A 453,440-nucleotide genomic window follows, 5' to 3' on the forward strand; every position below is an offset into this window, starting at 1 on the left:
GTAAGCCTCCGGAGCATACCTGCTCGGCTGTGCCGGGACTTGTCCGAACGTTCGGCAAGCACGGCCCGCAGGCGCGGAGCAACCATAACGACCGCATTCGATGAACGATTTCTGGGAACACTGTTCCGCACTGCTCGCGCGCGAACTCACGCCGCAGCAGTACGTCACGTGGATCAAACCGCTGACCCCGGTCGACTTCGATGCCGACGCGAACACCCTGCGCATCGCAGCTCCCAACCGCTTCAAGCTCGACTGGGTGAAAAGCCAGTTCTCGGGCCGCATCGCCGATGTCGCGCGCGAATTTTTCAGCGCGCCCATCGACGTGCAATTCGTCCTCGATCCGAAAGCGACCGCGCGCAATGCGATCGGCGGCGGCCTGAATGCCGCGCCCCGTCCGACCGCGAGCGCCCCCGCCGCGCCGCGCGCGCCGGCGCCCTCGGCGGCAGCGCCGCAGGCGCCCACGGTGGTCGCGCACGCGAACGCCACGGCGCACATCAACGCGCTTGCAGCCGAAGCGGCGCAACAGGCACAAGCCACGCAGGAAGATCAGGCCGATCTCGATCTCCCGAGCCTCGACGCCAACGAAGCCGCTGCTGGCCGGCGCACGTGGCGCCCGGGTGGCGCTCCGTCGGCGGGCGGTGAAACCGATTCCGCCTACGAGCGCTCGAAGCTCAATCCGGTGCTGACGTTCGACAATTTCGTCACGGGTAAAGCGAACCAGCTTGCTCGCGCGGCCGCCATTCAGGTCGCGGACAATCCCGGCATCTCCTACAACCCGCTCTTCCTGTATGGCGGCGTGGGCCTCGGCAAGACGCACCTGATTCACGCGATCGGCAATCAGTTGCTGATGGACAAGGCCGGTGCGCGCATCCGCTACATTCACGCGGAACAGTACGTGTCGGACGTGGTGAAGGCATACCAGCGCAAGGCGTTCGACGACTTCAAGCGCTACTACCATTCGCTCGATCTGCTGCTCATCGACGATATTCAGTTCTTCTCCGGCAAATCGCGCACGCAGGAAGAGTTCTTCTACGCGTTCGAGGCGCTCGTCGCGAACAAGGCGCAGGTCATCATCACGAGCGATACGTATCCGAAGGAAATCTCCGGTATCGACGATCGCCTGATCTCGCGATTCGACTCCGGTCTGACGGTCGCGATCGAGCCGCCCGAGCTGGAAATGCGCGTCGCGATTCTCATGCGCAAGGCGCAGTCCGAAGGCGTGAGCCTCTCGGAAGACGTAGCGTTCTTCGTCGCGAAGCATCTGCGTTCCAACGTGCGCGAGCTCGAAGGCGCGCTGCGCAAGATCCTCGCGTATTCGAAGTTCCATGGCCGCGACATCACGATCGAGCTGACCAAGGAAGCGCTCAAGGACCTGTTGACGGTGCAGAACCGCCAGATCTCGGTGGAGAACATCCAGAAGACGGTCGCCGATTTCTACAACATCAAGGTCGCCGACATGTACTCGAAAAAGCGGCCGGCCAACATTGCGCGCCCGCGCCAGATCGCGATGTATCTGGCGAAGGAGCTGACGCAGAAGAGCCTGCCCGAGATCGGCGAACTGTTCGGCGGACGCGATCACACGACCGTGCTGCACGCGGTGCGCAAGATCGCGGCGGAGCGCGGCACCGACGCGCAACTGAACCACGAACTGCACGTGCTCGAGCAGACGCTGAAGGGCTAAGGGGTCGACGGACGCGGCGTGAAGAACGCACGCGTCATTAATTGCGTTCGAAAGCCTGTTTTTTGACGAAAACGCCCCCAATTTCAGGGAGCGGTTCCGTTTTGAGGCACAATATAGGTTTAGCCGTCCGTGGCCTGGGCGGCTTTCGAGCGCAGTTTTCGCGAGTGACCGGCGGGGGGCCGGCAACGCGTGTTACGAGGTTGTCCGCTGGGCAAATCTGGTGGCGAAACCGGCGGACAGGCCGTCACATCAACGAAGGAACTCTATGCAACTGGTCAAGACCGAACGAGATAATCTTCTAAGGCCGCTGCAAACCGTGAGCGGTATCGTAGAACGCCGCCATACGTTGCCGATCCTCGCCAATTTGCTCATTACCAAGAACGGCGCGGATGTGTCGTTCCTCTCGACCGACCTCGAACTTCAGATCACGACCCGCGCCGACTTCGGCGTCGGCAGCGACCAGGTCGCCACCACGGTCGCCGCGCGCAAGCTGCTCGACATTCTGCGCGCGATGCCCTCGGGCGAAGTCGTGCTCGACCTCTCCGACAAGCGCCTGACCGTGCGTTCCGGCAAAAGCCGTTTCGCGCTGCAGACGCTCGCCGCCGACGAATTTCCCACCGTCAACCAGGCTACTGACTTCGGCGCGAGCCTTTCGGTTCCGCAGAAGACGTTCCGCCAGTTGCTCGGCATGGTCTATTTCGCGATGGCCCAGCAGGACATCCGCTACTACCTGAATGGCATGCTGCTCGTGGTGGACGGCGACCAGCTGATGGCGGTCGCGACCGACGGCCACCGTCTCGCGTTCTCGTCGATGAAGATCGAGGGCTCGTTCGCGCGCCAGGAAGTCATCATCCCGCGCAAGACGATTCTTGAACTCCAGCGTTTGCTCGAAGACATCGACGACACTTTGAAGATCGACATCGCCGCGACGCAGGTGAAGTTCAGCTTCGGCCAGGTCGAACTCGTGTCGAAGCTCGTCGAGGGCAAGTTCCCCGACTTCCAGCGCGTGATTCCGAAGTCGCACAAGAACACGTTCGAAATCGGCCGTGAAGAGTTGCAGCGTTCGTTGCAGCGCGCGGCCATTCTGACCTCCGACAAATTCAAGGGCGTGCGTTGCCTCGTCGAGCCGGGCCAGCTCAAGATCATGTCGACCAACGCCGACCAGGAAGAGGCGCAGGAAGAGCTGGAGATCGCCTATCAGGGCGATTCCGTCGATATCGGATTCAACGTCACCTATCTGCTCGACGTGCTGGCGAATCTGAAGGTCGACACGCTCAAGGTAAGCCTCGGCGATGCCAATTCCAGCGCGCTCATCACGATTCCCGAGAACGAGGAATTCAAGTACGTGGTGATGCCGATGCGTATCTGACGCGCGCAATACCGAAAACACTCCAAGGGGCGGCGCGCCCCTTTGGTGTTTTTAAGGTGTTTTGAAAAGTTCGAGCAGTAACCCAGGCAGTGACGCAGAACCGGAAAATTTCCATGACTGAAAACACAAATTCGCAGCCCGACAACAAGCCTGACAACAGCTATGGCGCATCGTCCATCCAGATCCTCGAAGGTCTGGAGGCTGTGCGCAAGCGGCCGGGCATGTATATCGGCGATACGTCGGATGGCACCGGTTTGCATCACCTCGTTTTCGAAGTGCTGGATAACTCCATCGACGAAGCGCTCGCAGGCTATTGCGACGACATTCACGTCACCATTCACGCGGACAACTCGATTTCCGTCACGGATAACGGCCGCGGCGTGCCGACTGGCCTCAAGCGCGACGACAAGCACGATCCAAAGCGCAGCGCCGCCGAAATCGTCATGACCGAGCTGCACGCGGGCGGCAAGTTCGACCAGAACAGCTACAAGGTGTCGGGCGGCCTGCACGGCGTGGGCGTGTCGTGCGTGAACGCGCTGTCCGCATGGCTGCGCCTCACGGTGCGCCGCGACGGCAAGAAGCACTTCATGGAGTTTGCGCGCGGCGTCGTGCAGAACCGCGAGATCGTCGAAGAGAACGGCATCCAGTATTCGCCGATGCCCGTCGTCGGCGATACGGAAAATCGCGGCACCGAAGTGCACTTTCTCGCCGATGTCTCGATCTTCGGCAATGTCGAATTTCACTACGACATTCTCGCGAAGCGCATGCGCGAGCTTTCGTTCCTGAACAACGGCGTGCGTATCCGTTTGACGGATCAGCGCACCGGCAAGGAAGACGATTTCGCGTTTGCGGGCGGCGTGAAGGGCTTTGTCGAGTACATCAACAAGGCCAAGCAGGTGCTGCATCCGAACGTGTTCCACGCGGTCGGCGAGCGCGAGAACGTGACTGTCGAAGTGGCGATGCAGTGGAACGACAGCTTCAACGAAAGCGTGCTGTGCTTCACGAACAACATTCCGCAGCGCGACGGCGGCACCCATCTGACCGGCCTGCGCGCCGCGATGACGCGCGTGATGAACAAGTACATCATCGACAACGAGATCGCGAAGAAGGCGAAGGTCGAGACGACCGGCGACGACATGCGCGAGGGTCTGTCGTGCGTGCTGTCGGTGAAGGTGCCGGAGCCGAAGTTCAGCTCGCAGACGAAGGACAAGCTGGTGTCGTCGGAAGTGCGCGCGCCGGTCGAGGAAATCGTCGCGAAGGCGCTCGAAGATTATCTGCAGGAGACGCCGAACGACGCGAAGATCATCACGGGCAAGATCGTCGATGCGGCGCGTGCTCGCGATGCCGCGCGCAAGGCGCGCGAGATGACGCGTCGCAAGGGCGTGCTCGATGGCGTCGGTCTGCCGGGCAAGCTTGCGGATTGCCAGGAGAAGGACCCGGCGAAGTCGGAGATTTATATCGTCGAGGGTGACTCGGCGGGCGGATCGGCCAAGCAGGGACGCGATCGCAAGTTCCAGGCAATTTTGCCGTTGCGCGGCAAGGTGCTGAACGTGGAGAAGGCGCGCTTCGACAAGCTGATTTCGTCGGAGCAGATCGTGACGCTGGTGACGGCGCTCGGCTGCGGCATCGGCAAGGACGATTACAACCTCGACAAGCTGCGCTATCACCGCATCATCATCATGACCGATGCGGACGTCGACGGCGCGCACATCCGCACGCTGTTGCTGACGTTCTTCTACCGGCAGATGCCGGAGATTGTCGAGCGCGGGTATATCTATATCGCGCAGCCGCCGCTCTACAAGATCAAGGCGGGCAAGGACGAGCGGTACATGAAGGACGCGCACGAGCTCAATCAGCATATGTTGAAGCTGGCGTTGCAGGGTTCCGAACTGATGCCGAGCGAAGGCGCGGATCCGATTTCCGGCGATGCGCTGGGTGAACTCGCGCGTGCGTACTTGCTTGCGCAGGCGGTCGTCGATCGTCTCAGCCGGATTTATGACGCGGCCGCGCTCGAATCGGTAATGGACGGCGTGATCATCGATTTGTCGTCGCAGGAAGCGGCGGAAGCGTCGGCGAAGCGTCTTGAAGAGCGCTTGCGTGCCGATCCTTTGAAGCCCGAAGTGAGCGTCGAACCTGCTTACGATCAGGTGCGCGAGCTGCGGTCGCTGCATATCAAGCGGCGTCATCATGGCAATGTGAAGGTCACGGTGTTCGACGAAGACCTTCAGTTGACTGCGGACTACAAGCAGCTCGTATCGACGGCGGATACGTTCAAGGGCTTGATCGGCGATGGCGCGTTGATCAAGCGCGGCGAACGGTCGATGGCCGTGACCGACTTCAAGAGCGCGATGAAGTGGTTGATCGCGGACGCGGAGCGTAACGTTTCGAAGCAGCGCTACAAGGGGCTTGGCGAGATGAACCCCGAGCAGCTCTGGGAAACGACGATGGATCCGGCCGTGCGGCGGTTGCTGCGTGTGCAGATCGAGGACGCGATTGCCGCCGATGGCATCTTCACGACGCTCATGGGCGATGATGTGGAACCGCGGCGGGCGTTTATCGAGAGCAATGCGTTGAGGGCTGGGAATATCGACGTCTAAGGAGACTTGCGCAACGCCAGGCTCCTCGAAGCCCGCGAAATTCGGTGCAGCACGCGCCGGTTGTCGCGGGCTTTTTTCGGCCTAGGCAACCGCCTTCAACGCCATCCAAATCTCCGTCACCAGATCCGCCGGCGCCGTCTCCCTCGGATCGTTCACATAAACCTCGAACACGGGCGCGTCGCCGGTTTCCCGTCCCGACTGCGGCAACCATTCCCCATACAGCCACTGATACGCGAAGCAAAGCTGCGCATACGGGCCGACATGCGTGAGCACCGCAAACTCCCCGCCCGCCACCTCCACGCGCGACACCGGCGCTTCGAACTTCACCGCATCCGGCTCGAACAGCTCGCAACATGCCATCGAGCGAAGTTCATCTTCGGCGACGGCTGCAGGATCGTCGAAATAAATGCCCAGAGAGCGCGCCCGAGGATCGACCAATCCCCGCACCGCGAGCCAGTGAAACAGCATCTCGAATGCCCGCCCGATGTTCATATACGACCCGCGATGCTCCATCGCGGCCACGGTTAAACCACGCTGAGTACGAATATCGACTTGATGCATCGCCGTGTCTCCTGATCGAACTTCATCCAAAGGAACAAACATCGAAGCGCCGCCGTCAGTTCGAAACTGCCCCGGCGCCATCCGGTAACTCGCCTGAAACGCCCGCGAAAACGCCTGCACGCTGCCATATCCGGCGCGCTCGGCGATCGAGTCCATCGGCACCGCGCCATGCACGAGCTCATTCGCCGCGCGATGCAAACGCAAGCGCCGCACGGTCGCCGCCGCGGTTTCCCCATAGAACGCGTGGTAAATCCGATGCCAGTGATACGGCGACAAACACGCCACCTCGGCGAGCCGGTTGAGGTCCAGTTCGTCATCGAGGTGATCGTGGATGTACGCGACCACGCGCGCGAGTCGCGCCTCATAGACCCTGCCGTTCATCGTGCGCTCCACAAAGAAAACTCGATGAAAGAAAAGTAGCACGAGCCGCTTTAGCATTTCTTGCGGACTTGCGCGGACCGCGTCGGCGCCAGACACGCGTACACTTTCGCCTTTGAGCGCACGAGCGCGCCACGAAACCAGAGAAATACGAATATGTTCACCTGTCGAAACCAGTCCTGCGGCGCGGAGTGGGCGCTGTCCGACGTCGTCATCAAGAACGAGGGCCAGGGCCTTCTGTTCCGCTGCCCGATGTGCGGCGCGCGCAACTACGTCGCACGCCACGATGCCGACGATGGCACCACCACGTACGAGCAGCTCACCGACATCCCACCGCACGGGACACGCTGAAACCATGACCACCGACACTTCCTTCAACAGCCTGCCGCTCTCGCCTGCGATGCAGGCGAACCTGCAGCAGCTCGGCTATCTGTCGATGACGCCGATCCAGGCCGCGAGCCTGCCGCCGGCGCTCGCGGGCCACGATCTCATCGCGCAGGCGAAAACGGGCAGCGGCAAGACCGCGGCCTTCGCGCTGCCGCTGCTTTCCCGCCTCGACGCGAGCCAGTTCGACGTGCAGGCGCTCATCCTCTGCCCGACGCGCGAACTCGCCGATCAGGTCACGCAGGAAGTCCGCCGCCTCGCGCGCGCGGAAGAGAACGTGAAAGTGCTGACGCTGTGCGGCGGCACGCCGATGCGTCCGCAGGTCGCGAGTCTCGAACACGGCGCGCATATCGTCGTGGGAACGCCGGGCCGCATCATGGATCATCTGGAGCGCGGCACGCTGACGCTCGGTGCAGTGCGTACCCTGGTGCTCGACGAAGCGGACCGCATGCTCGACATGGGCTTCTTCGACGACATCGCGTCGGTGGCGCGCCAGTGCCCGAAGGATCGCCAGACCTTGCTGTTCTCGGCGACGTATCCGGAAGGCATCGTGAAGCTGAGCCAGCAGTTCCTGCGCAATCCGCGCGAGATCAAGCTCACCGAACGGCACAGCAACGCGAAGATCAAGCAGATTTTCTATCAAGTGGAGGACCACGAGCGTCTGCACGCGGTCGGCCTGTTGCTCGACCACTATCGCCCGGTGAGCACGATCGCGTTCTGCAATACGAAGCAGCAGTGCCGCGACCTGCTCGACGTGCTGCGCGCGCAAGGTTTCGAAGCGCTCACGCTGCACGGCGAACTGGAACAGCGCGAACGCGATCAGGTGCTCGTGCAGTTCGCGAACCGCAGTTGCTCGGTGCTCGTCGCGACCGACGTCGCCGCGCGCGGTCTCGACATCGCGCAACTGGAGGCGGTGATCAACGTCGACGTGACGCCCGATCCGGAAGTGCATGTGCATCGCATCGGCCGTACCGGGCGTGGCGATGAGGAAGGCTGGGCGCTGTCGCTCGCGAGCATGGACGAGATGGGGCGCGTCGGCTCGATCGAACAGGCACAGCGCGCGGAAGTGCAATGGCATCCGCTGACCGAATTGACGTCAGCGGAACCGGGTCATCTGAAGCCGCCGATGGCGACGCTGCAGATCCTCGGCGGCCGCAAGGACAAGATCCGTCCCGGCGACGTGCTCGGGGCGCTCACCGGCGAAGCGGGCTTCGACGGCAAGCAGATCGGCAAGATCAACGTGATGGACATGGTCACGTACGTGGCCGTCGAACGGAGTATCGCCGATGACGCCGAGCGCAAGCTCGGCGTGGGCAAGCTCAAGGGCCGCAAGGTGAAGGTGCGGCGCATGTGAGCGCGCTCAGGCCTTGCGCGACGGCTCTCCGACGATTCGTTCAGACGACGGATTGCGCGTCACGAGCCGCAAACCGCTCGCGATACTGCCCACGCCCGCGAACGCCGCGCCGAGCGAGAGCGCGAGTGCCGGGCCATGCTTTCCGGCGATGCTGAAGCACAGTGCGACGAGCGCCGCGCCCGTCGCCTGCCCGATCAGGCGCGACGTCGCGATCGTGCCGCTCGCGCCGCCGCTGCGTTCGCGCGGCGCGCTCGACATGAACGCCTTCAGATTCGGCGACTGAAAAAAGCCGAAGCCCGCGCCGCAGATCGCCATGCGGATGCAGATTTCCAGCGCATGCGGTTGCGCAGGCAGCATCGCGAGCGACACCATCCCGACGCATAGAATCGCCAGCCCGACGCCGCCCAGCAAGCCGGGTGAATGGCGATCGGACAGGCGTCCCGCGATCGGCGCCATCAACGCGACGAGCGCTGACCACGGCGTCATCAGAAATCCAGTCTCGACCTGGCTGCGGCCCAGCACGCTCTCGAAGAAGAACGGCAGCGACACGAACGCCAGTCCTTGCGCGGCGAACGAACAGATGGCGGTCATCGTCGAGAGCGCGAACATGGGGCGGCGAAAGAGATCGACGGGCAGCATCGGCGCGGGATGGCCGCGTTCACGTCGCAGCAGCAGGACGCCCGCAACCAGCGCGACGCCGAAGGCCGCGAGCACGGTTTGCGCGGGCGCGCGCTGAGCCGCTTCGCCGAGCGCGAAAATCAGCGCGGCGAAGGTGACGACGTTCAGCAATGCCGCGATGCGATCGAAGCCGTGTTCGGCGCGCTTCGTTTGCGGCAGCGACGGCCACGCAATCATCAACGCGAACACGCCGACCGGCAAATTGACCGCGAAGAGCCACGGCCACGTGCCGAGCGAAAGGACGATCGATGCGACCGTCGGCCCGATCGCGAACGCGATGCCGACGACGAGCGCGTTCAACCCGACGCCGCGCCCGAGCCTATGCGGCGGAAAGATCGCGCTGATGAGCGCCGCGTTGACGCTCATGATCGCGCTGGCGCCGAGGCCCTGCAGCAGACGTGCGGCGACGAGCGTCGGCAAGGACCACGAGAACGCGCACACGGCGGAGGCGATGAGAAACACGACGAGCCCACCGAGATACACGCGCCGATGGCCGAGGATGCCGCCGAGCGCGGCGAGCGGCAGGAGGGTTGCGACCATCGCGAGCTGATACGCGTTGATGATCCAGACCGACGCGGCGGGCGTCGTATGCAGATCGGCGGCAATGGCGGGCAGCGCCGTGTTGGCGATGGCGGTATCGAGCGTCGCGAGCGCGACCGAGAGCAGGATCGCGGCCATGCCTCGACGCTCGAGCGGGGTCATCGGGGCGTCGGGGTCGTGCGGCAGGGTTTGGGCGCGTTCTTCGGTGGGCACGGCGGTAATTCCGGATGTAAGCGGACGGAGAATCCGAAACGATACGGGAAGATTCGGGGTTTCGCTGAGTGGGGGCGCGGGAGCTTTCAAAGCGATGTCAGCGATTATGCTGTGCGGACAACGACGGAGATGATGATGGCGATTCGCATCGTGAGACTGGGGACGCCGCGCGCGGCGGATGAGGGGTTGCGTATCGGCACGGTGCGACGGCCGCCACGCGGGGTGCCGAAGGTCGAGTTCGCGAAGCGTGATTTTTATGACGTGTGGTATCCGGGCTTTCGCCGTCGCAGGAATTGGTGACGGCGGCGCTTCACGCGGAGGATGACAAGGAATGGCGCGCGTTCGTGAAGAAGTTCAAGGCGGAAATGGCCGAGTCGGATGCGAGCAGGACGCTTGATCTGCTCGCGGCGTTATCGCACCAGACGAATATGTCGGTCGGGTGTTACTGCGAGGATGAGGCGCGGTGTCATCGATCCGTACTGCGGGAGTTGCTGAACGCGCGTGGGGCGGATGTGATTTGAGGCGGAAATGAAAAAGGGCTGCGCATTGCGCAGCCCTTCGAATCTGATGGTGGGGCGTGAGTGACTCGAACACTCGACCTACGGATTAAGAGTCCGCTGCTCTACCAACTGAGCTAACGCCCCAACAGAAACGAGATTATAGCGGGACCTTTTCCGGAAGCGCAAGCCCCTGCGCGAGAATTTTCTTAAATTTTTGACGAAGCCGTCCGACACGCGAACCAGCGTGCCCCTTTCAGCCCGGTATCATGACGCATCTTCCCACGCGACGATCCCCCGTAATGGACGAAACCGCCATCCGCGCCCTGCTCGACAGCATCCTCGCCCCGTGGGTCAAGGAACTGCATCTTGCGCCCGAATCCATCGATGAAAATGCCGTCACGCTGCGCCTGCCGTATTCGGACCACCTGCGCCACGCCGGCGGCGTCATCTGCGGACAAGTCTTCATGGCCGCCGCCGACACCGCGATGGTCGTCGCCATCTCGCACGTCATGGGCGGTTTCTCGCCGATGACCACCGTCTCCCTGAACACGACGTTCATGCGGCCGGTCAAATCCGGCGACGTACTCGTGACAGCGCAGGTCAAACGCCGCGGCCGCAACCTCGTCTTCGGCGAAATCGACCTGCACGACGAACAGGGCGAACTCGCCGCCCACGCCACCACCACCTACGCGCTCATCAACAAGTAAATGTTCGACCAGGTCGTATTCGCCGGCGGCGGCAACCGCTGCTGGTGGCAAGCCGGTTTCTGGGACATCGTCCGGCCGGAACTGAACCTCAAGCCGCGCATCATCGCGGGCATATCGGCGGGCGCGGCAACTGCCTGCATGCTCTACACGAACGAGTCGCGCTGGGTGATGGACTACTACGCGCACGCGCTGCGCGACAACACCCGCAACGCCTATTGGGGCAACCTGCTGCGCGGACAATCGGTATTTCCGCATTACCGCATCTATCGACAGGCGCTGCTCGACATCTTCGCGGATCGCTTCCGTGACCTCTCGAGCGCGCCCGAGATCCGCATTGGCGTGTCGCATCTGCCGCGCTGGCTCGGCGCGCGCAGCGCCGTCGCGGCGGGTCTCATCGCGTACAACATCGAGAAGTACGTGCGCAAGACGCTGCATCCGACGCTCGGGCAAGCGCTCGGCTTTCATCCGGAGTTCGTGAAAGCCCAGGAATGCGCGACGATCGACGATCTCGCGGATCTGATCCTGCAATCGTCGAGCACGCCGCCGTTCACGCCGATCTTGCGACGCAACGGCCGCCCGGTTCTCGATGGCGGCATGGTCGACAACGTGCCCGTCGCCGCGCTGGATGCGTCGCCGGGTCTCGTCCTCGTGATGGTCACGCGGCTTTATCCGCGCGAGCGCATGTTCATCGTGCCGCACGGCGAGCAAAAGCGTCTCTACATCCAGCCATCGCGCAAGGTGCCGATTTCGAGCTGGGACTATACGAGCCCGTCGCAGATGCAACATGCTTATGACCTGGGCCGCGCGGACGGCGAGGATTTTCTGGAACGTCTTCCGCGTGTGATGGAAACCGCTTCGCATCTCGCTTGAGGAGCAGACCGTGGCGAAGAAGCACACGTATGAACTGACCGTCGACTGGACGGGCAATCTCGGTTCCGGCACATCGGCCTATGACGCGTATTCGCGCGATCATCTGGTTCGCGTCGGCAACAAGACGGCGATCGAGGCATCGAGCGATCCGGCGTTTCGCGGCGACCCCGCGCGTCACAATCCGGAAGAGTTGTTCGTGGCGTCGCTGTCGTCGTGCCACATGCTCTGGTATCTGCACCTGTGCGCGACGAACGGGATCGTCGTGACGGGTTATGTCGATGAAGCCGTCGGCACGATGCAGGAAGAGGCGAAGGGCGACGGGCGCTTCGTCGATGTGCTGTTGCGCCCGCGCGTGACGATCGGCGCCGGCGGCGATGCCGATCTCGCGGCGCGCCTGCACGAAAAGGCGCACCGCTTCTGCTTCATCGCGAACTCGGTGAACTTTCCGGTGCGCTGCGAACCGTCGATCGATATCTCGACGGTCTGAATCGAACGCTCAGCGGCGGCGCGCGTGCTGGAGCGCTTCCTTGTTGAAGACGCTGGACGTGTCGCCGCCATTGAATGCGAGGATGTTCCGGAACGCCGCGCCGAAGTACAACTCGTAACTCTCGCGCTCCACATAGCCGATGTGCGGCGTGCAGATCACATTCTCCAGCCGCAGCAGGCCGTAGCCCTGCAGGATCGGCTCGCTCTCGAAGACATCGACCGCGACCATGCCCGGGCGATTGTGATGCAGCGAATTGAGCAGCGCGTTTTCCTCGAGCAGTTCGGCGCGGCTCGTGTTGACGAAGAGCGCGGTCGGCTTCATCCGCATCAGATCGTCCTGTTTGACGATACCCACGGTCTCGTCGGTCATGCGCAGATGCAGCGTGAGCACGTCGCTCTGTTCGAACAGCGCCTCGCGGCTCTCGGTGACCGCGAAGCCATCCTCGCGCGCCGCGCCTTGCGAATGCTCGCGCCCGTAGACCAGCACGTTCATGCCGAACGCCTTGCCGTAACCGGCCACCAGCTTGCCGATCTTGCCGTATCCCCAGATGCCGAGCGTCTGCCCGCGCAGCACCTGACCGAGACCGAAGTTCGGCGGCAGCGCCGATGTCTTCAGCCCCGATTGCTGCCACGCGCCTTGCTTCAGATTTGCGACGTACTGCGGAATGCGCCGCTGCGCCGCCATGATGAGCGCCCACGTCAGCTCCGCCGGCGCGACCGGCGAGCCCGTGCCCTCCAGCACCGCGATGCCGCGTTCCGTGCACGCATCGACATCGATATGTCCGCCGCCCGCGCGTCCCGTCTGGCTGATCATGCGCAGCTTCGGACATTTGTCGAGCAATTGCGAACTGATGCGGGTGCGCTCGCGAATCAGCACGAGCGCGTCGACTTCCGAAAGTCTGCTGGCCAACTGTCCGAGACCACGCACCGTGTTATTGAAGACCTTTACCTCATGGTCATCGAGCAAATGGAAGCAGTCGAGCTTCCGGACGGCGTCCTGGTAGTCGTCGAGAATGGCGATTTTCATGGGCATTGGTTGGCTTTTGTTAGGCATCAAACGTGCTGCTTTATAGGCGAGGGCGAGAATAGAACGCTTAAATTCGGGTAACTACCGATAAATTGCGCTCTATTGCAGGTTATTGCGCTGCATCACATGGTTCCCGCGATGCGGTGTTATGCTTGACTCCCCAATTTTTCGGGAGCCTCGCAGGTCCGCGCCAAAAAAAGAATTTCAGCGCAACTGGCGGAAAACACAGTGATCGGCGAGGAGGCAGGCCACTTAGTATCTCTTTTTAACAGTTTGTTCCTTTGCGACGCAAGCCGCGAGCAGGTACGGTTTGCAGTCGAAGGATTCATGCCCGTGACGCCGCATTGGCTCGCGAACCGCATTTCGTGCAACGGACGCGCGTATCGGACGTGCACGAAAGCGCCCGGCGGTTCGAGTCGCAAACGCCTCTCGCATGCAGCGTCAGTCGGGCGATTGGTTTTCATTGCAGAAGAACGGAGACAGTTCGATGAACCAGCCCGCAGTAGTCGAAGATCACAATAAAAATGCCGTCGACATCAAAGCGCCGGCCTATGTCCGGCACCGAAGACTCATCGAATGGGTGCAGCGCGTCGCGGCCCTGACCAAGCCGGATCGTATCGAATGGTGTGATGGTTCGCAGGAAGAATACGACCGGCTCTGCCAGCAGATGGTCGCCGCCGGCACGATGAAGAAGCTCAACCCCGAGAAGCGCCCGAATTCCTTCCTCGCGTGCTCGGATCCCTCGGATGTGGCGCGCGTCGAAGATCGCACGTTCATCTGCTCCGAACACCGCGAAGACGCCGGCCCGACCAACAACTGGATCGATCCGCAGGAAATGCGCGTGACGCTCGACGGTCTGTTCGACGGCGCGATGCGCGGCCGCACGATGTACGTCGTGCCGTTCTCGATGGGCCCGCTCGGCTCGCCGATCGCGCATATCGGCGTCGAGTTGTCCGACAGCCCGTACGTCGTGACGAACATGCGCATCATGACGCGCATGGGCCGCGCGGTTTACGACGTGCTGGGCGCCGACGGCGAGTTCGTGCCGTGCGTGCATTCGGTCGGCGCGCCGCTGGCCGATGGCCGCAAGGACGTGGCCTGGCCGTGCAACGACACGAAGTACATCGTTCACTTCCCCGAATCGCGCGAGATCTGGAGCTTCGGCTCGGGCTACGGCGGCAATGCGCTGCTCGGCAAGAAATGCTTCGCGCTGCGCATCGCATCGACGATGGGCCGCGACGAAGGCTGGCTCGCCGAGCACATGCTGATTCTCGGCGTCACGTCGCCGCAGGGACGCAAGTATCACGTCGCGGCGGCGTTCCCGTCCGCGTGCGGCAAGACCAACTTCGCGATGCTGATTCCGCCGAGCGATCTCGACGGCTGGAAGGTCACGACGATCGGCGACGACATCGCCTGGATCAAGCCGGGCCGCGACGGCCGCCTGTACGCGATCAACCCGGAAGCGGGCTACTTCGGCGTGGCCCCGGGCACGAGCGAAAAGACCAACTTCAACGCGATGGCCACGTTGAAGGAAAACGTGATTTTCACCAACGTCGCGCTCACCGACGACGGCGATGTCTGGTGGGAAGGCATGACCGACGCGCCGCCCGCGCATCTGATCGACTGGCAAGGCCGCGACTGGACGCCGGACATCGCGAAGGAAACGGGCGCGAAGGCCGCGCATCCGAACGCGCGCTTCACGGCGCCGGCGTCGCAATGTCCGTCGATCGACGCGGATTGGGAGAATCCGGCCGGCGTACCGATCGATGCGTTCATCTTCGGCGGACGCCGCTCCAACACGGTGCCGCTCGTGACCGAAGCGCGCGACTGGAAGGAAGGCGTCTACATGGCCGCCACGATGGGCTCCGAAACCACTGCCGCCGCCGCGGGGCAGCAGGGCGTCGTGCGCCGCGATCCGTTCGCGATGCTGCCGTTCTGCGGCTACAACATGGCCGACTACTTCGGTCACTGGCTGAAGATGGGCGAGCGTCTCGAAGCGCTGAACGCGAAAGCGCCGAAGTTCTTCTGCGTCAACTGGTTCCGCAAGGGCGACGACGGAAAGTTCGTGTGGCCGGGCTTCGGCGAAAACATGCGCGTGCTGAACTGGATGATCGGCCGCATCGAAGGCACGGCGAAGGGCGAGGAGCACGCGTTCGGTATTTCGCCGCGCTATGAGGACATCGACTGGGGCGCCCTCGGTTTCACGCGCGAGCAGTTCGAACAGGTCATCTCGGTCAACGACGCGGCCTGGCGCGACGAACTGGCGCTGCACGACGAATTGTTCACGAAGTTGCAGCACGGTTTGCCTGAGGCCTTGCCCGAAGCGAAGGCCGGCATGGAAAAGCGTCTCGCCGCCTGAACGAGTCGTCCGGCGTGATGCTGCGCCGGATTTGTCTCGAAAACTGAATCAATCCCCATATATCGGGCCCGTTTCGACGGGCCCGTTTTTCATCGCCTACACCGTCAAAATTGACGCGGCCAGTACTTCCAAAATTTCGTCTATCAGAACTTACCCAGCCGTGTGTTGTGTGAACCGCAACAATCGGTGATCTTTCATCGCAGTAAGACGCCTAACATTCAGATTTTTTTCGACTTTTTCACGCTTCCCGGCAACTTCTGCACAAAAGTGCCGGTCCTAGGATAATCCTGAATTGCTTTGCAGCAGAATTCAAGCCGTCTAGCGGCAGGAGTGTCTTATGGATCATTTGCAGTCGATGAGAGTGTTCATCCGTGTCGCGGACCTCGGCAGTTTCGCCCGGGCCGCGAGCGCGATGGACATCTCCAATGCGGTGGCTACGCGCCACGTCGCGGACCTGGAAGGCCGCCTCGGCACGCGCCTGCTCAACCGCACGACGCGCAGCCTCTCGCTCACCGAGTCCGGTCAGGTGTATCTGGAGCGGGCGCGGCAAATTCTCGACGAGCTGGAAGACGTCGAACAGATGGTGGTGGCGCGCAATCACGAACCGCTCGGTTCGTTGAGGATCGTCGCGCCTGTGGTGTTTGGCCTGCACAATCTCGCGCCCGTATTGCAGACGTACGCGCAGCGCTATCCGAAGGTCGTGCCGGACGTGACGCTGGTTGACCGTCAGGTCGATCTGGTCGAGGAAGGTTTCGATGTCGGCATCGTCATCGCGCGGCAGGTAAAGAGCGCGAGCATCGTCACGCGGCGACTGACGACCGGTTGCATGACCGTCTGCGCGACGCCCGCTTACCTGGAAACCCACGGCACGCCGACGCGCCCGGAGCATCTGCTCGAACACCCGTGCCTGAGTCTGCCGTCGGAATATTGGGGCGACGAGCGCGTGTTCACCGGTCCGGAAGGCGAAGTGCGCGTGCGGCCGCAGAACGTCATCATCGCGAACAATACGGAGATGCTTCGGCAATTCGCGTTGCTCGGCATGGGCATCGCGATTCTGCCGAGCTATCTGATCGGCAACGATACGACGCGCGGCCAGCTCGTGCGCCTGCTCGGCGACTATCAGTTGCCGCAGGTCGAGATCAACGTCGCGTATCCGAGCCGCCGTCACTTGCCGGCGAAGGTCCGCACGTTCATCGATCATCTCGTCGAGTATTTCAGCCAGACGCCGAATCATCAGGTGGGCGAGCAGTGGATTCGCGATGGCCGCGGCAGGCCGGGCGCATCTGCGCACTACGAGCATGCCGATCAAACCGCGACGCCCGTGCCGCCCGCGCCACGTCCGCGTCCGATCGACGGCGAAATGGCGCCCAAACTCGCGAAGCCTTCACGCACGCGCGGACGCTTGCCGGCGGCATCGCCTTTTTGAAAGGCTCGCGTGCGAACAAAGCGCAAATAAAAAAACACCCGCGAATCGCTTCGCGGGTGTTTTTCTTTGTAGCCTGCAAAAAGACGCTTAGCTCGTCTTCTTCGCCGCGGTCTTCCTGGCCGCTGCCTTTTTCGCGGGCGCCTTCTTCGCCGCGATCTTCGCGGACGTCGTCTTGGCGGCGACGGCGACATCGCTGTCGCCGCTTTCATCGCCGCTGTCCGCCTGTGCTTCCGCCGACGCGCCGCGCTTGGCCGCCGTCTTCGCCGCCGGCTTGCCTTCCTTCTTCTCGAACTCGAAGCCGATCTTGCCGTCAGGCTGCTTCACGAGAAACGCCTTGAAGTTGCGCCCGGTGCGCGACGACTTGAAGTTCGTCAGCAAGTCCGTGCGGCCTTCGGTCAGGAGCTTGTGCATCTGCTCCCGCGCGATTTCCTGCTGGAGAATCACCTTGCCCGAACGGAAATCGCAGGTCTTGGGATTCGAGACCGAGTTCTCGCACACGTAGCTCATGCCGTGCTCGTACACGCGCGATTGGCACTTCGGACACGCGCCGACCGGCGTCTGTTCGGAGAAATCAGGCGGTTCGCCATCTTCGCCGCCATTGTCCTGGCCGAAATCGAATTCGAGCTTGTAGTTCTTGATCTCGTCGTCGAGCGAGAGTTTGAGAATCGCCGAGAACGGACGGCCCATCTTGCTGCGGAAGCCCGACAGCGGCCCGATGGTTTTCTCGCGCAGCAATTCCTCGACTTCCGGAATTTCGAACTGTCGTCCGCCCGGAATCTTCGAAATCGAGAACTCGCACTTCGTGCACGCGAACCGGCGATAGTTTTCCTTCACCTGCGCGCCGCAGTTCGGGCACGGCGTTTCGAGTGTCGCGTAATCGCCGGGAATTGTGTCGGAGTCGTATTCCTTCGCGCGCTTGACGATGGTCTGCGTCATCCGCGCGATTTCCTGCATGAAGGTATCGCGATGCAGGCTGCCGCGCTCCATCTGCGAAAGCTTGTGCTCCCACTGGCCGGTCAGTTCGGGCGCGGTGAGTTCTTCGACGCCGAGGCCGCGCAGCAAGGTCATCAACTGGAACGCCTTCGCCGTCGGGATCAGTTCCCGGCCTTCGCGCACCATGTACTTCTCGCCGAGCAGACCTTCGATGATCGCCGCACGCGTCGCCGGCGTGCCGAGGCCTTTTGCGGCCATCGCGTCGCGCAGCTCTTCGTCTTCGACGAGCTTGCCCGCGCCTTCCATCGCCGAAAGCAGCGATGCTTCGTTGTAGCGTGCAGGCGGTTTGGTCACGAGACCGTGGGCCTCGACCTTTTCGACATCGACCTTCTCGTCCTTCTGCACCGGCACGAGATTGCCTTCCTCGCCCGCAGCCTCGCGACCGTAGATCTGCAGCCAGCCCGGCTCGACGAGCACCTTGCCTTCCGTCTTGAAGTGATGCCCCGAGACTTCGGTGATGCGCGTCGTCACGAGATATTCCGCCGCCGGGAAGAACACCGACAGGAAGCGCTTCACGACCAGGTCATACAGCTTCTGCTCGGGCTCGGACAGCGACTTCGGCGCCTGCAGCGTCGGGATGATGGCGAAGTGATCGCTGATCTTCGAGTTATCGAAGATGCGCTTGTTGGGCTTCACCCAGCCCTTGTCGAGCACCTGCTTCGCGAACGGCAGATAGTTGTTGCTCTCCTTGAGCATGGTCATGGTGTCCTTGACCGTGTTCAGGTAGTCCTCGGGCAGCGCGCGCGCATCGGTACGCGGATAGGTCAGGACCTTGTGCTTTTCATACAGCGCCTGGGCGAGGCCGAGCGTGTTCTTCGCGGAGAAGCCGAAGCGGCCGTTGGCTTCGCGCTGCAGGCTCGTCAGATCGAAGAGCAGCGGCGACATTTGCGTCGACGGCTTCGATTCTTCCGTTACCGTGCCGGTTTTGCCACGGCAGGCCGCCACGACGGTTTCGGCCGCCGCGAGACTCCACAGGCGCGAATCGCGCTGTTCGGGATCGTTTTCGACGCGCTTGAACTTCGGATCGAACCAGCGGCCTTCGTACAGGCCCTTCGCGGCGATGAACTCGGCGCGCACTTCCCAATAGTCGCGCGGCACGAAACGGCGGATTTTCTCCTCACGTTCGACGACGATCGACAACGTTGGCGTCTGAACGCGACCGACCGTGGTCAGGAAGAAGCCGCCGCCCTTGCTGTTGAACGCGGTCATCGCGCGCGTGCCATTGATGCCGACGAGCCAGTCCGCTTCGGAGCGGCAGCGGGCGGCGTCGGCGAGCGGCTGCATATCGGCGTCGCTGCGCAGGTTCGCGAAGCCGTCGCGGATCGCGGCGGGCGTCATCGATTGCAGCCACAGACGCTGTACCGGCTGTTTCGCCTTCGCGTGTTGTGCGATCAGGCGGAAAATCAGTTCACCCTCGCGCCCCGCGTCGCATGCGTTGATGAGGCGCTCGATATCCTTGCGCTTCATCAGCTTGGTCAGCACCTTCAGGCGCGACTCGCTTTTCGCGATCGGATTCAGGTCGAAATGCGGCGGAATGACGGGCAGATTGGCGAAGCTCCATTTGCCGCGCTTGACGTCGTACTCTTCCGGCGCAGCGATCTCGAGCAGGTGGCCGACCGCGGACGAGAGCACGTAATCGTCGCTCTCGTAGTACTCGTCATGCTTGGTGAAGCCGCCCAGCGCACGCGCGATGTCGTTCGCGACGGAGGGCTTCTCGGCGATGATCAGGGCTTTGGACATGACTCAAAAGGTTGGTAACTGGCAGCGGCCCGGTTTGGACTGCTTTAACGACCGCTTTATAGCACACGCTTTGCGCGGCGGGCGTCGAAGCTCGCATCGGGGCGTTTCAATTTCCGGCTCGCGAAGCGCATGGCGAGAAGCGCAAAAGGCGCGTTTCGCGTGCGTCGCGATCAGGCCGTGGCAAGCGCCGGGCGCAGTTTCGGCGCGCCGACCATGCCCGGCAGCGCGGTGAGATCGGTCAGCATTCGACCGACGATAGACGCCTGCGGCAGCACTGTGCCGAAAAATCGCGTCGTGACGGCATCCTCGATCAGGATGGTAGGAAAATTTTCCACGTCGAGGTCGTCGAAACGGTCGGCGTGATTCTCGATATCGATCCACGCGAAGCAGATCTCCGGATGCGCGTCCGCCAGCCTGTCGAAGCCTTCGCGATATTCGCGGCAGGTGCCGCACCATTCGGCGCACAGACAGGCGACGAACAGCGTGCCGGGCACGGCGATGCGCTCCGCGATGCGATCGGCATCGGTATCGAGATTCAGCGCGGACATGGCGGGTGCGAAATCCTTTATTGGTATCGACTGCGGGGACGGCTCATTTTTCCGCGAATGTAGCACGACGCGGCATCACGAGCGCTCCACCGCCGCATAGCGGCCGCCCGCAAGCGCGGCCACCTGCCCCGACAATTCGAGCTGCAGCAGCGCGCCTTGCAGCGCCGCGCCGTCCAGATCGGTGCGTGTCGCGAGGATTTCAAGCGTCGCGGGCGCGTGGCCGAGAGCATCGAGAACGCGGTCGGCCTCGGCGCTCATGACAGATTCAGCCGCGCGCGCCGATGCCCACGACGCGCTGACCGGGCGCAGCTTCGCGCGTTTCGCCGCAGCCGCCGCGGCGTTCGCGGGCGTGAAACCGAACTCTTCGAGCACATCGTCAGGCGTTTCGACCAGCTTCGCGCCCTGTTTGATCAACCGATGACAGCCCTGCGAAAGCGGCGCGTGAACGGAACCGGGCATCGCGAAAACATCGCGCCCCATTTCGTTGGCGAGACGCGCGGTGATGAGCGAGCCGGATCGCATCGCGGCCTCGACGATCAGCACGCCACCCGACAGGCCCGCGATCAGCCGGTTGCGCTGCGGAAAATTCGCCGAGCGCGCCGGCGTGCCGAGCGGCCATTCGGAGAGGATCGCGCCGTCGCGGGCGATTTCATGCGCGAGCGTGTGATGCGCCGCCGGGTACACGAGGTCGGCGCCGGTCCCGATCACCGAAATCGTGCCCGTTGCGCCCTCCAGCGCGCCGCGATGCGCCGAAGCGTCGATCCCGAGCGCGAGACCGGACACCACCGCGAGCCCCGCATCCGATAGTGCGCGGGCGAAGCGCCGCGCATCCTCGAGACCTTGCGGCGTCGCGTGCCGGCTGCCCACGATGGCGACCGCGCGCGCCTGAAGCAGTTCGAGCCGGCCTTTCGCGTAGAGCAGCGGCGGCGGGTCCGGCATGGTGAGAAGCGCCTGCGGATAGCCGGCGTCCGCAAGCGTCAACAAGTGATTGCCGGGCGCGGAAGCCCATGCCAAAACCTCTTCAATATAGTGCTCGAATGCAACGCCTTCGATCTCGGACGGCGGCGCGAGGACAGCCTCGGCGGCGCTCGCATCGGCGGTTTTGGCGAGCGACGCGAAACTCTCCGACAACACTTCGCGCGGTCCGCCGAAAGCGCCGAGCAGCGTGCGCAGCGCGAGCGGCCGCAGCCCCTTCGCGTGCGCGAGCCGCAGCCACGCGCGCAGTTCTTCGGCATCGAGTGTGGAGGCGGCTTCCTCGGTCGGCAGGGCGGCGGTCGTCATGTTAAGATTTTTGATCCGGAACAGATTAAGAATCGTCGCTCAGGCTTGGGTCTCAGGCCCGAAGCGACGCCATTGGCCGCTTGCCGGCGGCGTTGAATCCACTGGATTCGCCCGCATATCTTCGGCATGCCGGCACTCACCCGCAACCTGGCCGAATGGCCGATTTACACGCGTCGCGGCGCGCGTAGACAATCCGAATCATGGCTCTGCTCAAGATACTCAACTACCCGGACAAGCGGCTGAACAAGGTGGCGAAGCCCGTCGCCGTGGTCGATGACCGCATCCGCAAGCTCGTCGCCGACATGGCCGAGACGATGTACGCCGCGCCCGGCGTCGGCCTCGCGGCGACGCAGGTGGACGTGCACGAGCGCGTGATCGTGATCGACGTCTCGGACGCGCACGACGAACTGATGGTCTTCATCAACCCGGAACTCGTCTGGACGAGCGACCAGAAGAAGGAATGGGAAGAGGGCTGCCTGTCGGTGCCGGGCATTTACGATTTCGTCGAGCGCCCGGACAAGGTGCGTGTGAAGGCGCTGAATCAGAAGGGCGAGACCTTCGAGCTCGACTGCGACGGCCTGCTCGCGGTGTGTATCCAGCACGAGATGGATCATCTCGCTGGTCATGTGTTCGTCGAATATCTGTCGTCGCTCAAGCAGACGCGCATTCGCGGCAAGATGAAGAAGCTGGAAAAGGCGCTGTAACCGATGACTAAACCGTTGCGCGTGGTTTTCGCCGGGACGCCGGAATTCGCTGCCGCCGCGCTCGCGGCCATCGATGCAGCCGGATTTTCGGTGCCGCTCGTGCTGACGCAGCCCGATCGTCCCGCCGGGCGCGGCATGAAACTGACGGCGAGTCCGGTCAAGCGCTTCGCGGTCCAAAAGGGGCTCAAGGTCGCGCAGCCCACTTCGCTGCGGCGCGCGGGCAAGTATCCGCAGGAAGCGGCCGAAGCCATCGACCTGTTGCGCGCCACGCCTCACGACGTGATGGTCGTCGCGGCCTACGGGCTGATTCTGCCGCAGGAAGTGCTCGATATCCCGCCGCGCGGCGCGATCAACATCCACGCGTCGTTGTTGCCGCGCTGGCGTGGCGCCGCGCCGATCCATCGCGCGATCGAAGCGGGCGACGCAGAAACCGGCATTACGCTGATGCAGATGGACGCCGGTCTCGACACCGGCGCGATGATCCGCGAAGCGCGCACGCCGATTCTCCCTGACGACACCACCGCCACGCTGCATGACCGCCTCGCGCAAATGGGCGCCGAGTTGCTCGTCGCGGGTTTGCGCGATCTCGAGCGCGACGGCTCGCTGCCGTCCACGCCGCAGCCGGAAGACGGCACGACCTACGCCGAAAAAATCGCTAAAAACGAGGCCGCGCTCGACTGGCGGCGTCCCGCTGAAGAACTCGCGCGCCAGATTCGCGCGTTCGATCCGTTTCCCGGCGCGTCCGGCACGCTGGACAACGCCGCGATCAAGATCTGGTCCGCGCAGCCAGTCGATGCTTCGTCGAGCGCGGAACCCGGGACGATCACCGAAGTTTCGTCGGACGGTATCGTCGTGGCCTGTGGCGGCGGCGCGCTGAAACTCACGCAACTGCAAAAGCCCGGCGGCAAGCGTCTGCCCGTGCGCGAATTTCTCGCGGGTGCGCCGCTCGCGAAGGGCCAGCGATTCGCGCTTCAGTAAAGGACGGCGGAACAGGCGCGGCGCTAGAATAAATAGTTGTCAACACGCGCTCGTCAGTCTGGAGTTTCCGATGCTCGGCATTACCGGTTTCACCTTCTTCCTCATCGCCGTCTTCCTGCTCAACGTCACGCCCGGCCCCGACACTGCGTACATCGTCGGGCGCAGTGTCGCGCAGGGGCGCGGCGCGGGGATCGTGTCGGCGCTCGGCATTTCCGCGGGCTGCATCGTTCATACGCTCGCGTGCGCGTTCGGTCTGACGGCGATTCTCGCGGCATCGGCGACGGCGTTCACCGTCGTGAAGATCGCCGGCGCGATTTATCTTATTTATCTCGGCGTGCGCCTCATTTTCGCGAAACACGATGATGTCGAAGCCGCGCATCCGGCACAGGCGAACGACAAATCCGCGCCCAAATCGCTGCGCCAGCTTTTCGCGCAAGGCTTCGTCACGAACGTGCTGAATCCGAAAGTCGTGCTGTTCTTCGTGTCGTTCTTCCCGCAGTTCGTCGCCGCCGACAGCCAGCACAAGACGCTCGCGTTCCTAACGCTCGGCATCGTTTTCATCGCGATGAGCACGGTCTGGAACAGTTTCGTCGCGTGGATCGCGGGGAGCGTCACCGAGCGCTTCGCGGGCAGATCGGGCGTGAAGAAATGGCTGGATCGCGGCGTCGGCGGCGCGTTCGTGGGCCTTGGCATCAAGCTCGCGACGTCCCATCGATAAATCGCGCAACCGCGGATTGAATTATTGCCGGGTGCCCCTATCTAACATTTTGCTTACAATTGTCGTCCCGGTCATGTCGGCCGGGGCAACCGCGCACTTCGCGCAGCGTATCTAGGGAGAGGAGCTCCGGACATGTTCAACTGGGTCAAAACCGCGATGCTGATGGCTGCGATCACGGCCCTCTTTGTCGTGATCGGCGGAATGATCGGCGGGTCGAAGGGCATGATGCTCGCGCTGATCGTCGCGCTCGGCATGAATTTCTTTTCGTACTGGTTCTCGGACAAGCTGGTCCTGCGCATGTACAACGCGCAGGAAGTCGACGAAACCACCGCGCCGCAGTTCTATCGCATGGTGCGCGAGCTTGCCACGCGCGCTCAGCTGCCGATGCCGCGCGTCTATCTGATCAACGAAGACGCGCCGAACGCGTTCGCCACGGGCCGCAATCCGGAGCACGCGGCGGTCGCGGCGACCACGGGCATTCTGCGCGTGCTGTCCGAGCGCGAAATGCGCGGCGTGATGGCGCACGAGCTGGCGCACGTGAAGCATCGCGACATCCTGATCTCGACGATCTCCGCGACGATGGCCGGCGCGATCTCCGCGCTCGCGAACTTCGCGATGTTCTTCGGCGGGCGCGATGACGAAGGCCGTCCGTCGAATCCGATCGCGAGCATTCTGGTGGCGATTCTCGCGCCGATCGCGGGCGCGTTGATCCAGATGGCGATTTCCCGCGCGCGCGAATTCGAAGCCGACCGTGGCGGCGCGGAGATTTCGGGCGATCCGCAAGCGCTCGCGATCGCGCTCGAGAAGATCCACGCCTACGCCACCGGCGTGCCGTTCCCGACGGCGGAAGCGCACCCGGCCACCGCGCAGATGATGATCATGAATCCGCTCTCGGGCGGCGGCATCGCGAATCTGTTCTCGACGCACCCGGCGACGGAAGAACGCGTCGCGCGTCTGATGGAGATGGCGCGCACGGGCCGCTTCTGACGCTTCGGATGTCATGACGAAGGCCGTTCCGGTTGCGCCGGAACGGCCTTTTTCGCGTGCGGCGGCCGCCCGCCCGGGCCCGCGATCCCCTCAAGTTACAATCCCCGTTCACGCAAGCCGCGCGCTTGGCCGTCTCACCGTTTCCGTTTCTTCATGACCGACAAGCCTTCCCGCCGGCACACCGCCGCCCATTCCCGCCTGAGCGCGCTGAAACTCGCGCCCGACTCGCTCGCGTTCGCGCTCGATTGCGCGGCGCAAGCCGTGGGTGCCGTGCGCGCGGGTTCGGCGCTGCCGGCCGCGCTGCAGACGGTCAGCGCGTCGGCAAAACACGCGGTGGCGCGCGGCGCGGTGCAGGACATCGCGTATCGCGCGATGCGCCGCCTCGCGCTCGCCGATGCGCTGCTGCACAAGCTCGTGAAGAAAGCGCCGCCGCCGCATGTGGCGAACGTGCTCGTCTGCGCGTTCACGCTGTTGACGGACGACGAAGCGCACGCGGCCTACGCGCCCTTCACCGTGGTCGATCAGGCCGTGGGCGCGATCGCCGCGCGACGCGAGGTCTCGTTCGCGAAGGGCCTGGTGAACGCCGCGCTGCGCAACTTCCTGCGCGAACGCGACGCGCTCATCGACGAAGCGCGCACGAATCCCGTCGCGCGCTGGAATTATCCGCAATGGTGGATCGACGCGGTGAAGCGCGGCCAGCCCGATGCGTGGGAGCGCATCCTCGAAGCGGGCAACGCGCAGGGGCCGCTCACGCTGCGCGTGAATGCGCGGCACGCCAGCGTCGACGAATATCTCGCGCGCCTCGCGGACGCGCATATCGATGCCGAAGCTGTGGGCCTGCACGCCGTGCGTCTGAAAACGCCGATGTCCGTCGATCGCATTCCGGGCTTCGACGAAGGCGTCGTGTCGGTGCAGGACGCGGGCGCGCAATGCGCGGCGCAACTGCTCGACCTGAAGGACGGCATGCGCGTGCTCGACGCGTGCGCCGCGCCGGGCGGCAAGACGGGACATATTCTCGAACTCGCGAACGTCGAGCTGATCGCGCTCGAAAGCGATGCCGAGCGCGCGGGCCGCATCGAACAGAATCTGAAACGCCTGAAACTCGACGCGCAGATCACGGTGGGCGACGCGGGCGATCCCGCGCAATGGTCCGACGGCGCGCCGTTCGATCGCATTCTCGCCGACGTGCCGTGCTCGGCGTCGGGCATCGTGCGGCGGCATCCGGATATTCGCTGGTTGCGCCGCGCGTCGGACATCGAAGCGCTGGTCGCGGAGCAGCGGCGCATCGTGAGCGCGTTGTGGCCGCTCGTCGCGAAGGGCGGCGAACTGCTTTACGTGACGTGTTCCATCTTTCCCGAGGAGGGCGAAGAACAGGCTCGCTGGTTTGGAGCCGCGCATGAAGATGCGGTACGATTGGACGCGCCGGGGCAATTGTTACCGACAGCGGCGCGCGCGAGCGCGGGCGCGGTGCAAGGCTCACCGGCCGGTACAAATATCGCGGACCACGACGGATTCTTCTACGCGCGCTTTCAGAAACGGTGACGATCAAACGCTTTTTCCCGCTTCGGCTCGCGGCTGTCATCTGGACTGCGCTGGCGCTCTGGCTGACGTTCGCCGTGGCCGATCCCGCGTTTGCCGAGACGATCGCCGTGCAGCGTGCGTCGCTGCAGGCGGACAATGCCGGCTGGAGCCTCGACGCGCACTTCGACTTCGACCTCAACAACAGCCTCGAAGAAGCCGTGAACCGCAGCGTGCCGCTCTATTTCACGATCGACTTCGCGCTGTCGCGGCCACGCTGGTACTGGTTCGATGAAGAACCGGTCAATGTGTCGCAGAGCATCCGCCTTTCCTATCAGCCGCTCACGAACGAATATCGCGTATCGACGGGCGGCTTGCAGTTGCGTTTCGCGTCGCTGAATGAAGCGCTCGCGGTCATCAAGCATGTGACCTCGTGGCATGTCATCGATCGAAACCAGGTGCATGGCGGCGAAACCTATACCGCATCGGTGCGTATGCAACTCGACATCGCACTGATGCCCAAGCCGTTCCAGATCGACGCGGTGAACAATCGCGACTGGAACCTGTCCTCGGACTGGAAGCGTTTTACTTTTACGGCGGCAGAACGTGCGAAATAGATTTCGACGCGGCCGCACGGACATGAAGAGTTTCGTCGTCCGGCTGCTGGTCTCCACGGTTGCGCTCACGGCGGTGCTGCTGCTCGTGATGCTCGCGCTCGCGAGCGCGAACACTGAATTTTTCGACCGCTACTACGGCTGGCTGTATGCGGCGAACGTCGCGGTGGCGATCGTCTTCATGCTGATCGTTGTCAGCCTGTTCATCATCATCGTGTCGCGGGTGAGGCAAGGGCGCTTCGGCACGCGATTGCTGGCGAAGCTCGCGTTCATCTTCGCGCTCGTCGGCGTGGTGCCGGGCGCGATCATCTATGTGGTTTCGTATCAGTTCGTGTCGCGCAGTATCGAGTCATGGTTCGACGTGAACGTCGAGACCGCGCTCACGTCGGGGCTGACGCTCGGGCGCGGCATGCTCGAAAACTCGCTCGCCGATTTCAAGAACCGCGGCCGGCAGATGAGCGATCAGCTCGCCAGCGCGGATCCGTCGAGCCTGACGCTTTCGCTGCTGCGCCTGCGTGATCAATACGGCGTGCAGGACGCGGTCGTGTTCGAGCGGCCGCGCGATCAGTACAACCGCGAGGATCTGACGTCGAGCAACGGCTCGCTGCGGGTGTCGGGCCTGCGCACGGTCGCGCAGGCGTCGGGCAACTACTACGCGCTCCTGCCGGCCAACGAGCCGACCGGCACGATGCTGAAGGCGGCGCAGGATCATCCATACGGCGCGATCGAAGGCGAGATCGACGGCGATCCGAAATCGAACGGGCCGAAGGGCGCGTTGCGGCTGCGCGTGATCACCAAGATTCCCGACCCGACCACCACGACAGAATTCCAGCACGTCGATCGCTTCCTGCAGATCGAGCAGCCCGTGAGTCAGGAACTCGCGCGCAATGCCGACGCCGTGCAGCGCGCCTACCGCGAGTATCAGGAGAAGCGGCTCGGGCGCACGGGCTTGCGCAAGATGTATATCGGCACGCTGACGCTCGCGCTGTTCCTCGCGACCTTCATCGCGATGATGCTCGCGCTCGCGCTGGGCAACCAGCTTGCGCGGCCCTTGTTCCTGCTCGCGCAGGGCACCAAGGAGGTGGCCGAAGGCGACTACACGCCCAAACGCGAGATCAATTCGCGCGACGAGCTGGGTTTTCTCACGCAGTCCTTCAACGCGATGACGCGACAGCTTTCCGAGGCGCGCGCGGCGGTCGAGAACAACCGTATCGCGCTGGAGCATTCGAAGGCGTATCTGGAAAGCATTCTTGCGAATCTGACGGCGGGCGTGTTCGTGTTCGACCGGCAGTTCCGCCTCACTACAGCGAATCGCGGCGCGGACCGCATCTTCCGCCAGCCGTTCGGCACGCAGCTCAATCAGCCGCTCGACCATATCGATGTTCTCGCCGAGTTCGGCGCGATGGTGAAAAAAGCGTTCGCGGAACGTGATGCGGCGGCGGTCGGCAGTGGTCATCCGATCGGCGATCGCGGTCACTGGCAGCAGCAGGTCGCGGTGACGGTGCCCGGCGAGAACGATCCGCTGACGCTGCTCGTGCGCGGCACGCAGTTGCTGAGCGTGACCGAAAGCGATTCCGAGGACGCCGAAACGACCGGCTATGTCGTCGTGTTCGACGACATCTCCGATGTCATTTCCGCGCAGCGTTCGGTCGCGTGGGGCGAGGTCGCGCGGCGTCTCGCGCACGAGATCAAGAACCCGCTCACGCCCATTCAGCTTTCGGCGGAGCGCCTGCAGATGAAGCTCGCGGACAAGCTCGCGCCGACGGATGCGGACGTCCTCAAGCGCGCATCGACGACCATCGTGAATCAGGTGCAGGCGATGAAGCAGATGGTCGACGATTTCCGCGAATACGCGCGCACGCCGCCCGCGGTGCTCGGCAATCTGCAACTGAACGAGCTCGTCGCCGAAGTGCTGACGTTGTACGGCATCGAGGACGGCAAGACGCCGATCAAGATCGACCTCGCGAAGCTGCCCGTGATCCGCGGCGACGCGACTCAGATCCGTCAGGTGATCCATAACCTGCTGCAGAACGCGCAGGACGCGGTGGCGGACGTCGCGGAGCCGCGCGTGCTGCTCGAAACGAGAACAGTAGAATATGGCGAGCCCGATGCAACGGGTCATGCGCGTGTCGCGGTTCGCCTGACGGTCTCGGACAACGGCTCGGGTTTTCCGGCGCGTATCCTTTCGCGTGCTTTCGAGCCTTACGTGACGACGAAAGCGAAGGGTACGGGTCTGGGACTTGCAACCGTGAAGAAGATCGTCGACGAGCACGGCGCGCGCATCGACATACGCAACCGCTCGAAGTCGGCGGATGTGATCGAGGGCGCGCAGATATCGATTCTGTTTCTCCAACTCGCGGACGATACCGCGGCGCCCGGCGCGACGCCGGGTACCGGTGCGGCCGCGAATCAGGGAACGACAAAAGCAACAGTGCAGACAAGGGCAGCGTAAATGGCAACCATCCTGGTGGTAGACGATGAAATGGGGATCCGGGAACTGCTCTCCGAGATCCTGAGCGACGAAGGCCATGTCGTGGAAGTGGCGGAAAACGCGCAGCACGCGCGGGACTACCGTCTGGAGCAGACACCTGACCTCGTCCTGCTCGACATCTGGATGCCCGACACCGACGGTGTGACCCTGCTCAAGGAGTGGGCCGCGCAGGGCAAGCTCACGATGCCGGTGATCATGATGTCGGGCCACGCGACCATCGACACGGCTGTCGAAGCGACGAAGATCGGCGCGCTCAACTTCCTCGAAAAGCCGATCGCGCTGCAGAAGCTGCTGAAGGCCGTCGAACAGGGGCTGGCGCACGGCACGGCGGCGGCGCCCGTCACGATGATGGCGAAGCCGCCGGCGAGCGTGAGCGCGTCGGGCGTGCCGGTGGCGGCCGCGTTGCCGACTGCCTCGGCGCTCAATGCATCGAACGATGCGGCGGCGAGCGGCGTCCCGCAGAATCAGGCAGGAACGACGGCGTCCATCTCGTTCGATATCCCGTTGCGCGATGCGCGCGATGCGTTCGAGCGCGCGTACTTCGAGTATCACCTCGCGCGCGAGAACGGCAGCATGACGCGCGTCGCGGAAAAGACCGGGCTGGAGCGCACGCACTTGTATCGGAAGCTTAAGCAGCTTGGCGTCGATCTCGGAAAGAACAAGAACGAGGTGTGAACGCGTCCGTCTGAGGATTTGCAGAAAAATGCGCAGAGGGGCTTGAGGGCCGCAATTGTCTCTGATATAGTCTCACTTCTTCGTTGGCCCGGTAGCTCAGTTGGTAGAGCAGCGGATTGAAAATCCGCGTGTCGGTGGTTCGATTCCGCCCCAGGCCACCATAGTTTCAGGCAAAAAGCCCAGTCGAATGACTGGGCTTTTTGTTTTGTGGCGTGCGTATGCTTCGGAGCTTGCCGCTGGCAACCGCGTGGCGTCCCGAGCTCGGCGAACAACCTTGCTCCGTGATAAAATCCGCGTCGAATTAAGGACTTGCCTCGTCCTCGGACCCGCAAGTCCTTTTCTTTTCGACGCTCCGAATCGCTCGAGCGATGCACCGGAACATGCATCCGGCGTTCGCTCATCCGTCTCGTGTTCCGCTATCGGCGGCATAAAAGGCGTGCGCGTCCGGGCGAGGGTCGCCGGCCTATACTGGACTCGCATACGTCGCGCCCGCAACGCGCATGGCAAAGTCCGGTCACTCCGACTTCCCGTGCGGCGTGCGACGCCTTCTCATTCACGGAGTACGGAGTTTTCACGGTGACTCGGATAGACGCTAAAGACAGCGCGCTCGTGCTGTTCTCCGGCGGCCAGGACTCGGCCACGTGCCTCGCCTGGGCGCTCGAACGCTACAAGACGGTCGAGACCCTCGGCTTCGATTACGGACAGCGGCATCGCGTGGAACTCGAATGCCGCGACGGCTTTCGCGCCGCGGTCGTGCGCGAGTTTCCGCAGTGGGCCGAGCGTCTGGGCGAAGATCACATGATCGATCTGTCCGTGCTCGGCGCAATCAGCGACACGGCGATGACCCGCGAGATCGAGATCCAGGCGACCGCGAGCGGCTTACCCAACACGTTCGTGCCAGGGCGCAACCTGCTGTTCGTGACGATTGCGGCGGCAGTGGCGTATCGGCGCGGGTTGAAAGTGCTGGTCGGCGGCATGTGCGAGACCGATTTCTCAGGCTATCCGGATTGCCGCGACGACACGATGAAAGCGCTGCAAGTCGCGCTGAATCTGGGCATGGAGACGCGTTACGCGGTCGAAACGCCGCTGATGTGGCTCGACAAGGCCGACACCTGGCGGCTCGCGGAAACGCTCGGCGGCGAAGCGCTCGTCGAGTTGATCCGCATCGAAACGCATACGTGCTATGTCGGCGAGCGCGCCGAGTTGCACGACTGGGGCTTCGGCTGCGGCCAATGTCCGGCCTGCAAACTGCGCAAGCGCGGTTATGAGGCGTATCGCGCGGGCGAGCAGGTCACCACCGCGCCGGTTTGATTTTCACGACGGGTTTTACGAGGCATACAGAGCAGTCATGACGTACGCGGTAAAGGAAATCTTCTACACGTTGCAGGGCGAAGGCGCCAATGCCGGGCGCCCGGCCGTGTTTTGCCGCTTCGCGGGCTGCAATCTGTGGTCGGGGCGCGAGGAAGATCGCGCGGACGCGGTCTGCCAGTTCTGCGACACGGATTTCGTCGGCACGGATGGCGAGAACGGCGGCAAGTACAGAACGCCGGCGGAACTCGTCGCGAAGATCGCATCGCTGTGGCCGGAAGGCGCGGCGCACCGGTTCGTCGTCTGTACGGGCGGCGAGCCGATGCTGCAGATCGACCAGCCGTTCGTCGATGCGCTGCACGACGCGGGCTTCGAAATGGCGATCGAGACCAACGGCTCGCTGCCGGTGCTCGAGAGCATCGACTGGATTTGCGTGAGCCCGAAGGCCGACGCGCCGCTCGTCGTGACGAAGGGCAATGAACTGAAGGTCGTGGTGCCGCAGGACAACCAGCGTCTCGCGGAATACGAGAAACTCGATTTCGAGTACTTTCTCGTGCAGCCGATGGACGGCCCGTCGCGCGACATCAACACGAAGCTGGCGATCGACTGGTGCAAGCGCCATCCGAAGTGGCGCCTGTCGATGCAGACGCACAAATACCTGAACATTCCCTGAATATAAGACGGTCAGCCGACGTGCAGACGATTACCCGAAAACTCGAATTCGATGCGGGCCACCGCATCCCCGATCACCGCAGCCAGTGCCGCAATTTGCATGGCCATCGCTACGTGCTCGAAATCACGCTGCAAGGCGACCTCGTCGACGTGGAAGGCGCGCCCGACCGCGGCATGGTGATGGACTTCGCCGACGTGAAAGCGCTCGCCATGGAGCATCTCGTCAACAAGTGGGACCACGCGTTCATCGTCTATGAAGGCGATGTCAAAGTGCGCGAATTCCTCCAGACGCTGTCGGATCACAAGACCGTCGTGCTGGATCGCATTCCGACCGTGGAGAACCTCGCGGCCGTCGCGTTCAACATTCTCGCGAACGTCTACGACGCGCACTACGGCGTCAATCTCAAGCTCAAACGCGTGCGTTTGTACGAAACGCCGAACTGCTGGGCCGACGTCGAGCGCAGCTGAGGCACGCCCGGCGCGTGCGCTTCTGGCACGGTATGATCGTCCGATGAGTCGCCCGCCACCGAGGCGACGAGACACGGAGCGCGCATGCCGTCACTTCTTCCGTCGTTGTTCCTGCCGCGACCGCGTGCGGTCATCCTTCGACCCAACGAAGGGACCGCGCGATGAGCACATTCACCAATCCCCTCAAGCAGCGCCTCTCCGAAACGGGCACCCTGTTCGGCCTGTGGCTGTCGCTCGGCAGCGCCGATGCCGCCGAAGCGCTCGCCCACGCGGGCTTCGACTGGCTGTGCATCGACATGGAGCACTCGCCGAACGATAGCGCCGATGTCGTCGCGCAGTTGCGCGCGATCGCGGCCGCGCATCTGCCGAGCGAGCCGATCGTGCGCGTGCCGGCCAACGAAGGCTGGCTCGTGAAGCGCGCACTCGATGCCGGCGCGCGCACGCTGATGTTCCCGAACGTGCAGTCGGCGGAAGAGGCGGCACGCATCGTCCGGCTCACGCAGTATCCGACCACGGCGGCGCTGGATGGCTTGCGCGGCGTCGCCGGCGCGGTGCGCGCGGCGGCATACGGTATGCGTCGCGACTACATGGCGGGCGCGAATGCGCAGATCGCGACGATCGTGCAGATCGAATCGGTGGCGGCGCTCGAAGCCGTCGACGAAATCGCCGCGACGCCGGGCATCGACTGCCTGTTCATCGGCCCAGCGGATCTCGCGGCGAGCCTTGGTCATCTCGGCGACGGCAAGCATCCCGACGTGCAGGCGGCGATCACGAAAATCGTCGATGCGGCGAATCGCGCGGGCATCGCGAGCGGCATCTTCGCGCTCGATGCCGCGAGCGCGCGGCAGTACGCGCAGGCGGGCATCAAGCTCGTCGCGATCGGCGCGGATGTGATGTGGCTCTTGAAGGCGACGCGTCAGGCGTTGCAGGAGGCGAGATCATGAAAACCGCGATAGCGTCGGTCGTCGCAGCGGTGAGTCTGTCGATAACGGCGGGCGCGGCCCACGCCGACAACGCGCCCAAGCCGACCGATATCGCGACGCAGAATGCCGTCGCCGACTACAACGCGGGCAATCTCGTCGCGGCGCGTTCGGAGTTTCGCCGGGCGGCGCAGCGCGGCAGCCGGCTCGCCGAATTCAACTACGCGATGATGCTGCTCAATGGCGAAGGCGGCGCGGCGGACGTGCCGGAAGGCAAGAAGTGGCTGCGCCGCGCCGCCGACGCCAACATGACGCACGCGCAATACGTGTACGGCAAGATGTACGACGACGGCCAGTTCGTCGAGAAAGATCCGGCGGAGGCGCATCGCTGGTTCCTGCGCGCGGCGAACCAGGGTCACGTGCAGGCCGAACTGGCGCTCGCGAACCAGTTTCTCGACGGACGCGGCACCGCGCGCGACAACGTGCAGGCGTTCGCCTGGTACAAGAAGGCGGCGGAAGGCGGCGACATGACCGCGCAATACGTCGCGGGTTCGTTTTACGAGCGCGGCGGCGATGGCGTCGAGCGCAATCTGAATGTGGCGCGCGCGTATTACGCGGCGGCGGCCGCGCAGGGCGATCCGGCGGCCAAGCTCAAATATCTGCAACTGAGCGCCGAACTCGAGCAGCAAAAGCCGCAGTGAAGCGCGCCGGCAAACAAAAAAGCCGCGGACGAATCCACGGCTTTTGGCTTTGACGCAAGCGACCATCGCTAACTCTGCATCAACCTCTTTTGCCGCGCGACGCTCATGATCAGCCCGGCCGCGACGCCGAGCGTCGTCAGCGCGGTGCCGCCGTAGCTCATGAACGGCAGCGGCACGCCGACCACGGGCAGAATCCCGCTCACCATGCCGATGTTGACGAACGCGTAAGTAAAGAACGCGAGCGTGAGCGATCCGGCCAGTAATCGCCCGAAGAAGGTCGCGCCGTTCGCCGCGATATACAGCCCGCGCGCAATCAGCGCCATGTAGAGGAAAAGCAGCACGAGTCCGCCCGCGAGACCGAACTCCTCGGCATAGACGGCGAAGATGAAGTCGGTGTGCTTTTCGGGGATGAATTCGAGGTGCGCCTGCGTGCCCTTCAGCCAGCCTTTGCCGAGCGTGCCGCCGGAGCCGATCGCGATCACCGCCTGAATCGTGTGGAAGCCTTTGCCGAGCGGATCGGAAGTCGGGTCGAGCAGCGTGCAGATGCGGTGCTTCTGGTAGTCATGCATCATCGGCCAGACGACATCCGGCTGACAGATCCTGTCCTGGAATACCGCGATACTCGCCACCGCGATGACCGCCGCCACGAGCACCGGCAGGATCAGCCTGAAACTCAATCCGGCGAAATAAATGACGAACATGCCCGCCGCGAACACGAGCACCGCGGTGCCCAGGTCAGGCTGCTTCGCGATCAAGCCCACCGGCAGCAGCAGAATCAGAAAGCCGACGATGTAATCCCACCAGCGGATATTGCTTTCGCGCTTCTGGTAGTACCACGCGAGCATCAGCGGCATCGCGATCTTCATGATTTCCGACGGCTGGATCACCACGCCGACGTTGAGCCAGCGTTTCGCGCCCTTGCGGGTCAGCCCGAACGCAGCGACGGCGATCAATAACGCGACGCCGACCGTATAGAGCGGCACCGCGAAGCGCATCAGCATTTGCGGCGGGATGTTGGCGAGCACCCACATCAGGCCGAAGGTCAGCATGATGTTGCGAAGCTGGTCCTCGACGCGCCCGGGCATGTCGAGACTCGCGCTGTACAGCGTCACGATGCCGACGCACAGCAGCAGGAACACGATGAGCGCGAGCGGTTTGTCGAAGCCCGCGAACATGCGCTTGGCGCGGTCGAGCAGTTCGCGCTTGTCGAATTGCATGTGCAGTTGCATGGCGGTTTTCCTTTACTCGTCGATGCCGCCGGACGGCGCGAGAACGCGCACGCCGTCGTTTTCGTTGCCGCGCACCATGGTGGGCGTCGGCTCGGCGGGGCGCTTTTTCGGCGCGGGCGTGCGGCCCGGCGTCGACGCGGGAAGCGCGGCGGCGGGCGGCGTGGACGCGGCGCGCGGCGTCGAGGCTTTCGGGGCGGAAGCCGCAAGCGGTGGCGCGGTAACGGCCTTCGCGACATTCGGATTCGACGCCGCCTGCGGCGAAAACGCCGGCGACGAATTCGCGACCGACGCGGGCAACGCGACGGCTGCGGGCGATTGCGTGCCGCCGATCATCGGCAGGCCGGTATCTTCCGTGGCCGATGCCGCCGCGGCAACCGCGGCAGCTTGCGCGCCCGGCTTCATGCGGTCGATCAGATAGTAGTCGAGCACCTTGCGCGCGATCGGCCCGGCGGACTCCGCGCCCCAGCCGCCGTTTTCGACGATCAACGCGAGCGCGATCTTCGGCTGCTCGGCAGGCGCGAACGCGATGAACAGCGCGTGATCGCGCAGATGTTCGGCGAGCGCGTGTCCCTTGTAGTTCGCGCCCTGCAACGAATAGACCTGCGCCGTGCCGGTCTTGCCCGCCGCCAGATACGGCGCGCCCGCAAACACCTTCGCCGCCGTACCGTTGGTGACGACGCCTTCCATCGCGCGCTTGATGAAATCCACGTCCTTCTGCTGCACGGGGATCTTGTCGCTCGGATCGCGCACGACGGCGCGCGTCGCCTTCGAGATCGGATTTTCGATATCGCGCACGAGGTGCGGCTTCATCACGACGCCATTGTTCGCGAGCGTCGCGGTGGCGTGCGCGAGCTGCAAGATCGTGAACGAGTTATAGCCCTGACCGATGCCGAGACTGATCGTTTCGCCTTCGTACCAGCGCTGCTGCTCGGGCTTGCGGTACGCCTTGCGCTTCCATTCGGTCGACGGGAGAATGCCGCGCGCCTCGCCTGCGATATCGATGCCGGTGATCTGGCCGAAGCCCCACGGCTTCATGAAGCCGGCCATCGCGTTGACGCCGAGATCGCGCGCGAGCATGTAGAAGTACGTGTCGTTCGACACGACGATCGCGCGGTTCATGTCGACCCAGCCCTGGCCCGAGCGCACGTCGTTGCGGAACGTGTGGCCGCCGAACGTGAAGTAGCCCGGATCCTGAAAGCCCCAGCCCGGCGTGCGCTTGTGCAGTGTCAGCGCCGCGAGCGCCATGAACGGCTTGTACGTCGAGCCCGGCGGATACGTGCCGTGCAGCGGACGATTCAGGAGCGGGTGATCCGGCGAATTGTTGAGCGCGTCCCAGGTTTGCTGATCGATGCCGTCGACGAACGAATTCGGGTCGAAGCTCGGCGCGGAGACGAACGCGAGCACGTCGCCGGTGGAAGGCTCGATCGCGACGAGCGCGCCGCGCTTGCCCGCGAACGCCTGCTCCGCGACCTGCTGCAAGCCGATATCCAGCGACAACTGAAGATTGTTGCCCGGCGTCGCCTGCGTGCGCGACATCGTCCGCACCGGACGGCCGCCCGCCGTGACTTCGACTTCCTCGAAACCGGTCAGACCGTGCAACTCGGTCTCGTAGCTCTGCTCGACACCGATCTTGCCGACGTAGTCCGTGCCCTTGTAGTTATTGGCGTCGAGGCGCGGATCGTAGTGATCCGAGCTTTCGTCATTGGCGTCGCTCGCGTCGTCGATGCGCTCCTGATCGCGCTGCGAAATCCGCCCGATGTAGCCGATCACATGCGCCGCGGTCGTGCCGAGCGGATACTGGCGGAACAGGCGCGCCCGCACTTCGACGCCCGGAAAGCGAAAGCGCTGCGCCGTGAACTTCGCCACTTCCTCATCGGTGAGCCGCGTGCGGATCGGCAGGCTTTCGAAATTCTTCGAATCTTCGAGCAGCTTCTTGAAACGCCGGCGGTCACGCGCGTCGATAGGAATGACCTGCGAGAGTTCGTCGATGGTTTCGTCGAGCGTGCCGTTGATCTTCGAACGCGTGATTTCGAGCGTATAGGCGGAGTAGTTCTTCGCCAGCACGACGCCGTTGCGGTCGGTGATGATGCCGCGATTCGGCACGATCGGCGCAACGGAAATGCGGTTTTCGTTCGCCTGCAGCGAGTATTTGCTGAAGTGCCAGACCTGCAGATACAGAAAGCGCAAGCCGATCAGCCCGAAGCAGACGAACACGAACAGTCCCGCCGCCGCGACGCGCAGGCGGAACTTCGACAACTGTTGCTCGGTGTTCTTTATTTCGGTCATGCAGCTTTCGCGGTTTGCTCGCGATTCAAGTGTAGTTCGCGCGCGGCGGTTTATTCGGTGACCCGGCGCCGCGCGGTCGCGCTCAGATCGGGCGCGTGTCGTCCGGATCGGCGGCGCGGCGTTGCGGCATCAGCAAGAGGAAGCTTGCGATCGGCCAGAGCAGTGCTTCGACGAATCCGTTGACCAGATAGCTCCAGCCGGGAAACGCGGCGCCCGTCATCAGGCGGATGATGAACGGCACTAGATGCGCGCCCACCAGCAGCGGCGCGACGACGAACATCTGCACCGGCAGCGAGATCCACAGCACGCGGCGGTGGATGGTGATCGCGCCGTACGAAAGAAGCGTGTAAGCCAGCGCGTGCTCGCCGAGCAGATTCGCGTTATGGACGTCCATCAGAATGCCGAGCATGAACGCGATGCCCATGCCGACTTTGCGCGGTTGATGCACGTTCCAGAACAGCAGCACGAGCGCGACGAAATCCGGCACGCCGATGAGCCGTCCCCACGGCATCAGGTTCAGCAGAAACGCGGCGGCGAGACTGAACGTGATGAAGTACGGATTGACCGGCTGCAGGATGTATTGCGGACGGTTCATCGCGCGGCTCCCGAGGATGCGGGCTTAGGCGCATTCGCCTTCTTCGGCGGCTTTGCCGCCGCGCTCGATGCCGCCTTGGGTGCGGCTGCCTTCGCCGGCGCCTCGGCGGGCTTCGCCGCCGGTGCGGCCGTAGCCGGTGCGGACGCCGCCGCAGCCGCCGCAGCCGCCGATGCGCCGCTCGCGCCGGCGGCTACCGCCGCCTTGGGCGCGGTCTTCTTCTTGCCCTTGTTTTCCTTCGCTTCCTTGGCGGCCGCGGCCGCTTCGACTTCGATCGGATTGGGCGGCACGTTCAGGTTGTAGTGCAGCACGAGCAGCTGGCGCGCGCCACGCACCGCCGCGATCGGCACGCAGACGACGCGCGCGAACGCGGTGTCCGCCTGCTTGTCGACGCGCAGCACCTTCGCCACCGGCAATCCCGGCGGATAGATGCCGTCGAGGCCGCTCGTCACGAGTTCGTCGCCGGCTTGCACGTCGGCGCTGATCGGCACGAAGCGAAGGTCGAGCGTGTCGCCCTTCGGCGTGCCGTAGATCACGCTGCGCAAGCCGGTGCGCGCGATCTGCACGGGCACGGCCTGATCCTTGTCGGTGAGCAGCGTGACTTCCGATTGCAACGGAAACACGCGCGTCACCTGACCGATCACCCCATCTTCGGTAACGACCGGCGCGCCGTCCTGGATGTTTTGCTGCGAACCCTTGCCGATCACGACTTTCTGCGTGAACGGATCGCGCGTGTCGTATTGAATTTCGGCGGGCGTCTCTTCGGTGCTCGCACGCGATTGCAGATTGAGCAGCGCGCGCAGGTGTGCATTCTCGATGGCGAGCTGCGCCGCATCGCCTGCCTTCACGGAAAGCTCCAGGTTTTTGTCGGCGAGCTTCGCGTTTTCGCTGCGCAGCGTCGCGCTGGTCACGGCGAGATCCGCCGCGCCCATGAAGATGTCGCGCGGCACGAGCGCCGCGCGCTGCAACGGATAAAGCCCCGCGCCGAGCATGCCGCGAACGATTTCCAGCGTGTTGAAACGGGCGTCCGAGATCAGCAACGCGATGGCGAGCACCACGAAGAAAATCAGACGCGCGAGCGCGGAAGGGCCTTGCTTGAAAAGTGGCGGCGGACTGTATTCCATGGTCGGCGCCGAGGGCGTGAACGGATGGATCGATGCTGCAGGTTATCTCGCCGGCGGCGAGACCTGCCCTACGCTGTTCCGACAACGGCCCGGACAGAAGCCGGGCCGTGCGCGCGTCGCGTTACGCGGGTGCTTTGGCTGTCGCGTCGAAGACCATCACGCCCGGAGAAACAGGAGCGAAAGCCTTCAGCCGGGAAATCACTCGTACGAGAAGATGCTGCCGAGCTTGTCCATGCGCTCGAGCGCCATGCCAGAGCCGCGCACCACGCAGGTCAGCGGATCTTCGGCGACGAGCACCGGCAGGCCGGTTTCTTCCGCGAGCAGGCGGTCGAGGTCGCGCAGCAGCGCGCCGCCGCCCGTCAGCATCATGCCGCGCTCGGCGATGTCCGCGCCGAGTTCCGGCGGCGTCTGTTCCAGCGCGATCTTCACCGACGACACGATCTGGTTCAGCGGGTCCGTCAGCGCTTCGAGGATTTCATTGCTCGAAATAGTGAAGCTGCGCGGAATGCCTTCGGACAGATTGCGGCCCTTGACTTCCATTTCCTTCACTTCGGAGCCGGGGAAGGCCGAACCGATTTCCTTCTTGATGGCTTCGGCGGTCTGTTCGCCGATCAGCATGCCGTAGTTGCGGCGGATGTAGTTGACGATGGCCTCGTCGAACTTGTCGCCGCCGACGCGCACCGAGCCCTTGTACACGATGCCGCCCAGCGAGATGACGCCGACTTCCGTCGTGCCGCCGCCGATGTCGACGACCATCGAGCCCGTTGCTTCCGACACCGGCAGGCCCGCGCCGATCGCGGCGGCCATCGGCTCTTCGATCAGATAGACCTGCGACGCGCCCGCGCCGTGCGCCGCTTCCTTGATGGCGCGGCGCTCGACCTGCGTGGAACCGCACGGCACGCAGATGATGATGCGCGGCGACGGCGAGAACATGCGGGATTCGTGAGCGGTCTTGATGAACTGCTTGATCATCTGCTCGGTGACGGTGAAGTCGGCGATCACGCCGTCCTTCATCGGGCGGATCGCCTCGATGTTGCCCGGCACTTTACCGAGCATCTGCTTGGCTTCCTTGCCGACCGCCTGAATGGTCTTCTTGCCGTTGGGGCCGCCTTCCTGGCGAATGGAAACGACCGAAGGCTCGTCGAGGACGATGCCCTTGCCGCGCATGTAGATCAGCGTGTTGGCGGTACCGAGGTCAATAGCCAGGTCGTTGGAAAAATAGCTGCGCAAAAAACCGAACATTCAAAAATCCTGTCTCGCTGGGTGGCCGTTCGTCGCGAGGAGCGCCGGGGACGGCAGCGGAAAAAATAACGGATTGCCGGGGCGGCGAACGCTCGCCGTGAAGTGCAATTCCGGGAAGAAATCTACCGCAGAATGGAACGCCGAACGCAAACGTTTCTCGTAATTCACTGATTCAGGGAGAAAGCCGCTGACAAGCCGTTCCAGAGGTGAGTCGAACGTGTAATGATACCTTATAATTTGGGGGTATCTATAGGAAAAGGATGGCACTTTTGACCATCGCCAGACCTGCTTCCGTAAGCTCCTTTCGAGATCGTAACTTGCTGTCACAGCGAAGGTTTTCGAGATTGGGGCCGTCCACGCTTTCTCCGGTGATTCCATGTCTTTGACCCTGACCGACGTAAAACGCATCGCGCATCTGGCGCGGCTCGAATTGCCCGACCACGAAGCCGAACCCACGCTTGCGCGCCTCAACGACTTCTTCGGTCTCGTCGAGCAGATGCAGGCCGTCGACACGACCGGCATCGAACCGCTCGCACACCCGATCGAACAGATCGAGGAAGTCGCGCTTCGTCTGCGTGACGACGCTGTCTCAGAGCGCGTCGAGCGCGAAGAGTTCCAGCGATCCGCGCCTGCCGTGCAGGACGGGCTCTACCTCGTGCCGAAGGTGATCGAATAACGGTCGACTATCCAGCGACACCGCGCGCGGAAATGAAGACCGCGCTCATCAGGGAACTGCAATGCATCAAAAAAGCTTGACCGAACTGCGCGCCGCGCTCGACTCGAAGGAGATCTCCGCGGTCGAACTGGCGCAGTCGTATCTGCAACGCATCGAGGCCGCGAAGGCGCTGAATGCGTTCATCGGCATCGATCGCGAACTCACGCTCGAACAGGCGAAGGCCGCCGATGCCCTCATCGCGCAGGGCAACGCCGGCGCGCTCACCGGTCTGCCGGTCGCGCACAAGGACGTGTTCGTCACGCGCGGCTGGGCGTCCACAGCCGGTTCGCACATGCTCGAAAACTACGCGAGCCCGTTCGATGCGACCGTGGTCGACCGTCTGAAGCAAGCTGGCATGGTGTGCCTCGGCAAGACCAACATGGACGAGTTCGCGATGGGCTCGTCCAACGAGAATTCGTACTTCGGCGCGGTGAAGAATCCGTGGGACCTGAAGGCCGTGCCGGGTGGTTCGTCGGGCGGTTCGGCCGCCGCCGTGGCCGCGCGCCTCGCGCCCGCCGCGACCGGCACCGACACCGGCGGCTCGATCCGCCAGCCCGCGTCGTTCACCGGCATCACGGGCATCAAGCCGACTTACGGCCGCGTGTCGCGCTACGGGATGATCGCGTTCGCGTCGTCGCTGGACCAGGGCGGCCCGATGGCGCAAACCGCCGCCGACTGCGCGCTGCTGCTCAACGCGATGTCCGGCTTCGACGAGCGCGACTCGACCAGCCTGCAACGCGAGAACGAAGACTACACGCGCCATATCGGCAAAACGTGGAACGGCTCCGATGATGCAAGCCAGCCGTTGAAAGGTCTGCGTATCGGCATGCCGAAGGAGTACTTCGGCGCCGGTCTCGCGGACGACGTGCGCGCGTCCATCGACGCGGCATTGAAGCAATACGAAGCGCTCGGCGCGACGCTCGTCGAGGTGACGCTGCCGCAGACCGAGCTGTCGATTCCCGTGTACTACGTCATCGCGCCGGCGGAGGCTTCGTCGAATCTGTCGCGCTTCGATGGCGTGCGCTACGGGCATCGCGCGGCCGAGTACCGCGATCTGCTCGACATGTACAAGAAGTCGCGCGCGGAAGGCTTCGGGCCGGAAGTGAAGCGGCGGATTCTGGTTGGCACGTATGTGCTGTCGCACGGCTACTACGACGCGTACTACCTGCAGGCGCAGAAGATTCGCCGCATCATCGCGCGCGACTTTCAGGAAGCGTTCAAGCAGTGCGACGTCATCATGGGGCCGGTCGCGCCGACCGTCGCATGGAACCTCGGCGAGAAAGCCGACGATCCCGTGCAGATGTATCTCGCCGATATCTACACGCTGTCCGTGAGCCTCGCCGGTCTGCCCGGCATGAGCGTGCCGTGCGGCTTCGGCGCGGGCGCGAACGCGGATCGCCCGGTCGGACTGCAGATCGTCGGAAACTATTTCAACGAAGCCCGGATGCTCCAGGTCGCCGACGCGTTCCAGCGCGCGACCGACTGGCACCGCAAGGCACCATCGGCATCGGGAGTGTGAACATGCAGTGGGAAGTCGTCATCGGTCTGGAAACGCACGCGCAGCTTTCCACCGTCTCAAAGATCTTCTCGGGCGCGCCCACTCAGTTCGGCGCGAGCCCGAACTCGCAGGCGAGTCCCGTCGATCTCGCGCTGCCCGGCGTGCTGCCGGTGATGAACCGTGGCGCCGTCGAGCGCGCGATTCGCTTCGGCCTGTCGATCGGCGCGCATATCGCGCCGCGCAGCATCTTCGCGCGCAAGAACTACTTCTATCCGGATCTCCCGAAGGGCTATCAGATCAGCCAGTACGAGATTCCGGTCGTGCAGGGCGGTCAGATCACGATCCAGGTTCCGGCCAATGAAAAGGCGGGCAAGGAAGCGTATTCGAAGACCGTCAATCTGACGCGCGCGCATCTTGAAGAAGACGCGGGCAAGTCGCTGCACGAAGACTTCGCGGGCATGACGGGCATCGACCTGAATCGCGCGGGCACGCCGCTGCTCGAGATCGTCACGGAGCCGGAAATGCGCAGCGCGGCGGAAGCGGTCGCGTATGCGAAGGCCTTGCACGGGCTCGTCGTGTGGCTCGGCATCTGCGACGGCAACATGCAGGAAGGCTCGTTCCGTTGTGACGCGAACGTGTCGGTGCGGCCGGTCGGCCAGAAGGAATTCGGCACGCGCGCGGAAATCAAGAACCTGAACTCGTTCCGCTTTCTCGAAGAAGCGATTCAATACGAAGTGCGCCGTCAGATCGAGCTGATCGAGGACGGCGGCACCGTGGTTCAGGAAACGCGTCTCTACGATCCGGACAAGCGCGAAACGCGCTCGATGCGCAGCAAGGAAGACGCGCACGATTACCGCTATTTCCCGGACCCGGATTTGATGCCGCTCGTGATCGATGAAAGCTGGATCGCGCGCGTGAAGGGCGACCTGCCCGAATTGCCGGCGGACATGCAGAAGCGCTTTGTCGACACGTACGGTTTGACGGCGTATGACGCGGGCGTGCTGACGTCGTCGAAGGCGATGGCGTCGTACTTCGAAGCGCTCGTGCAGAAAGCGGGTGCGGCACAGGCGAAGACCGCCGCAAACTGGATCATGGGCGACGTCTCCGCGCAACTGAACCGCGAATCGCTCGATATCAGCGAATCGCCGGTGTCTGCCGCGCAACTCGCGCTGATCGTTCAGCGCATCGCCGACGGCACCATCTCCAACAAGATCGCGAAGGACATCTTCCAGACGATCTGGGAAGAAAAAGCGACGGACGAAGGCGCGGCGGATCGCATCATCGATGCGAAGGGCCTGAAGCAGATTTCCGACACCGGCGCGCTCGAAGCGATCATCGACGAAGTGCTCGCAGCGAATCAGAAATCAGTCGAAGAATTCCGCGCGGGCAAGGAGAAGGCGTTCAATGCGCTGATCGGCCAGGCGATGAAGGCGACCAAGGGCAAGGCGAATCCGCAGCAAGTGAACGAATTGTTGAAGAAAAAGTTATCCTGACAGCTTGTCCCCAACGGGATGAACGGGCTGCTGCCGGTTAAGCCTGGCAGCGGCCCGTTTTCATTGGACGACGGTAAAAAAATGGCAAAGAAACCCGAACTCGACGACTTTCGCGTGCCGTACTTCGACGCCGGCAAGAAGCTGAAGCCGTTCGACCTGAGCGCGATCGACCCGTCCGCGAAGCCGTTTTCCAGCGGCGCAAAGGAAGAGGACCGCGAGCGCCTCACGGCGATCGGCGTGCAGCTCGACGACCTGCAGGAGAAGCTCCACGCGCAGCGTCGCCAACGCGTGCTGCTGGTGCTGCAAGGCATGGACACGAGCGGCAAGGACGGCACCGTGCGCGCGGTTTTTCACGATGTCGACCCGCTCGGTCTGCGCATCGTGCCGTTTCGCGCGCCGTCGGAGCGCGAAGCCGCGCACGACTTTCTATGGCGCGTGCACGCGCAGGCGCCGCAGGCCGGTGAATTCGCGATCTTCAATCGCAGCCACTACGAAGACGTGCTCGTGCCGCGCGTGCTGAAGCAGATCGATGCCGATCAATGCGAGCGTCGCTATCGCCACATTCGCGAGTTCGAGTCGCTGCTTGCGGACAGTGGCACGACCATCGTCAAATGCTTTCTGCATATTTCGAAGGACGAGCAGCGCGAGCGGTTGCAGGCGCGTATCGACGATCCGACCAAGCACTGGAAGTTCGACGTTTCCGATCTCGAAGCGCGCAAGCAGTGGGACGACTATCAGGCTGCCTACGCGGACGCGCTCGGCACGACGTCGACGGAATACGCGCCGTGGTACATCATTCCGGGCAATTCGAAGACGCATCGCAACGTGATGGTCGCGGAACTGCTGTTGCGCACGATGCAGGACATGAAGCTCGAATTCCCGCCGGCCAAGGAATCGCTCAAGGGCGTGAAGGTCGACTAAACGAAATCGATAAAAAAGGAAGCAAGCGTATGTTTCGCGTGATTACCGCCAATCTCAACGGCATCCGTTCGGCCGCCAAGAAAGGTTTCTTCGACTGGTTCGGCGAGCAGAAATCCGACGTCGTCTGCGTGCAGGAGATCAAGTGCTCGCAAGATGACCTGACGCCGGAATTCCTCGCGCCGCACGGCTTTCAGGGCTATTTCCAGCACGCGGTGAAGAAGGGCTACAGCGGCGCGGGCCTCTACACGCGTCATGAGCCGGATGACGTGATCATCGGCTTCGGTTCGGAAGAGTTCGATCCGGAAGGGCGCTACGTGGAAGCGCGCTTCGGGAAACTTTCCGTGGTGTCGGTGTATGTGCCGTCGGGGTCGAGCGGCGACGAGCGTCAGCAGGCCAAGTACCGCTTCATGGACGAGTTCATGCCGCATCTCCACACGCTTTCGAAAGAGCGCGAGGTGATCCTGTGTGGCGACGTGAACATCGTGCACAAGGAAATCGACATCAAGAACTGGAAGAGCAACCAGAAGAACTCCGGCTGCCTGCCCGAGGAGCGCGAGTGGCTCACGAAGCTCTTCGACGACGTCGGCTATGTCGATGTGTTCCGCACGCTGGATCAACGTCCCGAGCAGTACACGTGGTGGAGCAATCGCGGTCAGGCGTATGCGAAGAACGTCGGGTGGCGGATCGATTATCAGATCGCGACGAAGGAAGTCGCGGCGACCGCGAAGAAGACGTCGATTTTCAGGGATATCAAGTTCAGCGACCACGCGCCGCTGACTATCGATTACGACTGGAAGATCGGCAAGAAGTAAGTGACTTATGAGGCGTGTCTCTGGGGCACGCCCGTCGCCGTGCAAAACACATCAATCGTGAAAATTCGATGCGTGTGGCGACTTTCTGTGTTTCCCGAGTACGAAAACCCCGAAGGTGCATATTCTTGAGCGGTCACGCTTGATGTGATCTGCGCTCGGAACGACTGCGTCTGCCATTGCTTCAAAACGAAGCAACGGCGTCAGTTGAATAGTACGAAGGGGGAAAATAAGTGCGAAAGGCCGCTGTACGAGACGGAGATTCGACAACCACTGGAGGACGCGTGTTCGCGTCTGGATCCCGAATCAACGACAAGGGAAAGAGAGTTGCGCTCGACGGCAACGACGCAACGTGCGGAAATTGCGAAGGCGTTTTCAAGATCCTCGGCACGGGACGAAACGTTTCCAATGCCGGCCGAAACGTCGTCCTGGACGGCGACGAGATCTTGTGTCCTTGCGGGAAGAATCGAGCGATCGTCGGAAGCAATCCGGGCGTCTGGCTGAAACGTGCAGGACCGCAGATTCCCGAGACGCTCGCCGAGAGCGGCATGTCTGATGGCAAGAAACATGGAAGCTGGGTTCGCGTACGAGATAGCGAAACTGGTGAACCGCTTTCGGGCCGCCCTTTCATTGCGCGGGTGGCAGGCATTGAGCAGTTCGGCACGACGGACGCCCTGGGCTACGCGAGAATCGAAACGGACGATGAACAGGCCGTGCAGATTCACGTCGTGTTCTCCTCTCCTCGACGCGCCTTGAATCCGACGAGAGGAGATTGACGTTGGCTGCTGACTACAACATTGAGCATTGGACATCGACGCGCACGAACGCGGGGAGCATGCGCGAAGACGCCATTGTTATCTCGGTCAATAACCGCGCTGCGACACGTCAAGCGATCATCAATCGCGTTCGTGGCAGTGGTATGAATTTTGTGGAGCGCTCGGATTGGGCTGCGCATAAGAATCGCCCGGAACGAATGCGCGATGACTGGAACTATACGAAGATCGCCATTCATCACGCCGGACGTAGCTTTGCTTGTGGCCCTGCTGCGCTCCAATTGCAGGACATTCAGGATCTGCAAATGAATCGGTCGAAGGCCTCAAGCGACGACATTGGCTATCACTACGCTTTGGATTGCGTCGGCAACGTCTTCGAAGGGAGAGACATCCGGTTCAAAGGCGAGCATTTGCACAACTTCAACACGGGCGTGATCGGCATTGTCTTACTAAAAGATCTAACCGATGCCGGCGAAGGCAACGATCATGTTGCGCAGGTCAGACAACTCTTCGCCAAGCTTGGTTTCAGCAAACGTCCGAAGGTGCCGGATGCACAAGTGCGGTCTGTCCAGACGTTTAGCGCCATTCTGAGAGACTTCTTTCACATCGATACGCTCGGAGGTCATCGCGAGTTTCCGGGGCAACTCAATGAAGGGAAAATCTGCCCGGGAAACGTCGGTCTGGAACTCGTGAAGAAATTGCGGAGATCGACCGGAATGAGCGCGCCATGAATACCAGACAGAAATTGCGATTGCTTTTCTCCGCAACTTGCGCTCTCACTGTGACGGCTCTATATACGGGCTTTGTGAGGTCGTATCTGGATCACGAAGTACAGACGACTTTCTTCATCAAGCGCTATCCGACGCTTCAAATGGAGTTTTACGATCCCTTTGCGAATGAGGGCGACGATGTGCCAGTTGAACAGATGTCTTCGTCCGAACGTGCCCGCTTTGGCGACTATTGCAAATATCGCTTTGGAATTGTCTCGGATAGCACTCGATCGCTTCAGGACTGCAAGTCGAAGATTCCGCCCTATCTGTAGTTTGCAACCGAATGACTCGAAGAGGCGACGCACAACTCGCAATGGGCACGAGCGAGCTCACCGCCCGGACTTCTTGAACCGCCCCATCCCCGCATAGTTGGGCAACTGATCGATAGTCTTGCCGACCGCCTTCGCATAAAGCGGCATCATGTCCGACATGCGCTTGAGCAGATCCTGCCTGCGGTCCGGCCCATACGGATGCAGCCACACGAAGCCGTCGTCCGCGCGCCGCGTTCCCGAATCGATCTTGTTCCACAACGTGACGGCCGCGCGCGGATCGTAGCCCGCGCGCGAGGCGATCTCGCTGCCGATTACATCGGCTTCGGTTTCGTCGGCGGGGGAATAGCGCATCGACAGCAATTGATCGCCGATATCCGGCTGTTGCGACGCATAGTTCGAGAAACCGAAAAGCTGCGGCATCGTGCCCGCGCTCAACTGCGCCGCCTGCTGTCTGCCGAGCCGCTCGCGCGCATGCTCGCGCAACGCATGCGCAATGTCATGGCCGATCATCATACCGATCTCGTTGTCGTTAAGACGCAGCTTGTCGATGAGCCCGCTATACACGACGATCTTCCCGCCCGGCAGGCACACCATGCGCTCCTCGGGCGACTTGATGACGTTGATTTCCCACTTCCAGTTCTTCGCGCGATCGTTCCACTTGAGCGCGAACGGAATCTCGTGATTCGCAATTTCGCGCACGCGCTTCACGAGCGGGTTGTTATCGGGCAGCAGCGTCTTGTTGCGCTCGGCATCGTGGATGACCTGCCTGTATTCGTCGGCGGACTGCGCTTCGAGCGTCGCGGGCGGAATCAGATTGCGAAACAGCGCCGTGTTGCCGAAGCGGATCTGGTTGTTCGGCGCGGAGTAGGGCGGCGGCGTCTTCTGCTCGTCCTGGGCATGCGCGAACAAAGGCGCGAGCGACGCCAGTGCCATTGCGCAAACCGAGGCGCGAAGCTTGCACGAAACCGTCATCGTTGAGTTCTCCAGGGCGCGATTTTCGGCAACAGTAACATGCCCGGAATGGACAGCGCGACGCAGATCAGGAAGTACGAAAACCATCCCGTTTCATTCACGATATAGCCGCTGCCCGCCGCGGCGAACGTGCGCGGCACCGCCGCGAGGCTCGTGAAGAGCGCGAATTGCGTCGCGGTGTAGCGCGGGTCCGTCGTGCTCGCGATATACGCGGTGAAGGTGGCGAGCGTGAGGCCCGTCGCGAAGGTTTCGAAGCCGTACAGCACGCCGAGCGCCAACGGCGACGGCCCGATCTTCGCCAGCCACGCAAAGCCCACCGTCGCGACGATCTGCAGAATGCCGAAGATCCACAGTCCGCGCGCGATGCCGATCTTCACCAGCGCGATGCCGCCGAGCAAACCGCCCGCGATGCTCGCCCAGAACGCGACCGCCTTCGCGATCACGCCGATCTGTGCAAGCGAGAAGCCAACGTCGATGAAGAACTTCGTCGCGAGCGCGGTCGCCATCGTGTCGCCGAGCTTGTACAGGAAGATGAAACTGAGCACGAGCAGCGCCGCGCGCCAGCCATCGCGCGTGATGAATTCATGAAACGGCTCGACGATCGCCTCGCGCAGACTTTTCGGCGGCGCGCCGTGAATCGCCGGCTCCTTGACGACGAGCGTCATGATGAGACCCGGCAGCATGAATGCGGCGGTAATCAGAAATACGGTCTTCCACGGCAGGAAGGTCGCGAGAATCAGCGACAGCGAACCGGGCACGAGACCCGCGACCTTGTACGCATTGACGTGCACCGCGTTGCCGAGCCCCTGTTCGGTATCGGCGAGCAGTTCGCGGCGATAGGCATCGATGACGATATCCTGACTCGCGCTGAAGAACGCGACGAGCGCGGCCACCGCCGCGACGGCCCACAGATTCCGCTCCGGCGAGAAGAACCCGAACGAGCCGATCGCCACCATCACGAGCACTTGCGTGAGGAACATCCAGCCGCGCCGTCGGCCGGGAGTCCAGCCCGGAAAGCGCGGAATGTAACGGTCCATCAGCGGCGACCAGACGAACTTCCACGTATAGGGAAGTCCGATCAGCGCGAACAGGCCGATCTCCTTCACGTTGATGTGCGCGGTCGTGAGCCACGCCTGCAACAGGCTGTACAGCGTGAAGAGCGGCAATCCGGACGTGAAGCCGAGAAAGACGCAAATGAGGATGCGCTTGTTGAGAAACGCGCGCCATCCGGGATGATTTTCGTGAGCAGTTAAAGCGGGCGCCTCGTGTGGCGTATCAGGCATGTCGTATAGCGGGCAGTTGTCGATGCGCGAGCGCGCCGGTCATCGTTACCGGCGCTTCACGCGATAGACCGCAAGACTACCACGCCAGTTCGCGCCCCAACGGACCGTCTGCCCGTCGTGCAGCGCGACGCGGTCCAGAATCTCGATGCCGACTTCCGGCGCGAGCGCCTCGAAATCCTTGATCGTGAGCACACGCACGTTCGGCGTGTTGTGCCACTGATACGGCAGCGACTTCGACACCGGCATGCGCCCCTGAATCACCGAAAGCCGATGCTGCCAGTAGCCGAAATTCGGAAACGACACGATGCATTGACGCCCGACGCGCACCGTCTCGCGCAGGATCGCGGCGGTTTGATGAATCGTCTGCAGCGTCTGCGAGAGGATCGCGAAATCGAAACTGTCGTCTTCGAAGAGACGCAAACCGTCTTCGAGATTCTGCTGGATCACGTTCACGCCTTTTTGCGCGCACGCGAGCACGCCGGCATCGTTGATCTCGATGCCGTAGCCCTTCACTTCGAGCTCTTCCCCGAGCAGCGACAGCAGCGAGCCGTCGCCGCAGCCGAGATCGAGCACGGTCGAGCGCGGTTCGACCCAGCGGGCGATCGCGCGAAAGTCCGAGCGCAGCGCGAGCGAATCGAGTGTGTGCTGGTTCATGCGCCGATCTCCGTGGCAATGCGTTCGTAATAGGCGCGCATGAGATTGTGATAGCGCGCGTCGTCGAGCAGGAAGGCGTCGTGGCCGTGCGGCGCGTCGATTTCCGCGTAGCTCACCGTGCGTTTGTTGTCGAGCAGCGCCTTGACGATTTCGCGCGAACGCGCGGGCGCGAAACGCCAGTCCGTCGCGAAGCTCGTGATGAGATATTTCGCCTGCGTGTTGGCGAGCGCTTTCGTGAGATCGCCGTCGAAGGCTTTCGCGGGATCGAAATAATCGAGCGCGCGCGTGATGAGCAGGTAGGTGTTCGCATCGAAGTATTCGGCAAACTTGTCGGCCTGGTAGCGCAGATACGACTCCACTTCAAATTCGACATCGAAGTTGAAGTTGTACGCGTCGAGCGCGCCTTCGGCACGGCGCAGCGCGCGGCCGAATTTCACGGCCATGTCGTCATCCGACAGATACGTGATATGGCCGATCATGCGCGCGACCCGCAAGCCGCGGCGCGGCTTCACGCCGTGCGCGTAGTAGTCGCCGCCGTGAAAATCGGGATCGGAGAGGATCGCCGAGCGCGCCGTTTCGTTGAACGCGATGTTCTGCGCGGAGAGCTTCGGCGTCGATGCCACCACGATGCAATGCGCGAGCCGCTCCGGATACATCATGCTCCACGCGAGCGCCTGCATGCCGCCGAGACTGCCGCCCATCACGGCCGCGAAGCGCTCGATGCCGAAGCGGTCCGCAAGACGCGCCTGCGCGTTCACCCAGTCCTCGACCGTGACGACCGGAAAGCTCGCGCCGTACGGCTTGCCCGTGGCGCCGTCGATGCTCATCGGCCCGGTCGAGCCGAAGCACGAGCCGAGATTGTTCACGCCGATCACGAAGAAGCGGTTGGTGTCGAGCGGCTTGCCCGGCCCGACCATGTTGTCCCACCAGCCGACGTCCTTCGGGTTATCAGCATGAACACCCGCGACGTGATGTGACGCGTTCAGCGCGTGACACACGAGAACGGCGTTCGAGCGCGCGGCGTTGAGCTCGCCATAGGTTTCGACGACGAGTTCGTAGTCGCCGAGCATCGAGCCGTTCTGCATGGCGAGCGGCTCGGTGAAGCGCAGTGTTTGGGGAGTGACGATGCCGATCGATTCCATTCATTCCGCCTTTGACCAAGCGGCTAAACGGTGTCGGCGATGCGCGTGAATACAGCGATGGCGCGGCTGACGACCTCTTTAGCCGCATTTATAGTGAACCTCGGCAATGCAGCCCTGAGGTTCGCGCGCCCGCAATCGAGTCAGCAAATCGGCGCGTCTGTGATGTTCGAGAATATCTCGTTAGCGGTGAAGTATAGCGGAAATCGTCATAACGCCGCCATGTCGGCCATCTTGGATATGGCCCGCTTTTGCGTCTATATTGTCTAATCGTCTCGTCTTGCCAAGAAACGGAAATGAAACCGAGCCGGGTCAGACCGCTGAGTCACCTGAAGAGCCGCGCGGCCGAGATGATCCGCAACGTGGTCGAAAGCCGCGAGCCGATGCTCATCACGCAGAACGGCGAAGGCAGGGTGGTCGTGCAGGACGTGCAGTCGTATGAGGACGTGCATCAGACCCTCGCGTTGCTGAAGATTCTGGCGATGGGACAGAAGACCATCGAAGCCGGTCAGTGCACGAGCGCAGCCGATGTATTCGCCGAGATCGAGCGCATGGACCGCGCGGAAGGCATCAAGTGAAGACCGTCTTTCTCGATCCGGTGCGCGAGGATTTGCAGGATTTCCGGCGCTACGTCATCAACAAGTTCGGCGGCACCGCTTGGGCCGCGACGCGCAACCGGATTGCGGACACCATCGCCGAAATAGAAGCCGCGCCGCGCAACGGCGTGACGCCGCCCGAACTCGTCGACTTCCGCATGTCGGGCTATTACGAAGTCCCGAGCGGCACGATCCGCATCATCTACAAGATCGAGGGCGACACGATCTACGTGCATCTGGTCGTCGATGCGCGCTCGGACCTCGAAGACATCCTCGCGCGTCGCTTATTCCGAATGTAGGCGCCGCCCATGCGATGACGTCAGCGCGCGCAGCGAGCGCACGGTGCGATCGACGTAATGCGGCCTGCCCACGCCCGGCAGACGCACCGACAACCCGCCGCCCGACGTTTTCGCGACCGGCAGATGCCCGACGATCCACACCGTGCGAATCCCCAGCCGCCGATAGCTCTTCAGATGCCCGCGCGTGTCCTCGACGAGAATCGCGTCCTCGAGACGCACATGCGCGCGGCGCATCGTACGGCGCAGCATCGGCGCATCGGGCTTGGCGCGCCAGTGGCTGCCCTCGCGCATGTCCTCGATGGCGATCACGCGCTCGAACAGCTTCGCGATGCCGAGTTCCGCGAGCACGGTGCGCGCGTAGAGCGTCGGCGCATTGGTGAGCACGATCTTGCGGCCGGGCAGCGCGCGCAGGATCCGCGTGAGGCCGCGCTCGGCGCGCAGCATCGACGGCAGATCGGGGAAGGTGTGAACCTCGCGCAGGAAGTCCGCCGGATCGATGCCGTGATGCCTGACGAGTCCGAGCAGCGTCGCGCCGTAGCGCACCGTATAGCCGACGCGCAGCCGGTTCGCCTCGTCGACATCGACATTCAGGCGATCCATGATGTATTGCGTCATCCCGCGATTGATCGCCGGAAAAATCGCGTGTGACGCGTGATGCAGCGTGTTGTCGAGATCGAAGAGCCAGACGGGGCCGCGCGCCTTGACGCGGCGGCGGCGGGACGGGCGATGCGCGGTCATATATGAAAACGCCCGCGCATTGGCGGGCGTCGAAGGATCGGGAGAAAGCTCAATGCGAGCGGATCATCGTGCCGAACGGCTGCTCGGTCAGAATTTCGAGCAGCACCGAATGTTCGATGCGGCCATCGATGATGTGCACCGAGCGCACGCCGCTCTTTGCGGCATCGAGCGCGGAGGAGATCTTCGGCAACATGCCGCCGGAAATGGTGCCATCGGCGAAGAGGGCGTCGATCTCGCGTGCGGAAAGGTCGGTCAGCAGATTGCCTTCCTTGTCCATCACGCCGGGGATGTTCGTCATCATGACGAGCTTTTCGGCGTTCAGCACGACGGCGAGCTTGCCCGCGACGAGGTCAGCGTTGATGTTGTACGAAAGGCCGTCTTCACCGAAGCCGATCGGCGAAATGACCGGAATGAACGCGTCGTCCTGCAGCGCCTTCACCACCGCCGGGTTGATCGCATCGACTTCGCCAACCTGGCCGATGTCGATGAACTGGCCCGGATTATCGCGATCCGGCATCAGCAGCTTGCGCGCGTGGATGAGGCCGCCGTCCTTGCCCGTCAGACCGACCGCCTGACCGCCGAAATGATTGATCAGCGTGACGATGTCCTGCTGCACCTCGCCGCCGAGCACCCATTCGACGACTTCCATGGTTTCTTCGTCGGTGACGCGCATGCCCTGAATGAAGGTGCCCTGCTTGCCGATCTTCTTGAGCGCCTGGTCGATCTGCGGGCCGCCGCCGTGCACGATCACCGGATTGATGCCGACGAGCTTCAGCAAAATGACGTCGCGCGCGAAGCCTTGCTTCAGGCGCTCTTCGGTCATGGCGTTGCCGCCGTATTTGATCACGACCGTCTTGCCGTGATACTGACGGATATAGGGCAGCGCCTCGGCCAGGATTTCAGCCTTCAGGGTCGGCGCGATTTGCGTGAGGTCGGGTAGCTCGGACATGGCGGCAAATGAGGCGAGGAGCGTTTAAACACGCCGAATTGTACAGGACTGACGCATTGCAGCAGGACGAATTGCCGCGCCGGCGCCAACGTTTTCCGGCAGGTGCGCCGGCATGCGATCATCGTTCAGGCAGATCGATGACAGGATGATGAACGACTTCCCCGAAACGAACGAGCGTGAAGCGCCGGGCTCGCTGATCTGCGCGCGCTGCGGCACGCCGTTTCGCTGCGGCGCGCGAGCGGGCGATCCCGCCTGCTGGTGCGCGACGCTGCCCGCACTGCCGGCCGAGCACTTGCGGCCCGGCGTGAGTTGTCTGTGCCCGGCGTGTCTCGCGGCCGAAATCGAACGCGCCGAGCGCGCGAAATAGCGCGCGCCAAGGTGCGACAAATCGCGCCAGATGCCGCAGCTAGCCTGATGCAAGCGGGATAATGTCGCATGAAGCGTGATAACGCAGTCAGGCACTCAACCAGATGCATCGCATAACCAATACCGGACGGGTCAATCTCGGTCATCTCTTCTGGCTTCGCTCGCTTGCGATCATCGGCCAGCTGACGACCATCGCTGTCGTGCAGATCTTCTTCGGCGCGAAGCTTCCGCTGCCCGCGATGCTGCTCGTCATCGCGCTGGAGATGATCTTCAACGGCCTCACGTGGCTGCGCGTCGCGCGGGCGCGGCCGGAGACCAATCTCGAACTGTTCGGCCAGATGTGGGTCGACCTCGGCGCGCTCTCGGCGCTGCTGTTCCTCTCCGGCGGCGCGACCAATCCGTTCGTCACGCTCTATCTGCCGTCGCTCGCGATCGCCGCCGCCGTGCTGCCGTGGACGATGATGACCTGCCTCGCGCTCTTCGCCGTCGCCTGTTACGCGCTGCTCAGCTACAACTACGTGCCGCTCAATATCGAGAATCCGGCCAATCTCTTCGATTATTTCCGCACCGGCCTGTGGGTCAACTTCATGGTGAGCGTCGGGCTGATCGGCTGGTTCGTCGCGCGCATGTCGCGGGCGCTGCGGGTGCGCGACGCCGCGCTCGCCGATGCCCAGCAACGCCATCTGCGCGATGAGCGCGCCGTCGCGCTCGGCGTGCAGGCAGCGACCGTCGCGCACGAAATGGGCACGCCGCTTTCGACCATCGCGATGCTGTCCGAGGAATTGCGCGACTCCGCCGCTCACGACAAAAACCTCGCGCCCTACGCGGCCGATTTCGAATTGCTCGAACAGCAGATGGCGCTCTGCACCTCCGCGCTCGCGCGTCTGCGCAGCCGCGCGACGGGACCGTCGAGCCGTCAGGCGCTCGACGAATGGCTGCCGAGTTTCATCGAGCAATGGCGTCTGCGGCATCCGCAGGTGAAATTCGCGCAGATCGACCGGACGCCCGCGAACGCGTCGATCGACGATGCGGTGGCCGTCGGCCAGATCCTGACCATCTTGCTCGACAACGCCGCGCGCGCGAGCAGCGAATCGGTGACGCTGCAGGCGTCGGCCGAAACCATCGATCAACTGGATTACGTGCGCTTCGACGTGTGTGATCGCGGCCCGGGCATTCCGCCCGCGCTGCGCGCCACGCTCGGCGCGGGGCCGGTCGACAGCACGCAGGGCGGCCACGGCGTCGGGCTTTACCTGGCGTTCGCGGCGGCGGCGCGGCTCGCAGGCTCGATCGAACTGATCGACGGCAAGCCGCGCGGCACCTGCGCGGTGTTGCGCCTGCCGAATCGCGGTGCGGTCGCGGCGCCGGCGCAGGCGGCAAGAACTGAACGAAGCGGCGCGGCCTGAACTCGAACACAGGCTCGCCCGAGCGGCATTACGGAGAAAAACCATGAGCGATACCAACTTTCTGATCATCGACGACGACGAAGTGTTCGCCGGCATTCTTGCTCGCGGCCTGACGCGGCGCGGCTTCACCCCGCATCAGGCGCACGACGCCGACGAAGCGCTGAAGCTCGCGAACCAGCACAAGTTCGGCCAGATCACAGTCGATCTTCACCTGGGCAACGATTCCGGCCTGCGGCTCGTCGCACCGCTGCGCGATCTTCAGCCCGATGCGCGCATTCTCGTTCTGACCGGCTACGCGAGCATCGCGACAGCGGTGCAAGCGGTGAAGGACGGCGCGGACAACTATCTGGCGAAGCCGGCGAACGTCGAGACGATTCTCTCCGCGCTGCACGAGCAGGCGAGCGAGCAGACCGCCGAGGAAGCGATCGAGAACCCGACGCTGCTCTCGGTTGCGCGGCTCGAATGGGAGCATATCCAGCGCGCGCTCGCCGAGAACAACGGCAATATTTCGGCGACTGCGCGCGCGCTCAACATGCATCGGCGCACGCTGCAGCGCAAGCTGGCGAAGAAGCCGGTTCGGCAGTAAGACGGGAAGCTGGCGGAGAGGGGCGGCGCGGCCTGGAACAGGCGGAAGCTCAAAAAGCGGCGCCCCAAAAAAAGAACCGCCCAAGCCGGGTGCCAAGGGCGGTAATCGGAGAGTTTCAACGACTACATGCGCGAACATGGAACACGCACATGGAAAGCATACGTTCCAGCGTTGCCTGTCCAAATAAGAAAACTCCCAATTAAGAATTCACCTAGTTTTTCTGCTTTCTAGCAGCGATCTGCCGATTTCTTTCGGCTGCTCTTCATGGACCTTTCGCCGATATTCCGGCGTCCATTCTCAAGTCGTTATCCCGCTCATACGCGCTCAAGAAAATCGAGCCGAGCGCCGTAATGCCACTCTGTGCGCGAACCGCGGTTTGCGCTGCGCCGGCCGCGGACGTCGTCTGCGGGGCGCGACAGAGGAGACATCGATGAAATGGTTTGACCGCCTGTCCGTGCTCAGCAAGCTGTTGCTGTCTTTCGCGGTCGTGATTCTGTTCACCGCGTGCGTGGGCGTCACCGGCGTGGTATCGCTCGCGAAAATGAACGGACTGATCGAGGAAATCGGCGATCGTCACATGGACGGCCTGTACTGGGTCGAGGAAGCCAACAAGCACAAGCTCAACACGGATCTCGCCGCCGCCAACCTGACTTTCGCCGACGATTCCGGCAAGGACAAGCTGAAGGAAGGCATGTCGGCTTCGCTCGACAGCATGCACCGCGCGTTCGAGCATTTGCGCCCGACGATGCGCTCCGCCGAGAGCATCGCGCTCTACGACACGGCGAGCAAGTCCGTCGCCGCATGGGAAGACATTGTGCTGATGCAGATGGGCAAAAAGCCGATGCCGATCGACGTCGACCAGATGGGACTCATCGCGCGCGCGATCGCCGCGAGCGAGAAGGCGCGCGATTCGCTCGAGCGTCTCGCCGACTTCAAGAGGAAACGCGCGACCGACGCGCGCCACGACGCGGCATCGGAATATGAAACGATGCGCGTCGTCATGCTCGCGCTCGTGTTCGGCGCGATGGTCGCGGGCGCGCTGCTCGCGGCGCTGATCGGACGGCGTCTTTCCGCGCAACTGGGCGGCGAGCCGGCTTATGCCGCCGATATCGCCGACCGCATCGCGCGCGGCGACCTGACGACGCGCGTCGCCACGCGCCCCGGCGACGACACCAGCATGCTCGCGAGCCTCGGCAACATGAGCACGAAGCTGGCGGATATCGTCGGCGGGATTCGCCACTCTAGCGAATCGATTCTGTTCGCGTCGCGGGAAATCGCGCAGGGCAACACCGATCTGTCCCAGCGCACCGAAGAGCAGGCTGCGTCGCTGGAGGAAACCGCGTCGAGCATGGAGCAGCTCACGCAGACCGTGCGCCAGAACGCGAGCAACGCGGACGAAGCGAGCGGCCTCGCGCGCGGCGCGTCGGACGTGTCGGCGCGTGGCAGCGAGCTCGTCGGCGAGGTGGTCGAGAACATGCGCGAACTGGCGTCGGGCTCCAAGCGCATGACGGACATCATCGCCGTGATCGAGGGCATCGCGTTCCAGACCAATATCCTCGCGCTGAACGCCGCCGTGGAAGCGGCGCGCGCGGGCGAGGAAGGCCGCGGCTTCGCGGTGGTCGCGGGCGAAGTGCGCTCGCTCGCGCAGCGCAGCGCGATGTCGGCGAAGGAGATCAAGGAGCTGATCGAGGCATCGACGGCGCGCGTCGACAGCGGCGCGGCGCTCGCGGAACGCGCCGGCGCGACGATGGCGGAAGTCACGCAGGCCGTGCAGCGCGTGACGGACATCATGGCGCAGATCTCGTCGGCGTCGCACGAGCAGAGCACGGGCATCGAGCAGGTGAATCGCGCCGTCGCGCAGATGGATCAGGTCACGCAGCAGAACGCGGCGCTGGTCGAACAGGCGGCGGCCGCGGCGGGCGCGATGGCCGATCAGGCCGAGCAGTTGAAGGGCGCCGTTGCGGTCTTCGAACTGGATCGTGGCGCCTGAAAAGCGCGCACGTTTCGGGCGGCGGTTGGCGAAACGGTCGTAATATCGGCTCGCTTGCCACTCGAGGGTCCGCTCCGTACACTCGCGCCTGTTTTTCCAACAAGCGCGCCGCACGGACGGCGCCTCACCGCCGAGAAGGAGCCCCGCAGATGTCCGATTCCTATTTCCCGCGCTGGCCGGTCCAGGCGGATGCCGAAGCGGGGCGCGTCGTCGCCCCCGACGAGCGTCTGCCCTGGCCGCAGATGATCGCGATGGGCATTCAGCACGTCGTCGCGATGTTCGGCTCGACCGTGCTCGCCCCGCTCCTGATGGGCTTCGATCCCAATCTGTGCATTTTCATGTCGGGCATCGGCACGCTGCTGTTCTTCGTGCTGGTCGGCGGGCGCGTGCCGAGCTATCTCGGTTCGAGCTTTGCGTTCATCGGTCTCGTGATCGCGGTGACGGGCTACGGCGGACACGGTCCGAACCTGAACATCGGGGTCGCGCTCGGCGGGATCATCGCGTGCGGCGTGGCTTACGCGATCATCGGCGTGATCGTCGCGGCGGTCGGCACGAAGTGGATCGAAACGCTGATGCCGCCGGTCGTGACGGGCGCGATCGTCTGCGTGATCGGGCTGAATCTCGCGCCGATCGCCGTGAAGGGCGTGATGGGCAGCAGCTTCGAATCGTGGATGGCGCTCGTCACCGTGCTGTGCGTGGGCGGCGTCGCGGTGTTCGCGCGCGGCATGGCGCAGCGGCTGCTGATTCTGATCGGCCTCGCGATCGCGTACCTCATCTACGCCGTGCTGACCAACGGCATGGGCATGGGCAAGCCGGTGGACTTTGCGATCGTCGCGAACGCCGCGTGGTTCGGCATGCCGCATTTCACCGCGCCCGTGTTCCAGGCGCAGGCGATGACGCTGATCGCGCCGGTCGCGATCATTCTCGTCGCGGAGAATCTCGGGCACATCAAGGCCGTCGGCGCGATGACGGGCAGGAGTCTCGACAAGTACATCGGCCGCGCGTTCATCGGCGACGGGCTGGCGACGATCGCGTCGGGCTTCGCGGGCGGCACGGGCGTGACGACGTATGCCGAGAACATCGGCGTGATGGCCGTCACCAAGATCTATTCGACGCTCGTGTTCGTGGTCGCGGCGCTGTTCGCGATCGTGCTCGGGTTCTCGCCGAAGTTCGGCGCGCTGATCCAGACCATTCCTGGGCCGGTGCTGGGCGGCGTGTCGATCGTCGTGTTCGGCCTGATCGCGGTGACGGGCGCGCGGATCTGGGTCGTCAACAAGGTGGATTTTTCGGACAACCGCAATCTGATTGTCGCGGCGGTGACGCTCGTGCTCGGTACCGGGGATTTCACGCTGAAGCTCGGCGGCTTCGCGCTCGGCGGCATCGGGACGGCGACCTTCGGCGCGATCATTTTTTATGCGTTGCTGCGGCGGCGTGGGTCGGACGTGGTCTGATGCCTGACATCACGCGCGCCTGATGGCGCGCGTGCATTACCCGCCCGTCCCCCGCTTCCGGTTCACGATCGCCGTCTCCGACAGATCGATCTCCCGCATCAGCTTGTTCAACGTCTCGTCGTTTATGTGCTGCAGCGTGCGCAGTCTCAGCAACTCCGCGCGTTCGGCCCTGAGCGCCGCCATCTTCAGCCGCGTCTCCACCATCTCGCTCTTCTTTGCCGCCACGCGCGGTGCTTCTTCGTCGCCGAGCGATTCCAGACGGCGCCGGTACATGCCCATCACGCGCGCGGTCGAATCGGCGCAGCGCGCGGAGCCGGCTTCGTCCATCTGCTCGATCAGCACGTCGTGCGTTTCGTCGATCGCGCGAATCGCCGCCTGCGCCGCGCGGCGGCGCGCCATGCGTTCTTCCGTCGCGTGCGGATTGCGCTCGCGTTCGATGCCGCGCAGCATCAGCGGCAAGCCGACGACCGCGATCAGCAGCGACACCAGAATCACCGCCGACGCGATGAAAATCGCCAGATCGCGCCCCGGGAGCATCACGGGCAATGACAGCACGCCCGCGAGCGTCACGGCGCCGCGCACGCCGCCGATCGTCGTCAGCGCGAGCGTGCGAACGCCGGGCGCGGCGCTGTCGAGGCCCTGTTTCGCGGTCTTGCGCGCCGCGACCCAGCGCAGCGAATACACCCAGACGAAACGCAGCGAATAGAGCGCGACCAGCGTCGCGAGCACATAGCCGATCAACAGGCCGACTTGCTCGTTGCCGTCGTGATGCGCCTCGATCAGCGCCTGCCCGATGATGTGCGGAAACTGCAGCCCGAGCAGGATGAACACCATGCCGTTGAAGACGAATTCGATCATCGTCCAGGTGCTCGTCATGCGTACGCGCACCGCGCTCGGAATGCCTTCGCGCAGGCTTTGAATGTTCATCATCATGCCCGCCGACACAGCCGCCAGAATGCCTGAGCAGCCCACATGCTCGGCCATCACGTAGGCCGCGAACGGAATCAGGATCGTGAGGATCACGCCGGCGGCGGGGTCGTCGTCCTCGGAGAATCGCAGGAGACGCGACGGGATCTCGGTGACGGCCCAACTGATCGCCGCGCCGATCACGATCCCGCCTGCCGCGATGATGAAAAAGCTGATCGTCGCGTCGCGCAGCGAGAACACGCCCGTCAGCGCGGCGGCGATCGCGAACTTCAGCGCGACGAGGCCCGACGCGTCGTTCATGAGCGCCTCGCCTTCGAGAATGTGCATCAGGCCCGCCGGAATGCGGTTGCGCCCGGCGATGCCCGTCAGCGCGACGGCGTCGGTCGGCGAGAGCACGGCGGCGAGCGCAAACGCGACGGGCAGCGGCATCGTCGGGATCATCGCGTGCAGGAAATAGCCGAGCACGCCGACGGTGATGAACACGAGCCCGAGCGCGAGCATCAGGATCGCGCGGCGCTGCATGTAGAGCTCGCGCTTCGGAATGCGCCAGCCGTCCGCGAACAGCAGTGGCGGAATGAACAGGAGCATGAAGAGTTCGGGATCGAAGGTGACGTGCAGTGCGAAGCCTGGCCAGGCGAGGCACGCGCCGAGCGCGATCTGGATGAGCGGCAGCGGCAGTTTGATCGGCAGGAGGCTCAGGCCGAATCCTGAGAGCGCCACGGCCAGTAGCAGAATGAGGACGGTAAAGACGATTTCCATGGGTGAGCGCGCTGTGACGAGCCGAAAGTTTAGCCCTTGCGTGGGATGCGGGCAGCGGCCGCGTTAGCTGGGGTGTTATGGGATCCGGCGAAAACAAACGCACCGCGAAGGTGCATATTGCACAGACGATCGCCTGCCCACGGTGCACGCCACGGGCAAACCATCGACGAATCGCGCCACGCCGTGCGCATGGAGCTTGCTTTAGCGAAAGCTACGGGACATCCAGAGTCCCGGCGAGATCATCGAGGGCTGTTATGAAAATGGTATGGGACCGATTCGGCGCGGGTCCGCAGGGCAAGGGGAAAGTTCAGACGGGGGCATCGTCATGGTGATCGCGAATCCCGAGAAAGCGACGATTTCCGCACGCAGCTTCGAGCTCGGCGTGACGTCGGGGTTCGACCGCTATTCGGTCGAGCACGGCGACTTGACGCTGTCGAGCGTCTTTCAGCCGGTGTTCAGCCTGTCGCACATGCGCGCGGTCGGCTACGAGGGTTTGCTGCGCGCGCACGACGCGCTCGATCGCCCGGTGTCGCCGCTCGATGTGTTCGGGCAGGCATCGCGCGTCGGCGAAGCGTTGCAGATCGACCGCCTCGCGCAGGCGCTGCATCTCGAGAACTTCAAGATGCTCGGCGCGCAGACCGAATGGCTCTTTCTCAACGTGCATCCCGGCGCGCTGACCGAGCCGTATCACGCGGCCGCGCTGCTCGCGAATCTCAAGCGTCTCAACATCGAGCCGCGCCGCGTCGTGCTCGAAGTGCTCGAGCAAAGCGCGGAAGATATCGAGCGGCTCGCGCTCGCGGTGCAGCAGTTCCGCGATCACGGCTTTTTCATCGCGCTCGACGATTTCGGCGCGGGGCACACGAACATCGAACGGATCTGGCAGCTCGATCCGGATATCGTCAAGCTCGATCGCGTGATGCTCTCGCACGCCGGCCACAACGTGCACGCGCCGCTGTCGGCACGCTCGCTCAAGCAGCGGCAGAACATGGAGGCAGTGCTGTCGGGCATCGTGTCGCTGCTGCACGAAGCGGGCAAGCTCGTGCTGATCGAAGGCGTCGAGACCGAGCACGAAGCGCAACTCGCGCTCGCGAGCGGCGCGGATTTCGTACAGGGCTTTTTCTTCGCGCGGCCGCATCCGGGGCTGGCGGACGGCGCGCACGCGCAGACGGTCATCGGTGAGCTGACCGAGCGTTACCGCCTGCAGACCGAAGCGCGCGAGCGGCGCGTCGCGACGCGGCTGCAGCCGTATATCCGCGCGTTCGAGCGCGCGGCCGAGCGGCTCGCGGCGGGCGAGCCGCTCGAAGAAGTGTGCTGGAATTTCCTCGCGCTCGATAACGCCGCGCGCTGTTTCCTGCTCGATCAGAACGGCAGGCAGGCGGGCCGCAACGTCGTGCTGCGCGCCGACCGCGCCGCGCACGAGGCGCGCTTTCTGCCGCTCATGGATGCGCAGGGCGCGAACTGGCTGCGCCGCCCGTACTTCCGTGCGGCGCTGGGCGACCCCGAGCGCGTGCATGTGACGAAGCCGTATCTGTCGATCAACGAAGCGATGCCATGCGTCACGCTCTCCGTGGAGACGCGCGCGCAAGGCAAGCGCTGCGTGCTGTGCGGCGACATCGACTGGTTGCCCGACGACGACATCGAATAACTATTTCGCCACGACGACTGGTATCCCCTTGAGCGACGAAGCACCCTTCATCGTGTCGATGGCGGCGCGTACCGCATCGCCCGTCGCCGCTTCGATGCCGATGCGCGCGGCGATGTCGCGTTCGCTGCGCTTGACCATCGCGACGTTCGCGAGCTTCACGTGACCGTAGCCGCGCACCTTCTCGAACAGCGCGGCGAGCGCTTGCGTGTCCTTTGCGTTGTCGGCACTCACGCGAGACAAAGCGCGCGTCATCGTGATTTCGAAGTCGTCGGCGAGTTGGCGCTCCATGCGTCGTTCGAGCGTCCGGCCGAAGACATCGAGCGCGGTGCCGCGCAGCGCGCGCATTCTCGCGAGGCCACCGAACACCGGCCACATCCACTGGCCGAATACCTTCTTCTTCAGCGCGCCGCCGTTGGTCGAATGGGATAAGGCCGGCGGCGCGAGGTTGAACTTCACCTTATAGCTTTCACCCGCCGTGCCTTCGAATTGCGCGCCGAGCGCGGCGCGGAACGCCGGGTCCGCGTGCAGGCGCGCGACTTCGTATTCGTCCTTCACCGCGAGCAGCTTGTAGAACGAAACCGCGATGGCCCGCGCGATGGCTTCGTTGCCAGCCGCCGCGTTCACCAGCTTGCGATAGCGCGCGACATACTTCGACCCGCCGTAAGCAAGCAGACGTTCCTCGCGATCGCGGATCAGCTCGGGCAACGACATCCGGTCCATCACGACCCGTTTCGCCAGCACTTGCGCCGTCAGCGCTTCGAGCGCGGCCATGTCCGACGCCGCGAGACGGCCGATCGAAAACGCCAGCTTGTTCGCCGCGATCGCGACATTGTTCAGCTCGATCGCGCGCATCAACGCCGCGAGCGACAGCGGCACGAGCCCAAGCTGCCACGCGAAGCCGAGCATCAGGATGTTCGCGCCGATGGTGTCGCCGAGAAAGCGCTGCGCGAGCGCTTGCGCGTCGCAACTGCGCATGGCATCGCGCGCGTCGGGGCCGGCGGCGTGACGCATCTTGTCGAGCAGCGCATCCGCGTGAAGATTCGCTTCGGGGTTCTGCACGAAGCTCGCGTTCGGAATCGCGTGCGTATTCACGACGATCTTCGTGCGATCGTGCCGCACCGTCTGCAACGCCTCCGGACTCGCGCCGACGACCATGTCGCACGCGAGCAGCAGATCGGCTTGCTGCGTGTCGATGCGCACCTGATTCAACAGCGCGTCGGTCGCGGCGAAGCGCACGAACGACAGCACCGAGCCGCCTTTCTGCGCGAAGCCCATGAAATCGAGCACCGACGCGCTCTTGCCTTCCAGATGCGCCGCCATGCTGATGAGCGCGCCGACCGTCACGACGCCCGTGCCGCCGACGCCCGTCACGAGAATGTCGTACGGCGCCTGGTCGAGATGACCTTGCGGGAGCGCGAGCGCATCGACGCGGCGCGCGAGCTCGGCCGGATCGAACGCGTGGCCTTCGGCCTTCTTCAGCTTCGCGCCTTCGACCGTGACGAAGCTCGGGCAGAAGCCGTTCACGCACGAATAGTCCTTGTTGCACGAAGACTGATCGATGCGGCGTTTGCGGCCCAGCTCCGTTTCGACCGGCTCGACGGAAAGGCAGTTCGACTGCACGCCGCAATCGCCGCAGCCTTCGCAGACAGCTTCGTTGATGAAGAGACGCTTGTCCGGATCGGGAAACTCGCCTTTCTTGCGGCGGCGGCGCTTTTCGGCGGCGCAGGTCTGATCGTAGATCAGCACGGTGACGCCCGGCGTGTCGCGCAGACGGCGCTGCACGTCGTCCAGTTCGCCGCGATGATGGAACGTCGTGCCGCGCGGAAACTGGTCTTCGTGACCTTGATACTTCTCGGGTTCGTCGCTGACGACGACGAGCAGCGCGATGCCTTCCGCTTCGACCTGCCGCGCGATCTGCGGCACCGAAATGCTGCCGTCGACGGGCTGGCCGCCCGTCATCGCGACGGCGTCGTTATAGAGAATCTTGTACGTGATGTTCGTTTTCGCGGCCACGGCCTGACGAATCGCGAGAATGCCCGAATGGAAGTACGTGCCGTCGCCGAGATTCTGGAAGACGTGCGGCGTTTTCGTGAACATCGAATGCGACGCCCAGTCGACACCTTCGCCGCCCATCTGGATCAGACCGGTCGTGTCGCGCTCCATCCACGACGCCATGAAGTGACAGCCGATGCCCGCCTGCGCAACCGATCCTTCCGGCACCTTCGTCGACGTGTTGTGCGGGCAGCCCGAGCAGAAGTAGGGCGTGCGCTTCACCGCATCGGCGACATTCGAGAGGATTTGCGGCGCGACCAGATCGACGACCTTGTCGCGGCGATCCAGCGCGGGCTTGTGACGCGCGAGCCATTGCGCGAACACCGGCAGCACGCGCGACGGACGCAGTTCGCCGAGCGCGCTCAGAAGCTGCGCGCCGTCGCGCGCGTTCTTGCCGATCACGACCGGCCGCGCACCATCCTGGCGGTTGTACAGGTGATCCTTGATCTGCTGCTCGATGACCGGTCCTTTCTCCTCGATCACGAGCACTTCGCTCAAACCTTCGACGAACGTTTCCAGCCGCGTCGTTTCGAGCGGATACGACAGCCCGACCTTGTAGATACGCACGCCGGCGGCGTCGAGATCGTCGACGGTGAGTTCGAGGCGGCGCAGCGCTTCCATCAGATCGAGGTGCGCCTTGCCGCACGTCACGATGCCCACATTCGCGCGCGCGCTCGGCGCGATCCACTTGTCGATGCTGTTCGCGCGCGCGAAGTGACGGACGGCGTCGATCTTCGCGGCAAGGCGCGCTTCGATCGTCAGGCTCGGCAGATCGGGCCAGCGGTTGTGGAGGCCGCCCGGCGGCGGCGTGAAATCGGCGGGCGCCTGCCAGTCGGTGCGGATCGCGTCGAGATCGACGGTCGAGCCGGATTCGACCGTCTCCGAAATTGCCTTGAAGCCGATCCACGCGCCCGAGAAACGCGACAGCGCCCAGCCGTAGAGGCCGAACTCCAGCATGTCCGCGACGTTCGACGGATTCACCACCGGCATGTGCCACGAGATCATCGTCTGGTCGCTCTGATGCGGCATCGACGAGGACACGCAGCCATGGTCATCGCCTGCCACGACGAGCACGCCGCCATGCGGCGACGAGCCGTACGCGTTGCCGTGTTTGAGCGCGTCGCCCGCGCGATCGACGCCCGGGCCTTTGCCGTACCACATCGCGAACACGCCATCGACGGTGCGTTCTTCATCCGACTCCACGCGCTGCGTGCCGAGCACGGCGGTGCCGCCGAGTTCCTCGTTGATCGCGGGCAGAAAGCGCACGTCGTGCGACGCGAGCAGTTTCTTCGCTTTCCACAATTGCTGATCGACCATGCCGAGCGGCGAGCCGCGATAGCCGCTGACGAAACCGGCGGTGTTCAGGTTCGCGGCGCGGTCGCGTTCGCGCTGCATCAAAACGAGGCGCACGAGCGCCTGCGTGCCGGTGAGAAAAATGCGGCCCTTGGTGGCGCTCAGGTTGTCGCTGAGCTGGTAATCCGACAGCGCGGGAGGAAAAAATGCATCGGCGGGGACGCGCGCGTTCATGAAATCTCCAGAGTCTTTTTTGATATGCGGGGCAATGCGACATTCTTTGCCGACAAATGCGGAAAGTTTTTGCGCACTCGCTTCGATTCCGCTCGCATCGGAAAGCAAAGCCCTGATTTTCGGGATCGACGAGAGGAATTTTTCTCGGACAGGCGTGCCTACGCGTAAACCCGACGCCATCCGCCACGCGTTTCGTGGGGATTTGGGGCTACCCTGAACGCATCGAAAGACAACGAAAACGACGCCGATGAAGCTCTTCTACTGGCCGAAGACGCGCGCCTTCCGCGCGCTGTGGATGCTCGAGGAAATGCGCGTGCCGTATCAGCTCGAATTCGTGAACATTCGCGCGGGCGCGCAGAACGATCCGAACTTTTGCCGCGTCAATCCGATGTCGAAGCTGCCCGCGCTCGAAGACGGCAGCGTGCGCGTGGCGGAATCGGGCGCGGTGCTGCTCTATCTCGCGGACCGCTATCCGGAAACCGCGCTCGGCGTGCCGCTCTCCGATCCGTCGCGCGGCCGCTTTCTGCAATGGATGTTTTTCACCGGTTCATGTCTCGAACCCGCGATGGCCGAACGCATGACCGGCGCGCAGGGCAACACCGTGAGTTTCGGATGGGGCGATTTGATGCGCGTCGAGCACGCGATCGAAAACGCGCTGGAAGAAGGTCCGTGGCTGCTCGGCGAGCAGTTCACCGCCGCCGATATTCTCGCGGCCAGCACGCTGCAGATCGCGTTCAAGGCGAAGCTGATCGAGCCGCAGGGCGTGCTGTTCGATTACGTCGAGCGCTCGCTCGCGCGTGAAGGCTACGAGCGTGCGTCAGCGATCGATCGTCGCGAGGCCGAGCGGCTCGCGCTCGGTGTCCACGCGGGCATCGCGCGTTCGTCGGACGAAGTTTAGGGAAACGCGCGCGGCTTCGGAATGCCCGCACCGGCTTCGATATCCGACACCGCGCGCTGATGCGCGAGTTCGACGGCTTCGGCCTTGTCGGCGAGACCGTCATCGCCGCCGACGGTCGTCCACGGCTGCACGGCCTTGTCGTGATGACGGATTTCGTACTCCGCGTCCCAGCGCGAGCCCTGTAGCTCGACGGGCCTCACGTGGATGGCGTAGACGCCGTAAAGGAAGATCTGCTCCGGCATGATGTCCTCCGGCTAAAGTTCGATTTCTCCGAGGATGCGGTGCGCGAGCGCGCGCGCTTCGTTCAGCGCTTCTTCTTCGTTGCTTGAGGCGGCTTCCACTTCGTAGAGCGTCGAGTCGGCGTCTTCGCCGTCGTCGCGCGCGAGCGAGACAAGACCCTGAAACTGACCGCCGTCGATGGCGCGTACGCCGATCGTCGCGGTATAGATGCCTTTCGTGTAGGTGGTGTCTTCCATGATGGATTCGCCTCCAGGCAAGGACGAACCCATGCTAGCACGCGGATATGTAACGCGTACGACGCTTATGCGAGCAACGCCTGCACCTCGTCCAGCGAAGGCGAATGCGCGCCTGAGTGTCGGCACGCCGCCGCGCCCGCCGCGAGCGCGAACTTCAGATGATCGGGCCACTCGCCGTGACGCGCCATCAGGCTGTAGAGCAATCCGCCGATGGACGCATCGCCTGCGCCGACCGTATCCGCCACTTCGACGCTCGGCGGCCGCGCGCTGTATTGCTGGTCGCCGGCGTAGAGCGTCGCCTGGCCCGAGCCGCGCGTGACGAGCACGGTGGCTTGTGGATTGATCGAGCGGATTTTCGCGAGCGCGTCCGCCTCGGGCATGCCCTTGAAGAGCATGTGCAGATCTTCATCCGACACCTTGATGAGATCGGCGAGGCTCGCCATGTTGCGCAGGATCGGCTCGTAGCCGTGCTCCATCAGATTGCGATAGTTCGGATCGAAGCTGATCTTCACGCCGTGATCGCGCAATTGCCGGGCGAGCGCGGCAAGTGTCGCGCCGAGCGGCTGACGCACGAGGCTGATGCAGCCGAAATGCGCCCACTTCACGCGCTCCATCCAGCCTTGCGGCAGCCGCGACGGATCGAACGCCAGATCCGCGCCGTTTTCGCCCATGAAGTAGTAGGTCGGCGGCTGCGTCTTGTGGACGATGGCCAGCAGCGGCGGGCGCTCGACGCGCTGCATGAAGCGCATGTCGAGCCTCGATGCGACGCTCGCGTCCCACAGATCGTCGGAGAAATTGTCGGTGCCGAGCGAGCCGGCGCAGGCCGTCGGCAGGCCGAGCCGCGCCACCGCGCGCGCGACGTTCCAGCCCGCGCCGCCCGGACGCGAAAGCCAGCTCGACACGTCCGTGCGGATCATGTCGGTGAGAATGTCGCCGGCGGAGACGAATTGCGGGAAGGTGGTTTGCTCGCTTGCCATACTTGTCACCGTTGAGTCGAGGTCGGGCCGAGCGCGTTCAGCACTTCGTAGCACGCGCCCATGGTGTGATAGTCGGTCTTGCCGGCGGGACTTTTCTCGTCGCCGTACTTGCGGTTGTCGCACGTGAGAATGCGATACCACGCGCCGTATTCGTGATCGACGAAGTGCGCCCAGCTATAGCGCCAGAGTTCGTCGTAGCAATCCCAGAAGCGCTCGCGACCGGTGCGCGCCCCGAGCAGCGCCGCCGCCGCGAAACTTTCCGCCTGCACCCAGAAGTATTTGTCGTGGTCGCAGATGGTGTCGTCCGGGCCGAAACCGTAATAAAGGCCGCCGTGCCGGCTGTCCCACGCGCGGTTGAAACCCGCGTCGAAGAGTTCGGCCGCGCGCGGCGCGAGCCACGGCAGCGCGCGATGCCGCTCCAGGATCAGCAGCAGCTTCGCCCATTCGGTCTGGTGCCCCGGCTGAAAACCCCACGGGCGAAAGATGTTCGAGCTGTCCGATTCGTTGTAATGCCAGTCCACCGACCAGTCGCGATGAAAATGCTCCCACACGAGCCCGTTCGACAGCTTCGCCTGACGCAGCGTAATGTTGCCCGCGATGATCGACGCGCGATCCAGATAAATGACGTGGCCCGTCGCCTCATACGCGGCGAGCAGCGCCTCGGTCGCGTGCATGTTCGCGTTCTGTCCGCGATAGTCCGAAAGCTGCCAGTCGGCCGTGGCTTCGTCGGCGTAAAGGCCGGCGTCGGCGTCCCAGAAGCGCTTGTCCATCAGCGCGAAGGTTTCGTCGATCATCGGTCTGGCTTCGTCGATGCCCGCCATCGCCGCGTGCGCGCATGCGAGCAGCACGAAGGCCATGCCGTAGCAGTGGCGCGTGCCGTCGAGCGTGCGTTTCTGGCCGTCGCACCACTCGATTTCCCAGTCGTAGCCTTCGTTGGCGGCGTCCCAGTGCGCGTCGCGCAGAAATTCGAACGCGTGGCGCGCGTCGTCCTGATAGCGCGCGTCGCCGAAATGGCGATACGCCATCGCGTAGTTGAAGACGAAGCGCGTGCTGCTGACGAGATGGCGCGTCGTGCGGTCGTAGACGCTGCCGTCGTCCTTGAAGAAATGGAAGAAGCCGCCGGACGGATCGCGCGCATTGGGCGCGTAGAAGGCGAGCGTGTCGCGCACGTGCGAGAGCAGGAAGTCGCGGCTGCGGAAATCGATCGCGCGTTCCACTGACACTTCTTCCGCGAGGGCAGGTGAGGCGGTCATGTTCATGGCGTGCTGATGTCCTGTTTCGTGCCCGAGCTCGCGCGAGGAACGAAATTGACGGCGACGAGCGTGTCGGCCTGGCTCGGCGGGCTCGATTGATCTTCCAGCAACAACTCGACGCCGCGGCGTCCGAGCGCTTCCTTGTCGACGGTTACGGTCGACAGCGGCGGCGTGCTCTGCGCGGCGGCCGGAATGTCGTCGAAACCGACGAACGCGACATCGTCCGGCACGCGCAGCCCGTGCGCGAGACAGACGCGCATCGCGGCGAGGGCCGCTGCATCGTTATAGGCGAAAACTGCGTCGGGCAGCGGACTGGATTGCGCGCGGGCGTCGGCGATCAGCCGTTCCATCGCGTCGGCGGCGGCGAGATCGGCGGGCAGGCCCGGCTGTGTCATGATTTCGAGCGTCGGATCGAAGAGCAGGCCCGCGTCGAAATACGCCTTGCGATAGCCGAGCGCGCGCTGCGCGATGCTGTAATGCGCGAGCGACCCGCCGATGAACGCGATGCGCCGCCGCCCTTGTGCGAACAGATGCTGCATCGCGAGCGAGGCGCCTTTCATGTTGTCGATGTTGACGGAGCGAAAGCCCGGCGCGCGCAGGTCGATCAGCACGGTCGGGCGCGCGAGCGAATGCAGATGCGCGAGCAGTTCCGGCTCGACGAAGCCCGCCACCGCGATGGCGTCGGGCGCGTGCAGACGCATCTGCTGCGCGAGGTCCTGGGTCGGGCCGGCGCTGAGCACCGACGGCACGAGCCGCCGCTCGCGGCACGCCTCTTCGAAGCCATTCAGCACATGCGAAAAAAACGGGCTGAGGGCGAAGTTGTTGTGCTGCCGATGCAGCAGAAAGGTCACGCGGCGAATGCGCGTGCGCAATTGCGCCGGGTCGTAACCGAGCTGCTGCGCCACTTCGACGACGCGCACGCGCGTCGCTTCGGACAAGCCGGGTTGATTCTTGAGCGCGCGCGACACCGTCCCTATCGAGACGCTTGCCGCCCGCGCGACATCGCGAATGGTGGTGGCCATCGTGGTGTTCTCTGTCTCCGCCTGGTTCCGGCTATTTTTCGGGCGTACGCGCTGTTTATCGCGCTGACCCGATTCGCTTGTTCAGAGCGATTGTATAGTAAAACATCTCGAAAACAGTCCCGGCGGAGATTGGAGAAAACCAGTAGAGCCTTGTTGTATATGAGATTCCTTGCGATTTGTTTGTTTAGTAAATAACGCAAAACATCAGACTGAGCTTTCGCGGTCGTGGATCGAGCGCTTGTCGGGCGTCCAGACGTCGAGGACGAGATCGTCGTCCCAGTAGTGGCCGAGCACCGGCATGCCCATCCGGCCGCGCAGCCTGGCGTGCACTTCGTCGCCGGTCTGACTCCAGCCTTCGATCGGTCTGCGCCAATGACACGCGACGACCGCGCCGCCGCGCGACAAAGTCTGATGTATGTGCTCGACGATATGCCATAGCTGCGGCTCGTCAAGGTAATAGCCGATCTCGCTGATCAAGACGAGATCGAGCTTGCCGCTTGGCCAGACATCGGGCAGCAGCATCTGCTCGACTTTCACATTCGCGCACTGCGCGACGCGCTGCCGCGTGAGCGCTACAGCTTCCGCGGCGATGTCTGTCGCGATCAGTTCGTCGCAGCGCGACGCCAGCAGCGCGGTCAGCTCGCCGTTGCCGCAGCCGGGCTCGAAGGCGCGCGCGTAGCGCTCGTGCGGAAGCGCGGCGAGCATGAGCGCGCGCTTGCGCCGCTCATACCAGCGGTTTCGGATTTTCCAGGGATCTTCGTTTTCTCGATACAGATCATCGAAGTACTGCTTAGTATCGTTATTGATGTTGTTGTTCATATGAGTACGACTTCGAAAGGCCGAGTCAGCCGGGCCAGCACATGCTCGGGCAGCACTGGCGCCTGACCGGTTGCGGTGTCGGGTTCGAGCTGGCTTCGAAACGCCTGCACGGCCCGAAGCTTCCGGGCATGCGTGGCGCCGTCTAGAACGATGCGTCGGGCACGGCTCCATGGCACGCGCGTGTCGTCGGGAGACGCCCAATGCCAGGTCCAGAGCGGCACTTCGACGCAAGGCAGATCGAGCGCCTGTGCCGCGGAGTGAACAGCGCGCCCGGCGGCCTCATGGTCGGGGTGCCCATCATAGCGCCAAGTCGTGAAAACGATATCGCCCGGTTGGAGATAAGCCGATAGCAATCCTGACAAACTTGCCTCGATGTGGCCCGGGTCGCCATCCTGAAGACCGAGCCTGACCACCTGTACCTGACGCAAATGCAGCCTTTGCAGTGCCGCCCGCGTTTCCTGCGGACGCACGCGTGCAAGGCGTTCCGGCGGCCATTCGGTCGAATTCGGATGGCTCGCGGTGCCGTCCGTGACCGCGATGACGAGCAGATTTCGGCTTATTTCCGAGAGAAGCGCGAGCAGTCCTCCGGTGCCGAGCACTTCGTCGTCGGGGTGTGGCGCAACTACGACAGCCCGCCCGCCGAGCGGCACGAGTTCGGACGGCGCGACTTCGGGCAGCGCATTGAGACGCGCCCATCCCTGCCATTCCGACTCGGGCGTGCCTTCGCCGAAAATGGCGCGGTCCACGGCCGTTTCATCAGGCGGCCCACGCGTGATCAGATTTGCCATGAAGTCCCTTCCTCCTCTATGACGCGCTCGGCGAGCGAACTTTCGTCCCGCTCGGCGTGGCTTTGTCGAATGAATACCGGCAGATCTGCCATGAGTTGCGCGAAATGCGCGTCGCGGCACAGCGGTCCCGCGCCCAGCGCACGGCCAGCGCGCTCGACGACGAGCGCCGCCGCCTGTTCCGCGGCGAGGCGGGCGCGCATCGTGGCCACCATGGCATCGGCGCGCGGCTCGCGGTCGATGAACGCCGCCGTCTCGCGCAACAGCGCGGCCGTGGCGGACAGTGTCGTGTCGATGGCGCCGAGATGCGCGAGCTTATGCGGTCCTGCCCGATGCCTCGCGTCGCGCGCGACGAATGCCGCGACGCCCGCCGCCGCGCCGAACCAGCACGCGGCGATGCCCGCGCCGCCCTGCCAGAATCCGGGCCGTTCGAGATACGCGCGCGGTGCGCCGATCCGGCGCGCGGGTACGCGCTCGAAATGCACGTCGACGCTTGCGCTCGCCTTCATGCCGACGGCCTGCCAGCCGGCGTCCGTGATCCGCACGCCGTCCTGATTCAGGTCGATTGCGGCGAGCACCGGCTCATCGCGGTCGTTCCAGGCGGTCACGAGCGCATGCGTGACCGACGCCGCGCCGGAACACCACGCCTTGGTGCCCTGAAGCAGCAGAGTCTGCGATTCGGGATCGCCCAGCGCTGTCAGCCGCGCGCTGGGCGGCTCGGCCGCCCACACCGCCCACGCACTGCCTTCGTCCGCGTGCGCCGCGTCGAGTTCGGCAAGGATCGCGAGCGCGTCCGTGTGACCTTCATAGAGCTTGACCAGCGAAAGATCGAATGCGGCTACCGTTCCGAGCGCACGCCAGCGCTCAGGCGTGTTGCCGTGGCCGGGCAAGGGCAGGCGGTCGAGACCGGCGTCGATCAGCGCACGCAGCGCGCGTCCGGCGTCCTCCGCGCTGCCGCGTTGAAACGGCATTTCGCTGAGAAAGGCGCGCAACGCTGATGATGTAGCGTGATGGTCGACTCGGTTCATCGTTGTCGCCTCGATAGTGTCCGCATGCTCGTCGTGAGTCCGTTTCTGGCCGCTGTCGGACAAGAGTGTGGCAAGGGACATGCCCGGACGTCACTTGGCGCAACGGCTTAGTCCAAAGCGTCGGACGCGCGGCAGTTCACGTCCGTCGATCGATGCGAAATGTCAGGTGTTACGGCCTATGCCGTTCGGCCGAATCGACGCCTGCGCGCGGCCCGGTTCAAATGACACAAAGGCCGCGCGAGGCGGCCTTTGCTGGAACACAACGGAGAACGATGCTGAAGCAGCAGACGCCGCCAGTCAGCGACGCGCGGGCGCGCCGACGCTCTTGCCCTCGCGCGCAGGTTCGGGCGCGGTCTTGCGCGCGCCCCAGCGCTGCGCGAGCACGGCGCACACCATGAGCTGGATCTGATGGAACAGCATGAGCGGCAGCACCACTGCGCCGACCGCGTGCGACGCGAAGATCACCTTCGCCATCGGAATGCCGGAGGCAAGGCTTTTCTTGGAGCCGCAGAAGATGATCGTGATCTGATCCGCGCGGGAAAAGCCGAGACGTTTGGCCGTGAACGCGGTGATGAAGAGCGCCGCCGCCAGCAGCAGGATGTTGACGGCGAGCAGCCCCGCGAGCGTCGACAGCGAGATGGAGTGCCAGATGCCTTCGTTCACCGCCTCGCTGAACGCCACATAGACGACGAGCAGGATCGAGCCCTGATCGACGAATTTGAGCATCGCGCGATGCTTGTCGATCCACTTGCCGATGGCCGGCCGGAGCAGTTGCCCGGCGATGAACGGCACGAGCAGTTGCAGGGTGATATTGCCGACGGTGTGCCACGGCGAGCCGGTCGTCGCGCCATGGTTGCTCACGACGATCCCGACCAGCGCCGGCGTGATGAAGATGCCGAGCAGGCTCGACGCGGACGCGCTGCACACGGCCGCCGGCACGTTGCCCTTGGCCATCGACGTGAACGCAATCGACGACTGCACCGTGGACGGCAGCGTGCAGAGGAACAGAATGCCGGTGTAGAGCGCGGGCGTGACGAGCGGCGTGAGTACCGGCTTGAGTGCAAGCCCCAGCAACGGAAAGAGGGCGAACGTGCTGAGCAGCACGACGAGGTGAAGCCGCCAGTGCGTCGCGCCCGCGACGATCGCCTCGCGGGAAAGCTTTGCGCCGTGCAGGAAGAACAGCAGCCCGATGGCGAAATTGGTGATCCAGTTGAACGCTACCGCCGCGCTGCCGCGGCACGGCAGGAAGCTCGCGATGATGACCGTGCCGACGAGCGCCAGCGTGAAATTGTCGGGAAGAAGTTTGGGCCGTGCCATCAAAGGATCTCGTACCTGGACATGCCGGGAAGTGTGCCCGGCCTTTTCAGCGTCAAGTCAGGAAAAACCATGATTTTCCCCTGTACCCGATTAAATCGTCAAATTCATTTGCCGGATCGATTGATTCGCAACGCGCATGAAATGGTCCCAGACAGAAGGGACAGAGCAGCAACTTCCGGGCCGCGTAGACGTCGATTTGACGGCGCCGATAATTGTCTGGCCAGCACGATTTTCGTCACATGATTGGTCATCCGAAACGGTTGGCCGAAGGGAAAAAACTCTGACGTAACACGGTGTTACAACCATCGAGCAGGCCTAACACTTTTTGGCTCGACTGCCGCCGCAAGCCCCAATAAATTGTTGGATACACCGGTCGGCGGGTTTTCGCATCACATCGATGCCCTTGCCCGAATGCTCCGACTTTCGGCCGGTCGTCCGCCTGAATCGTCAGCCCCTCGCTTTCGATGTCACGGACGCGGATATCGGTCGGACGCAGGCAGTTTGGACATGGCGCTCATTGGCTTTCGCAAGACTACCCGGCTTTTCGTAACCGCAGCGCTCGGCGCGTTGACGGTGGCGGGTTCGCTCGCGCTTGCGGGGCCGCGTGTCGAGTGGCTGTCGCCGTCGGCGGTGTTCAGCGACTCGGCAGACAGCAGGCAATCCCTGCACTACACGCCGGTCGCCGCAAAAGACGGCCTCACGCCCGTGAGCGCCGAAGTGCGTCCCGGCACGCGCGCAGAACAGGCCACGCCCATGCGCGGTTCCGGTTCCATCCGTGCCGACATCACGCGCTACAACGAAGAACGCAGCCTGCCGCGCCAGCCCGGGCGTCCGGCGGACGATGGCCGCACACCCGCCACCGCGAGTTACCGCAACTGAATCGCCGCCCTGGCGACTCCCGCCGCTTCGCGTCGCTATTGCGCACGAATCAAAAAAATATCGGCGCGTCTAGTTTCGCTTTCCCGATGACGTAATCACGCCACAGTCACACACCGAATTTCTTCAAGACATTCCGATCTTTTTTCCGCGCAAGGACAATGCGCCCTGCGCGGATAAATGTCGTTTTCACAATGTTTCGAATGGCTTTCGACGCTCGAAGAAGCGCGTCGGTACTCGCTGTGCGTCGCGCCGGTCATCGAGCTGAATCTCATGAGCGCGTGGCGACACGCGCTTTTCCTTATGCTCGATCTGCCTGAAGTATCCGAACCGCTATACCCGTAATAACCAAAAACATTTTTGACCGGAAAAATGGTCCGTAAAGATGGTGCCGCTCCACACGTGTTGCCACTCTCGCCCACAAAACCGTTATGCCGGTCAGACGAGGCGAGTGCCACGCCCCTCGCCCGCCAAGCTTTCAATTTTCGACAAAAGACAGGAGAGTTCATGAAGTCAACCGTCAACCGTGCGCCGAAGACTACGGTGAAAGCAACGGTCAAGGCCACCGCGGTCGCCGCAGCGATGCTCGGCCTCTTCAGCGCGGGCGCGGCACACGCGCAATCGAGCGTTTCGCTGTACGGGCAGGTCGACGAATGGGTCGGCGCCACCAAATTCCCGGGCAGCGATCGCGCGTGGAACGTGAGCGGCGGCGGCATGTCGACGTCTTACTGGGGCTTGAAGGGCGCCGAGGATCTCGGCGGCGGCTACAAGGCCATCTTCACGTTGGAAAGCTTCTTCCGCGCGCAGAACGGCCAGTACGGGCGCTTCCAGGGCGACACCTTCTTTGCGCGCAACTCGTACGTCGGCATTCAAGGTCCGATCGGCACGTTCACGACGGGCCGCCTGACGACGCAACTCTTCGTCTCGACGATTCTCTTCAACCCGTTCGTCGATTCGTACGTCTTCTCGCCGATGGTCTATCACGTGTTCCTCGGCGCGGGCACGTTCCCGACGTACCGGACGGATCAGGGCGTGATCGGCGATTCGGGCTGGAACAACTCCGTGCAGTACACGTCGCCTGACTTCAACGGTCTGTCGGGCAGCGTCATGTACAGCTTCGGCAACAACGCGGGCGATGGGCGCTCGAAGAAGTACAGCGCGCAGTTCCTGTACTTCCACGGCCCGTTCGCGGCGACTGGCGTCTATCAGTACGTGAACTTCAACAACACGCCGGGCGACCTGACCTCGGTGGATGGTTTCGCCACACCCGGCTACAAGAGCCAGAGCGTCGGGCAACTGGGCGCGTCGTACGATCTGAAGTACGTCAAGTTCTTCGCGCAGTACATGTATACGAAGAACGACTACGAAGGTCCCGGCACCTTCCACGTCAATACCGGTCAAGGCGGCGTGACGGTGCCGCTCGGCCCGGGCACGGTGATGGCGTCGTACGCGTACTCGCGCAGCAACGGCGGCCTCGACCAGACGCACAAGAGCTGGGCGCTCGGCTACGACTATCCGCTGTCCAAGCGCACGGACGTCTACGCGGCGTACCTCAACGACAAGTACACGAACCTGTCGTCGGGCGATACCTTCGGCGTCGGCATCCGCGCGAAGTTCTAAGAAACGCGTTCGCCCAAACAAGAACACCGCGCTTCGTGCGCGGTGTTTTTTTGCGGGCGTCGAAAATAATCAGCCGATCGCGAGGCGCGCCTTCGCGTCGTCGTACTCGCGCTTCAGACGCTCAACCAGCTCCGCGACGCTCGGCGCGTCCTGCATAAGCCCGACGCCTTGCCCCGCGCCCCAGATGTCCTTCCACGCCTTCGCCTTGCTTTCGGCGAAGTTCATCGCGGTTTTGTCGGACTCGGGCAACGCGTCCGGATCGAGTCCCGCGTTGACGATGCTCTCGCGGATGTAATTGCCATGCACGCCGGTGAAGAGGTTCGTGTAGACGATATCGGCGGCCGTGGCATCGACGATCGCGCGCTTGTAGTTCTCCGGCGCGTGCGCTTCTTTCGTCGCGATGAAGCGCGTGCCCATGTAGGCGAGGTCCGCGCCCATCGCCTGCGCGGCGAGAATCGAGCCGCCGTTGGCGATCGCGCCCGACAGCACGATCGGACCGTCGAACATGCGCCGCACTTCGCCGACGAGCGCGAACGGCGAGGTCGTGCCCGCGTGTCCGCCCGCGCCCGCCGCGACGAGAATCAGACCGTCCACGCCCGCTTCGAGCGCCTTCTGCGCGTGCCGCAGATTGATGACGTCGTGCAGCACGATGCCGCCGTACGAATGCACCGCGTCGATCATCTCCCTGACCGGCGCGCGCAGGCTCGTGATGAAGATCGGCACCTTGTGCTCGACGCACACGCGCACGTCCTCTTCGAGCCGCGCATTCGACTGATGAACGATCTGATTGACCGCGATCGGTCCGATGACCGCATCGGGATTCGCCGCCTTGTGTTCGGCAAGCTCGCTTTGTATCTGGGTGAGCCATTCGTCTAGCATCCCGGCGGGGCGCGCGTTGAGCGCCGGAAACGAGCCGACGATGCCCGCCTTGCATTGCGCAAGCACGAGCTCCGGATAACTGACGATGAACATCGGCGAGCCGACGACGGGCAACGTGAGGTGCTGCAGGATGGCGGGCAGGGCCATGGCACGAATCTCCTGAGTGTGTCCGGGCAGCATTGAAAGCATTCTACGAACTGCCGACAGCGAACGATCGTTCGATTATAAGCAGCCCGTTGTTTTTGAGATATCCGCCATTTCCCGAGGGATTCTTCGGTTTTCGCGTTTGCAGGCGAGCGATCGCGCCCCCGCGCCTACAATGATCCGCAACGCCACGAACAAGAAAACACCATGTCCTTCGGAGACTACGAGCCGTTTCGCGTCGATGCGGGGGGCGTCGAGATCGTCGGGATGAAAGGCGGTGACGGGCCGCCGCTGCTCCTCATGCACGGTCATCCTCAAACGCACGAGATCTGGCACAAGTGCGCCGGCGATCTCGCGAAACACTTCACCGTCATTGCGACGGATCTGCGCGGCTACGGCGCATCGGCCAAGCCGAAGAGCGACGCGCGTCACACGCCGTATTCGAAGCGCGCGATGGCCGCCGATCAGGTCGCGGTGATGCGCCACTTCGGCTTCGAGCGCTTTCTCGTCTGCGCGCACGATCGCGGCGCGCGCGTCGCGCATCGCATGGCGATGGATTTTCCCGACGCCGTCGATCGCCTGATGCTGCTCGATATCGCGCCGACGCTCGCGATGTACGAAGCGACCGACCGCGCATTCGCGACCGCGTACTTCCACTGGTTCTTGCTGATTCAGCCGTCGCCGCTGCCGGAAATGCTGATCAGCGGCAATCCGAACGCCTATATCGACCGCGTGATGGGCAATCGGCACGCGGGTCTCGCGCCGTTCGCGCCGCACGCGTTGCAGGCGTACCGCGACGCGCTCGCGTCGCCCGGCGCGATCTTCGCGATGTGCGAGGACTATCGCGCGTCGGCGAGCATCGATCTGGAGCACGATCGCGCCGATCTCGAACGCGGTCTGAAGGTCGCATGTCCGCTGCGCGTGCTGTGGGGACAAGAAGGCGTGATCGAACGATGCTTCGATGCGCTCGACGAATGGCGGCGCGTCGCACGCGACGTGAGCGGCCGCGCGCTGCCGTGCGGACACTACATTCCCGAGGAACAGCCCGACCTGCTGCTTGCGGAAATGCTCGCCTTCTTCGAGGCCGATGCGCCCTGAAACCCGCGCCGGCATTGGGTCTTACGCGGGTTCAGGTGATCGTTAAAATTTTGTAGGGAAAGCACCGATGCACGTGAAATGGTGTCGCGTTACGATACGTTGGACGTTGATCACGTCCAATTGATTCTGCCGCTTGCCGTAGCTGACAAGCGGCTTTCTTTTTGTGCGCCCGGTTTGCTTCAGGCAGCCGACACGGTTTCGCCGCTCACCCTCACCGAGCCGCCGCGCGCCAGTTCCCCGACGATCTTTTCGATGAGCCTCCGAAGCTCGCCCGATGGCGCGAGCGCGTCGGCGGCGGCGCGCATCGCGCGGGCTTGCGCGGTCATCGTGACGAGCGCGTCGAGCGTCATCGCGCGGACTTCCATCAGCTTGAAGACGATCAGCACCTTGAGTGCGTTCTTCGCGTTGCGCGCGGGATCGGCCTGCAGGTAATCGAGCCGCGATGAAGCGACGTCGAGCGCGCGCCCGACGTCCGTGAATGGCGCGCCGTGGCCAGGAATCACGATATCGACATCGAGATGCGCGATCAGTTCGAGCACCGCGCGCTCTTCCGCGAAACCGCTTTCGCCTTCCAGTTCGGGAAAGATCACGCCGAAGCCGTTTTCCCACAGCGCGTCGGCGCTGATCAGCACGCGCATCTCCGGGCAATGCAGCATCAGCGAATGCGGATCGTGGCCGGGCGCGCCGAGCACGTTCCAGCGAAGACCGCCGAGCGCGAGCGTCGCGCCGTGTTCGATCGTGCCCGTGAAGGCGAAGCGGTCGCAGCGCTGGCCCGTTGCGCGGAACGTGAGCGCTTCTTCGTCCCAGTCGCGCACCGCGTGCGCTTCGCTCGCGGGAATCAGCGTGTCGCACTGATAGGCTTGCTGAAGCAGCGCGTTGCCGCCGCAATGATCCGAATGCAGATGCGTGTTGACGATCAGATCGAGCTTGCGCGCGCCCAGCGTCCGCTGCACGAGCGCGAGCGTCTGCGGCGCGTGCGACGCGTAGCCCGTATCGATGATCGCGGTGCCTTCAGCGCTTGCGAACAGCACGTTGTTCGACGAGAGCCAGCCGCGCTCCAACACCGTCATGGATTCCGGAAGCGCCTTCACGCGCGCGGCTCCTTTGGCATCACGACGATGGTCGCCGTCGCCTTCATCACTGTTTCGCCGAGCTGGTTGCGCGCGCCGCCTTCGAGCTTCACGAGATCGCCGTTCAGACTCGCTTTCCACTTCGCTTCGGTTACGCGCCAGAACATCGTGAGCACGTCGTGCGCCTTCACCGCGCGCGTCAGCCGGATGCCGAATTCGAGGCCGAGCGGCTGCGCGTCGCGCGAGAAGTGCGCGGCGAGCATCGCCATCAGGTGCGCGGTCGGCTGCGTGCCCGACGCGATCAGCGACCCGAAGCGGCTCGCGCGCGCGTAGGCGTCGTCGTGATGCAAGGGGTTGAGATCGTTGACGAGCGTCGCGAAGTGCTTGATCGATTCGGGCGGCAGCGCGAGCACCGCTTCGAACGATTCGCCGATGGTCACCACGCGCGCGCCCTGGCGACGGCTCTCGACGCGCGCGAGCACCGCGCGCTTTTCGTCAGCGTCGCAGGCAGCCCACGCGGCGATTTCGTCGATGGTGCGAAAGCAGCCGTCGCAGAAGCCCGTTTCCGGATTCATGCGGCAGACGTCCACGCACGGCGACGCCACGTCTGTCATGACTCGGCCGTTTCGCGCAGCGCGACATCGACGACCGGCGCGCCGGTCAACTCGATCAGCTCTTGCGGCGACAGATTGAACACCGCGTGCGGATGCCCGGCCGCGGCCCACAGACTTTCGAGCGCGAGCAGGTCTGCGTCGATCAGCGTGACGGGTTCGACCGCATGGCCGATCGGGCACACGCCGCCGATCGCGTAGCCGGTCTTCTCACGCACGAACTTCGCATCGGCGCGCGCCAGTGCGCCGACGCGCGCCGCGACCTTCGCTTCATCGACGCGATTCGCGCCGCTCGCGATCACGAGCACGGGCGTGTCGTCTTCCTTGCGGCGAAAGAGGATCGACTTGGCGATCTGTGCGACCGCGCAGCCGAGACCGGCTGCGGCCTCCGCCGAGGTCTTGCCGGTTTCGGGCAGCATCACGACGTCGTGCGGATGGCCGCGTTCCTTCAACAGAAGGGCGACGCGGCGCGCGGAATCGGGTAAGTGGTCGGTCATCGTGTTCCCTTTTTATGCACAGGCGGCCGCGCCGTCGCGCTTTTTCGTGAAGATTGCACGGCCCGCGCGCGACGAACTCGGCTTGCTGATCGCACGCGAAATGAAATCGCCGATATCGACGAGCTGATCCAGATCGATGCCCGTCTCGATGCCGAGCCCGTTCATCAGATAGACCACGTCTTCGGTCGCGACATTGCCCGTCGCGCCTTTCGCATACGGACAGCCGCCGAGCCCCGCCACCGATGCATGGAAGATCTCGATGCCTTCGAGCAGCGCCGCATAGATATTGCCGATGGCCTGTCCGTACGTATCGTGGAAGTGCCCGGAGAGCCGCTCGCGCGGAAACACCTTTTGCGCCGCTGCGAGCACTTCGCGCGTGCGTTTGGGCGTGCCGACGCCGATCGTATCGGCGATGTCGATCTCATCGCAGCCGAGCGCCTTCATGCGCTCGACCACATCCACCACCGATTCGATGCTCACTTCGCCCTGATACGGGCAGCCGAGCGCACAGGAGATGCTGCCGCGCAGCCGCATGCCCGCATCTTTCGCGGCCTTCGCGACCGGCTCGAAGCGCGCGATGCTCTCCGCGATGCTGCAGTTGATGTTCTTCTGCGAGAACGCCTCGCTGGCCGCGCCGAAGATCACGATTTCATCGGCCTTCGCTTCGAGCGCGCCTTCGAAACCGCGCAGGTTCGGCGTCAGCACCGAGTAGATCGTGCCCGGACGGCGCTCGATGCCGGCCATCACGGCGGCGGCGTCGGACATCTGCGGCACCCATTTGGGCGACACGAACGACGTCGATTCCACGTTGACGATGCCCGCGCGCGCAAGCCGGTTCACCAGCTCGATCTTGGTTTCGGTGGGCACGAACTCCTTCTCGTTCTGCAGGCCGTCGCGCGGCCCGACTTCGACGATTTTCACTTTTGCCGGAATCATGGCTGTCTCCCTTTATATGCGATGCGATTCGATGCGTTCAGTATCCGCGCCTGAAATCGACGATGCCGCTGATCGGCTCGCCGCGCGCGAGCGCTTTGATCTTGCCGGCGATCTGCACGATGCTTTCCTCGCGCAGCGTTTCCGCCGAAATATGCGGCGTCACCGATACGCGCGGATGCGTCCAGAACGGATGATCCTGCGGCAGCGGTTCCGTGTGAAAGACGTCGAGTGTCGCGGCGGCGATCTGGCCGCTGTCGAGCGCGGCGATCAGATCCGTATCGACGAGATGCGGACCGCGCGCCACGTTCACCAGATACGCGCCGCGCGCGAGCTTCGCGAACGTGCGCGCGTTCAGAATGCCTTCGGTGTCGGGCGTGTGCGGCAACAGATTGATGAGCACCTTCACGCCGTCGAGAAATGAATCGAGCCGTTCCGGGCCCGCATGAACCTGCACGCCTTCGATCGTCTTCGGCGAGCGGCTGTAGCCACGCACGGGCACGCCGAGTTTCAGCAAGCCCTTTGCGACTTCGCCGCCCAGCACCCCGAGCCCGAGCACGCCGACGGTGAACGATTCACGCGCGTGCTGCGGCAGTTTTTCCCAGCGGCCTTCGCGTTGCAGCGCGTCGTATTCGTCGAAACGGCGCAGGTAGCGCAGCACGCAGTACGTCGCGTATTCGACCATCTGTTGCGCCATGCCGGTATCTTCCAGACGCACGAGCTTCGCGTTCGGCGGCAGCGTGCCGGGCTCCTTGCGCTCGACATCGAGGATCGCATCGACGCCCGCGCCGAGGTTGAACACCGCCTGCAAGTCCGGACGATTCGCGAACAGTTCGTGCGGCGCGCGCCAGACGATCGCGTAATCGGCGGGCGCGGTGTCGCCCGGCTCCCACACGCGCAGATCCGCGTCCGGCAGCTCGCGCCGCAGGCCGCCGAGCCACGCGTCGAGATCGGCGCCTTTTTCGTAGAAGATGATTTTCATGCGTGGCCGTGCCCGCACGAGCGCTCAGTGCTTTCGACGCCGGCATTCTGGGCCGACTCCGCGCGCATGCCCAGACGCTCGATCAGCTTGCGGTCGGCTTCGGCCTGCGGGTTGCTCGTCGTCAAAAGCTGGTCGCCGTAGAAGATCGAGTTCGCGCCGGCGGCGAAGCACAGCGCCTGCAAGGCTTCGTCCATCTGCTCGCGGCCGGCCGAGAGACGCACCATCGCCTTGGGCATCGTGATGCGCGCGACCGCGATCGTGCGTACGAACTCGAACGGATCGAGCGCCTCGACGCCGGTGAGCGGCGTGCCCGCGACCTGCACGAGATTGTTGATCGGCACCGATTCCGGATACGGCTCCATGTTCGCGAGTTGCGAGATCAGGCCCGCGCGCTCGCGCCGCGATTCGCCCATGCCGACGATCCCGCCGCAGCACACGTTGATGCCCGCATCGCGCACGTGTTCGAGCGTGTCGAGGCGATCCTGATACGTGCGCGTCGAGATGATCTGGCCGTAGAACTCCGGCGAGGTATCGAGGTTGTGGTTGTAGTAATCGAGGCCCGCATCGCGCAGTCCTTGCGCCTGATGCGCCTCCAGCATGCCGAGCGTCACGCAGGTTTCGAGGCCCATCGCCTTGACGCCGCGGATCATGTCCTTGATCGGCTCCAGATGGCGATCCTTCGGATTGCGCCACGCCGCGCCCATGCAGAAGCGCGTCGCGCCATTGCTCTTCGCGACCTCGGCAGCTTTCAGCACTTCGTCGACTTCCATCAGCTTTTCGGCCTTCAGGCCCGTGTCGTGATGCACCGACTGCGGACAGTACGCGCAGTCTTCCTCGCAGCCGCCGGTCTTGATCGACAGCAACGTGGAAAGCTGCACCGCGTTCGGATCGAAATGCTCGCGATGCACGGTCTGCGCGCGATACAGCAGATCGTTGAACGGCAAGTCGTACAGCGCGACGACATCGGCGACGCGCCAGCGCTGCATCGGTTGCGACGTGGTGTGAGCGGTCGGCTCAGCGGTGATTTGCTGTGTCATGAGGTCAATCCTTTTGATGAAGCGAGTCTGTCAGAACGTCGATGTCGAGCGAATCGGCGGCGCGCGACGCATCGGGCGAAGGGAGATGCGGAATCACGCCGATGAGCGGCGCCTTGATGTGTTGTTTGAGCGTTGCGATATTTTCGTCGGGATACAGCATAGCCGGATCGACTCGATTGGCGACCCAGCCCGCGAGCTTCAGTCCACGCGCCTCGATGGCCTCCACGGTCAAAAGCGCGTGGCTGATGCAACCGAGCCGCATGCCGACCACCAGCACCACCGGCAGATTCAGCGCGAGCGCGAGATCGGCGGTGTCGTGCGCGTCGTCGAGCGGCACGCGAAAGCCGCCGACGCCTTCCACCACGACGATATCCGCCTGCGTCACGGCGAAGCGATGCGCCTCGACGATGCGCGCGATATCCAGCGCGATGCCCTCGCGCGCAGCGGCGATATGCGGCGCGATCGGCTCGCGCATCATGAACGGCGTGCGGATTTCATTCGGCAGCGCGACGTTCGCGGCGGCGTCGAGCTGATCGGCGTCTTCGTTGTGCAGCACGCCGTCGCGCTCGATGGCGCCCGAGGCGATCGGCTTCATCGCGGCGGCGCGCAGGCCTGCGCGCGCGAAGCCATGCAGCAGCGCGGCGGAGACGAGCGTCTTGCCGATCTCCGTATCGGTGCCGGCGACGAATAGCGATAAAGCGTTCATAAAGTCTTCAGTGCGTTATCGAGGCGCGCGAGATCGTCCTCGCTGTGCGCGGCGGAAAGCGAAATGCGCAGGCGCGAGGTGCCGGCGGGCACGGTCGGCGGACGGATCGCGGGCACCCAGAGGCCGTGCTTGTCGAGCGCGGCGGCGATTTCCAGCGTTTCATCGTTGCCGCCGATCACGAGCGGCTGCACGGCCGTATGCGAATCGACGGGCATCCAGCGCGTGCGCTTGAGCATCGCGCGCGTGGTTTCGATCAGCGACGCGAGATGCGCGCGCCGTCGATCGCCTTCGTCGCTCGCGATGACTTCGATGCTTTTCGACACGGCATGCGCTACCGCCGGCGGCGACGCCGTCGTGAAGATATACGGACGCGCGCGCTGCACCAGCCATTCGACCACGGTTTCATGCGCCGCGACGAACGCGCCCGCGACACCCGCCGCCTTGCCGAGCGTGCCGACATAGACGAGATGCGGCGAGCGCAGCGCGTAATGCGCCAACGCGCCGCGTCCTTGCGGGCCGAGCACGCCGAAGCCATGCGCGTCGTCGACGATGAGCCACGCGCCGTACTTCTCCGCGAGTTCGACGAGACGCGCGAGCGGCGCGATATCGCCGTCCATGCTGAACACGGTGTCGGTGACGATGAGTTTCGTCGCGGCTTCGTCCCGCGAGGCGTCGAGCATTGCGTCGAGCGCTTCCATATCGGCGTGCGGATAAATCTGCGTTTCCGCACGCGAAAGACGCACGCCGTCGATCAGCGACGCATGGTTCAGCGCATCGGAGAACACGAGCGTGCCGCGTCCGGCGAGCGCGGTCATGATCGCGAGGTTCGCCATGTAGCCGGTGCTGAAGTAGAGCGCGCGCGGGTTGTCGACGAAACCGCCCGAGAACGCGGCGAGATCGTCTTCGAGTTGCGCGTGCGCGTGCGAATGGCCGCCGAGCAGATGCGAGCCGCCGCTGCCCGCGCCATACCGCGATGCGCCTTCCGCCAGCGCCGCGCGGATGCCTTCGTGCGCGGCGAGGCCGAGATAATCGTTGCTCGCGAAGCCGATGATCTCGCGGCCATCGACCGTCATGTGCGCCGAGCACGCGCTGTCGATGGTCTTGCGGCGGCGTCGCAGGCCGCGCGCGTCGATATCGGCGAGGCCTTGCTTCAGCGTTGCGTAGAGCGCTTGCGAAGTGTGCGTCATGCGGCGCCTCCGGCAAGCGTGACGTCGAGCGTCTCGCGCGTGCGTTGCGCGAGGAGCAGGAGTTCGTCGTCGGAAAGGATGTACGGCGGCATCATGTAGACCGTCGTGCCGATCGGGCGCATCAGCAGTTCGCGCTTCAGTGCGTTGGCGAAGAAGCGGCGCGAGAACGTCTTGTCGTCGATATCGACATCGAACGCGAAGATCGTGCCGCGTTCGCGAAGGTTCTTCACGCGCTCGTGCTTGCCGAAGTGCGCGTGCAACGCCTCGCGCAGCAACGCGGACTTGCGTCGATTCTCCGCCAGCACGTTCGCGCTTTCGAACAGATCGAGCGTCGCCAGCGCGGCGCGGCACGCGAGCGGATTGCCCGTGTACGAATGCGAGTGCAGGAAGCCGCGCGTGACGTCGTCGTCGTAGAACGCGGCGTAGATGGCGTTGCGGGTCAGGACGATCGACAGCGGCAGATAACCGCCGCTGATGCCCTTCGACAGGCAGATGAAATCCGGCCAGATGCCGGCCTGCTCGCACGCGAAAAACGTACCGGTGCGCCCGCAGCCGACCGCGATTTCATCGGCGATCAGATGCACGCCGAATTCGTCGCACAACGCGCGCAATTGCGTGAGATACGACGCGTCGTACATCGCCATGCCGGCCGCGCACTGCACGAGCGGCTCGACGATGACGGCCGCGAGGCTCGACGCGCGTTGCTCGAACAGCGCGCGCATCGCGGCGATGGCCGCATCGACGCCCGCCACGGCCGGCGACGCGACCACGTGCGCGTGGCGGATCAGCGGGTCGTAGGCGTCCTTGAAGAGGGCGACATCGGTCACGCCGAGCGCGCCGATCGTTTCGCCGTGGTAGCTGTTCGCGAGGCAGGCGAATTCGCGTTTCTCGTCCTGTCCGCGATTGCGCCAGAAGTGAAAGCTCATCTTCAGCGCGATTTCTACCGCCGACGCGCCATCCGACGCGAAAAATGCATGGCCGAGCGTGCGCTGCGTAAGCGCCGAAAGACGCTCGGCCAGTTCGACGGCTGGGGCGTGCGTGCAGCCCGCGAGCATCGCGTGTTCGAGCGTGTCGAGCTGATCCTTCAGCGCGCGGTTGATGTCGTCGTTCGCGTGGCCGAAGAGATTGACCCACCACGAGCTGATCGCATCGAGATAGCGGTTGCCCTGCGGATCGTAGAGCCACGCGCCCTTGCCGCGCGCGATCGGCACGAGCGGCACGCGCTCGTGATGTTTCATCTGGGTGCACGGATGCCACACGGCCGCGAGCGAGCGGGCAACCCAGTCCTGATTGGCTTCTGTGTTCAAAAACGGCTCCCAAGCGCCTGGACGCTTGCGTTGCTGGGGAAAACTGCGCGAGTCAATTATCCCTAAAAGAGGCGCAAGCTTCCGTATTCGGAAGGTTTTTTGGCCATGCGTGCGCGCGCAATGGAAATGCGAAAACGCGCTATCGCACGTAACTTCGCGCATTTCGAAGCGTTGTCGTCGGATTGGCGCGGAAGATGCGGGCTCGGCAAAAGCGAACGCCGGCGCATGGCCGGCGTCTGAAGAAAGCAGGAAAAGCGGGAAAGGGCGCCGTTCAGCGCGACGCCGTCTGCGTCTCGGCAGCCTGATCGTTCCAGACGATGCGGTTGTTCACCGCGTAGAGTCGGCACGGATCCGCGCTTTGCTTCTGGCAACTCGCGACCGCGACGGCCATCGGATCGTCGCCGCCTTCGGCCCAGGACCACGCGCCCGAATCCGACACCGCGAACGCACGGCTCGAATACTGCGAGAGGAAGTTGCGATATCCGGCGCGGCCGTTTTCATCGACGTAGGGGACGGCCTGAACCGAATCGAGATCCGCGAAGTTGGTCGCCTTCGGCATGCGCGGCTCGCTGACCTGATACTGCACGGACGTGGGCATGCCGATCTGCGCGAGGAAGGCTTTCACGCGCGGCCACCAGACCTGCACGCCGTCGCGATCGCCGACGAGACGATGCGCGTCGTTCTTGTAGGTGCCGAAATCGACCATGTTCGCGCGCGCACCGTGCGACGTGTACGCGGTGAACATCTGAGCGGACAGATCGCCTTGCCAGACCGAATCGTTGTCGCCGTAGAGCCACAGCGAGGGCAGGCGCACGTGTTCGCCGTAGGAGCCGAACGCGTTGACGAGATTCTTTTGCCAGCCCGCGCATTCGTCCTGACGCAGGCCGCCGGAGAAATTGATGAGGCCGCGCACGCCGGGCGCCGCGACGACATCGCGCGCGCCGTAGGCGATGGTCGTCAGGCCGCCATGCGACGTGCCCGCCACGACTATATGCGTCTTGTCCACATACGACTGCTCGCTCATGTACGCGACGGTCGCGGCGACGTCCTGCGCCTGCGCGAAGCCATTCGCTTCGACGTTGCAGCCGTGGCCGGTGTAATCGCCGCCCGAGCCCGCGAAGCCGCGGCGATTCGGCACGACGACCACATAACCGTGACGCACGAATTCACGCGCGAGCGCGACCGGACGATTGCGCTGTTGCGCGTGCGAGTCGCCGGGGAGCTTGCCGTGATTGAAGACGATCATCGGGAACGGGCCGGCGCCGTCCGGCTTGAACACCGTGGTTTCGAGCGAGATGTCGGCTTCGGGAATCTGGATGACGGCTTCGTTCAGACCATTCGCGACGGCGGGCAGGCCGGCGTCGAGCGAATCGGGAATCTGGGAAAGCGTCTGACCGAATGCGGGTGCCTGGAGACCTTCGGACTGACGCACGCCGCCGATCGGCTCGGCGCGCACGGCGGACGTGACGAGCGACGTCGCGAGCGCGCACACCATGCTGCATCCGACCAACCAGGTTCTGATCGCCATCCGTGAACTCCGACTGCGCATCCAATAGGGCGTTGAAACGGCGTGGCCCCTTTTTTGAAGTCACAAGCCTAACGCGCTGCTCGTGAAGAGCAGTATCGGCTGCGGGTTCCGGGAGTCATGCCCTGAAAAGGCATGACAATTGGCTTCAAAACGGGGCTTCGCTGCGAATGTCCGGGCACGGGAATGACTGCGCCCTGACGTGAACAGAGATTACCCGTTCAAAATTGCACTGCACAATAAGTGGTACCCCGTAACTGTTTAATCTGAAAGGAAATTCTTAGGAAATTAATACCGCGTGTAATCGCATATTTTTTAAAGACATATTTACTTTTCTTTAATGTCGCCGTTGACGTAGATCCAGTTTCCGGCGGCATTGCGCGTGAAACGGCTGGCTTCATGCAGCCGATACGCCCGCCCACCGGCCTTGTAGCGCGCGACGAACTCGACCTCCTCGTGATCGTCGTCGATGCACGTGTGGCGTTTGATCTGCAGGCCGAGCCAGCGCGTGTTCGCGTCGGAGGCGTCGAGATCGGGCGGACAAGTCGATTCGGCCCACGTCGCGCGCAGGTACGCCGTGTCGCCGAGCACGTAGGCGGTGTAGCGCGAACGCATCAGTTGCATCGCATTGGCGGGCTTTTCGCCGCCTTCGATGAAACGGCCGCAGCAGGCGTCGTAGCGCGGCGCGCGCGCATTCGGGCGCTGCTCGGGCGCGGCGCCGCCGCAGGGACAGTCCACCGGCTTCATTGATCGACGCCCGGCATCTCGACGTGGCGCGGCTGGCTGCGCACGCGTTCGAGCCACGCGCGGATCGCCGGATAGCGTGCCAGATCGACGTTCGCTTCATCCGCGACGTGCGTGTACGCGTAGAGCGCGATATCGGCGACGGTGTAGCGCTCGCCGACGAAATACGCGCGAGTCGAGAGATGCTGCTCCATCACGTCGAGCGCGCGATACGAACCGGCGATCCTGTCGGGCAGACGCGCGTCGTCGGGTCGCTTCTGGAATTGCAGGATGAAGCGCGCGACCGCGACGAACGGTTCGTGGCTGTACTGCTCGAAGAACATCCATTGCAGCACTTGCGCGCGTTCGAGCCGGTCGGTGGGCATGAGCGGCGAACCGTCGGCGAGATAGCAGAGGATCGCGTCGGATTCGGAGAGCGTGGTCTGGTCGTCGATCACGAGCACCGGAACCTTGCCGTTCGGATTGAGCCGCTTGAAGTCGTCGGTGCGGGTCGCGCCGTTCATCATGTCGACTTCATGCCACGCGTAAGGCAGGCCGAGTTGTTCGAGGACGAGGCGAACCTTGTAGCAGTTGCCCGATGCGGAAACGCCGTGTACCTGATAAGTCACATTCACTCCAGTTTCACCATTCGAGCTTCGTGCCGTCGTACTGGACGAAGCTGCCGTTGAATTCGTCGCGCATCGCGCCCGCTTCCGCGATCACCGCGCGCATGCCCGAGACGCTGTGCGCGGCATCGATCGCCGCCGATGGCCCGCCCATTTCCGTACGCACCCAGCCCGGATGCAGTGCGACGCAGGCCGTATGCCGCGATTCCAGCGATGCCACCTTCAGCGCCGAATTGAGCGCCGCCTTGCTCGCGCGATACAGCCAGCCGGTCGTGCCGCTCGCCCCGCCGATGCTGCCCATCTTGCTCGACACCACCGCGAGCACGCCCTTGGCGGCATCGGTGAGCGGCAGAAGCACGGGAATCAGTTGCATCGGGCCGCGCACGTTGGTGTGCATGACCTGATCGAAGTCGTCGGCGCCGATCGTTTCGACGCCTTCGGTGCGCGGGCCGTACACGCCCGAAACGACGATCGCCACGTCCAGCCGCTCTTCGTCGAGCTGCCAGGCGAGTGCGCCGATCTGCTCGGGCTGCGTGACGTCGAGCGGGAAGGTTTGCGCGCCCATCGCGTCGAGCGCGGAGAGCGAGGCCTTGTCGCGCGCGGTGGCGAGCACGCGCCAGCCGTCGCGGCAATATTCGCGCGCGAACTCGTGGCCGAGGCCGCGCGACGCGCCGACGATCAATACGGTTTTCATGAGCGACCTGTTCCTTGTAGGGGCGATTTTGCGACTATAGCGCGCGACCCGCGGTCGCGCGTGGTGCGCTTTCGATTACGTAAGACCAGAACGTGGGCATGTTTATCCGCTGGTGCCGGTATCACGCGCGCCGTGGCGATGTCGTTGGCGAGGCAGTGACGGGAGTGGCTGTCGAAAATTCCTATATCGTTCGGATGACTACGGATGCTTGATAAACCGGAGTAAAGTCACGCTGCTCGCAACTTTCAGGAGGAGCAGACCATGTTCAAGATTATTCAGGGAACGTTACCGTCGAATATCGACCCCGATGAACTTCGGGAACTTCAGAAGGAGGCCGCACAACGCTGGGAGATCGAAAAGGAGGTGCGAAGGAGGATGGGCATACTGGGCGATGAGGATAACGCGGGCTTCATCAGGGCGCTTATGAGTTTTCCGAAGATCGACTGTGACGACTCCATATTCGATCGTCACGCTAACTTCGGAGAGTCGGATGTTTCTGGCTGATACCAACGTCATCAGCGAGACCAGAAGGGAAGAGCGCGCGAACGAAGGTGTTCGCGCGTTTTTCGACGGTGCTCAGCAACGGCGCGAAGTGGTATTTCTGTCGGTCGTTACCGTAGGTGAGTTGCGACGTGGTGTCGAGTCCCTTCGTAACAAGGGTGACGCCCGGCAGGCGGCGATCGTGGAGGCGTGGCTGAAACGTGTTCTGCGCAGCTATGATGGGAGGATCGTGCCGGTAGACAGGGCGATCGGAGAGTTGTGGGGCAGTCTTCGAGCGCGGCACCCGGAGCCTGCCGTAGACAGGCTTATCGCGGCGACCGCGCTGATTCACGACCTGACGGTCGTCACGCGCAACGTCAGAGACTTCGAGAGGGTAGGCGTCAAAATGCTGAACCCCTTCGAGTAGCGTTGCGGCTGCGGAGGATAACTTTAGAGAATTCCTAAACACGAGAATGATTAGGTTTCCTGTATTAAACAGAAATAAGGTCAGGCCACTCAAACCTTTCAGCCAAGGAGGACCATATGTTCAAAGTCGTTCAGCCCTGGAACCATGACGAAACAGAACTTCAGGAAATTCAGCAACGCGCCGCCATCGAGCGAAAGATCGAACGCGAGGTTCGGCGGCAGATGGGACAAACCGTCGATCCGGACCCGGTAAAGTTCATCGAGGCTCTCCTGAACTTTCCTAAATCCGATATCGACGATTCGATCTCCGAGCGTCACGAAACTACAGAAGAACCGGATACATCTCGATGACGCGAATGTGAGCCGGCCCGGCGCGCCCCCGGCCCGGCCCACGACGCTCAAACCAGCTCGACCCCCATCGCAGTCGCTTCCCCACCGCCGATACACAGGCTCGCCACCCCGCGCTTCAACCCGCGCGCCTTCAACGCCCCCAGCAACGTGACGAGAATCCGCGCGCCCGAAGCACCGATGGGATGACCGAGCGCACACGCGCCGCCGTTCACATTGACCTTGTCATGCGGCAGATCATGCTCGCGCATCGCGGCCATCGTCACGACGGCGAACGCTTCGTTGATCTCAAAGAGATCGACATCGCCCGCGCGCCAGCCGTTCTTCTCGAAGAGCTTGCTGATCGCGCCGACGGGCGCCGTCGTGAACAGCGCCGGCTGCTGCGCGAACGTGCTGTGCCCGACCACACGCGCAATCGGCGTGACGCCGAGCCGCGATGCCGTCGATTCGCGCATCATCACGAGCGCCGCAGCGCCATCCGAGATCGACGACGAATTCGCCGCCGTCACCGTGCCGTCCTTGGCGAACGCAGGCTTGAGCGACGGAATCTTCTCGACGTTGGCCTTGAACGGCTGCTCGTCGCGCGCGACGACAGTATCGCCCTTCTTGCCCTGCACCGTCACCGGCGCGATCTCCCACTCGAACGAACCATCCTCGTTCGCCCGTTTCGCGCGTCGAAGCGATTCGACCGCGAACGCGTCCTGTGACTCGCGCGAAAACGCATACGACGAAGCGCATTGTTCCGCGAACGTGCCCATCAGACGGCCCTTTTCATAGGCGTCTTCGAGGCCGTCGAGGAACATGTGATCCAGCACCTGCGCGTGACCCATGCGCAGGCCGCCGCGCGCTTTCGGCAGCAGGTACGGCGCGTTCGTCATGCTCTCCATGCCGCCCGCGACGATCACGTCGACCGAGCCCGCGAGCAGCATGTCGTGCGCGAACATCGCGGCGCGCATGCCGGAGCCGCACATCTTGTTGATCGTCGTGCAGCCGATGGAAAGCGGCAGCCCCGCGCCGAGCGCGGCCTGACGCGCGGGCGCCTGACCTTGTCCGGCGGGCAGCACGCAGCCCATGATCGCCTCGTCGATCAGTTCGGGCGCGAGGCCCGCGCGTTCACGCGCCGCGGCGATCGCCGCCGCGCCGAGTTGCGCCGCGGTCAGCGACGCGAAATCGCCCTGGAACGCGGCCATCGGCGTGCGCGCCGCCGAGACGATGACGATGGGATCGGTTTTTGTCTCACTCATGTTTCAGCTCCTTGATGACGCCCTGAATGACGGCGGGAACGTCGCCCAGACGCGCCGCATCGGACGCGAGGACATCGTTCTCCGCGGAATGCGCGCCGCTGCGACTCATTGCGGCGATGCACGACTGATACACCGGGTCGATCTCTTCCGACGCGCCGATCATCATGCCCATGTTGCGCAAGCGGCCATCGTGCACGCCGTAGGTCCAGCCGTGCACGGTGAGTTCCTGACCGCGCGCCCATGCATCGTTGACGATGGTCGTGCGGCATACGTTGATGGTCTGCTCGATCGTGTTCAGCTCGACGAGCCGACGATGCCGCGCGTCGCCCATCGGCCATGTGTCGAGCAGCGCGCCGTGCTTTTCGCGCACGTCCTCGACATGGCGCAGCCAGTTGTCCGCAAGACCGACGCGCCGCCCGACGAGTGCCGCGCCCACGCCCGAGCAGCCGTAATGGCCGACGACCATGATGTGCTTCACCTTCAGCAGATCGACGGCGAACTGGATCACCGACAGACAGTTGAGGTCCGAGTGCACGACGACGTTCGCGATGTTTCTGTGCACGAACACTTCGCCCGGCGGCAGACCGATGATCTCGTTGGCGGGCACGCGCGAATCCGCGCAACCGATCCACAGATATTCCGGCGTTTGCTGATGCGCGAGACGCTGGAAGAACTCGCCGTCCTCGGCGAGCTTGCGCTGAACCCATTCCTGATTGTTCGCGAACAGGTGGGCAAGCGGAGTCTTGTCGTCAATGTGGTTCATGTTCGAAAGTCAAAGCGGGACGGCATGCGTCAGGCGGCACGCGCGTCCGGTCGGCCGGACTCGCCGAAACGCTCCGGATAACGGATGCAGAATCGGACGTCCCGGTCATAGGGAAAGAAATCGGCGAGTTCGCCGCGCAGCAGTTGTTCCTTGTGTTGCTGCCACAGCGCGGGATCGAAGAAATCCGCGTGATGGCGCATGAACGCTTCGCGCACGCGCGGATCGCCGAGCAGAAATGTGCCGTACGTTTCGGGAAAGATATCGTGCGGACCGACGGTATACCACGGTTCGCCCGACAGTTCGTCTTCCTCGTTGCGCGGCGGCGGCACGCGGCGCACGTTGCAATCGGTCAGATACTCGATTTCATCGTAGTCGTAGAACACCACGCGACCATGCCGCGTCACGCCGAAGTTCTTGTACAGCATGTCGCCGGGAAAGATGTTGGCCTGAATCAACTGCTTGATCGCGTCGCCGTATTCCTTGATGCCGTGCTCGATGTCGTCAGTGCTTCCATTCTGCAGGAACAGATTGAGCGGCACCATGCGGCGCTCGATATACACATGCCTGATGACGAGCCGGTCGCCTTCGTACTCGATCATCGAAGGCGCTTCCTTTTCGAGTTCGCGGATGAGCGCATCGTCGAGGCGCGCGACCGGCAGCGCGACGCTCGAATACTCGAGCGTATCGGCCATGCGGCCCAGGCGATCGTGGCGCTTCACGAGCTGGTACTTGTCCTGGATCTTCTGCCGCGTGGTTTCCTTCGGCGGCGGAAACGCGTCCTTGATGAGCTTGAACACGTACGGAAACGAAGGCAGCGTGAAGACGATCATCACGAGCCCCTTGATGCCGGGCGCGACGATGAACTTGTCGCTCGAATGCGACAGATGGTGCAGCAGATCACGGTAGAACAGATTCTTGCCCTGCTTCTGCAGGCCGACCGACGTGTAGATTTCCGCCTTCGGCTTGCGCGTCATGATGGTGCGCAGGAACTGCACGTACGCGGACGGCACTTCCATGTCGACGAGGAAATACGAGTGCGCGAAGCTGAAGATGATGAGCACCTGCTCACGCGACAGCAGCACGGTATCGAGCGCGAGCAGGCGCGGCGCCGTGTGCCGGATCGCGATGGCGAAGGGCAGCAGCGCATCGCCGTTGATGATGCGCCCGACGATATACGCCGCCTTGTTGCGGAAGAACAGCGACGAAAGCACGTGAATCTGAAAATTCGGCGCGGGCGTGAGATCGCCGAAGGTATCGCGCATCGCCTGCATCACGCATTGCACGTCGCGCTCCAAATCCTCGAACGGCGTCTCCAGCTGAAAATTCGTGACGATGCGTTCGAGCGTGGCGGCGAGGCCGTCTTTTTCCGGGTAATACGCGCGATAGGTCGGCTTTGCGGCGGGCTCGTCGTTTTCGATGTATTCGGTCGAAATGGCCGGCCGCACGAAGATGAAATCGTTGTTGAAGTACGAGCGATGCAAAATCTTGCAGCACACCGAGTTGAAGAACGTCTCGGCGCATTCCGGCTGCCGATGCGTCGTCAGCAAGCCGATGTAATGCAGCTTGATCTGCTGCCAGATATCGTCGTCGATATTTTCGGCGTCGTATTCGTCCTCCAGCAGCGTGACGCATTCCTCGACGCGATCGTCATACGACGTGATGCGGTCGCGCGCGAGTTGCTGCAGCGCGAGCCATTCGCTGTGCTCGAACAGCGCCTTCGCCTCGATCGCGGCTTCGCGGAACACGCGGTAATGATGCTCGAAGCCTTCGAGTATCGTCTTGGCGACGTCGAAGCCGATTTGCGACGAGAGCAGCTTGGGAAAGTGATTCATGTCGACCCTGCGCTTCGTGTGGGGAAGTCACGTCATGCCGCTTTGGGTTTGCGGACGCGCTTGTCCGTGCCCGCGGCGATCAGCGCGCGGCCCTGTTCCTCATACGCGGCGAGTTCGGCGAGCGTGGTGTTCAGGTCTTCCAGCTGACGTTCGAGCACTTCGCGATGCGCGGCGATCGTATCGACGAAAGCCTGCAGTTGCGTGGCCGAGCCGGTCGGCGAATCATAGAGATCGAGCAGCGTGCGGATTTCCGACAGCGTGAAGCCGAGCCGCTTGCCGCGCAGCGTGAGCTTCAGCCGCGTGCGGTCGCGCGGCGAATACACGCGCCGCAGACCGTTCGCGCCCGCGCGTTTCGGCGCGAGCAGACCCTGATCTTCATAGAAGCGAATCGCGCGCGGCGTGATGTCGAACTCGCGCGCCAGTTCGGTAATCGTGTAATGCGTCGGTTGAGTCATTGCCGGCCGGCAGCGCAAATGCGCGCGCAACGTTAGAATGGACGTTTACGTTATCGTCAACTTCGCCAAATTGCAACGCGGCGCAAACCCGGAGACAGGCACCGAATGAACGCACTCGAACACCAGCTCGATTATGTTTTCGCGGACGCGTTGCCCGAACCGGGCGGCGTCAGGGAAGTGGCGCCGGGCGTGTTCTGGCTGCGCATGCCGCTGCCGTTCGCGCTCGATCACATCAACCTCTGGCTGCTTGCCGACGAGATCGACGGCGTGAAGGGCTGGACCGTCGTCGATTGCGGCATTTCGAGCGACACGATCCGCGCCAACTGGGAGCGCGTGTTCGACAGCGTGCTCGACGGCCTGCCGGTGCTGCGCGTAATCGTCACGCATTGCCATCCGGACCATCTGGGCCTGGCCGACTGGATCTGCAAGGGCGGCGACCAGGCGCGCTGGAACGTGCGCCTGTGGATTTCACTCGGCGAATACGCGATGGGCCGCGTGATGGCCGCGGGCGACGGCTCGAACGCGGGCGGCGAGCGCGCGGCGGCGCATTTCGCGTCGCACGGCCTGACCGACGAAGCGTCGCTCGATGCATTGCGCAAGCGCGACAGCTATTACCCGACGCTCGTGCCGTCGATGCCCGCCGAATACCGGCGCATCCGCGATGGCGATGTGATCCGCATCGGCGCGCGGGATTGGGAAGTGGTGTCGGGTTACGGCCACTCGCCGGAACACAGCGCGCTTTTCTGCGCCGCCGACAAACTGCTCATCTCCGGCGACATGGTGTTGCCGCGCATCTCGACGAACGTCTCGGTGTTCGCTGTCGAGCCGGAAGGCAATCCGCTCGCGCTCTATCTCGAATCGCTCGGCCGCTACGAATCGATGCCTGCCGATACGCTCGCGCTGCCTTCGCACGGCAAGCCGTTTCGCGGCGTGCAGACGCGCATCGGGCAATTGCGCGAGCATCATCGCGCGCGGCTGGCGGAAGTGCGCGAGGCGTGCGCGCAGAAGCCCTGCAGCGCCGCCGATATCGTGCCGATCATGTTCAAACGCAAACTCGACATTCATCAGATGACATTCGCGCTCGGCGAAGCGCTCGCGCATCTGAATCTGCTTTGGCTCGATGGCACGTTCAAGCGTCAGGCCGGCGACGATGGCGTGATGCGCTTTGCGCCGGCCTGACTTCGTTCACTGCACCGATGCGCCGCCGAAGTTCACGCGCCCGAACGGACTCACGCTGTAACCGCTGACGTTCGCGCGCGTGAGCGCCGCCGCCGTCGGATAGACGAGCGGAATCCACAGCGCCTGATCGTGGATGATCTTCTGCGCGTCGACATACGACTTCGTGCGTTTCGCGACATCGGCCGTCGACTTGCCATCGGCGATGAGCTTGTCGAGTTGCGGGTCGCAATAGCGCGCGAAGTTGATGCCCGACTTCACCGCGTTGCAACTGAAAAGCGGCGACATGTAGTTGTCCGGGTCGCCGTTATCGCCCGCCCAGCCCATGAACAGCATGTCGTGTTGACCCTGCTTCGCCTGCTTGATCAGCTCGCCCCATTCGATCACCTTCACCTGCGCCTTCACGCCGATCTTCGCGAGATCGGCCTGCAGCAACTCGGCGCCCGCTTTCGGATTCGGATTCAGCACGCTGCCGTTCGGACGCACCCAGATCGTCGTTTCGAAGCCGTCGGGAAAGCCTGCGTCGGCGAGCAGCTTCTTCGCGTCGGCCGATGAATACCTGTACGCCGCGACGTTCTTGTCATAGCTCCATGTATTCGGCGGATACGGATTCACGGCGGCCGTCGCGGTGTTCTCGAACACGGTCTTCATATAGGTCGTGCGATCGAACGCCATGTTGATCGCCTGACGCACCTTCGGATTGTCGAGTGGCTTTTTCTGCGTGTTGAGCGCGACGAACGCCGTCATGAACGCGGGCGCCTCGCTGACCTTGAGCGACTTGTCCTTCTTCGCATCGAGCACGTCCTGCGGCTTCGGCGACAGCGCGATCTGGCATTCGCCCGCCTTGATCTTCTGCGCGCGCACGGACGCATCGGGCGTGATCGCGTAGATCAGGCGGTCGACCTTCGGTTTCGGGCCCCAGTAGGACGGATTGACGTCGTAGCGGATCACCGAGTCCTTCGTGTAGCTCTTCAGCACGAACGGACCGGTGCCGATCGGCTTGCTGTTCAGATCGACCTGCTGATTCGCCTTGAGCAGCTTGTCCGCATACTCCGACGAATAGATCGATGCGAAACCCATCGTGAGGATCGGCACGAAGGTCGCGTTCGGCTCGTTGAGTTCGAACTTCACGGTCTGGTCATCGACTTTCGTGACGGCTTTGATGAGCTTCACGAGGCCCATCGACTGGGCGTGCGGAAAGCCGCTTGCGCCGGCGATCTTGTGCCACGGATTGCTGTCGGACAGCATGCGCTCGAACGTGAACACGACGTCGTCAGCGTTGAGCGCGTGTGTCGGCTTGAAGTAATCGGTCGTCTGGAACTGGACGTTCGGGCGCAGATGGAAGGTGTAGCTCAGCCCGTCGCTGCTCACGTCCCACTTTTCCGCGAGCGAGGGCACGACTTTTTTGGCGGCTTCGTCGTAGGAGACGAGCGTGTTGAAGATGACGTCCGCCGACGCGTTGGTCGTCACGAGCGAATTGAACTGCACGACGTCGAAGCCGTCCGGGCTCGATTCGGTGCAGACGGTGAGCGGCTTGGACATCGCGAGCATCGGCGCGGCGAGCATGGCGGCTGCGGCGAAGAGTTTCAGGCGCATGAGATCTCCCGTGACCTCGTGGTCACACTGCGTTTCATTGTTGTTTGCGAATCGCTGGGGCGCGGAGCAAGCGGCGCGCCCGGCGCGGCTAGATTAGCGAATGCCCGCGCCGCCGACAACGATTCGATCGGCATACGCTTATTCATGACACTTTGCCTCGCGTGCGCGCGGCTTGCCGAAACCGGCCGCATCAGGCTAAACTTGCGCCGTCTTTGGGGAGTAGCCTTCCTTCGCGTGCGAAGGAGAACGCGTCAACATCCTCGGCCCTGCTGCCGTGGCGCGTTCGACCGGAACGGTTTGGCGAGACCATCGATGCGCTATGTCGTTCTTGGTCGGACGGCGCGTGGCGCATCGTGGTTCGCTTGACGTCCGGCCGTGGAATCATCGTGTCCCCACAACTAAAACATCCTCCCCGTCTTTCGCGCACGCTTGCGCGCCCGTCGCATTCATCGATGCGAGGTGCCGCATGACGATGCTCTTTGTCGAACTCGCGCTGATGCTCGTGATCATTCTGATCGCGTCGGAGCTATTCACGAATGCGCTGGAACATCTCGGCGAGCGGCTCGGCATTTCCGAAGGCGTGACCGGGTCACTGTTCGCGGCGGTCGGCACGGCTTTGCCGGAAACGACGGTGCCGATCATCGCGCTGCTTGGCGGCACGCCGAGCCGTGCGGTCAACGAGGAAATCGGCGTTGGGGCGATTCTCGGCGCGCCGCTGATGCTCGCGACGCTTTCCACTTGCCTGATGACGGTCGCGATTCTCAAGTCGCGTGGTTTGAACGGCAGGATCATGCCGGAGCGTAGCGGATTCGTGCGCGATCTCAACTTCTTCCTGTTCGCGTTCCTGATTGCCTGTGCGGCGATGTTCGTGCCGCATCATGCGTGGCAGGTGCGCGCGTTGTTCGCGGCGGGGCTCGTCGCGCTTTATGTCGTGTATGTGATTTCGACGTTCAAGGCTTCGGCGAAGCTCGTCGAGGGCGGGCACGGGACGGAGGCGCCCGAGGCGTTGTTCGCGTCGCGCCTCGGTTTGAAGACCACGTTCGGCACGATCATGCTGCAGTTTCTCGTCGGCATCGTGTTGCTGGTCGGCGGCGCGAAGGGGTTCATTCACGGCGTCGAGGGCGTGTCGCATGCGCTCGGAATTTCGGCGCTGTTGCTGTCGCTCATCATCATTCCGATTGCCACCGAACTGCCCGAGAAGGTGAACAGCATTCTGTGGGCGCGCAGAGGGAAGGACACGCTGGCGTTCGGGAATATCACCGGGGCGATGGTGTTTCAGGGCACGCTGCTGCCGGGGATCGGCATCATGTTGACGCCCTGGGAGCCGCGGGTCGAAGTGCTGACGGGCGTGTTGATCACGCTAGCGGCGGCGGCGTGGCTCAGATTCAATGCGAAGCCGAATGGCGTCGTGCTCTGGGCGTTGCTCGGGAATGGCGTGTTGTATGCGGCTTATCTCGTGTTGACGCTTGGGCGGTGAAACCGCTCCAGCCGTCCCCGCAAAACAAAATGCCCGCCAAGGCGGGCATCGAAGAGCGAAGCAGCGCGCCGCGAAAACCGGCGCGTTGTTCTTGTTGTTCTTATAAAGGTTATCGGCGCGAAATGAGGAAACTTTAGAACCGCGCCGCCTGCTGATACCGGCTCGCAGCTTTCGCCCCATCCATCGAGCGCCGATACGTCGTCGAAAGCGCCACCTGCGCCGTCCCAGCACGCGCGGCGACCGCATCGATGCTTGCCTGAATCTTGCGGATGACCGCAAGCGCGTCCGCCGGCTGCTCGGCCTCGAGCGCCATCACCAGCGGCGCGCGCGCCTGCGTGAGATCAGCCGCCCGCGCCCAGTCTTCCTTGCCGACCGCTTCTTCGATAGCTTCGGTCAACGCCCAGGCGTTCTGAATCAATTCATTCTGGTTCATGGTGGGTTCCAATGCCTGCGCGTTACTTGGCGTTCGTGGCCAGCGCACCCGCGCTGTTGGTGCCGCCGAACAGCGCCGTCAGGTAGCTGCCCTGAGTCGCCATCGACGACATGAGCGTATTCAGCGCCGTGAACTGCTGGTTATACGACGTCGTCAGTTGCTGCGTATAACTGGTGAGTTGCGTCTGCTGATCCGCGATGCTCTTCAGATCGGCATTGAGCGCGGTCGTGCGCGTGTCGATGATGCCGCCCGTCGCGAGAAACGACGTCAGGCTGTTGTTGAGTTGCGCGGCCACGCCGTCGGTCGAATTGAACAGCGACGCGACCTTGTTCGAACCGTTCGTGAGCGCATCGGTGAGCGCGGTTTCGTCGGTCTTGAGCGAGCCGTCGGGTTGCAGCGCGATGCCGATCGACGCGAGGTTGACCTTGCCCGTGCCCGATCCGATCGCCTTGCTGATCGTGCTCGCGATCGTGTTCTTGATCGTGTTCATCATCGAGTCGCCGAGCAGCACGCCGCCCTGCGAGCCTGCCGCCTGCGTGGAATCGAACGAGGTCAGCGACGAGGCCGTGCTGATGAAGTTGTTATACGCGGTGACGAACGCGTCGATGGTCGTCTTCTGGCCGTCGATGTCCTGACCGATCGTAAGCGTCTGCGTGGTGCCGACGGAATCCGCCGTGAGCGTCATGGAGACGCCCGTGACGGCTTCCTTGACGGTGTTGCTGGCGCTCGTGACCGGCGTCCCCGCGATGGTCAGATGCGAGTCCACGCCCGCGCTCGACTGGGTCCAGCCATTCGTGGCGTCGATCGTCGTGTGCTCGGGAACGGTGATGGTCTTGGTCGAATCGCTCGGATCGGGATCGGTCGTCGTGGTCGACGACGTCACCGCGAGCTTGTTGATCGCCGAGCTGCTGTCATCCGCGTTGACGGATATGTTGATTGCATTGGAAAGTCCCGTCGACGAGGAGCGCAGCACGAGGTGCGCGCCATCCGTGCCGTTGACGATGGTCGCCGTGACGCCGGGGTTGTCGGACGCCGAATTGATGGCGGACACGATGCCCGGCAGTGTGTTGTTGCTGCTGTCGAGCTTGATCGTGCTCGCTTTGCCGCCGACCGTCAGCGTGATCGAACCGGTGCCGAGATTGTCGGTCTTCGAAAACACGCCGGACGTGAGCGATTGAGCCGACGCGATATTGGTCACCTTCACCGCGTAGCTGCCCGCGACCGCGGTGGTGTCGGCGCTGCCAGTAAGGCCCTTGCCGTCGGCGGTGGCGGTGAACGAACCCAGCATCTTGCCGTTGGCGAGGTTCGCGATCGAACTCTGCAGCAGCGAAAGCACGGACTTCAGCGTGCCGATCGCGGTGAGCTGGGTGTTGTCAGCGGTTTTCTTGCTGTTGAGCGCGTCGGTCTGGCCTGCGACCTTCGCGTTGACGATCGCGCTGACGAGCGAATTCACGTCCATCGTCGAATTCGTGGATCCGCTGATGATCGACTGTGCGGCCTGCTGTACGGCGCTCGTCGGATCGACAGTGGAACCCGTTGTCGTTGCTACGGTGGTCATGTGTACTCCGGTCGTTGCGTGTTCGCGATCGTTCGAATGGGGCGGGAGTCGTCATCTCCCGGAAACGCGCACAGGGAGACGAGCTCCCCGGGCGCTGACTGCGATGTTTCTGTTGCGACTACTGTTACATCCGGCGCGCATCGTACTGAGAACGCGCGCCGCTTGCTGCGCTGCCGGCGATGCTTAGCCGAGGAGCTTCAGAACCTGCTGGGGCATCGAGTTCGCTTGAGCCAGCACCGAGATACCAGCTTGTTGCAGCACTTGAGCCTTCGACAGATTCGCGGTTTCCTGTGCGAAGTTCGCGTCGGTGACCTGCGATTGCGCCGAGGACAGGTTCGTCGCCTGTTGCGTCTGCGTTGCTGCAATCGACGTGAAGCGATTTTGCGCGGCGCCCAGGTTAGCCTGGATGCTGTTCACCGAGTTCAGTGCGTTGTCGATTGCTTCGATCGCGCCGTTCGCGCCATCGGTCGTGCTGATGTCGATTGCCGAAACGAGCGGCGGCTTGTTGTTCGAGTTGAGCGACGCGAGCTGCGTGGTTTGCGCGGCCGTTGCTGCCGTCGGCGTCTTGAACGCGATCGAACCAGCGGTCGTGCCCGAAGCAGCCGTCACGGAAAGTTCCGAGGCGGTTGCCACGCCGGACGAGATCGCCTGGTTGTTCTGGTCCGTGTACGTGAAGCCGCCCTTGCCGTCGGCAAGCACGTTGATCGTCGTGATCGCTGCCGTGCCGGTCGTTGCCGCACCCGTTGCGTCGAGGCTCAGGCCCGTGATCGAACCGATAGCCGTGCCCGATTGAGCGAAACCGCCGCCGATCTTGGCCGACGACACGTTCTGGCTCAAATCGACCGAGATGGTCTGGCCGACGTTCGCGCCGACCTGGAAGTTCACCACGCCTGCCGAACCGTCCAGCACGTTCGTGCCGTTGTAGGTCGTTTGCGATGCAATGCGGTTCACTTCAGCGATACGCTGTGCAACTTCCTTTTGCAGCGCGGTCTGGTCGCTCGGCGACAGCGAGCCGGTAGCCGATTGAACGGCCAGCTGGCGGATACGCTGGAGGTTGTCGGTGATCTGGCTCAGACCGCTCGATGCCGTTTGCGTCATCGACACGCCGTCGTTTGCATTCGACACGCCCTGGTTCAGGCCGTTGATCTGCGAGGTCATGCGCGAAGCGATTGCCTGGCCGGCTGCGTCGTCTGCTGCGCTGTTGATGCGCTTGCCCGACGAAAGGCGCGTAATGGCCGACGACAGTGCGCTTTGCGTGCCGTTCAGGTTTTGCTGGGCGACCAGCGAGTTGATATTGCTATTGATACCGATCATTTTCTTTCTCCAAGGGCCTGGCGCTTGTATCTGAAACAACGCCGATTCTGGTCGAGGCGGCTAGTTGTTTGGCCGCTTGTTTAGGTTTTCGGCGGCGGTCGGACAAAACTTTAGGCGCGATTTCGGGCAATCCGGAAATTTTTCAGACAAATGTTCCGCACGGCCTCCGGAGCGGCCTGCCGGACGCGTAAGAAACGCCCGGACGGCCGGCCGCGCGGGACGGCTTACACGAGATCGAATTCCCCAAGCATGGCTTTCACTTCGTCGGCCGGATTGAACATCAGCAGGTCGAGAATCGAAAGCCAGGGGACGAACGGGGCGTCGAACTGGCGGTATTCGAGCGGGCGGGGTTTCAAAAAGCGCAAATCGATTCCGCGTTCGGCAAAATCCGGCGCCGAATAAAGTGCGGTTCCGCCGATCGCGTTGATATACGTCGTCGCGCCGAGTGCGCCACAGATCGCCAGCACCTTGTCCTGCGCGCGAAGCGAATGGTCTATCGGCAACGTCGATGAAACGACGATCCGCGTGTCGAGCGACAGCCGGCTGGCCGTCGCGCGAATCGAGTGATGCAGGAAATGAAAGAGATTGCGCTCTTCATGCTCGACGCATTCGCGCAGCAATTCGAAGCCCTGCGTGAAATGCGGCGCGCGCCGATATGCGCCCTGCATCTGATTGAGCAGTTTGAGCCGGTCGAACGAAGGCGCGATGGCGCGCTCGACGACATCGAGCGAATCGGAATCGTTGACGAGCGGAATGCTGAAATACGCGTCGCCGCCGTTTTGCAGAAAGCGATTGCGATTGAACCAGCCTTTCTTCGTGTACTTGATGTTGTCATAAACGACGAACACGTCCACTGCCCCGATCAGCTGAAAGTAGCCGATATAGGGCAGAAAGTAAGGCTGCATGATCGCGACTTTCATTTGCCGCAGATAAGGTAAATGCTCGCGCACATCTGCGGATAGATCATGCCGAGGCTGTAAATGCCGTCGAGATATTTTTCGTCGATGATGCCCGCTTCGAGCGCGCGATCGAACTGGAAGTTGGCGAGCGCCTTGAACATCAGGCCGCCGCGCTGTTCGACCTTGAAGCCCGCGGCGCGCACATCGGCTTCGAGCGTATCGAACGAATACGTCCGGCGATGCCCGTGCGCCCATTCGCCCGGCGTCACCGCGTTGTTCGACGCGATCAGCCCCATCTGCACGGCGATCTGCCGTGAAGGCGCGTCGGCGTTCGGCACGAGCACGTAGAAGTGTCCGCCGGGAGCGAGCCAGTCGTGGATATTGCGCAGCACCGGACCGGTTTCTTCCAGATGCTCCAGCGTGTTGATCAGAAAGATCGATTGATACTTGCGGTCCAGATTCGCTTCTTCGAACGTCGCATTGATGAAGCGCACGCGGTCCGGCGAATTGCGCTGCGCGATGGCGATGGCATCGGACGACGCTTCGATCACCGTGAGATCGTCGAAGTGTTGCGCGATCAGCGTCGTCGAGCGGCCCTCGTGGCAGCCGAGTTCGAGTGCTGCGCCCGGCGCGAAATGCGGCGCGAAGCGCTTCATCATGTAGTCGCGCACGATCTCGTCGAAGTTGTAGTCGTATCGCTTGTCGGGCCGGGACTGGGCCTCGGCATTGTAGTCACGCATCGCTTGCCTTCTGTGTCTGGTCGGGTCTTGCCCGGTTAAGTTAGCCTTGATCGGGCAGATAGAGTCTTTCAGTGCGCGGCCGATACCATTCCGACAGGCTCACCGGCACGCGCGAATTGAAGCCGAGCACCTGGCGCGTCAGCGGCGCGAGTTGCGCACCGCGCTCCTCGCCGATGAGCCGCGCGTAGTCCATCTGCGGCTTCACGAACGCGGGCCCGTAACTGAGTGTCAGTGCGACGCGGTTGCGCGCCGTCGTATTGAGCGTGCCGCGATGCCACAAGTACGAATTGAAGAGCACGACTGAGCCGGCGCGGCCCGTCAGATATTCGGCGCCCGCGGCGAAGGTCGCGTCGTCGGGCTGTTCGTTCTGAACGTGCGAGCCGCTCAGCACTTGCGTCGCGCCGTTTTCGATCGTGAAGTCGTCGAGCATCACGAGCATGTTCATGCGCAGATTGAAGTTCGGAATGAACGTCGCGACATCGCGATGCACGCGATGCACATAGTTCTGCGCGCGCGGAACGCCGCCCACGGGATTGCACGCGTGCAGGATGTACGGCTTGCCCGCGAAGAAATGTTCGAGCCACGGATGAAACAGATGCATGCCGACATACTCGTCGATGCTGTCGTTCGCGCCGATGCTGTGATGCGCGGTGCCGTCCCCATTCGCGTTGATGCCGCTCGCGACCTGGTAGCCCGTGCAGATATCGACCCATTTCAGGCAATCGCGACGCAGACGGTCGACGAGACCGGCGTCGAGCGCATCGGGGAAAACGATCCAGCCTTGCTTCGCGAGACCGTGATCGAACGTGGTCATGTCCATGGCTTAGTCCTTCGTGCTGGCGAGCGTCGCCATCATCAGCAGATCGACGTAGCGTCCGCATTTGAAAATCGCTTCGCGCTGCACGCCTTCGTGCCGGAAGCCGATGCGCTCGTAAAGACGGATGGCGCGCGCGTTGTCCGCCAGCACCGTCAGCTGGACGCGGCGCAAGTTGAGATCCGCGAACGCGTGTTGCAGCATGAGTCGCGTCGCCGCTTCGCCGATACCGCGGCCGCGCGCCGCCGCATCGCCGATCTGGATGCCGAACTCGCCTGAACGGTTCACCCAGTGGATATTCAGCAGATAGACGACGCCGACGCATTGACCGGTTTCGCGCAGACAGATCGCGAGGCGCACGTTGTTCGCGCGGCTCGCGAGATACGCGTCGTACCAGCGCCGGTCGATGTCGCCGTTCACGTGCCGGAAGTTGCCGACGAGCGCGTCGACCACTTCGCGATCCGCGCGCCATGCGGTGATCGCGTGCAGATCGGCGGCTTCGATCTCGCGCAGGAAAATATCCATCTTCATGTTCAGGATTGCGGCTGCGCGATCAGGCCGACGATGCGTTCCATGTCGTGATCTTCGAGCGCGGGATAAATCGGCAGGCACAGCACGCGGCGCGCGGCATCGGCGGCAACCGGCAGGTTCGCAGCGTGCGCCGACGGCAGGCCGCGATACATCGGAAACTCGGAAATCAGCGGATAGAAATAGCGGCGCGCGTAGATGTTGTGATCGCGCAGATGCTGGAACAGCGCATCGCGCCCGACGGGATACTCGTCGGTGACGAGAATCGGAAAGTACGAGTGATTTGCGATGTATTCGTCCGCGCTCCCGGGTTGCGCAAGACAGCGCACGCCCTTCACGCCGGCGAGCATCGCGCGGTATTTCGCGTCGATCTGCCGGCGGCGTTCGAGCGCTTCATCGATATGCTTCAGCTGCAGCAAGCCGAACGCTGCGTTGATCTCGCTCATCTTGCCGTTGATGCCGGGCGCGACGACCGTCGTTTCATCGACGAAGCCGAAGTTCTTCAGATGATCGATGCGCTGCTTCGTCTTCGCGTCCGGGCAGACGATCGCGCCGCCTTCAAACGTGTTGAACACCTTGGTCGCGTGAAAGCTCAGCACGGAAAGATCGCCGTGACTGAGCACGCTGGCGCCGCGCGTCTTCACGCCGAACGCATGCGCCGCGTCGTAAATAACCTTCAGGTTGTAGTTGTCGGCGATTTTCTGGATCGCCTCGACATCGCACGGACGGCCGTAGCAGTGCACCGGCATGATCGCCGTGGTTTGCGGCGTGATGGCCGCTTCGATCTTCGCGGGATCGAGATTGAGCGTGTCCGGATCGACATCGACGAACACCGGCTTGATGCCGTTCCACAACAGCGAATGCGCCGTCGCAACGAACGAATACGGCGTCGTGATGACTTCGCCCGTCACGCGATGCGCCTGCAACGCGGTCACGAGCGCCAGCGTGCCGTTGGCGAACAGCGCGAGATGCTCGACGCCGAGATAGTCGCACAACGCCTTTTCGAGTTGCTGATGGAACGGGCCGCCGTTGGTCAGCACCTTGCTGTTCCAGATTTTTTCCAGATAGGGCAGGAATTCCGCGAGCGGCGCGAGATGCGGCTGCGTGACGAAAATGCGTTCGTCGACGACCGGCTCGATGAGGCGAACGGGAAGGCTGCTCATGATTTTTCCTGGTTGTTGCGTGCGGTTGCGACGGGCATTTGCACGTCCAGTGCGGTGGGCGCGACGCCCGCGCACCAGCGGCGCCACATTTCACGCAAGGAAGCGGAGAGGCCTGCCGCGATCACGGCCGGCTGGAACATCGGCGATTCGGCGCAGCGGCTGCGCATGCTCGCGCGCAGTTCGGCGAGCCCCGTGAGATCGTTCGCCCACGCCACGCCCTTCGCGACGAAGTCGGCACTGTCTTTCGCGACGAAGTCGCTCAAGCCGGCAAAGGACAGTGCGGCGGTACTGCCACGGCTTGCCATCAGGCGGCCGGCCAGTGTGATCGTCGGGACGCCCATCCACATGGCGTGAACTGTGGTCGTGCCGCCCGAATACGGGAAGGTGTCGAGGCAGATATCGACGTGATGGTGCTGCTGCAAGTACACGGGCATGCCCGAGCGCGTACGGAAATCGAGGCGTTCACGCGCAATGCCTTCCTTGCCGAACCATTCGATGAGCGTCTCGCAACCCGCATCCGGCGGCATCGCGCCGAGCAGCATGCGCGAGTCGGGCAGTGCGCGAAGCAGTTCGGACCACAGCGCGATCGCGCGCGGCTGCAGTTTGTTGATGCGGTTGAAACTGCCGAACGTGAGATAGCCGTTATGCAGCGCGGGCAATCCGTTGACGGGCGGTGCGAGCCGTGCCGGCTGAAAGGGCGCATTGGCCGGCAGGTGCGCGATCTTCTCGACGAACTGTCCTTGCGCGTGATGCGCGGGAACGTGGAAGCGATCGGCGAAGTAGTAGTCCATCGCCGTCAGACCCGTCGTGCCGGGGTATCCCATCCAGCTCGCCTGAATCGGCGCGGGTTTGCGCGCGAACATGAGCAGCCGGTTGCGTGACGTGTGCCCCGAAAGATCGATCAGCACGTCGATGCCATCGGCGCGAATCCTGTCGGCCAGTTGCGCGTCGTTCAGTCCGTTGACCGCATTCCAGCGCGCCGCGCTCTGACGCAGACGGGCAGTGACGTCGTCGTTGATCGAGTGGTTGTAGTAGACGTGAATCTCGATGCCGGTGTCGCGCATGAGATGCTCGAAGATCGGCTCGATGAACGTGGAAATCGCGTGATGAAACAGATCGCCGGACACGAAGCCGACTTTCAGTTGCCGCTGCGGATTGCGCGGGTTGCCATGCGGCTTCCACTGCGCGCGCAACGGTTGCTCGCATTGCTCGCCGAATGAGACGTGTTGCGCGAAGAGCGCGTCGGCATCGACGTTCTCGTCGTGACTCATGCAAAAGAGCAGGTTTTCGTGCGCGATGCCGTAGCCCGGCTCGATCTCGAGCGAGCGGCGCAGTTCGATCTGCGCTTCCCCGAGGCGGCCCTGGTCGAGCAGCATCACACCGAGCGTGCTGTACGCCACCGCCGAGCCGGTGAGCTCCACGGTCTTGCGCAAGCACGTTTCGGCTTCCTGGTGGCGGCCCATCGACTGCAACGTCATGCCCAGAATGCGAAACGCTTCGGCGTGCTCGGGCGCCTGCGCGATGACTTCGCGGCACGCGGCTTCGGCCTCGGCGAAGCGATTGTGCAGGCGCAGGCAGTCGGCGAGCACCTTGCGCGATTCCGTATCCGTCGGTTCAAGCTCCACGGTGCGCGAGAACGGTTCGATCGCCTCGAAGGTGCGTCCGAGGCAATGCAGCGAACTGCCCAGCGCCCGCCATCCGAACGCGAACTTCGGAAAGCGCTCGGTCATCGGACGCGCGATTTCGAGGGCTTCGGCGGCGCGTCCCTGGTGATAGAGCGTCGTCACGCGATTGACCTGCTGTTGCGGCGGTGCCGCCATCCGCATGACCGGCGCGTCGTTTTTGCCGGGCGCACCGGCGGTCTTCGAGGCTGGCTCGGACACAGGCGCCGGCGCAGGCGCGGCGAGCGGAACGGGCGCCTTCTCTGCCAGTACGAGTTGCTGGATAAGCAGATCGACCGTCGGTCCTTTCATCCCGCGCTGTTGTGCCATTTCGAGCACGACCCACGCCGCCGATACCTGGCCGCTCACCGTCAGCGCATTGATATAGCTGGCCCAAAAGTGGCCCTGATCCGGATTCGCGCCGACAGCCGCTTCGAAATGCGTGATCGCACGCTCGAAATCACGCTGTTGCAACGCGAGCGCGCCGAGATTGTGGTTGGCATCGGGATGAGCGGGGTTGGCATCGAGCACGATGCGATAGAGCGCCTGCGCCTCGTCCAGTTCGTTTTTCTGGTGGTGCTCGATTGCCGCGCCGAGCACTTGCGCCAGCGCCTGCTCGAATTCTGGGTCGATGGTGGAAGCGGGTGCGTCGCGAAGCTCGGTCGAAACGGTCATGATGTGCGGATTACGCCTGATGATTGTTCGAGAGGAATTATCAGGCGGGGCCTCGCGATCGAAATCGAGGAACTACGCGGGAAAACCGGCTCTGTTCGGATGATCCGCCGGGACGCCGCCGGCGACCGCCGCCATTCCCGCGTATCCTTTTTGGTTCGTTCTTTTCATGCATCCGGAGCACACATGCAGACACGCAGCATCGGCACCTCGGAACTGAAAGTCGCGCCGCTCGTCTTCGGCGGCAACGTGTTCGGCTGGACCGCCGACGAGCGCACGTCGTTCTCGATCCTCGACGCGTTCGTCGATCACGGCCTGAATTTCATTGATACCGCGGACGTCTATTCCGCCTGGGTCGACGGGCATCAGGGCGGTGAATCGGAGACGATCATCGGCAAGTGGATCAAGGAAAGCGGCAAGCGCCATCGGGTCGTGCTCGCGACCAAAGTGGGCAAGCTGAGCGCGCGCGCGGGATTGAGCGCGGCGAACATCGCGGCCGCCGTCGACGATTCGCTGCGACGCCTGAAGACTGATTTCATCGATGTCTACTTTTCCCATTACGACGACGAGAACACGCCGCTCGACGAAACGCTCGACGCGTATCAGAAGCTGATCAAGGCAGGGAAGGTGAGGGTGATCGGCGCGTCGAACTACACGGGCGAACGGCTCGGCGCTGCGCTTCAGATCGCCAGGGATTCGGGCTTGCCGGCGTATCAGATCCTTCAGCCGGAATACAACCTTTACGACCGCGAAGGCTACGAGACGGATCTGGAACCGGTGGCCGAGCAGCACAAGGTCGCGGTCGTGCCGTACTACGCGCTGGCGAGCGGCTTTCTGTCCGGCAAATACCGCTCGAAGGAAGACACGCGGCACAAGGCGCGCGGCTCGCGCGTCGAAAAGTATCTGGACCCGCGCGGCCTGAAGATTCTCGACGCGCTCGACGAAGTCGCGAAACGCAACGACACGACGCCCGCGACCGTCGCCCTCGCGTGGATGATCGCGCGCCCGAGCGTGACCGCGCCGATCGCGAGCGCCACCTCCGTCGCGCAACTCGAAAGCCTCGCCGCCGCGACGCGTCTCACGCTTGCCGCCGAAGATATCCAGCTTCTCGACGAAGCCAGCGCGTGGCAGAAATAAATCTGTTGCATCAATGAGTTGGACGGCGCGCGGGAGTTGGCAGTGGCGCGGTGTTCTGGTAACATCGCGCCCGAATCGAGAAATGTGCCCGATTTCCTGCCTTCGCTGCTGAGAATGACAACGTCAACAAGCAGCGGCGAACGGCTCTGAAATGCGCCTTCGTGTGGTTCTTTCGAAAGCGCACGCCGCTTTTCGCGGCTGAATCTCAACGCTCTCTTTTCCGGCCTCCGTGGCCGCTTTGCTCGTGTCCGCCGCGCCATCCGGCATTCGGCGGACGATCGGAGTGCCGGGGCGCGGCAGTTCATATCGTCGCGCGCTTTAAAATACGTTTAGCAAACCAGGATTTACATGACCACTATCGTCCTCAAAGAAAACGAGCCGTTCGATGTCGCGATTCGGCGTTTCCGCCGCACCATCGAGCGCAATGGCCTGATCGCCGAACTGCGCGAGCGCCAGTCGTACGAAAAGCCGACCACCGAACGCAAGCGCAAGAAGGCAGCCGCCGTCGCGCGTCTGCGCAAGCGCCTGCGCAGCCAGATGCTGCCGAAGAAGATGCACTAAGCGTCTTTTTCCTGCATGGCAGAACGGCGGTGCGACCCATCAGGGCGCACCGCCGTTTTGTTTGTGCTGCGAGTTATTTGGTCTCGTGAATCACACGAACGCGTGACGCTTGCCGAGCGCCGCGAGCAGCTCGGGCCACTCGTCGATATCGGCGTAATCGTGAATCTCTTCCAGTTCGATCAGCAGATCGATGATGTTCGGATCGTACGCATTCACGTTCGATGCAAAGAGCGCCCGCAACAGCTTGCCGTCCTGCGCATGCCGATAGTAGGAAATCCCGACGCCTTCGAGTTCCGGCTCGTACAGATCGTCGTTCACGAGCGAACCGATCGCGCACTTGCGGCCTTCCGGGCTGCGCAGCCGGCATGAACCGTTATCGTCTTCCGACACCGCGCGCTGCGTCAGCAGGTGCTCGCTGACGCGCTCGTAGATCTTCTTGGGGCTCAACATCGTAATAGGGCTTAACATCGCAGCACCCGCGCGCTCAGGCAGCCGTTTTCAGAAGCTCGGCGGACAGCCCGAACTGACGCGCGATCGAGGCGAGGCGCTCGCGCCATTCCCATTTGCCGAAGACGTCGTGCACGTTCTGCAGGCAAGAAAGCAATTCGACGGTATTGGGATCGAACACGTTGATGCGCGAGCGCAGCAGCGCGCGCCGCAGCGCCGTGACGCCGACATCCATGTATGCCGGGATCTGCTCGGGCGCCCTGAGAATGTAGCGGATGGGCACGCCTTCCATCGCGCTCATGTAGTCGCGCGGCTTGATGAAGCTGCCGACAGGACAGCCGCCGCAGTAGCCGCGGTAGGCGCCGCCGCCGTGCGGAAGCAAGGCCGCTTGCCCTTGCACGAAAAGATGCTGTACCGCGCTGTTGAAAATCTCCTGATGGGTCAGGAAGTTCAAGTTTTTCATGATCCTCTCCCCTGCGCCCCTGCGCAGCGGCCCTGCGTTTGAGTTTTCGAGAACCTGCGCCTTGCCTCACCGGAGCGGCGGCGTCGTTGCGAATGTGCCGCAACCTGAAGCAACGCTTCGCCGCCCGGACACTGCTTCGAGCATGGTGGGTCTTCCCGGCCTGGGCGTAAGGTCTCACAGCGCCCGATGTGCTCGCGTCGGATTTCTACACTCAGTGAACGATCCGTACACCGCCAGTTATAACGGTTCGGTCCGGTAAAAAGGTGCGCTAGCGCACGCGAGGACGCCATTTTTACACGGACCGCACGTTCGTGCAGTGCGGAAAAGAAGCCCGGAATCCTTGCTGATCGGGGAATTGCGCGTGCTTCACTGCAAAAAAATCGGCTTCTATCGGGATATACCCTAGGGTGTACGATTTACCCTCACAAACGTTGTCAAAAAGCAAAAATGTTCCGCATACGAATCGCTTTAGTGTGAGGATTTCGCTGCGGATCGACGTTTTGTTTTGCTTCTTGCGCGTGAGAGACAATCGGCCGCGTGATCGTTGACCATGCCCGTGGCCTGCATGAAGGCGTAGCAAATCGTCGTGCCGACAAACTTGCAGCCGTACTTCTTGAGCGCCTTGCTGAGCGCATCCGATTCCGGCGTGGACGCAGGCGTGGGATTTTCCGCATCGCGCGGCGTGTCGATGGTCTTGCCGTCGACGAAGGACCAGACGAACGCCGCGAACGACCCATGTTCCTGCTGGATCTGCTGCACGGCGCGCGCATTCAGCACGGCCGACGCGATCTTCGCCCGGTTGCGCACGATGCGCGCGTCCAGCACGATCCGCTCGATGTCCTTGTCGGTGAAGCGCGCCACCTTGTCGATATCGAAGCCCGCGAAGAGCGCGCGATAGCCCTCGCGCTTGTTGAGGATCGTCGACCAGGAAAGACCGGCCTGCGCGCCTTCCAGCACCAGCATCTCGAACAGATGACGGTCGTCGCGCGACGGCACGCCCCATTCGTGGTCGTGGTACTCGATCATTGCGTCGGTCGTGGCCCAGGCGCAGCGGGTTTGATCGGTGTCTGCCATTGCGGGTCCTCATCATTCTGAATCGCGTCAGCATAGCGGAACGCCCGCGCCGCGCCATCTATGCCGTTCGGCCAATTGGCGCGCGCCAGCGCCGACGGTAAGCTTGCGCCCATGAATACCTCCACGAATTTGGCATCCCAGGGCTTTCTCGTCGGTATCGACGGCGGCGGAAGCGGCACGCGCGTGATCCTCGCCGACGCGCAAGGCGTCGAACTCGCGCGCGCGAGCGGCGGACCCTCCGGCCTCGGGCTCGGCGTCGAGCGCGCGTGGCAGTCGATCGGCGACGCATGCCGCCGCGCGTTCGACGCCGCCGCGCTGCCCTTCGACTGGCGCAACTGCGCGCTCGGCTGCGGGCTCGCGGGCGTGAACAACGCGGAATGGCTCGCGGCCTTTCTCGCTGCGGCGCCTGACTTGCGCGCGCTGAGCGTCGAAAGCGACGCCTACACGACCGTGCTCGGCGCGCACGGCGGCGAGGCCGGCGTGATCGTCGCGCTCGGCACGGGCAGCATCGCGGCGTCGCTCGATCAGGCCGGCGTGTGCCGCATCGCGGGCGGCTACGGTTTCCCGAGCGGCGACGAAGCCAGCGGCGCGTGGCTCGGTTTGCGCGCGGTGGTTCATCTCCAGCGCGTGCTCGATGGCCGCGCGCCGGAAGACGGCTGGTCGCGCGCGCTGCTCGCGTTGACGGGCGCGACGGATCGCGACAGTCTCGTCGTCTGGCTCTGCAACGCGAATCAGACCGCTTACGCGACGCTCGCGCCCTCGGTGTTCGAATTCCGCGATCATCCGGTCGCGGCGCGGCTGCTCAAGCGCGCGGCCTTCGAGATAGAACGGCTGGTCGCGGCGCTCGACCCGCCAAGCGTGCTGCCCGTCGCGCTGTGCGGCGGGCTCGCCGCGCCTTGTGAGCCGTTCGTGCCGGCCGGGTTGCGCGAGCGATTGCGGGCGCCTCGCGCCGATTCGGCGGCGGGCGCACTCGCACTGGCGCGGCGCGCTGCGGCCGGATGGCCGGGTGCCGGCGGCGCGACGCGATAAAATAGCGTTCTCCGCAGCACCACAAAGGCAGTCATGTACTCGGTCATCGCTACTGATCTCGACGGTACGCTTCTGAACAGCGACCACCAGCTCGATCCCTTCACCGCAGAAACCGTGCGCACGCTGGCGGCGCGCGGCCTGCCCATCATCATTGCGACGGGGCGGCATTATCGCGATGTCGCCGGCATCCGCGATCTGCTCGGCGTCGACGCGTATCTGATCACGTCCAACGGCGCGCGCGTGCACGCGCCCGGCGACGAACGCATCTATTCGCGCGACCTCGATCCCGCCGCAGTGCGCCGTCTGGTGCAGCCGGATCTCACGGGCGACCACGGCCGCGTCATCGTCAATCTTTTTGCCGACGACGCCTGGCTCATCGACCGCCACGCGCCCGAACTGCTGGTCTTCCACCAGGATTCGGGCTTCAAGTACGAAGTGATGGATCTGCGCGAGCATGATGGCGAGAACATCGCGAAAGTGCTGTATATCGGCGAACCGGAGGATCTCGCGGAAACCGCCGCGAATCTCGAGCGCGAGTTCGGCGATTCGCTGTACGTCACGTATTCGCTGCCCGACTGTCTGGAAGTCATGACGTCGGACGTATCGAAGGGGCGGGCGCTGCGCTTCGTGCTGGAGCGGCTGGATGTCGATACCGCGCAGTGCGTCGCGTTCGGCGACAACATGAACGATATCGACCTGCTCGAAACCGCCGGGCATCCGTTCATGATGAACAACGCCAACCCCGATCTCATCAAGCGCCTGCCGAACGTGCCGCGCGTCGGGAACAACTTCGAAGCGGGCGTCGCGCATCATCTGCGCAAGCTGTTCGGCATTCGCGACGAACTGGCGTCGCCGGGACAGACGCCCGACTGAGCATCCGTCACGACGGGCCGCCGGCATGCACATGCGGCCCGTATCGCTTATCCGCGATGCGCCCAGTTGTTGCCGTAGCCGCCGTGGTTGTAATAGCCCGCGCGGTTCCAGCGGCCGTTGTCGTGGCCGTAGCCGCCGTGCCAGCGCGGTTCTTCATGGCGATAGTACGGCGCGCGATACACCGGGGCAGGACGCACATAGACCGGAGCCGGGGCCACATAAGCCGGCGCGCCGAGCGAGACGCCGATGTGCAGATCGCTGTGGGCCTGTGCCGCTCCGACCGCACCGATCACGAGGCCGGTTGCGACAAGCATTTGGGTGACGATGCGCTTCATTGTGTTTCTCCTTTGTGGCGACGTGTGTCGCATGAGTCCAATGTAAGCGCCCGCTGTCTTACACGCGTCGACGACTTGTTACCGTGTGCAAGGACGTCGTAAGGGATCGAGACAGCCGAATCCGCTTGGCGAAATCGTCGAAAGCCTTATTCCACAGGGCTCGCACCCACCAATGAGAATTCGTTAAAATCAGTGTCGCGGCAATTCATAAGCATGCTGCGTAATTCGGCATTACATCTGTCGCGGCTGTTTAATTTTTCAAGCGCGCTTTCGAATGCGCTGCGTGGCGAAAAAACAAAAACGGGCGCAGTTCGCGCCCGTTTGCGTACCGCCGAATTTCAACCGCCGACGCTTATTTCTGACGCGTCAGAGCCGGATAAAGCACGCCCGCCAGAATCGCACCGACGATCGGCGCAATCCAGAACAGCCAGAGCTGATCGAGCGCCCAGCCGCCGACGAAGAACGCCTGGCTCGACGAGCGCGCCGGATTCACCGACGTATTCGTGACCGGAATCGAGATCAGATGGATCAGCGTCAGGCACAGGCCGATGGCGAGCGGCGCGAAGCCCTTCGGCGCGCGGTCGTCGGTGGCGCCGAGGATCACGAACAGGAAGAAGAACGTCATCGCGATTTCGCAAACCAGTGCCGCCGTCATCGAAAAATGGCCGGGCGAGTGCTCGCCGAAGCCGTTCGCGGCAAACGCGCTCGAAGCGAAGTCGAAGCTCGGGTTGCCCGTCGCGATGAGATAGATGACCCACGCGCCGAGCGTCGCGCCGATCACTTGCGCGGCGATGTACGGCACGAGATCGCGCACCGGGAAGCGGCCAGCGGTCGCAAGACCGATGCTCACGGCCGGGTTCAGGTGGCAGCCGGACACGTGACCGATGGCGTAGGCCATCGTCAGCACGGTAAGGCCGAACGCCAGCGAAACGCCAGCGAAGCCGATGCCGAGTTGAGGAAAGGCCGCCGCCAGCACGGCGCTTCCGCAGCCGCCCAGCACGAGCCAGAAAGTACCGAAAATTTCCGCGCCGAGACGCTTCGACAAATGCATGATTCTGCCTACGTGAAAAGAATGAAAAGCCGTTGATTTAAAACAAGAACGCGTGATGCGCTTGCGCAGCGGAGTTTAAGCGCGGTGTCTTTTGCGAACTGTCAAAAATGGTCGATCGGCTCTCAATTCACGGGCATTGCATCGAAACTTCGGATTGTTCCGTATTCGGATGAATACGCGCTTCAATCTTCAGCGCGCAAAAAAAAGCCGCCCGATAAACGGGCGGCATTCGATCTAGCGTGAATCAGGCGTTCGCGCTGGCTATCAGCCTACCGCGACCTGACGCAACACCGGGCGCTTCGCGGCCTGAAGCATCGCCGTGTAGCTTTCGACGTAGTTCTGCGCCATCGTCTGCGCGCTGAAACGGCGCTCGAACTGGGCGCGGATTTCCGTGCGCGACAGCTCGTCGAGTCGTTGCAACGCGCCCACGGCGCCTTGCACGTCCTCGCAGATGAAGCCCGTCACGCCGTGGTCGATCACTTCCGGCACCGAGCCGCGATTGAACGCGATCACCGGCGTGCCGCAGGCCATTGCCTCGATCATCACCAGACCGAACGGCTCGTTCCAGTCGATCGGGAAGAGCAGTGCCTTGGCACCCGACAGAAACTCCGGCTTCTGCGCCTCGGTGATTTCGCCGATGAATTCCACGTGCGCCTGCGACAGCAGCGGCTCGATAGTCGACTTGAAGTATTCCTGGTCGGCCTTGTCCACCTTGGCGGCGATCTTCAGCGGCAGACCGCTCTGCGCCGCGATCTTGATGGCGAGATCGGCGCGCTTTTCCGGGCAGATACGGCCTAGGAACGCCAGATATTCCGGCTTCTTGTGCGGTTGCGGCGTCAGCAGTTCATGCGGCAGACCGTGATAAACCGTGTTGAGCCAGTTTGCCTGCGGCAGCGGCCCGCGCTGGTTGTCCGAGATCGAAACGACGTTCGCCTTCGTGAAGGTGTCGAAGATCGGCTGTAGCTCGGGCAGATCGAGACGGCCGTGCAGCGTCGTCACGAACGGCGTGTCCATCTGCGTGAACAGCGGAAACGGCATGTAGTCGAGGTGAAAGTGCAGCACGTCGAATTCATGCGCGCGGCGGCGGACGTTTTCGAGCAGCAGCATGTGCGGCGCGAGCGCATCGCGAATGGTCGGATCGAGGCGCAGCGCGCGCGGCCAGGCCGGTTCCAGCGTCGCCTTGGTTTGCGAATCGCCGCTTGCGAACAAGGTTACATCGTGGCCGAGGTCGACGAGCGCATCGGTCAGGTATGACACGACGCGCTCAGTGCCGCCGTAAAACTTCGGAGGTACTGCTTCGTGCAACGGTGCAATTTGTGCGATTCGCATAACGTGACTCTCCATGTAGGTGAGGCATTGCAGTCACGCTCCGGTCGAGCGCTCAACATGCCATTCGGGCGGGCCGCGTGTCGATGTGACGCCGCCCGAGATCGGCCCGGAGATGAGAAAACATCGCGACCGGGTTATCCCTTACTGCCCATTATCGGTATCGAGAGCGGCATTTCACGTCATTTTTCAATCGCTTATCGTTGTTACAGCGCGAAACATGTGCTGTTACGAAGTCAGAAATTGCATCGAAGCGGACGATGGGGACGAATTTGAAGCGTTGAATAGCCGCGGATGAGTCTTAAGCAATTCCCGGTCCCGCACTGCGCTGCAGCATGTGCGGACGGCGCGCGGGCCGCCCAGCATCGAGTGTTGTCATTAAGCCATTAAGTCAGACGAATGTTTGCCGATAACTTATCTGCTGTTCACAAGGTAAGAACGACGTCTTGTAAGAATTTTTCCTACACGAATCTTCGCGAAACTCCGTCGTTCTGTCGGAAGGTTTGTCCGACAGGCGCGCGCGCGGGCATCGGCGACAATCGAATCGACACCAGACAACACGCGCGGGGCCGGATTCGATGTCCTTTGCGAATCCGAGCAAACGTTCCCGCCGGGCCTTGACCAGCCACGTATCGATTCGGGGAACAGATGACGACCAGAACTACGAGTACGCTCGCGGAAATCCGCGAGGTGAATCTGTCGTACTTGCTCCTCGCGCAGCGGCTTCTTCAGGAAGACCGCGTTTCGGCGATGTACCGCCTCGGGCTGTCCGATCAGGTCGCGCAGGTGCTGACCTCGCTCACGCTCGCGCAAGCGGTGAAAGTGGCGTCGTCGAGCCATCTGCTGTGCCGCTTCCGTTTCGACGACCACACCATCCTCTCCTCGCTCGCCGACAAGGACCGAAGCGCGGCGCTTGCCCACGCACACGCGGCGATTCTGCTCGCGGACGCGTCCGTCGAGCAGATCGGCTAGCGCACCTGATACGCCGATGGCGACGAAAAGCGTGGTCGCGGAAGTCCGCGAAATCACTCTGGCGATCGAGCTGATCGAGCTCGGCGCGCGCCTGCAGTTGCTCGAAGCGGAAACGAGCCTGTCGCGCGACCGTCTCATCAAGCTCTATAAGGAGCTGAAGGGCGCGTCGCCGCCAAAAGGCATGCTGCCGTTCTCGACCGACTGGTTCATGACCTGGCAGCCGAACATCCATTCGTCGCTGTTTCACGCGATTTTTCGTTTCGTCGATACGCACGGCGGCGTGAACTCGATGATTCAGAAGATCGTCAAAAGCTACCGTCTTTACCTCGAACATCTCGAGATGCACGGCGACGAACCCGTGCTCTCGCTCACGCGCGCCTGGACACTCGTGCGCTACTTCGATTCCGGCATGCTGCAAACCAACGCCTGCACGCGCTGCGGCGGGCGCTTCGTCGCGCACGCGTACGAGCTGCGCGCGGGCTACGTCTGCGGCCTGTGCCAGCCGCCGTCGCGCGCGGGCAAGACCCGCAAGGCGTCGATGCCGCCGGGCGTCACGGCGCACGCGCCGCGCATCGCGGCCTGATGCCGCAGCCCTTGCTGCGGCGCGGGGTTTAGCGTTTGCCGCGCCTCTGGATTTGCCCCAAAGTTTTTCAGTCGAGTGCCGTAAACCACTTAACGGCGGTCTAACCGCACCCACAAGTGAGGACTCGACTGTGCTGATTTTCGTAGGATCGCTCGTGACATTGCTGTCCGTGTTCGGCGGTTACGCGCTCGAAGGCGGCCACCTTGGCGCGCTCATGCAACCTGTCGAAATCTTGATGATCGCGGGCGCGGGCGTCGGCGCGTTCATCCTCGGCAACAACGTCAAGACCATCAAGGCGACCATCCAGGTGCTTCCGACGCTCTTCAAGGGCGCGAAGTACGACAAGAGCATGTACATGGAGCTGATGGGCCTGCTCTACGTGCTGCTCGCGAAGGCGCGCAAGGAAGGCACGCTTGCGCTCGAAGCGGATATTGAAGACCCGTCGAAGAGCCCGGTTTTCAGCCAGTACCCCAAGATTCTCGCGGATCACCACATCGTCGAATTCCTGACGGATTATCTGCGCCTCATGGTCAGCGGCAACATGAACGCGTTCGAGATCGAAAGCCTCATGGACGAGGAGATCGAGACGCATCACGTCGAAGGCGAAGCGCCCGCGCACGCGCTCACCAAGGTCGGCGACGCGATGCCCGCGTTCGGTATCGTCGCGGCGGTGATGGGCGTCGTCCACACGATGGCCTCCGCCGATCAGCCGCCCGCGATTCTCGGCGAGATGATCGCGCAGGCGCTCGTCGGCACTTTCCTCGGCATTCTGCTTTCCTACGGCTTCATCGGCCCGCTCGCGAACGTCGCGGAACAGCGCGTCGCGGAGCAGACCAAGATGTTCCAGTGCATCAAGGTGACGATCCTCGCGAGCCTGAACGGCTACGCGCCCGCGATCGCGGTGGAGTTCGGCCGCAAGGTGCTGTTCTCGACGGAGCGCCCGTCGTTCTCCGAACTGGAAGAACACGTGCGCCGGGTCAAGTCGAAGTGACTTCCTCATCATTCGAGACACAGCGATGAGCACCGAACGCGAACGTCCGATCTTCATCAAGCGCATCGTCGCCGGCAAGAAGGGCCATCACGGCGGCGCGTGGAAGCTCGCCTATGCGGACTTCATGACCGCGATGATGGCGTTCTTCCTGCTGATGTGGCTGCTTTCGTCGACCTCGCCGGTGCAGCGGCGCGGCATCGCCGAGTACTTCAACATGCCGCTCAAGGCGGCGATGGTCGGCGGCAAGACCGTCGGCATGGACAACAGCATTCTCACCGGCGGCGGACGCGACATCTCCAGCAGCGAAGCGGGCGCGGCGCGCAAGACCAATGGCAGCACGCAGCTCGCGCAACGCGCCTCGTCCGACGCCGACGAAGAATTGCTCAAGGCCGCGCAAGGCGAGCTGGAACGGCGCGAACAGGTGCGCCTGCACGATCTTCAGGTGAAGCTCATGGCCGCGATCGAGGCCAATCCCACGTTGCGCCAGTTCAGGCAGCAGATCCGCATCGAATCGACGCAGCAGGGCTTGCGCATCGAGATCGTCGATACCCAGAAGCGCCCGATGTTCGCGCTCTCCAGCGACGCCGTGCAGCCCTACATGCGCGACATCCTGCGCGAGATCGGCAGGACGTTGAACGACGTGCCGAACCGCATCGTCGTGCAGGGACACACCGACGCCGTGAAGTACGCCGGCGGCGACAAGGGCTACAGCAACTGGGAGCTGTCGGCGGACCGCGCCAACGCGTCGCGGCGCGAACTGGTCGCGGGCGGCATGGACGAAGCCAAAGTGCTGCGCGTGCTCGGCCTTTCATCGACGCAGAACCTGAACAAAAAGGACCCGCTCGATCCGGAGAACCGGCGCATCAGCGTCATCGTGCTCAACCGGCGGGCGGAAATGTCGATGTTGCGCGACGACGGCTCGCCCGGCGCGACGCTCGACAACGGCACGGACGAGCAAGGCGCGCCCACGACTGCGCTCGGCCAGCTTATTCCCGGTGTCGCGGCTCGGCCTGCGGCGCATTGAGCAGATTGCTCGAAAAAGACGCTCAAGACTCGACACGTTTTGACCGTCATCCCGGCAAGAGACAAACATGATCAAACACATTCTGGCAATCGACGATTCCGCCGCGATGCGGCAAATCCTCTCGGCGACGCTGTCGACGGCGGGTTACGAAGTGACCGTCGCGTCGGACGGCGACGAAGGCCTGGAGTGGGCGCTCGCGGAGCGCTTCGATCTCGTTCTGACCGACCAGCACATGCCGGGCAGAAGCGGGCTCGATCTGATCGTGGCGCTGCGCGGCAACCCCGCTTACAAGGCGACGCCGATTCTCGTGCTGACGACCGAAGGCGGCGAGCCGTTCAAGGACGCGGCGCGTTCGGCGGGCGCGACGGGCTGGATCGAGAAGCCGCTCGATCCGGACCTGCTGACCGAACTCGTCGCCGCGCTCTCGGAAGACACGCAGCACTGAAGCCGAAGCCCAAGACAACCCGCGCAAGCACGCGCCGATGGTGACTCAAGCATGACACTCGACATTACCCAGTTCTACCAGACCTTCTTCGACGAAGCGGACGAACTGCTCGCGCAGATGGAGCAGCTGCTGCTCGTTCTGGATATCGCGAATCCGGACCCGGAAGACCTCGCGGCGATCTTTCGCGCGGCGCACTCGATCAAGGGCGGCGCGGCGACCTTCGGCTTCACCGCGCTCACCGAAACCACGCACATCCTCGAATCGCTGCTGGACCGCGCACGCAACAACGAGCTGGTCCTGCGCCGCGACATGATCGACACCTTCCTCGCGACCAAGGACGTGCTCTCGGACCAGCTCGCCGCCTATCGCGCGAGCGCCGAGCCGGATGCGGCCGCGGCCGCCGCGATCTGCGCGAAGCTGGAACGCCTGAAGAACGAGACCGCCGAAGCCGGCGATGCGCCGGCGAAGATCGAGCCGCCCGCGCTGCCGGGCACGCAGCAAGTCGCGTCGAACACGAACCTCGCGCCCGCCTACGAAGGACCGAACGCCGCGCCCGCGCACGTGGTCGCGCAGGCGATGGACGCGATCGAGGACGACGGCAACTGGGACGGCGCGTTCGAGCTCACCGATGGAATCACGCATGCAGGAACCGCTGCCGATGCAACGCCGGGACACACCGGCGCACCGGTGGCGGAAGTTGGACCCCACCTGAAAATTACGCTACGGGGGGTGGGCGAGAAGGACCTGGCAACGCTGATCGGCGAGCTGGGGAATCTGGGAAGCATCGTCGGAGAAAAGAAAACGGACGCCGAGTACGTGGTATGGCTCGACTCGGACGTCCCGGCCGACGATATCGTCGCTGTGTGCTGCTTCGTGATCGATGAAGCGCAGATCACGATCGGCCGTGGCGACGCGGCGGCGCAAGCCGCCGAAGCAACGCCGGCAGTGGAAGAAGCACGACCCACGCTACGGGAAGAGCCGAAGCAATCGCAGGCGCAGGCAGCGCCCGCATCCGCGGCCAGCAAGGAAGCAGCAAAAGAAGAAGCGGCGGCGGCGGGTGCACAACACCCGTCCGCCCAGCCGTCCAGAACCGCCGCGAGCGATGCCGACAAGAAGGCGCGCCCGCAGGCTGCCGCATCGGCGGAAGGCAGCTCGATTCGCGTCGGCGTGGAGAAGGTCGATCAGCTCATCAATCTGGTGGGCGAACTCGTCATCACGCAGGCGATGCTCGCGGAAACCACGAGCACGTTCGATCCCGCCCTGCACGACCGTCTCTTCAACGGCATGGCGCAGCTCGAGCGCAACGCGCGCGATCTGCAAGAGGCCGTCATGTCCATCCGCATGATGCCGATGGACTACGTATTCAGCCGCTTCCCGCGCCTCGTGCGCGATATCGCCGGCAAGCTCGGCAAGGAAGTGGAACTCGTCACGTTTGGTCAGGCGACCGAGCTCGACAAGAGCCTGATCGAGCGCATCATCGATCCGCTCACGCACCTCGTGCGCAACTCGCTCGATCACGGCATCGAGACCGTGGAAGCGCGCCGCGCCGCGGGCAAGTCGACCACCGGCCAGCTCGTGCTGTCGGCGGCGCATCACGGCGGCAACATCGTCATCGAAGTAAGCGACGACGGCGCCGGCCTGCGCCGCGACAAGATTCTCGCGAAGGCGCAGAAGCAGGGCATGCAGGTGTCCGATTCGATGAGCGATGAAGAAGTCTGGCAACTCATCTTCATGCCGGGCTTCTCGACCGCCGAACAGGTGACCGATATCTCCGGCCGCGGTGTGGGCATGGACGTGGTGAAGCGCAACATCCAGTCGATGGGCGGCCACGTCGAAATCATGTCGCGCCAGGGCGCGGGCACGACGACGAAGATCGTGCTGCCGCTCACGCTCGCGATTCTCGACGGCATGTCGGTGAAGGTCGGCAACGAGATCTTCATCTTGCCGCTGAACTTCGTGATGGAGTCGCTGCAGCCGGTCGCCGAGGACATCTATACGGTCGCGAACGGCGAGCGCGTGGTGCGCGTGCGCGGTGAATATCTGCCGCTCGTCGCGTTGCATCGCGTGTTCGATGTCGAAGGCGCGCGCACCGAGCCGACGCAAGGCATCGTCACGATCATGCAGACCGAGGGACGGCGCTTCGCCATGCTGATCGACGAACTCGTCGGCCAGCAGCAGGTCGTCGTGAAGAACCTCGAAACCAATTACCGCAAGGTGCACGGCATCTCCGCCGCGACCATCCTGGGCGATGGCAGCGTCGCGCTGATCGTCGACGTGGCCGCGCTCAACCGCGAATCGCGCGCACAGCACGGCGCGCACTCTCATTGATACCGAAGGAGCCTCTCATGGCAGACGTTCAAACGATTCATACCGCTGCGCCTTCGCGACGTGATGCGGGTCACGCCGAAGCGGCCGGACAGGAATTTCTGGTGTTCACGCTCGGTGCCGAGGAATACGGCATCGACATTCTGAAGGTGCAGGAAATTCGCGGCTACGACAACGTTACGCGCATCGCGAATGCGCCCGCGTTCATCAAGGGCGTGATCAATCTGCGCGGCATCATCGTGCCGATCGTCGATATGCGCATCAAATTCAATCTGGGCCGCGTCGAGTACGACAACCAGACTGTCGTGATCATCCTGAACGTCGCGCATCGCGTGGTCGGCATGGTGGTCGATGGCGTGTCGGACGTGCTCACGCTCACGCAGGAGCAAGTGATGCCCGCGCCCGAATTCGGCGGCACGCTCGCAACGGAATATCTGACGGGCCTCGGCACGGTCGATGGCCGCATGCTGATCCTGATGGACATCGAAAAGCTCATGACGAGCCGCGAGATGGAGTTGATCGACTCCGTCGCCGCATAACGAGCGAAGCGAGAAATAAGCCATGTTGAAGAAGTTGTCGATCCGCACGACGCTCACGCTCGTCGGCCTGCTGTTCACCGGATGCGCGGCGCTGATCGGCGCGCTCGCGCTCGTCGGCCTCAATTCCGCCGGCGCATCGCTTGCGTCGCTCGCGCAGGAAGACATGGTCGCGATGCGCGCGCTGGCCGAAACATCGTCGTATCTGCTGCGTTCGCGCATCACGCTCGACCGCGTGCGCTCGCTCGCTGAAGCGGGCAGCACGGAAGAAGCGAAGAAGGCGATCGATCGCGGCCAGTATCTGCTCGACAAGAGCAACGAAAACTGGAAGCTCTATCTTGATACGCCGAAGCCGATGCTGCCGAAAGAGACGCTCGATGCGCTCGTCGCGCAACGCGACGCGCTCGTGAAAACCGGCGTTGAGCCGGAGTTCACCGCGATCCGCGCGAACGACATGGCCGCGTATCACGCGATCGCCGACACGAAGATCAGCCCGATGTTCGTCGCGTTCGATCAGGCCGTGACGGCCGCTGTCGCATCGCATCAGGAACACGCGGAGCAATCGCGCGCCGGCACGGCATCGCACATCGCGGCGCTCAACCTGACGATCGGCGCGGTGCTCGTGCTCGCGGTGCTGATGCTCATCGGCACGCGCATGGCGCTCTCCAGCCTCATCGTGAAGCCGATCAACGACGCCGTCGATCACTTCGACCGCATCTCGCGCGGCGATCTCACGCAGTCCGCGCACACCGACAGGACCAACGAAATCGGGCGGCTCTTCGCGGGTATCGAGCGCATGCGCGGCAATCTGACCACGATGGTCGGTTCGGTGCGTCACGGCGCGGAATCGATCGATGTCGGCGCGCATGAAATCGCGAGCGGCAACACGGATCTGTCGCAGCGCACGGAAGAGCAGGCGGCGTCGCTGCAGGAAACGGCATCGAGCATGGAAGAGCTGACGAGCACGGTGAAGCAGAACGCCGACAACGCGCGCCAGGCGAGCCAGCTTGCGGTGAATGCGTCGGATATCGCGTCGCGCGGCGGCGTGGTCGTCGAGCAGGTCGTCGAGACGATGCATGCGATCGCGTCGAGTTCGAACAAGGTCGTCGACATCATCGGCGTGATCGAAGGCATTGCGTTCCAGACCAACATTCTCGCGTTGAACGCGGCCGTCGAAGCGGCGCGCGCAGGCGAGGAAGGCCGCGGCTTCGCGGTGGTCGCGGGCGAAGTGCGCTCGCTCGCGCAACGCAGCGCGGCGGCGGCGAAGGAAATCAAGACCCTGATCGGCGATTCGGCCGCGAAGGTCGACAGCGGCACGGAACTCGTCGCACGCGCCGGCCAGACGATGGGCGAGATCGTGCAGGCAGTGCGCCGCGTGACCGACATCATGGGCGAGATCAGCGCGGCGTCGGAGGAGCAGTCCGACGGCATCGAGCAGGTCAATCGCGCCGTCACGCAGATGGACAGCGTGACGCAACAGAACGCCGCGCTCGTCGAGCAGGCGGCGGCGGCTGCGGCGTCGCTCGAAGAGCAGACGCGTCAACTGAAGGATGTGGTCGCGCAATGGCGTCTGGAGAGCGGGGCGCCGGTGCGCGCGAGCGCATCGACGGCGGCCGCGCGCATCAAGGCGTCGGCGCCGGCTGCGCGTGTCGAGCCTTCATCGAAGAGCGTCGTCAAGCACGCGAAGTCTGTCGAGAACGCAAAAGTTGCGCCGGAAGCAGCCGTTATCAAGGAAACAGGCAAGGAAGCGGGCAAGGAAGTGACCAAGGCGGCGATCAAGCCGGCCAGCGTCGCGAAACCCGCACCGCGCGCCAAGGCAACCACCGCCGACGACGGCGACTGGGAAACCTTCTAAACGAAACCGAAACGACAACGACCATGCTGGCCTCGCGCGACACGACTGATTACCGGCGTTTCATCGAAACGCACGGACGACGCGAGTCCGCATGGTCACGCGCGACGAACACGCCACATCGGGCGCGGCTGAGCGCGCCAAGGAAGCACGAGACATCATGATGGCAACGCGCAACCCGCGCGTCGACCTGGCCCCGAGTGTACGTGGCCCGGACGTCGAGCGCGATTTCGAATTCACGGTGGCGGATTTCGCCCGCATTCGCGAGCTGATTCATCGCCGCGCGGGCATCTCGCTGTCCGACCATAAACGCGACATGGCGTACAGCCGCCTCGCGCGCCGTCTGCGCGCATGCGGCATCGATACGTTCAAGCAGTATCTCGATCGCCTCGAAACGAACGAGGACAACGCCGAGTGGGAAGCGTTCGTCAACGCGCTGACCACCAACCTGACGGCGTTCTTCCGCGAGTCGCATCACTTTCCGATTCTCGCGGAGTTCGTGAAGCGCCGGCAGCAGCCGTTCTCGGTGTGGTGCTCGGCGGCGTCGACGGGCGAGGAGCCGTATTCCATCGCGATGACGCTCGTCGAAGCGCTCGGCGAGCACGCCGCGCGCCAGTGCACGGTATTCGCGAGCGACATCGACAGTCAGGTGCTCGCCAAGGCCGAAGCGGGCGTGTATTCGCTCGATCAGGTGAAGGCATTGTCCGTCGAGCGTCTCAAGCGCTTCTTCCTGAAGGGCACCGGTTCGCACTCGGGTCTCGTGAAAGTGCGCCCCGAATTGCGCGCGATGGTGAACTTCGGCCGCGTGAATCTGACCGACGCGCGCTACGACCTGAAAGGCCCGTTCGACGCGATCTTCTGCCGCAACGTGATGATCTACTTCGACAAGCCGACGCAAGGCCAGGTGCTCTCGCGCTTCGAGCCGCTGATGAAGCCGGGCGGCCTGTTGTTCGCGGGACATTCGGAGAATTTCACGTACGTGTCGCAGGCGTTCAGGTTGCGCGGCCAGACCGTGTATGAGCTGTCGCGCGACCTCAAGCCGGCGGCGAAGCCGCAGCGCGCGCTCGCGGGAGAGACGGCATGAGCGGGCTGCCCATCGCGTCGAATCTTTACTTCGACAATCATTTCAAGAAGCCGGGCGTGAAGCTCCTGCCGAACGAGTTCTACATGACGAGCGAAGACATGGTGCTCGTCACCGTGCTCGGCTCGTGCGTGGCGGCGTGCATCAACGATCGCACGGCGGGCATCGGCGGAATGAATCATTTCATGCTGCCCGACGACGGCTCCGACGCATCGCACGCATCGTCCGATTCGATGCGCTACGGCGCGTACGCGATGGAAGTGCTCATCAACGAGCTCATCAAGCGCGGCGGGCGGCGCGAACGCTTCGAAGCGAAAGTATTCGGCGGCGGCGCGGTGCTCGCGGGCATGACGACCATCAACATCGGCGATCGCAATTCGGAATTCGTGCGGCGCTATCTCGCGCTGGAGAAGATCCGCATCGTCGCCGAGGACTTGCAGGGCATGCATCCGCGCAAGGTCGCGTTCATGCCGCGCTCGGGCCAGGTGATGGTGAAGAAACTGAAGACCGCGCATGACCCGGTCGTGGTCGAACGCGAGCAGGCGCTCGTGCAGCGCACGCCGGAAGAGCGCGCCGAACGGCTCGCGAAGGCGCGTGCGCGTGTCGAGCTGTTCCAGTCGAACACGGCGAGCACGAAACCGCGCGTGGAATTGTTCACGACGAATGCGTCGGGCGTGAAGCGCCCGCGCGCGGAACTGTTCTCGTCGCGTATGAAGATCGTGGAGGAAGCATGACACTCAGCCACGCGCCGAAAATCAAGGTGCTGTGCGTCGACGACTCGGCGCTCGTGCGCAGCCTGATGACCGAAATCATCAACTCGCAGCCCGACATGCACGTCTGCGCGACCGCGCCCGATCCGCTCGTCGCGCGCGAGTTGATCAAGCTGCACAACCCGGACGTGCTGACGCTCGACGTCGAAATGCCGCGCATGGACGGCCTCGACTTTCTCGAAAAGCTGATGCGCCTGCGGCCGATGCCGGTCGTGATGGTGTCGTCGCTGACCGAGCGCGGCAACGAAATCACGCTGCGCGCCCTGGAACTCGGCGCGGTCGATTTCGTCACGAAGCCGAAAGTCGGCATCCGCGACGGCATGCTCGATTACGCCGAAAAGCTCGCCGACAAGATTCGCGCCGCGTCGCGCGCGCGCGTCAAGCAGGCGGCGCACGCGTCGAGCGTCCCCGCGAACGCGAACGCGGCTGCGCACAAGCCCGCGCCGCATTTCAACAACCCGCTCGTGTCGACGGAAAAGCTGGTGATCGTCGGCGCATCGACGGGCGGTACGGAAGCGATCCGCGAAGTGCTCGTGCCGCTGCCGCCCGATGCGCCCGCAGTGCTCATCGCGCAGCACATGCCGCCGGGCTTCACGAAGTCGTTCGCGCAGCGTCTGAACGGGCTGTGCCGCATCACCGTGAAGGAAGCGGAGCACGGCGAGCGCGTGCTGCCGGGCCACGCGTATATCGCGCCGGGCCACGCGCATCTGTTGCTCGCGAGAAGCGGCGCGAACTATGTCGCGCATCTGTCGGATGCGGCGCCGGTGAACCGGCATCGGCCTTCGGTCGACGTGCTGTTCCGCTCGGCGGCGCAGCACGCGGGCAAGAACGCGATCGGCGTGATCCTGACCGGCATGGGCCGCGACGGCGCCGCCGGTCTTCTGGAGATGCAGCAGGCGGGCGCATACACGCTCGCGCAGGACGAAGCGAGTTGCGTGGTGTTCGGCATGCCGCGCGAAGCGATTGCAATGGGCGGCGCAAGCGAGATCGCGCCGCTCTCTGAAATGAGCCGGCGCGTGATGGCGCGGCTTGCCTCGATGGGCGAACGCGTGCAGCGCGTCTGAACTTTGGAATTGAGCGGCGCCGCCGCATTGAGAACTCAAGGGAGTAAAGATGGACAAGAACATGAAGATCCTCGTCGTCGACGATTTTCCGACGATGCGCCGTATCGTGCGCAACCTGCTCAAGGAACTGGGCTACGGCAACGTCGACGAAGCCGAAGACGGCGCGGCGGGCCTCGCGCGTCTGCGTGGCGGCGGCTTCGACTTCGTGATCACCGACTGGAACATGCCGAACCTCGACGGCCTCTCGATGCTGCAGCAGATCCGCGCGGACGCGGCGCTCGCGCATCTGCCGGTGCTGATGGTGACGGCGGAATCGAAGAAGGAAAACATCATCGCGGCGGCGCAGGCGGGCGCGAACGGTTACGTGGTGAAGCCCTTCACGGCCGCCACGCTCGACGAGAAGCTCACCAAGATTCTCGAGAAGATGGCCAAAGCCGGGAGCTGATCGTGAACGATCTGACCACTGAACTGGCAGCCGCGGTTGCCGAAGCTGAAGCCGATCCGTCGAGCGACCGCATCCTCGCGCGCATCGGACAGCTCACGCGCACGCTGCGCGACTCGATGCGCGAGCTGGGCCTCGACAAGCAGGTCGAAGCCGCCGCGCAGGCCGTGCCCGACGCGCGCGACCGGTTGAAATATGTCGCGACGATGACCGAGCAGGCCGCCGAACGCGCGCTCAACGCGATCGAGCTCGCCAAGCCGATGCAGGAAGCGATGCAGACCGAAGCGCAGGCGCTCGACGCGCGCTGGGCCAAATGGTACGACGCGCCGCTCGCGCAGGGCGAGGCGGGCGAATTGCTCGCGCAAACCCGCACGTTCCTGCAAAGCGTGCCGCAACGCACCCAGGCGACCAACGCGCAACTGCTGGAAATCATGCTCGCGCAGGACTTCCAGGATCTGACCGGCCAGGTGATCAAGAAGATTACGGACGTCGTGTATCTGATCGAACAGCAATTGCTGGGCGTGCTGCTCGAGAACATCGCGCCCGAGCGGCGCGAGCAGTTCGCGGCATCGGCGGCGGCGCTGATGTCGTCGGTGGCGAGCGGCAGTCCGGAAAGCCTGCTCAACGGGCCGCAGATCAATCCCGAAGGCCGCAGCGACGTCGTGCAGGATCAGTCGCAAGTTGACGATCTGCTCGCCAGTCTGGGCTTCTGACGCGCGTTAAAAGAAAGACTCATTTCGACGTACTCAACGTTGCACGACGACGCGGAGCGCATACCATTGCGCTTCGCGTTTTTTCTTATGTGCGCTTGCGAACGTTAGGACTATTCGCTGTGGCTGGCATACTAGACGCTATTCACGCCGCACGAAGCGGCGTAAGAAATGAGTGACGCATCGGTCATTCAATCGTCAGGAGCCGGCCGGGAGCGAGAGCGCGTGGGCGGCCGACAACCGATAGGAGGCCCAGTGAAGGCACCGAAGCAACCCCGTCATGGGCATCTGGTAAGCGCGCTGGCGTTCGTGGCCGGCGCGTTGAGCGTGTGCGCCGCGGCGCCCGCCTACGCCGTGCTCGGCGGCGATCCGATGAGCGCGCCGCAGGGCGCCACATCCGCCAACGCCGTCGCGCGTGCGGCGGTCGCGAGCGGTGTGTCGAACGCATCGTCGACATCGGCGTCGAACTACACGGTTCGCTCGACGACGCTCGCGAGCGGCACCGTCATCAACGAATATCTGTCCTCGGAAGGCGTCGTGTTCGGGATCGCGTGGCACGGGCCGCGCGTGCCGGACCTCGCAAGCCTGCTCGGCAGCTACTTCCCGCAATATCAGCAGGGCCTGAAGGCGCAGCGCGCCGCGCGCGGCGGGCGCGGGCCCGTGAGCGTGCAGGATTCGGGGCTCGTCGTGGAGTCGAGCGGCCATATGGGCGCGTTCGCGGGCAGCGCGTATCTGCCGCAATCGTTGCCGGCCGGCGTGTCCGCCAGCGATATCCAGTAAGCGACGGGAGACTTTAGTATGCATCGAACGACACTCGGCCTTCCCGCCTCCTCCACCCGACGCGGCGGCTTCGCCCGCTGGCTCGGCGTGCTTTGTCTTTCCGTCATGCTCGCGGCCTGCGGCGGCGGCGACGACAGCTCCAGTTCCAGCAGCGGCGGCGGTTCGTCGGGCGGCGGCTCAGGCGGCGGTTCGGGCGGCGGCAGCTCGGGCACCAGCACGGCCAATGCGCAGCCGATCGCGGCCAACGGCACGAACGCGGTACCGATCAACGTCAACGCCGGCGTCGCGAACTTCGTCAACATTCCGAACGTGTCGGTGACGGTGTGCGCGCCGGGCTCGTCGGTGTGTCAGACCATCGACAACGTCCAGGTCGACACGGCGTCCTTCGGCCTGCGCATTCTCGGCTCGGCCGCGCAGTCCGTGCTCGGCAGCCTGCCGGTCACGCGCGCATCCACCGGTGGCCAGCTTGCCGAATGCGCGGGCTTCGCCGACGGCTACACGTGGGGCACGGTGCGTACGGCCGACGTGAAGATGGGCACGGAAGTGGCGTCGGGCGTGCCGATCCAGATCATCGGCGATCTGGACGCATCGGCGGCGCCGACCGGCACCAACGGCTGCCCGTCCGGCAACGACGAAAACACCGTCGGGGATATCGGCGCGAACGGCATTCTCGGCATCGGCCCGCAGACCTACGATTGCGGCTCGGGCTGCGTGAGCACGTCGCTCAACGCGATGTACTTCTCGTGCACGAATGGCGCGAATTGCACGGGCGTCGCGGTGCCGCTCGCGCAGCAGGTCGCCAATCCGGTCGCGAAGTTCGCGGTCGACAACAACGGCGTGATCGTGCAGTTGCCGCCGGTTCCCGATAACGGCGCGGCGACCGCGACCGGCGTGCTGATATTCGGTATCGGCACACAGAGCAACAATGCGATCAGCGGCGTGACGAAGTACGGCACCGACCCCTACGGCGATCTGACCGGCACGTACAAGGGGCAGACGTACAAGACGTTCTTCGATTCCGGATCGAACGGCAACTTCTTCCAGGACAGCTTCCCGCTGTGCTCGAGTTCGAGCGCGTTCTATTGCCCGAGCTCGGAGCAGTCGCTTTCGACGACGATCCGCGGCACCGAAGGCAACAGCGCGACCGTGCCGTTCCAGCTCGTCAGCGCGCGCACGCTGACGCAGGGCGGCAGCAAGTTCGCGTTCAACAGTCTCGGCGGCCAGCTCGGCATGTCCAACTTCTTCGACTTCGGCCTGCCGTTCTTCTTCGGACGACACGTCTACGTTGGATTCGAGTTGCCGAATAGCCCGGCGTATGTGGCGTTCTGACGCACTGCTCTGACCGGAGACGTTTTCCGGTCGGGTGGTCCGCAAAGCAAAACCGGCTGCGTTTTTGGCGCAGCCGGTTTTTTTGTCACTCGCCCGCGCGTGGTTTGCGCGGCGCGCGCTCGGCGAGCGCGTCGTAGAGCCAGCGGGGCAGCGCGTGCATCAGCATGCCCGCGACGCGCATCTGCCACGGAAACGTCGCGTAGCGGACCTTGCGCGCGATGGCGTCGGCGGCTTTCGTGGCGAAGCGGTCGGCGTCCATCAGAAAGGGCATCCGATACGGATTGTGCGCCGTCATCTCCGAGCGCACGTAGCCCGGCGCGATCGTGACGACGGCGACGCCGAGCGGCCGCATCTCGACGCGCAACGCTTCCAGATACTTCGCCACCGCCGCTTTCGACGCGCTGTATGCGCCGCCACCCGGCAACCCGCGCACGCCCGCGACGCTCGCGATGCCGACGAGCGTGCCGCGCCGCGCCGCCGTCATCGACGCGACGAAGGGCTCGAACGTCGCGGCCATGCCGAAGTAGTTCACGTCCATGACGGTGCGGAAGGTGTCGAGATCGCCGTGGCCCGTCAGCGCGCCTCGGCTCATGCCCGCGTTCGCGACGACGATATCCGCCGGGCCATGCTCCGCGATGAAACGGCGCGCGGCATCGGCCAGCGCGTCGGCGTCGCGCACGTCGGCGGGATAGATCGAAATGACGCTTCGAGGATGGCGGGCCGCGAAGGCCTCAAGAGAATCGGCGCGGCGGGCGACGAGGCCGAGCACGGCCCCGCGCTTCACATATTCCTCGGCCAGTGCGAGGCCGATGCCGCTCGATGCGCCGGTGATGAAGACCTTCAGTCGAACTGCTGTCATGCCGGCGCGGGAGGGTTTACAGCTTCTTGTCGCGGACTTGCTGGACGAGGAAGTCCATCACCTGCGTGGTGCCCGGCAGGCTGTTGGTCATCGCCGGGCCGGTTTCGTACTTGCCCTGCACGACGATCGTCGGCACGCCGTCGATCTTGTAGTCCTGCAGGAGCTTGGCGTCGCGCTGCACGGCGCTCTGCGTCGAGAACGAGTTATAGGCGTCCATGTACTTCTTCGGATCGACGCCCTGCGTCTTGAGGAAATCCGCTTGCGCCTGCGGCGTCAGCAGATAGTTCTTCTTCACGTGGATCTCGTTGAATACTGCGGGCGTGACCTTGTCGGCGACACCGAGCGCGTCGAGCGCGTGATACATCTTCGAATGGGGAATGAAGTCGTCGCGGAACGCCACCGGCACGCGCTTGAACACGACGTCAGGCCCTTGCTTCTTCGCCCATGCCTCGAGGTACGGCTCGAACTCGTTGCAGTGCGGGCAGCCATACCAGAAGAACTCGATGACCTCGACCTTGCCCGCGGGCGCGGCGATCGGCTGAGCCGCCTGCAGCACCGTGTAGTCCTTGCCGGCGGCGGGCGCGGCCATCGCCGAACTCGCGACGCTCATCGAAGCGGCTGCGACGCCAAGGGAAAGAGCCAACGCGCTAAACAGTTTTTTCATGATTGGAAAGAGAAGCAATGGATACGCGACGGAACAAAAGCAGGTCCATAAGTGGGACACACGACGCTTAAGCCACGCTTAAACGTCGCGTGCATGTGGACTTCGTTGCTGCGTTATTGCTTGGAGAAACGGATCACGGCCGTATCGACACCCGCATCGGACAGACGCTGGCGCGCCGTGTTCATGTCCTCGAACTTCGCGAACGGCCCGATGCGAACACGATAGTACGTCACGCCGCCCGCATCGCGCTGCGTGACCTTCGATTCGAAGCCTTGGAAGCCAAGACGCGCGCGCTGCTGTTCGGCATCCGCTTGCGTCTTGTACGCGCCCACTTGCAGGAAGTAGCCGGTATTGGGCTCGCCGGGCGCGGGCGGCGTGGTCTTCGCCGTCGTGGGCGCCGAGCCGCCCTTCGGCGGCGTGGCGTTGGCGTTGCTGGTGGCGTTCGGCGCGGCCTCGGGCTTCTTGGCGGGCGTCGTGCTCGCCGTCTTCGGCGCGGACGCAGTCCCGCCCGACGGCGGCACTTCGACGATCTGCGGCTCGTCGAGCACGCCCGACGACTGCGTCTGATTGTTGGTCTGACCCGGCGCGGTGTTCGGCGGCGTGGGCTGCGCGGCTTGTGGCACGGCCTGACCCGGCGTCTTGCCTTGCAGCGGACGGTTCGGATCGTACGGCTGCGCGGCGGCGGGCGCGGAGTTGGCTTCCGACGGCGGCGGCGCGACCTTCGCCACGAACGGCGTGGGTGCGCGTGTGATGTACAGCGCGACGATCACGGCAATCGCGAGGCCGACGATCAGGCCCAGCACGATGCCGATAAACGTTCCCCCGGTTTGCTTCGACTGCTTCGATGTGCGGCGTGGTTTTGCCATCGTATGAATCACCTGCGAGAAAGTCTTCTGGTTGGGCGACGATTATAGCCGTGGGGCAAGGCACACCCGCGCCATGCTCCCGTCCGCACACGCCGGAATAATCCGATTTGCGCGCGCGTCCGGCGAGAGGCAACGGGCGATTACATCTTTTGAGGAGCGGAGACGCCGATGGTCGCGAGACCGTTTTCGAGAACCTGGCGCGTCGCCGCAAGCAGCGCGATGCGGGCCGTGCGCTCTTTCTCATCGTCCACGAGCACGCGCTCCGCATTGTAGAACGAGTGAAATTCGCCAGCGAGATCGCGCAGATAGAACGCGACCGCGTGCGGCGCGAGTTCGTGGGCGGCGTGCGAGAGCATCTCGGGGAACTCGGCGAGCTTGTTGAGTAATGCCATCGCGCGGTCGCTCGACAACGGCGAGAGATCGGCCTGCGCTGTCTTCGACAGATCGCCGCCGTAGCGTTCCTTCCAGTCGTTGAGAATCGTGCAGATGCGCGCGTGCGCGTATTGCACGTAGTAGACCGGATTCTCGTCGTTCTGCTTGAGCGCGAGGTCGATGTCGAATACGAATTCGGTATCCGCCTTGCGCGAGATGAGGAAGAAGCGCACGGCGTCGCGGCCGCGGCGGATGGTGTCTTCGTCGATCTGATCGGGTGCGGTTTCGTGACCCGGCGCGAGGCCGCCCGACCATTCGATCAGGTCGCGCACGGTGACGTAACTGCCCGCGCGCTTCGAGATCTTCACTTCCTGACCGTCGCGCATGACGGTGACCATCTTGTGCAGCACGTAGTCGGGATAGCCTTTCGGAATGCCGACGCCGAGACCTTGCAGGCCGGCGCGCACGCGCGCGATCGTGCCGTGATGGTCCGAGCCCTGGATATTGATGACCTTCGTGTAGCCGCGCTCCCACTTGGTTACGTGATACGCGACGTCCGGCACGAAGTACGTGTACGTGCCGTCGGACTTCTTCATGACGCGGTCCTTGTCGTCGCCGTCGTCGGTGGTGCGCAGCCACAGCGCGCCGTCCTGCTCGTAGGTCTTGCCGGCATCGACGAGCGACGCGACCGTCTTCTCGACGCGGCCTTCCTTGTACAGCGCAGACTCCAGATAGAACTGGTCGAACTTCACGCCGAACGCGGTCAGATCCATGTCCTGTTCGTGGCGCAGATACGCGACCGCGAAATGGCGGATGGCTTCGAGATCCTCGACGTCGCCCGTGCCCTTGACCGGCTCGCCGTCCTTTGCCGCGACGGTTTCGCCCGCCATGTAATCGCGCGCGATATCCGCGATGTACTCGCCGTTGTAGGCGGCGTCCGGCCAGCCGGCGTCGCCCGGCTTGAGGCCGCGCGCGCGCAACTGGGTCGAGGCGGCGAGGTTGGCGATCTGCACGCCGGCGTCGTTGTAGTAGAACTCGCGGTGCACGTCGTAGCCCTGCGTTTCGAGCAGGTTCGAGAGCGCATCGCCGAGCGCGGCCTGACGGCCGTGGCCGACGTGCAGCGGACCGGTCGGATTCGCCGACACGAACTCGACCAGCACGTGCCTGCCCGCTTCACGCGTCGAGCGGCCGAAGGCGGCGCCTTCGCTCAGCACGGCCGGGATCGCTGCTTGCTTGGCGGTGGCGGCAAGACGCAGATTGATGAAGCCGGGACCCGCCACTTCGGCGCCCTCGACGAGACCCTGCGCCGCCGGAAGGCCGAGCAACGCATCGACGATCTGCTGCGCGAGCTGGCGCGGATTCGCGCGCAGCGGCTTGGCGAGCTGCATCGCGACATTCGATGCGACATCGCCGTGCGCCGCGACTTTCGGCCGTTCGAGGACGATCGTGGGCGCGACGAAAGCGGCTTCGCCTGCCGCCAGAGTGCCTTGCGCGACCTGCTGGACCGCGTCGGTAAGGAGCGTTTCGAGAGTGTGTTTGTGTGCGGGCAGCATGCTGAATGTGATCCAGTGGAGCAAGGGCTGACGGGGCGCTGATCGGCGTCTGCCCCGACTCGGACGGCGGCTTCGCGACGCGTCGGCCCCGGTATGCGGTGTTGGCAGCCGAACAGAATCGACTACCACATGAAGTGGGGATTTTAGCAGGTGCTAATATGTCGAATCAGGGTGTCGTCATGTTGTCAGGGAGACCGGCTCGTCTGCGTGTTTCGTTAGCAAACCGCCTATGACCCAATTCAAACAAAAGGACCATGCCATGCTCATCACATTCAAAAGCCCGGCCTCACCGGACGTCATCATGCTGGAAAACCTCGCGGAATACTTGCTCGGCATCATCGGCAAGCAATTGACCGCACGGGGCGTCATCACGCACGAAGATATTCCGGCGGCCATCCAGAAACTCGAAGCGGCCGTTGCCACCGACAAGAAAGAGCGCGCGGAGCACGAGGGCCATTTTCACGAAGGTGAAGAAGGTCATGTGCCGCACGAGCATCCGGTCGGACTCGCGCAGCGCGCGTTTCCGTTCATCGACATGCTGCGGCTCGCCCAGAAGGACAACAAGGATATTCTCTGGGGCGTCTGAGCGTCGCGTGCCTGAGGCGCTGCCACGAATGAAAAAACCCGCACCGGCGACGATGCGGGTTTTTTTCTTCCGATGAAACCGTCTTACTGCGATTGACCGCCCATCGAAGATTTCGGCGCGGGCGCCTTCTTGGGCTTCTTGGGCTTCTTCTTGTGCTCGGTCTGCGGCGGCGAGTACGACGACGCAGTGGTGCTGCTGGCCGGCTGCGCGATCGCTGCCGAGCTTGCGGCGAGAACGGCGGCTGCGATCGCAACGCTTACGGCGGACGTCAGCTTCTTCATGCGACTTATCTCCGTGACGAAAAATGCGTGTCCGTCGTCGTGACGGCGCATCGCAGGAGCAAGTCTACGAAAACTAAAAAATTCCCGCCGATTACGCGGCGCTTTTTTTCGCCATCACACGCCGCGTATGTTTTTTTCCAACGCTCTCGCGAAAGCCCTACTACCGCCGCATTTTTTTAGCGCTGCGGCGCGAGCGCGCGTTCGGCATCCTTGACGGACATTTCCATGCGTTGCGCGTAGCTCGCGAGCTGATCGTCGCCGATCTTGCCGACCGAGAAGTACGTGCTGTCCGGATGCGCGAGATAGAAGCCCGAAACGCTCGCGGCCGGCAGCATCGCGAGGGATTCGGTGACGCTCATGCCGACCTCGTCTGCCTGAAGCACTTCGAACATATCGCGCTTCACGAGGTGATCCGGGCATGCCGGATAGCCGGGCGCGGGACGAATGCCGGCGTACTTTTCCGCGATCAGCGCATCGTTGTCGAGCGTTTCGTTCTGCGCATAACCCCACAGTTCGCGGCGCACGCGCGCGTGCAGCGCTTCGGCGAAGGCTTCCGCGAAACGGTCGGCAAGCGCCTTGAGCATGATCGCGCTGTAGTCGTCGTGATCGGCCTCGAACTGTCGTTCCTTTTTGTCGACGCCGAGGCCCGCCGTCACCGCGAAGATGCCGATGTAGTCCTTCACGCCCGAATCCTTCGGCGCGATGAAATCGGCGAGCGAGCGGTTCGGACGCATCACGCCATCGACCACCGGACGCACGCTCTGCTGACGCAGATTGCGCCACGTCATCGCGACCTGCGAGCGCGATTCATCCGTGTAGATCTCGATGTCGTCGTCGTTCACGGTGTTCGCGGGCAGCAGCATGACGACGCCATTGGCCGTCAGCCAGCGGCCCTGAATCAGGCGCGCGAGCATCGACTTGCCGTCCGAGAACACGCGCCGCGCCGATTCGCCGACGATCTCGTCATTGAGAATCGCGGGATAGGGGCCCGCGAGATCCCAGGTCTGGAAGAACGGAGCCCAGTCGATGTAGTTCGCCAGATCGGCGAGGTCATAGTTCTTGAACACGCGCCGCCCGATGAAGGTCGGCTTCTTCGGCGTGTACGCGCTCCAGTCGATCTTCGTCTTGTTGGCGCGCGCTTCGTCGTAGGTGACCATCGGCTGCGCCTTGCGGTTCGCGTGCTGCGTGCGGATGCGGTCGTAGTCGCTTTTGAGTTCGTCGAGATACTTCGCCGCGCCTTCGTCCGACAGGAGGCTCGAAGCCACCGACACCGACCGCGACGCATCCGGCACGTAGACCACCGGCCCTTCATAGTGCGGCGCGATCTTGACGGCCGTATGCACGCGCGATGTCGTCGCGCCGCCGATGAGCAGAGGCGTCTGCTTGCCGCGGAAGTATTCGTCGCGCTGCATTTCGGAGGCGACGTAAGCCATTTCCTCGAGACTCGGCGTGATGAGTCCCGACAGCCCGATGATGTCCGCGCCTTCTTCCTTCGCCTTCTGCAGGATGGTCGCGCAGGGCACCATCACGCCCATGTTGACCACTTCGAAGTTGTTGCACTGAAGCACGACCGACACGATGTTCTTGCCGATGTCGTGCACATCGCCCTTCACGGTCGCGATGACGATCTTGCCTTTCGGACGCACGTCCGCGCCGGCATCGGCGAGACGCTTCTTCTCTTCTTCGATGAACGGAATCAGATGCGCGACCGCCTGCTTCATCACGCGCGCCGACTTCACCACTTGCGGCAGGAACATCTTGCCCGCGCCGAACAGGTCGCCGACGATGTTCATGCCGTCCATCAGCGGCCCTTCGATGACGTTGATCGGACGGCCGCCGGCCTTCTCGATCTTCGCGCGCACTTCCTCGGTATCTTCGACGATGAAGTTCGTGATGCCGTGCACGAGCGCGTGCGACAGACGCGCCTCGACCGGCTGATTGCGCCATTCGAGGTTCTCTTCCTTTTTCGCCGCGCCGGTCTTGAACTTGTCGGCGACTTCCAGCAGGCGGTCCGTGCCGTCGTCGCGGCGGTTGAGCACGACGTCTTCCACGCGCTCGCGCAACTCGGCGTCGAGATCGGCGTACACGCCGAGCATGCCCGCGTTGACGATGCCCATGTCCATGCCGGCCTGAATCGCGTGATACAGGAACACGGTATGGATGGCCTCGCGCACGGGATCATTGCCGCGAAACGAGAACGACACGTTCGACACGCCGCCGCTTACCTTCGCGTGGGGCAGGTTCTGCTTGATCCAGCGCGTGGCGTTGATGAAATCGACCGCGTAGTTGTTGTGTTCCTCGATGCCCGTCGCGATCGCGAAGATGTTCGGGTCGAAGATGATGTCTTCCGGCTCGAAGCCGACTTCGTTCACGAGGATGTCGTAGGAGCGCTTGCAGATTTCGGTCTTGCGCTGGAACGTGTCTGCCTGACCCTTTTCGTCGAACGCCATCACGACCGATGCCGCGCCGTATCGGCGGATCAGCTTCGCGTGATGTTTGAACGCGTCTTCGCCTTCCTTTAGAGAGATGGAGTTGACGATCGCCTTGCCTTGCACGCACTTCAGGCCCGCTTCGATCACGTCCCACTTCGACGAGTCGATCATGATCGGCACGCGCGCGATATCCGGTTCCGATGCGATCAGATTCAGAAAGCGCACCATCGCGGCTTTCGAATCAAGCATGGCTTCGTCCATATTGATATCGATGACCTGCGCGCCGTTTTCGACCTGCTGCCGCGCGACCGCGAGCGCTTCGTCGAACTGGCCGTTCAGGATCATGCGCGCGAACGCTTTCGAGCCGGTCACGTTGGTGCGCTCGCCGACGTTGATGAAAAGCGAGCCGTCGGTGACGTTGAACGGCTCGAGGCCGGAGAGGCGCATGGTGTGATCGGTCATGTCTGGTATCTCTTGTTCGATGTCAGGCGCGCTTTTACGCAACCTCGCGATATTGCGACGGAAAAACGCGCGGCTTCACTTCCGCGAGCGCCTTCGCGATCTCGGCGATATGCTCCGGCGTCGTGCCGCAGCAGCCGCCCGCGATGTTCACGAGGCCCGCCGTCGCGAATTCCTTCAGCAATCCCGAAGTTACGTCGGGCGTTTCGTCGAAGCCGGTGTCGCTCATCGGATTCGGCAGGCCGGCGTTCGGATAGCAGGACACGTAGGTGTCGCACAGCTTCGACAGCTCGGCGATATACGGCCGCATCAGCGCAGCGCCCAGCGCGCAGTTCAGGCCGAAGGTCAGCGGCTTCGCGTGACGCAGCGAGTTCCAGAACGCTTCCACGGTCTGACCGGAGAGAATGCGGCCCGAGGCGTCGGTGACCGTGCCCGAGATCATGATCGGCACGAGTTCGCCGGTGTCGTCGAACAGTTGGTCGAGCGCGAACAGCGCCGCTTTCGCGTTCAGCGTGTCGAAGATCGTCTCGACGAGAAACAGATCGCAGCCCGCGTCGAGCAGCGCCTTCGCCTGTTCGTAGTACGTGTCGCGCAGTTCGTCGAAGGACACGTTGCGTGCGCCCGGATCGTTGACGTCGGGCGAGATGCTCGCGGTCTTCGGCGTCGGTCCGATCGCGCCCGCGACGAAACGCGGTTTGTCCGGCGTCGAATACTTTTCGCAGGCTTCGCGCGCGACCTTCACGGACTCGATGTTCATCTCGGCGGCGAGGTCTTCCATGCCGTAATCGGCCTGAGCCACGCGCGTCGCGCCGAATGTGTTCGTCTCGATGATGTCCGCGCCCGCCGCGAGGTATTGCTCGTGAATCTCGCGGATGATCTGCGGCTGCGTGATCGAGAGCAACTCGTTGTTGCCCTTGATGTCGCGGCCATAGTCCTTGAAGCGCGCGCCGCGATACGCGGCTTCGTCGAGCTTGTAGCGCTGGATCATCGTGCCCATCGCGCCGTCGAGAATCAAAATGCGCTTTTGCAGCAGCGCGGGCAGCGCGGCGCCGCGCGTGTAGGCCCGCGCGGGGGCTTTCGGAAGGGCGTTCTGGGTCATGACGGACGAGGCCTGCACCAAATGTGAAATAGCCTGACATTGTAGCCGCAGCGCGGAGCCGTCGCTCTCAGGACGGGCCTCGCGGACAGGATCCTGTCGTGCAAAAAAGAACCCCGCCAGTTGCGGGGCGGGGTCTTTGGGAAATGGCGAGTGTCGCCTTCAGCCGCGAGTCCGGGCGGCGGCGGGCGCGAACGGCGGCGAGCCGCCCGCGCGCGTGCATGCATCAGTGGAGCACGACGGGTTGGGTCATCAGAATATCGAACTGACCGAGGAATTCATCGACATCTTCGAGCGACGGCTCTTCAGCGATCAACTGCTGCACGTGCTCGCGAAACTTCGCGGCGAGCGCGCCGTCGATGAAAATTTCCCGTTGCGTGTTCTTGTCGACGATCTCGTAGCCGCCCGCCTTCATGGCGAGATGGTTGTCCTGCGGCGGAAATTCGACGACGCAATAGTTGGGGCTGTTGTAGATCATTTGCATGGCGACACTCCTTATTCCTTGTTTGCTCCGTGGCAATCCTGACGCTTAGTTGGAGCGATTGGGTTGGAATTCAAGGGGTGGCCTCGACGTGATGCCAGTGGTATCGAGGCTTTCTCTGCAACAAAAACAGGAAAAATCAGGTGGAACCGCGTAAGAAATCTCCCAAAAGCGCGGAAAAGCGCTGCGATTCCTCCACCGGTGACAAGTGAGCCGCATTGAGAAGTTCGAATCGCGCGCCCGGCACTACGTCTGCAACAACCTTTGAGGCAGCATGCGGCGTGCCAACATCGTGCTGACCCGCGACGACGAGTGTGTGCTTCGTCACAGTTGGCAGTTTGTCGCGCGCATCGAAACGGCTGACGGCTTCGGCGGCACGTGCAAAGCCCTCTGCGGGCGTGTTTGAGATGGTATCGGCGATCTGCTCGACCACTTCGGGATGCGCCTTGCGGAAGTCAGGCGTGAGCCAGCGCTCGAGCGTTGTGTCCACGATACTCGCAGTCCCGTTTTCGCGCACGGAAGCTGCCCGTTGCGAAAAGGTCGGGCGCGCGTCCTCCGGAATGAAGGCCGGCGCGCCGACGACTGTCAGAGTCTCCACTTTGTCCGCATGGTTGATCGCGAGCTTCTGCGCGACCATGCCGCCGATCGACAGCCCGACCACATGCGCCGACGGCGCGCCGAGCTTGTCGAGCAGCGTCGCGAGATCGTCGGCGAGATCGTCGATCGTGAAGGCGTCGGGCGAGACGGCCGTTTCGCCGTGGCCGCGCAGGTCGTAGCGCAGCACGGTGAAGCCGTGGCGGAAGTAGCCGGCCATCTGGTCCCACACCGAGAGATCGCCGGCAAGTTGATGGATGAAGACGAGCCAGGGACCGCCGCCTTCGTTGTCGAGAACATAGCGTGTATCGATGCGATTGATCGTCAACTGCATGTCGGCTCCGTAAAGAATGCGGTTTGCGATGCTGTTTCCGATTGACTGCACGCGATGCCGCGTTTCGCTGTCCCGGGTGTCACGGAGTGTGACGGCGGCGTTACGGTTTGTCCGCCTGGGGCGTTGCGGGTGCGGCTGGCGCGGATTCCTCAGACGCAGCTTGCGTGCCCGGTGTGACATCTTGTGTCGCCGACGGCGGCGGCGCGGTGGTGAGCTTGCCGGCCCAGAGCAGTTCGACCTGCATGCCGTTCGGCTCGGTTTGCAGAATCCGCACGGGCAGCCAGCCGATGGACGGCGCGAGCCAGATGTCGAGCCTGCGGCGGTCGCCTTCCTTGCGCGGCAGGCGCGTGAAATGGCGCGCCGTCGTGAAGCCGCCGCGCGCCTGCACGGTTTCGTCGCCGACGGTTTCGATCGGCCAGACTTCGTTGCTGTCGTTGTCCGCGACGCTGAACTGACGCGTCACGCCCGGCTTGTACTTGTCCGGCGCGCCGCGCACGAGGCTCGCGAGCTGCATGACGACGCTGAAGCGGTCCTGCGCGCCGTCGGCGAGCGGCTGGCTTTGCGGCGTCTTCGTGTAGACGATCTGCTTCGTGTCGCGGTTGAAGATGGCGACATCGGCGGCGCGGCGGCCGCGCTGCTCGGAATACTGCTCCGGCGCGATGCCGAATCCGTCGATATGGCCCTTGCTCGAATACACGAACGGACCGACGAAAGGGATGGGAATCGAGACGACCATCTCGTAGCGCTGGCCGTCGTTGATCCAGTGGATCGTGCCGGTCTGATTCATCATGCCGTTGACGAGCGTGTCGTAACGCAACTCGCCCGTAGGCGGAACACTGAACCTGTCACCCGATGCGGCGGCAGCGCTTTGCGAGGCGCGCGCTGGTGCAGCGGCAGGAGCCGACGCGGGCGCTGCCGCCGGCGCGGAGGCCGCGACGCCGGACGCAGCGGCGGGCGCATCCGGCTGGGGCGTCGCCGCGCCCAGCACCGGCGCGGGAGTGGGCGCGGCGGGCTTCGATGGCGCGTGTGCTGGCACGGGCGTCGGTGCGGCCGGTTTCGGCGGCGTGGGCGCGGGCGGCTGCGGCGCGGGCGGGGCGATCGGCTTCGGCGTCAGCAGTTCCACCTGCACGGGCGGCGTCTCCGGCGGCGCGTTGGTCGGCTGGCGATTGTGTTCGATCCACCGCATCGCGCTCAAGTGCAGGCCCGCGACGATCAATACGGCCAGCGCCCAGCGCCCCCAACGGCGCGGCGTGGCGGATTCGGTGGCGGCGTCGGGCGGCTCGCCCGACGCGGAGCGAGGACGGCGGAATTGAAACAGTGACATCGTGCCGGGAAGAAAGAAGCGCGTGGCGGGGAGGCGAAACGCGTAAGACACGCGCGATGGAAACGATGTTCCTCGCCCACGTCGACGAACGCGCTCAGCGCTCGCCCGCTTTATACCCCAATTCGTAAGACAGCTCGCGCGCGCACTCGCGCAACGCGGAATCGATTTCACCGCCCCAGCGCGTATCGAACGTGCCTTCGTGCCCGAGCGCGATGAGGCCGAGCGCGAGCTCACCGGTCGAATCGAACACCGGCGTGCAGAACGCGTGAATTGTCGGCAGCAGCATGCCTTCGACGCGCGCCGCGCCGTGCTCGCGCACTTCGGCAAAGAGCGGCTCGACATCGGCCATGGTTCGCTTCATCGCGATGAGTTCGCGCTCCAGCATCGGCTGCGTCTTGCTGCGCGGCAGATACGCGGCGAAGAGCAGACCGGTGGCCGACGTGAGCAGCGGCATCACGTCGCCCAGCTTGAGCGATGCCTTCGCCGGATGGCTCGATTCCATCCAGTGCACGACGGTCGGCCCCTGATTGCCCCATACCGCGATGCCGACCGTCTGATCCAGCCGGTCGCGCATCTGCGCGAGCGCGATGCGCGCGAGCCTCACGCCATCGACGCGCGCAAGCCGCGCGAGACCCATCTGCAACGCGAAGCCGCCGAGTTCATAGCGCCCGGAAACCGGGTCCTGCGATGCAACCCCGAGCCGCAGGAAACTCACCAGATAGCGATGCGCCTTCGCCGGACTCATGCCCGCGCGCTGTGCGAGGTCGCGCAGCATCATCGCGCGCGGCTCATTGGTGAGCACGTCGAGCAGCCGGAAGCCGACTTCGATCGATTGAATGCCGGAGCGGGTTTTTTCCTCGGCGGCGTCGTTGGCGTCGAGGTTGTCTTCGTCGTCGGAAGCAGCGGATGGGATCGATTGCATGAAGCGCGAAAGCACGGCAAGGGGATTCACCATCGTAAAATAGATTTCCCTTAACGTCATCCCAGGTCACCGACCCCGCGCCATGAAACTCGCAACATTGAAGGACGGCACACGCGACGGCCAGCTCGTCGTCGTATCGCGCGATCTGCGCACGGCGGCCATTGCCGATGGAATCGTCTCGACGCTGCAACGCGCGCTCGATGACTGGACCTTCTACGCGCCGCAACTCATGGACCTCTACGAGGCGCTGAACACCGGCCACGCGCGCAATACTTTCCCGTTCGATCCGAAAGCCTGTATGGCGCCGCTGCCGCGCGCGTTTCAGTGGGCGGACGGCTCGTCGTATGTGAATCACGTCGAATTGGTGCGAAAGGCGCGCAAAGCGGACATGCCGCCCGAATTCTGGACCGATCCGCTGATGTATCAGGGCGGCAGCGACGACTTCATCGGCCCGACGGACGACATCGTGTGCGCGACGGAATCGTATGGCATCGACTTCGAAGCGGAAGTCGCGGTGATCACGTCCGATGTCCACATGGCCGCGATGCCCGACGAAGCGCTGCGCAGCGTGCGTCTGCTGATGCTCGTGAACGACGTGTCGCTGCGCAATCTCATTCCCGCCGAGCTCGCGAAGGGTTTCGGCTTCTTCCAGAGCAAGCCCGCGACGGCGTTTTCGCCGGTAGCCGTCACGCCCGACGAACTCGGCGACGCGTGGCGCGAAGGCCGCGTGCATCGCCCGATGATCGTGCACTGGAACGGCAAGAAGGTCGGCCAGCCGGATTGCGGCACGGACATGGTGTTCCACTTCGGGCAACTGATCGCGCACGCGGCGAAGACGCGCAACCTGCGCGCGGGCTCGATCGTCGGTTCGGGCACGATCTCCAATAAGGACGCGAAGCGCGGCTACTGCTGCATCGCCGAGAAGCGCTGTCTGGAAACCATCGAGCACGGTGCGCCGCAGACGGAATTCATGAAGTTCGGCGACGGCGTGAAGATCGAGATGTTCGACGAAGACGGCAAGTCGATCTTCGGCGCGATCGATCAGGCGGTCGTGCAGCCGGAGCATTGAACGGGTTTAGCCCGATGCGGCGTGCGCAAGCCTCGCCTTACACTTTGCCGGGCTGCGTTCGCGCAGCAATAAAACGATCAAAAAAAGGAGACTTCGATGGCGGCAGGCAAGTGGACATTCCTGGCGAGCGCGGCATTCGCGCTCGCCGCGACGACGGCGGCATTCGCGCAGACGCCGCAGCACGTGAAGATCGGCCTCGTGCTCTCGCTCACGGGACCGGCCGCGTCGCTCGGCATTCCCGCGCGCGACACCGTCGCGCTCCTGCCAAAGGAAATGGGCGGCAAGCCAGTCGATTACATCGTGCTCGACGATGCATCCGACACCACGCAGGCCGTGCAGACCACGAAGAAGCTCATCAGCGAAGATCAGGTCGATGCGATCATCGGGTCGTCGATCACGCCGAACTCGCTCGCGATGATCGATGTGGTCGCGCAAGGACAAACGCCGATGATCTCGCTCGCGTCGTCGTCGAAGATCATCGAGCCGGTCGACGACAAGCGCCGCTGGGTCTTCAAGACGCCACAAACCGACGCGATGATGGCCTCCGCCATCGCCGAACATGCGAGCAACCATGGCGTGAAGACGCTCGCGTATATCGGTCAGGCGGACGCGCTCGGCGAGACCTTCTATGCCGAAGTCGCGAAATTCGCGCAGTTGCACAAGATCGAAGTGGTCGCGAACGAGCGCTTCAATCGCACCGATCCGAGTGTGACCGGGCAGATTCTCAAGATTCTCGCGGCGAAGCCGGATGCGGTCGTCGTCGGCGCGGCCGGCACGCCCGCGGCGTTGCCGCCGAAGACGCTCGCGCAGCGCGGCTTCAAGGGCAAGGTGTATCACAATCACGGTGTAGGCAACCGCGACTTCCTGCGCGTTTGCGGCGCGGATTGCAACGGCACCTTCCTGCCCGCGAGCCCGGTGCTCGTCGCCGCGCAGTTGCCCGACGATCATCCGGCCAAACGTCTAGCGCTCGAATACATCAAACTGTATGAGGCGAAGCAGGGGGCGGGCACCGTCTCGGCGTTCGGTTCGTACGCGTGGGACGCGGGCATGCTGCTCAATCGCGCGGTGCCCATCGCGATGAAAGCGGGCGCGCCCGGCACGCCGGCATTTCGCAGCGCGCTGCGCGATGCGCTCGAAGGCACGAAGAATTTTTCCGACACCAACGGGCAGGTCAACATGACGCCCAACGATCACATCGGCCTCGACCAGCGCGCGCGCGTGATGGTCGAGATCCGCGACGGCAAGTGGATATACCAGCCGCGCTAACCCTTCAGTGAACAGAACCATGAGCGATCTCTCTCTTTACGCGAGCTACAAATCGCTGGAGTTGCGCCGCCATCCGCACGGCGTGCTCGAAGTGGTGATGCCCGGCGCGGGCGCGAACAAGAGCGGCCTGTCCACCGCCGACGCCAACATGCATCGCGAGCTCGCGGACATCTGGCGCGACATCGATCGCGATCCCGATACGCGCGTCGCGCTGATCCGCGGCGAAGGCAAGGGTTTTTCGGCGGGCGGCGATCTCGGCCTCGTCGAGGAGATGGCGAACGACTTCGACGTGCGCGCGCGTGTGTGGCGCGAGGCACGCGATCTCGTCTATAACGTGATCAACTGCGGCAAGCCGATCGTCTCCGCGATGCACGGTCCGGCAGTCGGGGCGGGGCTGGTCGCGGGCCTGCTCGCCGATATCTCGATCGCATCGAAGTCGGCGCGCATCATCGACGGGCACACGCGGCTCGGCGTCGCGGCGGGCGATCACGCGGCAATCGTATGGCCGCTGCTGTGCGGCATGGCGAAGGCCAAGTACTATCTGCTGCTGTGCGAGCCGGTGAGCGGCGAGGAGGCGGAGCGCATCGGACTGGTGTCGCTCGCCGTCGAAGAGAACGAACTGATGCCGAAGGCGATCGAAGTGGCGAACCGTCTTGCACAAGGCTCGCAGACTGCGATCCGCTGGACCAAGTACGCGCTCAACAACTGGCTGCGCTCGGCGGGGCCGACCTTCGATACGTCGCTCGCGCTGGAATTCATGGGCTTCGCGGGCCCGGACGTGCACGAAGGCATGCGCTCGTTGCGCGAGCGGCGCGCGCCGGATTTTCCGGGCGGCGCGCCGTTCTGAGCGGCGCGAATCTCACACGCAAGAAAACAAGGAGAGTCGAATGACCGACAACACTGGCGGTACGCCGCCCTACACGATTCCCGGTTTTCCCGGATTCGGCCAGGCCGACATGATGGGCAAGATGTGGGAACTGATGCGTCTGAATCCGTTCGCCGCCGCGATGCCGGGTGGCGGGCAGGGCATGGGTCCCTCACTCTCGATGATGTCGGACATGCTCGCTCCGCTCACCAACATCGAAGAACTCGACAAGCGCGTGACGGACATGCGCGCCGTCGAGCACTGGCTGAAGCTCAATCTCAACATGCTGCAATCGGCGATCCAGGCGCTCGAAGTGCAGCGCGCGACGCTCGCGACGTTGCGCGCGTTCGGCGCGTTTGCGCAGACATCGGTTGAAAGCGCGCACAACGCCGCGACGGAGAACGCGAAAGCGGCGAGCGCGGGCTGGCCGATGAGCGGTGCGGCGAAGCCGGAAGCGCCGAAGCAGGCGGCGGCAAGCGTTGCGCCCGCGAGCGAGACATCGGCTGAAGGCGAGGATGCCGGCGAGACGGCGTCCGCGCCGCCGCCCGGTTTCGATCCGACCGGCTGGTGGAACGTGCTGCAATCGCAGTTCAATCAGCTTGCGCATCTCGCGATGCTTCAGCCCGGCATGACCGGCCCGCTCGACCCGACGGGCGCTGGCCAGCCTGCCGCCGCTGCCGGCGAGAACAGCGCCGGGCAGCCGGCGGACGGCGCCGAGGATAAAACCGACGCCGCCTCCGCGGCTGCGAAGAAAGCGGCAGCACGCAAGGCCGCGCCGCGCAAGAAACCGGTCTGATTCCCGTTCTTCAGGGATTCCCTCCCTGAAACTACGCTCGGCGGCGCGCCACGTTCCGCCGAGCCTGCCGATTCCCTTCGATGCGCGAAGCGTCATCGAACCGCATCATTGGTGTCCGTTTGTCTCGACGAAACGCATCTCAGCACCGACGACCGTTGCAATTTTGTCTATGATGAAACATCGACGATGCTCGAATTTGTCCACCTTCGGCGTCGGGCATGCAATCTGCATCGTACATGGTGTCTATGATTCCAATCGATCTGTCCATGACAAACTCATCAGAACAAGACTTCGATTCCGAACCGTTCTCGGCTGACGCGGAAACGCCGGAGCCCGCGCCACGGGCTGCCGCGGCATCGGGCACGACGGGAATCGGAATTGGTGCGATCGCTCAGGAAATTGGTCTGACGAAGGACACATTGCGCGTCTGGGAACGCCGCTACGGTTTTCCGCAGCCGATGCGAACGGCGGGCGGCGAGCGGCTGTATCCGCAGGAACAGGTGACGAAGCTGCGGCTGGTCAAGCGCCTGCTCGATGCGGGACATCGTCCGAGCAAGGTGCTCGGGCAACCGATCGACCTGCTGCAGCAACTGGCCGAAAGCTCCGGCGTCGGACAGGATGCGCCGGACGTCGAGCTCGATCACCTGATTTCGCTGTTGCGCAAGAGCGCGTATGAAGAATTTCGCTTCGGCCTGCTGAAGCGCGCCACGCGCGACGGGCTCGAACGCTTCGTGCTCGATGTCGCGGCGCCGCTTTCGGCGCGCGTCGGCAATGCATGGGCTGCGGGCACTTTGCAGGTCTATCACGAGCATTTATTCAGCGAAGCGATCCAGGCGTCGATGCGTACGCTCATGCGGCCACTCTCCGATGCCGTGCGTGGACGCGGCAGCCGGCCGCGCGTTCTGCTCACGACGCTTTCGGGCGAAGGCCACGGCCTCGGCATCCTGATGGCCGAAGCGATGTTCACGCTCTCCGAATGCGAGTGCGTCCAGCTCGGCTTGCAGACGCCGCTGCACGATATCGTCGATGCCGTGGCGGCGCATAACGTCGATATCGTCGCGCTTTCCTTCACGGCGGTGCTGCCCGCGCAGGCCATCGCGAACGGGCTGACCGATCTGCGCAATCTGTTGCCACCGCACGTGCGGATCTGGGCGGGCGGCAGCAGTCCGGCGCTGCGCCGCAAGTTCAGCGACGGCATACAACACGTCGGCGGCTTGACGCCGATCGACGAAACTGTCGCGGATTGGCGTCAATCGGCCATGTTATGATCGATTGCGCTCGCTGCGGCGAGCATTGGCGCGCAAGTTCGCGGCGCATGCATATCGCATTGCTGTCACGCGAGCAGGGCATACTGCGCGGCCGGCGCCGTATCGGCGGCGGTCAAGGCGCCACTTGAACATACCTCAGGCACAGGTTTCGCTCCTCACCCACGGTAGAACAAGACGCACAACACGCAACATTTGCACGGGGAGTGCAGTGTTTCAGCGGGACGCGAGGCCATGCCGCCGCGCCCTATTTGCGCGCTCGTTGTCGTTTTTCGTCTTTGGCCGACCGAATCCCGCGTAAAATTGAAAGCTTGGCTGCTTGCATGCAAGCACTTACGCACGCGCCGGCCGAAAGTCAACACAGATATAACGTCGCATAAGTGGCATCAAAGGTGGACTATGAACACCATGCTTTATCCGGAACTTTATAAATCGCTGGAATCCGTCCGCTGGGATATGGAGAAGGATATCCCGTGGGACAAATTCGATGTTTCCCTGCTCACCGACGAGCAGGCCAAGACCATCAAGATGAACGCGATCACCGAATGGTCCGCTCTTCCCGCAACCGAGATGTTCCTGCGTGACAACCACCATGACAGCGATTTCTCCGCTTTCATGAGCGTGTGGTTTTTCGAGGAGCAGAAGCATTCGCTCGTGCTGATGGAGTATCTGCGGCGCTTCAAGCCCGACATGGTGCCGTCGGAAGAGGAATTGCACGCGGTGCGCTTCGAATTCGATCCCGCGCCGCCGCTGGAAACACTGATGCTGCACTTCTGCGGCGAGATCCGTCTGAACCACTGGTATCGCCGCGCGGCCGAGTGGCACACCGAACCGGTGATCAAGCACATCTACGAAACCATTTCGCGCGACGAAGCCCGCCACGGCGGCGCGTATCTGCGCTACATGAAGAAGGCGCTCACGAATGCAGGCGACACCGCGCGCGCGGCGTTCGCGAAGATCGGCGTGCTGATGGCGTCCGCGCGCCGCACGGAAAAACCGCTGCATCCGACCAACCTGCACGTGAATCAGGCGCTGTTTCCGCGCGACACCGTGCAGTCGCGCCTGCCCGATCCGGAATGGCTCGAACGCTGGCTGGACGACCAGATCCGCTTCGACGACAGTTGGGAAAAGAAGGTCGTCGAGCGCATTCTGCACAACCTGTCGATTCTGTTCGAGCGTTCGTTCGCGACCGCGCAGGAATTGAACCGCTATCGCAAGGAAGTGACGCAACGTCTGCAAGCGGCGCCGGGCGGAACGGCCGAGCAGCCGGCCTGAGGTTTCAGGCCGCAGGTACTGACGATCGAACGGCCCCCCGGGTAAAACCGGCGGGCCGTTTGCATTTCATCGCTACCGATTCGCTTGCAGGGTGTCGTGGCACAATGCGCGCTTTCAGCACATCGCAACGAGCGCCGTCATGCCCGCTATTTTCGAACGCAAGATCATCACGCGCGAAGCGCTTGCCGCGCGCCGCTCCACGCTCGCCGGTCCGGTCGTATTCACGAACGGCGTCTTCGACATTCTTCATCGTGGCCACGTGAGCTATCTCGCGGATGCGAAAGCGCTTGGCGCCACGCTCATCGTCGGCGTGAACAGCGATGCGTCCGTGCGTACGCTCGGCAAGGGCGACGACCGGCCGATCAATCGAGAGGACGATCGCATGGCGCTGCTCGCGGCGCTGGAAAGCGTCGACTGGGTCGTGAAGTTCGAGGAATCGACACCGCTGCAACTGATCGACGCCGTGCATCCCGATGTGCTCGTGAAGGGCGGCGACTACGACATGGACAAGCTCGCCGAATCGGCGCTCGTGCGCAGTTGGGGCGGCAAGGCGCTTGCCATCGCGTTCGAGCACGACCGGTCGACGACCGCGCTGCTCAGAAAGGTTCGCGCGCAGTCCTGACTGATCTGCGCCGGCTCACTGCCCGAGCGGCGCAGTTTGCACGTTGGCGGCCGGCGCCGGTCCGCCGACGCGCGGCTGATCGAACGATTCCTCCGGCCGGAGCGGACGCGTTGCAAGCGCTTCGGGATGCACTTGCTGCAAGAGATGGTACGGCTCGCGTGCGCCCGCCGCGGGCAGCGGACCGAACATGCCGCGCATGACCGCGAACATCAGCAAGTTGGCGAGAATCAGGAGGGCGATCAGCCAGCGCAGCATTCCTGGGCTCCGTCAATCAGATAAGGGAATCAGGATGAATGGCGCGCTGTCGCGTCGCGCGCGATGAGCGCGAGGCCGGACAGCACGAGGGAATCGTGCCGAGTATGCGGCACGTCGAGCGCGCCCGCGATTTCATTCGCGGCGCCGCCGCCGAGCACGAGCCGGACGTCGGCATGCAAGTCCGCTTTCAGATCGTGCCAAGCGCGCTCGATCAGACTCGCCTGTGCGAGCAGGCATCCGGACGACAGCGCGGCGGCCGTGTCGGTGGCGAAGAGGCTGCGCGTCTGACTCAGCGCTTCGCGTGCGGATGCGGCGTCGAGCGTCGGCAGTTGCGCGGTGTGGCTGCCGAGCGATTCCATCATCAGCGACCAGCCCGGCGCGATCAAACCGCCGATGAAGACGCCGTCGGCGCGCAGCGCTTCGAGCGTCGTCGCGGTGCCGAAGGTCGCGACGAGCAGATGCTCGCCCGGATAGGCAGCGCGCGCCGCGATCATGCCGGCCCAGCGATCGCTGCCGAGGCGCGTCGGATCGGCGTAGGTGTTGACCACGCCGCACTGTTCGGCGCGCGCGCGCACGACGTTACGCGGCAACGATGGCCAGCGCGCGTCGATCAGTCGCTGGATGCGGTTCTGCACCGGCATGCCCGCGACGTTCGAAATCCACGCGCTCGCCGGCACGGGCAAAGCGGACCAGTCGCCGAGCGCGGCGTCGTCGGCGGCGGTCGAGTGATGCGCGTGCTCGAATGCGCCGTTCGTCAGCGACTCGCCGTGGGCATCGACGAGCGACCACTTGATGCGGCTGTTGCCCGCGTCGATGAGCAGATACGGCGCTTCATCGCCGGACGTTTTCACGGGCGTTCCCTTGCGAGGCGCAGCGTTAGTTCGCCGGTCGCGACGGCGCGCGGGCCTTCGGGTGCGTCGATCAGCAACTGGCCGCTGTCATCGACGCCCGCTGCGATGCCGCGCGTCACTTCCATGCCTTGATCGATCAACGCGACTTCGCGTCCTGCCCAGGCGTGCGCGTCGAGCCAGCGCTGGCGAAACGGCTTGAAGCCCTCGGCTTCGAAACGCGGCAGCGCGGCGTCGAGCGCGTTGAGGAGCGCGGCGAGAGCCTCGGTGAGATTGGCGTCGGGCCAGGCGCGTGCGAGCGCGGCCGGCGCGGCGCCGGGCGCGGATGACGCGGCGAGCCGATTCGCGTCGTCGACCTGCGCGGCGAGTTGCTCAGCACCGTGCAGGTTCAGGCCGATGCCGATCACGACCGCCGTCGCGTCCGGCGTGTTCCACGCGGTTTCGATGAGAATGCCGGCGAGCTTGCCGTCGTCGAGCAGGACGTCGTTCGGCCATTTCAACGCAGGTCGCGCCGATGGCGCGAGCGGCAGACGCGCGAGCGCATCGAGCACGGCGGTGCCGATGGCGAGACTCAGGCCCGACAATCCTTCGATCGGCCTCTTCAGCACGCAGCCAACCGACATCAGCAGCGCATTGCCCGGTTCGGCGAGCCACGCGCGGCCACGGCGTCCGCGTCCTGCTGTTTGCGAGTACGCGATACGAGCGACGGGCGCGGGTGTACCATCGCGCCGCGACGTGCGCAGATGTGCCATCAGGTCGGCGTTCGTGGAACCCGTTTCATCGACGATGTCGATGATCCAGTCGCGAACGGGCCGCTCGGCGAGTGCCGCGAGCCGGGTGCGATCGACGCGCCAGGGCGCGTCGGGGGCGAAGGGAGAGGAGGTCATGGCGGGTATTGTAGCCGTGGGTTCGGCGAGCTACACCTGCCGGCGAGTCACACGAATGAGATCCGCAGTGTCTTGCCGCAGGCTGCTGCGTATTTGTGGAGCGTATCGAGCGAAGGTGAATGCTTTCCGCTGATCAGCGAGCCTTCGAGTCGCGCCACGGCCGACGCGGTCGTCTTCATGTGCTTGGCCACTTGCGCTTGCGTCAGACCTGCTTCCTTGCGCGCGCGAAGCAGCGCATCGAGCGCTTCGTACTTGGGACCCAGAGCGTCATATGCCGCCTTGAATTCCGGGTCGGCGAGCATGCGACGGGTGTCTTCGTCGGTGTGAGCGACCGGTTCATATCGCCGTTCCAGTTCGCGTTGCAGTCGGGTTTTAGCCATTTCTTTTCACCTCCTTCATTCGCTCTCGCGCAATTCGCAGTTCATCGTCGGGCGTTCGCCTGGTCTTCTTGACGAAGGCATGCAGCATGACGATCCGTCTGCCAATGGTCATGCAATAAAAGACGCGGCCCACGCCTTCCTTACCGTGTGGCCGGAGTTCGAACAGTCCTTCCCCCATCGATTTTGAATGGGGCATTCGCAAATTCGCACCGTGGATTTTCATGAGATCCACCAGCCGCCAGTAGTCCGAGCGAATTCCGGCCGGCAGGTCGTAAATTTCATCGCGAAGTTGTTCGTCGAAGTACGTTATGGTCCAACCGTGGTCATAAGATGTTAGCATATTTGCTATGTTGCTCAAGGATGCGATGCACCTCAGTCTTCTCGATCCTGTGACTCTGCGGAATCCAGCCATTGGATATAAGCCGATATCCAGATGCAGCACGCACCACCATCCCCGCGCCCCCGCTACACACTTCGCTACAATGTCCTCTCCCCATTAACCGCGTCTCATCGCGCCATCGATCCTTGGACTTCGACACGCCGCCGCGCCTACGGGTGGAAGCTGGTCAGCAGGGCAAGGTGGTCCGGCTCTCGGGCCAGTGGACCGCGCTCGCGCTCGCCCGCGACCGCGCGAAAAGCGGCGTCACGCGGCGGCTGCGCGCCATCGGGCGCGAAGCGATCAGCCAGTGGGATCTGTTGTCCGTCGAGCGCCTCGATCACGTCGGCGGACAGGCGCTCTGGCGCGTCTGGGGCCGCAAGATGCCCGCGACCATCGCGCTGTCCGACACCCAACGGGAAATCTTCGAGCGCGTCGCGCTGCTCGATGCCGAGCGCGAGGAACCCGAGCCCGTCGATCGCGTCGATCCGGTCACGCGCCTCGGTCAGCTGATCTTCACGTTCTTCGATCACCTCTACGGCGGCCTCGCACTGTTCGGCGGCTTCATGCTCGATCTCTTCGGGCTCGTTCGGCGTCCGCAGCGAATCCCGTGGACGGAAATCTCCGCGAACATCTATAGCGCCGGCGCGCAGGCGCTCGCGATCACCGCGCTCGTCGCGTTCCTGATCGGCATCGTGCTGAGCTATCTGTCCGCGCAACAGTTGCAGGCGTTCGGCGCGAACCAGTACATCGTGAACATTCTCGGGCTGTCCGTGATCCGCGAACTCGGGCCGGTGCTCTCCGCGATTCTCGTCGCCGGGCGCTCCGGCTCCGCGATCACCGCGCAGATCGGCGTGATGCGCGTCACCGAGGAACTCGACGCGATGCAGGTCATGGGCATTCCGCACGGCCTGCGGCTCGTGCTGCCGCGCGTGATCGCGCTCGGCATCGCGATGCCGCTGCTCGTCATGTGGACCAACATCGTCGCGTTGACGGGCGGCGCGCTCGCGGCGAAGCTCGTGCTGTCCATCGACATGAACTTCTTCATTCGCTCGCTGCCGTCGGTCGTGCCGATCGCGAATCTGTGGATCGGGCTCGGCAAGGGCGTCGTGTTCGGTATGCTGATCGCGCTCGCCGCGTGTCATTTCGGCTTTCGCATCAAGGCGAATTCGCAGAGTCTCGGCGAAGGCACGACGACCTCCGTCGTCACGTCGATCACCATCGTCATTCTCGCGGACGCCGTGTTCGCGATCCTGTTCCAGAACGTCGGGCTCTGACCACCATGTCGACCACGCTCGCCACCGCCGTGCGCCACCAGCCGCCGCCCGTCATCGCGGAACCGGTGATCGAAGTGCGCGATCTCACCAAGCGCTACGGACGCACGGTGATCCACGAGCATCTGAATCTGGACGTCCGGCGCGGCGAGATCGTCGCGCTCCTGGGCGGTTCCGGCTCGGGCAAGACCACGCTCGTGCGGCAGATGCTCGGGCTGGAATCGCCGAGCTCGGGCACCATCCGCGTGCTCGGCGAGGAATGGGCGAACATGGACGAAGAAACCGCGAAGATGCTGCGCACGCGCTCCGGCATGATGTTCCAGCAGGGCGCGCTGTTCTCGTCGCTGACCGTATATGACAACATCGCGCAGCCGTTTCGCGAACTCGGCAAGATTCCCGAGGATCTGATCCGCGAGTTCGTGATGCTGAAGCTCGAAATGGTCGGGCTGTCGTGCAAGCACGCGAGCAAGATGCCGTCCGCGCTGTCGGGCGGGATGGTCAAGCGCGTGGGCATCGCGCGGGCGATCGCGCTCGAACCGGAACTGCTGTTTCTCGACGAACCCACCGCCGGTCTCGATCCCAAGGCGTCGGACGAATTCGTCGATCTGATCGCGACACTGCATCGCGCGCTCGGGCTGACCGTTGTGCTGGTCACGCACGATCTCGATACGATGGTCGCGCTTTCTACGCGCGTCGCCGTGCTGGCGGAGCGGCGCGTGCTGGTCGCCGCGCCCGTGGAGGAAGCGTGCGCGGTGGACCATCCGTTCATCCGCGAGTATTTTCTCGGACGGCGCGGGCGGCGCGCGTTGCAGGCCCTGCCGCCCGAGCGTCGCGCGAAGCTGCCGCCGGCCGCGCTCGAGGACGCGCCGATCACCGTCAACAAATAGCCGCACGACGCGCCGCCGACGCCGCCAGGAAGTCAAAGGAACCCGCCGATGGAAAACAAATCACATGCGTTCTGGACTGGGCTTTTCACGATCGCCCTCGTGCTGGCCATCGCGTTCGCCGTGTTCTTCTTCAACGTGGATCGCACCGTGCGCGTGCCGTACGATCTGATCGCCCGCACCAATGTCACCGGGCTGTTCACGGACGCGGCCGTGCGCTATCGCGGCCTGGGCGTCGGCAAGGTGCAGTCGATCAGTTTCGACAAGTCGCATCCGGGGCAGATCCGCATCCGCATTCTGGTCGATAAAAACGCGCCCATGACGCACTCCACCTATGCGACGCTCGGCTTTCAGGGCGTGACGGGCATCGCGTTCGTGCAGCTCGACGACACGGGCAAGGACACGGAAGCGCTGGCGTCGTCGCCGCAGCACATCGCCGAAGTGCCGATGCGCCCGGGCCTGTTCGAGCAGTTGCAGCAGCGCGGCGACGTGATCCTGCGCAAGTTCGAGCGCCTCGCGGACGACGCCGACAAGTTCCTCTCCGACGACGTGCGCGATCAGCTCCTGGCGACCACGAAGAGCCTGCAGGGCGCGGCAGACGGCATCGCGACGCTCGCGAGCCAGGTCCAGCCCGCCACGGCGCAGTTGCCGCAGACGCTCAAGCAGATCAACACCACGCTCGCTTCCACCAATCAACTCGTGCAGAACCTGAATCGTCCGGACGGCCCGTTGTTCACCAATCTGAACAAGGCGGGCAAGGCCGCGGAAGACGCGGGCGCGGCGCTCGCCGACATGAACGAGTCGCTGCGCTTCGTGACCGCGCGTGTCGGCTTCGAGGCGCTGCCGCGCTTCTACTCGTTCAGCGACGACGTGAGCGCGGCTGCCCGCTCGGTCGATCGCGCCGCCGACACCTTCAGCACCAATCCGCGCAGCGTGCTCTTCGGCGCGCCGCAGAAGGAGCCGGGGCCGGGCGAGCCGGGCTTCACGTGGCCCGCGAAAGCCGCGCATTGATCGAATCGAGAGAACGACATGGCAAAGATCGACATGAAAGGAGCGGCCGCGGCGTTGGCACTCGCCTGCGTCACGATGCTCGCGGGCTGCGGGTCGACCTCGACCGCGATGCCGGACGCGCATTACGACCTCGGCGCGACGCCTGTGACCAGCGCTGCCAACGGGTTGCCGACGCCGCCGGTGAAGGTGCTCGCGGTGGGCGCGCCGCGCAATCTCGAAACCGATGCGTTCGTGTACCGGCTGAGCTATGTCGATGCGCAGCGCACCGGCAGCTATTCGAACAGCCACTGGACGATGCCGCCCGCGCAACTCCTGACGCAGCGTCTGCGCGAAGCGCTCGCGGCGCGCGGCCCGATTCTCTCGGGCGCCGATCCGGTGCGCGCCGTGCCGCTGCTCGAAGTCGAGCTGACGGGTTTCGAACAGGTCTTCGACGCGCCCGAGCAAAGCCACGGCCTCGTATCCGTGCGCGCGACGCTCACGCAGCAGGGCCGCGTGGTCGGCCAGCGCAGCTTCACCGCGAGCGCGCCTGCGGCGAGCGCCGACGCGTCCGGCGGCGCGCGGGCGCTCGCTGCCGCATCGGACGATGTGATCGGGCAACTTTCCGCGTGGCTCGCCGCACAACCGCTGACCGCATCGCGATGACCTTCGGCAGTTTCATCAATCGCCCAGCAAGGAGGCGCCCGGGCGGCTCATGACGATCAAGCAATGGCAGCGCCGCCCGTCGGCGTTTTCCCGGCAGGCGCTCGCCGCGTACGCGGCGCTCGTCGTGTATGGCTCGCTCTATCCGTTCTTCGGCTGGCGTTCGCTGGGTCTGAGCCCGTTCGCGTACCTCCTCGATCCGCTGCCGCAATACCTGACAGCGTTCGATGTCGTCACCAACGTGCTCGGCTATATGCCGCTCGGCGTGCTGATCGTGCTCGCGCTGTATCCGCGCTTTCGCGGCACGCTCGCCGTGTGCGCGGCGCTCTTCGGGGGCGCGTTGCTCTCCGGCACGATGGAGGCGATCCAGACGTATCTGCCGACGCGCGTCGCCTCCAATCTCGATCTCGCCGCCAATGCGTTCGGCGCGCTCTTGGGCGGCGTGCTGATTGCGCCCGCGACGAGCGCGCTGCTCGACCGGGGCGTGCTGCGGCGCATCCGCTTCACGTGGTTCGAGCGCGATGCGGCGTACGTCATCGGACTGTCGGCGCTGTGGCCGTTCGCGGCGATGTTCCCCGCGCCCTATCTGTTCGGCGGCGGCGATCTGCCGCGCGTGCTGTGGGACGAGCTCGACCCGTCGATGCAGGACGCGATTCTCGCGTGGACGCCCGCGCCATGGGACGTCGAAAGCTGGCCGGACCGGCTCGGCGCCCTCTTGCCCGACGACGCGTGGGAAGCGCTCATCACCTCGACGGCGCTTTTCGCGGCGCTCGTGCTCGCGACGCTGCTCACGCGCAAGCGCGCGCCGCGCATGCGGCTGATGCTCGGTCTCATCGCGATCACACTCTTCGCGAAAGCGGGCGCGACCTTTCTGCAATCGCGCGCGGGCCTGACCTTCGACTGGGCGACCGACGGCGCGCTCGAAGGCATCGCGCTCGCGACGATGGCGGGCGTGCTGTCGGTGTCGCTGCCGCGCGGCTTGCGGGCGGCGCTCGCGGGCGCGGCGCTCGTCGTCTCGCTCGCGCTCGTCAATCTGCTGCCGGTGAATCCGTATTTCGACATCGTGCTCGCCGACTGGCGGCAAGGGCGCTATCTGCATTTCAACGGGCTTGCGCACTGGCTCGCGTGGGTGTGGCCGTACGCGGCGCTCGGCTGGCTCGCATCGGCGGCGGAGCGCGCGTGGCTCGCGCGGCGGCGCGCGAGGCGGGCCAGCGGCGCGGGGTGAGGGCGGGCACGAACATCGCTCGCTATAATCGACCGACACTTCTCATCGCACCCGCTCATGGATTCCTTCTACAAGTACCACGTGTTTTTCTGCCTGAATCAGCGCGACGCCGACGCGCCGCGCCCGAGCTGCGCGAACTGCAACGCGCAGGCCATGCAGGAGCACGCGAAGAAGCGCGTGAAGCAACTGGGCCTCGCGGGCGACGGCAAGGTGCGCATCAACAAGGCCGGTTGTCTCGACCGCTGCGAGCTCGGGCCGGTGGTCGTCGTGTATCCGGAAGGCACCTGGTACACGTATATCGATGAAACCGACATCGACGAAATCGTCGATTCGCATCTGGCCAACGGCAAAATCGTCGAACGTCTTCTGATCGATCAACCGGCATGAACGCGCAAACCGAAAAATTCCTGATCGACGGGCCGGTCGGCAAGATCGAATGCGCGCTCGACCGTCCTGAAGCAACGCCGCGCGGCATCGCGCTCGTTGCGCATCCGCATCCGCTCTTCGGCGGCACGATGGACAACAAGGTCGCGCAGACGCTCGCGCGCACCATGGTCCAGCTGGGCTACGTGACGTACCGCTCGAATTTTCGCGGCGTTGGCGAGACGGGCGGCGAGCATGACAACGGCATCGGCGAACAGGACGACCTGCTCGCGCTGATCGACCACATGCGCGCGCAACCCGGCCAGGCCGACGTGCCGATCGTGCTCGCGGGCTTTTCGTTTGGCACCTTCGTGCTGTCGCACGTCGCGAAGCGCATGCTTGATGCGGGCAAGGACATCGAGCGCATCGTGTTCGTCGGCACGGCGGCGAGCCGCTGGGAAGTCGCGCCCGTGCCCGACACCACGCTCGTGATCCACGGCGAAGTGGACGAGACCGTGCCGATTCAATCCGTGTACGACTGGGCGCGGCCGCAGGAATTGCCTGTGGTCGTGATTCCGGGCGGCGAGCACTTCTTCCATCGCAAGCTGCATATTCTCAAGCGCGTGATCGTCGACGCGTGGCGCTGAGCCGCTTCTCGAATCGATCGGTAAAACCGGCTAAGCGTCGCCTGAAAAACGTTAAAACGGGCGTGAACCACGCAGATACAAAGGAAATCGGACGCGGCCCACGCGTATAATGGCGCAGAATTTTTTTGCTGCTTCAGACCGCGCGAAGCTGTAGTCGAGCATCTCGCGGTCATCGAAACCCGGCTTCCGAGAACCGTTTTCGCGTCCGTCTGTCGAACGAGCGCTTTTTGCCGCGGCGCCGCGCGCGCCGCTGTCATGGCGAAAAGCCCGACCAGCAGCGACGGTCTGCCCGTTCAACCCGTGCTCCGCCGATCTGCCGATCCCTGATCGCCGTCGTCGCAGCCTGCTTTTTCCGCCGATCGATCCTATGCGCTTTGTCCCTTCCGGCCTGTCTCTTCCTTCTGTTTCCGTTTCCGCCAAAGCCGCTTTCGTTCTGCCCGCCGTGCTGGCGGCAGCAAGCGCTTTCGCTCAGGTTCCGCCGCCCGACGTGACCGCGCGTTCGTGGGTGCTCGTCGACGCCACCAGCAATCAGGTGCTCGCGTCCGGCAATCCCGATGAGCGCGTAGAACCGGCGTCGCTCACCAAGCTGATGACCGCGTATCTCGTCTTCGACGCGCTGAAGTCGAAGAAGATCAACATGGATCAGACCGTCATGCCGAGCGAGGCCGTGCGCCGCGTACGCACCGACGAGTCGCGCATGTTCATCGAGGCGAACAAGCCGGTGACCGTCCACGATCTCGTGTACGGCATGATCGTGCAGTCGGGCAACGACGCGGCCATCGCGCTCGCGGAGCTCGTCGGCGGCAGCGAGGGCAACTTCGTGACGCTGATGAACGCGGCGGCGAAGCGTATCGGCATGAAGCACACGAATTTCGCCGATGTGAACGGCATGCCCGATCCGCAGCATTACACGACCGCCGGCGATCTCGCCGTGCTGTCCACGCGGCTGATCCGCGACTTCCCCGAGTACTACAGCATCTTCTCGGTGAAGGATTTCACGTACAACAAGATCAAGCAGCCGAACCGCAACCGCCTGCTGTGGCTCGATCCGACCGTCGATGGTCTCAAGACCGGCCACACCAAGGCCGCGGGCTACTGCCTGATCGCCACCGCGCAGCGTCCGCTCGCCGGCATGCCGGACGCGAAACGCCGTCTCGTTGCCGTGATGATGGGCGAGCCGAAAGAGCACAATCGCGTGCAGGACAGCCTGAAGATGCTGAACTACGGCTACACCGCGTACGACGCGCTGCGCCTGTACAAGGCGGATCAGGTGGTCGATTCGCCGCGCGTGTACAAGGGCACGGCCGACAGCGTGCAGGCGGGCGTCACGACCGACCAGTACATCACCGTGCCGAAGGGCCTGGGCGAGAAGGTCAAGCCGACCGTCACGCACAGCGACCTGCTCGTCGCGCCGATCAAGAAGGGCCAGCAGATCGGCACCGTCAAGATGATGGCGGACGGCAAGGAAGTCGCGCAGTTCCCGCTCGTCGCGCTGCAGGACGTGCCGGAAGCCGGTATCTTCGGCCGCCTGTGGGATTCGGCCCTGTTGTGGTGGCAAAAGCGCAAGTAATTCGAGTGTCTGAAAAGGAGCGGTTGCGATGAGTCAAGCCGAAGTTTTCGATCCGACGGTCTACCTGAACGGCGAGTGGGGACCGCTTTCCGAAGCGCGCATTCCCGTGCTCGACCGCGGGTTTATCTTCGGCGACGGCGTGTATGAAGTCGTGCCGCTCTACGCGCAAGCCGATGGCGCGCGCCTGCCGTTTCGCCTGCAGCAGCATCTCGCGCGGCTCAATCGCAGTCTCGGCAAGATCCGCATCGACAATCCGTTCGACGAAGCCGGCTGGCGCGCGCTGATCGACCGCGTGATTCAGGAAAACGCCGGCAACGGCGACGCGCTCGTCTACATTCAGGTGACGCGCGGCGTCGCGAAGCGGCGCGGGCATGCGTTTCCGGCGGGCATCACGCCGACCGTGTTCCTCATGCTCGGCCAGCTCGTGTTTCCGAGCGTGGCGGATCGCGCGCGCGGCGCGGTGGCCGTGACCGCCGAAGACAAGCGCTGGCTGCATTGCGACATCAAATCGGTGTCGCTGCTCGGCAACGTGCTGATGGCGCAGCACGCCGCCGAAAACGACGCGCTCGAAACCATCCAGTTGCGCGACGGCTTGCTGACCGAAGGTTCGTCCTCGAACGTGTGGGTTGTGAAGGGCGGCACGCTGCTGGGCGCGCCGCGCGGACCGCGCATTCTGGAAGGCATCCGCTACGGGCTCATCGAGGAACTGGCTCGCGAAGCGGGCATTGCGTTCGAGGAACGCGACATCACCGAAGCCGAATTGCGTTCGGCCGACGAAATCATGATCAGCTCCGCGACCAAGGAAGTCATGCCGATCACGACGCTCGACGGAAAAAGCGTCGGCGACGGCGCCCCCGGTCCGGTCTATGCTGCACTGTACGAAGCCTACCAGCGGGCCAAGGCGCGTGAATTCGCGCAACAGGCCGCGCGCGCCCGATGACGCGCGAAGTGAAGGAGAAAGCCATGTCCGACAAGCCGCAACCCACCGATCCGACCGATTCCGCCGCTCACAGCGCCGACGAACTGTTCGACTTTCCCTGTGATTTCCCGATCAAGGTGATGGGCAAGTCGCATCCGGAATTTCACGACACGATCGTCGACGTGCTCAAGGCCTTCGACAAGGATTTCGACGCATCGCGCGTCGAAACCCGGCCGTCGTCCGGCGGCAACTACACGGGCCTCACGTGTACCGTGCGCGCGCAGAATCGCGCGCATCTCGACGATATCTATCGCGCGCTCACCGGCCATCCGATGGTCAAGGTAGTGCTCTGAGCTTGCCCGCGGGCGCATCGCACACCGCCGGCGTGCGCTCGTAGAGCAACCTGAACTGCTCGGCTTCCTCGAAGACCCATTCCCTGAAAGCCTGCACGCGCTTGGTCTGAAGCAGCGCTGTGGGGCACACGAAGTAGTACTTCCACGGACTCGGGCCGTCGATATTGAACAGCCGCACGAGCCGTCCCGCACCGATTTCCTGCATCGAGAGCGAGCGGCGCACGAGCGCGATGCCCTGACCATCGATGGCCGCCTGCAGCAGATTCGACGAATCCTCATACAGAACGCCGCGCCTGGGTTCCTCGATGTCGGTGAGTCCGGCCGCGTCGAACCACGGGCGCCAACGTTCATCTTCCGAGCGCAAGAGCGGCAGATTCGCCAGATCGCGCGGTGTCCGTGGCAACTCGCCGCCGCGAAAATTCGGCGCGCACGCGGGGAAGAACACCTCGTCGAGCAATTCCTCCGAGTGCAGGCCCGCGTACTTGCCAAAACCGAAGCGGATCGCGACATCCACGTCGTCGCGGTTGAAGTCGGTGAGCGCGTTCGTCGACAGCAATTCGAGATCGATTTCCGGATGCTTTTCGATAAACCTGCCGACGCGCGTCGTCAGCCAGCGCGCCGAAAACGACGACAGCATCGACACGATCAGCCGCCGGTCGCGGTCGCCGGAACGGATGCGGCGCGTCGATTCCGCCAGCGCGACGAGCGCCGCGCGCACTTCCGCCGCGTACTGCCTGCCGCGATCGGTGAGGCGCACGCGTTTGCCGTCGCGCGCGAACAGCGACACGCCGAGCTCGGCCTCCAGCGCGCGAATCTGATGACTGACCGCGCCGTGCGTGACGAAAAGTTCGTCGGCGGCGCGGGAAAAGCTCTCGTGACGGGCGGCGGCCTCGAAGGCGCGCAACGCATTCAGGGCGGGAAGTTGTCGGAGGTCCATGTGGATTGTCGGCGTTGTCGTTGTCAATACAGCTCACATAGCGATGAAAATTGATCGTTTTGCCAGATGCCTTGCCACGCCTAGGATTGTAGTCATCGAAACGTTCCTTTGGCGGAGTGGATCATGCGAGAAATATCAACAAGCGTCACGTTCGAAATCAAGCCCGGCGAAACCGTGCCGATGCGAATCGCGCGCGGCACGCGCCTGATGGTTCACGGCAACCCGGTCTGGGCGACGCGCAGCAACGACATCGAGGATTACTGGCTCGTTCCCGGCGACAAGCTCAAGCTGCGCGAGCGTGAGCGGCTCTGGCTGTCCGTCGAGGGCGACCGGCCGGCCTATGTCGTCTTCACGATCCTGCCGCGCTGCGACGAACGCGCGATGCACTGGCTTTCGACGGGCATCGAGCGCCTTGCTCAGCGTTTTCGCTCCGGATGGCGCGTGGTCTGACTTCAACTATTCGAATTTGCCATCGAAGGCATGCAAATTCACCATCGGCGGGCATGGGTCGATTTCGGTAAACTACCGGCACCATGTCCGCCACACCGCTCGCCGTCCCACAGGCAATCCACGACGCATCCGACACCGTGCTCAGTTCCGGTGAGTTTCCGGTCGCGTTGCGCTGGCGCGGCCGCGAGCCGTACGGCCAGAGCTTCGACGCGATGCGCGCCTTCACCGACGCCCGCACGCCCGAGACGCAGGACGAAATCTGGCTCGTCGAGCATCCGCCCGTCTTCACGCTGGGCCTCGCGGGCGATCCCGCCCATTTGCTGCTCGCCGGGAGCGGCATTCCGCTCGTCAAGGTAGATCGAGGCGGGCAGATCACGTATCACGGGCCGGGGCAGATCGTCGCTTATCTTCTGATCGATTTGCGTAGGCGCAAGCTGATGGTGCGCGAGCTGGTGCGCCGCATCGAAGAGGCCGTGATCGAAACCCTTGCGACGTATAATCTCGCGACCGACCGCAAGCCTGGCGCGCCCGGCATCTATGTCGCCGGACCGTCCGCGCGGCAGGCGGATCGCGGCGCGAACGTTCGTTTGCACGAATTGCATCAGGGCGCGAAGATCGCCGCGCTCGGACTCAAGATTCGCAACGGCTGCAGCTATCACGGCGTGAGCCTGAATGTGAACATGGACCTGCAGCCGTTCCTCGCCATCAACCCGTGCGGCTACGCGGGGCTCGAAACAGTCGACATGGCGACGCTCGGCGTCGCAGCCGACTGGCGCGACGTAGCTCTCGTGCTGGCCGAACGGCTGGCACTTCAAATCGGCGGCCTCCCCGCAATTGCCGCTGCAACAACCGGATCGACCGAATGACTGACGCAACCGCAAACCTGGCTGGCGAACCCGCCGCTTCTGCTTCGTCGCCCACCGCTTACGACGCCACTGCCAAGCAGAAGGCACAAGCGAAGACGTCGCGCATTCCGATCAAGGTCATCCCGATCGAGAAGCTGAAGAAGCCGGAATGGATCCGCGTACGCACGGCGACGGGCAACTCGCGCTTCAACGAGATCAAGCAGATCCTGCGCGAGCACAATCTGCATACGGTCTGCGAGGAAGCGAGCTGTCCGAACATCGGCGAATGTTTCGGCAAGGGCACCGCGACGTTCATGATCATGGGCGACAAGTGCACGCGCCGCTGCCCGTTCTGCGACGTCGGCCACGGCCGCCCCGATCCGCTCGATACGGAAGAGCCGCTGAATCTCGCGCGCACGATCGGCGCGCTGAAGCTGAAGTATGTGGTGATCACGTCGGTGGACCGCGACGATCTGCGCGATGGCGGCGCGGCGCACTTCGTCGAGTGCATCCGTCACGTTCGCGAGCATTCGCCGGAAACGCGCATCGAGATCCTGACGCCGGACTTCCGCGGCCGGCTGGATCGCGCGATCGGCATCCTGACCGCCGCTCCGCCCGATGTGATGAACCACAATCTGGAAACGGTGCCGCGTCTCTACAAGGAAGCGCGTCCGGGTTCGGATTACCACCATTCACTGAAGTTGCTGAAGGACTTCAAGGCACTGCATCCGGAAGTCGCGACGAAATCGGGCCTGATGGTCGGTCTCGGCGAAACGGAAGAGGAAATCCTGCAGGTGATGCGCGATCTGCGCGCGCACGACGTGGACATGCTGACGATCGGTCAGTATCTGCAGCCGTCGGAGCACCATCTGCCGGTGCGCGCTTATGTGCATCCGGATACGTTCAAGATGTACGAGGAAGAGGCGTACAAGATGGGCTTCACGCATGCGGCGGTCGGCGCGATGGTGCGGTCGAGCTATCACGCGGATCTGCAGGCGCATGGGGCGGGCGTGGTTTGAGCGGTTTTGCGCTGGCTCTGCTTCTCGGAAAAACCCACGGGCGACCGTGGGTTTTTTGTTGGGCTTTCGATTTTGACGGATGGCTATCTCGTCCAATTCGTGTTGATTTCAACGTGGTCTTGCAGAGATGATGAGATGCTGTTTTTCATAGGGCCATACGATGAGCGCGCAAGAAATGCACTCTGAACTCGTGCTGTACGCAACCGAGGACGGAAGCGCGAAATTTTCCTTGAGAGCGAAGGATGGAAGTGTCTGGCTGACGCAAGGCGAGTTGGCAGAACTATTCCAGACCACCAAGCAAAACATAAGCTTGCATGTTCGCAATGTGCTGGAGGAAGCCGAGCTTCGTGCTGATTCAGTTGTCAAGAAAGACTTGACAACTGCCACCGATGGCAAAAGCTACCGTACGTTGCTGTACAGCCTCGAAATGATTCTGGCGGTCGGTTACCGAGTGAAATCTCCCCGCGGCACCCAGTTTCGTCAGTGGGCGACGACGAACCTGCGCGAATACCTCGTAAAAGGCTTCGTAATCGACGACGAGCGCCTGAAAGGTTCCGGTCAATGGGACTACTTTGACGAACTGCTTGAGCGTATTCGCGACATTCGGTCGTCGGAGAAGCGGTTCTATCAGAAGGTGCGCGACCTGTTCGCGCTGTCCATCGACTACAGTGACGATGCCCAAGCTACCAGCCTTTTCTTCGCCGAAGTCCAGAACAAGATGTTCTTCGCGGTCACCGGTCATACGGCAGCCGAGTTGATCGTAGAGCGTGCCGACCTCGCTCAACCAAACATGGGGCTGACTTCATGGAATGGGGGGCGAGTACGAAAGGGCGATGTGACGGTTGCAAAAAACTACTTGAAGGGCGACGAGTTGCGCGACCTTAATCGCATTGTCACTCTGTTTCTCGACTTCGCTGATCTTCGCGCGCAGCAGCGACAGAATCTCCGCATGCACGATTGGCGAGCCTATGTGGATAGCTTCATGACGTTCAATGAGCAGCCACTTCTTCGCGACAACGGCCGGATGAGTCAGGCCTCGATGAGCACCATCATCGCGGAATTGTATGAGAAATTCGACGCGTCCCGCCGCACGGCGGAAGCGAAAGACGCAGACGAAGCGGATCTGCGCGAGATTGAAGATGTCGAGAGACAACTGGGCAATCGCGCCAAGACCGCACGTTGATCTGTTTGCGAGTTCAGGTTTCCGTCCAGAACACCAGACACCCCCATTCCAGATTTCCGGAAACTCAGATTCCGCCTACCCGCGCATCAAAAAATACCTCGCCAAATCAGAGACTTAAAAAGATCTCAAGCTGGCATCACCCTTGCACTATAAACGGCACGGCCCGCGAGCCGCCCATAATATTCAAGGAGACAAACCGATGACCCCTCTCGCATCCAAACGTCCCTGAATCCGTCGACGAAGCGGCTAACGCTTTCGCGGCGCGATTCGGCGTGCGCGTCCCACAGACTCACCGTGCACGGCAGAAACGCTCCCGCGCGCCAAGGCTCGCCGCTGGCTGACCTTCCGCCAACCGCTTGTTACTGTCTGGAACCATCGTGAAAAAACCTCTTTATAAAGTCCTGTACGTGCAGGTGATCGTGGCCATCATCATCGGCATCGCGCTCGGGCACTTCTATCCGGCTCTCGCCGCGGACATGAAGCCGCTCGGCGACGGGTTCATCAAGCTCATCAAGATGGTGATCGGGCCAATCATCTTCTGTACCGTCGTGACCGGCATCGCCGGGATGGAGGACATGAAGAAGGTCGGACGCGTCGGCGGCAAGGCGCTGCTTTACTTCGAAGTCGTATCGACGTTCGCGCTGATCCTCGGCCTCGCCGCGACGCACATCCTGCGGCCCGGCGTCGGCTTCAACGTCGATCCGGCCACGCTCGACCACAAGGCCGTCGACTCGTTCGCGACCAAGGCGCACGGCCAGAGCACGGTCGACTTCTTCCTGCACCTGATCCCGGACACGCTGGTTTCGGCGTTCGCGCAAGGTGAAATCCTGCAGATCCTGCTGATCGCGCTGCTGTTCGGCTCGGTGCTCGCGCATATCGGCGAGCGCGGCAAGGTCGTGACGACGTTCATCGAAGGTCTGTCGAGCATCCTGTTCGGCATGGTCGGCATCATCACCAAGCTCGCCCCGATCGGCGCGTTCGGCGCGATGGCGTTCACCATCGGCAAGTACGGCATCGGCTCGCTGCTGCCGATGCTCAAGCTCATCGGCACGTTCTATCTGACCTCGATCATCTTCGTCGTCTTCGTGCTCGGCGCGATCGCGCGCATGGTCGGCTTCTCGATCCTGAAATTCGTCGCGTACATCAAGGAAGAGATGCTGATCGTGCTCGGCACGAGCTCGTCGGAAGCCGCGCTGCCGCAACTGATGCTCAAGCTCGAAAAGCTCGGCTGCTCGCGCTCGGTCGTGGGTCTCGTCGTGCCGACCGGCTACTCGTTCAATCTCGACGGCACCAACATCTACATGACGATGGCCGTGCTCTTCATCGCGCAGGCGACCAACACCGATCTCACGTGGGGCCAGCAGCTGACGCTGCTCGCGGTGACCATGCTCACGTCGAAGGGCGCGAGCGGGGTGACGGGCGCGGGCTTCATCACGCTGGCGGCGACGCTGGCCGTCGTGCCGACGATTCCGCTCGCGGGCATGGTGCTGATTCTCGGCATCGACCGCTTCATGTCGGAATGCCGCGCGCTGACGAACATCGTCGGCAACGGCGTGGCGACGGTCGTCGTGTCGGCGTGGGAGAAGGAGCTGGATCGCAGCAAGCTGAAAGCGGCGTTGTCGCGCGATGTCGACGTGACCGATACCGAAGAAGCGAAGTCGGTCTAAACGCGTTCGGCATCCGGACACGCGATCATGCAAGCGGCGAAGCCTCAGTCTGCGAGTGCTTCGCCGCAGTCGTCGGTGGTGTCCGTGGCGTCCGGCGGGCCGTATCCCGAAGGCGCGTATGCCACAATGACAGATCCTCAACCGCGGGAATCTGCTCACGTGACGCGCCGTATCCTCGTGTTCTTCGCGCTGTTCGCCGCGCTCGTGGCGTGCTGCGCGCTCACGTGGCATGTCGCGTGGCAAAGCGGCATCGACGAACTCCGGCTCAACGCCGCCGCGCGCGTCGATCGCACGACCAACACGCTCAAGAGCACGCTCGACCGCTACGAATATCTGCCGTATCTGCTGTCGCGGCATCCTGTCGTGCAGAACGCGCTCGATCATCCCGACCCGTCCAACGTCGAACGCGCGAATCGCTATCTCGAAGATCTCAACGCGCGCGCCCACGCGACCGTCACGTACCTGATCCGCGCGAACGGAATCAGCGTCGCCGCGAGCAACTGGAACGCCACGGACAGCTTCGTCGGCGTGGACTATAACTTCCGGCCGTATTTCATCGACGCGATGAAAGGCGGCGTCGGCCGGTTCTTCGGCATCGGCACGATCTCGACGGAACCGGGCTATTACATCTCGCAGCCTGTCTTTCGCGAAGGAACGCGCGAGATCATCGGCGTGGCGGTGGTGAAGCTCAATCTCGAATGGCTGCAAGGCGCCGATGCGTCCGAGCCGCTCATCGTCACCGACGACCACGGCGTGATCTTTCTCTCGTCGCTGCCGGCGTGGAAATATCACACGGTGCGGCCGCTGCCGCAGAACATCGAGGCGTCCGTCTACGCGACACGCCAGTACGCGCAGCAAGCGATCACGCCGCTGCCGATGACCATCGTGAAGGCGCTCGAAGGCGGCGCGCAGATCGTGCGCGTCGGCGGCGGCGGCAACGGACGTCATGCGCCGGCGTATCTCGCGACATACCGTTCGATCGGCGAGCCCGACTGGCAACTGATTACCATGGCGGCGCTCGATCCCGTCGAGAGCGCCGCGCAGAATGCGGTCATCGTCACGGCGCTCGTGTTCGTGTCGCTGTGTCTGCTCGCGTTCTACTGGCGCATGCGCCGCGCGCGCGTGCGCGAGATGATTCGCAGCCGTGAGTTGTTGCAGACGGCGTATGCCGAACTGAATCAGCGGGTCGCGGAGCGCACGGCGGATCTGTCGGAAGCGAACGCGCAGCTCACGAAGGAAGTGAACGAGCGCACGCGCGCGGAGCAGGATTTGCGCGCCGCGCACGACGAACTCATCCAGGCGAGCAAACTCGCCGCGCTCGGCCAAATGGCGGCGGGCATCACACACGAACTGAATCAGCCGCTGGCCGCGCTGCGCAGCTTTTCCGACAACACGCGTGTGCTGATCGACCGCGGCGATCAGGCGGCGGCGCGCGAGAATCTCGAAGCGATCGCGTCGCTGACCGAGCGCATGGGCAACATCACGAACCAGTTGAAGCTGTTCGTCACGAAAGCGCGGCCGAAGAACGCGCGCGCGGACGTCGCGCGGGCGCTGCGCCAGGTGTTCTCGATGCTGCGTCCGCGCATGAAGAACGTCGCGATCGGGGTCGCGCCCGAACTCGCGGAGGGCAGCGCGCCCGTGTTCGTGCGCTGCGAGGATCTGCGGCTCGAACAGGTGTTCATCAACCTGATCGGCAATGCGCTCGATGCGGTCGCCTCCTGCGACAGGCCGCGCATTGTCGTTGAACTGGAAGCGCGCGAGAACGCGATCGAGATCATCGTGCGCGACAACGGCCCCGGCATTCCCGCCGACGCGCTGCCGCGTCTGTTCGAACCGTTCTTCACGACGAAGGAAATGGGGCAGGGCTTAGGGCTAGGGCTCGCGATTTCATCGGCGATAGCGCGTGATTACGGCGGCGCGCTCAGCGCGCGCAATCGCGTCGCGCCGATCGTCGCGGACGGCCCCGAAGGCGGCACGCAAGCCGACGCGGACGGCTCGTACGGCGCAGAATTCGTATTGACGCTGCGCCGTGCGTAACACTTTGCAGAGGCAAGACATGACCACCGGTTTGCAGGTGATCTTTATCGAAGACGACGAACTCGTGCGCCGGGCGAGCGTGCAGAGCCTGCAGCTCGCGGGTTTCGACGTGACCGGCCACGGCAGCGTCGAATCGGCCGCGCGCGCGATCGACGCGAGTTTTCCCGGCGTGATCGTGAGCGATATCCGCCTGCCCGGCGCGAGCGGTCTCGATCTGCTCGCGCAATGCCGCGAGCGCGCGCCGGAAGTGCCGGTGATTCTCGTCACCGGCCACGGCGACATCTCCATGGCCGTGCAGGCGATGCGCGATGGCGCGTATGACTTCATCGAGAAGCCGTTCGCGTCCGAGCGGCTGATCGAAGCGGTGCGTCGCGCGCTGGAGCGCAGATCGCTGGTGCTCGAAAATCAGGCGCTGCGGCGCGAACTGGCGGGACAAAGCCGCATCATCGGGCGCAGTCCGGCGATCGAACAGGTGCGCCGGCTGATCGCGAACATCGCGCCGACGGATGCCTCCGTGCTCATCAACGGTGATACCGGCGCGGGCAAGGAGCTGATCGCGCGTAGCCTGCATGAAATGTCGCCGCGTCGCGACAAGCCGTTCATCGCGGTGAATTGCGGCGCGCTGCCGGAGCAGATGTTCGAATCGGAGATGTTCGGCTACGAGGCCGGCGCGTTCACCGGCGCGCAGAAACGGCGCGTCGGCAAGCTGGAGCACGCGTCGGGCGGCACGCTCTTTCTCGATGAAATCGAAAGCATGCCGCTCTCGCTTCAGGTGAAACTGCTGCGCGTGCTTCAGGACGGCGTGCTGGAGCGGCTCGGCTCGAATCAGCCGGTGCGCGCGAATCTGCGCGTCGTCGCGGCCGCCAAGGGCGACATGAACGAGCACGTCGCCGATGGCACGTTCCGTCGCGATTTGTTGTACCGGCTGAACGTGGTGACGATCACGCTGCCGCCGCTCAACGAGCGTCGCGAAGACGTCGTGCCGCTCTTCGAGCACTTTCTGCTCGATGCCGCCGTGCGCTACGAGCGGCCCGCGCCGCTCATCACGGATCGACAGCGCGCCGAACTGATGCAGCGCGACTGGCCCGGCAATGTGCGCGAACTGCGCAACGCGGCGGACCGCATGGTGCTCGGCATCGTCGATGACGGCGGCGCCGCGTCGCTCGATACCTCGACGCAATCGCTCAAGGAGCGCACCGAGCTATTCGAGCGCGCGGTGATTTCAGAAGCGCTGGAGCAGTGCGGCGGCGCGGTCGCGGTGGCGGCGGATCGGCTGCAACTCGGCAAGGCGACGCTGTACGAGAAGATCAAGCGCTATGGAATCGTCGTGAAGGGCGATTCGTCCGAGCGATAAAAAAGCCCGCTGGTTGTCGCCAGCGGGCTTCGTGTCGGTGTCGAAAGCGCTCAGGCCGAACCGAGCGCCTTGTCGAGCAGTTGGTCCAGTTCCGCGAACGTCGGCTCGCCGACATAGCGCTTCAAAATCTTCCCGTTCTTGTCGATGACGAAGGTCGTCGGCGTCAGTTGCACGTTGCCGAACTGCTTCGCCGCGCTGCCGTCGTCCATCGCGACCTTGAAGGGCAGGTTGCGCGTCTGCGCGTAATTGCTGACGTACATCGGCGCGTCGTAGTTCATCGCGACCGCGACGAATTCCAGGCCGCGGCCCTTGAACTTGTTGTACGTGTCGATCATCTGCGGCATTTCCTTCATGCAGGTCTCGCAGCTCGTCGCCCAGAAGTTGACGAGATAGACCTTGCCTTTCAGATCGCCGGACGTGGAAATCTTCTGTCCCGACAGCAGCGTGAAGGTCGCGTCCGGCACTTTCTGCTGGCCGCCGAAGGCGAAATACCCGGTACAGGCGATCACGCCCGCGACGAGCGCCATCACGATATAGCGCAGCGGGCTCTTGGCGCGCGTGGATGTGTCTTGCGTGGCTTGGGACATGTGAAACCTCGGATTGCTCTCCCGCAAACGGCGGAGACTGCTGCGTATTCTAGCGCCAATTTCGGGATGAGTTCGTGACGCGCCGATAGGTCCGGCATTGCAGCGCGATAATGATGGTTTTCACGCTGCGATTCGTCATGAAGCGAGTTTTATCTGTGGTTCCTGTCTGCTTTGGGCGCGCAGTCGCGCGCTTTCTTCCGATGATTGCTTCGCCCGCGCGACTGCTGTGCGGATCTGTCGCATGCGCCGCGTTGCTCGCGTGCACGCCGTCGTATGACTGGCGCACGGTGATGAACAACGACGACGGCTACGAGGTGACGTTGCCTGCGAAGCCGCGCGCGAACGAACGGAAAATCGAAATCGCCGGTCAGCCGATGACCATGCGTATGCAGACCGCCGAAGCCGGCGATGCGGTGTTCGCCGTCGGCGCCGTGGTACTGCCGAGCGCCGATCCGGCATTGCAGCGCGCGACGCTCGACTTTCTTCAGCAAGGCCTCGCGCGCAACGTGAACGCGACGCCATCCGCGCGCGCGACGCAAATCGAACTGGCGGCGGGCGGTCGCGTGCTCGGCAGCGAGATCGAAGTGAAGGGAGAAAGCGGAGAGAAGCGCGAAGCGCGAACGATCCATGCGCGGTTCGTCGCGCGCGGCGCGCATGTTTATCAGCTTGTGATCGTGTCTGACAAGCCGCCGCCCCGGGAGCAGGCCGACCAGTTCTTTACGTCCTTCAAACTGTTTTAGAGGAAGCCTTCGAATTCTGCGAGCACTGACTTAACAAGGCCCTTAGGCTGTGTAAGAAAAGCAAAGTTCCTTCGTAAGTTTACGCGCTAATCCACGGATTCATATGGACTTTTTCCGCTATCCACAATGTCTGTGGATAACTGTGTGGAAAAGAGTGTGCGCTAGCGCCCAAAAGCCCAATTGATGCGGTTTACGTTACTTTGCCTGCGTTCGCGGCAAGTTAAATAATTCAATAAAATCAATGGTCTGCGAAATGAGCGCGAATCAGGGGTTTGATCGGAGGAAAATGCGGCCCGGATCGCTTCAGTGTGCATAAGTCAAGTCTTGACAAGCAGTTTTCCACTAGCAGGGCTCGGGCCAGTTTCGCCGGATCGCCTTCAGGCGGCCGCCAGCACGCGCCGATACTGCACCGCCTCGGCGACGTGGGCGGCCTCGGGCATCTCGGCGCCGGCGAGATCCGCGATCGTCCGCACGACTTTCAGCACGCGGTAGTACGCGCGCGCCGACCAGCCGAAGCGTTCGCCCGACGTGCGCAACAATGCTTCGCCTGCGGCATCGGGACGGCAGACCTGATCGGCTTCGCGGCCATCCAGCTCGCGATTGGTCTTGCCCTGACGCCGCGTCTGAACGTCCCGCGCCGCCGCGACGCGCGCCGCGACCACGGCGCTCGACTCGCCGCGCCGCGCGTCTCGCGCCGACAGTTCCGCAGGCGAGAGCGCCGGCAACTCGATCTGAATGTCGATGCGATCCATCAACGGCCCGGACAACTTGCGCAGATAGCGCGCGGCGACGTCGGGCGAGCAGCGGCAGCGTCCGCTCGGATCGCCACGCCAGCCGCACGGACACGGGTTCATCGCCGCGACGAGCTGGCACGCGGCCGGAAAGTCGGCTTGCTGCGCGGCGCGCGAGATGGTGATCTGCCCGACTTCGAGCGGCTCGCGCAGGGTTTCGAGCACTTTGCGGTCGAATTCGGGAAGTTCATCGAGAAACAGCACGCCGAGATGCGCGAGCGTGATTTCTCCGGGCTGCGGCGGATTCCGCCCGCCGACGAGCGCCGCCGCGCTCGACGAGTGATGCGGCGCGCGAAACGGCCTGCGCCGCCATTGCTCGGGCGTGAAGCCGATGGAACTTGCCGAGAGGATCGCGGCGGACGTGAGGGCTTCGTCGTCGTTCATCGGCGGAAGCAGGCCCGGCAGGCGCGCGGCGAGCATGGACTTGCCCGCGCCGGGCGGACCGACCATCAGCAGATGATGACCGCCCGCCGCGGCGACTTCCAGCGCGCGCCGCGCGGCGGGATGGCCGATGACATCGGCGAGATCGGCGAACGGCGCGGCGGCTGCGGGAAGCGGCACGGCCTGCACCGGCCGGAGCCGCGCGTCGGGCACGCCGTTCAGATGCGCGCAGAGCGTCGGCAGGTCCGCCGCGCCGAACACGTCGATGCCCGGCACCAGCGCGGCCTCCAGCGCGCTCGCGAGCGGCACGTAGATTTCCGGGATGCGCGTGTCTGCATCGCGCATCGATGCGTAATGACGAGCCGCGCCGCAGACCATCGCGAAGGCGCCGCGCATCGGGCGCAGCGCGCCGGTCAGCGAAAGCTCCCCCGCGAACTCGCGATGCTCCAGCGATTCGGCCGGAATCTGCCCGCTCGCGGCGAGTATGCCGAGCGCGATCGGCAGATCGAAGCGCCCGGATTCCTTCGGCAGATCGGCGGGCGCGAGATTGACGGTGATTCTGCGGACGGGAAAGTCGAAGCCGCAGTTCTGCAGCGCGGCGCGCACGCGCTCACGGCTTTCGCGGACTTCAAGATCGGGCAGGCCGACGATCGAGAACGACGGCAACCCGTTGGCGAGATGAACTTCGACGACGACTTCGGGCGCGCGCCCAGGAGCGGGCGCGCGGCTGCGTACCACGGCAAGCGACATGATTTCACCTGAAACGGCGCAATGACCGCGCCGGCAATGGAACTAGAAACTCACGGCTCGCTAGCCGAGGTATGCAGTAGGGCGGTTCTGGCGCGTCAGTCCTGGGCGGAGGAGGCGCCCGCGCCATTCGCGAGACGCTGCTCCAGTTGCGCGACACGCTTTTCGAGTTCTTCCAGACGGGCGCGCGTTCGCACGAGCACTTGCGTCTGCGTGTCGAATTCCTCGCGCGTCACGAGATCCAGCTTCGAGAAGCCCTGCGAAAGCATCGCCTTCATGTTTTTTTCGACGTCTTTCGCAGGCGAGTTCTTGAAGAGATCGCTCATCTTCTGCTGCAGATCGTTGAAAACGTCGTTGGGCTGCTTCATCGTTTCTCCCTTCTTGCACTAAAAAAGTGCATTCATTGTTAGGTCAGTGCCCCGAATTATCGAATGTTCGAAATTGGTGCGCGCCGCCGACCACGCCAGCGCGCCTCGGAGCACCTTCGAGGCGCCGCGATTTTAGCGCTGCCGCGCCCTCGCGTTGTCCGCCCATGCCCCTTTTTGCGGGACCTTGCGACCACTCTAGCAACGAACACACCCCGGCGCCAGCACGTGCGGCGCACGTTGGCCGTTCGGCCTACCCCTTCGACGGAAGGTTTCCGTAAACCGCCCAATCCCGCATGAACACTCGCATGGCATACGAGTTGCATAAGTGGCGCGGACCTTTTCTGCACGCTTCTCTGAGCGGCCCAGCAAGGGCGGACGTGGCGGTTAAACCCAGCGCACCCGCTTTAGAACGCAACGAAGGATCAGCACACCACAGCGAGGCATACATGAAGCTCATTACCGCAATCATCAAGCCGTTCAAGCTGGACGAAGCGCGCGAAGCGCTGTCGGCCATCGGCGTCTCGGGCATCACCGTGACCGAGGTGAAAGGCTTCGGCCGACAGAAAGGGCATACCGAGCTTTATCGGGGCGCGGAGTACGTCGTCGACTTCCTGCCGAAAGTGAAGATCGAAGCGGCCGTTTCCGACGACATCGTCGATCAGGCGATCGAAGCCGTGGAACGCGCAGCGCGCACGGGGAAGATCGGCGACGGAAAGATTTTCGTCACCGCAATCGAACAGGTCATTCGCATCCGCACCGGCGAGACCGGCGCCGACGCGCTCTAACAAGAAATTGGCGATAAGAGGAACCAGAAGAATGCGTAACTTTTTGATGTCACTGTTGGTGGCGGGCGCGCTGATCGGCGCGAATGTCGGCACCGCTCTCGCCCAGGATGCGTCCGCTCCGGCCGCTGCCTCGGCACCCGCGTCGTCCGAGACCGCCGCAAGTGCACCGGCTTCCGCCAACACGGCGTCGGCTTCGTCTGCCGATGCCGCATCGGCGGCAGCGGCAGCGTCGGGCGCGTCGGATGCAGCGCCGGCCGCGCCGACCGAGCCCGTCATGATCGATTCGTCCAAGATCAGCTCGGGCGACACCGCCTGGATGCTGACCTCGGTCGCCCTCGTGCTCTTCATGACGATCCCGGGTCTCGCGCTCTTCTACGCCGGCATGGTGCGCAAGAAGAACGTGCTCGCCACGGTGATGCAGAGCTTCGCGATCTGCTGTCTCGTGACGATTCTCTGGACCGTCGTGGGCTACAGCATCGCGTTCACGCCGGGTGGCTCGTTCATTGGCGGCTTCTCGCGCGTGTTCCTGCACGGCATGGCCTACATCAAGGGCGACAAGGCGACCACGCTCACCGTGAGCCACCTCGCCACGACCATTCCCGAGTCGGTCTACTTCGCGTTCCAGCTGACCTTCGCGATCATCACGCCCGCGCTCATCACCGGCGCATTCGCCGACCGCATGAAGTTCTCGGCGATGCTCGTGTTCATGACGCTGTGGTCGCTGCTGGTCTACTCGCCGGTCGCGCACATGGTCTGGGAACCGACCGGCTGGCTCGCATCGGCTGGCGTGCTCGACTTCGCGGGCGGCACGGTGGTTCACATCAACGCCGGTATCGCGGGCCTGATGTGCTGTCTGGTGCTCGGCAAGCGCGTCGGCTACGGCCGCGAAGTGATGGCGCCGCACAACCTCGTGCTCTCGCTGATCGGCGCATCGATGCTGTGGGTGGGCTGGTTCGGCTTCAACGCGGGTTCGGCAGTCGCGGCTGACGGCCGCGCCGGCTTCGCGATGCTCACGACGCAGATCGCCACCGCCTTCGCCGCATTCGGCTGGATGTTCGCGGAGTGGATCACGAAGGGCAAGCCGTCGGTGCTCGGCATCATCTCGGGCGCGGTCGCGGGTCTGGTGGCGGTGACGCCGGCTTCGGGCTTCGTCGGCGTGACGGGCGCGATCGTGATCGGCATCGTCGCGGGCGTGGTCTGCTTCTGGTCGGCAACCTGGCTCAAGCACAAGTTCAACTACGACGACTCGCTCGATGCGTTCGGCGTGCACGGCGTGGGCGGGATCATCGGCGCGCTGCTGACGGGCGTGTTCGCGGTGAAGGATATCGGCGGTTTCGACGGCAGCGTGCTGGTGCAGGCGAAGGGCGTGCTCGTCACGCTGGTCTACAGCGGCGTCGTCAGCTTCGTGTTGCTGAAGATCATCGACATGACCATGGGCCTGCGCGTCACGGAAGAACAGGAACGCGAAGGTCTCGACGTCACGCTGCACGGCGAGCACGTCGAATGAGCATTGCGCCGCAGCCGGTCGCCGCGAGGCGCACCGGTCCGGCGCGACAGAACGAGCGCAGCGACTTGGCCCGCCTTCACGGCGGGCCTTTTTTTGGCGGTGGCGTTTTCTGCGTTTTTCGTCGGGTTTTCGTCGAACGCAGCGCGCGGCCAAGGCCGGGAAACCTTGTCAATTGGCGGTTCATACCCAATTAGGCAAAGCAATTGCTCTACAATCTTTCCCTCCCCTGTGTCGACCAGGACTGGCGCTCGCGCTTGCACTGGTCCCATGCAAAGCTCGCGAGTAATCAATGGTTCCCCACCTGGTAACGGCGTTGAATGGCCCGCTGCTCGATCTCGAGCGGAAGATCCTCGAGGCCATGCCTTCCATCGAGCGGTGGTTCCGGCTCGAATGGCAAGAGCACACGCCGCCGTTTTACTGTTCCGTCGATCTGCGCAACGCGGGGTTCAAGCTCGCGCCGGTCGACACCAATCTCTTTCCCGGCGGCTTCAACAATCTGCCGCAGGAAGTGCTGCCGCTCGCGGTGCAGGCAGCGATGGCGTCGATCGAGAAAATCTGCCCCGACGCGAAGAATCTGCTCGTCATTCCGGAGCGCCACACGCGCAACGCGTTCTATCTCGAGAACGTCGCGCGGCTCGCGCTGATCATGCGTCAGGCCGGACTCAATATCCGCTTCGGCACGCTCGACGAGAACATCCACGGCCCCGTGACCATCGCGCTCGCAGATGGCCAGAAGATCGTGCTGGAACCGCTCGAACGCACGCCGCGGCGACTCGGCCTGAAGAATTTCGATCCCTGCTCGATTCTGCTCAACAACGATCTTTCGGCCGGCATTCCGCCCGTGCTGGAAAATCTGCACGAACAGTATCTGCTGCCGCCGCTGCACGCGGGCTGGGCGGTGCGCCGCAAGTCGACGCATTTCTCCTGCTATGACGACGTCGCGAAGAAGTTCTCGAAGCTGGTCGAGATCGATCCGTGGATGGTGAATCCGTACTTCGCGCACGTCGAAGGCGTGGATTACGAGGCGCGCACCGGCGAGGAAGCACTCACCGAGGCCATCGACGGCGTGCTGAAGAAGATCGCGAAGAAGTATCGCGAGTACGGCATCAGCGAGCGTCCGTATGTCGTCATCAAGGCCGACGCCGGCACTTACGGCAAGGGCGTGATGACGGTGCACGACGCGAGCGAAGTCGCGGCGCTGACCAAGCGCGAACGCACGAAGATGAACGACGCGAAGGAAGGGCTGCAAGTCCACGACGTGATCGTTCAGGAAGGCGTGCATACCTTCGAGCGCGTGGAGAACGCGGTCGCGGAGCCGGTGGTGTATATGATCGACCGGTATGTGGTCGGCGGTTTTTATCGCGTGCACGAGTCGCGCGAGCGCGATCAGAACCTCAACGCGCCGGGCATGCATTTCGTGCCGCTCGGCTTCGAGCACACCGCGCTGCCCGATACCCACGCGAAACCCGGCGCGGCGCCGCCGAACCGCTTCTACATGTATGGCGTGGTGGCGCGGCTCGGGCTGCTGGCGGCATCGGTTGAACTCGAAAAGACCGATCCGGAAGCCATTCAGGTGTGATCAAGTGCGAAATGGCGGCTTGCGGTAAGCTCGCAGGCCGCGCACCGAACTAGCGAATTCCCATGAACATCCTCTTTATCGCCGACCCGCTCGATCGCTTCAAGATCTACAAGGACACGACCTACGCGATGATGGCCGAAGCCGCGCGGCGCGGCCACGTGCTCTACGCGTGCGAGCCGCAGCATCTCGCGTGGACGGGCGCGAGCGTCGAGGCGGGTGTGCGGCGCATCGCGATCGTCGGCGACGAGGCGAACAGCGACCGCTGGCCGTGGTACGCGGCCGAGCAGGCCGAGCATCTGCCGCTCACGCATTTCGACGCCGTGCTGATGCGCAAGGACCCGCCGTTCGACCTCGAATACGTGAATTCGACCTGGCTGCTGGAAATCGCCGAGCGCAACGGCGCGCGCGTCTTCAACAAGCCGCAGGCGATCCGCGATCACTCCGAGAAGCTGGCCATCGCGGAATGGCCGCAGTTCGTCACGCCGACGCTCGTCACGCGTGACGCCGCGCGCCTGCGCGCATTCCACGCAGAACATGGCGACGTCATTCTCAAGCCGCTCGACGGCATGGGCGGCATGGGCGTGTTCCGCGTGAAGGCGGACGGCATGAATCTCGGCTCGATCGTCGAGATGTTGTCAGAAGACGGCGCACGCACGGTGATGGCGCAGAAGTTCATCCCCGAGATCACGGACGGCGACAAGCGCATTCTCGTGATCGGCGGACAGCCCGTGCCGTACTCGCTCGCGCGCATTCCGCAGGGCAGCGAAGTGCGCGGCAATCTCGCGGCGGGCGGGCTTGGCCGCGCGCAGCCGCTGTCGGCGCGCGATCGCGAAATCGCCGAGACGCTTGGGCCGGTGCTTCAGGCGCGCGGCCTGTTGCTGGCCGGGCTGGATGCGATCGGCGACTATCTGACCGAAGTCAATGTCACGAGCCCGACGTGCTTCCGCGAAATCATGGATCAGACTGGCTTCGACGTCGCGGGCATGTTCATCGACGCGCTCGAACGCGCGGCGCACTGAGTCTGCCGGCGCACGGAACGGGCGCGGACAGCGCTTCAAACTCACCTCGACGGGACTGTTACAATTGATTTTCCGTCGCCTGTCGTTTTGGGGTGCGATCGCGTCTTAAAGCGCGTTTAAGCATCGAGGCGCAGGCTGGGAGTCATGGAAGCGGAAGGCGGTTGATATCCGCCCGAACCGCATCCACTTTAGCGTTGTGTTCCGCGCCGCTCGCGCGCATTCGAGCGAACAGACGTTATCGTCTGACTTTTGTCGCTAAAATTGTGCTGGGGCAATACCTGACATGGCTGGCATCCTGATCATCGCGCACGCACCTTTCGCCACCGCGCTACGCGAGTGCGTGGCTCATATCTACGGCGGTCTTCCGGCGCGCATCGGCGTCATCGATGTGTCGCCCGACTGCGATCCCGTCGAAGTCCGCGCGTTCGCGCGCTCGGAAATCGATCGTCTGAAGGAAGACAACGGCGCAATCGTGCTGACCGACGTGTTCGGTGCGACGCCCGCGAATATCGCGGCGAGCCTGCACGACACCGACGTGCGCGTGCTCGCCGGCTGCAATCTGCCGATGCTGGTGCGCGCCGTCTGCTATCGCGCGACGCCGCTCGACACGCTCACCGAAAAGATTCTGCAGGGCGGCTCGAAGGGCATCCAGGAACTGGATTCGTCCACGCCGCTCAATCCCTGCGCCCTCGCGACGAAGGCGGCCGGCTCGCCGGACCCGGCATGCTCGGCGAGCGCCGATCTCGTCAGCGCCAAGGCCGCCAGCCACTGACGCCGCTCAATTCATCCATCTAGCGTTCCGGAGCATCATGCTGCAACAAGAAACAACAATCGTGAACAAGCTGGGGCTCCACGCACGCGCATCCGCGAAGCTCACGCAACTGGCGGGCAACTTTCAATGCGAGATCTGGATGAGCCGCAACGGTCGCCGGATCAACGCGAAAAGCATCATGGGCGTGATGATGCTGGCGGCGGGCATCGGCAGCACGGTGACGATCGAAACCGAAGGCGCCGACGAAACCGAAGCGATGCAGGCGATCCTCGCATTGATCGCCGACAAGTTCGGAGAAGGGCAGTAAGCGCTTCGTCGTATCGAGCACATGAAGAGCCGCGCATCGACGCGGCTTTTTTGCGTCCGCGCCGCGCATTTCTCAGATTGCGCGCAACTGTCTTGTCCCTCACGCAACAATGTGTGGGGGGACTTGCCACGACATTCGAATTTATAATGGACGCGCGGTTTGCGCCCGCCGAGGGGGCTTGAGCGGCCGCGGACAATCAAAACTAGAGGAGGTGCGCGTGTCCTTCACGCTGCATGGAATTCCCGTCTCACGCGGCATCGCCATCGGGCGCGCGTATCTGATCGCGCCGGCAGCGCTCGACGTAGACCATTACCTGATCGAACCGGATCAGATCGACGCGGAAATCGCCCGGTTTCACGCGGCGCAGGCGGGCGTGCTCGCCGAGCTCGAAGCGCTGCGCGAAGACCTGTCCGCCGACGCGCCCAGCGAAATGAGCGCGTTCATCAACGTCCATACGATGATCCTGAACGACGCCATGCTCGTGCAGGAGGTCATCGATCTCATCCGCACGCGCCGTTACAACGTCGAGTGGGCGCTTACCGAACAACTGGAAATCCTCGGCGGCTATTTCGACGAGATCGAAGACGAATACCTGCGCGAACGCAAGGCCGACGTCGAGCAGGTCGTCGAGCGTCTTCTGAAAGCGCTCGCGGGCGCGCCGACGGCCGCATCGCTCGTCGTTCACACGGCCGAGAGCAACGGCCACAACGAGATGATCGTCGTCGCGCACGACATCGCGCCGGCGGACATGCTCCAGTTCAAGACGCAGGCGTTCAAGGGTTTCGTCACCGATCTGGGCGGGCGCACCTCGCATACCGCGATCGTCGCGCGCAGTCTCGGCATTCCGGCGTCGGTGGGCGTGCAGCAGGCGAGCGCGCTGATTCGCCAGAACGATCTCATCATCGTCGACGGGGATCATGGCATCGTGATCGTCGATCCGGCGCCGATCGTCCTCGAAGAGTATTCGTATCGGCAAAGCGAGAAGGTGCTCGAACAGCGCAAGCTGCAGCGCCTGAAGTTCTCGCCGACGCAGACGCTTTGCGGCACGAAGATCGAGCTGTGCGCGAACATCGAGTTGCCGGACGACGCGCAGGCCGCCGTCGAAGCGGGCGCGATGGGCGTCGGTCTGTTTCGTACCGAATTCCTCTTCATGAACCACAAGGATCAGTTGCCGGAGGAAGAGGAGCAATTCGAGGCGTACAAGCGCGCGGTCGAACTGATGAACGGCAAGCCGGTGACGATCCGCACGATCGACGTCGGCGCCGACAAGCCGCTCGATTCGATGAGCGGCGGCGATGGCTACGAGACCGCGCCCAACCCGGCGCTGGGCCTGCGCGCGATCCGCTGGAGCCTGTCGGAGCCGCAGATGTTCATCACGCAACTGCGCGCGATCCTGCGCGCGTCGGCGTTTGGCCCGACCAAGATCCTGATTCCGATGCTCGCGCACGCGCAGGAGATCGACCAGACGCTCGATCTGATCCGCGAGGCGAAGCGTCAGCTTGACGAAGAGGGCGTCGCGTATGACCGGCAGGTTCAGGTCGGCGCGATGATCGAGATTCCCGCGGCGGCCATCGCGGTGCGGCTGTTTCTGAGCCGGCTCGATTTTCTGTCGATCGGTACGAACGATCTGATCCAGTACACGCTCGCGATCGATCGCGCGGACAACTCGGTCGCGCATCTCTACGATCCGCTTCATCCGGCGGTGCTGAATCTGATCGCCTTCACGCTGCGCGAGGCGAAGCGCGCGGGTGTGCCGGTGTCGGTGTGTGGGGAAATGGCGGGTGATCCTGCGGTCACGCGTCTGTTGCTCGGGCTTGGGCTGACTGAATTCTCGATGCATCCGAGTCAGTTGCTTGTCGTTAAGCAGGAGATTTTGCGTTCCAATCTGAAGGCTTTCGAAAAGCCGGTCGCGGACGTGCTTGCGGCTTATGAGCCTGCGGAGTTGCAGGCGGCGTTGGCTGCGTTGCAGAAGATTTAGACCGGCCCACGCGAGCCAGGACAATCCGCTGCTCGCTCTCACGAAAAGATCCGCGTGACGGAGCAAGTTCACCCGCTCTTCGGTTCAGGACCTGACGTAATTAACGCGCCGCTTCCTGCAACTTCGCGTTTCCACAGACCGGGCAATCCTTCTGCCGCGCGATCTTCATCGTGTTCCACTCCATGCGCAGCGAGTCGAGCATCATCAGCCGGCCAGCGAGCGTTTCGCCGAAGCCGCCGATCACGCGCAGTGCCTCGGCCGCCTGCATCGCGCCGATGATGCCGACGGTCGGCGCGAACACGCCCATCGTCGAGCACGCGACTTCCTCGAACGACTGATCTGGCGGAAACACGCACGCATAGCAAGGCGAATCCGCCGAGCGGAAATCGAAGGTGCTGATCTGTCCATCGAAGCGCAAGGCCGCGCCCGACACGAGCGGCACGCCGTGCGCGACGCAGGTCGCGTTGATCGCATGGCGCGTCGCGAAGTTGTCGCTGCAATCGAGCACGACGGATGCGCCCGGCACGTTGGCGTCGAGCCATGCCGCGTCGGCGCGGGCGTTCACCGCGATGACGTCGACACCGGGATTCAGCGCGTTCAAGGTCTCACGCGCCGATTCCACCTTGAGCGTGCCGACCGCTCGCGTCATATGCACGATCTGCCGCTGCAGATTCGTGAGATCGACGGTATCGGCGTCCACCAGCGTGATCCTGCCGACGCCCGCCGCCGCGAGATACATCGCCGCGGGTGCGCCAAGGCCGCCCGCGCCGATGATGATCGCGTGCGCGTCGAGAAAGCGCTGCTGCGCCTCGATGCCGATTTCATCGACGAGGATATGGCGGGAATAGCGAAGGAGTTGATCGTCGTTCATCGCGGAAAGAATCGGCTTGCTCGAACGAAGCATTCTAAGCGCGCAAAAGAGAAAAGGCTTCGCAACGTCACGTTGCGAAGCCTTTTGCAGGACTACAGGTCGATTACTTCGACTGCTGCTGCGCGGTCGGCGACGAAGCCGGCTGCGCGCCCGACGCCGGCGCGGAACCCGGCGTGGCCGGCAACGCCGGAGGCGCCACGACCGGTGCCGACGCCGAACGCGGCGGCTTGTTCTGCGCAAGCTTGCGTTCGCTGTACGACTTCGATTCGACGACCTGCTTGCCTTCGAGCTTGTTCAAACCCTGCTGGAGCATGAAGTCGTCCGCGCTGCCGAACTCGACCGGCTTGCGCTCGCGATCCTTGCGGCGCTGCTCGGGCGTCTTCTTGTCGTTCTGCTCTTCGAGAATGCGCAGTTGCTCCAGGCGATCCGCCTCGCGCGCCTCCTGCTCCTTCTTCTCGTTCGGGTCCTGCGTGTTGGCGAGGTGGTTCGAGTAGTCCACTTCGCGCGTGACGAGCGCGTCGTCCGGATCGCCGTCCGCGTATTGATCGACCGGAACGTCAGGACGCACGCCCTGGTTCTGGATCGACTTGCCGCTCGGCGTGTAGTAATAAGCCGTCGTCAGGCGCAGCGCGGAGTCGGCGGTCATCGGGCGCACGGTCTGCACCGAGCCCTTGCCGAACGTCGTCTTGCCGACGATCAGCGCGCGATGATGATCCTGCAGCGCGCCCGCGACGATTTCCGAGGCAGACGCCGAGTACGCGTTGGTCAGTACGACCATCGGCACCTTCTTGAAGATTTCCGGCACGCTCTTCAGCGGATCGGAATCGAAGGACGGCAGACGGTAGTTGTCGTAGGTGTCGCGGAAAGTCTGCTTTGCATCCGCGATCTGTCCATTGGTCGACACGACCACCGAGTTATCCGGCAGGAACGCGCCCGCGACGCCGACCGCGCTTTGCAGCAGCCCGCCGCCGTTGTTGCGCAGATCGAGCACGAGACCCTTCAGGTTCGGTTGCTGGCGCGCGAGATCCTGCAGCTTCGCGGCGAGATCAGGCACCGTGCGCTCCTGGAAGCTCGTGATACGGATATAGCCGTAGCCCGGCTCCGGCACCTTCATCTTCACCGACTGCACGCGGATCACGGCGCGCGTGACGGTGAGCGGGAAGGTGCGGTCGTCGCTCTTGCGGAAGATCGTGAGCGTGACCTTGGTGCCCGGTTCGCCGCGCATCTGCTTGACCGCCTTGTCCAGCGTCATGCCGCGCACCGGCTTGTCGTTGATGCGCGTGATGAGGTCGCCCGGACGGATGCCGGCGCGGAACGCCGGCGTGTCTTCGATCGGCGAAATCACCTTGATGAGCCCGTCTTCCGACGAGATTTCGATGCCGAGACCCGCGAAGCGGCCCTTGGTCTGCTCCTGCAGCTCTTCGTAATCGGTCTTGTCGAGATACGACGAGTGCGGGTCGAGGCTCGACACCATGCCCTTGATGGCGGCGGTGAGGAGCTTTTTATCGTCGACCGGTTCGACGTATTCGTGCTTGATTTGCCCGAAAACCTCGGCGAAAAGCCGCAATTGTTCGAGCGGCAACGGCGTGGTGGTGGATTGCTGTGCGGATGCGGAAATCTGCAGAGTTGCGAGTACGCCGGCAGCAACGCCTGCGGCGACCAGGCCGAAATTTTTCAGGTTCTTTCGCATAGAGAGTGCGGTCGGAAGCGTATGGGCTGCATCGTAGGTGACGGGCCAGTATACCTGCTCGTCTTGATTGACGACTTAAACGCAACTTAAATGCCTGAGGCGTTGATGCCTCGCAGCGTAGGGTTGCGCACGTTTCAACGAGAATCTGTCGATGCCGCCGGCCAGCCGTCAGCCGCGCGTCATATGCGTCCAGCGCACTTTGATGCCGTGCTCTGGACACACGAATCGGATCGCGGACCGGACCTCGCCCGGCCCGCGACGGGGCATCAGCCCGCCTTGCCCTGCTTGGCGACAGCGGCCTGCGCCGCCGCGATGGCTTCAGGATCGCCCAGGTAGTAATGCTTGATGGGCTTCAGGTTTTCGTCGAGTTCATACACGAGCGGCACGCCGTTCGGGATGTTCAAGCCGACGATGTCCTGGTCGGAAATATTGTCCAGATACTTCACGAGCGCGCGGATCGAGTTGCCGTGCGCCGAAATCACGACCTGCTTGCCCGACTTGATGGCCGGTGCGATCGATTCGTTCCAGACCGGCAGCACGCGCGCGACGGTGTCCTTCAGGCATTCGGTCAGCGGCAACTGCTCGCGCGGCACCTTCGCGTAGCGCGGATCGTTGAAGGACGCGCGTTCGTCGCCCGGTTCGAGCGCGGGCGGCGGCGTGTCGTAGCTGCGGCGCCAGACGAGCACCTGATCGTCGCCGTACTTCTTCGCCGTTTCGGCCTTGTTGAGACCCGCAAGCGCGCCGTAGTGGCGCTCGTTCAGGCGCCACGAATGCACGACCGGGATGTACATCTGGTCCATCTCGTCCTGCACGTGCCACAGCGTGCGGATCGCGCGCTTGAGCACCGACGTGTAGGCGATGTCGAATTTATAGCCGGCTTCCTTCAGGAGCACGCCGGCCTGACGCGCCTCGCGGTTGCCCTGCTCGGTCAGGTCGACGTCGACCCAGCCGGTGAAGCGATTTTCCTTGTTCCACGTCGATTCGCCGTGGCGGATGAGCACTAGCTTGTACATGATGTCGGTCGGTCAGTTGGAAAAGCGGGTGTGCCGATCGCACCCTGTCATCCTGCGCGTGCTGGCGGGGTGCCGCCATCGGCCGGACGGCAGAGGCCATCGCGGGAAACGGTTATTTTATAATGCCGCGATTGCCCTCATTTCCCTTTCTTCCTTTCCTACTAAATTTCGGCGGCCCTCGACGTGAAGTTTTTCACTGATTACACGAATATCGCACTTATCGTCATCGCGCTCGTTTCCGGCGCACTGCTCCTGTGGCCCGCCATCACGCGGCGCGGGCGCGGCGGCATTTCCGCCGCCGAAGCCACCACGCTCATCAACCGGCGCAACGCCGTGGTCGTCGATCTACGGCCGGCGGCGGAATTCGCTAAGGGCCATCTGCCGTCGGCACGGAACATCGAACTGACGGAGCTTCCTGCAAAAATCGGCCAGATCGCGAAGAATAAGAGCAATCCGGTCGTGCTTGTATGCCAAACCGGTCAGGAATCGCAGCGCGCGAGCCGCACCGTGGCCGAGGCGGGTTACGCCGAGGTCCACGTTTTGCAAGGCGGAGTAGACGCCTGGCAAAAGGCAGGCATGCCGGTGGTGAAACAAGGAGCAGTCAAGTGAAGAAAGTCGTGATGTACAGCACGGTCGTGTGCCCGTATTGCCAGATGGCCGAACGTCTTTTAAAGTCCCGCGGGGTCGACGCGATCGAGAAGATCCTGATCGACCGTGAACCGGGCCGGCGCGAGGAAATGATGACGCGCACCGGACGGCGCACCGTGCCGCAGGTCTACATCGGCGAAACCCATGTCGGCGGCTACGACGATCTGTCGGCGCTCGACCGCAAAGGCGGTCTCGTGCCGCTGCTCGAATCCGTATGAAGATACACTTGCGGCGCGCGCCACAACGTGAACTACGCGCGCCGCACCTCGATTCACCTAGGAAATCACTATGTCCGACGATAACAACCAGCCGTTTTTCAACATCCAGCGCATTTACCTGAAGGACATGTCGCTCGAGCAGCCGAACTCGCCCGCGATCTTCCTCGAACAGGAAATGCCGTCGGTCGAAGTGGAAGTCGACGTGAAGGCCGACCGCCTCGCCGAAAGCGTCTTTGAAGTGCTGGTTACGGGCACCGTCACGGCGAAGGTCGCGGGCAAGGTCGCGTTCCTGATCGAAGCGAAGCAGGCGGGCATCTTCGATATCCGCAATATCCCGGCTGAACAAATCGATCCGCTCGTCGGCATCGCGTGCCCGACCATTCTGTTCCCGTACCTGCGCTCGAATATCGCGGACGCGATCACGCGCGCCGGTTTTCCGCCGATCCACCTCGCGGAAATCAACTTCCAGGCGCTGTACGAGCAGCGCATCGCCCAGCTCGCAGGCGCCCAGGAAGGCGCGGCGAACGGCGCGACGCACTAACGTTCTGACTCTGCCGGACCGGAGCCGAGCATGAAAGTAGCCGTTCTCGGCGCCGGCGCGTGGGGCACCGCACTTGCGGGCCACCTCGCGACCCGGCACGATACGAAGCTCTGGGCGCGCGACGACGCGCTCATCGAATCCCTTTCCCGCACGCACGAAAACACGCGCTATCTCGCAGGCGTGGCGTTGCCGCATGCGCTCGAGTACGAGGCGGATTTCGCCGCCGCGCTGCAGCACGCATCGGCGGACGACGCATTATGTGTCGTCGCGACACCCGTTGCCGGTTTGCGCGCGCTGTGCGGTGCGATGCGGCAGGCCGGCGTCGTGCCGGCGCATATCGTCTGGCTGTGCAAAGGCTTCGAGGCGGATACGCAGTGTCTGCCCAATGAAGTCGTCGCGGCCGAATTGCCCGGGCATCGCAGCAACGGCACGCTGTCGGGCCCGAGCTTCGCGCGCGAAGTGGGGCGCGGCCTGCCGGTCGCGCTGACGGTCGCGAGCGCATCGGCGGAACTGGGGGCGCGCACCGTGGCGGCGTTTCATCACGGCGCGATGCGAATCTATACCGGCGACGACGTGATCGGCGTCGAAGTGGGCGGCGCGGTGAAGAACGTGCTCGCCATCGCGACGGGCATTTCCGATGGCCTCGGCCTCGGACTGAACGCGCGCGCGGCGCTGATCACGCGCGGGCTCGCGGAGATGTCGCGGCTGGGCGTCGCGCTCGGCGGCCGCGCCGAGACGTTCACCGGGCTGACCGGGCTGGGCGATCTCATTCTCACCGCAACGGGCGATCTGTCGCGCAACCGCACCGTCGGCATGCAGCTCGCGAGTGGACGCACGCTCGACGAGATTCTCGCGGCGCTCGGCCATGTCGCGGAAGGCGTGCGTTGTGCGCGTGCCGTGCTCGGCATCGCGCAGGCACGTGGCATCGAAGTGCCGATCACGCAGGCGGTGTGCCGCGTGCTGTTCGAAAATGTGACGCCGCGCGATGCGGTTCAGGCGTTGCTCAGCCGGGACGCGAAGGCCGAGTAAGCGCGTCGTCGAATCGGAGGTGGGCGATGGTTCAGCTGGAAGCGCAAATCGTCGATATCACCACGCTCGAAGTCGATGCCATCGTCAATGCGGCGAACCAGTCGCTGCTCGGCGGCGGCGGGGTCGACGGCGCGATTCATCGCAAGGCGGGCAAAGGCCTGCTGCGCGAATGCGAGACGCTCGGCGGCTGCGAAACCGGCGACGCGAAGATCACCGGCGGACACGATCTGCCCGCGAAACACGTGATCCACGCGGTCGGTCCGCGCTGGAGCGGCGGCGGCAGAAACGAGCCGGAACTGCTCGCGCGTTGCTATCGGCGCTCGCTCGAACTCGCTCAGGAAGCCGGCTGCGTATCGATCGCGTTTCCCGCCATCAGTTGCGGCATCTATCACTTTCCGCCCGGGCAAGCCGTGAAGATCGCGGTGCGCACGGTCATCGAAACCCTGCCTTCGACGCCCGTCGTGCAGCGTGTCGTCTTCGCATGCTTCCAGGACGAGATGCTCGCGCTCTATCGAGCCGAGCTCGATGCTCAGGCGCCGCCTTCGAAACCCGCCTGACGCCACGCTTCGAACGTCACGATTGCCACCGTATTAGAGAGATTCAGGCTGCGATTGCCGGGACGCATCGGCAGGCGCACGCGCTGTGCGGTCGGGAAATGGTCCAGCAACTCGGACGCAAGCCCGCGCGTCTCCGCGCCGAACACGAACCAGTCGCCGGGCTGGAACGCGTGATCGAAGAACGGCGTCGAGCCGCGCGTAGTGAATGCGAACATGCGCGCGGCATCCGGCGCTTCCTTCGCGATGAAGGCATCCCAGTTCGCATGCACGTTCATTTCGGCGTACTCGTGATAGTCGAGGCCGGCGCGGCGCAGCTTCGCGTCGTCGAGGGGGAAGCCGAGCGGCTCGATCAGATGCAGCCGCGCGCCCGTGTTCGCGCACAGGCGGATCACGTTGCCGGTGTTGGGCGGAATTTCTGGTTCGACGAGTACGACGTTGAACATGGATTGCTTGAAAAGTAGGTTGATCAGTCTTTCGGCGTACGCAGCGCCACGAAATTCGTGACGCGCCGCGCGCCGGACAGCTTGAGAGTTCGCGCGAGGGCGTCGAGCGTCGCGCCGGAGGTCATCACATCGTCGACGACGCCGACATGTTTGCCGCGCATGTCGCCCGAGATGGCGAACGCGCTCGCGACATTGCGGCGGCGCGTTTCCTGATCGAGCCGCGATTGCGCCGACGTATGCCGCACGCGCGTAACGATCGATGCATCGCCGCGCACGCCCATCCTGCGCGCAAGCGGGCGCGCGATGGCCCACGCCTGGTTGTAGCCGCGCGCGATGAGCCGCGCACGCGAAAGCGGCACCGGCACGATCACGTCCGGCACGGGCAGATCGCTGTTCTCGAACGCCGCATGCAAATGCCGCGCGAATGTCTCGCCCGCGGCCAGTCGCGCGCGGAATTTCAATCCGACCGCAAGTGTATCGAGCGGCGCGCGATAGTCGGCGAGCGCGAGGGTATCGTTGAACGCGGGCGGCGACTCAAGACATGCGGCGCAATGCACGCGCAAATCTTCGCGCTCGCGTCTCATGAGCGATGCCACCAAAGGCAGCGCGCAAGTCGCGCAGCGCAAGCGCGGCTCGTTCCAGTACTGCGCGTCGCAGGCGTCGCACAATAGTTCTTGCGACAAATTGCCGCATAACGCGCACTGGCCCGGCAGCGCATGACCGGCCAGCCGTTTCAGTGCCGACGCGATTCTGCGAGCGCGCACTGCCACGGGCGTTCGGAATGGAAGACAAAAGCGATGGGCGTTCATGACGGCGAGATCGGAAAAATGGCCGCTCGAAGCGCTAAACACGCGCATTCGTTGCGCCTCAGCGCGCGTTTATGCCTCGTATCAGCACTTCGCATGGGTTGTTTTCGAGACGACCGAGTATACTTCGCACTCTCCGCGAAAAGATCGACATGTCCCCGACACCCCCTAAAACTAGCCGTCCGGCCTATGATCCGCGCCACTTGCGCGAGATCTTCGACGGTCGCGCCGCCAGCTTCGACGAGGTCGCGTTCCTGCCGCGCGAAATCGCGCAGCGCATGCGCGAGCGGCTCGAATACATCAAGGTTGCGCCGATGCGCGTCCTCGATGCGGCGTGCGGCGTCGGTGCGGACCTGAGCGGTCTGCGGGAACGCTTTGCAGAGGCGTCGGTGACCGGTGTCGATATTTCGTCCGCGATGCTCGCGCGCGCCCGCGCCGCCGAAGCCGCGGACGCCGACAACAGCGCGGGCTGGCGCCGTTTTCTCCCTTCGACGCTCGCTAAGGCGTTCGGCGCGCGTGGCCCGCAACTCGCGCAGGCGGATTTTGCCGCGCTGCCGTTCGCTGCGGGCGCGTTCGAATTGTTGTGGTCGAATCTCGCGTTGCACTGGCATTCGCGTCCCGACCTCGTTTTCCCTGAGTGGCAGCGCGTGCTGAAGGTGAACGGTTTGCTGATGTTCAGCACCTTCGGCCCCGATACCTTGCGCGAGCTCAGGGCCGCGTACCGCGAAGCCGAGCGCACGCTCGGACTCATGCCCGAACCGCACGCGATCGACTTCGTCGATATGCACGATCTCGGCGACATGCTCGTGGAAAGCGGCTTCGAAATTCCGGTGATGGATCAGGAAGTCCTGACCATCACATACAAGTCTCCCGAGACGCTGTTCGCCGACGTGACGCGCTGGGGCGCGTATCCGTTCGAGCGCGCGTTCGAGGCGGGCCGAGCGGACGCGAAAGCCTTACGCGGCGCGGTGCACGGCGCACTGGAAGCGCTGCGCCGCGACGACGGCACGATCCCGCTGACTTTCGAAGTGATCTACGGCCACGCATGGAAGGCGGTGCCGCGCATGACAGCCGAAGGACACGGCATCGTGCGTCTGGAAGACATCGGACGGGGCTCGAAACCGAAACGGTGAATCGGTAAAGAGGGCGGATGTTATGTCTGAAATTTGCGTGGAAAAAGCGCGCAAAAAGGTGCGTCAAAAAGGCGCAGAAGCTTGTGGCGCTTGGCTTTGCGAGGTTACGACCCTTGCTTGTGGATGCCTCTCAAGACGCCTATAATGCGTCAGTTTGTCGCCCGGGCAGACACAAATTTGGGCGAAATCCGAGCAAAAGTATGTGAATGCGTGCGGATCGATGGAGGCAGCGATGCAAGCCAGCCAGACCCTGACGGATTCCGAGCCGGTCATCAAGGACTGGCTGATGAAGCGAAACTGCTCGGTATCGCCGCGGCAGTTCGTGGGTTTCTATCTGTCGCTTGCGTTGATTTCGCTGGCAATCGCAACGTCGCTGTTCCTGAACGGCGCCTGGCTGGTGCTGCCGTTCACCGGAGTCGAGTTGGCGGTCGTGGGTGTCGCGTTCGTGGTTTACGCGCGCCATGCCGTCGACTACGAGCGAATCCGGCTGTATCAAAACCGGTTGTTGATCGAACAGATGAACGCCGAAGTGCTGACGCAGTTCGAGTTCAACCCGCGCTGGGTGCGGGTCGAAGCGGGCGCGACGCCGAGAGAGCCGCTCACGATCGTATCGCGCGGTCAATCGGTGAAAATCGGACAACACCTTGCACAGCATCGTCGCAAACAATTTGCTGCCGAGTTACAGGCGTCGCTGCGACGCCTCTGAGAGGAGCCGGCAGGCGCGAGATGCCACGGGGGTCGAGGGTTTGAATGGAAAATTTGGGTAAGGATGCTATGAAAACAATCAAGCGAGCCCTCTCGGGCGTGCTGGCGGCAGGCGCACTGCTCACCGCCGGCGCTGCCCTGGCGGTCGAAAACAGTCCAGGCGGTCCCGCTGTCAACGAGATCAACTTCCAGCCGCCCGTGACGAAGATCGCCGAGGAGCTCTACGGCCTCCATATCTTCATGCTCATCATCTGTACCGTCATCTTCATTGGCGTGTTCGGGGTGATGTTCTATTCGATGTTCATGCATCGCAAGTCGAAAGGCTTCAAGCCGGCCAACTTCCACGAAAGCACCACCGTTGAAATCATCTGGACGATCGCGCCGTTCGTTATCGTCATTCTGATGGCGCTGCCGGCGACCAAGGCCGTCGTCGCGATGAAGGACACCTCCAACGCCGATCTCACCGTCAAGGTCACCGGCTATCAGTGGAAGTGGGGCTACGACTACGTGAAGGGGCCGGGCGAGGGCATCAACTTCCTCTCCACGCTCTCCACGCCGCGCAGCGAAGTGAACGGCCAGAAGCCGATCTCGACGCTGTATCTGCAGGAAGTCGACAACCCGCTCGTCGTGCCGGTCGACAAGAAGATCCGCGTGATCACCACGGCCAATGACGTCGTGCACTCGTGGTACGTCCCGGCGTTCGGCGTGAAGCAGGATGCGATTCCGGGCTTCGTGCGCGACACCTGGTTCAAGGCCGAGAAGGTGGGCACGTACCGCGGCTTCTGTACGGAACTGTGCGGCAAGGAGCACGCGTACATGCCGGTGGTCGTCGAAGTGGTGTCGGCTGACGACTATGCGAAGTGGGTCGACGCGCAAAAGAAGAAGATGGCCGCAGGCACCGACGATCCTCTCAAGACCTACACGAAGGATGAACTGATGGCGCGCGGCCAGCAGGTCTATACGTCGAACTGCGCGGTCTGCCACCAGCCGACCGGCAAGGGCGCGGGCCAGTTCCCGGCGCTCGACGGCTCGAAGATCGCGCAGGGCTCGATCGCCGACCATCTGAATATCGTGCTGCACGGCAAGGCCGCGATGCCGCCGTGGCAAGGCGTGCTGAACGACGTCGAGATTGCATCGGTCGTCACGTTCGAGCGTAATAGCTGGAGCAATCACACGGGCGATCTGCTGCAACCGAAGCAGGTGATCGACGCCAAGGCGGGCAAGATGCCCGAGGGCGGCGGCACTGCGGCGGCGGCACCGGCTCCCGCGGCGGCGAGCGCAGCGCCCGCGGCAGCCGAGGCGAGCGCGCCGGCTGCTGCGTCCGGCGCCGATGCAGGCAGCGCGGCGCAAGCCGCCGGCCTGCCCGCCAGCATCTATTTCGAGACGGGCAAGGACACGCTGCCCGCCGACGCGAAAAGCGCGGTGGAAGCCGCCGCTGCCTATGCCAAGGCGCATCCGGACGCGAAACTCTCTCTGTCCGGCTTCACGGATGCGACCGGCGGCGCCGACCTGAACGCCGAACTCGCCAAGAAGCGCGCGCAAGCGGTCCGCGACGCGCTGAAGGCAGCGGGTGTGCCGGAAGAGCGCATTGTGTTGAAGAAACCGGAAACCATCACGGGCGGCGCTGACAAGAAGGAAGCCCGTCGCGTCGAAATCAGTCCGGCTGCTTGACGTGCCGAGCGTGCGTCTTCCTTCGCCGCGAGGCAACGGAAGACCACGCGTCATTGCCAAGTGCCCCGAGTATTCGCTTTAGGAGATGATTGTCATGTCTAGCATCGGACACGATGTAGGCGCAGGTCACGACCACGCGCATGACCACGCGCACGAGACGCCGCATGGCTGGCGCCGGTGGCTCTTCGCCACCAACCACAAGGACATCGGTACGCTGTACCTTCTGTTCTCCTTCATCATGTTCCTCTCCGGAGGCGTGATGGCGCTCGGCATCCGTGCCGAGCTGTTCGAGCCGGGCCTGCAGATCATGCGCCCCGAGTTCTTCAATCAGCTGACCACCATGCACGGCCTCATCATGGTGTTCGGCGCGATCATGCCGGCGTTCGTCGGTTTCGCGAACTGGATGGTGCCGCTGCAGATCGGCGCATCGGACATGGCGTTCGCGCGGATGAACAACTTCAGCTTCTGGCTGCTGCCGGCCGCTGCCGTCCTGCTCGTCGGCTCGTTCTTCGCGCCGGGCGGCGCCACCGCCGCGGGCTGGACGCTCTACGCGCCGCTCTCCACGCAGATGGGCCCGGGCATGGACTTCGCGATTTTCGCGGTCCACATCATGGGTGCGTCGTCGATCATGGGCGGCATCAACATCGTCGTGACGATTCTGAACATGCGCGCGCCGGGCATGACGCTCATGAAGATGCCGATGTTCGCGTGGACGTGGCTCATCACCGCGTACCTGCTGATCGCCGTGATGCCGGTTCTGGCGGGCGCGATCACGATGGTGCTGTTCGACCGTCACTTCGGCACGTCGTTCTTCAACGCGGCGGGCGGCGGCGATCCGGTGATGTACCAGCACATCTTCTGGTTCTTCGGTCACCCCGAGGTGTACATCATGATCTTGCCGGCGTTCGGGATCGTGTCGCAGGTGATTCCGGCGTTCTCGCGCAAGCCGCTGTTCGGCTATAGCTCGATGGTGTACGCAACCGCATCGATCGCGATTCTCTCGTTCATGGTGTGGGCGCACCACATGTTCGCGACCGGCATGCCGGTGACGGGCCAGTTGTTCTTCATGTACGCGACCATGCTGATCGCGGTCCCGACGGGCGTGAAGGTGTTCAACTGGGTGGCGACGATGTGGCGCGGCGCGCTCTCCTTCGAAACTCCGATGCTCTTCGCGATCGGCTTCCTGTTCGTGTTCACGATGGGCGGCTTCACGGGCCTGATCCTCTCGATGGCGCCGCTCGACATCCAGATGCACGGCACCTATTACGTGGTGGCGCACTTCCACTACGTGCTGGTGGCAGGATCGCTCTTCGCGCTGTTCTCGGGCTGGTACTACTGGGCGCCGAAGTGGACCGGCTGGATGTACAACGAAATGCGCGGGAAGATTCACTTCTGGGCGTCGATGATCTTCTTCAACATCACGTTCTTCCCGATGCACTTCCTGGGTCTCGCGGGCATGCCGCGCCGCTATGCGGACTACCCGGCGCAGTTCACCGATTTCAACCAGGTCGCGACCATCGGCGCATTTGGCTTCGGCCTCGCGCAGGTCTACTTCCTGTTCGCGGTCGCGCTGCCGGCGTATCGCGGCGGCGGCGAACTCGAAAAGGCGTCCGACAAGCCGTGGGATGGCGCGGAAGGTCTCGAATGGACCGTGCCGAGCCCGGCGCCGTTCCATACGTTCGAGCATCCGCCGACGGTTGAATAAGCAGTTTGTCCGGTTCGCGGGGCTTCCCCATGGATGTCCCGCGAACGAAAAAGTCAGGAAAGCATGGCCCCGAATCCACAAAAAAGACGCACGCCCGAGGAAATCCGCGCGGGCAACAAGCGGCTCGGTTTGATCATGATGTTGATTGCCGCCGTCTTCTTTCTGGGTATCGTCGTCAGGCAATACCTGTTGTCGCGAGGGTAGGAAAGCAACGTGTCCACTCAGCAGGAAAATTCGCACGTCGACCGGTCGTTCAACCGGTCGATGCTGATCAAGCTCTTCGTCGTGGCCGCGCTGATGTTCGGCTTCGGCTTCGCGCTCGTGCCGATGTACAAGGCGATCTGCGAGATCACCGGCATCAACAATCTCGTGCAGCGCGATGTCGGCGCGCGCGAGGCGAAGAACACGCAAGTCGACATGAGCCGCACGATCTCGATCGAATTCGACGCGAACGCGCGCGGCCCGTTGCAGTTCAAGCCGGAGCAGCACAGTCTCGACCTGCACCCCGGTGAAGTCATGACGGTGATGTACGAGGTGACCAACCAGCAGAATCGCACGGTGAACGCGCAGGCGATCCCGAGCTACGCGCCGAAGCAGGCCACCGAGTATTTCCGGAAGATCGAATGCTTCTGTTTCACGCAGCAGACGCTGGCGCCGAACGAAACCAGGCGCATGCCGGTGGTGTTCGTCGTCGATCCGAAGCTGCCGAAGGATGTGAAGACGATCACGCTGTCCTACACCTTCTTCGAGCTGAACGCGCCGAAGTCGGTGGCGAAGGGTTCGTGACGGCCATGGGCGGGGACACGCCGAACAAGAGCGGCTTTCTCAGGCTCGTGAAGGCGGTTTTCTGGTCGTTTTTCGGCGTGCGCCGCCGCGCGGACCTCGAAAGCGATGCGGCGCAGTTGAACCCGTTGCATCTGATCGCGGCGGGCGTCATCGGCGCGGTGCTGTTCATCGTCGTGTTGCTGCTGATCGTGCGCGCGGTAGTGGGATAGACGGAAAACGCCGGGCGTGTCGTGGGTCGGACGCGCGGCGCCAAAAGAAAATTCAAGCAACTGGATCGAAGTGGAGAATCAACAATGAGCGGTCAAAACGAGAGCCCGTACTATTTCGTGCCGCATCCGTCGCGGCATCCGGTGATGGCTGCCACCGGCCTGCTGGTCATGCTGGCGTCGCTGGCATCGTGGATCAACGGCCATACCTTCGGGCCGGTCGGCACGTTCATCGGTCTGCTGTTCGTGTTGTTCGTGCTGTGGCACTGGTTCGGCGACGCGATCTCCGAATCCGAAGGCGGCATGTACGGCAAGCGTGTCGACGTGTCGTACCGCTGGAGCATGAGCTGGTTCATCTTCTCCGAAGTGATGTTCTTCGCGGCGTTCTTCGGCGCGCTCTTCTATGCGCGCGCCATCGCGATGCATGAACTCGGCAGCCTCGATTACAAGCTGATCTGGCCGGACTTCGCCGCCGTGTGGCCGAACAACGGTCCCGCCGCGCTCGTGCCGCATTTCCGCGCGATGGTGCCGTGGCCCCTGCCGACCATCAATACCGCGCTGCTGCTGTCCTCCGGCGCGACGCTGACGGTGGCGCACCACGCGCTGCGCGAAGATCATCGCAGGAAGGCGATCATCTGGCTGGGCGCTACCGTGCTGCTCGGCATTATCTTTCTGTTCTGCCAGGGCTACGAGTATTTCCACGCGTACAACGAACTGAACCTGACGCTGTCGTCCGGCGTGTATGGCTCGACGTTCTTCCTGCTGACCGGTTTCCACGGTTTCCACGTGTTCCTGGGCGGCACGATGCTGGCCGTGGTGATGTTTCGCCTGATCCGCGGGCACTTCACGGCGGATCACCACTTCGCCTTCGAGGGCGCGGCCTGGTACTGGCACTTCGTCGACGTCGTGTGGCTGGGTCTGTACGTCGTCGTCTACTGGCTGTAAGCGGACTATCGAAGCGGGCGGCCGCGATGCGCCGTCCGCGATGCAAGAGCGGCGGCGACGCCGGTCCGAGAGCAAAGAAGCAGTGATAAACACGCCGCCCTCGATGTCTCAAGGGGCGGCGTGTTCGTTTCAGGGACGTCGAGCAGCGTGCCGTGGCGCGACAATTCGTCTCGTAGGGAAGAACCCGCGCGGCGGGTTATCGTCCGAGCGGAATGCCCGTCGATTGAATCCAGCCCATCCAGTGCGCGAACAGGATGAAGAGGAAGAGGGAAATGGACAGCCCGACGCGCGCGGCGAGCGACCACACCATCCGCTTCGTCCTGCCCCGGTCGGTCATCATGAAGTAGAGCGCCGAGCCCAGGCTGCCGATGATAAGGATGAATGCGATAGCAACGATGATGTGCATGAAACCAGCCAGCGTGTTTGCTCAGGAACCACAGTGAGCAAGTTTGATTTGAACTATCTCATTATCTCACTCGATGGATCGCGCCGTGCAGCGCCGAATCGCATGCCGACAGTAAGGGTCGCGGCATGAAGATTCGTTTCTGGCCCGCGCTCGTCATCCTGATCGTCGTCGCCGTGACCGTGCGTCTCGGATTCTGGCAGCGCGATCGCGCGCATCAGAAGGAAGCGCTCAACGCGCAGATCGTCGCGTTCGAGAATGCGCCCGCGCGGGAAATCGGCGTGGAGCCGCTGCCGCTCAAGTCGATCGAATTTCATCGCGTGGCGGCGCGCGGCGAGTTCATACCGGAGCGGGTCGTGTATCTGGACAATCGTCCGTATAACGACCAGCCAGGCTTTTATGTCGTGATGCCGCTTAAACTCGAGGGCGGCGGCTACGTGCTCGTGAATCGCGGATGGCTGCCGCGCAACATGGCGGACCGCACGGGCATCGAGCCGTATGAGACGCCAAAAGGCGTCGTCGAGGTGAAAGGGATCGCGCGGGCGAACGCGTCGCAGGCGTTCGAACTGGGCAGCGGCGGATCGGCGGCGCACAAGGAGATCCGGCAGAACCTGGACGTGAGGTCGTACTCCGCCGAAACCGGGCTCGCGTTTCAGCCGTTCGTGATTCAGCAGACGAACGACACCGGCGACAAGCTCGTGCGCGACTGGCCCGCGCCGACGCTCGGCGTCGATCGCAATTACGGCTACATGTTCCAGTGGTGGGGCATGGCGGCCGCGGCCATCGCGTTCGGCCTGTATGCCGCGCGCCGCGCCGCGAAGAAGGGCGAAGATCGCGAAGATCGCGACGACGAAGCCGAACACCACGCCTGATACACCGACGCGCGCACGCCGCGCGCGATCGAACAGAACCGGGACACGTTTTTACCGATGCAATCACAACGCTCCACCGCCGCCGACAAGACTGGCACGCGGCAACGAACCGCCTCGAAAGGCTCCTGGATCAGCGGACGCTGGATGCTGCTGCTGCTCGCGCTCGTCTGCGCTGCGCCGGTGATCGCGTCGTACCTGATGTACTACGTCTTCAAGCCGGCGGGCGGCACGTCGAGCTACGGCGCGCTGATCGACCCGCAACGTCCGATTCCCGCGCAACTCGCCGTCACCGACGAGAAAGGGCAGAGCCTGCCGCTCAAGTCGCTCGAAGGCAAGTGGCTGATGGTCATCGTCAACGGCAGCGATTGCGACGAACAATGCGCGACGCGCCTCTACTTCATGCGCCAGGTGCGCGCGCTGCAGTCGGGCGAGCGCGAGCGCGTGGTGAACGTCTGGCTGCGCACCGATGACAAGCCGGTCGCCGACGTCATCAAGACCGCGTATCCGCAACCCGACACCCGCATGCTCGTCGCCGACGAGAAGGCGATCGCCGCGTGGCTGCCCGTCGACGACGGCACGAAGCTCACGGATCACATCTTTCTCGTCGATCCGAACGGCAATCTGATGATGCGTTTCCCGAAGAATCCCGATCCGAAGAAGATCAACGCGGATGTGGCGAAGCTTCTGAAGTGGTCGCGCATTGGCTGAAGGCAGGGTAGAAACACATGTTCTTATTGCAACTCGGTCTGATCGGCATCTGCATCGCGCTGCTTCCGATGTCGTATGTCTGGGTCAAAGCCGATGACGACAAGTTCAGGAAACTCGTCTGGCTGACGACTTTCCTGACGCTCGATCTCATCATGTTCGGCGGCTTCACGCGCCTGACCGATTCCGGCCTCGGCTGCCCGGACTGGCCGGGGTGTTACGGCACGTCGTCGCCGTTCATCGCGCATGCGCAGATCACGGCCGCCTATCAGGCGATGCCCACCGGCCCCGTCAGCCTGATGAAGGCGTGGATCGAGATGCTGCACCGCTATTTCGCGATGGCGATCGGCGTGTTGATCATCGCGCAGGTGATCATCGCGTGGACCGCGCGTGTGAAGAAGCGTCCGCTGCATGTGTCGCCGTGGTGGCCGACCGGCATTCTGCTGCTCATCCTGCTGCAAGGCGCGTTCGGCGCGTGGACCGTCACGCTGAAACTGCAACCTGTGATCGTCACCACGCACCTGCTGCTCGGGCTCGCGCTGCTCGGCGTGCTCGGCTGGCTCGCCGCGCGCATGACGCCGATTCCGTCGCTCGACTCCGCGGCCGCGCGCTGGATGCCCGCCGCGATGTTCGGCTTGCTGCTGCTCGTCGTGCAGATCGCGCTCGGCGGCTGGGTCAGCACGAATTACGCAGTGCTCGCGTGCACGGACTTTCCGCTGTGCAACGGCCAATGGGTTCCGCCGATGAACTTCGAACACGGCTTCCACCTGTGGCGCGCGCTCGGCATGACCGGCGACGGCGATGTGATCTCGCAGGACGCGCTCGTCGCGATCCACTGGACGCATCGAACGTTCGCGGTCGCAGTCGTCCTGTATCTGCTCTGGCTCGCCTCGCGGCTGCGACGATTCGAATCGCTGCGAAAACCCGCAAACGGGGTATTGTTGATGATCGTGGTCCAGTTCCTGACGGGCATGTCCAACATCGTGCTGCAATGGCCACTGCCGGTCGCGGTGGCGCACAACGGCGGGGCCGCGATCCTGTTGCTGTTACTCGTTATGCTAAACTTTCGAATCTCTTCCAGCCGTCCCGGCCGCGCCGCCATTCCCGCGCGCGACGTCGTTTCAGCGTGACTCCACATCATGGATAGCACGACACTACATTCCCCACTTGGCAGCCGCGTCTCGCAATACATTGCGCTGACCAAGCCGCGCGTCACGCAGCTCGCCGTGTTCTGCGCCGTCATCGGCATGTTCCTGTCCACGCCCGGCATGGTGCCGTGGGACAAACTGATCGGCGGCGTTGTCGGCATCTGGCTGCTGGCCGGCGCCGCATTTGCGATCAATTGTCTCGTCGAGCAGAAAGTCGATGCGAAGATGCGCCGCACCGCGTGGCGCCCGTCCGCGCGCGGGCAGATCACGCCGGTGCAAATCCTGACGTTCTCGGCGGTGCTCGGCGGCATCGGCATGTGGACGCTCTACACGTTCACCAATCCGCTCACGATGTGGCTGACCATCGCCACGTTCGTCGGTTATGCGGTCATCTATACGCTGCTGCTCAAGCCTTATACGCCGCAGAACATCGTGATCGGCGGCGCATCGGGCGCGATGCCGCCTGCGCTCGGCTGGGCCGCCGTGACCGGCACCGTGCCCGGCGACGCGTGGATTCTCGTGCTGATCATCTTCGTGTGGACGCCGCCGCATTTCTGGGCGCTCGCGCTGTATCGCCGCAAGGACTACGAAAACGCCGGCCTGCCGATGCTGCCGATCACGCATGGCGAGAAGTACACGTTGCTCAACATCTTCCTCTACACCCTCGTGCTGTTCGCGGTCACGCTGATGCCCTATATCTCCGGCATGAGCGGCGTGGTGTATCTGGCGAGCGCGATTGCGCTCGGCGCGGGTTTCATCGGCTACGCGTGGAAGATGTATCGCGATTACTCCGATGCGCTCGCGCGCAGGACCTTCCGCTATTCGATCGTGTATCTCTCGCTGCTGTTCGGCGCGCTGCTCGTCGATCATTACGTACGCACGGTGATCGGCGCATGATGGTCCTGATTCGTCGTTTCTTCGCGCTGCTTATGTTCGCGGCGCTGCTCTCCGCGTGCGAGAAGGCGCCCGATTTCAAGAATCTCGACATCACCGGCAACAAGCAGTTCGGCAGCGATTTCTCCTTGCCCGATACGCACGGCAAGACACGCACGCTCGCTGATTTCAAGGGCAAGGCCGTCGTGTTGTTCTTCGGCTATACGCATTGCCCGGATGTCTGCCCGACGACGCTCGCCGAGCTCTCGCAAGCCATGCAGCAACTCGGCGACAAGTCGAAGGACGTGCAGGTGCTGATGGTCACCGTCGATCCGGCGCGCGATACGCCCGATCTGCTCGGCCAGTATGTGGCGGCGTTCAACTCGTCGTATATCGGTTTGCGGCCGGCAAGCGATGCGCAACTCGCGCAACTCGCCAAGGAGTTTCGCGTGTACTACGCGAAGTCGCAGGGCAAGACGCCCGACGATTACACGATGGATCACACTGCCGCGAGCTACGTGTTCGACAAAGACGGCAAACTGCGTCTCTTTGCCCGCGACGGGCAGGGCGTCGAGCCGTGGGTTCACGACCTGAAGCTGTTGATCGACTGATTGCGAAAGTGGCCCATGCGGGCCACTTTTCTTTTCAGGCGGCCGAACACGCCGCAGGTGATATCCACATGAGGATTCGGTATTTCAACTCGCACCAAAGCTGTGCGAATATCCGGCACCCGGTCGACTCGCTAGCCGGGCGCGAATCACGCAATCCCAGCACCAACGCATCATCGAAACAGGAACACCATGCAGCGCAGAAATTTGCTCAAAGCCGTTAACGCCGCCGTGGCATCCGCCGCGCTTTTCACGAGCCTCGCCGCTCACGCCGATGACAAAGTGATCAAGGTCGGCACCATCAGCGGCCCCGACGCGCAGATCTGGCAAGTCGTGCAGAAGGTCGCGAAGCGCGAAGGCCTCAACGTGAAAGTGATCGAATTCAACGACTACGTCCAGCCGAACGCGGCGCTCGACGCCGGCGATCTCGACGCGAACAGCTTTCAGCATCAGCCGTATCTCGATAGCCAGGTCAAGCAGCGCGGCTACAAGATCGTGAACGCCGGTCTCACGTATATCTCGCCGCTCGGCGTCTATTCGAAGAAGCTGAAGTCGCTGAAGGATCTGCAGCAAGGCGCGAAGGTCGCGGTGCCGAACGATCCGTCGAACGAGAATCGCGCGCTTCTGCTGCTGCAATCGCAAGGCGTGATCAAGCTGAAGGCGGGCGCCGGCACGAACGGCAGCAACGCGACGGCGCTCGACGTGGCCGAGAATCCGAAGAAGATCAAGCTCGTCGAACTCGATGCCGCGCAATTGCCGCGCACGCTCGCCGATGTCGATGCTGCCGCGATCAACACGAACTTCGCGCTGGCGGCTGGTCTGCAGCCGACGAAGGACGCGATCGCGCTCGAAGACGTGCATAGCCCGTACGCGAACCTGATCGCGGTGCGCGCGAAGGACAAGGGTCAGCCGTGGGTGAAGAAGCTGGTCGCCGCCTATCAGTCGGACGACGTGCGCCAGTTCCTCAAGAGCGAGTTCAAGGGCTCGGTCGTGCCTTCGTTCTGAGAGCGACTGCTTCGAGCTTCAATGACGGCGTCCCGCGGGACGCCGTTTTTTTCGGCGCGGCTCAGTCGGCGAAAATCTGCTGTAGTTCCCTTTGCCATACGATACCCGAAGTTCCTTCCTGCACCGGTGTGAAACCGGTTCGCATGAACAGCGCGCAGAGATCTTCCTGCGGTTCGTCCAGCCGGCAGATCACCTGCTCGTAGCGCGCACCGTGGGCGAAGTTCGTGCATGCCGCGACGAGTTGTTCGCCCAGCCCGCGCCGGCGAGCGCCCGGCTCGACGAACAGCAGTTCGATGCGCGCCTGAGTTTCGGATTCCGCAGCAAGTATCGCCGCACCGACACGCGTGGCATTGCCGTGCTCCGCCACCCAGCAGGCGATGCGCGGGGTATTCGACTGCATATCCGCAAGAAAGCGCGACACCTTCCTTGCCGCGTATGCCTCGCTGAAAAGCTTCGGTTTGTCGCCGGAATACAGGTGCACGTGACGCTCGATCATCCAGCCGAAGTCGCCGCCGCGCGGCACGCGCAGCCTCGTCTCGCCTTCGCAATAGGATGACGAGAGCAAGCGTTCGACGTCCGCCATGGCCATGCATAGATGATCGATCTCGGCAGAGGTCAGCCGTTTGAGCAGCGTAGCGGTCTCGGCCGAAACGTGGAGGTCGAGCGCGTCGACCTGCGCTTTCGCCTCGGGCGTGATCCGGAGCAGGTGCGCGCGGCCGTCCGACTCGTTCTTTCGTCGCACCACGAGGCCGAGCTTCTGGAAGTTGTTGATCAACCGGCTCAGATAACCCGTGTCCAACCCCAGGTTGCGCGACAAGTCCGCAGCGGTGGTGGCGCGCCCCTGCGCCAGTTCATGCAGAATCCGCACTTCGGTCAATGAAAAGCTGCTTTTATGCAGCCGCTCGTGAAGGGCACCGGTATGGCGCGCATAGAAACGGTTGAAGCGGCGCACCGCTTCGACGGCCCGGCTCGGATCAGGACAACCCATCGCTTAAGTCTCTCTCAGTTTTGTTGAAATTGATTGTGAATCCGAATTAATGAAGCCATTGTGCCAAAGAAGCACGACCGTGCGAATACGAAAATGCCCGAAAAGTGGGTAAAAAGGCAAGTAAGTAGCCAGTTCGTCAACTGGGCTGTCATGCGGGTAAGTCCCGATAGCGGAAATGTTCTGTTTAACTCTGCTAAACATCTTGTAACTATTTGATTTAAATAGAATTTTGACGTTTGACCTAAGGGTGCGCGTTAGCGTTGACTGGTATTATGTTGGTTATATAATGGGCTCCACTTCAGCAAGCGAGACCGTCCAATGGAGCATGGCTGGCAGGATCTGACGCCTGACGCGCGTAGCGATACGCCGCTTTATCTCCAGTTGGCGTCGCGTCTTGCCACCGCAATCCATGCCGGCACCTGGACAGCCGGCGAGGCGCTGCCCTCGGAGCGCACGCTGTCGGAACGTGTGGGTGTGTCGCGTATCACGGCGAGAAAGGCGATCGCGCTGCTCGTCGAGCAAGGCTTGATCCGGCGCGTGCGCGGCGCGGGCAGTTTCATCACGCCGCGCGTCGAAGATCCGCTGTCCCGGCTCACCGGTTTCACCAGGAAGATGGAACAGCGCGGCTTCAGGCCCGATTCGATCTGGCTCGATCGCGGACTACGAGCAGCGAATCGCGATGAATCGGTGCGTCTGGGCTTGTTGCCGGGCGCGGCCGTTGCGAGCCTGCGACGGCTGCGGCGCGCGGACGGCATCGTGATGGCGGTCGAGCAATCGACCCTGCCGGTGGCCGTCGTGCCGGACCCGCTTGCGATCGGCGCTTCGCTGTATCGGTATCTGGAGGAGCGTGGGTCGTCCGTGGTGCGCGCGCTGCAACATTTCCGCGCGGTCAACGCGGGCGCGGAAGTCGCGCGGCTGATGGGCGTGGCGCCGCGCGCAGCGCTGCTCGTGATCACGCGGATCGGCTATTGCGCGGATCAGCGCGCGATCGAATTGACGGACACCTACTGCCGCGACGACTACTACGACTTCGTCGCGGAACTGCATCGATAAGCGTCGGCACAGACGCGCGGCACCCGAGACGCATCAAAAGAGCAATCAAGAGAACGAGAGGACCCAAGGAAGCCGTTCGCTTATTTCGCGACGAAAGCCTGCTCGCAGCACGGCGCGGACGGCACTGAACCTCATCCATGCATCGCGTACTTCCAGAGAAACTCATGCTGAAAGGAAACATACTCACGACCGACGGCTGGATCCACGGCTCGGTCCGCTTCGAGAACGGCCGCGTGACGGCGCTCGAAGGCCATATCGCCGATCCGCTCGCCAACGACGCGCCGTACATCCTGCCGGGCTTCATCGACCTGCACGTGCACGGCGGCGGCGGGCGCGACATCATGGAAGGCGGCGATGCGGCGGACACCGTGGCGCGCCAGCACGCGCAGCACGGCACCACGAGCCTGCTCGCCACCACCATGACCGCGCCGCGCGATGAACTCATGGAAGTCGTCGCGGGCCTGGGCGAACAGGCGAAACACCGTGCCGCCGGCGGCGCGCGCATGCTGGGCGTGCATCTGGAAGGCCCGTACATCAATCCGGGCAAGCTCGGTGCTCAGCCCGACGCGGCCGCCGTCGCGGTGCGCGACGAAGTGCTGAAATACCTCGAACTCGCGCCGATCCGCGTCGTCACTATCGCGCCGGAAATCTCCGGCCATCTCGACATCATTTCCGAACTGGCCGCGCGCGGCGTGCGCGTGCAGCTCGGCCATTCGCTCGGCACCTACGACGACGCCGTCAACGCGCTCAAGCATGGCGCGCGCGGTTTCACGCATCTGTTCAACGCGATGTCGCCGCTGCATCACCGCGACCCCGGCATGGTTGGCGCGGCGCTCGCGCATGCGGAATACGCCGAACTCATTCCCGATCTGCTGCACGTGCATCCGGGCGCCATTCGCGCCGCGATGCGCGCGATCCCGCGTCTCTATGTCGTGACCGACAGCACGTCGGCGGCCGGCATGCCCGACGGCGAATATCGCCTGGGCAGCCAGCATGTCACCAAATGCATGGGCGGCGTGCGTCTCGCGGACGGCACGCTCGCCGGCAGCACCCTGACGATGGATCAGGCGCTGCGCAATCTCGTGTCGCTGGGCATTCCGCTCGCGGACGTCTCGAATCGCCTGTCGCGTTTCCCCGCCGACTATCTCGGACTCGAAGACCGCGGCCGCATCGCGCGCGGCGCATGGGCCGATCTCGTCGTGCTCGACCGGGAACACGCGCTGACCGCCACGTATGTCGAAGGAGAATCAATTGTCGAATATGCTTAATGAAGCGCTGGAGTCCGCCGACGTCGTCGCGGCCCAGCTCGCCGATACCTCGTCTATCGAAGCGCTCGCGGTCAAGCTCGCCGAGCAGCCGCGCCATGTCGCGCTGACGGTCGCGCGCGGCAGCTCGGACCACGCCGCCAGTTATTTCGCGAGCCTCGCGATGAGCCGCATCGGCATTCCGGTTGCATCGCTGCCGATGTCGGTTGCCACGCTCCAGCAGGCGCCGTTGCGTGTCTCCGGACAACTCGCCGTCGCGTTCTCGCAATCGGGCAAGAGCCCCGATCTCGTCGGCACGATGCAGGCGCTGCGCGACGCGGGCGCGTTCACCGTCGCGGCCGTCAACGTCACCGGTTCGCCGCTCGAAAGCGCGTGCGAATACTTTCTGCCGCTGCTCGCGGGTCCCGAACTGTCGGTGGCCGCGACCAAGAGCTATATCGCGATGCTGTCGCTGTCGGCGATCGTGATCGCGCACGTTCAGCGCGACGTCGAATTGCTCAACGCGCTCAAGTCGCTGCCGGACGGCTTGCGCGCCGCAGGCAAGCTCGACTGGACGCGCGCCGTGAACGAGCTGAAGGACGTCGATCGCATGATCGTGATCGGCCGTGGCCTCGGCCTCGCCATCGCGCAGGAAGCCGCGCTCAAGCTGAAGGAAACCTCGGGCATCCAGGCCGAAGCGTTCTCCAGCGCGGAAGTGCGTCACGGACCGATGGAAATCATCGACAAGGACTATCCGCTGCTCGTGTTCGCGCCGCGCGGGCCGGAGCAGGCGGGGCTGATCCAGCTTGCCGCCGACATGCGCGCTCGTGGCGCGCGCGTGCTGCTCGCCGCGCCGGCCGACGTCGCGCAAGCGGAGTTGCCGCTCGTCGCCACCGATCATCCTGCGCTCGATCCGATCGCTGCAATTCTTTCCTTCTACGTGATGGCCGCGGGTCTGGCCGCAGCGCGCGGGCGCAATCCCGACGCGCCGCGCCACCTGAACAAGGTCACCGAAACCCATTGAGTGAGCTAGCCGATGCGCCGTGCCGAGGAGTCACTGTTGAACCATTCCATCGATAACCCGAACGATGTCGTGCTGCTTGCGCCGTTCACCGGTCCCGTCGTGCCGCTCGCCGACGTGCCGGACCCCGTGTTCGCCGAAGGCATGTTCGGCGACGGCATCGGCATCGATCCCCTCGATAACGTGCTCGTCTCGCCCTGCGACGGCACGATCACGCATCTCGCCCGCACGCATCACGCGGTGACGCTGCGCACGAAGGAGGGTGCGGAGATCCTCGTGCATATCGGCATCGACACGGTCGGGCTGGGCGGCAAGGGTTTCACGCCGATAGTCGAGCAGGGCGCGACGGTGCGCGCCGGTCAGGCGCTCATCGAGTTCGATGCGGACTTCGTCGCGCAACACGCGCCGAGCCTCGTCTCGGTGATCGCGGTCGCGAACGGCGATGCCTTCGATGTCGTCGATCGCGCCGGGCGCGGCGTGCTGAACGCGGGCGCGTGCTTGCTGGTGTTGCGCGCGAAGCACGGCGAGAAGGCGGAAACCGCGCGCTCCGGCGCGCTCGTCACGGAAGAAGCGCGCCGCAGCGTGACACTGGCGCATGCGGGCGGTCTGCATGCCCGTCCGGCGGCGCGGGCGCGCGAGGCCGCGCGTGGTTTCGACGCCAAGGTCGAAGTGCGCTACGAAGGCAAGAAGGCGCCGGTGGAAAGCGTGGTCGGCCTGCTCGGGCTCGGTGCGGGCGAGGGCTCGACCATCGAACTGGTTGGTATCGGTGCTCAGGCGCAACAGGCGGTCGAAGCCGTCGCCGCCGAATTGCTGCGCGCGGCGCTGGGCGAAGTCGAAGAGACGCCCGCGCGCGCCAAGTCGCCCGCGCCGGTCGCGAAGGCAGCCGCTGCCGGCGAGCCGCTGCCGCCGAATACGCTGGCTGGCGTGTGCGCGGCGCCGGGCATCGCGGTCGGCAAGCTGGTGCGCTGGGACGATCAGGACATCGTGCCGCCGGAACAGGCGAGCGGCCAGTCGGCGGCGGAAAGCCGTGCGCTCGACAAGGCCATCGCTCAAGTCGATGCCGATCTCGACGAGACCGTGCGAACCGCGTCGCAGCGTGGCGCGGTCGGCGAAGCGGGCATTTTCGCGGTGCATCGCGTGCTGCTCGAGGACCCGACGCTCGTCGACGCCGCGCGCGACCTGATCAGCCTCGGCAAGAGCGCGGGCTTCGCGTGGCGCGAGGCGATCCGCGCGCAGATCGCGCTGCTGTCGAACGTGCAGGACGAGCTGCTCGCCGAACGCGCCGCCGATCTGCGCGATATCGAAAAGCGCGTGTTGCGCGCGCTCGGTCTCACGAACACGGCGGCAGTCGAGCTGCCGGCGGAAACCGTGCTCGCGGCCACCGAGTTCACGCCGTCCGACCTGTCGTCGCTCGACCGCACGCGCGTCACCGCGCTCGTGATGGCGCGCGGCGGCGCGACTTCGCACGCGGCGATCATCGCGCGGCAGATCGGCATTCCGGCGCTCGTCGCCATCGGCGATGCGCTGCACGCGATTCCCGAAGGCACGCAAGTGGTCGTGGACGCATCGGCGGGCCGCATCGAACATGCGCCGACGCAACTCGACGTCGAACGCGCGCGCGCCGAACGCGAGCGTCTCGCGAACGTGCGTGAGGCGAATCGCAAGATGTCGCAGGAAGCGTCATCCACGAAGGACGGCCGCCATATCGAAGTGGCCGCGAACATCGCCACGCTCGACGATGCCAGGGCCGCCGTCGAAAACGGCGCGGACGCGGTCGGCCTGCTGCGCACCGAACTTCTGTTCATCCATCGCCAGTCGGCGCCGACGGTCGCGGAGCACGCGCAAAGCTATCAGGGCATCGTCGATGCACTGCAAGGCCGTACCGCGATCATCCGCACGCTCGATGTCGGCGCGGACAAGGAAGTCGATTATCTGACCCTTCCGCCCGAGGAAAACCCGGCGCTCGGCCTGCGCGGCATCCGTCTCGCGCAAGTGCGCCCCGATCTGCTCGACGATCAGTTGCGCGGCCTGCTTGCCGTGAAGCCGCTGGGCGCGGTACGCATCCTTCTGCCGATGGTGACGGACGCCGGCGAACTGCAGCGCCTGCGCGCGCGTATCGACGAACTGGCGCGCGAAGCGGGCCGCACGGAGCCGATCGAAGTGGGCGTGATGATCGAAGTGCCGTCGGCGGCGCTGCTCGCCGACCAACTCGCGAAATACGCGGATTTCCTCTCGATCGGCACCAACGACCTCACGCAGTACACGCTCGCGATGGACCGCTGCCAGCCCGATCTCGCCGCGCAGTCCGACGGCCTGCATCCCGCCGTGCTGCGCCTCATCAAGGTGGCCGTGCAGGGCGCGGAAAAGCACGGCAAGTGGGTCGGCGTGTGCGGCGCGCTCGGCGGCGATCCGGTCGCGGCTCCGTTGCTCGTCGGCCTCGGCGTGACCGAACTGTCGGTCGATCCGGGCACGGTGCCCGGCATCAAGGCGCGCGTGCGCAATCTCGATTACCAACTGTGCCGTCAGCGCGCCGAGGACTGCCTCGCGCTCGAATCGGCACAGGCAGTAAGAGCGGCAAGCCGCGAAATCTGGCCGCAGGACTGATCGTCCGTCCTTCTGACAGCTTCGCGGAGCCTTTTTCGCAATCCCCGCAGCAGTAACGACAAGACTTATATTTTTGGAGAACCCGATGGACGCCAACCCGTTTGCAAAGATGCAGCGACTAGGCCGCGCGCTGATGCTGCCGATCGCCGTACTTCCGGTGGCCGGCCTGCTTCTGCGTCTCGGCCAGCCTGATGTCTTCAACATCAAGATGATCGCCGACGCCGGCGATGCGATCTTCACCAACCTTCCGCTTTTGTTCGCCATCGGCGTGGCGGTGGGCTTCGCGAAGGACAACAACGGCACGGCGGGTCTCGCCGGCGCGATCGGCTATCTGATCGAAGTGGCGGTGATGAAGGACATCAACGACAAGCTCAACATGGGCGTGCTGTCGGGGATCATCGCCGGGGTGATTGCGGGCTACATGTACAACCGCTTCAAGGACATCAAGCTGCCCGAATATCTGGCGTTCTTCGGCGGCAAGCGCTTCGTGCCGATCATTACGGGCGTCACGTGTCTGATACTCGGCATCGTGCTCGGCTACATATGGCAGCCGGTGCAGGCGGCCATCGACACGGCGGGCAACTGGCTGACGACGGCCGGCGCGCTCGGCACGTTCGTGTTCGGCGTGCTGAACCGCATCCTGCTCGTGACGGGTCTGCATCACATCATCAACTCGCTCGCATGGTTCGTGTTCGGCTCGTTCACGCCTCCGGGCGGCGGCGCGGTGGTGCACGGCGACCTGCATCGCTTCTTCGCGGGCGATCCGACCGCGGGCGGCTTCATGACCGGCTTCTTCCCGATCATGATGTTCGGTCTTCCGGCCGCGTGTCTCGCGATGTTCCATGAGGCACCGAAGGAGCGCCGCGCGATCGTCGGCGGCCTGCTGTTCTCGATGGCGCTGACCGCGTTCCTCACGGGCGTGACCGAACCGATCGAATACAGCTTCATGTTCCTCGCGCCGGTGCTCTACGCGATTCACGCCGTGCTGACGGGTCTGTCGCTCGCGATCTGTTCGGCGCTCGGCGTCCATCTCGGCTTCACGTTCTCGGCGGGCGCGATCGACTATGTGCTGAACTACGGCCTGTCGCAGCGCGGCTGGATGGCGATTCCGATCGGCATCGTCTATTTCGTCATTTACTACGGCCTGTTCCGCTTCTTCATCCGCAAGTTCAACATGGCGACGCCGGGCCGCGAGCCGGCCACGACCGATGCAGAAACCGATGTCGCAACCACGGTCGATGGCGGTCTGATTCCGCCGGTTCCGGGCGCTGCGGCTGTGTCGAACACGCGTGCGGCGAAGTACATCGCGGCGCTCGGCGGCGCGTTTAACCTGACGCTCGTCGATGCCTGCACGACGCGTCTGCGTCTGTCGGTGGTGGATTCGGAGAAAGTGTCGGAGCCGCAGTTGAAGGGCATCGGCGCGCGCGGCGTGCTCAAGCGCGGCGCGACCAACGTGCAGGTGATCATCGGACCGGAAGCCGACCTGATCGCCGATGAAATCCGCACCGAGCTGGAACATTCGTCGACGCGTGGCGCGACGCCGGCATCGTCGACGCCGGCACAACCGGTGGCAGCGGCTGTGAGCGCCGACCAGACGCCCGGCCCGCTCGATCCGGACCCGTTCCGCTGGCTCGCCGTGTTCGGCGGCGCGACCAACATCGCTTCGATCGACGCGGTTGCGCAGACGCGCCTGCGCGTGGTCGTGCGCGATCCGTCGTCGGTGGATCGTCAACGTCTGTCGTCGCTGGATGTTGCGTGGGTGTCGGCCGATACGTTCCACATCGTCGTGGGCGCGGCGGCGCAGCGTTATGCGACGCAATTGTCCACGCGTCTGTCGGGCAACGGCGGCGGCACCGCGCCGATGCCGGCGTGATGCGGTAGTCGATGGTTGAAAGCAAACGGCACCTTCGGGTGCCGTTTGCTTTTCAGGTCAAGGTCAAAAGAAAAAGCCCGCCGTCTCGTCGACGGCGGGCTTCGCAACTTCTGCTACGGCACAGTCAGGTATTACGCGTAGTCGTGCAGCGCGGAGCGCATTTTCTTCATCGCGCTCGCTTCGATCTGGCGGATGCGTTCCGCCGACACGCCGAACTCGTCGGCCAGTTCATGCAGCGTCTTGCCGCCCGAGCCATCGTCCTGCACGTCGAGCCAGCGCGCCTTGATGATGCGGCGGCTGCGCTCATCGAGCGATTCCAGCGCGTCGGCGAGTCCGTCGCTTTGCAGCTTGTCGAACTGGCGCGCGGCGATGACGTTCGTCGGCTCGTTGTGCGAGTCTGCAAGATAGGCGATCGGCGCGAATGCTTCCTCGCCGTCGTCGATCTGGCCTTCGAGCGCGATATCACCGCCCGACAGGCGCGTTTCCATCTCCGCGACTTCCTCGCGCTTCACGTTCAGCTCGCTCGCGAGACCTTCGATCTCGTCCGGCGTGAACGCCGAATGGCTCGTCTTGTGGCTGCGCAGGTTGAAGAACAGCTTGCGCTGCGCCTTGGTTGTGGCGACCTTCACCATGCGCCAGTTGCGCAGGATGTACTCGTGGATCTCGGCCTTGATCCAGTGCATCGCGTACGAAACCAGGCGTACGTTTTGCTCGGGGTCGAAGCGCTTCACGGCCTTCATCAGACCGATGTTGCCTTCCTGGATCAGGTCTGCGTGCGGCAGGCCGTAGCCAAGGTAGTTGCGGGCGATCGACACTACGAGGCGCAAGTGCGAAAGCACGAGCTGGCGCGCGGCGTTCAGGTTGCCCTGCTCGCGGAATTCGGTGGCGTACTGACGTTCCTCTGCTTGCGAAAGCATCGGAATGCGGTTCACTGCTTGTATATAGGAATCGATGTTGCCGATCTGGCCGGTCAGCATCGACGACTGTGCGTACGTCAGCGCGCCTGCCGAAGATGCCTTGGCAGGTGCCGAGCTCAGAACATTCGGAAGGGTCATCGCATTGGTCACGCTCATTAGCTCCTTATCAACAATTCACTCGCCGCTTAACGGCGGCAAGTCAGACACGATATTAGCACTCCGGTTTAGCGAGTGCTAAGTGTTAGAGGGCAGGAGAATGTGTGAGTTCCCACAAAAGCTATCGAATTTGCGAGGTCAATAGGACAGATTGTTGAGACAAAAGCGGAATATTATACCGACCAGCCGTTCGCTTTCGAATCGATTACCGCTTTTGTGCATTGCGGCGAAAGAAAATTCAACAGAATGGAGCGCGTCGTTACGCTTTCTGCACATCTTGAAAAACGTCTCTAGAATTCGCCAGACAACGCTGTTAATGAAACACGCCCGTCATCCGAGGAAAATGGGGTGCTCATGCATAAAAACAAGAGTTCGTGGATTTTCCGTTCGGCAGTCTGCGCCGCGTTCGGCCTCGCGTCGGCAGCGGCGCACGCGGACAGGTTCGGCGTTCAGGTCGCTGGCGGCGTCGCCAACCATGACATCAAGAAACTCGATCTCGGCGTCGCCTGGGACCCGGGCCTCACCTGGTGGGAGATCGGCGGATTCCATTTCACGCTCATCGGCGAAGGGCACGTATCCTACTGGCATACGACCGAGGACAACGCCGTCCACCCGAGCATCTGGGAAGTCGGCCTTACGCCGGTCGTGCGCTTCGTGAAGAGTTCGGGCTACTTCCGGCCGTTCATCGAGGCGGGCGTCGGCGTGCGGCTGCTTTCGCACGCGCGCATCACGCAGGATTTCACCGTGTCGACGGCCTTCCAGTTCGCCGACATGGTCGGCGTCGGCATGATCTTCGGCGAAAAACAGAGCTATCAGGCGGGCTTCCGATTCCAGCATCTGTCGAACGCAGGTATCAAAGACCCGAATCCTGGTATAAATTTCAGCCAGCTATATCTGCAATACAACTTTTGACGGGGCGCCGGCGTATCGGTTCCTCGACACAAGGGGAATGGACAGATGCCGGCAAAAACCATTGAGGCCATCCGCGGCCTCGAGCGTGACCGTTTTCGTGCGATGGTCGAGAGCGACGGCCCCGCGCTGGATGCGCTGCTGGCTGAAAACGTCAGCTACGTCCATACGAACGGCAAGCGGGAGACGAAGCGCCAGTTCATCGACGCCATTACCGCAGGCCGCCGCCGCTATCGTCAGATCGAGATTCAGTCGCAGGATGTGCTGCCCGCGGGGCGCGATACGTGTCTCGTGTCCGGGCGCGCGCTGATCGAGATGGAATCGAAGAACGGCGCGCTGCTTTTTCCGATCGCCTATACCGCCGTGCACGTCCAGACCGAAGGGCAGTGGCAGCTGCTTGCGCTGCAGGCGACGCGCGTCGCGCTGGAATAGCGCCGCGCGCGCCGCCTTGCGCTGAGGCTTACGCCGCCTCCATCGCCTCGTCCTGCCGATCCTCCTGCACGACGCGCTTCGAACGGTTCACCGCGCTCACGACCGCATCGGCGACCGCGAGCGCCGGATTGGCATGCACCGCGACGCCGAAGCGCGTCTGGCCGTCGCCGACGCGGCAGCCGACGAACGCGGCCGTGTCGCCGCTCGCCGTGACGGCGGTTTCAAACCAGTTCACGCTCGCGTCCACGCCGAGTGCTGCCGCGACCGTCTGCGCCCAGACATCGCCGCTCGGCGCGCTTGCCGCCGGCGCGATCACGACGCGCTTTCCGAACACCGACAGGGTCGAAGCGTCGATACGCGATACCGGTCCGCCCGCGTCGAAATACTCGCGTTTGAAGAGTTCGCAGATCGCTTCGCCGCTGATTTCCGCGCCGGAAGTGTCCGTGACGGTCTGAACGGCGTGGCTGAATTCGATCTGCACGCGGCGCGGCGGCGTGAAGCCGAGTCCGCGCTCGAGCAGATAAGTGGAGCCGCCCTTGCCGGACTGGCTGTTCACGCGGATCACGGCATCGTAGCTGCGGCCGAGATCGGCCGGATCGATCGGCAGATACGGCACTTCCCACACCGTGCCCGGCACGCGCTGCGCGAAGCCTTTGCGGATCGCGTCCTGATGCGAACCCGAAAACGCGGTGAAGACGAGATCGCCGGCGTACGGATGGCGCGGATGCACCGGAATCTGATTGCAGCGCTCGACGACGCGGCGCACGGCGTCGATGTCAGAGAAATCAAGCTCCGGATCGATGCCTTGCGTATACAGGTTCATCGCGAGCGTGACGAGATCGACGTTGCCGGTGCGCTCGCCGTTGCCAAACAGACACCCTTCGATGCGGTCCGCGCCCGCGAGCAGCGCCATTTCCGCCGCGGCGACCGCCGTGCCGCGATCGTTATGCGGATGCACCGACAGCACGATGCTGTCGCGATAACCCATGTTGCGGTCCATCCACTCGATCTGGTCGGCGAAGACGTTCGGCATCGCGGCTTCGACGGTCGCGGGCAGATTCACGATCATCTTGTGATCGGGCGTCGGACGCCAGGTTTGCGCGACCGCATCGCACACTTCGCGCGCGAACGAAAGCTCGGTCATGCTGAAGGTTTCGGGCGAGTACTGATAGATCCAGTGCGTGTCCGGCCGCGCTGCCGCGCATTCCTTGATGAGGCGCGTGCCTTCGACCGCAAGCGCCTTCACTTCGTCCTTCGACTGGTTGAACACGATCTTGCGGAACGACGGCGCGATCGCGTTATAGAGGTGCACGATCACCTTGCTCGCGCCCGCGACCGCTTCGAAGGTGCGCTCGATCAGTTCGCGGCGCGACTGCACGAGCACTTCGATAGTCACGTCGTCCGGGATGCGCTTTTCGTCGATCAGTTTGCGCACGAAATCGAAATCGGTCTGCGATGCCGACGGGAACCCCACCTCGATTTCCTTGAACCCGATCTTCACCAGCATCTCGAAGAATTCGAGCTTCGCAGCGATGCTCATCGGCTCGATGAGCGACTGGTTGCCGTCGCGCAGATCGGTGCTCATCCAGATGGGCGCTTTCTCGATCGTGCGGTTCGGCCAGCGGCGGCCATTCAGACGGACTTGCGGAAACGGGCGGTATTTCTCGGCGGGGTTCGGCATCATGATCGTCGATCTCTCTTCGGACGGTTTGCGTAGCGCCTGCGAGAGAGGCCGTGTCCGGCGGCTGGCCGGGCGTGACGGAATGCACGTAAGACGAAGCGGCGCGCGCGATCACACGAATCACCAGCGATGGTGACGCCTGTGACCAACGTGAACGTGCGCGAAGCAGCGTGCATTTGACCCTCGCGTTTCCGTATCGCGGGATGCGCGAACGAAAAGCTGACGACTACAAGTGGTAAGAAACGGAACTACTGGGACTTCTGGCAGGACCACGCGCCTTGCGACGCGCGGCGCTACGTCTGGCGACTTACGCTAGACGTAGCGATAGGGGCCGCGCTAGGCGGCCCGAAATAATTCGGAGGGAGGAAGGCTGGGTGAAGCTCATGCGTTCGACTTTAAACCACCGTTGAATACCGTGTCAAATGGGGTTTGCCGAGTTTGTCTGATCAGGGACCGGTTTGCGCGCCACCCGGGCGATCACCTCAACCTGGCGCGCGACCGCGGGCGGCACCGGCACGTCGCCTCGCAACACGCATTCGATCCAGCGCGCAGTGGTCGCCGCGTCGAGCGTTTCGGGCAGATCGACTTGCGGCGCGTGCGGCTGCGAGTGCTCCGGCGCGATCAGCGTCTCGACGTGGCCGTCGTGGAACCAGTCGACCTGCACCTGGCGGCGCGTGTCGGCGACGGCCTCGCCTTCCGTGCCGCGCGCGAGCAGCGCGCCGCCCGCTGCGGCGTCCGGATGCTCCGTGAACAATCCCGTGAGGCTCTCGCGATATTCCGGATGCGTGTAGTTGACGAGCCGCAGGCCCGGTTCCGCGAACGGCTGAAGGATTTTCACCAGCGTGTGCGTCGAATTGCGCACGCCCATGCGACGCCTGAGCGCGAGCAGCCGCGCGAGCTTCGGCGCGAGCACGGTGGTCGGCGCGAAGGCGAGGCGGCGCGAGGCGAGACTATCCTCGATTTCATCGTGCGAAGCCGCGTGCGCGATACCCAGTTCCGCGAAAATCTCGGCGCTCGTGACGCGGCCCGGATCGTCGATGACGCCATGCACCAGCACCGGCACGCCCTCGCGCGCGAGCAGATGCGATAGCAGCGGCACGAGGTTGGGCGTCTTGCGCGCGCCGTTGTAGCTCGGAATCGACACCGGCCGGGCGTGTTCGCGCCCGTCCTGAACATGCAGCGGTTCGAACGAGCGATGCGCGGCGGACAGCATCGCGGCGAGTTCCGCAGCGGTTTCGCCCTTCACGCGGTAGGCGAGCAGCACCGCGCCGAGTTCGAGTTCGGGGACGCGGTCCTCGAGCATCGCTTCGTAGAGTGCGTAGGTGTCGTCGTGCGAAAGTGCGCGCGCGCCGTTCGGCCCGCGGCCGATTTCCTTGATGTAGCGTGCGCAGGCGAAAGGTAGGGAAGCGGAGTCGGTCATGGAGAGAGGCGCGGATCGGGCGCTCATTTTCATCATCCGAGCGATGCCGCCGCGCTTTTTAAGGTGCAGGAAGCTTATTGAGTACCGCATTTGACGGGCGCTGGCAAGGTACGCCAGCCGAACGTTTCGCGCGCACGGCGCCCGATGCTTGCTGAAAACGAAGCGTCGCCCGTTCCGTCGAAGGCTTGCCGAAAGCTCGCAGAGCCGCGCCCGCCAAGCCTCACGGGCATCGCCACGAGGTTCGCGCGCACGTTAAACTCCCTTTTCGCATTGCCCATGAATCTGCAAATCAAACAGCAACAGGAGAGCGGGATGACCTACGTGTTTCCTCCGGCGCCGGCAGCAGCGGTGCCCGTCGATGGTTCGAACGAGCAGTTTCCAGTACGGCGCATCTACTGCGTCGGCCGCAACTACGAAGCCCACGCGCGCGAAATGGGCCACGATCCGGACCGCGAGCCGCCGTTCTTCTTCAGCAAGCCCGCCGATGCCGTGCTGTACGTCGCGCCTGGCGCCACGGGCGAATTCCCGTATCCGTCGCAGACGAAGAACCTGCACTTCGAGATGGAGCTGGTTGCCGCGATCGGCAAGCAAGGCAAGGACATCTCCACCGACAAAGCGCTCGACTACGTCTACGGCTACGCGCTCGGCCTCGACATGACGCGCCGCGACCTGCAAGCCGAAGCGAAGAAGCTCGGCCGTCCGTGGGACACCGCGAAAGGCTTCGACCGTTCCGCGCCCATCGGCCCGATCCATCCCGTTTCGAAGGTCGGGCATCTGGAAAAGAGCGCGATCTGGCTGACCGTCAACGGCGAGCAAAAGCAGCGCTCGGACATCTCGCAACTGATCTGGTCGGTGGGCGAGACGGTCGCGTATCTGTCGACGCTCTTCGAGCTGTTTCCCGGCGATCTCATCTTCACGGGCACGCCGGAAGGCGTCGGCGCCGTCGTGAAGGGCGATCTGCTCAAGGGCGGCGTCGATGGCATCGGCGAATTCTCCGTGCGCGTCGTCTGAGCGCATGAACATGAAGCTCTATAGCTATTTCCGCAGCTCGGCCGCGTATCGCGTGCGAATCGCGCTGAATCTGAAGAGCCTCGACTACGAGTACGAGGCGGTGCATCTGCTGCGCGACGGCGGCCAGCAACTGAAGCCCGAGTACCGCGCGGTGAATCCCGACGGCATCGTGCCCGCACTGATCGACGACGGCGACGTGCTCACGCAGTCGCTCGCGATCATCGAGTATCTGGAGGAGACGCATCCCGAGCCGCCGCTTTTGCCGAAGCGCCCGTCCGATCGCGCGTTCGTGCGCTCGGTCGCGATGCAGGTCGCGTGCGAAATCCATCCGCTCGACAATCTGCGCGTGCTCAAGTACCTGAAGCATCAGGTCAAGGTGCCGGATGAAGCCAAGGACGCGTGGTATCGGCATTGGGTCGAAACCGGCTTTGCGTCGCTCGAAAAGCGCCTCGCCGCCGATCCGCGCGTCGGCGCGCTGACCTTCGGCGATACGCCGACCGTCGCCGATCTGTGCATCGTGCCGCAGGTGTTCAACGCGCGGCGCTTCGGCATCGACGTGAGCCCCTATCCGACGCTCGCGCGTATCGCGGATCACGCCTGCACGATCGACGCGTTCGCGCGGGCCGCTCCGGCGCAACAGCCGGACGCCGAATGACGGTAGCGGTTTCTGCCGGAGCACTGTCGAGTTATCTGTCGGGTGCGGGCTTGGGCGCGAGCCTGATTGTCGCGATCGGCGCGCAGAACGCGTTCGTGTTGCGGCAGGGGTTGAAGCGCCGGCACGTGGGCGTGGTCGTGTCGATTTGCGCGCTCATCGACGTGCTGTTGATCGCGCTGGGCGTCGCCGGAATGGGCGCGCTCATCGCGCGTGCGCCCGTTCTGCTCGACGTGATTCGCTGGGCCGGCGCGATCTTCGTGTTTCTGTACGGATTGCGCGCGTTTCTCGCGGCATGGCGCGGGCCGGGGCATCTGAACGCGTCGGACGGCGAATCGCAGACGGCGATCGGCGCGGCGTCCACCGTGCTCGCGTTGTCGCTGCTCAATCCGCACGTCTATCTCGATACCGTGGTGCTGCTCGGGGGCATCGGCGCGCAACGCGGCTGGCCGGCCAACGCGTGGTTCGCGGCGGGCGCGATGTGCGCGTCGGTCGTCTGGTTCACCACGCTCGGCTACGGCGCGCGCCTTCTGGAACCGTGGTTCGAGAAGGACGTGTCGTGGCGCGTGCTCGATGTGATCGTCGGCTGCGTGATGTGGTGGATCGCGGCGTCCCTGATATTCGCGCGATGAAAAAAGGGCGTCCACGCGGACGCCCTTTTCAGGTTCAGCCGAGCAGCGCGTCGGCGAATTCTTCGGCGCTGAACGGTTGCAGATCCTCGACCTTCTCGCCCACGCCGATGAAATACACCGGCACCGGCCGCTGTCGCGCGATCGCGGCGAGAATGCCGCCTTTCGCGGTGCCGTCGAGTTTCGTGACGACGAGACCGGTCAGGCCCAGCGCATCGTCGAACGCCTTGACCTGCGCGAGCGCGTTCTGACCCGTGTTGGCGTCGATCACGAGCAGCACTTCGTGCGGCGCGTCGGGCATCGCCTTCGCGATCACGCGGCGCACCTTGCGCAGCTCTTCCATCAGATGCAATTGCGTCGGCAGACGGCCGGCGGTGTCGGCCATCATCACGTCGATCTTGCGCGCGCGCGCCGCGCCGACCGCGTCGTAAATCACGGCGGCGGCATCGCCGCTTTCCTGCGCGATCACGGTCACGTTGTTGCGCTCGCCCCAGACGGTGAGCTGTTCGCGCGCGGCGGCGCGGAAGGTGTCGCCGGCGGCGAGCAGCACCGACTGATCGAAGCGCTGCAGATGCTTCGCCAGCTTGCCGATGCTGGTCGTCTTGCCGACGCCGTTCACGCCCGCGATCATCATCACGAGCGGTTGCGCGCGGCCGAGCATCAGTGATTTTTCGAGCGGACGCAGCAGGTCGACGAGTAATTCGCGCAGCGCGGCCTTCACCTGCGATGCATCGGTCAGACGCTCCGAGCGCACTTTTTCGCGCAGCGATTCGAGCAGGAATTCGGTGGCATCGACGCCGGCGTCGGACATCAGCAGCGCGGTTTCGAGCTCTTCGTACAGGTCTTCATCGATCTTCGCGCTGACGAAAATGCCGGTCAGGTTGGAACTCGTCTTCGACAGACCGTGACGCAGGCGCGAGAGCCACGACTTCTTCGCGACCGCATCAAGCGTGGGCGGCGGCACGATTTCTTCGCTCGCCTGATCCGTTTCCGGACCGCGCGCCCATTGCGACTGCGTGCGGCCTTGCCAGTATTCCTTCGAATCCCCGGCCGGAAGCTGGACGGGCGCAGCCGGAGCGGGCGCGACAGGCGCAACGGGTTCCGCAGGCGCCGGTTCCGTCGGCTGAATATCCTCCGGCAGCGCTTCTTCCAGTGGGGCTTCAGCGCTGAGCGCCTGCCGTTCCAGCTCGGCGTCCGAGATGTCGTCGTCCCCGTCCGCCTCGACGATGTCTTCCTGAGGCGTGTCGAGCGGCGCGTCAGCCGGCTTTTTGAATTTCTTGAAGAAGCTGAACATGGATGAGTGGCGATGATGCGCGCGTGATCGGTGGCCTCGTGCGCGCTTTGAAGTCGCTTTGCGCGAGGCCGGCGCGAAGAGATAGAAGACGCATATTTTATCAGGCGCCGCCGCGCCCGCCCGTGCGGCACCCGGCACGGCGCGCGCGTGTGGTAACGTTGGCTTTCATTGCCCGTGCCGGCCTGTCGTCAAGCAAAAATACGTCCGGCGCGCTCGACTCCAGCCATCCTCTTATGCCTCGCTCGACCGCTACCCGTTCCGTCCTGCCCAGCCACACGCCCTTGCGCGGCGGCAAACCGCACACGATCCGCATCATCGGCGGAGACTGGAAGCGCACGCCGCTGCCCGTGCTCGATCTCGACGGCCTCAGGCCCACGCCGGATCGCGTGCGCGAAACGCTCTTCAACTGGCTCGGCCAGGATCTCTCCGGACAGCGTTGCCTCGACATGTTCGCGGGCAGCGGTGCGCTCGGTTTCGAGGCGGCGTCGCGCGGTGCGGCGCGCGTGCTGATGGTCGAGCGCAGCGCGAAGGCCGCCGCGCAGATCAGGGCGAATCAGACGAAGCTCGGCGCGCGCAACATCGAAATCGCGGAAGCGGATGCGCTGCGGCTCGCCGCCAGCCTCGCGCCCGGCTCGTTCGACGTGATCTTTCTGGACCCGCCGTTCGGCGATCAGGCGTTGCTCTTGCGCGCGCTCGCGCTGGCGGCGCCGCTCGTCGCGCCAGATGGCGCGATTTACGTCGAATGCGGCGATCCGCTGGACTTGGCGGGTATCGACGCGCTCGCGGGCTGGAGCGTCGTGCGCGATGGCAAGGCGGGTGCCGTTCGCTATCATTTGCTGCGCCGCGAAAATGAGGAATAATGCGCGTTCCCCAATTTGGGACAGCCAGTCTTGATGGGAATGAGGCAGAGTGGGGCGTCGCAGCCACGCGACCCAATGTAAATAGAAGAGGAGAAAGCTCATGGTTGTCGCCGTGTATCCGGGTACGTTCGACCCGCTCACTCGTGGGCATGAAGACATTGTCCGGCGCGCATCGAGCATTTTCGATCAGCTCGTCGTGGGCGTCGCGGACAGCCGCGCGAAGAAGCCGTTTTTCTCGCTGCAGGAGCGGCTGGATATTGCGCACGACGTGCTCGGGCATTATCCGAACGTGCAGGTGAGCAGTTTCACCGGGCTACTAAAAGACTTCGTGCGCAAGAACAACGCGCGCGTGATCGTGCGCGGATTGCGTGCCGTGTCCGATTTCGAGTATGAGTTTCAGATGGCGGGGATGAACCGCTACCTGTTGCCCGACGTCGAGACGATGTTCATGACGCCGTCCGACCAGTATCAGTTCATCTCGGGCACGATCGTGCGCGAGATCGCGCAGCTCGGCGGCGACGTGAGCAAGTTCGTGTTCCCGTCGGTGGAAAAGCGGCTGATCGACAAAGTCGGTAATCTGTCGCAGATGGATCCTGCGGCGCCGTAAAGCGCCCGACCCGCGCGTCATCGAGAATGGCGCGCGGGCGTCATGCCGGTCCAGATACCGGCGCAAGAGAGTGAAGCATGTCTTTGATCATTACCGACGAGTGCATCAACTGCGACGTTTGCGAGCCCGAGTGCCCGAACGACGCCATTTCGATGGGTCCCGACATCTACGTGATCGACCCGAACAAATGCACGGAATGCGTCGGCCATTTCGACGAGCCGCAGTGCCAGCAAGTGTGTCCGGTCGAGTGCATTCCGCGCGATCCGGCGCACGTCGAAACGCCCGAGCAGTTGATGGCCAAATACCACGCGCTGATGGCTGCGAAGGGCAATTCCTAAGCGACGATTTCCGTCAGCGCGGCGACGAGCGCATCGCATTCCGCGGGCGTGCCGATCGAAATGCGCAGATGCTGATCGATGCGCGGCAGCCTGAAGTGGCGCACAAAGATCTCTTTCGCCTTGAGCGCGGCGGCGATTGTGGCGGCATCGTGCGCGGGATGCTTCGCGAACACGAAGTTCGCCGCGGACGGCACGACATCGAAACCGAGCGTCTGTAGCTGCGACGTCAACCGCTCACGGCTCGCGACGACCTTCCCGCAGCTTTCCTCGAACCACGCCCGATCTTCGTATGACGCGAGCGCCGCGGCTTGCGCGAGGCGATCCAGCGGATACGAGTTGAAGCTGTCCTTCACGCGCGTGAGCGCTTCGATCAGCGCTGCATCGCCGAATGCGAAGCCGACGCGCATACCCGCGAGCGAACGCGCTTTCGACGTCGTCTGCACGACCAGCAGGTTCGGATAACGATCGATCAGATTCACGGCCGATTCCGCGCCGAAATCCACATACGCTTCATCGACGATCACCGGCGCGTCCGGGTTCGCCTTCAGCAGCACTTCGATTTCCGCAAGCGGCAGGGCGCGGCCCGTCGGCGCGTTCGGGTTCGGCAGCAGCACGCCGCCGGACGGCGCGCGGTAATCGTCGACATCGATGGCGAAATCCGCGTTCAACGGCACGGTCTCGTATTCGACGCCGTAAAGCTGCGCATAGACCGGATAGAAGCTGTAGGTGATGTCGGGAAAGCGGATCGGCCGGTCGTGCTTGAGCAGCGCCTGGAACGCGTGCGCGAGCACTTCATCGGAACCGTTGCCCGCGAAGACTTGCTCGATGCGCAGCCCGTGATGCTTCGCGACCGCTTCGCGCAAGGCCCGCCCGGTCGGATCGGGATACTTTCGCAACGACGCGCCGTCGCCGCCGAGTTCATGACGAATCGCCTCGACCACGCGCGGCGACGGCGGATACGGATTCTCGTTGGTGTTGAGCTTGACGGGATGCGCCAGCGCGGGTTGCTCGCCCGGCACATACGGCGTCAGACGATGGACGATATCGCTCCAGAAACGGCTCACAGTGGGCTCCAGATCAGGAATTACGGTGCAGGTTCATCATCGCACGCTCGGTTTCGCCGGCGACGACGAAAGGCATCACGGCGAGCGCGCGCTCGATCGACTGATCGATCACGTCCTGTTCCTCGCGGCGCGGCGGCTTGAGCACGAAGTTCGCGACATCGGGTTTCGCGCCTGCGCGCGCGCCTTCTGGAATCAGATCGCGCGGATGCCCGATGCCGATGCGCAAGCGCCAGTATTGCTGCGACGACAGATGCGCGGAAATATCCTTGAGGCCGTTATGTCCGCCGCTGCCGCCGCCGAGCTTCATCTTGACGGTGCCGGGCGGCAGGTCGAGTTCGTCGTGCGCGACGAGAATCTCGTCGGGCAGGATCTTGAAGAACTGCGCGAGCGCGACCACCGATTGACCCGAACGGTTCATGAAGGTCTGCGGTTCGAGCAGATGGATCTCGTGGCCGTGCAGGCGTCCCTTGCCGTAGAAACCGTGGAAGCGGCGTTCTTCGCGCAGCGTCGCGCCGGCGTCGCGCGCGAACTGGTCGACGAACCAGAAGCCCGCGTTATGCCGTGTCGCGGTGTATTCGGCGCCCGGATTGCCCAGGCCGACGATCAGCTTGATCATGTCGAATCGTGTAGAGCGAAAAAAAACCCGCCGGGGCTTGCGCGCCGGCGGGTCACGTCGACCGTTCTTGCGAACGGATCGAGAGGATAGCGGTGTTCCGCGTGCTTACTCGGCTGCCGGCTTTTCGCCTTCAGCTTCGCCAGCCCCTTCCGACACGACAGCAGCCGGAACCGTAGCCGAAGCCACGACCGGGTTTTCTGCCTCGACGGACACCGTCAGGCTCACGCCCTTCGGCAGCGGGATGTCCTTAGCGTGCATCGTCTGGCCGGCTTCGATCTTCGCCAGATCGATTTCCAGGAACTCAGGCAGGTCTGCCGGCAGGCATTCCACTTCCAGTTCCGTCACGACGTGCGAGATCACCGCGCCCGCCAGCTTCACGGCCGGGTTGGTTTCCTGGTTCATGAAGTGCAGCGGCACCTTGGTGTGCAGCTTCTTCTTCGCGTCGACGCGCTGGAAGTCCACGTGCAGCACGAGCTGCTTGAACGGATGGTATTGCACGTCGCGCAGCAGAACCTGTTGCGACTTGCCGGCCAGTTCCAGATCGAGGATCGACGAGTGGAAAACTTCTTTCTTCAGGGCGTGCCACAGGGCGTTGTGGTCCAGTTCGACCAGTTGAACGTCCGTTTCACCACCGTACACGATACCCGGGGTCTTACCCGAGTTGCGCAGGCGGCGGCTCGCACCCGTACCTTGCTTGCTACGCTCGAAAGCGACGACTTTCATATCTGACTCCTATATCTGCCCGCGACCAGGCAGGGAAACCGGGATCATCGAAAATATGTGATCCCACAACAAGCGACGCGAACCTTCGTACGTTCGCATCGATCATGCAAAAAGACGCGAAGCGTGTGCTTCGCGTCTTTTCGCCAATTCTGTTTAACCTTCGGCGAACAGCGACATCACCGAGTCGCCGCGCCGGATTCGGGAGAACGTCTCCGCGAGCAGACCCGCGCTCGACAGCAGACGGATCTTCGAGCATGCGAGCGATTCGGCCGACAGCGGAATCGTGTCCGTGACGACGAGCTCGTCCAACTGCGACGCCGCGATGCGCTCTCCCGCGCCACCCGAGAGCACCGGGTGCGTCGCATACGCGAAGACCTGCTTCGCGCCGCGGTCCTTCAGCACTTGCGCGGCTTTGCACAGCGTGCCGGCGGTATCGACCATGTCGTCCATGATCACGCAGGTGCGTCCTTCCACTTCACCGATGATGTTCATCACCTCGGCGACATTCGCCTTCGGACGGCGCTTGTCGATGATCGCGAGGTCGGTGTTCAACTGCTTGGCGAGCGCACGCGCGCGCACCACGCCGCCGACGTCCGGCGACACGACCAGCAGATGGTCATGGTTCTGCTTGCGCAGATCGCCGAGCAGAACGGGGGTGGCGTAGATGTTGTCGACGGGGATGTCGAAGAAGCCTTGAATCTGGTCGGCGTGCAGGTCCATGGTGATCACGCGATCGACGCCGGCAATTTCCAGCATGTTCGCGACGACCTTCGCCGAGATGGCCACTCGCGCGGAACGCGGACGGCGGTCCTGGCGTGCATAGCCGAAGTAGGGGATGGCTGCGGTGATCCGGCCTGCGGATGCGCGCTTGAGCGCATCGACCATGATCATCAGTTCCATCAGATTGTCGTTCGTCGGAGCGCAGGTGGACTGCAGAACGAATACGTCTTTACCCCGAACGTTTTCCTGAATCTCGACCATGATCTCGCCGTCTGAGAAGCGGCTGACCATTGCTTTGCCGAGAGGAATTCCAAGGATTTTGACGACTTCCTGTGCAAGCGCGGGATTTGCGTTGCCAGTAAAAACCATCAGGCCGTCACTGCTCATCGTGCACCTGTCTGCGGCTGGAGGCGAGAGGAAAAACGCGAGAAAAGGAATGGCAGGGGAGGAAGGACTCGAACCCTCGCATGCCGGAATCAAAATCCGGTGCCTTGACCAACTTGGCGACTCCCCTACACAACTCTGAGTCTCGCCGGGAAGTGTAGGACATACCCGACGAAACAAAACCTATGACGCGAAAGCGAAGAGAGGATGAGAATCCAGACTTGCCGTCACTACGCTTTTCCAGCTTGCCGGCAGTTTGGCTTGCGCCATTTCTGCTTCGGCTCGGCTGGCGAAAGCGGCGAACACGCTTGCTCCAGATCCGGTCATTCGCGCCGGTGCGAGATTGACAAACCACTCGAGCACCTGTGCAACTTCCGCGTACTTTTCTGCAACTACAGCCTGCATGTCATTTCGACCGAAGCTGTCCGGCCAGTTAGTGTCTGACCTTTGCGCTGCAAGAAAGTCCATCATTTTGGCGACTTTCGTATCCCTTGTCAAGGCTTTTTCCGAAAAAATCGCCGCGGTCGGAACGTGAACATTAGGTGTGACGACCAGGAAGAAGCGCTTTGGCAGATCGACTGCCTGGAGCGCCTCACCTACACCCTCTGCGAACGCATTTTGCCCGAAGACAAAAAACGGCACGTCCGCGCCGAGTTGCAGGCCGAGATTCTGCAGAATCTCACGCGAAAGATCAACACCCCATAGACGATTTAACGCCAAAAGTGTTGTCGCCGCGTCAGAACTGCCTCCGCCGAGGCCCGCGCCCATCGGCAGACGCTTGTCGATCTCGATTTCCACGCCGAACGACGTGCCCGTGTGCTGCCGAAGCAGGCGCGCCGCGCGCACGATGAGATCGTCGGCTTCGGGCACGCCCGGCACGTCCGTCTTGCGCGTGACGATGCCGTCGTCGCGGCGCGTGAAGTGCAGCCGGTCGCCCCAGTCGAGCAACTGGAAGACGGTCTGCAGCGAGTGATACCCATCCGGGCGGCGGCCCGTGATGTGCAGGAAAAGGTTCAGCTTCGCGGGCGCGAGGCAGTCACGGAGCGAATCGGTCGATGAGAACATGCGTGATGCAACTGCAAGGTTATTGATCGAGCACCAGCTTGATGTCGAGCGGCGGTTCGTTGCGCATCAGATTCACGCGCTTCACCCCGGTCGCGGGCGCGTCGGCGTAGGCGAGGTAATCGATCGTCCATCCGTCCTGCTTGATTTCCTTCGGGCGGCCATTGTTCGATTCGGGATCGAGCGTCGTCTGCGCGCGAGAACTGGGCGCGGCCGACGGCTGCAGCCAATAGCGCAGGCCTTCGACGGGCAGCGCGAAGCCGAGCGTGTTCTGCATCAGCAGGGAGACGTTGTCGGCGCTCACTGGCTGGCGGTTGGGAAGTTCGAGCGTGGCAAGCGACGGCGACGACGTGACGATCGCCATCGTCTGGCCGAGCGGATTGCGCAGTTGCAGCGTGACGGTGTCGCCTGTCTCCTGCCACTCGAAGTTGCCGTACGCGTTGCGCTGCACGCCGTTCTGGTCGTTGTACTGCACGGCGAAGCGTCCGTGATACGCGCGGCTCGTCTGCGTCGCGAGCGAAGTGGTTGCGTTCGTTGTAGTGGGGACGCGCGGCTGCACCGCGCAACCCGACATCACCAGCGCGGCGGCGGCCGCGACGCCGAGCGCGCCGCGTCGAAGCGCTGCGCCGGCAAAGAATTCGAATGCCATCAAAGATCGTTTACCTGGAGTCGTTTTAGCGTTTTGACGAGCGTGTCGTTGTCCGGTTCGAGCTTTTGCGCCTGCCGCCACGTGTCGCGCGCCTGATCCTGCTGACCGGACTTCCACTGCACCTCGCCCAGATGCGCGCCTATTTCGGCATTCGGCTGAAGGTTGTATGCGTTCTTGAGAATCTTCTCCGCTTCGGCCGAATTGCCCTGACGGAAACGCGCCCAGCCGAGGCTGTCCATGATGAACGCGTCGTTGGGCGCGAGCGAAACCGCTTTTTCGATCAGCTTCACCGCTTCGTCGAGCCGCTGGTTGCGGTCGACGAGCGAGTAGCCGAGCGCGTTGTACGCCTGCGGGTTGTTCGGCTGCGTGCGCATCAGCGTGCGCAATTGCGCTTCCATCACGTCGTAATGACCGTTCTTTTCGGCGGCCATCGCGTAGTCGTAGATGAGATCGGGATCGTCGGGGAACGCGGCGACCGCTTTCGCGAGATTCGCTTCCGCTTCCTTGTAGCGATGCGCCTCGAACAGAATTGCGGAGTCGGTGCGCGCGAGCAGCGCGAGATCGCGCGGATCGGAACTTTGCAGGCCGCCGAGCAGCGCACGTGCGTCGTCCACCTTGCCCTGCTTCGCGAGCAGTTGCGCGCGCGTGATCTGCGCGGGCAGATACTGCTGGCTCGTGCGCGGAATCTTGTCGAGCCACTGGCTCGCGGCAGCCTCGTTCTTCTGCTCCAGCGCCAGTTGCGCGAGATAGATGTACGCCTGGCCCGGGTCCGCGCCCGGCGTGCTTTCCGCCGTCTTCGCGTAGAGATTCAGAAAATCCTGCGCCTTGTCGAACTGTTTCTTCTGAATGTTGATGAGCGCGAGCGCCATCAACGGTGTCAGGTCTTTCGGGTCGTTCTTGCGCATGATCTCGAACTGCTTCTGCGCGTCGTCGAGCCTGTCGGACGACAGATACAACTGCGCAAGCGCGAGCCGTGCATCATGCGATTTCGGATTCTTGTCGAGATACTTCTCGAACGAAGCGATGCCTTCCTTGCGCTCCTCCGGGCCCATGCGCGCGAGCGTGAGCGCGGCGGGCAGATAATCCGGCTTGAGTTGCAGCGCTTTTTCGAGCGATGCCTTCGCGCCCGGCTGATCGTCTGCGATCAATTGCTGGCGCGCGAGCGCGAGCTGCACTTCGGGCCGGTCCTGATCGTTTTTCGTCAGATCCTTGAGCACGTTCAGCCCGCCGACGCGATTCGGTCCGCGCGCGAGCAGCGACTGCAAGGAAAGAATGGCCTCGCCGCGCTGTTCGGGCGACACCTTCGCGAGTTCGCGCTCGAGCGTGGGCTTCGCGTCGTCAGGCTTTCCGCTGACGATCAACAGCGATGCGCTCAATTGCGCCGCGCGCTCCGAATGCGGGGCGAACTGCTGCCAGAGCTGCGCCGACGTAAGTGCATCGTTAGGGCTTTGCGCCGCGATCGCGATTTCGGTCGCACGCTGCGCGAAACGCGGATCGTGCGTGTCGCGGGCGAGCGAAAGATAGGTCTGGTAAGCGGGAGCAGGCTGGCCGCGTTGCAGCGCGACTTCGGCCGCCAGCACCTGGAACACGATCTGACTGGACATCGCCACGTTCGGCAAGTCCTGCGATTCAGCACCGCTCACCGGTGCGGTCAGCAGATCGGCCGCGCTTTGCGCATCGGACTGATCGTCTTCGCTTGGAACGGGCGACGCGTTCGGCGCCTGCGCGTGTGCGGGCGCAAATGCGAGCGCGGCCATCGCGAGCGCGACGGCGCCGGCGATTCGCGACATGGGCACGGCGAACGAATGCGCCAGGCCGGCGTGACGCTTCGCAAACAGCTTCATGACGAACGAGTTCATGGAAATCCAGACGATGTTTCGGTCGATTGTAACGCGGTCGCTAAAATACCGGCACAACCGTCCCAGCAAGTCTCTCTCCAGAAAAATGCCCGAATTGCCGGAAGTCGAAGTAACCCGCCGGGGAATCGAACCCTATGTCGCCGGACGGCGTGTCGAGCACGTCGATGTACGCACGCCGGCGCTGCGCTGGCCGATCCCGCCGCATCTTCCGAAGACGCTCGATCATCTGAAGATCGAGCGGGTCGAGCGGCGCGGCAAGTATCTGCTGTTCGAGACGGTGGAAGGGTGGCTGATCGTCCATCTCGGCATGACGGGCACATTGCGCGTGCTGCGTCACGTGCCGAAGCCGCCCGAGGCGGCGAAACACGATCATGTCGATATCGTGTTCGACGACTTCATCCTGCGCTTTCGCGATCCGCGCCGCTTCGGTGCGATCCTCTGGCATCCGCGCGCGGACGGCGACGTGCTCGATCATCCGCTGCTCGCGAGTCTGGGCGTCGAGCCGTTCTCGCCGGAGTTTTCCGGCACGCTGCTGTTTCGCGAGACGCGCGGGCGCAAGGTGTCGGTGAAGCAGGCGCTGCTGGCGGGCGATATCGTCGTGGGCGTGGGGAACATCTACGCATCGGAGAGCCTCTTTCGCGCGGGCATCCGGCCGACGACCGCGGCCGGTCGCATCTCGCTCGTGCGCTACGATCTGCTCGCGGATGCGGTGCGCGTGACACTCGCCGCCGCCATCGACAAGGGCGGCAGCACGCTGCGCGATTTCGTCGGCAGCAATGGCGAGTCGGGCTACTTCCAGCTCGACTATTTCGTCTATGATCGCGCGGGCCTGCCGTGCCACGTGTGCGGCACCGCGATCAGACAAATCGTCCAGGGACAGCGCTCCACGTACTTTTGCCCGCGCTGCCAACGCTAATTTCCGATGCTCGCTCTCACCGATTTTTCGTCGCGCCTCATCGCGTGGCAACGCATTCACGGCCGGCACGACCTGCCGTGGCAGAACACGCGCGACGCGTACCGCATCTGGCTGTCGGAGATCATGCTGCAGCAGACGCAGGTCAAGACCGTCCTTCCGTACTACGCGCGATTCCTCGAACGCTTTCCGACAGTGACCATGCTCGCCGATGCGCCCATCGACGACGTCATGGCGCTCTGGGCCGGGCTCGGCTACTACTCGCGCGCGCGCAATCTGCATCGCTGCGCGCAGGTGGTCGCGCACGAACATGGCGGCGCGTTTCCGCAGACGGTCGATGCGCTCGCGATGCTGCCTGGCATCGGACGCTCGACGGCGGCGGCGATCGCATCGTTTGCGTTCGGCGCGCGCGCGACGATCCTCGACGGCAACGTGAAACGCGTGCTCGCGCGCGTGTTCGGCATCGAGGGATTTCCGGGCGAGAAGCGCGTCGAGAACGCGATGTGGGCGCTCGCGGAATCGCTCTTGCCGGACGCCGCGAACAAGGACGAAGTGACCGCGTACACGCAGGGCCTGATGGATCTCGGCGCGACGCTCTGCGTGCGCGGCAAGCCGGATTGCGCGCGCTGTCCGTTCGCATCGGATTGCGTGGCGAAGGTGGAAGGACGACAGCGAGAGTTGCCTGCCGCGCGCCCAAAGAAAGCCGTGCCGACGCGCAAGACGTGGATGCTGATCCTGAAGGACGGCGATTCGATCCTGCTGCAGAAGCGGCCATCGATCGGCATCTGGGGCGGACTCTGGAGCCTGCCCGAAGCGGCGGACGAGGCCGCGCTGACGGAGGTCGCGCACAATCTCGGCGCGAGCCGTCACCCGCTTCAGCGTCTCGCGCCCTTGTCGCACGCGTTCACGCACTTCAAGCTGGATATCGAGCCGCGGCTCGGCGAAGCGCGCGAAACGCCGCGCGAGTTGATGGACACGGAAACGGTCTGGGCGCCGCTCGCGCGGATCGATTCATACGGCGTGCCCGCACCGGTGCGCAAACTGCTCGACGCGCTGTCCGGCTCGTTGATCTAAAGCAACTGATGGTGCTGCATGTAGTGATGCACCACGTCGATGCGCGCGCCGGCGTCCATCAATTCCATGAGTTTCTGGCGGGCGCGCATCGGGATCGGCAGGATTTCTGCGAGGCGATTGGATACCCAGGTGGGATCGTCGTATAGAAACGGTTCGACGAACGGAAGGTTCTGCGGCTCGCGCTCCTTGATCGTGTCGACGATACGCTCCAGCACTTCCGCGCACGCGCCGAATTTCGCGAGCGTTTCGGCGCCCTGCAGCGGTTCGTCATCGCCCAGCAGCTGGGCTGTGCCGACTAGCAGGTTGCTCGGCTCCACGCGATGGTCCGTCAGCCTGAAGCGCGCGGTGCCGCGCGCCTGAACGAGCAGCAGGCCGAAAGTATCGACATCGCATTCCGAAATCTCGGCGAGGCAGCCGATGCTTTCCGGCACCGACGGATCGCCCGGTGACGCGACCTCGTGCCCGCTCTTCAGCAAACACACGCCGAAGGGCGTTTTCTCGCGCAGACACTCGCGCGCCATATCCAGATAGCGCGCCTCGAAAATCTTGAGCGGCAGCAAGCCGCCGGGAAACAGCACGGTGTGAAGCGGAAACAGCGGCAAGTCAGCCAGAACGGGATTCGAAGACATCGCGCCCCTCCAGGGTGGACCGCCAGCGTGGCGATCGGGTTCGCGTGTGAGGCGCGCTGTCACCCAGCCGGGATGGGCGCGTCACGATGCCGCACGATCACGTTTGCCGTCTCGCAAAAGCGCGCGGCGAGCGCCTCCGCGATGAACACCGAACGATGCTGGCCGCCCGTGCAGCCGATCGCAACGGTGAGATAGCTGCGGTTGTCGTCGCGAAAGCGCGGCAGCCATTTGCCGACGAACGCGCCGATATCGTCGATCATCTCGCCGACCAGCGGCTGCGCGGTGAGGAAATCGATGATCGGCTGGTCGAGGCCCGTGAACGGGCGCAGCTCGCGGTCGTAGTAGGGGTTCGGCAGCGTGCGCACGTCGAACACGAGATCGGCGTCGAGCGGCACGCCGCGCTTGAAACCGAACGACTCGAACATCAGCGTGAGATCGGCGGCTTCGGTTTCGACGAAGCGCTTGACCCATGCCCGCAGCACGTTCGCGCGCAGGTTGCTCGTGTCGATCTGATGGCCGTACTCGGCGAGACCCGCGACCAGTTCACGCTCACGCTCGATCGCTTCGGCGAGCGAGTTCAGCACGCCGACATCGGCTTCGCGCATCGGCGGGCCGGACAGCGGATGCCGCCGGCGCGTCTCGGAGAAGCGTTGAATCAGCGATTGCGTGCTCGCGTTGAGAAACAGCACGCGCAGGTCGTAATCGCTCGATAGCTGACGGATGATGGCCGGTACTTCATCGAGCGAGAGGCTCGAGCGCGCGTCGATCGCGACGGCGAGGCGCGTCTGGCCTTCCTTCGCGAGATAGGCGGCGAGTTCGGGCAGAAAACGCGGCGGCAGGTTGTCGACGCAGTAGTAACCGCCGTCTTCCAGGGCGTTCAGCGCGACGGACTTGCCGGAACCGGAGATGCCGGTGATCAGGATGATACGCATGGGTCTCGAGGGATTCGCTTTCTCTTAGCTTAGCACCTGCGCCCGATTCGATCCGGCACGCGCGACGCGGTGCATCGCGCGATCAGATCAGTTTGCCGGGAAACTGGCTGTCGGGGTCCTGCATCGCAAGGCGCTGACGATCCATGAAATCGCGCAGGGTGTCGATGCCGCGCAGCTGCAGAATCGTGTTGCGCACGGCGGCCTCGACCAGCACGGCGAGGTTGCGGCCGGCCGCCACCTGAATCGTCACCTTGCTGATGGGCAGGCCGAGCACGTCGACAGTCTGGCTTTCCAGCGGCAGGCGCTGGAATTCGCCGTCCGGACGGCGCACGAGTTGCACGATCAGCTTGAGCTTCATCTTCCGGCGCACGGCGGTTTCACCGAAGATCGTCTTGATGTCGAGTAGCCCTAGGCCGCGCACTTCGAGCAGATTCTGCAGGAGCGGCGGGCAGCGGCCTTCCACGAAGTCGGGGCCGAGGCGCACGAAATCGACGGCGTCATCGGCCACGAGGCCATGTCCGCGGCTGATGAGTTCGAGCCCGAGTTCGCTTTTGCCGAGACCGGAATCGCCGGTGAGCAGCACGCCCATGCCGAGAATGTCGATGAACACGCCGTGCAGCGTCGCGCGCGGCGCGAGGATGCGCGACATGTACGCGCGCAGGCTGTCGATCACCGCCGCCGCCGACATGCGCGTGGTGAAAAGCGGCGTCGACGAGCGCGTGCAGCGCAGGACGAGTTCCGGCGGCGCGCCGACTTCGCCCGCGACCACGAGAAACGGCGGCTCGAGCGCGATCAGTTCGGCCATGTGGCGCGAGCGGTCTTCGTCGGACTGGCGCTGGTAGTAGTTGATCTCGGCGTCGCCGAGAACCTGGATACGGTTCGGGTGAATCAGGTTCAAGTGGCCGACGAGGTCCGCGCTCGATGTCGCGTTGGCGACCGTCTCACTCGAGAATCCGCGTTCCCAGCCCTCGTGCCCGGTGAGCCAGCTGAGCTTCAGAGTGGCGGCGTTGTCGTCGAAAATGCTTTGGGCGTTGATGCTGGACGTATCCATGAGGCCGGAACTCCGTTGGAAGCCGGGAGCAGCCTTCGCGGAACGACGAAGCGGGTCGCTTCGATACGCCGCATGGCGCTGCGTTTGACCGATTGTGCCCTAGAAGCTTCGCGTAAGCGAGGCGCCCCGTGGCGCGAGAGCGGCGTGGGGCGGGCTACAGACGCGATTCGCTATGCTCGCGTACTTGTCACGGTTGCCATTGCGTGAGCACTTGATAAAGCGCGTCACGATTTTCTTCCTTGTGCAGACGCTCGCGCGCGTCGCTGTCGGAGAGCAGTTGCGCGATCTCCGAGAGAATTTCCAGATGCTGTTGCGTCGCCTGCTCGGGCACGAGCAGGAAGATCAGCAGCGAGACCGGCTGGCCGTCGGGCGATTCGAACGCGACCGGTTCGGCGAGGCGCACGAAGGCGGCGAGCGGTTGCTTCAGCCCCTTGATGCGGCCGTGCGGAATCGCGACGCCTTCGCCGAGGCCAGTCGAGCCGAGGCGCTCACGAGCGAAGAGATTGTCGGTGACGATGCTGCGGGCGATGCCGTTCTGGTTCTCGAAGATCAGGCCCGCTTGCTCGAATACACGCTTCTTGCTGGTAACGGACAGTCCGAGAACGACGTTCTCGATGGGAAGAAATTTGGCTAAACGATTCATGTTGGCAGGCTGATGCGTGGCCTGATAGCTCCTCATCGTGGCCGCTGTCTGAAAGCGCTCACGGCGATGGTGAAACCAAAAGTGCGCTGGCGGCGTTCCCAAGCAGCGTTCCCGACGGCGATCCAAAAAAATTACCGGACCATTATAGAACAGGGCAGAGCCCTATGGTGCGCCGCGCCATTGCACCGATCTGCAATCCAATTTGCAGGACAAAGCCCTGAAAATCAATGGCTTGTGCCTCCTTACGGCGAAAATCCAACAAAAAAGCCGCCAGTCGGGGCGGCTTCGGTTCGATGCGAGCGCGAGTTCGATCGGTTTCGGATATTTGAGCATTTCCTCGAATCGTGCCCGCCGGCCTGTGGCGGCGGGCTTCGCGATCATCCGGCGATCGGGCGGCGCGCTCGCGCGCAGTGCATATTCACTGCGACGGCGCTTCCACTTCCTGCGGTTCGCCGCGATACTTCACCGACTCGTGGGCATGACCCTGGATCTTGCCCTTGTGCTTGATGACCTGCCGGTCGAGCTTGTCGACCATCAGGTCGATCGCCGCGTACATATCAGCGTCACAACTCTCGATAAAAATGTCCTTACCCTTTAGGTGCAGGTTGATTTCTGCCTTCTGCCTCTTTTCCTTTTCCCTATGATTGTCGACCGAGAGGACAACGTTGCCGTCGATCACTTGATCGAAATGACGGAGCACCCTGTCCAGTTTCGTGATCACGTACTCGCGCAACGCAGGCGTCAATTCGAGGTGGTGTCCACTGATCTTCAGATTCATAGTTGCTCTCCAAGCTAATGGCCGTGAGGTCACGTCGGCTCGTCCGATACCGGTCGGCTGAGCATTCCGTCAGCGCGTCATCCCGGCGCGACTGAAAAACGGGATGCATCGGCCGGCACGTCCGCGCTCTCGCGATGCGGCCGGGAAACGCCCATCGCAACACGCGATGGACTACAGAGACGGGTCATAGAGACTTGCGCAGATTCACTGCCGGGATCTTGAGGGCTTCGCGGTACTTGGCGACGGTGCGCCGCGCGACCACGAATCCTTGTTCCGCCAGCAGTTCGGCGATGCGGCTGTCTGAAAGAGGAGTTTTGGGGTCTTCCGCTCCTATCAGTTGCTTGATGAGGGCCCGGATCGCCGTGGACGATGCCGCGCCTCCCGTGTCGGTCGAAACGTGCGATCCAAAGAAGTACTTAAATTCAAGCGTCCCGAATGGGGTGAGCATGTACTTCCCTGTCGTCACACGAGAAACCGTCGATTCGTGTAATCCCAGCGTATCAGCAATCTCCCGCAAAACCAAGGGCCGCATGGCGATTTCACCATGTGCAAAGAAGTTCTTTTGACGCTCCACAATGGCCTGCGCGACACGCAGGATCGTCTCGAACCGCTGCTGAATGTTCTTGATGAGCCAGCGCGCTTCCTGAAGCTGCTGACGCAGTGAACCGCTGCCAGGGTCTCCACGATTGTTGCGCAGGATATTCGCGTACAGATGGTTGATCCGCAGCTTCGGCACGATCTCCGGATTCAGCTCCGCCGTCCAGCCGCTCGCGCTCTTGCGCACGAGAATGTCCGGCACCACGTAGTCCGCTTCGCTCTTGCCGTACGCGGCGCCCGGAAACGGCTCCAGCGACTTGATCAGAACATGCGCGTCGCGCAGGGCGTCGTCGCCGGCCTTCAGTTGTTTGCGCAGCCGCGTGAAGTCACGCGCGGCGAGCAGTTCCAGATGGTTCGTGACGATCTCGAGCGCGAGCGTGCGCGTGGCCGAGCCGTCGAGCCGAAGCAACTGCAGCTTCAGACATTCCGATGCCGAGCGCCCGCCCACACCGGGCGGATCGAAACTTTGCAGCAACGCAAGCGCTGCGCTGAGTTCGTCGAGATCGACTTCGAGTTCCTCGGGCAGATCCATCTGAACCTCATCGAGCGATGAAGTCAGATAACCGTCTTCGTCTAGCGATTCGATCAGAAACGTGACGAGCGCGCGATCGCGCTGATTCGCCGCGGTCATGCGCAACTGCGCCGTCAGATGGTCGCGCAGCGTCGTGGTCGATTCGTGGATTTGCAGCGGCGGGAGATCGTCGTCGTCGGAGGCGTTGTTCGAGCGGCCGTAGTCTTCGAGATTCCATGAACTCGAATCCTGGCCGCTGTCCGAACCCATGCCGTTGTATTCGTCGACGCCCTGTGGTTCGCTGCTTTCCGAACGTTCGGAACTGGACGTGCTCGACGACGAGCCATTGCTCATCATCGACTCGGACGGCGCGTTCTGCGTCGCCGGCGATGCGATCAGCGATCCGTCCGCGGCAACGCGCAGCGGACTCGCGATCCAGTCGTCCTCGTTCTCGAGCAGCGGATTCTGGGCGATGGCCATCGCGACTTCCTGCTGCAGTTCGAGCGTCGACAACTGCAGCAGCCGGATCGACTGCTGAAGTTGCGGGGTCAGCGCAAGATGCTGCGAGAGGCGGAGTTGGAGGCTGGCTTTCATGGCAAAGTTTTATTCATTGTAGAGAGTTTGCCACGCGCGCGAAACCTCGCGGCGATTCCAAAAAAGCGCGTGCCGCCCGGGAAGGGCGGCACGTAAGATTTGCTGCTTCGGCTTGATGCGGCGCACTAATTCCGCGTGTCATCCGGCCGCACTCACATGCGGAAATGTTCGCCGAGATAGACGCGGCGCACGCTTTCGTTCTCGATGATCTCGCTCGGCGCGCCCGCCGCGAGCACGGAGCCGTCGCTGATGATGTACGCGTGATCGCAGATGCCGAGCGTTTCGCGTACGTTGTGGTCGGTGATCAGCACGCCGATGTTGCGCTGCTTCAGAAACTTCACGATCTTCTGGATTTCCAGCACCGCGATCGGGTCGACGCCCGCGAACGGTTCGTCGAGCAGAATGAAGCTCGGGTTGGTCGCGAGCGCGCGCGCGATCTCGACACGACGGCGCTCGCCGCCCGACAGCGACAACGCCGGGTTCTCGCGCAAGTGCGCAATCTGCAGTTCGTCGAGCAAGGCTTCCGCGCGCTTGGTTATGGCGTCTTTGGACAGGCGCTTGCCGGATTCATCCGTTTGCAGTTCCAGCACCGCGCGGATGTTCTGCTCGACGGTGAGCTTGCGAAACACCGAGGCTTCCTGCGGCAGATACGACAGGCCGAGATGCGCGCGCTGATGGATGGGCAGGAGGCTGATCGAATTGCCGTCGAGGTCGATCTCGCCGGCGTCGAGCGGCACGAGGCCGACGATCATATAGAACGACGTGGTCTTGCCCGCGCCGTTCGGGCCGAGCAGGCCGACCACCTCGCCGCTCTTCACATCGAGCGAGACGTCCTTTACCACGGTGCGCGACCCGTAACGCTTCTTCAGATTGCGGACGACGAGCGAACTCGACTCGCCTTCCGGCTTGCGGTGGGGCATGGCGGGCGCATTCACTGCTGCGGGTTTCCTTGAATGGTGTTCGACGGAGCAAGCGTGGCAGGCGACCCGTTCAGCGGCGCGGCGCCGCCCGAGCGCGGCGCGAGCATCGCGCGCACCCGGCCGCTCGGATTGCCGGGACTAGCCTGGTCCTTGCCGGCGGTTGCCGTATAGAAGTCCTTCTGGCCGTCGTACGTGATCACGCTGCCGTGCACTTCGTCCTGCACTTTCGTCAGGCCCTGCAGGCGGCGCACGACGGCGCGCGTCGTGAGCTTGGTGAAGTCGTTCTTGCCGTCGTAGTCGATGCGCACCGCGTTGCCGTCGATGTACTCGTCCAGGCCGTCACGCTTCTGGCGGAAATACGAGAGGTTATTGCCCGTCGACGTGCCGGTCGCGTACTGATAGCCCTGCGGATCCTGCGTGACTTCCACGCGATCCGCCTTGATGACGATCGTGCCCTTGGTCGCGACCACGTGGCCGGTGAAGACGTTCTTCTGGCCGAGATCGTCGTAGGACATGTTGTCCGCTTCGATGTTGAGCGGTTTGTCGCGGTCTGCCTTCTCGGCGTGCGCCGGCAGCGCGGCCAGCGCGAGCCCGACAGTCAGGGCGGCAGCGAGCCCGGCCCGCACGGCGTGCGTGGCGCGGCGCGCGAGCGTTGCGCGCGCATGGCCGCCATCGGGACGAGGGAACCTTTCGTTCATGCAGTCACAATTCGGATGGGAGTGCCGGGGTTATTTCGACGAGCCGCCGTTGATATCCGTGGCGGCGATCGCACCGCGCACGTTACCGAATAGCTTCATTACCCGGGTCACGTTGTTGTAGTTCATGCCATCGGCCGTCATCACGGACGGGCCGCGCTGAAGTCTAACCGGTTTTTCCGTTTCGATGACATCGTCGTTCACCAGCACGCGAAAATGCTGGGAATCAGCCTGCATCTGCGGATCTCCGTAGCCGGCCGCGCGCAGGATGCGGGCGTCGTCGTAGAGATCGACGATCGAGACGTCGCCATTGACCGTGCCGCGCAGGGCCGTCGCCGTGACGGTGGGCTTCTGCGGCTGGAACATTCGCATCGCGGGCAGCGTCAGGTCGCTGATTTCGTCGTCTTCGTAATGCACCATCGACTTCGCCGTCAGACGATATTGCGTCGTGCCGGTGGCGTCGAGTTCGGACACGGAAAAGTTGTTGGCGAAATAGTCGGGCGTGTGGCGCTTTTCCGGCGGCGGCGCCTGGCCGGCCGAAGGCAACGACGCCTGCAACAGCCAATAAGTGCCGCCGGCGAGCGCCGCCACGGCGACGAGCGGCAAAAGGGACGCGAGCTTTCCGGGACGCTGCATGGGCTCAGCCTCCGAGCGCCGCCGCGAGCAGCGCGTCATAACGATGCTGCGCGCGCAGGATCGCATCGCAGACTTCGCGCACCGCGCCGTGTCCGCCGCGCGCTTCCGCGACCCAATGCACGCGCTGGATCACTTCGGGATGCGCGTTCGCGGGCGCGGCCGCGAAGCCGCAACGGCGCATCACCGCGAGGTCGGGCCAGTCGTCGCCCATATAACCGCATTCGTCGGCCGCGATGCCGGTCGCGTCGAGCAGCTCGGCGAGCGCGACGGTTTTATCCGCGACGCCCTGATAGAGATGCGTGATGCCGAGTTCGCGCGCGCGCGCCGCGACGATGCCGGATTGCCGTCCCGTGATGATTGCCGTCTGCACGCCGACCGACTGCAGCATTTTCACGCCGTGGCCGTCGAGCGAATTGAACGATTTCATCGTGTCGCCGTCGGCGCTGAAGTAGAGGCTGCCGTCGGTGAAAACGCCGTCGACGTCGAACACCATCAGCTTGAGCCGGCTCGCGCGTTCGGCAGCGGTGGGAGGCTTCTGCGCCATCAGATTACCTTCTTGGAGAAGAGGTCGTGCATGTTCAGTGCGCCGATCAGCGTCGCATCGGTGTCCACGACCAGCATCTGATTGATGCGATAGCGCTCCATCAGTTCCACGGCTTCGACCGCGAGATGGTCCGGCGCGATCGTGCGCGGATTACGGCTCATGACGTCGGCGATCTTCAGCGCGCGGAAATCGCCGTCGCGCTGAAGGATGCGGCGCAGATCGCCGTCGGTGAAAATGCCGTGCACGTGACGATTTTCGTCGATGACGGCGGTCATGCCCATGCGCTTGTCGGTGATCTGGAAGAGCGCGTCCGAAACGGTCGCGTCGAGCAGGACGACCGGCACTTCGTCGCCCACGCGCATCACGTCGCGCACGTAGGTGAGCAGGCGCCGGCCGAGCGCGCCGCCCGGGTGGGAGCGCGCGAAATCGTCGGGACCGAAGCCGCGCGCGTCGAGCACGGCGACGGCGAGCGCATCGCCGAGCGCCATCGCGGCGGTCGTGCTGGCCGTGGGCGCGAGATTCATCGGGCACGCTTCCTTGTCGACGCGCGCGTTCAGATGCATGTCCGCCAATTGCGCGAGACTGGATTCGGGACGGCCGGTGATTGCGATCAACTTCGCCCCGAGCCGCTTGATGAGCGGCAGAATGGCGACAAGCTCTTCGGTTTCGCCCGAGTTCGACAGCGCGATGAAGATATCGTCGGCGGTGACCATGCCGAGGTCGCCGTGGCTCGCTTCGGCCGGATGCACGAAGAACGCGGGCGTGCCGGTACTGGCCAGTGTCGCGGCCAACTTGCGCGCCACATGGCCCGACTTGCCGATGCCCGAAACGACCACGCGGCCGCGACAGCCGAGCAGCGTTTCGACCGCGTTCGTGAAGTTTTCGTCGAGAAGTTCGGAAAGCCCGCGAACCGCGTCGGCTTCGATCTGGATTACGTTGCGAGCCAGCGCCAGTGCCCGGTCGCCATTGATTTTCGCTATCATGCGCGGAGTATAGCAAAGGCGATTCCGGGCTGCCCCTCAGGCAGCCCGGCACGCCGCCGCCTATCCGCCCCCCGCGGGCCCCGGCGTCAGGGGCTTTTTCAAGATTCCGGAGCGCGTCAGCAAAGCGCTTCGGCTCGCCGCCGAACGAGGACGCTAGACGGATGACATCTCCGCTCGAAATGACGCTGTTGCTGCTGCTCTGCTCCGTGGCAGGCGTCGTCGTATTCCGCTATTTCAATCTGCCGCCGATGCTCGGCTATCTGGCGGTCGGCATCATCGTGGGGCCGCACGCAGCGGGTATCGCGCCGGATACGGACCGCGCGCAGCATCTCGCCGAATTCGGCGTGGTTTTCCTGATGTTTTCCATCGGGCTGGAGTTCTCGCTGTCGAAGTTGCGCTCGATGCGGCGCATCGTGTTTGGACTCGGCGCGAGCCAGGTCGCGGCGACCATCGCCCTCGCGCTCCTGTTCGGCTGGATCGCGCACTTCTGGATCAACATGACATGGCAGGCGAGCTTCGCGCTCGGCGGCGCGATGTCGATGTCGTCGACGGCCATCGTCAGCAAGCTGCTCGCGGAACGGCTCGAACTCGAAGCGGAGCACGGCCGCAACATCTTCGGCGTGCTGTTGTTTCAGGATCTGGCGGTCGTGCCGCTGCTCATCATCATCGCGGCCTTCGGCAACGGCAATTCGTCGCAGCTCGCGATGTGGCTCGGCATCGCCGCGGTGAAGATCGTCGTCGCGCTGACGGTGCTGCTGTTCGTCGGCCAGAAGTTCATGACGCGCTGGTTTGATATCGTCGCGCGGCGGCGCTCGCAAGAGCTGTTCATGCTGAACCTGCTGCTCGTGACGCTGGGCGCGGCGTTCATCACCGACAAGTTCGGCCTGTCGCTCGCGCTCGGCGCGTTCATCGCGGGCATGCTGATCGCGGAGACGCCGTACCGGCATCAGGTGGAAGAGGACATCAAGCCGTTTCGCGACGTGCTGCTCGGTCTCTTCTTCGTGACGACCGGCATGCTGCTCAATCCGCGCGTGATCTGGGAGCATCCGTTGCTGGTGCTCGGCTTCTTCGTCTTGCCGATTCTGCTCAAGGCCGTGATGATCACCGGTCTCGCGCGCGTGTTCGGCGCATCGCCGGGCGTCGCGATGCGAACGGGCCTCGGGCTCGCGCAGGCGGGCGAGTTCGGCTTCGTGCTGCTGAACCTGATTCTGGATTCGCATCTCGTCGACCCGATCATCCTGCAGGCGATTCTTTCCGCGATGCTCCTTTCGATGCTCGCCGCGCCGTTCATCATCCAGAACGCGGACCGCATCGTGCTGCGGTTGTCGTCGACGGAATGGATGCTGCAATCCTTGCAGATGACGAAGATCGCGACGCAGAGCCTGAAGCAGAGCGGCCACGTGATCATCTGCGGCTACGGCCGCGCGGGGCAGAATCTCGCGCGCATGCTGGAGCAGGAAGGCATTTCCTACGTCGCGCTGGATCTGGACCCGGACCGCGTCGCGGCGGCGGCGGCGGCCGGCGAGTCGGTCGTGTTCGGCGATGCCGGGCGGCGTGAGTCGCTGCTCGCGGCGGGCCTGCATCGCGCGGCGACGATCGCGATCACCTACGCGAACACACCTTCCGCGATGCGCGTGCTGCACAACATCCACGAGCTCGCGCCGACCTTGCCCGTGATCGTGCGTACGGTCGACGACGCCGATCTCGAAAAGCTCACCGCCGCGGGCGCGACGGAAGTGATTCCGGAGATCGTCGAAGGGAGTCTGATGCTCGCGTCGCACACGCTCGTGCTGATGGGCGTGCCGATGCGCCGCGTGGTGCGGCGTGTCGAGGAAATGCGCGATGCGCGCTACAGCCTCCTGCGCGGCTATTTCCGCGGCGCCGACGACGATGACGACGACGATGGCCACGAGCAGGTCCGGCTACAATCCGTACCCATCGACGCAAATTCCGAAGCCGTCGGGCATTCGCTCGACGATCTCGGTCTCGTCGGCGAGGGTGTCGAGGTGACCGCGATCCGGCGCCACGGCATCCGGGGCGTCGAACCCGACCCCGACACCAAGCTGCGCGCGAACGATATCGTCGTGCTGCGCGGCCTGCCCGAAGTGCTGGCGCTTGCCGAAGAACGGCTCTCGCGCAATCGCCGGGCGGCTTAGTCTCTCTCTTTTGTCACCAAGGCGAACGCGCGGCCTCACGGCGCGGACTCCGGAGAAGTCATGTCCCTTACCCCTTCGAACGCCCAGCTCGACGCCGCGCGTTTCATCAAGGAACGCGTGCGTACCGTCGACGACTGGCCGCAGCCCGGCGTGCAGTTTCGCGACATCACGCCCGTCCTGCAGGATCGCCGCGCGCTGCGCACGCTGATCGACCTGTTCGTGCAGCGCTACATCGACGAGAACGTCAATGTGATCGCCGGCATGGACGCGCGCGGTTTTATCATCGGACCGATACTCGCGTACGAGCTGAGCCTTGGTTTCGTGCCGATCCGCAAGAAGGGCAAGCTGCCCTACAGGACGCTCTCACAGTCGTACGACCTGGAATACGGCAGCGCGACCGTCGAGATTCACGAGGATGCGTGCAAGCCGGGCGATCGCGTGGTGATCGTCGACGATCTGGTCGCGACCGGCGGCACCATGATGGCGGGCAAGATTCTGCTAGAACGGCTCGGCGCGAATGTGGTGGAAGCGGCGGCAATCATCGATTTGCCGGATCTCGGCGGCTCGAAGCTGCTGCGCGAAAACGGCGTGCCGCTCTATACCGTGTGCGAATTCGGCGGACATTGAGATGCCCAACTTCCTGCTCTTTCTGGCGGCTTCTGTCGCGATTACCGTCGCGCCCGGTCCGGACAATCTTCAGGTGCTGGCGCGCGGCATTTCGCAAGGGCGTCTCGCGGGCGTCGTCGCCGCGCTCGGCTTCGCTTTCGGCGTGATCTTCCATACGACGCTCGCGGCGCTCGGCATCGCGGCGCTGCTGCGTTCGTCGCCCATGGCGTTTCAGGCGGTGAAGCTCGCGGGCGCGGCGTATCTGGTGTGGATCGGCATCAAGGCGCTGCGCAGTCATGGTCTCGCGACTGCGCACGAGCGTCCGAGCCAGCCGCTTTCGACGGTGTTCCGTCAGAGCGTGATCGGCAACATGCTGAATCCGAAAGTCACGCTGTTCTTCATCGTGTTCCTGCCGCAGTTCGTCGATCCGCACGGCGCGCAAGGCGTGATGCTGCAGATGTTCGAACTGGGCGGCGTGTTCATGTTGCAGACGGTCGTCGTGTTTTCGCTGTTCGGCCTCGGCGCGGGGATGATCGGCGCGTGGCTGAAGCGCCGTCCGCGCCTGGGCGTGTGGCTCGACCGGCTCGCGGGCGTGACGTTCATCGCGCTGGGTATTCGCGTCGCGTTGCGCGACTGAGGGTTTGCGCATGACTTTGCCCGCCATCCTCGCCGCGCGCCGTTTCGACGCTACCGCACACGCGCCGTTTTTCATCGGCGCTGAACGCGTCGGCTGGATTCGCCATACGGATGTCGACGCGCTGCGCCGCTGGCCGGACGTGTTCGACATCGACGCGGCATCGGTTCGCCTGCATGCATCGCTCGCCGATGTGAATACGCGCAGCGCCGCGCTCGGCGCGGTCATCGGCGCGCTTTACGCCGAAGGAAAAATACTGGGCTGGCGCGACGAAACCTACGCGATCCGCAACGACTTCGACGCGCCGCCGCTCGCGTTCATCGAGCGTGCGGCATCGCGCTTCTTCGGCACGATGACCTACGCGGTGCATCTGAACGGCATCGTAAAATATCGGGATAAGGCGCCGCAGTTGTGGATCGCGCGCCGCAGCGACACCAAGGCGACCGATCCCGGCATGCTCGACAACATCGTGGCGGGCGGTATCGGCTGGGGCTTCGAGCTGATGCCCACGCTCGTGAAGGAATGCTGGGAAGAGGCGGGCATGCGCGCGGAACTCGCGCAAACCGCCGCGCGCGGCCGCACCTTCCATGTGCTGCAGTCCTTGCCCGAGGGCACGCAGGCCGAGCAGATCTTCGTCTACGACGTCTGTCTGCCGCCCGATTTCGCGCCGCGCAATCAGGATGGCGAAGTCGGCGAGCATCGTCTCGCGCGCATCGAAGATGTCGCGCGTTGGATCGAAGAAGGCGCGCTCACGGTCGACGCCAGTCTCGCGACGCTCGACTGCATGCTGCGCCACCAGTGGATCGACGAAGACGCGTGCGAAGGCATCGCCGCGCTGCTCGATCCGCCGCCGCTCTGAACATCAAGAATCAAACGAACGAGGAAAGGTCATGTCGACCGAACATAGTTTCTATCTGAAGTTGTCGTGCCCGGATCGTCCGGGGATCGTGCATGCCGTGTCCGGCTTCCTGTTCAACCTCGGCGCCAATATCCTCGACTCGGCGCAGTTCGGCGACAGCCGCACCGGCGAGTTCTTCATGCGCGTGCATTTTCAGGAAGTCGGCGGCGATCCCGGCCTCGAAGCGCTGCGCAAGTCCTTCACCGATCTCGCCGATGAATTCGGCATGCGCTGGGAGTTGCATGATGCGTCGGTGAAGCCGCGCGTCGTCATCATGGTGTCGAAGATCGGTCATTGCCTGAACGATCTGCTGTTTCGTTATCGCACCGGCCAGTTGCAGATCGAGATTCCGGCGATCATCTCGAATCACAAGGATTTCTATCAGCTCGCCGCGAGCTACGATATCCCGTTCCATCATCTGCCGCTCCTGAAGTCGACGCCCGAAGCGAAGGCCGCGCAGGAAGCGCGCGTGCTGGAAATCGTCGATCAGCACGATACCGATCTCGTCGTGCTCGCGCGCTACATGCAGATCCTCTCGGCGAACATGTGCGAGCAGCTCGCGGGCCGCGCGATCAATATCCATCATTCGTTCCTGCCGAGCTTCAAGGGCGCGAAGCCGTACTATCAGGCGTTCGATCGCGGCGTGAAGCTGATCGGCGCGACCGCGCACTACGTGACCTCCGATCTCGACGAAGGCCCGATCATCGAGCAGGAAGTGGAGCGCGTCGACCACAATATGACGCCGGATCAGCTGACGGCGATCGGCCGCGATGTCGAATGCGTGACGCTCGCGCGCGCGGTGAAATGGCACGCGGAGCATCGCATTCTGCTGAACGGACACAAGACTGTCGTGTTCCGTTAAAGGTGCTTCAGACGCGAAAACGCCCGCAAGATGCTTGCGGGCGTTTTCATTTGCGGACGACGTTTCAGACGAGCCGCAGATAAATCAGCTCGCGCTTGATATATCCGTAGAAAATCGGCGCGGCGATTACGCCTGGAATGCCGAACGCCGCTTCCATCGCGAGCATTGCGAGAAGCAGTTCCCACGCGCGCGCCTCGATCTGCCCGCCGATGATGCGCGCGTTCAGGAAATATTCGAGCTTGTGGATCAGGATGAGGAACGCGAGCGACGCGACCGCGGTGCCGAACGACACCGACAGCGAAATCCCGACGATGATCGTGTTCGAAATCAGATTGCCGACCACCGGCAACAGCCCGACGATGAACGTGATCAGCACCAGCGTCTTCGAAAGCGGCAGCCGCTCGTGAAAGAGCGGCAGCGCGACGAGCAGATACAGCGCGGTGAAGACGGCGTTGATCGCCGAAATCTTGATCTGCGCGAACACGATGCGGCGGAAGGCGTCGGCGAAGCGCGACACGCGCGCGACGAGCGCCGTGGACAGCGGCAGCCGATGATGCATCGCGCGCGGCGCGCTGACCGCGATGATCGCGCCGACGATCATGCCGATCACGATATGCCCGAAGCCGCGCGCCATTTCCTTGCCGCCTTGCTGCAGCATTTCGGCGTGCTTGTGCATCAGTTCGGTGGCTTTGTCCTTCATCTGCACGGTGTCCACGGGCAGATAATTCGCGATCCAGTCCGGCACACTGAGGCGCGCGCTGGACGTGATGCTCATCAGCTGATCGAGCAGTTTTTGCAGGCTGGGGAAATCGCGCTCGAAATGTTCGATGGTGGCGATCGTCGCGCCGGTCAATCCGCCGACGATGATCGCGGAGATCAGCCCGACCGCGATGAGCCGCGCGCCCTTGCTCACGACGTGACGCTCGATCACGGGCGCCATCATGTGCGTGAGCTGAAACACCAGCATGCCGGCGAGCATGCCGCCGAGCAGTTGCAGCCTGAGCGTGAGGTACAGCGCCAGGAGCGCGAGGATATAGCTGCCGATTTCCACCGCCGACAGCTTCGGCAAGCTCATGTCGCTCGTCAGCCTGACGTGGCGCGTCGGCAGGTCCCGTACCCGTGCCTCCTCGTTGGCCGCTTCGTTGCGCTTCGCCATGACTGCGTTCCTTTCCCCTGCTGCGTACGACGGTTATTCGTGCCGCGGCGCGCGCGGCGCATCCCCACGGTCTGGCGCGGCGCCCCTGCGCCGGCGCTCAGGCCGCTGATTTGGCTCGTTGCAACAAGGGTGCCAGATATCTGCCGGTAAAACTCGCTTTCGATTTCGCGACCTGTTCCGGCGTCCCCTGCGCGATGATCTGCCCGCCACCCGCGCCGCCTTCCGGACCGAGATCGATCACCCAGTCGGCGGTTTTGATTACGTCGAGATTATGCTCGATGATGACGACCGTGTTGCCCTGATCTCGCAGCCGATGGATCACTTCGAGCAAAAGCGCGATGTCGTGGAAGTGCAGACCGGTCGTCGGTTCATCGAGTATGTACAGCGTCCGACCGGTATCGCGCTTGCTCAGTTCCAGCGAAAGCTTGACGCGCTGGGCCTCGCCGCCCGACAGCGTGGTCGCGGACTGGCCGAGCCGGATATAGCCGAGACCGACGTCGAGCAGCGTTTTCAGCTTGCGCGCGACCACCGGCACCACCTTGAAGAACTCGTGCGCGGACTCGACCGTCAGGTCCAGCACCTCGCTGATGTTTTTGCCCTTGTACTGGATTTCCAGCGTTTCGCGGTTGTAGCGCTTGCCGTGGCACACGTCGCAGGGCACGTAGACATCGGGCAGAAAGTGCATTTCCACCTTCAGCACGCCGTCGCCCTGGCACGCCTCGCAGCGTCCGCCCTTGACGTTGAACGAGAAGCGGCCGGGGTCGTAGCCGCGCTCCTTCGCCGCCGGCACGCCCGCGAAAAGCTCGCGGATCGGCGTGAAAAGGCCGGTGTAGGTTGCCGGATTCGAGCGCGGCGTGCGGCCGATCGGAGATTGATCGACGGCGATCACCTTGTCGAAGTGCTCAAGACCTTCGATCGACTCGTACGGCGCCGGCTCCGTCGAGGAGCCGTACAGGTGCTGCGCGACCGCGTGCTGAAGGGTGTCGTTGATAAGTGTGGACTTGCCCGAGCCGGACACGCCCGTCACGCAGGTCAAAAGTCCGACAGGCAGATCCAGCGTCACGCGCTTCAGATTGTTGCCGTGCGCCTCGGCGATGCGCAGCATGCGCTCGTCCGGCGCGGTGCGCTCGGCGGGGTAGCCGATCGTGCGCTTGCCGGACAGATACTGGCCGGTGATCGAATTGGCGTCTTTCTGCACCTGAACCGGCGTGCCCTGGGCGACGATCACGCCGCCGTGCACGCCCGCGCCCGGCCCCATGTCGACGACATAATCGGCCATGCGGATCATGTCCTCGTCATGTTCGACGACGATCACCGAATTGCCGATATCGCGCAGATGCTTGAGCGTATTGATGAGCCGGTCGTTGTCGCGCTGATGCAGGCCGATGGACGGCTCGTCGAGCACGTACATCACGCCGGTGAGCCCGGAGCCGATCTGCGATGCCAGCCGGATGCGCTGCGCCTCGCCGCCGGACAGCGTTTCGGCGCTGCGTTCCAGCGACAGATAATCCAGCCCGACGTTGTTCAGGAACGAGAGCCGCGCGACGATTTCCTTGACCACCTTGTCGGCGATTTCGCCCTTCGCGCCTTCGAGCCGAAGCGTCTGGAAGTAGCCGAGCGCGTCGCGCAGCGGCCAGCCGCTGATTTCGTAGATGCCGCGCGCCTGCTCGTCCGCGCCGACTTTCACGAAACGCGCCTCGCGCCGCAGACGCGTGCCTTCGCACGCCGGGCACGGCTGATTGTTCTGGTATTTCGCGAGTTCCTCGCGCACGGCGGCCGAATCCGTCTCGCGGTAGCGCCGCTCGAGATTCGGGATGATCCCTTCGAACGCATGCTCACGCACCGACGCGCGTCCGCGCTCGTTGATGTACGAAAACGGAATCGCCTGCTTGCCGGACCCGTACAGAAGGATCTTGCGCACTTTTTCGGGCAGATCCTCGAACGGCGCGTCGATCTCGTATTCGTAGAATGCCGCGAGGCTCTGCAGCATCTGGAAATAGAACTGATTGCGCCGGTCCCAGCCTTTCACCGCGCCTGCCGCCAGCGACAGCGACGGGTGCGCGACCACGCGCTTCGGATCGAAGAAGGTGATCTGGCCGAGCCCGTCGCACTCGGGGCACGCGCCCATCGGATTGTTGAACGAGAAGAGGCGCGGTTCCAGTTCCGGCAGCGAGTACGAGCAGATCGGGCACGCGAACTTCGAGCTGAAGAGCTTTTCCTTTTCGGTGTCCATTTCGAGCGCGATCGCGCGGCCGTCGGCGAGACGCAGCGCCGTTTCGAACGATTCCGCGAGACGCTGCTTCATGTCGGGCCGCACTTTCAGGCGGTCGATCACGACATCGATCGTGTGCTTGTCGTTCTTTTTGAGCTTGGGCAGCGAATCGACTTCGTAGATTTTCGCGACGCCCTCGTTCGCCGTGCCGCCGCCCGAGCGGATGCGAAAACGGATGAAACCCTGCGCCTGCATTTCCTCGAACAATTCGACGTGCTCGCCCTTGCGATCCGCGACGACGGGCGCGAGGATCATCAGCTTGGTTTCCTCGGGCAGCGCGAGCGCGGCATCGACCATCTGCGAGACGCTTTGCGCCTCCAGCGGAATCAGATGATCCGGGCAATACGGCGTGCCGACGCGCGCGTACAGGAGACGCAGATAGTCGTGGATTTCGGTGACGGTGCCGACGGTCGATCGCGGATTGTGCGAAGTCGCTTTCTGCTCGATGGAAATGGCAGGCGACAGACCTTCGATCAGATCGACGTCCGGCTTTTCCATCAGCTGCAAGAATTGCCGCGCGTACGCCGAAAGACTTTCGACGTAACGGCGTTGACCTTCCGCGTACAGCGTATCAAATGCGAGCGACGACTTGCCCGACCCGGACAGCCCCGTGATCACAATCAGCTTGTGGCGCGGCAAGTCGAGATTGACGTTCTTCAGATTGTGGGTGCGAGCCCCACGAATGCGAATTTCTTCCACGAGTGTGTTCCGGGGTTCTCTCTGGTGTTTTCAGCGGCGCTTTCATCCGCCCCGGCGGGCCATGTTGCCTGTGCCGGGCGGAAAGAGAGGGGGCCAAACCTGCTACTATAACGACTTTTAAAGGGCGCAGCGCCCGAGCCCGAAGGGCCGGATGCGCGGCGATCGGCCGGCGCGGGGGCTTGCTGGCGAGGCACGCGGCGGGCCCAGGCCGTGTGGCCCATATAGTGCCGTTTCGAGCAAGAACAAGGCGACCGCGCCTGGCTGCGCCGCAGGCCAGGCCAGACGCGACTCTCATCCAATTCCCGTTTCTGATGTCCAATCCGTCTGCCACGTCCACACGTCTGAGCGCGCCGGAACTGCGCGCGACCGTGTCGCTCGCCGCGATCTTCGCCCTGCGCATGCTCGGGCTCTTCATGATCATGCCGGTGTTTTCCATCTACGCGAAAACCATCCCCGGCGGAGACAACGTGCTGCTCGTCGGCATCGCGCTCGGCGCGTACGGCGTTACGCAATCGATGCTCTATATCTTCTACGGCTGGGTGTCCGACAAGTTCGGACGCAAGCCGGTCATCGCGTTCGGTCTGCTGGTGTTCGCGCTCGGCAGTTTCGTCGCGGCTGTCGGGCACTCGATGACGTGGATCATCGCGGGGCGCGTGATTCAGGGCATGGGCGCGGTGTCGTCGGCGGTGATCGCGTTCATCGCGGACCTGACGCACGAGGAAAACCGCACCAAGGCGATGGCAATGGTTGGCGGCAGCATCGGCGTGTCGTTCGCGGTGGCGATTGTCGGCGCGCCGATCGTGTTCCATTGGGTCGGCATGAGCGGGCTTTTCACGGTGATCGGCGTGCTGTCGATTCTTGCCGTCGGCGTGGTCTTCTGGGTCGTGCCCGATCCGCCGGCGCATCCCGTTCACGTCAAGGCGCCTTTCGCCGAAGTGCTGCACAACGTCGAATTGCTGCGTCTGAACTTCGGCGTGCTCGTGCTGCACGCCACGCAGACCGCGCTGTTTCTCGTCGTGCCGCGCATTCTCGAGGAAGGCGGCCTGCCGGTCGCGTCGCACTGGAAGATTTACCTGCCCGTGATGGCGCTCGCGTTCGTCATGATGGTGCCGGCCATCATCGCCGCCGAGAAACGTGGAAAAATGAAGAGCGTCATGCTGAGTGCGATCGGGCTTATCCTGATCGGCCAGTTGTTATTGGGCGCCGCTCCTCATACGCTGTGGTCAGTGGCCGCCATTCTGTTCGTGTACTTTCTCGGCTTCAACGTGCTGGAGGCGTCGCAGCCTTCGCTGGTGTCGAAACTCGCGCCGGGCACGAGAAAGGGCGCGGCAGCGGGCGTGTACAACACGACGCAGTCGATCGGCCTTGCCATGGGCGGGGTGATCGGCGGCTGGCTGCTCAAGCTCGACGGGCCGAGCGCGGTGTTCTTCGCCTGTTCGGGGCTGGTGCTCGCGTGGCTACTGGTCGCGGCCTGGATGAAGCCGCCGCCACGCCGGACCGAGCGCGCGGCCTGAGAGAATTTTTGAACCATCGAATCAAACCGGCGCGGTGCAGCCGACGTCACGTCTGAAGACGGGATCGGCCAATCGCATCGTACGGTTGACAGTTAGCAAGGAATCTACCGGAGAAATCATGGCATCAGTCAACAAGGTCATTCTCGTGGGCAATCTGGGCGCCGACCCGGAAACCCGCTATCTCCCGAGCGGCGACGCCGTGGCCAATATCCGTCTCGCGACGACGGACCGCTACAAGGACAAAGGCTCCGGCGAATTCAAGGAACTCACGGAGTGGCATCGTGTGGCGTTCTTCGGCCGGCTCGCCGAGATCGTCAACGAGTATTTGAAGAAGGGCTCGTCGGTGTATATCGAAGGGCGCATCCGTACGCGCAAATGGACCGATCAGTCGGGCCAGGAGCGTTACTCGACCGAAATCGTCGCCGATCAGATGCAGATGCTCGGCGGCCGCGGCGGCGCGGGCGCTGGCGGCGATGACGGCGGCTACAGCCGCAGCGCACCGATGGAGCGCTCCGGCGGCGGCGGTGGTGGCGGCCGGGCCCCTGCCGGCGGACGCCCGAGCGGCGGCGGCGCTGGTGGCGCGGGTGGCGGTTCGAGCCGCCCGAGCGCGCCGGCGGGCGGCGGCTTCGACGACATGGACGACGATATTCCGTTCTGAAGTTTCGTAACCGAGAGTGTAAAGATCGACCCCGCCTTCGCGCGGGGTTTTTCTTTACCTGCGCGGACAAAATGGCCGGCATCATTCGCGTTCCATCGCGATCGCCGCGAGCGAGCTTGCCTCTTCCGGCTGCGCTTCCTTGCGTTCGCTGTAGCGGTTCGTGAGGTAGTCCGATCGGTCACGAACCAGCAGTGTGAACTTCACGAGTTCTTCCATCACATCGACGACGCGATCGTAGTAGGACGAAGGCTTCATCCGGCCGGTCTCGTCGAACTCCTGCCAGGCCTTGGCCACCGACGATTGATTGGGGATGGTGACCATACGCATCCAGCGGCCGAGCACGCGCAACGCGTTCACCGCATTGAACGACTGCGAACCGCCGCATACCTGCATGACGGCGAGCGTGCGGCCTTGGGTCGGTCGAATTCCGGCTGACTCCAGCGGCAACCAGTCGATCTGGTTCTTGAACACGGCGGCGAGCGTGCCGTGCCGTTCGGGGCTGCACCATACCTGTCCTTCAGACCACTCGGAGAGCTTGCGCAGTTCGACCACCTTCGGATGATCGGCTGACACGCTGTCGACCATCGGCAGGCCGGAAGGATCGAACACACGAGTGTCGGCACCGAACGTTTGCAGCAGACGCTCGGCCTCCAGCGTGAGAAAACGACTATACGACGTCGGTCGCAGTGAGCCATATAGCAACAGGATTCGCGGCGCGTGTGTCGAAATCGATCGGGGCTGCAGCTTCTCGCTGTCGGGGATGTCGGTGTGGGCAGCGTTGAGATTCGGGAGATCTGGAAACATGTCTGTGGAAAGTGGTCAGGCGGCTTCGTACCAGCGTTGCGAACGATTGACGACGCCCACCACCAGCAGCATCACCGGCACCTCGATGAGCACACCGACGACCGTGGCGAGTGCCGCGCCCGATTGAAAGCCGAACAGACTGATGGCCGTGGCGACGGCCAGCTCGAAGAAGTTGCTTGCGCCGATCAGGCTCGACGGTCCAGCGACGCAATGCGCGACGCCAAGGCGGCGATTGAGCAGATAAGCGAGGCCCGAATTGAAAAACACCTGAATCAGGATAGGCACGGCGAGCATCGCAATGACGAGCGGTTCTCGCACGATCGCCTCGCCCTGAAAACCGAACAGCAGTACGAGTGTTGCGAGGAGCGCAGCAATCGACCACGGGCCCAGGCGGGCGACCGTCACCCTGAAACGCGCCGCGCCTCTGGCCATCAGACGCTTGCGCAGCCACTGCGCGAGCAGCACCGGAATGATGATGTACAGTCCGACCGAAACGATCAGCGTGCCCCAGGGCACCGTGATCGACGACAATCCGAGCAGCAGCGCCACGAGCGGAGCGAACGCAACGATCATGATCGCGTCGTTCAGCGCCACTTGCGAGAGCGTGAAGTACGGGTCGCCTTTGCACAACTGCGACCACACGAAGACCATCGCGGTGCAGGGTGCGGCTGCCAGCAGAATCAAACCTGCGATGTAGCTGTCGAGCTGGTCGGCGGGCAGCCAGGCGGCAAACACGTGGCGCACGAAAATCCATCCGAGCAGCGCCATCGAAAACGGTTTGACCAGCCAGTTCACGAGCAAGGTCACGCCGATGCCCCGCCAGTGGGCGCCGACCTGCGCGAGCGCGGAGAAATCGATCTTGACCAGCATCGGAATGATCATCACCCAGATCAAAACGCCAACCGGCAAGTTGACCTGCGAGACTTCCATATTGCCAATCGCGTGAAAGAGTCCCGGAAAAATCTGTCCGAGGCCGATGCCCGCGACGATGCACAGCGCCACCCAAACGGTCAGGTATCGCTCGAAGAAGCCGATCGTCGAGGCAGCGTTAGCGCGCGTGGGGTCGGTCGTGCTCATTGGATTCCGCGACGGCTCGCTCGCCGATCGCGCGCAGCAACCGACACACGGATGTGAACGCGCTTCATGCCGAATCTCCGCAGCAGTTCGGCATCCCGCTGGCGTCGCACGGCGCGCCCGCGCAGCAGTTCTCCGTGAGGAAGCCAATCAGGCTGTTCATCGCCCCGAAGTTGGCCGAGTAGAAAACATAGCGACCTTCCTGGCGCGGGGTGACGAGTTCCGCGTGCGAGAGATCCTTGAGGTGAAACGACAGACTCGAGGGCGCGAGTCCGACCTGCTGCGCGATCTCGCCAGCGGCCATGCCTCCGGGGCCCGCGACGACGAGCGTTCGGAACACCGCGAGCCGCGATTCATGAGCGAGCGCGCCGAGCGCGCGTACGACGAGGTTCGAGTCCATGGTGTGGACGATACCGCACGGCGTTCGATATTTCAATAAATATCGAAATGACGCTTCGCCAAAACACGGCATGGGTCGTTCGCGCCTGTCCAATTTACGCGTCCCCATCCGAGCTCGCACGAACCGTTCGGAACGATGAGTCTCGGCTCTAATAGCCCACGGCCCATTTTTTTCATTCCGGCAAGGCGCTGTCTGAATTATGGCGGGGCACGCCCCGTTTTCCTCTGCCGCATATTAATCTCTCGCCGTCGCGTCTTTGACCTGGTGCAACTCGATTCGAAGTCGAAATTTTGCGGGAGCCTAATCAGACTTTTCCTATGGTATGCGAATTAATCGCATCCTATTTTTGAAGCAATTATTCAAGAGAATAAAAGCACTACTTATTTGCTTTATGTCATTGAGTTTGGCCGTTTTTGATGTGTTTGTTTAACGCGGTTCGGTAAACACCAACTCAATGAAAAGTGTGGTCAAGGCTGCTGACGTGGAGTATTTCCACGGGCGGGCTCGCCGCCGCGAGCAAATTTCAAAAACCCACAAAATGACCGGGGGCCTCTTGAAGCTTCGAATCGTACTGGCTGACGATCATCCTTTCGTTCTTCTCGGAATGAAAGCGCTCTTTGCAGGCGACGACGGAATGGAAGTCGTCGGTGAGGCAAATAACGCGAGCACGTTGTTGTCCGAACTTGCTATCAAGCCGTGCGATGTTCTCGTCACGGATTTCGCCATGCCCGAGCCGGGTGTCGATGCGAACGACGGATTGCTGTTGATTCGCAAGGTGAGACAGGATTTTGCAGACATCAGCATCGTTGTGCTGACCAGCGTAAGTAATGTAGCGATTTTGCGCTCCATTCTGAACGCCGGCGCGACCAGCCTCGTCAACAAAGCCGAGCCGATCGAGCTCGTGGCGACGGCTGTGCGGCATGCGAGTGTCGGGCGGCGGTTCGTGAGTGCGTCGTTCTCCGCCGCGCTCGCCGAGGCGGGCACCGAGACGGACTTTTCCTCGGAAGAGCCGCGGCTTTCGCCGAGGGAGATCGAAGTCGTGCGGCTGTTCGCCAAGGGGCATTCGATCACGGAGATCGCGAAAGAGCTCGATCGCGACGTTCGCACCATCAGTCGTCAGAAACGCGACGCGATGAATAAGCTCGGGGTCAGGAACGACCCCGGATTGTTCGCATTTGTTCGCGCACGCGGACTGGGATGATTTTTGTTTGTTTTATTTCGGATGCATCTTATGTATCTCAATGTTTCGGTATCCGATGCTTGTGCTTCGTTTTTGGATGTGGATTTGATTTCGCGCGAAGCGAAGGGGTTTGAGTCGATGGAATTCGGGAACGGGAGCCAGGTGTTCTCGCACGCTAAACGGATCAGGCTCGCGATAGCGGATGATCATCCACTCGTCATCCTCGCGATCGAGCGCCTTGCTGGGAGTTTTCCCAATGTCGAAGTGGTGAGTCGCAGCACGAATTCCTCGCAGCTCGACGAGTCGCTCGCGCGGCACGAGTGCGATGTGGCAATCATCGACTTCTTCATGCCGGGCGGACGCCATGGCGATGGCATCGAACTGATCCAGCATGTGGCGAACCAGTATCCGGATGTCCGCACCATCGTGCTGTCCCGCAGCGACGACGCGGCGATCGTCAAAAAGGCGCTGGAAGCGGGAGCCCAGGCGTTCCTCAGCAAGGAAGACCGGCTCGATCTGATCTATGTGGCCATTGTTTCGGTCATCGCCAACGAGACTTACCTCGGACCCGCCATACGCCGCACTCTGGCACTCGCGGATGCCGAAAGTCACGCGCGGTTCATTCGGCAGAGGCTCACGAGCCGCGAACTCGAAGTCATCGAGCGCTACGCGCGCGGCGCGAACGTCACCGAGATCGCGAAAGAACTGGACCGCAGCGTGAAGACGATCAGCGCACAAAAATGCGCGGCCATGCGAAAGCTGGATCTCTCGACGGACGCCGATCTTTATCGTTTCATCGCGGATAGCGGCTTGATCTAGCGGCGGTTGGTCAAAAACCGGAGGAGAAGACGCACGGTCCGTAGAGGGCCGATGTGTGCCGGACAATCTCAACAATACGCACAAAAATGAGAAAAAAAGCGCCGCTTAGGGCGATCGTTGCCGACGACCATCCGGTCGTCGTCAAAGGCATTCAAAGCTTTCTGGAGCGTGACGGGGCAGTCCGAATCGTGGCCACTGCGCGCGACACGTTGGAACTCGCCGAGGCGCTCGATACCACGCCATGCGATTTCGTCTTTTCGGATATCGGCATGCGCGGTATCGATGGCGAGAATAGTTCGATCGGATTTCTCAGGCGCCTGGCGTGGCAGGAGCGTAGACCGAGAGTCATCGTGCTCACGATGATTTCCCAGACTCGCATGCTGGCGGGACTCGTCCAGATTGGCGTGGACGGCGTCATCGACAAGCGTGACGGTCTCGCATGCCTCGGCGAGGCGATATCCGTGGTCGAAGCGGGTGGCTGCTTCCTTTCTCCGAGCGTGGCGGCGGCGGTGCGTCATCTGCCGGTCACATCGCCGGCGCGAGCGGGCGTGTTGAGCCGGCGCGAGTGGGAAGTGTTTCAGCTCTATGCCAGCGGCCTTCTGGTGCATGAGATCGCCGAACATTTCGGGCGAAGCCGCAAGACCATCGCGACACAAAAGCGAAGCGGCATGCGCAAGCTGGGGCTCGAGAGCGAAGGCGAACTGGTCGCCTATCTGCGGCAGATCGGTCTGGTCTGACCCTGCGTCGACGGCCGCGCATGCTTATTTTCTGTGCAAATTGGGACGGTTCCGATTCGATCCTGATCCGTTGCAGTTCAGACTCAAATCCTTTGCATTCGACAGGCAAGCACCAAGCGCGCGGACGGCGGCGTCACATGTGACGAGCCGGTGTCCTCGCGGCCTTGCTCAGCCGGCGATGCGACTGTCGTTGCAAGCGTCGGCCCGCATCCAGGGGGTTCGCATTGAGATCATTGTTCGGGCGTTGTCTTCTTTTACTCTGCCTCATCGCCCCACCTTATTGCTATTCCGCTCCGCCCGGCATGCACGCCGGCGTTGCGTCGGCCACCGCCGAGGTCCACACGGACGCGCATCACGAAACTGCAACCGTCGGGTTGGACGAATCCGAGCGCAGTTATTTACGCGCATTGAAGCCGATCGCGGTTGGCGTAATCGAAGGAAGCCAGGCAGAGGACGCGTCGCTCGAACCGCCACGGGTGGTGCTCGGAAAAATCGAGGCGTCGCTTGGCGTCACGTTCGATCCGAAGCCCTTTGATGACTGGACCCAGGCGACGACCGCATTTCAGCGCGGTGAGATCGACATGATCGTGGCTTCCAGTCCGCCCGGACGCCTGAACTACGCCATGCAGTCCGAACTGCACCCGCTCGATGAATTGATCAAGCGGGCGTTCACGCAAATCCCCGAGCCCGGCTCCGCCGCCGCCAAGACCACGGCGCTCGGCTTCGCGGGCTGGAACATCACGGCGCTGCGCCTGTTGCCGGCGCTGATCGGCATTGCTGCCGTGTTGTTCGTGACCCTTCGCGCATTCATCCGTCTGCAACAGGAAATGAACCGGCGCGTGGAAACCGAACAGCGTCTCGCGACGCAACTCAGTTTCCAGCAAACGATGATGGAGGTCGTGCCGTACCCGCTCATCGCGAAGGACATGGAGAACCGCTACATCGCGGTGAACCGCGCGTTCGAGGAAGCGCTCGGCGTGCGGCGCGAGGACATTCTCGGCCGCACGAGTCTCGATGTGACGGCGTGGGGCGCGGAGCACAGCCGGCTGCTGCACGAACTGACGCACGCGACGCTGACCACCGGTCAGCGGCAGGAAGTCGAAGCCGAATTCTGCGACCAGCAGAACCTGTCGCGCTGCGGTCTTTTCTGGACGGGCGCGTTCACCGCGTCGAATGGCGAGCGCGCGGGCGTCGTCGGCACGATGATCGACATCACCGACATACGCGACGCCGAAACCCGCGCGCGGCAGACCGAGCGGCGCCTTCACGACGTGACGCGTTCGTTGCCCGCGGTCGTGTTTCAGTTGCGCCGCGCGAGCGATGGCACGTACAGCCTTCCTTATATCGATGGGGACACCCGTCAACTGCTCGGGCTCGATGTCATCGCGCTGGCCGATGATCCGATTCACGCGTTGACGCACGTCAACCTCGAGGACAGCGCGCGTCTGCTCGCCGAAATCGAGACCTCGGCGCGCACGCTCGAACCGCTTCATACCGAGTTCCGTTCGACCATCGAAGGTGTGAGGCGCTGGATTCGCGCCGATCTCGTCGCGCACCGCGAAGACGACGGCGGCGTGGTGTGGAGCGGGTACTGGGCCGACGCCAGCGTGGAGCACGCGCGCGCGGAAGAACTCGCACGCGCGCGCGATACCGCCGAGGCTGCTTCACGCGCGAAAGACAATTTCCTGGCGATGATGAGCCACGAGATCCGCACGCCGATGAACGGCGTCCTCGGCCTCGTCGAAGTGCTAGAGAACACGCCGCTGAATCCGGATCAATCCCAGATGCTCGGCATGATTCAGGATTCCGCGAGCGCGCTCCTGCAGATTCTGGACGATCTCCTCGACTATTCGAAGATCGAGGCCGGGCGCCTGACGATCGAGTCGACGCCGATCGATCTGCGCGAGCTCGTAGATAGCGCCATCGGCCTGCTTGCCGGACGAGCGCATGAAAAGGGGTTGCGCGTACGCGTCGACGTGGCGCCGGAAGTGGCTGCGCAGGTGCGGGGCGACAGTGTGCGTCTCAGGCAGGTCATCTTCAACCTGATGAGCAACGCGATCAAGTTCACGATCAAGGGCGATGTAGCGCTGCACGTTCGCGCAGTGGAACAGCGCGACGCGGAGCAGGTGATCGAACTGTGCGTCAGGGATACCGGCATCGGCATTGCGGCTGAGGCCCAGCAGAGCCTCTTCGAACCCTTCGTGCAGGCGGAAACGTCCACGACGCGCCGCTTCGGCGGCACCGGGCTCGGGCTGACCATCTGTAATCGTCTCGTCGAACTGATGGGCGGAACGATGAGTCTCGAGAGCGCGATCGGTGTCGGCACGGCCATGAACGTGCGTCTCGCGATGCCCATCGAGACGCTGCACTATCAAATCGACGGATTGCGCGGCAAGCGCGGCATCATCGCGATCGACGACGACCGCGTGGCGTCGGCGCTCATGCATTATGGCGAGGCGCTCGGCCTCGTGTTGCAGCGTTATGCGCCCTGCGAACTCGCGCGCTCGGAACCCACATCGCTCGAAGACGTCCAGATCGTCTTTCTGAGCGATACGCACGAGAACGCCGTGCCGCTCGGTTCGCGTGTGATTCACGTGACCGAGAAGCCGAAGCCGACCGGCTACCGCATTCTCGAAGACGACATTCGCGTGAGCGTCAATCCGATTTCATGGCATGGACTCGGCGCGGCATGCGTCGCCGCGCTGACCGGCATGCCGCAGATCGCGTCCGGCGTGGTGCTAAGTCACGACACGAAAATGGCGGCGCCCGATCGCGGCGACGCGCTACGCGGCGGCAAGCTCGTACTCGTCGCCGAGGATCACCCGGTGAATCAGGAATTGATCCGTCATCAGCTTTCGTTGCTCGGCTTCGCCTGCGATGTCGTGCATGACGGCGTCGAGGCGCTCGCGGCGCTTGCGAATACGCGCTACGGCTTTCTGATCACCGATTGCCACATGCCGAACATGACGGGTTACGAGCTCGCGCGTCGCATCCGCGCGGATGAGGCGAGCACGGCGCGTCGGCTGCCGATTCTCGGCATTACGGCGAGCACCGCACCCGACGAGTTGCGCCGATGCCGCGAGGCGGGCATGGATCATTGCCTCGTGAAGCCTACGCGGCTCGCCACCTTGCGCGAGCATCTGAACCGCTGGTGGGTGACCGACAGCGCCGCGACTGTTCCCGCTCCGCACGCACCGCAAGACGAATCCGTGTCGCCGCGCGAGGATGACGAGCTCGATCTGGGCGCGATGGCGCAACTATGGGGCAGCGAAGCCACGGTGAAGGCGTTGCTGGATGCGTTCGTCTCGTCGTTCCGGGACGATCTCGCCGCGCTTCGCCGACTGCTCGATCGTGGCACGGTGGATGATCTGCGCGATTGGCATCATCGAGTTGTCGGGGCGGCCAGTGTGTTGCAGTATCGACCGTTGCTTGGTGCACTGGAGGACTTTCGCCGGGACCTGCCAACGAAAACGCGAGGTGCCCGCCGTCGCGAAGGACTTGCGCTGATCGCGCGATGCGAACAGCTCCTGGAGCGCATCCTGGAACAGTGCGCCACGATTCTCTGATCGGGTGACGCGGCGTAACGCGCGCCGCGTTCGCAGTTCCTATTCAGCCGGCGGCGCGAGGTTCGCGTTGACTGATTCGCGCTCGCGGAAATAGGTCAGCGCGAAATCTACGAAGGCGCGCGTTTTGGCCGACACATGCCGGCGGCCTGGATAGACGATCGACACTTCCTTCTGTGCATCCTTGAGTGAATAACCCGGCAGCAGACGCACGAGTGCGCCGGTGCCGATGTCCTGCGCCACATAGCTCTCGGGCAGCACGGCGATGCCCATTTCGGCGAGCGCGGCCTGCCGCAACATATGCGAACTGTTTACGGTGTAGGTGGGATCGAGCGCGACGCTTTCCAGCATGCCCGAAGGTCCGATGAAGGACCACGTCGAACCGTGAATGTCCGCTGACGGCGCAAGAAACTCGTGTTGCGCCAGCGCGGCGGGACGCGCGGGAGTGCCGCGTCGAGAAAGATATCCGGGCGACGCGACGAGCACCGCCGCCACGCTGACCAGCGGGCGGTTGATGAGCATGCCGCTACTGACCAGCTGCGGCACGACGATGCCGACATCGAAACCTTCCGCAACGAGATCGACCGGACGATGCAGCAGCGTCAGGCGCAGCTTGACGTTTGCATAGCGCTCGCGAAATTCGCGCAGCATCGGCGTGAGGCCGAGCAATGAAAACGACGCGGACGCCACGAGCTTCAGCGTGCCCGATGGATCCACCGAACTGTTGGCCACCGATGCCTCGATGGTCTCGACCTGATCGATGACCGCTCGGCAGCCTTCGGCATAGGCGCGGCCGGCTTCGGTCAGAGAGACGCTTCTTGTCGTGCGGTTCAGCAGACGCGTATTGAGATGGGCTTCGAGCAGGGAGACGTAGCGCGTGACCACGGCGTTGGACAGATCGAGCGCGGCGGCGGCGCGGCCGAACGATTCGGATTCCGCCACCTTCAGAAAGACGCGCATCGCTTGGAATTGATTCATTGAAATAGCGAAGTGAGAGGCGTCTTGCGAACGCATTGTGTAGGCGAGCAGAAGGCGAGAACAGCACTGTCTTCTCGCGTGCGCGATGCTAGCGCCGGCTTGGACGGGCAGGAATGGGAGCGCTCTGATTCGTCACGCGTGTCTCAATGTGACCACTGTCGCATGCATGCAACGGACCCTCTCGATAGACCCGGAAAACACGGGCGACACGATCGGTAAGTCCATGCAGCCTAAGCGTTTATCCATATTGAAAATACACTTTTCGATTTATTCGAAAAGCCTTTTGTGTTTCTTTCGGCAGTTTCTCAAAAAATGCGGGCAATAAACTTTGTCCTGCCGAATATCGGTGCCGAGCCGCATGAGCGAAGAGGCAAGTCCGAGCTCGACAGGCGTTCGGCCTGAAGCAACCCACGAGTCTCAAGACTCACGAAAGGAACACTCATGAAAAAGAATTTGATCGTAACGGCCATCGCTACGCTGGCCGCATCGTTCGCAACCGCTGCTAGCGCGCAAAGCAGCGTCACGCTGTATGGTCTGGTCGACGCAGGTCTGACGTACGTGAACAACGTGCAGAACCACACCGGCGACAATCAAAAGGCAAGCTCGTGGGGCGTGACGAGCGGCAACCTGAACCCCAGCCGTTGGGGCCTGCGCGGCGCTGAAGAACTCGGCGGCGGCATGAAGGCAGTTTTCACGTTGGAAAACGGTTTCAACATCGCCAACGGCACCAGCGACGGTCGCCAGTTCGGCCGTCAGGCGTACGTGGGCCTGTCTACCGCACAAGTCGGCACTCTGACGCTCGGTCGCCAGAACGACGCTGTCGCTGACTTCCTCGGCCCGTTGAGCGCCACCGGCACGTGGGGCGGTACGTACTTCGCACACCCGGGCGACGTCGACAATCTGGACGGCAACGCATTCCGCATCAATAACTCCATCAAGTTCGTGAGCGAGAACTACGCTGGCTTTACGTTCGCTGGCGCATACGGTTTCTCGAACTCCGCAGGCAGCTTCGCAGCGAACCGTGCGTATAGCCTGGGTGCGGGTTATGCAAACGGGCCGTTCAAGTTCGGCGCTGCATACACGCAAGCGAACGGCTTCGACTCGAACACGGCTGGCGCGATCACGGAAAACGTAGTGCCGCAAGACATCGCGTTCGCTCAACAGACGGCGCGTCTGCGCACGTTTGGTGCAGGCGGCAGCTTCTCGACGGGCCCGATGACGTTCGGCGCGGTGTGGACGCAGACGCGTTCGGACAACAACAGCGAAGTCGTGCTCGACACCTCGAGCGTTGCCAACAACTACGAAATCAATGGCCGCTATGCCTTGACGCCGGCACTGTCGCTGGGCGCCGCGTACACGTTCTCGTACATCAAGACCCAGGATCCCCTGGAAGATTCCAGGCGCGTCCGTCGTCACCAGTTCGGCCTGCAAACGGACTACGCACTGTCCAAGCGTACCGACATCTATGCTGAAGGCGTGTTCCAGATCGCCAGCGGCGGTGGAGAAGGCGTGTACCCGGAAGCTGCCATCAACGGTGCCGCGGCATCCTCGAGCAGCCGTCAGGTTCTCGTGACGACGGGTATCCGTCACCGCTTCTAAATCGCTCAGAGCAGTACCGAGCTTTAGCTAGCTAGAGAAGGGGCGCCGCAAGGCGCCCTTTTTCACATGCGCGCTCGTTCGCCGGATAGCGAACAGCGCCCCCCATCCGGATGCTCTACCATGACGATGCGGCCATCGTCCCGACGACGCCCTGTCCGCCAAACAGGAGAGCAACAATGATCTCGACATGCAGACCACATGTCCGCTGGATGGCCGTTCCGATCCTCATGATGCTTGCCGCGAGCGCAGCTTACGCCGACACGGTCGCGCTGAAAGCCAATCTCCAGCCTTCGAGCGAAGTCCCTCCGCGCGTAAGCAAAGGCCACGGCGCACTCGACGCGACCTTCGACACCGACACCAAAGTCTTCGCCTGGACCGTGACCTACGCGGAACTATCCGGCCCGGTGACGATGGCGCATTTCCACGGTCCCGCGCCGGTCGGCCAGAACGCGAAGCCACAAGTACCCGTCGACAAGAAAGCACTCGCGAGCCCCATGAAAGGACAAGCGACGCTGACCGATCAACAGGTCAACGATCTCATGACGGGGCAGTGGTACTTCAACATTCACACGCAGGAGAACCCGACCGGCGAGATACGCGGTCAGGTGATGCCATCGAATTGACGCGGGCTGACGTCTCGCAAGTTCGACGATGAGCTGGCAAAACGCCCTGGCGTGCTGGGTCGTGCGCAGGCGCATGCGTCCGCATTCGGCCGAACCCGAACTGGACGTCGAGCTGGCACGAAGATACGCATCGCGTCGAATCTGGTCGCCGCGTGTGCCAAAAGGCTGGCGACTCGATATCCGCAATTCGGGCGCCGACGCGCTACTACGCGGCGAATGGCTCATGCCGCCGACCAGTCCCCGCGCAACCATCCTGTATCTGCATGGCGGCGGCTATTACTTCTGCTCGCCGCGCAGTCATCGCGCGATCACGTTCGGTCTGGCCGTGCCGGCGAATGCGCGCGTCTTCTCGCTCGACTATCGGCTTGCGCCCGAGCATCGCTTTCCCGCGGCGCTCGATGACAGCGTCGCCGCATACCGTCGCTTGCTGGAAGACGGCGTTCCTGCGCAATCGATCGTGATTGCCGGCGACTCAGCCGGCGGCGGTCTCGCGCTCGCGACGCTCCTCGCGCTACGCGACGCCCGCGACCCCCTACCCGCGGCGGGGGTTCTGTTCTCGCCGTGGACGGATTTGACCTGCGGCGGCGACTCGATGCGAACCAACGACGGCCGCGACCCGATGTATCACGCCTCGGTGTTCCCGCGCGTGGCCACGCAATATCTCGGCAATGCCGACGCGCGTACACCCTACGCGTCGCCGCTGTTTGGCGCATTCGAAGGCTTGCCGCCGCTCCTGATCCAGGTCGGCGACACGGAACTGCTGCTCGACGATTCCACTCGCGTGGCTGCGCAAGCGCGCGCGGCGGGCGTGCGCGTCGAACTCGACATCTGGCGCGACGTCCCGCACATCTTCCAGATCTGGGCGCCGTTCATGCCAGAAGCGCGCGAGGCGCTCGCGCGCGCCGCCACGTTCATCGATGCGGCTGTTCATCGCCCACCCAGCACCTCGATCGTCTGATAAGCACGCTCGACGGCCGACGCGCCATAGCGCCGCTCCAGCCGTCGCACGGTGAAGTGGCCATGCGCCATCTGCTGAAAGTGGTCGATGAACACCGTGTTCACCATCGCGCCGAGCACCGCGCCGATCGCCGGAATCGACTTCGCGGCGACCTGCTCGCTGACCTGCACCGAGAACCGCGACGCGATCGTCTGCAAAAACTTGAGCAGCGCGGTCGATCCGTGACTGCTCAGACCTTTCGCCGCGATCTCGTTGGTCGCGCGCGACACCGACTGCGCGAGCGCACTGCGCACGATGAAATAGCCGATATCGGCACTGTCGTCGCTGGCTTTGGTGCCGCCCATGCCGAGCACCATCATGCATTGCAGTTGCGTATCGACGCGATGCACGTCCTCGCCCTCGCTGCGCGCGATGTCGCAGATGGAGCGGAACATCAGCGTGGTCGTGACCGGCAATTCGACCGGCAGCGCGAACAGCCCGAACGCGCCGCCCGCCGCGCCGGTCGTCGCGACGGCCAGTTTGTGCATCAGGTTGTGCGGCTTGTCGGGCGGCGGCGCGAGCAGCGAGTCCGACGGCGCGCTCTTGCCGATGGTGCGCAGCGCGAGCTGGAGGCACTTTTTCAGCGCGATTTGCGTCGCCTCGTCGACTTTCTCCTGCGCGACGGACGGCATGCGCCCCATCAACTTTTCGATGGGCGCGCCGACGACGCTCGCGAGCTTCATCGTCAGCGACGGGCTTTCCAGCAACTCTTTCGCGCGCGCCAGGGCCGCGAAATCGTCGGGCGTGAGCGGCGAGGTGATGATCGGCGTCGGTTCCATGCGATGTTTTCTGTCCGGTGAAGAGTGATTTGCCATCCAGATTAGAGCGCGGCAGCGTGCTATGATTCCCTTTCCGTTGACTAGTCAATCATTGCGCCTACAAAGATGGCCGTTCACACAGCCGCGCATCATTCCAGCGGACAAGTCCTGCCGTTCCGCGAATCCCTCATGGCGATGCTGGGCGTCTCGTTCGTCACGATGCTCGTCGCGCTCGATCAGACGGTGGTCGGCACCGCGCTGCCGACGATCGTCGCCGAACTCAAGGGTTTCGATCTCTACGCGTGGGTCGCCACCTCGTATCTTCTGACTTCCGTCATCACCGTGCCGATTTTCGGGCGGCTCGGCGACTATTACGGCCGCAAGCCGTTCGTGATCGCGTCGATCGTCGTGTTCACCGTCGCGTCCGTGCTGTGCGGGCTCGCCAACAGCATGATGTTCCTCGTGCTCGCGCGCGGGCTGCAGGGCATCGGCGGCGGAATGCTGGTCGGCACGGCGTTCGCGTGCATCGCCGATCTCTTTCCGGATAATGTCGTGCGCCTGCGCTGGCAAGTGCTGATGAGTTCCGCGTTCGGCATCGCCAATGCGATCGGGCCGTCGCTCGGCGGCATTCTCACGCAATACTACGGCTGGCGTTCGGTGTTCTACGTCAACTTGCCGGTGGGCATTGCGTCGCTCTTTTTCGTATGGCGCTTTCTGCCGCATCTGCGCCACGTCGCGCACGAAGGCAAGATGCGCCTCGACTGGCCCGGGGCCGTGCTGATCGCGGTGGCGCTCGGCGCGCTGCAACTGTTCGTCGAAATGCTGCCGAAGCACGGCTTTAGCGCGGAAACCGCCGCGCTGCTCGCGATGAGCGTCGCGGCCGGATTCGCGCTGTGGAAATGGGAGATGCGCTGCGATTACGCGATCCTGCCCGTCGACATGTTCCGCAACAAGGCGCTCGCCGCGCTCTTCACGCTCGCGATTCTCGGCGGCTTCACCATGTTCTCGCTGCTGTTCTACGCGCCGCTGCTGTTCCAGGGCGGATTCGGCATGTCGCCGAAGGATGCGGGCATGATGATCACGCCGCTCGTCGTGTTCATCACGATCGGCAGTATCGTCAACGGGCGCATCGTGACGCGTCTGAAGAACGCCAACCTGATGCTGTACATCGGCTTCTCGCTGCTCGCCGTGTCGTGTCTGGGCGTGGTCGTCGCCACGCATGACATGCCGCGCGCGCTGCTGCTCGTGATCATGCTGCTCGGCGGTCTCGGCCTCGGCTTCGTGATGCCGAATCTCACCGTGTTCGCGCAGCAGACGGCGGGACGCGCGCATCTCGGCATCGCGACCGCGCTGCTGCAATCGCTGCGCATGATCGGCGGGATGATCGGCACCGCGCTGACCGGCACGCTCGTGAGCCATCTCTATGCGAGCGGCGTGAATCTCGCGCTCGAAAAAGATCGTGCGCTGCATTGGGCCGGCGATCTCTCCGACCCGCAAATCCTCATCAATCGCGACGGCCAGCGGGCGCTGCTCGCGCAACTGACGTCCGCGGGCCACGACGGCGCGATGCTGCTCGAAGCCGCGCGCGAAGCGCTCGTCGCGGCGATTCACATTGGCCTTGCGCTGGCGGCGCTGGTCGCGGTGGTGTCGGTGTGGCAGTCGCGCCGCGTGCCGCCTGTGCGACTGAAAGGGCCGCAGGAACCGACGATTCTTGCCGAATGACTACGGAAATCGAAAGCATGAATGAACAGGACCGTATCGCCGTCGTGCAGCAGTTCGGACGCACGTATCGCGCGTTCATGTCGGCGTTCGAGGCGGCCGTCGGCCAGCCGATGCCGCGCTGGCGCATCCTGCTCGCGTTGCATGAGCACGCGGGCGTGCTGTCGCAGAAAAAACTCGTCGAGCGCCTGAAGGTGGACCCGGGCGCGCTGACGCGGCAACTGAAGACGCTGGAAGGGCTCGGCTGGATCGTGCGCAGCGTCGATGCGCGCGACAACCGTGTGTCGAATGTCGCGCTGACCGCGCAAGGACGCGCGATCGCCGAACAAGGCTTGCCGCGTCGCAATGCGTTCCTGCACGACACGATGGCGTCGCTGCCCGACGAGGCCATCGAAGCCTTGTCGAGCGCGCTGCATATGTTCGAGGGACGCATTCAGGAAGTGGCGGCCGCCAATGCGTCGCAAGCGGTCGCCGTCGAAGAGAAAGCTTAGAAAAACGTTTCGATCACTTCGGTGACGCGATACTTCGGATCGACGACGAGAATCTGACGCCACTTGTCGAAGGTCAGGCAAGGATGCGAGATGTCGAACGCGATCATGTCGCCGACCTTCACGTCGTCGCCCGGCTTGATGCGCAGGTACGCGTGCTGATCCATCAGGCCGAAAATCTCCCAGCCTTCGTCGGACGCGATATCGCGCGGCGCCTCATTGCCCGGACGATAATGCTTGGCCGGCTCCGGCATGCCTGCATCGAACGCGGAATCGCGCTTGCCGAGCCCGATGATCACGCGATCCGGCTCCGGAATCGACTGCACGTACGCCCACAGTTGCAACGCCGGCTTCAGGCCTTGCCCCATCTTCTTCGCGATCGGATTGCGCGCGAAAATTTCGTTTTGCGCTTTCTTGTAGATGCCGACGTCGTGCGTCAGATAGCAGCCCGGACGCAGCACGACTTCGATCGCATTGCTGTGGGCCTTGGCGAATTCATCGGCGACGACGTCGTACCACGCCGATCCCGCGCCCGAGAGAATCGCAGGCTTGCGCGCGATTTTCCCTTCGGCGATCAGCTTGCGCGTGACATCGACTGCGCTTTGCAGAAACTCGCGCACCTTCGTTTCGTCCTGCAGCACGCCTTCGTATAACTCGATGCCCGCCAGCTCGATCGTGTCCGGCCAGCGCGCGATCGCGGCGAGCACGGCATCGCGCTGCGCGTCGTCGCGCACGCCCGTGCGTCCGCCCGGCACGCCCAGTTCGATCAGCACGTTCAGCTTCTTGCGCACCGAACTGAAGAATTCGCCGAGCTGATCGACGCCATCGGCGGAATCGACCAGACAGAAGAACTCGAAGTTCGGATCGGTGAGCAACTCGGCGATCATGCCCATGTTGCGTTTGCCGACGAGCTGATTCGCCATCAGGATGCGATGCACGCCGCCGCGATACGCCGCGCGCACCTGATGCGCGGTCGCGAGCGTGATGCCCCATGCGCCCGTGTCGAGCTGACGGCGAAACAGTTGCGGCGCCATGGTCGTCTTGCCGTGCGGCGCGAGTTTCACGCCGTACTCGCCGACGAATGCCTGCATCCACTTCAGGTTATGTTCGATGCGATCGGAATAGAGCACGGCGGCGGGCAGACTCACGTCTTCTTCGAGCAGATTCCATTGCAGGCGCGACGCGTCCTGCAACTGGATGCCCGTACCCGGCACCATGCCGAGACCCTTGCCGAACGGGTCGATCGTGGCGTTCTGATAGTTTGTAACTTTCATGTGCTGCTACTCCATCGTCCGTTTAAATAAACCCTGTGCACGATCCAATGCGCGTCAGAGTTGACGGTGCTATGTTAACCAAAGTAGCATCCGTGATGGAAATGTTATTTAGTAACACAAGCCTCAGGTAAACCCTCAAGCCAACATGAACGGCCACGCCGACCCGCTCAGTTTCGACATCGTCGCACGCATCGCGGAGCGCGCGCCCGAGTTGCGCGGTGCTGAGCGCAAGGTCGCCGCGCTGATTCTCGACGACCTGACGGGCGCATCGCGCGCGAGCATCGGCGCGCTGGCCGACAAGGCGGAGGTGAGCGTCGCCACGGTGACGCGTTTCGCGAAGGCCGTCGGCTGCGCGGACGTGCGCGAACTGAAGTTGCGGCTCGCGCAGGCGGCGGCGGTCGGCCAGCGCTTTCTGAAGCGCGAGCCTGATGCTGTGCCCGATTCACTCGCCGCGCGCATCTTCGACGAAGTGCAGGCGACGCTCGCGCAGAATCAGGGGGCGCTGGCCGCCGCGCCGATCGCTCAGGCCGCCGACACGCTCGCCGCGGCCTCGATGATCTACGTGTTCGGCATGGGCGGCGGCTCGACCGCGCTCGCCGATGAAATGCGCTTTCGCCTCGTGCGGCTCGGCCGGCCGGTTGCGTCGTATCAGGACGGGCTGTTGCAGCGCATGGTCGCGTCGACCTTGTCGAAAGAACATGTCGTGATTGCGCTGTCGGTAACGGGGCATACGCCCGAGATCGTCGAAAGCTGCGGGCTCGCGAAGCAGTACGGCGCGCGCGTGATTGCGCTGACCGCGCCCGCGTCGCCGCTCGGCGCGCTCGCGGACTGGCTGATTCCGGTCATCGCGATCGAAACGGACTTCATCTACAAACCGTCGTCGTCGCGCTACGCGATGATGATGGCGCTCGATTTGCTCGTTACCGAACTGGCCGTCAAGCAGGCCGATCACAGCCGCGAACTCTTGCGCCGCATGAAGCACGCGCTCGATTCGCATCGCGGCGGCGGCGAGCGTCAACCCTTGGGAGACTGACCATGGAAAAGTGCGACACGCTGATCGTTGGCGCGCGCCTGATCGACGGCACGGGCGCGCCCGCCGTCCTGCGCGATGTCGCGGTGCGCGACGGGCGCATCGTCGCGATCGAGGCGCCGGGCGGGCTGTCCGGCTGGAGCGCCGACGCAACCTTCGACGCCGAGGGCAAAGTGCTCGCGCCCGGTTTCATCGACGTCCACACGCATGACGACACGCACGTGATCCGCTCGCCGCAGATGATGCCGAAGATCACGCAGGGCGTGACGACGGTGATCGTCGGCAACTGCGGGATCAGCGCATCGCCGGTGACGCTCAAGGGCGATCCGCCCGATCCGATGAACTTGCTCGGCGAGGCCGCCGCGTTCAGATATCCGACCTTCGCCGCCTATGTGGAGGCGGTCAACGAGGCGCAACCGACGGTGAATGTCGGCGCGCTGATCGGCCATACGGCGTTGCGCAACAACCATATGGACCGGCTGGATCGCGCGGCTTCCGGCGATGAAGTCGCGGCTATGCGCGCGCAACTCGAAGAAGCGCTGGATAACGGCGCGCTCGGTTTGTCGAGCGGGCTTGCGTATGGATCGGCGTTCAACGCGCCGCCGGAAGAAGTGCAGGCGCTGGCCGAGCCGCTCGCGAAGGCGGGCGCGCTCTACACGACTCACATGCGTACCGAATTCGACGCGATCCTCGACGCGATGGACGAGGCGTATCGCGTCGGCCGTCATGCGCGCGTGCCGGTGGTGATTTCACATCTGAAATGCGCGGGACCGTCGAACTGGGGGCGCAGCACGGAAGTGCTGAAGTCGATCGAAACGACGCGCGACGGCCAGCCGGTCGGATGCGATTGCTACCCATACAACCGCAGTTCGTCGACGCTCGACCTGAAGCAGGTGACGGGCGATATCGACATCACGATCACATGGTCGACGCCGCATCCGGAAATGGCGGGCAAGTTGATCCGCGAAGTCGCCGATGAATGGCAGGTCAGCCAGCAGGAAGCCGGGAAGCGCCTGCAGCCGGCGGGCGCGGTGTATCACAACATGTCGGAGGACGACGTGCGGCGCATCCTCTCGCATCCCGCGACGATGGTCGGCTCGGACGGCTTGCCGAACGATCCGCTGCCGCATCCGCGTCTGTGGGGCGCGTTTCCGCGCGTGCTCGGCCACTATGCGCGCGATACGGCGCTGATCCCGCTCGAAGAGGCGGTGCGCAAGATGACGAGCCTGTCGGCGCGGCGTTTCAGTTTGACGGAGCGCGGCGAGGTGAAGGTCGGCTATCACGCGGATCTGGTGGTGTTCGATCCCGAGCGCGTGCGCGATGCCGCAACGTTCGCCGAGCCGCAACAGGCGGCGGACGGCATCGACGCGGTGTGGGTGAATGGCGTTTTGACGTATCGCGAGCGGGCCGTGACCGGCGCGCGCGCGGGACGTTTCGTGGCGCGCGGTTCCGCATCGAAACTGGATGCACAGGGCGCGTTTTGAGAATTTGTTTGAATCAGGAAAAGGAGTTGAAGATGAAGCGTTATGGCGTTGAAGGTGGCAAGGGACAAGGCGGCGCGCATATGCCGTTCGCACGCGCGGTCGAGGCGGATGGCTGGCTGTTCGTATCGGGCCAGACGCCGATGGAAAACGGCGAGGTGATCAACGGCGGCATCGTCGAGCAATCGCACAAGGCGATTCAGAACGTGCTCGCGATTCTGAAGGAAGCGGGTTACGGGACGGAGCACGTGGTGCGCTGCGGCGTGTGGCTGGACGATCCGCGCGACTTTGCTTCGTTCAACAAGGTGTTCAAGGAGTACTTCGGCGCGAATCCGCCGGCGCGCGCGTGTGTCGTGTCGTCGATGGTGATCGACTGCAAGGTCGAGGTGGATTGCGTGGCGTATAAGAAGGGGTAAATGCGATTGCGGCTCTGGTTCATGTGAAGCAGAGCCGCGTCTTCAGTTACTGCCGCGCCAACCGCGCATTATCCGGCATCGGCAAATTGAAGTTGGTCCGAAACGGATTGATATCCAGCCCGCCGCGCCGCGTATAACGCGCATAAACCGCGAGCCGTTCCGGCTTGCACTCCCGCATGATGTCCATGAAGATGCGCTCGACGCATTGCTCATGAAACCCGGTATGTCCGCGATAAGAAACGACATACCGCAACAACCCCGCGTGATCGATCTGCCCGCCGTAATAGCGGATCTGCACGCTGCCCCAGTCCGGCTGTCCCGTCACCGGGCAATTCGATTTCAACAGGTTCGAAAACAGCGTCTCTTCGACGGGCACTTCGTCGTGCGCCGCCTTCAGCAACGAAGGGTCGGGCGAAAAAACATCGCAATCGAGATCGAGCCGGTCGAGCGACAAACCGTCGAACTCTTCCATCGCCAGTTTGCCGAAATCGGCCGGCGCCGCGAGCTGCACGGAAACCGTCGCGCCGCACACCGCCGAGACATCGCGCTTGATCGCGGCGCGCACATCGTCGATGGAATCGAACGGCGTCTGCGCGAACGAGCCGAGATACAGCTTGAACGACTTCGATTCCACGATATTCGGCGAATCCGCCGGCACGAAGAACGTCGCGACCGCGATCTGCGGCTTGCCGCGCCGGTTGAGCCACGAAAGCTCATACGCGTTCCAGATATCCGTGCCGAAGAACGGCAGTCGCGCGGGCACGGCGATCGCGTCGCGCGCGCGCTTGCGGTCGATCGGAAACAGCAGCGACGCATCGTACTGTTCGGTGTAGTGGACGGGCTTGCCGAGCGGAGATTGATCGGGTGTCATGATGCGTTCGCTATGCCGCTGAGAACGTGCCCCGTCGCCGTAACGACGCGAGCCGATTCGCAATGGCGAATTTGATCGTCGAAGAAAAAATCGGGCTCGAATTCGCGCAGGAATTCGCCCTTGTCGAGGCCGCCGAGAAACATCGCTTCGTCGATTTCGATGTCCCAGGCCATCAGCGTGCGGATCGCGCGCTCGTGCGCGGGCGCGGAACGCGCGGTGACGAGCGCGGTGCGGATGTGCATCGGCGAGCGGCTGTCGTGGTCGTCGGCGATGCGCTGTAGCTTGTTCAAAGCCGCCAGCAGCGGCTTCAACGGGCCGCCCGGAAGCGGCGAATCCTTCTTTTGCGTTTCATGGCCGACGAACGCGGAAAGACCATCGCTCTGGAACACGCGCTCGGCTTCGTCGGAGAACAGCACGGCGTCGCCATCGAACGCGATGCGGATTTCGTCCGCATAACGGCTCGCGGCGCGCGGCGTTTCGGGCAGGACGCGCGCGGCGGGAAAGCCTGCGGCGAGCGCGTCGCGCACGTCGTCCGGATTCGCCGACAGAAACAGCGACGCCCGCAACGGCTTCAGATACGCGAACGGCGAGCGGCCGCGCGTGAACACGCCGCGCTCGATCGCGAGGCCGTGCTCGCGGCACGAATGAAACGCGCGCAGTCCGCTGATCGGATCGCTGCGTGACAGGATCACCACTTCGACGCGCTGCTCGCCGGCATTCAGCGCGAGCAGCTTGCGGATCAGCCCGAACGCGACGCCCGGCTTCGCGGGCGTTTCCAGCCGCGAACGTTGCAGCGCTTCGTAACGAGCGAGATCGCCCGTCTCGAAGACGCGGTTCTCATCCTCGAAATCGAACAGCGCGCGCGATGAAATCGCGACGACGAGCTTGTCTTCGAGCGTGAACTTCGGCATCGACACGCCTTACGCGAGGAACAGCTTGTAGACCGGGTTCGCGCCTTCGTCCCACCACGGATAGCCGAGCGTCGCGAGAAAGCGCTCGAATTCCGCGTTGTCCGACTGCGGCACCTGAATGCCGACGAGAATCGAGCTGTAGTCCGCGCCCTGATTGCGATAGTGGAACAGGCTGATGTTCCAGTCGGGCGCCATCGACGAGAGGAACTTCATCAGCGCGCCGGGACGCTCAGGGAATTCGAAACGCAGCAGACGTTCGTCGCGCGCGAGCGGCGAGCGCCCGCCGACCATGTAACGGATGTGCTGCTTCGAGAGTTCATCGTGCGACAGATCGACCGTCGCGAAACCATGCTCGACGAACGACGTCATCATCTGCGCCGTTTCCTTGCGCGCCTTGATCTGCACGCCGACGAAGATGTGCGCGGCCTTTTCATCGGCGATGCGGTAGTTGAACTCGGTCACGCTGCGTGTACCGACCAGTTCGCAGAAACGCCTGAAGCTGCCGCGCTCTTCCGGAATGGTCACGGCGAACACGGCTTCGCGCGCCTCGCCGACTTCCGCGCGCTCCGCAACGAAGCGCATGCGGTCGAAGTTCATGTTCGCGCCCGACGTCACCGCGATGAGCGTCTTGCCTTCGATGCCTTCGCGCTCCGCATACAGCTTCGCGCCCGCGACGGCGAGCGAACCCGCCGGCTCCAGCACGCTGCGCGTGTCCTGGAACACGTCCTTGATCGCGGCGCAGAGCGCATCGGTATCGACGGTGATGACTTCGTCGAGCAGTTCGTGGCACAGCCGGAACGTTTCCTCGCCGACGAGCTTCACCGCCGTGCCGTCCGAGAACAGGCCGACTTCGCTCAGCGTGACGCGCTCGCCCGCCTTGATCGACTGCGCCATCGCGCAGGAATCCTCGGTCTGCACGCCGATCACCTTGATCTCCGGCCGCACCGCCTTGACGTACGCCGCGACGCCCGCCGCGAGGCCGCCGCCGCCGATCGGGCAGAAGATCGCGTGAATCGGGCCCTGATGCTGGCGCAGGATTTCCATCGCGACGGTGCCTTGCCCGGCGATCACGTCGGGATCGTCGAACGGATGCACGAACGTCAGGCCTCGCTCCTGCTGAAGTTCCACGGCGCGCGCGTAGGCGTCGCTGTACGACTCGCCCGCGAGCACCACTTCGACTGTCGGGCCGCCGTGCGCGCGGATCGCGTCGATCTTCACCTGCGGCGTCGTGGTCGGCACCGCGATGACCGCCCGGCAGCCGAGCCGCGCCGCCGACAGCGCCACGCCCTGCGCGTGATTGCCCGCCGACGCCGTAATCACGCCGCGCGCGAGTTCGTCCGCGCAGAGATTCGCCATTTTGTTGTACGCGCCGCGAATCTTGAACGAGAACACCGGCTGATTGTCCTCGCGCTTGAGGAACACGGCGTTGTGCAGGCGCGCGGACAGACTGCGCGCGGGTTCCAGCTCGCTCTCGCGCGCGACGTCGTACACACGCGCGGTCAGCACTTTTTTCAGGTAGTCGGGATGTGTCATGCGAGGAATCGTCAGGCGGCCGCGATGCGCGCGGGTTTTGAGGGCGAAAGCGTCAATGATAGCGCCAACCGGGCATCGTCCGGACGTGCGATGTATTCGGACCGTCCGGACGGTCGTGAAAAAAGCGTCGAAAATGCCGGAAACGTGTCGCGAATTCGCACGCAAAAGCCCCTTCTCGCTGCTAGCGCTCGCAAACGCGTGTCATCGTGATGGGTTAGAATTTCCTTTTACGAATCAGCAATCAGGATCGGCAGATGCACCGGCAGCTTCGGATCGATTTACTGGCGCATGTCTCCCGCGAGTCGCATCCCGCGGCGGAGAGGGATGCGCGCCACGCACGATCGTGGCGTTGATCCAGGGCACATCGAAGGCGCCGTGAACGCGATTCGCCTCACCGTCGTGTACGGGCGATCCGGCGGCCTTCGCCAAGATTAGTCTCATTCGAAAATTTGCGCCCCCACGCGCATCGCCGGCATTTCCGCTTTCATGGCGCGAGCGCCGGCACACCGAACCGTCGAACATGAACGCACCCCAAGCCTTCGATCCGAACGGCGCCCATGCCGCCTTGGCGCTCGATACCGAGCCGCGTCTCCGCGAAATTCCCTATAACTACACGTCGTTTTCCGATCGTGAAATCGTCATGCGGCTGCTGGGCGACGAAGCCTGGGCGGTGCTCGACGAACTGCGCAACGAGCGCCGCACCGGCCGCTCGGCACGTATGCTGTATGAAGTGCTCGGCGATATCTGGGTCGTGCGCCGCAATCCTTATCTGCAGGACGACCTGCTCGACAACCCGAAGCGCCGCGCGTTGCTCGTCGAAGCGCTGAATCACCGGCTCGCGGAAATCGAAAAGCGCCGCAGCGCCGATCTCACCGCTCACAGCGAAGAAGCCGGCAGCCGCGAGCGCGCCGGGCGCGTGCAGTTGCTGATCGCCGCCGCGCGCCGCGCCGTCGACGATTTCGCCGCCGAGTTCGACCACATGGCCGACTTGCGCCGCCGCGCATCGCGCGTGCTGGGGAAGGAAACGCAGAAGGACAACATCAAGTTCGACGGCCTGTCGCGCGTCGCGCACGTCACCGACGCGACCGACTGGCGCGTCGAATATCCGTTCGTCGTGCTGACGCCGGATTCGGAAGCCGAAATCGCCGGTCTGATCAAGGCGTGCTTCGAACTCGGCCTCACCGTGATTCCGCGCGGCGGCGGCACCGGCTATACCGGTGGCGCGATTCCGCTCACGCCGTTTTCGGCGGTCATCAACACGGAAAAGCTGGAACAGCTCGGTCCCGTCGAAATGACGGATCTGCCGGGCGTCGATCACAAGGTCGCGACGATTTTCTCGGGCGCGGGCGTGGTCACGCGGCGCGTCACCGAAGCGGCGGAGCAGGCGGGCTTCGTGTTCGCCGTCGATCCGACCTCGCTCGATGCATCGTGCGTCGGCGGCAATGTCGCGATGAACGCGGGCGGCAAGAAGGCGGTGTTGTGGGGCACGGCGCTCGACAATCTGGCCTGGTGGCGCATGGTCGATCCGGAAGGCAACTGGCTCGAAGTCACGCGTCTGGATCACAACTGCGGCAAGATTCACGACGTCGAAGTGGCGCGTTTCCGGCTCGACTGGTTCGACGGCAATCGTCCGCCCGGCGAAAAGCTGCTGCGCACCGAAAACCTCGACATCGCCGGACGCACGTTCCGCAAGGAAGGGCTCGGCAAGGACGTCACCGATAAATTCCTCGCTGGTTTGCCCGGCGTGCAGAAGGAAGGCTGCGACGGACTGATTACGTCCGCGCGCTGGATCCTGCACAAGATGCCCGCGCACACGCGCACCGTCTGCCTCGAATTTTTCGGCCAGGCGCGCGACGCGATTCCGAGCATCGTCGAAATCAAGGACTATCTGTTCGAGACGTCGAAGCAGGGCGGCGCGATTCTCGCGGGCCTCGAACATCTCGACGAGCGCTATCTGCGCGCGGTCGGCTACGCCACCAAGAGCAAGCGCAACGCCTTCCCGAAGATGGTGCTGATCGGCGATATCGTCGGCAATGACGCCGATGCCGTCGCCGCTGCAACGTCCGAAGTCGTGCGTATGGCGAACGGCAAGAGCGGCGAAGGCTTCGTCGCGGTGAATGCCGAGGCGCGCAAGCGTTTCTGGCTCGACCGCTCGCGCACCGCCGCCATCGCGAAGCACACGAACGCGTTCAAGATCAACGAAGACGTCGTGATTCCGCTCGACCGCATGGGCGAGTACACGGACGGCATCGAGCGCATCAACATCGAGCTGTCGATCAAGAACAAGCTGCAACTCGTCGATGCGCTCGAAGCGTTCTTCCGCACCGGCAAGCTGCCGCTCGGCAAGACCGACGACGCGAACGAAATCCCCAGCGCCGAACTGCTCGAAGACCGCGTGACGCAGGCGCTAGATTTGCTGAAGCGCGTGCGCGAGCGCTGGACCTTCGTCGGCGACAAGCTCGACATGCCGTTGCGCGAGGCGCAGCACTATCTCGTCAATCTCGGCTACGAAGCGCTTGCGGAGAAGTTCGCGGATCGCGTCGACGTGCAGCCGGACGCGAATATCTTCCACGTCGCGCAGGATCGCACGGTGCGCATTTCGTGGAAGCAGGAGATTCGCGGCGAATTGCGCCAGATTTTCAACGGCGGCGAATTCAAGCCGATCCTCGATGAAGCGCAGGCCATCCACAAGCAGGTGCTGCGCGGACGCGTGTTCGTCGCGCTCCATATGCACGCGGGCGACGGCAACGTGCACACGAACATTCCGGTCAACTCCGACAACTACGAGATGCTGCAGGACGCGCATCACGCGGTCGCGCGCATCATGAAGCTCGCGCGTTCGCTCGACGGCGTGATTTCGGGCGAACACGGCATCGGCATCACCAAACTGGAGTTCCTGACCGAAGAGGAAATCGGCGAATTCCGCGCATACAAGCAGCGCGTCGATCCGCACGGCCGCTTCAACAAAGGCAAGCTGTTCGACGGCGCGGACCTGCGCAACGCGTACACGCCGTCGTTCGGGCTGATGGGCTACGAGTCGCTGATCATGCAGCAGTCGGATATCGGCGCGATCTCCGATTCCATCAAGGACTGCCTGCGCTGCGGCAAGTGCAAGCCGGTCTGCGCGACGCACGTGCCGCGCGCGAACCTGCTGTACAGCCCGCGCAACAAGATTCTCGCGACGTCGCTGCTGGTCGAAGCCTTCCTGTACGAAGAGCAGACGCGCCGCGGCGTGTCGATCAAGCATTGGGACGAGTTCAACGACGTCGCCGATCACTGCACGGTCTGTCACAAGTGCGTGACGCCGTGCCCGGTGAAGATCGATTTCGGCGATGTCACGATGAACATGCGCAACCTGTTGCGCAAGATGGGCAAGAAGAAGTTCAACGCGGGCAACGCGGCCGGCATGTTCTTCCTGAACGCGACCAATCCGCAGACGATCAACCTCGCGCGCACCGCGATGATGGGCGTCGGCTACAAGGCGCAGCGTCTCGGCAACGACATCCTGAAGAAGTTCGCGAAGAAGCAGACGGCGAAACCGCCCGCGACGGTCGGCAAGCCGCCGGTGGTCACGCAGGTGATCCACTTCATGAACAAGAAGATGCCGGGCAATCTGCCGAAGAAGACGGCGCGTGCGTTGCTCGATATCGAGGACAACAAGATCGTCCCGATCATCCGCAACCCGAAGACGACCACGGTCGATTCGGAAGCCGTCTTCTACTTCCCCGGCTGCGGCTCGGAGCGCCTGTTCTCGCAAGTCGGACTCGCGACGCAGGCCATGTTGTGGGAAGCGGGCGTGCAGACCGTGCTGCCGCCGGGTTATCTGTGCTGCGGCTACCCGCAACGCGGCTCGGGCCAGTATGACAAGGCCGAGAAGATCGTCACGGATAACCGCGTGCTGTTCCATCGCGTCGCCAACACGCTGAATTATCTCGATATCAAGACCGTGGTCGTGTCGTGCGGCACCTGCTACGACCAGCTCGCGGGTTATGAATTCGAGAAGATCTTCCCGGGCTGCCGGATCATCGACATCCACGAGTTCCTGCTGGAGAAGAACATCAGGCTCGAGGGCGTGAAGGGCACGCGCTACATGTATCACGATCCGTGTCACTCGCCGATCAAGACGATGGACCCGGTCAAGCTCGTCAACGAACTGATGGGCTCGCAGAACGACGGGTACAAGATCGAGAAGAACGATCGATGCTGCGGCGAATCGGGCACGCTCGCAGTCACGCGTCCGGACATCTCCACGCAGGTGCGCTTTCGCAAGGAAGAGGAGATTCGCAAGGGCGCGGCGAGGCTGCGCGGCATTCCGCTCGTCGCGGAAGCGGGCGCGAATGGCATCAATATCGCGAACGCGTCGGCTGGAGCTGCGGGCGCGCAGCCCGGTTCGGTGCTCAAGGCCGGCGACGGTCCGCAGCCCAACGGCTCGGACGTGAAAATCCTCACGAGCTGCCCGTCCTGTCTGCAAGGCCTGTCGCGCTACAACGAGGACGCCAATATCGAGGCGGACTATATCGTCGTGGAAATCGCACGCAAGGTGCTCGGCGAGAACTGGATGGAACAGTACGTCGAACGCGCGAACAATGGCGGTATCGAGCGCGTACTGGTGTAATAGCGAAATCGAGGTTGATTCGCTAGAGGTATGAGATGGACTGTGTGTTTTGCCGTGAAGACGGCGGCGAGGTGCTGTGGTCGGACGACGCGTTGCGCGTCGTCCTCGCCGACGAGCCCGACTGGCCGGGCCTGTGCCGCGTGATCTGGGGCGCGCACGTCGCTGAAATGTCCGATTTGCCGGATGGCGACCGCGCGCGCGTGATGACCGCCGTCAACGGCGTCGAGCGCGCGATGCGCCGCGTGCTCGTGCCGGAGAAGATCAATCTGGCGAGCCTCGGCAATCAGGTGCCGCACGTCCACTGGCACGTCATTCCACGCTTTTCCAACGATTCCCGCTTTCCTCTGCCGATCTGGGCGCCGCGCCAGCGCACCGTGTCGGAATCGCAGCTTTCGAAGCGCCGCGCCCAGGCCACGCTCTTGCGCGAACAGGTGCGCAACGAGCTGAACCAGGCGTTCGGACATCAATAAGGCAAGACCATGAGCGGACTCACATCCACGACGCCGATTCCCACCGGCGTCGTCGTGCATTCGAAATCCCGGGTGCTCGAATTGCAGTACGGCGACGAATCGTTTCGCGTGCCTTTCGAGCTGTTGCGCGTGTATTCGCCTTCCGCCGAAGTGCAGGGCCACGGACCGGGCCAGGAAACCTTGCAGACCGGCAAGCGCGAAGTGACGATCATCGGTATCGAACCGGTCGGGCATTACGCGCTGCAACTGAATTTTTCGGACGGCCACAATACCGGCATCTATTCGTGGGACATCCTCCACGACCTGGCGACGCGTCAGGACGCGCTGTGGCGCGAGTATCTGGCGAAACTGGAAGCCGCCGGCGCGGACCGCGACGCGCCGATGGCGGTGAAAAAATCCGGTGGGCATTGCCACTGAACATCAAGGCTGCGGCATAACGCCGCACAGCCGGCGCGACGATTGCGCAGCACATAACGAACAACAGGCGAGGAAAAAGCGCGATGAGCAAGACCCACTTCGGATATGAATCGGTCGACGAGCAGGACAAGGCGAAGAAAGTGGCCGGCGTGTTCCATTCCGTCGCGAGCAACTACGACTTGATGAACGACCTGATGTCCGGCGGACTGCATCGGATCTGGAAGCACTTCACGATCGGGCAGGCCAAGGTGCGGCCGGGATACAAGGTGCTCGATCTCGCCGGCGGCACGGGCGATCTGGCGATGGCCTTCGCCAAACAGGCGGGAGATACGGGCGAAGTCTGGCACACGGACATCAATGAATCGATGCTGCGCGTCGGGCGCGACAGGCTGATCGACAAGGGCGTGCTGACGCCCGCGCTGCTGTGCGACGCCGAGAAGATTCCATTCCCGGACAATTATTTCAATATAGTTACAGTTGCTTTCGGTTTGCGTAATATGACGCACAAGGATCGTGCGCTGGCCGAAATGCAGCGCGTGATCAAGCCAGGCGGCCGCCTGCTCGTGCTGGAATTCTCGAAAGTGTGGGAACCGCTCAAAAAGCCGTACGATATCTACAGTTTCAAGATTTTGCCGTGGCTTGGCGAAAAAGTGGCCAAAGATGCGGACAGCTACCGGTACCTGGCTGAGTCCATCCGCATGCACCCGGACCAGGAAACTTTAAAAACAATGATGGAACAAGCGGGCCTGGATCGAGTCGAATATTACAATTTGTCAGGTGGCGTGGTAGCGTTACACGTCGGGACCAAATTTTAGTGTTCCACTCTTAAAGGATTCGATATGTTCGATTCGCGCAAACCCCAATCCCGGGGTTTCCTGAACATCCTCTTCAGGAAGGCCGGAATCTTGGCGCTGGCTGGCGTTATTGCGGCTGGCGCAATCTTCGCGGAAACGGCGGAAGCCAAGCGCATGGGCGGCGGCCGCAGCATGGGCCGGCAGTCGGCAACGGCGACACAGCAGCATCAGGCCACGCCGCCGTCCCAGTCGCAGTCGATGCAGGGCCAGCCGGGACAAGCGGCCCAGGCCCAGCGCGCGCAACCCGCTCCGGGCGCGCCCGCCGCGGCGCAACCCGCGCGCAACCGCTGGCTCGGACCGATCGCCGGTCTCGCCGCGGGTCTGGGCATCGCGGCGCTGCTGTCGCACTTCGGGCTCGGCGAAGCATTCGCCGGCGCGATGGCCAACATGATCATGATCGCGTTGATCGTGCTGGCGGCCGTCATGCTGTTCCGCTTCATCATGCGCAAGCGTCAGGGCAACAACGCGAACACGCCCGCGTACGCCGGCGCGGGCTCGAATTCGGGCTCGCCGTACGGCGCCACCGCGCGCACGAGCCTGAATCAGGACCCGCCGCAGGTGCCGCAGCAGCCGACCGGTTTCGGTGCGAACTATATCGAGTCGTCGGCGCCGCAACAGGCCGTGAACGCGAACGTGCCCGCTGGCTTCGACACCGATGCCTTCGTGCGTAACGCGAAGGTCTACTTCGTGCGGCTGCAGGACGCGTGGGATCGCGGCAACGTCAACGACATCCGCGAGTTCACGACGCCGGAAATGTTCGCCGAAGTGAAGCTCGACGTCGACGCCCGCGGCAGCGCGCCGAACCGCACGGACGTGGTGCAACTCAACGCCGATGTGCTCGGCGTCGACGACCGCCCGACCGAGTATCTCGCGAGCGTGCGCTTCCACGGCCTGATTCGCGAGTCGGAAGGCGCGGCGGCGGAACCGTTCGTCGAGGTCTGGAACCTGTCGAAGCAGAAGGCGGGCAACGAAGGCTGGCTGCTGGCGGGGATTCAGCAGGTCAGTTGAGCGTAGCCGCGCGCCGGCAACCGTCAGTGTGATCATCGGTTGCGGCGGTAGAATAGAAACCCGCGCGAGCGTCTCGCGCGGGTTTTTTCATCTCATAGCCGATGACCAACGCAGACGAATCCGCCCGTCCCGCAGCAAATCCCGCCTTGAAGACCGCATCCAGTGGGTTCGCGGCCGCCGTGAATCATCTGCTCGCGCGCGAGCCGTGGGCGCGTGAGCGCGTCAAACCCTACGCGGGCAAGCGCGTCAGGCTTGCGGGCACGCCGGTTTCGATCGCGCTCGTGGTGCAGCCGGACGGCCTGTTCGCCGCGACCACCGAAGCAGAGGCGGGCGCGTTCGACGTGACGATCTCCGTGCCGCTCGACGCCGTGCCTGCGTTTCTGCAAGGCGGCCAGGCGGCGGTGATGAAACACGTTCGCATCGAAGGCGACGCCGAATTCGCGCAGACGCTCGCGAAACTCGCCGAACATCTGCGCTGGGACCCGGAAGAAGATCTCGCGCGCGTGATCGGCGACGCGCCCGCGCATCGCGTGGGCCTCATCGCGCGCGCCGTGCAGGAGCAGGCGCAGCGCACCGGGCGCAATCTGCTGGACACGTTCACCGAATATTTCCTCGACGAGCGCCCGCAACTCGTGCGCAAGAGCGCGCTCGACGCGTTCAACGCCGAGCTGTCGAAAGCGCGCGATGCGCTGGCGCGCGTCGAGAAACGCATCGAAAGAATCGAACAGAGTAGCGGACACATCACCCAACCATCACGACCGGGTAGCGGCGCTTCAGCGCGAACCGGCGACGAGTCCGTGCGCGACTCGCACGAATAACGAGCTGAAGCGAATCCGAACCATGCGTTTTCTGCGTTTCCTCAAGATTTTCTTCACGATCGTCCGTTTCGGGCTCGATGAACTCGTCATGAGCGGCATCGACGATCGCCGTGTGCGCTTTCTCATGCGTATCACGACGTTCGGCCGCAAGTTCAACATCGAGCGCGGCATCCGGCTGCGCCTCGCGCTGGAAAGCCTCGGGCCGATCTTCGTGAAATTCGGCCAGGTGCTGTCGACGCGGCGCGATCTGTTGCCCGTCGATATCGCCGATGAACTCGCGAAGCTTCAGGACCGCGTTCCGCCGTTCGATTCGACGGTGGCCGTGGCGATCATCGAAAAGTCGCTCGGCGCGCCCATCGACGAACTGTTCGACGAATTCGAGCGCGTGCCGGTGGCGAGCGCGTCGATCGCGCAGGTGCATTTCGCGAAGATCAGGAACGGCGAGCACGCGGGCAAACCGGTCGCGGTGAAGGTGTTGCGGCCGGGCATGCTGCCGGTGATCGATTCCGACCTCGCGCTGCTGCGCGATATCGCGACTTGGGCCGAACGGCTGTGGGCGGACGGCCGGCGTCTGAAGCCACGCGAAGTGGTCGCCGAATTCGACAAATATCTGCACGACGAACTCGACCTGATGCGCGAGGCCGCCAACGGCAGCCAGTTGCGCCGCAATTTTCAGGGGCTCGATCTGCTGCTCGTGCCGGAGATGTACTGGGATCTGTCCGCGCCGACAGTGCTCGTCATGGAGCGCATGGTCGGCGTGCCGATCAGTCAGGTGGAGACGCTGCGCGCGGCAGGCGTCGATATTCCGAAGCTGGCACGCGAAGGCGTCGAGATCTTCTTTACGCAGGTGTTCCGCGACGGCTTCTTTCACGCCGATATGCACCCCGGCAACATCCAGGTGAGTCTCGATCCTGCCACCTTCGGGCGCTATATCGCGCTGGATTTCGGCATCGTCGGCGCGCTCTCGGACTTCGACAAGAACTACCTCGCGCAGAACTTCCTCGCGTTCTTCAAGCGCGACTATCACCGCGTGGCGACGCTGCACCTGGAATCAGGCTGGGTGCCGCCGAGCACGCGCGTCGAGGAACTGGAAAGCTCGATTCGCGCGGTCTGCGAGCCGTATTTCGATCGCGCGCTGAAGGACATTTCGCTCGGGCAGGTTCTGATGCGCCTCTTTTCGACGTCGCGCCGCTTCAATGTCGAGATTCAGCCGCAGCTCGTGCTGCTGCAAAAGACCATGCTCAATGTCGAGGGACTCGGGCGCTCGCTCGATCCGGAGCTCGATCTGTGGAAAACGGCCAAGCCGTATCTCGAGCGCTGGATGAACGAGCAGATCGGCTGGCGCGGCTGGTACGAGCGCCTGCAGATGGAAGCGCCGCAGTGGAGCAAGACCATTCCGCAGTTGCCGCGGCTGATCCACCATATTCTGGCGCAGCACCACGACGCGCCGAAGAGTGGCAGCGACGAACTCATGCGCCTGCTGCTCGTCGAGCAAAAGCGGACCAACCGGCTGCTCGTGACGCTGCTCGTCGCCGGTCTCGTCGCGATTGCCGGCGCGGGCGTCGTGGTCGCGCAATTGTGGCTCAGCCATCCGTGAGGGCGACATCATGAGCGATCCGACGAATCCAGACGTTCCCAACTTCGAGAATCGCGACCCGAATTCGCCCGGATTCTGGGACGAACGCTTCGACCAGCGCTTCACGCCGTGGGATCAGGCCGGCGTGCCGGAAGCGTTCAAGCACTTCGTGGCGTCGCGGAATGCGCTGAACGTACTGATTCCCGGCTGCGGCAGCGCGTACGAAGCGCTTTATCTGGCCGAGCGCGGCTGGCCGGTGCGCGCGATCGATTTCGCGGCGAGCGCGGTTGCGGCTGCGCGCTCGCAACTGGGCGCGCATGCGGGGCTCGTCGAAGAGGCCGACTTCTTCGCCTACGCGCCGCCTTTTCCGCTCGACTGGATCTACGAGCGCGCGTTTCTCTGCGCGTTGCCGAAAGACCGCTGGCAGGACTATGCCGACCGGATGGCGGCGCTCCTGAAACCCGGCGCGCTGCTCGCGGGCTTCTATTTCATCGGATCGACGCCGAAAGGGCCGCCCTTCGGCATCGAGCGCGGAGAACTGGACGCGCTGTTGTTGCCGCACTTCGAACTGATCGAAGACCGCGAAGTGAGCGGTTCCATTCCGGTATTCGCTGGCCGCGAGCGCTGGCGGACCTGGCGGCGAATCTGAGCGGACCGGCTTGAAAAACGCCTGCCGCGCCCCGATATACAAGCGGATCAATTCTGCGTCCGCGATCCCGAAAATCGCGGGTCAATATTGGTTTGCGGCTATAATTCAAGGCTTTGCAAGCGTCGACAGATCATTGTAGGAAGAGTGCCATGCCGATTTACGCGTACCGCTGCGCACACTGCGGCCACGAAAAAGACGTGCTTCAGAAACTGAGCGATGCGCCGCTCACGCAATGTCCTGCCTGCGGAGAGGATGCTTTTTCGAAGCAGGTGACCGCTGCCGGATTCCAGTTGAAGGGATCGGGCTGGTATGTCACCGATTTCCGCAGCGGTAACAACGGCTCGAAGGGCGGCGCGGCGAACGCGTCGGCGGCGAAATCGGATGACGCCGCCGCGGCTGGCGCCAGCAGCTCGAATTCGAGCGATAGCGCGAAGCCGGCCAATACGTCATCGTCGGAAACCGCCAAGCCTGCGGCGGGCGCGTCCGCATCGTCGGACGCAGCCTGAAGCGCAGGGCGGCGAATCCGCCTCACCCCAGGTCGCGCAGACGATCTCGCCGACCGTGCCCGGAACCGGGCGCGGCTCGCCTGCCAAGCCGAATCTCCAGAGACTACGAGAGCCGGCGCAGCCTTCTCTCCGTGTAAATGACGACGAAAAAGACTACGCTGAAATCCGTGTTCCTCACCGGCCTGCTCGTGCTGGTGCCGCTCGCCATCACGCTCTGGGTGCTGGGGCTCGTGATCGGCACGATGGACCAGACGCTGCTCCTGCTGCCGCAGTCGTGGCAGCCCGAGCGCGTCGTCGGCTTCCATCTGCCGGGCGTGGGCGCGGTGCTGACGATCGCGTTCATTTTCATCGTCGGGCTGTTGACGCAGAACTTCGTCGGCCAGAAGCTCGTGAAATGGTGGGACGCGATCCTGCGTCACATCCCGGTGGTCGGGCCGCTGTACACGAGCGTGAAGCAGGTGTCGGACACGCTGCTCTCATCGAGCGGCAACGCGTTTCGCAAGGCGCTGCTGATCGAGTATCCGCGCAAGGGCTCGTACACCATCGGCTTTCTGACGGGTATTCCGGGCGGCGACGTGCTCAATCACCTCGACGAAGACCACGTGAGCGTCTACGTGCCCACGACGCCGAACCCGACATCCGGCTTCTTCCTGATGATGCCGAAAAGCGAAGTCGTCGAACTGGACATGACCGTCGACGCCGCACTGAAGTACATCGTCTCGATGGGCGTGGTGGCTCCCGCGCCGAGCGCGCCGGCACCGGTCGCGCCCGCCCGCCGCCCCACCGAGCCGCCGATGTAATGCCGGCCGCGCGAACCGAGCGTCAGCCGCAGGAAGAGCATGACCCGAACGCGCGAGCCGTTGATTAACGAACAACGAAAGACACAACATCATGTCGATGCGATCTGAATACTGCGGTCTGGTGACCGAGGCCCGCCTGGGCGAAACCGTCTCGCTGTGCGGCTGGGTGCAGCGCCGCCGCGATCACGGTGGCGTTATCTTCATCGACCTGCGCGATCGCGAGGGAATCGTTCAGGTTGTCTGCGATCCGGACCGCGCCGAAATGTTCAAGGTGGCCGAAGGCGTGCGCAACGAATTCTGCGTGCAGGTGAAGGGCGTCGTGCGCAACCGTCCTGAAGGCACCGTCAACGCCAATCTGACGAGCGGCAAGATCGAAGTGCTGTGCCATGAACTGACGGTGCTGAACGCATCGGTCACGCCGCCGTTCCAGCTCGACGACGACAACCTCTCGGAAACCACGCGCCTCACGCATCGCGTGCTCGACCTGCGCCGCCCGCAGATGCAGAAGAACCTGCGCCTGCGCTATCGCGTCGCGATGGAAGTGCGCAAGTATCTCGACGCGCAAGGCTTCATCGACATCGAAACGCCGATGCTGACCAAGAGCACGCCGGAAGGCGCGCGCGATTACCTGGTGCCGTCGCGCGTGAACGCGGGCCAGTTCTTCGCATTGCCGCAGTCGCCGCAGCTCTTCAAGCAATTGCTGATGGTCGCGAACTTCGACCGTTACTACCAGATCACCAAGTGCTTCCGCGACGAAGACCTGCGCGCGGACCGTCAGCCGGAATTCACGCAGATCGACTGCGAAACCTCGTTCCTCACCGAACAGGAAATCCGCGATCTGTTCGAAAACATGATCCGCCACGTCTTCAAGGAGACGATGGATGTCGCGCTGCCGGAAAAATTCCCGGTCATGCTGTACTCGGAAGCGATGCGCCGCTTCGGTTCGGACAAGCCCGACCTGCGTGTGAAGCTCGAATTCGCCGATCTCACGGATGCCGTGAAGGACGTCGACTTCAAGGTGTTCAGCATGCCGGCGAACTCGAAGGACGGCCGCGTCGCGGCGCTGCGCGTGCCCAAGGGCAGCGAGCTGTCGCGCGGCGATATCGACGGTTACACGGAGTTCGTGCGCATCTACGGCGCGAAGGGCCTCGCGTGGATCAAGGTCAACGACAAGACCCGTGGCCGCGACGGCCTGCAAAGCCCGATCGTCAAGAACCTGCATGACGCGGCGCTTGCGGCGATCATGGAGCGCACCGGCGCGCAAGACGGCGACATCATCTTCTTCGCGGCGGATCGCGCGAAGGTCGTGAACGACAGCCTCGGCGCGCTGCGTCTGAAGATCGGCCATTCGGAATTCGGCCGTGCGAACAACTTGATCGAAACCGGCTGGAAGCCGCTGTGGGTCATCGACTTCCCGATGTTCGAGTTCGACGAGGAAGAGAACCGCCACGTGGCCGCGCATCACCCGTTCACGAGCCCGAAGGACGAGCATCTCGAATACCTCGAAACCGATCCGGGCCGTTGCCTCGCGAAGGCATACGACATGGTGCTGAACGGCTGGGAAATCGGCGGCGGCTCGGTGCGTATCTTCCAGGAAGACGTGCAGAGCAAGGTGTTCCGCGCGCTCAAGATCGGCGCGGAAGAAGCGCGCCTGAAGTTCGGCTTCCTGCTCGACGCGCTGCAGTACGGCGCGCCGCCGCACGGTGGCATCGCGTTCGGTCTGGACCGCATCGTCACGCTGATGTCGGGCGCCGATTCGATCCGCGACACCATCGCGTTCCCGAAGACGCAGCGCGCGCAGGATCTGCTCACGCAGGCGCCGAGCGAAGTGGACGAGCGCCAGTTGCGCGAGTTGCACATCCGCCTGCGTCAGCCGGAGCAGAAGGCGCAGTAAGCAGGTTTTGTTGTCGATGTGATGAAAAGGGCGCCGGGTGCGCCTTTTTCATTTTTTGCGTTACAGTCTTTCGGCATCGACACACAATGAAACGCGCGTACACAAAAACATGCAGAAGCCGCCGAAAATCCCCGAATCCGTGCTGGTCGTCATCCATACGCCGGACCTCGACGTGCTCATCATCGAACGCGCGGATCACAAGGGCTTCTGGCAATCGGTGACGGGCTCGAAAGATCACATCGACGAGCCGCTTGGCGAAACCGCCGCGCGCGAGGTGCAGGAAGAGACGGGCATCGTGATCGGCAGTGCGCTCATTCCGGAGCGCGCGCTGCTCGACTGGCATCACAGCATTCAATACGAGATCTATCCGCAATGGCGGCATCGCTATGCGGAGGGCGTCACGCGCAACACCGAGCATCAGTTCAGCCTGCTCGTGCCGCATTGCCTCGAAGTGACGCTCGCGCCGCGCGAGCACACCGCGCATCGGTGGCTGCCGTTTCGCGAGGCCGCGGACCAGTGCTTCTCGTGGTCGAACCGGGAAGCGATCCTGCAATTGCCCGAGCGCCTCGCGGCGCATAACCGATGATCGGACTGCGTCCGCGGCGCAGTTTCAAGCGGCTGCGCCAGGCGATGTTCTCGGGCCGCCGGCCGCCCCGCCTGTGCTTCACGGTGGGCAATCAGGTGCGGCTCTTCAAGGGCGGCGTGCAGTTCTTTCCGGCCTTGATCGAGCGCATCGACGAGGCGCGCAAGTCGGTGTCGCTGGAAACCTACATCTTCGCCAACGACGACATCGGCCGCGCCGTGTCCGATGCGCTGGTGCGCGCGGCCGAGCGCGGCGTCACGGTGCGCGTGATCACCGACGGCATCGGCACCGAAAGCAACCTGCCGATGTTCAAACTCTGGCAGGAGCGCGGCGTCGAGCATCGCATCTACAACCCGCATCTGCTGTTCGGGCCACTCGGTTTTTCACGCACGCATCGCAAGCTGGCGCTGATCGACGAAACCTACGCGTTTTGCGGCGGCATCAATATCGTCGACGACTACGAGCAGAACGGCGCGCGCCTCGAACGGCCGCGCTGGGATTTTGCGATGGAGGCGCAAGGCCCCGTCGTCAAGGACGAGCGCGAAGCGTTCGATCTGCAATGGCAACGCATCCGTCTCGGCGTGAAGCCGCGCCAGCCGACGCAACCGGGCTGCGAGTCACAGGAAAGCGAGCGCGCTCCGGGTCGCTGGAACGCCCGGCGCGCGATGCAGGCGCGCAGGCGCGCGCGGCTCGGCGAGATTCACGCGGTCGATCAGCCGTGCATCGCGTTCGTCGCGCGCGACAACCTGCTCAATCGCCGCGCGATCGAGAAGGCGTATCTGCGGGCCATCGCGCACGCCGAAAGCGAAGTGCTGCTGGCGAATCCGTACTTCATGCCGGGGCGCAAGCTGAGGCGCGCGCTCGTGCGCGCGGCCGAGCGGGGCGTGCGCGTGTCGCTCGTGATCGGCCGCAAGGAATTCGTCGCACTGGATTACGCGACGCCGTTCCTCTACGGCAACTTGCTCAAGCACGGCGTACGCATCGCCGAATACGAGAAGACGATGCTCCACGGCAAGGTCGCGGTCGTGGATGCCGACTGGGCCACCATCGGCTCATCGAATCTCGACGCGCTCTCGCTCGTGCTCAACAACGAGGCCAACATGGTCCTCGTCAATCACCCCGAAATCGCCGGATTGCACGACGCCATTCTCCAGGCGTTCGACGAAGGCCGCCCCATCGACGAAAAGCATTATGCGTCGCGCCCCATGACGGAGCGGACGCTTAATTGGCTGGCCTATAACACGTACCGTCTGATGATGAAGATGATCACAATTGGTCAGTACGATTGATGTGCCAATTTTCTGCGACTGCGCAAAAATAATTGCCGTTAGGCAACAATAGATAAAAGATCCCAGTTCCTGAGAACTCGGGCAGTCACTTACAGGCAGTCCGTACATAAAACGCGACAATGGGCGCGGACAATGTTGAGATTTATCCTATAGACATGTCCTGGCGTTTTAGAAACGCGTGTCTAAAAATTTGCTTGTTTCATCAGAGTTCGGCCACAATAATAGAACGGCCGTTCGATTTTACGGGTCACATAAGAACGGTAGGGACATCATGCGAAAAGGCGAACAGACGCGGGCCGCGATTCTCGACGCAGCGCTGGAGCTGGCGAGTCGGGACGGGCTGGAAGGGCTGACGATCGGCCTGTTGGCCGAGCGTATGCAGATGAGCAAGAGCGGTGTGTTTGCGCATTTCGGGTCGCGCGAGGATTTGCAGGTGGAAGTGGTGCGCGAGTACCACCGGCGCTTCGAGGACGAAGTGTTCTTCCCGAGCCTGCGCGAGGCGCGCGGTCTGCCGCGATTGCGCGCGATGATGAATCGCTGGATGGAGAAACGCATCCAGGAAGTGACCACGGGTTGTATCTACATCAGCGGAGCGGTCGAGTACGACGACCGCGCCGCGAGCGCGGTGCGCGAGCAGCTCGTGCACAGCGTGAGCATGTGGCGGGAAGCGCTGTTGCGCGCGATTCGCCAGTCGAAGGACGAAGGGCATCTGAAGCCGGAGACGGACCCGCATCTGATGCTTTTCGAGCTGTACAGCTTTACGCTCGGCCTGCATCACGACGCGCGCTTCCTGCATCTGCCGGAGGCGGTGCAACTGACGCGGGACGCGCTGGAGAAGACGATCGTCTCGTACCAGACGTCGAATGCGCTCGCCCCGACCGGCATGCCGCAGCCGACGGCGAATGCGACGACGAACCTGACTTCACAACCAACCGACAGCCGTTAGCGGCGCCGTTCGAATCGAGAAGGGTTCGGCGGCGCGCAACCAGAAGCTTGAAGAAACTGGAGAGACTCATGGGACAGTACGCCGCCCCCCTTCGCGACATGCAATTCGTGCTGCACGAACTGCTGAACGTCGAAGCTGAATTGAAGAGCATGCCGAAGCATGCCGACCTCGACGCCGACACCATCAATCAGGTGCTCGAGGAAGCCGGCAAGTTCTGCTCCGAGGTCGTGTTCCCGCTCAACCAGAGCGGCGACCGCGAAGGCTGCACGTACGAGGGCGATGGCGTCGTGAAGGCGCCCGCCGGCTTCAAGGAGGCTTACCGCCAGTACATCGACGCCGGCTGGCCCGCGCTCGGCTGCGACCCCGAGTACGGCGGCCAGGGCTTGCCCGCGTTCGTGAACAACGCGCTCTACGAAATGCTCAACTCGGCGAATCAGGCCTGGACGATGTATCCGGGACTTTCGCACGGCGCGTACGAATGCCTGCACGCGCACGGCACGCCGGAGCAGAAGTCGACCTATCTTTCGAAACTCGTGTCGGGCGAATGGACCGGCACGATGTGCCTCACGGAACCGCATTGCGGAACGGACCTCGGCATTCTGCGCACCAAGGCCGAACCGAATCCGGACGGCTCGTACGCACTCACTGGCACGAAGATCTTCATTTCGAGCGGCGAGCACGACATGGCCGAGAACATCGTTCATCTGGTGCTCGCGCGTCTGCCGGGCGCGCCGATGGGCACGAAGGGCATTTCGCTGTTCATCGTGCCGAAGTACGTGCCCGATGCGAGCGGCGCGATCGGCGCGCGCAACGACATCAAGTGCGGTTCGATCGAGCACAAGATGGGCATCCACGGCAACGCGACGTGCGTGATGAATCTCGACGGCGCGAAGGGCTGGCTTGTCGGCGAGGCGAACAAGGGCTTGAACGCGATGTTCGTGATGATGAACGCGGCGCGTCTGGGCGTCGGGATGCAGGGGCTTGGACTCACCGAAGTCGCGTATCAGAACTCGCTCGTGTATGCGAAGGAGCGTCTGCAGATGCGCTCGCTCACCGGCCCGAAGGCGCCGGAAAAGGCCGCCGATCCGATCATCGTGCATCCGGACGTGCGCCGCATGCTGCTCACGCAGAAGGCTTATGCCGAAGCGGGCCGCGCGTTCACGTACTGGGCGGCGCTCAATATCGACAAGGAGCTTTCGCATGAAGACGAATCAGCGCGTCGCGAGGCCGCGGATTTTGTCGCGCTGCTCACGCCGGTCATCAAGGCCTTTCTGACGGACAACGCGTTCGAAGGCACCAACATGGCGATGCAGATCTATGGCGGTCATGGCTTCATTTCCGAATGGGGCATGGAGCAGTACGTCCGCGATGCGCGTATCAACATGATCTACGAGGGCACGAATTCCATTCAGGCGCTCGATTTGCTTGGCCGCAAGATTCTCGGCGACATGGGTGCGAAGCTGAAGCGCTTCGGCAAGCTCGTTTCTGATTTCGTCGAGCAGGAAGGGGTGAAGCCGGAGATGCAGGAGTTCATCAATCCGCTCGCGGATATCGGCGAGAAGGTGCAGAAACTCACGATGGAGATTGGCATGAAGGCCATGCAGAATCCCGATGAGGTTGGGGCTGCGGCTGTGCCGTATCTGCGTACGGTTGGGCATCTGGTGTACTCGTACTTCTGGGCGCGGATGGCGCGCGTTGCCCTCGACCGCGCTGCGTCTGGTGATGCGTTTTATAAGGCCAAGCTGGCCACTGCGCGGTTCTACTTCGCCAAGCTCTTGCCTGAGACCGCTTCGACTATTCGTGCCGCGCGTGCCGGCGCCAAGCCTATGATGGATTTCGATGAGGCGTTGTTCTGAGCTTCTTACTTTCGCCGGATCCCGTGAACGTGTCGGTCTATAAGCGTTGCCCCTGTGCGGGGCGGCAATCACTTTCTTTGCTGCTGCAAAGAAAGTAACCAAAGAAAGCAGCTCGAGCCGCCCGCGGTCACACGCAACTTGGCCACTATTCTTGTCGTTCGTGGGCTCTGTAGCGAGTGCCCTCGTAGGACTCACCCGGCTTGGACCGCACACGGTCTGACGAGCTAGAACGTATAGCGTGCTGGTTCAGCACGAAAGAGCTTCGGCACAGCGCTACGCGCTGCCGTTGGGAATGCAAGGGAAAACCGACGAAGCGCCGATGCAGTGAGATGGAGGTGTTAGCACAGAAGCACGAGCAGACCCGATTGACCGGTCGGCCGCGAAGCGGGCCGGAGCTATTTGGTGCTGAACCAGCCACGCACGCGGCGCGATGTGGCAGACCGTGCGCGGTCCAAGCCGGATGTGGCCTATGAGGGCACTCGCTACAGAGGCCACGGGTGAGGAGAAGGATACCCAAATTGCGTGTGACCGCGGGCGTCTCGAGCTGCTTTCTTTGGTTACTTTCTTTGCAGCAGCAAAGAAAGTGACTGCCGCCCCGCACAGGGGCAGTGCTAATAGACCGACACGAACTCAGGATTCTGCGAAAGCGCAAGCAAACGAATAACCGCGAAGCAAACGAACAACTGCGAAGCAAAACGAAACAAAAACCGGAGGCTAACCCATGAGCACCCTCAACATCAGCAAAGTCGCCGTGCTCGGCGCAGGCGTGATGGGCGCGCAGATCGCCGCGCATCTGATCAACGCCCGCGTGCCCGTCCTGCTCTTCGATCTTCCCGCCAAGGAAGGCCCGAAGAACGGCATCGCGCTGAAGGCCATCGAGAATCTGAAGAAGCTGTCGCCCGCGCCTTTCGGCGTAAAGGACGACGCACAATACATCGAACCGGCGAATTACGAAGACGACATCGCGAAGCTCGCCGAGTGCGATCTCGTGATCGAAGCCATCGCCGAGCGCATGGACTGGAAGCACGATCTCTACAAGAAGGTGTCGCCGCACCTCGCGCCGCACGCGATCTTCGCGAGCAACACATCGGGCCTCTCGATCACGGAACTGTCGAACGGCTTCTCCGATGAACTGAAATCGCGCTTCTGCGGCGTGCACTTCTTCAATCCGCCGCGCTACATGCATCTGGTCGAACTCATTCCGACCGCATCCACGAAGGCCGGGATTCTCGATCAGCTCGAAACCTTCCTGACGAGCGTGATCGGCAAGGGCGTGGTGCGCGCGAAGGATACGCCGAATTTCATCGCGAACCGCGTCGGCGTGTTTTCGATTCTCGCGGTGATCGCCGAAGCAGAGAAGTTCGGCCTGCGCTTCGACGAAGTGGACGATCTCACCGGCGCGCGACTCGGCCGCGCGAAGTCCGCGACGTTCCGCACGGCGGATGTCGTCGGCCTCGATACGATGGCGCACGTCATCAAGACGATGCAGGACAACCTGCCCGACGATCCGTTCTTCTCCGTCTACAAGACGCCGCCCGTGCTCGAAGCCCTGGTAAAGGCGGGCGCGCTCGGCCAGAAAACCGGCGCGGGTTTCTATCGCAAGGAAGGAAAGGCGATCAAGGTGCTCGATCCGAAGACAGCGCAGTACGTCGACGGCGGCGCGAAGGCCGAGGAACTCATCGGCCGGATTCTGAAGCGTCCGCCCGCCGAGCGCTTCAAGCTCCTGCGCGAAACGGACAACAAGCAGGCGCAATTCCTGTGGGCGATCTTCCGCGACGTGTTCCATTACATCGCGGTGCATCTCGAATCGATCGCCGACAACGCGCGCGATGTCGATCTCGCGATCCGCTGGGGCTTCGGCTGGAATCAGGGGCCGTTCGAAAGCTGGCAGGCGGCGGGCTGGCAACAGGTCGCGAAGTGGGTGCAGGAAGACATCGATGCGGGCCGCGCGCTCTCGAACGCGCCGCTGCCCGCGTGGGTGCTCGACGGTCCCGTCGCCGAGAAGAACGGCGTGCACACGAACGAAGGCTCGTGGTCGCCGAAGTCGAAGCGCTTCGAGCCGCGCTCGACGCTGCCCGTCTACGAGAAGCAGGTGTTCCGCGCGCCGCTCGTCGGTGAAACGGGCGCCGATCCGAAGACCTACGGCAAGACGCTGTTCGAAACCGAAAACGTGCGCGCGTGGCTCGACGACGATCAGGGCGATGTCGTGATCGTCTCGTTCAAGACGAAGATGAACACCATCGGTCCGGGCGTGATCGACGGTCTCACGCAAGCCATCGAGCTGGCCGAGAAGGAATATCGTGGCGTCGTGATCTGGCAGCCCACGTCACTGCAACTCGGCGCGCCGGGCGGTCCGTTCTCGGCGGGCGCGAATCTCGAAGAAGCGATGCCCGCATTCATGATGGGCGGCGCGAAGGGTATCGAGCCGTTCGTGAAGAAGTTCCAGCAAGGCATGCTGCGCGTGAAGTACGCGAACGTGCCGGTGGTGTCGGCGGTATCGGGCATCGCGCTCGGCGGCGGCTGCGAATTGCTGCTGCAATCGGCGAAGCGCGTCGCGCATGTCGAAAGCTATATCGGTCTCGTGGAAGTGGGCGTCGGGCTCGTGCCGGCGGGCGGCGGTCTGAAAGAGGCCGCGTTGCGCGCGGCGGAAGCCGCAAGCGCCGTCAATGCAACGAGCGACCTGCTCAAGTTCCTGCAGAAGCCGTTTGAGAACGCGGCGATGGCAAAGGTCTCGTCGTCCGCATTCGATGCCCGCGCGATGGGCTATCTGAAGCCGTCCGACACGATCGTCTTCAACGTGCACGAACTGCTCGATATCGCGAAGAAGGAAGCGCGTGCGTTGAGCGCGTCGGGATATCGGCCGCCGTTGCGCGTAAAGCAGGTGCCGGTGGCGGGCCGCTCGGCGATCTCGACGATCAAGGCGTCGCTCGTGAACATGCGCGACGGGCGCTTCATCAGCGATCACGATTATCTGATCGCGAGCCGCATCGCGGAAGCGGTGTGCGGCGGCGATGTCGAAGCGGGCAGTCTCGTCGACGAGGAATGGCTGCTGGCGCTGGAGCGCCGCGCGTTCGTCGAACTGCTGGGCACGCAAAAGACGCAGGAGCGGATCATGGGCATGTTGCAGACCGGCAAGCCGGTGCGTAACTAATCGCGGAGCAAGCAATGAGCAAACAACTTCAAGACGCATACATCGTCGCCGCGAGCCGCACGCCGATTGGCAAGGCGCCGCGCGGCATGTTCAGGAACACGCGCCCGGACGAACTGCTCGTCCACGCGATCAGATCGGCCGTCGCGCAGGTGCCGGGACTCGATACCAGCGTGATCGAAGACGCGATCGTCGGCTGTGCGATTCCCGAAGCCGAGCAAGGGCTGAACGTCGCGCGCATGGGCGCGTTGCTGTCGGGCCTGCCGAACACGGTCGGCGGCGTGACGGTGAACCGCTTCTGCGCATCCGGGCTGACCGCGCTCGCGATGGCGGCGGACCGCATTCGCGTCGGCGAAGCGGATGCGATGATCGCAGGCGGTTGCGAATCGATGAGCATGGTGCCGATGATGGGCAACAAGCCGTCGCTGTCGCCGCATATCTTCGATCGCAATGAAGACGTCGGCATCGCATATGGCATGGGCCTGACGGCGGAAAGGGTCGCGGAACGCTGGAAGGTGAGCCGCGAGGCGCAGGACGCGTTCGCGGTGGAGTCGCATCGGCGCGCGCTGGCGGCGCAGCAGGCAGGCGAATTCGCCGATGAAATCGCCGCCTACACGCTCAACGAACGCTTTCCGGATCTCGCATCCGGCGAAGTGCGCGTGAATGCGCGCGAGATCGCGCTCGACGAAGGCCCGCGCGAAACGACGCTGGAAGGGCTGGCGAAGCTGCGTCCCGTGTTCGCGAACAAGGGCTCGGTCACGGCGGGCAACAGCTCGCAGACGTCGGACGGCGCGGGCGCGCTGATTGTCGTGTCGGAAAAGATCCTTAAAGCATTCAACCTCACGCCGCTCGCGCGCTTCGTGAGCTTCGCGGTGCGCGGCGTGCCGCCGGAGATCATGGGCATCGGGCCGAAGGAAGCAATTCCGGCTGCGTTGAAGGCGGCGGGGCTGAAGGAGGACGACATCGACTGGTTCGAACTGAACGAAGCCTTCGCGGCGCAGGCGCTCGCGGTGATCGGCGATCTCGGTCTCGATGCGTCGAAGGTCAATCCGCTCGGCGGCGCGATCGCGCTCGGCCATCCGCTCGGCGCGACCGGCGCGATCCGCGCATCGACGGTCGTGCACGGCCTGCGCCGGCGCAACCTGAAGTACGGCATGGTGACGATGTGCGTCGGCACCGGCATGGGCGCAGCGGGCATCATCGAGCGGCTTTGATGGCTGATGGTCCGCGAGTGTCATCGCTCGCGGACCGACTTGAAGGAGACAGCGGATGGAGATTCAGATCGAACGCGCGGACGGCGTGCTGAGCATCGTGCTCAATCGTCCGGAGAAGAAGAACGCGATCACCGCGCCGATGTATCAGGAAATGGCCGACGGCCTCTACGAAGCCGAGATGGACCCGACCGTGCGGGCAGTGTTGATTCGCGCTAACGGCAGCACGTTCAGCGCGGGCAACGATCTCGACGACTTCCTGAACGATCCGCCCAAGGGACTCGACGCGCCCGTGTTCCAGTTCCTGCGGCGCATCAGCGCGTTTCCGAAGCCGATCGTGGCGGCGGTGGCGGGCGCGGCGGTGGGCATCGGCACGACCATGCTCCTGCACTGCGACATGGTCTACGCGAGTCCGAACGCGAAGTTCTCGTTGCCGTTCGCGCAATTGGGCCTGTGTCCGGAAGCGGCGTCGAGTCTGTTGCTGCCGCGCACGGCGGGTTATCAGCGTGCGGCGGAAAAGCTTCTGCTCGGCGAAGCGTTCGATGTGAACGAAGCGATCGGCATGGGCTTCGTGAATGGCGCGATCGAGGCGAGCGAACTAGATGCCTACGCGTTCGACAAGGCAAAGCGGCTGGCGATGCTGCCGGCGTCGTCCTTGCGCGTGACCAAGGCGCTGATGAAAGGCGCGCAGACGCATGAAGTGGCCGCGCGCATGGAAGACGAAGCCGCGCATTTCGCGCGGATGCTGATCGCGCCCGAAGCGCGCGAAGCGTTTCAGGCGTTCTTCGAAAAGCGCAAGCCGAACTTCGGTCAGTTCGAATAAGCGGCGTCAGTCGACGTCGTATTCGACGAAGCCGTTCTCGCGCGCGAAGCTGACGAGCCGCAGGCCCGCCTGCTTCGCGATCGCGATGGCGAGCGAGGTCGGCGCGGAAATGGTCGCGACCATCGGCACGCCCACGCGCGCCGACTTGCGCACGAGTTCATAGCTCGCGCGGCTCGACAGAAACACGAAGCCTTGCGTCGTGTCCTCGCGGCGCAAAACCAGATGGCCGATGAGCTTGTCGAGCGCGTTATGCCGCCCGACGTCCTCGAACGCGCAGCGCACCGCACCGGTTTCATCGCACCAGGCGGCGGCGTGCAGGCCGCCCGTCAGCTTCGTCAGATGCTGATGCGCCGGCAGTTCGCGCGCGGCGCGCTCGATCGCGTCGGGCGCAAGGCGCGCGAGGAAACCGGTATCCGGCACGCGCTCGGCCTGAAGATCGAGCAACTCGATGCTCTCGATGCCGCACACGCCGCAGCCGGTGCGCCCGGCGAGCGCGCGGCGCTTGTCCTTCAGCGACGCGAACGCCTGCTGCACGACTTGCAGATGCACTTCGGCATGCGGCAGCGCGACGCCGTCATCGCGAAAGTAGACTTCGATATCGTGGATATCGCTGCCGCGCTCGACGATGCCTTCGCTCAGCGAAAAGCCCACCGCGAACGCTTCGAGATCGCGCGGCGTGCACATCATCACCGCGTGCGAGATGCCGTTGAAAACCAGCGCGACGGGCCATTCCTGGCCGATGTTGTCCGCGGTGACCGCGCTGTCGCTGTTCCGATGCCTGCGCACCTGCCGCTCGACATAGCCTGGCTGATCGTCGGTTTCGAGTTGATCCACTTCAGTGCTCCTGACCGCTCACTTCGAGTAAAGTCGGGTATGTGATTTGCTGGCTATCGTTGCTGTTCGTACGTATCGCGAGGCGAACAGCGGCTAGATTGCAATGGTTCCAGCCAGATTCAAGGCCCTACAATAACTTAAGCAGGCGATGCGCGTCGCGCACCCCCGCTCAATCCAACGAGGCTTCGCTATGGGACTTTACGACGCCGCGCGTCTGTTCGGATTCGAAGTCGAATCCTCTGACAATCTTCGGTTCATTCCGCTTGCCGTGCGCTTCAACCTGGATCGCTTCGGCAAACGCATCACGCTCGATCAATGGCAGCAGCTTCCATACGACGATCGCGCGTTGCTCGCGCGTTTCCCCGTCGAGGACGATGCCGAGCTCGAGAAGAACTTCGACCTCGCGCTCGAAGAGATGATGAAGACTCATGTGAATGCCGCGCCCGAGCAGATCGAGCGCGAGCGCGATCCCGTCTGGATGCACGCGGACGCGGTGCCCGAAACCGTCATCCGGCAAAGCAGCCTCTCGGGTGTGAGCGCGCCGAGCCTCGATCGCTGGGGCGCGCTCGACCGCTTCCAGCGGTACGCGCTCGCCAAGCTTTCGCGCAACACGGACAAGGTCAACCACGATTTCCTGCCCGCGATGAAAGAATTCGGTCTCGTCGAGTGAGCGCCGGGTGCGCAGACCGGGTCGCAAACGTTAAGCGCGCGCTTTAGTCAGATTATTTGCAGGCAAGCCCTAAAGCCAGGGCGAGCGGTGCCGTTATTGGGCGTTATCCATCAATCGCGACGTGGACGTAGTTCACGTCGCGCATTCGCGTGGACGCGCATCGGCCCGGTGTGCATCCGACGCGCACCAAAGGATTCTGCCCGCCGCTCATGACTCGATTCCTCTCCAGAGGCTTGCTCGTCAGCATCACCGTGGTACTGGCTGCGCTTGGCGCGAACGCCTTCGTCGCCTGCGAGCAGTTCGGCGGACGGCGCGACAGCGATGCGCGCACGCTGCGCTCGATGAGCCTGCTGCGCGATCTCGCGGCGTATCGCGGCACGCTCGGCGAGTCGCTCACGCAACTGAGCCGTTTCGAAGCCACCGGCATCGCCGAAACCGAGGCGCGTCATCAGGAACGCGAGGTGCATCTCGATGCGCTCGAAAGCGGCCTGCGCGCGCAGATCGTGATGGAGCCCGGCATGACAGGCGCTTTCGAAGCGCTCGCCGCGCGCGCCGCCGAGATGCGCCACGACGCCAATCTCGCATTCGAGCGCGCGAAGCACGCCGATCCCGCCGGTCCCGCAGAATCCCGCGCGTGGGCCGACGCCGCCTTCGTCACGCTCGGCGAAGACCAGCAGGCGGTCGATGAAGAACTCGCCGCCGTGCGCTCGCGCATCGATACCGCGACGATCGACGCGCTCGATCAGTCCGCGCAGACCTCGAGCGGCGCGATGCTGCTGCTCGTCTTCACGATGCTCGCCGGCAGCGCCGTGCTGATCTGGCTGTTCGCGAGCCACGAGCGGCAATCGCGCGAGAAGCTCGGCGTCGTGCGCGCGAGGCAGCGCAGCAACGAACGCTTTCGCGGCATGTTCGAGGCGCATCCGGTGCCGATGTGGATCGTCGATCGCGAGACGATGCGCTTCATCGCCGTGAATCATGCCGCGATCGAGCACTTCGGCTTCAATGAGCCGGAATTCATGAACATGACACTGCGCGACCTGCATCACGCGGACGACTTCGACAGCTTCGTCGCGCGGCTCGCGCGCAGCGGCGGCGAGACGGGCGAGCGTGCGGCTTCGGGGCAGGGCGCGGTGGGCGTGTGGCGCTATCGCGGCAAGGACGGATCGATCGTCAGCGCGGATGTGTCGCATCACGCGCTCACCTATTCGAACCGACCGGGCATCTTCATGCTGGCCAACGACGTGACCGATCGCATCAACGCCGAAGCCGAGGCGCGCCGGTCGAACGAAATGCTCGAAGCGGTCATCGACAACATTCCGCAACGCGTGTTCTGGAAGGACCGCGACTTGCGTTATCTCGGCTGCAACAACGCGTTCGCGCGCGACGCGGGCCTGGCCTACAACGAGCAGGTCATCGGCAAGACGGATTTCGAGTTGCCGTGGAGCGCGCTTGCGGAAGTCGTGCGCGCGGACGACGAAGAGGTCATCGTCACGACGGTGCCGAAGATGCATTTCGAGCGCGACATCGTGATGGGCGAGCAGCTGCGCACCGTGGTCACGAGCAAGCTGCCCTTGCTCGACGGCGAAGGGCAGACGATCGGCGTGCTCGGTTCGTATCACGACGTCACCGACCGCAAGCGCGCCGAACTCGCGCTGCGTCTGCAAAGCCGCGCACTCGACGCGAGCGTGAACGCGATCCTGATCACGGGCGTGGTCGATGGCGCGAACGTGATCGAGTACGCGAATCCGGCGTTCAAGCGCATCACGGGCTACGACCCGAGCGAGGTGATCGGGCAGGACTGCCGCTTCCTGCACGGCCCCGACGGCGATCAGGACGGGCTCATCGCGATTCGCCGCGCGCTCGCCGCGAATCTGGAGGCGAGCGTCGTGGTGCGCAACTATCGCAAGGACGGCGCGCTCTTCTGGAACCAGCTGTTCGTCGCGCCGGTGCCGAATGCGCAGGGCATGACGACGCATCATATCGGCATCATCAACGACGTGACCGACCTGATGCGCTACCAGGAAGAGCTCGAATATCAGGCGAATTACGACACGCTCACGCGCCTGCCGAACCGCAATCTGCTGCGCGACCGCTTGCAGCACGCGATCGAGACGGCGCGGCGGCGCGAGACGAAGATCGCCGTCGTGTTCATGGATCTCGATGGTTTCAAGAACGTCAACGACAGCCTCGGACACAGCGTCGGCGACCGGCTGCTCGCGGTGATCGCGGAGCGGCTCGCGCGCTCGGCGCGTTCGAGCGATACGGTGGCGCGTCACGGCGGCGACGAGTTCGTGGTCGTGCTGCCCGATCTCACCGACGAAGCCGGTCTCATCGCATGGATGGAGCGCACGCGCGCGGCGATCTCGGAGCCGGTGTGGCTCGACGATACGGAGTTGTACGTCGGCTGCAGCATGGGCGCGAGTCTCTTCCCGCAGGACGGCGACGACGCCGAAACCGTGATGAAGAAGGCCGATCTCGCGATGTACCGCGCGAAGGACATGGGCCGCAACACGTATCAGTTCTATCAGTCGGAGATGAACGCGAGCGTCGGCGCGCGCATGAATCTCGAACGCCGTTTGCGGCGTGCGCTGCGCGATGGCGAATTCCTGCTGCACTATCAGCCGCAGGTGGATATGACGACGCGCGCGATCGTCGGCATCGAGGCGCTCGTGCGCTGGAGCGATCCGGAGCAGGGACTGGTGTCGCCAGCGTCGTTCATTCCGGTGGCGGAGGAGAGCGGCCTGATCGGGCCGCTGTCGGAATGGGTGCTGCGCGAGGCGTGCCGCCAGAACAAGGCGTGGCAGGATGCCGGGCTGCCGCCGGCGCGCGTGTCGGTGAATCTGTCGGCGCGGCATTTCCAGCAGCGCGACATCGCGCGGCTCGTGACGTCGGTGCTCGAAGAGACCGGGCTGGAACCGCGCTATCTCGAACTCGAACTCACCGAAAGCGCGATCATGCGCAATGCCGAGGAAGCCATCACGATGCTTTCGGAGCTATCGGCGCTGGGCATCGGCATTGCGATCGACGACTTCGGCACCGGTTATTCGAGCCTGTCGTATCTCAAGCGCTTCCCGGTGCACCGGCTGAAGATCGATCGCTCGTTCGTCGCGGATATCGGCTCGTCGGGCGACGACGAAACCATCACGGCGGCGATCATCGCGCTCGCGCATTCGCTGGAATTGCAGGTGATCGCGGAGGGCGTCGAAACGCACGCGCAGCACGATTTCCTGCGCGAGCGCGATTGCGACGAAATGCAGGGCTATCTGTTCTCGCGCCCGATGCCGCACGAAGCGATACCGGGCCTCTTGCAGCAGGGCGTGTTGCCCCACTGATTGCGCGTCTTCAATCGAGCGACGGCAGCACGCGCGGACGGCGATCGCGGTCGGTCGCGACGTAGGTGAGCGTCGCTTCCGTCACCTTGACGACTTCTTCGGCGAGGCTCAGGCGCTGCGCCCACACCTCGACCGACACGGTGACGGACGTGTTGCCCGTCTTGACGATATCGGCGTAGAAGCTCAGCAGGTCGCCGACGAACACCGGATGCTTGAACAGGAACGAATTCACCGCGACGGTCGCGACGCGGCCGTTCGCGCGCCGGCTCGCCGGAATGGAGCCGGCGATGTCCACCTGCGCCATGATCCATCCGCCGAAGACGTCGCCGTGGACATTGGCGTCGGCGGGCTGCGGCACGACGCGCAGCGCGACGTGTTTTTCGGGAAGACTCGATTGGTCGGCCATGGGAGAGGTTCCGGTTTGCAAGGCGCCGGGAAGGCCGGCGGCCACGAGCGGCCACTTGAACCTTCTGCGACAATGCCTATTTATGGATGACCCCGTGGCGCGAGGCAATGACCTCGATGGCGCCGGGGGCTTGCAGTAAATTGTACGGGAAAGCATGCCAGCGACGTGCTCCCGCTTCGACGATAAAAACGTCCCCCTGAAGGCCACGCCGCGTCCGGTTCCGTTCGCGCGGCGCGCCTGAACGATACGAACTCATGCGCCGCTTCCCGAACGCAGAGCCGGGCCCCATGGCTCAGGGCCCGCGCAACGACTGGCAGACGATCCGCTCGCTGCTGCCTTATCTCACCACGTACAAATGGCGCGTCGCGTTCGCGCTCGCATGTCTGATCGGCGCGAAGGTCGCGAACCTCGGCGTGCCGATCGTGATGAAGCGCATCGTCGATAGCCTCGCTTCCGTGCAGCATCTCACCGCGCTCGGACGCGCGAGCGATTCGCCGGGCATCGTGCTGATCGGCGGCATCGGGCTGCTCGTGATCGCGTATGCGGGCGCGCGGCTTTCCACTTCGCTCTTTACCGAGTTGCGCGAACTGCTGTTCGCGAAGGTCACGGAAAGCGCCGTGCGGCAGCTCGCGCTGCAAGTGTTCCGCCATCTGCATTCGCTATCGCTGCGCTTTCATCTCGAGCGGCAGACAGGCGGCATGTCGCGTGACATCGAGCGCGGCACGCGCGGCATCCAGCAACTCGTTTCGTACTCGCTCTACAGCATTCTGCCGACGCTCGTCGAGGTCGGGCTCGTGCTCGCGTTCTTCGTGACGAAGTACGAAGCGTATTACGCGATCGTCACGCTCATCGCGCTCGTCACGTATATCGTGTTCACGGTGAAGGTGACTGAGTGGCGCACGCATTTCCGTCGCACGATGAACGATCTCGATTCGAAGGCGAACTCGCGCGCGATCGATTCGCTGCTCAACTACGAAACCGTGAAGTACTTCGGCAACGAAGAGTGGGAAACCCGCCGTTACGATGAGAACCTGCAACGCTATCGCGCGGCGGCGATCAAGTCACAGCGCTCGCTGTCGATGCTCAACTTCGGGCAGCAGATGATCATCGGCACGGGGCTCGTCTTCATTCTGTGGCGCGCGACGCAGGGCGTGATGGCGGGGCGTCTCACGCTCGGCGATCTCGTGCTCATCAACACGTTCATGTTGCAGCTCTACATCCCGCTGAATTTTCTGGGCGTCGTGTATCGCGAACTCAAACAGGCGCTGACCGACATGGACCGCATGTTCACCCTGCTCGGCGCGGGCCGCGAAGTGCCGGACGCGCCGAACGCGCAGCCGCTTGCCGTGCGCGGCGGCGAAGTGCGTTTCGATGACGTGAGCTTCGCGTACGAGAAGGCGCGGCCGATTCTGCATGGCGTCGATTTCACGATTCCGGCGGGCACGACGACGGCGGTGGTCGGCCACAGCGGCTCGGGCAAGTCGACGCTCGGGCGGCTGCTGTTCCGCTTCTACGATCTCGATCGCGCGCAGGATGGCGGCATCCGGATAGACGGGCAGGATATTCGCGACATCACGCAGGATTCGTTGCGCGCGGCGATCGGCATCGTGCCGCAGGACACGGTGCTCTTCAACGATTCGATCTACTACAACATCGCGTATGGGCGTCCTTCCGCGAGCCGCGAGGAAGTGATCGCGGCGGCGCGCGCGGCGCATATCCACGACTTCATCGAGGCGCTGCCGGCGGGTTACGACACGCCTGTCGGCGAGCGTGGCCTGAAGCTTTCGGGTGGCGAGAAGCAGCGCGTGGCGATCGCGCGCACGCTGCTCAAGGACCCGCCGATCCTGATCTTCGACGAGGCCACCTCGGCGCTCGATTCGAAGTCCGAGCGCGCGATCCAGCACGAACTCGACTCGATCGCGCGCGAGCGGACGACGCTCATCATCGCGCACCGGCTATCGACGGTCGTGCACGCGCAGCAGATCATCGTGATGGATCATGGGCGCATCGTGGAGCGCGGGACGCACGCGGAGTTGCTGCGCGCGGGTGGGATGTTTGCGCAGATGTGGGCGTTGCAGCAGCAACGGGCGGAGGAGGCGGCGGTGGATCAGCGGGATACCTCGACCATTCCCGAATAGGGCGACGACGCGAACGCCGCCGCCCGGTCCTGGCGTCACTCCATCGCGTGCGCGCCACCGATGGCGACAGTCTCACGCCCTTGCGCCGCCGTCGACGACCACCGCAGCCACTGCCCGCGCAGCAGGAACAACGCGCCGAACGCGCAGATCGCGAGCACGCCGAAGGTCGCGAAGCCCATCTGATAGCTGCCCGTGCTTTCCTTCGCAATGCCCATGATCACCGGCAGATAAAACCCGCCGATGCCGCCCGCCGCGCCCACGATCCCCGACAGCAAACCCGTCCTGCCCTTCCACCGATGCGGCACGAGCTGGAAGGTCGAGCCGTTGCCAAGACCGAACGCGACATACAGGCAGACGAGAATCGCGAGACCGCCCGTGACCGGCGGCATCCAGATCGCGAACGCGAAGTCGCCGATGGCGATTGCCGCAAGCAATACGAGCAACGCACGCACGCCGGTCACGCGATCGGCGACATAACCGCCGAACGGCCGCACGATCGCGCCGAGAAACGCGAGCAGCGACATGAACAGCCCCGCTTCGAGCTTGGGCATCTGATAAAGCGACGTCAGCAGCAGCGTCACATACGACGACATGCCGACGAACCCGCCGAACGTGATGCTGTAGATCAGCATGATGACCCACGTGTCGCGCTCGGCGAGCACCGACCGATAGTGCCGCGGCAACACCGCGATGGCGATCAGCGCGCCGATCACCGGCAGGAGCAGCACGCCCGCCCTGCCGCCGCCGAACACGCCGCCGTTCACCGCGAGCACCAGCACGATCAGGCTGACCAGCGTCACCGCGAAGCTGGACAGCGCGCGCATCGTGCTGCCGGATTTCTCGCCGGCGTCCGATGCCCATGCGAACAGCGCGACCGCCGTGATCGCAAGCAGCGGCAGCGCGGCGGCGGTCGACATCTGCCAGCCGAAGGCATCGGCGAGATGGGGAAACAGGAAGCCGTCGAGCACCGCGCCGATGTTGCCCGCGGCGGCGAGACCCAGCACCAGCCCTTGCACCTTCGGCGGATAGTTGCTGCCGGCCATCGGCAGCGCGACGGCGAAGCTCGCGCCGCCCATGCCGAGAAACACGCCCAGCACGAGCAACAACGCATACGAGGGCACGCCGGGCATGAGCGGCAGCACGATCGACGGAATCGATGACAGCACGACGCCCATCAGCGCGACGCGCCGTCCGTCGGTCGACTGATAGAGATTGCCGAGCGTCACGCGCAGGATGGCCGCGGCCAGCACCGGCACCGCGACGAGAAAGCCTTGCTGCGCGGCGGACATCGTCACGTCGCGGCCGATGAACGGCGCGAGCGGCCCATACAGCACCCAGACGGTGAAGCCCGTATCGAAATAAAGGAAGCAGGCGAGGAGCGAGCGCCAGTTGCCGCTCTTGAGCGATGCGAACAGATTGGACATTGCGGGCTTTCCGTATACGCGCGTGCTGCCGGACGAGCACGCGACGGGCCGGAAAACTGCAAGCATCATGCCAATGGAATGCATATTTAATCGATGCATCGCGTGGAGCCAGCGTGGGCGCGGCGTTCAAGCGCATGCGCGCGGCGTTGCGGGCCGGCATTCGCGCGTCGGGCGACGGCACCGCGCCCGTGCGCGACCGCATGCGAATGGTGCGTCGCGCCTTCGCGCGGTTCACGCGCCCGCTAGAATGCGCTTTTGCCGAACAAGCGCCGCTCGCGCACGAATTGCATGGAACTGAAATGGCTCGAAGACTTCGTCTCGCTCGCGGAGACGCGCAGCTTCAGTCGCTCCGCTGAACTGAGACATATCACGCAGCCCGCCTTCTCGCGACGCATTCAGGCGCTCGAGGCGTGGCTCGGCACGGAGCTCATCGACCGCTCGGTGTATCCGACGCGGCTCACGCAAGCCGGCAATGTCTTCTACGAGCAGGCGCTCGCGATGCTCTCGCAGTTCCACGAAGCGCGCACGCTGCTGCGCGGGCAGGGCGGCGTGCCGTCGGCGACCATCGAATTCGCGGTGCCCCATACGCTTTCGCTCACCTACTTTCCGCGCTGGCTCGAACACATCGAGGCGCGGCTCGGGCGCATCCGCACGCGGCTGCGCGCGCTGAACGTGCACGATGCGGTGCTGTCGCTCGTCGAAGGCGGCTGCGATCTCGTGATGGGCTATCACCATCCGAGTCATCCGGTCGCGCTCGATCCCGCGCGCTACGACATGCTCACGCTCGGCGCCGAACCGCTCAGCCCGTTCTCCGCCGTCACCAAGGGCGGGCGCGCGCGCTTCACGCTGCCGGCGAGCGCCGAATCGCCGGTGCCGTATCTGTCGTACACGCCGAACGCGTATCTCGGGCGCATGACGGAAGTCATCATCGCGACGGCGCCCGCGCGGCTCTATCTCGACAAGGTCTATGAAACCGACATGGCCGAAGGCCTGAAAGCGATGGCGCTCGCCGGCCACGGCGTCGCGTTCCTGCCGCACAGCGCGGTCGAGGATGCGGTAGAGGAAGGGCGGCTCATCCGCCTCGATCGCGGCACACGCGGCACGCCCGCCGGCCAGTTCACGCTGACGATGGAAATCCGTCTGTATCGCGACAAGCTCGCAGCGCTTGGCGAAGAGCCGCGTCAGGCATTGATGCGCGCGCTCTGGGATGCGGTTGGTGAGGAATTGCTGAAGGCGCAGTCGGAGAGGCCCGCCGCGTAAGGCTCGCGACGTTATGCAGGATTTGCATGACGGGATAAGGAAACGGCATTGGATTTGGAAACGGCGTTTTTCGACAATGGGCGCATTCCTTCACCGCTGGAGCCTCAATGTCTGCCTCGAAGCAACCTGTGCAAGCGCCGGACGCAAAACACGCCATCCCGTCGTATCTCCACGCCGACGATCTCGGACCTTGGGGTAACTATCTGCAGCAGGTCGATCGCGTCGCGCCGTATCTCGGTTCTCTCTCCCGCTGGCTCGAAACCCTCAAGCGCCCCAAGCGCATTCTCATCGTCGACTGCCCGATCGAACTCGATAACGGCACCGTCGCGCACTTCGAAGGCTATCGCGTGCAGCACAACACGTCGCGCGGTCCCGGCAAGGGCGGCGTGCGTTACCACCAGGATGTGACGCTCTCCGAAGTGATGGCGCTGTCCGCGTGGATGTCGGTGAAGAACGCGGCGGTGAACGTGCCGTACGGCGGCGCGAAGGGCGGCATCCGCGTCGATCCGCGCACGCTGTCGCGCGGCGAACTCGAGCGCGTGACGCGCCGGTATACCAGCGAGATCGGCATCATCATCGGGCCGAACACGGATATTCCCGCGCCGGACGTCAATACCAACGAGCAGATCATGGCGTGGATGATGGACACCTACTCCATGAACCAGGGGCAGACGGCTACCGGCGTCGTGACCGGCAAGCCGATTTCGCTCGGCGGTTCGCTCGGCCGCAAGGAAGCGACCGGCCGCGGCGTGTTCGTCGCGGGCACGGAAGCGGCGCGGCGTATCGGTATGGACATCGAAGGCGCGCGCATCGCGGTGCAGGGCTTCGGCAACGTCGGCGGCATCGCGGCCAAGCTGTTTCAGGAAGCGGGCGCGCGCGTGATCGCCGTGCAGGATCACACGGGCACGATTCACAATTCGAAAGGCATCGACACCGTCGCGTTGCTCGATCACGTCGCGAAGAACGGCGGCGTCGGCGGCTTCACGGGCGCTGACCCCGTGCAGGCGGAAGAGTTCTGGATGATCGAAAGCGAGATCCTGATTCCGGCCGCGCTCGAAAACCAGATCACCGAGAAGAACGCGCCGAAGATTCGCACGAAGATCGTCGTCGAAGGCGCGAACGGCCCGACCACGACGGCAGCCGACGACATCCTGAACGACAAGGGCATCCTCGTCATTCCGGACGTGATCGCCAACGCGGGCGGCGTGACCGTGTCGTACTTCGAATGGGTGCAGGACTTCTCCAGCTTCTTCTGGACCGAGGACGAGATCAATCAGCGTCTCGAGCGCGTGATGCGCGAAGCCTTCGCCGGCGTGTGGCAAGTCGCGAGCGAGCACAAGGTGTCGGTGCGTACGGCGGCGTTCATCGTTGCGTGTACGCGGATCCTGCAGGCGCGCGAAATGCGCGGTCTGTATCCCTGATCCGATGCGACGGCGCGTTCGTCGGAACGAGCTTCGGGCAAGTGGTCCGCGAGAGGCGGGCCACGTTCGCGCCCTTTAAAAAATGCGGGCGGCATTTCCTTGGAAATGCCGCCCGCATTTGCATGAAAAATACATTAAGATGCGCGGTCTTACGGCGCTGCGCCGGACCGTCTCGCAAATAAGACGGAGTGGGTTAACAATCATTCTTTCAGAATAATTACCCTGCTAAACTTGCCCCGTTTTTCGCCACAGGAGATCGAACACATGAAGGTTAAAAAGGCTGCGCTGCTCGTCGCCGCGCTCGGGTTTCTCGCCACGGGCGCTTACGCTCAGGACGCCGGCACGCTGAAGAAAATCAAGGACACGGGTGTGATCTCGCTGGGGCATCGCGAATCGTCCATTCCGTTTTCCTATTATGACGACAAGCAGAATGTCGTCGGCTACTCGCACGAGTTCTCGCTGAAGGTCGTCGAGGCCGTCAAGCAGAAGCTCGGCATGCAGGATCTGAAGGTCAAGCTCACGCCGATCACCTCGCAGAACCGCATTCCGCTCGTGCAGAACGGCACGGTGGATATCGAGTGCGGCTCGACCACGAACAACGCCGAGCGCCAGCAGCAGGTTTCCTTCTCGAACACGATCTTCGTGATCGGCACGCGCCTCATGACCAAGAAGGATTCGGGCGTGAAGGACTGGGCCGACCTGAAGGGCAAGACCGTCGTGACGACTGCCGGCACCACGTCCGAGCGCCTGCTTCGCAAGATGAATCAGGACAAGAACATGGGCATGAACATCATCAGCGCGAAGGACCACGGCGAGTCGTTCCTGACGCTGTCGACCGGCCGCGCCGTTGCGTTCATGATGGACGATGCGCTGCTCGCCGGCGAGCGCGCCAAGTCGAACAACCCGAACGATTTCGTGATCGTCGGCGCGCCGCAATCGCATGAAGCGTACGGCTGCATGATCCGCAAGAACGATCCCGAGTTCAAGAAGGTCGTCGACGACGCAATCGCCAAGGTCGAAACGTCGGGCGAAGCCGACAAGATCTACAAGAAGTGGTTCGAAAGCCCGATCCCGCCGAAGGGCCTCAACCTCAACTTCCCGGAAAGTGACGACATCAAGGCTCTCTACAAGAGCCCGAATGACAAGGCAATCGACTAACCGGTTCGAGTCTCGAACGAACGAAACGGAAGGAGCTTGCTTCTTCCGTTTCTTTTTGGAGTGAGTCCATGTCTTATCACTGGAACTGGGGCGTCCTGCTGAGTCCGGTTTCGACCGGCGAGCCCACCACCTATCTCGGCTGGCTGATCTCCGGCTTCTGGGTGACGATCACCGTGTCGCTCGCGGCCTGGGTGATCGCGCTCGTGGTCGGCTCGTTGTTCGGCATCTTGCGCACGGTCCCGAATCGCACGCTGGCGGGCATCGGCACCGTCTACGTCGCGATCTTCCGCAATATTCCGCTGATCGTGCAGTTCTTCATCTGGTATCTCGTGATACCGGAATTGCTGCCGCCTTCCATCGGCAACTGGTTCAAGCAACTGCCGCCCTCGGCGCAGTTCTTCTCGTCGTCGATCATCTGTCTCGGGCTGTTCACCGGCGCGCGCGTGTGCGAACAGGTGCGCTCGGGCATCAACGCGCTGCCGCCCGGACAGCGCAACGCGGGCCTCGCGATGGGCTTCACGCAATGGCAGACGTATCGATACGTGCTGATGCCGGTCGCGTACCGCATCATCGTGCCGCCGCTCACGTCGGAATTTCTCAACGTGTTCAAGAACTCGGCGGTGGCGTCGACCATCGGTCTGCTGGACTTGTCCGCGCAGGCGCGTCAGCTCGTCGACTATACGGCGCAGACGTATGAATCGTTCATCGCGGTGACGATCGCCTACATGCTCATCAATCTGGTCGTGATGCAGCTGATGCGCTGGGTCGAAGCGAGAACTCGGCTGCCTGGCTACATCGGAGGCAAGTAATGCATCAGTTCAACTGGAGTGACATCCTTGCGCAGTGGCCCACGCTGATGACGGGCGCCAGGATCACGCTGCAGATCACGGTGCTCGCCATCGTGGTCGGCATCGTGTGGGGCACCGTGCTCGCGCTGTTCCGTCTCTCGGGCGTCAAACCGCTGCAATGGTTCGCGAGCGCGTACGTCACGCTGTTCCGCTCGATCCCGCTCGTGATGGTGCTGCTGTGGTTCTTCCTGATCGTGCCGCAGTTGCTGCAGAACGTGCTCGGGCTGTCGGCGGACATCGACATCCGTCTTGCTTCGGCGATGGTCGCGTTCTCGCTGTTCGAAGCCGCGTACTATTCGGAAATCATTCGCGCCGGCATTCAGGCGGTGCCGCGCGGGCAGGTGAACGCGGCGTTCGCGCTCGGCATGACCTACGGCCAGGCGATGAAGCTCGTCGTGCTGCCGCAGGCGTTCCGTGCGATGGTGCCGCTTCTGCTCACGCAGGCCATCGTCCTGTTTCAGGATACGTCGCTCGTCTACGTCATCAGTCTCGCGGACTTCTTCCGCACGGCGACGAACATCGGGGACCGCGACGGTACGACCGTCGAAATGGTCCTGTTCGCCGGAGCGTGTTATTTCGTGATCTGCGTGGTGGCGTCGGCGCTCGTCAAAAGTCTTCAGAAAAAGGTCGCAAGATGATCTCTATCAAGAATGTTTCCAAGTGGTACGGGCAGTTCCAGGTGCTGACGGACTGCACGACCGAAGTGAAGAAGGGCGAGGTCGTCGTGGTGTGCGGCCCGTCGGGCTCGGGCAAGTCGACGCTCATCAAGACCGTGAACGGCCTGGAGCCGTTCCAGAAGGGCGAGATCACGATCAACGGGCAATCGCTCACCGACAAGAAGACCAATCTGTCGAAGCTGCGCTCGAAGGTCGGCATGGTGTTCCAGCACTTCGAGCTGTTTCCGCATCTGACGATCACGCAGAACCTGACGCTCGCGCAGGTGAAGGTGCTCGGCCGCTCGAACGAGGAAGCGGCGCAAAAGGGCATGAAGCTGCTCGATCGCGTCGGCCTGCGCGCGCATGCGGACAAGTTTCCGGGTCAGCTTTCGGGCGGTCAGCAGCAGCGCGTGGCGATCGCGCGCGCGCTGTCGATGGACCCGATCGCGATGCTCTTCGATGAGCCGACCTCCGCGCTCGACCCCGAGATGATCAACGAAGTGCTCGACGTGATGGTCGAGCTCGCGCAGGAAGGCATGACCATGATGTGCGTGACGCACGAAATGGGCTTCGCGAAGAAGGTGGCGAACCGCGTGATCTTCATGGATCGCGGGCTGATCGTGGAGGACGATCAGAAGGAAGCGTTCTTCGCGAATCCGAAATCGGATCGCGCGAAGGACTTTCTGGCGAAGATTCTGCACTGACCTCGTCGCGAAAAAAAAACGGCGCTTCCGAAACGAAGCGCCGTTTTTTTATTCGATCCCGAGTTCCGATTCCACCGCCGCCGTCGTCTGAATCTCACCGATCTTCAGTGCCGATCCGACGCACGCCTTGGCAAGCGGCTCGGCCGCCTTCTTCGCGATTTCCTCCGGCACCGGGATATTCACCGCGCGCGAGAGATCGCCTTTCTGGAACATCGCGAGATCGCCGGGTGCGAAGCGCGTCCAGGTTTCGTTGTCGGTGAGCGGCGACGTGGCGATCACGGCGACGCGATCTTCCGGCGTCGTGTACTTGGCGAAATCGATCGACATGTCCGCATCGATCAGATGCGCCGTCGAGAACGGCCAGCTACGCACCAGATAGTACAAATGCGTCGAGCAGTGCGAGAACAGCGCCTGCCCGTTCGACATCAGGAAATTGAAGACGCCGTACTGCGTGATGTCGCGGGTGAGTTCTGCGAGCGCCTCGAAGAGTTCGTCGAGCGGCGGCTGCGAGCAGGGAAACGCGCGGCGCAGGCCTTGCAGCAGCGCGCAGAACGCGAGTTCGCTGTCGGTGGTGCCGACCGGCTGATAGACGCCGGAGAGTTCGGGTGCATAGCCTTTCAGATCGCCGTTGTGCGCGAAGATCCAGTGGCGGCCCCACAGTTCGCGCATGAACGGATGACAGTTCTCGAGCAGGATATGCCCCTGCGTCGCCTTGCGGATATGCGCGATCGTGTTCTTGGACTTGATCGGATAGCGCTTCACCATGTCCGCGAGCGGCGAGCTGGCCGACGACTGATGATCGATGAAAAGCCGGCAGGCCTTGTCCTCGAAGAACGCGATGCCCCAGCCGTCCGCATGATGATCCGTGACGCCGCCGCGCGCCGCAAAGCCGGTGAACGAGAACGTCACGTCGGTCGGTTCGGCGCAATTCATTCCGAGAAGTTGGCACATGATGCTGGGGCGGGCGGCTTATGGCCTGTTGTTACAATACGTCCGACAAGCATATCACCGAGGTCGGGCCGAAAAAATCGCGCAACCGCTCATAACCGTGCGCGTTGTGGAATTTCCACGGCGATTTTTCCCTGGCTTCGCGTGGACCTGCGCCATTCCAACGTTCCCCGTCATCACGCCATGTCCGCTACCTCTTCCTCGCTCAATTCGCTCACGATCGCGCGCCCCGACGACTGGCATTTGCACGTGCGCGACGGCGCGACGCTCGCGGCCGTCCTGCCGCACACCGCGCGCCAGTTCGGCCGCGCGATCATCATGCCGAACCTGAAGCCGCCCGTGACGACGACGGAGCTGGCCGCGGCGTACCGCGAGCGCATTCTGGCGGCGCTGCCGAAAGACGGCGCGGCCGCGCGCTTCGAGCCGCTGATGACGCTCTATCTCACCGACAACACGCCGCCCGACGAAATCCGCCGCGCGAAGGCGAGCGGCTTCGTGCACGGCGTGAAGCTGTACCCGGCAGGCGCGACGACCAATTCCGACGCGGGCGTGACCGACCTAGGCAAGTGCGCGAAAACGCTCGAAGCGATGCAGGAAACCGGCATGCCGCTCTTGGTGCACGGCGAAGTGACCGATGGCGACATCGACGTGTTCGATCGCGAAAAAGTGTTCATCGACCGCGTAATGACGCCGCTGCGCCGCGATTTTCCGGCGCTGAAGGTCGTGTTCGAGCACATTACGACGAAGGACGCGGCGGATTACGTGCGCGAAGCGGAAGGGCCGATCGGGGCAACGATCACCGCGCATCATCTGCTCTATAACCGCAACATCATGCTAGTCGGCGGCATGCGGCCGCATTATTACTGCCTGCCGGTGCTCAAGCGCGAGACGCATCGCTTGGCGCTCGTCGAAGCGGCGACGTCCGGCAATCCGCGCTATTTCCTCGGGACGGACAGCGCGCCGCATCCGAAGGGCCTGAAGGAGCATGCGTGCGGCTGCGCGGGGTGCTACACGGCGCTGCACGCGCTCGAGCTCTACGCCGAAGCCTTCGACAAGGCCGGCGCGATCGACAAGCTCGAAGGCTTCGCGAGCTTCCACGGCGCGGACTTCTACGGTCTGCCGCGCAGCGCGGAACGGGTGACGCTGGAACGCGCATCGTGGACGCTGCCCGCCGAATTCACCGCCGGCGACGCGACGATCGTGCCGCTGCGTGGCGGCGAGTCGATCGGCTGGCGCTTCGCGGACGCGCATTAAGCCAGTCGCACGTGAGCGCGGGTTTCGCCGATATCGACTGGGCGCGGCCCTGGCTCGCGCCGATCGAAACGCGCGGCAGGCGCTGGCAGGCGGCCGCGCTCAACGGTTACGCGGACTATCTCGCGGCGTTGAACGAAGACGCGCTCCACGCCGCGCTCGTCACGGGTCGTGGCGAGCGGCTCGCGTTCATCGCGCAGGAAGAGCTGCCGGCGGGCGCGTCCTACGAAGGCCACATCGCGCAGACTGGCCGCGTGCCGACGCGCCACAATCTCCACGATTTCTTCAACGGCTCGATGTGGTTCGCGTATCCGCGCATCAAGGCAGCGCTCAACGCCCGCCAGGCGCAACAGATCGATGCGCTCGGCATCGGTCCGACGCGCGGCGGCGTGCGCGACGCCCTCACGCTCTTCGATGAAAACGCGTTGATCTTCGTCTGCGCGGATGCATCGCTCGCCGATGCGTTGCGCCGCTTCGACTGGCGCATGCTGTTCGTCGTCGAGCGCGCGGCGTGGGGCGCGCGTTGCGAAGCGCGCATCTTCGGACACGCGTTGCTGGAAAAGCTCGTCGCGCCGTACAAGGCGTGCACGGGTCACGCATGGATCGTCGACGTCCCCGCCGACTATTTCTCACTCGACGATGCCGCCCGTCGCGCGCTGATCGACGAACGCGTGGCGCGACGGCTGAACACCGAACCGCTCGATAGCCGCGCGTTTGCGCCGCTGCCGGTGCTGGGCGTGCCGGACTGGTGGCACGCGAACGCAGCGCCCGACTTTTACGACGATACGACCGTCTTCCGGCCGGGCCGCCGCAGCCGCTGATGCTAGAATCGATGCCGCAAAGCGGGCCAGGCAATCGCGGCCTCGACGGTTTCGGCCGAAGAGGGCGAGGAAAGTCCGGACTCCACAGGGCAGGGTGATGGCTAACGGCCATCCGTGGCAACACGCGGAACAGGGCAACAGAAAGCAAACCGCCGATGGCTTCGGGCGCGAGTCCGAAGATCAGGTAAGGGTGAAACGGTGCGGTAAGAGCGCACCGCGGACGTCGCGAGACGCTCCGGCACGGTAACCTCCACCCGGAGCAATTCCAAATAGGCAGGCGCGCATCCTCGCGATGCAGGACGGGGCCCCCGTCCGTCTGCGGGTAGGAAGCTTGAGCGCGTCAGCAATGGCGCGTCTAGAGGAATGATTGCCACGTGCGGTCGGCTTCGGCCGGTCGCGTGCACAGAATCCGGCTTATCGGCCCGCTTTGTCGTCATTCAAAAGAAAAGAGCCGGCGTCTCGCGACGTCGGCTCTTTTTGTTCGGGCTTGGCGCCGCGTCTTACGCTTCGACGATCTCGAACGAATGTGTCAGCTCCGCCGACTTCGCCAGCATGATCGACGCCGAGCAATACTTGTCGTGCGACAGGTTGATCGCGCGCTCGACCGTCGCCGGATTCAGATTCTTGCCGGTCACGGTGAAATGAAAGTGGATCTTGGTGAAAACCTTCGGGTCCTCGCTCGCGCGATCCGCTTTCAGCGTGACCGAGCAGCCCTGGATTTCCTGACGGCTCTTTTTCAGGATCATCACGACGTCGTAGGCCGTGCAGCCGCCCGTGCCAAGCAGCACCATTTCCATCGGGCGCGGCGCGAGATTGCGGCCGCCGCCTTCCGGCGCGCCATCCATATTGACGAGATGGCCGCTTCCCGTTTCGGCGGCGAAGGCCATGCCGTCTTGTCCCATCCAGCTAACTTTGCATTCCATGCTCAGGCTCCAGCTGCTCAGCGCGTCGTTACAGAGGCTTCATTGTAGCGGCTCAGGAAGTTTCGATCCGCCGCTGCTTACGAGCATCTACCGGTTGACGAAGCGAAAATTGGCGCGTGGATTCGGTCGCGGTGGGTTGGAGGACACCCTCTAGAGGCCCTTTTGACCGAAGATTCAGATGGATGGATCGGGTAACGCATTGATTTTACGGTGGAAAATCTAAGAAAAACTACCATATCAGAATTTCGAATTATGAAATTCATTTTCACCATGCAAATCTTCTTGCCTTGCAGCATGACCGTGCCTATACTCGTTCCTGTCTCCTCCACCTCCTCCTTGGTGGATTAAGCCCGAGCCACCGTTTGCTCGGGCTTTTTTTCGTCCATACGCCGCGTGAAGCAAAGCTTTGACGTCGCGCTCGAAATCCCTTTATAATTCAAAGTTCTCTTCGCCCTACGCCCGCGGAGAGAAGCTTGTGAGAGCCTGCACGCGTCCTGAACGCACCCATATAAGCAGGGCCGAACAAGTCAAAGCTCAAGGGCAGATCAATTTTTTGGATCGATCATGAAGACGTTTTCCGCAAAAGCCGAAGAGGTGACGCGCGAATGGTACGTGATTGACGCGACGGATAAGGTTCTCGGCCGTGTCGCCAGCGAAGTGGCACGCCGTCTTCGCGGCAAACACAAGCCTGAATTCACTCCGCACGTCGACACTGGTGATTTCATCATCATCGTCAATGCTGCCAAGCTGAAGGTCACCGGCAACAAGACCACGGACAAGAAGTACTATCGTCACTCGGGCTACCCGGGCGGCATTTACGAAACGACGTTCGGCAAGATGCAAGAGCGTTTCCCGGGCCGTGCGCTCGAGAAGGCTGTCAAGGGCATGCTTCCGAAGGGTCCGCTCGGCTACGCGATGATCAAGAAGCTCAAGGTCTACGCCGAAGCAACGCATCCGCATACGGCTCAACAGCCTAAAGCGCTCGAGATCTAAGGGGAGCCCACATGATCGGTAACTGGAACTACGGTACGGGCCGCCGCAAGAGCGCCGTCGCTCGCGTCTTCATCAAGTCGGGCAAGGGCGAGATCATCGTCAATGGCAAGCCCATCGCCGACTATTTCTCGCGCGAAACGTCGCTGATGATCGTGCGTCAACCGCTGGAACTCACGAACCACGGCACCACGTTCGACATCAAAGTCAACGTGAATGGCGGCGGTGAAACGGGTCAGGCAGGCGCGGTTCGCCACGGCATCACGCGCGCGCTAATGGACTACGACGCAACGCTCAAGTCGCAGCTGTCGAACGCTGGCTTCGTCACCCGCGACGCGCGTGAAGTGGAACGTAAGAAGGTCGGTTTCCACAAGGCACGCCGCAGGAAGCAATTCTCGAAGCGTTAAGCGCTTCGGTTTCGCCGCCCCGGGTCTCCCGGTTCGCTGGCGAAGCTGCTGCAAAAGCCGCCCGCACCTTGGTGCCGGCGGCTTTTTCGCTTCGGCGCGGCGGAATCGGGGCATCTTGGATCTGCATATAGCCCATTGATTTTATGGACATTCGGCACGATATTGAGATCAGCCCTACAATAGCGGTTAGAAGCTTAATTGGAGAGTTCGAATGAGCGCTGTCAGCGACACCCCCACGACCGAAATGCCGATGCCGTTCGTCTTCACCGACGCGGCTGCGGAGAAGGTCAAGCAATTGATCGACGAAGAAGGCAATCCGGAACTGAAGCTGCGCGTGTTCGTGCAGGGCGGCGGATGCTCGGGTTTCCAGTACGGCTTCACGTTCGACGAAGACGTCAACGAAGACGATACCGTACTGGACAAGGCGGGCGTGCAACTGCTCGTCGACTCGATGAGCTATCAGTATCTCGTAGGCGCGGAGATCGACTATAAGGACGACCTCAACGGCGCCCAGTTCGTCATCAAGAATCCGAACGCCACCACGACCTGCGGTTGCGGTTCGTCGTTCTCGGTCTGAGCACGAATCAGTCGATGTAAGCGAAACGGAGCCTTCGGGCTCCGTTTTTGTTTGGTGCGCGGCCTAGTCCTAGTGCGGATAGATCGCGCCGAGCACGCGCGCGCCCGACGCACCCGTCACCGTGGGCAGATTGCCCGGCTCGCGCGCGACGCAGCGCATCGCGAGCCACGCGAAGGCGAATGCTTCCACTTGCTGCGGCGGCACGCCGAGCGCCTCGGTGGTCATGACCGGCACGCCGGCGACGCCGCCATCTTCCAGCGCCTGCTGCAGCATCTTCATCAGCACCGGATTGCGCGCGCCGCCGCCGCACACGTACACGGCGCGCGTGTCCGATGCGTGACGCGCGATCTCGCGGGCGACCGTCGTCGCGGTGAGGGCGGTGAGCGTCGCCTGGACATCGGCGGGGGCGAGGTTCGGGAAGGCGGCGAGTTTCGCATCCATCCACGCGGGATTGAACAGGTCGCGGCCCGTGCTCTTCGGCGGCGTCAGGTCGAAAAACGGTTCGTCGAGCAGGGCGTCGAGCAGCGGCCGATGCACTGCGCCTTGTGCCGCGAATTGCCCGCCATCGTCGTAGGGTCTTTGCAGATGACGCAACGCCCATTCATCGATCAGCGCGTTCGCCGGGCCGCAATCGAAACCGCGCACCTCGCCGCTCGCCGACAGAATCGTGATGTTGCTGATGCCGCCGAGATTGCACACGACGCGCGTCTCGTTCGGCGCGCCGAACATCGTCGCGTGGAACGCGGGCACGAGCGGCGCGCCCTGACCGCCCGCGGCGACATCGCGGCTGCGGAAATCAGCGACCACGTCGATGCTGGTCATCTCCGCGAGCAGCGCGGGATTGTTGATCTGCCGCGTGAAACCCTTTTCCGGCCGATGCCGCACCGTCTGCCCATGCACGCCGATCGCGCGCACCTTGGTCGACGAATAGCCGCTCATGCTCTGCAATTCGTGACAGCAGACCGCGTAGCGCGTGGCGAGCGCATTGGCCGCGAGCGCCGCGCGTTCGATCTCGTTGTCGCCGGGCGACTGCAATTCGAACAGCGCGTCGCGCAAGCCTTTCGAGAAGGACACATGCGCTTCGCCGAGCACAACCGGCGGCTTGCCCGTCGCGAATTGCACCGCGACGCCATCGACGCCGTCCATGCTGGTGCCGGACATCAAACCGAAGTACACGCCGTCCGCCTTGCCGGTTTCGATTGCTTCGGTCTTCTTTCCCACGCTGCTCTCCTCTTCGATGCGCCGTTGCCGGGTTTCGTCCAAGCGGCGATTATCCGCGTTATGGACCGAATCGTTAAGATGCGTCTGAAGGCCATCCGCATCGCACGGCACGTCCGATGCGCCGAAAGCCGCGTAAAACGGCTCGAAACGACACGAAAAGGCGCGAGCGGCGACGTCATCGCGTAAAATCCTGAGCCTGAACAAGCAATTGCGCGTGATTTCGTCATTTTCCGCGCGCGCCGTCCCTGCCGGCCAGGCCGGACCGCAACGACGGCATCGAGGCCATATTGCGCCGCCGATCCGCCTGCCATCGAACCCTTTTGACTTCACAAGCCGCAAGCATGACCACTGATTCCAACGCTTCTTCCGCGCCCGCGCCGCAGAGCTTTCCGATCACCGACGACGTGAAGAACGCGCTCGCCATCGCAAAGCGCGGCTGCGACGAACTGCTGATCGAAGACGAATTCGCGCAAAAGCTCGCGAGGAGCGCCGCGACGGGCAAACCGCTGCGCATCAAGCTCGGTCTCGATCCGACGGCGCCCGACATTCACATCGGCCATACGGTCGTGCTGAACAAGATGCGTCAGTTGCAGGACCTCGGCCACCAGGTGATTTTTCTGATCGGCGATTTCACGTCGCTGATCGGCGACCCGTCGGGGCGCAACGCGACGCGTCCGCCGCTTACGCGCGAGCAGATCGAAAACAACGCGAAGACCTATTTCGAGCAGGCGGCGCTCGTGCTGGATCGCGAGAAGACCGAAATTCGCTACAACAGCGAATGGTCGATGCCGCTCGGCGCCGACGGCATGATCAAGTTGGCGTCGCGCTACACGGTCGCGCGCATTCTGGAGCGCGAGGACTTCACGAAGCGCTTTCAGGGCGGCGTGCCGATCTCCATCCACGAATTCCTGTACCCGCTGATGCAGGGCTACGACTCCGTCGCGCTGAACGCGGACCTCGAACTCGGCGGCACGGACCAGAAGTTCAACCTGCTCGTCGGCCGCGAATTGCAGAAGCAGTACGGCCAGGAACAGCAGTGCATTTTGACGATGCCGCTGCTCGAAGGTCTCGACGGCGTCGAGAAGATGTCGAAGTCGAAGCACAATTACGTGGGCATCAGCGAAAAGCCGACCGACATGTTCGGCAAGCTGATGAGCATTTCGGACGTGCTGATGTGGCGTTACTTCGAATTGCTGTCGTTCCGCAGTATCGAGGAGATCGCGCGTTTCAGGCAGGAAGCCGAAGGCGGCCGCAATCCGCGCGACTTCAAGGTGATGCTCGCGCAGGAGATCGTCGCGCGCTTCCACTCGTCGACGGATGCCGAGCGCGCGCTCGACGACTTCAACCATCGCGCGAAGGGCGGCGTGCCCGAGGATATTCCTTCGGTGACGCTCGCTGGCGCGCCGATCGCGATCGGCCAGTTGCTCAAGCAGGCGGGTCTCGTGCCGTCGACGAGCGAGGCGCTGCGCAACATCGAGCAGGGCGGCGTGAAGATCGACGGCGCGACCGTCTCCGACAAGGGCCTGAAGATCGAGGCGGGCGAGTTCGTCGTGCAGGTGGGCAAGCGCCGCTTCGCGCGCGTCACGCTGACTGCCTGACCCGATGATCGCGCTCATTCAGCGTGTCAAGCGCGCCGATGTGCACGTGGGCGAGCGCGTGACGGGCGCGATCGACGCGGGCCTGCTCGCGCTGGTCTGCGCCGAGCGCGGCGACAACGAAGCCGCCGCCGACAAGCTCCTCGCGAAGATGCTCGCCTACCGCGTGTTCAGCGACGCCGCCGGCAAGATGAACCTGTCTGTGTCGAACATGGATGGCGCGGGTCGCGCGGGCGGCGTTCTGCTGGTATCGCAATTCACGCTCGCCGCCGATACATCGAGCGGCCTGCGTCCGAGCTTCACGCCCGCCGCGCCGCCCGACGAAGGCAAGCGGCTCTTCGACTACTTCGTCGGGCAGGCGCGCGCGAAGCATCCCATCGTAGAGACGGGCGAGTTCGGCGCGGAGATGCAGGTCTCTCTCGTGAACGACGGACCGGTCACTTTCTGGCTTCAGGTACGTCCATGACGACTCAGGTTCTTTTCATCCGGCACGGCGAAACCGACTGGAATCGCATCAAGCGCATTCAGGGGCATATCGACATTCCGTTGTCCGAGCATGGTTTCCTGCAAGCGGAACAACTCGGTCAACGCCTCGCGCGCGAAGGCCGGATCGATGCCGTGTATTCCAGCGATCTGCAACGCGCGCAGCAGACGGCGCGTCCTTTCGCGGATGCACTCGGGCTCGAATTGCGTTTATCGGAAAGATTGCGCGAGCGGTTCTACGGCGCGTTTCAGGGCCACGACAGCGACGAGATCAACGACAAGTTTCCCGCCGAATATGTCGAATGGCAGACGCGCGATCCCGGTTTCGCACCGCCCGGCGACGGCGAATCGCAGCGCGTGTTCTATCACCGTGTAGTGCACGCGATGGAGCCGATCGTCGCCGCGCATCCGGGCGGACGTATCGCCGTGGTCGCGCATGGCGGCGTGCTTGACTGCATCTATCGGTTCGCGATGAAGCTGTCGCTGCACGAGCCGCGCAACTGGCCGCTGCTCAATTGCAGCGTCAATGTGGTGGACTACGCGGATGGTGGGGCAACGGTCGTGTCGTGGGGCGATGTCACGCATCTGTCCACGGATACCGACGACGACAATCTGCGCAAGCGCGCCTAGCCGTTACTCGTATCCCAGAGATCGCGGATAGGGCCCGCATCGGGCGCCGCGATGCCGAAGTGCCGATACGTGAGCATCGTCGCGACGCGTCCGCGTGGCGTGCGCTGCAGGAAGCCTTGCTGGATCAGATACGGCTCCAGCACGTCCTCGATCGTGTCGCGCTCCTCGCCGATGGCCGCAGCGAGATTGTCCACGCCGACCGGACCGCCATCGAACTTGTGCAGGATCGCTTCGAGCAGCTTGCGGTCCATCAGGTCGAAGCCGACGGGATCGACGTCGAGCATCTTCAGCGCGCGGTCGGCGACATCGGCGGAAATCATGCCGTCCGCCTTCACTTCGGCGTAATCGCGCACGCGCCGCAGCAGGCGATTCGCGATCCGAGGTGTGCCGCGCGAACGCTTCGCGATTTCCAGCGCGCCTTCGGGCACGATTTCGGCCTTCAGCAGCGACGCCGAACGCGCCACGATGCGCGCCAGTTCGCTCGCGTTGTAAAACTCCAGCCGCGACACGATGCCGAAGCGATCGCGCAGCGGATTCGTCAGCATGCCCGCGCGCGTGGTCGCGCCGACGAGCGTGAACGGTTGCAGATCCAGCTTCACGCTGCGCGCGGCCGGCCCTTCGCCGATCATGATGTCGATCTGATAATCCTCGAGCGCCGGATACAGGATTTCCTCGACGACCGGCGAAAGCCGGTGAATTTCGTCGATGAACAGCACGTCGTTCGCTTCGAGATTGGTGAGCAGCGCGGCGAGATCGCCTGCGCGCTCCAGCACTGGCCCCGACGTCTGCCGCAGATTCACGCCCATTTCCCGCGCGATGATATGCGCGAGCGTCGTCTTGCCGAGACCCGGCGGTCCGAACAGCAGCACGTGATCGAGCGCCTCGGAACGACGCTTCGCCGCTTCGATGAAGATTTCGAGCTGGCCGCGCGCTTTTTCCTGCCCGATGTATTCATCGAGCTTGTGCGGACGCAGCGCGCGCTCGAACGCTTCCTCGTTCGGCGAGACGGGCTTGGCCGTGATGACGCGTTCGGCGGCGAGTTTGTCGGTTTCGATCATGGGTCGATTGTACAGCGAGGTTTCGCGTGGAGAAGCTGGCCGAATGGGTGAATGGCGGGCAGTGCAAATGGGCGGCAGAGTCTGCACGTTCCATACGACGCTGCGCACAGCAACGAGACATGCCGCTCTACGACAACGGTTTATATCTGATCCAGGTGAATCTGGAGGAATTGCAACAGGGCCGGAGAGTATTGGCCGTTCCCATCGGTCGCTTGACCAGCGTGCAGCATCAAGCCGTCAATTCGCACAGCCTGGCTCACGAGTTGCCAAAATTGGGCGACCCGGAGATCGTTTTCATCGGCAGACATGTTCACGAGAGTCGTATCGCGCGGGACAGCTACAGCGTCGGCGACGTTCTCACGCAGATCACGAGCGCGCTGGACGCGGAATCGGTCGTTGCGTCGTCCCGGAAAATGACCGCGCTGGATGCGCCGGCGCGTCGAACGGATGGCTACGGGAACGAGGTGCGAGACGGGGCGATACTCGAACTGACGCAGCGCAAACCGCGCGCAGAGCTTTACTCAGTCATTCCGAAGGGCGACATCCGCAAGCCGCCTGTGCGTTGAAAAAGAAAAAGGCCGCTCGAAAGCGGCCTTGAATGCTCTGAAGCGTTCGCCCGGGTAACTTGAAACCTCCGGCGCACCAACGCTCCAGGTCACTATCTTAGCATCGATTCGAACCGTACCGTTCACCCCTTCGAAAGCGCCTTCAACGCCATCTTGATGCCCTCGGACACACCGGTTCCCGCCGGCACGTTCTTGATCGCCGTGAGCGCTTCCTTCTCGGAATAGCCGAGCGCGAGCAGCGCATTGAGAATGTCGGACGCGTGATCCGACTGCGAGACCGTGCCCGCAATGGCGCCGAGATCCGCGCCGAGCTTGCCCTTCAGTTCCAGCAGCAGACGCTCCGCCGTCTTCTTGCCGATGCCCGGCACGCGCGTGAGGCGCGCGGCGTCCTGCGTCGTCACGGTCTGCGAGAGCTCATGCACGCTCATGCCCGAGAGCACCGCCAGCGCCATGCGCGCGCCGATGCCGCTGATCTTCAGCAGCTCGCGGAACGTCGAGCGCTCCTGCGCGGTGAGAAAGCCGTACAGCAGATGCGCGTCCTCGCGCACGATCAGTTGCGTGAGCAACACGACCTTTTCGCCGGCATTCGGCAGGTTATAGAACGTGCTCATCGGCACGTCGATTTCGTAGCCGACGCCGTTGCAGTCGACGAGCAGGTGCGGCGGATTTTTTTCCAGCAGAACGCCGGCGATACGACCGATCATGTGTTCGAGCCAAGAGAGAAGAAGTGTAATTAGCCGATGAGCCGTCCGCGCCGCACGCGCAAGCCTTTCTTCGCAAGCCCCGGCGCGATGCCGCCGAGCGCCGCGAGGCCCGTGCCGCCGTGCGCGTGACAGATGGCCATGCCGAGCGCGTCGGCGGCGTCGGTGCTGGGCACGCCGGAGAGGCTCAGAAGCCGCACGACCATCTGCTGCATCTGCTCCTTCGTCGCGCGTCCGTAGCCGACGACAGCCTGCTTCAATTGCAACGCCGTGTACTCGGCCACCGGCACGCCGCTCGCGACGAGCCCGCAAATGGCCGCGCCGCGCGCCTGGCCAAGCAGCAACGTGGATTGCGGATTGACGTTGACGAAGACCTTTTCGATCGCGGCCTGATCCGGATTGTGTTGCGCGACGAGCGTCGAGATACCGCTGAAAATCGTGTTGAGACGCGAAGGCAGATCCGCATCGGCCGTCTTGATGACGCCGCTCGTCACGTAATTGAGCGTGTGCCCCGTCTTGTCGATGATGCCGAAGCCCGTGACGCGCAGGCCGGGGTCGATGCCTAGGATTCTCATTCGTTCGCGATGCGCCTGTGCAAATCAAAAAGGCCTGTTTGCGCCGCGTTCGGCGCAAACAGGCCAATCTTAAATGAACCCGCAGTGATTAATGGCGGAAATGACGCGTGCCGGTGAGGATCATCGCGACATTGTGCTCGTCGGCGGCGGCGATCACTTCGTCGTCGCGCATCGAGCCGCCCGGCTGGATCACGCAGGTCGCGCCCGCGTTCACGACGACATCGAGGCCGTCGCGGAACGGGAAGAACGCATCCGACGCCACCGCCGAGCCGTTCAGCGTCAGACCGGCGTTCTGCGCCTTGATGCCTGCGATGCGCGCCGAATCCACGCGGCTCATCTGGCCCGCGCCGACGCCGAGCGTCATGCCGCCGCCGCAGAACACGATCGCGTTCGACTTCACGTACTTCGCCACGCGCCACGCGAACATCAGATCGTCCATTTCCTTGGGCGTCGGATGGCGCTTCGTCACGACGCGCAGTTCGTGCGGCTGCACGTTCTTCGCATCGAGCGACTGCACCAGCAGCCCGCCGCCGACGCGCTTCAGATCGAACGCGTTGTGACCGTCGCCGAGCGCGATTTGCAGGAGACGCACGTTCTGCTTCGCCGTGAACACGGCGCGCGCGGCTTCGCTGAATGACGGTGCGATCAGCACTTCGACGAACTGCTTCGCGACAGCCTGCGCGGCGGCTTCGTCGACTTCGCGATTGAACGCGATGATGCCGCCGAACGCGGAGGTCGGATCCGTCTGGAACGCCTTCGCGTACGCTTCGGCCGCGTTCGCGCCGACCGCGACGCCGCACGGATTCGCGTGCTTGATGATGACGCAGGCGGGCGCATCGAACGTCTTCACGCACTCCCACGCGGCGTCCGAATCGGCGATGTTGTTGTACGAGAGTTCCTTGCCTTGCAACTGTTCGTAGTTCGCGAGCGCGCCGGCGGGCACGGACAGGTCGCGGTAGAACGCCGCGCTCTGATGCGGGTTCTCGCCGTAGCGCAGGTCCTGCACCTTCTCGAACGCCATGTTGAAGGTCGCCGGATACGTGTTGCGGCTCGAATGCTGCAGCTCTTCGGTGAGGCTCGTCAGATAGTTCGTGATCGCGCCGTCATATTGCGCGGTGTGCGCAAACACCTTGGTCGCGAGACGGAAGTTCGTCTTGTAGCCGACGGCGTTCTTGTTCGCGCGCATTTCGTCGAGCACGGCGGCGTAGTCAGCCGGATCGACGACGACCGTCACGTCGCGATGATTCTTCGCCGCTGAGCGCAGCATCGTCGGCCCGCCGATATCGATGTTCTCGATCGCGTCTTCCAGCGAGCACTTCTCCTTCGACACCGTTTCGACGAACGGATACAGATTCACGACCAGCAAATCGATGGTCGGAATGTCGTGTTTCTCGAGCGCGGCCATGTGCTCGGGCAGGTCGCGGCGCGCGAGAATGCCGCCGTGAACCTTCGGATGCAGCGTCTTCACGCGCCCGTCGAGCATTTCCGGAAAGCCGGTGTAGTCGGCGACCTCGGTCACGGGCAGGCCCGCGTCGGCGAGCAGTTTCGCGGTGCCGCCGGTCGAGAGGAGCTTGACGCCGAGTTCCGACAGCGATTTGGCGAAATCGACGATGCCGGATTTGTCGGAAACGGAGAGGAGCGCTTGCTTGATCATGATGAACACTGAAACCGAAAAGGGAACCCAGGCCGGACCGAGGCGCGTGCCCCGGTGCGATGAATCAAATCAATCCATGCTGCTGAAGCTTCTTGCGTAACGTGTTGCGGTTGATGCCGAGATATTCGGCCGCGAGCGATTGGTTTCCGCCCGCCTGCTCGAGCACCACTTCGAGCAGAGGTTTTTCCACACACGAAATCACCATGTCGTACACGTCGTGCGGGTTGGAGCCGTCCAGATCCTGAAAGTAGTTGTCGAGGCTCTGGCGGACGCATTGTTCGATGTTATGTCTGCTCATGCGGCAATCAGTCGGTCTGTCGTGTTGTTGAGCGCGCCGCACGATTCTTCCCCGTCCGCGTCTTCGGCGTCACCGGACTCGTCTACGTAGACGAGACGGTCGGACAACGCCTTTTGTGCGTCGAAGAATTCGTTGACGGCGAGCAATTGTTCTTTGGTCGTGTCCAGCGTATTCATCCGGTGCCGAAAGGTGTTGGCGCCGGAAAGGCCGCGAGTGTACCAGCCGATGTGCTTGCGCGCAGTCCGAACGCCCGTGAATTCCCCGTAAAAGGCGTAGTGATCTTCGAGGTGTTCGTTCATCACCTGCTGGATCTCGTCGATGCGCGGCGGCGGCAGGCGCTCGCCCGTCTTCAGAAAATGTTCGATCTCACGGAACAGCCACGGACGTCCCTGCGCCGCGCGGCCGATCATGATGGCGTCGGCGCCGGTCGCGGCGAGCACGTCGCGCGCTTTTTCGGGCGTCGTGATATCGCCGTTCGCGACGACCGGAATCTTCACCGACGCCTTCACAGCCGCGATGGTGTCGTACTCCGCGTCGCCCTTGTAGAGATCGGCGCGCGTGCGGCCGTGGACCGTGAGCATCGAAATGCCCGCGTCCTGCGCGATGCGTGCAATGGTCAACGCGTTCTTGTTCTCGCGATTCCACCCCGTGCGAATCTTGAGCGTGACCGGCACCGCGTCCGGACCCACGCCGACCGCCTGCACCACGGCTTCCACGATGCGCGCGACGAGCGGCTCGTTCTGCAGCAGCGCCGAGCCCGCCGCGACGTTGCACACCTTCTTGGCCGGACAGCCCATGTTGATGTCGATGATCTGCGCGCCGTTCGCGACGTTGTGGCGCGCGGCTTCGGCGAGCATCTGCGGATCGGCGCCGGCGATCTGCACGGAGATCGGCTCGACCTCGCCCGCGTGATTGGCGCGGCGCATGGTCTTCTCGCTTTTCCACAACTGGGCGTTCGACGCGACCATCTCCGAAACGGCGTAGCCCGCGCCCATGCGCTTGCAGAGCTGCCGGAACGGGCGGTCGGTGACGCCTGCCATCGGAGCGACGAACAGGTTATTGCGCAGAACGTGTGAACCGATGATGGGCATGAAGGCTAAAGGACCCGCGCTGTCGGAAATCGGCCGAAGCCGCGTCAGGCGGATGCAACGTTTTTGAAGGGGAAACCACTATTTTAACGCGAAGCGCGTGCTGAATTTAAGAGCAATCGCGTGCAAGTCTTTAAATCTTCTATGAAAGCGCGGGCGGGCGTAGAGGATAAGTTCATCGACTTGCCGCTGACGATTGCCTTTTTCCAGGTCGAATCAGCGTCGCTGGCCGAACATCATCTGACGGGCGAGGGCGGTTTTTACCGGCGGCAGGAATTCGAGCGCGGTAAGCGCCAGCCCGCGCATCGCGGCCAGCGGCGGAAAATCGATCGTGAAGAGGCGCGCGAGCGTGTCGGTGGCGGTGATCGTCAGACGCCGGTCGAGCGCGCGACGTTGCGCGAAGCGCGCGAGCGCAAGCGGGCGCGGACCGTCGGCGGACAGCGCGTCGGTGAGCGCGAGCGCGTCGCGCAGGCCGAGATTCAGCCCCTGTCCCGCCACCGGATGCAGCGTTTGCGCCGCATTGCCGATCGCGACGGTGCGCCGATCCACGAGCACATCGAGCGCGGTCAGCCCGAGCGGGAAGGCCGCGCGCGACGCGATGCGCGTGAAGCGCCCCATGCGCGTGCCGAAAGCCGCGCCGAGTTCGGCGAGGAACGTGTCGTCGTCGAGTTGCATGCGGCGCGCGGCTTGATCGGGCGAGCAGCACCAGACGAGCGAATAGTCCGCGTGACGCTGGCCGCCGCACGGCAGCAGCGCGATCGGCCCTTCGCTCGTGAAGCGCTCCCACGCGGTATTCGCGCGCGGATCGGACACGCTCACCGTACCGACGATGGCTGTCTGCCCGTAATCCCGCGCGCGGCGCTCGCCGGGCGCGGCGACATCGCTTTTCTGATAGAGACCGCCTTCGGCATTCACCAGCACCTTCACGCGGATGGTGCGCTCGCCGCTCGCCGATTGCAGCGGCAGCGTGACGCTGTCGTGATCCTGCAGCGGCGCGAGGGCGGAGGTGTCGGTGAGCCAGTCGACCCGGGTCGCGCGCACCGCGTGGGCCAATGCGCCGACCAGCGAGCCGTAGCGCGCCACGTAGCCCAGTTCGGGCAATTCGTGTTCGTCGTGCTCGATCAAGGTGCGCCCGAAATGCCCGCGCTGCGATACGTGAATGTGGCGGATCGGCGTGACGTCGGCGGGAAAGCCGAGCGGCTGGAGCATCACGCGGCTGCCGTGCGACAGCGCGAGCGCGCGCGGATCGTTCACGGCGGCTTCGGGCGTGCGCGCATCGATCAGCGCGATCGAAAGCCGCGAAGTCGCGCTGCGGCGTGCGAGCCAGCCGGCCAGCGCGAGCCCGACCGGCCCCGCGCCGACGATGGCGATGTCATAGTCGAAATGCGGTTCGATGCCTTGAACGTCGCTCATGGTCAGTATGTGTTTGATTCGCGCATCAGCGCTTCGATCTCGTCGGCGGCGACGGGTACTTCACGCGTGAGCAGCTCGCAGCCGTCTTTCGTGACGATGGCGTCGTCCTCGATGCGAATGCCGATGTTCCAGAACCGTTCGGGCACATCCTCGGCCGGGCGCACGTAGAGCCCCGGCTCGATTGTCAGCGCCATGCCGGGCACGAGCGTGCGCCACGGACGCGCGCCTTGCTCATCGAGCGGGCCGTCCGCCTCGCGGTATTCGCCCGCGTCGTGCACGTCCATGCCGATCCAGTGTCCCGTGCGATGCATGTAGAAGCGCGCGTAGGCGCGTTGCGCGAGGACGTCGTCGACGCTGCCGAACTTCGTCTTGTCGAGGATTCCGGTGTCGAGCAGGCCTTGCGACAGCACTTTGAGCGCGGCCTGATGCGGGGCATCGAAGCTGACACCGGCGCGTGTCGCGTCGACGGCGGCGGCCTGCGCGGCCAGCACGATGTCGTAGAGCTCGCGTTGCGCGGGCGTGAAGCGGCCGCTCGCGGGGAAGGTGCGCGTGATGTCGGAGGCGTAGCCGTCGAGTTCGCACGCGGCGTCGATGAGGATCAGGTCGCCGTCGCGCGCGATCGCGTTGCCCGCCGGATAGTGCAGCACGCACGCGTTCGCGCCCGCCGCGACGATCGATCCGTACGCCGGCGCCTGCGCGCCGTGGCGGCGGAACGTGTAGAGCAACTCCGCTTCGATCTCGTATTCGCGCATGCCGGGACGGCACGCGCGCATCGCGCGGCGGTGCGCTTCGGCGGAAATCGATGCGGCGCGGCGCATGATCGCGATCTCGTGGGCGTCTTTGACGAGGCGCATTTCGTCGAGGATCGGCAGCAGATGCTCTGCCTTCGCGGGCGCGCGCACGCCGCTACGGCTCTGCGCGCGCACGGCGGCGAGCCAGTCGCGCACCTGCGCGTCCAGTTCCGCCGATGTGCCGAGCGCGTAATGCAGCGCGGGCTTGCCGGCGATCAGGCGCGGCATCTCTGCGTCGAGTGCGTCGATGGGGAACGCCGCGTCGAGACCGAAGGCGTCGCGCGCGGCCTCGGGGCCGAAGCGAAAGCCTTCCCACGTCTCGCGCTCGACGTTCTTCTCACGGCAGAAGAGTATCGACGCGGGCTCGTCGTTCTGCGCGCTCGCGTCGAGCACGAGCGTCGCATCGGGTTCGTCGAAGCCCGTCAGATAGTAGAAGTAGCTGTCGTGACGGAAAGGGTAGTCCGTGTCGCGATTGCGCATGACCTCCGGCGCGGTCGGCACGATGGCGACACCGCCGCCTTGCGCACGCAGCGCGGCGAGCACGCGCTCGCGACGCGTGCGGTAGATATCGACGGCGATAGGACTGGCGAGTTCGGTCGGTGAGTTCATGCGCCGATTGTAGCGCCGGCTTGGCGATGACTGCACTCGGCCATTCGGCCTATTGCGCCGGCGCGCTCGCGCACCGCAAGCTTACTCGTCGGCCGGACGATTGCGCACGCTGCCCGCGATCAGATCGAAGCGGAACAGGCGGCATTCGAGCGCACCGTTGAAGAGCGGCGTCTTGGTGGATTCGCGCAGCCGCAGCAGGCCCGGCAGCTTGCGGTCGGACGTGAGCACGTAGGCGCGCCAGCCGGGAAAGCGCTGCTTGAGCGCGTTGCCGAACGAGATGAAGAACTCGGTGTCGGCGGGATCGGGTTGCGCGCGAGCGAATGTGTCGTCGTCTTCGCGGCGGCTGCGCGCCGTATCGCGGATTTCGCCGCGCGGACCGCGCCCGCGCACTTCGATACGCTCGCCGTACGGCGGATTCGCGAGCAGGATGCCGGGGGCGTCGGTCGGCGGCACCATATTGCGCGCGTCGACCTGCTTGAGCGACAGGTCCGTGATGCCCGCGCGGCTCAGGTTCGCGCGCGCCTTGTCGAGCATGTCGCCGGAGATGTCGCTGCCGAAGATGTTCAGCTCGGCCTGCGAGGCGCGCGCGGCGCGGCGTTGTTCGAGCGCGGCCGTCTTGAGCTTTTGCCACATGCCGGGGTGAAACGGCTTGAGCTTTTCGAAGCCGAAACGCCGATCGTTGCCCGGCGCGATATTGAGCGCCGTTTGCGCAGCTTCGGCGAGGAAGGTGCCGCTGCCGCACATCGGATCGAAGAGCGGCGTGCCGGGTGTCCAGCCGGTGAGGCGCAGAATGCCCGCCGCGAGATTCTCGCGCAGCGGCGCGGCGCCTTTATCGAGACGCCAGCCGCGCTTGAAGAGCGGCTCGCCGGAAGTGTCGAGATAGAGCGTGCACTCGTTGATCGTGAGGAACGCGAACACGCGCACGTCGGGCTGCGCGGTGTCGATGCTCGGACGCGCGCCGGCGACATCGCGCAGACGGTCGCAAACGGCGTCCTTCACGCGCAGCGTAGTGAATTCGAGGCTCTTGAGCGGCGATTTGATCGCGGTGAGGTCGACGCGCATCGTCTGGCTCGGCGTGAACCATTGTTCCCAGCGCTGCCGATGCGTGAGTTCGTAGATGTCGTGCTCGTTGCGATACGGGCCGTGCGCGACCTTGAGCAGCACGCGGCTCGCGATGCGCGAATGCAGGTTCGCCGCCATGCCCGCGACCCAGCCGCCACGGAAATGCACGCCGCCGGGCACCTGCGCGCCGACGACCAGCGATCCGCCGCCCGACAGCGGCGCGCCGGCGACATGCCGTTCGCCGATCTCCGCGAGCTCGGCGGCAAGAGGTGCTTCAAGACCGCGCGGGCAGGGGACGAACCAGTCGAAGAGAGGGGAGGACATGAGAGGCGCTTCTGGCGTTCAAAGGCGGTATTGTACGCGGGTGACAATGTGCACCGTGATCTAAAATCTGGGCGCTTAGTCAAATCCTCGAAGCTGACGAAGCACATGTTCCCACTATAATTCTTCCAGGTATCGAAGATCACAGCGGGTTTCTATTGCAGCCAGATCTGAACTTTCGACATGCTCAACTGGGCGTATTTTCCTCGGTCGGACAAGGCAACTGCGCTGGCGACAGCAGTAGTTCAAGCGTTTCAAGTCTCTCATTCGTTGATAACTTCAAGCGAGCATGCATTGCCCAGCAATGCAGTATTAATGCATGTTGCTGATCCATTACGCGAGCTTGGGTTCGTAGTTGAAGCGGGGAAAAAGCACGCAGACAAAATTCGCGTGCCTGTACTCTACGGAAACAACGGACGAGTCGCGAAGTCGTTTGAAGCAGATGCGTTTCACCGCGAAGGACGCTTCGTCGTGGAGGTAGAGGCGGGGCGGGGAGTCGTGAACAACCAATTCCTCAAAGACCTCTTTCAAGCATGCATGATGGATGAGGTCGACTATCTTGCTATCGCGGTGCGGAACGTATACACGGCTGCCGGCGTATCAAATGCAGATTTCGAACGTGTCGTGACCTTCTTCGACACGCTTTTCGCGAGTAATCGTATGCGGCTTCCCTTGAAGGGCATCTTGATATTGGGTTACTGATTCGTGCACGTTGTGCTGCCAGAAAACGAGAATGCCCGCACTCAGGCGGGCATTCTTGCGCGGTGCGTACAAGATAAGTCAGGCGATGTACTTCACTCCACCGCCTTCATCATCTCCTCGACCACCTTTTTCGCATCCCCGAACACCATCATCGTCTTGTCCATATAGAACAGTTCGTTATCGAGACCGGCATACCCCGCCGCCATCGACCGCTTGTTCACGATGATCGTCCTTGCCTTGTACGCCTCGAGAATCGGCATGCCCGCGATCGGCGATTTCGGGTCGGTCTTCGCGGCCGGATTCACCACGTCGTTCGCCCCGAGCACCAGCACGACATCCGTCTGGCCGAACTCGCTGTTGATCTCGTCCATCTCCTGCACCATCTCGTACGGCACTTCGGCTTCGGCCAAGAGCACGTTCATGTGCCCCGGCATCCGTCCCGCGACCGGGTGAATCGCGTACCGCACATCGATGCCCTTCTCTACGAGCTTGTCCGTCAGCTCCTTCAACGCGTGCTGCGCGCGCGCCACGGCAAGACCGTACCCCGGCACGATCACCACGCTTTCCGCGTTGCCGAGCATAAACGCGGCGTCATCGGCGGAACCGGATTTGACCGGACGCTGCTCCGTCGCACCGCCCACGGCCGCACCGCCCGCCTCGCCGCCGAAGCCGCCGAGAATCACGTTGAAGAACGAGCGGTTCATCGCCTTGCACATGATGTACGACAGAATCGCACCCGACGAACCCACCAGCGAACCCGCGATGATCAGCATCGGATTGTTCAGCGAGAAGCCGATGCCCGCCGCCGCCCAGCCCGAGTACGAGTTCAGCATCGACACGACCACCGGCATGTCCGCGCCGCCGATCGGGATGATGATCAGCACGCCCAACGCGAACGCGATGATCGTCATGATGATGAACGGCAGCCACGATTCGGTGAGCATGAAGATCACGCCGAAGCCGATCATCGCGATGGCGAGCAGCAGGTTGATCAGATGCTGGCCCGAATACGTGACCGGCGCGCCCTGAAACAGCCGGAACTTGTACTTGCCCGACAGCTTGCCGAACGCGATCACCGAACCCGAGAATGTGATCGCGCCGACGAACGTGCCGATGAACAACTCGACGCGATTGCCATACGGAATCGGATCGCCGGGCGGCGCGAGTCCGAATGCAGCCGGCTCCGCAACCACGCCATACGCGATACACACCGCCGCGAGACCGATCAGCGAGTGCATCGCGGCGACGAGCTCGGGCATCTTGGTCATTTCGACCTTCGCCGCGATATACGCGCCTGCGCCGCCGCCGACGATCAGCGCGACGAACAGCAGCGACAGCCCGAGCGCCAGATTCGCTTCGAGATACGCGGCCTGCTTCACGATCAGCGCGAGCGTGGTGAGAATGGCGATCGCCATGCCCGTCATGCCGAACGTGTTGCCGATGCGCGCGGTCTTCGGATTGGACAAACCCTTCAGCGCCTGGATGAAACACACCGAGGCGACGAGATAGAGGAGTGTGACGACGTTAAGGCTCATTACACGCCCTCCTTGCTGGCGATCTTCTTCGGCTCTTTCTTCTTGAACATCTCCAGCATTCGCCGTGTGACGAGAAAGCCGCCGAACACGTTCACCGCCGCGAGCAGCACGGCGAGCGTGCCGAAGAACTTGCCCGCCACGCCGACCGTCAGGCCGACCGCGAGCATCGCGCCGACGATGACGATCGCCGAGATCGCGTTGGTCACGGCCATCAGCGGCGTATGCAGCGCGGGCGTGACGTTCCACACCACGTGATAGCCGACATAAATGGCCAGCACGAAGATGATGAGGTTGATCACCGTGTGATTGATGACATCCATGTGCGTCTCCGTATCGGCGTTAAGCGGCCGGACGCGTGACTTGCCCATCGCGGCACTGGAGCGTGGCCGCGACGATGTCGTCCGCGAGGTCGATGTTGAGCGTGCCTTCCTTGGTCAGGATCAGCTTCAGGAAGTCCAGAAGATTGCGGGCGTAGAGCGCGGAGGCATCGGCGCCGACCATCGAAGCGAGATTCGTATGGCCGACGATATGCACGCCGTGCTTCATCACCACCTGATCGACTTCGGTGAGCGGACAGTTGCCGCCTTTGCGTCCCTCGAACTCGGGACCGCGACCCGCGGCGAGATCGATGATCACGGAGCCCGGCTTCATGTGCTTGACCGTTTCGACGGAGATCAGCGTCGGCGCGGGGCGGCCGGGAATCAGCGCCGTCGAGATGACGATGTCCGCCGCCTTCGCACGTTCGTGCACCTGCGCCGCTTGCCGCGCGAGCCAGCTTGGCGGCATCGGGCGCGCATAGCCGCCGACGCCAACCGCAGCCTCGCGTTCCTCGTCGGTTTCGAAAGGCACGTCGACGAACTTCCCGCCAAGCGACTCGATCTGCTCCTTCACGGCGGGGCGCACGTCGGACGCTTCGACGACCGCGCCGAGACGCTTGGCCGTCGCGATCGCCTGCAGGCCCGCCACACCTGCGCCGAGCACGAGCACGCGCGCCGCTTTCACGGTGCCGGCGGCGGTCATCAGCATCGGCATGAAGCGCTGGTAATACTGGCAGGCCATCAGCACCGCCTTGTACCCGGCGATGTTCGCCTGCGACGAGAGCACATCGAGGCTCTGCGCGCGCGTCGTGCGCGGCGCGGCTTCGAGCGCGAACGCGGTGACGTTCGCTGATGCGAGCCGCGCGGTGTTCTCCGTATTGAATGGATCGAGCATGCCGATGAGCACGGCGCCCGGCTTGAGCATCGCCAGTTCGCTTTCGCTCGGCGACTGCACCTTGAGGACGATCTCGGCGGAAAAGGCCGTGGCGGCATCGACGAGATCCGCGCCCGCTTGCGCGAAGGCATCGTCGATATAGCTTGCCGGCAAGCCCGCACCGCTCTGGACAGAAACGCGATGTCCTTGCGTGACGAGCTTTTTGACCGTTTCGGGCGTGGCGGCGACGCGCGCCTCGTTCGCCCGCGTTTCTGCAGGCACTCCAATGTGCATCTTCAATTCTCCTGTCTTTGTTGCCTTCGTCACCGGGCAAGGGCTTAGGAAGGCTTAAGGCTGAGTTTTTTATTTCAAATGCTGGAACTGACGGCTATCGCAACTGTAACCGAAGAATGCGCCCACAAGAATGCGATCCGGCACTCGTTCCGCATTCGACGCTCAGCGCTTACCCTTAGGACGGCCGGGCGGGAACGCCGCCGGGACGGTAAAATATCTGACCATGAAATCAGATACTTGGGCCCCCCACGTTACGGTGGCTGCCGTCGTCGAGCGCGACGGGCGCTTTCTCGTCATCGAGGAACTCACGTCGGCAGGGCTGCGAATCAACCAACCGGCCGGTCATCTCGAGGCGGGCGAAACGCTCGTCGAAGCGGTGATTCGCGAGACGCTCGAAGAAACGGCGCATCGCTTCGAACCCGAGGCGCTCGTCGGCGCGTACATGACGCATTTCACAGGGCCGGGGCGCGATGTCACGTATCTGCGCTTCACGTTCTGCGGCAAGTCGTCGGGCGAAGAGAGCGGTCGTTCGCTCGACGAAGGCATCGTGCGCGCGATGTGGCTCACGGCCGACGAACTGCGCGCGTCGGCGGAGCGGCATCGCACGCCGCTCGTGATGAAGTGCGTCGACGATTACTTGTCCGGGCGGCGCGTGCCGCTCGATTTCATTCATACGCATTCGGTCGCGCCGGTGGTGCGGGCGTGATATCCCTATGAGCAAGCGAAAGGTAGTGGTGGGCATGTCGGGCGGCGTGGATTCGTCCGTGACGGCATGGCTTCTGAAAGAGCAGGGCTACGACGTGGTCGGCCTCTTCATGAAGAACTGGGAAGACGACGACGACGGCGAATACTGCTCGACGCGTCAGGACTGGATCGACGTGGTATCGGTCGCGGATCTGATCGGCATCGATGTCGAAGCGGTCAATTTCGCCGCCGAGTACAAGGATCGCGTGTTCGCGGAATTCCTGCGCGAATACTCGGCCGGCCGCACGCCCAATCCCGACGTGCTCTGCAACGCCGAAATCAAGTTCAAGGCGTTCCTCGACCACGCGATGTCGCTCGGCGCGGAAACCATCGCGACGGGGCACTACGCGCGCGTGCGCGAGCACGACGGGCTGTTCCAGTTGCTCAAGGCCACCGATTCGACCAAGGATCAGTCGTACTTCCTGCATCGGCTGAATCAGGCGCAATTGTCGAAGACGCTGTTCCCGCTCGGCGAAATCCCGAAGACGAAGGTGCGCGAGATCGCCGCGCAGATCGGCCTGCCGAACGCGAAGAAGAAGGATTCGACCGGCATCTGCTTCATCGGCGAACGGCCGTTCCGCGAATTCCTCAACCGCTATCTGCCGACCAAGCCGGGTCCGATGAAGACGGCCGAAGGCAAGGTCGTCGGCGAGCATATCGGGCTTGCGTTCTATACGTTCGGGCAGCGCAAGGGCATCGGCATCGGCGGCGCGAAGGACGGCAGCGGCGAGCCGTGGTTCGTCGCCGGCAAGGACATGGCGAGCAACACGCTGTATGTCGTGCAGGGACACGATCACCCGTGGCTGCTGTCGCCGACGCTCGTCGCGGGCAACACGAGCTGGGTCGCGGGTTTCGCGCCGGAAGAGGGCGCGGCGTGCGGCGCCAAGACGCGTTATCGGCAGCAGGACGCGGCGTGCCGCTTCGCCAATGCCGACGACGCCCGCTTCGCGCTCCATTTCGACGAAGCGCAGTGGGCGGTGACGCCCGGGCAATCCGCCGTGCTGTATCAGGGCGAGGTGTGTCTCGGCGGCGGCATCATCGAGCACGCGACGGTGGGGCAGGAATCATCGCAGGCTGTGTTGCTTTCTGCCGCGCGCTGAGGTCCGGCAGGTTGGTTTATCCGCGAGCCCCGGCTGTGTCCGGGGCTTTTCATTTTCCCTATCGATCCGATAAAAGCTTTTTTGATACAAGCGCTTGACTATCTATCTAGTGGTAGATAAATTACGCACATCGAGGGCAGGGACAATCACACAAATGGACAAGAACACGGTACGCGAAGCGCTGCTGGACCATGCCCAGACGTTGCTGATGACGCGCGGCTACAACGGTTTCAGTTACCGCGACCTGTCCAATCTGGTCGGCGTGAAGACGTCCAGCATCCACTATTACTTTCCGACGAAGGAAGATCTCGCGCTCGAAGCCGTCAACGCGTACAGCGCGGACCTGATGTCGTCCATCTACGCGATCGACAGTTCCGCCCCAGCCGACAAGAAGCTGGACCGTTATGCCAGGCTGTTCGGGCGGATCATCGGCGGGGGCAATCAGATCTGCCTGTGCGGCATGCTGGCGTCCGATATCGAATCGTTGCCGGAGAAAGTGCGATACGCGGTCCAGTCGTTCTACAGGGCCAACGAGAACTGGCTGGCGAAAGTGCTTGCCGAAGGCGAAGCGCAGGACACGCTCGATGCGGGCGGCAATCCCGAAGCCGCGGCCCGCAGGCTGTATGCGACATTTCAGGGCAGCCTGCTCGCATGTCGCCTGTTCCAGACGCGCGCGCGGCTAGAAGAAGTCACGGACGCCGTGCGCCGGTAGATAACCCTGTGGATAACCGTGTGAAAAACCCGTGAACGGGCGTTCGATCATCTATCTTTGAATAGATAGATTTTGGCGGAAAAAACCAGTTATTCGATCCGCGATGCGCCTGGTTCGTCGAAGTGGCCGGTCATACGACTTCACGCGAGGAAAACGCGAGCGCATCGCACGGTCATATGGTTCTACCGTAACCGACTGTCTATCTAGTCGTAGATGGAATTTGGTTTTACGTCAGACCGGAGCGGTATCCACGAACGACTGACGCTGCGAGATGCGTGCGTAGTACTTGTCGAGATTCGGATGCGCCTCGCGCCAGTTCACATCGGGCATGCGGAAGTCGAGATAGCCGAGCGCGCAGCCGCACGCGATATCCGCAAGCGTGAAGCGGTTCGCCGAACACCACTGCTTCGAGCCGATGCCGCGCGCCATCGCGCGCAAGCCGTCTTCGATCTTGTGGCGCTGACGCGCGATCCACTTCTCGCTGCGATGCGCTTCCTCACGCAACACGCCTTCGAGACGCATCAGCACGGCGGCGTCGAGCATGCCGTCGGCGAGCGCTTCCCAGCAACGCACTTCGGTGCGCTCGCGGCGCTCCTGCGGCAGCAGCTTGCCGACAGGCGTGAGCGTGTCCACGTACTCGCAGATGACGCGCGAGTCGAACACCGCTTCGCCGTCGTCGAGAATGAGGCACGGCACCTTGCCGAGCGGGTTGTAGTCGTGGATCTTCGAATCGGATGCCCAAACGTCCTCGAGCACCAGTTCGCAGTCGATCTTCTTCTCCGCCATGACGATCCGTACCTTGCGGACGAACGGGCTGGGATGCGAACCGATCAGTTTCATCATCTAATTTTCACGGTTGATTCGGAATGCGGGCGACGACGATCTTAACCGGGCGCGCACGAACCATCGGCAAATTAGAGATAGCGGTGTCGGACAATGTCGCCTGCGGACAACATCGGTTCATTGCGCGGCGGCAGTCGTCGCGGCGCTCGCGGACGGACACGGCAGGACCGGCGCGGCGGCGGGCTTCGTGATCGCGCCGCTTTTGCCCTTCGTGGACGCAGCCGGCGCGCTCGCGTTCGCGTGCGGCAATGAACTCAGGCTGCGCACGCCTGCCGAGATCGCGGAGGCGAGCGCGTCCACCGCCTTGCGATGACCCTCGACGAGCGCGTCGTAGCCCGTGTCTACGCGCTCCTGCGCGACGGTCCGGCACGTCAGCACGGTATCCGATCCGGCGGCGCGCACGCTCCACACGGCGTCGATCACGGCCTGCGAGCCCGGCCACGATTCGAAGCGCTGCACGTTCACCTTGACGCGATACACCGGCACCGACTCCGGATGCGGGGTGCCGTAGACATCGATCGCGCCGAGCTGCTGCGTGAGATCGGCGGACAGCGCGCGGCGCACTTCGTCGCCGGGCAGCGACGCCCAGCGTTCCTCTTCGAGCACACGCACCTGCGCAGGACTCGTCTGCACGACCAACTGATTTTTGGCGACCTGCTGCGGCATGTCGACGGGCGCCAGCTCGAAGTAGAACGAAGCGGGCGTGGACGGCACGGGCCGCGCGTCGCCGCCGCCGAGCGTGTAGAACCGGCTCGACGGCGAGGCGCAGGCGGCGAGCATGGCTGCCGCGCTCAGGATCGATATCAACGAGCCGAACTTCATGGTTTGTCTCCCGATTTACCGCGAATCAGCGATTCCGGATGGCGTTCCAGATAGTCCGCGAGCGAGTTGAGCGATTGCAGCGTGCGGGTGAGTTCCTGCAGCGCCTGATGCACGTCCGACTGAAGCGGCGAGTCCGATTGCAGCGTCGATTGCGCCTGGCCGAAGGTCTTCTTCGCCTGCGTGAGCGTGTCGCGCATTTCCGGCAGGACTTCCTTGTCCATCCGGTCGAACAGCGCGTTCGCATTCTTGAGCGAGCCGTTCAGGTTAGTGCCGATCTCGTCGAACGGAATCTTGTCGATCTTGCGCGCGATGTCCGCGATCTGCAGTTGCAGCTCGTCGAGCGTGTTCGGCACGGTCGGCAGTTCGAACGGATCGGCATTGACGTTGACTTTCACGGGCGACGCCTTCGGGAAGAAGTCGAGCGCGATATACAACTGACTCGTCAGCAGGTTGCCGGTGCGCAACTGTCCGCGCAGGCCGCGATTGACGAGCATCTGCAGCATGTCCTGGCTCGCGGCGGAGCCTTGCTCCGGCAACGCGTGCTTCGAGCGCTTGCCAAGGCGATCCGGATAGACATCGATCGTCACCGGCATCATGAACGAACGCGATTTCGGATCGTACTGCACGCCGATGCCCGTCACCTGTCCGAGCACGATGCCGCGGAAATCGACCGGCGCGCCGACCGACAAGCCGCGCAGCGACTGATTGAAGTTCATCACGACGTGCACGGGCTGGCCGTCCGGATCGCGCATGGCGTCGGCCTGATCGCCGGCGAGACTGAAGGTCGCGTTGTTCTGCGCCTGCGGCCCCGACTGCTGGTTGGGCGGCGTCTGGAACGCGATGCCGCCGAGCACGACCGTCGCGAGCGACTGCGTGTTGAGCGTGAAGCCGCTCGAATCGAGCCGCAGGTCGACGCCGCTCGCATGCCACCAGCGCGAGTTCGTGCCGACGTACTGATCGTAAGGCGCGGTGACGAACACCTGCAGCGTGACGCCGGTGCCGTCCTTGTCGAGCGAGAAGGCGACGACCTGCCCGACCTGCACGCGCCGGTAATAGACCGGCGAGCCGATATCGAGCGAGCCGAGCGATTCGCCATGCAACGTGAAGGTGTGGCCCTTCTGGTCACCGGTCACGGCGGGCGGCGTCTCGAGACCGACGAAGTAGGTCTGGTCTTCGGTGGACCTGCCCGCGTCGACGCCGATATACGCACCCGACAGCAGCGTCGACAGACCGGTCACGCCGCTCGCTGCCACGCGCGGACGCACGATCCAGAAGCGCGTGTCCTTCACGGCGAAATCGGTGGCTTCCTTGGTGAGCAAAACATCGACGAGCACGCGCGAATGATCCTTCGACAGCGTGATGGTCTTGACCGTGCCGATATCGACGTCCTTGAACTTCACCTTCGTCTTGCCGGGCTCGAGGCCTTCCGCGCTCACGAAGCTGATCGTCACGGTCGGACCGCGGCTCGACACCGTCTTCACGACGAGGATCACGCCGATCAGCGCCGCGACGAGCGGAATCACCCACACGAGCGAAGGCAGCCAGCGGCTGCGCGGTTCGATCACGGGCTCGGGCAGATTCGGCGGCAGGCCGCCGCCGCCTTTGTCACCTGAGGACGGCGGCGCGGGCTGCTTCGGGTCGTTCGGACCTTGGGCACTAGTCATGTTTCTTTCCTGACGGTTCGATGTTGTCCCACATGAGGCGCGGGTCGAATTGCATGGACGCGATCATCGTCAGCACGACGACCGACGCGAACGCCAGCGCGCCCGGCCCCGGCGTGATGACGGCGAGCGACTTGAAGCGCACCAGCGCGATGGTCAGCGTGATCACGAAGATATCGAGCATCGACCAGCGGCCGATGCCCTCGACGAGGCGAAACAGCGTCGTGCGCTGGCGCAGTCGCCAGATCGAGCGCCGCTGCACGCTGATGACGAGAAAGCCGAGCGTGACGAGCTTCAACATCGGCACGAGAATGCTGGCGATGAAAATCACCGCGGCGAGCGGATAGTCGCCGTCGTTCCAGAAGAGCGCGACGCCGCTCATGATGGTGTCGTCCTCGGAGCCGAGAATCGACGACGTATGCATGATCGGAAAGAGATTTGCCGGGATATACAGAATCGCCGCGCTGATGAGCAGCGCCCACGTGCGCGCGATGCTGTCCGGATGACGCCGGTGCACGACGGCATCGCAGCGCGTGCAGCGCTGCTTCTCGACGGTGCGCGCGAGCGGCTGCACGAGCCCGCACGCGTGACAGCTCACGACGTGCGCGCGCGACGCCGTGGTGTAGTGCGTCTCGCTCGCTGGCTCGCCGGTGTTCGAATCGACTGGATCGTTCACGATTTCTGCCTCGCGTCGGAGGGTAGGTGCTTCTGGCTGCCTGCTCGCCTCGGCTCGCCGCGCTGACCGAGCTTTTCCGCGAGATCCCAGAGCGCGCGCGGATCGAAACTCACGACAACCGCGAACATGAGCGTCAGCGCGCCGAACGCGAACAGCGCCGCTTCGGGAATCACGCGCGCGATGCTGACCATCTTCACCAGCGTGACGAGCACGCCGAGCATGAACACTTCGATCATGCCCCACGGACGCACGAACTGAATGCCGCGCAACAGCGCGTTGAAGCCCGGCGGAACGTAGCCCGAGCGCATCGGAAGCAGTACGTAAAGCAGCGCGAGCAGCTCGCACAGAGGAAACAGAATGGTCGAGCAGAACACGAGCACGGCCATGATCTCCATCTGCTCGTTCCACAATGCGACGATCGCGCCGATGAGCGTGGTCTGCGACGTGAGACCGTTGGCGTCCAGCTCGACGATGGGAAAGCCCTGCGCGATCACGAAGGTGACGAGCGCGGCGAGTGTCATCGCGCAGATTTTGTCGAGGTTCGACGAGATGCTGCGATAAAGCAGCGATCCGCAGCGGGGGCATTTCGCCGAGCTTCGCTGAGGCAGCGCACGTTTGAGGTAGAGCGCGTCGCATTCGTGACACGCGATGAGTTCTTCCGGATCGTTCGCGTTCATGGTCGAGGCCCGAGACTGGTCGAGCGTATTTGTCGGGTGCCGCGAGGACCGGCTCCGACGGAGCATAGCAAGCTGCGGGCCAGCGCGAATGGTAGCAGCATGGTATCAAATGGCGACTTGCCGACGTCATTGGGCGGGTCGCCTCGTCATGGACGGAATGAAATCGCTGCGTCGCGCGTTAATACATTGATGCCGGAATCCGTCGCGGTTGATGCCGCTTCTTCTTCGCGCCTTCATCGACCGTTGCACGCATGGAATAGTTCGTTGCACGCGCGGCACGCGAGGCGCGGGAATATGGCTCGATCGCCCGCAAAGCCACGCGGGGACTGGTTTTGCGGATTTCCGGCAGGCTTTTTTCACGCGCTGGCAAATCGTTGGCATTGAGGTAGCATGGCGGCCTTACATGCTTGTCGTCGGGCGACGGCAAGACGGGAAACATCGAACACCTGGGTGAAAGCAATATGGAAAGCAGCGCACGCATCGCGGCACCCGCGCCGGCGCAACGTTACAGCGCCACGGCGATCGGGCTGCACTGGCTGATCGCGTTGTTGATCGTAGGCGGCTTCTGGCTCGGCTGGATCATGACCGATATTCCCGGCATCACGCCGACCAAGCTCAAGTACTTCTCGTGGCACAAGTGGATCGGCGTGACGGTGTTCGCGCTCGCGCTCCTGCGTCTCATCTGGCGCGCGACTCATGCGGCGCCGGCGATGCCCGATGGCATGCCGCAATGGCAGCAGCGCGCGGCGAATTTCGCACATTTCCTGCTCTACGCGCTGATGCTCATCATTCCGGCGTCGGGTTATCTCTACAGCTCGGCGGCGGGCATCCAGGTGGTCTATCTCGGCGTGCTGCCGCTGCCGACCATCATCGGTCCGGACAAGGCGCTGAAGGCGACGCTGCGCATCGTGCACGTCGCGCTGAACTACACGCTGCTGTTCTTCGTCGTGATGCATGTGCTCGCCGCGCTGAAGCATCACTTCGTCGATCGCGACGGCTTGCTCGGGCGCATGCTGCCTTTTCTCAGATGACTCGGACAGGCGCATCGCATTGTTTCCTCGCCGTTGGCAGGACGTTTCCCCACGGCTGATTGTTCTCGCGTTCTTTTGATTTCCAATATCGGTTTGTTCGATCGAACCGTTTGAATAGGGCACACATGAAAGTGAAACTCAATCGCTGGATGCTGGTTACGGCCGCTTCGCTCGCGCTCGTCGCCGGCGCGCACGCGCAGGTGGACATGAGCAAGAGCACGGTGATCGCCACCTCGAAGCAGATGAACGTGCCCACCGACGGCAAGTTCAACAAGTTCACCGCGCAGATCGCGTTCGATCCGGCGAAGCCGGCGGCGGGCTCGGCGAACATCACGATCGACACCGGCAGCTACGACCTCGGCGACGACGAGTACAACAAGCAGGTGCGCGGCGCGGAATGGTTCGACGCGGCCAAGTTCCCGAGCGCGACCTTCGTCTCCAGCGCGATCGCGCCGGCGGGCGCCAACAAGTACAACGTGACGGGCAAGATCACCATCAAGGGCAAGTCGCAGACGGTCACGGTGCCCGTGACGGTCACGCAGCAGGGCGCGACGGAAACCTTCGACGGCGCGTTGCCCATCAAGCGCACCCAGTTCGATGTCGGAACGGGTGAATGGAAAGACACGTCGATCGTCGCCGACGACGTCGTCATCAAGTTTCACATCGTCGCCGCGAAGAAGTGAGCGGCACTTTCGTCACACACACGCATTCAGCGTATCTGGTTAGTCAGGAGAAGAACTTGAAAAAGCTTTCGATCATCGCCGCGGGCGCGCTCGCACTGGGTCTGTCGTCCGTCGCTTCGGTGAGCGCTTTCGCCGCTGACACGTATCAACTCGACCCGAACCACACGTACCCGAGCTTCGAGGCCGACCACTTCGGCGGCGTCTCGACCTGGCGCGGCAAGTTCAACAAGAGCAGCGGCACCGTGGTGCTCGATCGCGCGGCGAAGACCGGCACGGTCGACGTGACCATCGACGTGGCCTCGATCAATACCGGCAACGTGAAGCTGGACGAGCATCTGCAAAAGGCCGAGTTCTTCGATGCCGCGAAGTATCCGACGGCGGTGTACAAGGGCACGTCGATCAAGTTCGACGGCGACAAGCCCTCGGAAGTGATCGGCACGCTGACGATGCATGGCGTGACGAAGCCGATCAACCTGAAGGTCGAGAACTTCAAGTGCTTCGTGAATCCGATGATGAAGAAGGAAGTGTGCGGCGTCGAAGCGACGACGACCTTCGATCGTGGCGACTTCGGGATGGACTACGGCAAGGCGTATGGTTTCAGCCTCAAGACGGTGCTGCATATTCAGGCCGAGGGCATCAAGCAGTAAGTTCGGCGCGCTGAAACAAAACGGCCGGTCTTTGCAGACCGGCCGTTTTTTTATGCTTGCTTGGAGCGCATGAAGCTCAAACCTGCGCGCCCGCATTCGGATCGTTCGGATCGAACTTGTCTTTCTTGTCCTTCACGAGATCCTCACGCTTCACGCCGAACCACATCGCGAGCGCCGCCGCGACGAACACCGACGAATAGATACCGAACAGAATACCGACGGTCAGCGCCAGCGCGAAGTAATGCAGCGTCGGGCCGCCGAAGAAGAACATCGACAGCACCATCATTTCCGTACAGCCGTGGGTGATGATGGTTCGCGACATCGTGCTCGTGATCGCGTGGTCGATCACTTCCTTCACGGTCATCTTGCGCTGCTTGCGGAACGTCTCGCGAATCCGGTCGAAGATAACCACCGACTCGTTCACCGAATATCCGAGCACCGCGAGAATCGCCGCCAGCACGGACAGCGAGAACTCCCACTGGAAATACGCGAAGAAGCCGAGAATGATCACCACGTCGTGCAGGTTCGCGATGATGCCCGCCACCGCGTACTTCCATTCGAAGCGGAACGACAGGTAAATCACGATGCCGATCACCACGCACGCGAGCGCGAGCAGGCCGTTCGTCACGAGCTCCTTGCCGACCTGCGGGCCGACGAACTCGACGCGCTGCAGCTTCACCTGAGCGTTGTCGGTCTTGAGCGCGGTCATCACCTGATCGCTCTGTTGCGCGGACGTGAGGCCCTGCTTGAGCGGCAGACGGATCAGCACGTCCTGCGACGTGCCGAAGTTCTGCACCTGCGCGTCGGGATAGCCGAGCTTCGCCATCGACGCGCGCACCGGCTCGAGCTGCGCCGCCTGCGGATACTGCACTTCGACGACCGTGCCGCCGGTGAACTCCACCGACAGATGCAGGCCGCGATGCATCAGGAAAAATACGGCCACGAGGAACGTCACGAGCGAAATCACGTTGAAAATCAACGCGCGCTCCATGAACGGCAAGTCGCGGCGAATGCGGAAGAATTCCATTGTCTAGTGCTCCGGACTCAGCGGTTTCAGCGGGACTCGCCCGGTTTCTGTTGATCGATGCCGGGGCCCGAGCGGCGGCGCACCGTCGGCTTGCCGGAGCGCGCAGGCGTTTGTGCCGCCGCGCGCGGCGCCGCCACGGCGGTCTTGGTCTTGCCCTTGGCGGTCTTCACGATCTCGTCGACAGGCGATTCGTCACCGCGTTGCGCCGCGAGATAGGCCGCCGCGGCCGCTTCGGCGTTCGAGCCTTCCGGACGCCACACCTGACCGATCGCGAGCGACTTCAGCTTCTTCTTGCCGCCGTACCACAGGTTCACGAGGCCGCGCGAGAAGAACACCGCCGAGAACATCGACGTCAGAATGCCGATACAGTGCACGACCGCGAAGCCGCGCACCGGGCCCGAACCGAACGCGAGCAGCGCGAGACCGGCGATCAGCGTGGTGACGTTCGAGTCCAGAATGGTCGCCCAGGCGTGCTTGAAGCCTTCCTGGATCGCGGTCTGCGGCGGCGCGCCGTTACGCAGTTCCTCGCGGATACGTTCGTTGATCAGCACGTTCGCGTCGATCGCCATGCCGAGCGCGAGCGCGATAGCCGCGATGCCAGGCAAGGTCAGCGTCGCCTGCAGCAGCGAAAGGATCGCGACCAGCAGCAGCAGGTTGACCGACAGCGACAGCATCGAGAACACGCCGAACAGCAGGTAGTACGCGATCATGAAGACAGCGATCGCGGCGAAACCGTAGGTGACCGAATCGAAGCCCTTCTTGATGTTGTCCGCGCCGAGGCTCGGGCCGACCGTGCGTTCCTCGATGATGTCCATCGGCGCCGCGAGCGAGCCGGCGCGCAGCAGCAGCGCGAGGTCCGTGGCGGCTTGCGGCGTCGGCTGGCCGGTAATCGAGAAGCGGTCGCCGAGTTCGGACTGGATCGTCGCGACCGTCAGCACTTCACCCTTGCCCTTTTCGAACAGGACCATGGCCATCGGCTTGCCGATGTTGTCGCGCGACACCGCCGACACCGCGCGGCCGCCCGCCGAATCGAGGCGAATGTTGACCGACGGGCGCTGATGTTCGTCGAAGCCCGCCGACGCATCGACGATGCGGTCGCCGGTGAAGATCACCTGCTTGCGCAGCAGCACGGTGCGGTCGCCCTGCTTGAACGCTTCGTCGCCGGGCGGCACCGGCTCGTTCGGGCCGATGTAGGTGTTGACCGGATCGGCGAGGCGCGCTTCGAGCGTCGCCGTGCGGCCGATGATGTCCTTCGCCTTCGCGGTGTCCTGCACGCCGGGCAGTTCGACCACGATGCGGTCCGAGCCCTGCTGCTGGATCACCGGCTCCGCGACGCCGAGTTCGTTCACGCGGTTATGCAGCGTGGTGATGTTCTGCTTGAGCGCGCTGTCTTCGACGATCTTCTGCGCGCCCGGCGAGAACGTGCCGACCACCTGGAAGCCGTCGCCGCCCTGGCGCGTGACCCAGTTCAGCTCGGACACGCCCGTCTGGAGCAGGGTGCGCGCGTTGTCCGCGCCCGACTGATCCGAGAAGCTGACGACGACCGATTGCCCCACGCGGTTCACGCCGCCGTCGCGGATATTGCGGTCGCGCAGATAGGTGCGCGCGTCGGCGGCGTCGGAGTCGAGTTTCTTGTTGAGCGCGCCGGCCATGTCGACCTGCAGCAGGAAGTGCACGCCGCCGCGCAGGTCGAGACCGAGGTACATCGGCAGCGCGTGCAGGGCCGTCAGCCAGCGCGGCGAGGCGCTCTGCAGGTTCAGCGCGACGATGTACTGCGGATCGCTCGGATCGGTGTTCAGCGACTTCGAGAGGAGATCCTTCACGTGCAATTGCGTGTCGGTGTCCTTCAGGCGCACACGGATGTTCGCGTTCAGTTGCGAATTGTCGAAGGTGACTTCGTCGGGCTTGATGTTGCTCGCGGCGAGCGCGGCCTCGACGTTCGAAAGCGTCGTGGAATCGAGCTTGACCGTCGCCTTGCCGCTCGACACCTGCACCGCGGGCGCTTCGCCGAAGAAGTTGGGGAGCGTGTACACGAGGCCGATGACGAGCGCCACCAGCATCACGACATACTTCCAGAGGGGATAACGATTCATGAGATGGCCGACCGGAAAGTTGGCTTCGGGGAAGAGGGCGTCCGGCGTTATGCGCGACGAGCCGGTGGATAAACCTGGGATGGCTCGATGAGCGAGGCCGCGCCGGACGCGGTGGAACGAGTGGCCTTACAGCGACTTGATCGTGCCCTTCGGGAGAATGGTCGTCACGGCAGCCTTCTGGATGGTGATTTCCGTGCCTTCGGCGATTTCCACGCCGACATAAGCGTCCGTCACCTTCGTGATCTTGCCGACGATACCGCCGTTCGTCACCACTTCGTCGCCCTTGGCCATCGCGGAGAGCATGTTGCGATGCTCCTTCTGACGCTTCATCTGCGGACGAATCATGATGAAGTACAGCACCGCGAACATCAGGATCAGCGGCAGGAAGCTCATCAGGCTCGATTCCGCGCCACCCGCGGTTGTGCCTTGTGCAAAGGCATTGGAAATGAACGACACGTTGGTCTCTCCGTTAAAACGTCAGAAATACGTTCGAAAAACTCGAATGGAAATTAGCCCGCTATTCTACCACTCGCCCATGCCGCGACACTCCGGGAATGCGCTTTGTCATCAAGCCGTTACAGCGCGCTTCGCGTGACTTCGACAGCATTTTCCCGAGCGATAGAAAGGCGATTGTAATGCTGGATCGGCTGTTTCGACGTCGAATTCAATCGACGCCGCGCGCCCGATTCTCCGCAAAAGTCTTACGGAACGCCTCGAACGTGTGTGTTTCGATGGACTCACGCACTTCGCCGATCAGTTGCAGGTAGTAATGCAGGTTGTGAATCGTGTTCAACTGCGCGCCGAGAATCTCGCCGACGCGATGCAGGTGGTGCAGATAGCCGCGCGTGAAGTTCTGGCAGGTGTAGCAGCCGCAGGATTCGTCGAGCGGCTTCATCGAGTTCTTGTGCGTCGCGTTCTTGATCTTGAGATCGCCGAAGCGCGTGAAGAGCCAGCCGTTGCGCGCGTTGCGCGTGGGCATCACGCAGTCGAACATGTCGACGCCCGCCGCGACGCCCGCGACGAGATCTTCCGGCGTGCCCACACCCATCAGGTAATGCGGCTTGTCGGCCGGCAGCTTCGGGCCGATGTGATTGAGCACGCGCATCATGTCTTCCTTCGGCTCGCCGACCGACAGCCCGCCGATGGCCAGCCCATGAAAGCCGATCTCGGACAGACCCGCCAGCGACTCGTCGCGCAGGTCCTCGAACATGCCGCCCTGCACGATGCCGAACAGCGCGTTCGGATTGCCTAGGCCGTTGAATTCGTCGATCGAGCGCTTCGCCCAGCGCATCGACATGCGCATGGAATCGGCGGCGTCCTTGTGCGAGGTCGGGATGCCGTTGGTCGAATAGGGCGTGCATTCGTCGAACTGCATGACGATGTCGGAATTCAGCACTTTCTGAATCTGCATCGACACTTCGGGCGACAGAAACAGCCGGTCGCCGTTGATCGGCGACGCGAACGTGACGCCTTCTTCGGTGATCTTGCGCAGTTCACCGAGCGAAAATACCTGAAAGCCGCCGGAGTCGGTCAGGATGGGCCGGTTCCAGCCCATGAATTTGTGCAGGCCGCCGTGCGCGCCGATGACTTCCAGCCCCGGGCGCAGCCAAAGGTGAAACGTGTTGCCGAGAATGATCTGCGCGCGAATCTCTTCGAGCTCGCGCGGCTGGATCGCCTTCACGGTGCCGTACGTGCCGACCGGCATGAAGATCGGCGTTTCCACGACGCCGTGGTTGAGCGTGAGACGGCCACGGCGCGCCTGGCCGTCGGTCGTCAGCAATTCGAACTTGAGCCCGTTCTCGGGCGGAGTGTGGGTTGCGGTCATGTGGGTTCCTGCCACTGGAAAACAGTCCAGCGCATCGGTTGAAGAAAGCTAGTCGCGGCGCGTCAGAAGCATCGCGTCGCCATAGCTGAAAAAGCGGTACCGCTGCTCGATCGCGTGACGATACGCCTCGCGGATCGTGTCCATGCCGGCGAACGCGGAGACGAGCATCAGCAGCGTCGACTTCGGCAGATGGAAGTTCGTCACCAGCCGGTCGACGACGCGAAACGCGTAGCCCGGCGTGATGAAGATATCGGTTTCGGCCTGCGTCGCGGCGAGCGGATGGCCGGCGTCGGCTGCATCGCGCGCGGCGGCTTCGAGCGCGCGCATCGATGTAGTGCCGACCGCGATCACCTTGTTGCCGCGCGCCTTCACCGCCGCGATGCGATCGACCAGCGATTGCGGCAGCTCGTACCACTCGCTGTGCATCTTGTGCTCGGCGATGTTCTCGACGCGCACCGGCTGGAACGTGCCCGCGCCGACGTGCAGCGTCAGGGTCGCGCGCTCGACGCCGCGCGCATCGAGTTCGGCGAACAGCGCGTCGTCGAAATGCAGGCCCGCGGTCGGCGCGGCCACCGCGCCGGGATTGGCCGCATAAACGGTCTGATAGCGCGTTTCGTCGTAGGCGTCGGCGTCGTGCTCGATGTACGGCGGCAGCGGCAAGCGCCCGTATTGCTCGATGAGCGTCAGGCATTCGGCCGGAAAGTGCAGCGTGTAGAACGGCTCGACGCGCTCACCGACGGTCACGTCGAACGCATCCGCGAGCCGGATCGTGCTGCCTGCGGCCGGGCTCTTGCTCGCGCGGATCTGCGCGAGCGCCGTGGTCGCGCCGGTCAGGCGCTCGACCAGCACCTCGACGCGCCCGCCGCTGGCCTTCTGGCCGAGGAACCGCGCCTTGAGGACTTTGGTATCGTTGAACACCAGCAGATCGCCCGGTGCGATCAGCCCGGGCAGTTCGGCGAAGCGCCGGTCGACGAAGGTGGCCGGCGTGGCGCGGTTGTCCACTTCGAGCAGACGGCTCGCGCTGCGCTCGGTGAGCGCGCTCTGCGCGATCAGCTCGGGCGGCAGATTAAAATCGAAATCGGAAAGCGTGAACATGGCGTGACTGAGTGACGCAACTTAGGCAGGAACGACACGAAAAACGCGCCGAACAAACCTCACATTGTACTTGCGAAGAGAGTCGATGCCCTTGTCCGACCGCCGCCCGGCTTCCCCGACCGATGCACTCCCGACCGCGGACGAAGCCGACGCCCCTGTCGCGCGCAAGCGGGCGAAGCCGACCGAGAGCGCGGAGAAGAAAGTCAAACCGGTCGTCAAGACGGCCGACAAGCTCGCGAAGCTCGGCCTGAAGTCCGACATCGATCTCGTTCTGCACCTGCCGATGCGCTACGAGGACGAAACCTCGCTCACGCCCATCGGCGAGCTGATTCCGGGCGATATCGCGCAGACCGAAGGCGTCGTGTTCGACAACGAGATCGCCTATCGGCCGCGCCGCCAGTTGCTCGTGAAAATCCACGACGACGCCGGCGACGAACTCACGCTGCGCTTTCTCAACTTCTACGGCTCGCAGGTCAAGCAGATGGCCATCGGCGTGCGCCTGCGCGTACGCGGCGACGTGCGCGGCGGCTTCTTCGGACTGGAGATGGTGCATCCGGCGGTGCGTCCCGTCGATGACGGCGCGCCGCTGCCGCAGGCGCTCACGCCGGTTTATCCATCGACGGCGGGCATTTCGCAGGCGTACTTGCGCAAGGCCATCGATTCGGCCATTTCGCGCGTGTCGCTGCCGGAACTGCTGCCTGAGCCGATCGCGCGCGCGCATCTCGCGCCACTGAACGTGCCCGGACTGCTCGACGCCGTGAAGACGCTGCATCATCCGCACGCGGATTCGGATGAAACCGCGCTCATCGACGGCACGCATCCGGCGTGGACGCGCATCAAGTTCGAGGAATTGCTCGCGCAGCAACTGTCGCTCAAGCGCGCGCACGAGGAACGGCGCACGCGCGCCGCGCCCGCGATGCCGCGCCGTTCGCCCGACGACGAAACATCGCTCGTCGGGCGGCTGTTGCGCGCGCTGCCGTTCGCGCTGACCGGCGCGCAGCAGCGCGTGGTCGCGGAGATCGCGGGCGAACTCACGCTCGCGCATCCGATGCAGCGTCTTTTGCAAGGCGATGTCGGCAGCGGCAAGACGATCGTCGCGGCGCTGGCGGCGGCGCAGGCCATCGACGCGGGCTATCAGGCCGCGCTCATGGCGCCGACCGAAATCCTCGCGGAGCAGCACGCGCGCAAGCTGCGCGGCTGGCTGGAGCCGCTGGGCGTCACCGTCGCGTGGCTCGCGGGCAGCCTGAAAGCGAAGGAAAAGCGCGCCGCGACCGAGGCGGCGGCGCTCGGCACGGCGAAGCTCGTCATCGGCACGCACGCGATCATTCAGGATGCGGTCGAGTTCGCGCGCCTGGGGCTCGTGATCGTCGATGAACAACATCGCTTCGGCGTCGCGCAGCGGCTCGCGTTGCGCGCGAAGGCGCTGAACGCGGCGGACGGCGCGCGGGACTTCCAGCCGCATCAACTGATGATGTCCGCGACGCCGATCCCGCGCACGCTCGCGATGACCTACTACGCCGATCTCGATGTCTCGACCATCGACGAATTGCCGCCTGGCCGCACGCCGATTCTCACCAAAGTGGTGTCGGACGGGCGCCGCGACGAGATCATCGGGCGCGTGCGCGAGGCCGCGCTGACCGGACGGCAGGTGTACTGGGTCTGTCCGCTGATCGAGGAAAGCGAGACGCTGCAGCTTCAGACCGCCGTCGAGACGTATGAAACGCTCGTCGCCGCGTTGCCGGAGTTGCGCGTCGGACTGGTTCACGGACGGCTCGCGCCCGCCGAGAAGGCCGGCGTGATGGATGCGTTCTCGCGCAACGAAGTGCAACTGCTCGTCGCGACGACGGTGATCGAAGTCGGCGTGGACGTGCCGAACGCGTCGCTGATGGTGATCGAGCACGCGGAGCGTTTCGGGCTCGCGCAGTTGCATCAGTTGCGCGGGCGCGTGGGGCGGGGCAGTGCGGCCTCCGTGTGCGTGCTGATGTATGCGAACCCGCTGTCGCAGACGGCGCGCGCGCGTCTGCAGACGATGCGCGAAACCACCGATGGCTTCGAGATCGCGCGTCGCGACCTGGAGATTCGCGGTCCCGGCGAGTTTCTCGGCGCGCGTCAATCGGGCGAAGCGATGCTGCGTTTCGCGAGCCTCGAAAACGACGGCTGGCTGATCGAACCCGCACGCGAGGCCGCCGATCAGATGCTCAAGGGCTTCCCCGAAGCGGTGACGCGTCATCTCGCGCGCTGGCTCGGCGCGCGGGAGCACTATTTGAAGGCCTGACTGAACTCGCGCTGGCTGCGTCGGTCCCATTTAGGCGGCGCGGACGGGTGAATCGGCAAAAGTTGTCGAACCGCTACCTGCAGGTGTATAACTCAAACCTATCGAATCAATGCAATTCATTGGCCGCCAATGACCCTTACTGAACTGAAGTACATCGTCGCGGTTGCGCGCGAGCGGCATTTCGGCCGCGCGGCCGAGGCGTGCTTCGTCAGCCAGCCGACGCTGTCGGTGGCAATCAAGAAGCTCGAAGATGAACTCAACGTGCAGATCTTCGAGCGCGGCACGAGCGAAGTCAGCGTGACGCCGATCGGTGAGCAGATCGTGACGCAGGCGCAGCGCGTGCTCGAGCAGACGCTCGCCATCAAGGAGATTGCCAAGCAGGGCAAGGACCCGCTGGTCGGTCCGCTGCGTCTCGGCGTGATCTACACGATCGGGCCGTATCTGCTGCCGACTCTGGTCAAGCAGATGATCAAGGCGGTCCCGCAGATGCCGCTGATGCTCCAGGAGAACTACACGCTCAAGCTGATCGAGCTCCTGAAGCAGGGCGAAATCGATGTCGCGATCATGGCGCTGCCGTTCCCCGAAACCGGGCTGATGGTGCGTGCGCTCTATGACGAGCCGTTCGTCGTCGCGATGCCTTCGGGCCATGCGTGGGAAAACCGCGCGAAGATCGATCCAGACGATCTCAAGCAGGAAACCATGCTGCTGCTCGGCAGCGGCCATTGCTTCCGCGATCACGTGCTCGGCGTGTGCCCCGAACTCATGCGTTTCTCGCAGAACGCGGACGGCATCCAGAAGACTTTCGAAGGATCTTCGCTGGAGACGATCCGGCATATGGTCGCGAGCGGCGTCGGCATCACGGTGCTGCCGCGCATGTCGGTGAGCGAGGTGAGGCCGCATGCGGGCGGCATCGATTCCGGTCTGCTCAGCTACGTGCCGTTCGACGAGCCGGTGCCGGATCGGCGCGTCGTGCTGGCGTGGCGCAAGAGCTTCACGCGCATGCCGGCCATCGACGCCATCTGCGAAGCCATCGCCAATTGCGATCTGCCGGGCGTGAGAAAGCTGGACATGCCCGTCGCAGTGAACTGATCACGCTTTCTATCTTGCGAACGCCGCGCTCTGGCAACGGAGCGCGGCGTTTTCGTTTGCGGTGTCGCGCGCGGGCGAAACAAGCGCAAACCTTGACCTATCGCATATATAAATTTAATCGAATTATAAAAATCGATAGCCTAAGTTAGGATCCTCTTCACGGTCGACGCTTAGCCGACCACGACGAAGAGAGGATTCCATGAGCTTCTTCCACCGCTGGACCAGCCTTCGCGACATGGCGGTTTGCCTCCTCGCCGATCTCGCTCGCGTGGCCTGAGCGCGCGCCCCACATCATCCAACGCAAACGCACAAGCAGGAGTATCACGATGACGACCCAACGACTCACGACCGCCGCAGGCGCACCCGTCGGCGACAACCAGAACGCGCAGACCGCCGGTCCGCGCGGCCCGGTCACGCTGCAGGATTTCTGGCTCGTCGAAAAGCTCGCGCATTTCGACCGCGAAGTGATTCCCGAGCGCCGCGTGCATGCGAAGGGCTCCGGCGCGTTCGGCACGTTTCGCGTGACGCACGATATCTCGCGCTATACGAAGGCGAAGCTGTTCGCCGACATCGGCAAGGAAACGCCGATCTTCATGCGCTTTTCGACGGTCGCAGGCGAGCGCGGCGCGGCCGATGCCGAGCGCGACGTGCGCGGCTTCTCGATCAAGTTCTACACGGATGAAGGCAACTGGGATGTCGTGGGCAATAACACGCCGGTGTTCTTCATCCGCGATCCGCTGAAATTTCCCGACTTCATCCACACGCAAAAACGTGATCCGTACACGAACATGCGCAGCAACGTCGCGGCATGGGATTTCTGGTCGCGTCATCCGGAATCGCTGCATCAGGTGACGATACTGATGAGCGACCGCGGCATTCCGAAGAACTATCGGCAGATGCACGGCTTCGGCTCGCACACGTTCTCGTTCATCAACGAGGACAACGAGCGCTTCTACGTGAAGTTCCACTTCAAGTCGCAGCAGCCGCTCGAGAACTACACGGATGCGGAAGCGGCCGCCGTGGTCGCGAACGATCGCGAAAGCGCGCAGCGCGATCTCGTCGGCAACATTGACGAGGGCAACTTTCCGCGCTGGAATTTCCGCATCCAGGTGATGACGGAAGAACAGGCCGCGCAGTCGAAGACGAATCCGTTCGACATCACGAAAGTGTGGCCGCACAAGGACTATCCGCTGATCGATGTCGGCGTGATCGAGCTCAACCGCAACGCGCAGAACTATTTCGCGGACGTGGAGCAGGCCGCGTTCACGCCCGCGAACGTGGTGCCGGGCATCGGCTTCTCGCCGGACCGGCTGTTGCAGGGCCGCCTGTTCTCGTATGGCGACACGCAGCGTTATCGCCTGGGCATCAACCATCACCAGATTCCGGTGAATGCGCCGCGCGCGCCGGTCGCCAATTCGTTTCATCGCGATGGCGCGATGCGTACCGACGGCAATCTCGGCGGCCGCGTGAACTACGAGCCGAACCGCTACGGCGAATTCGCGCAGGACGCCAGCGTGAACGAGCCGCCGCTCGCGGGCGGCACGGTGTACCGCTACGACCATCGCGAGGACGACGATTACTACAGCCAGCCGGCGGCGCTTTTCCGGCTCTTCGACGACGCGCAGCGCGAACGCTTCTTCGGCAACATCGCGCGGCACATCCACGGCGTGCCGAACGAGATCGTCGCGCGGCAGATCGGGCACTTCCGCCGCATCGATCCGGCTTATGCGCAGGGCGTGACCGACGCGCTCGCGAAGCTCGGCCAGATCGTCGACGAGAAAGACACGGCCGCCGTCTGAACACACGGGAGAAAACATCATGTCTCAAGCGCTGGATCACATCGCTCAGGCCGTCGGGCATATCGAGGCGACGAGCCGTCAGGCTTCGCGCGGGGTGCGCGTCGCGCTCGCATTCGGCATTGTCGCGGCGGGGTATGGGCTGGTCGTCGCGAGCGGGATCGTCGGCGCCTGAGCGCGGCATCAGGGCGCAGTGCAATGCGCTTTGAAGCCCCGTCGCGCAGTGAATCGTTCCCCGTTTCTACGGTAGACTGTCGGACGCTCGAAACGCCGCGCGGCAAGACGAAGCGCGCGGCGTCCGCACCGTTCGAATCACTCTCTCACGGAGTCATCATGGCGAAGAAAGGCACTACACCCGCCGTCAACATCGGCATCAGCGACAAGGACCGCAAGAAGATCGCCGAGGGGCTGTCCCGGCTGCTGGCCGATACCTACACGCTGTATCTGAAGACGCACAACTTTCACTGGAACGTCACGGGTCCGATGTTCAACACGCTGCATCTGATGTTCGAGACTCAGTACAACGAACTCGCGCTCGCCGTCGATTCGATCGCGGAACGCATCCGTGCGCTCGGCGTGCATGCGCCGGGCAGCTACAAGGAGTTCGCGAAGCTCTCGTCGATTCCCGAAGCGGACGGCGTGCCGGCCGCCGAAGAGATGATCCGCCAGCTGGTGGAGGGTCAGGAAGCCGTGGTGCGCACGGCGCGCGAGATTTTCCCGTCGACCGAAGCCGCCAACGACGAACCGACCGCCGACCTGCTCACGCAGCGCATGCAGACGCACGAGAAGACCGCGTGGATGCTGCGCGCGATGCTGGCCTGAGACGTTTCTGGTTTCGAAGCGAACAAACCCCGCACTCAAGCGGGGTTTGTGCTTTTCAAGCTGTTCTAAAATAGCCGCATCGCGTTTCTCCGCAACGAACTCCGCCATGCTCGCCCGTCTTCCGCTCTACATGCGCCTCGTGCGCCTCGACAAGCCCATCGGCAGCCTGCTGCTGCTGTGGCCGACGCTCAATGCGCTGTGGATCGCGTCCGAAGGCCGTCCGTCGCCGATGCTGCTCGTCATCTTCACCATCGGCACAATCCTGATGCGCTCGGCGGGCTGCGCGATCAACGACTACGCCGACCGCGATTTCGACCGCCACGTGAAGCGCACCGCCGAGCGGCCGATCACGTCGGGCAAGATCAAGGCTTGGGAAGCGGTGGCGCTCGCGGCGGCGCTCGCGCTCGTCGCGTTTCTGCTGATCCTGCCGCTCAACACGCTCACGAAGGAGCTGTCGGTGTTCGCGCTGTTCGTCGCGGGCACGTATCCGTTCACGAAGCGTTTCTTTGCGATTCCGCAGGCGTACCTCGGCATCGCGTTCGGCTTCGGCATTCCGATGGCCTTCGCCGCCGTGCAGAACCACGTGCCGATGATCGCGTGGATCATGCTCGCGGCGAACGTGTTCTGGTCGGTCGCATACGACACCGAATACGCGATGGTCGACCGCGACGACGACATCAAGATCGGCATTCGCACGTCCGCGCTTACGTTCGGCAGATTCGACGTGCTCGCCGTCATGCTGTGCTATGCGGTGACGCTTGCGATTTACGTGGGCATCGGCATCGCGCTGGGTTATGGCTGGCTCTATTGGCTGGGCTGGCTCGCGGCGGCGGGCTGCGCGGTGTATCACTACGGATTGATCCGCAACCGCGAGCGGATGGCGTGCTTTGCCGCGTTCAAGCACAACAACTGGCTCGGAGGGATGCTGTTCGCGGGAATCGCGCTGCATTACTCGCTGGCGAGCTAACTCTTTTCGCGTGAATCGCGAGCTGCAACGTGTGCAATGCATGTTGCAGCAGGCGTGAAGACTGCTTTGTGTCAATATCCGAAACAGTCTAAGAACGACAAATTTCTTCGCATTACGGCTTCACGGCGATATCTTTTGATAAGTTCATAGTTTAAGCATTTAGCTAACTATGGAATGGCCGAAGCAAGCTGTTTCATACCGCCCGGCCATTCGTCATCAAACGCGCCGGCCCTTCTTTCAACATGCCTAACGAATGCCGCGGGGTTTGCTTCGCGGCGGCGTTCGTTCGCCTGTATCACTCAGAGTCTGTTAAACATGGGATCCCTTGCACGCTTCGATCTGGCCAGGCTGGTTGCCGGACATCAGGTCGCTTGTCTCGTCGAGACCGGCTACGGACGCGGTGATTCGTGCCGCGCCGCGTTGGCCGCCGGTTTCCGTAAAGCGCTGTCGTGCGAAATCTTCGAGCCGCTTTTCGCGGAGGTGAAGCAGAGCGAACAACTCCATGTTGCGAACACGGACAGTCTGACGTTCCTGCGTACGCCAACCGTGGAAGGCGTGCTGGCCGAGCAACGCTGCCTCGTTTTTCTGGATGCACATTACCCCGGCGCGGACTATGGCGGCAAGAGCTACAAGAGTCAGGAGCATAGTGCGACGGAACGCCTGCCGCTGATCGCCGAGCTCGAAGCGCTGCGCGGCCGGGTGGATAACGCGCTCATCATTCTGGACGACGTGCGCATCTACCGGCGCGACTTCCAGACGAGCACGGGGACGCTGCCGGATTGGGCCGAGAATGGCTTCGATCAGGAAGCGACCTTCCTCGCGCTGCTCGCATCCTTCGACTCCACGCACGCGCTGCACTGGCACGGTGAAGATACCGGCTATGCGGTGCTTTGGCCGCGCGCCTGGGGCGACTACGGCCTCAAAAAATGGGTACTGCCCGGCGACCAGACTCAGCCTTTGGTGCTCGGGCTGGGCGTGCCGGGCACGACCTGCATATCGATCAATCGCCGTCTGCTCGATGCGCGCTTCAGCAATCGCTGGCTGGTGGGCAACGGGCTCGATATCGGCGGCGGCAACGACAGCATCGCGCTGTACCGCACGTTGTTCCCGCGCATCCAAGGCGTGACGGTCTATGAGTGGGCGCAGGGCGACGCGCAAATCCTCGACAACGTGCGTGACGACAGCTTCGATTTCGTCTACTCGGCGCACTGCCTCGAACACGTGATGGACCCGCGCGTCGCATTGCGCCACTGGCTGCGCGTGCTCAAGCCGGGCGGGCATCTCGTCATCACCGTGCCGGACGAGGACATGTACGAGCAGGGCGCGTGGCCATCGACGTTCAACGACGACCACAAACACACGTTCACGCTCTTCAAGCGCGAGAGCTGGTCGCCTGTCTCGATCAATGTGCTGGATCTGCTACGCGAATTCGAGCGTGAAGTGAGCGTGAAGAAGGTCGAATGCCTCGATCACAGCTTCCTGCACGGCATGGAACGCTACGATCAGACGCGCACCGCGTTTGCGGAGTGCGGCATCGAGTTCGTCGTGCAGAAGCTTTGAGCAAGGCGCGGCGCGCGTGCATGCACGTTCAGGCACCGCCCAGCTCATCCCCCATCTCTTTCGCCCGCGCCTCTGCCGCCAGCGCGCCGCGCACGATCGCGTCCTTCACGTCCTGAGCGTCGAACGAGGCGAGCGCTGCCGCCGTCGTGCCGCCCTTCGAGGTCACGCGCTCGCGCAGCACGCTCGCCGGCTCGCCCGATTGCGCCGCCAGTTGCGCCGCGCCGGTGAAGGTGGCGACCGCGAGCGCGCGGCCCTGCTCCTCGTCCATGCCGAGCCGGCGCGCGGCTTCCTGCATCGCTTCGATGAAATAGAACACGTAGGCCGGGCCGCTGCCGGAAATCGCGGTGACGGCGTCGAGCTTCGCTTCGTCGTCGAACCACACGGCCGTGCCGACCGCTTCCAGCACTTGCGACGCAAGGGCCTTCGCCGCATCGCTCACGCCGGGCAACGCCGCGAGGCCCGTCACGCCCATGCCGATCAAGGCAGGCGTGTTCGGCATCGTGCGAACGATCTGCGTATAGCCGTTCAGCCAGCGCGACAGATCGCTCGCGCGAATGCCCGCCGCGATGCTGATGATCGTCTGCTTCGACAGATGCGGCGCGAGCGCTTCGGCCACGCCTTTGAGCACTTGCGGCTTCACGGCGAGCACGATCGCGTCGTAGCCCGCGAGCGTCGCGTCGACGGCCGCGCCGGTCGCGATGCCGAATTGCTTCGCGGTGCGCTCGCGCGCTTCGTCGTTGATGTCGACTGCGTAGATATCGGACGCCGGCGTGCCGCGCTTGACGAGACCGCCGATGAGCGCCGCGGCCATGTTGCCGCCGCCGATGAATGCAATTTTCATGATTGAAGGTGAGGTCAGGTGGTGTAAGTGCGCGCGCCGAAAATCGCGGTGCCGATACGCACCATCGTCGCGCCTTCGAGCACGGCGGCTTCGAGGTCGGCGGACATGCCCATCGAGAGCGTGTCGAGATCGAGGCCGTCGGCGCGCAGCGTATTCATCAGATCGCGCAGGCGGGCGTGCGGCGCGCGCTGCGCATCGAGTGTTTCGGCAGGCTCAGGTATCGCCATCAGGCCGCGCAGGCGTAGGCCGGGCAGGGCGGCCACGGCATGCGCGAGCGCGATGGCCTCATCCGGTTCGACGCCGCTCTTCGAGTCCTCGCCGCTCACGTTCACCTGAATGCAGACGTTGAGCGCGCTCGCGCCTTCGGGACGCTGCGCCGCAAGCCGCTCGGCGATCTTCAGCCGGTCGATGGAATGCACCCAGTCGAACTGCTCCGCGACGAGCTTCGTCTTGTTCGACTGCAGCGGCCCGATGAAATGCCATTCGATTTGAGCGCGCAGATCGGCGAGTTCGGCGATCTTCGCGATGCCTTCCTGCACGTAGTTTTCGCCGAAGGCGCGCTGGCCGGCCTCGAAGGCGGCGCGCACGTCGTTCGCGGGAAAGGTCTTGGACACGGCGAGCAGCTTGACGCAAGCCGCATCGCGCGACGCGTCGTGCGCCGCCTTCGCGATGCGTTGCCGGACTTCTTCGAGATGTTGGGCGATGGACATGCTGGGCGTTCAGTTCGATCGAGCCACTCATTATACGAAGCGGCGTCAACCGTACAGGAGATGCTCCAGCAGCTGAATCCAGTGCGTGACGGGCGTCGACGTGCCGCTTTGCAGATGCGCGATGCAGCCGACATTCGCCGACACGATCAGCTGCGGTTCCAGCTTCTCCAGCCGGTCGAGCTTCTGATTGCGCAGTGTGTACGAGAGCTTCGGCTGCAGGACCGAGTACGTGCCGGCCGATCCGCAACACAAGTGACTATCCACGGGCAGGCGCACTTCGAGCCCGAGCGCGGTCAGCAGATGCTCGACGCGTCCGCGAATCTGCTGCCCGTGCTGCAGGGTGCACGGCGGATGGAACGCGACCGTATGCACGCCGCGCCGGCGCGCGAGCGAGACGAGTTCTTCCTCGAACATCGGCAGGATTTCGGCGAGATCGCGCGTCAGTTCGACGATCTTCTGCGCCTTCGACGCATACGCCGGATCGTTGCGCAGCAAGTGCGCGTACTCCTTCACCGTCGCGCCGCAGCCCGATGCGTTCATCACGATAGCCTCGACGCCGCTTTCCACATACGGCCACCAGGCGTCGATGTTGTTGCGCACGTCGTCGAGTGCGTCTTCGTTGTAGCCGAGATGCAGGCGGATCGCGCCGCAGCAGCCCGCGCCCGGCGCCGTGACGATCTCAATGCCGAGCGCATCGAACACGCGCGCGGTCGCCGTGTTGACGTTGGGCATCATCGCGGGTTGCACGCAACCGGCGAGCATCAGCATCTTGCGTTCGTGTTTGTTCGTGGGCGCGACGAGGGGCCGCTCGGGCACGGGAATCTTCGCGCGCAGCTTGCGCGGCAGGATGCCGCGAAACTGCTGACCGAGCTTCATCGCGGGCGTGAAGAGCGTGCTGTTCGGCAGGAAGCTCGCGAGCAGACGCCGTTGCAGCCGATGACGCATCGGCCGCTCGACCTTCTCTTCGACGACCTTGCGCCCGATCTCGACGAGCCGTCCGTACTGCACGCCCGACGGGCAGGTGCTCTCGCAATTGCGGCACGTGAGACAGCGGTCCAGATGCAGTTGCGTGCTGCGTGAGACCGGCGCGCCTTCGAACATCTGCTTCATCAGATAGATGCGTCCGCGCGGCCCGTCGAGTTCGTCGCCGAGTATCTGGTATGTCGGGCAGGTCGCCGTGCAGAAGCCGCAGTGCACGCACTTGCGCAGGATGGCGTCGGCTTCGTCGCCATCGGCCGTGCCGCGGATGAAATCGGCGAGATTGGTTTGCATCGAGGCGCCTAGAAGTCGGGATACAGACGAGCGCGATTGAAGATGCGCGCCGGATCGAATGCGGCTTTCAATCCACGATGAATCTTCATCAGCGGCGCGGGCAGCGGCGTGAAGACGCCCGCATTGCGATCGTAGGCGGACCCGGCGCGGAAGATCGTCGCGTGGCCGCCCGCCTGCTTCGCGCTGATACGCACGGTCTGCGGATCGGTGTCGGTGATCCACCAGCGCTGCGCGCCGCCCCATTCCATCAGTTGCGCGCCCGGCAAATGCAGCGGCTCCGCGATCGACGGCAACGCGAGCCGCCACAGCGCCGAGCGCGGCTCGATCACGGCGAAGAACGGGTCCGTCTGCTCGCGCATGCCGATCCAGAAACGGTCCGCTTCGACCGCATCGACGACTTCGCCGCCGAGCGTGTTGCGCGCCGTCTTGACGGCGGCTTCCGCGCCCGCGAGACGCAGCGCGAGCGTGCCGTCGCGCCACGCGCTGCCGCAGATCGGCAACGGATGGCCGCCCCATTCGTTGAGCTTGCGTACGCCGTCGGTGGCGTGCATGTCGAATTTCAGCGTGGCTTCGGCGACAGGGCGCGGCAGCACCTTGATCGACAGTTCGATAATCAGCCCGAGCGTGCCGAGCGATCCGGCGAGCAGGCGCGCGACGTCGTAACCCGCCACGTTCTTCACCACCTGACCGCCGAAGTGCAGCACTTGCCCGTGCCCGTTCATGACGACCGCGCCGAGCACGAAATCGCGTGGCGCGCCGGTCCAGGCGCGGCGCGGGCCGGCGAGCCCGGCGGCGATGCAGCCGCCCAGCGTCGCGTTGCGCCCGAAGTGCGGCGGCTCGAACGGCAGCATCTGATTGTGCTCGCGCAGCGCCGCTTCGATCTCGGCGAGCGGCGTGCCGCTTCGCGCGGTGATGACGAGTTCCGCCGGATCGTAGGCGACGATACCGCGATACGCGCGCGTGTCGAGGATCTCTCCCTGGAGCGTCTGGCCGTACCAGTCCTTCGTGCCGCCGCCGCGGATGCGCAGCAGCGTGCCGGTTTCGGTGGCCCGGGCGATCCTCTCCGACCAGCCGGCGACGATGTCGTCCTGTTCCATGGTGTCCCGCTTTATCGTCGAACTCGGAATTCGACTTCTGGTTTCGGCTTTCTTACGGCTGTCCGGTCGATTGTACCGGCCGCTTAACGCCGTAGCACTCGGAGAAACGTGGATAGCGGAACGCGCGCCGCGCCTCGCGGGATTTCAGAAGCGCGGCAATTCGGGATGCGGCAGCAGCCCGCCCCGGATATGCATCTTGCCGTATTCGGCGCAGCGCGCGCGCGTCGGGATGCCCTTGTCGGGATTGAGCAGCCCCGGCGGATCGAACGCACGCTTGACGGCGAAGAACGCGTCGCGCTCTTCCGGCGAAAATTGCACGCACATCGAATTGATTTTCTCGATGCCGACGCCGTGCTCGCCCGTCACCGTGCCGCCCAGTTCGACGCAACACTCGAGAATGTCGCAGCCGAACGCCTCGGCGCGATGCCATTCGTCGAGATCGTTGCCGTTGAAGAGAATCAGCGGGTGCATGTTGCCGTCGCCGGCGTGGAATACGTTGATGCAGCGCAGCGCGTACTTCTTCTCCATCTCTTCGATCCGCTTGAGCAGCGGTCCGATCGCGCGGCGCGGCACGGTGCCGTCCATGCAGTAATAGTCCGGCGAAATGCGGCCCGCCGCCGGGAACGCGTTCTTGCGCCCGGACCAGAATTTCAGGCGCTCGGCTTCGGAACGCGAAATCTGGATGCGCGACGCGCCGTACTCGCGCAGTACCGCCGTCATGCGGACGATTTCTTCGGCGACTTCATCGTGCGTGCCGTCGGATTCGCACAGCAGGATCGCGGCGGCGTCGAGGTCGTAGCCCGCGTTGACGAATTCTTCGACCGCGCGCGTCGCGGGTTTGTCCATCATTTCGAGGCCGGCCGGGATGATGCCCGCCGCGATGATCGCCGCGACCGCGTTGCCGCCTTTCACGACATCGTCGAAGCTCGCCATGATGACTTGCGCCGTCTGCGGCTTCGGAATCAGCTTGACGGTGATCTCGGTGACGATCGCGAACATGCCTTCGCTGCCGATCAGCACCGCAAGCAGATCGAGGCCCGGCGCGTCGGGGCCGAGCGAGCCGAACTCGACGACATCGCCGTCCATCGTCACCGCGCGCACGCGCAGGACGTTGTGAACGGTGAGGCCGTATTTCAGGCAGTGCACGCCGCCGGAGTTCTCGGAGACATTGCCGCCGATGGTGCAGGCGATCTGCGACGACGGATCGGGCGCGTAATACAGGCCGTAGGGCGCGGCGGCTTCGGAAATGGCCAGATTGCGCACGCCGGGCTGCACGGTCGCAGTGCGCGCGTAGGGATCGACTTCGACGATCTTGCGAAAGCGCGCGAGCGACAACACGATGCCGTGCCGGATCGGCATTGCGCCGCCCGAGAGGCCGGTGCCCGCGCCGCGCGGCACGATCGGAATGGAAAGACGCGCGCAGATCTGCACGACGCGTTGCACCTGCGCCTCGGTTTCCGGCAGCGCGACCGCGAGCGGCAGGCGCCGGTATGCGGCGAGACCGTCGCACTCATACGGCGCGGTGTCTTCCTCGCGAAAGAGCAGGCAATGCGTCGGCAGCACGGCCATCAGCGCCTGCACGACTTCACGCTGTCGCGCGGCGAGCTGATCTTCGCTCAGCGCGGGCGCGTCCTCGTGCGGCAGGTTGGGCGACATCCGCTCGGACTTGAGCTCGTCGGGTGCGTTCACGTCTCCTCCTTTTTACGCCTGCGCGGTCAGTGCCGCTCGCTTATTCATGCGTGCATCTTGCGCGACTTCTTCAGCCTTCGAAAGCGAAGATTTTCCCCGGGTTCATCAGGTTCCTGGGATCGAGCGCCTGTTTGATGGCGCGCATCGTCGCGATGGCGTCCTCGCCGTGCTCCTCGATCATGAAGCCCATCTTGTGCAGCCCGACGCCGTGTTCGCCGGTGCAGGTGCCGCCCATCTTCAGGGCGCGTCTCACGATCAGCTTGTTGATGCGCTCGGCTTCTTCCAGTTCTTCGGGTTTGTTCGGATCGAGCAGCATCGCGACGTGGAAGTTGCCGTCGCCGACATGGCCGACGATCGGACTCGGCAGATACGAGCCTTGCAAATCCTTTTCCGTTTCCTCGACGCATTCGGCGAGACGCGAAATCGGCACGCAGACATCCGTGGTGACGGCGCGGCAGCCGGGCTTCAGTTGCAGCATCGCGAAATAGGCCGAGTGGCGGGCGTTCCAGAGACGGCTGCGGTCTTCGGGGCGCGTCGCCCATTCGAAGTCCTCGCCCTTGTTCTCCGCGACGATGTCCTGCACGGTCTGCGCCTGTTCCTTGACGCCTGCTTCGGTGCCGTGGAATTCGAAGAACAGCATCGGCGATTCGCGCAGCGTCAGGTTCGAGTGACGGTTGATCGCGCGCACGGCGAGCTTGTCGACGAACTCGACGCGCGCGATCGGCACGCCCATCTGAATGGTCTCGATGACGGCGCGTACGGCATCGCCCATCGACGGGAACGCGCACACGGCGGCGGAAATCGCTTCGGGCTGCGGATAGAGGCGCACGGTGATTTCCGTGATGACGCCGAGCGTGCCTTCCGAGCCGACGAAAAGACGCGTGAGGTCATAGCCCGCCGACGATTTGCGGGCGCGCGTGCCGGTCTTGATGACGCGGCCATCGGCGAGCACGACGGTGAGCGCGAGGACGTTTTCGCGCATCGAACCGTAGCGCACGGCGTTGGTGCCGGAGGCGCGCGTCGCGGACATGCCGCCGATGCTGGCGTCCGCGCCGGGGTCGATCGGGAAGAACAGGCCGGTGTCCTTGAGCGCTTCGTTCAGCTGTTTGCGGGAGATGCCGGGTTGCACCGTGACCGTGAGGTCCTCGGCGTTGATCGAGACAACCTGGTTCATCTCGGACAGGTCGATGGAGACGCCGCCTTGCACCGCGAGCAGATGGCCTTCGAGCGAGGAGCCGTTGCCGTAGGGGATGATCGGGACGTCGTGCTCGGCGCAGAGTTTGACGATGGCTTGCACTTCGTCCGTGCTGCGCGCGAAGACGACGGCGTCGGGGAGTTGCGGGTCGAACGGGGACTCGTCGCGGCCGTGGTGTTCTCTTACGGCCTGCGCTGTCGAGACGCGGCCGGCGAATTTCTGCTTCAGGGCTTCGAGAAGCGTGGCGGGGAAGGGGCGCTTTTCGAGCGCGTGGTGTTCGGTGGGGTGATTCACGTGCTTGTCTCCGGGCGGTGCGGATTTGTGTTCTTGGCTTGCGCGCTTGGTATGCGCGTTGCGGGTTCGTTCTGCGGTTGGCGCGAAATACCGTACGGTGTTTGTCTCATTTTACGCCGTCGGTGGGAAGGCTGGCGGGGCGGGGTTTTGGGCGCGTTTTCGCCGTGTCGGCGTGCCTATAATGGGCCGGGTTTTTGTGCGCTTTTCAGGGAGTCAGTGATGGGTCACCGCTTGAGCAAGATCGCCACGCGTACCGGCGATGATGGGACCACGGGGCTGGGCGATGGCAGCCGCGTGTCGAAGGACGATGCGCGCATCGCCGCGATTGGCGATGTGGATGAGTTGAATTCGTGTATCGGCGTTTTGTTGTGTGAGCCGATGCCTTCGGACGTCAGAGCGGCACTGACGCAGATTCAGAATGATTTGTTTGACCTCGGTGGGGAGTTGTCCATTCCGGGGCATTCGATGATTCAGGAATCGCATCTCGCGCGACTGGATGCGTGGCTGGAAGAGTACAACGCGACGCTGCCGCCGCTGAAGGAGTTTATTTTGCCGGGTGGGTCGAGGGCGGCGGCTCTCGCTCACGTTGCGCGGACGGTTTGTCGAAGGGCGGAGAGAGCGATTGTGACGTTGGGGCGTGCAGAGACCACGGGAATTAATGAGGCGCCGCGACGGTATGTGAATCGGTTGTCGGATTTGATGTTTGTGTTGTCACGAGTATTGAATCGCGTTGACGGTGGCGTCGACGTTCTATGGAACTCGCCGAGAGGGTCGAATGCTTGACGGTTTGCACTTCCTTCTCATGTCATTGCCATCATGATGTCGGGGTAAGCGGTCGGCGTTTGATCCGACCGCTTACTGATTTTAATTGCCCCCGCCGCGTACTACTCGCCGTTGCTTGACGGCTTCCGCCAATCCCTCGAGCACCTTCACGCTCTCATCCCACCCAATACAAGCATCGGTGACGCTTTGCCCGTAGGTCAATTCGCATCCTTCCTTCAAATCCTGCCGCCCCGCAACAAGATGCGATTCAACCATTACTCCAACAATCCGCTCATCTCCGGCCGCGAGTTGCTTGCCAATATCTTCGCAGACAGGAATCTGATTCTCATGCTTCTTCGAGCTATTAGCATGACTCGCATCGATCATTAACCGCGCCGCCAGACCCGCTTTCCCAATATCACTACAAGCAGCATCCACACTCCCCGCATCGTAATTAGGCGCCTTACCGCCGCGCAAAATGATGTGGCAATCCTCATTACCCGCAGTCGAAACAATCGCCGAATGCCCGCCCTTGGTTACAGAGAGAAAATGGTGCGGCTGCGAGGCCGCCTTGATCGCATCGACAGCAATCTTCACATTGCCATCGGTGCCATTCTTGAACCCGACCGGGCACGACAACCCAGACGCCAGTTCGCGGTGAACTTGAGATTCCGTCGTTCGCGCCCCGATCGCTCCCCACGAAATCAGATCGGCGATGTACTGCGGGCTGATCATATCGAGATATTCGGTACCGGCAGGCAACCCGATCTCATTGATCCGCATCAGCAACTCACGCGCAGCCCGCAACCCATCGTTGATCTTGAAGCTGTTATCCATATGCGGATCATTGATGAGCCCCTTCCAGCCAACGGTCGTGCGCGGCTTCTCGAAATACACCCGCATCACGATCTCGAGTTCACCAGCAAACCGCTTACGCTGCTCGATCAACCTCCCCGCGTACTCCATGGCAGCCTTCGGATCATGAATCGAGCAAGGCCCGATGATCACGATCAACCGGTCATCCATCCCATGAAGAATGCGATGCATCGACTGCCGCGCGTTGTAGATCAACTCGGAAACAGGTTCGGCGCAAGGGAATTCGCGGATCAGATGCGCGGGCGGGGTCAGCTCTTTCAGCTCACGGATACGAACATCATCGGTATTGTGCGGGGGCATGTCGGTTCTCCAACGGCAACGTTCTAATCAAACTATGAGACGAAAAAAAACCGCCAGACTCGCTGGCGGTTTTTTCGGGAATTCGGTCTTTTCAACCTGTGTACGACTCACCCCTCTCGATCCGCCAGCGGCTTGAGATGCCAAAAGAAATAAAAATAAAACTTGGCGGACATGATGGATCGAAGGCGTGTCGAAAAAAGTTGTGACTGCTTTTATAACCGCAAACCTACGGCGCTGACAACCCCGCCGCTACGAAAACGCGGACAATCCGCATCGGACCACGCGGCGATGCCGCAAACAAACGCATCCGATGCGGAAAACCCGCATAAAAAACTCACACCGTCCCGCCGACCGTCATCTTCTCGATGCGCAACGTCGGCTGACCGACGCCCACCGGCACGCTCTGGCCTTCCTTGCCGCACACGCCGACGCCGCTATCCAACGACATATCGTTGCCGATCATCGTCACATACTTGAGCGATTCCGGCCCGCTGCCGATCAGCGTCGCGCCCTTCACGGGATACGTGATCTTGCCGTTCTCGATCATGTACGCCTCGGACGCCGAGAACACGAACTTGCCGTTGGTGATATCGACCTGACCGCCGCCGAAGTTCACCGCGTACAAGCCGTTCTTCACGGACGCGAGAATCTCCTGCGGGTCCTTGTCGCCGTTGAGCATGTAGGTGTTCGTCATGCGCGGCATCGGCAGCGCGGCGTAGGATTCGCGGCGCGCGTTGCCCGTGACCGGCATCTTCATCAGGCGCGCGTTGAGCGAATCCTGAATGTAGCCCTTGAGAATGCCGTCCTCGATCAGCGTGGTGCACTGCGTCGGATTGCCTTCGTCGTCGATGTTGAGCGACCCGCGCCGGTTCGGCAGCGTGCCGTCATCGACCACGGTGACGCCCTTGGCCGCCACCTGTTCGCCGATCATCCCCGCGAACGCCGACGACCCCTTGCGGTTGAAATCGCCCTCCAGGCCGTGTCCGACCGCCTCGTGCAGCAGCACGCCCGGCCAGCCCGGCCCGAGCACGACAGTCATGGCGCCAGCCGGAGCCGGGCGCGCTTCGAGATTGACGAGCGCGGCGTGCACGGCGTCGTTGACGTACTTTTGCAGGATCGCGTCGGTGAAATAGGCGTAGTCGAAGCGTCCGCCGCCGCCGCCCGTGCCGATCTCGCGCCGGCCGTTCTGCTCGGCGATCACCGTCACCGATACGCGCACGAGCGGACGCACGTCCGCCGCGAGCGCGCCGTCGCTGCGCGCGACGAGCACGACATCGTATTCGCCGGCCATGCCCGCCATCACTTGCGTGATGCGCGGATCCTTGGCCCGCGCAATTTGTTCGACGCGTTCCAGCAACTTCACTTTGGCCGTGGCGTCGAGGGAATGCAACGGATCGGCGGCGAGATACAGATCGCGCCCCGACACGCCCGTGAGCGTGCTCGCCGGCTTGACCTTGTGCTTGCCGCCGCCTGCCTTGGCGATCGCGCGCGTCGCGATCGCGGCCTGGCGGATCGATTCGGGCGACAGGTCGTCCGAATACGCGAACGCCGTGCGCTCGCCGGACACGGCGCGCACGCCGACACCCTGATCGATGCTGAAGCTGCCCGATTTGACGATGCCTTCTTCGAGACTCCACGCTTCGCTGCGCGTGGACTGGAAATAGAGGTCCGCGTAATCCACGCGATGCGTGAAGATTTCCGCGAGGGTGCGGGTGATCAGCCCTTCGTCGAGGCCGTAGGGCGTGAGCAAAACGTCCTTCGCCGTGACCAGATTCCGAATGCCGGGTTCGATGATGTTCATGCGGTGCCTATTGCGTGTTCGTGACGAGTCAATGATATTTCAGACGAATTGCAGACTATTCTACGGTCTGATCCAGTCGAATCATGTGCGGGGAGAAACCCGCGTCTTCAAGTCATCATTGGGTTGAGCGCGCGATCACCCGATCACGCGATGTCGATAGGCCGGCAAACTCTGTCGCACGGCCGCGATGCGTTGCAGATCGATGCCGCCCGCCGCCACGCCCATGCCTTCCTCCCTGACGGCGACGATCTCGCCCCACGGATCGATCAGCATGCTGTGGCCCCACGTGCGGCGGCCATTTTCGTGCTTGCCGCCTTGCGCCGCGGCCAGCACATAACACTGATTCTCGACCGCGCGCGCCTTCAGCAAGGTTTCCCAGTGCGCGTTGCCGGTCGTGTAAGTGAACGCGGAAGGCACGACCATCAGCGCGCAATCGCCGAGCTTGCGATACAGCTCGGGGAACCGCAGGTCGTAGCACACCGACAATCCCACGCGCCCGAATGGCGCCTCGAACGTCCGCACTTCGCTGCCGGGGCAGATGGTGCGCGCTTCGTCGAACGATTCCTCGCCCTTTTCAAAATTGAACAGATGAATCTTGTCGTAGCGCGCGACCTGCTTGCCGGCGGGATCGAAGACGAGGGTCGTGTTGAGTACGCGGTCCGGGTCCGTCGATTGCAACGGCAGCGTTCCGCCGATGATCCACACGCGATGCTCGCGCGCCGCGTCGGAGAGAAACTGCTGGATCGGGCCTGCGCCGGGTGTTTCGCGGATCGCGAGCTTGTCGGTATCCTTGAAGCCCATGTAACAGAAATACTCGGGCAGAAGCACCAGTTGCGCGCCGCCGCGCGCGGCTTCCGCGATCAGGCGTCCGGCGTCGGCCAGATTGCGCTCGAGGTCCGGCGTGCTGACCATCTGGAGCGCGGCGACCTGAAACGGCGCCGCACTATCGCTTGATCTTTCGCTCATGTCTCTATGCGCCGATTAAAAAATAGGGGACGAAAACGGCGTCGCCGAGGCTCGCGCGAACGTCCATTTTCAGCGGGCAGCGGACGGAGCCACGGCGGCGGCGGGTGTTTCGATCTTACCCTGATCGCCTTTGAGACGCTGGATGACGGGTTTGCTCCACGAACCGGTGATCGAATAGTCGAGCGCGAACGCTTTCTGGATCGATGCCGACAGCGCGATGTCCGCCGCGAGCACGCCGAGACCGAGCAGCGGATTGATGACCGCCGCGCCGATCGCAGCCGCGCCCGCGCCGACGGTCGGAATCACCTTCACGTGCAGATCCTGCGTCTGCTTCGGCATATCGACGAGGCCCTGCATCTGCACGCGCGCGGGCGACGTCACCATCAGGAAGTCGTCCGTGCGGCTGATGCCATCGACGATCTTCGCGTTGCCCGTGATCTTCTCGAACGGCAGACCCTTGCCGACGACATCCTCGAAATGCAGTGTCAGCAGGTTCGCAAGGCTGCGCAGGCTGAAGATGCCGATCCACTTCGCCGCGCCCGGCGCGCGCAGAATCTGTCCGTGCCGCAGATCGACCGCGACGTTGCCATCGAGCGTGTTCAGATCGAGCGTGGTCGGGCCGCCGTTCCAGCCCGCGTGGCCCGAGATCGTGCCGTTGCCCGAATTGACGACATGCGGCGCGCCGAACCGGTCGATCAACTGGCCGCCGTTCTTCACGTCGAGCTTGAAATCGATCGATGTACGGCGCGGGACGCTGTCGTCCGCGTCGTTGCGCGTCGAAGCCGTGATGACGCCGCCCGGCAGCGTGCGCCAGGTCGCGTTCGCGGTCAGCGTGGCGTCGGGATTCGCGAGTTCGAGCTTGTCGAGCGTCCAGATGGGCTCGTCGGCGATCACCTCGTTGTGCGCGTCGACTTCGAGCCGCCCGAGGCTGCGACCGCGGAACACCAGCTCATTGACGATGAGATCGATCGTCGGCATGTTGCGCGGCGGCTTGCGGATTGCCTTGTCGACGGAATCGCCTCCGGTCTTCTCCGGAATCACGAGCTTGGCAAAGCGCGCCTGCAATGCGCCCGGGCTGTCCTTCGTCGCGCCCGGCGTCCACGCGACATCGCCCGCTATCTGATCCGACGCGATGTTCGCCTGCCACTTGCGATCCGACTCGCTCGCGTCGATGGCGACGTTCTCCCAGCGCCGGTCGAGCAGCTTGAGCGTCGTGAAGTGGATGGCGGCGCGCGTCGGGATGAACTGCCTGACGTTCTCGCTCATCGGCGGGCGCGGCGCGTTCGCGGCCGCCGCCGGCTCGGGCGCTGCGCCCGTGATCTCGGCGAAGGTCTTGCGCCATGCATCGGCGTCCAGCTCGTTCAGATCGGCGCTAGCGCTCACGCCTTCGGCCGGCGGGTTCGCGGGCGTGTTCACGCCGATCGCGCCGCGCACGACCTTCAGACGCGCGCGCATGTTCATCGGCTCGGCGGGGTTCTGCGGATCGATCTTCACCTGCGCCTGGCCGATCTGCTGAAACACGTAATGCGCGGCCACCGGTCCGACGCTCAGCCGCGCGTCATGCAGATCGGACGCGCCGCCCGTCGCGGGCTGGAAGGTGAACGAGAACGGCATCGGCGTGCCGCGCGCCTTGCCGAACGGCGCGGGCAGATCGATGCCCAGACCCGTCAGGTCCGAACTCGCCTGCACGTTGGGCAGCGCGTTCCTCACGCCACGCACGTGCAGCTCGTAGGGCGCGGTGCCGTCGATGTGCTTCATGAATGCGGCGACCTGCGGCGTGATGCGCCGGTTGAGCCGCTCGGCGGCATCCGCGCCGATGCGCCCGTCGACGTCGATCGCATAGCTTCCGTCCGGCTGCACGCCGCCTTTCGCGCGCACGTCGCCGCCGAGCAGTTGCGCGGTGAGGCCGTTCAGCGTGACGGTCTTCGCGGCGAAATCGGCGCGGCCGCGCAGATGCGTGAGCGGCGGCAGCGTGCCGTAGGTGACTTCGTTGTCGGCGAAGGTGAGCGAGCCCTTGTACTCGGGCTTGATCGGCGGCAGCGGCGGGGGCGGACGGAAGCGCGGAATGCCGAGCGTGAGCGCGAGCGAGGCGTCGCCTTTGGCGTCGATCTTGCGCGTCGCGTGCTTCGCCATCAGGCCGAGCGAACTGTCGTCGACGTATTGCAGCATGTCGGCGAGCGGGCCGCGCGCCTTGCCGTCGATCCACAGCTTGGTCTCGCGATTGCCCGTATCGTCGATCCGCCCGACGACCTTCGAGACTTTCACGCCGCGATAGTGTCCCTTGTCGATGTCGAAGCCGAGCTTGTTCTGCGCGAGCGTGAACACGCCGTCGATGCCCTCGAACGCCGGCCAGAAATTCGGCAGACCGTTGGCCATCTTGCGCGGCGGGAACGGCGTCGGGTCGAACTTGCCGCCCGTGAACGGCGCGTTGATGCGGAAGATGCCCGCATCCGGAAACTTCGCGTACGGGAAGCGCGTGAGATCGCCGTGCACTTCGAGCGTCCCGTTCTTCGCGACGCCCGCCTGCAACGCGTGGCCGAGATAGACGCGCACGCGCTCGTTCAGGCTCGTCGGCAGATAGCGCACGAGACTCGTCACCTTCAGATGCGCGACCTTCGCCTTCAGGTCGAGGTTGCCGCGCCCGTGGCCCTGGTTCCAGTACGAGGCGGTGACTTCGCCTTCGGCGTCCGCGTTCTTCACGCGCAGCGTGTCCAGATGGATCGTGAACGCGCGGCGCAATTCGCCCGGCGCGATTGTCTCGGCGACGGTCCAGCGCGCGTTGCCCTGCAAGGAATCGAAGGTGAGGCGCGGATCGTCGAACGCACCGGGAATGATGACCGCGGCGTTCTTCGTGTCGATCGTGATCCTGCCTTCCTTCTCGTTGGCGTCGACGCTGCCCCACAGATTCTCGACGCCCGGAATGCCCGCACGCGGATGGTTGTTGATCGTGAGTCCGGGCGGCGGCTCCTGCGCCTGCACGCTCAGGCCTTCGAGCTTGCCCTTGAACGCGTAATGCAGCAGCGCCGCGTCGCCTTTCTGGCGCTGCTGATGCGCTTCGTCCTCGGTCTTCGGCGCGGCGCGTTCGGTGTAGATCGTGTAATGCGAAACCTGGCCGCGCGGATTGAAGCGCAGCAGTTCGTTGAGAATCTTCGAGGGCACCGGCAGCGCGCGCACGAATTCGGCGAGGATGCCGATATCGACGGTATCGCCCGTCAGCCGCAGCAATTGGCCCTTGCCGACGCTCGGCGGACGAAACGTCGCCGTCAACTCGCGCGACACCAGAAGGCGCGCGACGGGCGTGCCGTCCGCGAGCGTCGGCTGGCCGAGCTCGGCCTGCAGGTCGCGCAGGTCGAGCGTGTACTCGGTGTCGTTCTTGGCGAGGCTCCAGCCGAAGCGCGTGATCGGCAGATCGAGGCGCGGCTGCGTCGCACGCACGCGCAACGCGATGTTCGCGCCGGTCAGCGCGCCGCTTGCGTTCTGCAACTGGCCGCCCGCGAAGTTCAGCCAGATTTCGTTGTTGACGCGGCCGCTGTACATCTGGAAAGGCATCTTCACGTAGCGCGCGAGCGTCGGCAGATCGACCGGGCCGGTCGACACATAGAGGCGGCCGCTCCAGTTCGCGGGCGCGCCCATCGCGGAAAACGGCTGGTGACGGAAGTCCGCGCGCAGGTCGAGCGGGCCGTGCAGCACCTCGCCGTCGGCGGGCGCCTTGAGCGCGAGCCGATGACGCGTGCCGTCGTTGATGATCGCCAGATGCAGCCGCTTGAACGCGATCTCGGGCGCGGTGCGTTGCGCATCGCGCCAACGCAGCGTGCCGTCGCGCAGAAGGATGTGGTCCTGACCGAGCAGCCAGGTCGTGAACGCGTTCGAGCCGGTGCGCTGCGCGGGAATCGGCACGCCCGCGACGGACAGCGTGCCGTCGGCATTGCGCGCGATGATCACGTCGGGCCCGTCGACGGTCAGGTCCGCGAGCTTGGGCCGCAGATGCAGGAGCGACGCCCACGCGATGCTCGCGCTCGCGTGCGGCACGGCGAGACCGGGCGAGCCATCGGTCGCGTCGATGCGCAGATTGTCGATATCGAGTGTCGGTGAAAGCCCGGACCATCGCGCGGAAATCCTGCCGATATGCAACTGCGCGTGGATCTTCGAAGAGACGAGCTGCTCGATGCGCGGCCGGAACGAATCGACCTGCGGCATGACGAGATAGCGCAGGCCGACGTAAATGCCCGCCACCGCGAAATACGCGATGACCGCAATGACCAGAATGATTTTGAAGATGCGTGAAAGCACGCGCTCGGCGTTGCCGCTGGGCTTGGCTTGTCCAACTTCGTTCGGGTCGACGGATGGTCTGCTGTCGGACATGCTGCTGCTGTCGGGCGATATGGTAGTTTTGCGTGTTTGACGCTGAAATGTAACACGGGCATGGCGGCCACGGCCGCTGCCTGTGCACGCGTGGATGCTCGCAAAGCCGCGCCCGGCAAGACTCGCGGCGCGGTAGATGAAGCGCGATGTCTTATCAAGCAAGCAATGAGCGAACCCAACCTTTCATGACCGACGCAACCCTTCTCAGTTCCGACTATTCCAACTATGCGGCGCGCGCGTATGCGGCGCGGCCCGAACTGGCGTCGAACGTCGCGCAGTGGGCACGGACGCGCATCACGCGCGAGTGGATCGAAGCGCGGCTCGACGCGCACTGCGCGCCGTGCAGCGAAAACGGCGCGCTCAACGAGGCCGCGCTCAAGACCGCGCTGCGGCGGCTGCGAACGGACGTGTTCTGCACGGTGATGGAGCGCGATCTCGCGGGCGCGGCGGACGTCGCCGAAGTCACCGGCGCAATGACCGACCTCGCCGAAGTCACCGTGCAGCGGGCGCTCGCGGTGCTGTCGGCGGATCTGGAAGCGCTCTTCGGCGAGCCGCGCGGACCGGACGGCGAGCGGCTGACGCTCGGCGTCGTCGGCATGGGAAAGTTGGGCGGGCGGGAGCTGAACGCATCGTCGGACATCGATCTGATCTTCGTCTATGAGGAAGACGGCGAAACCGCGGGCGGCACGCGCTCCGCGCTCGCGACGCAGGAATTCTTCACACGGCTCGGCAAGCGGCTGATCGGCGCGCTCGCGGAAATCACGGAAGACGGTTATGTGTTTCGCGTCGACATGCGGCTGCGGCCGAACGGCGATTCCGGTCCGCTCGTGTGCAGCCTCGGCATGCTCGAAGAGTATTTCTACGTGCAGGGCCGCGAATGGGAACGCTACGCGTGGATCAAGGGCCGGCTCGTCTCGGAGACGCAGAGCGATTCCGCGAAGCGCCTCGCGAAGCAGCTCGAAGCAATCGCGACGCCGTTCATCTACCGGCGCTATCTCGACTACGGCGTGATCGCCGCGATCCGTTCGCTGCATCAGCAGATTCGCCAGGAAGCGCGGCGGCGCGCGTCGATGCGTCCCGACAAGGCCGATGACGTCAAGCTCGGACGCGGCGGCATCCGCGAGATCGAGTTCAGCGCGCAGGTGTTTCAGTTGATTCGCGGCGGTCAGGCGGCGGATTTCCGCATTCGTCCGACGCTTGCCGTCCTTGAACGCGCCGCCGCGCACGGCCTGCTCGCGCCCAGCGTGTGCAGCGCGCTCTCCGATGCGTATCTGTTCCTGCGCACGGTGGAACATCGCCTGCAATACCGCAACGACGCGCAGACGCACGCGATGCCCGTCGCCGACGACGAACGCGTGTTGCTCGCGAACTCGCTCGGGTTCGCGGACTACGCCGCGCTGATGGAGAAGCTGGACGCGCATCGCGAACTCGTCGAGCAGCAGTTCGACGCGATCTTCGCCGACAAGGTCAGCGGGCAGGGCGGCTGCGGCGTCGCGGAGGATTCGGCGGCGACGTGGATCTGGAGCAGCGCGCTCGCCGACGATTCCGCGCAGGAAGAACTCGCCGCGCGTCTGATGGAACTCGGCTTCGCGGACCCCGCGCCAGTGCTCTCGCGTCTGACGGGCGTGTGGAATTCGGCGCGTTATGCCGGCTTGCCATCGCAGAGCCGCGAGCGCTTCGACATCGTCGCGCAGCGCGCGCTCGAAGCCGTGCAGTCGATCGAGACGGCGCGGCGCGGCGACACCATCGTGCGGCTATTCGATCTGCTCGAAGCTACGGCCAAGCGCGGCGCGTATCTCGCGCTGCTGACGGAATATCCGAAGGCGCTGGAGCGCGTGTTGTCGGTGCTGTCGGGTTCGCGCTGGGCGGCGGGCTATCTCATTCGCCATCCGCAATTGCTCGACGAATTGCTCGACGACGAAGCCATCGCGAGCCCGTTCGACTGGGCCGCGTTCAAGCATTCGCTGACCGCGCGGCTCGACGCCGCCGAGGACGCGGAACATCAGATGGATCTGCTGCGTCACGCGCATCAGGCTGAAGTGTTCCGCATTCTCCTGATCGATCTCGCCGGGCATTTGACGGTCGAGCACGTGAGCGACCGCCTGTCCGAACTCGCCGACGCCGTTCTCGACGTGACGGTGCAAACGGTCTGGAAGCAGTTCCCGAAGCGGCATCGGGAGACGCCGCGCTTCTCGGTCATCGCGTACGGCAAGCTCGGCGGGAAGGAACTGGGCTATGCGTCGGACCTCGATCTCATCTTCCTCTACGACGATGCCGACGACGCCGCCTCGGACATCTACGCGATGTTCACGCGCCGCCTCATCACCTGGCTCACAGCGGCAACCGGCGCGGGCACACTGTTCGATGTCGATTTGCGCTTGCGGCCCAACGGCGAATCGGGCCTGCTGGTAACCGACCTCGCATCGTTTCGCCGCTATCAGATTCGCGAGGGCGACGCGGCGAACACCGCGTGGGTCTGGGAGCATCAGGCGCTTTCGCGGGCACGCTACAGCGCGGGCGATGCCGAAATCGGCGCGGAGTTCGAGCGGATTCGCGCGGACGTGCTCGTGATGGAGCGCGACGCCGCCGCGCTCGCGCGCGAGATCGTGTCGATGCGCCAGCGCGTCGCCGACGGGCATCCGAATCGCAGCGCCCTGTTCGATCTGAAGCACGATCGCGGCGGCATGGTCGATATCGAGTTCATCGTGCAGTACTGGGTGCTGCTGCATACACGTGAGCATCGCGAGTTTCTGCGCAACGCGGGCAATATCACGCTGCTCAAGCTCGCAGCGAAGAGCGGGTTGATCGCCGAAGACGAAGCCGATGTGATCGGCGCGGCGTACCGGCATTACCGCAAGCTCCAGCACACGTTGCGGCTCGACGGCATGGAAAAGGCGCGCGTCGATCCGGCCGAGGTTCAGGCCGAACGCGACGCGGTGACGGCGTTGTGGGAACGGGTGTTCGAGGTGGCGGCTGACTGAGCCGGAGTTCAGGCCGCCAGCATTTCCTTCGCGTGCCTGCGCGTGGTCGCGGTGATCTCCAGCCCGCCCAGCATGCGCGCGACTTCCTCGACGCGCTTGCTCTTGTCGAGCGGTGTCACCGTGCTGACGGTGCCGCCGGCGTCGTCGGAGGACTTCGCGACCTGGAAATGCTGATCGCCACGCGCGGCCACTTGCGGCAGGTGCGTAACGCACAGCACCTGACGGTCGCGTCCGAGCTGGTGCAAGAGACGCCCGACCACTTCCGCCACACCGCCGCCGATGCCCGTGTCCACTTCGTCGAAGATGAGCGTGGGCGTCGGGCTCGCGGTGCTCGCGATCACCGCGAGCGCGAGGCTGATGCGCGCGAGTTCGCCGCCTGAAGCGACTTTCGCGAGCGGCCTCAACGCAACCCCCGCGTGACCGGCGACGCGGAATTCGATCTGCTCCAGCCCGTTCGCGCCGCCTTCGGCGAGCGGCACGAGCGCGACCTCGAAGCTCCCGCCCGCCATCGACAATTCCTGCATGCCTTCGGTGACGGCCTTCGACAGATTTTTCGCGGCCTTCGCGCGCGCTTTCGACAGCACCTTGGCCTGCGCGATATAGTCGCTCTTCGCCTTGTCGGCGGCGGCGTTGAGCGCGTCGAGATCGGCAGCGGCGTCGAGGTCGGCGAGTTGACGGCGGCGCGCGTCGTGTTCTTCCGGCAGCGTCTCGGGCTGCAGGCGGAACTTGCGCGCCGTCGAGTGCAACTGGTCCATGCGCCTTTCGACTTGCGCGAGGCGGTCGGGATCGAGCTCCAGCCGCTGCGCGTAATGCGACAGCGAGTACGACGCCTCCTGCAACTGGATCTCCGCCGGTTCGAGCGAGGCGAGCACGTCGTTCAGGTCGGGATCGATATCGGCGAGACCGCGCACCTTCGAGATGATCGCGCCGAGCTGAGAGATCATCGCTTCGTCGGATTCGGAGAGCGCGCCGAGCGCGCCTTGAACGCCGTCGATGAGACTCGCCGAATGCGATAGCCGATGATGCTCCGCGCTCACTTCCTCCCATTCGCCCGGCTGCGGCGCGAGCTTGTCGAATTCGCTCAGCTGCCACGCGAGACGCTCGCGCTCCAGTTGCAGTTCGCGGTCGCGGCTTTGCGCGGTCTCGACGGCTTGCTGTGCATCGCGCATGGCGCGCCACGCACGATTCACCGCGCCGGCGGTATCGATCAATTGCGCGTGGGTGTCGAAGAGTTCCCGCTGCGCGTCGGGCCGCATCAGCAATTGATGCGCGTGCTGACCGTGAATATCGACGAGCATTTCGCCCACTTCGCGCAGTTGCGCGAGCGTCGCGGGCGTGCCGTTGATGAACGCGCGCGAGCGTCCGCCCGAGTCGATCACACGGCGCAGCATGACCGAGTCGCTGTCCTGCGACAGCGCGTGCTCGTCCAGCCAGCGCGTGACCTGCGGATGCGTGCCGAATTCCGCGGTGATGTCGGCGCGCGCCTGACCGGTTCGCACGACGCTCGCGTCGCCGCGCGCGCCTAGCGTGAGCGCGAGGGCGTCGATCAGGATCGACTTGCCCGCGCCGGTTTCACCCGAAAAGACCGTGAAGCCTGGATCGAAATCGATATCCAGTGTGGCGACGATGACGAAATCTCGAATGGAAAGATGACGGAGCATGGACGCTTCGGAAAGGGGATTCGGAATTCGGGATGCGGGTGGATCAGAGCGCCGAAGAATCCTGCGACGGATGCTCGTTCCAGTGCAGCTTTTTGCGCAACGTCGCGTAGGTGCTGTAGCCGACCGGATGCAGCACCGGCACCGTATGCTTCGAGCGCCGCACTTCGATCACGTCGTTCAGCTCGACGGCGGTGAACGACTGCATGTCGAAGTTCACGTTGACGTCTCGCCCGCCGATGATCTGGATGGTCACCTTGGAATCGTCGGGCAGCACGATCGGACGATTCGACAGCGAATGCGGCGCGATCGGCACGAGCACGAAGCCCTGCAACTGCGGATGGAGAATCGGCCCCGCCGAGGACAGCGCGTAGGCGGTCGAGCCGGTGGGCGTCGCGACGATCAGGCCGTCGGAGCGCTGGTTGTACATGAAGTGGCCATCCACCGAGACGCGCAGTTCCGCCATGCCGGAGAAGCCGCTGCGATTCACCACGACATCGTTGAACGCGAGCGCGTGGTAGATCGGCTTGTCGTCGCGCATGATGCGCGCTTCGAGCAGGCTGCGCTCCTCGCGCTCGAACTGGCCGGCGAGCATCTGCGGCACCAGTTCGCGGACCGCCTTGAGCGGGATGTCGGTGATGAAGCCGAGCCGCCCGTGATTCACGCCGATGAGCGGCGTCTTGTACGGCGCGAGCTGGCGGCCGATGCCAAGCATGGTGCCGTCGCCGCCGAGCACGATCGCGACGTCCGCGCGCGCGCCCATCTCGGCGATGGACAACGCCGGGAACTCCGTCACGCCGACGTCCTTCGCCGTGCCCGCCTCGAACACGACCTCGAAGCCTTGCTGGGCCAGGTGATCGGCGAGCGATCTCAGCGGCGCCTCGATGCCGGGCGTGTTGGTGCGCCCCACGAGGGCGACGGTCTTGAATTGGCCAATTTCCATGCCGGCATTACACCATAGTCAGAGAGCGAAAAGAACCGTGCGCGACGGCGTTCTGGCGCGCTTTCGCCGGACCGCGCAGCGTCGCGCGGGCACGCGCGTTGTTTCTCGCTAGAATGGAGCGGACGTTGAACGTAGCACTCGCGGCGCGGCACGCCGCCCCTCGACTCGTTGAGCTAAAATTTCCCCATGCTAGACCCACGTGCACAAACCCTCCTCAAGACGTTGATCGAGCGCTACATCGCCGAAGGTCAGCCGGTCGGTTCGCGCACGTTATCACGTCATTCCGGTCTCGAACTGAGCCCCGCGACGATCCGCAATGTCATGTCGGATCTCGAGGAGCTCGGTCTCGTCTCGAGCCCGCATACGTCGGCGGGGCGGATTCCCACGCCGCGCGGCTACCGGCTCTTCGTCGACACGATGCTGACTGTAGAAGCGCCCGAAGACGAAGCGATGACCACCGCGGTCAAGACCCGCCTGCAAGGCGAGGAACCGCAGAAGATCGTCGCGGCGGCGGCGAGCGTGCTGTCCAATCTGTCGTCGTTCGCGGGCGTCGTGCTCACGCCGCGCCGCAGTCACATGTTCAAGCAGATCGAGTTCATGCGGCTGTCGGACAAGCGCATCCTGCTCATCATCGTGACGCCCGAAGGCGACGTGCAGAACCGCATGATGGCGACGCAGCGCGACTACTCGCCCTCGCAGCTCGTCGAAGCCTCCAATTACATCAACGCGCACTTTGCGGGCCTGTCTTTCGACGAAGTGCGCCGGCGCCTGCGCGAGGAAATCGACCAGTTGCGCGGCGACATGACCACGCTCATGCAGGCGGCCGTGGTCGCGAGTACGGCCGAGACCGACCCCACGGACACCGTGCTCATTTCCGGCGAGCGCAATCTGCTCGAAGTGGCGGACCTTTCGTCCGACATGGCGCGGCTGCGCAAGCTTTTCGATTTGTTCGACCAAAAGACGAGCCTCCTGCAATTGCTGGATGTATCGAGTCACGCACAAGGCGTGCAGATTTTCATCGGCGGCGAGTCGAATCTCGTGCCGATCGAGGAAATGAGCGTCGTGACGGCGCCGTACGAAGTCAACGGAAAGATCGTCGGCACGCTCGGCGTGATCGGCCCGACGCGCATGGCGTACAACCGCGTGATTCCGATCGTGGACATCACCGCGCGCCTGCTGTCGATGTCGCTCAGTCACCAGTAACGCCATCTTGGCGCGCCGCGCGAGGCTGTGCCACTAGGCCGTTCGGCCAATGATGCGCGTTCGGGCGCGCCGCTATAATGGTCTTCACCTTTTCCGACGACCTTTCCCGGCCCGCCTGCCCCTATGCGTTTCGACCTCGAGTTGCCCTCGCAGCCCAGCGCTTCGCATCGCGTCGCGGTGCTGCTGATCAATCTCGGCACGCCGGACGCGCCCACGCCGCGGGCGGTGCGCAAGTATCTGGCGCAATTCCTGTCCGATCCACGCGTCGTCGAAATTCCCTCGCTCGTGTGGCAGGTGATTCTGCGCGGGCTGATCCTGCCGTTTCGCGGGCGCTCCTCGGCGAAGAAGTACGCGCAGGTCTGGATGCCCGAAGGCTCGCCGCTGCGCGTGCATACCGAAAAGCAGGTCGACGGGTTGCGGCGGCTCTTTGCGGCGAACGACTATCACGTGATCGTCGACTACGCGATGCGCTACGGCACGCCGGGCATCGGCGCGATGCTCAATCAACTGAAGCTCGAAGGCGCCGATCGCATTCTGCTTCTGCCGATGTATCCGCAGTATTCGTCGTCCACGACCGCCACCGCGTTCGACGATGCCTTCGCCGCGCTCAGGCGCGTGCGTAATCAGCCGGAAATCCGCACGATTCGTCACTACGCGGATCATCCGGCGTATATCGGCGCGCTGGCGGAACAGGTGCGCGATTATTGGCGTCACCACGGCCAGCCGGATTTTGCCGCGGGCGACAAGCTCGTGCTGAGCTTCCACGGCGTGCCCAAGCGCACGATGGATCTCGGCGACCCGTATCACGACCAGTGCCAGCAGACGGGCGCGCTGCTCGCGTCCGCGCTCGGACTCACGCCGGTGGAATGCCGTGTGACGTTCCAGTCGCGTTTTGGCCGCGCGGAGTGGCTTCAGCCGTACACCGCGCCGACGCTCGCCGAACTGGGCGCGGGCGGCGTCGCGCGCGTGGATGTGTTCTGTCCCGGCTTCACGGCGGATTGTCTGGAGACGATCGAGGAGATCGGCATCGAGGTGCGCGATGAATTCCTGAAGGCCGGCGGCAGGCAGTTCCACCGCATTCCCTGCCTGAATTCCGCGCCCGCATGGATCAAGGCATTGGGTGAAATCGCCGCGCAGCATTTGCAGGGATGGCCGGTGCAGACCGTGCAGCCGCTTACCGCGGTGGCCTGAGGCAGGCTTCAACAAGCATTCACTGATGAACTACAAGATTTCGACGGAACCTGGCGCGCGTTTGCGCATCGACAAATGGCTGTGGGCGGCGCGTTTCTTCAAGACGCGCTCGCTCGCGAGCGACGCGGTCGAGAAGGGGCGCGTGAAGATCGGCGGCGCGAACGTGAAGCCGTCGAAGGACGTGCGCGTCGGCGATATCGTCGAGATCGATATCGAACAGATCGTGTGGCAAGTCGAAGTGCTGGGCCTGTGCGACGTGCGCGGCCCGGCGACGGTCGCGCAGACCCTTTACGCCGAAACGGAAGAGGGCCGGGCGAAACGCGTGGCCGAAGCGGAGCGCCGCAAGACGTTCCGCGAGCCCGCGGCCAACCTGCAGGGCAGGCCGACGAAGCGGGACCGCCGGACTATCGACAAATTTTCTCGTTCGGATTGAAGTAGCTTTCGATGGTCGCGTGAACCCCTCCGTACTCGGTGGTACGGTCGGTCACGACGCCGGACATGCAAATGGTGGTCGTTCCCGCGACGAGTACCAGGGCGACCACCGCGATAGCAAAGGTCAGTTTCATGGTACCCCCGGAGAGCGGGTTGCCCGGGCGCGACGCGGCCGGGTCAGGAAACGGGCAAGGGCTGTAAGCGGTTGAAAAGCATTCGTAGGATTAGGGTTAACGTGCGTCCTGCGCTGCTTGTTTGAAGTGTAGGCGACTCAGGACTTTCCCTCAATCTCAAAATTGCGCGGTGCGGCGAAGTGCGTGTTACCGGCCATTTCCGCGCCATTGAAGTACCGAAGAAGCACTGAAAAAAGTCCGAAAAATTCGTCTGAAGGCTTGAAAATATCTTCGACGACCCAATTTCGGCCGTTAGTGCGAAAAACGCGACCATCTGAATCTGGCCGCGATCGCATCCGGTTCAACTCACAGCAATACACATCAAGCGACATGGAAAACACGCAAGAGAATTCAGCGAGCCAGAACCCGACGCCCGCCGACGATAACGCGCGCCAGGCCGCCGACACGACCAATGCGGCGCAGGCCGCACCGGCAGACGCGCCCGCCGCGCCGCAGCCCGCGCCGAATGAGGCCGAGGCCGCGCTGGCCGAAGCGCAGGCCACCATCGTGGCGCTCAAGGAAGACTTCCTGCGCGCCAAGGCCGAGACGGAAAACGTGCGCCGCCGCAGTCAGGAAGACGTCGCGAAGGCGCATAAATTCGCCATCGAAAATTTCGCGGAAAACCTGTTGCCCGTGCTCGACAGCCTCGAAGCCGCGCTCGCCGATCAATCGACGGATCTCGCCAAGGTGCGCGAGGGCGTCGAGCTGACGCTGCGCCAGCTCACCGGCGCGCTGGAAAAGGGCCGAGTGATCGCGGTGAATCCGGTCGGCGAGAAATTCGATCCGCATCGCCATCAGGCTATTTCCATGGTCCCGGCCGAGCAGGAGCCGAATACCGTCGTCACGGTGCTGCAGAAGGGCTACGTCATCGCCGACCGCGTGCTGCGTCCGGCGCTCGTGACCGTCGCCGCACCGAAGTAAGATCGGCGCCCCACAAAAAAAGTTATAGACCGCATCGTCTTCAGGGTCTTGAAATCGAAACTGGCGCTCTTATCTTGCGTACAGGTATGAATTTTGGGCGTTCGGCCCGGTAAATCGGCAAAAGCCGGCGTCAGGCACGACACACCGCCGCCGCAACGCCAAAGCGAACAAAGCTAGGAGAGTATAAAAAATGGGCAGAATCATCGGTATCGACCTCGGCACCACGAACTCGTGCGTGGCGCTGATGGAAGGCAACCAGGTCAAGGTCATCGAGAACTCGGAAGGCGCGCGCACCACGCCGTCGATCATCGCGTACATGGATGACAACGAGATCCTCGTCGGCGCGCCTGCGAAGCGCCAGTCGGTCACCAACCCGCGTAACACGCTGTACGCGGTCAAGCGCCTGATCGGCCGCCGCTTCGAAGAGAAGGAAGTGCAGAAGGACATCAATCTGATGCCCTACAAGATCGTCAAGCACGATAACGGCGACGCGTGGGTCGAAGCGCACGGCAAGAATCTCGCGCCGTCGCAAGTCTCCGCCGAAGTGCTGCGCAAGATGAAGAAGACCGCTGAGGATTACCTCGGCGAGCCGGTCACGGAAGCCGTGATCACGGTGCCGGCGTACTTCAACGACAGCCAGCGTCAGGCAACCAAGGACGCTGGCCGCATCGCCGGTCTGGAAGTGAAGCGCATCATCAACGAGCCGACGGCAGCCGCGCTCGCGTTTGGTCTGGACAAGGCCGAAAAGGGCGACCGCAAGATCGCGGTGTTCGACCTGGGCGGCGGCACGTTCGATATCTCGATCATCGAAATCGCGGACGTGGACGGCGAAATGCAGTTCGAAGTGCTGTCGACCAACGGCGACACGTTCCTCGGCGGTGAAGACTTCGACCAGCGCATCATCGATTACATCATCGGCGAGTTCAAGAAGGAGCAGGGCGTCGATCTGAGCAAGGACGTGCTCGCGCTGCAGCGCCTGAAGGAAGCCGCTGAAAAGGCGAAGATCGAACTGTCGTCCACCGCGCAGACCGACATCAACCTGCCGTACATCACGGCGGACGCGTCGGGTCCGAAGCACTTGAACCTCAAGTTCACCCGCGCGAAGCTCGAAGCGCTCGTCGAAGAACTGATCGAGCGCACGATCGAACCGTGCCGCATCGCCATCAAGGATGCGGGCGTGAAGGTCGGCGAAATCGACGACGTGATTCTCGTCGGCGGCATGACGCGCATGCCGAAGGTGCAGGAAAAGGTGAAGGAGTTCTTCGGCAAGGATCCGCGCCGTGACGTGAACCCGGACGAAGCCGTGGCCGTGGGCGCCGCGATTCAGGGTCAGGTTCTGTCGGGCGACCGCAAGGACGTGCTGCTGCTCGACGTGACGCCTCTGTCGCTCGGCATCGAGACGCTTGGCGGCGTGATGACGAAGATGATCAACAAGAACACGACCATCCCGACGAAGCACGCGCAAGTGTATTCGACGGCGGACGACAACCAGGGCGCCGTGACGATCAAGGTGTTCCAGGGCGAGCGTGAAATGGCCGTGGGCAACAAGCTGCTCGGCGAGTTCAACCTCGAAGGCATTCCGCCCGCACCGCGCGGCACGCCGCAGATCGAAGTGACCTTCGACATCGACGCGAACGGCATTCTGCACGTCGGCGCGAAGGACAAGGCGACGGGCAAGGAAAACAAGATCACCATCAAGGCGAACTCGGGTCTGACGGACGCGGAAATCGACAAGATGGTGAAGGACGCCGAAGCCAACGCCGAGGAAGATCACAAGCTGCGCGAACTGGCCGACGCACGCAACCAGGGCGATGCGCTGGTTCACAGCACGAAAAAGGCCGTCGCGGAGTACGGCGACAAGGTCGACGCTTCGGACAAGGAAAAGATCGAAGCAGCGCTGAAGGATCTCGAAGACACGCTGAAGAGCGGTTCGAGCGACAAGGCCGCGATCGAAGCGAAGATCGAGGCGCTGGCTCAGGCTTCGCAGAAGCTCGGCGAAAAGATGTACGCCGACATGCAGGCGCAGCAAGGCGCGGCGGCCGCGGGTGCGGCAGGCGCGGGCGCATCGGCGGAAGCGGGCGCGAGCCAGCATCACGACGATGTCGTCGACGCCGACTTCAAGGAAGTGAAGAAGGACTAAGCCGCAGGGGCGCGGGCGTGAACAACGCGCGCGTGCCTTTCGGTGGCATCTCCGGGACGCGTGACGCGTCTTACGTGTAACGCGCCTGGCGAGCCTCACGGCTCTCCGGGCACGTTGTTTTTCAGAGGCGTCTTGATTTAGGCGAGGCGCGCGAAGTTTTACGTGCGAGTCGGAGCAACGGACTCGCAGCATCTGACAGGAACCGTCGCGTGACGCGCGGCGGCATCGAACCGACATGGCGAAACGGGATTACTACGACGTTCTGGGCGTCGCGAAGAACGCGAGCGACGACGAGATCAAGAAGGCGTATCGCAAGCTCGCGATGAAGTATCACCCTGACCGCAATCCGGACAACAAGAAGGCGGAAGAGAATTTCAAGGAGGCGAAGGAAGCCTATGAAATGCTCTCCGACCAGCAGAAGCGGGCCGCGTACGATCAGTACGGCCACGCGGGCGTCGATCCGAACATGGCGGGCGCGGGTGCGCAAGGCTTCGGCGGTTTCGCCGATGCCTTCGGCGATATCTTCGGCGACATCTTCGGACAAGCGGCGGGCGGAGCGGCACGCGGCGGACGCGGCGGCCCGCAGGTGTATCGCGGCGCGGACCTGCGCTACAGCATGGAGATCACGCTGGAGCAGGCGGCTCACGGCTACGACACGCAGATTCGCGTGCCGAGCTGGGTGAACTGCAACATCTGTCACGGCTCGGGCGCGAAGCCGGGCACCAAGCCCGAAACCTGTCCGACCTGCCACGGTCAGGGCCAGGTGCGTATGTCGCAGGGCTTTTTCAGCATCCAGCAGACGTGCCCGAAATGTCATGGCAGCGGCAGCTACATTCCCGATCCGTGCGCGAACTGCCACGGCGCGGGCAAGGTGAAGGAAACCAAGACGCTGGAAGTGAAGATTCCGGCGGGCATCGACGACGGCATGCGTATCCGTTCGGCGGGCAACGGCGAACCGGGCATCAATGGCGGCCCGAGCGGCGATCTGTATGTGGAAATCCACATCAAGCAGCACACCGTGTTCGAGCGTGACGGCGACGACCTGCATTGCCAGATGCCGATTCCCTTCACCACGGCGGCTCTGGGCGGCGAGATCGAAGTGCCCACGCTGGCTGGCCGCGCGAGCTTCACGGTGCCCGAAGGCACGCAGTCGGGCAAGACGTTCCGCCTGCGCGGCAAGGGCATCAAGGGCTTGCGTTCGAGCATCGCGGGCGATCTGTACGTGCATGTCCAGGTGGAAACGCCGGTCAAGCTCACGGAACAGCAACGCGATCTGCTCAAGCAGTTCGAAAAGTCGCTGGAGCAGGGCGGCGCGCGGCATAGTCCGCAAAGCAAGAGCTGGTTCGACCGCGTGAAGAGCTTCTTCGACTAATGCGGTCGAGTGGGCGGTACGTCGTGCGAGCATGACGATGAAAACCGAAGAGCGCAGCGCGGTGTTCGCGCTGCTCGACGATTGCGATGCGACCGCCGAAAGGCGGTCGAGTCGTTTGTACACGGACTTTGTGCACGAACGCGTGTGCGTGGACGCGCGTTCGCTGGACGCGGTCTGCGGCGAGATCGACCGCGATCTGCAACGTGGCCTGCATGCGGTCGTCGTCGCGGATTACGAGTTCGGGCGCAATCTCCAGTTCGGGCGTATCGGACGCGGAGACGAGCATGCCTTGCGCGTGCTGATGTTCCGCGATTGCGCGCGTCTGTCGCGCGATGAAGTCGACGCGTGGCTCGGGTCGAGAGCCGATGACGTGACGGCAGGCGTCGCGGGCATTGAAGCGAGCGTCACGCGCGATGAATTCGATGCCGCCATCGCCGCCGTTCAGGACGCGCTGCGCGAAGGCGAGTCGTACCAGATCAATTACACGTTCCGGCTGAACTTCGATGTGTTCGGCGCGCCGCTCGCGCTGTATCGGCGTTTGCGCGAGCGGCAGGCCGTGCATTACGGCGCGTTCATCGCGATGCCGGATGGCAGGTCGATCGTGTCGTGCTCGCCGGAACTGTTCGTCGAAAAGCAGGGCGAACTGTTGCGCGCGCGCCCGATGAAAGGCACCGCGCCGCGCGACGCCGATCCCGAAGCGTTGCGGCTCGACCCGAAGAATCGCGCAGAAAACGTGATGATCGTCGACTTGCTGCGCAACGACATGTCGCGCGTGGCGGTCACGGGTTCGGTGAAGGTGCCCGCGCTGTTTTCGGTCGAGGCTTACGCGTCGGTGTGGCAGATGACATCGACCATCGAGGCGCGCTTGATTCCCGGCACGTCGTTCGCCGGCATCGTGCGCGCGCTCTTTCCGTGCGGCTCGATCACCGGCGCGCCGAAGTATCGGACGATGCAACTGATCGACGAAATCGAAAGCACGCCGCGCGGCCTCTATACCGGCGCGATCGGCTGGCTGGATGCGAGCGGCGACTTCTGCATGTCGGTGGCGATTCGCACGCTCGTCGTCGATGCGGCCGCGAAGCGCGGCGTGCTCGGCATCGGCGCGGGCATCGTGCTCGACAGCGTCGCCGCCGATGAATACGAGGAGTGTCTGTTGAAAGCGCGCTTCCTGACCGGTGCGGACCCCGGCTTCGAACTGTTCGAGACGACGTATGCAACGCGCGATGAAGGCGTTCGTCACTACGCGCGGCACGTCGCGCGATTAAAGGGCAGCGCCGCGTATCTCGACTTTGCATTCGACGAGCACGCGCTACGGAAGCAGGTCCAGGCGCACTGCGCGACATTCGATGCTGGCCAGCCGTATCGTCTGCGTATCGCGCTGGACAAGAGCGGACGCATCGCGATCACGAGCGCGCCGCTTGCCGCGCTGCCGTCGGATACCGTCGATGTGTTGCTCGCGTCCGATCGCGGCTTCGCGCCGCAATCGTCCGGCGATCCGTTGCTCCGGCACAAGACCACGCGTCGCGCCGACTACGATCGCGCGTGGAAAGCCGCCGAAGCCGAAGGCGCGTTCGACATGCTGTTCTTCAACGAACGCGGCGAGCTGACCGAAGGCGGCCGTTCGAGCATCTTCGTGCAACGCGACGGCAAGTGGTTCACGCCGCCTATCGACGCCGGCGTGCTGCCGGGCGTGATGCGCGCGGTGCTGATGGAACAACGCCACGCCGCCGAACGCACGCTCACGCTGGACGACGTGCTCGACGCCGAAGACCTGCTCATCAGCAACGCATTACGCGGCGGCGTGAAGGCAAGGCTTCGGCGCTAAAGGCATCACCACTCCGCCACACTGCCATCCGCGTGACGCCACACCGGATTGCGCCAGCGATGGCCGACTTTCGCCATCTCGCGCACCTTCTCCTCGTTCACCTCGATGCCCAGTCCCGGCCCTTGCGGAATCGAGACCATGCCGTCTTCATACTTGAAGACTTCCGGATTCTTGATGTAGTCGAGCAGGTCGTTGCCCTTGTTGTAGTGGATGCCGAGGCTCTGTTCCTGAATGAACGCGTTGTAGCTGACCGCGTCGATCTGCAGGCAGGTCGCGAGCGCGATCGGGCCGAGCGGGCAGTGCAGCGCGAGCGCCACATCGTAGGCTTCGGCCATCGTCGCGATCTTGCGGCATTCCGTGATGCCGCCCGCATGTGACGCGTCGGGCTGAATGATATCGACGTAGCCGCCCGCCAGAATGTGCTTGAAGTCCCAGCGAGAGTAGAGCCGCTCGCCGAGCGCGATCGGCGTGCTCGTCTGGTTGACGATGTCGCGCAGCGCCTCGACGTTCTCCGAGAGCACCGGCTCTTCGATGAACATCAGCTTGAACGGATCGAGTTCCTTTGCGAGCACCTTCGCCATCGGCTTGTGCACGCGGCCATGGAAATCCACGCCGATGCCCACGTTCGGCCCGACCGCCTCGCGCACCGCGCGCACGTTGTCGATCACGCCCTGAACCTTGTCGAAGGTATCGATGATCTGCAGCTCTTCAGAGCCGTTCATCTTCACGGCCTTGAAGCCGCGTTCGACCACCGCGCGCGCGTTGTTCGCGACATCGCTCGGACGATCGCCGCCGATCCACGAATAGACCTTGATTCTGTCGCGCACCTGACCGCCGAGCAGCGCGTGCACGGGCACGCCGTGATGCTTGCCGAGAATGTCCCACAGCGCCTGATCGACGCCCGCGATCGCGCTCATGCCGATCGGCCCGCCGCGATAGAAGCCGGAGCGGTACATCACCTGCCACAGGTCCTCAATGTGACGCGGGTCGCGGCCGACCAGATAGTCGGCGAGTTCGTCGACGGCGGCGGCCACCGTATGCGCGCGGCCTTCGACGACCGGCTCACCCCAGCCGGTGATGCCTTCGTCGGTTTCGATCTTGAGGAAGCACCAGCGCGGCGGAACGATAAAGGTCTCGAGTTTCGTGATTTTCATGAAGCGTCTCCCGATAAGGAATCACATGGTAGCAAAAACCGCGATCTGAGCATATTAATAGTATTATTCAAGAATAATCGGGACTTACGAAACATCAGTCAAATACCCGATAATCGTGGCCCAACGAAAAGGGAGACCATCATTCACCGGGATCTGCACGGCCGCGTTACGCTTGAACTGGGCATGGCGATTCTGCGGGGCGATTTTTCGCCCGGCTTGCCATTGCCGCGCGAAGCGGAACTGATGGAACGCTTCGGCGTGAGCCGCACGGTGCTGCGCGAAGCGTTGCGTACGCTCACGTCGAAGGGGCTGATCGAGTCGCGGCCGAAAGTCGGCACGCGGGTGCGCGCGAAGCATGCGTGGAATCTACTCGACGCCGACATGCTCGACTGGTATTCACGCGTCGCGCCGCCGCTGCAATTCGCGCTCAAGCTTCAGGAGATGCGCGAGATGATCGAGCCGTACGCCGCCGCGCTCGCCGCCGACAATCACGAGGACGGCACGCGCGAACGGCTCACGCGCGCGCATCGGGCGATGGCAGACGCGCAGAACGTCGACGAATGGGTGCGCGCCGATCTCGATTTCCATCTTTGCGTGCTCGCCGCGTGCAGCAACGAGTTGCTGATACCGCTCGGCGCGCTGATCGAGCGCACGCTCGAAGGCCAGTTGCGCCTGAACGCAAAGCGCGCCGATGTGTACAACGCGTCGCTCGCGGAACATACGGCCGTGTTCGATGCGATCATCGCCCGCGATTCGAGCGGTGCGCGCCGCGCGATGGCGTCACTCCTCGGCGTGACGCGCGGACGAATTGAAGGATGAAACCCGCGCGCTAGAACGCGTTGAGCGGAATCTTCAGATACGTCGTGCCGTTGCCCGCCGCGTCCGGAAAATGGCCCGCGCGGATGTTCACCTGAATCGCCGGCACGATGAGCGTCGGCATGCCGAGCGTCGCGTCGCGCGCCTCGCGCATCGCGACGAACTCGTCTTCGGTCTTGCCGCCGCCCACATGAATGTTCTGTTCGCGTTGCTCGCGTACCGTGCTTTGCCAGCGCGGGCCGCGCGTGTCGGGCGGATAGTCGTGGCAGACGAACAGCCGCGTATCGGGATCGAGCGTGAGCAGCCGCTGAATCGACCGGTACAGCCTGCGCGCGCTGCCGCCCGGGAAGTCGCAACGCGCGGTGCCGACGTCCGGCATGAAAAGCGTGTCGCCGACGAACGCCGCGTCGGCGATCTGGTACGCCATGTCGGCGGGCGTGTGCCCCGGCACGAACAGCGCGCACGCTTCGATCTCGCCGATCATGAAGCGCTCGCCATCGGAAAAGAGATGATCGAACTGCGAGCCGTCGAGCTGAAACTCCGGCTCGAGATCGAAGATCTTCTTGAACACGCCCTGAACCGTGCGTATCGATTCGCCAATGGCGATCTTCCCGCCGAGTTCGCGCTTCAGATACGGCGCCGCCGAAAGATGATCGGCGTGCGCGTGCGTCTCCAGAATCCATTCGACGCGAAGCCGCTGTTCGTGCACGAACGCGATGACCGCATCGGCGGAGCGCGTCGAGGTGCGCGCGGCGTGCGGATCGTAATCGAGAACCGGATCGACGATGGCCGCCGGCGCGCCGACTTCCTTGTAGACGACATACGTCATCGTGCCGGTGTTGATATCGAAGAAAGGCTGGATGATCGGTTGCACGCTGGTTCCCCTGTCTGCAATGCGATCTCCGCTGCATTTGCAATCTTGAGACCGCGATACAGTTTAACGCTTCGCGATCGGGGCGGATCGGTTCACCAGCGCGATGCCCGCGAGCACCATCGCCGCGGCGATCATGAAGCGCGCAGTGAAATGCTCGCCGAGCAACAGCACGCCGAAGGTGACGCCGAAGATCGGCGTGAGAAACGAGAAGACCGACAGCCGCGACGCCATATAGCGCGTGAGCAGCCAGAACCACGTCAGATAGCTGATGAACGCGACGACGACCGCCTGATACGCGAGGCTCGCGATCGCCATCGGCGACACGGCTTCGACATGCGTCTGCCCGATGCCCGCCGCAAGCACGAGCAGCAATACCGCCGATACCGCCAGTTGATAGAACAGCGTCTTGCTGGCGCTGGCATACGCGAGCGACGAAGCACGCACGACCACCGTCGTCGCGGCCCAGAAAATGCCCGCCAGGATGCCGAGCGCATCGCCTGCGATGCCGTGCAACGTCGACGCACTGTTCGGATTGCCGTGCAGAAAGCCGTCGGCGAATGCGAGCGCGATGCCGCAGAACGCGAGCACGATGCCGCTCCACTGCGTGCGCGACAGGCGCTCGCCCGCGACGAACCAGTGCAGTCCGAGCGCGGTGAAGCAGGGCGCGGTGTAGAGAAAGACCGCCATGCGCGTGGCCGTCGTGAGGTTCAGGCCGAAGAAGATGCAGACGAATTCGCCACCGAACAGCACGCCCGCGAGCAGGCCGGCGGGTAGCGTGTCGTCGCGCTGAAAGAGCGGCACGCCACGCGTGCGCGTCCAGATCCACACGAGCAAGGTGGCGATCAGCGAGCGGATGCCGGCCTGCAGCATCGGCGGAATCGACGCGTTCGCTTCCTTGATCGCGACTTGCTGGAATCCCCACGCGCCGCACAGCGCGATCATCACGATGACGGCGGTGGCGTCGGGGGCGCGGCGCAGGGCGAGGGAGGGCGTGCTCATCGGCGGGCTCGGTAGGCGTGGCCGCGGAGGCCATGCACTGATTTGGAGCGTCGATTGTGCCAGCGAACCGGCTGCGATGAGCGAAAGGTCGCGATGCGCCCGTGGGGATTGCGCGCCGCGACGAATGCGCGGCGCGAAGTCATGCGTGAATCAGGAATGCTTTTCGATCAGCTCGACCTTATAGCCGTCCGGATCTTCGACGAATGCGATCACCGTCGTGCCGCCCTTCACGGGACCGGCTTCGCGCGTGACCTTGCCGCCCGCCTGACGGATGCGCTCGCACGCGTCGGCGGCGCTGTCCACTTCGAGCGCGATGTGACCGTACGCCGTGCCGAGGTCGTACTTGTCGGTGCCCCAGTTGTAGGTCAGTTCGAGCACGCTGTGCTCGCTCTCGGGACCGTAGCCGACGAACGCGAGCGTGTACTTATACTCGGGGTTTTCGCTTTGACGCAGCACTTTCATGCCGAGAATGCGCGTGTAGAAATCGATGGAACGCTGCAGGTCGCCGACGCGCAGCATCGTATGGAGGAGTCGCATGGTGGGGTTCCTGTTGTGTGTTGTTTGCGGGGGACAGGAAGGAAATTGTACCGTCGGCGCTCCCCGCACGCTGAGCGCGCCTCAGAGCGCCGGCAGCAGGTCGGGCGGATGATGCTTGAGCGTATGCCGCGCCTCGCGGAACTCCGGAAAGATCGATTCGACCGTCCGCCAGAAACGCGGGCTGTGGTTCATCTCGCGCAGATGCGCGAGTTCGTGCGCGACCACGTAATCGATGATCGACAGCGGAAAATGGATGAGCCGCCAGTTCAGGCGGATCTTGCCGTCGCTCGAGCAACTGCCCCAGCGCGTCGCCGCCGATGACAGCGCATACGCGCGATATTCCACGCCGAGCTTCGCCGCATACACGGCGAGCCGCTCGCCGAAGATGCGCTTCGCTTCGGACTGCAGCCAGCCCTGCACGCGATCCTTGATCTGCTGCGCGTCGGCGAGCGCGGGCATCGCGAGCGAGAGCACGCAGGTTTCGTCGTCGAAGGAGAGGGTGCTCGCCGTCGATCCGAGCGACACGCTGATCGTCTTGCCGAGATACGGAAACTGCGCGCCGTCTTTCCATTCGATGCGCGGCAGCGCGCGCTGCTCGACGCGCGTCTGCCATTCGGTGAGCTTCTTGACGATCCAGGTCTGCTTGTCGAGGATCGCGCTTTCGATGTCCGCGATCGTCACCCAGCGCGGCGCGGTGATCGCGAGCCCGGTGCCGTCGATGCAAAAGCCGATCGTGCGCCGCGACGAACGGCGCAACCGGTATTCCAGCGCGCCCGCCTTGAGCGTGATGCGGCGCAGGCGCACGCCATCGGGTAGTGGAGCTGGCGGCGCTGCGGGTGTGAGGACGGGAAGGGGATCGCTGCCCGGCACGTCGCCGCGCAGCGGAGCCGGTCCGTTCGCGGGCGGCGCGCCGGAGTAGGCCGGCGCATGCTCGAACGGCAGATCGAGTTGCAGGGTATCGAGCGCGACGGCGGGACGCTGTCGCGATGGGGCTTTCTGCATCGGCTCGGCTTTGCGCTCACGGCGCAGGAATGACGAGAAGAACGAGTAAGGCACGCCGCGGCTCGATTCGAACGCCGCCGCTTCAGCGGCCCGCGCCCGCGGCGCCGGCTTCACCCGGCTGCGCGTTCGGCGCGGCGTAAGCGTGCGGATCGATGCGGCGCATTTCCGCCTCGATCCAGCTTTCGACGCGCGTGTTCACTTCCTCGGGCGTGAGGCCGGTCGTATCGATCGGCTGGCCGATCGACACCGTGACTATACCCGGATATTTGATGAAGGAATTGCGTGGCCACACGTGTCCCGCGTTGTGCGCGATCGGCACGACGGGCGCGCCGGTCGCGACCGCGAAGCGCGCGCCGCCGGTCTTGTACTTGCCCTGGCTGCCCACTTTCGTGCGCGTGCCTTCGGGAAACATGATGACCCACGCGCCTTCGTTCATGCGCGCGCGGCCTTGGCTCGTCACCGACGTGAACGCGTCGCGCCCCTGCTTGCGGTCGATGTGCACCATCTTGAGCAGCCCGAGCGCCCAGCCGAAGAACGGCACGTAGAGCAGCTCGCGCTTGAACACGTAGCACAGCGGACGCGGCATCAGCGCGGGAAAGGCGAGCGTTTCCCATGCGGACTGATGCTTCGACAGCAGCACGGCGGGACCATTGGGCAGGTTCTCCATGCCGTCGATCGTGTAGCGAATGCCGATCAGATGCCGCAGCACGACGATCGTCGACTTGCACCAGCCGGCGGCCATCCAGTAGCGCTTGTCGGCGCGCATGAACGGAAACGCGATGAAGCAGGCAATCGCGTACGGCACCGTGTACACGATGAAATAGAGCATCAACAGCAACGAACGGATGAAGCGCATGGAGTCTCGGCGTTACTGAGCGGCGGCGCGGTCTTGATGCCGCTTGAGGAAGTCGAGCGCGAAGGCGCGCAAGTCCTTGTGGACGACAGTGCCTTCGGGCAACTGACCTTCCTTCAAGGTCTTTTCGCCCTTGCCGGTGAGCACGAGATGCACGGGAAAGCCGAGCGTCGCGCCCGCCTGCAGATCGCGCAGCGAATCGCCGACGACCGGCGTGTCTTCCGGATCGATCTCGAAGCGGTCGATGATCTGCTGCAACATGCCCGGCCTCGGCTTTCTGCAATCGCACTGATCTTCGGCTGTGTGCGGGCAGAAGAACACCGCATCGATGCGCCCGCCGACCGCCGCGACCGCGCGATTCATCTTCTGATGCATCGCGTTCAGCGCGGCCATGTCGAACAGGCCGCGCCCGATGCCCGACTGATTCGAGGCGATCGCCACGCGATAACCCGCCTGATTCAGCCGCGCGATCGCTTCGAGACTGCCGGGAATGGCGACCCATTCGTCCGGCGACTTGATGAACGCATCGGAATCGACGTTGATCACGCCGTCGCGATCGAGGATGACCAGTTTTCGGTTCATGACCATGGCGGCGCGTCAGGCAGCGAGCTTGGAGATATCAGCGACACAGTTCATCTGCTGATGCAAGGCGTTGAGCAACGCGAGACGATTGTTGCGCAGCGCGGGGTCTTCCGCGTTCACCATCACGTCGTTGAAGAACGTGTCGACGCTTTCGCGCAACGCGGCGAGCGCGCTCAGCGCTTCCGTGTAGTTGCGGGCGGCGAGCTGGCTTTGCACGCGCGGCGTCACCTGCTCGATCTGCGCGTACAGATTCTTCTCCGCCGCCTCGACGAGCAGTTCCTTGTTCACCGACGCAGGCGCGCCCTGTTCCGACTTCTTGAGGATGTTCGAGATGCGCTTGTTGGCCGCCGCGAGCGCCGCGGCTTCCGGCAGCGCCGCGAACTCGCGCACGGCGTCGAGGCGCGCGACGATATCGTCCAGACGCGTCGGATTCAGGCTCAGCACCGCTTCGATATCGTTCGCTTCGAAGCCGCGTTCGCGCAACAGGCCGCGCAGGCGATCGAGGAAGAACGCGTAGATGGCTTCGGTCGAATCGGCGACTTGCGGCATGTTCGCGAACTGGCGTTGCGCCGTGCCGACGAGTTCACGCAGATCGATCGGCAGCTTCTTTTCCAGCAGGATGCGCAGCACGCCGAGCGCATGACGGCGCAGCGCGAACGGGTCTTTCTCGCCGGTCGGCGCGAGGCCGATGCCCCAGATGCCGACGATCGTCTCCAGCTTGTCCGCGAGCGCAACGGCGGCACCGACGCCAGTAGACGGCGTGTCATCGCCCGAGAAGCGCGGCTGATAGTGCTCCGAGCACGCGAGCGCGACTTCTTCCGGCTCGCCGTCGTGACGCGCGTAGTACGTGCCCATCGTGCCTTGCAGCTCGGGGAATTCGCCGACCATGTCGGTCAGCAGGTCCGCCTTCGCGAGGCGAGCGGCGCGGCGCGTCAGAGCGGCATCGACGCCGACCATCGGCGCTATTTCACCCGCGAGCGCTTCGAGACGCTCGACGCGCTGCAAGGCCGAACCGAGCTTGTTGTGATAGACGACGTTCGCGAGCAACGGCACGCGGTCTTCGAGACGCTTCTTCTTGTCCTGCGTGAAGAAGAACTTCGCGTCGGCGAGACGCGGGCGCACGACGCGCTGATTTCCTTCGACGATCTCGTCCGGCGTCTTCGTATCGATGTTCGACACGATCAGGAAGCGCGAGCGCAGCTTGCCGTGCTGGTCGGTGAGCGCGAAATACTTCTGGTTGGTCTGCATCGTGAGGATCAGACATTCCTGCGGCACCTGCAGGAATTCCTCGTCGAAGCGGCATTCGTAGACGACCGGCCATTCGACGAGCGCGTTCACTTCATCGAGCAGCGCCTCGGGCATCACGACGCGGTCATCGCCCGCGAACGCCTGAAGCTGCGTACGGATCGATTCGCGGCGATCGTCGAAACTGGCGACGACATGGCCTTTGTGGCGCAATGTGCTGGCGTAGTCGTCGGCGTTCGCAATCGCGACGAAGCCTTCCGACATGAATCGATGGCCAACGGTCGTATCGCCCGAATCGACGCCGAGCGCGCTGACCGGCACGACGGTGCGGCCGTGCATCGCGATCAGGCGCTGCACCGGACGCACGAACTGCACGCTGGTGCCGTCCGGGCGCTGATAGGTCATGACCTTCGGGATCGGCAGCTTGCCGAGGGTTTCATCGAGCGCGGCTTGCAGGCCGTCGGCGAGGGTCGCGCCGGGCGCGGCGTAGCGCAGGAAGAACGCTTCGGCCTTGCCGTCCTGCGCGCGTTCGAGTTCGGCGAGCGGGAAATCCGGGAAGCCGAGCGCCGCGAGCTTCTTCGCGAGCGGCGGCGTGGGGTTGCCTTCCTTGTCGAGCGCAACCGTCACCGGCAGCACTTTTTCGCGCACCTGCTTTTCCGGCGCGACATCGCGCACGTTCTTCACGAGCACGGCGAGGCGGCGGGGCGTCGCGTACTTTTCGAACGACGGCGCGCCGTCGATCAGATCGCGCGCGGCGAGCCGCTCCACGATACCTTCGGCAAAAGCGGTGCCGAGACGCGCGAGCGCCTTCGGCGGCAGTTCTTCTGTGAGCAGCTCGACGAGCAGGGAAGCGTGGTTGGATTGCGTCATTGTTCTGTCGAGCCTCGTCAAACCTGTTCGTTGTTGCCCGTGGGCGAGCTTTCCACTCTCAGCGGCGGCGCCCATGCGGGACGCTGTGCCTCCTGCTCGTCGGTGACGAGGTCGCGATCGCCTCTGACCGGATTGCCGAGCATCGGGAAGCCGAGCGCTTCGCGCGAATCGTAGTAAGCCTGCGCGACGAGGCGCGACAACGCACGGATGCGGCCGATATACGCCGCGCGCTCCGTCACGGAGATGGCGCCGCGCGCGTCGAGCAGATTGAACGTGTGGCCGGCCTTCAGCACGAGTTCGTATGCGGGCAGCGCGAGCTTCGCATCGATCATCTTCTTCGCTTCTTCTTCGTAGCTCTTGAAGAACGTGAAGAGCAGATCGACGTTCGCGTGCTCGAAGTTGTACGTGGACTGTTCGACCTCGTTCTGGTGATACACGTCGCCGTAAGTCAGTTGACGCAGCACGCGGCCGTTCGGGCCGTCTTCTTCCCACTCGGTCCAGATGAGGTCGTACACGTTTTCGACTTTCTGCAGATACATCGCGAGACGTTCGAGACCGTAGGTGATTTCGCCGAGCACCGGCTTGCAATCGAGGCCGCCCGCCTGCTGGAAGTACGTGAACTGCGTCACTTCCATGCCGTTCAGCCACACTTCCCAGCCGAGTCCCCACGCGCCGAGCGTCGGGTTTTCCCAGTCGTCCTCGACGAAGCGCACGTCGTTCTGCTTCAGATCGAAGCCGAGCGCTTCGAGCGAGCCGAGATACAGATCGAGGATGTTTTCCGGAGCGGGCTTCAGGACCACCTGATACTGATAGTAGTGCTGCAGACGGTTCGGATTCTCGCCGTAACGGCCGTCCTTCGGGCGGCGCGACGGTTGAACGTAGGCCGCGCGCCACGGCTCGGGGCCGATCGCGCGCAGGAACGTGTGGACGTGCGAGGTGCCCGCGCCGACTTCCATGTCGATCGGCTGGAGGAGCGCGCAGCCCTTGTCGTTCCAGTAGGACTGCAGCGTCAGAATGATTTGCTGGAAAGTGAGCATGATTGCCTTTGATGCGGGGCGGACACGGCGCGGCCAGCGTCGTGACGACGCGACCCGGAGGCTCGGCCGATGTGCCGAAACGTTGAATTTTAGCCGAACGCAGAAGCGGGCGCGCCTTTTTGGGAAACGGCGCGCCCGGGCGGGGTGAATGCGCGAGCCGCGTTGCGGCTTTCGCTTCAGTCGATGTTCAGTTCGTGCCCGGGCGTTTGCGGTTCGGCGCGAACGCGAATCCGAACGCCAGCAACAGCAGCGATACCGCGATCACCGTCATGTTCCCGCTCGTCACGTACGGCGTGCTGCCCGACGTGCCTTGCACGCGCGCTTCGAGCACGCCTGTAGTAAAGGTCGGCAGCTTCGACACGACATCGCCGTTGGCCGCAATCACCGCCGTCATGCCGGTGTTGGTGGCACGCAGCATCGGCCGGCCGGTTTCGATCGATCGCATGCGCGCGATCTGCAAGTGCTGATCGAGCGCGATGGTATTGCCGAACCACGCGAGATTGGTCGAGTTGACGAGAATGCCCGCGGGCGTTTCCTGCTCGCGGATCGTGTGCGCGATCTCTTCGCCGAAGATGTCCTCGTAGCAGATATCCACGGCGACCGGCTGGTTGTGCACGAGAAACGCCTTCTGCGCAATCGGTCCGCGCGCGAGATCGCCGAGCGGAATACCCATCAGGCGCACGAACCAGTGAAAGCCGAGCGGCACGAATTCGCCGAAGGGCACGAGATGATGCTTGTCGTAGCGATACACGCCGTTCACGTGCGGCGTGACGCCGAAGAGACTGTTGGTGAAATCGGTCGCGCGGCCATCGGGGAGAATCGTCACGCCGATCGCGCCGAACAGAATCGACGAGTTCGTGCTGTCCGCGAAGTTGCGGATCGCGACGGCGAAGTCCTGCGGAATCTGCACGGACAAAACGGGCAGTGCGGTTTCGGGCGTGACGATCAGATCGGCGGGCTTCTCGGTGATGAGCCGCTTGTAGAGCGCGAGCGATTCATCGACGCCGGCCTGCTCGAACTTCATCTCCTGCTTCACGTTGCCTTGCAGGAGGCGCACGTCGAGCGGCGCGTTGGCGGGCGTCGTCCATTCGATGCGCGATAACAGCATGCCCGCGATGATCAGCGCGATGGCCGTGATGCCCGGCGCGAACGCGAGCCGCCGCGTCTTGCGGAAGTAGGCGGCCTGCACGATCAGCGCGGCGACGAGCGCGAGCACCCAGCCGACGCCATACACGCCGGCGATCGCACCGAAGCCCTTCAGCGGTCCGTCGACTTGCGCGTAGCCGCTCGCGAGCCACGGAAAGCCGGTGAACACGAGGCCGCGCAGCCATTCGCCGAGCGCCCACGCGCTCGCGAACGCAAACGCGCCGTGCCAGGTCGGCGCATAGCGTGGCGACGCGTCGATGTCGCGTGCGGTCGCGGTGTCTTCATCGCCGAAGCGCGCGCGTCCCGCGACGAACGACCAGACCACGCTCGACAACGCCGGATAGATTGCGAGATACAGCGAGAACAGCGCGACGGCGGCAGCGGCGAGCGGCGCGGCCATGCCGCCATAGACGTGCATGCTCACGTAGAGCCACCACACGCCCGTGACGAAGTTGCCGAAGCCGAACGCCCAGCCGGTCGCGGCGGCGCTCTTCCAGCCGCTGGTGCGCGAGAGCCACGCGAAGAACGACGCGAAGACGACGAGTTCGATCCAGCCGCCGTGCGGCGTCGGCGCGAAGGAGAGCGTGTTCACGGCGCCGAGCACGGCGGCGACGAGGTAATGCCAGAAGGGCAAGGCGCGCGGCGACTCGGAGATCACGGAAGCGTCGCGTTGACGGGAGAGGAAGCGAAACGATGAATCGGCCATTGAGCTGAAGCGGAGAGCGAGCGAACGGAGGAGGACGGGCGCGGATACGTCCGGCGCCCGCGGCGCGTTTAGTCGCGCAATTCGTCTTCGTCGTCGCCTGCGTGATGATGTTGCTGCGCGAGATTCGGCACGCGCCGCACGAGAAGAACGTGAATCTGGCGGGCGTCGCCGCGCAGGATCTCGAACACGAAATCGTCGATACGCACCTTCTCGCCGCGATGCGGCACGCGCCCGAAGCGATGCGTGACGAGACCGCCGATGGTGTCGACTTCGTCGTCGGAGAAATCGGTGCCGAATTCCTCGTTGAACTGTTCGATGCCGGTCAGCGCGCGCACGCGATACTTGCCGTCCGGCGTCGCGATGATGTTGCCGGCTTCCTCGTCGAAGTCGTATTCGTCCTCGATATCGCCGACGATCTGCTCCAGCACGTCCTCGATCGTGATGAGGCCCGCCACGCCGCCGTATTCATCGACGACGATCGCGATGTGATTGCGGTTCACGCGAAAGTCGTGCAGCAGCACGTTCAGGCGTTTCGATTCCGGGATGAAGACGGCGGGGCGCAACATGCCGCGCACGTCGAATTCCTCTTCGGCGTAGTAGCGCAGCAGGTCTTTCGCGAGCAGCACGCCGATGATGTTGTCGCGATTGCCTTCGTACACGGGATAGCGCGAGTGTGCTTTTTCGAGCACGAAGGGCATGAATTCCGCAGGGGTTTCCGCGATGTTGACCGCGTCCATCTGGGCGCGCGGCACCATGATGTCGCGCGCGCAGAGATCGGACACCTGGAAGACGCCTTCGATCATCGAGAGCGAATCCGCGTCGAGCAGATTGCGCGCGTGCGCGTCCTGGAGGACTTCGAGAAGTTCGTCGCGCGATTCGGGCTCGTGCGAGATGAAATCGGTCAAGCGTTCGAGAAGCGAGCGCTTTTCCGGCGGTTTGTCGGAATGGCGTCGACTGGGATAGGGTTCGTTCATAGCGGAGCGCCCGGGAGTTCCCGGGCGCGGGTTAGCGGAAAGTTAAGCATACACCAAGGAAAAATGCGGGCTGCGTGGCGCGGCGCGCATGCCTTCAGCCATGCTAGCCGATAAATATGCGAGAAGTATGTCCAGCCATCGACCGTTGGCCGAACGGACAATGCACGGCAAGAAAGTCATACAGATACGAAAAGCACACCGGTCACTTATTGCCCTGCGCCTGGCATCGCCTCAACAGCGCTTCCAGCGCCCGATCCGGCATGCCGCTTTCGCGCAGCGCCTCGACCGTCCGGCTGACGTAATCGAGCGTCGTGCCATAGCGCCCGCTCGCGCAGCCGAGCACGGTGCGTACGATCGGATCGGCGAGCTTGCCGGTATAGGACGTGGCCTCGCGGCGCATCACGAACGCGAGCGCGTCGACGCGCCGTCCGTCGGCGAGCGTGCACGGCAGCCACGCGGGCCGATAGGACGCCATCGCCATTTCGCGCCGCCACAGCACCTGGAGATGCTCGGTCGCATCGGCGCCCGCGAGCCGGAACGCCATGCCGGTGCACGAGCCGCCGCGATCGAGCGCGAGCACGAGGCCCGGCTGCTCCGGCGTGCCGCGATTCACGCGCGACCACAGATACAGCCCGCGATGGTAGCCATGCACCTTGCCGCGCACGGCTTCGAGCGTCGGCAGTCCGGGGTTCCAGATGAGCGAGCCGTAACCGAACAGCCACAGATCCGACTTGCGATCCCAATGCACGAGCGCAGCTTCCCGCGACGCGGCCAGTTCCTCGTCCGTCAGAAGCGCGGATTCGCCGAGCGCGGGCGGATAGTCCGGGCAGGGCACGGGCGTGATGTCGGATCGAGGCGAGGCGGGTTGCGTGGATTCGGGCGTCTTGTCGTTCACGGGGCTTTCAACACATCGAGGACATCGGACGGCGTCAGGTCAAAGGCACGTCAAAGGAACATAAGGATCGGAAAATCCCAGAGACTGCATGATATCCGTCTCGATCGATTCCATCTCCTGCGCTTCGCTTTCGATCTCGTGGTCGTAGCCCTGCGCATGCAGCGTGCCGTGAACGATCAGATGCGCGTAGTGCGCGGCGAGCGGCTTGCCCTGTTCGGCCGCCTCGCGTTCGACGACCCGGCAGCACAGGATCAGATCGCCCGCGACGGGATCGTCCTCCGATTCCGCATAGGCAAAGGTCAGCACGTTGGTCGCGTAGTCCTTCTGCCGATACGTCCGGTTGAGCATCCGGCCTTCGTCCTCGTCGACGAAGCGCACGGTCAGCTCGGCGTCCGCGAAGAGCGACGCCTTGATCCAGCGCACGACCGTCGCGCGCGGCAGGATCGCCTTGTGCGACGGATACGCCTTCGCGGCAGGAAACTGCATCGTGAGCGTGAGACGGGGCTTCATTCCGGCTTCGGCGATTGCTGGGCGACGCGCGCGGCTTCCGCGATCGCGGCGTCTTTTTGCGACTGCGCGTCGTAAGCCTCGACGATGCGCGCGACGAGCGGATGCCGCACCACGTCCGCCGACGTGAAGTGCGTGATCGCGATGCCGCGCACTTCCGACAGCACGTGCTGCGCCTCGATCAGCCCGCTCTTGTGGCCGCGCGGCAAGTCGACCTGCGTCGTGTCGCCGGTGACGACCGCCTTCGAGCCGAAGCCGATGCGCGTGAGGAACATCTTCATCTGTTCGGGCGTGGTGTTCTGCGCCTCGTCGAGAATGATGAACGCGTGATTCAGCGTGCGGCCGCGCATGTACGCGAGCGGCGCGATTTCGATCATCTGGCGCTCGAACATCTTCGCGGTCTTGTCGAAGCCGAGCAGATCGTAGAGCGCGTCGTAGAGCGGGCGCAGATACGGATCGACTTTCTGCGCGAGATCGCCGGGCAAAAAGCCGAGCCGCTCGCCCGCTTCGACGGCCGGGCGCGTCAGCACGATGCGCTTCACCTGATCGCGTTCGAGCGCATCGACCGCGCACGCGACCGCGAGATAGGTCTTGCCCGTGCCCGCCGGTCCGATGCCGAAGGTGACATCGTGCGCGATGATCTGCTTCAGATAGTCGCGCTGCGCGGGCGTGCGTCCGCGCAGATCGGCGCGACGCGTGTAGAGCTTCGGCCCGTGATCTTCGTCTTCGCCGAGATCGATCGTCGCGCTCGGTTCATCGAACGGATGATCGGGGTCGCCACGAAAGCGCGGATCGGCTTCGCCTTCTTCGCCGTTGGCTTCGCGCGCGTCTCTCGCGCGGCGCGTCGCATGACGCGCTTCGACGAGCGCGAGCTGAATGTCGTCGACGGAAATCGGATCGCGCGCGCGGTTGTAGAAGTTTTCGAGCGCCGCGAGCGCGACCTTCGCGCCACGGCCACGAATCGAAATCTTGTGGCCGCGCCGCGAGAGCGTCACGTCGAGCGCCTGCTCGATCTGCCGCAGGTTCTCGTCGAGCGGGCCGCAGAGGTTGGCGAGCCGGGCGTTGTCTTCGCGCGGCGCCGTGAATTCAAGATGCTGCGTGGGAGCGTTCTTCAAAGTGAACTTGTGTTCCTGTCTTAGTGCGTCAGCTCGGGCGCCATCACCAGTTCGCCGCGCAGCGAATGCGGATACGCGTGCACGATCTTCACGTCGATCATCTGGCCGATCAGCCGCGCGTGCGATTCCACCGGCGCAGGGAAATTGACGACGCGGTTGTTCTGCGTGCGTCCGGCAAGCTCGTTCGGGTCCTTGCGCGCCGGGCGCTCGACCAGAATGCGCTCGACGCGGCCGACCATCGACGCGCTGATGCGCTGCACGTTTTCCTCGATCGTCGCCTGCAAATGTTGCAGACGTTTGAGCTTGACCTCGCGCGGCGTGTCGTCGTGCAGGTTCGCGGCCGGCGTGCCGGGACGCGGGCTGTAGATGAACGAGAAGCTCGTGTCGTAGCGCATCTCGTCGACGAGGGTCATCATCCGGTTGAAATCGTCTTCGGTTTCGCCGGGAAAGCCGACGATGAAGTCCGTCGACAAGGACAAATCAGGGCGAATCGCGCGCAGCTTGCGGATGACCGACTTGTATTCGAGCACGGTATAGCCGCGCTTCATCGCCATCAGGATGCGGTCCGAGCCGTGCTGCACCGGCAGATGCAGATGCGAGACGAGCTTCGGCACTTTCGCGTAGGTGTCGATGAGGCGCTGCGTGAATTCCTTCGGATGCGAAGTCGTATAGCGGATGCGCTCGATGCCCGGCACTTCCGCCACATATTCGATGAGCGTCGCGAAATCCGCGATCTCGCCCGAACCCGATGTCAGTGCGCCGCGATAAGCGTTCACGTTCTGGCCGAGCAGCGTGACTTCGCGCACGCCCTGATCGGCGAGGCCGGCGATTTCGGTGAGCACGTCGTCGAGCGGGCGCGAGACTTCGTCGCCGCGCGTGTAAGGCACGACGCAATAGCTGCAGTACTTCGAGCAGCCTTCCATGATCGACACGAACGCGCTCGGGCCGTCGACGCGCGCGGGCGGCAGGTGATCGAACTTCTCGATTTCCGGGAACGTGATGTCGACCTGCGCGCGGCCCGTGGCGCGGCGCTGGTCGATCATCGCGGGCAGGCGGTGCAGCGTCTGCGGACCGAATACGAGATCGACATACGGCGCGCGTGCGACGATCGACGCGCCTTCCTGACTCGCGACGCAACCGCCGACCCCGATCAGCAGATTCGGGTTCGCTTCCTTGAGTTCGCGCACGCGGCCGAGATCGGAGAACACTTTCTCCTGGGCCTTTTCGCGCACCGAGCAGGTGTTGAACAGAATGACGTCCGCGTCTTCGGGCGTGTCCGTCTTGACGAGTCCTTCCGCTGCGCCGAGTACGTCGACCATCTTGTCGGAGTCGTACTCGTTCATCTGGCAGCCAAAGGTCTTTACATAAACTTTCTTGGTCATGAGTCGTCGCCGGTCGCAGTGGTTAACCTGGGGGCGCTGGTCAAAAAGAGGTTGAAGGGCGAGCTGCTGTTTTGGGCGGACTTCTACAGTGATCTGACCGCTTTTTGCTTTAATTTAGCCGGATATTATAGCGCCGACGGCCATTCCTGACGCTGCCCGGCCCGGTCCGGCGGATAGGCGAGATCGCCGAGCAGTTCGGCGGTGGTGGTTTCGAAGCGCTCGACCAGAAAGTCGAGCAGCACGCGCACGCGCGGCGCCATGTAGCGGTTCGCATGAAAGAGCGCGTGGACCGCGGCTTCGTGCGTGCACCAGTCGGGCAGCACCATCTTCAAGGTGCCGGCGCGCACGTCAGCGGCGATATCCCAGATCGATTTATGCGCGATGCCGTGGCCCGCGAGCGCCCACGCGCGGGTGAGCGCGCCGTCGTTGGATTCCCATGAATCGGCGACGGGAATCGTAAACGTGTGACGTTCATCGCCGCGCACGAAATCCAGTTTGTTGAGCGGCCCGGATGACGTAACGTGCACGACGAAGTCGTGCGTCGTGAGATCTGCTGGCGTCCGTGGCACGCCCTTTCTCGCGAGATATTCCGGCGATGCGCACAGCACCCGCCGATTTGGCGCCAGCACGCGCGCGGCGAGTCCGCTATCGGGCGGCGCGCCGAAGCGAATTGCCAGATCGATTTCTTCCTGCATCAGATTCGACACCGAATCGGATAGCGTGAGCGCGAACTTCAACTCCGGATGCACCGTGACGAATTCGTCCAGCCAGCCGCGCAGCAGGTAGCGCCCGAAATCCGACGTCGCGGAAATCCGCACCTTGCCGCGCACGACGTTCTGGCCCGCCTGCAGCGCGGCTTCGGCGTCGTCGATCGCCTGGAGCGCGATGCGGCAGTGCTGCAAGTAAATGCGGCCCTCGTCCGTCACGCGCAACTGGCGCGTCGTGCGTTCGAAGAGCCGCGTGTGCAACGCCTTTTCCAGCTTGATGAGCCGCGCGCTCGCCGCCGCCGGCGACAGCCCGAGTTTGCGCCCGGCCGCCGACAGGCTGCCCGCCGCCGCCGCTTCGACAAAAAGGCGCATGTCGCCGAGACGATCCATCGTCATTTTCAATTCCGATTTGAGAATGATTCAAAGACTAGCCCAATTCTCAAATGGTCGCTGAACTCGCAGAATGCCGATACATCGCAATTTCAAGCGGTTCACGGAGTTCACGTCATGCAACTCGACCACGTCACGATCGTCGCGCCCGACTGCGAAGCGTTCATGCGCTTTTTCGTCGATATCGCCGGGATGCGGGTCGGGCCGCGGCCGCCCTTCGGCGTCGGCGGTTACTGGCTGTATCTCGGCGCGCGGCCGGCGGTGCATCTGATCGCATCGGGCGTGGCCGGATCGGCGTCGGCTGAGCGGCCGGGCGCGGCGCGCATCGATCATCTGGCGCTGCGCATCGACGACGAGGCGCAGTGGCGCGCGTTGCTCGAACGTCTCGACTGCCGTGGCTACGCGTACCAGCTCGCCGAAGTGCCGCTCGCCCGCGAGCGGCAACTCTTCGTGCGACTGAGCGCGGGTGTCGTCGTCGAATTCGTGACCGCTCAATCCTGATCTGGAGTCACCATGCCTCTTCCCCTTCTCGCGCTGGCGATCAGCGCCTTCGCAATCGGCACGACGGAGTTCGTCATCATGGGCTTGTTGCCCAACGTCGCGCATGATCTTTCCGTATCGATTCCGTCGGCGGGCCTGCTCGTCACCGGTTACGCGCTCGGCGTCGCGGTCGGCGCGCCGCTGCTCGCCGTGCTGACGAGCAAGCTGCCGCGCAAGCTCGCGCTGCAATTGCTGATGCTCGTGTTCATCGTCGGCAATGTGCTGTGCGCGGTCGCGCCGGGCTACGGCCTGTTGATGATCGCGCGCGTCGTCACGTCGTTCGCGCACGGCTCGTTCTTCGGCATCGGCGCGGTCGTGGCCGCGTCGCTCGTGCCGGCGGAAAAGCGCGCGAGCGCCATCGCGCTGATGTTCACCGGGCTCACGCTCGCGAACGTGCTGGGCGTGCCGTTCGGGACGTTCGTCGGCCAGGAACTGGGCTGGCGCGCGACGTTCTGGATCGTCGCCGGTCTCGGCGTGCTCTCCGCGCTCGGCGTGACGGCGCTCGTGCCGAACCGTCACGATGCCGCGCCGAGCGGTCTGGGCCGGGAAGTGCGCGTGCTGCGCGACCCGCACGTCTGGCTCGCGCTGACGATGACGGTGCTCGGTTTCGGCGGTGTGTTCGTCGTGTTCACGTACATCGCGCCGATTCTCGAACAGGTCGGCGGCTTCTCGCCGCGCGCCGTCACGCTGGTTCTGGTGCTGTTCGGCGTCGGCCTCACGATCGGCAATACGATCGGCGGCAGGCTCGCCGACCGCGCGCTGATGCCGTCGCTGATGGGCATTCTGTTCGCGCTCGCCATCGTCATGGCGGTGTTCGCGAAGACGAGCCACAGCCAGATCGGCGCGATCGTCACGATCTTCGTGTGGGGCATCGCGGCGTTCGCGACGGTGCCGCCGCTGCAGACGCGCGTCGTCGAGAAGGCGAAGGACGCGCCGAATCTGGCGTCGACGCTGAATATCGGCGCTTTCAACATGGGGAACGCGGGCGGCGCGTGGCTCGGCGGCGCGGTGCTGACGCACGGTTACGGACTCGATACGCTGCCGTGGGCCGCCGCCGTGGTCGCGCTCGCAGCGCTCGCCGTAACGTGGTTCGCCGCACGGCTGGATGCACCGCGCGTTACATCGGAAGTAAACGCGGCCGATGCTTGCTGAACGCTTATCATGTTGGCTCAACGTAATTCGAGCCAACATGATCGATCATCTCATCTGCGATTGCGACGGCGTACTCGTCGACAGCGAAGTCATCGCGGATCGCGTGATGCTGGACGTTCTTACCGAGACGTTTCCCGGCATCGACTTCAAGCCGGCCGTCAAGACGGCTTTCGGGCAGCAGACCTCGCGCTTTCTCGGCCATCTCGAAACGAAGTTCGGCATCGTGATGCCGCCGGATTTCGTCGATACGATCGAGGCGCGCGTCTCGGTGGAACTCGCGCGCTCGGTCGGACCGATCGCAGGAGTGCGCGCCGCGCTGGAGGGCTGCGGCCTGCCGGTCGCGGTGGTGTCGAACAGCCGGATGGAGCGCGTGCGCGCGTCGGTGCGGCGCGCGGGGCTGAATGAGATCGTCGGCGCGCGCGTGTTCAGCGCGCAGCAAGTGGAGCGGCCGAAGCCTTATCCGGATGTCTATCTCCTGGCGGCGCGCACGCTGGAAATCGATCCGGCGCGCTGCCTCGTCGTGGAAGACAGCGTCGCCGGACTGACGGCGGCGCGCGCGGCGGGCATGAAGACCATCGCGTTCGTCGGAGCGAGCCATATTCCGTCCGGTTACGCGCAAGTGCTGCGCGAAACCGGCATCACGCGAATCATGGAGCACATGGACGAACTGCCCGCGCTCGTCGCGGCGGCCAAGCGCGGGGAGTTCGGCGACCTGCTGTCCTGAAGCGCCTTTGGCTCAGGCTGCTTCCTCGGCCGTCTCGCGCGCCGCGGCAAGCGCCGCGCGAAATTCGACCAGCTCCGCGATGGTCAGCATCGGCAGACCGTGTTCTTTCGCGAAGCGCTCGACCTGCGCGCCGCGCGTCATGGTGCCGTCGGCGTTCATCAGTTCGCACAGCACGCCCGCAGGCTTGAGACCGGCCAGGATCGCCAGATCGACAGTGCCTTCCGTGTGGCCGCGCCGCGCGAGCACGCCGCCGGGCATCGCGCGCAGCGGGAACACGTGGCCCGGCCGCACGATATCGCCCGGTTTTGCCTGATCGGCGATGGCCGCGCGGATCGTCGTCACGCGATCGGCCGCCGACACGCCCGTGGTCACGCCTTCGCGCGCCTCGATCGACACGGTGAACGCGGTGCCGTAGCGGCTGCCGTTCGCGGCGGCCATCGGCGGAAGTTCGAGCGCGCGCACTTTTGCATCGGGCAGGCACAGGCAGACGATGCCGCTGCATTCGCGGATCAGGAGCGCCATCGTCGCGTCGGTGAGCTTCTCGGCGGCAACGATCAGATCCGCTTCGTTTTCGCGATCGTCATCGTCCTGCAGAACGACGGGGCGGCCCGCGCGCATGGCGTCGAGCGCTGCGGCGATGCGCGGCGGAACGTCGAAGGAAGCGAGCTGGGGGAGATCGGCAGAGGCGTCGTCAGCGATGACGGCGGGTGCGGCGAACGACAGGCTGTTGTGGGTTTGAGTCTGGGACATGTGAAACGCTCTCGCGGAACAATTGGGCGAAAAACGTTTCAGGGCATTGCAAACAGACAGAACGACACCCCGCGGCGACGCGCCGGCAAGGCGCGGCGTCGTCCGGTTCGGCGCGATGCGTGAATCGCCGGGGGAACGGACTTGACTATCTGCACATCTTCTTTCATCCGGACTATGACCGTCGGCTCTGGCATCTCACCAGATCTGCTGACCCCGCGCGTGATGCGGCGCGGGCGCTCGCGGGCTCGAGGTTCGGCCGCGAGGCCTCGCCACTTACCGCCGGTGGGGAATTGCACCCCGCCCTGAAGACGTACTGAATGCCGGCAAGCCGAACAGGCTCGACAGCTTTTTCAGGATACCGCACGTGCGAAATTTTTGCACTGCCGCATGGATCATCGTTCCGGAAAACGACATGCGCAGCGAGCACGTCAGCTGTCCGCCCACGCTTTCGTGGCATTGACCGCGCGCCGCCATCCAGCGAGAGACGAGGCGATCTCCTCTTCCGGCATCGAGGGTGCGAAGCGCCGTTCCAGTTGCCACTGCGCCTTGAGTTCGTCGACGTCCTTCCAGTAACCCACCGCGAGCCCCGCCAGATAGGCCGCGCCGAGCGCCGTGGTTTCCGCGATGCGCGGGCGCGCGACGCCGACACCGAGCAGATCGGCCTGAAACTGCATCAGCAGATCGTTTGCGCACGCGCCGCCGTCGACGCGCAATTCGCCGATACGCATGCCCGAGTCCGCTTCCATTGCCTTCAGCACGTCGAGCGACTGATACGCGATCGAATCGAGCGCCGCCCGCGCGATATGGCTGGCCGTCGTGCCGCGCGTCACGCCGAAGAGCGTGCCGCGTGCGCGCGCATTCCAGTGCGGGGCGCCCAGACCGGCGAACGCGGGCACGAGATAGACGCCATCGCTATGCGGCACGTTGCGCGCGAGCGCCTCGACTTCGCTCGCGTGGCGGATAAGGCCGAGCCCGTCGCGCAGCCATTGCACGACCGCGCCCGCGATGAAAATGCTGCCTTCGAGGGCATAGTCAACCCGGTCGCCGATTTGCCATGCGATCGTGGTGACGAGGTTGTTGCGCGACTCGATCGGCTTCTCGCCCGTGTTCATGACGAGAAAGCAGCCGGTGCCGTAGGTGTTCTTCACCATGCCCGACTCCGTGCACATCTGCCCGAAGAGCGCGGCGTGCTGATCGCCGGCAAGCGATGCGAGCGGGACGTCCGATGCGAACACCGTGCCCTGCGTTGGGCCGTAGACCTCGGACGATGTCCGCACTTCGGGCAGCATGCTGCGCGGAATGTCGAGCGCGTCGAGCAGTTCGTCGTCCCAGCGGCGCGCGTGGATGTCGAAGAGCATGGTGCGCGACGCGTTCGTGATATCGGTGATGTGCATGCCATGCCGCGTGAAATTCCACACGAGCCAGCTATCGACGGTGCCGAAGGCGAGCCGCCCTTGCTTCGCCTTGTCGCGCGCGCCCTCGACGTTATCGAGAATCCAGCGGATTTTCGTCGCGGAGAAATAGGCATCGATCGGCAGGCCGGTCTTGGCGCGCACCATCGATTCGAGACCGCGCGACTTGAGTTCGTCGCACAACGCGGCCGTGCGCCGGTCCTGCCAGACGATCGCGTTATAGATCGGCTTGCCGGTTTCGCGGTCCCACACGATGGTGGTTTCCCGCTGATTCGTGATGCCGATCGCCGCGATCGAAGAAGCGTTCGCGCCCGCGCGCGTGACGGCCTCAGCGGCGACGCCCGCCTGCGTCGACCAGATTTCCTGCGGATCGTGCTCGACCCAGCCCGCTTCGGGATAGATCTGCTGGAATTCCTTCTGCGCCACGGACACGATGTTGCCGTTTCTGTCGAACAGCATGGCGCGCGAACTGGTGGTGCCCTGATCGAGCGCGAGAACGTACTGATCCTTCATGGTCTCCTCCGGTTTGAGCGGTCCGTGTGCGAAATCTATCGGAGCGAGACCGCCCGGACAACCTGGCCGAACGGCATAGGTCGCGTGACATGCTCCGCTACGCGTGCAAAATGCCTATGCCATCCGGTCAGGTGGCGTCACGGTTCCGTTCGTCCGATACTGACGGAACACAATCGAGCGAACGGTGAGAGCGATGCGAATGCTGTTGATTTCAGGCGTGCTGGGAACGGCGATGCTGGCGGGCTGCGTGGGCACGCCGAGCCTCGGCGATTCGACGGGCGCGTCTTCGTTTGGTGCGCTGCAGGAGATGTGCGGAGCGTCGCCGGCCGATTACGGCGCGGACGCCCAATCCGTCTATTCGGCCTTCTTCGACGCCTACGTCGCCCAGCGCCGGGGCGGGCTGTCGAGAGAACGCTTCTGCGCGTTCCAGACGGCGATCGCCGAGCGGTATCGCGCCTATCGGGCGAATCCCGGCCCCGAAGCGCAGAGCGCATGGGCAAACTTCTTCCTGGATCAGCGCGCGCAGGCGCTCAGTTGGCGTGCAGCAGTCGACCCGACGCTGCGCGCCGGATGAAGCGATCTGTGATTTGAAACCAGAGGGATGAAACGGACGCGGTCCCCGACCGCGTCATGAGTCCTGCCGCGCGTGCTATGAGTAACGCTTGAAAGCCTTGACTGTGGAATCGCCGGTGGCGGTGAGGCGCCATTGCTGACGTCCCGAAGCGAGATTTTCGAGTTGAACGAGCTGGCGTTCGAGCAAGGCGTCGAGTTCCTCGCGTTCCATATCGACTTGATTAGGTGCTTCCTGAACCAGTAGCAGCGTGGCAAATTCGTGCGGACTCAGCATTGTGTTCTCCATGACGACCGAACGGCATAAGCAGCCGGCTTTGTAAGCCGGATCTTTTTGCTTCGAAACGTTGTACGGGGAAACTGGGAAACCGCCGGGCAAACGCAAAGATTGTGTACCGCGATTGCCGGGAATTGGGATTGTAGGCAAGTGTCTGACAAGTGCCAAATCCAAAAACGAAAATTTTGGCTTTGACTTTTTGCGTGTGCGGAGGCGGTCCCCGACCCGCGCAAATTTAAAGAATCCACTTGAAGTTCGTGCGGCGGCGCACACAAACATCGGGCGATGCGATGCTCGCGGCCTGATCGAATGCTCGCTGCATTCATGCGCCCAGCTCATTAATTTATACGATAAATGAATTTGTTTTAAATTAAGCGCGCAATGCAATATTCTCTTTTGCCCGGACGGTTATCGACACCGCCCGCGCCGTTCCGCCCTGGTATCCCGGACTTTATTCAATGACTCGCTTCAACTGGCAAAACCCGTATCCCACGCCGCGCCTGCCGGTGTTCGCCCGCAATATCGTATCGACGTCCCATCCGCTTGCCGCGCAGGCCGGCCTGCGCATGCTCTGGAAGGGCGGCAATGCCGTCGATGCAGCCATCGCCGCGGCGGCCGCCATCACTGTTGTCGAGCCGGTATCGTGCGGCCTGGGTGGCGATGCCTTCGCCTTGGTCTGGGACGGCAAGAAGCTGCACGGTCTGAATGCGTCGGGCGTGTCGCCCGCGGCATGGAACGTCGACTATTTCCGGCGCAAGTACGGCGAGGAGAACGGCCTGGCGCGCCAGCCCAAGCGCGGCTGGGACGCCGTGACCGTGCCGGGCGTGATTGCCGGATGGGAAGCGTTGCACGCGAAGTTCGGCACGCTGCCGTTCGCCGACTTGATGGAACCCGCGATCGAGATCGCCGAGCGTGGTCACGCGGTGGCGAGCATCGTCGCGTACAAGTGGGCGGCGGCGGTGCCCGAGCTCAAGGATCAGCCAGGCTTCGCGGACGTCTTCATGCCGCGCGGCCGCGCGCCTGAGGTGAGCGAACTCGTGCGCTTTCCCGGTCACGCAAAGACCTTGCGGCTGCTCGCGCAGCACGGTCCGCGCGCGTACTACGAAGGTGAGATCGCCGAGCGCATCGCGTCGTTCGCGCGGGAAGGCGGCGCCGCATTGACGATGGACGACTTGCGCAACTATCGCGCGGACTGGGTCGAGCCGATCAGCAAGGACTATCGCGGCCATACGGTGCACGAGATTCCGCCGAACGGACAGGGCATCGCCGCGCTGATCGCGCTCGGCATTCTCGACAAGTTCGATGTCGGCACGCTCGCCGTCGATCGCATCGAGTCGCAGCATTTGCAGATCGAGGCGATGAAGCTCGCGTTCGCCGACGTCTACCGCTACGTCGCCGATCCGCGCTCGATGGACGTGACGCCCGAGCAGATGCTGGACGACGCGTATCTGACGGAGCGCGCGAAGCTCATCGACCCGAAGAAGGCCACGCAATTCGACTTCGGCATGCCGAAGGCGGGCGGCACCATTTATATGTCGGTGGCCGATGAGCGGGGCATGATGGTGAGCTTCATTCAGTCGAATTACATGGGCTTCGGCTCGGGCGTGGTCGTGCCGGACACGGGTATCGCGCTGCAGAACCGCGGCTGCGGTTTCTCGATGGACCCGAAGTCCGCGAACGTCGTGGAAGGCGGCAAGCGCCCGTTCCATACGATCATCCCAGCGTTCCTCACGCAGGAAGTCGACGGCAATCGCGAAGCGGTGATGAGCTTCGGCGTGATGGGCGGCGACATGCAGCCGCAGGGCCATCTGCAATCCGTCGTACGTATGCTCGACTACGGCCAGCAGCCGCAGGCCGCGTGCGATGCGCCGCGATGGAAGGTCAACCGCGACTTCACCATCGATATCGAGGCCACGCTCGATCCCGAAACCGCGCGTGCGCTCGAAGGCTTCGGTCACACGATCAAGTCCGTCGACGATCCTTACATGGACTTCGGCTCGGGCCAGTACATCTGGAAGCTCGATCGCAACGATCCCGAACGTGGCTATGTCGCGGCAAGCGACAGCCGGCGCGACGGTCTCGCCGCCGGGTTCTAAAACGACCATCGGAGACCGGTTCGTGCGACCGGTCTCCATCCAACAAGACAACGCGTCTATTCGCTGCTTCCAGGCATGCGAAGGGAAACGCGCATGCCCGCGTCGGGCGAAGAGAAAGGGGACATCATGAATGAACAGGCGTATCGGGCGCCGAATGCTCAAGTCGCCGCGGCCGAAGCGTCCGCGCAAAGAGCGGCGCCATCGAAGGCGATGATCCGTCGTATCGTGTTCTCGTCGTCGATCGGCAACGCGCTCGAGTGGTTCGACTTTCTCGTCTACGGCTATTTCGCCACAGTGATCGCGAAGGCGTTCTTTCCGTCGCACGACGAGTGGTTGTCGACGATGCTCGCCATCGGCACCTTCGGCATTTCGTTCCTGATGCGTCCGCTCGGCGCAATCGTGCTCGGCATCTACGGCGACCGCAAAGGTCGCAAGGCCGCGCTCACACTCGCCATTCTGCTGATGATGGTCGGCACGCTCACCATGGCCGTGATGCCGTCGTATGCGCACATCGGCTTGGCGGCGCCGCTTCTGATCCTGCTTGCGCGGCTCGTTCAAGGCTTCGCGGTCGGCGGCGAGTTCGGCAGCGCGACGGCGTTTATGGTCGAGCACAGCGAAGCGCGGCGCGGCTATTACGCAAGCTGGCAGTTCGCGAGTCAAGGGCTCGCCGCGATCATGGCCGCGGCTTTCGGCTCGGTGCTGAGCGCGTGGCTGCCGCAGCCTCAACTCGAAAGCTGGGGCTGGCGCATTCCGTTCGTCTTCGGTCTGCTCGTCGGCCCGGTGGGCTACTACATTCGTTCGCATCTGGACGAAACGCCGGAATTTCTCGCGACGCGCGCCGAAAACAAAGCGAGCGCGCCCGGCGTCTCGTTCTCGAATCAATGGCTGAACCTGTTGCTGGCCGTCGGCATCGTTGCGCAATCGACGGTCGGCGTGTACGTCCTGCAACTCTATATGCCGATGTATGCCGTCAAGCAGCTTCATCTCCCCGCGACGGCTTCGTTCGCCGTTGTGGTGCTCAATGGCGGACTTCAGTTCATTTTCTCGCCGTTGATGGGCGCGCTCTCCGACCGGTTCGGACGCATCCGCATCATGCTCGGCACGTCGATTTTCATGGGCGTAACGATTTATCCGATGTTTGCGTGGCTGCAGTCACACCCGACGATCGCCTCGCTCGTCATGCTGCAATCGGTCGCGGGCATTCTCAAGGCGGCGTATTCCGGTCCCATGCCCGCGCTGATGTCCGAAATCTTCCCGACGCGCGTGCGCTCGACCGGTCTCTCGATCGGCTACGCGCTCGGCGTCACGCTGTTCGGCGGCTTCGCGCCGACGATCGTCGAGGCGTTCATCCACGTCACCGGCGACAAGCTCGCGCCGAGCTATTACGTGTTGCTGGCGGCGGTGCTGTCGGCCGTCTCGCTGGCGATCGTCGCGTGGCGCATGCGCGCGGGGCGGCGCGCGATATAACAGCCAGGTCTTCTCTCTGCATTTTCAGGCTCCAGGCACGAACTTCAGCGCGCGCGTGGCACATTTCATGCTGCAGCGCACCACTGGCCGCTCGCATCGAGACTCGTAAGAAATTGGCGCAAACGGAACCGGCGCGCCGCGCAGGAGTCTGTCCCCATGCCTGCAAACTCGTTGCGGGGCGGCTAAGATGGAAAAACCTGCCGCTTAACAATTGAAGTTAGAACGCCGGGACCGAATCGTTCGCGGCGTCGCCTGAACCTCGGCTTTTGCAGTTGGCCGATGGCGCGTTCAGTACCGCCTGGGAGCGCGATATATGCACACAAACAGTACCCATGTGATGCCGTGGCGCATCGAAGACATCGATCTCACGCGGATCGATCGCCAGAAGGCGGCATCCAACGAGCATCTTCTCTTGTTGTTGTGCGCCTGCTCGTTCATCGAGAGCGGCACAGATCTTTATACGAGCAATCTCAGCAAGTATTTTCATGACGACCCCGAGATTTCGGCGTGGCTCAACAATGAGTGGGAGCCCGAAGAGATGCAGCACGGCAGGGCGCTCAAGACGTACATCAATCACGTGTGGCCTGAGTTCGACTGGGACACGGCCTTCCGGAACTTCTTCGCCGAATACTCGCTGACCTGCTCGTACGAGGAGTTCGAGAAGAAGCGCGCGCTCGAGATGGTGGCGCGCTGTGTCGTCGAGACGGGAACGGCCACGCTTTATCGCGCGATCAACGACTGCTCGGATGAACCGGTGCTGAAAGAGATCACGGACAACATCCGCACGGACGAAGTGCGCCACTACAAGCATTTTTTCCACTTTTTCAAGAAGTGGAACAAGATCGAGGGCAATGGCCGCATGGCCGTGCTCGGCGCGCTCGTGCGGCGCGTGATGGAACTCAAGAGCGAGGATTCGGAGATCGCGCTGCGGCACGTCTTCGCCATTCGTTATCCTGAGCGTGCACAGGATGTGGAATACAACCGCGAGCTGTCCGCGCGCGTGAATGCGCTCGTGCGGCGCAATCTGTCGGCGGATCAGGCGATCAAGATGCTGCTCAAGCCGCTCGATCTGCCCGCGCGCATCCAGCCGGGCGTGCACTATCCGCTCTCGAAGATGACGCAGTTGTTCTTCCGTTGAAACCTACCCCACGATGCCGGCCCGAAGCCGGCATTTTGCAATGACCGATCCCAACGCGCCGCAGCCGTCGCTTTCCTCGCAATCCGTCTTCGACGAATGGCCGCCCGAGTTGCGCGCGCTTTTCGATGGCACGTTCGCCGTCGCCGAAGCCGGTTTCACGGCATCGCTGTGCGCGGCCGATCACGCTCATCGCGTGCGAACCGCGCTGCTGAGCGCAGGCGAACTCCTCGCGCCCGATGCGCGCACACTCGCGTTCGCGTTGTGGCCATCGTCGCGAACCGCGCAGGCGGTCGCCGCGACGGGACGCGCGACGCTCGCCTTCGTTTTCGACGAAGCGTTTTATCAGGTCCATCTGGATGTGCGCCGCGTGCCGCTCGATGACGTGCCGCTCGCGTGCTTCGTCGGCACGATCGAGAGTGGGGAAGTGCAGCGGGTGGGATATGCGCGACTCACGAGCGGAATCGCGTTCGCACTGACCGAAGCGGAATCGGCGCTCGCGCGCTGGCGCGAGCAACTCGAATGGCTGAAGCGGGCGGCGAGCGCCGCCGCCTGAGGCAGCGGTGCGACGCATGCGCGCGCCGCACCGGGATACTTCCAGCGTCTTAGCGACTACGGGTGCCCGAGCGCAATGCGTCGCGTCGGCCGCCGAGCAGCGCGCCGGGGTTGCCCGTCGGCGCCGGCTTGCGCGAATTCGCGGCATGGTTCGTCGGCGCCGATTCCGCACGTCGCGGCGCGGGGTTCGCGCTCACGTTCGGTTTGCCGGCGTTGCGTGCATCGCGTGAGGGTTGGGCGCCGGCTTTGCCGCCATTGCCGCTTCCGTTGGCCGGCCGCGCGCCACGCTTATCGCCGTTCGGACGGCCTCCTTCGCGGCGCGCCTCCCCATTCGCACGCGCTTCGCCATTGCGCGGAGCCTGACGCCCCTGGCCTTGCCCTTGCCCCGGTCCTTGACCGCGTCCCTGACTGCGACGCTGGATCGGCTCCGGCTTCGCGTTCGGGTCCGGCTCGAAGCCGGGAATCACTTCGCTCGGAATCGGCCGCTTGATGAGGCGCTCGATGTCCTTCAGGAGCTGATGCTCGTCGACGCACACCAGCGAGACGGCTTCGCCTTCCGCGCCGGCGCGCCCCGTGCGGCCGATGCGGTGCACATAGTCTTCCGGCACGTTCGGCAGATCGAAGTTGACGACGTGCGGCAATTGATCGATGTCGATGCCGCGCGCCGCGATATCGGTCGCGACCAGCACCTGCAGCGTCTGATCCTTGAATTCGGCCAGCGCGCGCGTGCGGGCCGACTGACTCTTGTTGCCGTGAATCGCGAGCGCGCTGATGCCATCCTTGCCGAGCTGTTCGGCGAGGCGGTTCGCGCCGTGCTTCGTGCGCGTGAAGACGAGCACCTGGAACCAGTTGTTGCCGCGGATCAGATGCGTGAGCAACTCGCGCTTGCGATCGCGATCGACCGGGTGAATCTTCTGGTCGACCTTTTCGGCCGTGGTATTGCGCCGCGCGACTTCGATGAGCGCGGGCGAGTCGAGCAGGCTGTCGGCGAGCGCCTTGATTTCGTCGGAGAACGTGGCCGAGAACAGCAGGTTCTGACGCTTCGCCGGCAGGCGCGCGAGCACGCGTTTGATGTCGTGGATGAAGCCCATGTCGAGCATGCGGTCGGCTTCGTCGAGCACGAGAATTTCGAGCTGCGAAACGTCGATCGTCTTTTGCTGCATGTGATCGAGCAGACGTCCCGGCGTCGCCACGACGATATCGACGCCACGGCGCAGCGCGTCGATCTGCGGATTGATGCCGACGCCGCCGAACATCACCGTCGACTTGAGCTTCAGGTATTTGCCGTACGCGCGCACGCTTTCCTCGACCTGCGCGGCGAGTTCGCGCGTCGGCGTGAGGATCAGCGCGCGCACCGGGCGCTTGGCGCCAGCGGCGGCGGGAGCGAGTTGCGACAGGCGCTGCAGGATCGGCAGCGTGAAACCGGCGGTCTTGCCCGTGCCGGTCTGCGCGCCCGCGAGCAGGTCGCCGCCTTTCAGGACGGCGGGAATCGCCTGGAGCTGAATCGGAGTGGGGCTGGAATAGCCGAGTTCGTTGACCGCGCGAAGCAAGGGTTCGGACAGACCAAGTGAATCAAAAGACATAAATTGGATGCTTATCGTTATATCGGGCGGCGCGGGTGCGAATCAGGGCTGCGGCGAGCAGAGCTCGGCCGGCCGCGCGCATACGCGACGCTCGGAAATAAATCGGGCGGCGGGCCATTCGGCGATCAGCGATCGCCGGGCGTTGCCGCAAGGTTCGACGTGCTATCAAGACACGTCATCTGACGCTAAGTTGCATCGAAGGACACTTCGACGCGGCGGCGCCCGTTTCAGCAGGCCTCACGCGACATAGCGCGCGACGCTCACGAACTGGCACAGGCTGCCTGCGAGCACGAACAGATGCCAGATTCCGTGTCCGTGCCGGATGCGCTCGTCGTTGATGAAAAAATAAATGCCGGCGCTGTAAATCACGCCGCCCGCCACCAGCCATGCGGTTCCCGCGGCTGGCAGCGCCGTCACGAGCGGATGAACGGCTACGAGCGCGAGCCATCCCATCAGCACGTACAGCACCATCGACACGCTGCGGGTTCGACGCCCGAGCGTGAGTTCCTGCGTGATGCCGAACGCCGCGAGCCCCCAGCTCACGCCGAAGAGCGACCAGCCCCAGGGGCCACGCAAGGTCACCAGTGTATACGGCGTGTAGCTGCCGGCGATCAACAAGTAGATGGCCGAGTGGTCGCACTTCTGCAGTATCGCTTTCAGGCGCGGCGTGCGCGCCCAGTGATACAGCGTGGAGATGATGTAGAGCGCGCAGAGCATTGCGCCGTACACCGCGAAGCTGACGACCTTGTAGGCGTCGCCGTCGAGCGCGCCCATCGTGACGAGCGTCGCGAGCCCCGCCACCGACAGCAGCGCGCCGATCAGATGGCTGATGCTGTTGAAACGCTCACCTGCGTGCATGAATCCATTCCGCCAAAAGACAAGGGGCGCGGCCCCAAACTACACAGGCTGCGCCCCAAATGCGTATTGTACGCTCTATTGGCGGATGGTCGCCGCGGACCTCAATCGAGCGGCGCCGAGCGCAGGTTGCTCACCTGCTGCGGCGACACCGGCGTGCCGTGGTTGCCCCACGACATACGGATGTACGTCACGACTGCCGCGACTTCCGTATCCGACAGCGACTGCGCGAAAGGCGGCATGCCGTGCGGCATCGGGTTGCCTTCCGTGCTCGGCGGATAGCCGCCGTTCAACGTCATGCGGATCGGGTTGACGGCCGACGGCATCTGGATCGACTGGTTGTTGGCGAGCGGCGGATAAGCCGGCGGCTTGCCAAGACCATTTTCCTGATGGCACTTCGCGCAGTTTTCGGTGTAGACCTTCTTGCCCAGCGTGAGCAGCTCGCCACCGAACTTGTCGGACGTCTCCAGCTGCATGACTTCCGGCGCTTCCTTCTTCTGCGGGATCGACTTGAGGTAGGTCGAAATCGCGTTGATGTCGGCGTCGGTCATGTACTGCAGGCTGTTGTGGACCACTTCGGCCATCGGGCCGAACACCGCGCCGCGCTGCGACACGCCGGTCTTCAGCAGGTCGTTGATGTCCTTCAGGTCCCAGTCGCCGAGGCCGGCTTCCTTGTTCGACGTGAGCGACGGCGCGTACCAGTTCTGCAGCGGGATCAGGCCGCCGGCGAAGGCCGCCGAGTTGACCGGACCGCCCATCGCGTTGATCGACGTGTGGCACATGCCGCAGTGGCCGAGGCCTTCGACCAGATACGCGCCGCGGTTCCATTCGACCGACTTGGTCGGATCCGGCTTGTACTCGCCTTCCGAGAAGAACAGCGTGCGCCAGCCGATCAGCAGGTTGCGGTTGTTGAACGGGAAGCGCAGTTCATGCGGACGGCTCGGTTCCGAAACCGGCGCGACCGAGCGCAGATACGCGTAGATCGCGTCGGAGTCGGCGCGCGTGACCTTCGTGTAGCTCGTGAACGGGAAGCCCGGATACAGCAGCGAACCGTCCTTCGAACGGCCGGTGTGCATCGCGCGATAGAAGTCGTCGGAGGTCCACTTGCCGATGCCGTATTGATCGTCCGGCGTGATGTTCGGCGTGAACATGGTGCCGAACGGCGTGGCCATCGGCAGGCCGCCCGCGAACTCCTTGCCGCCGCGCACCGTGTGGCACGCGATACAGTCGCCGGCGCGGGCGAGGTATTCACCTTGTTTGACGAGGGCGGCTTTATCAGCCGGCGTCGCCGCGATGGCGCCGCCCGAATGCAGATTGTCGCCGCCCGACCAGAGGACGGCGCCGGCTGCGACGGCTGCCACCACGACAGCCGAGGAAAGTGCGAACAGGGACTTGCGTTTCATTATGTTGTCGCTCCAGACGCCTTATTGCAGTTCGCTGCCGCACTTGAGCGGCATCTTCAACGAGCCAGCAGGCGCGGGCACCGGATTGGCGGGTGCTTGTTGCGTGGACAGCCAGGCGGCGACGGCGGTCACGTCGTCATCCGTCAGGCGCGAGGCGATCTGCTGCATGCAATCGGGCGCTTTCGCGTGACGCGTGCCCGACTTCCATGCGCCGACTTGCGCGCTGATGTAGTCCGAATGCAGGCCGACGAGACCCGGAATGGCCGGCTGCATGCCGGTCAGACCCTTGCCGTGGCAGGCCGCGCACGCGGGAATGTTCTTCGACGCATCGCCATTCAGCACGATCTGCTGGCCGCGCGCGAGCGTCGTGGCCGACACGTTCGACTTGGCGGGCGGCGGATACGGCGGACGCTGGTTCGAGAAGTACGTCGCGATCTGATGAAGGTAATCGTCCGAGAGATACGTGACGAGGTAGTTCATCGGCGGGTACTTGCGCCGGCCTTCGCGGAAATTCTGGAGCTGGTTGTACAGATAGTCGGCAGGCTTGCCGGCAAGACGCGGGAAGTAGTCGTTGTCCGTGCCTTCACCGTGAACGCCGTGGCACGCCGTGCAGCCCTGCACGCGCGCGGCCATCGTGTCCGGTGCGATCGGCTGGTTCTGCGCCTGCGCGGCGGAGCTGAAAACGCCAGCGCTGCCTACCAGAGCCGAGGCAAAAGCCATAGCGAGCAGCGGACGAAAAATGCGTCTTGAAAACACGCGACACTCCATGAAATTCGGGGACCTGCCGAGCTTCGTGCGGCTCGGTGCGAAGGTGGCGAACCACGGCCACGCAGGGGGCGGTGGGTGGCGGACCACGGCCACAGCGGCTCGACGAGCCTCTGATGCGACGCGGCATTCTATCATCGATGCATGATGATGACTATTTGACACAATCTCGCTCTAAGTCCCGCTGCAGCGCATTCGCGACAATTTGCCGCGTGGCTCTTGACCATCCGCGACGAACTTCTCACGCGCGTTCGCTCCATTGTCTTTCGACAAAGATTCGACTCGACGTGAAGCGCCTGCGCCGATCCGATGTGCTCCATGCAGTTTCGGAAGCGCCGGGCAAAAATTCAAGGCGTTTCGCCGACGTTCGATGCTGTGCTGCAACCGGGCCTTCGTTTAGACTCCGCAGACTTTCTTCCTTCGACACTGCGCGCACGCGATGAACGACGATCCCATCGGTCTGGCCCAGACCGCATTCGCGGCGCTCGCCGACGTCGCCTTTGCCTGCGTGCTCGGCTCGTTGCTCCTGAACGGCTGGCTGATGCGCGAACAGGCGTTCGCTCCCGTTTCGCCCGCGCGGGCCGGCTGGCGGCGTGCGGCGCGGGGCGGTCTGCTCGCCGCGCTCGCTTTGGTGCTGTGCAACTTCGTTTCGCTGTGGCTGCAGTCGGCGGCGATGAGCGGCGCGCCACTCGCCGAAGCGGGCGCGTCCTTGTGGCTGGTGGCGACGGGCACGCATGCGGGCATCGGCTGGACGGTCGCGCTGGCGGGCAGCGTGCTCCTGGTGCCGGCGGCGAGCGGCGGCGCGCCAACGGTCGCGCGCATCGGATTTGCCGCGCTAGCGGCGCTGGTCGTCGCGGCGGGCAAGTCGGCGGTCGGCCACGCGGCCGATGCGGGTGCGTTCTCCTTTGCGGAAGCCGTGCAAACGCTGCATCTGCTCGCGACGGCCGTGTGGGGCGGCATCGTTATCGCGGGTGCGTTCGTGTTGCCGGCGCTCGACACATCGGTGGCGCGCGCGTTCCTGATCCGCACGGTCGCGCGCATGTCGCGCACGGCGGCGATCGCGCTTGCGTTCGTCGTCCTGACGGGCGGGTTCAATGCGTGGCGCGGCGTCGGCGGCTCGCCCGCGGCGCTGACCGCGAGCGCCTGGGGTCAAGCGTTGCTCGTGAAGATCGCGCTGGTTGCGCTGGCGCTCATGTTCGGCGCGCTGAATCGATGGTCGGCGCTGCCGCGTCTGCAACGCTCGGCATCGACGATCGACGCGCACACGGTCATCAACGTGATGCGTGTCGAAGCGGTGATGATGGCGGGTGTATTCGTGGCGGCGGCCGTGCTGTCGCACAGCGTGCCGGGGTCGGCGCTCGGCGGATGAAACGACGCGCGTCTTACTCGTAGCCGAGCTTGTGAGAGACGATCGGCGCGCAGAAGAGCGCCACCGCGCAGCCGATGACCTTGCCTTGCAGTTCGACGAAGGCCGTATGCGAATCGGCGACGAAGACGACTTCGAGCAACTGCGGCAGGCAGAACACGAACGCCGCAACGATGAACCAGCGCGTCACCGCCGCGATGCGCCAGCCGTGCTGCGCGCCGATGCCCGCGGCTACCACGCGCGCCACCCCCAGCGCGACGAGCGAGCCCACAGCCAGTTGGGCCCGGACGTATTCATCGGGAAGGACGTGCCACATGATCGTTCTCGCTCTTTTTAGTGACTTTTGGCAAGGGTACGTGCGGGAAGCTCGTCAGTATGTACGAGAAAACGCAGATCGTGAACGGGAATTTCAAACGCGGCCCGCAGGCCGCGGGCGCTCAGAATGTGTGTTCCGGACCGGGGAAGCTGCCGTCCTTCACGGCGCGTACATACGCTTCGACGGCCGCGAAAATATTCGGCTGGCCTTGCATGAAATCCTTCACGAAGCGCGGCCGCTTGCCGTGGAAGATGCCGAGCATGTCGTGCAGCACGAGCACTTGCCCGGAACAGTCGATGCCCGCGCCGATGCCGATCGTCGGAATCGCGAGCGCCTCGGTGACTTCGCGTGCTAGCAGCGTAGGCACCGCTTCGATCACGATCAGTTGCGCGCCGGCTTCCTGCAGCGCGATGGCGTCGCGCTTCATCTGTTCGGCCGCCGCCTCGGACTTGCCCTGCACCTTGAAGCCGCCGAACGCATGCACCGACTGCGGCGTGAGCCCGACGTGCCCGCACACGGGAATCGACCGCTCGACGAGAAAGCGCACGGTGTCCGCGAGCCATGCGCCACCTTCGATCTTCACCATCTGCGCGCCCGCGCGCATCAGCTTCACGGCGTTCGCATAAGCATCTTCCTTCGAGCCAATCGTGCCGAACGGCATGTCCGCGACGACGAGCGCGCTGCGGTTGCCGCGCGCGACTGACGCCGTGTGATACGCGATGTCATCGAGCGTGACGGGCAGCGTCGTGCCATGCCCTTGCAGCACGTTGCCGAGCGAATCGCCGATCAGCATGACATCGACGCCCGCGCGTTCGAGCAGCGCGGCGAAGCTCGCGTCGTAGCACGTCAGCATCACGATGCGCTCGCCGGCCTCGCGCATGGATTGAAGTTTGGGTACGGTGATCGTCGAGCGATTCGTTTCCTGCAGATACGTCATGATCGTTTCACTAAAGAGGGCGTGGCCGCGCGGCGCGCTCAGACCGATACGCCTTTGACAAAGAATTCCTTGCGCCCGCGCATCGTCTCGATACGCTCGACGAGGAGCGTGAGATCGTCATCCGATGCAAGCGGGTTCAGGTGCTCCGCGTTCACCGTGAGCAACGGCGTCGCGTCATAGTGATAGAAGAACTCGTTATACGCATCGCAGAGCGCGCGCAGGTACGAATCCGAGATCTGCAGTTCCATCGGCAGCGAGCGTTTCTGAATGCGCGCGAACAGCACTTCCGGGCTCGCCTGCAGATAGATGACGAGATCGGGCGCGGGGCCGCTCGAACGAATGTGCGAGGCGACGTCCTTGTAGAGCTGGAACTCGTCGTCGGGCAGCGTGAGGCGCGCGAACAAGTCGCTCTTCTGCGTGAGAAAGTCCGTCATCAACGCCGCGCCGCTCGTCACGATATCGGCGGCCTCCTGCGTCTGCGATGCCCGCTGCAACGCGAAGTTCAACTGCGTGGCGAGCGCATGGCGCGTGGTGTCGCGGTAGAAGCGTTCGAGAAACGGGTTGTCCTGCGGGCGCTCGAACAGCGTGCGCATCGACCAGCGCTCGGCGAGCAGGGTGGCGAGCGTGGTCTTGCCAACGCCGATCGGCCCTTCGATTGCAATGTAACGGTGGGGCGGCCGCAGTTGCGGCGCGGTCACGGTGAGTGGCGGAACGCTCATCGGCAGTCTGTCTTGTTGGAAGGGGCGGTGCTCGTGTCGGTGCCGCCGGACGGCGTGCCGACCATGCACTGACACGCGGCGACTTTCTCGATACGCTGATCGGCAACGTCGGCGATGAACGAATCCGCGCGGCCGCGTTGAGGAAGAATGAGATCGGGTTCGAGCTCCACGAGCGGCACCAGCACGAAGGCGCGCTGCGTCATGCGCGGATGCGGCACGACGAGATCCGCTTCGTCGATGCTCGATGCGCCATACAGCAGGATGTCGAGATCGAGCGTGCGCGGCGCATTGCGATACGGCCGCTCGCGCCCGAACTGCAACTCGATGTGATGACACAGACGCAAGAGCGCGCGCGCCGGCAGACTCGTTTCGAGTTTGACGACGCAATTGAAATAGTCGTCGCCCGATGCATCGATCGGCGCGGTGCGATACACGCTCGATTTCGCGAGCACGGTGATCGTGTGCTGCTGGGCGAGACACACGACTGCGTCTTTCAGGGTCTGGCGCGCATCGCCGAGATTCGCCCCCAGGCCCAGATAAGCAATCGTCATGGCAGAAGTCCTACGCGTGGGTCACAGCGACAAGCGGGAAAGCAACATCGCTCCTCGCTACTGTAACCAAAACCGGCGTTACTCGTTGTCGGCGCCTTCGCGCGTGTTCGGCGCACTGGATACGACATCGCCCTCGCTGCCTGGCGCGCCCTGTTCCACCGACTCGCCCGTGCGGCGCTTCGCGTTGCTGCGACGGCGGCGCTTCTTCGGCGCGTTGCGGTCCTTGCCGCCTTCGGACAACAGCGCTTCGCGCGCGGCGTGATCGCCGTCGATGAAATCGCTCCACCATTGACCGATGGCCGCATCGAGCTCGCCCGATTCGCAACGCAGTAGCAGGAAATCATACCCCGCTCTGAATCTTTGGTGTTCCAGCAGCTTCAGCGCGCTGCGGCCGCGCTTTTCCAGCCGATGCTGAAGACCCCAGATCTCGCGCATGTCCGACGAGTAGCGCTTGTGGATCGCGAGTTTCTCGGTCTGCATGTCGAGCACGTCGTCCATCGCGCGATGCAGCGCGGGCACCGGATATTCGCCGTTCGCCGTGTATTGCTGCCAGCGCGTCTGCACGTCGTGCCACAGCAGCGTGGCGAAGAGAAAGCCCGGTGAAACCGGTTTGCCCGCGCGCACGCGCTCGTCGGTGCTGGTGAGCGCGAGCGTGACGAACTTCTCGCCGTGCGGCTGTTCGAGCACGACATCGAGCAGCGGCAGCACGCCATGATGCAGGCCTTCCTGACGCAGCCGCGTGAGACACGCGAGCGCGTGACCGGAGAGCAGCAGCTTCAGCATCTCGTCGAACAGACGCGCGGCCGGCACGTTGTTCATCAGATCGGCGAGGTCCTTGATCGGCGCGCGCGTGGCTTCGTCGATCTCGAAGCCGAGCTTCGCCGCGAAGCGCACCACGCGCAGCATACGCACCGGGTCCTCGCGATAGCGCGTGGCCGGATCGCCGATCATGCGCAACAGACGCGCGCGGATATCGGCCATGCCGTCGTGATAATCCAGCACGGTCTGCGTGGCCGGATCGTAGTACATCGCGTTGATGGTGAAGTCGCGGCGCGTGGCGTCTTCGTGCTGCTCGCCCCAGACGTTGTCGCGCAGCACGCGGCCGCTCGCGTCGACGGCATGCGTGCGGCCATCGAGCTCGCCGCGTTTCAGGCGGCGCGGCGGTTCGGCGGCCGGTTCCGGCGGCGCATCCATCAGCGCGCGGAACGTCGACGTCTCGATGATCTCCTGCCCGAACTGCACGTGCACGATCTGGAAGCGCCGCCCGATGATGCGCGCGCGGCGAAACAGCTTCTGCACCTGATCGGGCGTGCCGTCGGTGGCGACGTCGAAGTCTTTGGGCGCGACGCCGAGCAGCAGGTCGCGCACCGCGCCGCCGACGATGAACGCGCGATGTCCCGCGTGCTGCAGGCCGTCGGTGACGCGTACCGCGTTCTTCGAGATCAGCGATGGATCGATGCCGTGAATCTCCGATGACAGGATGACCGGCACGCTCGGGTCGCGCTTCACGTGCGCGGCGGCTTTCTTGCGCGGGCTCTTGCGAGCCGGTTTGGCGTCGGGCGAAACGGGTTGCGTGTCGTTCGCTGCGCCTTCGTCGGAATCGGCGCTGTCTTGCCCGAACAGCTTGCGGATGAGTTTTTTAATCACGTGTGTCGAACAGGTTCAGGATGCGCCAGCCTTTGGCTTGCGCGTGCGCGCGCAGGGTGTCGTCGGGATTGGTCGCGACCGGGTCGGTGACGCGCTCGAGCAGCGGGATGTCGTTGTGCGAGTCGCTGTAGAAATAGCTGTGCCTGAAATCGGAAAGCTTCTTGCCGCTCGCTGCGAGCCATTGCTCGACGCGCACGATCTTGCCTTCGCGATAGCTCGGCGTGCCGGTCGGCCGGCCGGTGAGCGCGCCGTCCGGATGATCGTCGACCGTTTCCACTTCGCAGGCGATCAGGGTTTCGATGCCGAATGCTTCCGCGATCGGCGCGGTGATGAACGCGTTAGTGGCGGTGACGAGGCAGCAGAGATCGCCGTTGTCCTGATGCTCGCGCACCAGGGTGACGGCGGCCGGCACGATGCGCGGATTGATCACCTCGCGCATGAATTGCGTGTGCCAGTCGGTGAGTTGCTCGCGCGAATATTTCGCGAGCGGCGCGAGCATCGCGTGCAGATAGGCGTTGATGTCGAGCACGCCCGCCTTGTAATCGGCGTAGAAGGCGTCGTTCTGGCGCGCGAAAGAATCCGCGTCGACGATGCCGAGCTTCACCATGAAGCGGCCCCATTCATGGTCGCTGTCGGTGGGAATGAGCGTGTGGTCGAGATCGAAAAGGGCGAGGTTCATGGGTGCGCATTCTACTTGAAGCGGGTCGGATCGTTGTCCGGCGCGGCCGGGCTGGAATCGGGAGCGATTGGATCGCCGACGAGATCCTGCGCCGGCACGGCCACGGGCGCGAGCGGCGCGGCGCGGCCGGTTTGCTGGAGCATCGTGCGCAGGAGTGCGCGCGTCACCGCGCGTTTTTGCTCCAGCGAGAAGCGGTCGAGTTCGTCGAGCAGGGCCATCAGGCTCGGCATGTCGCGGCGAAAATGCGTAAGCAGATAGCCGGGCACGTCTTCCGCGAGCACGATGCCGCGTTCACGCGCCGCGTGTTTCAGCACCGATGCCTTTGCTTCGTCGGAGAGCGGCTGAAGGTGGAAGACGAGGCCCCAGCCGAGCCGCGTGCGCAGATCTTCGCGCACCGTGAGCGCGAGCGGCGCGTCGTTGCCGGTCGCGACGAGGGCGCTGGTCGGATGCGCACGCACTTCGTTGAAGAGATTGAAGAGCGCGATCTGCTGGGCGGGAGACAGGCGGTCGCAATCATCGACGGCATAGAGCGTCACGCGCGGATCGAAGCCGAACACGTTGAGCGCGCTTTGCGGACTCAGGTAGCGCGCGTGGCCGTCCGCCTCGTGCGTGAGCGCCTGCAGCAAATGGCTGCGGCCGCTGCCCGGCTCGCCCCAGACGTAGAACGTGCGGTCCGCGACCGGCCCGGCCGCGAGCGCATCTTCGAGCGCGCGCAGACGCGCGACCAGTTCGTGATTGCCGGCGGCGAAAAAGTTGTCGAAGGTGGCGGGCGGCGGCGTGCCCAGATCGAGCGTCAGTTGGCGTTGCACGGGGAGATCGGTATCGTCGGGCCTTGAGTCGGGCATATCTTGAAAACTGCCGGATGAGCCGAGGGTATACGCGCAAAGCCGCAGCGGATCGCCGTGTGCGCGAGGGGTTCCGGCGCTTTTCAGATCGCCTTCGATCTCGAAAAGGGCGCCTGCGCGGTGTCTGGCGAACGCGGGAAAATCCAGCCTGCCGACCGTCGTCGGGTCATCATCGGGTAAAATCGCATTTTACCGACCTTCTTGCTTCCCTCCCCATGAATCAACCGAAATCCGCTCCAGACGCCCAAGGTTTGTCGTATCGCGACGCGGGCGTGGACATCGACGCAGGCGACGCGCTCGTCGACCGGATCAAGCCGTTTGCCAAGAAGACGATGCGCGACGGCGTGCTGGGCGGCATCGGCGGATTCGGCGCGCTCTTCGAAGTGCCGAAGAAGTACAAGGAGCCGGTGCTGGTGTCGGGCACGGATGGCGTCGGCACCAAGCTGCGCCTCGCGTTCACGCTGAATCGGCATGACACGGTCGGTCAGGATCTCGTCGCGATGAGCGTGAACGACATCCTCGTGCAGGGCGCCGAGCCGCTCTTTTTCCTCGATTACTTCGCGTGCGGCAAGCTGGACGTCGACACGGCGGCGGACGTCGTGAAGGGCATCGCGACGGGTTGCGAACTGTCGGGCTGCGCGCTGATCGGCGGTGAGACGGCGGAAATGCCGGGCATGTACCCGGACGGCGAGTACGATCTCGCGGGCTTCGCGGTCGGCGCGGTGGAGAAGAGCAAGATCATCGACGGCAGCACGATCAAGCCGGGCGATGTGGTGCTCGGGCTGGCTTCGAGTGGTATCCATTCGAACGGTTATTCGCTGGTGCGCAAGATCATCGAGCGCGCGAATCCGGATCTGAACGCCGATTTCGACGGCCGCTCGCTCGCCGACGCGCTGATGGCGCCCACGCGTATCTACGTGAAGCCGCTGCTTTCGGCGATGCAGAGCGTGACGGTGAAGGGCATGGCGCATATTACGGGCGGCGGACTGGTCGAGAACATTCCGCGCGTGCTGCGCGAAGGGCTGACGGCCGAGCTGGATCATCGCGCGTGGCCGCTGCCGCCGCTGTTTGCGTGGCTGCAGAAGCACGGCGGCGTCGCGGATGCGGAGATGCATCGCGTGTTCAACTGCGGTATCGGGATGGCGGTGATCGTCGCGGCGGAAGATGCCGAAGCGGCTATCGGGTTGCTGTCGGGTGCGGGTGAGCAGGTCTGGAAGATTGGCGTCGTGCGTGAGAGCAAGGAAGGGGAGGCGCAGACGGTGGTGGTTTGAGATCGACGCTGTCCTGCGCGTCACCGCGTCGCCTGAAAGCCGCTCACGAGCGGCTTTTTTGTTGGCGTTTCGCTACCGTTGATGCCCGCTCTGCGCAGCCAATGACGAAACACCGCCCGTCAGGCCGTTCGACGTCTGTTCGAACGCCCACAGTACGCTGCCGATTTGTGTCTTGCCATCGATGCGAGCCGATCTAGTGTTTACGAGGCTCAAGCATGAGACATGCCGCGCAGTCGAACGAGTCCTGGCGAATTTCTAGCCTGGGGCAGCGTTCACAGACCGGAGGGACGGCTCGTGAAAATGGAAAAACCTGAGGGTGTCGCAATCGTTGGTGCGGGCATTACGGGACTGTTATGCGCGCTGGCGTTGCAAAGGCAAAAGAAGTCGTTCGTCATTTACGAGTCGACAGGACGCGTTGGCGGGCGCATACGGACCGTGCGGCTGCGCAAAGACGGAACCGAATGGCATGACTTTTCGAAAGACGCGGAGCACGTGGACGTAGCGAAGGAACTGGATTTTGCTGCCGAATTCGGCCCGATGCGCCTCGAATGCGACATTCAGCATTTACTCAAGGCGTTGCTCTTGAAATACGGAATCACTGAAGCACCGCCAGAAGACGGCGCGTGGAAACCATATCTGACCGACTTTTCGTCGCCTTCGTCGCCGTCTACTTCCAGAGAGCCGAAGTATTCGCTGCCCGAGTCCGAGGACGGCAAGACGCCATTGGAACTACTTTCTCTTGCAATGCTGCGGATCATCCGCCTGGCCAGTTTCGGCGCCGACACGACGTTGACGCGGAAGCAGGATGCGCTGCTGGACGAAATCGAGGAGCTCAGAGGCCAATACCACCGGTACGACGACGTATTCCACGCGTGGCTCAAAACGCTGGACGATCAGGACTACTGGGACATTCAAGTGAATGGCTTCTGGCACGAGAATCCGAAGCTGGCCCGCTCGCGCCTCAAAAAGTCGCTGACACCGCTCTCGCAGATGGGTTTCTGGAATCTGCTTTCCGACGTGCTGCATCACAACGCGATCATGAAGATTCGCGACCTCGGGACTTTCTACCATCTGCTGCCCGACAATCCGAACGCCGCCGAATGGCTGATCTGGTGGCTGAGAATTCTTGCGTTCGGCGAGAATCTTCAGGGGCTGGCCGGCGGCATGGAGACGATCATCGAGAAGATGGTGGCCGATCTGCCGGAGGACGCGATCGAACTCGATCGAACGGTCAAGTCGCTGGAGAAAGCCGACGGCGGCTGGCGGCTTAGATTCATTGACGATTCGACGGTCCTGCATGAACGCGTGATCCTGACGCTGCCGGCCAAACCGCTCGGCGAAATCGTCAGAAGCAGCCTGATCGATTTAAAGAAGGTCGAACCGGACATCGACGAACTGGTGTCGTCCGCGTTCGGCTTTCCGATGGTGAAGGTGTTCGCCGTCGTCGACAAGGTTTTCTGGAAAAAGGAACAGCAGGCCAATGAACTTGCGACCAGCATGCCGACCCGGGAACTCCACTACTGGCGCAGCGAGATCACGGAGCGTGGAATGATCATGGCCTACACCGACCGGCCGGCTACGTCGTTCTGGTCGAACTACGTAGCGCCAGGGCCGCAGCAGGACGCGACCACCTACGCGAAAAACGCGGCGGCGACACGGTTGAAGATGAAGGTGCTGAACTACATCCGTCTCGGCGGCGGGGCGAATGTGGATCACAAGAACATCGTCTGGTACGGGATACGAGACTGGGGACGCGATCCCTATGGGGCGGCGAATCATGCCTGGCGGCCAGAGCGCCGTTACTGGGTGGTCATGCGCCGACTGGCGCAGCTGGGACCCGACGGCTCGCCGGACACGATCCATATCTGCGGTGAAGCCTATTCCGATTACCACGGCTTCATGGAAGGCTCATTGCGGTCGGCGGTGTATGCGCTGCATCGCATGTTCCGTGCGGAAGGGCAGGCAAACCTCGAGTGGATCGACGGTCTTTTTTTCGCTGAGGCAGATGCTTGCGAGCGCGATCTCTTCAAACCCAAACTGGCCCAATTGAAGAACTGGGTCGATCGCCTCGACCGGATCACGCCGAACGACGACTTCATCATTCACGAACGTGGCCGCGGCACAGCTCCGATGCGCTAGTCCGATAACGCGCCGAACCGGGTGACGCGTCGTCCCTTCGCGTCACCCGCCCGCGATTCCTTCAATCGCTCCCAAAGCCCGCTCCGTCGCATCCCCCGCGCAACAATCCACCACGACCCGCTCCGGCATCGCCCGCAACCACGTCAACTGCCGCTTGCACAGCTGCCGCGTCGCAAAGATTCCCTTGTCGCGCATCTCGTCGTAGCCCGTCGCGCCATCGAGGTATTCCCACGCCTGCCGATAACCGACGCAGCGCATCGACGGCATCGCCACATTCAGATCGCCGCGCGCGCGCAGCCGCTTCACTTCGTCGATGAAACCATGCGCGAGCATCGCATCGAAGCGCGCCGCGATGCGCGCATGCAGAACCGCGCGATCCGACGGCTCCAGCGCGATCGGCACGAAGCGATACGGCGCATCCGTGTCCTGAACGCGCGGCGCGGCGAGCAGCGCGGACATCGGCTGTCCGCTCAGCATGAAGACTTCGAGCGCGCGCTGGATGCGTTGCGAATCATTGGGCGGAAGCCGCGCGGCGGTCTGCGGATCGATCGCCGCGAGCCGCGCGTGCAGCGCGGGCCAGCCGTCACGGGCGGCGTCGGCATCGAGCGTGGCGCGCAGGTCGGCATCCGCGCCGGGCAGGTCGTTCAGGCCTTGCGTCAGCGCCTTGTAGTACAGCATCGTCCCCCCGACGAGCAACGGCACATTGCCGCGCGCGACGATCTCGCCGACGATCCGCAGCGCATCCGCGCGAAACTGCGCGGCCGAATACGTCTCGGCAGGATCGATGATGTCGATCAGATGATGGACCGCCGCCGCGCGTTCCTCCGCGTTCGGCTTGGCCGTGCCGATATCCATCTCGCGGTAGACCAGCGCCGAATCCACACTGACGATCTCGACCGGATGCCGCGCCGCGAACGCGAGCGCCGCCGCCGTCTTGCCGGACGCCGTCGGCCCCAGCAGACAGGCCACAGGCAAAGCGGTATCGCTCATTGTCCGCGCATGAAAAGGCGGTCGAGATCGGCGAGCGTGAGTTGATACCACGTCGGCCGGCCATGATTGCATTGATCGGCGCGCTCGGTCGCTTCCATCTGGCGCAGCAGCGCGTTCATCTCGTCGAGCGTGAGCCGGCGGTTCGCGCGCACCGCGTTGTGGCAGGCGAGCGTGCCGAGCAATTCGTGCTGACGCTCGGTCAGCACGCGCGATCCGCCATACGCGTGCAGATCCGCGAGCACCGCGCGCGCGAGCGATTGCAGGTCGGCGTCCTTCAGCAGCGCGGGCACGGCGCGAATCGCGATGGATGTGGGCGAGAGCACCGCGAGATCGAAGCCGAGTGCATCGAGCGTGTCGCGCTCTTCCTCGACGACGCCGATCTCGACCGGATCGGCCGTCATCGACACGGGAATCAAGAGTGGCTGCACGGCGATCGCGCGATCGGCGATCGCGTGCTTGAACTGCTCGTAGAGAATGCGCTCGTGCGCGGCGTGCATGTCGACGATCACGAGCCCGCGCGCGTTCTGCGCGAGCACGTAAATGCCGTGAATCTGGCCGACGGCGAAGCCGAGCGGCTGCTCGTCGGCGTGATCGAGTGCGCTGTCGCTCGCGATGACCGGCGCCGATGGCCGCTCGCTCACGCTCGGGTAGGGCGTGTCGACGGTCGTTGCCGCGTCCGCTGTGCCCGCGCCGGTGTCCTTGCGGCCGAACAGCGCGTCATACAGCGCGAGCGGCTGCGCGACCGGCAGCGTGCCCTGCGTCATGCGCGACTGGCGCAGCCAGTTCGTGCCGTTCTCGCTTTTCAGATGCAGCGCGTCCGGCGTGCCGACGAAAGGCTTGGCACTGAACAACGCCGTGCCGGTCGGCTGCAACTGCGCCGCGTGCCCGCCCGAAGTCGTCTCCGGCGAAGCGCCCGCATGCCGCGCGAGCGCGCGCTGCACGGCGTGAAAAACGTACTGGTGAATCGAGCGCGAATCGCGAAAACGCACTTCGATCTTCGACGGATGCACGTTCACATCGACCGATTCGGGCGGCAGATCGAGAAACAGCACGTATGCCGGATAGCGATTGCCGTGCAGCACGTCTTCATACGCGGCGCGCACGGCGTGCGTGAGCAGCTTGTCGCGCACGAAGCGGCCGTTCACGAAGAAATACTGCTGGTCGGCGCGGCCGCGGCTCGCGGTCGGCAGTCCAGCGCAGCCATACACGGCGAGTGGCCCGGCGCGCTCGTCGAGCGGCAGATGCGCGGTTTCGAACACCTCGCCGAGAATCTTCGCGACGCGCGTTTGCGGGTCGCTCGCGTTCCAGTGCTCGACGGCCTTGCCGTTGTGCATCACCGAAATCGCGACATCCGGCCGCGCGAGCGCCATGCGGCGGATCACTTCGAGGCAATGGCCGAGCTCGGTCTGCTCGCTCTTCAGGAACTTGCGGCGCGCAGGCGTGTTGAAGTACAGCTCGCGCACTTCCATGGTCGTGCCGACGGTGCCCGCGGCGGGCGAGAGCGCGCCCGTTTGCGCGTCGATGCGGGTTGCGTGCGCGCAGCTTTCCGTACGGCTCGTGATGAACAGTTCGGCGACCGACGCGATCGATGCGATCGCCTCGCCGCGAAACCCGAGCGTCGCGACGGCTTCGAGATCGGCGAGCGAGCGGATCTTGCTCGTCGCGTGACGCATGAGCGCGAGCGGCAGTTCGTTCGGCGCGATGCCGCAGCCGTCGTCGGCGACCACGATGCGTTTCACGCCGCCTTCGTCGAGCGCGATGCGCAGGGTCGTCGCGCCCGCGTCGAGGGCGTTTTCGAGCAGTTCCTTGACGACCGACGCCGGCCGCTCCACCACCTCGCCCGCCGCGATCTGGCTGATGAGCTGATCGGGCAGCGGGGCGATGGCGCGCGAACGGCGCGCGCCATCGACTGTCAAAGCGGCTGTCAGGGCGCCGGCGGAAGGTTCGTTGAGATCGGCCATGGCGAAATTATAACGATTCGCAACCTTGCGCCGCTTGCCCGCCAACGTGCTGGCGGATGGCGGCCAAAGACGGCTTTTTTAACAGACGCGCCGCGCCACTTCGGTATCATGACGCGACTCCCGCATTCGTTGCCGATGCGCCGGTTTTCCGGCGCCGGCTCAATTTTTTGAGGAAAGATTTTTGGACACGCTGCTGCAATTCCTGGGACTCATCCTACACATCGACAAATCGCTCGGTGTCTTCATCCAGAATTACGGCGCCTGGGTCTACGCGGTGTTGTTCCTGATCGTGTTCTGCGAAACCGGGCTCGTCGTGTTCCCGTTCCTGCCGGGCGATTCGCTGCTGTTCATCGGCGGTGCGTTCGCGGCGTCGCACGAGATGGATCTGTTCGCGCTGATTGCGCTTCTGCTCGTCGCGGCGATCACGGGCAACACGCTGAATTACTGGATCGGCCGCGCGATCGGGCCGAAAGTCTTCGACACGAACATTCCCGTGCTCGAACGCTTTCTCGACCGCGCCGCGCTGCAAAAGACCCATAACTTCTATGAGAAGCACGGCGGCAAGACCATCGTGATCGCGCGCTTCGTGCCGGTGGTGCGGACCTTCGCGCCGTTCGTCGCGGGCGTATCGGCGATGAGTCACGCGCGCTTTCAGCTCTTCAATATTATGGGCGCGCTGATCTGGGTGCTGCTGCTCGTATTGCTCGGCTATTTCTTCGGCAATATTCCGTTCATCAAGCAGTATCTGAACGTGATCGTGCTGGTGGGGATCGGTGCGGCAGTCGTGCCGATCGCGCTTGGCGCGCTGTGGAAGATGAGCCGTCGCAATTCGAAGGCTTGATGATCGCGCGGCGCCCGCGAAGCCGCGGAGCGCCGTGCTTCGCTTTAGCCGCGTCGGAACAGGCGGATGATGAACAGCAGCACGACCGCACCGATCACAGCCGTGATCAGCGTGCCGAGGATCCCGCCGCCGAACGAAATGCCGAGCGTGCCGAAGATCCATCCGCCGACGACCCCGCCGACGATGCCGACGATGATGTCCACGATCACACCGAAGCCGCTGCCGTTCATGATGAGGCCGGCAAGCCAGCCTGCCACGCCGCCGATGATCAGGCTGAGGATGATGCCGTGTTGCATGAGATGCATACGCTGAGACTCCTGTCAGAATTGAAGGTGCGGGATGCAGGCGAGACCTGCATCCGGGCGCGGGGAATGTAGCGGAAATGGCCGTCGGAAGGGGCTGTCAACTGTCAAGGATTGTCGATGCAGCCGCGCGCGAATGACCCGGGCGGCAGGCAACGCGTGGACGCGACCGTTTACGTCAAAAATTTAGAATGCCAAAGGGTTTGCGCGTTGGTTTCGTGAAGTGTGTCGTTTAGGTCACTGTGGCGAAATTGTTTCTGTAATGTTTTATGCTGGCGAGATCGTGTTTCTTAAGAATCTGAGATTTACGTGGGTGGGCGGGTGCGCGCGATTTCCGCAGTGTTAATCGCGCTTGCATTCGCGGCGTCGCTGACCGGCTGTGGCATCCTCCGATGCGGCGGCACGGCGGTGTACGGTGTGGCGATCAGCCTTTGCGCGTGATAGAGACGCCGCGCGTGCGAATACGCGCCGGCGCGTTGAAATAGTTCAAGACGACAAGCATGAGAAAGCGGGTGGTGGTGCACAAGGAAGGTTTCGGGACGAACTCGCGCGGGGCGATCGCGAGCGTGGCGCTCGCGGCGGCGATGGCCGGCGGGCTGGCGGGATGTACGTCGACACCGCGCACGCCCGCGCCCATCGTCGAGAATTCGGCGCTGAGCGCGCCGCCGGTCGTGCAGAGCACGTCGCCGGTCGTGACGCCCGCGCCGGTCGTGCCGCTCGGGCCGGCGACCGCAGCGCCCGTCGAGCCGGGCTTCTATCGCGTGAAACCGGGCGACACGCTCTACGGCATTTCGCGCACCTTCAAGCAGAAGCCCGAGGATCTGGCGAAGTGGAACACCCTGCCCGAAAGCAGGCAGGTGAACATCGGGCAGGTGCTGCGTGTCACGCCACCGGGCGCATCGGCGCCGGCATCCGTTGCATCGAAAACCGCGCAGCCGCCGCTTCTGCCGACGCCGGAGAAATCGGCGGCGCAAAAGCCCGCAGCCGATAAACCCGCGGCCGATAAACCCGCGCCGAGCGAAGAGCGTCAACCCACGGTCGCCGCGAGCGCGTCCAAGGGCACGTTCGCCTGGCCCGCGCATGGCGACGTCGTGCGCAAGTTCGGCGCGAGCGGCAACAAGGGCATCGATATCGAAGGCAAGGTCGGGCAGCCGGTCAAGGCGGCGGCGGCGGGCAAGGTGGTGTACGCGGGCAGCGGCCTGCGCGCCTACGGGCGCATGATCATCGTCAAGCACGGCAACGACTATCTGACTGCCTATGCCTACAACGAGAAGCTGCTCGTGAAGGAAGGCGACACGGTGAAGCAGGGCGCCACCATCGCGGACATGGGTACCGGGCCGGGCGGCACGCCGGCGCTGCATTTCGAAGTGAGAAAGTCCGGCGCCGCAGTCGATCCGATGCCGTTGCTCGGCGCGGCGGGCGGCTGATCCGGCGCGCGAGAAGGGGAGTCGAAGGTGAAGAAGACCGTGATGGCCGCGCTGCTCGCGGTGTCGTCGATGTCGCTGCTGTCCGCCTGCGATCAGCAGCAGAGCGAGGAAGCGTTGAACAAGCTCAAGGCATTTTTCAATGCGGTGAAGCCGGACAATCTGCTGCTCAAGAATCTGCAGCCGGGCGTCACGACCGAGGCGCAGATTCGCGATCAGATGGGCGAGCCGGAAACGGAGCGCGCATTCACGGACGGCAGCAAGCGGCTGGAGTATCCGCGCGGGCCGGCGGGCACCACTACGTACATGGTCGATCTCGACGCGAATGGCCGCTTCGTTTCCGCGACGCAGGTGCTGACCGCCGAGAATTTCGCGAAAGTGCGCCCCGGCATGACGATGGACGAAGTCCGCAGGCTGCTCGGCAAGCCGACCGAGATCGCGGAATATCGCCTGAAGAAGGAGCGCGTCTGGAGCTGGCACTGGCTCGAAGACGGCGTGAATCAGGACGCGATGTTCAACGCGCACTTCGGGCCTGACGGCATCGTCGTGACGACTTCGCGTTCCGAATCGATCCGCGGCGGCCAGCGCTGATTCACAGGCATCCAGGCATGAAAACGATGACCGATTCCGTTACCAGCGACACGCGCCTTCGTCTGATGGACGAGGCGTCGAACTTTCGCGATCAGGCGCTGAGCGACCCCGGCGAGAAAGTGATTTCACGCTGGGATTGTGACCGGGGGCATCGCTGGGACAGGACGCTCGCGGTCGCGCAGAATGTGCGCTGCATGAATTGCGCGACCGAGCGGCGCGAGCTGGAGACCAAGCGCCTGCGCGAACTGGCGCAAGTGCGGGGCGGCGCGCTGCTGTCGCGCCGTTTCGTGGACGTCGCGACGCCGTTGCGCTGGCAATGCGCGTACGGCCACGTGTGGGATGCCAGCGCCGACGCGGCGTCGCGCCGATGGTGCGTCGACTGCGCGCGGGACGTATTCGCCAGCTATCGCTGATTTGGGCTCAGGCGCCGTTCAGCGCCGCGAGCAGTTCGTCTGTCGTCAGCAACGCGTGCGCGTAGGTGCGCGCGTTGATTTCATGCGCGGCGTGCAGCGCTTCGTCGGAGAATGCGGCGGTCGCGTCGCGCACGAGCGTCACGTGATAGCCGAGTTCGGCGGCGAAGCGTCCGGTCGCCTCGATGCAGGTATTCGCCACGAGTCCAATCAGAATCACGTGCGACACACCGCGCTGCTTCAGCAGGAAGTCGAGATCGGTGTTCGCGAAGCCGCTGCTCATCCAGTGCTCTTTCACGACAGTGTCACCGGGTTGCGGCGCGAAGTCGGGAAACCATTCGCCGCCCCAGGTCCCTTTGCCGAAGATCAGCGATTTCGCCGCTGTCTGCAAATAGGGCGATGGATGTGTCCACGCATCGATGTCGCCCGGCTCGAAGCGACGATGGGGCACGATGAACACCGGCAAACCGCGCTCGCGCGCCGCCGAGGTGACGCGTTTCAGGTTCTCATGCAGGTGCGCGGCGTTGCGCGTGTGCGCGACGCGCGGCCAGAGCTTGCCGCCATCGGCGAGAAAGTCGTTGTAGGGGTCCACGAACAGCAGAGCCGTGCGGTCCTTCGGATAGGCGCTCATGGTCTGTCTCCGCTCGTAACAGTGAGAAGCGCGCCGACGCGCGGCTTCATGTTACGCGCGCAACGTGGCGAGCATCCGGAAACGTGCAATGCCGGGGATGTCGCAAAAAGAAAAAGCCGGCAAATGCCGGCTTTTGAGCTTCTTTGTCGGAGCGCTGGCATCCTTCGCCTGCGACTCGCCGTATCGTTGGCAAAAAGGCGCGCTTTGATTTTTTTGTTGCGCGCTGCTTTTACCCACGACCCGGCGGAGTGCCGCCCATCCTGTTTGTCGGTCTCTCAGCGCGTTTTGCTGCTTCCCCCCGTGCGCTGGAACAAGTATTGCCAACCCCATATCCTATGAATGTACGGTCGCAAACACATCGGCTGAATGATAAGCCCATTGCGGGAAAGCCCTGATCTGCAGCGCGCTTTTTTCAACCGGCCGATGACACCGCCTGCGCGTGCCCGATGCCCGAGCGCATGTTCGCCGCGACGAGCGATTGCGTGACCATGCGCGCTTCGGCTTGCGCGATGTGTTCGAGCGTCGCGTCTTCGAGTTGCGCGGCGAACACGTCGAGCGCCGTGCACAGGCGCGCGTGTTCATCGTCGTCGAGCGTCCAGGCGGCATCGGCGGAATGACGCGCATCCAGTTCCACCAGCGCTTCATGCGCGAGCGTGATGTCGTGCTCGCATTCGGGCGCGTGGCCGAACTGGCACAACTCTTCGGCGACCAGCAGATGACGGCACAAGGTCATGAAGAGCGCCTGCGAACCGTGCCCGCGATGAAACGCGTCGAGCGCCGCGTAGCACTGCAGCAGCATGGCGTCGATCATCGGTTCGCGCGCCGCGCGGCTATAGGTCAACGCGCGCAGCAGCGGCGACATCGAAGGACGGCCGGACTTCATGTTCGTCGATTTCTTCTTCACGACAGTGCTCCCGGAGAGGGTCTCTTAGCGTCTGACATGCAACGCATCATCGCAGCGGAAAATTAGCTGTGCCTTAAGGCGATGAGGCGTCGAGGCTCATGCGGGCGTCAGCGTTTCGCCCGAGACATGCACCTTCTGGCCGACGGCCACGCCAGGCGCGGCCTCGTAGTTGAAGCTGCGCACGCTGCCGTCGTTCATGCGGACCTGCACCTGATACGTCGTCGACTTGTGAACCACGTGTTCGATCTGATTGCCCGCGAGCCCGCCGCCGATCGCGCCGATGATCGTCGCCGCCGTGCGGCCGCGTCCGTTGCCGATCTGCGTGCCGGCGAGTCCGCCGACCACCGCGCCGCCGATCGCGCCGATGCCGGTCGTCGGCTGAGCGCTCTGCACCGTGTTCACGGCCGTCACCTCGCCTGCGTACGGATCGTAGGCGGGTGCGGGATTCGGCGTGTATGACGTGCTTTCCTGCGCCGGCGCGGGTCGGTGGACCGGCGTCGGATGATGGCCGCGCACGGCGCGCGGCAGCGACGCGCTCTGCGTAGTCTCCGGCTGCGAAGCCTGCGCGGCGGGCGCGGGCCTGGCTGTTTGCGCTTCGACGAGCGGCGCGGCCGTGGCCGTGGCCGTCGTCGCGGTGGCTTTGGACGATGGCAGCAAGCCTGTCATTGCCGCTACGCCGGTGCCGCACGCGAGGATGATCGACACGGCGGCAGCCGCGACGAGCGGATGAATGCGGGACGGCTTGGTTTGAATCTCGGGAACGGCGTTCATGACAGCGACTCCTGTGGGTGCCTGCCAGCTATAACGCCGCCCGGCGCGCGCGGTGGACGCGAATGCTGTGACATTTGTAAGCAAAAGTCGCGGCGCGCGCCGGCGAACCCACGTCAGGGTGAATACATATGTTGCATTTATTTTGTTGATGGCAACATATGTATCATTTTACCCGAACAGAGGACGCCATGAAATCCACGCCGCTTTTCGCATCCGCCGCTGCGTTTGCTGCGCTAACGCTGGTCACGGGCGCGAGCTACGGCCAGGACGGCCAATCGACGCTCGCCAAAGTGCAGAGCGTGAACCTGATCGCGATCGGTCATCGCGAAACTTCGGTGCCGTTCTCGTATGTCGATGCGGGCAACAACGTCATCGGCTTTTCGCAGGATCTGTGCAACAAGGTGATCGACGCGGTCAAGGCGAAAACCGGACATGCGGATTTACGCGTGCGCTTCATTCCGGTGACGTCGCAGAACCGTATATCGCTGGTGCAGAACGGTACCGTCGACCTCGAATGCGGCGTGACGACCAATCTCACGGCGCGGCAGAATCAGGTCGCCTTCTCCGATACCTTCTTCGTCGCGACGACGCGCCTCCTGACGAAAAAGGATTCCGGCATCAAGGACTTTCCCGATCTCGCGGGCAAGACCGTCGTGACGAATCAGGGCACGACGTCCGAGCGCATCCTGCGCAAGATGAATGAAGAAAAGAAGATGAACATGAGCATCATCAGCGCGAAGGACTATGGGGAAGGGCGCTCGACGCTGGAGACCGGACGCGCGGTGGCCTACATGATGGACGACGTGCTGCTGGCCGGTACGCGCTCGCTGACCGCGAAGCCCGCCGACTGGGTGCTGGTCGGCACGCCGCAGTCGTCGGAGGCATACGGCTTCATGTTGCGCAAGGGCGATCCGGAATTCAAGAAACTCGTCGACGACGCGATGAGCCAGACGATGAAAAGCCCCGAAATCAGGGCGATGTACGACAAGTGGTTCATGAAGCCCGTCCCGCCGAAGAACATCAACTTCGATTTCCCGATGAGCGAAACGATGAAGAAGCTCTACGCCGAGCCGAACGACAAGGCGTTCGAGTGACGTTGCGCGCCGGCGCGCTTACTCCGCGAAGGGCAGATCCGTCTGCCCTTCGGCGCGCATGCCGAAGGTGTTGAGCGTCATAGCGACGAGCGCGTAATAGCCCAGCAAGCCGACGAGATTCACCACCACGACATGCCCGAAGCGCGCGACGGCGGCGTCGTAGGTCGCGTCGCTGACGCGTTTCGTTTCGTAGAGTTCGGTCGCGAAATCGAAGATGAGTTTGTCGTCGGCATCTGCGAACGTCGGGGTTCGATTCGTGCGCAGCGCTTCGGCGATATCGGCGGAGAGGCCTGCGTCGAGCGCGATCGGATGATGGATGTGCCATTCCGCCTGCGAGCGCCAGCGCGCCGCCGTGACGAGAATCGCGAGTTCGGACAGGCGCAGCGGCAGACCGGTGTCGTAGCGGCAGAACGCGCCGAGCTTTTGCGCGTGCTGCGCGAGTTCGGGGCTGAAGATCCAGCCGAGGAACGGTCCGTTGAGATTGCCGCGCGGACCGCTCAGGATATCCTGCAGAACGGCTTTCTGTTCGTCGGAGGCGGTCGCGATCTGGAAGTCGGGGAGTCTCTTGTTCATGTCATGCCGCCTTCATGCCGTCTTCATGCCGATGACGCCGAGCGCGCCGTCGATGGCGTCCGAAAGCCGCTCGACGATCGTCTCGATCTGCGCGCTCGTCGTGATGAACGGCGGCGCGATAAGCAC

432 protein-coding genes, 3 tRNA genes, 1 other RNA gene, 1 pseudogene and 2 riboswitches (1 of these 439 running past the window's edge) are annotated in these 453,440 nt (G+C 63.7%); of the genes and pseudogenes, 233 read left to right on the forward strand and 204 right to left on the reverse strand.

Annotation, left to right across the window (positions count from 1 at the left end; genetic code table 11):
* Window positions 1-100: 100 nt before the first annotated feature.
* From dnaA to gyrB, 3 genes are all read left to right on the forward strand, one after another.
* Window positions 101-1,681 carry a chromosomal replication initiator protein DnaA gene (gene dnaA, locus BTHE68_RS00005; protein WP_162064598.1) on the forward strand — a complete coding sequence of 527 codons (1,581 nt, stop codon included), beginning with the start codon at window positions 101-103 and terminating at the stop codon, window positions 1,679-1,681.
* Between the two features lie 265 nt (window positions 1,682-1,946).
* Complete coding sequence (gene dnaN, locus BTHE68_RS00010; RefSeq protein WP_162064599.1) at window positions 1,947-3,050, forward strand: DNA polymerase III subunit beta; 1,104 nt, start codon at window positions 1,947-1,949, stop codon at window positions 3,048-3,050.
* A 113-nt stretch (window positions 3,051-3,163) separates the two neighbouring features.
* Window positions 3,164-5,647, forward strand: coding sequence for a DNA topoisomerase (ATP-hydrolyzing) subunit B (gene gyrB, locus BTHE68_RS00015; RefSeq protein ID WP_162064600.1), 2,484 nt, complete (start codon window positions 3,164-3,166; stop codon window positions 5,645-5,647).
* Between the two features lie 81 nt (window positions 5,648-5,728).
* Here the strand turns inward: gyrB and BTHE68_RS00020 are convergent, their stop codons facing one another.
* Window positions 5,729-6,589 (reverse strand): AraC family transcriptional regulator, encoded by an 861-nt coding sequence (locus BTHE68_RS00020; protein WP_162066721.1) that lies wholly within the window; start codon window positions 6,587-6,589, stop codon window positions 5,729-5,731.
* Between the two features lie 153 nt (window positions 6,590-6,742).
* Here BTHE68_RS00020 and BTHE68_RS36780 point away from each other — a divergent pair, with 153 nt between their 5' ends.
* Both BTHE68_RS36780 and dbpA read left to right on the forward strand, forming a co-directional pair.
* On the forward strand, window positions 6,743-6,937 hold the full coding sequence (locus BTHE68_RS36780; RefSeq protein WP_162064601.1) for a hypothetical protein: 195 nt from the start codon (window positions 6,743-6,745) through the stop codon (window positions 6,935-6,937).
* Between the two features lie 4 nt (window positions 6,938-6,941).
* Window positions 6,942-8,324, forward strand: a complete 1,383-nt coding sequence (dbpA, locus tag BTHE68_RS00030) for an ATP-dependent RNA helicase DbpA (protein ID WP_162064602.1) — start codon at window positions 6,942-6,944, stop codon at window positions 8,322-8,324.
* Between the two features lie 6 nt (window positions 8,325-8,330).
* On the opposite strand, the gene BTHE68_RS00035 is transcribed toward dbpA, so the two are convergent.
* Window positions 8,331-9,704: an MFS transporter gene (locus BTHE68_RS00035; protein WP_162066722.1), complete on the reverse strand. Its 1,374-nt coding sequence runs from the start codon at window positions 9,702-9,704 to the stop codon at window positions 8,331-8,333.
* Window positions 9,705-9,890: 186 nt separating this feature from the next.
* On the opposite strand from BTHE68_RS00035, the pseudogene BTHE68_RS00040 reads away from it, so the two are divergent.
* Window positions 9,891-10,276: pseudogene (locus BTHE68_RS00040) on the forward strand (DUF488 domain-containing protein).
* 47 nt (window positions 10,277-10,323) lie between these two features.
* Here the strand turns inward: BTHE68_RS00040 and BTHE68_RS00045 are convergent.
* A tRNA-Lys gene (locus tag BTHE68_RS00045) sits at window positions 10,324-10,399 on the reverse strand.
* A 155-nt stretch (window positions 10,400-10,554) separates the two neighbouring features.
* On the opposite strand from BTHE68_RS00045, the gene BTHE68_RS00050 reads away from it, so the two are divergent.
* The 3 genes from BTHE68_RS00050 to BTHE68_RS00060 are packed head-to-tail and all read left to right on the forward strand — an operon-like array spanning window position 10,555 to window position 12,319.
* A complete protein-coding gene (locus tag BTHE68_RS00050) occupies window positions 10,555-10,962 on the forward strand; it encodes a PaaI family thioesterase (protein ID WP_162064603.1) in 408 nt (135 codons plus the stop codon).
* Window positions 10,963-11,832, forward strand: a complete 870-nt coding sequence (locus tag BTHE68_RS00055; RefSeq protein ID WP_162064604.1) for a patatin-like phospholipase family protein — start codon at window positions 10,963-10,965, stop codon at window positions 11,830-11,832.
* Window positions 11,833-11,842: 10 nt separating this feature from the next.
* On the forward strand, window positions 11,843-12,319 hold the full coding sequence (locus BTHE68_RS00060) for an OsmC family protein (RefSeq protein ID WP_162064605.1): 477 nt from the start codon (window positions 11,843-11,845) through the stop codon (window positions 12,317-12,319).
* A gap of 9 nt (window positions 12,320-12,328) precedes the next feature.
* On the opposite strand, the gene BTHE68_RS00065 is transcribed toward BTHE68_RS00060, so the two are convergent.
* Window positions 12,329-13,345: a D-2-hydroxyacid dehydrogenase family protein gene (locus BTHE68_RS00065; RefSeq protein ID WP_162064606.1), complete on the reverse strand. Its 1,017-nt coding sequence runs from the start codon at window positions 13,343-13,345 to the stop codon at window positions 12,329-12,331.
* 487 nt (window positions 13,346-13,832) lie between these two features.
* On the opposite strand from BTHE68_RS00065, the gene BTHE68_RS00070 reads away from it, so the two are divergent.
* Both BTHE68_RS00070 and BTHE68_RS00075 read left to right on the forward strand, forming a co-directional pair.
* On the forward strand, window positions 13,833-15,704 hold the full coding sequence (locus tag BTHE68_RS00070) for a phosphoenolpyruvate carboxykinase (GTP) (protein ID WP_162064607.1): 1,872 nt from the start codon (window positions 13,833-13,835) through the stop codon (window positions 15,702-15,704).
* Window positions 15,705-16,041: 337 nt separating this feature from the next.
* A complete protein-coding gene (locus BTHE68_RS00075; protein WP_162064608.1) occupies window positions 16,042-17,130 on the forward strand; it encodes a transcriptional regulator GvmR in 1,089 nt (362 codons plus the stop codon).
* 87 nt (window positions 17,131-17,217) lie between these two features.
* Here BTHE68_RS00075 and BTHE68_RS00080 read toward each other — a convergent pair whose 3' ends face one another.
* From BTHE68_RS00080 to dprA, 3 genes are all read right to left on the reverse strand, one after another.
* On the reverse strand, window positions 17,218-19,863 hold the full coding sequence (locus BTHE68_RS00080; protein ID WP_162064609.1) for a DNA topoisomerase III: 2,646 nt from the start codon (window positions 19,861-19,863) through the stop codon (window positions 17,218-17,220).
* Between the two features lie 170 nt (window positions 19,864-20,033).
* Window positions 20,034-20,411 (reverse strand): thioredoxin family protein, encoded by a 378-nt coding sequence (locus tag BTHE68_RS00085; RefSeq protein ID WP_061174220.1) that lies wholly within the window; start codon window positions 20,409-20,411, stop codon window positions 20,034-20,036.
* 75 nt (window positions 20,412-20,486) lie between these two features.
* Entirely contained in the window at window positions 20,487-21,692 is a 1,206-nt protein-coding gene (gene dprA / locus BTHE68_RS00090) for a DNA-processing protein DprA (RefSeq protein WP_162064610.1), read from the reverse strand.
* 200 nt (window positions 21,693-21,892) lie between these two features.
* Between dprA and def the strand changes: the two genes are divergently transcribed.
* The 14 genes from def to BTHE68_RS00160 all read left to right on the forward strand — a co-directional run bounded on the left by def (window position 21,893) and on the right by BTHE68_RS00160 (window position 34,446).
* Window positions 21,893-22,396: a peptide deformylase gene (gene def / locus BTHE68_RS00095; protein ID WP_162064611.1), complete on the forward strand. Its 504-nt coding sequence runs from the start codon at window positions 21,893-21,895 to the stop codon at window positions 22,394-22,396.
* A gap of 3 nt (window positions 22,397-22,399) precedes the next feature.
* The gene (fmt, locus tag BTHE68_RS00100; RefSeq protein WP_162064612.1) at window positions 22,400-23,374 is read left to right on the forward strand and encodes a methionyl-tRNA formyltransferase; all 975 of its coding nucleotides are present in this window, start codon (window positions 22,400-22,402) and stop codon (window positions 23,372-23,374) included.
* A gap of 70 nt (window positions 23,375-23,444) precedes the next feature.
* The gene (locus BTHE68_RS00105; protein WP_162064613.1) at window positions 23,445-24,092 is read left to right on the forward strand and encodes a LysE family translocator; all 648 of its coding nucleotides are present in this window, start codon (window positions 23,445-23,447) and stop codon (window positions 24,090-24,092) included.
* Between the two features lie 132 nt (window positions 24,093-24,224).
* Window positions 24,225-25,079 carry a zinc metalloprotease HtpX gene (htpX, locus tag BTHE68_RS00110; RefSeq protein ID WP_162064614.1) on the forward strand — a complete coding sequence of 285 codons (855 nt, stop codon included), beginning with the start codon at window positions 24,225-24,227 and terminating at the stop codon, window positions 25,077-25,079.
* A gap of 153 nt (window positions 25,080-25,232) precedes the next feature.
* Window positions 25,233-26,621 carry a 16S rRNA (cytosine(967)-C(5))-methyltransferase RsmB gene (gene rsmB, locus BTHE68_RS00115; protein WP_162064615.1) on the forward strand — a complete coding sequence of 463 codons (1,389 nt, stop codon included), beginning with the start codon at window positions 25,233-25,235 and terminating at the stop codon, window positions 26,619-26,621.
* Window positions 26,618-27,214, forward strand: a complete 597-nt coding sequence (locus tag BTHE68_RS00120; protein WP_162064616.1) for a DUF4390 domain-containing protein — start codon at window positions 26,618-26,620, stop codon at window positions 27,212-27,214. Before rsmB ends, BTHE68_RS00120 begins: the two co-directional genes overlap by 4 nt.
* A gap of 22 nt (window positions 27,215-27,236) precedes the next feature.
* Window positions 27,237-29,663: a sensor histidine kinase gene (locus BTHE68_RS00125; RefSeq protein ID WP_162064617.1), complete on the forward strand. Its 2,427-nt coding sequence runs from the start codon at window positions 27,237-27,239 to the stop codon at window positions 29,661-29,663.
* Entirely contained in the window at window positions 29,664-30,377 is a 714-nt protein-coding gene (gene esaR, locus BTHE68_RS00130) for a response regulator transcription factor EsaR (protein WP_162064618.1), read from the forward strand.
* Window positions 30,378-30,462: 85 nt separating this feature from the next.
* Window positions 30,463-30,538, forward strand: a tRNA-Phe gene (locus tag BTHE68_RS00135).
* Between the two features lie 415 nt (window positions 30,539-30,953).
* Complete coding sequence (gene queC, locus BTHE68_RS00140) at window positions 30,954-31,688, forward strand: 7-cyano-7-deazaguanine synthase QueC (protein ID WP_162064619.1); 735 nt, start codon at window positions 30,954-30,956, stop codon at window positions 31,686-31,688.
* Window positions 31,689-31,725: 37 nt separating this feature from the next.
* Window positions 31,726-32,358: a 7-carboxy-7-deazaguanine synthase gene (gene queE, locus BTHE68_RS00145; protein WP_162064620.1), complete on the forward strand. Its 633-nt coding sequence runs from the start codon at window positions 31,726-31,728 to the stop codon at window positions 32,356-32,358.
* A 20-nt stretch (window positions 32,359-32,378) separates the two neighbouring features.
* On the forward strand, window positions 32,379-32,825 hold the full coding sequence (gene queD / locus BTHE68_RS00150; RefSeq protein ID WP_162064621.1) for a 6-carboxytetrahydropterin synthase QueD: 447 nt from the start codon (window positions 32,379-32,381) through the stop codon (window positions 32,823-32,825).
* Between the two features lie 161 nt (window positions 32,826-32,986).
* Window positions 32,987-33,769 (forward strand): HpcH/HpaI aldolase family protein, encoded by a 783-nt coding sequence (locus BTHE68_RS00155; RefSeq protein WP_061174234.1) that lies wholly within the window; start codon window positions 32,987-32,989, stop codon window positions 33,767-33,769.
* Window positions 33,766-34,446: a tetratricopeptide repeat protein gene (locus BTHE68_RS00160; RefSeq protein WP_162064622.1), complete on the forward strand. Its 681-nt coding sequence runs from the start codon at window positions 33,766-33,768 to the stop codon at window positions 34,444-34,446. Before BTHE68_RS00155 ends, BTHE68_RS00160 begins: the two co-directional genes overlap by 4 nt.
* Before the next feature lie 68 nt (window positions 34,447-34,514).
* Here the strand turns inward: BTHE68_RS00160 and rodA are convergent, their stop codons facing one another.
* From rodA to BTHE68_RS00185, 5 genes are all read right to left on the reverse strand, one after another.
* The gene (gene rodA, locus BTHE68_RS00165; protein WP_162066723.1) at window positions 34,515-35,663 is read right to left on the reverse strand and encodes a rod shape-determining protein RodA; all 1,149 of its coding nucleotides are present in this window, start codon (window positions 35,661-35,663) and stop codon (window positions 34,515-34,517) included.
* Between the two features lie 24 nt (window positions 35,664-35,687).
* Window positions 35,688-37,961: a penicillin-binding protein 2 gene (mrdA, locus tag BTHE68_RS00170; protein WP_162064623.1), complete on the reverse strand. Its 2,274-nt coding sequence runs from the start codon at window positions 37,959-37,961 to the stop codon at window positions 35,688-35,690.
* An 82-nt stretch (window positions 37,962-38,043) separates the two neighbouring features.
* A complete protein-coding gene (gene mreD / locus BTHE68_RS00175; protein ID WP_061174237.1) occupies window positions 38,044-38,556 on the reverse strand; it encodes a rod shape-determining protein MreD in 513 nt (170 codons plus the stop codon).
* Window positions 38,553-39,677: a rod shape-determining protein MreC gene (gene mreC, locus BTHE68_RS00180; protein ID WP_162064624.1), complete on the reverse strand. Its 1,125-nt coding sequence runs from the start codon at window positions 39,675-39,677 to the stop codon at window positions 38,553-38,555. Before mreC ends, mreD begins: the two co-directional genes overlap by 4 nt.
* Before the next feature lie 198 nt (window positions 39,678-39,875).
* Window positions 39,876-40,919 carry a rod shape-determining protein gene (locus tag BTHE68_RS00185; RefSeq protein ID WP_004189550.1) on the reverse strand — a complete coding sequence of 348 codons (1,044 nt, stop codon included), beginning with the start codon at window positions 40,917-40,919 and terminating at the stop codon, window positions 39,876-39,878.
* A 376-nt stretch (window positions 40,920-41,295) separates the two neighbouring features.
* Between BTHE68_RS00185 and gatC the strand changes: the two genes are divergently transcribed.
* The 8 genes from gatC to BTHE68_RS00225 all read left to right on the forward strand — a co-directional run bounded on the left by gatC (window position 41,296) and on the right by BTHE68_RS00225 (window position 48,170).
* Window positions 41,296-41,595: an Asp-tRNA(Asn)/Glu-tRNA(Gln) amidotransferase subunit GatC gene (gene gatC, locus BTHE68_RS00190; RefSeq protein WP_035509719.1), complete on the forward strand. Its 300-nt coding sequence runs from the start codon at window positions 41,296-41,298 to the stop codon at window positions 41,593-41,595.
* 61 nt (window positions 41,596-41,656) lie between these two features.
* A complete protein-coding gene (gatA, locus tag BTHE68_RS00195) occupies window positions 41,657-43,153 on the forward strand; it encodes an Asp-tRNA(Asn)/Glu-tRNA(Gln) amidotransferase subunit GatA (protein ID WP_162064625.1) in 1,497 nt (498 codons plus the stop codon).
* A gap of 2 nt (window positions 43,154-43,155) precedes the next feature.
* Window positions 43,156-44,625 (forward strand): Asp-tRNA(Asn)/Glu-tRNA(Gln) amidotransferase subunit GatB, encoded by a 1,470-nt coding sequence (gene gatB / locus BTHE68_RS00200; RefSeq protein ID WP_174257970.1) that lies wholly within the window; start codon window positions 43,156-43,158, stop codon window positions 44,623-44,625.
* 81 nt (window positions 44,626-44,706) lie between these two features.
* A complete protein-coding gene (locus tag BTHE68_RS00205; protein ID WP_162064627.1) occupies window positions 44,707-45,546 on the forward strand; it encodes a PPK2 family polyphosphate kinase in 840 nt (279 codons plus the stop codon).
* Window positions 45,547-45,575: 29 nt separating this feature from the next.
* On the forward strand, window positions 45,576-46,358 hold the full coding sequence (locus BTHE68_RS00210; protein ID WP_162064628.1) for an exodeoxyribonuclease III: 783 nt from the start codon (window positions 45,576-45,578) through the stop codon (window positions 46,356-46,358).
* A 230-nt stretch (window positions 46,359-46,588) separates the two neighbouring features.
* Window positions 46,589-47,131, forward strand: a complete 543-nt coding sequence (locus tag BTHE68_RS36705) for a PAAR domain-containing protein (RefSeq protein ID WP_286202778.1) — start codon at window positions 46,589-46,591, stop codon at window positions 47,129-47,131.
* A gap of 2 nt (window positions 47,132-47,133) precedes the next feature.
* Window positions 47,134-47,859 carry a peptidoglycan recognition protein family protein gene (locus BTHE68_RS00220; RefSeq protein WP_162064629.1) on the forward strand — a complete coding sequence of 242 codons (726 nt, stop codon included), beginning with the start codon at window positions 47,134-47,136 and terminating at the stop codon, window positions 47,857-47,859.
* Window positions 47,856-48,170 (forward strand): hypothetical protein, encoded by a 315-nt coding sequence (locus BTHE68_RS00225; protein ID WP_162064630.1) that lies wholly within the window; start codon window positions 47,856-47,858, stop codon window positions 48,168-48,170. The genes BTHE68_RS00220 and BTHE68_RS00225 overlap by 4 nt, the downstream gene beginning before the upstream one ends.
* Before the next feature lie 57 nt (window positions 48,171-48,227).
* Here BTHE68_RS00225 and BTHE68_RS00230 read toward each other — a convergent pair whose 3' ends face one another.
* The 4 genes from BTHE68_RS00230 to metX are packed head-to-tail and all read right to left on the reverse strand — an operon-like array spanning window position 48,228 to window position 52,221.
* A complete protein-coding gene (locus BTHE68_RS00230) occupies window positions 48,228-49,103 on the reverse strand; it encodes a M48 family metallopeptidase (RefSeq protein ID WP_225936180.1) in 876 nt (291 codons plus the stop codon).
* A 35-nt stretch (window positions 49,104-49,138) separates the two neighbouring features.
* The gene (locus tag BTHE68_RS00235; protein ID WP_162064632.1) at window positions 49,139-50,425 is read right to left on the reverse strand and encodes an AmpG family muropeptide MFS transporter; all 1,287 of its coding nucleotides are present in this window, start codon (window positions 50,423-50,425) and stop codon (window positions 49,139-49,141) included.
* A 45-nt stretch (window positions 50,426-50,470) separates the two neighbouring features.
* Window positions 50,471-51,079 (reverse strand): methionine biosynthesis protein MetW, encoded by a 609-nt coding sequence (metW, locus tag BTHE68_RS00240; RefSeq protein WP_162064633.1) that lies wholly within the window; start codon window positions 51,077-51,079, stop codon window positions 50,471-50,473.
* Window positions 51,076-52,221 (reverse strand): homoserine O-succinyltransferase MetX, encoded by a 1,146-nt coding sequence (gene metX / locus BTHE68_RS00245; protein ID WP_162064634.1) that lies wholly within the window; start codon window positions 52,219-52,221, stop codon window positions 51,076-51,078. Before metX ends, metW begins: the two co-directional genes overlap by 4 nt.
* 45 nt (window positions 52,222-52,266) lie before the next feature.
* Here metX and BTHE68_RS00250 point away from each other — a divergent pair, with 45 nt between their 5' ends.
* Genes BTHE68_RS00250 through BTHE68_RS00260 form a run of 3 tightly spaced genes read left to right on the forward strand, consistent with a single transcriptional unit; the run spans window position 52,267 to window position 53,113 of the window.
* Window positions 52,267-52,488 carry a hypothetical protein gene (locus BTHE68_RS00250; protein ID WP_162064635.1) on the forward strand — a complete coding sequence of 74 codons (222 nt, stop codon included), beginning with the start codon at window positions 52,267-52,269 and terminating at the stop codon, window positions 52,486-52,488.
* A gap of 26 nt (window positions 52,489-52,514) precedes the next feature.
* A complete protein-coding gene (locus BTHE68_RS00255) occupies window positions 52,515-52,796 on the forward strand; it encodes a type II toxin-antitoxin system Phd/YefM family antitoxin (RefSeq protein WP_061174246.1) in 282 nt (93 codons plus the stop codon).
* A complete protein-coding gene (locus BTHE68_RS00260) occupies window positions 52,793-53,113 on the forward strand; it encodes a type II toxin-antitoxin system RelE/ParE family toxin (protein WP_162064636.1) in 321 nt (106 codons plus the stop codon). The genes BTHE68_RS00255 and BTHE68_RS00260 overlap by 4 nt, the downstream gene beginning before the upstream one ends.
* On the opposite strand, the gene BTHE68_RS00265 is transcribed toward BTHE68_RS00260, so the two are convergent.
* Window positions 53,099-53,851: a pyrimidine 5'-nucleotidase gene (locus tag BTHE68_RS00265; RefSeq protein ID WP_162064637.1), complete on the reverse strand. Its 753-nt coding sequence runs from the start codon at window positions 53,849-53,851 to the stop codon at window positions 53,099-53,101. The genes BTHE68_RS00260 and BTHE68_RS00265 overlap by 15 nt on opposite strands.
* 49 nt (window positions 53,852-53,900) lie before the next feature.
* Window positions 53,901-54,800 (reverse strand): acetylglutamate kinase, encoded by a 900-nt coding sequence (gene argB / locus BTHE68_RS00270; protein ID WP_162064638.1) that lies wholly within the window; start codon window positions 54,798-54,800, stop codon window positions 53,901-53,903.
* 112 nt (window positions 54,801-54,912) lie between these two features.
* Here argB and BTHE68_RS00275 point away from each other — a divergent pair, with 112 nt between their 5' ends.
* The 5 genes from BTHE68_RS00275 (at window position 54,913) to BTHE68_RS00295 (ending at window position 60,596) form a co-directional block, all read left to right on the forward strand.
* Window positions 54,913-55,167: a cysteine-rich CWC family protein gene (locus BTHE68_RS00275; protein WP_502710560.1), complete on the forward strand. Its 255-nt coding sequence runs from the start codon at window positions 54,913-54,915 to the stop codon at window positions 55,165-55,167.
* 103 nt (window positions 55,168-55,270) lie between these two features.
* The gene (locus BTHE68_RS00280; RefSeq protein WP_162064639.1) at window positions 55,271-56,569 is read left to right on the forward strand and encodes an ATP-binding protein; all 1,299 of its coding nucleotides are present in this window, start codon (window positions 55,271-55,273) and stop codon (window positions 56,567-56,569) included.
* 43 nt (window positions 56,570-56,612) lie between these two features.
* On the forward strand, window positions 56,613-57,155 hold the full coding sequence (locus tag BTHE68_RS00285; RefSeq protein WP_061174250.1) for a response regulator transcription factor: 543 nt from the start codon (window positions 56,613-56,615) through the stop codon (window positions 57,153-57,155).
* Between the two features lie 430 nt (window positions 57,156-57,585).
* Complete coding sequence (locus tag BTHE68_RS00290) at window positions 57,586-59,145, forward strand: methyl-accepting chemotaxis protein (protein ID WP_162064640.1); 1,560 nt, start codon at window positions 57,586-57,588, stop codon at window positions 59,143-59,145.
* Window positions 59,146-59,294: 149 nt separating this feature from the next.
* Entirely contained in the window at window positions 59,295-60,596 is a 1,302-nt protein-coding gene (locus BTHE68_RS00295) for a solute carrier family 23 protein (RefSeq protein WP_162064641.1), read from the forward strand.
* 36 nt (window positions 60,597-60,632) lie between these two features.
* Here BTHE68_RS00295 and BTHE68_RS00300 read toward each other — a convergent pair whose 3' ends face one another.
* Entirely contained in the window at window positions 60,633-62,282 is a 1,650-nt protein-coding gene (locus BTHE68_RS00300; RefSeq protein WP_162064642.1) for a Na+/H+ antiporter, read from the reverse strand.
* 325 nt (window positions 62,283-62,607) lie between these two features.
* On the opposite strand from BTHE68_RS00300, the gene BTHE68_RS00305 reads away from it, so the two are divergent.
* Window positions 62,608-63,927 carry an EAL domain-containing protein gene (locus tag BTHE68_RS00305; RefSeq protein ID WP_162064643.1) on the forward strand — a complete coding sequence of 440 codons (1,320 nt, stop codon included), beginning with the start codon at window positions 62,608-62,610 and terminating at the stop codon, window positions 63,925-63,927.
* Here BTHE68_RS00305 and BTHE68_RS00310 read toward each other — a convergent pair whose 3' ends face one another.
* Window positions 63,928-67,506: an indolepyruvate ferredoxin oxidoreductase family protein gene (locus tag BTHE68_RS00310; RefSeq protein ID WP_162064644.1), complete on the reverse strand. Its 3,579-nt coding sequence runs from the start codon at window positions 67,504-67,506 to the stop codon at window positions 63,928-63,930.
* 247 nt (window positions 67,507-67,753) lie between these two features.
* Here BTHE68_RS00310 and BTHE68_RS00315 point away from each other — a divergent pair, with 247 nt between their 5' ends.
* Complete coding sequence (locus tag BTHE68_RS00315) at window positions 67,754-68,404, forward strand: glutathione S-transferase family protein (RefSeq protein ID WP_162064645.1); 651 nt, start codon at window positions 67,754-67,756, stop codon at window positions 68,402-68,404.
* Here BTHE68_RS00315 and BTHE68_RS00320 read toward each other — a convergent pair.
* From BTHE68_RS00320 to BTHE68_RS00360, 9 genes are all read right to left on the reverse strand, one after another.
* Entirely contained in the window at window positions 68,401-68,646 is a 246-nt protein-coding gene (locus BTHE68_RS00320; RefSeq protein WP_014190139.1) for a hypothetical protein, read from the reverse strand. The two genes, BTHE68_RS00315 and BTHE68_RS00320, sit on opposite strands and share 4 nt — an antisense overlap.
* 12 nt (window positions 68,647-68,658) lie before the next feature.
* A complete protein-coding gene (locus BTHE68_RS00325) occupies window positions 68,659-68,880 on the reverse strand; it encodes a hypothetical protein (protein ID WP_162064646.1) in 222 nt (73 codons plus the stop codon).
* Between the two features lie 65 nt (window positions 68,881-68,945).
* Window positions 68,946-69,857 (reverse strand): carbohydrate kinase family protein, encoded by a 912-nt coding sequence (locus BTHE68_RS00330; RefSeq protein ID WP_162064647.1) that lies wholly within the window; start codon window positions 69,855-69,857, stop codon window positions 68,946-68,948.
* 5 nt (window positions 69,858-69,862) lie between these two features.
* Window positions 69,863-71,116 (reverse strand): AGE family epimerase/isomerase, encoded by a 1,254-nt coding sequence (locus BTHE68_RS00335; RefSeq protein ID WP_162064648.1) that lies wholly within the window; start codon window positions 71,114-71,116, stop codon window positions 69,863-69,865.
* Window positions 71,113-72,132, reverse strand: coding sequence for a LacI family DNA-binding transcriptional regulator (locus tag BTHE68_RS00340; RefSeq protein WP_162064649.1), 1,020 nt, complete (start codon window positions 72,130-72,132; stop codon window positions 71,113-71,115). The genes BTHE68_RS00335 and BTHE68_RS00340 overlap by 4 nt, the downstream gene beginning before the upstream one ends.
* A 204-nt stretch (window positions 72,133-72,336) precedes the next feature.
* On the reverse strand, window positions 72,337-72,951 hold the full coding sequence (locus tag BTHE68_RS00345; RefSeq protein ID WP_162064650.1) for a class I SAM-dependent DNA methyltransferase: 615 nt from the start codon (window positions 72,949-72,951) through the stop codon (window positions 72,337-72,339).
* Window positions 72,948-73,739, reverse strand: a complete 792-nt coding sequence (locus tag BTHE68_RS00350) for a PIG-L deacetylase family protein (RefSeq protein ID WP_162064651.1) — start codon at window positions 73,737-73,739, stop codon at window positions 72,948-72,950. Before BTHE68_RS00350 ends, BTHE68_RS00345 begins: the two co-directional genes overlap by 4 nt.
* Entirely contained in the window at window positions 73,727-74,764 is a 1,038-nt protein-coding gene (locus BTHE68_RS00355; protein WP_162064652.1) for an acyl-CoA dehydrogenase family protein, read from the reverse strand. The genes BTHE68_RS00350 and BTHE68_RS00355 overlap by 13 nt, the downstream gene beginning before the upstream one ends.
* 297 nt (window positions 74,765-75,061) lie before the next feature.
* A complete protein-coding gene (locus BTHE68_RS00360; RefSeq protein ID WP_162064653.1) occupies window positions 75,062-76,081 on the reverse strand; it encodes a bile acid:sodium symporter family protein in 1,020 nt (339 codons plus the stop codon).
* Window positions 76,082-76,588: 507 nt separating this feature from the next.
* On the opposite strand from BTHE68_RS00360, the gene BTHE68_RS00365 reads away from it, so the two are divergent.
* Both BTHE68_RS00365 and BTHE68_RS00370 read left to right on the forward strand, forming a co-directional pair.
* Complete coding sequence (locus tag BTHE68_RS00365) at window positions 76,589-76,960, forward strand: hypothetical protein (protein WP_162064654.1); 372 nt, start codon at window positions 76,589-76,591, stop codon at window positions 76,958-76,960.
* Window positions 76,961-77,464: 504 nt separating this feature from the next.
* Window positions 77,465-78,577, forward strand: a complete 1,113-nt coding sequence (locus BTHE68_RS00370; RefSeq protein ID WP_162064655.1) for a porin — start codon at window positions 77,465-77,467, stop codon at window positions 78,575-78,577.
* A 69-nt stretch (window positions 78,578-78,646) separates the two neighbouring features.
* Here the strand turns inward: BTHE68_RS00370 and BTHE68_RS00375 are convergent, their stop codons facing one another.
* Window positions 78,647-79,603, reverse strand: coding sequence for an NAD(P)H-dependent flavin oxidoreductase (locus BTHE68_RS00375; RefSeq protein WP_162064656.1), 957 nt, complete (start codon window positions 79,601-79,603; stop codon window positions 78,647-78,649).
* Window positions 79,604-79,807: 204 nt separating this feature from the next.
* Here BTHE68_RS00375 and BTHE68_RS00380 point away from each other — a divergent pair, with 204 nt between their 5' ends.
* Entirely contained in the window at window positions 79,808-80,698 is an 891-nt protein-coding gene (locus BTHE68_RS00380) for an alpha/beta fold hydrolase (protein ID WP_162064657.1), read from the forward strand.
* Between the two features lie 179 nt (window positions 80,699-80,877).
* On the opposite strand, the gene BTHE68_RS00385 is transcribed toward BTHE68_RS00380, so the two are convergent.
* The 13 genes from BTHE68_RS00385 to BTHE68_RS00445 form a co-directional block, all read right to left on the reverse strand.
* Window positions 80,878-81,789, reverse strand: coding sequence for an MBL fold metallo-hydrolase (locus BTHE68_RS00385; RefSeq protein ID WP_162064658.1), 912 nt, complete (start codon window positions 81,787-81,789; stop codon window positions 80,878-80,880).
* Window positions 81,786-82,343 (reverse strand): DUF1289 domain-containing protein, encoded by a 558-nt coding sequence (locus BTHE68_RS00390; protein ID WP_232077944.1) that lies wholly within the window; start codon window positions 82,341-82,343, stop codon window positions 81,786-81,788. The genes BTHE68_RS00385 and BTHE68_RS00390 overlap by 4 nt, the downstream gene beginning before the upstream one ends.
* 35 nt (window positions 82,344-82,378) lie before the next feature.
* Window positions 82,379-82,876 carry a YbaK/EbsC family protein gene (locus BTHE68_RS00395; RefSeq protein WP_162064660.1) on the reverse strand — a complete coding sequence of 166 codons (498 nt, stop codon included), beginning with the start codon at window positions 82,874-82,876 and terminating at the stop codon, window positions 82,379-82,381.
* Between the two features lie 12 nt (window positions 82,877-82,888).
* Window positions 82,889-83,812 (reverse strand): hydroxymethylglutaryl-CoA lyase, encoded by a 924-nt coding sequence (locus BTHE68_RS00400; protein ID WP_162064661.1) that lies wholly within the window; start codon window positions 83,810-83,812, stop codon window positions 82,889-82,891.
* A gap of 37 nt (window positions 83,813-83,849) precedes the next feature.
* Entirely contained in the window at window positions 83,850-84,791 is a 942-nt protein-coding gene (locus tag BTHE68_RS00405; protein ID WP_162064662.1) for a 2-hydroxyacid dehydrogenase, read from the reverse strand.
* The gene (gene bioB / locus BTHE68_RS00410; protein WP_162064663.1) at window positions 84,788-85,828 is read right to left on the reverse strand and encodes a biotin synthase BioB; all 1,041 of its coding nucleotides are present in this window, start codon (window positions 85,826-85,828) and stop codon (window positions 84,788-84,790) included. Before bioB ends, BTHE68_RS00405 begins: the two co-directional genes overlap by 4 nt.
* 4 nt (window positions 85,829-85,832) lie before the next feature.
* The gene (gene bioD, locus BTHE68_RS00415; protein ID WP_162064664.1) at window positions 85,833-86,534 is read right to left on the reverse strand and encodes a dethiobiotin synthase; all 702 of its coding nucleotides are present in this window, start codon (window positions 86,532-86,534) and stop codon (window positions 85,833-85,835) included.
* On the reverse strand, window positions 86,531-87,721 hold the full coding sequence (bioF, locus tag BTHE68_RS00420; RefSeq protein ID WP_162064665.1) for an 8-amino-7-oxononanoate synthase: 1,191 nt from the start codon (window positions 87,719-87,721) through the stop codon (window positions 86,531-86,533). Before bioF ends, bioD begins: the two co-directional genes overlap by 4 nt.
* Window positions 87,718-89,028, reverse strand: a complete 1,311-nt coding sequence (locus tag BTHE68_RS00425; protein WP_162064666.1) for an adenosylmethionine--8-amino-7-oxononanoate transaminase — start codon at window positions 89,026-89,028, stop codon at window positions 87,718-87,720. Before BTHE68_RS00425 ends, bioF begins: the two co-directional genes overlap by 4 nt.
* Window positions 89,029-89,299: 271 nt before the next feature.
* Window positions 89,300-90,556 (reverse strand): dienelactone hydrolase family protein, encoded by a 1,257-nt coding sequence (locus BTHE68_RS00430; RefSeq protein ID WP_162064667.1) that lies wholly within the window; start codon window positions 90,554-90,556, stop codon window positions 89,300-89,302.
* 324 nt (window positions 90,557-90,880) lie between these two features.
* Window positions 90,881-91,300: a YchJ family protein gene (locus tag BTHE68_RS00435; RefSeq protein WP_162064668.1), complete on the reverse strand. Its 420-nt coding sequence runs from the start codon at window positions 91,298-91,300 to the stop codon at window positions 90,881-90,883.
* A complete protein-coding gene (locus BTHE68_RS00440; RefSeq protein WP_162064669.1) occupies window positions 91,297-91,905 on the reverse strand; it encodes a glutathione S-transferase family protein in 609 nt (202 codons plus the stop codon). The genes BTHE68_RS00435 and BTHE68_RS00440 overlap by 4 nt, the downstream gene beginning before the upstream one ends.
* A gap of 13 nt (window positions 91,906-91,918) precedes the next feature.
* Window positions 91,919-92,596 carry an SDR family oxidoreductase gene (locus tag BTHE68_RS00445; protein WP_162064670.1) on the reverse strand — a complete coding sequence of 226 codons (678 nt, stop codon included), beginning with the start codon at window positions 92,594-92,596 and terminating at the stop codon, window positions 91,919-91,921.
* Window positions 92,597-92,857: 261 nt separating this feature from the next.
* Here BTHE68_RS00445 and BTHE68_RS00450 point away from each other — a divergent pair, with 261 nt between their 5' ends.
* From BTHE68_RS00450 to BTHE68_RS00460, 3 genes are all read left to right on the forward strand, one after another.
* Window positions 92,858-93,100, forward strand: a complete 243-nt coding sequence (locus tag BTHE68_RS00450) for a hypothetical protein (RefSeq protein WP_162064671.1) — start codon at window positions 92,858-92,860, stop codon at window positions 93,098-93,100.
* Window positions 93,087-93,503, forward strand: a complete 417-nt coding sequence (locus BTHE68_RS00455; protein ID WP_162064672.1) for a type II toxin-antitoxin system VapC family toxin — start codon at window positions 93,087-93,089, stop codon at window positions 93,501-93,503. The genes BTHE68_RS00450 and BTHE68_RS00455 overlap by 14 nt, the downstream gene beginning before the upstream one ends.
* A 116-nt stretch (window positions 93,504-93,619) precedes the next feature.
* A complete protein-coding gene (locus BTHE68_RS00460) occupies window positions 93,620-93,853 on the forward strand; it encodes a hypothetical protein (RefSeq protein WP_162064673.1) in 234 nt (77 codons plus the stop codon).
* 47 nt (window positions 93,854-93,900) lie between these two features.
* Here BTHE68_RS00460 and BTHE68_RS00465 read toward each other — a convergent pair whose 3' ends face one another.
* Genes BTHE68_RS00465 through BTHE68_RS00480 form a run of 4 tightly spaced genes read right to left on the reverse strand, consistent with a single transcriptional unit; the run spans window position 93,901 to window position 98,144 of the window.
* On the reverse strand, window positions 93,901-95,094 hold the full coding sequence (locus tag BTHE68_RS00465; RefSeq protein ID WP_162064674.1) for an acetyl-CoA C-acetyltransferase: 1,194 nt from the start codon (window positions 95,092-95,094) through the stop codon (window positions 93,901-93,903).
* On the reverse strand, window positions 95,087-95,857 hold the full coding sequence (can, locus tag BTHE68_RS00470) for a carbonate dehydratase (protein WP_162064675.1): 771 nt from the start codon (window positions 95,855-95,857) through the stop codon (window positions 95,087-95,089). Before can ends, BTHE68_RS00465 begins: the two co-directional genes overlap by 8 nt.
* A gap of 29 nt (window positions 95,858-95,886) precedes the next feature.
* Window positions 95,887-97,689: a bifunctional isocitrate dehydrogenase kinase/phosphatase gene (gene aceK / locus BTHE68_RS00475; protein ID WP_162064676.1), complete on the reverse strand. Its 1,803-nt coding sequence runs from the start codon at window positions 97,687-97,689 to the stop codon at window positions 95,887-95,889.
* 32 nt (window positions 97,690-97,721) lie between these two features.
* Window positions 97,722-98,144 (reverse strand): MerR family transcriptional regulator, encoded by a 423-nt coding sequence (locus BTHE68_RS00480; protein ID WP_162064677.1) that lies wholly within the window; start codon window positions 98,142-98,144, stop codon window positions 97,722-97,724.
* Between the two features lie 105 nt (window positions 98,145-98,249).
* Here BTHE68_RS00480 and BTHE68_RS00485 point away from each other — a divergent pair, with 105 nt between their 5' ends.
* Window positions 98,250-99,323, forward strand: coding sequence for an MBL fold metallo-hydrolase (locus BTHE68_RS00485; protein WP_162064678.1), 1,074 nt, complete (start codon window positions 98,250-98,252; stop codon window positions 99,321-99,323).
* A 6-nt stretch (window positions 99,324-99,329) separates the two neighbouring features.
* Here BTHE68_RS00485 and BTHE68_RS00490 read toward each other — a convergent pair whose 3' ends face one another.
* Entirely contained in the window at window positions 99,330-100,916 is a 1,587-nt protein-coding gene (locus BTHE68_RS00490) for an ABC transporter substrate-binding protein (RefSeq protein ID WP_162064679.1), read from the reverse strand.
* A 199-nt stretch (window positions 100,917-101,115) separates the two neighbouring features.
* Window positions 101,116-101,291: riboswitch (yybP-ykoY riboswitch) on the forward strand.
* Window positions 101,292-101,382: 91 nt separating this feature from the next.
* Between BTHE68_RS00490 and BTHE68_RS00495 the strand changes: the two genes are divergently transcribed.
* Window positions 101,383-102,393, forward strand: coding sequence for a sodium:calcium antiporter (locus tag BTHE68_RS00495; protein ID WP_162064680.1), 1,011 nt, complete (start codon window positions 101,383-101,385; stop codon window positions 102,391-102,393).
* A gap of 133 nt (window positions 102,394-102,526) precedes the next feature.
* Here BTHE68_RS00495 and fliT read toward each other — a convergent pair whose 3' ends face one another.
* The 9 genes from fliT to BTHE68_RS00540 form a co-directional block, all read right to left on the reverse strand.
* Window positions 102,527-102,826 (reverse strand): flagellar protein FliT, encoded by a 300-nt coding sequence (gene fliT / locus BTHE68_RS00500; RefSeq protein ID WP_162064681.1) that lies wholly within the window; start codon window positions 102,824-102,826, stop codon window positions 102,527-102,529.
* A gap of 22 nt (window positions 102,827-102,848) precedes the next feature.
* On the reverse strand, window positions 102,849-104,384 hold the full coding sequence (gene fliD, locus BTHE68_RS00505) for a flagellar filament capping protein FliD (protein WP_162064682.1): 1,536 nt from the start codon (window positions 104,382-104,384) through the stop codon (window positions 102,849-102,851).
* A gap of 183 nt (window positions 104,385-104,567) precedes the next feature.
* Window positions 104,568-105,698: a flagellin gene (locus BTHE68_RS00510; RefSeq protein WP_162064683.1), complete on the reverse strand. Its 1,131-nt coding sequence runs from the start codon at window positions 105,696-105,698 to the stop codon at window positions 104,568-104,570.
* Window positions 105,699-105,922: 224 nt separating this feature from the next.
* Window positions 105,923-106,603, reverse strand: a complete 681-nt coding sequence (locus BTHE68_RS00515; RefSeq protein WP_232077886.1) for a WbqC family protein — start codon at window positions 106,601-106,603, stop codon at window positions 105,923-105,925.
* A gap of 11 nt (window positions 106,604-106,614) precedes the next feature.
* The gene (locus BTHE68_RS00520; RefSeq protein ID WP_162064685.1) at window positions 106,615-107,337 is read right to left on the reverse strand and encodes a class I SAM-dependent methyltransferase; all 723 of its coding nucleotides are present in this window, start codon (window positions 107,335-107,337) and stop codon (window positions 106,615-106,617) included.
* A gap of 40 nt (window positions 107,338-107,377) precedes the next feature.
* Window positions 107,378-108,157 carry a phytanoyl-CoA dioxygenase family protein gene (locus BTHE68_RS00525; protein WP_162064686.1) on the reverse strand — a complete coding sequence of 260 codons (780 nt, stop codon included), beginning with the start codon at window positions 108,155-108,157 and terminating at the stop codon, window positions 107,378-107,380.
* 3 nt (window positions 108,158-108,160) lie between these two features.
* Complete coding sequence (locus BTHE68_RS00530) at window positions 108,161-108,682, reverse strand: GNAT family N-acetyltransferase (RefSeq protein WP_061174297.1); 522 nt, start codon at window positions 108,680-108,682, stop codon at window positions 108,161-108,163.
* Window positions 108,683-108,684: 2 nt separating this feature from the next.
* Window positions 108,685-109,842, reverse strand: coding sequence for a dTDP-4-amino-4,6-dideoxy-D-glucose aminotransferase VioA (gene vioA, locus BTHE68_RS00535; protein WP_162064687.1), 1,158 nt, complete (start codon window positions 109,840-109,842; stop codon window positions 108,685-108,687).
* On the reverse strand, window positions 109,839-112,178 hold the full coding sequence (locus BTHE68_RS00540) for a tetratricopeptide repeat protein (protein ID WP_162064688.1): 2,340 nt from the start codon (window positions 112,176-112,178) through the stop codon (window positions 109,839-109,841). The genes vioA and BTHE68_RS00540 overlap by 4 nt, the downstream gene beginning before the upstream one ends.
* A 183-nt stretch (window positions 112,179-112,361) precedes the next feature.
* Here BTHE68_RS00540 and BTHE68_RS00545 point away from each other — a divergent pair, with 183 nt between their 5' ends.
* Window positions 112,362-113,312: an aldo/keto reductase gene (locus BTHE68_RS00545; protein ID WP_162064689.1), complete on the forward strand. Its 951-nt coding sequence runs from the start codon at window positions 112,362-112,364 to the stop codon at window positions 113,310-113,312.
* 348 nt (window positions 113,313-113,660) lie between these two features.
* Window positions 113,661-113,873, forward strand: a complete 213-nt coding sequence (rpsU, locus tag BTHE68_RS00550) for a 30S ribosomal protein S21 (protein WP_008351904.1) — start codon at window positions 113,661-113,663, stop codon at window positions 113,871-113,873.
* Between the two features lie 90 nt (window positions 113,874-113,963).
* Here the strand turns inward: rpsU and BTHE68_RS00555 are convergent, their stop codons facing one another.
* The 3 genes from BTHE68_RS00555 to BTHE68_RS00565 all read right to left on the reverse strand — a co-directional run bounded on the left by BTHE68_RS00555 (window position 113,964) and on the right by BTHE68_RS00565 (window position 115,857).
* Window positions 113,964-114,323: a hypothetical protein gene (locus tag BTHE68_RS00555; protein WP_162064690.1), complete on the reverse strand. Its 360-nt coding sequence runs from the start codon at window positions 114,321-114,323 to the stop codon at window positions 113,964-113,966.
* 34 nt (window positions 114,324-114,357) lie between these two features.
* Entirely contained in the window at window positions 114,358-114,783 is a 426-nt protein-coding gene (locus tag BTHE68_RS00560) for a hypothetical protein (RefSeq protein WP_162064691.1), read from the reverse strand.
* A 468-nt stretch (window positions 114,784-115,251) separates the two neighbouring features.
* Complete coding sequence (locus BTHE68_RS00565) at window positions 115,252-115,857, reverse strand: DNA-3-methyladenine glycosylase I (protein WP_162064692.1); 606 nt, start codon at window positions 115,855-115,857, stop codon at window positions 115,252-115,254.
* A gap of 111 nt (window positions 115,858-115,968) precedes the next feature.
* Between BTHE68_RS00565 and BTHE68_RS00570 the strand changes: the two genes are divergently transcribed.
* Together BTHE68_RS00570 and BTHE68_RS00575 are read left to right on the forward strand one after the other, a co-directional pair.
* Window positions 115,969-116,886 (forward strand): glucosamine kinase nucleotide-binding domain-containing protein, encoded by a 918-nt coding sequence (locus BTHE68_RS00570; RefSeq protein WP_162064693.1) that lies wholly within the window; start codon window positions 115,969-115,971, stop codon window positions 116,884-116,886.
* Between the two features lie 33 nt (window positions 116,887-116,919).
* Window positions 116,920-117,759, forward strand: a complete 840-nt coding sequence (locus BTHE68_RS00575) for a Cof-type HAD-IIB family hydrolase (RefSeq protein ID WP_162064694.1) — start codon at window positions 116,920-116,922, stop codon at window positions 117,757-117,759.
* Window positions 117,760-117,806: 47 nt separating this feature from the next.
* Here the strand turns inward: BTHE68_RS00575 and BTHE68_RS00580 are convergent, their stop codons facing one another.
* From BTHE68_RS00580 to BTHE68_RS00590, 3 genes are all read right to left on the reverse strand, one after another.
* Window positions 117,807-118,094 (reverse strand): PXPV repeat protein, encoded by a 288-nt coding sequence (locus tag BTHE68_RS00580; protein WP_162064695.1) that lies wholly within the window; start codon window positions 118,092-118,094, stop codon window positions 117,807-117,809.
* A gap of 352 nt (window positions 118,095-118,446) precedes the next feature.
* A complete protein-coding gene (gene aqpZ, locus BTHE68_RS00585; protein WP_162064696.1) occupies window positions 118,447-119,145 on the reverse strand; it encodes an aquaporin Z in 699 nt (232 codons plus the stop codon).
* 264 nt (window positions 119,146-119,409) lie between these two features.
* Complete coding sequence (locus BTHE68_RS00590) at window positions 119,410-120,474, reverse strand: glycosyltransferase family 4 protein (RefSeq protein ID WP_162064697.1); 1,065 nt, start codon at window positions 120,472-120,474, stop codon at window positions 119,410-119,412.
* Window positions 120,475-121,119: 645 nt separating this feature from the next.
* Between BTHE68_RS00590 and flhD the strand changes: the two genes are divergently transcribed.
* From flhD to BTHE68_RS00665, 15 genes are all read left to right on the forward strand, one after another.
* Window positions 121,120-121,443, forward strand: coding sequence for a flagellar transcriptional regulator FlhD (gene flhD / locus BTHE68_RS00595; protein WP_162064698.1), 324 nt, complete (start codon window positions 121,120-121,122; stop codon window positions 121,441-121,443).
* Between the two features lie 16 nt (window positions 121,444-121,459).
* Window positions 121,460-122,026: a flagellar transcriptional regulator FlhC gene (flhC, locus tag BTHE68_RS00600; RefSeq protein ID WP_162064699.1), complete on the forward strand. Its 567-nt coding sequence runs from the start codon at window positions 121,460-121,462 to the stop codon at window positions 122,024-122,026.
* Window positions 122,027-122,156: 130 nt separating this feature from the next.
* On the forward strand, window positions 122,157-123,017 hold the full coding sequence (gene motA, locus BTHE68_RS00605; RefSeq protein ID WP_061158787.1) for a flagellar motor stator protein MotA: 861 nt from the start codon (window positions 122,157-122,159) through the stop codon (window positions 123,015-123,017).
* A gap of 25 nt (window positions 123,018-123,042) precedes the next feature.
* Window positions 123,043-124,041: a flagellar motor protein MotB gene (motB, locus tag BTHE68_RS00610; RefSeq protein ID WP_162064700.1), complete on the forward strand. Its 999-nt coding sequence runs from the start codon at window positions 123,043-123,045 to the stop codon at window positions 124,039-124,041.
* Window positions 124,042-124,108: 67 nt separating this feature from the next.
* On the forward strand, window positions 124,109-124,486 hold the full coding sequence (locus BTHE68_RS00615) for a response regulator (protein WP_162064701.1): 378 nt from the start codon (window positions 124,109-124,111) through the stop codon (window positions 124,484-124,486).
* Between the two features lie 51 nt (window positions 124,487-124,537).
* On the forward strand, window positions 124,538-126,814 hold the full coding sequence (gene cheA, locus BTHE68_RS00620) for a chemotaxis protein CheA (RefSeq protein WP_162064702.1): 2,277 nt from the start codon (window positions 124,538-124,540) through the stop codon (window positions 126,812-126,814).
* A 17-nt stretch (window positions 126,815-126,831) separates the two neighbouring features.
* The gene (gene cheW / locus BTHE68_RS00625) at window positions 126,832-127,350 is read left to right on the forward strand and encodes a chemotaxis protein CheW (RefSeq protein ID WP_061172613.1); all 519 of its coding nucleotides are present in this window, start codon (window positions 126,832-126,834) and stop codon (window positions 127,348-127,350) included.
* A 22-nt stretch (window positions 127,351-127,372) separates the two neighbouring features.
* Complete coding sequence (locus BTHE68_RS00630; RefSeq protein ID WP_162064703.1) at window positions 127,373-129,202, forward strand: methyl-accepting chemotaxis protein; 1,830 nt, start codon at window positions 127,373-127,375, stop codon at window positions 129,200-129,202.
* Between the two features lie 157 nt (window positions 129,203-129,359).
* Window positions 129,360-130,283 (forward strand): CheR family methyltransferase, encoded by a 924-nt coding sequence (locus BTHE68_RS00635; RefSeq protein ID WP_162066725.1) that lies wholly within the window; start codon window positions 129,360-129,362, stop codon window positions 130,281-130,283.
* A complete protein-coding gene (gene cheD / locus BTHE68_RS00640) occupies window positions 130,280-131,014 on the forward strand; it encodes a chemoreceptor glutamine deamidase CheD (protein WP_162064704.1) in 735 nt (244 codons plus the stop codon). The genes BTHE68_RS00635 and cheD overlap by 4 nt, the downstream gene beginning before the upstream one ends.
* A complete protein-coding gene (locus BTHE68_RS00645) occupies window positions 131,011-132,114 on the forward strand; it encodes a protein-glutamate methylesterase/protein-glutamine glutaminase (protein ID WP_162064705.1) in 1,104 nt (367 codons plus the stop codon). The genes cheD and BTHE68_RS00645 overlap by 4 nt, the downstream gene beginning before the upstream one ends.
* Before the next feature lie 49 nt (window positions 132,115-132,163).
* Complete coding sequence (cheY, locus tag BTHE68_RS00650; RefSeq protein WP_035497920.1) at window positions 132,164-132,559, forward strand: chemotaxis response regulator CheY; 396 nt, start codon at window positions 132,164-132,166, stop codon at window positions 132,557-132,559.
* A gap of 2 nt (window positions 132,560-132,561) precedes the next feature.
* On the forward strand, window positions 132,562-133,269 hold the full coding sequence (cheZ, locus tag BTHE68_RS00655; protein ID WP_162064706.1) for a protein phosphatase CheZ: 708 nt from the start codon (window positions 132,562-132,564) through the stop codon (window positions 133,267-133,269).
* Window positions 133,270-133,521: 252 nt separating this feature from the next.
* Window positions 133,522-134,046 carry a DUF2844 domain-containing protein gene (locus tag BTHE68_RS00660; protein ID WP_162064707.1) on the forward strand — a complete coding sequence of 175 codons (525 nt, stop codon included), beginning with the start codon at window positions 133,522-133,524 and terminating at the stop codon, window positions 134,044-134,046.
* A gap of 18 nt (window positions 134,047-134,064) precedes the next feature.
* Window positions 134,065-135,375, forward strand: a complete 1,311-nt coding sequence (locus BTHE68_RS00665) for a DUF3443 domain-containing protein (protein WP_162064708.1) — start codon at window positions 134,065-134,067, stop codon at window positions 135,373-135,375.
* 85 nt (window positions 135,376-135,460) lie between these two features.
* On the opposite strand, the gene BTHE68_RS00670 is transcribed toward BTHE68_RS00665, so the two are convergent.
* The 4 genes from BTHE68_RS00670 to argS form a co-directional block, all read right to left on the reverse strand.
* Window positions 135,461-136,234: an SDR family oxidoreductase gene (locus BTHE68_RS00670; RefSeq protein WP_162064709.1), complete on the reverse strand. Its 774-nt coding sequence runs from the start codon at window positions 136,232-136,234 to the stop codon at window positions 135,461-135,463.
* A 16-nt stretch (window positions 136,235-136,250) separates the two neighbouring features.
* Entirely contained in the window at window positions 136,251-136,898 is a 648-nt protein-coding gene (locus tag BTHE68_RS00675) for a thiol:disulfide interchange protein DsbA/DsbL (protein WP_162064710.1), read from the reverse strand.
* A gap of 113 nt (window positions 136,899-137,011) precedes the next feature.
* Window positions 137,012-137,764, reverse strand: a complete 753-nt coding sequence (locus tag BTHE68_RS00680; protein ID WP_162064711.1) for an SPOR domain-containing protein — start codon at window positions 137,762-137,764, stop codon at window positions 137,012-137,014.
* A gap of 140 nt (window positions 137,765-137,904) precedes the next feature.
* Window positions 137,905-139,689: an arginine--tRNA ligase gene (argS, locus tag BTHE68_RS00685; protein ID WP_162064712.1), complete on the reverse strand. Its 1,785-nt coding sequence runs from the start codon at window positions 139,687-139,689 to the stop codon at window positions 137,905-137,907.
* Between the two features lie 259 nt (window positions 139,690-139,948).
* Here argS and BTHE68_RS00690 point away from each other — a divergent pair, with 259 nt between their 5' ends.
* A complete protein-coding gene (locus BTHE68_RS00690; protein WP_162064713.1) occupies window positions 139,949-140,275 on the forward strand; it encodes a DUF1840 domain-containing protein in 327 nt (108 codons plus the stop codon).
* An 83-nt stretch (window positions 140,276-140,358) separates the two neighbouring features.
* Here BTHE68_RS00690 and BTHE68_RS00695 read toward each other — a convergent pair whose 3' ends face one another.
* From BTHE68_RS00695 to BTHE68_RS00725, 7 genes are all read right to left on the reverse strand, one after another.
* Window positions 140,359-140,556, reverse strand: a complete 198-nt coding sequence (locus BTHE68_RS00695) for a hypothetical protein (RefSeq protein WP_143327941.1) — start codon at window positions 140,554-140,556, stop codon at window positions 140,359-140,361.
* Window positions 140,557-140,732: 176 nt separating this feature from the next.
* The gene (gene metH / locus BTHE68_RS00700) at window positions 140,733-143,450 is read right to left on the reverse strand and encodes a methionine synthase (protein ID WP_174257971.1); all 2,718 of its coding nucleotides are present in this window, start codon (window positions 143,448-143,450) and stop codon (window positions 140,733-140,735) included.
* A 34-nt stretch (window positions 143,451-143,484) separates the two neighbouring features.
* Window positions 143,485-144,546, reverse strand: a complete 1,062-nt coding sequence (locus BTHE68_RS00705) for a homocysteine S-methyltransferase family protein (protein WP_162064714.1) — start codon at window positions 144,544-144,546, stop codon at window positions 143,485-143,487.
* Window positions 144,547-144,769: 223 nt separating this feature from the next.
* Entirely contained in the window at window positions 144,770-145,027 is a 258-nt protein-coding gene (locus tag BTHE68_RS00710) for a BTH_I0359 family protein (RefSeq protein WP_162064715.1), read from the reverse strand.
* 136 nt (window positions 145,028-145,163) lie between these two features.
* Window positions 145,164-145,952 (reverse strand): alpha/beta fold hydrolase, encoded by a 789-nt coding sequence (locus BTHE68_RS00715; RefSeq protein WP_162064716.1) that lies wholly within the window; start codon window positions 145,950-145,952, stop codon window positions 145,164-145,166.
* A 100-nt stretch (window positions 145,953-146,052) separates the two neighbouring features.
* The gene (locus BTHE68_RS00720) at window positions 146,053-147,276 is read right to left on the reverse strand and encodes a DUF3108 domain-containing protein (RefSeq protein WP_162064717.1); all 1,224 of its coding nucleotides are present in this window, start codon (window positions 147,274-147,276) and stop codon (window positions 146,053-146,055) included.
* A gap of 94 nt (window positions 147,277-147,370) precedes the next feature.
* Window positions 147,371-148,198 carry an IclR family transcriptional regulator gene (locus BTHE68_RS00725; protein WP_162066727.1) on the reverse strand — a complete coding sequence of 276 codons (828 nt, stop codon included), beginning with the start codon at window positions 148,196-148,198 and terminating at the stop codon, window positions 147,371-147,373.
* Window positions 148,199-148,280: 82 nt separating this feature from the next.
* Here BTHE68_RS00725 and BTHE68_RS00730 point away from each other — a divergent pair, with 82 nt between their 5' ends.
* The 7 genes from BTHE68_RS00730 to rfaE2 all read left to right on the forward strand — a co-directional run bounded on the left by BTHE68_RS00730 (window position 148,281) and on the right by rfaE2 (window position 155,356).
* Window positions 148,281-149,267 carry a fumarylacetoacetate hydrolase family protein gene (locus tag BTHE68_RS00730; RefSeq protein ID WP_162064718.1) on the forward strand — a complete coding sequence of 329 codons (987 nt, stop codon included), beginning with the start codon at window positions 148,281-148,283 and terminating at the stop codon, window positions 149,265-149,267.
* A 96-nt stretch (window positions 149,268-149,363) separates the two neighbouring features.
* Complete coding sequence (locus BTHE68_RS00735) at window positions 149,364-150,533, forward strand: ABC transporter substrate-binding protein (protein WP_162064719.1); 1,170 nt, start codon at window positions 149,364-149,366, stop codon at window positions 150,531-150,533.
* Between the two features lie 19 nt (window positions 150,534-150,552).
* A complete protein-coding gene (locus tag BTHE68_RS00740) occupies window positions 150,553-151,380 on the forward strand; it encodes an enoyl-CoA hydratase/isomerase family protein (RefSeq protein ID WP_061172633.1) in 828 nt (275 codons plus the stop codon).
* 40 nt (window positions 151,381-151,420) lie between these two features.
* Window positions 151,421-152,194 carry a PhaM family polyhydroxyalkanoate granule multifunctional regulatory protein gene (locus tag BTHE68_RS00745; protein ID WP_162064720.1) on the forward strand — a complete coding sequence of 258 codons (774 nt, stop codon included), beginning with the start codon at window positions 151,421-151,423 and terminating at the stop codon, window positions 152,192-152,194.
* 266 nt (window positions 152,195-152,460) lie between these two features.
* Window positions 152,461-153,462, forward strand: a complete 1,002-nt coding sequence (locus BTHE68_RS00750; RefSeq protein ID WP_162064721.1) for a MerR family transcriptional regulator — start codon at window positions 152,461-152,463, stop codon at window positions 153,460-153,462.
* Between the two features lie 396 nt (window positions 153,463-153,858).
* Complete coding sequence (locus tag BTHE68_RS00755; RefSeq protein ID WP_162064722.1) at window positions 153,859-154,734, forward strand: ferritin family protein; 876 nt, start codon at window positions 153,859-153,861, stop codon at window positions 154,732-154,734.
* A gap of 139 nt (window positions 154,735-154,873) precedes the next feature.
* Complete coding sequence (rfaE2, locus tag BTHE68_RS00760) at window positions 154,874-155,356, forward strand: D-glycero-beta-D-manno-heptose 1-phosphate adenylyltransferase (protein ID WP_162064723.1); 483 nt, start codon at window positions 154,874-154,876, stop codon at window positions 155,354-155,356.
* 15 nt (window positions 155,357-155,371) lie between these two features.
* Here rfaE2 and BTHE68_RS00765 read toward each other — a convergent pair whose 3' ends face one another.
* Genes BTHE68_RS00765 through BTHE68_RS00785 form a run of 5 tightly spaced genes read right to left on the reverse strand, consistent with a single transcriptional unit; the run spans window position 155,372 to window position 158,084 of the window.
* Entirely contained in the window at window positions 155,372-155,611 is a 240-nt protein-coding gene (locus BTHE68_RS00765; RefSeq protein WP_061172637.1) for a hypothetical protein, read from the reverse strand.
* 29 nt (window positions 155,612-155,640) lie between these two features.
* Entirely contained in the window at window positions 155,641-156,462 is an 822-nt protein-coding gene (locus BTHE68_RS00770) for a type III pantothenate kinase (protein WP_162064724.1), read from the reverse strand.
* Complete coding sequence (locus BTHE68_RS00775) at window positions 156,459-157,346, reverse strand: biotin--[acetyl-CoA-carboxylase] ligase (protein ID WP_162064725.1); 888 nt, start codon at window positions 157,344-157,346, stop codon at window positions 156,459-156,461. Before BTHE68_RS00775 ends, BTHE68_RS00770 begins: the two co-directional genes overlap by 4 nt.
* Before the next feature lie 47 nt (window positions 157,347-157,393).
* Window positions 157,394-157,726: a helix-turn-helix domain-containing protein gene (locus BTHE68_RS00780; protein ID WP_162064726.1), complete on the reverse strand. Its 333-nt coding sequence runs from the start codon at window positions 157,724-157,726 to the stop codon at window positions 157,394-157,396.
* Entirely contained in the window at window positions 157,719-158,084 is a 366-nt protein-coding gene (locus BTHE68_RS00785; protein WP_502710561.1) for a type II toxin-antitoxin system RelE/ParE family toxin, read from the reverse strand. Before BTHE68_RS00785 ends, BTHE68_RS00780 begins: the two co-directional genes overlap by 8 nt.
* Window positions 158,085-158,251: 167 nt before the next feature.
* Between BTHE68_RS00785 and BTHE68_RS00790 the strand changes: the two genes are divergently transcribed.
* From BTHE68_RS00790 to BTHE68_RS00820, 7 genes are read left to right on the forward strand one after another with little or no spacing between them, the layout of a single operon-like run.
* A complete protein-coding gene (locus tag BTHE68_RS00790) occupies window positions 158,252-159,379 on the forward strand; it encodes an MlaE family ABC transporter permease (RefSeq protein ID WP_162064727.1) in 1,128 nt (375 codons plus the stop codon).
* Between the two features lie 5 nt (window positions 159,380-159,384).
* A complete protein-coding gene (locus BTHE68_RS00795; protein ID WP_162064728.1) occupies window positions 159,385-160,263 on the forward strand; it encodes an ABC transporter ATP-binding protein in 879 nt (292 codons plus the stop codon).
* Window positions 160,264-160,311: 48 nt separating this feature from the next.
* The gene (locus BTHE68_RS00800; protein ID WP_162064729.1) at window positions 160,312-161,271 is read left to right on the forward strand and encodes an MlaD family protein; all 960 of its coding nucleotides are present in this window, start codon (window positions 160,312-160,314) and stop codon (window positions 161,269-161,271) included.
* Window positions 161,272-161,289: 18 nt separating this feature from the next.
* Window positions 161,290-161,913: an ABC-type transport auxiliary lipoprotein family protein gene (locus tag BTHE68_RS00805; RefSeq protein ID WP_162064730.1), complete on the forward strand. Its 624-nt coding sequence runs from the start codon at window positions 161,290-161,292 to the stop codon at window positions 161,911-161,913.
* A 49-nt stretch (window positions 161,914-161,962) separates the two neighbouring features.
* The gene (locus tag BTHE68_RS00810) at window positions 161,963-163,135 is read left to right on the forward strand and encodes a VanZ family protein (protein WP_162064731.1); all 1,173 of its coding nucleotides are present in this window, start codon (window positions 161,963-161,965) and stop codon (window positions 163,133-163,135) included.
* Between the two features lie 57 nt (window positions 163,136-163,192).
* On the forward strand, window positions 163,193-163,522 hold the full coding sequence (locus BTHE68_RS00815) for a (2Fe-2S) ferredoxin domain-containing protein (RefSeq protein WP_162064732.1): 330 nt from the start codon (window positions 163,193-163,195) through the stop codon (window positions 163,520-163,522).
* Complete coding sequence (locus BTHE68_RS00820; RefSeq protein ID WP_162064733.1) at window positions 163,519-164,145, forward strand: alpha/beta hydrolase; 627 nt, start codon at window positions 163,519-163,521, stop codon at window positions 164,143-164,145. The genes BTHE68_RS00815 and BTHE68_RS00820 overlap by 4 nt, the downstream gene beginning before the upstream one ends.
* 51 nt (window positions 164,146-164,196) lie before the next feature.
* Here the strand turns inward: BTHE68_RS00820 and BTHE68_RS00825 are convergent, their stop codons facing one another.
* Window positions 164,197-164,442 (reverse strand): hypothetical protein, encoded by a 246-nt coding sequence (locus BTHE68_RS00825; RefSeq protein ID WP_162064734.1) that lies wholly within the window; start codon window positions 164,440-164,442, stop codon window positions 164,197-164,199.
* 70 nt (window positions 164,443-164,512) lie between these two features.
* Between BTHE68_RS00825 and BTHE68_RS00830 the strand changes: the two genes are divergently transcribed.
* From BTHE68_RS00830 to BTHE68_RS00840, 3 genes are read left to right on the forward strand one after another with little or no spacing between them, the layout of a single operon-like run.
* A complete protein-coding gene (locus BTHE68_RS00830; RefSeq protein ID WP_162064735.1) occupies window positions 164,513-165,715 on the forward strand; it encodes a D-alanyl-D-alanine carboxypeptidase family protein in 1,203 nt (400 codons plus the stop codon).
* A 28-nt stretch (window positions 165,716-165,743) separates the two neighbouring features.
* Window positions 165,744-166,655 (forward strand): D-amino acid aminotransferase, encoded by a 912-nt coding sequence (locus BTHE68_RS00835; protein ID WP_162064736.1) that lies wholly within the window; start codon window positions 165,744-165,746, stop codon window positions 166,653-166,655.
* Between the two features lie 23 nt (window positions 166,656-166,678).
* On the forward strand, window positions 166,679-166,987 hold the full coding sequence (locus BTHE68_RS00840; protein WP_162064737.1) for a DUF493 family protein: 309 nt from the start codon (window positions 166,679-166,681) through the stop codon (window positions 166,985-166,987).
* Here the strand turns inward: BTHE68_RS00840 and BTHE68_RS00845 are convergent.
* Window positions 166,971-167,924: a transcriptional regulator GcvA gene (locus BTHE68_RS00845; RefSeq protein ID WP_162064738.1), complete on the reverse strand. Its 954-nt coding sequence runs from the start codon at window positions 167,922-167,924 to the stop codon at window positions 166,971-166,973. The two genes, BTHE68_RS00840 and BTHE68_RS00845, sit on opposite strands and share 17 nt — an antisense overlap.
* 123 nt (window positions 167,925-168,047) lie before the next feature.
* Between BTHE68_RS00845 and BTHE68_RS00850 the strand changes: the two genes are divergently transcribed.
* The 7 genes from BTHE68_RS00850 to BTHE68_RS00880 all read left to right on the forward strand — a co-directional run bounded on the left by BTHE68_RS00850 (window position 168,048) and on the right by BTHE68_RS00880 (window position 176,479).
* Window positions 168,048-168,374, forward strand: coding sequence for a DUF2917 domain-containing protein (locus BTHE68_RS00850; protein ID WP_162064739.1), 327 nt, complete (start codon window positions 168,048-168,050; stop codon window positions 168,372-168,374).
* Window positions 168,375-168,457: 83 nt separating this feature from the next.
* On the forward strand, window positions 168,458-169,240 hold the full coding sequence (gene lipB / locus BTHE68_RS00855; protein WP_162064740.1) for a lipoyl(octanoyl) transferase LipB: 783 nt from the start codon (window positions 168,458-168,460) through the stop codon (window positions 169,238-169,240).
* Complete coding sequence (gene lipA / locus BTHE68_RS00860; RefSeq protein ID WP_162064741.1) at window positions 169,237-170,238, forward strand: lipoyl synthase; 1,002 nt, start codon at window positions 169,237-169,239, stop codon at window positions 170,236-170,238. The genes lipB and lipA overlap by 4 nt, the downstream gene beginning before the upstream one ends.
* Window positions 170,239-170,398: 160 nt before the next feature.
* Window positions 170,399-171,421: a virulence RhuM family protein gene (locus BTHE68_RS00865; protein WP_162064742.1), complete on the forward strand. Its 1,023-nt coding sequence runs from the start codon at window positions 170,399-170,401 to the stop codon at window positions 171,419-171,421.
* Window positions 171,422-171,798: 377 nt separating this feature from the next.
* Window positions 171,799-173,088 (forward strand): dicarboxylate/amino acid:cation symporter, encoded by a 1,290-nt coding sequence (locus tag BTHE68_RS00870; RefSeq protein ID WP_162064743.1) that lies wholly within the window; start codon window positions 171,799-171,801, stop codon window positions 173,086-173,088.
* 27 nt (window positions 173,089-173,115) lie between these two features.
* On the forward strand, window positions 173,116-175,125 hold the full coding sequence (locus BTHE68_RS00875) for a sensor histidine kinase (RefSeq protein WP_502710562.1): 2,010 nt from the start codon (window positions 173,116-173,118) through the stop codon (window positions 175,123-175,125).
* A 19-nt stretch (window positions 175,126-175,144) separates the two neighbouring features.
* Complete coding sequence (locus BTHE68_RS00880; RefSeq protein WP_162064745.1) at window positions 175,145-176,479, forward strand: sigma-54-dependent transcriptional regulator; 1,335 nt, start codon at window positions 175,145-175,147, stop codon at window positions 176,477-176,479.
* A 50-nt stretch (window positions 176,480-176,529) separates the two neighbouring features.
* On the opposite strand, the gene BTHE68_RS00885 is transcribed toward BTHE68_RS00880, so the two are convergent.
* Window positions 176,530-177,066 (reverse strand): peroxiredoxin family protein, encoded by a 537-nt coding sequence (locus BTHE68_RS00885; RefSeq protein WP_106856947.1) that lies wholly within the window; start codon window positions 177,064-177,066, stop codon window positions 176,530-176,532.
* A gap of 200 nt (window positions 177,067-177,266) precedes the next feature.
* On the opposite strand from BTHE68_RS00885, the gene BTHE68_RS00890 reads away from it, so the two are divergent.
* On the forward strand, window positions 177,267-177,806 hold the full coding sequence (locus BTHE68_RS00890) for a hypothetical protein (protein WP_162064746.1): 540 nt from the start codon (window positions 177,267-177,269) through the stop codon (window positions 177,804-177,806).
* Window positions 177,807-178,183: 377 nt separating this feature from the next.
* Here BTHE68_RS00890 and BTHE68_RS00895 read toward each other — a convergent pair whose 3' ends face one another.
* A complete protein-coding gene (locus BTHE68_RS00895; protein WP_162064747.1) occupies window positions 178,184-179,728 on the reverse strand; it encodes a YifB family Mg chelatase-like AAA ATPase in 1,545 nt (514 codons plus the stop codon).
* Window positions 179,729-179,823: 95 nt separating this feature from the next.
* Window positions 179,824-180,093: an accessory factor UbiK family protein gene (locus BTHE68_RS00900; RefSeq protein WP_162064748.1), complete on the reverse strand. Its 270-nt coding sequence runs from the start codon at window positions 180,091-180,093 to the stop codon at window positions 179,824-179,826.
* Between the two features lie 446 nt (window positions 180,094-180,539).
* Between BTHE68_RS00900 and BTHE68_RS00905 the strand changes: the two genes are divergently transcribed.
* The 7 genes from BTHE68_RS00905 (at window position 180,540) to ptsP (BTHE68_RS00935) (ending at window position 188,040) form a co-directional block, all read left to right on the forward strand.
* Window positions 180,540-180,878, forward strand: a complete 339-nt coding sequence (locus tag BTHE68_RS00905; protein WP_014190273.1) for a P-II family nitrogen regulator — start codon at window positions 180,540-180,542, stop codon at window positions 180,876-180,878.
* Window positions 180,879-180,909: 31 nt separating this feature from the next.
* Window positions 180,910-182,385, forward strand: a complete 1,476-nt coding sequence (locus BTHE68_RS00910; protein ID WP_162064749.1) for an ammonium transporter — start codon at window positions 180,910-180,912, stop codon at window positions 182,383-182,385.
* A gap of 289 nt (window positions 182,386-182,674) precedes the next feature.
* Complete coding sequence (gene gshA, locus BTHE68_RS00915; protein WP_162064750.1) at window positions 182,675-183,964, forward strand: glutamate--cysteine ligase; 1,290 nt, start codon at window positions 182,675-182,677, stop codon at window positions 183,962-183,964.
* A gap of 62 nt (window positions 183,965-184,026) precedes the next feature.
* Complete coding sequence (gshB, locus tag BTHE68_RS00920; RefSeq protein ID WP_162064751.1) at window positions 184,027-184,983, forward strand: glutathione synthase; 957 nt, start codon at window positions 184,027-184,029, stop codon at window positions 184,981-184,983.
* 283 nt (window positions 184,984-185,266) lie between these two features.
* Entirely contained in the window at window positions 185,267-185,755 is a 489-nt protein-coding gene (locus BTHE68_RS00925; RefSeq protein WP_035497527.1) for a PTS sugar transporter subunit IIA, read from the forward strand.
* A gap of 37 nt (window positions 185,756-185,792) precedes the next feature.
* On the forward strand, window positions 185,793-186,062 hold the full coding sequence (locus BTHE68_RS00930) for an HPr family phosphocarrier protein (RefSeq protein ID WP_086966002.1): 270 nt from the start codon (window positions 185,793-185,795) through the stop codon (window positions 186,060-186,062).
* A gap of 217 nt (window positions 186,063-186,279) precedes the next feature.
* Complete coding sequence (ptsP, locus tag BTHE68_RS00935; protein WP_174257973.1) at window positions 186,280-188,040, forward strand: phosphoenolpyruvate--protein phosphotransferase; 1,761 nt, start codon at window positions 186,280-186,282, stop codon at window positions 188,038-188,040.
* Window positions 188,041-188,140: 100 nt separating this feature from the next.
* On the opposite strand, the gene BTHE68_RS00940 is transcribed toward ptsP (BTHE68_RS00935), so the two are convergent.
* The 3 genes from BTHE68_RS00940 to gpmA form a co-directional block, all read right to left on the reverse strand.
* Window positions 188,141-188,911 (reverse strand): HesA/MoeB/ThiF family protein, encoded by a 771-nt coding sequence (locus BTHE68_RS00940; protein WP_162066729.1) that lies wholly within the window; start codon window positions 188,909-188,911, stop codon window positions 188,141-188,143.
* A 103-nt stretch (window positions 188,912-189,014) separates the two neighbouring features.
* Window positions 189,015-190,601: a S41 family peptidase gene (locus BTHE68_RS00945; RefSeq protein WP_162064753.1), complete on the reverse strand. Its 1,587-nt coding sequence runs from the start codon at window positions 190,599-190,601 to the stop codon at window positions 189,015-189,017.
* Window positions 190,602-190,867: 266 nt separating this feature from the next.
* Window positions 190,868-191,614 carry a 2,3-diphosphoglycerate-dependent phosphoglycerate mutase gene (gpmA, locus tag BTHE68_RS00950; protein ID WP_162064754.1) on the reverse strand — a complete coding sequence of 249 codons (747 nt, stop codon included), beginning with the start codon at window positions 191,612-191,614 and terminating at the stop codon, window positions 190,868-190,870.
* A gap of 183 nt (window positions 191,615-191,797) precedes the next feature.
* Between gpmA and BTHE68_RS00955 the strand changes: the two genes are divergently transcribed.
* The 5 genes from BTHE68_RS00955 (at window position 191,798) to BTHE68_RS00975 (ending at window position 194,607) form a co-directional block, all read left to right on the forward strand.
* The gene (locus tag BTHE68_RS00955) at window positions 191,798-192,223 is read left to right on the forward strand and encodes a rhodanese-like domain-containing protein (RefSeq protein WP_162064755.1); all 426 of its coding nucleotides are present in this window, start codon (window positions 191,798-191,800) and stop codon (window positions 192,221-192,223) included.
* Window positions 192,220-192,480, forward strand: coding sequence for a glutaredoxin 3 (gene grxC / locus BTHE68_RS00960; RefSeq protein WP_061172669.1), 261 nt, complete (start codon window positions 192,220-192,222; stop codon window positions 192,478-192,480). The genes BTHE68_RS00955 and grxC overlap by 4 nt, the downstream gene beginning before the upstream one ends.
* Window positions 192,481-192,550: 70 nt before the next feature.
* On the forward strand, window positions 192,551-193,021 hold the full coding sequence (gene secB, locus BTHE68_RS00965; protein WP_061172670.1) for a protein-export chaperone SecB: 471 nt from the start codon (window positions 192,551-192,553) through the stop codon (window positions 193,019-193,021).
* Window positions 193,022-193,051: 30 nt separating this feature from the next.
* Complete coding sequence (locus BTHE68_RS00970) at window positions 193,052-194,050, forward strand: NAD(P)H-dependent glycerol-3-phosphate dehydrogenase (protein ID WP_162064756.1); 999 nt, start codon at window positions 193,052-193,054, stop codon at window positions 194,048-194,050.
* A 26-nt stretch (window positions 194,051-194,076) separates the two neighbouring features.
* The gene (locus tag BTHE68_RS00975) at window positions 194,077-194,607 is read left to right on the forward strand and encodes an O-acetyl-ADP-ribose deacetylase (RefSeq protein ID WP_162064757.1); all 531 of its coding nucleotides are present in this window, start codon (window positions 194,077-194,079) and stop codon (window positions 194,605-194,607) included.
* Here the strand turns inward: BTHE68_RS00975 and trmL are convergent.
* Together trmL and BTHE68_RS00985 are read right to left on the reverse strand one after the other, a co-directional pair.
* A complete protein-coding gene (trmL, locus tag BTHE68_RS00980) occupies window positions 194,580-195,050 on the reverse strand; it encodes a tRNA (uridine(34)/cytosine(34)/5-carboxymethylaminomethyluridine(34)-2'-O)-methyltransferase TrmL (protein WP_162064758.1) in 471 nt (156 codons plus the stop codon). The two genes, BTHE68_RS00975 and trmL, sit on opposite strands and share 28 nt — an antisense overlap.
* Before the next feature lie 23 nt (window positions 195,051-195,073).
* Complete coding sequence (locus BTHE68_RS00985) at window positions 195,074-195,859, reverse strand: ComF family protein (RefSeq protein ID WP_162064759.1); 786 nt, start codon at window positions 195,857-195,859, stop codon at window positions 195,074-195,076.
* A gap of 149 nt (window positions 195,860-196,008) precedes the next feature.
* Here BTHE68_RS00985 and BTHE68_RS00990 point away from each other — a divergent pair, with 149 nt between their 5' ends.
* The 8 genes from BTHE68_RS00990 (at window position 196,009) to BTHE68_RS01020 (ending at window position 203,007) form a co-directional block, all read left to right on the forward strand.
* Entirely contained in the window at window positions 196,009-196,989 is a 981-nt protein-coding gene (locus BTHE68_RS00990) for a methyltransferase domain-containing protein (RefSeq protein ID WP_162064760.1), read from the forward strand.
* Window positions 196,990-197,221: 232 nt separating this feature from the next.
* Window positions 197,222-197,695 (forward strand): DUF2244 domain-containing protein, encoded by a 474-nt coding sequence (locus BTHE68_RS00995; protein ID WP_162064761.1) that lies wholly within the window; start codon window positions 197,222-197,224, stop codon window positions 197,693-197,695.
* A gap of 44 nt (window positions 197,696-197,739) precedes the next feature.
* Window positions 197,740-199,365: a cytochrome c oxidase subunit II gene (gene coxB, locus BTHE68_RS01000; protein ID WP_162064762.1), complete on the forward strand. Its 1,626-nt coding sequence runs from the start codon at window positions 197,740-197,742 to the stop codon at window positions 199,363-199,365.
* Window positions 199,366-199,459: 94 nt separating this feature from the next.
* Complete coding sequence (ctaD, locus tag BTHE68_RS01005; protein WP_061173063.1) at window positions 199,460-201,070, forward strand: cytochrome c oxidase subunit I; 1,611 nt, start codon at window positions 199,460-199,462, stop codon at window positions 201,068-201,070.
* A gap of 63 nt (window positions 201,071-201,133) precedes the next feature.
* Window positions 201,134-201,274: a cytochrome oxidase small assembly protein gene (locus BTHE68_RS36540; RefSeq protein ID WP_087130905.1), complete on the forward strand. Its 141-nt coding sequence runs from the start codon at window positions 201,134-201,136 to the stop codon at window positions 201,272-201,274.
* A gap of 9 nt (window positions 201,275-201,283) precedes the next feature.
* Window positions 201,284-201,856 carry a cytochrome c oxidase assembly protein gene (locus BTHE68_RS01010; RefSeq protein WP_061172678.1) on the forward strand — a complete coding sequence of 191 codons (573 nt, stop codon included), beginning with the start codon at window positions 201,284-201,286 and terminating at the stop codon, window positions 201,854-201,856.
* Between the two features lie 5 nt (window positions 201,857-201,861).
* Complete coding sequence (locus BTHE68_RS01015; RefSeq protein WP_162066730.1) at window positions 201,862-202,065, forward strand: DUF2970 domain-containing protein; 204 nt, start codon at window positions 201,862-201,864, stop codon at window positions 202,063-202,065.
* Between the two features lie 84 nt (window positions 202,066-202,149).
* Window positions 202,150-203,007, forward strand: coding sequence for a cytochrome c oxidase subunit 3 (locus tag BTHE68_RS01020; RefSeq protein WP_162064763.1), 858 nt, complete (start codon window positions 202,150-202,152; stop codon window positions 203,005-203,007).
* Between the two features lie 196 nt (window positions 203,008-203,203).
* Here BTHE68_RS01020 and BTHE68_RS01025 read toward each other — a convergent pair whose 3' ends face one another.
* A complete protein-coding gene (locus tag BTHE68_RS01025) occupies window positions 203,204-203,413 on the reverse strand; it encodes a twin transmembrane helix small protein (RefSeq protein ID WP_061172680.1) in 210 nt (69 codons plus the stop codon).
* Between the two features lie 125 nt (window positions 203,414-203,538).
* Between BTHE68_RS01025 and BTHE68_RS01030 the strand changes: the two genes are divergently transcribed.
* The 6 genes from BTHE68_RS01030 to BTHE68_RS01055 all read left to right on the forward strand — a co-directional run bounded on the left by BTHE68_RS01030 (window position 203,539) and on the right by BTHE68_RS01055 (window position 208,621).
* Window positions 203,539-204,282 carry an SURF1 family protein gene (locus BTHE68_RS01030; protein WP_162064764.1) on the forward strand — a complete coding sequence of 248 codons (744 nt, stop codon included), beginning with the start codon at window positions 203,539-203,541 and terminating at the stop codon, window positions 204,280-204,282.
* A 57-nt stretch (window positions 204,283-204,339) separates the two neighbouring features.
* The gene (locus BTHE68_RS01035; protein ID WP_061172682.1) at window positions 204,340-204,990 is read left to right on the forward strand and encodes an SCO family protein; all 651 of its coding nucleotides are present in this window, start codon (window positions 204,340-204,342) and stop codon (window positions 204,988-204,990) included.
* A gap of 17 nt (window positions 204,991-205,007) precedes the next feature.
* Entirely contained in the window at window positions 205,008-206,117 is a 1,110-nt protein-coding gene (locus BTHE68_RS01040; RefSeq protein WP_162064765.1) for a COX15/CtaA family protein, read from the forward strand.
* Window positions 206,118-206,126: 9 nt separating this feature from the next.
* Complete coding sequence (cyoE, locus tag BTHE68_RS01045; protein ID WP_162064766.1) at window positions 206,127-207,032, forward strand: heme o synthase; 906 nt, start codon at window positions 206,127-206,129, stop codon at window positions 207,030-207,032.
* On the forward strand, window positions 207,029-207,619 hold the full coding sequence (locus BTHE68_RS01050) for an SCO family protein (RefSeq protein WP_162064767.1): 591 nt from the start codon (window positions 207,029-207,031) through the stop codon (window positions 207,617-207,619). Before cyoE ends, BTHE68_RS01050 begins: the two co-directional genes overlap by 4 nt.
* Window positions 207,620-207,808: 189 nt before the next feature.
* A complete protein-coding gene (locus BTHE68_RS01055) occupies window positions 207,809-208,621 on the forward strand; it encodes a MetQ/NlpA family ABC transporter substrate-binding protein (RefSeq protein ID WP_162064768.1) in 813 nt (270 codons plus the stop codon).
* A gap of 61 nt (window positions 208,622-208,682) precedes the next feature.
* On the opposite strand, the gene BTHE68_RS01060 is transcribed toward BTHE68_RS01055, so the two are convergent.
* Window positions 208,683-209,609: a bifunctional helix-turn-helix transcriptional regulator/GNAT family N-acetyltransferase gene (locus BTHE68_RS01060; protein ID WP_162064769.1), complete on the reverse strand. Its 927-nt coding sequence runs from the start codon at window positions 209,607-209,609 to the stop codon at window positions 208,683-208,685.
* Between the two features lie 318 nt (window positions 209,610-209,927).
* Here BTHE68_RS01060 and BTHE68_RS01065 point away from each other — a divergent pair, with 318 nt between their 5' ends.
* From BTHE68_RS01065 to nagE, 5 genes are all read left to right on the forward strand, one after another.
* Window positions 209,928-210,662: a GntR family transcriptional regulator gene (locus tag BTHE68_RS01065; protein ID WP_162064770.1), complete on the forward strand. Its 735-nt coding sequence runs from the start codon at window positions 209,928-209,930 to the stop codon at window positions 210,660-210,662.
* Window positions 210,663-210,826: 164 nt separating this feature from the next.
* A complete protein-coding gene (gene nagA, locus BTHE68_RS01070; protein WP_061172689.1) occupies window positions 210,827-211,930 on the forward strand; it encodes an N-acetylglucosamine-6-phosphate deacetylase in 1,104 nt (367 codons plus the stop codon).
* Window positions 211,923-212,930 (forward strand): SIS domain-containing protein, encoded by a 1,008-nt coding sequence (locus BTHE68_RS01075; protein ID WP_162066731.1) that lies wholly within the window; start codon window positions 211,923-211,925, stop codon window positions 212,928-212,930. Before nagA ends, BTHE68_RS01075 begins: the two co-directional genes overlap by 8 nt.
* Window positions 212,931-212,942: 12 nt before the next feature.
* Complete coding sequence (ptsP, locus tag BTHE68_RS01080; RefSeq protein ID WP_162064771.1) at window positions 212,943-215,531, forward strand: phosphoenolpyruvate--protein phosphotransferase; 2,589 nt, start codon at window positions 212,943-212,945, stop codon at window positions 215,529-215,531.
* Window positions 215,532-215,616: 85 nt separating this feature from the next.
* Window positions 215,617-217,404 (forward strand): N-acetylglucosamine-specific PTS transporter subunit IIBC, encoded by a 1,788-nt coding sequence (gene nagE, locus BTHE68_RS01085; protein WP_162064772.1) that lies wholly within the window; start codon window positions 215,617-215,619, stop codon window positions 217,402-217,404.
* A 131-nt stretch (window positions 217,405-217,535) separates the two neighbouring features.
* Here nagE and rpoH read toward each other — a convergent pair whose 3' ends face one another.
* The gene (gene rpoH / locus BTHE68_RS01090; protein WP_162066732.1) at window positions 217,536-218,471 is read right to left on the reverse strand and encodes an RNA polymerase sigma factor RpoH; all 936 of its coding nucleotides are present in this window, start codon (window positions 218,469-218,471) and stop codon (window positions 217,536-217,538) included.
* Between the two features lie 360 nt (window positions 218,472-218,831).
* On the opposite strand from rpoH, the gene BTHE68_RS01095 reads away from it, so the two are divergent.
* Window positions 218,832-219,389: an acyloxyacyl hydrolase gene (locus BTHE68_RS01095; protein WP_162064773.1), complete on the forward strand. Its 558-nt coding sequence runs from the start codon at window positions 218,832-218,834 to the stop codon at window positions 219,387-219,389.
* Between the two features lie 45 nt (window positions 219,390-219,434).
* Window positions 219,435-219,818, forward strand: a complete 384-nt coding sequence (locus BTHE68_RS01100; RefSeq protein ID WP_061158871.1) for a nuclear transport factor 2 family protein — start codon at window positions 219,435-219,437, stop codon at window positions 219,816-219,818.
* Window positions 219,819-219,846: 28 nt separating this feature from the next.
* Here BTHE68_RS01100 and leuA read toward each other — a convergent pair whose 3' ends face one another.
* Together leuA and ybiB are read right to left on the reverse strand one after the other, a co-directional pair.
* Window positions 219,847-221,502, reverse strand: a complete 1,656-nt coding sequence (leuA, locus tag BTHE68_RS01105; RefSeq protein ID WP_162064774.1) for a 2-isopropylmalate synthase — start codon at window positions 221,500-221,502, stop codon at window positions 219,847-219,849.
* A gap of 415 nt (window positions 221,503-221,917) precedes the next feature.
* Window positions 221,918-222,919 (reverse strand): DNA-binding protein YbiB, encoded by a 1,002-nt coding sequence (gene ybiB / locus BTHE68_RS01110; RefSeq protein WP_162066733.1) that lies wholly within the window; start codon window positions 222,917-222,919, stop codon window positions 221,918-221,920.
* 312 nt (window positions 222,920-223,231) lie between these two features.
* On the opposite strand from ybiB, the gene BTHE68_RS01115 reads away from it, so the two are divergent.
* The 3 genes from BTHE68_RS01115 to BTHE68_RS01125 are packed head-to-tail and all read left to right on the forward strand — an operon-like array spanning window position 223,232 to window position 225,214.
* Window positions 223,232-223,930: a fumarylacetoacetate hydrolase family protein gene (locus tag BTHE68_RS01115; RefSeq protein WP_162066734.1), complete on the forward strand. Its 699-nt coding sequence runs from the start codon at window positions 223,232-223,234 to the stop codon at window positions 223,928-223,930.
* A gap of 10 nt (window positions 223,931-223,940) precedes the next feature.
* A complete protein-coding gene (gene maiA / locus BTHE68_RS01120; RefSeq protein WP_162064775.1) occupies window positions 223,941-224,585 on the forward strand; it encodes a maleylacetoacetate isomerase in 645 nt (214 codons plus the stop codon).
* Window positions 224,582-225,214 carry a LysE/ArgO family amino acid transporter gene (locus BTHE68_RS01125; protein WP_162064776.1) on the forward strand — a complete coding sequence of 211 codons (633 nt, stop codon included), beginning with the start codon at window positions 224,582-224,584 and terminating at the stop codon, window positions 225,212-225,214. The genes maiA and BTHE68_RS01125 overlap by 4 nt, the downstream gene beginning before the upstream one ends.
* A 34-nt stretch (window positions 225,215-225,248) precedes the next feature.
* Here BTHE68_RS01125 and ftsY read toward each other — a convergent pair whose 3' ends face one another.
* A complete protein-coding gene (gene ftsY / locus BTHE68_RS01130; RefSeq protein WP_162064777.1) occupies window positions 225,249-226,505 on the reverse strand; it encodes a signal recognition particle-docking protein FtsY in 1,257 nt (418 codons plus the stop codon).
* A gap of 233 nt (window positions 226,506-226,738) precedes the next feature.
* Here ftsY and rsmD point away from each other — a divergent pair, with 233 nt between their 5' ends.
* The 3 genes from rsmD (at window position 226,739) to BTHE68_RS01145 (ending at window position 228,310) form a co-directional block, all read left to right on the forward strand.
* Window positions 226,739-227,365, forward strand: a complete 627-nt coding sequence (rsmD, locus tag BTHE68_RS01135) for a 16S rRNA (guanine(966)-N(2))-methyltransferase RsmD (RefSeq protein WP_174257974.1) — start codon at window positions 226,739-226,741, stop codon at window positions 227,363-227,365.
* Between the two features lie 100 nt (window positions 227,366-227,465).
* Window positions 227,466-227,972, forward strand: coding sequence for a pantetheine-phosphate adenylyltransferase (coaD, locus tag BTHE68_RS01140; protein WP_061172699.1), 507 nt, complete (start codon window positions 227,466-227,468; stop codon window positions 227,970-227,972).
* Between the two features lie 77 nt (window positions 227,973-228,049).
* Window positions 228,050-228,310 (forward strand): YfhL family 4Fe-4S dicluster ferredoxin, encoded by a 261-nt coding sequence (locus BTHE68_RS01145; protein WP_162064778.1) that lies wholly within the window; start codon window positions 228,050-228,052, stop codon window positions 228,308-228,310.
* On the opposite strand, the gene hisC is transcribed toward BTHE68_RS01145, so the two are convergent.
* The 8 genes from hisC to BTHE68_RS01185 all read right to left on the reverse strand — a co-directional run bounded on the left by hisC (window position 228,307) and on the right by BTHE68_RS01185 (window position 235,387).
* Window positions 228,307-229,374 carry a histidinol-phosphate transaminase gene (gene hisC / locus BTHE68_RS01150; protein WP_162064779.1) on the reverse strand — a complete coding sequence of 356 codons (1,068 nt, stop codon included), beginning with the start codon at window positions 229,372-229,374 and terminating at the stop codon, window positions 228,307-228,309. The two genes, BTHE68_RS01145 and hisC, sit on opposite strands and share 4 nt — an antisense overlap.
* Before the next feature lie 13 nt (window positions 229,375-229,387).
* Entirely contained in the window at window positions 229,388-229,990 is a 603-nt protein-coding gene (gene pth, locus BTHE68_RS01155) for an aminoacyl-tRNA hydrolase (RefSeq protein WP_162064780.1), read from the reverse strand.
* A 105-nt stretch (window positions 229,991-230,095) separates the two neighbouring features.
* A complete protein-coding gene (locus BTHE68_RS01160; protein WP_061172703.1) occupies window positions 230,096-230,713 on the reverse strand; it encodes a 50S ribosomal protein L25/general stress protein Ctc in 618 nt (205 codons plus the stop codon).
* A gap of 153 nt (window positions 230,714-230,866) precedes the next feature.
* Window positions 230,867-231,820 carry a ribose-phosphate pyrophosphokinase gene (locus tag BTHE68_RS01165; RefSeq protein ID WP_162064781.1) on the reverse strand — a complete coding sequence of 318 codons (954 nt, stop codon included), beginning with the start codon at window positions 231,818-231,820 and terminating at the stop codon, window positions 230,867-230,869.
* A 50-nt stretch (window positions 231,821-231,870) separates the two neighbouring features.
* A tRNA-Gln gene (locus tag BTHE68_RS01170) sits at window positions 231,871-231,947 on the reverse strand.
* Window positions 231,948-232,000: 53 nt separating this feature from the next.
* Complete coding sequence (gene ispE, locus BTHE68_RS01175; RefSeq protein ID WP_162064782.1) at window positions 232,001-232,882, reverse strand: 4-(cytidine 5'-diphospho)-2-C-methyl-D-erythritol kinase; 882 nt, start codon at window positions 232,880-232,882, stop codon at window positions 232,001-232,003.
* Between the two features lie 19 nt (window positions 232,883-232,901).
* Entirely contained in the window at window positions 232,902-233,528 is a 627-nt protein-coding gene (gene lolB, locus BTHE68_RS01180) for a lipoprotein insertase outer membrane protein LolB (RefSeq protein WP_162064783.1), read from the reverse strand.
* The gene (locus tag BTHE68_RS01185) at window positions 233,528-235,387 is read right to left on the reverse strand and encodes a tetratricopeptide repeat protein (RefSeq protein ID WP_162064784.1); all 1,860 of its coding nucleotides are present in this window, start codon (window positions 235,385-235,387) and stop codon (window positions 233,528-233,530) included. Before BTHE68_RS01185 ends, lolB begins: the two co-directional genes overlap by 1 nt.
* Window positions 235,388-235,472: 85 nt before the next feature.
* Here BTHE68_RS01185 and mutM point away from each other — a divergent pair, with 85 nt between their 5' ends.
* Together mutM and mutY are read left to right on the forward strand one after the other, a co-directional pair.
* The gene (gene mutM, locus BTHE68_RS01190) at window positions 235,473-236,303 is read left to right on the forward strand and encodes a bifunctional DNA-formamidopyrimidine glycosylase/DNA-(apurinic or apyrimidinic site) lyase (protein WP_162064785.1); all 831 of its coding nucleotides are present in this window, start codon (window positions 235,473-235,475) and stop codon (window positions 236,301-236,303) included.
* Window positions 236,304-236,309: 6 nt separating this feature from the next.
* The gene (gene mutY / locus BTHE68_RS01195) at window positions 236,310-237,374 is read left to right on the forward strand and encodes an A/G-specific adenine glycosylase (RefSeq protein WP_162064786.1); all 1,065 of its coding nucleotides are present in this window, start codon (window positions 236,310-236,312) and stop codon (window positions 237,372-237,374) included.
* On the opposite strand, the gene BTHE68_RS01200 is transcribed toward mutY, so the two are convergent.
* The 11 genes from BTHE68_RS01200 to kdsD all read right to left on the reverse strand — a co-directional run bounded on the left by BTHE68_RS01200 (window position 237,371) and on the right by kdsD (window position 246,887).
* Window positions 237,371-238,003: an LON peptidase substrate-binding domain-containing protein gene (locus tag BTHE68_RS01200; RefSeq protein ID WP_061172710.1), complete on the reverse strand. Its 633-nt coding sequence runs from the start codon at window positions 238,001-238,003 to the stop codon at window positions 237,371-237,373. The genes mutY and BTHE68_RS01200 overlap by 4 nt on opposite strands.
* 59 nt (window positions 238,004-238,062) lie before the next feature.
* Window positions 238,063-238,935 carry an RNase adapter RapZ gene (rapZ, locus tag BTHE68_RS01205; RefSeq protein WP_162064787.1) on the reverse strand — a complete coding sequence of 291 codons (873 nt, stop codon included), beginning with the start codon at window positions 238,933-238,935 and terminating at the stop codon, window positions 238,063-238,065.
* Between the two features lie 82 nt (window positions 238,936-239,017).
* Window positions 239,018-239,986: an HPr(Ser) kinase/phosphatase gene (gene hprK / locus BTHE68_RS01210; RefSeq protein ID WP_061172712.1), complete on the reverse strand. Its 969-nt coding sequence runs from the start codon at window positions 239,984-239,986 to the stop codon at window positions 239,018-239,020.
* Between the two features lie 187 nt (window positions 239,987-240,173).
* Window positions 240,174-240,665: a PTS IIA-like nitrogen regulatory protein PtsN gene (ptsN, locus tag BTHE68_RS01215; protein ID WP_353622641.1), complete on the reverse strand. Its 492-nt coding sequence runs from the start codon at window positions 240,663-240,665 to the stop codon at window positions 240,174-240,176.
* A 382-nt stretch (window positions 240,666-241,047) separates the two neighbouring features.
* Window positions 241,048-241,407, reverse strand: a complete 360-nt coding sequence (hpf, locus tag BTHE68_RS01220; RefSeq protein WP_162064789.1) for a ribosome hibernation-promoting factor, HPF/YfiA family — start codon at window positions 241,405-241,407, stop codon at window positions 241,048-241,050.
* Between the two features lie 184 nt (window positions 241,408-241,591).
* Window positions 241,592-243,109 carry an RNA polymerase factor sigma-54 gene (locus tag BTHE68_RS01225; RefSeq protein WP_162064790.1) on the reverse strand — a complete coding sequence of 506 codons (1,518 nt, stop codon included), beginning with the start codon at window positions 243,107-243,109 and terminating at the stop codon, window positions 241,592-241,594.
* Between the two features lie 152 nt (window positions 243,110-243,261).
* Window positions 243,262-244,029 carry an LPS export ABC transporter ATP-binding protein gene (lptB, locus tag BTHE68_RS01230; protein ID WP_174257975.1) on the reverse strand — a complete coding sequence of 256 codons (768 nt, stop codon included), beginning with the start codon at window positions 244,027-244,029 and terminating at the stop codon, window positions 243,262-243,264.
* Between the two features lie 11 nt (window positions 244,030-244,040).
* On the reverse strand, window positions 244,041-244,727 hold the full coding sequence (lptA, locus tag BTHE68_RS01235; RefSeq protein ID WP_162064792.1) for a lipopolysaccharide transport periplasmic protein LptA: 687 nt from the start codon (window positions 244,725-244,727) through the stop codon (window positions 244,041-244,043).
* A 30-nt stretch (window positions 244,728-244,757) separates the two neighbouring features.
* On the reverse strand, window positions 244,758-245,360 hold the full coding sequence (gene lptC, locus BTHE68_RS01240) for an LPS export ABC transporter periplasmic protein LptC (RefSeq protein WP_061172717.1): 603 nt from the start codon (window positions 245,358-245,360) through the stop codon (window positions 244,758-244,760).
* Window positions 245,361-245,364: 4 nt separating this feature from the next.
* Window positions 245,365-245,904 (reverse strand): KdsC family phosphatase, encoded by a 540-nt coding sequence (locus BTHE68_RS01245; RefSeq protein WP_061172718.1) that lies wholly within the window; start codon window positions 245,902-245,904, stop codon window positions 245,365-245,367.
* Complete coding sequence (kdsD, locus tag BTHE68_RS01250) at window positions 245,904-246,887, reverse strand: arabinose 5-phosphate isomerase KdsD (RefSeq protein ID WP_162064793.1); 984 nt, start codon at window positions 246,885-246,887, stop codon at window positions 245,904-245,906. Before kdsD ends, BTHE68_RS01245 begins: the two co-directional genes overlap by 1 nt.
* Before the next feature lie 161 nt (window positions 246,888-247,048).
* Here kdsD and BTHE68_RS01255 point away from each other — a divergent pair, with 161 nt between their 5' ends.
* The 5 genes from BTHE68_RS01255 to purU are packed head-to-tail and all read left to right on the forward strand — an operon-like array spanning window position 247,049 to window position 252,043.
* Entirely contained in the window at window positions 247,049-249,043 is a 1,995-nt protein-coding gene (locus tag BTHE68_RS01255; protein WP_162064794.1) for a monovalent cation:proton antiporter family protein, read from the forward strand.
* Between the two features lie 60 nt (window positions 249,044-249,103).
* Complete coding sequence (locus BTHE68_RS01260) at window positions 249,104-249,670, forward strand: adenine phosphoribosyltransferase (protein WP_162064795.1); 567 nt, start codon at window positions 249,104-249,106, stop codon at window positions 249,668-249,670.
* Window position 249,671: 1 nt separating this feature from the next.
* Window positions 249,672-250,286, forward strand: a complete 615-nt coding sequence (locus BTHE68_RS01265; protein WP_162064796.1) for a LysE family translocator — start codon at window positions 249,672-249,674, stop codon at window positions 250,284-250,286.
* Between the two features lie 10 nt (window positions 250,287-250,296).
* Complete coding sequence (locus tag BTHE68_RS01270; RefSeq protein ID WP_162064797.1) at window positions 250,297-251,142, forward strand: NUDIX hydrolase; 846 nt, start codon at window positions 250,297-250,299, stop codon at window positions 251,140-251,142.
* 31 nt (window positions 251,143-251,173) lie between these two features.
* Complete coding sequence (gene purU / locus BTHE68_RS01275; RefSeq protein WP_162064798.1) at window positions 251,174-252,043, forward strand: formyltetrahydrofolate deformylase; 870 nt, start codon at window positions 251,174-251,176, stop codon at window positions 252,041-252,043.
* A 64-nt stretch (window positions 252,044-252,107) separates the two neighbouring features.
* Here the strand turns inward: purU and BTHE68_RS01280 are convergent, their stop codons facing one another.
* Window positions 252,108-253,199 (reverse strand): AI-2E family transporter, encoded by a 1,092-nt coding sequence (locus BTHE68_RS01280; protein ID WP_162064799.1) that lies wholly within the window; start codon window positions 253,197-253,199, stop codon window positions 252,108-252,110.
* A 97-nt stretch (window positions 253,200-253,296) separates the two neighbouring features.
* On the reverse strand, window positions 253,297-256,170 hold the full coding sequence (gene uvrA, locus BTHE68_RS01285) for an excinuclease ABC subunit UvrA (RefSeq protein WP_162064800.1): 2,874 nt from the start codon (window positions 256,168-256,170) through the stop codon (window positions 253,297-253,299).
* Window positions 256,171-256,481: 311 nt separating this feature from the next.
* On the opposite strand from uvrA, the gene BTHE68_RS01290 reads away from it, so the two are divergent.
* Window positions 256,482-257,684, forward strand: a complete 1,203-nt coding sequence (locus tag BTHE68_RS01290) for an MFS transporter (protein WP_162064801.1) — start codon at window positions 256,482-256,484, stop codon at window positions 257,682-257,684.
* A gap of 118 nt (window positions 257,685-257,802) precedes the next feature.
* A complete protein-coding gene (locus BTHE68_RS01295; RefSeq protein ID WP_162064802.1) occupies window positions 257,803-258,342 on the forward strand; it encodes a single-stranded DNA-binding protein in 540 nt (179 codons plus the stop codon).
* 81 nt (window positions 258,343-258,423) lie between these two features.
* Here BTHE68_RS01295 and arsH read toward each other — a convergent pair whose 3' ends face one another.
* From arsH to BTHE68_RS01310, 3 genes are all read right to left on the reverse strand, one after another.
* On the reverse strand, window positions 258,424-259,146 hold the full coding sequence (gene arsH, locus BTHE68_RS01300) for an arsenical resistance protein ArsH (RefSeq protein WP_162064803.1): 723 nt from the start codon (window positions 259,144-259,146) through the stop codon (window positions 258,424-258,426).
* A gap of 15 nt (window positions 259,147-259,161) precedes the next feature.
* Window positions 259,162-260,223, reverse strand: coding sequence for an ACR3 family arsenite efflux transporter (gene arsB / locus BTHE68_RS01305; protein ID WP_162064804.1), 1,062 nt, complete (start codon window positions 260,221-260,223; stop codon window positions 259,162-259,164).
* Window positions 260,224-260,287: 64 nt separating this feature from the next.
* Window positions 260,288-260,620, reverse strand: coding sequence for an ArsR/SmtB family transcription factor (locus tag BTHE68_RS01310; RefSeq protein ID WP_162064805.1), 333 nt, complete (start codon window positions 260,618-260,620; stop codon window positions 260,288-260,290).
* A 454-nt stretch (window positions 260,621-261,074) separates the two neighbouring features.
* Between BTHE68_RS01310 and BTHE68_RS01315 the strand changes: the two genes are divergently transcribed.
* The 4 genes from BTHE68_RS01315 to BTHE68_RS01330 all read left to right on the forward strand — a co-directional run bounded on the left by BTHE68_RS01315 (window position 261,075) and on the right by BTHE68_RS01330 (window position 266,922).
* Window positions 261,075-261,821, forward strand: a complete 747-nt coding sequence (locus BTHE68_RS01315) for a response regulator (protein ID WP_232077888.1) — start codon at window positions 261,075-261,077, stop codon at window positions 261,819-261,821.
* Window positions 261,822-261,938: 117 nt separating this feature from the next.
* The gene (locus tag BTHE68_RS01320; RefSeq protein ID WP_162064806.1) at window positions 261,939-262,619 is read left to right on the forward strand and encodes a response regulator; all 681 of its coding nucleotides are present in this window, start codon (window positions 261,939-261,941) and stop codon (window positions 262,617-262,619) included.
* 86 nt (window positions 262,620-262,705) lie between these two features.
* Complete coding sequence (locus BTHE68_RS01325) at window positions 262,706-263,356, forward strand: response regulator (RefSeq protein ID WP_162064807.1); 651 nt, start codon at window positions 262,706-262,708, stop codon at window positions 263,354-263,356.
* A gap of 302 nt (window positions 263,357-263,658) precedes the next feature.
* Complete coding sequence (locus tag BTHE68_RS01330; RefSeq protein ID WP_232077889.1) at window positions 263,659-266,922, forward strand: ATP-binding protein; 3,264 nt, start codon at window positions 263,659-263,661, stop codon at window positions 266,920-266,922.
* Window positions 266,923-266,961: 39 nt separating this feature from the next.
* Here BTHE68_RS01330 and BTHE68_RS01335 read toward each other — a convergent pair whose 3' ends face one another.
* Window positions 266,962-267,897, reverse strand: coding sequence for a LysR family transcriptional regulator (locus tag BTHE68_RS01335; protein ID WP_162064809.1), 936 nt, complete (start codon window positions 267,895-267,897; stop codon window positions 266,962-266,964).
* A gap of 441 nt (window positions 267,898-268,338) precedes the next feature.
* Between BTHE68_RS01335 and BTHE68_RS01340 the strand changes: the two genes are divergently transcribed.
* The 3 genes from BTHE68_RS01340 to BTHE68_RS01350 all read left to right on the forward strand — a co-directional run bounded on the left by BTHE68_RS01340 (window position 268,339) and on the right by BTHE68_RS01350 (window position 271,077).
* Complete coding sequence (locus BTHE68_RS01340; RefSeq protein WP_162064810.1) at window positions 268,339-269,496, forward strand: porin; 1,158 nt, start codon at window positions 268,339-268,341, stop codon at window positions 269,494-269,496.
* Window positions 269,497-269,705: 209 nt separating this feature from the next.
* The gene (locus tag BTHE68_RS01345) at window positions 269,706-270,119 is read left to right on the forward strand and encodes a CHRD domain-containing protein (RefSeq protein ID WP_502710573.1); all 414 of its coding nucleotides are present in this window, start codon (window positions 269,706-269,708) and stop codon (window positions 270,117-270,119) included.
* Between the two features lie 28 nt (window positions 270,120-270,147).
* Window positions 270,148-271,077 (forward strand): alpha/beta hydrolase, encoded by a 930-nt coding sequence (locus BTHE68_RS01350; RefSeq protein WP_162064812.1) that lies wholly within the window; start codon window positions 270,148-270,150, stop codon window positions 271,075-271,077.
* Here BTHE68_RS01350 and BTHE68_RS01355 read toward each other — a convergent pair.
* Window positions 271,047-271,895: an EcsC family protein gene (locus BTHE68_RS01355; RefSeq protein ID WP_061172739.1), complete on the reverse strand. Its 849-nt coding sequence runs from the start codon at window positions 271,893-271,895 to the stop codon at window positions 271,047-271,049. The two genes, BTHE68_RS01350 and BTHE68_RS01355, sit on opposite strands and share 31 nt — an antisense overlap.
* 105 nt (window positions 271,896-272,000) lie before the next feature.
* Between BTHE68_RS01355 and BTHE68_RS01360 the strand changes: the two genes are divergently transcribed.
* Both BTHE68_RS01360 and BTHE68_RS01365 read left to right on the forward strand, forming a co-directional pair.
* Complete coding sequence (locus tag BTHE68_RS01360) at window positions 272,001-273,596, forward strand: MFS transporter (RefSeq protein WP_162064813.1); 1,596 nt, start codon at window positions 272,001-272,003, stop codon at window positions 273,594-273,596.
* A 17-nt stretch (window positions 273,597-273,613) separates the two neighbouring features.
* The gene (locus BTHE68_RS01365) at window positions 273,614-274,084 is read left to right on the forward strand and encodes a MarR family winged helix-turn-helix transcriptional regulator (protein ID WP_162064814.1); all 471 of its coding nucleotides are present in this window, start codon (window positions 273,614-273,616) and stop codon (window positions 274,082-274,084) included.
* On the opposite strand, the gene BTHE68_RS01370 is transcribed toward BTHE68_RS01365, so the two are convergent.
* Complete coding sequence (locus BTHE68_RS01370; RefSeq protein WP_162064815.1) at window positions 274,081-275,355, reverse strand: amino acid deaminase; 1,275 nt, start codon at window positions 275,353-275,355, stop codon at window positions 274,081-274,083. The two genes, BTHE68_RS01365 and BTHE68_RS01370, sit on opposite strands and share 4 nt — an antisense overlap.
* Before the next feature lie 145 nt (window positions 275,356-275,500).
* Between BTHE68_RS01370 and BTHE68_RS01375 the strand changes: the two genes are divergently transcribed.
* The 3 genes from BTHE68_RS01375 to BTHE68_RS01385 are packed head-to-tail and all read left to right on the forward strand — an operon-like array spanning window position 275,501 to window position 278,282.
* Entirely contained in the window at window positions 275,501-276,388 is an 888-nt protein-coding gene (locus BTHE68_RS01375; RefSeq protein WP_162064816.1) for a MurR/RpiR family transcriptional regulator, read from the forward strand.
* Window positions 276,389-276,390: 2 nt separating this feature from the next.
* Window positions 276,391-277,869 (forward strand): N-acyl-D-amino-acid deacylase family protein, encoded by a 1,479-nt coding sequence (locus tag BTHE68_RS01380; protein ID WP_162064817.1) that lies wholly within the window; start codon window positions 276,391-276,393, stop codon window positions 277,867-277,869.
* A gap of 32 nt (window positions 277,870-277,901) precedes the next feature.
* Window positions 277,902-278,282: a RidA family protein gene (locus tag BTHE68_RS01385; RefSeq protein ID WP_162064818.1), complete on the forward strand. Its 381-nt coding sequence runs from the start codon at window positions 277,902-277,904 to the stop codon at window positions 278,280-278,282.
* A gap of 46 nt (window positions 278,283-278,328) precedes the next feature.
* On the opposite strand, the gene queF is transcribed toward BTHE68_RS01385, so the two are convergent.
* Genes queF through ilvA form a run of 3 tightly spaced genes read right to left on the reverse strand, consistent with a single transcriptional unit; the run spans window position 278,329 to window position 281,597 of the window.
* Window positions 278,329-279,153 carry an NADPH-dependent 7-cyano-7-deazaguanine reductase QueF gene (queF, locus tag BTHE68_RS01390; protein ID WP_162064819.1) on the reverse strand — a complete coding sequence of 275 codons (825 nt, stop codon included), beginning with the start codon at window positions 279,151-279,153 and terminating at the stop codon, window positions 278,329-278,331.
* Window positions 279,150-280,064 carry a 5'-nucleotidase gene (locus tag BTHE68_RS01395; protein ID WP_162064820.1) on the reverse strand — a complete coding sequence of 305 codons (915 nt, stop codon included), beginning with the start codon at window positions 280,062-280,064 and terminating at the stop codon, window positions 279,150-279,152. The genes queF and BTHE68_RS01395 overlap by 4 nt, the downstream gene beginning before the upstream one ends.
* 9 nt (window positions 280,065-280,073) lie before the next feature.
* Entirely contained in the window at window positions 280,074-281,597 is a 1,524-nt protein-coding gene (ilvA, locus tag BTHE68_RS01400; RefSeq protein WP_162064821.1) for a threonine ammonia-lyase, biosynthetic, read from the reverse strand.
* A 520-nt stretch (window positions 281,598-282,117) separates the two neighbouring features.
* Here ilvA and BTHE68_RS01405 point away from each other — a divergent pair.
* From BTHE68_RS01405 to BTHE68_RS01490, 18 genes are all read left to right on the forward strand, one after another.
* Window positions 282,118-286,212, forward strand: a complete 4,095-nt coding sequence (locus BTHE68_RS01405; RefSeq protein ID WP_162064822.1) for a DUF3683 domain-containing protein — start codon at window positions 282,118-282,120, stop codon at window positions 286,210-286,212.
* 35 nt (window positions 286,213-286,247) lie between these two features.
* The gene (locus BTHE68_RS01410; protein WP_061172750.1) at window positions 286,248-286,682 is read left to right on the forward strand and encodes an HIT family protein; all 435 of its coding nucleotides are present in this window, start codon (window positions 286,248-286,250) and stop codon (window positions 286,680-286,682) included.
* 9 nt (window positions 286,683-286,691) lie between these two features.
* On the forward strand, window positions 286,692-287,099 hold the full coding sequence (locus BTHE68_RS01415) for a gamma-butyrobetaine hydroxylase family protein (RefSeq protein ID WP_162064823.1): 408 nt from the start codon (window positions 286,692-286,694) through the stop codon (window positions 287,097-287,099).
* Between the two features lie 83 nt (window positions 287,100-287,182).
* Entirely contained in the window at window positions 287,183-287,914 is a 732-nt protein-coding gene (ubiE, locus tag BTHE68_RS01420; RefSeq protein ID WP_162064824.1) for a bifunctional demethylmenaquinone methyltransferase/2-methoxy-6-polyprenyl-1,4-benzoquinol methylase UbiE, read from the forward strand.
* 24 nt (window positions 287,915-287,938) lie between these two features.
* Complete coding sequence (locus tag BTHE68_RS01425) at window positions 287,939-288,961, forward strand: Tim44 domain-containing protein (RefSeq protein WP_162064825.1); 1,023 nt, start codon at window positions 287,939-287,941, stop codon at window positions 288,959-288,961.
* A gap of 146 nt (window positions 288,962-289,107) precedes the next feature.
* Entirely contained in the window at window positions 289,108-289,779 is a 672-nt protein-coding gene (locus tag BTHE68_RS01430) for a ubiquinone biosynthesis accessory factor UbiJ (RefSeq protein ID WP_162064826.1), read from the forward strand.
* A gap of 22 nt (window positions 289,780-289,801) precedes the next feature.
* Window positions 289,802-291,376 (forward strand): ubiquinone biosynthesis regulatory protein kinase UbiB, encoded by a 1,575-nt coding sequence (gene ubiB, locus BTHE68_RS01435; protein WP_162064827.1) that lies wholly within the window; start codon window positions 289,802-289,804, stop codon window positions 291,374-291,376.
* A 10-nt stretch (window positions 291,377-291,386) separates the two neighbouring features.
* Complete coding sequence (locus BTHE68_RS01440) at window positions 291,387-292,004, forward strand: methyltransferase domain-containing protein (protein ID WP_162064828.1); 618 nt, start codon at window positions 291,387-291,389, stop codon at window positions 292,002-292,004.
* Window positions 292,005-292,153: 149 nt separating this feature from the next.
* Window positions 292,154-292,510 (forward strand): FmdB family zinc ribbon protein, encoded by a 357-nt coding sequence (locus BTHE68_RS01445; protein WP_162064829.1) that lies wholly within the window; start codon window positions 292,154-292,156, stop codon window positions 292,508-292,510.
* A 137-nt stretch (window positions 292,511-292,647) separates the two neighbouring features.
* Window positions 292,648-293,310, forward strand: a complete 663-nt coding sequence (locus BTHE68_RS01450) for a DUF502 domain-containing protein (protein WP_162064830.1) — start codon at window positions 292,648-292,650, stop codon at window positions 293,308-293,310.
* 91 nt (window positions 293,311-293,401) lie between these two features.
* Complete coding sequence (aspS, locus tag BTHE68_RS01455; protein WP_162064831.1) at window positions 293,402-295,204, forward strand: aspartate--tRNA ligase; 1,803 nt, start codon at window positions 293,402-293,404, stop codon at window positions 295,202-295,204.
* A gap of 109 nt (window positions 295,205-295,313) precedes the next feature.
* Complete coding sequence (nudB, locus tag BTHE68_RS01460; RefSeq protein ID WP_162064832.1) at window positions 295,314-295,790, forward strand: dihydroneopterin triphosphate diphosphatase; 477 nt, start codon at window positions 295,314-295,316, stop codon at window positions 295,788-295,790.
* A complete protein-coding gene (locus tag BTHE68_RS01465; RefSeq protein WP_502710574.1) occupies window positions 295,790-297,076 on the forward strand; it encodes a phospholipase D-like domain-containing protein in 1,287 nt (428 codons plus the stop codon). Before nudB ends, BTHE68_RS01465 begins: the two co-directional genes overlap by 1 nt.
* Before the next feature lie 271 nt (window positions 297,077-297,347).
* Complete coding sequence (locus tag BTHE68_RS01470) at window positions 297,348-298,022, forward strand: TetR/AcrR family transcriptional regulator (protein WP_162064834.1); 675 nt, start codon at window positions 297,348-297,350, stop codon at window positions 298,020-298,022.
* Window positions 298,023-298,090: 68 nt separating this feature from the next.
* Window positions 298,091-299,878, forward strand: a complete 1,788-nt coding sequence (locus BTHE68_RS01475; RefSeq protein WP_162064835.1) for an acyl-CoA dehydrogenase C-terminal domain-containing protein — start codon at window positions 298,091-298,093, stop codon at window positions 299,876-299,878.
* Window positions 299,879-300,599: 721 nt separating this feature from the next.
* Window positions 300,600-303,029 carry a 3-hydroxyacyl-CoA dehydrogenase/enoyl-CoA hydratase family protein gene (locus tag BTHE68_RS01480; protein ID WP_162064836.1) on the forward strand — a complete coding sequence of 810 codons (2,430 nt, stop codon included), beginning with the start codon at window positions 300,600-300,602 and terminating at the stop codon, window positions 303,027-303,029.
* A gap of 14 nt (window positions 303,030-303,043) precedes the next feature.
* On the forward strand, window positions 303,044-304,240 hold the full coding sequence (locus BTHE68_RS01485) for an acetyl-CoA C-acyltransferase (protein WP_162064837.1): 1,197 nt from the start codon (window positions 303,044-303,046) through the stop codon (window positions 304,238-304,240).
* Window positions 304,241-304,295: 55 nt separating this feature from the next.
* The gene (locus tag BTHE68_RS01490; protein WP_162064838.1) at window positions 304,296-305,060 is read left to right on the forward strand and encodes an enoyl-CoA hydratase; all 765 of its coding nucleotides are present in this window, start codon (window positions 304,296-304,298) and stop codon (window positions 305,058-305,060) included.
* 6 nt (window positions 305,061-305,066) lie between these two features.
* Here the strand turns inward: BTHE68_RS01490 and fdhD are convergent, their stop codons facing one another.
* Complete coding sequence (gene fdhD, locus BTHE68_RS01495; protein ID WP_162064839.1) at window positions 305,067-305,894, reverse strand: formate dehydrogenase accessory sulfurtransferase FdhD; 828 nt, start codon at window positions 305,892-305,894, stop codon at window positions 305,067-305,069.
* A 190-nt stretch (window positions 305,895-306,084) separates the two neighbouring features.
* Here fdhD and BTHE68_RS01500 point away from each other — a divergent pair, with 190 nt between their 5' ends.
* Together BTHE68_RS01500 and BTHE68_RS01505 are read left to right on the forward strand one after the other, a co-directional pair.
* Window positions 306,085-306,564: a nitrate reductase associated protein gene (locus tag BTHE68_RS01500; RefSeq protein ID WP_162064840.1), complete on the forward strand. Its 480-nt coding sequence runs from the start codon at window positions 306,085-306,087 to the stop codon at window positions 306,562-306,564.
* A 209-nt stretch (window positions 306,565-306,773) separates the two neighbouring features.
* On the forward strand, window positions 306,774-309,896 hold the full coding sequence (locus tag BTHE68_RS01505) for a sensor domain-containing protein (RefSeq protein WP_162064841.1): 3,123 nt from the start codon (window positions 306,774-306,776) through the stop codon (window positions 309,894-309,896).
* Window positions 309,897-309,906: 10 nt separating this feature from the next.
* On the opposite strand, the gene BTHE68_RS01510 is transcribed toward BTHE68_RS01505, so the two are convergent.
* Window positions 309,907-310,302 (reverse strand): acyl-CoA thioesterase, encoded by a 396-nt coding sequence (locus BTHE68_RS01510; protein WP_061172768.1) that lies wholly within the window; start codon window positions 310,300-310,302, stop codon window positions 309,907-309,909.
* Window positions 310,303-310,556: 254 nt separating this feature from the next.
* On the opposite strand from BTHE68_RS01510, the gene BTHE68_RS01515 reads away from it, so the two are divergent.
* Window positions 310,557-312,440, forward strand: coding sequence for an ABCB family ABC transporter ATP-binding protein/permease (locus BTHE68_RS01515; RefSeq protein WP_162064842.1), 1,884 nt, complete (start codon window positions 310,557-310,559; stop codon window positions 312,438-312,440).
* A 35-nt stretch (window positions 312,441-312,475) separates the two neighbouring features.
* Here the strand turns inward: BTHE68_RS01515 and BTHE68_RS01520 are convergent, their stop codons facing one another.
* Window positions 312,476-313,864 carry an MFS transporter gene (locus BTHE68_RS01520; RefSeq protein WP_162064843.1) on the reverse strand — a complete coding sequence of 463 codons (1,389 nt, stop codon included), beginning with the start codon at window positions 313,862-313,864 and terminating at the stop codon, window positions 312,476-312,478.
* Between the two features lie 288 nt (window positions 313,865-314,152).
* Here BTHE68_RS01520 and BTHE68_RS01525 point away from each other — a divergent pair, with 288 nt between their 5' ends.
* The 6 genes from BTHE68_RS01525 (at window position 314,153) to BTHE68_RS01550 (ending at window position 319,911) form a co-directional block, all read left to right on the forward strand.
* Entirely contained in the window at window positions 314,153-315,124 is a 972-nt protein-coding gene (locus BTHE68_RS01525; RefSeq protein ID WP_162064844.1) for a LysR family transcriptional regulator, read from the forward strand.
* Window positions 315,125-315,231: 107 nt separating this feature from the next.
* Entirely contained in the window at window positions 315,232-316,545 is a 1,314-nt protein-coding gene (locus BTHE68_RS01530) for a Glu/Leu/Phe/Val family dehydrogenase (protein ID WP_162064845.1), read from the forward strand.
* Between the two features lie 264 nt (window positions 316,546-316,809).
* Window positions 316,810-317,703 (forward strand): glutamate/aspartate ABC transporter substrate-binding protein, encoded by an 894-nt coding sequence (locus BTHE68_RS01535; RefSeq protein ID WP_061172772.1) that lies wholly within the window; start codon window positions 316,810-316,812, stop codon window positions 317,701-317,703.
* 68 nt (window positions 317,704-317,771) lie between these two features.
* Window positions 317,772-318,512, forward strand: coding sequence for an amino acid ABC transporter permease (locus tag BTHE68_RS01540; protein WP_162064846.1), 741 nt, complete (start codon window positions 317,772-317,774; stop codon window positions 318,510-318,512).
* Window positions 318,512-319,189 (forward strand): glutamate/aspartate ABC transporter permease GltK, encoded by a 678-nt coding sequence (gene gltK / locus BTHE68_RS01545; protein ID WP_162064847.1) that lies wholly within the window; start codon window positions 318,512-318,514, stop codon window positions 319,187-319,189. Before BTHE68_RS01540 ends, gltK begins: the two co-directional genes overlap by 1 nt.
* Window positions 319,186-319,911, forward strand: a complete 726-nt coding sequence (locus tag BTHE68_RS01550) for an amino acid ABC transporter ATP-binding protein (RefSeq protein ID WP_162064848.1) — start codon at window positions 319,186-319,188, stop codon at window positions 319,909-319,911. The genes gltK and BTHE68_RS01550 overlap by 4 nt, the downstream gene beginning before the upstream one ends.
* A gap of 48 nt (window positions 319,912-319,959) precedes the next feature.
* On the opposite strand, the gene BTHE68_RS01555 is transcribed toward BTHE68_RS01550, so the two are convergent.
* On the reverse strand, window positions 319,960-320,862 hold the full coding sequence (locus tag BTHE68_RS01555; protein ID WP_162064849.1) for a class II glutamine amidotransferase: 903 nt from the start codon (window positions 320,860-320,862) through the stop codon (window positions 319,960-319,962).
* A 180-nt stretch (window positions 320,863-321,042) separates the two neighbouring features.
* On the opposite strand from BTHE68_RS01555, the gene pyrC reads away from it, so the two are divergent.
* The 3 genes from pyrC to rnpB all read left to right on the forward strand — a co-directional run bounded on the left by pyrC (window position 321,043) and on the right by rnpB (window position 323,364).
* Entirely contained in the window at window positions 321,043-322,113 is a 1,071-nt protein-coding gene (gene pyrC / locus BTHE68_RS01560; protein ID WP_162064850.1) for a dihydroorotase, read from the forward strand.
* Between the two features lie 11 nt (window positions 322,114-322,124).
* The gene (locus tag BTHE68_RS01565; RefSeq protein WP_162064851.1) at window positions 322,125-322,931 is read left to right on the forward strand and encodes a DUF3025 domain-containing protein; all 807 of its coding nucleotides are present in this window, start codon (window positions 322,125-322,127) and stop codon (window positions 322,929-322,931) included.
* Window positions 322,932-322,949: 18 nt separating this feature from the next.
* An RNA gene (gene rnpB, locus BTHE68_RS01570) (RNase P RNA component class A) lies at window positions 322,950-323,364 on the forward strand.
* A gap of 67 nt (window positions 323,365-323,431) precedes the next feature.
* Here rnpB and BTHE68_RS01575 read toward each other — a convergent pair.
* Complete coding sequence (locus BTHE68_RS01575; RefSeq protein ID WP_014190403.1) at window positions 323,432-323,854, reverse strand: OsmC family protein; 423 nt, start codon at window positions 323,852-323,854, stop codon at window positions 323,432-323,434.
* Window positions 323,855-324,418: 564 nt separating this feature from the next.
* Between BTHE68_RS01575 and rplM the strand changes: the two genes are divergently transcribed.
* From rplM to erpA, 3 genes are all read left to right on the forward strand, one after another.
* The gene (rplM, locus tag BTHE68_RS01580) at window positions 324,419-324,847 is read left to right on the forward strand and encodes a 50S ribosomal protein L13 (protein ID WP_061172779.1); all 429 of its coding nucleotides are present in this window, start codon (window positions 324,419-324,421) and stop codon (window positions 324,845-324,847) included.
* Window positions 324,848-324,858: 11 nt separating this feature from the next.
* Complete coding sequence (gene rpsI / locus BTHE68_RS01585) at window positions 324,859-325,251, forward strand: 30S ribosomal protein S9 (RefSeq protein ID WP_035497678.1); 393 nt, start codon at window positions 324,859-324,861, stop codon at window positions 325,249-325,251.
* Window positions 325,252-325,462: 211 nt separating this feature from the next.
* Entirely contained in the window at window positions 325,463-325,828 is a 366-nt protein-coding gene (gene erpA, locus BTHE68_RS01590; RefSeq protein ID WP_162064852.1) for an iron-sulfur cluster insertion protein ErpA, read from the forward strand.
* Window positions 325,829-325,897: 69 nt separating this feature from the next.
* Here the strand turns inward: erpA and BTHE68_RS01595 are convergent, their stop codons facing one another.
* A complete protein-coding gene (locus BTHE68_RS01595) occupies window positions 325,898-327,028 on the reverse strand; it encodes an anhydro-N-acetylmuramic acid kinase (protein ID WP_162066737.1) in 1,131 nt (376 codons plus the stop codon).
* 362 nt (window positions 327,029-327,390) lie between these two features.
* Between BTHE68_RS01595 and tyrS the strand changes: the two genes are divergently transcribed.
* From tyrS to BTHE68_RS01610, 3 genes are read left to right on the forward strand one after another with little or no spacing between them, the layout of a single operon-like run.
* The gene (tyrS, locus tag BTHE68_RS01600) at window positions 327,391-328,647 is read left to right on the forward strand and encodes a tyrosine--tRNA ligase (protein WP_162064853.1); all 1,257 of its coding nucleotides are present in this window, start codon (window positions 327,391-327,393) and stop codon (window positions 328,645-328,647) included.
* Between the two features lie 4 nt (window positions 328,648-328,651).
* On the forward strand, window positions 328,652-329,110 hold the full coding sequence (dtd, locus tag BTHE68_RS01605) for a D-aminoacyl-tRNA deacylase (protein ID WP_162064854.1): 459 nt from the start codon (window positions 328,652-328,654) through the stop codon (window positions 329,108-329,110).
* Window positions 329,107-329,757 (forward strand): histidine phosphatase family protein, encoded by a 651-nt coding sequence (locus tag BTHE68_RS01610; RefSeq protein WP_162064855.1) that lies wholly within the window; start codon window positions 329,107-329,109, stop codon window positions 329,755-329,757. Before dtd ends, BTHE68_RS01610 begins: the two co-directional genes overlap by 4 nt.
* On the opposite strand, the gene ruvB is transcribed toward BTHE68_RS01610, so the two are convergent.
* Window positions 329,754-330,815 carry a Holliday junction branch migration DNA helicase RuvB gene (gene ruvB / locus BTHE68_RS01615; protein WP_061172784.1) on the reverse strand — a complete coding sequence of 354 codons (1,062 nt, stop codon included), beginning with the start codon at window positions 330,813-330,815 and terminating at the stop codon, window positions 329,754-329,756. The genes BTHE68_RS01610 and ruvB overlap by 4 nt on opposite strands.
* A 26-nt stretch (window positions 330,816-330,841) precedes the next feature.
* On the opposite strand from ruvB, the gene BTHE68_RS36545 reads away from it, so the two are divergent.
* Entirely contained in the window at window positions 330,842-331,381 is a 540-nt protein-coding gene (locus BTHE68_RS36545) for a hypothetical protein (RefSeq protein ID WP_232077890.1), read from the forward strand.
* 122 nt (window positions 331,382-331,503) lie between these two features.
* Here the strand turns inward: BTHE68_RS36545 and ruvA are convergent, their stop codons facing one another.
* The 8 genes from ruvA to BTHE68_RS01660 all read right to left on the reverse strand — a co-directional run bounded on the left by ruvA (window position 331,504) and on the right by BTHE68_RS01660 (window position 339,896).
* The gene (gene ruvA, locus BTHE68_RS01625) at window positions 331,504-332,085 is read right to left on the reverse strand and encodes a Holliday junction branch migration protein RuvA (protein ID WP_061172785.1); all 582 of its coding nucleotides are present in this window, start codon (window positions 332,083-332,085) and stop codon (window positions 331,504-331,506) included.
* A 29-nt stretch (window positions 332,086-332,114) separates the two neighbouring features.
* Window positions 332,115-332,657: a crossover junction endodeoxyribonuclease RuvC gene (ruvC, locus tag BTHE68_RS01630; RefSeq protein ID WP_162064856.1), complete on the reverse strand. Its 543-nt coding sequence runs from the start codon at window positions 332,655-332,657 to the stop codon at window positions 332,115-332,117.
* A gap of 88 nt (window positions 332,658-332,745) precedes the next feature.
* A complete protein-coding gene (gene purH, locus BTHE68_RS01635; RefSeq protein ID WP_162064857.1) occupies window positions 332,746-334,311 on the reverse strand; it encodes a bifunctional phosphoribosylaminoimidazolecarboxamide formyltransferase/IMP cyclohydrolase in 1,566 nt (521 codons plus the stop codon).
* Between the two features lie 64 nt (window positions 334,312-334,375).
* Window positions 334,376-334,609, reverse strand: a complete 234-nt coding sequence (locus BTHE68_RS01640) for a Fis family transcriptional regulator (RefSeq protein ID WP_040052966.1) — start codon at window positions 334,607-334,609, stop codon at window positions 334,376-334,378.
* On the reverse strand, window positions 334,606-335,700 hold the full coding sequence (dusB, locus tag BTHE68_RS01645) for a tRNA dihydrouridine synthase DusB (protein ID WP_162064858.1): 1,095 nt from the start codon (window positions 335,698-335,700) through the stop codon (window positions 334,606-334,608). Before dusB ends, BTHE68_RS01640 begins: the two co-directional genes overlap by 4 nt.
* 213 nt (window positions 335,701-335,913) lie before the next feature.
* Window positions 335,914-337,110, reverse strand: a complete 1,197-nt coding sequence (locus BTHE68_RS01650; RefSeq protein ID WP_162064859.1) for a UbiH/UbiF/VisC/COQ6 family ubiquinone biosynthesis hydroxylase — start codon at window positions 337,108-337,110, stop codon at window positions 335,914-335,916.
* Between the two features lie 2 nt (window positions 337,111-337,112).
* Window positions 337,113-338,510 carry an aminopeptidase P N-terminal domain-containing protein gene (locus BTHE68_RS01655; protein ID WP_162064860.1) on the reverse strand — a complete coding sequence of 466 codons (1,398 nt, stop codon included), beginning with the start codon at window positions 338,508-338,510 and terminating at the stop codon, window positions 337,113-337,115.
* Between the two features lie 81 nt (window positions 338,511-338,591).
* Entirely contained in the window at window positions 338,592-339,896 is a 1,305-nt protein-coding gene (locus BTHE68_RS01660) for a THUMP domain-containing class I SAM-dependent RNA methyltransferase (RefSeq protein WP_162064861.1), read from the reverse strand.
* Window positions 339,897-340,076: 180 nt separating this feature from the next.
* Here BTHE68_RS01660 and BTHE68_RS01665 point away from each other — a divergent pair, with 180 nt between their 5' ends.
* On the forward strand, window positions 340,077-340,595 hold the full coding sequence (locus tag BTHE68_RS01665; RefSeq protein ID WP_162064862.1) for a hypothetical protein: 519 nt from the start codon (window positions 340,077-340,079) through the stop codon (window positions 340,593-340,595).
* Between the two features lie 92 nt (window positions 340,596-340,687).
* Here the strand turns inward: BTHE68_RS01665 and BTHE68_RS01670 are convergent, their stop codons facing one another.
* The 3 genes from BTHE68_RS01670 to BTHE68_RS01680 are packed head-to-tail and all read right to left on the reverse strand — an operon-like array spanning window position 340,688 to window position 343,615.
* A complete protein-coding gene (locus BTHE68_RS01670; RefSeq protein ID WP_162064863.1) occupies window positions 340,688-342,130 on the reverse strand; it encodes an NAD(P)(+) transhydrogenase (Re/Si-specific) subunit beta in 1,443 nt (480 codons plus the stop codon).
* A complete protein-coding gene (locus tag BTHE68_RS01675; protein ID WP_061164611.1) occupies window positions 342,130-342,450 on the reverse strand; it encodes an NAD(P) transhydrogenase subunit alpha part 2 in 321 nt (106 codons plus the stop codon). Before BTHE68_RS01675 ends, BTHE68_RS01670 begins: the two co-directional genes overlap by 1 nt.
* Window positions 342,451-342,469: 19 nt before the next feature.
* Entirely contained in the window at window positions 342,470-343,615 is a 1,146-nt protein-coding gene (locus BTHE68_RS01680) for a Re/Si-specific NAD(P)(+) transhydrogenase subunit alpha (protein ID WP_162064864.1), read from the reverse strand.
* 223 nt (window positions 343,616-343,838) lie between these two features.
* Between BTHE68_RS01680 and BTHE68_RS01685 the strand changes: the two genes are divergently transcribed.
* From BTHE68_RS01685 to BTHE68_RS01695, 3 genes are all read left to right on the forward strand, one after another.
* Window positions 343,839-344,321 (forward strand): NUDIX hydrolase, encoded by a 483-nt coding sequence (locus BTHE68_RS01685; RefSeq protein WP_174257976.1) that lies wholly within the window; start codon window positions 343,839-343,841, stop codon window positions 344,319-344,321.
* A gap of 7 nt (window positions 344,322-344,328) precedes the next feature.
* Complete coding sequence (mnmA, locus tag BTHE68_RS01690) at window positions 344,329-345,459, forward strand: tRNA 2-thiouridine(34) synthase MnmA (RefSeq protein WP_162064865.1); 1,131 nt, start codon at window positions 344,329-344,331, stop codon at window positions 345,457-345,459.
* 154 nt (window positions 345,460-345,613) lie between these two features.
* A complete protein-coding gene (locus BTHE68_RS01695; protein ID WP_162064866.1) occupies window positions 345,614-346,171 on the forward strand; it encodes a TetR/AcrR family transcriptional regulator in 558 nt (185 codons plus the stop codon).
* A 231-nt stretch (window positions 346,172-346,402) separates the two neighbouring features.
* On the opposite strand, the gene BTHE68_RS01700 is transcribed toward BTHE68_RS01695, so the two are convergent.
* The 6 genes from BTHE68_RS01700 to BTHE68_RS01725 all read right to left on the reverse strand — a co-directional run bounded on the left by BTHE68_RS01700 (window position 346,403) and on the right by BTHE68_RS01725 (window position 351,289).
* Entirely contained in the window at window positions 346,403-347,014 is a 612-nt protein-coding gene (locus BTHE68_RS01700; RefSeq protein WP_174257977.1) for a glutathione S-transferase N-terminal domain-containing protein, read from the reverse strand.
* Between the two features lie 117 nt (window positions 347,015-347,131).
* A complete protein-coding gene (locus tag BTHE68_RS01705) occupies window positions 347,132-347,836 on the reverse strand; it encodes a PqiC family protein (protein WP_162064867.1) in 705 nt (234 codons plus the stop codon).
* Window positions 347,833-349,500: a PqiB family protein gene (locus BTHE68_RS01710; protein ID WP_162064868.1), complete on the reverse strand. Its 1,668-nt coding sequence runs from the start codon at window positions 349,498-349,500 to the stop codon at window positions 347,833-347,835. Before BTHE68_RS01710 ends, BTHE68_RS01705 begins: the two co-directional genes overlap by 4 nt.
* Entirely contained in the window at window positions 349,493-350,173 is a 681-nt protein-coding gene (locus tag BTHE68_RS01715) for a paraquat-inducible protein A (RefSeq protein WP_162064869.1), read from the reverse strand. The genes BTHE68_RS01710 and BTHE68_RS01715 overlap by 8 nt, the downstream gene beginning before the upstream one ends.
* On the reverse strand, window positions 350,170-350,850 hold the full coding sequence (locus tag BTHE68_RS01720; RefSeq protein WP_162064870.1) for a paraquat-inducible protein A: 681 nt from the start codon (window positions 350,848-350,850) through the stop codon (window positions 350,170-350,172). Before BTHE68_RS01720 ends, BTHE68_RS01715 begins: the two co-directional genes overlap by 4 nt.
* A gap of 178 nt (window positions 350,851-351,028) precedes the next feature.
* On the reverse strand, window positions 351,029-351,289 hold the full coding sequence (locus tag BTHE68_RS01725) for a hypothetical protein (protein ID WP_162064871.1): 261 nt from the start codon (window positions 351,287-351,289) through the stop codon (window positions 351,029-351,031).
* A gap of 22 nt (window positions 351,290-351,311) precedes the next feature.
* Here BTHE68_RS01725 and BTHE68_RS01730 point away from each other — a divergent pair, with 22 nt between their 5' ends.
* From BTHE68_RS01730 to BTHE68_RS01740, 3 genes are all read left to right on the forward strand, one after another.
* Window positions 351,312-351,881, forward strand: a complete 570-nt coding sequence (locus BTHE68_RS01730) for a cytochrome b (protein WP_162064872.1) — start codon at window positions 351,312-351,314, stop codon at window positions 351,879-351,881.
* A gap of 125 nt (window positions 351,882-352,006) precedes the next feature.
* The gene (locus BTHE68_RS01735; protein WP_162064873.1) at window positions 352,007-352,564 is read left to right on the forward strand and encodes a YceI family protein; all 558 of its coding nucleotides are present in this window, start codon (window positions 352,007-352,009) and stop codon (window positions 352,562-352,564) included.
* 56 nt (window positions 352,565-352,620) lie between these two features.
* Window positions 352,621-353,211: a YceI family protein gene (locus BTHE68_RS01740; RefSeq protein ID WP_162064874.1), complete on the forward strand. Its 591-nt coding sequence runs from the start codon at window positions 352,621-352,623 to the stop codon at window positions 353,209-353,211.
* A gap of 76 nt (window positions 353,212-353,287) precedes the next feature.
* On the opposite strand, the gene secF is transcribed toward BTHE68_RS01740, so the two are convergent.
* The 5 genes from secF to queA form a co-directional block, all read right to left on the reverse strand.
* The gene (gene secF, locus BTHE68_RS01745; protein WP_061172803.1) at window positions 353,288-354,238 is read right to left on the reverse strand and encodes a protein translocase subunit SecF; all 951 of its coding nucleotides are present in this window, start codon (window positions 354,236-354,238) and stop codon (window positions 353,288-353,290) included.
* A gap of 26 nt (window positions 354,239-354,264) precedes the next feature.
* Entirely contained in the window at window positions 354,265-356,331 is a 2,067-nt protein-coding gene (secD, locus tag BTHE68_RS01750; protein ID WP_162064875.1) for a protein translocase subunit SecD, read from the reverse strand.
* 126 nt (window positions 356,332-356,457) lie between these two features.
* Window positions 356,458-356,787 (reverse strand): preprotein translocase subunit YajC, encoded by a 330-nt coding sequence (yajC, locus tag BTHE68_RS01755; protein WP_061172805.1) that lies wholly within the window; start codon window positions 356,785-356,787, stop codon window positions 356,458-356,460.
* Between the two features lie 208 nt (window positions 356,788-356,995).
* Entirely contained in the window at window positions 356,996-358,156 is a 1,161-nt protein-coding gene (tgt, locus tag BTHE68_RS01760) for a tRNA guanosine(34) transglycosylase Tgt (RefSeq protein WP_162064876.1), read from the reverse strand.
* 48 nt (window positions 358,157-358,204) lie between these two features.
* Window positions 358,205-359,251: a tRNA preQ1(34) S-adenosylmethionine ribosyltransferase-isomerase QueA gene (gene queA / locus BTHE68_RS01765; RefSeq protein ID WP_162064877.1), complete on the reverse strand. Its 1,047-nt coding sequence runs from the start codon at window positions 359,249-359,251 to the stop codon at window positions 358,205-358,207.
* 85 nt (window positions 359,252-359,336) lie between these two features.
* On the opposite strand from queA, the gene recG reads away from it, so the two are divergent.
* The 7 genes from recG to BTHE68_RS36550 all read left to right on the forward strand — a co-directional run bounded on the left by recG (window position 359,337) and on the right by BTHE68_RS36550 (window position 367,760).
* Window positions 359,337-361,526, forward strand: a complete 2,190-nt coding sequence (gene recG, locus BTHE68_RS01770) for an ATP-dependent DNA helicase RecG (RefSeq protein WP_162064878.1) — start codon at window positions 359,337-359,339, stop codon at window positions 361,524-361,526.
* A 129-nt stretch (window positions 361,527-361,655) separates the two neighbouring features.
* Window positions 361,656-362,615, forward strand: coding sequence for a hydrogen peroxide-inducible genes activator (locus tag BTHE68_RS01775; protein ID WP_162064879.1), 960 nt, complete (start codon window positions 361,656-361,658; stop codon window positions 362,613-362,615).
* Window positions 362,616-362,941: 326 nt separating this feature from the next.
* Complete coding sequence (locus BTHE68_RS01780; RefSeq protein ID WP_162064880.1) at window positions 362,942-364,414, forward strand: catalase; 1,473 nt, start codon at window positions 362,942-362,944, stop codon at window positions 364,412-364,414.
* Between the two features lie 19 nt (window positions 364,415-364,433).
* Entirely contained in the window at window positions 364,434-364,586 is a 153-nt protein-coding gene (locus BTHE68_RS01785; RefSeq protein ID WP_162064881.1) for a hypothetical protein, read from the forward strand.
* A 158-nt stretch (window positions 364,587-364,744) separates the two neighbouring features.
* On the forward strand, window positions 364,745-365,233 hold the full coding sequence (locus BTHE68_RS01790; RefSeq protein WP_162064882.1) for a Dps family protein: 489 nt from the start codon (window positions 364,745-364,747) through the stop codon (window positions 365,231-365,233).
* Window positions 365,234-365,339: 106 nt separating this feature from the next.
* Window positions 365,340-366,200: a 4-hydroxybenzoate octaprenyltransferase gene (ubiA, locus tag BTHE68_RS01795; RefSeq protein ID WP_162064883.1), complete on the forward strand. Its 861-nt coding sequence runs from the start codon at window positions 365,340-365,342 to the stop codon at window positions 366,198-366,200.
* Between the two features lie 315 nt (window positions 366,201-366,515).
* Window positions 366,516-367,760: a methyltransferase domain-containing protein gene (locus tag BTHE68_RS36550; RefSeq protein WP_174257978.1), complete on the forward strand. Its 1,245-nt coding sequence runs from the start codon at window positions 366,516-366,518 to the stop codon at window positions 367,758-367,760.
* A 28-nt stretch (window positions 367,761-367,788) separates the two neighbouring features.
* Here BTHE68_RS36550 and proC read toward each other — a convergent pair whose 3' ends face one another.
* The 6 genes from proC to BTHE68_RS01830 form a co-directional block, all read right to left on the reverse strand.
* Window positions 367,789-368,601: a pyrroline-5-carboxylate reductase gene (gene proC, locus BTHE68_RS01805; RefSeq protein WP_162064884.1), complete on the reverse strand. Its 813-nt coding sequence runs from the start codon at window positions 368,599-368,601 to the stop codon at window positions 367,789-367,791.
* 14 nt (window positions 368,602-368,615) lie between these two features.
* Window positions 368,616-369,311: a YggS family pyridoxal phosphate-dependent enzyme gene (locus tag BTHE68_RS01810; RefSeq protein ID WP_162064885.1), complete on the reverse strand. Its 696-nt coding sequence runs from the start codon at window positions 369,309-369,311 to the stop codon at window positions 368,616-368,618.
* A 45-nt stretch (window positions 369,312-369,356) separates the two neighbouring features.
* Complete coding sequence (gene glcF, locus BTHE68_RS01815; protein WP_162064886.1) at window positions 369,357-370,583, reverse strand: glycolate oxidase subunit GlcF; 1,227 nt, start codon at window positions 370,581-370,583, stop codon at window positions 369,357-369,359.
* 8 nt (window positions 370,584-370,591) lie between these two features.
* The gene (gene glcE / locus BTHE68_RS01820; RefSeq protein ID WP_162064887.1) at window positions 370,592-371,680 is read right to left on the reverse strand and encodes a glycolate oxidase subunit GlcE; all 1,089 of its coding nucleotides are present in this window, start codon (window positions 371,678-371,680) and stop codon (window positions 370,592-370,594) included.
* A gap of 144 nt (window positions 371,681-371,824) precedes the next feature.
* Entirely contained in the window at window positions 371,825-373,336 is a 1,512-nt protein-coding gene (locus BTHE68_RS01825; protein WP_162066741.1) for an FAD-linked oxidase C-terminal domain-containing protein, read from the reverse strand.
* Between the two features lie 103 nt (window positions 373,337-373,439).
* A complete protein-coding gene (locus tag BTHE68_RS01830) occupies window positions 373,440-374,858 on the reverse strand; it encodes an FAD-binding oxidoreductase (protein WP_162064888.1) in 1,419 nt (472 codons plus the stop codon).
* Window positions 374,859-375,077: 219 nt separating this feature from the next.
* Between BTHE68_RS01830 and BTHE68_RS01835 the strand changes: the two genes are divergently transcribed.
* Window positions 375,078-375,641 (forward strand): cob(I)yrinic acid a,c-diamide adenosyltransferase, encoded by a 564-nt coding sequence (locus BTHE68_RS01835; protein ID WP_162064889.1) that lies wholly within the window; start codon window positions 375,078-375,080, stop codon window positions 375,639-375,641.
* Window positions 375,642-375,722: 81 nt separating this feature from the next.
* Here the strand turns inward: BTHE68_RS01835 and aroG are convergent, their stop codons facing one another.
* The 4 genes from aroG to BTHE68_RS01855 form a co-directional block, all read right to left on the reverse strand.
* Window positions 375,723-376,796 (reverse strand): 3-deoxy-7-phosphoheptulonate synthase AroG, encoded by a 1,074-nt coding sequence (aroG, locus tag BTHE68_RS01840; protein WP_162064890.1) that lies wholly within the window; start codon window positions 376,794-376,796, stop codon window positions 375,723-375,725.
* A 334-nt stretch (window positions 376,797-377,130) separates the two neighbouring features.
* Entirely contained in the window at window positions 377,131-378,597 is a 1,467-nt protein-coding gene (gene tldD / locus BTHE68_RS01845; RefSeq protein ID WP_162064891.1) for a metalloprotease TldD, read from the reverse strand.
* Window positions 378,598-378,732: 135 nt separating this feature from the next.
* Window positions 378,733-379,563 carry a carbon-nitrogen hydrolase family protein gene (locus tag BTHE68_RS01850; RefSeq protein WP_162064892.1) on the reverse strand — a complete coding sequence of 277 codons (831 nt, stop codon included), beginning with the start codon at window positions 379,561-379,563 and terminating at the stop codon, window positions 378,733-378,735.
* 69 nt (window positions 379,564-379,632) lie between these two features.
* Complete coding sequence (locus tag BTHE68_RS01855) at window positions 379,633-383,925, reverse strand: YhdP family protein (protein ID WP_162064893.1); 4,293 nt, start codon at window positions 383,923-383,925, stop codon at window positions 379,633-379,635.
* A 185-nt stretch (window positions 383,926-384,110) separates the two neighbouring features.
* Between BTHE68_RS01855 and glnE the strand changes: the two genes are divergently transcribed.
* Window positions 384,111-386,906: a bifunctional [glutamate--ammonia ligase]-adenylyl-L-tyrosine phosphorylase/[glutamate--ammonia-ligase] adenylyltransferase gene (gene glnE, locus BTHE68_RS01860; protein WP_162064894.1), complete on the forward strand. Its 2,796-nt coding sequence runs from the start codon at window positions 384,111-384,113 to the stop codon at window positions 386,904-386,906.
* An 8-nt stretch (window positions 386,907-386,914) separates the two neighbouring features.
* Here the strand turns inward: glnE and recN are convergent, their stop codons facing one another.
* Together recN and BTHE68_RS01870 are read right to left on the reverse strand one after the other, a co-directional pair.
* Window positions 386,915-388,567: a DNA repair protein RecN gene (recN, locus tag BTHE68_RS01865; protein WP_162064895.1), complete on the reverse strand. Its 1,653-nt coding sequence runs from the start codon at window positions 388,565-388,567 to the stop codon at window positions 386,915-386,917.
* Between the two features lie 43 nt (window positions 388,568-388,610).
* Window positions 388,611-389,507 (reverse strand): NAD kinase, encoded by an 897-nt coding sequence (locus BTHE68_RS01870; RefSeq protein ID WP_162064896.1) that lies wholly within the window; start codon window positions 389,505-389,507, stop codon window positions 388,611-388,613.
* 186 nt (window positions 389,508-389,693) lie between these two features.
* Between BTHE68_RS01870 and hrcA the strand changes: the two genes are divergently transcribed.
* From hrcA to pabB, 7 genes are all read left to right on the forward strand, one after another.
* Window positions 389,694-390,710, forward strand: a complete 1,017-nt coding sequence (gene hrcA, locus BTHE68_RS01875) for a heat-inducible transcriptional repressor HrcA (protein ID WP_162064897.1) — start codon at window positions 389,694-389,696, stop codon at window positions 390,708-390,710.
* Between the two features lie 123 nt (window positions 390,711-390,833).
* The gene (hemH, locus tag BTHE68_RS01880) at window positions 390,834-391,901 is read left to right on the forward strand and encodes a ferrochelatase (RefSeq protein WP_162064898.1); all 1,068 of its coding nucleotides are present in this window, start codon (window positions 390,834-390,836) and stop codon (window positions 391,899-391,901) included.
* A 25-nt stretch (window positions 391,902-391,926) separates the two neighbouring features.
* Entirely contained in the window at window positions 391,927-392,334 is a 408-nt protein-coding gene (locus BTHE68_RS01885; protein WP_162064899.1) for an RNA-binding S4 domain-containing protein, read from the forward strand.
* Window positions 392,335-392,836: 502 nt separating this feature from the next.
* A complete protein-coding gene (grpE, locus tag BTHE68_RS01890) occupies window positions 392,837-393,427 on the forward strand; it encodes a nucleotide exchange factor GrpE (RefSeq protein ID WP_162066742.1) in 591 nt (196 codons plus the stop codon).
* 190 nt (window positions 393,428-393,617) lie between these two features.
* Window positions 393,618-395,567: a molecular chaperone DnaK gene (gene dnaK / locus BTHE68_RS01895; RefSeq protein ID WP_162064900.1), complete on the forward strand. Its 1,950-nt coding sequence runs from the start codon at window positions 393,618-393,620 to the stop codon at window positions 395,565-395,567.
* 235 nt (window positions 395,568-395,802) lie between these two features.
* A complete protein-coding gene (gene dnaJ / locus BTHE68_RS01900; RefSeq protein ID WP_162064901.1) occupies window positions 395,803-396,939 on the forward strand; it encodes a molecular chaperone DnaJ in 1,137 nt (378 codons plus the stop codon).
* A 37-nt stretch (window positions 396,940-396,976) separates the two neighbouring features.
* Complete coding sequence (gene pabB, locus BTHE68_RS01905; protein ID WP_162064902.1) at window positions 396,977-398,764, forward strand: aminodeoxychorismate synthase component I; 1,788 nt, start codon at window positions 396,977-396,979, stop codon at window positions 398,762-398,764.
* Between the two features lie 5 nt (window positions 398,765-398,769).
* On the opposite strand, the gene dgoD is transcribed toward pabB, so the two are convergent.
* Window positions 398,770-399,918 (reverse strand): galactonate dehydratase, encoded by a 1,149-nt coding sequence (dgoD, locus tag BTHE68_RS01910; RefSeq protein WP_162064903.1) that lies wholly within the window; start codon window positions 399,916-399,918, stop codon window positions 398,770-398,772.
* 102 nt (window positions 399,919-400,020) lie between these two features.
* Between dgoD and BTHE68_RS01915 the strand changes: the two genes are divergently transcribed.
* Window positions 400,021-400,737 carry a FadR/GntR family transcriptional regulator gene (locus tag BTHE68_RS01915; RefSeq protein WP_162066743.1) on the forward strand — a complete coding sequence of 239 codons (717 nt, stop codon included), beginning with the start codon at window positions 400,021-400,023 and terminating at the stop codon, window positions 400,735-400,737.
* 10 nt (window positions 400,738-400,747) lie between these two features.
* Here the strand turns inward: BTHE68_RS01915 and BTHE68_RS01920 are convergent, their stop codons facing one another.
* The 15 genes from BTHE68_RS01920 to BTHE68_RS01990 all read right to left on the reverse strand — a co-directional run bounded on the left by BTHE68_RS01920 (window position 400,748) and on the right by BTHE68_RS01990 (window position 416,555).
* Window positions 400,748-401,608 (reverse strand): MBL fold metallo-hydrolase, encoded by an 861-nt coding sequence (locus tag BTHE68_RS01920; protein ID WP_162064904.1) that lies wholly within the window; start codon window positions 401,606-401,608, stop codon window positions 400,748-400,750.
* 63 nt (window positions 401,609-401,671) lie between these two features.
* Window positions 401,672-402,607: a DMT family transporter gene (locus tag BTHE68_RS01925; RefSeq protein ID WP_162064905.1), complete on the reverse strand. Its 936-nt coding sequence runs from the start codon at window positions 402,605-402,607 to the stop codon at window positions 401,672-401,674.
* 150 nt (window positions 402,608-402,757) lie between these two features.
* Entirely contained in the window at window positions 402,758-403,144 is a 387-nt protein-coding gene (gene gloA, locus BTHE68_RS01930) for a lactoylglutathione lyase (protein WP_061172838.1), read from the reverse strand.
* An 81-nt stretch (window positions 403,145-403,225) separates the two neighbouring features.
* Window positions 403,226-404,146 (reverse strand): M48 family metallopeptidase, encoded by a 921-nt coding sequence (locus BTHE68_RS01935; protein WP_162066744.1) that lies wholly within the window; start codon window positions 404,144-404,146, stop codon window positions 403,226-403,228.
* A gap of 82 nt (window positions 404,147-404,228) precedes the next feature.
* On the reverse strand, window positions 404,229-405,002 hold the full coding sequence (locus BTHE68_RS01940) for a lysophospholipid acyltransferase family protein (protein ID WP_162064906.1): 774 nt from the start codon (window positions 405,000-405,002) through the stop codon (window positions 404,229-404,231).
* Window positions 405,003-405,014: 12 nt separating this feature from the next.
* Window positions 405,015-405,587, reverse strand: a complete 573-nt coding sequence (gene gmhB / locus BTHE68_RS01945; RefSeq protein WP_162064907.1) for a D-glycero-beta-D-manno-heptose 1,7-bisphosphate 7-phosphatase — start codon at window positions 405,585-405,587, stop codon at window positions 405,015-405,017.
* A 9-nt stretch (window positions 405,588-405,596) separates the two neighbouring features.
* Window positions 405,597-407,696, reverse strand: a complete 2,100-nt coding sequence (glyS, locus tag BTHE68_RS01950) for a glycine--tRNA ligase subunit beta (protein WP_162064908.1) — start codon at window positions 407,694-407,696, stop codon at window positions 405,597-405,599.
* Window positions 407,697-407,713: 17 nt separating this feature from the next.
* On the reverse strand, window positions 407,714-408,733 hold the full coding sequence (gene glyQ, locus BTHE68_RS01955; protein ID WP_162064909.1) for a glycine--tRNA ligase subunit alpha: 1,020 nt from the start codon (window positions 408,731-408,733) through the stop codon (window positions 407,714-407,716).
* Between the two features lie 187 nt (window positions 408,734-408,920).
* Window positions 408,921-410,585, reverse strand: a complete 1,665-nt coding sequence (lnt, locus tag BTHE68_RS01960; protein ID WP_162064910.1) for an apolipoprotein N-acyltransferase — start codon at window positions 410,583-410,585, stop codon at window positions 408,921-408,923.
* Between the two features lie 68 nt (window positions 410,586-410,653).
* Window positions 410,654-411,559: a CorC family transporter gene (locus BTHE68_RS01965; RefSeq protein ID WP_162064911.1), complete on the reverse strand. Its 906-nt coding sequence runs from the start codon at window positions 411,557-411,559 to the stop codon at window positions 410,654-410,656.
* A 202-nt stretch (window positions 411,560-411,761) separates the two neighbouring features.
* Window positions 411,762-412,454 (reverse strand): gamma-glutamylcyclotransferase, encoded by a 693-nt coding sequence (locus tag BTHE68_RS01970; RefSeq protein ID WP_162064912.1) that lies wholly within the window; start codon window positions 412,452-412,454, stop codon window positions 411,762-411,764.
* A 39-nt stretch (window positions 412,455-412,493) separates the two neighbouring features.
* A complete protein-coding gene (ybeY, locus tag BTHE68_RS01975; protein WP_162064913.1) occupies window positions 412,494-412,964 on the reverse strand; it encodes an rRNA maturation RNase YbeY in 471 nt (156 codons plus the stop codon).
* Window positions 412,961-414,076, reverse strand: a complete 1,116-nt coding sequence (locus BTHE68_RS01980; RefSeq protein WP_162064914.1) for a PhoH family protein — start codon at window positions 414,074-414,076, stop codon at window positions 412,961-412,963. The genes ybeY and BTHE68_RS01980 overlap by 4 nt, the downstream gene beginning before the upstream one ends.
* Before the next feature lie 20 nt (window positions 414,077-414,096).
* Complete coding sequence (gene miaB / locus BTHE68_RS01985; RefSeq protein WP_162064915.1) at window positions 414,097-415,458, reverse strand: tRNA (N6-isopentenyl adenosine(37)-C2)-methylthiotransferase MiaB; 1,362 nt, start codon at window positions 415,456-415,458, stop codon at window positions 414,097-414,099.
* Window positions 415,459-415,583: 125 nt separating this feature from the next.
* Window positions 415,584-416,555: a LysR family transcriptional regulator gene (locus tag BTHE68_RS01990; RefSeq protein ID WP_197919673.1), complete on the reverse strand. Its 972-nt coding sequence runs from the start codon at window positions 416,553-416,555 to the stop codon at window positions 415,584-415,586.
* A gap of 117 nt (window positions 416,556-416,672) precedes the next feature.
* On the opposite strand from BTHE68_RS01990, the gene BTHE68_RS01995 reads away from it, so the two are divergent.
* The 3 genes from BTHE68_RS01995 to BTHE68_RS02005 are packed head-to-tail and all read left to right on the forward strand — an operon-like array spanning window position 416,673 to window position 418,971.
* Window positions 416,673-417,056: a VOC family protein gene (locus tag BTHE68_RS01995; protein ID WP_162064917.1), complete on the forward strand. Its 384-nt coding sequence runs from the start codon at window positions 416,673-416,675 to the stop codon at window positions 417,054-417,056.
* Window positions 417,057-417,068: 12 nt separating this feature from the next.
* Entirely contained in the window at window positions 417,069-418,247 is a 1,179-nt protein-coding gene (locus BTHE68_RS02000; RefSeq protein ID WP_162064918.1) for an MFS transporter, read from the forward strand.
* A gap of 37 nt (window positions 418,248-418,284) precedes the next feature.
* Window positions 418,285-418,971, forward strand: a complete 687-nt coding sequence (locus BTHE68_RS02005; protein WP_162064919.1) for an HAD family hydrolase — start codon at window positions 418,285-418,287, stop codon at window positions 418,969-418,971.
* A gap of 12 nt (window positions 418,972-418,983) precedes the next feature.
* Here BTHE68_RS02005 and ribB read toward each other — a convergent pair whose 3' ends face one another.
* Together ribB and glpK are read right to left on the reverse strand one after the other, a co-directional pair.
* Complete coding sequence (ribB, locus tag BTHE68_RS02010; protein WP_502710563.1) at window positions 418,984-419,721, reverse strand: 3,4-dihydroxy-2-butanone-4-phosphate synthase; 738 nt, start codon at window positions 419,719-419,721, stop codon at window positions 418,984-418,986.
* Window positions 419,722-419,872: 151 nt separating this feature from the next.
* Window positions 419,873-420,035, reverse strand: a riboswitch (FMN riboswitch).
* Between the two features lie 114 nt (window positions 420,036-420,149).
* Complete coding sequence (gene glpK, locus BTHE68_RS02015) at window positions 420,150-421,646, reverse strand: glycerol kinase GlpK (protein WP_162064920.1); 1,497 nt, start codon at window positions 421,644-421,646, stop codon at window positions 420,150-420,152.
* A gap of 193 nt (window positions 421,647-421,839) precedes the next feature.
* Here glpK and BTHE68_RS02020 point away from each other — a divergent pair, with 193 nt between their 5' ends.
* On the forward strand, window positions 421,840-422,220 hold the full coding sequence (locus BTHE68_RS02020) for a hypothetical protein (RefSeq protein ID WP_162064921.1): 381 nt from the start codon (window positions 421,840-421,842) through the stop codon (window positions 422,218-422,220).
* A gap of 75 nt (window positions 422,221-422,295) precedes the next feature.
* Here BTHE68_RS02020 and BTHE68_RS02025 read toward each other — a convergent pair whose 3' ends face one another.
* On the reverse strand, window positions 422,296-422,493 hold the full coding sequence (locus BTHE68_RS02025; protein ID WP_008351420.1) for a hypothetical protein: 198 nt from the start codon (window positions 422,491-422,493) through the stop codon (window positions 422,296-422,298).
* A gap of 458 nt (window positions 422,494-422,951) precedes the next feature.
* Here BTHE68_RS02025 and ggt point away from each other — a divergent pair, with 458 nt between their 5' ends.
* From ggt to BTHE68_RS02045, 4 genes are all read left to right on the forward strand, one after another.
* Window positions 422,952-424,589: a gamma-glutamyltransferase gene (gene ggt, locus BTHE68_RS02030; protein ID WP_162064922.1), complete on the forward strand. Its 1,638-nt coding sequence runs from the start codon at window positions 422,952-422,954 to the stop codon at window positions 424,587-424,589.
* A 126-nt stretch (window positions 424,590-424,715) separates the two neighbouring features.
* The gene (locus BTHE68_RS02035) at window positions 424,716-426,056 is read left to right on the forward strand and encodes an MFS transporter (protein ID WP_174257979.1); all 1,341 of its coding nucleotides are present in this window, start codon (window positions 424,716-424,718) and stop codon (window positions 426,054-426,056) included.
* Between the two features lie 313 nt (window positions 426,057-426,369).
* The gene (locus BTHE68_RS02040) at window positions 426,370-427,194 is read left to right on the forward strand and encodes a ferritin-like domain-containing protein (protein WP_162064923.1); all 825 of its coding nucleotides are present in this window, start codon (window positions 426,370-426,372) and stop codon (window positions 427,192-427,194) included.
* A 40-nt stretch (window positions 427,195-427,234) separates the two neighbouring features.
* Complete coding sequence (locus BTHE68_RS02045; protein WP_162064924.1) at window positions 427,235-427,747, forward strand: hypothetical protein; 513 nt, start codon at window positions 427,235-427,237, stop codon at window positions 427,745-427,747.
* A 49-nt stretch (window positions 427,748-427,796) separates the two neighbouring features.
* Here the strand turns inward: BTHE68_RS02045 and BTHE68_RS02050 are convergent, their stop codons facing one another.
* The 4 genes from BTHE68_RS02050 to BTHE68_RS02065 form a co-directional block, all read right to left on the reverse strand.
* Window positions 427,797-429,329, reverse strand: coding sequence for a DEAD/DEAH box helicase (locus BTHE68_RS02050; protein WP_162064925.1), 1,533 nt, complete (start codon window positions 429,327-429,329; stop codon window positions 427,797-427,799).
* 237 nt (window positions 429,330-429,566) lie between these two features.
* Window positions 429,567-430,187 carry a PAQR family membrane homeostasis protein TrhA gene (gene trhA / locus BTHE68_RS02055; RefSeq protein WP_162064926.1) on the reverse strand — a complete coding sequence of 207 codons (621 nt, stop codon included), beginning with the start codon at window positions 430,185-430,187 and terminating at the stop codon, window positions 429,567-429,569.
* 101 nt (window positions 430,188-430,288) lie between these two features.
* Window positions 430,289-431,587 carry a c-type cytochrome gene (locus BTHE68_RS02060; RefSeq protein ID WP_061172861.1) on the reverse strand — a complete coding sequence of 433 codons (1,299 nt, stop codon included), beginning with the start codon at window positions 431,585-431,587 and terminating at the stop codon, window positions 430,289-430,291.
* A gap of 21 nt (window positions 431,588-431,608) precedes the next feature.
* A complete protein-coding gene (locus BTHE68_RS02065) occupies window positions 431,609-432,355 on the reverse strand; it encodes a c-type cytochrome (RefSeq protein WP_162066747.1) in 747 nt (248 codons plus the stop codon).
* A gap of 436 nt (window positions 432,356-432,791) precedes the next feature.
* Between BTHE68_RS02065 and BTHE68_RS02070 the strand changes: the two genes are divergently transcribed.
* Window positions 432,792-433,721 (forward strand): CopD family protein, encoded by a 930-nt coding sequence (locus BTHE68_RS02070; RefSeq protein ID WP_162064927.1) that lies wholly within the window; start codon window positions 432,792-432,794, stop codon window positions 433,719-433,721.
* 13 nt (window positions 433,722-433,734) lie between these two features.
* Here the strand turns inward: BTHE68_RS02070 and BTHE68_RS02075 are convergent, their stop codons facing one another.
* The 7 genes from BTHE68_RS02075 to hda form a co-directional block, all read right to left on the reverse strand.
* Window positions 433,735-434,034 carry a hypothetical protein gene (locus tag BTHE68_RS02075; protein WP_162064928.1) on the reverse strand — a complete coding sequence of 100 codons (300 nt, stop codon included), beginning with the start codon at window positions 434,032-434,034 and terminating at the stop codon, window positions 433,735-433,737.
* 121 nt (window positions 434,035-434,155) lie between these two features.
* Complete coding sequence (panB, locus tag BTHE68_RS02080; protein ID WP_162064929.1) at window positions 434,156-434,971, reverse strand: 3-methyl-2-oxobutanoate hydroxymethyltransferase; 816 nt, start codon at window positions 434,969-434,971, stop codon at window positions 434,156-434,158.
* Window positions 434,972-435,009: 38 nt separating this feature from the next.
* Complete coding sequence (locus BTHE68_RS02085; protein WP_162064930.1) at window positions 435,010-435,690, reverse strand: deoxynucleoside kinase; 681 nt, start codon at window positions 435,688-435,690, stop codon at window positions 435,010-435,012.
* Window positions 435,687-436,241 (reverse strand): 2-amino-4-hydroxy-6-hydroxymethyldihydropteridine diphosphokinase, encoded by a 555-nt coding sequence (gene folK, locus BTHE68_RS02090; RefSeq protein ID WP_162064931.1) that lies wholly within the window; start codon window positions 436,239-436,241, stop codon window positions 435,687-435,689. The genes BTHE68_RS02085 and folK overlap by 4 nt, the downstream gene beginning before the upstream one ends.
* 78 nt (window positions 436,242-436,319) lie before the next feature.
* Window positions 436,320-437,888, reverse strand: a complete 1,569-nt coding sequence (gene pcnB / locus BTHE68_RS02095; protein ID WP_162064932.1) for a polynucleotide adenylyltransferase PcnB — start codon at window positions 437,886-437,888, stop codon at window positions 436,320-436,322.
* Entirely contained in the window at window positions 437,881-438,567 is a 687-nt protein-coding gene (locus BTHE68_RS02100) for a histidinol-phosphatase (RefSeq protein WP_162064933.1), read from the reverse strand. The genes pcnB and BTHE68_RS02100 overlap by 8 nt, the downstream gene beginning before the upstream one ends.
* Before the next feature lie 11 nt (window positions 438,568-438,578).
* Window positions 438,579-439,412 (reverse strand): DnaA regulatory inactivator Hda, encoded by an 834-nt coding sequence (gene hda / locus BTHE68_RS02105; RefSeq protein ID WP_232077891.1) that lies wholly within the window; start codon window positions 439,410-439,412, stop codon window positions 438,579-438,581.
* Between the two features lie 215 nt (window positions 439,413-439,627).
* On the opposite strand from hda, the gene purM reads away from it, so the two are divergent.
* Window positions 439,628-440,683, forward strand: a complete 1,056-nt coding sequence (purM, locus tag BTHE68_RS02110) for a phosphoribosylformylglycinamidine cyclo-ligase (protein ID WP_162064935.1) — start codon at window positions 439,628-439,630, stop codon at window positions 440,681-440,683.
* Between the two features lie 300 nt (window positions 440,684-440,983).
* A complete protein-coding gene (locus tag BTHE68_RS02115) occupies window positions 440,984-442,822 on the forward strand; it encodes a flavin monoamine oxidase family protein (RefSeq protein WP_232077917.1) in 1,839 nt (612 codons plus the stop codon).
* A 42-nt stretch (window positions 442,823-442,864) separates the two neighbouring features.
* On the opposite strand, the gene miaA is transcribed toward BTHE68_RS02115, so the two are convergent.
* A complete protein-coding gene (gene miaA / locus BTHE68_RS02120) occupies window positions 442,865-443,812 on the reverse strand; it encodes a tRNA (adenosine(37)-N6)-dimethylallyltransferase MiaA (RefSeq protein WP_162064937.1) in 948 nt (315 codons plus the stop codon).
* Window positions 443,809-445,773, reverse strand: a complete 1,965-nt coding sequence (gene mutL / locus BTHE68_RS02125) for a DNA mismatch repair endonuclease MutL (protein ID WP_162064938.1) — start codon at window positions 445,771-445,773, stop codon at window positions 443,809-443,811. The genes miaA and mutL overlap by 4 nt, the downstream gene beginning before the upstream one ends.
* 181 nt (window positions 445,774-445,954) lie before the next feature.
* Between mutL and BTHE68_RS02130 the strand changes: the two genes are divergently transcribed.
* Window positions 445,955-446,614 carry a DedA family protein gene (locus BTHE68_RS02130; RefSeq protein WP_162064939.1) on the forward strand — a complete coding sequence of 220 codons (660 nt, stop codon included), beginning with the start codon at window positions 445,955-445,957 and terminating at the stop codon, window positions 446,612-446,614.
* A 44-nt stretch (window positions 446,615-446,658) separates the two neighbouring features.
* On the opposite strand, the gene BTHE68_RS02135 is transcribed toward BTHE68_RS02130, so the two are convergent.
* The gene (locus BTHE68_RS02135; RefSeq protein WP_162066748.1) at window positions 446,659-446,910 is read right to left on the reverse strand and encodes a GlsB/YeaQ/YmgE family stress response membrane protein; all 252 of its coding nucleotides are present in this window, start codon (window positions 446,908-446,910) and stop codon (window positions 446,659-446,661) included.
* Between the two features lie 506 nt (window positions 446,911-447,416).
* On the opposite strand from BTHE68_RS02135, the gene BTHE68_RS02140 reads away from it, so the two are divergent.
* Genes BTHE68_RS02140 through BTHE68_RS02150 form a run of 3 tightly spaced genes read left to right on the forward strand, consistent with a single transcriptional unit; the run spans window position 447,417 to window position 449,344 of the window.
* Window positions 447,417-448,343: a peptidoglycan DD-metalloendopeptidase family protein gene (locus BTHE68_RS02140; protein ID WP_162064940.1), complete on the forward strand. Its 927-nt coding sequence runs from the start codon at window positions 447,417-447,419 to the stop codon at window positions 448,341-448,343.
* Window positions 448,344-448,385: 42 nt separating this feature from the next.
* The gene (gene bamE / locus BTHE68_RS02145) at window positions 448,386-448,931 is read left to right on the forward strand and encodes an outer membrane protein assembly factor BamE domain-containing protein (protein WP_502710575.1); all 546 of its coding nucleotides are present in this window, start codon (window positions 448,386-448,388) and stop codon (window positions 448,929-448,931) included.
* 17 nt (window positions 448,932-448,948) lie between these two features.
* Window positions 448,949-449,344 (forward strand): hypothetical protein, encoded by a 396-nt coding sequence (locus BTHE68_RS02150; RefSeq protein WP_162064941.1) that lies wholly within the window; start codon window positions 448,949-448,951, stop codon window positions 449,342-449,344.
* 7 nt (window positions 449,345-449,351) lie between these two features.
* Here BTHE68_RS02150 and BTHE68_RS02155 read toward each other — a convergent pair whose 3' ends face one another.
* From BTHE68_RS02155 to BTHE68_RS02165, 3 genes are all read right to left on the reverse strand, one after another.
* Complete coding sequence (locus tag BTHE68_RS02155) at window positions 449,352-449,972, reverse strand: cysteine hydrolase family protein (RefSeq protein ID WP_162064942.1); 621 nt, start codon at window positions 449,970-449,972, stop codon at window positions 449,352-449,354.
* 412 nt (window positions 449,973-450,384) lie between these two features.
* Window positions 450,385-450,876: a hypothetical protein gene (locus tag BTHE68_RS02160; RefSeq protein ID WP_162064943.1), complete on the reverse strand. Its 492-nt coding sequence runs from the start codon at window positions 450,874-450,876 to the stop codon at window positions 450,385-450,387.
* 96 nt (window positions 450,877-450,972) lie between these two features.
* A complete protein-coding gene (locus tag BTHE68_RS02165; RefSeq protein WP_162064944.1) occupies window positions 450,973-451,647 on the reverse strand; it encodes a glycine zipper 2TM domain-containing protein in 675 nt (224 codons plus the stop codon).
* A 188-nt stretch (window positions 451,648-451,835) separates the two neighbouring features.
* Between BTHE68_RS02165 and BTHE68_RS02170 the strand changes: the two genes are divergently transcribed.
* Window positions 451,836-452,741: a glutamate/aspartate ABC transporter substrate-binding protein gene (locus BTHE68_RS02170; RefSeq protein ID WP_162064945.1), complete on the forward strand. Its 906-nt coding sequence runs from the start codon at window positions 451,836-451,838 to the stop codon at window positions 452,739-452,741.
* Between the two features lie 18 nt (window positions 452,742-452,759).
* Here the strand turns inward: BTHE68_RS02170 and BTHE68_RS02175 are convergent, their stop codons facing one another.
* On the reverse strand, window positions 452,760-453,314 hold the full coding sequence (locus tag BTHE68_RS02175; protein WP_162064946.1) for a carboxymuconolactone decarboxylase family protein: 555 nt from the start codon (window positions 453,312-453,314) through the stop codon (window positions 452,760-452,762).
* A 12-nt stretch (window positions 453,315-453,326) separates the two neighbouring features.
* Window positions 453,327-453,440, reverse strand: the end of a protein-coding gene (locus tag BTHE68_RS02180) for an aspartate aminotransferase family protein (RefSeq protein ID WP_162064947.1). Its footprint extends 1,230 nt past the window's final position; only the last 114 of its 1,344 coding nucleotides appear in the window; the start codon falls outside the window, past its right edge — the gene reads right to left on this strand; the stop codon is at window positions 453,327-453,329.

Origin of the sequence: Burkholderia sp. THE68 (assembly GCF_009938265.1) — a bacterium.
Lineage (GTDB): Bacteria > Pseudomonadota > Gammaproteobacteria > Burkholderiales > Burkholderiaceae > Caballeronia.

Coding starts and splice junctions, on each gene's coding strand:
- dnaA (WP_162064598.1), top strand. CDS start 101: ATGAACGATTTCTGGGAACACTGTTCCGCACTGCTCGCGCGCGAACTC.
- dnaN (WP_162064599.1), top strand. CDS start 1,947: ATGCAACTGGTCAAGACCGAACGAGATAATCTTCTAAGGCCGCTGCAA.
- gyrB (WP_162064600.1), top strand. CDS start 3,164: ATGACTGAAAACACAAATTCGCAGCCCGACAACAAGCCTGACAACAGC.
- BTHE68_RS00020 (WP_162066721.1), bottom strand. CDS start 6,589: ATGAACGGCAGGGTCTATGAGGCGCGACTCGCGCGCGTGGTCGCGTAC.
- BTHE68_RS36780 (WP_162064601.1), top strand. CDS start 6,743: ATGTTCACCTGTCGAAACCAGTCCTGCGGCGCGGAGTGGGCGCTGTCC.
- dbpA (WP_162064602.1), top strand. CDS start 6,942: ATGACCACCGACACTTCCTTCAACAGCCTGCCGCTCTCGCCTGCGATG.
- BTHE68_RS00035 (WP_162066722.1), bottom strand. CDS start 9,704: ATGACCCCGCTCGAGCGTCGAGGCATGGCCGCGATCCTGCTCTCGGTC.
- BTHE68_RS00050 (WP_162064603.1), top strand. CDS start 10,555: ATGGACGAAACCGCCATCCGCGCCCTGCTCGACAGCATCCTCGCCCCG.
- BTHE68_RS00055 (WP_162064604.1), top strand. CDS start 10,963: ATGTTCGACCAGGTCGTATTCGCCGGCGGCGGCAACCGCTGCTGGTGG.
- BTHE68_RS00065 (WP_162064606.1), bottom strand. CDS start 13,345: ATGAAAATCGCCATTCTCGACGACTACCAGGACGCCGTCCGGAAGCTC.
- BTHE68_RS00070 (WP_162064607.1), top strand. CDS start 13,833: ATGAACCAGCCCGCAGTAGTCGAAGATCACAATAAAAATGCCGTCGAC.
- BTHE68_RS00075 (WP_162064608.1), top strand. CDS start 16,042: ATGGATCATTTGCAGTCGATGAGAGTGTTCATCCGTGTCGCGGACCTC.
- BTHE68_RS00080 (WP_162064609.1), bottom strand. CDS start 19,863: ATGTCCAAAGCCCTGATCATCGCCGAGAAGCCCTCCGTCGCGAACGAC.
- BTHE68_RS00085 (WP_061174220.1), bottom strand. CDS start 20,411: ATGTCCGCGCTGAATCTCGATACCGATGCCGATCGCATCGCGGAGCGC.
- dprA (WP_162064610.1), bottom strand. CDS start 21,692: ATGACGACCGCCGCCCTGCCGACCGAGGAAGCCGCCTCCACACTCGAT.
- def (WP_162064611.1), top strand. CDS start 21,893: ATGGCTCTGCTCAAGATACTCAACTACCCGGACAAGCGGCTGAACAAG.
- fmt (WP_162064612.1), top strand. CDS start 22,400: ATGACTAAACCGTTGCGCGTGGTTTTCGCCGGGACGCCGGAATTCGCT.
- BTHE68_RS00105 (WP_162064613.1), top strand. CDS start 23,445: ATGCTCGGCATTACCGGTTTCACCTTCTTCCTCATCGCCGTCTTCCTG.
- htpX (WP_162064614.1), top strand. CDS start 24,225: ATGTTCAACTGGGTCAAAACCGCGATGCTGATGGCTGCGATCACGGCC.
- rsmB (WP_162064615.1), top strand. CDS start 25,233: ATGACCGACAAGCCTTCCCGCCGGCACACCGCCGCCCATTCCCGCCTG.
- BTHE68_RS00125 (WP_162064617.1), top strand. CDS start 27,237: ATGAAGAGTTTCGTCGTCCGGCTGCTGGTCTCCACGGTTGCGCTCACG.
- esaR (WP_162064618.1), top strand. CDS start 29,664: ATGGCAACCATCCTGGTGGTAGACGATGAAATGGGGATCCGGGAACTG.
- queE (WP_162064620.1), top strand. CDS start 31,726: ATGACGTACGCGGTAAAGGAAATCTTCTACACGTTGCAGGGCGAAGGC.
- BTHE68_RS00155 (WP_061174234.1), top strand. CDS start 32,987: ATGAGCACATTCACCAATCCCCTCAAGCAGCGCCTCTCCGAAACGGGC.
- BTHE68_RS00160 (WP_162064622.1), top strand. CDS start 33,766: ATGAAAACCGCGATAGCGTCGGTCGTCGCAGCGGTGAGTCTGTCGATA.
- rodA (WP_162066723.1), bottom strand. CDS start 35,663: ATGCAATTCGACAAGCGCGAACTGCTCGACCGCGCCAAGCGCATGTTC.
- mrdA (WP_162064623.1), bottom strand. CDS start 37,961: ATGACCGAAATAAAGAACACCGAGCAACAGTTGTCGAAGTTCCGCCTG.
- mreD (WP_061174237.1), bottom strand. CDS start 38,556: ATGAACCGTCCGCAATACATCCTGCAGCCGGTCAATCCGTACTTCATC.
- mreC (WP_162064624.1), bottom strand. CDS start 39,677: ATGGAATACAGTCCGCCGCCACTTTTCAAGCAAGGCCCTTCCGCGCTC.
- BTHE68_RS00185 (WP_004189550.1), bottom strand. CDS start 40,919: ATGTTCGGTTTTTTGCGCAGCTATTTTTCCAACGACCTGGCTATTGAC.
- gatC (WP_035509719.1), top strand. CDS start 41,296: ATGTCTTTGACCCTGACCGACGTAAAACGCATCGCGCATCTGGCGCGG.
- gatA (WP_162064625.1), top strand. CDS start 41,657: ATGCATCAAAAAAGCTTGACCGAACTGCGCGCCGCGCTCGACTCGAAG.
- gatB (WP_174257970.1), top strand. CDS start 43,156: ATGCAGTGGGAAGTCGTCATCGGTCTGGAAACGCACGCGCAGCTTTCC.
- BTHE68_RS00205 (WP_162064627.1), top strand. CDS start 44,707: ATGGCAAAGAAACCCGAACTCGACGACTTTCGCGTGCCGTACTTCGAC.
- BTHE68_RS00210 (WP_162064628.1), top strand. CDS start 45,576: ATGTTTCGCGTGATTACCGCCAATCTCAACGGCATCCGTTCGGCCGCC.
- BTHE68_RS00225 (WP_162064630.1), top strand. CDS start 47,856: ATGAATACCAGACAGAAATTGCGATTGCTTTTCTCCGCAACTTGCGCT.
- BTHE68_RS00230 (WP_225936180.1), bottom strand. CDS start 49,103: ATGGCACTGGCGTCGCTCGCGCCTTTGTTCGCGCATGCCCAGGACGAG.
- BTHE68_RS00235 (WP_162064632.1), bottom strand. CDS start 50,425: ATGCCTGATACGCCACACGAGGCGCCCGCTTTAACTGCTCACGAAAAT.
- metW (WP_162064633.1), bottom strand. CDS start 51,079: ATGAACCAGCACACACTCGATTCGCTCGCGCTGCGCTCGGACTTTCGC.
- metX (WP_162064634.1), bottom strand. CDS start 52,221: ATGGAATCGATCGGCATCGTCACTCCCCAAACACTGCGCTTCACCGAG.
- BTHE68_RS00255 (WP_061174246.1), top strand. CDS start 52,515: ATGAAACCGAGCCGGGTCAGACCGCTGAGTCACCTGAAGAGCCGCGCG.
- BTHE68_RS00265 (WP_162064637.1), bottom strand. CDS start 53,851: ATGACCGCGCATCGCCCGTCCCGCCGCCGCCGCGTCAAGGCGCGCGGC.
- argB (WP_162064638.1), bottom strand. CDS start 54,800: ATGTCCGAGCTACCCGACCTCACGCAAATCGCGCCGACCCTGAAGGCT.
- BTHE68_RS00275 (WP_502710560.1), top strand. CDS start 54,913: ATGCGATCATCGTTCAGGCAGATCGATGACAGGATGATGAACGACTTC.
- BTHE68_RS00280 (WP_162064639.1), top strand. CDS start 55,271: ATGCATCGCATAACCAATACCGGACGGGTCAATCTCGGTCATCTCTTC.
- BTHE68_RS00285 (WP_061174250.1), top strand. CDS start 56,613: ATGAGCGATACCAACTTTCTGATCATCGACGACGACGAAGTGTTCGCC.
- BTHE68_RS00290 (WP_162064640.1), top strand. CDS start 57,586: ATGAAATGGTTTGACCGCCTGTCCGTGCTCAGCAAGCTGTTGCTGTCT.
- BTHE68_RS00295 (WP_162064641.1), top strand. CDS start 59,295: ATGTCCGATTCCTATTTCCCGCGCTGGCCGGTCCAGGCGGATGCCGAA.
- BTHE68_RS00300 (WP_162064642.1), bottom strand. CDS start 62,282: ATGGAAATCGTCTTTACCGTCCTCATTCTGCTACTGGCCGTGGCGCTC.
- BTHE68_RS00305 (WP_162064643.1), top strand. CDS start 62,608: ATGGTGATCGCGAATCCCGAGAAAGCGACGATTTCCGCACGCAGCTTC.
- BTHE68_RS00310 (WP_162064644.1), bottom strand. CDS start 67,506: ATGAACGCGCGCGTCCCCGCCGATGCATTTTTTCCTCCCGCGCTGTCG.
- BTHE68_RS00315 (WP_162064645.1), top strand. CDS start 67,754: ATGAAGCTCTTCTACTGGCCGAAGACGCGCGCCTTCCGCGCGCTGTGG.
- BTHE68_RS00320 (WP_014190139.1), bottom strand. CDS start 68,646: ATGCCGGAGCAGATCTTCCTTTACGGCGTCTACGCCATCCACGTGAGG.
- BTHE68_RS00325 (WP_162064646.1), bottom strand. CDS start 68,880: ATGGAAGACACCACCTACACGAAAGGCATCTATACCGCGACGATCGGC.
- BTHE68_RS00330 (WP_162064647.1), bottom strand. CDS start 69,857: ATGGCAAGCGAGCAAACCACCTTCCCGCAATTCGTCTCCGCCGGCGAC.
- BTHE68_RS00335 (WP_162064648.1), bottom strand. CDS start 71,116: ATGAACATGACCGCCTCACCTGCCCTCGCGGAAGAAGTGTCAGTGGAA.
- BTHE68_RS00340 (WP_162064649.1), bottom strand. CDS start 72,132: ATGGCCACCACCATTCGCGATGTCGCGCGGGCGGCAAGCGTCTCGATA.
- BTHE68_RS00345 (WP_162064650.1), bottom strand. CDS start 72,951: ATGAACAACAACATCAATAACGATACTAAGCAGTACTTCGATGATCTG.
- BTHE68_RS00350 (WP_162064651.1), bottom strand. CDS start 73,739: ATGGCAAATCTGATCACGCGTGGGCCGCCTGATGAAACGGCCGTGGAC.
- BTHE68_RS00355 (WP_162064652.1), bottom strand. CDS start 74,764: ATGAACCGAGTCGACCATCACGCTACATCATCAGCGTTGCGCGCCTTT.
- BTHE68_RS00360 (WP_162064653.1), bottom strand. CDS start 76,081: ATGGCACGGCCCAAACTTCTTCCCGACAATTTCACGCTGGCGCTCGTC.
- BTHE68_RS00365 (WP_162064654.1), top strand. CDS start 76,589: ATGGCGCTCATTGGCTTTCGCAAGACTACCCGGCTTTTCGTAACCGCA.
- BTHE68_RS00370 (WP_162064655.1), top strand. CDS start 77,465: ATGAAGTCAACCGTCAACCGTGCGCCGAAGACTACGGTGAAAGCAACG.
- BTHE68_RS00375 (WP_162064656.1), bottom strand. CDS start 79,603: ATGGCCCTGCCCGCCATCCTGCAGCACCTCACGTTGCCCGTCGTCGGC.
- BTHE68_RS00380 (WP_162064657.1), top strand. CDS start 79,808: ATGTCCTTCGGAGACTACGAGCCGTTTCGCGTCGATGCGGGGGGCGTC.
- BTHE68_RS00390 (WP_232077944.1), bottom strand. CDS start 82,343: ATGAATCCGGAAACGGGCTTCTGCGACGGCTGCTTTCGCACCATCGAC.
- BTHE68_RS00395 (WP_162064660.1), bottom strand. CDS start 82,876: ATGACCGACCACTTACCCGATTCCGCGCGCCGCGTCGCCCTTCTGTTG.
- BTHE68_RS00400 (WP_162064661.1), bottom strand. CDS start 83,812: ATGATTCCGGCAAAAGTGAAAATCGTCGAAGTCGGGCCGCGCGACGGC.
- BTHE68_RS00405 (WP_162064662.1), bottom strand. CDS start 84,791: ATGAAAATCATCTTCTACGAAAAAGGCGCCGATCTCGACGCGTGGCTC.
- bioB (WP_162064663.1), bottom strand. CDS start 85,828: ATGACACAGCAAATCACCGCTGAGCCGACCGCTCACACCACGTCGCAA.
- bioD (WP_162064664.1), bottom strand. CDS start 86,534: ATGAACGCTTTATCGCTATTCGTCGCCGGCACCGATACGGAGATCGGC.
- bioF (WP_162064665.1), bottom strand. CDS start 87,721: ATGACGCACACTTCGCAAGCGCTCTACGCAACGCTGAAGCAAGGCCTC.
- BTHE68_RS00430 (WP_162064667.1), bottom strand. CDS start 90,556: ATGGCGATCAGAACCTGGTTGGTCGGATGCAGCATGGTGTGCGCGCTC.
- BTHE68_RS00435 (WP_162064668.1), bottom strand. CDS start 91,300: ATGAAGCCGGTGGACTGTCCCTGCGGCGGCGCCGCGCCCGAGCAGCGC.
- BTHE68_RS00445 (WP_162064670.1), bottom strand. CDS start 92,596: ATGAAAACCGTATTGATCGTCGGCGCGTCGCGCGGCCTCGGCCACGAG.
- BTHE68_RS00450 (WP_162064671.1), top strand. CDS start 92,858: ATGTTCAAGATTATTCAGGGAACGTTACCGTCGAATATCGACCCCGAT.
- BTHE68_RS00455 (WP_162064672.1), top strand. CDS start 93,087: ATGTTTCTGGCTGATACCAACGTCATCAGCGAGACCAGAAGGGAAGAG.
- BTHE68_RS00460 (WP_162064673.1), top strand. CDS start 93,620: ATGTTCAAAGTCGTTCAGCCCTGGAACCATGACGAAACAGAACTTCAG.
- BTHE68_RS00465 (WP_162064674.1), bottom strand. CDS start 95,094: ATGAGTGAGACAAAAACCGATCCCATCGTCATCGTCTCGGCGGCGCGC.
- can (WP_162064675.1), bottom strand. CDS start 95,857: ATGAACCACATTGACGACAAGACTCCGCTTGCCCACCTGTTCGCGAAC.
- aceK (WP_162064676.1), bottom strand. CDS start 97,689: ATGAATCACTTTCCCAAGCTGCTCTCGTCGCAAATCGGCTTCGACGTC.
- BTHE68_RS00480 (WP_162064677.1), bottom strand. CDS start 98,144: ATGACTCAACCGACGCATTACACGATTACCGAACTGGCGCGCGAGTTC.
- BTHE68_RS00485 (WP_162064678.1), top strand. CDS start 98,250: ATGAACGCACTCGAACACCAGCTCGATTATGTTTTCGCGGACGCGTTG.
- BTHE68_RS00490 (WP_162064679.1), bottom strand. CDS start 100,916: ATGCGCCTGAAACTCTTCGCCGCAGCCGCCATGCTCGCCGCGCCGATG.
- BTHE68_RS00495 (WP_162064680.1), top strand. CDS start 101,383: ATGACGATGCTCTTTGTCGAACTCGCGCTGATGCTCGTGATCATTCTG.
- fliT (WP_162064681.1), bottom strand. CDS start 102,826: ATGAACCAGAATGAATTGATTCAGAACGCCTGGGCGTTGACCGAAGCT.
- fliD (WP_162064682.1), bottom strand. CDS start 104,384: ATGACCACCGTAGCAACGACAACGGGTTCCACTGTCGATCCGACGAGC.
- BTHE68_RS00510 (WP_162064683.1), bottom strand. CDS start 105,698: ATGATCGGTATCAATAGCAATATCAACTCGCTGGTCGCCCAGCAAAAC.
- BTHE68_RS00515 (WP_232077886.1), bottom strand. CDS start 106,603: ATGCAGCCTTACTTTCTGCCCTATATCGGCTACTTTCAGCTGATCGGG.
- BTHE68_RS00520 (WP_162064685.1), bottom strand. CDS start 107,337: ATGCGTGACTACAATGCCGAGGCCCAGTCCCGGCCCGACAAGCGATAC.
- BTHE68_RS00525 (WP_162064686.1), bottom strand. CDS start 108,157: ATGGACATGACCACGTTCGATCACGGTCTCGCGAAGCAAGGCTGGATC.
- BTHE68_RS00530 (WP_061174297.1), bottom strand. CDS start 108,682: ATGAAGATGGATATTTTCCTGCGCGAGATCGAAGCCGCCGATCTGCAC.
- vioA (WP_162064687.1), bottom strand. CDS start 109,842: ATGAGCAGCCTTCCCGTTCGCCTCATCGAGCCGGTCGTCGACGAACGC.
- BTHE68_RS00540 (WP_162064688.1), bottom strand. CDS start 112,178: ATGACCGTTTCGACCGAGCTTCGCGACGCACCCGCTTCCACCATCGAC.
- BTHE68_RS00545 (WP_162064689.1), top strand. CDS start 112,362: ATGCAGACACGCAGCATCGGCACCTCGGAACTGAAAGTCGCGCCGCTC.
- rpsU (WP_008351904.1), top strand. CDS start 113,661: ATGACCACTATCGTCCTCAAAGAAAACGAGCCGTTCGATGTCGCGATT.
- BTHE68_RS00555 (WP_162064690.1), bottom strand. CDS start 114,323: ATGTTGAGCCCCAAGAAGATCTACGAGCGCGTCAGCGAGCACCTGCTG.
- BTHE68_RS00560 (WP_162064691.1), bottom strand. CDS start 114,783: ATGAAAAACTTGAACTTCCTGACCCATCAGGAGATTTTCAACAGCGCG.
- BTHE68_RS00565 (WP_162064692.1), bottom strand. CDS start 115,857: ATGGCAGACACCGATCAAACCCGCTGCGCCTGGGCCACGACCGACGCA.
- BTHE68_RS00570 (WP_162064693.1), top strand. CDS start 115,969: ATGAATACCTCCACGAATTTGGCATCCCAGGGCTTTCTCGTCGGTATC.
- BTHE68_RS00575 (WP_162064694.1), top strand. CDS start 116,920: ATGTACTCGGTCATCGCTACTGATCTCGACGGTACGCTTCTGAACAGC.
- BTHE68_RS00580 (WP_162064695.1), bottom strand. CDS start 118,094: ATGAAGCGCATCGTCACCCAAATGCTTGTCGCAACCGGCCTCGTGATC.
- aqpZ (WP_162064696.1), bottom strand. CDS start 119,145: ATGCATTTGTCGAAGCGTCTCGGCGCGGAAATTTTCGGTACTTTCTGG.
- BTHE68_RS00590 (WP_162064697.1), bottom strand. CDS start 120,474: ATGCGAATCGCACAAATTGCACCGTTGCACGAAGCAGTACCTCCGAAG.
- flhD (WP_162064698.1), top strand. CDS start 121,120: ATGACGACCAGAACTACGAGTACGCTCGCGGAAATCCGCGAGGTGAAT.
- flhC (WP_162064699.1), top strand. CDS start 121,460: ATGGCGACGAAAAGCGTGGTCGCGGAAGTCCGCGAAATCACTCTGGCG.
- motB (WP_162064700.1), top strand. CDS start 123,043: ATGAGCACCGAACGCGAACGTCCGATCTTCATCAAGCGCATCGTCGCC.
- BTHE68_RS00615 (WP_162064701.1), top strand. CDS start 124,109: ATGATCAAACACATTCTGGCAATCGACGATTCCGCCGCGATGCGGCAA.
- cheA (WP_162064702.1), top strand. CDS start 124,538: ATGACACTCGACATTACCCAGTTCTACCAGACCTTCTTCGACGAAGCG.
- cheW (WP_061172613.1), top strand. CDS start 126,832: ATGGCAGACGTTCAAACGATTCATACCGCTGCGCCTTCGCGACGTGAT.
- BTHE68_RS00630 (WP_162064703.1), top strand. CDS start 127,373: ATGTTGAAGAAGTTGTCGATCCGCACGACGCTCACGCTCGTCGGCCTG.
- BTHE68_RS00635 (WP_162066725.1), top strand. CDS start 129,360: ATGATGGCAACGCGCAACCCGCGCGTCGACCTGGCCCCGAGTGTACGT.
- cheD (WP_162064704.1), top strand. CDS start 130,280: ATGAGCGGGCTGCCCATCGCGTCGAATCTTTACTTCGACAATCATTTC.
- BTHE68_RS00645 (WP_162064705.1), top strand. CDS start 131,011: ATGACACTCAGCCACGCGCCGAAAATCAAGGTGCTGTGCGTCGACGAC.
- cheY (WP_035497920.1), top strand. CDS start 132,164: ATGGACAAGAACATGAAGATCCTCGTCGTCGACGATTTTCCGACGATG.
- BTHE68_RS00665 (WP_162064708.1), top strand. CDS start 134,065: ATGCATCGAACGACACTCGGCCTTCCCGCCTCCTCCACCCGACGCGGC.
- BTHE68_RS00670 (WP_162064709.1), bottom strand. CDS start 136,234: ATGACAGCAGTTCGACTGAAGGTCTTCATCACCGGCGCATCGAGCGGC.
- BTHE68_RS00675 (WP_162064710.1), bottom strand. CDS start 136,898: ATGAAAAAACTGTTTAGCGCGTTGGCTCTTTCCCTTGGCGTCGCAGCC.
- BTHE68_RS00680 (WP_162064711.1), bottom strand. CDS start 137,764: ATGGCAAAACCACGCCGCACATCGAAGCAGTCGAAGCAAACCGGGGGA.
- argS (WP_162064712.1), bottom strand. CDS start 139,689: ATGCTGCCCGCACACAAACACACTCTCGAAACGCTCCTTACCGACGCG.
- BTHE68_RS00690 (WP_162064713.1), top strand. CDS start 139,949: ATGCTCATCACATTCAAAAGCCCGGCCTCACCGGACGTCATCATGCTG.
- BTHE68_RS00695 (WP_143327941.1), bottom strand. CDS start 140,556: ATGAAGAAGCTGACGTCCGCCGTAAGCGTTGCGATCGCAGCCGCCGTT.
- metH (WP_174257971.1), bottom strand. CDS start 143,450: ATGACCGATCACACCATGCGCCTCTCCGGCCTCGAGCCGTTCAACGTC.
- BTHE68_RS00705 (WP_162064714.1), bottom strand. CDS start 144,546: ATGACCCAGAACGCCCTTCCGAAAGCCCCCGCGCGGGCCTACACGCGC.
- BTHE68_RS00710 (WP_162064715.1), bottom strand. CDS start 145,027: ATGCAAATGATCTACAACAGCCCCAACTATTGCGTCGTCGAATTTCCG.
- BTHE68_RS00715 (WP_162064716.1), bottom strand. CDS start 145,952: ATGCAGTTGACGATCAATCGCATCGATACACGCTATGTTCTCGACAAC.
- BTHE68_RS00720 (WP_162064717.1), bottom strand. CDS start 147,276: ATGTCACTGTTTCAATTCCGCCGTCCTCGCTCCGCGTCGGGCGAGCCG.
- BTHE68_RS00725 (WP_162066727.1), bottom strand. CDS start 148,198: ATGCAATCGATCCCATCCGCTGCTTCCGACGACGAAGACAACCTCGAC.
- BTHE68_RS00730 (WP_162064718.1), top strand. CDS start 148,281: ATGAAACTCGCAACATTGAAGGACGGCACACGCGACGGCCAGCTCGTC.
- BTHE68_RS00735 (WP_162064719.1), top strand. CDS start 149,364: ATGGCGGCAGGCAAGTGGACATTCCTGGCGAGCGCGGCATTCGCGCTC.
- BTHE68_RS00740 (WP_061172633.1), top strand. CDS start 150,553: ATGAGCGATCTCTCTCTTTACGCGAGCTACAAATCGCTGGAGTTGCGC.
- BTHE68_RS00745 (WP_162064720.1), top strand. CDS start 151,421: ATGACCGACAACACTGGCGGTACGCCGCCCTACACGATTCCCGGTTTT.
- BTHE68_RS00750 (WP_162064721.1), top strand. CDS start 152,461: ATGACAAACTCATCAGAACAAGACTTCGATTCCGAACCGTTCTCGGCT.
- BTHE68_RS00755 (WP_162064722.1), top strand. CDS start 153,859: ATGAACACCATGCTTTATCCGGAACTTTATAAATCGCTGGAATCCGTC.
- rfaE2 (WP_162064723.1), top strand. CDS start 154,874: ATGCCCGCTATTTTCGAACGCAAGATCATCACGCGCGAAGCGCTTGCC.
- BTHE68_RS00765 (WP_061172637.1), bottom strand. CDS start 155,611: ATGCTGCGCTGGCTGATCGCCCTCCTGATTCTCGCCAACTTGCTGATG.
- BTHE68_RS00775 (WP_162064725.1), bottom strand. CDS start 157,346: ATGACCTCCTCTCCCTTCGCCCCCGACGCGCCCTGGCGCGTCGATCGC.
- BTHE68_RS00780 (WP_162064726.1), bottom strand. CDS start 157,726: ATGGCTAAAACCCGACTGCAACGCGAACTGGAACGGCGATATGAACCG.
- BTHE68_RS00795 (WP_162064728.1), top strand. CDS start 159,385: ATGTCGACCACGCTCGCCACCGCCGTGCGCCACCAGCCGCCGCCCGTC.
- BTHE68_RS00800 (WP_162064729.1), top strand. CDS start 160,312: ATGGAAAACAAATCACATGCGTTCTGGACTGGGCTTTTCACGATCGCC.
- BTHE68_RS00805 (WP_162064730.1), top strand. CDS start 161,290: ATGGCAAAGATCGACATGAAAGGAGCGGCCGCGGCGTTGGCACTCGCC.
- BTHE68_RS00810 (WP_162064731.1), top strand. CDS start 161,963: ATGACGATCAAGCAATGGCAGCGCCGCCCGTCGGCGTTTTCCCGGCAG.
- BTHE68_RS00815 (WP_162064732.1), top strand. CDS start 163,193: ATGGATTCCTTCTACAAGTACCACGTGTTTTTCTGCCTGAATCAGCGC.
- BTHE68_RS00820 (WP_162064733.1), top strand. CDS start 163,519: ATGAACGCGCAAACCGAAAAATTCCTGATCGACGGGCCGGTCGGCAAG.
- BTHE68_RS00830 (WP_162064735.1), top strand. CDS start 164,513: ATGCGCTTTGTCCCTTCCGGCCTGTCTCTTCCTTCTGTTTCCGTTTCC.
- BTHE68_RS00835 (WP_162064736.1), top strand. CDS start 165,744: ATGAGTCAAGCCGAAGTTTTCGATCCGACGGTCTACCTGAACGGCGAG.
- BTHE68_RS00840 (WP_162064737.1), top strand. CDS start 166,679: ATGTCCGACAAGCCGCAACCCACCGATCCGACCGATTCCGCCGCTCAC.
- BTHE68_RS00845 (WP_162064738.1), bottom strand. CDS start 167,924: ATGGACCTCCGACAACTTCCCGCCCTGAATGCGTTGCGCGCCTTCGAG.
- BTHE68_RS00850 (WP_162064739.1), top strand. CDS start 168,048: ATGCGAGAAATATCAACAAGCGTCACGTTCGAAATCAAGCCCGGCGAA.
- lipB (WP_162064740.1), top strand. CDS start 168,458: ATGTCCGCCACACCGCTCGCCGTCCCACAGGCAATCCACGACGCATCC.
- lipA (WP_162064741.1), top strand. CDS start 169,237: ATGACTGACGCAACCGCAAACCTGGCTGGCGAACCCGCCGCTTCTGCT.
- BTHE68_RS00865 (WP_162064742.1), top strand. CDS start 170,399: ATGAGCGCGCAAGAAATGCACTCTGAACTCGTGCTGTACGCAACCGAG.
- BTHE68_RS00875 (WP_502710562.1), top strand. CDS start 173,116: ATGCAAGCGGCGAAGCCTCAGTCTGCGAGTGCTTCGCCGCAGTCGTCG.
- BTHE68_RS00880 (WP_162064745.1), top strand. CDS start 175,145: ATGACCACCGGTTTGCAGGTGATCTTTATCGAAGACGACGAACTCGTG.
- BTHE68_RS00885 (WP_106856947.1), bottom strand. CDS start 177,066: ATGTCCCAAGCCACGCAAGACACATCCACGCGCGCCAAGAGCCCGCTG.
- BTHE68_RS00890 (WP_162064746.1), top strand. CDS start 177,267: ATGATTGCTTCGCCCGCGCGACTGCTGTGCGGATCTGTCGCATGCGCC.
- BTHE68_RS00895 (WP_162064747.1), bottom strand. CDS start 179,728: ATGTCGCTTGCCGTGGTACGCAGCCGCGCGCCCGCTCCTGGGCGCGCG.
- BTHE68_RS00900 (WP_162064748.1), bottom strand. CDS start 180,093: ATGAAGCAGCCCAACGACGTTTTCAACGATCTGCAGCAGAAGATGAGC.
- BTHE68_RS00905 (WP_014190273.1), top strand. CDS start 180,540: ATGAAGCTCATTACCGCAATCATCAAGCCGTTCAAGCTGGACGAAGCG.
- BTHE68_RS00910 (WP_162064749.1), top strand. CDS start 180,910: ATGCGTAACTTTTTGATGTCACTGTTGGTGGCGGGCGCGCTGATCGGC.
- gshA (WP_162064750.1), top strand. CDS start 182,675: ATGGTTCCCCACCTGGTAACGGCGTTGAATGGCCCGCTGCTCGATCTC.
- gshB (WP_162064751.1), top strand. CDS start 184,027: ATGAACATCCTCTTTATCGCCGACCCGCTCGATCGCTTCAAGATCTAC.
- BTHE68_RS00925 (WP_035497527.1), top strand. CDS start 185,267: ATGGCTGGCATCCTGATCATCGCGCACGCACCTTTCGCCACCGCGCTA.
- BTHE68_RS00930 (WP_086966002.1), top strand. CDS start 185,793: ATGCTGCAACAAGAAACAACAATCGTGAACAAGCTGGGGCTCCACGCA.
- BTHE68_RS00940 (WP_162066729.1), bottom strand. CDS start 188,911: ATGAACGACGATCAACTCCTTCGCTATTCCCGCCATATCCTCGTCGAT.
- BTHE68_RS00945 (WP_162064753.1), bottom strand. CDS start 190,601: ATGCGAAAGAACCTGAAAAATTTCGGCCTGGTCGCCGCAGGCGTTGCT.
- gpmA (WP_162064754.1), bottom strand. CDS start 191,614: ATGTACAAGCTAGTGCTCATCCGCCACGGCGAATCGACGTGGAACAAG.
- secB (WP_061172670.1), top strand. CDS start 192,551: ATGTCCGACGATAACAACCAGCCGTTTTTCAACATCCAGCGCATTTAC.
- BTHE68_RS00970 (WP_162064756.1), top strand. CDS start 193,052: ATGAAAGTAGCCGTTCTCGGCGCCGGCGCGTGGGGCACCGCACTTGCG.
- BTHE68_RS00975 (WP_162064757.1), top strand. CDS start 194,077: ATGGTTCAGCTGGAAGCGCAAATCGTCGATATCACCACGCTCGAAGTC.
- trmL (WP_162064758.1), bottom strand. CDS start 195,050: ATGTTCAACGTCGTACTCGTCGAACCAGAAATTCCGCCCAACACCGGC.
- BTHE68_RS00985 (WP_162064759.1), bottom strand. CDS start 195,859: ATGAACGCCCATCGCTTTTGTCTTCCATTCCGAACGCCCGTGGCAGTG.
- BTHE68_RS00990 (WP_162064760.1), top strand. CDS start 196,009: ATGTCCCCGACACCCCCTAAAACTAGCCGTCCGGCCTATGATCCGCGC.
- BTHE68_RS00995 (WP_162064761.1), top strand. CDS start 197,222: ATGCAAGCCAGCCAGACCCTGACGGATTCCGAGCCGGTCATCAAGGAC.
- coxB (WP_162064762.1), top strand. CDS start 197,740: ATGGAAAATTTGGGTAAGGATGCTATGAAAACAATCAAGCGAGCCCTC.
- ctaD (WP_061173063.1), top strand. CDS start 199,460: ATGTCTAGCATCGGACACGATGTAGGCGCAGGTCACGACCACGCGCAT.
- BTHE68_RS36540 (WP_087130905.1), top strand. CDS start 201,134: ATGGCCCCGAATCCACAAAAAAGACGCACGCCCGAGGAAATCCGCGCG.
- BTHE68_RS01015 (WP_162066730.1), top strand. CDS start 201,862: ATGGGCGGGGACACGCCGAACAAGAGCGGCTTTCTCAGGCTCGTGAAG.
- BTHE68_RS01020 (WP_162064763.1), top strand. CDS start 202,150: ATGAGCGGTCAAAACGAGAGCCCGTACTATTTCGTGCCGCATCCGTCG.
- BTHE68_RS01025 (WP_061172680.1), bottom strand. CDS start 203,413: ATGCACATCATCGTTGCTATCGCATTCATCCTTATCATCGGCAGCCTG.
- BTHE68_RS01030 (WP_162064764.1), top strand. CDS start 203,539: ATGAAGATTCGTTTCTGGCCCGCGCTCGTCATCCTGATCGTCGTCGCC.
- BTHE68_RS01035 (WP_061172682.1), top strand. CDS start 204,340: ATGCAATCACAACGCTCCACCGCCGCCGACAAGACTGGCACGCGGCAA.
- BTHE68_RS01040 (WP_162064765.1), top strand. CDS start 205,008: ATGTTCTTATTGCAACTCGGTCTGATCGGCATCTGCATCGCGCTGCTT.
- cyoE (WP_162064766.1), top strand. CDS start 206,127: ATGGATAGCACGACACTACATTCCCCACTTGGCAGCCGCGTCTCGCAA.
- BTHE68_RS01050 (WP_162064767.1), top strand. CDS start 207,029: ATGATGGTCCTGATTCGTCGTTTCTTCGCGCTGCTTATGTTCGCGGCG.
- BTHE68_RS01055 (WP_162064768.1), top strand. CDS start 207,809: ATGCAGCGCAGAAATTTGCTCAAAGCCGTTAACGCCGCCGTGGCATCC.
- BTHE68_RS01060 (WP_162064769.1), bottom strand. CDS start 209,609: ATGGGTTGTCCTGATCCGAGCCGGGCCGTCGAAGCGGTGCGCCGCTTC.
- BTHE68_RS01065 (WP_162064770.1), top strand. CDS start 209,928: ATGGAGCATGGCTGGCAGGATCTGACGCCTGACGCGCGTAGCGATACG.
- nagA (WP_061172689.1), top strand. CDS start 210,827: ATGCTGAAAGGAAACATACTCACGACCGACGGCTGGATCCACGGCTCG.
- BTHE68_RS01075 (WP_162066731.1), top strand. CDS start 211,923: ATGCTTAATGAAGCGCTGGAGTCCGCCGACGTCGTCGCGGCCCAGCTC.
- ptsP (WP_162064771.1), top strand. CDS start 212,943: ATGCGCCGTGCCGAGGAGTCACTGTTGAACCATTCCATCGATAACCCG.
- nagE (WP_162064772.1), top strand. CDS start 215,617: ATGGACGCCAACCCGTTTGCAAAGATGCAGCGACTAGGCCGCGCGCTG.
- BTHE68_RS01095 (WP_162064773.1), top strand. CDS start 218,832: ATGCATAAAAACAAGAGTTCGTGGATTTTCCGTTCGGCAGTCTGCGCC.
- BTHE68_RS01100 (WP_061158871.1), top strand. CDS start 219,435: ATGCCGGCAAAAACCATTGAGGCCATCCGCGGCCTCGAGCGTGACCGT.
- leuA (WP_162064774.1), bottom strand. CDS start 221,502: ATGATGCCGAACCCCGCCGAGAAATACCGCCCGTTTCCGCAAGTCCGT.
- ybiB (WP_162066733.1), bottom strand. CDS start 222,919: ATGACCGACTCCGCTTCCCTACCTTTCGCCTGCGCACGCTACATCAAG.
- BTHE68_RS01115 (WP_162066734.1), top strand. CDS start 223,232: ATGACCTACGTGTTTCCTCCGGCGCCGGCAGCAGCGGTGCCCGTCGAT.
- maiA (WP_162064775.1), top strand. CDS start 223,941: ATGAAGCTCTATAGCTATTTCCGCAGCTCGGCCGCGTATCGCGTGCGA.
- BTHE68_RS01125 (WP_162064776.1), top strand. CDS start 224,582: ATGACGGTAGCGGTTTCTGCCGGAGCACTGTCGAGTTATCTGTCGGGT.
- ftsY (WP_162064777.1), bottom strand. CDS start 226,505: ATGTTCAGCTTCTTCAAGAAATTCAAAAAGCCGGCTGACGCGCCGCTC.
- rsmD (WP_174257974.1), top strand. CDS start 226,739: ATGCCTCGCTCGACCGCTACCCGTTCCGTCCTGCCCAGCCACACGCCC.
- coaD (WP_061172699.1), top strand. CDS start 227,466: ATGGTTGTCGCCGTGTATCCGGGTACGTTCGACCCGCTCACTCGTGGG.
- BTHE68_RS01145 (WP_162064778.1), top strand. CDS start 228,050: ATGTCTTTGATCATTACCGACGAGTGCATCAACTGCGACGTTTGCGAG.
- pth (WP_162064780.1), bottom strand. CDS start 229,990: ATGATCAAGCTGATCGTCGGCCTGGGCAATCCGGGCGCCGAATACACC.
- BTHE68_RS01160 (WP_061172703.1), bottom strand. CDS start 230,713: ATGAAAGTCGTCGCTTTCGAGCGTAGCAAGCAAGGTACGGGTGCGAGC.
- BTHE68_RS01165 (WP_162064781.1), bottom strand. CDS start 231,820: ATGAGCAGTGACGGCCTGATGGTTTTTACTGGCAACGCAAATCCCGCG.
- ispE (WP_162064782.1), bottom strand. CDS start 232,882: ATGTTCTCATCGACCGATTCGCTCCGTGACTGCCTCGCGCCCGCGAAG.
- lolB (WP_162064783.1), bottom strand. CDS start 233,528: ATGGCATTCGAATTCTTTGCCGGCGCAGCGCTTCGACGCGGCGCGCTC.
- BTHE68_RS01185 (WP_162064784.1), bottom strand. CDS start 235,387: ATGAACTCGTTCGTCATGAAGCTGTTTGCGAAGCGTCACGCCGGCCTG.
- mutM (WP_162064785.1), top strand. CDS start 235,473: ATGCCCGAATTGCCGGAAGTCGAAGTAACCCGCCGGGGAATCGAACCC.
- mutY (WP_162064786.1), top strand. CDS start 236,310: ATGCTCGCTCTCACCGATTTTTCGTCGCGCCTCATCGCGTGGCAACGC.
- BTHE68_RS01200 (WP_061172710.1), bottom strand. CDS start 238,003: ATGTCTTCGAATCCCGTTCTGGCTGACTTGCCGCTGTTTCCGCTTCAC.
- rapZ (WP_162064787.1), bottom strand. CDS start 238,935: ATGCGTATCATCCTGATCACCGGCATCTCCGGTTCCGGCAAGTCCGTC.
- hprK (WP_061172712.1), bottom strand. CDS start 239,986: ATGGATACGTCCAGCATCAACGCCCAAAGCATTTTCGACGACAACGCC.
- ptsN (WP_353622641.1), bottom strand. CDS start 240,665: ATGAGGAGCTATCAGGCCACGCATCAGCCTGCCAACATGAATCGTTTA.
- hpf (WP_162064789.1), bottom strand. CDS start 241,407: ATGAATCTGAAGATCAGTGGACACCACCTCGAATTGACGCCTGCGTTG.
- BTHE68_RS01225 (WP_162064790.1), bottom strand. CDS start 243,109: ATGAAAGCCAGCCTCCAACTCCGCCTCTCGCAGCATCTTGCGCTGACC.
- lptB (WP_174257975.1), bottom strand. CDS start 244,029: ATGCCCCACCGCAAGCCGGAAGGCGAGTCGAGTTCGCTCGTCGTCCGC.
- lptA (WP_162064792.1), bottom strand. CDS start 244,727: ATGAACGAAAGGTTCCCTCGTCCCGATGGCGGCCATGCGCGCGCAACG.
- lptC (WP_061172717.1), bottom strand. CDS start 245,360: ATGCAGCGTCCCGGAAAGCTCGCGTCCCTTTTGCCGCTCGTCGCCGTG.
- BTHE68_RS01245 (WP_061172718.1), bottom strand. CDS start 245,904: ATGGCGCAGAAGCCTCCCACCGCTGCCGAACGCGCGAGCCGGCTCAAG.
- kdsD (WP_162064793.1), bottom strand. CDS start 246,887: ATGATAGCGAAAATCAATGGCGACCGGGCACTGGCGCTGGCTCGCAAC.
- BTHE68_RS01255 (WP_162064794.1), top strand. CDS start 247,049: ATGACATCTCCGCTCGAAATGACGCTGTTGCTGCTGCTCTGCTCCGTG.
- BTHE68_RS01260 (WP_162064795.1), top strand. CDS start 249,104: ATGTCCCTTACCCCTTCGAACGCCCAGCTCGACGCCGCGCGTTTCATC.
- BTHE68_RS01265 (WP_162064796.1), top strand. CDS start 249,672: ATGCCCAACTTCCTGCTCTTTCTGGCGGCTTCTGTCGCGATTACCGTC.
- BTHE68_RS01270 (WP_162064797.1), top strand. CDS start 250,297: ATGACTTTGCCCGCCATCCTCGCCGCGCGCCGTTTCGACGCTACCGCA.
- purU (WP_162064798.1), top strand. CDS start 251,174: ATGTCGACCGAACATAGTTTCTATCTGAAGTTGTCGTGCCCGGATCGT.
- BTHE68_RS01280 (WP_162064799.1), bottom strand. CDS start 253,199: ATGGCGAAGCGCAACGAAGCGGCCAACGAGGAGGCACGGGTACGGGAC.
- BTHE68_RS01290 (WP_162064801.1), top strand. CDS start 256,482: ATGTCCAATCCGTCTGCCACGTCCACACGTCTGAGCGCGCCGGAACTG.
- BTHE68_RS01295 (WP_162064802.1), top strand. CDS start 257,803: ATGGCATCAGTCAACAAGGTCATTCTCGTGGGCAATCTGGGCGCCGAC.
- arsH (WP_162064803.1), bottom strand. CDS start 259,146: ATGTTTCCAGATCTCCCGAATCTCAACGCTGCCCACACCGACATCCCC.
- arsB (WP_162064804.1), bottom strand. CDS start 260,223: ATGAGCACGACCGACCCCACGCGCGCTAACGCTGCCTCGACGATCGGC.
- BTHE68_RS01310 (WP_162064805.1), bottom strand. CDS start 260,620: ATGGACTCGAACCTCGTCGTACGCGCGCTCGGCGCGCTCGCTCATGAA.
- BTHE68_RS01315 (WP_232077888.1), top strand. CDS start 261,075: ATGAAAAGTGTGGTCAAGGCTGCTGACGTGGAGTATTTCCACGGGCGG.
- BTHE68_RS01320 (WP_162064806.1), top strand. CDS start 261,939: ATGGAATTCGGGAACGGGAGCCAGGTGTTCTCGCACGCTAAACGGATC.
- BTHE68_RS01325 (WP_162064807.1), top strand. CDS start 262,706: ATGAGAAAAAAAGCGCCGCTTAGGGCGATCGTTGCCGACGACCATCCG.
- BTHE68_RS01330 (WP_232077889.1), top strand. CDS start 263,659: ATGCACGCCGGCGTTGCGTCGGCCACCGCCGAGGTCCACACGGACGCG.
- BTHE68_RS01335 (WP_162064809.1), bottom strand. CDS start 267,897: ATGAATCAATTCCAAGCGATGCGCGTCTTTCTGAAGGTGGCGGAATCC.
- BTHE68_RS01340 (WP_162064810.1), top strand. CDS start 268,339: ATGAAAAAGAATTTGATCGTAACGGCCATCGCTACGCTGGCCGCATCG.
- BTHE68_RS01345 (WP_502710573.1), top strand. CDS start 269,706: ATGGCCGTTCCGATCCTCATGATGCTTGCCGCGAGCGCAGCTTACGCC.
- BTHE68_RS01350 (WP_162064812.1), top strand. CDS start 270,148: ATGAGCTGGCAAAACGCCCTGGCGTGCTGGGTCGTGCGCAGGCGCATG.
- BTHE68_RS01355 (WP_061172739.1), bottom strand. CDS start 271,895: ATGGAACCGACGCCGATCATCACCTCGCCGCTCACGCCCGACGATTTC.
- BTHE68_RS01360 (WP_162064813.1), top strand. CDS start 272,001: ATGGCCGTTCACACAGCCGCGCATCATTCCAGCGGACAAGTCCTGCCG.
- BTHE68_RS01365 (WP_162064814.1), top strand. CDS start 273,614: ATGAATGAACAGGACCGTATCGCCGTCGTGCAGCAGTTCGGACGCACG.
- BTHE68_RS01370 (WP_162064815.1), bottom strand. CDS start 275,355: ATGAAAGTTACAAACTATCAGAACGCCACGATCGACCCGTTCGGCAAG.
- BTHE68_RS01375 (WP_162064816.1), top strand. CDS start 275,501: ATGAACGGCCACGCCGACCCGCTCAGTTTCGACATCGTCGCACGCATC.
- BTHE68_RS01380 (WP_162064817.1), top strand. CDS start 276,391: ATGGAAAAGTGCGACACGCTGATCGTTGGCGCGCGCCTGATCGACGGC.
- BTHE68_RS01385 (WP_162064818.1), top strand. CDS start 277,902: ATGAAGCGTTATGGCGTTGAAGGTGGCAAGGGACAAGGCGGCGCGCAT.
- queF (WP_162064819.1), bottom strand. CDS start 279,153: ATGACACCCGATCAATCTCCGCTCGGCAAGCCCGTCCACTACACCGAA.
- BTHE68_RS01395 (WP_162064820.1), bottom strand. CDS start 280,064: ATGCCGAAGTTCACGCTCGAAGACAAGCTCGTCGTCGCGATTTCATCG.
- ilvA (WP_162064821.1), bottom strand. CDS start 281,597: ATGACACATCCCGACTACCTGAAAAAAGTGCTGACCGCGCGTGTGTAC.
- BTHE68_RS01405 (WP_162064822.1), top strand. CDS start 282,118: ATGAACGCACCCCAAGCCTTCGATCCGAACGGCGCCCATGCCGCCTTG.
- BTHE68_RS01410 (WP_061172750.1), top strand. CDS start 286,248: ATGGACTGTGTGTTTTGCCGTGAAGACGGCGGCGAGGTGCTGTGGTCG.
- BTHE68_RS01415 (WP_162064823.1), top strand. CDS start 286,692: ATGAGCGGACTCACATCCACGACGCCGATTCCCACCGGCGTCGTCGTG.
- ubiE (WP_162064824.1), top strand. CDS start 287,183: ATGAGCAAGACCCACTTCGGATATGAATCGGTCGACGAGCAGGACAAG.
- BTHE68_RS01425 (WP_162064825.1), top strand. CDS start 287,939: ATGTTCGATTCGCGCAAACCCCAATCCCGGGGTTTCCTGAACATCCTC.
- ubiB (WP_162064827.1), top strand. CDS start 289,802: ATGCGTTTTCTGCGTTTCCTCAAGATTTTCTTCACGATCGTCCGTTTC.
- BTHE68_RS01440 (WP_162064828.1), top strand. CDS start 291,387: ATGAGCGATCCGACGAATCCAGACGTTCCCAACTTCGAGAATCGCGAC.
- BTHE68_RS01445 (WP_162064829.1), top strand. CDS start 292,154: ATGCCGATTTACGCGTACCGCTGCGCACACTGCGGCCACGAAAAAGAC.
- BTHE68_RS01450 (WP_162064830.1), top strand. CDS start 292,648: ATGACGACGAAAAAGACTACGCTGAAATCCGTGTTCCTCACCGGCCTG.
- aspS (WP_162064831.1), top strand. CDS start 293,402: ATGTCGATGCGATCTGAATACTGCGGTCTGGTGACCGAGGCCCGCCTG.
- nudB (WP_162064832.1), top strand. CDS start 295,314: ATGCAGAAGCCGCCGAAAATCCCCGAATCCGTGCTGGTCGTCATCCAT.
- BTHE68_RS01470 (WP_162064834.1), top strand. CDS start 297,348: ATGCGAAAAGGCGAACAGACGCGGGCCGCGATTCTCGACGCAGCGCTG.
- BTHE68_RS01475 (WP_162064835.1), top strand. CDS start 298,091: ATGGGACAGTACGCCGCCCCCCTTCGCGACATGCAATTCGTGCTGCAC.
- BTHE68_RS01480 (WP_162064836.1), top strand. CDS start 300,600: ATGAGCACCCTCAACATCAGCAAAGTCGCCGTGCTCGGCGCAGGCGTG.
- BTHE68_RS01485 (WP_162064837.1), top strand. CDS start 303,044: ATGAGCAAACAACTTCAAGACGCATACATCGTCGCCGCGAGCCGCACG.
- BTHE68_RS01490 (WP_162064838.1), top strand. CDS start 304,296: ATGGAGATTCAGATCGAACGCGCGGACGGCGTGCTGAGCATCGTGCTC.
- BTHE68_RS01500 (WP_162064840.1), top strand. CDS start 306,085: ATGGGACTTTACGACGCCGCGCGTCTGTTCGGATTCGAAGTCGAATCC.
- BTHE68_RS01505 (WP_162064841.1), top strand. CDS start 306,774: ATGACTCGATTCCTCTCCAGAGGCTTGCTCGTCAGCATCACCGTGGTA.
- BTHE68_RS01510 (WP_061172768.1), bottom strand. CDS start 310,302: ATGGCCGACCAATCGAGTCTTCCCGAAAAACACGTCGCGCTGCGCGTC.
- BTHE68_RS01515 (WP_162064842.1), top strand. CDS start 310,557: ATGCGCCGCTTCCCGAACGCAGAGCCGGGCCCCATGGCTCAGGGCCCG.
- BTHE68_RS01520 (WP_162064843.1), bottom strand. CDS start 313,864: ATGTCCAATCTGTTCGCATCGCTCAAGAGCGGCAACTGGCGCTCGCTC.
- BTHE68_RS01525 (WP_162064844.1), top strand. CDS start 314,153: ATGGAACTGAAATGGCTCGAAGACTTCGTCTCGCTCGCGGAGACGCGC.
- BTHE68_RS01530 (WP_162064845.1), top strand. CDS start 315,232: ATGTCTGCCTCGAAGCAACCTGTGCAAGCGCCGGACGCAAAACACGCC.
- BTHE68_RS01535 (WP_061172772.1), top strand. CDS start 316,810: ATGAAGGTTAAAAAGGCTGCGCTGCTCGTCGCCGCGCTCGGGTTTCTC.
- BTHE68_RS01540 (WP_162064846.1), top strand. CDS start 317,772: ATGTCTTATCACTGGAACTGGGGCGTCCTGCTGAGTCCGGTTTCGACC.
- gltK (WP_162064847.1), top strand. CDS start 318,512: ATGCATCAGTTCAACTGGAGTGACATCCTTGCGCAGTGGCCCACGCTG.
- BTHE68_RS01550 (WP_162064848.1), top strand. CDS start 319,186: ATGATCTCTATCAAGAATGTTTCCAAGTGGTACGGGCAGTTCCAGGTG.
- BTHE68_RS01555 (WP_162064849.1), bottom strand. CDS start 320,862: ATGTGCCAACTTCTCGGAATGAATTGCGCCGAACCGACCGACGTGACG.
- pyrC (WP_162064850.1), top strand. CDS start 321,043: ATGTCCGCTACCTCTTCCTCGCTCAATTCGCTCACGATCGCGCGCCCC.
- BTHE68_RS01575 (WP_014190403.1), bottom strand. CDS start 323,854: ATGGAATGCAAAGTTAGCTGGATGGGACAAGACGGCATGGCCTTCGCC.
- rplM (WP_061172779.1), top strand. CDS start 324,419: ATGAAGACGTTTTCCGCAAAAGCCGAAGAGGTGACGCGCGAATGGTAC.
- rpsI (WP_035497678.1), top strand. CDS start 324,859: ATGATCGGTAACTGGAACTACGGTACGGGCCGCCGCAAGAGCGCCGTC.
- erpA (WP_162064852.1), top strand. CDS start 325,463: ATGAGCGCTGTCAGCGACACCCCCACGACCGAAATGCCGATGCCGTTC.
- tyrS (WP_162064853.1), top strand. CDS start 327,391: ATGACCACTGATTCCAACGCTTCTTCCGCGCCCGCGCCGCAGAGCTTT.
- dtd (WP_162064854.1), top strand. CDS start 328,652: ATGATCGCGCTCATTCAGCGTGTCAAGCGCGCCGATGTGCACGTGGGC.
- BTHE68_RS01610 (WP_162064855.1), top strand. CDS start 329,107: ATGACGACTCAGGTTCTTTTCATCCGGCACGGCGAAACCGACTGGAAT.
- ruvB (WP_061172784.1), bottom strand. CDS start 330,815: ATGATCGAAACCGACAAACTCGCCGCCGAACGCGTCATCACGGCCAAG.
- ruvA (WP_061172785.1), bottom strand. CDS start 332,085: ATGATCGGTCGTATCGCCGGCGTTCTGCTGGAAAAAAATCCGCCGCAC.
- ruvC (WP_162064856.1), bottom strand. CDS start 332,657: ATGAGAATCCTAGGCATCGACCCCGGCCTGCGCGTCACGGGCTTCGGC.
- purH (WP_162064857.1), bottom strand. CDS start 334,311: ATGATCAAGCAAGCGCTCCTCTCCGTTTCCGACAAATCCGGCATCGTC.
- BTHE68_RS01640 (WP_040052966.1), bottom strand. CDS start 334,609: ATGAGCAGACATAACATCGAACAATGCGTCCGCCAGAGCCTCGACAAC.
- dusB (WP_162064858.1), bottom strand. CDS start 335,700: ATGCCCATCATCGGTTCACACGTTCTGCGCAATAACCTGTTCGTCGCT.
- BTHE68_RS01650 (WP_162064859.1), bottom strand. CDS start 337,110: ATGAGCGACGTTCAAGGCATCGAACCGCATTTCGACTATGACATCGCC.
- BTHE68_RS01655 (WP_162064860.1), bottom strand. CDS start 338,510: ATGAACTCACCGACCGAACTCGCCAGTCCTATCGCCGTCGATATCTAC.
- BTHE68_RS01660 (WP_162064861.1), bottom strand. CDS start 339,896: ATGTCCTCCCCTCTCTTCGACTGGTTCGTCCCCTGCCCGCGCGGTCTT.
- BTHE68_RS01665 (WP_162064862.1), top strand. CDS start 340,077: ATGCTCAACTGGGCGTATTTTCCTCGGTCGGACAAGGCAACTGCGCTG.
- BTHE68_RS01670 (WP_162064863.1), bottom strand. CDS start 342,130: ATGAGCCTTAACGTCGTCACACTCCTCTATCTCGTCGCCTCGGTGTGT.
- BTHE68_RS01675 (WP_061164611.1), bottom strand. CDS start 342,450: ATGGATGTCATCAATCACACGGTGATCAACCTCATCATCTTCGTGCTG.
- BTHE68_RS01680 (WP_162064864.1), bottom strand. CDS start 343,615: ATGCACATTGGAGTGCCTGCAGAAACGCGGGCGAACGAGGCGCGCGTC.
- BTHE68_RS01685 (WP_174257976.1), top strand. CDS start 343,839: ATGAAATCAGATACTTGGGCCCCCCACGTTACGGTGGCTGCCGTCGTC.
- mnmA (WP_162064865.1), top strand. CDS start 344,329: ATGAGCAAGCGAAAGGTAGTGGTGGGCATGTCGGGCGGCGTGGATTCG.
- BTHE68_RS01695 (WP_162064866.1), top strand. CDS start 345,614: ATGGACAAGAACACGGTACGCGAAGCGCTGCTGGACCATGCCCAGACG.
- BTHE68_RS01700 (WP_174257977.1), bottom strand. CDS start 347,014: ATGATGAAACTGATCGGTTCGCATCCCAGCCCGTTCGTCCGCAAGGTA.
- BTHE68_RS01705 (WP_162064867.1), bottom strand. CDS start 347,836: ATGAAGTTCGGCTCGTTGATATCGATCCTGAGCGCGGCAGCCATGCTC.
- BTHE68_RS01710 (WP_162064868.1), bottom strand. CDS start 349,500: ATGACTAGTGCCCAAGGTCCGAACGACCCGAAGCAGCCCGCGCCGCCG.
- BTHE68_RS01720 (WP_162064870.1), bottom strand. CDS start 350,850: ATGAACGCGAACGATCCGGAAGAACTCATCGCGTGTCACGAATGCGAC.
- BTHE68_RS01725 (WP_162064871.1), bottom strand. CDS start 351,289: ATGTTTCCCGTCTTGCCGTCGCCCGACGACAAGCATGTAAGGCCGCCA.
- BTHE68_RS01730 (WP_162064872.1), top strand. CDS start 351,312: ATGGAAAGCAGCGCACGCATCGCGGCACCCGCGCCGGCGCAACGTTAC.
- BTHE68_RS01735 (WP_162064873.1), top strand. CDS start 352,007: ATGAAAGTGAAACTCAATCGCTGGATGCTGGTTACGGCCGCTTCGCTC.
- secF (WP_061172803.1), bottom strand. CDS start 354,238: ATGGAATTCTTCCGCATTCGCCGCGACTTGCCGTTCATGGAGCGCGCG.
- secD (WP_162064875.1), bottom strand. CDS start 356,331: ATGAATCGTTATCCCCTCTGGAAGTATGTCGTGATGCTGGTGGCGCTC.
- tgt (WP_162064876.1), bottom strand. CDS start 358,156: ATGACCGCAACCCACACTCCGCCCGAGAACGGGCTCAAGTTCGAATTG.
- queA (WP_162064877.1), bottom strand. CDS start 359,251: ATGTTCACGCTTTCCGATTTCGATTTTAATCTGCCGCCCGAGCTGATC.
- recG (WP_162064878.1), top strand. CDS start 359,337: ATGCCCTTGTCCGACCGCCGCCCGGCTTCCCCGACCGATGCACTCCCG.
- BTHE68_RS01775 (WP_162064879.1), top strand. CDS start 361,656: ATGACCCTTACTGAACTGAAGTACATCGTCGCGGTTGCGCGCGAGCGG.
- BTHE68_RS01780 (WP_162064880.1), top strand. CDS start 362,942: ATGACGACCCAACGACTCACGACCGCCGCAGGCGCACCCGTCGGCGAC.
- BTHE68_RS01785 (WP_162064881.1), top strand. CDS start 364,434: ATGTCTCAAGCGCTGGATCACATCGCTCAGGCCGTCGGGCATATCGAG.
- BTHE68_RS01790 (WP_162064882.1), top strand. CDS start 364,745: ATGGCGAAGAAAGGCACTACACCCGCCGTCAACATCGGCATCAGCGAC.
- ubiA (WP_162064883.1), top strand. CDS start 365,340: ATGCTCGCCCGTCTTCCGCTCTACATGCGCCTCGTGCGCCTCGACAAG.
- BTHE68_RS36550 (WP_174257978.1), top strand. CDS start 366,516: ATGGGATCCCTTGCACGCTTCGATCTGGCCAGGCTGGTTGCCGGACAT.
- proC (WP_162064884.1), bottom strand. CDS start 368,601: ATGAAAATTGCATTCATCGGCGGCGGCAACATGGCCGCGGCGCTCATC.
- BTHE68_RS01810 (WP_162064885.1), bottom strand. CDS start 369,311: ATGTCCATCGCCCAACATCTCGAAGAAGTCCGGCAACGCATCGCGAAG.
- glcF (WP_162064886.1), bottom strand. CDS start 370,583: ATGCAAACCAATCTCGCCGATTTCATCCGCGGCACGGCCGATGGCGAC.
- glcE (WP_162064887.1), bottom strand. CDS start 371,680: ATGGAACAGGACGACATCGTCGCCGGCTGGTCGGAGAGGATCGCCCGG.
- BTHE68_RS01825 (WP_162066741.1), bottom strand. CDS start 373,336: ATGTCGCCCAACCTGCCGCACGAGGACGCGCCCGCGCTGAGCGAAGAT.
- BTHE68_RS01835 (WP_162064889.1), top strand. CDS start 375,078: ATGGGTCACCGCTTGAGCAAGATCGCCACGCGTACCGGCGATGATGGG.
- aroG (WP_162064890.1), bottom strand. CDS start 376,796: ATGCCCCCGCACAATACCGATGATGTTCGTATCCGTGAGCTGAAAGAG.
- tldD (WP_162064891.1), bottom strand. CDS start 378,597: ATGAACATCATCGAACCCGGCATTCGGAATCTGGTCACGGCGAAGGAC.
- BTHE68_RS01850 (WP_162064892.1), bottom strand. CDS start 379,563: ATGAGCGAAAGATCAAGCGATAGTGCGGCGCCGTTTCAGGTCGCCGCG.
- BTHE68_RS01855 (WP_162064893.1), bottom strand. CDS start 383,925: ATGTCCGACAGCAGACCATCCGTCGACCCGAACGAAGTTGGACAAGCC.
- glnE (WP_162064894.1), top strand. CDS start 384,111: ATGACCGACGCAACCCTTCTCAGTTCCGACTATTCCAACTATGCGGCG.
- recN (WP_162064895.1), bottom strand. CDS start 388,567: ATGCTCCGTCATCTTTCCATTCGAGATTTCGTCATCGTCGCCACACTG.
- BTHE68_RS01870 (WP_162064896.1), bottom strand. CDS start 389,507: ATGGAAATTGGCCAATTCAAGACCGTCGCCCTCGTGGGGCGCACCAAC.
- hrcA (WP_162064897.1), top strand. CDS start 389,694: ATGCTAGACCCACGTGCACAAACCCTCCTCAAGACGTTGATCGAGCGC.
- hemH (WP_162064898.1), top strand. CDS start 390,834: ATGCGTTTCGACCTCGAGTTGCCCTCGCAGCCCAGCGCTTCGCATCGC.
- BTHE68_RS01885 (WP_162064899.1), top strand. CDS start 391,927: ATGAACTACAAGATTTCGACGGAACCTGGCGCGCGTTTGCGCATCGAC.
- grpE (WP_162066742.1), top strand. CDS start 392,837: ATGGAAAACACGCAAGAGAATTCAGCGAGCCAGAACCCGACGCCCGCC.
- dnaK (WP_162064900.1), top strand. CDS start 393,618: ATGGGCAGAATCATCGGTATCGACCTCGGCACCACGAACTCGTGCGTG.
- dnaJ (WP_162064901.1), top strand. CDS start 395,803: ATGGCGAAACGGGATTACTACGACGTTCTGGGCGTCGCGAAGAACGCG.
- pabB (WP_162064902.1), top strand. CDS start 396,977: ATGAAAACCGAAGAGCGCAGCGCGGTGTTCGCGCTGCTCGACGATTGC.
- dgoD (WP_162064903.1), bottom strand. CDS start 399,918: ATGAAAATCACGAAACTCGAGACCTTTATCGTTCCGCCGCGCTGGTGC.
- BTHE68_RS01925 (WP_162064905.1), bottom strand. CDS start 402,607: ATGAGCACGCCCTCCCTCGCCCTGCGCCGCGCCCCCGACGCCACCGCC.
- gloA (WP_061172838.1), bottom strand. CDS start 403,144: ATGCGACTCCTCCATACGATGCTGCGCGTCGGCGACCTGCAGCGTTCC.
- BTHE68_RS01935 (WP_162066744.1), bottom strand. CDS start 404,146: ATGCAGAAAGCCCCATCGCGACAGCGTCCCGCCGTCGCGCTCGATACC.
- BTHE68_RS01940 (WP_162064906.1), bottom strand. CDS start 405,002: ATGCGCTTCATCCGTTCGTTGCTGTTGATGCTCTATTTCATCGTGTAC.
- gmhB (WP_162064907.1), bottom strand. CDS start 405,587: ATGGTCATGAACCGAAAACTGGTCATCCTCGATCGCGACGGCGTGATC.
- glyS (WP_162064908.1), bottom strand. CDS start 407,696: ATGACGCAATCCAACCACGCTTCCCTGCTCGTCGAGCTGCTCACAGAA.
- glyQ (WP_162064909.1), bottom strand. CDS start 408,733: ATGCTCACTTTCCAGCAAATCATTCTGACGCTGCAGTCCTACTGGAAC.
- lnt (WP_162064910.1), bottom strand. CDS start 410,585: ATGGCCGATTCATCGTTTCGCTTCCTCTCCCGTCAACGCGACGCTTCC.
- BTHE68_RS01965 (WP_162064911.1), bottom strand. CDS start 411,559: ATGAACGAACCCTATCCCAGTCGACGCCATTCCGACAAACCGCCGGAA.
- ybeY (WP_162064913.1), bottom strand. CDS start 412,964: ATGAAGCCCCGTCTCACGCTCACGATGCAGTTTCCTGCCGCGAAGGCG.
- miaB (WP_162064915.1), bottom strand. CDS start 415,458: ATGACCAAGAAAGTTTATGTAAAGACCTTTGGCTGCCAGATGAACGAG.
- BTHE68_RS01990 (WP_197919673.1), bottom strand. CDS start 416,555: ATGGATCGTCTCGGCGACATGCGCCTTTTTGTCGAAGCGGCGGCGGCG.
- BTHE68_RS01995 (WP_162064917.1), top strand. CDS start 416,673: ATGCAACTCGACCACGTCACGATCGTCGCGCCCGACTGCGAAGCGTTC.
- BTHE68_RS02000 (WP_162064918.1), top strand. CDS start 417,069: ATGCCTCTTCCCCTTCTCGCGCTGGCGATCAGCGCCTTCGCAATCGGC.
- BTHE68_RS02005 (WP_162064919.1), top strand. CDS start 418,285: ATGATCGATCATCTCATCTGCGATTGCGACGGCGTACTCGTCGACAGC.
- ribB (WP_502710563.1), bottom strand. CDS start 419,721: ATGTCCCAGACTCAAACCCACAACAGCCTGTCGTTCGCCGCACCCGCC.
- glpK (WP_162064920.1), bottom strand. CDS start 421,646: ATGAAGGATCAGTACGTTCTCGCGCTCGATCAGGGCACCACCAGTTCG.
- BTHE68_RS02020 (WP_162064921.1), top strand. CDS start 421,840: ATGCGAATGCTGTTGATTTCAGGCGTGCTGGGAACGGCGATGCTGGCG.
- BTHE68_RS02025 (WP_008351420.1), bottom strand. CDS start 422,493: ATGCTGAGTCCGCACGAATTTGCCACGCTGCTACTGGTTCAGGAAGCA.
- ggt (WP_162064922.1), top strand. CDS start 422,952: ATGACTCGCTTCAACTGGCAAAACCCGTATCCCACGCCGCGCCTGCCG.
- BTHE68_RS02035 (WP_174257979.1), top strand. CDS start 424,716: ATGAATGAACAGGCGTATCGGGCGCCGAATGCTCAAGTCGCCGCGGCC.
- BTHE68_RS02040 (WP_162064923.1), top strand. CDS start 426,370: ATGCACACAAACAGTACCCATGTGATGCCGTGGCGCATCGAAGACATC.
- BTHE68_RS02045 (WP_162064924.1), top strand. CDS start 427,235: ATGACCGATCCCAACGCGCCGCAGCCGTCGCTTTCCTCGCAATCCGTC.
- BTHE68_RS02050 (WP_162064925.1), bottom strand. CDS start 429,329: ATGTCTTTTGATTCACTTGGTCTGTCCGAACCCTTGCTTCGCGCGGTC.
- trhA (WP_162064926.1), bottom strand. CDS start 430,187: ATGCACGCAGGTGAGCGTTTCAACAGCATCAGCCATCTGATCGGCGCG.
- BTHE68_RS02060 (WP_061172861.1), bottom strand. CDS start 431,587: ATGAAACGCAAGTCCCTGTTCGCACTTTCCTCGGCTGTCGTGGTGGCA.
- BTHE68_RS02065 (WP_162066747.1), bottom strand. CDS start 432,355: ATGGAGTGTCGCGTGTTTTCAAGACGCATTTTTCGTCCGCTGCTCGCT.
- BTHE68_RS02070 (WP_162064927.1), top strand. CDS start 432,792: ATGAACGACGATCCCATCGGTCTGGCCCAGACCGCATTCGCGGCGCTC.
- BTHE68_RS02075 (WP_162064928.1), bottom strand. CDS start 434,034: ATGTGGCACGTCCTTCCCGATGAATACGTCCGGGCCCAACTGGCTGTG.
- panB (WP_162064929.1), bottom strand. CDS start 434,971: ATGACGTATCTGCAGGAAACGAATCGCTCGACGATCACCGTACCCAAA.
- BTHE68_RS02085 (WP_162064930.1), bottom strand. CDS start 435,690: ATGAGCGTTCCGCCACTCACCGTGACCGCGCCGCAACTGCGGCCGCCC.
- folK (WP_162064931.1), bottom strand. CDS start 436,241: ATGACGATTGCTTATCTGGGCCTGGGGGCGAATCTCGGCGATGCGCGC.
- BTHE68_RS02100 (WP_162064933.1), bottom strand. CDS start 438,567: ATGAACCTCGCCCTTTTCGATCTCGACCACACGCTCATTCCCACCGAC.
- hda (WP_232077891.1), bottom strand. CDS start 439,412: ATGCCCGACTCAAGGCCCGACGATACCGATCTCCCCGTGCAACGCCAA.
- purM (WP_162064935.1), top strand. CDS start 439,628: ATGAATCAACCGAAATCCGCTCCAGACGCCCAAGGTTTGTCGTATCGC.
- BTHE68_RS02115 (WP_232077917.1), top strand. CDS start 440,984: ATGGAAAAACCTGAGGGTGTCGCAATCGTTGGTGCGGGCATTACGGGA.
- miaA (WP_162064937.1), bottom strand. CDS start 443,812: ATGAGCGATACCGCTTTGCCTGTGGCCTGTCTGCTGGGGCCGACGGCG.
- mutL (WP_162064938.1), bottom strand. CDS start 445,773: ATGGCCGATCTCAACGAACCTTCCGCCGGCGCCCTGACAGCCGCTTTG.
- BTHE68_RS02135 (WP_162066748.1), bottom strand. CDS start 446,910: ATGCAACACGGCATCATCCTCAGCCTGATCATCGGCGGCGTGGCAGGC.
- BTHE68_RS02140 (WP_162064940.1), top strand. CDS start 447,417: ATGAGAAAGCGGGTGGTGGTGCACAAGGAAGGTTTCGGGACGAACTCG.
- bamE (WP_502710575.1), top strand. CDS start 448,386: ATGGCCGCGCTGCTCGCGGTGTCGTCGATGTCGCTGCTGTCCGCCTGC.
- BTHE68_RS02150 (WP_162064941.1), top strand. CDS start 448,949: ATGAAAACGATGACCGATTCCGTTACCAGCGACACGCGCCTTCGTCTG.
- BTHE68_RS02155 (WP_162064942.1), bottom strand. CDS start 449,972: ATGAGCGCCTATCCGAAGGACCGCACGGCTCTGCTGTTCGTGGACCCC.
- BTHE68_RS02165 (WP_162064944.1), bottom strand. CDS start 451,647: ATGAACGCCGTTCCCGAGATTCAAACCAAGCCGTCCCGCATTCATCCG.
- BTHE68_RS02170 (WP_162064945.1), top strand. CDS start 451,836: ATGAAATCCACGCCGCTTTTCGCATCCGCCGCTGCGTTTGCTGCGCTA.
- BTHE68_RS02175 (WP_162064946.1), bottom strand. CDS start 453,314: ATGAACAAGAGACTCCCCGACTTCCAGATCGCGACCGCCTCCGACGAA.